We start from the raw sequence: 461,373 nt of genomic DNA, 5'->3' as shown, positions 1-461,373 counted from the left end.
TATAGCAAACATTCCAACGTATCCAAGTGGTCTGTGGACGTTCACAATCGGTTCTAAGAAGCATGATCCACTAGAGGTTAGTGAAGATCGCTTTATTGATATCGAAACAAAGTATTACACGAAAGAGCTTCATAAAGCAGCATTTGCTTTACCGAAGTTTGTAGCAGATTTAGTAAAATAAGGTGAAGCTTCAATTGGTGGGAGGCTTCATCTCCCGCTCATTGTTAGTGCAACTAATCGGGCTTTTAAGGACAGTGTAGCCCTCTGCTTATCTTCCAGCGATTTTCCCTGAGCTTGGAAGCGGAAGCCTTACTGCCAGTTAAGCTCGGATAAAGTACAAACCATAGACAAGATGTCAGTCAAAAGGCTTGGCGTCTTGTTTTTATGACAAGGAGGCATTCTCATGCGTTTTGATGAAGCATATTCAGGTAATGTATTTATAAAAAGTCACCCTAGCTTTGAAGAAAGCGAAGCCGTACTATACGGTATGCCAATGGATTGGACAGTAAGCTACCGACCGGGGTCTCGCTTTGGTCCAACTCGTATTCGCGAAGTATCAATTGGGTTAGAAGAATATAGCGCATATTTAGATCGTGAGCTTGAAGAAGTAAAATATTTTGATGCTGGTGATATTCCACTTCCTTTTGGAAATGCACAGCGAAGCATCGACATGATTGAGGGCTATATCGATGAGCTATTAGCAGCCGATAAGTTTCCGCTTGGAATGGGTGGCGAGCACTTGGTTTCATGGCCAGTTATGAAAGCGATGTATAAGAAATATCCGGATCTTGCTATCATTCATATGGATGCGCATACGGATTTACGTGAAGAGTATGAAGGTGAACCTTTGTCTCACTCCACACCAATTCGTAAAATTGCCGAGCATATTGGGCCAAGCAACGTTTATTCATTTGGTATTCGTTCAGGTATGAAAGAAGAATTTGTATGGGCGAAAGAGAACGGCATGCATATTTCTAAATTTGAAGTATTAGAACCTTTAAAAGAAATCTTACCTAAGCTAGCGGGCCGTCCAGTTTATGTAACGATTGATATCGATGTGTTAGATCCAGCCCATGCCCCAGGTACAGGTACAGTAGATGCGGGGGGCATAACATCAAAAGAGCTATTAGCATCTATTCATGAGATTGCTAAATCAGATATCCGCGTTGCGGGTGCAGACTTAGTAGAAGTTGCTCCAATCTATGATTCCTCTGAGCAAACGGCCAATACAGCTAGTAAGCTTATTCGTGAAATGATTTTAGGTTGGGTTCAAAAGCGCTAAACAAATATATAGAAGAGTAGGTTGCATTGATAGAAATGCGGCCTACTCTTTTTTACAAGATGAGCGAAAACTTGAAGTATTATTGAATTCTTGTCTCGGAATGTTTATACTATTTAAGTTATAAAGTATTCGTAAAAATTAAGGAAGTGTCTTGAGATGAATAACGCTTCAACGATTAAAAAGCCAATCGCAATTAAGATTGTGACGGACATTCGAGACGGACACATGAAGGAAACAACGGCGGTTGAGGCTCAAGGAACGTATTATAAAAAAGACGAAGTGGTTTATTTAACGTATACGGAGCATCAAGAAGAAGTAGGGGATATTAAAACGTTACTGAAGATTAAAGAGGATGAAGTAACGATTAACCGTACCGGTGCCGTAAAAATGAAGCAGTCTTTTCGTAAAAAAGTTAAGCTTGAAGGAACGTATATGAGTCCTTATGGCCGTATGGATATGATGACATATGCTCATAACATTGAATATAAAAAGCTCCAAAAAAGAGGTCATCTCTTTTTTACGTACGATTTGACATTGCAAGGTCAATCGGTAGGGAAGTACGCTGTAACGATAACATTCAAGGAGGAAGAACATGAACATTGTTGAACAAGTGCAAAGTAAGTTAAAAGCTGAGATTCAAGATGCAGTTGTAAAAGCTGAGTTAGCAACAAAAGATCAGCTACCAGAAGTCGTGTTAGAAGTACCAAAAGATAAAGCCCACGGTGATTATTCTACAAATATGGCGATGCAGCTTGCACGAATTGCAAAAAAAGCACCTCGCGCTATTGCAGAAGAGCTAGTAGCACAGTTTGATAAATCAAAAGCTTCAATTGAAAAAATTGAAATTGCGGGCCCTGGATTTATTAACTTTTACATGAACAACTCATATTTAACAGAATTAATTCCAACCATCTTAAAAGCAGGAGAAGCTTATGGTGAATCAAACGTTGGAAACGGTGAAAAAGTTCAGGTTGAGTTTGTATCAGCAAACCCAACAGGAGATTTGCATTTAGGGCATGCTCGCGGCGCAGCTGTAGGAGATTCTTTATGTAATGTTCTTGCTAAGGCAGGTTATGATGTATCTCGTGAATATTATATCAATGATGCTGGTAACCAAATTAACAACTTAGCGTACTCAGTGGAAGCGCGTTATATGCAGGCTTTAGGTATGGACAAAGAAATGCCTGCCGATGGCTACCATGGTGAAGATATTATCAACATTGGTAAAGAGTTAGCTGAAAAGTATGGAGATCAGTATGCAAAAGCTGATGAAAAAGAGCGCTTTGAGTTTTTCCGCCAGTACGGATTAGATTATGAGTTGGAAAAATTGAAGCGTGATTTAGAGCAATTTCGTGTAAAATTCGATGTATGGTACTCTGAGACATCTCTATATAAAAACGATAAAATTCAAGTTGCGCTTGATACGTTAAAGCAACAAGGTCACGTTTATGAAGAAGAAGGAGCAACATGGTTCCGTTCAACAACATTTGGTGATGATAAAGACCGAGTATTAATTAAAAACGATGGTTCATTTACTTACTTAATGCCGGATATCGCTTATCACCAAGACAAAATTCAGCGTGGCTTTGACAAGTTAATCAACATTTGGGGTGCTGACCACCACGGTTACATTCCGCGTATGAAAGCTGCAATCCAAGCCCTTGGTTATGGAAAAGATACGCTAGAAGTTGAAATTATTCAAATGGTTCAGCTGTATCAAAACGGTGAAAAGATGAAGATGAGTAAGCGTACAGGTAAAGCTGTAACGATGCGAGACCTTGTAGAAGAGGTTGGCTTAGACGCAACTCGCTACTTCTTTGCAATGAGAAGTGGAGACACGCACTTAGACTTCGACTTAGACTTAGCAGTTTCTCAATCCAACGAAAATCCGGTATATTATGCACAATATGCACATGCTCGTATTTGCAGTATCTTAAAGCAAGGTGCTGAAATTGAAGCATTAACAAAAGGAAACGTAGAGTATACGCTAATTCAGTCTGAGAAAGAAATGGACCTACTAAAGAAAATTGGTGAGTTTCCACAAGCTGTTTCTGAAGCGGCAACAAAACGCATTCCTCACCGCATTACAAACTATATCTTTGACTTAGCATCAACGTTCCACAGCTTCTACAACGCAGATAAAGTTATTGACACAGATAATATCGAAACAAGTAAAGCACGCTTAGAGCTTATCAAAGCAGTGCAGGTTACTCTACAAAATGCATTGAAATTAATTGGTGTTTCGGCTCCTGAAAAAATGTAATAAAAGATCCCCTTTCAAAGGGGGTTTTTTTATATCTTTAGCGTAGCTCCACCAATTCTTTTTACACCGCGAATTTTGGATAAGTCCTCTACAAGCTTTAATAGTGCTTGGTCTTTTAGTTTCGCTTCAATCATCACATCAAAATTTTGATTCAGCTCTTTGGCTAGTTGGAAAAAAGGCTTCACAAACTCAGAAGATACGTAATCAGCATGACTGCGAAATGCTTTTTCGGACTTCGGTGAAGAGATATGTACCTTAGGTCTGATATTTACATGCTTCCAGGTTTCAAAAATCCGTGGTAGTAAATCTTCAAGAGGCTGTGTTCCCAAGTTTGCTTGATGGTGGTGAAAGTCAAATACAAGCGGAATTTGCTCTTTTTCACAAACTTCTAACGTTTCTTCTGTTGTGTAGGTTTTATCATCGTTTTCAAGCGTCATCTGCTTTTTAATATGCATTGGAAGCTTCTTTAAGTTTTGTTGAAAACGCTCCAAGGCCTTAACCTTATCTCCGTAAGCTCCACCAACATGAATGTTAATTAACGATCCATCTACCACATCCATTGCTTCTAGCATTTGATAGTGATAGTTCATATCTAAAACAGCATTGTCAGTAATCTGCGGCTTATCACTCGTAAACAAAGTGAACTGGTTAGGATGAAAGCTTACCCGTAGATGATGAGACTTTACTAAGTGACCAAGTTCTTTCCATTCTTGTTGAAAAGGTGTTACAAAATCCCATGCGACTTCAGGATGAGTAGCTAAAGGAACAAGGGAAGAAGAGAGACGGTAAAGCATGATTTCATGTGCAATGTTATAATGTAAAGCTCGTTTTGTATGGTACAAGTTCTGTTGCGTAACTTCATATAATTTCTCTATGCGTTCCTCTTTTGAGAGTTTACTCCAGCGTGCAAACGTTAACGTTTTTGCAGGTGAGCAGTCCCACAAGGACAAAGCGTGGGAAACATAGCCAAATCTGACATTCATGTCTGTTAACTCCTTTTCATAGCTATAAAAGTGGGGATATAAACGTAGCTACCCCTTGTTTAAATTTATCAAACCAAGTCCGCTTTTTTATATCAGATAAAGAAAGAAGAGGACAGTCGTGTAAACAGGTGTGGAACGTTTCTTTTACATGCTTAATAAAAACAGGGTCAAAGATAAAGCAATTGATTTCTCCGTTTAAAAACAAGCTTCTTTTATCAAAGTTAGCAGTTCCCACATCACAAATTCGCTCATCAGCAATCATCACTTTTCCGTGATAGAAACCATAATAAAATTGATGAATCTGGCACCCCGCTTCGACTAAAGCAGGAAGATAAGAGAAGGCTGCATCGCGAACGAGTGGGTGATCTGCTCTCATTGGGATAAGGATATACACCGTTACGCCTCGTTTACGCGCTTTTAAAATAGCCGCCATTAAAGATTCTGTTGGGATAAAATAAGGAGTTCCAATACAAAGTTCATTTTTTGCTTCATTGATGATGTGCAAGAAATGATCTTCTAAGGAAACACCTTCCGTTGAGCGGAATTGCACGATTTGCATAGAGGGGTCTTTTATTTGTCTGTCAATTACCTCTTCGTGCTGCTCTTCATCGTTCATAGATGAGCTCCAATCTCTTAAAAACTGCGTTTGCAAATCATTTACTGCTTCTCCCGTTACTTTTAAGTGATAATCTTTCCACGTTCCTAATGTGGGATCTAAGCCTAAATATTCTTGGCCAATATTAAACCCTCCAATGTAGCCGATGGACTGGTCGATAATAGTCATTTTTCGATGATTCCTTGCGTTTATTGTATAAAATAAATAAGGGAATTTTAGCCGACGACTAAATGAAAACTTCACTCCGCAAGCCAGAAGGTGTTTTCTCATCTTCCGATTGAGCTTTATGCTACCGATGCGGTCAACGAGTAGCCGAACGTCAACTTGCTGACTTGCCTTTTCGCAGAGAAGATCCACAAATTTTTTGCTAACCTCATCGTTTTTGACAATATAAAAAGAAATGTGAATGGAATGTTTTGCTTGTTCGATTGATTTAAACAAGTCATTGTAAAACTTCGTTCCATCAGTGAAAAGTTTGAGAGATGCTTGACGCATTGGAAATGTACGCTCTTTTTGCATGAGTTCCTTTTTGCCAACACCTAAATCAATGGCAAACCATGCGACAATCAAAATAACGATTAAAATAATTACAGTAGCCAACATTTCCTTTCCCACCCTCCATCAACCGAATAATTCACGATAATCATCTTATTTCTGTTCTTAGTTTCACCTCGTTTAAATAGAATATGAACAAAAAAGAAAGAAAATATATTGACTGAATGTTCATTCATTATATAAAATGAAGAAAAGTTCATTATTTTCTAAATTTTCATCAGGGAGAAGGAGGGAATTATGTGTCAGCTTTATTGTGGGCCAATTTAATTTTATTTCTAATTGTAACCGCTTACGCAGGGTCGTTGTTTATTTACTTAATTCGAACGAGGTTAATGTACATCCAATTAGGTAAGAAAGTGGAGTTTGATCAAAAACTAAAAGAAAGACTGAACAAAGTATGGGTAAATGTTTTTGGCCAAAAAAAATTATTAAAAGATAAGAAAAGTGGAATCATCCACGTTCTTTTTTTCTACGGATTTATTCTAGTTCAGTTCGGTGCGATTGATTTTATTTTAAAGGGGTTAGTTCCTGGAGCGCATCTGCCATTAGGTCCGCTATATCCAGGCTTTACATTCTTTCAAGAAATTATAACTGTCTTGATTTTAGTTGCGGTTATATGGGCTTTTCATCGCCGTTATGTTGAAAAGCTTGTTCGATTAAAAAGAGGGTTTAAATCAGGTTTGGTTCTTTTGTTTATTGGTAGCTTGATGCTTTCAGTACTAATTGGAAATGGGATGTCACTAATCTGGCACAACCATGACTTAGCGTGGACTGAGCCAATTGCATCATCCGTTGCCTTTCTTTTGAATGGAATTGGCGAAACCGCATCTATTGTCATCTTCTATGTAGCATGGTGGATTCACTTACTTGTTTTATTAGCATTTTTAGTTTACGTACCGCAGTCTAAGCATGCCCATTTAATTGCAGGTCCAGCGAACGTGTTTTTCAATCGCATTTCTAAGCCAGGGAAGTTAGAGAAAATCGATTTTGAAGACGAGTCTCAAGAAACATTTGGTGTAGGGAAAATTGAAGATTTTACACAAAACCAACTCATCGACTTATATGCATGCGTAGAGTGTGGACGATGTACAAACATGTGTCCAGCGACTGGGACAGGGAAAATGCTTTCACCGATGGATTTAATTTTGAAACTACGCGATCACTTGACTGAAAAGGGTGCTGTCGTAACGTCCAGAGCGCCTTGGGTGCCTACGTATGCTTTTGCCAATACAAAAGGAAACCAGCTTGCGGTCATGGGAGCAAGCCAAAGCAGCAGCGAAGTAGCAGCTACTTTGGAATACAACCCGTCTTTAATAGGAGAAGTCATTACAGAGGAAGAGATTTGGGCGTGTACGACCTGTCGTAATTGTGAAGATCAGTGTCCAGTAATGAACGAACATGTGGATAAAATCATTGATCTTCGTCGCTTTTTAGTTTTAACAGAAGGGAAAATGGATCCGGATGCTCAAAGAGCGATGACGAACATCGAGCGTCAAGGAAATCCATGGGGATTAAATCGTAAAGAAAAAGAAACTTGGAGAGAAATGCGAGAAGATATTCATGTACCGACGGTTAAAGAAATGAAGAAGAGTGGAGAAGAATTTGAATATTTATTTTGGGTCGGTTCGATGGGAGCTTACGATAATCGAAGTCAAAAGATTGCGCTTGCTTTTGCAAAACTGCTAAATGAAGCAGGAGTTAAGTTTGCTATCTTAGGAAACAAAGAGAAAAACTCTGGAGATACGCCGCGTCGATTAGGAAACGAGTTCTTATTCCAAGAGTTAGCTTCTAAGAACATTGAGGAATTTGAAAAGAACGAAGTGAAAAAGATTGTCACGATTGATCCTCATGCATATAACATTTTCAAAAATGAATATCCAGACTTTGGGTTAGAAGCAGAAGTGTATCATCATACGGAGCTTTTAGCACAGCTTGTGAAAGAAGGAAAGTTAAAGCCCAACTTTCCAATTGAAGAAACCGTTACGTTTCATGATTCCTGCTATTTAGGCAGATATAACGAAGTATATGACCCGCCGCGTGAAATTTTAAAAGCAATTCCAGGAGTGAAAATGGTTGAGATGGCTCGAAATCGTGAAAGTGGAATGTGTTGTGGTGCAGGAGGAGGGCTCATGTGGGCAGAAGAGACCTCTGGTCAACGAATCAACGTCGCGCGTACAGAACAAGCCTTGGAAGTAAACCCAGGCATTATTAGCTCTGGCTGTCCGTACTGTTTAACGATGATTAGCGATGGTACAAAAGCGAAAGAAGTTGAAGAAAAAGTAGGAACATATGATGTAGCAGAGCTCTTAGAAAAATCAATTTTTGGCATAAACGAAGCAAAACAACCTGTATGATAAGGGAGTTTATTACAGAAGGATGAAGGTTTAAAGCCCCCAAATGCTACTAAAAGAACGGGGGCTACAACCTTGTAAGAGATAGAGATTTTGTTTGTCATCAAGTTGAGCAAACGTTCAATAGGAAAAGGGGGAGTTATAGATGAGGAGATCTGTCATTGTCAGTGCTGTGCGTACACCTTTTGGTAAATTAGGAGGAGCTTTAAGCTCACTAACTGCCTCAGAGCTCGGTGGCCACGCTATAAAATCCGCGGTTCAGCATGCTGGTGTAGAAGCGGAAAACATTGATTCGGTTATTATGGGCTGTGTGCTTCAAGGGGGGCAAGGACAATTGCCATCTCGTCAAGCGTTGCATCATGCTGGTTTACCTTGGAGTGTGCAAACAGAAACCATTAACAAAGTATGTGCATCAGGAATGAGAAGCGTGATGTTAGCAGATCAGTATATTCGTTTAGGAGAAGCTTCAGCGGTTGTGGCCGGAGGAATGGAGTCTATGAGCAATGCACCATATCTGTTACCAAAAGCAAGATGGGGCTTTCGAATGGGAGATGGCCAAGCGAAAGATTTGATGATTCATGATGGCTTAACATGTAGCTTTACAGGAGTTCATATGGGGACTTACGGAAATCGATTGGCAAGTGAACTGAATATTTCCCGGGAAAAGCAAGATGAATGGGCATTGCGTAGTCATCAGCTGGCCGTTCAAGCTGAGAAAGAGGGGAAGTGGCAGGATGAGCTTGTGGCCATTGATGTAAAGACGCGTAAAGGAACAGAAGTAGTTAAGCAAGATGAAGGGCCTCGTCATGATACTTCATATGAGAGACTTAGCACACTGCGACCAGTATTCAATCATGACGGAACAATTACTGCGGGAAACGCACCTGGTGTAAATGATGGCGCAGCAGCTCTACTTGTAATGGACGAAGAAGAAGCAAAGAAAAATGGTTATCAACAAATGGCAACAATTGTAGGTCATACATCATTAGCTGTTGAGCCACAAAACTTCCCTATTACGCCAGGGTTAGTAATAGAGAAGTTGTTAAAGCGTTGCAATAAAACCGTTCAAGATATTGATTTATTTGAGATTAATGAGGCTTTTGCAGCCGTAGCGCTTATGAGTATGCAGGTAGCGAACTTACCCGCTGATAAAGTGAACGTAAACGGAGGAGCTATCGCACTTGGCCATCCAATTGGAGCAAGCGGAGCGAGGATTCTAGTTACTCTTATTCACGAACTAAAGCGCCGTGGGGGTGGCTTAGGAATTGCGGCAATTTGTAGTGGCGGTGGCCAAGGGGACGCTGTGATGGTAGAAGTACATTAAAAAGGGGAGAAGGTCATGGATATTAAGAACGTACTTGTAATCGGAGCAGGACAAATGGGACTAGGAATTGCTCAAGTTTTTATGACGTCAAATTACCACGTTTCACTTTACGATATGTCAGAAGAACAGATCAAAAAAGGAATCGCATTTATCGATAAGCAATTAAATCGTCAAGTAGAAAAAGCAGCTATGACAAAAGTTGAAAAGGATGAAGTTATGAATAGGCTTTATCCAATTTCGTCCCTTTCTAATGCAGCGCAAGTGGATTTAGTAGTGGAAGCCGTCGTGGAGAAAATGGAGGTTAAGCAATCACTCTTCAAAGAGCTAGATCAACTTATGCCACCTCATACAATCTTGGCTACCAATACATCTTCACTGCCTATTACAGAAATTGCAGCCGCAACGAGCCGACCTCAACAAGTCATTGGAATGCATTTTATGAACCCAGTACCTGTGATGAAGTTAGTTGAAATTATTCGAGGGTTAGCTACAAGCGATGAAGTGTATAAAGTGATTCACGAAACGTCTGAGCGCTTAAATAAAGTTCCCGTAGAAGTAGAAGATTTTCCTGGATTTGTATCAAACCGAATTTTGATGCCGATGGTTAATGAAGCCATTTATACGTTATATGAAGGTGTTGCAAGGAAAGAAGATATTGATGCAGTGATGAAGCTTGGCATGCGCCATCCAATGGGACCGCTGACGCTAGCTGATTTTATTGGCTTAGATACCTGTCTATTTATTATGGAAACACTTCACAAAGGATTTGGAGACGATAAATATCGACCGTGTCCGTTGCTAAGAAAATATGTAAAAGCAGGTTGGCTAGGAAAGAAAGTAGGCCGTGGCTTTTTTACATATGACAAGTAAGGAGTGGTGAGATGCTTGCTTTTACGGATAAACAGCTCAGCTTTCAACACCTCATTCGTAAATTTGTTGCGGATGAAGTGATAAAAGTGGTTCCAAAAATGGAAAACGGAGAGTTTCCAAAAGAGACCTTAAAAGTAATGGGAGATGCAGGCCTACTTGGGATTCCCATTCCAAAGGTTTACGGTGGTCAAGAGCTCGATTTTATTTCATATACCATGGCAATTCATGAAATATCCAAAGTAAGCCCTGCTTTAGGCGTTATTTTATCCGTTCATACGTCCGTTGGTACTAATCCAATCCTTCGTTTTGGAACGGATGAACAAAAGCAGAAGTATGTCACGAAATTATCCCGAGGAATATATTTAGGCGCTTTTGCTTTAACCGAACCAAATGCAGGATCTGATGCATCTAGTCTAAAAACAAATGCTGAGAAACAAGGAAACCACTATATTGTAAACGGTTCCAAAGTTTTTATTACAAACGGCGGAGAAGCAGATACGTACATTATGTTTGCAAAAACTAACAGCAGCTTAGGTTCCAAAGGAATCACGGCTTTTATTGTAGAGAAAAATATGGTTGGGTTTCACGTTGGAAAAGATGAAAAGAAGATGGGCTTGCATGGATCTCGTACTGTGCAGTTGCACTTTGAAAATATGAAAGTACCAGTTTCTAATCGCCTTGGGAATGAGGGAGAGGGCTTTAAGATTGCGATGGCCAACTTAGATGCAGGGAGAATTGGCATTGCAGCGCAGTCCCTGGGAATTGCAGAAGGAGCCCTTTATGAAGCGAACAAAAATATAGTATTCACGGAAGAAAAGGAGAGTATTCTTCAACAAGGAAAGCTTGCTGATATGGAAACTCAAGTGGAAGCAGCTCGGCTACTCGTTTATCGCGCAGCTTATTTATATCAGCAAGGCATGAAGTGTACAAAACAAGCTTCAATGGCAAAGCTTTTTGCTTCGCAAGCTGCAATGAATCTTACGACGGAAACCATTCAACTTATTGGAGTTGGAGCAGTGATACAAGGAAATGTTGTAGAACGTTTATTCCGAGATGCAAAGGTATGTGAAATTTATGAGGGAACAAGTGAAATTCAGCGTATCGTAATCAGTAAATCTTTATAAACTGGGGGAGTTTAACATGTATTTTAAACTATCAGAAGAGCATGAAATGATTCGTAAAATGGTTCGAGATTTTGCTAAGAATGAGGTAGGACCTACAGCTGAAGAGCGAGATGAAGAAGAGCGTTTTGACCGAGAGATTTTTCGAAAAATGAGTGAGTTGGGATTAACTGGCATTCCGTGGCCTGAAGAGTATGGGGGAATTGGAAGTGACTATTTAGCGTATTGCATAGCTGTTGAGGAGCTATCACGCGTATGTGCATCAACAGGGGTGACATTGTCAGCCCATACATCTCTTGCTGGGTGGCCAATCTTTAAGTTCGGGAGCGAAGAGCAAAAGCATACGTACTTAAAGCCCATGGCGCAAGGAGAAAAAATAGGTGCTTACGGACTTACTGAGTCGAGTGCAGGATCTGATGCGGGAGGCATGAAAACGACCGCTGTAAAAGAAGGCGATTTCTATGTATTAAACGGCTCGAAAATCTTTATTACAAACGGTGGAGAAGCGGATATTTATGTCGTATTTGCCCGCACAAATCCGGAAGAAAAACAAAAAGGAACGAGCGCATTCATTGTGGAGAAGGATATGGAAGGATTCTCTGTTGGAAAGAAAGAAAAGAAGCTAGGCATTCGTTCATCGCCCACAACGGAAATTATTTTTGAGAACTGCCGAGTGCCAAAAGAGAACCTACTGGGTAAGGAAGGAGACGGCTTTAAAATTGCCATGATGACGTTGGATGGTGGTCGAAACGGTATTGCTGCTCAAGCGGTAGGGATTGCTCAAGGAGCTCTAGACGCAGCAGTTGCGTACGCAAAAGAGCGTCACCAGTTTGGTAAACCAATTATTGCACAGCAGGGAATTGCGTTTAAGTTAGCTGATATGGCAACCAGTATTGAGGCATCACGCTTATTGACGTATCAAGCAGCTTGGCTAGAAGGAGAGGGGCTACCTTACGGAAAAGAATCAGCCATGTCGAAACTCTATGCAGGTGATACTGCTATGAAAGTCACGACAGAAGCTGTTCAAGTATTTGGTGGATACGGATATACAAAGGATTATCCAGTTGAGCGATATATGCGTGATGCGAAGATTACCCAAATTTATGAAGGGACTCAAGAGATTCAGCGTTTAGTTATTTCTCGTTACCTTTCAAAATAAAGAGCGGAGAAGGTGGATGTTAATGAGCAAAAGGGAAGTGCTTACCTCTATTAAGGATGAGCGGTTAATTGAAGAAAGACGGACGCAGATGGTGAAAGGCGCAGTTAGTCTTTTTAAAGAAAAAGGTTTTCATCGAACGACCACGAGAGAAATCGCAAAATCATCAGGTTTTAGTATCGGTACGCTTTATGAATACATCCAGTCAAAAGAAGATGTTCTTTATTTAGTTTGCGACAGCATTTATGAAGAGGTAAGAGAGCGCTTAGAAGAAGAGATGCACCTTGAAGGCTATACGGTTCAATGCTTAGAAAAGGCAATTACGCATTATTTTAAGGTTATTAACGAACTTCAAGATGAAGTCCTTGTTATGTACCAAGAAGCAAAATCATTATCAAAGGATGCTCTTCCTTATGTATTAAAGAAAGAGCTTGAGATGGTGGGCATGTTTGAGACATTAATCCGTGGTTGCATCCAAAGCGAGCAATTCCTTCTAGATGACAAAGAGATAAAGCTGCTATCCCATCATATTTTTGTCCAGGGGCAGATGTGGGCATTTAGACGTTGGTGGCTGCAGCAACACTATACGCTGGAAGAATACACAAACATACAGCTGAAGTTTTTGCTAAAAGATTTTTCAGTCCAATCTGTTTAATGGGGAGGCATTATTATAATGGAGCAAAAGAAAAGAGTACGTTTTGTAACGGCGGCTAGCTTATTCGATGGCCATGATGCGTCCATTAATATCATGAGGCGTATTTTGCAATCGTTAGGAGTGGAAGTCATTCACTTAGGCCATAACCGATCTGTTGAAGAGATTGTGAACGCGGCCATACAGGAGGATGTTCAGGGAATTGCTGTTTCGTCATACCAAGGAGGTCACGTCGAGTACTTTAAATATATGTATGATTTGCTAAAAGAGAAAGGCGCTTCCCACATTCGTATTTATGGAGGAGGTGGTGGGGTTATCATTCCAAGCGAAAGAGAAGAGCTTCACCATTACGGAATTGCTAAAATTTTCTCTCCAGAGGATGGGCGCTTAATGGGGCTGCAAGGCATGATTCAATATATGGTAGATGAGTGCCAGAAGATAGTTTTGCCTGAAATACCTTCGGTCGATCGGTTGGAAAAAATCAACCATCAAGCCATTGCTCAGTATATTACAGTGGTTGAGAACGCGCTTTTAAATGGGGCTATGCAAGAACAAGCGGCAACCCTAGAAGCTATTAAAAGAGATTTAAAACAGGCGTCCAATATTCCTGTTCTAGGTATAACAGGAACAGGAGGAGCTGGTAAAAGTTCTTTAACGGACGAATTAATTCGTCGCTTTTTAGAAGAAAATGAATCCCTTCATATTGCCGTATTATCAATTGATCCAACCAAGCAAAAAACAGGAGGAGCGCTGTTAGGAGATCGAATTCGAATGAACAGCGTTTCATCCAATCGAGTTTATATGAGAAGCTTGGCAACACGTTCTTCTAAACATGAGCTATCAGCAGCTATTAAAGATGCAGTTGATATTGTAACGGCAGCTGGTTTCGACATGGTTATTGTCGAAACGAGTGGTATTGGGCAAGCGGATGCGGAAATTAAAAATCTGGCCAACGTATCCATGTACGTCATGACGAGTGAGTTTGGTGCCCCATCGCAGCTTGAAAAGATTGAGATGCTTGATTATGCCGATTTTGTTGTTATTAATAAATTTGAGAAAAAAGGGTCTGAAGATGCGAAGCGCCAAGTTCAAAAGCAATACCAGCGCAACCATGAACGTTTTGAAGACTCACTAGATGATATGCCTGTTTATGGCACAATTGCAAGTCAATTTAACGACCCAGGAACAAATCATTTATATAATGAGTTGATTCGTACGATTAATCAACAGTTCAATATTCAGCTTAAGCCAACCCTATCTACAGATGAAAAACAGTCACATACCATTATTCCTCCAGATAAACAGCAGTATTTACAGGAGATTGTAAATACAGTGCGAGATTACCATAACTATGCAAAACAGCAAGGGGATTTTGCGCATAAAACTCAGCAAGTAAAAGACGTTATCAATAAGGTCAAACATAAAGACAGTCAGCATGAACTGAAGGGACTCTTGCAAAACTATGAAAATCAGCTATCCAAAGAATCAAAAGAGAAGTTAGAAAGGTGGGCAGACTTAAAGAATGATTATCGTCAGCCCGTCTTAAGGACATATGTGCGAGGAAAAGAAATCAAAACAGATTTACAAATTGAGACATTGTCAGGGTTAAAAATTCCAAAGGTAGCGTTGCCTACATTTCGAGATGATGGAGATATCTTACATTGGTTATACCGAGAGAACGTTCCAGGTGAATTTCCATTTACAGCAGGAGTTTTTCCATTTAAGCGAAAAGGTGAAGACCCGAAACGACAATTTGCCGGAGAAGGCACACCAGAAAGAACGAACCGTCGTTTTCATTATTTGTCCAAAGATGATGATGCGAAGCGTTTAAGCACGGCTTTTGATTCGGTGACGCTATACGGTGAAAATCCAGCGGAACGGCCTGATATTTTCGGTAAAATTGGTGAAAGTGGCGTTAGCGTATGTACATTAGATGATATGAAAAAGTTGTATGAAGGCTTTGATTTATGTGCACCTTCTACATCTGTTTCCATGACCATTAACGGGCCGGCTCCTATTATATTAGCGATGTTCATGAACGTAGCGATTGCTCAGCAAGTGAATAAAAGGGAGACAGAACTAAAGCGCCAGCTGAGTCTAGAAGAATATGAAACGGTGAAAAGCAAGGCGTTGAGTACAGTTAGAGGAACTGTCCAAGCAGATATTTTAAAAGAAGATCAAGGGCAGAATACATGCATTTTCTCTACAGAGTTTGCGTTGAAGATGATGGGGGATATCCAAGAGTATTTTACGAAGCATCATGTGCGTAACTACTATTCTGTATCTATTTCTGGCTATCATATTGCAGAGGCAGGAGCTAATCCAATTTCTCAACTTGCGTTTACGCTTGCTAACGGATTTACGTATGTCGAGTACTACTTAAGTCGCGGCATGAATATTAATGATTTTGCACCGAATCTTTCCTTCTTTTTCAGCAATGGACTTGATCCAGAATATACGGTAATTGGTCGCGTAGCTCGTCGTATTTGGGCTATTGTTATGCGTGATAAATATGGAGCAAACGAACGGAGTCAAAAGTTAAAGTACCATGTACAAACGTCTGGTCGCTCACTTCATGCTCAAGAGATTCAGTTTAACGACATTCGTACAACATTGCAGGCATTAATGGCTCTTCACGATAATTGTAATTCTCTGCACACGAACGCGTATGATGAAGCTATTACAACACCTACGGAAGAGTCGGTGCGCCGTGCGATGGCTATTCAATTAATTATTACGAAAGAAAATGGATTGACAAAGAATGAAAACCCGCTTCAAGGCTCTTTTATTGTAGAAGAGTTAACAGATTTAGTAGAGGAAGCGGTTTTACAAGAGTTTGAACGTATCAACACACGAGGTGGAGTGTTAGGTGCTATGGAGCTACAATATCAGCGTGGCAAAATTCAAGATGAGTCAATGGAATATGAAATGAGAAAGCATAATGGTTCTTTGCCAATCGTTGGAGTAAATACGTACCGTAACCCCAATGAGCAAGGTGATACAAATGTTAATGATATGCAGCTTGCTCGTGCATCTTGGGAAGAAAAGAACTATCAAATTGAGCAGTTAAAAGCGTTTCAAGAAAAACATGCTGACAATGTAAAGCCAGCGCTTGAAAGGTTAAAAAAAGCTGCCAACAACGGAGAAAACATTTTCGCAGAGCTCATGAATACCGTCCAGTTTGCAAGTTTGGGTGAAATTACACAGGCGCTTTATAAATGTGGTGGACAGTATCGTCGAAATATGTAAATCGGTTTAGAAACAGAAACTATTAGCCATATGGCGCTAGTAGTTTCTGTTTCATTTTGCAATTTCCAAGAGATTTTTAGAATCGAGGCTAGCATAAATGTATTGAATTTGTTTATAATGAATGGTATGTATTTATTCGTGTCCATCATTTGAACTTATGATGAATTGATTTAATAGATTTTAGATATACATAGAAAGGGCGTGTCACCTTTGAGTTTAGAAAAGTACTCAAAAGAAGAATTAAAAGAGATGTCAATGATCGAAATTGCGTATGCGCTGTTAAGTGAGAAAACAGACCGTCAAGCTATTTCATTTCAAGAAATTATTGATGAAATCGTAAAAGCAACAGAGATGTCAGATACAGAATTAAAGTCAAGAATTGCGCAGTTCTATACAGATATTAATATCGATGGTCGATTCCTAACGGTTGGTGAAAACTATTGGGGGTTAAGGGGTTGGTATCCTTTTGATCAGGCAGAAGAAGATATTGTGCCAGCAGCTAAGCCGAAGAAGAAGAAAGCGAAAAAAGCTGTTGTAGACGAGCTGGATGATTTTGATGATTTAGAAGAAGAAGATCTAGATTTCGATGATCTTGATGAATTAGCTGAAGAAGATGACGGTGATTTTGAAGATTTAGATGAAGAAGATGTTATTGAAGAAGAGGAAGAAGACTTTGACGATTTAGATGAAGATCTAGATGAAGAAGAAGCAGATGAAGAAGCCGAAGAAGACCTTGAGTATGAGGATGAAAAATAATCTATCATAATGGTTCTTGACTTTTGTCATTGAAATATGTAGAATCTTTTTTGGGCTCTTTAAACGAGTATTTAAGAAGTTTAAACATATTATATAGAACATTGCTCCCAATCCTGTTATGGCATTGGGAGCAATTTTTTTTTTAAAACTTGGCACCTTGGAGCTAGAAACCATACAGGCTCATCTTGCTGTCGAGTTTTTGCTTTTTCGTACTGAACAGTTGAATTCTTATTCTTCTTCAATAAGCATTCCCAATAATGCTTTTAATAATTTCATGCATGATGATGAATGAATTGTGATTGTTTATGTAAAAACTTTTAGTATTGTACACTTTAACAAATTTAGAGGGGGAAGACCAAATGACAAAATATATTTTCGTAACAGGTGGCGTTGTATCTTCTTTGGGGAAAGGGATCACTGCTGCTTCTCTAGGTAGACTATTAAAAAATCGTGGATTAAACGTAACTATTCAAAAGTTCGATCCATACATTAACGTAGACCCAGGAACAATGAGCCCATACCAACATGGTGAAGTATTCGTTACGGATGATGGTGCAGAAACAGATTTAGATTTAGGGCACTATGAGCGTTTTATCGATATTAACTTAAATCGCTATAGTAACGTAACAACAGGGAAAGTTTACTCAACTGTATTGAAAAAAGAGCGTCGCGGTGACTACTTAGGTGGAACAGTTCAGGTAATCCCTCATATTACAAATGAAATTAAAGAAAAAGTATTCCGTGCAGGTAAAGAGACAAACGCAGACGTTGTTATTACGGAAATCGGAGGAACGGTAGGAGATATCGAATCTCTGCCATTCTTAGAAGCTATTCGTCAAATTAAAAGCGATATCGGTCGCGATAATGTAATGTACATTCATTGTACATTAGTGCCATACTTAAAGGCTGCAGGCGAGATGAAAACAAAGCCAACACAGCATAGCGTTAAAGAACTTCGTAGTTTAGGAATTCAACCAAACGTTATTGTTGTACGTACAGAAATGCCAATTTCTGAAGATATGAAAGAAAAGCTAGCTCTATTCTGTGATATCGATAAAAAAGCAGTTATTGAATGTGCAGATGCGGAGACATTATACGAAATTCCACTATCGCTACAAGACCAGCACTTAGATCAAATCACGTGCGATCACTTAAAATTAGATTGTAAAGAAGCCGATATGACGGAGTGGAAAGAGCTTGTAGCTAAAGTAAAAGGCTTATCTAAAACAACGAAAATTGCTCTTGTTGGTAAATATGTAGAGCTTCAAGATGCTTACATCTCAGTTGTTGAAGCAATGCGCCATGCTGGTTATGCATTTGATGCAGATGTAAACATTCAATGGGTTAACTCAGAGCACGTTACGCAAGAAAACGTAAGTGAACTATTAGGTAATGTTGACGGTATCTTAGTACCAGGTGGATTTGGTGACCGCGGTATCGAAGGTAAGATTGTAGCTACTCAATATGCTCGTGAGCAAAAAGTTCCATTCTTAGGTATTTGCTTAGGTATGCAACTTGCATCTGTAGAGTTTGCTCGCAACGTATTAGGTTTAGACGGAGCGCACTCTGCTGAAATTGCTCCAAGCACAAACTATCCAATCATTGACCTATTACCAGAACAAAAGGATGTTGAAGATTTAGGTGGAACACTTCGCTTAGGATTGTATCCTTGTAAGTTAACAGAAGGTACATTAGCTCATCAAGCATACCAAGATGAAGTTGTTTACGAGCGTCATCGTCACCGTTACGAGTTCAACAACGAATACCGTCAAGAGATGGAGAAGAAAGGCTTTATCTTCTCAGGTACAAGCCCAGACGGTCGTTTAGTGGAAATCGTTGAGTTAAAAGACCATCCATGGTTCTTAGCAGCTCAATTCCACCCAGAGTTCACGTCTCGTCCAAATCGTCCACAACCTCTATTTAGAGAATTTATTCGTGCATCAATTGAATTAGGACAACAACAATAAAAAACAACAAAAAAGACGCTGTGACAGACAGCGTCTTTTTTGTTGTTACTCATTTTCATCCATGATTTCTTTTAATGTAAAGGATAAGCCATAATACGCATAAAGAGTAGTCATAAGAGCTGGAAATCCAAAGCGTTCCCCGCTATCATCAGGGATAAGTGGCTGTAAAAGATACGTATTAATATGCACATCTGCTAGTTCATGAATACTTTCACCTTGAACCTCTTTGGGAATAGCTCCAATGCTAACAAACGGAATTCCTTGTTCCAGTAGAGTATGTGCTACTTGAACTGCTTTTTCGTCTGTAGAAAACCTTGTAACAATGAGTACTCGATCTACGGATGTTAAGCTGCTAATGTCATTGAGCTCTAGAGATTTTGCATGAGCTAACGGCTCTGCACTCTGCGTCGCTTCGTACATCACGGCTTGCATTTCATTTACTCCATAAATATAAATGTTTCCTTCTCCAATGGCTGCTTGAGCTAAAATACGAGCACCATCTTCCAAGTTGAATTCTTCTTTTTCGCCTATGCGTTTAAAATAGCTAGACAATTGTGTTGTGAAAATTTTAAGCATGATAAAGTCACCTTTCTCTTTCTCAAGAGTGTTTGCTAATCATTATATCGAAAAAATATATCCATATTCTAGTGTAAAACAAGTTATAATAAAAAAGTATGGAAAAACAAAGTAAGAATAATGACTAAAATTCCTGTATTTTGTAAGATTTCCTTAAATGAGCAGGGATTTGTCGCTTTATAACGAAATACATATGTTAGTTTTGTCTCAACAAGAGGCTGTATAGAAGGTGGGATTATGTTGACTGAAAAAATCTTAATTGTAGATGACCAGTACGGAATTCGTATTTTACTAACAGAAGTATTGCAAAAGGAAGGGTATCAAACTTTTCAAGCAGCGAATGGGTTTCAAGCGATTGACATTGCAAAAGAACAACAACTTGATCTTGTCTTGCTCGATATGAAGATTCCAGGGATGGACGGAATTGAAATTTTAAAACGATTAAAAGGGTATGATAAGACAATAAAAGTAATTATAATGACTGCTTATGGTGAATTAGATATGATCCAAGAAGCAAAAGATTTAGGTGCGTTAACGCATTTTGCAAAACCGTTTGATATTGATGAAATTAGACAGGTTGTTAGGGAATATATACCATTAAAGTCTAAGTAAGTGCTTACAATTAGGCGTGTTTCTAAGAAATTTTCAATATTAACCTAAAAATCTTGCTGTTTTGTTTTTAAGTTGGTATCCTAATTACTGTATTAATCATTCGACAACATATTGTGTGCAGATACACCGCATTTCTACATGGAATGTCAGATTCAAGAGCATACTACTTTAGGTAGGCTTTTGGTTAGTATCTAACTCACATAGATTATTAAGGAGGATTTCAACATGCCTTTAGTATCAATGAAAGACATGCTTATCAAAGCAAAAGAGGAAGGCTACGCAGTAGGCCAATTTAACCTAAACAACTTAGAGTTCACTCAAGCTATCTTAAAAGCAGCTCAAGAAGAAAACTCTCCAGTTATCCTAGGTGTATCTGAAGGTGCAGCACGTTACATGGGCGGTTTCAAAACTGTAGTATCAATGGTTAAAGGTTTAATCGAAGACTACAACGTAACAGTGCCAGTTGCAATTCACTTAGACCATGGTTCAAGCTTTGAATCATGTGCAAAAGCAATTCATGCAGGATTCACTTCTGTAATGATTGATGCTTCTCACCACCCATTTGAAGAAAACATTGCAACTACTGCTAAAGTAGTTGAACTAGCACACTTCCACGGTGTATCTGTAGAAGCTGAGTTAGGAACTGTTGGTGGACAAGAAGATGACGTAATCGCTGATGGTGTTATCTACGCTGATGCAAAAGAGTGTGAAGAGCTTGTTAAACGTACAGGTATCGACTGCCTTGCTCCAGCATTAGGTTCAGTTCATGGTCCTTACAAAGGTGAGCCAAACTTAGGTTTTGCTGAAATGGAAGAAATCGGTCAAATTACTGGTTTACCATTAGTATTACACGGTGGTACTGGTATCCCAACAAAAGACATTCAAAAAGCTGTTTCTTTAGGAACTGCTAAAATTAACGTAAATACAGAAAACCAAATTGCTTCAGCTAAAGCTGTACGCGAAGTACTAGCTGCGCAACCTGAGCAATATGACCCACGTAAATATTTAGGACCGGCTCGCGATGCAATTCAAGCGACAGTTCAAGGGAAAATGCGTGAGTTTGGTTCTTCAAACAAAGCATAATTACCATTCCACATTAAGTGATTAATGATGAGATGGTGCAAAGCCGCCTTGCTCAATAGTTGTAAGGCGGCTTTATTTTAATTATAATTTTCATATAATTAAGAAAAAAGGGGATAGGACAGATGAAATTTTTCATTGATACAGCTAACTTGTCAGAAATAAAGGAAGCGCATTCATTAGGGGTTATTGCTGGTGTTACAACAAATCCAAGTTTGGTAGCAAAAGAGAATATCACATTTGAAGATCGTCTTCGTGAGATTACAGAGCTAGTTGAAGGGTCAGTGAGCGCCGAAGTCATTTCTTTAGATGCAGAAGGAATGATTCGAGAAGGTAAAGAGTTAGCGGCCCTTGCACCAAATATTACGATTAAAGTACCGATGACTCCTGATGGTCTAAAAGCAGTAAACGAATTTACGAGTCTTGGAATCAAAACCAACGTCACGCTTATCTTTTCTGCTAATCAAGCATTATTAGCTGCAAGAGCTGGTGCAACATATGTTTCACCATTTTTAGGTCGCCTTGATGACATTGGATTTAATGGTATGAACTTAATTTCAGATATTGCAGAGATTTTTGCTATTCACGATATTCCAACTGAAATCATTGCTGCTTCTATTCGTCACCCAATGCATGTAACGGAGGCTGCTAAGCAAGGAGCTCATATTGCAACAATTCCTTATAAAGTAATTATGCAGCTTTTCAAGCATCCTTTAACGGAAGCAGGAATCGAACAGTTTCTAGCAGATTGGGAAAAACGACAAAAATAATGTAAATAAGATGGTATGGCATTTGCGAATAAATTGAGTAAATGCCATATTTTCTTTAAAATTGTCGAAATTATACATGATTTTTGGATTTTCGTGTACACTAGTAGATAAGAGGAAAAATACAAGTAGTCTACATAGTGGTAGTTCCAATTTTTTCCTTAACTACAGAGTCGAAAACTTTCTTTCGCTGGAAGGGAGCTATAAATGGAAAAGCTGAAAATACAAGGTGGCTTTACTCTAAGTGGAACAGTTCGTGTAAGCGGTGCTAAAAATAGCGCTGTGGCGCTGATTCCAGCTACGATTTTAGCGGAGTCACCTGTTACAATAGAGGGGCTACCTCGTATATCAGATGTTGAATTGCTGAGTGATTTAATTGAAGAAATTGGTGGCACTGTCACAAGTGATAATGAAGAATTAACGGTAAATCCAACTCATATGACGGCCATGCCTTTACCAAGTGGAAAGGTAAAAAAGCTGCGTGCTTCTTATTATTTGATGGGAGCAATGTTAGGGCGTTTTAAAAAAGCTGTTGTTGGTCTTCCGGGCGGCTGTTATTTGGGACCGCGCCCAATTGATCAGCATATTAAAGGTTTTGAGGCACTAGGTGCTACTGTTACAAATGAACAAGGTGCTATTTATTTACGTGCTGAAGAATTAAGAGGAGCTCGTATTTATTTAGACGTGGTAAGCGTTGGTGCAACCATTAATATCATGCTAGCTGCTGTCAGAGCAAAGGGACGTACTGTTATTGAGAATGCAGCTAAAGAACCTGAGATTATTGATGTTGCGACGTTGCTAACGAGTATGGGAGCAAAAATTAAGGGTGCTGGAACAGACGTTATCCGCATTGATGGCGTAGATACTTTACATGGATGCCGTCATTCAATCATTCCAGATCGTATTGAGGCGGGCACTTACATGGTAATGGGTGCTAGTATGGGGAAAGAAGTGATTGTGGATAATGTGATTCCACAGCACTTGGAATCTTTGACAGCTAAAATGAGAGAAATGGGTATTCATATTGAAACAAGCTCAGACCAAATTTTGGTTGCTACAAGAGAATTATTAAAGCCTGTAGACATCAAAACATTGGTTTATCCAGGATTCCCAACAGATTTGCAGCAACCTTTCACTACTTTATTAACAAAAGCATCTGGTACAAGTGTAGTAACAGATACAATTTATGGAGCTCGGTTTAAGCATATTGATGAGCTAAGACGTATGAATGCTTCGGTTAAAGTAGAGGGTCGCTCTGCAATTATTAATGGGCCAATACAGTTGCAAGGTGCGCGTGTTAAGGCTTCTGATTTACGAGCAGGAGCAGCTCTAGTAACAGCTGGTTTAATGGCTAAAGGAATTACTGAAGTTACCGGATTAGAACATATTGATCGAGGATATAGTCACCTCGTGGACAAACTATCAAGTTTAGGCGCAATGATTTGGCGAGAAGAAATGACTGAAGAAGAAATTGAACAATTCCAAAATTCTTAATCACAAATTTTCTCATCATGTCATCTACTAGACATTACGTGAATTTCGTCTATAATAGAGTAAGTTGAAAATCAGTGAGGGAAATCCCTCACTGATTATTTATTCGTTATAAATAATAAATCGGTGTGTGCAATGTATTTGTAGCTATCATTTCTTATTTAATATGAATTGAAAAGGTTTTCAGTAGAAGCTAGTAAACTATAACATGTTTTTTGTTGAACGCTATGCGTCAAAAAAAGATTGATTAAAAAGATAGAAAAAGGTTAGAATATAAGTTGCTACATTAAACAATTCGTGGTTTTTGCCACTTCGTTATGAAAGTAACCTGTTTTTTCTTCTAATAAGTGTATAATTATAATTGATTCTACTTATGTATACTTCTAGATTACCTTCTCCATCTTTAACACATTGTTCCGACCGTATCATTTTCTAATAGATAGTAACTTAATATGGAAGGAAACTCAAAAATTATTCATTAAAAGCGTGGTGTCCTAATGAACTTAACATTATCCAGTTTAGAAAATATGAAATTAAAAGAGCTATATGAACATGCGAAAGCATATAAAGTTTCTTATTATAGCAAGCTAACGAAAAAAGAGCTTGTTTTTGCAATTTTAAAAGCACAGGCAGAGCAAGACGGTCTGCTTTTCATGGAAGGTGTCCTTGAAATTATTCAATCGGAAGGGTTTGGGTTTTTAAGACCAATCAACTATTCTCCAAGCTCTGAGGATATTTATATTTCCGCGTCTCAAATTCGCCGTTTTGATTTACGAAACGGAGATAAAGTATCTGGTAAAGTTCGTCCCCCTAAAGAAAACGAGCGTTACTATGGCTTACTACATGTAGAAGCAGTTAATGGTGAAGATCCAGAGACATCAAAAGAACGCGTGCATTTCCCAGCGTTAACGCCTATTTATCCAAATGAGCAAATGCGTTTGGAAACACAGCCTAGAAGTTTCTCAACTCGAATTATTGACCTTATCTCACCGATTGGTTTTGGTCAAAGGGGATTAATTGTTGCACCACCTAAAGCTGGTAAAACAATGCTTCTAAAAGAAATTGCAAACAGTATTACAACAAATCATCCAGAAGCAGAGCTCATTGTTCTCTTAATCGATGAGCGTCCTGAAGAAGTAACAGATATTGAAAGATCTGTTGATGGGGATGTTGTAAGTTCAACGTTTGATGAGGTACCAGAAAACCATATTAAAGTCGCTGAGCTTGTGCTCGAGCGTGCAATGAGATTAGTGGAGCATAAAAAAGACGTTGTCATTTTAATGGATAGTATCACTCGTCTAGCTCGTGCTTATAACCTTGTTATTCCGCCAAGTGGAAGAACATTGTCAGGTGGTATTGACCCAGCTGCTTTCCATCGTCCAAAGCGATTCTTTGGTGCTGCCAGAAACATTGAAGATGGCGGAAGCTTAACAATTCTTGCAACAGCTTTAATTGATACAGGCTCTCGTATGGACGATGTAATCTATGAAGAGTTTAAAGGAACTGGAAATATGGAGCTTCACCTTGATCGTTCACTTGCGGAAAAACGTATTTTCCCGGCAATTGATATTCGTCGTTCAGGTACACGTAAAGAGGAGCTTCTTATTCCAAAGGAGCAGCTTGATCATTTATGGGCTATTCGTAAGTCAATGGCTGATGCGCCTGATTTTGCTGAAAAGTTCTTAAAGCGTCTTCGTCAAACAAAATCAAATGAAGAGTTTTTTGCTTTGTTAACTGAAGAGAAGAAAGCTCTATTAGCTAATAAACGATAACAGAAAACATATGTAATTGGTTTTATAAAGATTTTAAATGAAGTGTCAGTTGATGGAAAAAGATGTTTTGAATAGGTGGTTGCAAAACGAAACAACCCTTGTTATAATTTCATCATGTGTGTTGATAAGATACACGATGGTGCGATTATGCTCATCATTTTTTCTTATCAATAAACTCTGTTTCAGAATGATTCAGGGCGGAAGGAGATGAAAAGAATGAAAACAGGAATTCATCCAAAGTACAACAAAATCATGGTGAAATGCAGCTGTGGTAATGAGTTTGAAACTGGTTCTGTAAAAGAAGAGATGCGCGTTGAGACTTGTTCACAATGTCACCCATTCTATACGGGCCGTCAAAAATTCGCTGAAGCTGGTGGCCGTGTTGATCGTTTCAACAAAAAATACGGTCTTAAATAATCAAGATTGTCGAAGCAAACAGGCAAGTAGCTTATCTCTTGCCTGTTTTTTTACTTTTAAAAATACGGAATAAGTAAAATATTTCCACTGTGGGTGGAGAAATCTTTTTATATACATGTTCTACATAATTAAAGGTAGACTAGATAAAGTTAGTAGCGGTTCGCTCATAATGGAGTGATAGGAAGGGAGAGTCCCGCATGGTGTACGTAATGAAACAAAGCGGTTGGATTGAAGTAATTTGTGGAAGTATGTTCTCAGGGAAATCAGAAGAATTAATTCGTCGTGTTCGTCGCACGCAGTTTGCCAAGCAAAATGTGCAGGTGTTTAAGCCAGCAATCGATGATCGATATAGTGAAGAAGCGGTTGTATCACATAATGGAACATCAGTTATTGCCCATCCTATATCTATTTCTACTGACATTTTAGATATAGTTAGCGAAGCTACAGATGTAGTGGCAATCGATGAGATTCAATTCTTTGATAATCAAATTGTTGAAGTTGTACAAGCTCTTGCAGATAAAGGGTTTCGTGTCATTGTAGCAGGACTTGATCAAGACTTTCGTGGTGAGCCTTTTGGACATGTACCTCAGCTGATGGCAATAGCTGAATCGGTTACAAAACTGCAAGCTGTTTGTGCATCATGTGGATCTCCAGCAAGTCGTACTCAACGTTTAATTAATGGAGAGCCAGCTTCTTATGATGATCCCATTATACTAGTGGGCGCATCGGAATCTTACGAACCTCGCTGTCGCCATTGTCATGTGGTGAAAAGTTCAAAAGCAGCAAGTAACTTTCAAGAACTAACCAAATAAAAAAGAGACTGGGACATAAGTAGTTCAGCCTCTACTATACCTGAACGATTGAGAGTTCATAACTTTTAATCGTTCAGGTTTTTTTGGTTGATTGTGAAAACAATGTTGGAAACAGGGTGGAATGGAGCGTAGGACACTCGACTCCTGCGGGAAAGAGAGGGAAAACTGAGATCCCGCAGCGCAGCGAGGAAGCTCAGGTTCCTCCCCGCGGAAAGCGAGTGACCGTAGCGCAATGGAACGAACGTGTTGAGACAAATCAAAGAGATGGGAACAGCTATTGTTTGTCTTTTAGAAGCAATCATTTTGTTATGTCCCAAACTCTTTTTTTATGGAACTGGATGAAAAGGGAGGAATGTGGAAAACTAACAAGATAGGAGGGGGATAGTATGAAACACTTAATTGCAATACTGTTTACCGCTTTTCTTTTAGCCGCATGTAACCAAGGAGACCAGCCCCAAGACACTCAATCAAAAAAAGAGCGAGCTGAGCTTGAAAATTATGAAGAATTTACGGATCAAAACCCTAATTTTTTAAATACAACCAATGAACAAACTGCAGTAAAAGATGATGCTACTAAAATTGAAGAAATTATTAACGTCAAAACTCCTTATAAGGCTGGAAATATTGTTATTAGTGGAAAAGATGCGTGGGTGACAGTATACGTTGGAAAAGAATATAGCGCTCGCGAGAAAAACAAGATTATAAAAGATCTCAATGAGGTTTTCTATGAAGGTTTGCCTAGACTTCAATTTCATGTAAACGTCAAGCCATAATCCTTGGTAAAACTCACTTTGTTTTGACTGAATCCATGAGCTATACTATAATTAGAACGTTATGGATAAAAAATGAGGTGAATGACGTGTTTGATCGTTTAGAAGCCGTGGAGGCACGCTATGAGAAGTTGAATGAGCTTCTTAGCGACCCTGAAATCGTAAATGACCCATCTAAATTAAGAGAGTATTCAAAAGAACAATCAGATATACAAGAAACCGTTACGTGTTATCGAGAGTATAAAGAAGTAAAAGAGCAGCTGCAAGATGCAAAAGCAATGCTCGAAGAAAAGCTTGATGCTGATATGCGTGAGATGGTTAAAGAAGAAATTCAAGAGCTAGAGCCGCAAGCAGAAGAATTAGAAGATAAACTTCGCATTCTGTTAATCCCGAAAGATCCAAACGATGACAAAAACGTTATTATGGAGATTCGTGGTGCTGCAGGAGGCGATGAGGCAGCCTTATTTGCGGGTAACCTATACCGCATGTACTCACGCTTTGCCGAGGCTCAAGGCTGGAAAATTGACGTAATGGAAGCTAATACAACAGGTGTTGGTGGATATAAAGAAATTATTTTCATGATTAACGGTAAAGGTGCTTATTCAAAAATGAAGTTTGAAAACGGCGCACACCGTGTTCAACGTGTACCTGAAACGGAATCAGGTGGACGTATTCATACTTCAACAGCAACGGTTGCATGTCTACCGGAAGCTGAAGAGGTAGAGGTAGAAATTCATGAAAAAGATATTCGTGTTGATACGTTCGCATCTAGTGGACCAGGTGGACAAAGCGTAAATACAACCATGTCAGCTGTTCGTTTAACGCATTTACCTACGGGAACAGTTGTATCGTGTCAAGATGAAAAGTCACAGATTAAGAATAAAGAAAAAGCAATGAAGGTATTACGTGCACGTGTTTATGATAAGTTCCAGCAGGAAGCTCAAGCTGAATACGATGCAAATCGTAAGCAAGCAGTAGGTTCTGGGGATCGTTCAGAGCGTATTCGTACGTATAACTTCCCTCAAAACCGTGTAACGGATCATCGTATTGGTTTAACAATTCAAAAGCTTGATCAAATTCTAGAAGGTAAGCTAGATGAAATCATTGATGCATTAATCATGGAAGATCAAGCGAGAAGAATGGAAGATTCGAATTAACAATGAAAGTTTTTGAAGCCCTAAAATGGGCTTCTTCTTGTTTAAAAGAAGCGCAAAGAGATGAAAATGCTGGTGAGATGTTGTTGCTTCATCACCTTGGCATGACTCGAACTTACCTACTTGCTTCATTGCAAGAAGAAGTCCCAACGGAAATCATGCAAAAATTTCAGCATGATGTTAAAAAACATGTAGCTGGGATACCAGTACAATATCTCATTGGTTCGGAAGAGTTCTATGGAAGAACGTTTCAAGTAAATCAGGAAGTGCTTATACCGCGTCCGGAAACTGAAGAGCTTGTATTAGGCTTAATTGATCGTATGAAACAAAAGTTTGGACACGCTCCAATTCAGGCTGTTGATATTGGAACAGGTAGTGGTGCAATAGGTGTTACACTTGCTTTAGAAGTTCCAACGATAAAAATGACGTGCACAGATATTGCAGAAGAATCGCTAGCAGTAGCCAAAGAAAATGCTAAACGCTTGGGTGCGAAGGTTCAATTTTTACATGGAGATTTATTAAAGCCTTTTATTGAGGCATCTCAGCGATTTGATGTTGTCGTGTCTAACCCTCCATACATTCCTGATAGTGACGAACTATCAACCGTTGTGAAGGACTATGAGCCTAATCGAGCTCTTTTTGGTGGTCAAGACGGTTTGAATTTCTATCGACGTTTTATGGAAGAGCTCCCGCTTGTTATTAACAAACAGGGAATTATTGCATTTGAAGTAGGGTTTGGACAAGCTGATGCAGTATCAGATATGTTAAAAAAGCAGTTCCCTAATGCAAAAGTTGAAGTTGTTTTTGATATCAATGGAAAAGATCGAATGGTATTTGCTTCTTTATAAAAATAATAGATTTTAATAAGTTGCTAGTTTAGGATAGAAAATCATTGTCCATACTATCTTGTGAAGGGATGGTGGACATAATGAAAAAACAAGCAATTATTTATTTTCTTTTACTTATTATTGGAGCGAATATCCAAATTCTATATACAAATCAAAAGGTCGAGGCTACTGAGCCGATGGTTATTCCAGATGAAGCAATTCGTTTACGTATTCTTGCAAATAGCGATAGTAAGAAAGACCAGCATGTAAAACGATTAATTAGAGATGAAGTAAATGCACAAATTACTACATGGGTTCAAGAGTTAACGTCAGTGGAAGATGCAAGAGATGTAATTAAAAGCAACTTACCCACATTAGAAGCGATTGCTAAGAAAGTTATGAAAGAACAAGGTATGGATCAGATTATACACGTTGATTTTGGAAAGGTGAGCTTTCCAACCAAGCTATATGGTCAATTGCTTTATCCAGCTGGTGAATATGAAGCAGTTTTAATTACGTTAGGTGAAGGTGAAGGAGCAAACTGGTGGTGCGTACTGTTTCCACCTATGTGCTTTTTAGATTTCTCAAACGGGGAAGCTATTGAATCACCAATGCCTGAAGAAGAGCAGCCTGTGGAAAAGAAAGAAATGATAAAAGCGGTAGCTGAAGAAGTAGAGAAAGTAGATGCTAATCACACTGACCATTCAAACCTTGTTGCATCAACTTCAAATCTGGCACAAGAAGTAGCTGTAAAAGAAGCGAAAAAAGAAAAGCAGCAGGAGCAGTCTAGTAAAAAAGTACAGGAGAAAGAAGAAGAAGTAGAAGTGAAATTCTTTATTGTAGAACTAGCTTCATCTTTATTCAAATGATAGAAAATAAAAGTATATAGTTCTATTTGTTTCTCATATTTCATAGTTTTGTTACTAGAAACTAAAATGAGGTGATGAGAAATGAAGGAACAATTAAAGTTAGCAGAAGTGAAAGATTGTGGGCGAATTCAATCTTTCTTAACAAAAGCAGGTATTAGTTCAGAAGGTGTAGCAGAAAGCATTCATCATTTTGTTATTATGGAAGATGAGAATGACGAGCTGTTAGCAACTGTTGGATTTGAAAAAGATGGAGAGCATGGGTTATTACGTTCTCTTGTTGTTTCACCTTCCCTCATGCGATCGGACATTCTATTGTTATTCAAAAGCATTGTACAGCTAGCTAAAAAAAATGATGTTCATCAATTATATTTAGTGACGAACAAGGCTTCGTCCGTACAGTTTTTTTCAATGATGAATTTTCAGCAAATCAGTTACGAAAATTTGCCAGATGGCTTGAAGTATCATTCTTATCTACGAAATCTTTCAAGCTTAGAGCAAGTATATGTAATGGCTTATCAAGATTGAATTTCACACATGTGGATAAAGATCATCCACAAAGTTATTAACAAACAAACAAGCTTTATCCACATTTTGTGGATAAAGCTTGTTTGTTGCAACCGTCTATTGATAAAATAAATTAAAATCTTGTATAAATAGTAGGTAATAGAGATGTTTTTACCTATATATAGTTGTACCAATAGGAGTGAATGAAATGAACACAAAAATCTGGTCTGTGGATAAAGAAATGAAAAATCAAGATAGTTATCCACAGATAGAAGAAGCATCTTTGTTGTTAAGAAACCAAGAAGTCGTTGCGTTTCCTACAGAAACAGTCTATGGGTTAGGGGCAGATGCAACCTCTGAACAGGCTGTGGATAAAATTTTCAAAGCGAAAGGTCGTCCGAGTGATAACCCGCTTATTGTACACATTGGTGACGTGGAACAGTTAGATAGTATTGTAGCCGAGGTGTCAGAAACAGCTCGGGAAATAATGAAAGCTTTTTGGCCAGGACCTATTACGCTCATTTTTCCTAAAAAAGGATTTGTAGCAGAGAACGTTACGGCAGGTTTGGATAGCGTTGCCGTCCGAATGCCTTCGCATCCCGTAGCTCTAGCTTTATTAAAAAAAGCAAGTGTACCAGTAGCTGCACCAAGTGCAAACCTATCCGGAAAGCCAAGTCCAACAAGTGCTCAGCATGTTATGAACGATTTGGAAGGTAGAATTAGTGGAATTGTTGATGGTGGAACGACCGGAGTTGGTCTAGAATCTACGGTACTGGATTGTACGGAAGACATCCCAGTCATTTTACGTCCTGGTGGCGTTACAAAAGAACAATTAGAAGCTTTAATTGGAGAAGTAAGGGTAGACCAAGCTCTTAAAGATGAAAAGGAAGCGCCAAAATCTCCAGGAATGAAGTATACACATTATGCTCCTAATGCGCCGCTCATCATTGTGAAAGGTTCAGAGAAATTTTTACAGGAGCAAGTTGAGTATTTTCAAAAACAAGGAAAGAAAGTTGGAGTTTTAACAACCCATGAAAATAAAAACTCTTATCATGCAGATCAGATTTTAACTTGCGGCTATCGAGATAAGTTAGAAACGGTTGCGAGTGAACTTTATCATGTTTTACGTTCTTTTAACGACTATGACGTAGACGTTATTTTAAGTGAAAGCTTTCCTGAGCATGGAGTAGGTCAAGCTTTAATGAATCGGTTAGTGAAAGCGGCTGGTCATCAGTTTATTGTTCAATAATTTTAGATTCATCTTCTAAACCATTTCGTGCGTGCATAAGGTGAAATAGGCACGTCCGAGGAGGTTGAAGATGGATATTTCAGGATTAATTAGTGAACTGATTACATTAGTTATTATGGCATTTGCGTTAGGAATGGACGCCTTTTCGGTCGGACTTGGAATGGGTCTAGTCCGTTTACGCTTTCGCCAAATTTTTTACATCGGAGTAATAATAGGTCTTTTCCATATATGGATGCCCCTTTTGGGTATGTTTATTGGAAAACTGTTGTCTGATAAGCTGGGAATGTTAGCTACATATGGTGGAGGCGTATTACTTCTCATATTAGGAATACAAATGATTTACTCATCCTTCAAGCGTGACGAAGAGCCGTTTATTAAACCTGTAGGATGGGGATTAATTATCTTTGCATTGGGCGTTAGCTTAGATAGTTTTTCTGTGGGCTTAAGCCTTGGGATTTTTGGAGCAAGAACATTTTTAACAATTATGATTTTCGGCGTAGTAAGTATGCTGTTAACATGGTTAGGTCTTTTGCTTGGAAGACGTGTTCAAGGTTGGTTAGGTTCGTACAGTGAAGCGTTAGGGGGAAGCATTCTCCTTGCATTTGGAATCAAGCTTCTTTTTCAATTATAAATAGCTTATTAATTTAATACTCTAAAAAAGAGGCTGGGACATAAGTAGTTCAGTCCTTACTATACCTGAACGATTGAGAGTTCATAACTTTTAATCGTTCAGGTTTTTTGTTGATTGTGAAAACAATGTTGGAAACAGGGTGGAATGGAGCGTAGGACACTCGACTCCTGCGGGAAAGAGAGGGAAAACGGAGATCCCGCAGCGCAGCGAGGAAGCTCAGGTTCCTCCCCGCGGAAAGCGAGTGGCCGTAGCGCAATGGAACGAACGTGTTGAGACAAACCAAAGAGATGGGAACAGCTATTGTTCGTCTTTTAGAAGCAATCATTTTGTTATGTCCCAAACTCTTTTTTATGCTTACATTTAATGAAAAGTATCATAGGTCATGGGTGTTGAACTCTTCTATCTATTAAGGATAAAATAAAGGCAATGTAAAAAGGGATTATTAGTAGTAAGATAAGGAGAGATTTTAGATTGAAAAAAGTCTTATTTGTTTGTACAGGAAATACATGTCGAAGTCCTATGGCGGCAGCTTGGTTAAGCAGTCAAAAAAAGCGTGGAATAGAAGTAAAATCAGCGGGTTTATTTGCAATGGACGGTCAACCGATTTCTGCGCATGCAGCAGCAGTTTTAGCGCAGCAAGGTATTGATTCATCGCATACATCATCTAGTATTACAAGAGAAATGTTAGATTGGGCAACTCATATTTTTACTATGACAAGTAGTCATAAACAGATGCTGGCAAACCAAGCTCCAGATACTATAGACAAGCTGTTTACGCTAAAAGAATTTGTAGGTGAAAATGGAGACGTTGTCGATCCTTACGGAGGCGATTTATCTGTTTACCAAATGACATTTGAAGAAATGCAGCAGCTTATTAATCGAGCTGTTAAAAAATTAGAAAATTAAAAATGCTAGCTATAAAAGTTACTTTTAATAGCTTATAAGGAGGATCCATTATGAAAGTAGCGATTGCATCAGATCACGGTGGTATAAATATTCGAAAAGAAATTATGCAGTTAATGGAAGAACTAAATGTTGAGTATGTTGACTTAGGCTGTGAGTGCAGTGATTCAGTAGATTATCCAGACTATGCAATTCCAGTTGCTGAAAAAGTGGCAGGTGGAGAGGTTGATAAAGGAATTCTAATTTGTGGAACAGGAATTGGAATGAGTATTGCTGCGAATAAAGTAAAAGGTGTTCGCTGTGCACTTGTCCACGATACGTTTAGCGCAAGGGCGACCAGAGAACATAATGACACAAATGTACTAGCGATGGGTGAGCGTGTGATTGGCCCAGGTTTAGCTAGAGATATTGCTAAGATATGGTTAACAACGGATTTTGAAGGCGGACGTCATGAGAATCGTGTCAACAAAATTAAAGCATATGAAAAGTAAATGATGTAAAGGAGGCGCTTTAGAATGTCTAATGCTCAAGATTGGGCTCGGGAATTAGAAGTTGTGCTAGCAGATTTTTCACAACAGGTAACACTTCAGCAAGATAGTTTGTTTGTAGTTGGTTGCAGTACAAGTGAAGTTGTTGGAGAGCGAATCGGAACATCAGGAACTGAAGAAGCAGCTGAGGTAATCTATGGTAAGCTTCAAGAGTTTGCAAAGGAAAAAGGCATCGATTTAGCGTTTCAATGCTGTGAACATTTAAATCGAGCGCTAGTGGTAGAACGAGAAACCGCGTTAAAGCAAAACTTAGATCTTGTAACGGTTATCCCAGTTCGAAAAGCAGGTGGAGCAATGGCTACGTACGCATATCATCATTTCAATGACCCTGTTATTGTTGAATTTATTAAAGCCGATGCAGGTATTGATATTGGGGATACGTTTATTGGTATGCACTTAAAGCATGTGGCTGTTCCTGTTAGGTGTTCCCTTAAACAAATTGGTCAAGCGCACATGACTATTGCTTATACTCGACCAAAACTAATTGGTGGACCTAGAGCTATTTACGAACGATTGTAAATAAATATATTAATATAATGCACATTTTTTGTTTTTTATTCTAAATAAACCATGTTACAATGTAGATGAATTAATAAAAAACGAACATTGTTCATACGAAACGAAACGAGGAGAGGATTTCGATGGAGAAAAAGTTAGTGCAGCAAGATCCAGCAGTTTATAATGCAATTCAAGATGAATTAGGGCGTCAACGCACAAAAATTGAGTTAATTGCATCAGAAAACTTCGTTACAACGGCAGTAATGGAAGCTCAAGGTTCTGTACTTACAAATAAATATGCAGAAGGTTATCCAGCAAAGCGTTATTATGGTGGCTGCGAGCACGTAGACGTAGTGGAAGACTTAGCTCGTGACCGTGCAAAAGAAATCTTTGGTGCGGAGCATGTGAACGTTCAACCTCACTCAGGTGCTCAAGCAAACATGGCTGTATACTTTACAATTTTAGAGACAGGAGATACGGTTCTTGGTATGAACTTATCTCACGGTGGACATTTAACGCACGGTAGTCCGGTAAACTTCAGCGGTGTGCAGTACAATTTCATTGAATATGGTGTAGATGCAGACACACATCGTATTAACTATGAAGATGTATTAGAAAAAGCACGCACTCATAAACCAAAGCTGATCGTTGCTGGTGCTAGTGCGTACCCTCGTGAAATTGACTTTAAGAAATTCCGTGAAATTGCAGATGAAGTGGGAGCATATTTAATGGTAGACATGGCTCACATTGCTGGACTTGTAGCAGCTGGCCTTCATCCAAACCCGGTTCCACATGCTCATTTCGTTACAACAACTACGCATAAAACATTACGCGGGCCACGTGGTGGAATGATTTTATGTAAAGAAGAATTTGCAAAAGCAATTGATAAATCAATCTTTCCTGGAATCCAAGGTGGACCATTAATGCACGTTATTGCTGCTAAAGCAGTAGCGTTCGGTGAAGCGTTACAAGCTGAATTTAAGCAGTATGCACAAAATATCATCGACAATGCAAATCGCTTAGCAGAAGGGTTAACAAAAGAAGGCTTTAAGTTAGTTTCTGGCGGTACAGATAACCACCTCGTTCTAATTGATGTAAGTTCAATGGGATTAACGGGTAAAGTTGCTGAAAAAGCGTTAGATGAAGTTGGAATTACAACGAATAAAAACACGATTCCTTACGACCAACAAAGTCCATTTGTAACAAGTGGAATTCGTATCGGAACAGCTGCTGTGACAACTCGTGGATTCGGTGCTGAAGAAATGGATGAAATTGCTGCTATCATTGGCTTAACACTAAAGAATATTGATAATGAAGAAAAGTTAGCGGAAGCAACAGCTCGTGTAGAAGCATTAACAAGCAAGTTTGAAATGTATGCATCTTTATAATCTATAAGAAATAGTAAAATGCGAAAAGAAAAGGTGGGGATTTACCCAGCTTTTCTTTTTGTGTCAACGTTTCAAGATGAATGATGTGGTTACACTATTGTTATAGAAAAATATCTATTTTTGGATTAAGCTTGAACTCAAAAATAATTTTCTGTAAAATAGATGCAATGCTTAAGTTATGTTAACGTTATCGTTTTTTTTAAAAAGTAGGTACCATTCAAGCGCTTGAATGGTATTTCAATGTGGACATTTTTAAATTCAAAGGAGAGATTTCAGTGGGCAAAGTATACGTATTCGATCATCCTCTTATTCAACACAAATTAACATACATACGTGATGTAAAAACGGGAACAAAAGAATTCCGTGAGTTAGTAGACGAAGTAGCAAGCTTAATGGCTTTTGAAGCAACTCGTGATTTACCTTTACAAGATGTGGAAATTGAAACGCCAGTATGCAAAACGACTTCAAAAGTAATCGCTGGTAAAAAACTAGGGATTGTACCAATTTTACGTGCAGGTATCGGAATGGTTGATGGTTTCTTAAAATTAATGCCGGCAGCAAAAGTAGGGCATGTTGGCCTGTACCGTGATCCAGAAACACTTCAACCAGTGGAATACTATGTTAAATTACCAAATGATGTAGAAGAGCGTGATTTTATTGTTGTAGATCCGATGCTTGCAACGGGTGGTTCAGCAGTAGAAGCTATTAATTCATTGAAAAAGCGTGGCGCAAAAAACATTAAATTTATGTGCTTAATCGCTTCTCCAGAAGGAGTAGAAATCGTAAAAGAAGCACATCCAGATGTTGATATTTATATCGCAGCTTTAGATGAAAAATTAAATGACCATGGTTATATCGTTCCAGGTTTAGGAGATGCGGGAGACCGTTTATTTGGTACAAAATAATTTCTCAGATACGGGTGATAAATAATGAAGCAACCAGTTAAAGTAATGACGATATTTGGTACTAGACCGGAAGCTATTAAAATGGCGCCACTTGTTCTTGAGCTAAAGAAGCGTCCCAAGGAATTTGAAGCAATTGTGACCGTTACTGCTCAGCACCGTCAAATGCTGGATCAAGTGCTATCCATTTTTGATATCGAACCAGATTATGACTTAAACATTATGAAAGACCGTCAAACATTAATGGATGTAACAACTAGAGGATTAGAAGGTTTAAACGATGTGATGCAAAAAGTAAAGCCGGATATTGTGTTGGTTCATGGAGATACAACAACAACATTTATTGCTGGACTAGCAGCGTTTTATAACCAAATTCCTGTAGGCCATGTAGAAGCAGGTCTTCGCACATGGAATAAATATTCACCTTATCCTGAAGAGATGAATCGCCAGTTGACGGGTGTACTAGCAGATTTACACTTTGCTCCAACAACGAAGTCTTCTGTTAATTTGAAAACAGAAAACAAGAATGAAGAAAACATTTTTGTGACAGGAAACACAGCTATTGATGCGCTAAAAACAACTGTAAAAGATTCGTATGAGCATGAAGTCTTACGTAATCTTGGCAGCGATCGCCTTATCTTATTAACCGCTCACCGTCGTGAAAATTTAGGTGAGCCAATGAAAAATATGTTTAGAGCGGTAAAGCGTATTGTAACTGAACATGATGACGTACAAGTTGTCTATCCTGTGCATCTAAATCCTGTTGTACGTGAAACAGCTAATGATATATTGGGCGATGATGATCGCATTCATCTTATCGAACCGTTAGATGTAATCGACTTCCATAACTTTGCGAATCGAGCACACCTCATTTTAACGGATTCCGGTGGCGTTCAGGAGGAAGCACCTTCTCTTGGTGTACCCGTATTAGTATTGCGTGATACAACGGAGCGTCCAGAGGGCATTGAAGCAGGAACGTTAAAATTAGCTGGCACAGAAGAAGAAACTATTTACAACTTAGCTAAAGAGTTATTAATCGACAAAGCTGTTTATGAAACAATGTCTAAAGCATCTAATCCTTACGGAGACGGCCATGCCTCTGAGCGTATTTGCGATGCGATTAGCTACTACTTTAAACATCGTGAAGAAAGACCTGAAGAATTTAAGCCACTATAAAAAATAAATCTAACACCTCTCACATGAATGCGGTCTCTTTGTGACACGCTATGTAGAGAGGTGTTTTTATGTGGAAAATAACCATTTTATTACTGTCAATGTTTGGAATAAACAGCACAAGCACGTACGGTGAAAGTGTAGAGTTTCCAGATATTCAATCATTTGAAAAACAGGTGCAAAAAACATACATTCTCATGCTGAACGAGCAGAATGTAGCGATTGCCAAACAAGAAATAAAAAAAAAGTATCCAAATGTGAGCATTAACCACGAGTTTCGGGAGGTATTTACAGGGCTATCCGTATCGGGGACTTTATATGACTTACAAAGACTTCGAGAAGAACCTTATATTGATAGTTCGCATGCTTCTGTTTCGTATCATGCAAAAAATGAAGGAAGTGCATCCTACATTGGCAGTGAAAAGGTAAGGGGCATGTTTGATAAGAAAAACCAGCGCTTGACGGGTCGAGGGATAAAGGTTGGAATAATTGATACTGGAATTGACTTTAATCATCCTGATTTAAAGTCAAATTATCGAGGTGGCTATGACGTTGTGGACCAAGATTATTCTCCAATGGAAACAGTAAGCAAGCAAGGAGAACCTACGCTTCATGGTACCCATGTGGCCGGTATTATAGGAGCAAACGGGAAGATGCGCGGAGTAGCACCCGAAGCTGAAATTTATGCCTACCGAGCCCTAGGTCCGGGTGGGTCTGGCTCGTCTGAAAATGTTATTCTAGCTGTTGAAAAAGCAATTCAAGATGGGGTCGATGTCATTAACTTATCGTTAGGAAATGACATTAATGGTCCAGATTTACCTACAAGCTTAGCGTTAAATAAAGCTGTTGAAAAAGGGATCGTAGCAGTAACTTCTAGCGGTAATTCAGGGCCTGGTTTGTGGACCGTAGGCTCTCCTGGAACGGCTCAACAAGCTATTTCGGTTGGTGCTTCAGTTTCTCCGACACGTATTCCATTTATAAAAATGGAAAAGTTATCACAGCAAATTTCTCTATCTCCTTTACCAAATGCCGCGAAGTGGGATATTGATCAGACAATTGTATTAACGGACGCAGGAAGCGGAAGGGAAGTAGCAGATGTTGGAAACAAAGTTGTCCTTATGAAAACAGGAGAAATCTCTCTGTCTAAAAAAATCAGTAAAGCTGAAAAAGCTGGAGCTAAAGCTGTAATTGTATACCATGCTATTAATGGAGTGGTAGACGAGAGTGTAAGTGAATCGTTTTCAATTCCAGTAGTTATGGTTTCGAGTGATGTAGGAGAATCCATAAAGAAAGAAATTCAAAAAGGGAACGCGTATGCATTCGCTTCTATGAAAACTGTAGAAGACATCATTACTCCTTTTAGCTCCAGAGGTCCAGTTACGAGCACTTGGGATATCAAACCTGATGTGGTAGCACCAGGTTACCAAATTAGGAGTACGGTACCGAACGGGTATGAGCCTTTAAATGGAACAAGCATGGCAGCACCTCACGTAGCGGGAGCCTGTGCGTTACTTTTACAGGCTCACCCCAATTGGTCTCCAGAACAAGTAAAAGCGGCACTTATGAGTACGGCAAAGCCAATTCGTAACTTAAAGGGTGAGCTCTATCACTCGTATGAACAAGGAGCAGGAAGAATTCAAGTGGAACGTGCTGTAAAGGCAACAACGCTGTTATCACCTAGCACGCTGTCGTTTGGAGTTTTTGAAGGACAAAGTAACAAAAGGATTAAAATGCGTATTTTTAATGAGGCGAATTACAAAAACGTTTATCATGTTACGCCTCCAACAAAAACGTTTGGAGAAATTTGGAGAGTGCCGCTTTCTTTCACATTGAAGCCGAAAGAAACGAAGACCATTGCAGTTGATCTTCAGGTAAACAGCCATCAAAAGAAAAAAGGCATATATGATGGGCGTTTAGAAATTCGTGATTCACGTGAAACAATATCAATACCCTATTTGTATATGGTTGAAAAGCCAAATTATCCTCGTGTTATGGGACTACAGGCCGTACAGGGAAGTGACGAAAAAACGTATCTATACGAATTGTTTTTGCCTGAAGGAGCAGATGAATTTGGCATTGCTGTTTATGACATAGACACCCTTCGGTTTGTCTCTTATTTAGATGTAGATAAAAAACTAGAAAGAGGGATGTTAAAACGGAAAATTCAGCTGCAGGAAGAGTTGCCCAAAGGTGAGTATAAAGTGTTCGCATACGCTAAAAAAGATGGTAAAACAGAGGTAGCAAACGCAGGGCTAGTAATTGAGTAAAAGGGCGTAAAACCAAGGTTTTACGCCCTTTTACATTGGTCTTATTTAAATATGAAATATGTGTGGCAAAAATGTGAACATCCCTTTTTAGATTGTGAAGTTTTTAGCTTAAACACATTGACATTAAATATGCGCTATTGTATGCTAACAATGGATATAAATGATAAGGTTTTCAACACTTGAAAATCAAGGTTCGCTTGTGTTTTTGACTAACTGTTTTTAACTTTTTTGGTAATTTATACATAAGCTCGCATATTTTTAGAGTAGAGTATGTAGATTTTTTTGAAAAAAAAGAATTTACCAAAAAGGGGTTTTCAAAATGACTAAGCAAAAACGGCATTCATTACAAGCGATTGCATTGATGTCCACCATTCTTTCTCAGTTAGCAGGTTCCGTATTAATCGGTCTATTTGGTGGCAAATGGATTGATGGAAAAGTTGGGACTGAGCCACTTTTTTTAGTTTTAGGCCTTCTTTTAGGGCTTGCAGTTGGCGTCTATGCCATGCTGCGTACAGTCCGACAATTTTTTTCAGGAGATTAATAATCCATGCAAGAATTGCAACATTTATTTCCAAGACTTCGATCCTACATATTTTATTTACTAGCACTATACGTTCTCGGATGGGGATTTACTCCTTATCAAACCGTGTTTTTAGGCCTGATTTTAGGTACAGCACTCAGTTTGTATAACCTTTGGGTTTTAGTAAGAAGGGCTAAACAGTTTGGACAAGCGCTGGATGAAGGAAAACGACCTCGTTCAGTAGGAACATTTGCAAGGTTTGCAACCGCTGCTCTAGCAGTTGTAATTACAATCTCTTATTCAAATACTTTTCATATTATTGGTGTAGTTATGGGATTAATGACATCCTATCTTGTCATTATCATAGATTTAGTTGTTCAAAATATACGCAGGAGATGGGAAGAGAGGTGAATATAGTTGGGTCATGAATCACCAACTCAAGATTTCTTTGGTCTTACGTTTAATCTCAGTAACATGTTGATGATTACCGTGGCGTCAGTCATTGTGTTTTTAATTGCAGTTTTATGTACTCGTACTTTAGCAATGAAGCCTACAGGTATGCAAAACTTCCTGGAATGGGTATTAGACTTTGTGAAAGGCCTCATTAACAGCACAATGGATTGGAAGACGGGTGGTCGTTTCTTAACATTAGGTGTAACGCTACTAATGTATATCTTTGTCGCCAATATGTTAGGATTACCATTTGCCGTTGTTGTCGATCACGAATTATGGTGGAAATCACCGACTGCTGATCCGACGATTACATTGACTCTAGCAGCAATGGTCGTTGTCTTATCACATTATTATGGTATTAAGATGAAGGGATTTGCAGAATATGGTCGAGATTACTTCAAACCAATGCCTTTTCTATTCCCATTAAAGATTATTGAAGAGTTTGCAAATACGCTAACGCTTGGTCTACGTCTTTTCGGGAATATCTATGCAGGAGAAATTCTGTTAACTTTATTAGCAGGGCTTGCTACAAGTGGTACTGCTCTTGGATTATTTGGGGCAGTTGTGCCAACATTGGCATGGCAAGGCTTCAGTATTTTCGTAGGTGCAATTCAAGCTTTTATCTTTACAATGTTAACAATGGTTTACCTGGCACACAAAGTGAGTCAAGACCATTAATTTATAAAACCTTCGCTCAAGCTTTACCCGTTTTGAGCGAGTTTAAAACATGTTGAAAAAATTCTATTTCACTAAGGGAGGACTTTATAAAATGGGTTTATTAGCAGCTGCAATTGCAATTGGTTTAGCGGCACTAGGTGCTGGTATCGGTAACGGTCTTATCGTATCAAAAACAGTAGAAGGTATCGCTCGCCAACCAGAAGCACGTGGTACATTAACAACGACAATGTTCATCGGGGTTGCATTAGTAGAGGCGATTCCTATTATCGCTGTAGTAATCGCGTTCATGGTTCAAGGTCAATAATCAGTAACTTAAAACGTTTAAAAGTGGCGAAGATCATTCGAAAAGAACCTTCGCCATTGCTTTATGTCTTTAATGAGCAAAATCATAGATGTTAAGTCTTTGAAGGGAGTGAAGCAGCCGTGTCAAATACGTTTGTATTAGGAGCATCAGGCTTTAACGGTGGAGATATTTTATTCCAATTAGTAATGTTCCTTATCTTGCTAGCATTGTTACGTAAGTTCGCGTTTGGTCCAGTAATGGGTATCATGAAACAGCGTGAAGAGCATATTGCAAGTGAAATTGATTCAGCTGAACAGCAGAATCAACAAGCACAGAAGCTTGTTGAGGAGCAGCGCGAGCTGTTAAAACAGTCTCGTGAAGAGGTTCAAGTTTTAATGGAAAACGCAAGAAAATCTGCTGAAGAGAAAAAAGAAGAAATTGTTGCTGCTGCGCGTGAAGAGTCTGAGCGTTTAAAAGCATTAGCAAAACAAGAAATTCAGCAAGAAAAAGATCAAGCAGTTACTGCACTTCGTGAGCAAGTTGCATCATTATCTGTATTAATCGCGTCGAAAGTGATTGAAAAAGAATTGTCAGAGCAAGATCAAGAGAAATTGATCAATGAGTACATTCAAGAAGTAGGGGATGTACGATGAGTCAGTCGGCAGTCGCGAAGCGTTATGCATTAGCTCTTTTTCAATTAGCTTCTGAAAAGCAATCAATCGATGCTTTACAAGAAGAGTTAGACGTAGTGGAAGCAGTTTTCGCTCAAAACGATGATTTAATTGAAGTGTTAACGCATCCAAAAATTTCAACCAACCGAAAAAAAGACTTAGTTCGCCAAACGTTTTCAACGTTGACAGAAACGGTTCAAAATACGCTCCTTTTATTATTAGATCGTCATCGCATCCAAGTAGTAGGGGAGATTACTCGTGAGTATCGTGCTCTTGCAAATGAAGCACGAGGTGTAGCTGCAGCTACAGTATACTCTGTAAAAGCATTATCTTCAGATGAAGAGCGTGCTATTTCTGAAACATTTGCACCAAAAGTAGGAAAGCATTCATTATATATTTCAAATGTAATCGATAAGAGCCTAATCGGCGGCGTGAAGCTTCGCATCGGCAACCGTATTTATGACGGAAGTATTTCCGGAAAATTAGAATCGGTACATCGCGAACTTCTTGCACATAGATCGTAGATAGGGGTGAAATTCATGAGCATCAAAGCTGAAGAAATTAGTGCGCTGATAAAACAGCAAATTGAAAACTATCAGTCTGAGATTAAAGTGAGTGATGTAGGTACTGTTATCCAAGTTGGGGATGGTATCGCACGTGCTCATGGCCTCGACAATGTCATGGCTGGAGAGTTAGTTGAATTTTCAAATGGTGTCATGGGTATGGCACAAAACTTAGAGGAAAACAATGTCGGTATCGTTATCTTAGGACCTTACACTGGAATTCGTGAAGGGGATGAGGTACGTCGTACAGGAAGAATCATGGAAGTTCCTGTAGGGGAACAATTAATTGGTCGTGTTGTAAACTCATTAGGTCAACCTGTAGACGGCTTAGGCCCAATTGGAACAACAAAAACACGTCCAATTGAAAGCCAAGCTCCTGGCGTTATGGATCGTAAATCTGTACATGAGCCACTTCAAACAGGTATTAAAGCGATTGACGCTCTTGTACCAATTGGTCGAGGTCAGCGTGAGCTTATCATTGGTGACCGCCAAACAGGTAAAACATCTGTAGCAATTGATACAATTTTAAATCAAAAAGACCAAGATATGGTTTGTATTTACGTAGCTATTGGGCAAAAAGAGTCAACAGTACGTAACGTAGTAGAGACATTGCGTAAGCATGGAGCGCTTGATTACACAATTGTTGTAACAGCATCTGCTTCTCAACCAGCACCAATGCTGTTCTTAGCACCTTATGCTGGTGTAACAATGGGTGAAGAGTTCATGTATAACGGCAAACACGTACTTGTTATCTATGATGATTTAACAAAACAAGCATCTGCATACCGTGAACTTTCATTATTACTTCGTCGTCCTCCAGGTCGTGAAGCATATCCAGGGGATGTATTCTACTTACATTCTCGTTTATTAGAGCGTGCTGCAAAACTATCAGACGCTAAAGGTGGAGGGTCATTAACAGCTCTTCCATTTATCGAAACACAAGCAGGAGACGTATCTGCTTATATTCCAACAAACGTAATCTCGATTACGGATGGACAGATTTTCTTGCAGTCTGACTTATTCTTCTCAGGTGTACGCCCAGCGATTAACGCAGGTCTTTCAGTATCACGTGTAGGTGGATCAGCTCAGATTAAAGCGATGAAGAAAGTAGCTGGAACGCTACGTTTGGATTTAGCATCTTATCGTGAGCTTGAATCATTTGCTCAGTTTGGATCAGACCTTGACCAAGCTACACAAGCAAAGCTTAACCGTGGTGCACGTACAGTAGAAGTATTAAAACAAGGCTTACACAAGCCGCTTCGTGTAGAAAAACAAGTAGCGATTTTATATGCGTTAACAAAAGGCTTCTTAGATGATGTGCCAGTTGCTGATATCACTCGTTTCGAAGATGAGTACTTAGCATGGTTAGATTCAAATCGTAAAGAAGTTCTTGAAACAATTCGTACAACTGGTGGACTGCCTGAAGATGGTGCATTTGAGTCTGCTCTTGAAGTGTTCAAGAAAACATTTGTAGCATCTGAGTAATCGTTAATTTTGTCAAAATGGTATGTTAAGACAAGCTTTTATTAAGGTAAAGGTGAACTTATGTTCACCTTTCATACCACGTGATCTTCTAAAACAAGGTGGTGAAACCTGTGGCATCATTACGTGATATACAAACGAGAATTACATCAACGAAAAAAACGAGTCAAATTACAAAAGCAATGGAAATGGTTTCAGCTGCAAAGTTAAACCGTGCCGAGCAGAACGCTAAGTCTTTTGTTCCTTATATGGAAAAGATTCAAGAAGTAGTTGCAAGCGTAGCAGGAGGCAGTAAAGGCGCTGCACATCCAATGTTAACGGCTCGTCCTATTAAGAAAACGGGATACATTGTCATTACTTCGGATCGTGGCTTAGCGGGAGCTTATAATAGTAACGTTTTGCGCGCTGTCTCACAAGCAATTGAAAAACGTCATACATCTCCAGATGAGTATGGTGTAATTGCAATTGGGAAAGTCGGGCGTGACTTCTTTATAAAGCGTGGTATTCCAGTGTTTTTAGAAATTACTGGTTTATCCGACCAACCATCTTTTGCTGATATTCAAGGAATTACTTCGCAAACGGTGCATATGTTTGCGGACGGTACATTTGATGAATTGTATTTGTACTATAATCATTTTATTAATACAATCTCTCAAGAAGTAACGGAAAAGAAGCTGTTGCCGTTAGCTGACTTAGCTCCAACAGGAAAGCTTGTATCCTATGAATTCGAGCCTTCTCAAGAAGAGATATTAGAAGTGCTATTGCCGCAATATGCAGAAAGCCTTATTTATGGTGGCTTACTGGATGGAAAAGCAAGTGAGCACGCAGCGCGTATGACAGCGATGAAAAATGCAACGGATAATGCAAAAGACCTTATTAATAATCTTACCCTATCATATAACCGTGCTCGTCAAGCAGCAATCACGCAAGAAATTACGGAGATTGTTGGTGGAGCAGCGGCTCTAGAATAGAAATAAGACTTGAAAAGCAAGTTAGGAGGGAACACGATGGCAAAAGGACGCGTTACTCAAATCATGGGTCCAGTTGTAGACGTAAAGTTTGACAGCGGACACCTTCCAGCAATCTATAACGCCCTTAAAATTTCTCATAAACCTGTTAGTGAAAGTGAAGTAGCAATCGAATTAACATTAGAAGTTGCGATTCACTTAGGTGATAATACAGTTCGTGCAGTAGCAATGTCTTCAACTGATGGATTAGTTCGTGGACTAGAAGTAGAAGATACAGGAGCACCAATTTCTGTACCAGTTGGTGATGTAACTTTAGGTCGTGTGTTTAACGTATTAGGTGAGCATATTGATTTAGATGGACCAATCAGTGCGGGAGTTCGTCGTGATCCCATTCACCGCGAAGCACCAAAATTTGAAAACTTATCTACACAAGCTGAAATTCTCGAAACAGGAATTAAAGTAGTTGACCTTTTAGCTCCTTATATTAAAGGTGGTAAAATCGGTTTGTTCGGTGGAGCCGGTGTAGGTAAAACTGTACTTATCCAAGAGTTAATCAATAACATCGCACAAGAGCACGGCGGTATCTCAGTATTCGCAGGTGTAGGTGAACGTACTCGTGAGGGGAACGATCTATACCACGAAATGACAGATTCTGGCGTTATTAAAAAGACGGCGATGGTATTTGGTCAAATGAACGAACCACCTGGAGCACGTCAACGTGTTGCATTAACTGGTTTAACAATGGCTGAATATTTCCGTGATGAGCAAGGACAAGACGTTCTGTTCTTTATCGACAACATCTTCCGCTTTACACAAGCCGGTTCAGAAGTATCAGCCCTACTTGGTCGTATGCCTTCAGCGGTAGGTTACCAACCTACACTAGCAACGGAAATGGGTCAATTGCAAGAGCGTATCACATCTACGAGCGTTGGTTCTGTAACATCAATCCAAGCGATTTATGTACCAGCCGATGACTATACGGATCCAGCTCCTGCAACGACGTTTGCTCACTTAGATGCAACAACTAACCTAGAGCGTAAGCTATCTGAAATGGGTATTTACCCAGCGGTAGATCCATTAGCTTCGACTTCTCGTGCGCTTTCTCCTGAAATCGTAGGTGAAGAGCATTATAATGTTGCACGTCAAGTTCAGCAAACATTACAGCGCTATAAAGAATTACAAGATATTATTGCAATCCTAGGTATGGACGAGTTATCTGATGAAGATAAACTTGTTGTCCAACGTGCTCGTCGTGTTCAATTCTTCTTATCTCAAAACTTCCACGTTGCGGAGCAATTTACTGGTCAGAAAGGTTCATATGTACCAGTTAAAGAAACGGTTCAAGGATTTAAAGAAATCCTTGAAGGTAAATATGATCATTTACCAGAAGATGCTTTCCGTCTAGTAGGACGTATTGAAGAAGTAGTTGAAAAAGCGAAAAGCATGGGAGTAGAAGTATAATATAGGGACATAGGAGGTTTTTTGAATGAAGACAATCCATGTCAGTGTAGTCACTCCTGATGGCCCAGTTTACGATTCGGAAGTGGAAATGGTCAGTGCAAAAGCCCAAAGTGGTGAACTCGGTATCTTACATGGACATATTCCGATGGTAGCTCCATTACAAATTGGAGCCGTCCGCTTGAAAAAAGGAAGCAGCAGTGATGAAGTTGTAGCTGTTAGTGGAGGCTTTCTTGAAGTAAGACCTGACAAAGTAACAATCTTAGCACAGGCAGCAGAAACGTCAGATATGATTGATGTTTCTCGTGCAGAAGAAGCAAAAAATAGAGCGGAAACACGACTGCAAAGCAAGCAGGATGACGTTGATTTTAAACGTGCTGAGTTAGCTTTAAAGCGTGCTTTAAATCGCATAGAAGTTACTAAACAGAAAATGTAATAACAAAAGCCTCCTTAAGCTTTTAAGGGGGCTTTTTTATATAAACAAGAGGGTTAATTTAGTTAAAATATGTAAATTAAGTTATATAGAGGTAAACCTTTGCACATTGCGCTCGACTGTGATTAAATGAGATAGTGGCTCTTCTTTGTTGTTTATCATTTATCATTATGCTAAGGAGGTGTGATCATGCTAATTGGTGGTATTGGTCCGCAGGCGCTATTAGCGATGGTTTCTCACCTTATTTTTATTGTAATTACATGGTATGCGCTTCAAGGTTTTCAGATTGAGAAATTAATGAAGCCAAATCGTGTAGTACAAGCAAGAATCATGTTAATCTTGCTTACCATTACAATCGCGTCCACGGTTAGTAATTTCTTTTTGGATTACTTATTCTGGTCGCAGCGAATCCCTTCCTTATTTCAATAGAAAATAGTTCTTCCCTCTTAAAAGGCTGTCTAAAAATGACGACGAAACAGGTGTATTCATCTGGTTAATTTGGACAGGCTGATAGTAAGAAGAGGGAGTGAGGAAATGGGAAAAAAAATTAGTGTCTTTTTGGCTATTTTCATTGTAGGTGTAATCGTATATTATGGAAGTTACGTGACCAATGCACAAGCTTCAAATTCAACGCTTGAAAAAATGGTTAACGTCTTAAATAAAGAAGCTGTAGAGATGAAAGAATGGTCATTGTATGCACGTGAAGAAGCTACAGACGTTACTAGTCTAGTAAACTTCCAAATGAAATCAAAACAGCTTCAAACTAAATATAAAGGTTTTAAATGGGACATTAAAAGGGAAAACGGTGTATGGAAAGCTAAAGGTACAAGACAAGCGGGATCTGTGAAAGAATTGATTATGTTAACCTATACGGGAGATAAAAAAAGCACAGGTGGATATATCTCATATGAGTTAATAGGACAAGAATTCACGACTCAAAATGTCAGCGATGCCGAGGGGATTTTTAAAGACAATTATGAGAAACTTTTCCTAACAAATCCATTAATTTTCTCTTGTATAAAAGGTGAAATAAATGATAAGATGGAAAGTGTTTTGTCTTTACAAGTCAAGCAATTACTAACAGCATTCAATGCCCAGCAGATTGAATCGCTAATGGAAGAGTCATTTGTATCAGTATCAGCATATACTGGACTGTGGGAAGAAGCTCTTTCAAGTCAACAACAGGAAATGAACTTACAAATTGCATTACGCAAGACAGGAATGGGCGGCCAAACAACCCTGGTTGTTGGCACACCTATTATTACGTCTGAATATTAATATATAGAAAATGGACGCGGAGGGGAATACCTTGGAAAAAATCATCGTCCGCGGTGGAAATAGATTAAACGGTACAGTAAAAGTAGAAGGTGCAAAGAATGCCGTTTTACCTATTATCACTGCAACATTATTAGCTAGTGATGGAAAAAGCATTTTAAATGATGTACCAGCTCTCTCCGATGTATTTACGATTGGCGAAGTTTTAAGACATCTGAATGCAGAAGTGGATTTTGAAACAAATCGTGTAGTTGTAGATGCATCAAGAGAATTAGAAACAGATGCACCTTTTGAGTATGTAAGAAAAATGCGAGCATCTGTATTAGTAATGGGTTCTTTATTAGCCCGTACTGGTAAAGCGCGTGTTGCATTACCAGGTGGATGTGCAATTGGTTCTCGTCCAATTGATCAGCACCTTAAAGGCTTTGAAGCAATGGGAGCAAAAGTTACGGTTGGAAACGGCTTTATCTATGCTGAAGTTGAAGGAAGATTACAAGGTGCAAAGATTTATTTAGATTTCCCAAGTGTAGGTGCTACTGAAAATATCATGATGGCAGCAACGCTTGCTGAAGGTACAACAATTATTGAAAACGTAGCAAAAGAGCCTGAAATTGTGGATTTAGCAAACTTCTTAAATGCGATGGGCGCGAAAGTACGTGGGGCTGGAACTGGTACAATCCGAATTGAAGGTGTTAACAAATTATATGGTGCCGAACATTCAATTATTCCGGATCGCGTTGAAGCGGGTACGTTTATGGTAGCAGCGGCAATTACAGGTGGAGATGTGCTTGTACGCGGTGCTGTATCTGAACATTTGAGCTCGTTGATAGCGAAGATGGAAGAAATGGGTGTCAAGATTATTGAAGAAGGCGATGGACTGCGTGTTATTGGGCCAGAGAAATTAAAGCCTGTTGATATTAAAACGATGCCACATCCTGGCTTCCCAACAGATATGCAATCTCAAATGATGGCATTATTATTAGCAGCTGAAGGCACAAGTATGATTACAGAAACAGTTTTCGAAAATCGCTTTATGCATGTCGAAGAGTTTCGTCGTATGAATGCAGATATTAAAATTGAAGGTCGTTCTGTTATTATTAATGGTCCTTCAAAATTACAAGGCGCAGAAGTGGCAGCAACGGATTTACGTGCAGCAGCAGCATTAACGCTTGCTGGCTTAGTAGCTGATGGCTATACGCGCGTTACTGAATTAAAGCATCTAGATCGTGGCTATGTGAACTTCCACCAAAAGCTAGCAGGATTAGGTGCTGATATTGAACGTGTAAATGATAAAACGCATCAAGTTGAAATATCGCAACAAGTATCTGATGTAAATATGTAAAAAAAGTATCTCGCTTTGTCGAGATACTTTTTTTTATGGACAAATTTAGAAAAGGTTTTGGAGTGTCATAAAAGCTTGTCCCTATCCATAAATATGAACTATAAGGATTGTTGAGTTCCTTGATAAATTCATAGATATGGAGGCTCTGTATACATGAAGCAAATAAAGCCAATGATTATTCTCGCAGCGATCTTCTTTCTCGTCATTCTTTTAATTCCAACTTTATTGGTGATACCTTTTATTGAAAAGGAAAGCGAGCCATTAACGAATGAAGAGAATAAAAAAGCGGAGCAGTCTGAGGTACAGAAATCACCTGGCTCACAGTTAGATGTTGATGTGGGCGTATACCGCTCTCAGTCAGAGCAGGTAGAGACACTACCTCTAGAAGAGTACCTAGTGGGCGTGGTAGCGGCTGAAATGCCTGCAGAATTTGAATTGGAAGCATTAAAAGCGCAAAGTCTAGCAGCACGCACTTACACTGTTCAAAAGCTTATGAATAGAGCAAATGCGGGCTTACCAGAAGGTGCAGACATTACAGATACTGTTAACGATCAAGTATATTTAAGTGAAAAAGAATTAAAGAAGCATTGGGGAAAAGAATATGAGTGGAAAATCAAAAAAGTGAAAGAAGCGGTTAAAAAAACGCAAGGACAAATCTTGACGTATAACAATAAGCCCATTGATGCCACGTTCTTTTCAACTAGCAATGGCTATACAGAAAACTCAGAGTCGGTGTGGTCAAATTCTATTCCTTATTTAAAGAGCGTAGAGAGTCATTGGGATACGAAATCACCTAAGTTTAAAAATGAAAAGATGATGTCTATTTCAGAGTTTGAACAGAAACTAGGCGTCAATATTTCACAGTCTACTGATATAGGTGATATTATTTCAAAAACGCCTGGAAAAAGAGTAGACTATGTGAAGGTTGGCGATAAAAAGATAGCTGGGACTGTGGTGCGTAATAAACTAAACCTGTCTTCAGCTGATTTTACATGGAAACGTGAAAATGATCATATTGTCATTGAAACCAAGGGGTATGGACATGGGATTGGTATGAGTCAATACGGTGCTAACGGTATGGCTATGGAGGGTAAATCTTATAAAGATATTGTGACACATTATTATACAGGAGTAGCAATTGCAGGTTCAGACCAGTATGTTGCACAGTTAACAGCTAAAAAATAAACAGTAAAGTTTACTTTAGGCAAAAATCTAGAGTAAGCTTTTTTTTAGGGAAAATAAATCACTGTGTGTATATTTTTAAAACCTTTGTCGAAAAATAATCGAAAAAAACTTTTAGGTTGTGTATATATTCTTAAAATTGTGTTCAGACTGATTGCTGAGGTGATGATACATGAGAGAGGAAGAAAAGAAACGTACTTCTCAACAATCAAAGGTTCACAAACTTTTTAGAAAGCGTTGGATTTTTCCAGCAATCTATCTGGCAAGCGCAGCAATTATCCTTACAGCCGTTCTTTGGTTTCAAGCGAATGGAAATAATAACCTAAGCGAAGATGCTAAAGATCGTTATGGACAAGATGGAACTGCATATACAGAAGATGCCATGGAAGTAAACGCATCGCTTGAGAATTTAAAAATGCCACTTGTAAATGATAAGGATGCTGTTGTAAAGAAACCATTTTACGATGATCAAGCATCAAAGAAACAACAAGAAGCAGCACTCGTATTTTATAATAATACGTATCACCCAAACACAGGCGTTGATTTAGCTATAGAAGGTGATAAATCATTTGATGTAACAGCAGCAGCAAGTGGAACTGTTACAAAAGCAGAAAAAGACCCGTTACTTGGATTTGTAATTGAAGTGGATCACAAAGATGGACTTGTTACCCAATATCAATCTTTAGATGAAGCAACTGTTGAAGTAGGAGATGTTGTGAAACAAGGTCAAGTACTTGCCAAAGCTGGAAAGAACTTATACAACCAGGAAGCGAATAACCATGTTCACTTTGAAATTCGCAAAGATGGTGTTGCTATAAACCCTAGCGATTACTTTGGTAAATCAGTCGCTTCTATTAAAGAAGTGAAAGCTGCTGAGGTTACAGAACAACAACCTACTACAGCTGAAGAGCCATTAAAAGATGAAGAAACATCAAAGGATAAAGAAGAGTCAAAGCAGGAAGATAAAACTGGTGACGAAGCACCTAAAGCTCCTGAAAATAAAGAGCAATCAGCAGATGAATCAAAATCAAATGCATAATATAAACCACTAGAAGCCTTCCTTCTCTTAAGTTCAATTCTGGATTAAGAGAAGGAGGTTTTTTCTCTATTTTTTAATAAAATAGATGAAATTTTTAAAAAAATAAAATAAATCACTTGTCCCTCTTGACTTTTATAGCATATATCTTCATATAAGCTAATACACTGTTACAAACCTACAAAGAGAATGGTGGAAAAATATAGAATTTTTTCATCATCTCACATCCAATTTAGGGAGGGCGAGTAGAGTGCACGATTACATCAAAGAGAGAACTATCAAGATTGGGAAGTATATCGTGGAAACTAAAAAGACCGTTCGTGTAATTGCGAAAGAGTTTGGAGTTTCTAAAAGTACTGTCCATAAAGATTTAACAGAAAGATTACCTGAAATAAACCCTGAACTAGCAAATGAAGTAAAAGAAATACTTGATTATCATAAATCAATTCGGCATCTGCGTGGAGGGGAAGCAACAAAATTAAAATACAAAAAAGAAGAAGAAATTGTAAAGTAGCACGATTCCCCTTTACTATCAGAGAAACAGGGTAGGAAAGGGGAATTTATATTGGTTAAAAAAGTAAAAAAAAGAAAATTTTTTATTAATAAATACATACATATACAATTTGTGATAAAATAGTAAATTAGGAAAAAAGAATGGTATGCATGCAATTATATGTAAACTGAAGGAGGATTTAAGGTATGTTAGCAAAAGACATCGGTATCGACCTTGGTACGGCTAACGTCTTAATTCATGTAAAAGGCAAAGGAATCGTATTGAATGAACCGTCGGTTGTAGCAATCGATAAAAATACAAATAAAGTGTTAGCAGTTGGAGAAGAAGCACGTCAAATGGTTGGGCGTACACCTAGTAATATTGTAGCAATTCGTCCGCTTAAAGATGGTGTAATCGCAGATTTTGATATTACAGAATCTATGTTGAAATACTTCATTAATAAACTAAATGTGAAAGGTTTTTTATCAAAACCTCGTATTTTAATTTGCTGTCCTACGAACATTACATCTGTAGAACAAAAGGCAATACGTGAAGCAGCAGAGAAAAGTGGCGGCAAAACAATCTATTTAGAAGAAGAGCCAAAAGTAGCAGCCATTGGTGCGGGAATGGATATCTTTCAACCAAGCGGTAATATGGTAGTAGATATCGGTGGTGGAACAACTGATGTGGCTGTTTTATCAATGGGTGATATTGTAACAGCTTCGTCTATTAAAATGGCTGGAGATCGTTTTGATGCTGAAATTTTACAATATATAAAAAACAAATATAAGCTGTTAATTGGTGAGAGAACAGCTGAAGAAATTAAGGTGAAAATTGGAACGGTTTTCCCTGACTCAAGAGAAGAAGAACTTGATATTAGAGGTCGAGATATGGTGTCAGGCCTTCCTCGCACGGTTACAGTAAAATCTCATGAAGTAGAGGAAGCGCTAAGAGAATCTGTTAGCGTCATTGTACAAGCATCAAAAAGTGTTTTAGAACGTACACCTCCAGAGCTTTCTGCCGATATTATAGATAGAGGTGTTATCTTAACAGGCGGAGGAGCTTTACTACACGGTATAGATCAGCTGCTAGCAGAAGAACTAAAAGTTCCCGTACTGATTGCTGAGAATCCAATGGGTTGTGTTGCAGTTGGTACAGGTATCATGCTAGACAATATCGATCGACTTTCTCGCCGAAGTATTATTTAATAATGAAACTCTTATCATACGCTTTTTCTGAAAAGCATAAATAAGATGATAACTCCTCTTTGTAAAGTATTACAAGGGGAGTTTTATTATTTCGAAAAGTGTGAGGTGGACAAGTTGTTTAAAGGCTTTTATACAGCGACAGCAGGGATGCTATCCCAGCAGCGAAGAACGGATATGCTTACAAATAATATTGCGAATGCAAATACTCCCGGCTTTAAGGAAGATCAAGGAGTCATTCGAGCGTTTCCAGAGATGTTACTGCAGCGTATCGAAGAGCAGCAAAACGGAAAAAGCGTAACTCGCTCTCAAGAGAATATTGGGAGCTTAAATACAGGAGTATACTTACAAGAAACGGTTCCTAATTTTGTGCAAGGAGATGTCCAGCAAACTGATTACCAAACAGATCTAGCTCTGTTACAAACGAGCGTGCCAGACAAGGAAGGTGGCTTATTTTTTGCAGTACAAAGCTCTGAAGGTAACCTTTCTTATACCCGAAATGGTAACTTTACAGTAGACCTGGCAGGATTCTTAACCACTAATAATGGTGAATATGTGCTCAATACAAATAATGAACCAATTAACGTCCAAAATGAGGAATTCAAAGTAGATAATCAAGGCAACGTAACGGTTAACGGTGAAGTAGCGGGGCAATTAAATATTGTTTATGCTAACTCAATGGAAACAGTAATTAAAACAGGAAACGGACTATATCAAACTGAAAACGGTCAGCCGTTGCCTTCAGCTGTTGGAAACGGTGAAGCTTCTTATGACATTAAACAAGGCTTTGTGGAGCGCTCTAATGTAAATATGTCACAAGCTATGACGGAACTACTTACTGCTTATCATACATTCGAAGCAAATCAAAAAGTGATGCAAGCTTACGACCGTAGTATGGAAAAAGCAGCCAACGAAATTGGTAAAGTAAGATAAGCAATGTACTAAACAATTGGAGGAATAATATGTGAATCGCTCGATGATTAATGCTACAAACACAATGACTCAATTACAACAGCGTTTAGATTTAGTTGGAAGCAACTTAGCAAACATAAATACAGTTGGTTACAAAAAGCGTGATGCATCATTTAGTGATATGTTGTATCAACAAATTAATAATCAATCGGATGAAGCAAGCGAACCAGGAAGAAAGACACCGCTTGGCATTCGTCAAGGGGCAGGAGCGCTTCTTAGTCAAACGAAACTTGTTACCACACAGGGTTCGCTTCAAGAAACAGGGCGACAATTAGATGTTGCATTAACCAACCTAAATACTTTCTTTCAAGTGCAGAAGGATAATGATGGTACAGTAGAAACGTACTATACAAAGAACGGTTCCTTTCACCTTACACCACTTGGAAACGGAGAAGTACAGTTAGTGAACACAGATGGGAATCCAGTCTTAGATAGTGAAGGTAATACCATTTCCTTTAGTACGGATTTTCGTGAGCTTCAAATCAATAAAGCTGGAGAATTAACCGTTGTTAGTAATGAAGGGAATGAGATCTTTGCTCTTGGCTTAACTCGAGTAAATCGTCCCCAGTCACTAGAGGCAGTGGGCTCATCTTTATTTAGGGTTCCAAATGCCCTAAACCAAGAAAATGGCGTACAAAATTTACAGGGTGATGAACGTGCCGGAGCCGGTATTCAACAAGGGTTTTTGGAACAATCGAATGTTGATATGAGCAAAGAAATAACGGATATGACATTGACCCAAAGAGCTTATCAGTTTAATTCCCAATCCATTTCAATTGCTGACCAAATGATGGGACTTGTAAACAGTATACGTTGATTATTCGTATTATTTTTGAATAAATTAGTAAATTTTATCTTATCTTTAAATTTGGTCATAAACTATACCTTCACGTGGCATTCTAAGTACGTAAACTTAATTTATGTAAAAGGAGAGTTGCTACGATGAAGAAAAAAATACTTATGGGCCTGGGCTCAGCTGTGTTTGCACTTACAACATTAGGAGCTTGTAATACACAAGACCCGCCACCAGAAGAAGAACAAATGGAAGAGCAAGAGCAAGAGATGCAAGACGAAAATGATATGAACAACATGGATGATAACCAAAATCCAAACGATGATGAAAACAACGAGAATGACCAAGAAGACCCAGTAGAAGATATGGAGGATATGGAAGATAAAGATCGTAAAGATGAATAGAATGAGTGTAAACAAACATGTCAGCGCACGTTGTCATGTTTGTTTTTTGTTTGAAAGCGTATATAGGTACCGAAATAAAGGGGTGATGGTATTTAATAGCTCTTTTTGAGGTCCTTCTGGCAAAGCGTGCAGCTTTTGTAAAGCCTTTTTTAAATCAGGGTATTTTTGAAAGAGTATAAGTAGAGTGTGAACATCGCTGTCGTACACATGATAAGTAGCAGGTGAAGAGTTGAGTTTATGAGGTTGTTTAAGGTGAGGTGTAGATTCCAAAAACTCATCGAGATTGATTTTGAAATGACTTTTAAGCAAAAGGCAGTCTGCTATATCGGGGTATTGAATGGAAGTTTCCCATTTTGAAACTTTGGAGCGAGAAATATTCAGTAATTTTGCAAACTGGTCTTGAGTCAAACCTGCATTAGCACGAAGCATCTTAATCTTAACAGCAATTTCTAACATAAGTACCACTTCTTTCTTCATATAGATTATGTTCGGAATTAGGTCTAAAGGCATGAAAAACGGGTAATATTCGAACTTAATTAAAAAAATACAATAAAATTACAGAAAATTCAAGATAATATTCGTGTATTTTTAAATTAAATGAAATAAGATAGAAATTTATGAAGGAAAAAGCGGTGAAAAAAAATAAAGAAAAACTGATAAGAAAAAAAGTGAAGAAAAAGTTGTTGAATCATGGTAAAAAATGTATTAGTATACATAATACAAACGAGAAAGGAGTAGAGAAATGACGAAATATTACTTGAAACGTAATCAAATTAATCATCGCAAAAGAAAGAGCGGCCGGACAAATGATTTACCTTTATTTCTGGGCAAGCGAGAGTTTAAGCCTATTAACCCTTTACCCTCCAACCATAACCTTCACCGTATGACTCAACACCCTTTTAAATAATACAAACTTTTTATTCTTCACGTATTTTTTATATTTTCTTTTTCATCAGCAGGAAGAGGTTTTGTACTTCGGTTTTTATTATGAAGCTGATATTTAAATTGTGTTAATAAATCAGAGCCTGTTAAACCTTGTTCGATAAGGTTAGCCAGAATCATTTCAGCAAAGTGTAGTTTTCTTTCAACTAATGTACCTTTCATTAATACGCTTATTTGCTTATCGTTAATTGCTTTTACTGAAACCACTTGAACAGAAAACAAAGCGGGGTCATTGGTTGGTTTTGAGATAAGCGCTTCAATTTGTACAGGTTGGTGATCTTTTAGTGGAAGCTCAAATAAATTTGTAAATTGCTGGTCAATGACAGCTTCGAGAATCCAATGGTTGTCTGTGTCTTCTTTATTAATAATTAACCCTTTGTTTAATTCTAAGTTATGTTTTTCTCCTTCATGATCAATTAGTTGTAGGCCGACTAATCGAAATGTTTTCATGCGAAAGTTTCCTCCTTTAACAAATATGTTATTCGTATATCACTATTATAACATGAGATATAAGAATATTCTTATTATTCAACCTTTTGGTTGTGTAGAAATCGAAGAAAGAGGTGGTCAATTGATTAATGAAGTAGTGCTAGTAGGGCGTTTGACACGAGTTCCTGAACTGAAATATACATCCGAAGGAATTCCTTTTTCCCATATTACAGTAGCTGTGAACAGAAACTTTCGTAACCAGGAAGGAGAAGTGGAAGCTGATTTTGTATCAATTACGTTATGGAGAAAAAATGCTGAAAACATGACGAAATACTGCGATAAGGGATCGATTATAGGAGTCGTAGGACGTGTGCAAACGCGTACGTTTGAAAACAATTTGCAGCAGCGTGTTTATGTGACAGATATTATCGCAGAATACGTTCGGTTTTTAAGCGGTAAGCCTTCCTCACCTGAAAATCAGCCATGATGCTTTTCGGTAATATGCGCTAAGAGTAATTGTTTCATCATCTCTTTTACCTTAGATCAGAAAAATTTACTTTCCTCTCTTTATTATAATCCCCACTTTACCATTGAACTCCCATCAATGGTTCTTTTTTGTGAAAAACCCCCTCTAGCTGCATATAACAGATAGAGGGGGTTTGACTTTTATTTTGAGAAACGCTTCGCTCCTAGATAACGCTTGCTCCAATAGCTATTATCTAAGCTCGAAATAGTTACTCCTGTTGAAGAACCAGCATGAATGAACTGGCGATTTCCTAAGTAAATTCCGAGATGTGAAGGTCCCGGCGCATATGTAGTAAAGAACACCAAATCTCCAGGCTGTGGCTGACTCACAGACTTTGAAGCATTCCAAAAGCCCATTGTTGTATAGCGAGGCATTGACACTTGTTGTTTCATTACATAGTAAATAAATCCACTGCAGTCAAAGCCAGATGGTGTTGTACCACCCCATTTATAAGGAACACCCATATATTTTTTCGCATCAGTAATCATTTTAGAAATGTTTAGCTGTCCATTAGTTGGCGTTGTAGTTGGAGGAGTTCCAGCATTTGGTGTAGATGGTGCTGCCCCAGATGTAGTTACTTTTAAGACCTGATTTACATAAATAATATCAGATTTTAAGTTATTTGCTGTTTTAAGAGCAGAGACGCTCATCTTAAACTGAGCTGCAATCTTAGAAAGCGTGTCACCTTGCTGAACTTTGTATGTACCATTTGTTGAAACCGTAGGCGTTTGTGGCTTCGTCACTTCCGGTTTAGGGTTGGAAGGTGTAGCTTGTCCACTCACCTTTAATTTTTGGTTGACATAAATAATGTTTGATGAAAGTGAGTTCAAACGTTTTAAATCTGAAACACTCATTTTAAATTTAGCTGCAATTTTGTAAAGCGTATCCCCACTTTGTACTGTGTAAGTAGAAGCAGTGTTTGGCGTAGCAGGTGTTGGCTTTGCTGTGTCAACAGGCTTCGCAGGCGATGCACTAGACGAAATCACGAGTGTTTGTCCTACATGAATAACATCTGATTTTAGGTTGTTTTGAGTCTTTAAGTTTTGTACACTTGTTTGATATTTAGTAGCTATCGACCACAAAGTATCCCCTGTCTTTACCTGAACAGAAGTAGAAGCAGCGTCAGCAGATGTGTGGAAGAGTGCAATTCCTCCTAATATTGTTCCTAGAGACAGGACGATTTGCTTTTTTTTCACCAATAGGTCCCCCTTAATATATGAATCTTTTAGACTATTTTCGACTTGCTTTTATCATAATCTAAAAAAAAAGAAGAAGTAAAGGGTATTTTGTCACGCAAAACACCTTTTTTTCTTCTTCAAGCCTTGAATTTAATACAGAGATAGCTTTTTCTTTATTTATTATTAATTGTATTGAAGCAATTCTTGGAGTTCTTGCTGTGACAATTCTGTGATCCACTTGTCGTTTTGAACCAACTGTTCACTTAGCGCGTATTTTTTCGTCATCATATCATCAATTTTTTCTTCAATTGTCCCTAAGGAAAGGAGCTTATGGATATGGACAAATTTTTGTTGGCCAATTCGATATACGCGATCCGTCGCTTGATTTTCGACTGCTGGGTTCCACCAACGGTCAAAGTGAATAACATGATTTGCAGCCGTTAGGTTCAAACCAACTCCACCTGACCGCAATGATAGGATGAAAATGGAATGTTGCCCAGATTGAAAGGATGCTACCATGTCGTCACGCTCTGCTTTTGATAAGCCACCGTGTAAAAATAATACGTCTTCTTTTAAAGCTCTTTTCAAGATGCGTTTTAGCATGTTACCTGTTTCAAGGTATTGAGTAAATATTAAGCAGCTTTCGTTTTGTAGTTTAATTTGCTTCAGTAGCTCAACTGTCTTTTCAAGCTTAGGTGATCGAGTAATCGTTTGTTTATTAATGGGCTCTTTTAGCAACAAAGCAGGGTGGTTACAAAGTAGTTTGAGCTTTGTTAGAAGTTGAAGCACTTGACCGCTTCGCTCAATCCCTTTTTGTTCTTTAAGGCTGTTAAGAGTCGAATGAACAAGCTCTTCGTACAGCACTTTTTGTTCAGCTGTCAACTCAATATGCACTTTCTCTTCTTGTTTATCAGGTAGGTCTAAAGCAATTTTTTTATCTAATTTAGTACGCCTTAATAAAATGGGAGAAAGCAGTGCTTTTAGCTGCTCTGCTTTTTTTAGATTTTGTTCTTTTTCAATTGGAATAACAAACTCTTTCTTGAACCTGTCTAAGCTATCTAAATAACCAGGGTTCAGGAAGTCAACAATAGACCACAGCTCTGTTAATCGATTTTCAATTGGTGTACCTGTCAGAGCGAATCGATGAGTTGTATTCAGTTTCTTAACTGCTTTTGCCTGTTTGGTATGAGGGTTTTTAATATGTTGAGCTTCGTCTAAACATATCGTATCCCACGCTCTCGTTTGAAAAAGCTCAGGTTCTTGAGCAACCAGTTGATAAGTTGTAATGATTAGATCATAAGCACTTGCTTCATCTGGGCTTGTTGTATTTTCTGCCGATAGTCGATTTCTACCATAGTGAGTATACACTTTTAGATAAGGTGCAAATTTATCGAGTTCTTTCTCCCAATTCCCAATCAGTGAGGTTGGACAAATAAGTAAAAATGGTTTTTGTGCAGAGCTTAGTTCATTTGCCTTTGTAAAATAACTAATTAATTGAATCGTCTTACCAAGCCCCATGTCGTCTGCTAGTAAGCCGCCTAGTCCTATTTTACGCAGGTGTAATAGCCAGTTTAATCCTACCTGCTGATACTGGCGCAGTCTTCCGTTAAATGCAGAAGAAAGCCTTATAGATGGAAGCGTGTGAGCTTGTTTTAATTGACTTACAATTGATTGAGAGTATGAATTTAAATGATATTCAATAGAAACGTTATTGCAATCACTATCAAATGAAAATGGCTGGTTTAGGTGAGCGCGTAATACTTGATATATACTAACGCCTCGCTGCTGCGCTTCTTTTAACAGTTTTTTCGCTTTCTTGATGAGCATACTGTCTACATGTATCCATTGCCCATCTAATTTTAGCAGCTGTTTTTTCTTTTTAATTAGCTCGTTTAGTTCTTTTTCCGTTAACGTATGTGAATCGATGGAAACAGACCATTTAAAGTTTGTTAGAGCTTCAATGCCAAATGCGGAAGTTTGATTATCTTCATGGACAGCTTGCACTTGAATTTGGCCTTTTTTAATTTCTTTCCACCAGCTAGGTAGCTGCATATGTACACCTTTTTGAAGTAATTCATTGCTTTCCTTGGTTAAAAAGCTCCATAGCTCTTCATCAGATAACGTAGGTAACTTTCTTGATAAAGCATTTCGTAAAGTAGGTGATAAGTGCTTAATTCGTTGAACCTCATATAAAATTGTTTTTCCATTTTTATATTCATGGATCATTTCATCTCGAATAAGAAAAGGGTCTTGATCGCTATCTGTCGGAATTGCTACTAGCTGAATTTCCCAAACAGAACCTTCAGATAATGGCTCTTCAAATCGTACGGATACGGTATAGTCACTTTGAGGATAAGGGATATTAGCTTCCTCGAGCAGCTGGTAAGTATGATTGAGAAAGAGAAATTCAAGCACGTTTTTTTCCCAAGTTGAATCGTTATTTTCTAATAAAGATTGTTTTAATGTATCGACTGTTAGTAGATTCTCTTTTAGCTTTAAAGCTTTATCAAGGTATTCCCGCGCTTCTTTTGAAAACGTTGGCTTTAATAAGTGTCCTTTTTCAATGGACAAAAAGAATGTGAAACCATCCCATGCTGACAATAAAATACCACTCTTGCTGTCCAGCTCAAAAGGAGATAGAGTTGTACCGTAATAAGAAGAAGAATGCCATAAAAACAATGAATTTTTCCATTTAGTTGGCTGTAGGAGCTTTTGGTTTCTGTCGGTGCAGTATACAAACAGCTTATCTTCGTATTCGTCAATATGGAGCGTTAGTTCAAATAAATCAAACATCAGCATGAAGCCTTCTTTCTTTTAGTAGCTTTTGAAATAAGGATAGTGATTTTGTTTCACCATGTAAATAGTGCATATAACGATGAAACAGCTCTTCTTTACTTGTTTTTATGTAAATTTCTTTTAGCTTTAGTAAATAATCGCATGCAAGTGCGTAGCTCGTTTTTTTACGTTCTAAAATAAAGTGACGAATAATTTGATGTAGGATTGGAATCGCATAATCTGCACGCTGTTGAATAACATATTCAGCTATTTCGCTTGCTTGTTCGGCGTCATCAAAGTCTAACAGTACTTGAAGCTCCATCCATTCTTTTAAATGCCCCTTGTTATGTAGGTACTGGCTATATTCAATAAAGCTATACGGTAGTAACAGCTGAAGGCACTTGATATAAGGGCCCTCCTCTTTAATGAGCAGTGCATATTGTTTAAACAGGTTAACTAAGATTGAAACCATGTTTCGACTTCCTTGATAAGTAGACGGAACGGTTCGTACGTATTCACCCATCATAGCTGAAAGGTAGTTTATCCATATTGATAAGCGCTTTGTATCTTTTTGAGAAAGAAGCTCCTTTATCCACGATATAAAGTAAGGAAGCTTTGCTAAATCATCTGGCTTTAGAGCAGAAATCGCTTCTTCATCTTTCTTTTTTAAAAATAATAAATAGCTGCGAGCGATTGCTGTATGAACAGAGGTAACAGATTCAAGAGCCCTTAATTCTTTTCCAATCCATTCTTCATCATTTAATACATTTGCCCATACCACTTCATATAACTTCATCAGTTCATATTGTAATGAGTCACTTTCATCTAATAATAAGCGAATAAACGGTAAGCTACTTTCAATAAGGGTCTTCGTAGTAGGAGGAATGGAACTTAGCACCTTGATTTTAGCTAATTCACTTACTTTATTGGTTAGCTTATAAAGGTGGACATATAAAAAGGATTCTTTCGTATTAGCTGAGAGCTGAATGTGCTTTAGCTCATTATTAAATTGTAAGATAGCATATAGACCGCCATATAAAAGAAAAAGATTTCGTAAGGTCGGTTCAGCTGGAGCTATTTTTGGTAATGATATAAAAAATTCATCGTATAGATTTTGAAAAATAGACAGGTTCTTGGTGGATTGTGCTTGCGAAAATTGCTCGTATGCTGTATCAAGTTGATCGATCCACGCTTTAAAAGAATAGTGGTTAGAAAGAGAAGACCGCTTTTTTTGCTGGATAAATAAGTTTTTTGCCTCTGCGCTTCTCCATTCTTCAAATAGCGTTGTTAGCGGCTCATATTGGGCATAGAGAAAGAAAACCAAAGCAAATTGATGTTGGCAAAAATCAGCGTCATTGCATGTACACGAGCTGTTGAGTAAGTTGTTTTTATCAATTGTTGTGGTAAATCCATCTACGCGGTTAGAGATGGTCTCTGCGTCTTGCTTTAGGTCATCGATTGAAATCTGTCTATATAATTGGAGCCCATCAGCAGCTTTTGCTTTATAAATTGAATTGTTGTAGGGAAGAGTAGAAATAAAATTTGATTTTAATTTATAAATAAATTCGGTCATTTGACTCATCCTTTCAAAATGGAAGCGATGTAGAATTTCGTGACAGTTATAATAAGGTTATTATAAAATACATTTATATGAATTGTAACAACCATGGATTTAATGGGAGGTAAATGAAATGACAGTACGTAAAGCAATCATACCAGCTGCGGGATTAGGAACACGATTTTTACCTGCAACGAAAGCGCAACCAAAAGAAATGTTACCGATTGTTGATAAGCCAACGATTCAATATATCATTGAAGAAGCAGTAGCTTCTGGTATTGAAGATATTTTAATTATTAGCGGTCGCGGCAAACGTGCAATTGAAGATCACTTTGATAAATCATATGAGCTAGAAGAAACGTTAGCGGCTAAAGAAAAATGGGATATGCTTAAAGAAATCCAAGAGATTTCAAGCCTAGCCAATATTCATTACATTCGCCAAAAGGAACCAAAGGGGTTAGGGCACGCGATTAACTGTGCAAGAAGCTTTATAGGTAATGAACCTTTTGCTGTTTTACTGGGTGATGATATTGTACAATCAGACAAGCCTTGCTTAAAGCAGCTTATGGATGTTTATGAAGAGCACCAGTGTACGGTAGTAGGTGTGCAGGAAGTGCCTCGTCAAGAAACGAATAAATATGGAATTATTGGGATTGAAGAGTCAATACAGGACGATGTATTTGAAGTGAATACGTTAGTAGAAAAGCCAAATCCGGCTGATGCACCTTCTACGTACGCAATTATGGGAAGATACATTTTAACACCTGAAATCTTTGATATTTTAAGTCAAGAAAAAATTGGTGCTGGCGGAGAAGTACAGTTGACAGATGCGATTTTACAACTAAACGAATCTCAACGTGTACTAGCTCACTATTTCCAAGGTAACCGCTATGATGTAGGAGATAAGTTTGGCTTTATTAAGGCTACAGTGGACTTTGGTTTACAAAGAGATGAGCTGAAAGAAAAACTAATGGACTACTTTCAAACAATTGTAAAAGATAAATAATTATAGTAGAAGAACTAGCGCACTGCAACTAGTGCGTTAGTTCTTTTGGTTTAGAAAAAAACTGAAAAAGATAAATCGTTTGTTCGGTGATGAACAAAACAAAACTGATGCATAATATAAATAAGAAGACAATTTGAATGGTGTTTTTATATAAAAGCTATCATGATGCAACAATTTTCGATATAATATCATGTAGGTTTCATTTATAAAGTATGTCATATAAAGGAGATTTTCTGTAATGGCAAAAAAATTATGTGTAGTTGGCTTAGGGTATATTGGTTTACCGACAGCCGTTATGTTTGCAAATCATGGTTTACAAGTTCACGGCGTTGACGTAAACGAGCATGCAGTCAACTTAATTAAAAATAAACAGCTTCATATAGAAGAGAATGGACTACAAGAGCGCTTAGAAGAAGCAGTCGATAAAGGTCTATTCACAGTTAGTACAACACCTGAAGAAGCGGATGTATTCATTATTGCAGTGCCTTCGCCAATTAATAATGATAAAACAGCTAATTTAAACTATGTAAGAGAAGCAACAAAGTCAATCGTTCCTTATGTTCGTAAAGGGAATCTTGTTATTTTAGAATCAACGGTTCCTCCTCGTACAGTGGAGGACGTGATGCTACCCGTTTTAAAAGAAACAGGACTAGCGTTTGGAACAGAATTATTCGTGTCTCATTCACCTGAGCGCGTTATTCCAGGTAAAGTATTTGAAGAACTGGTAAATAACGATCGTATTGTGGGTGGAATTAACGAAGAATCAAGTCGTTTAACAGTAGAATTATATAAAGTATTCGTAAAAGGAAATATTCACGTAACGGATGCTACAACGGCTGAAATGGTCAAGGTTATCGAAAACACGTACCGTGATGTGAACATTGCTTTCGCAAATGAGTTAGCTAAAATTAGTGAAAAGCTCGGTGTCAATGCTTGGGAAGCGATTAAGTTAGCGAACTATCATCCACGTGTAAATATTCATTTACCAGGGCCAGGTGTAGGAGGACACTGTATCGCAGTTGATCCATGGTTCTTAACAGAGCTACAGCCTGAGCTGGCGAAAATTATCTCTCTTTCTCGTCAAACAAATGATTCAATGCCAGAATACACGGCGCTAAAAGCAAAAAGTATTCTTGATGCAAAAGGCATTCAGCACGGTCGCGTTGCGGTATTAGGTCTAGCGTTTAAAGGAAACATTGATGATATGCGTGAAAGTCCATCAACGGATGTATTAGCACATTTAGATAAGCTAAATGTTGATTACACAGCGTTCGATCCACATATTAAAGAAAATAAAATTGAAAAGCAAACACAGGACTTAGAAGAAGCTGTAACTCATGCAGACTTAATCTTAATCCTAACAGACCACAACGAATTTAAAGAAATGCTTCCATCTGCAGTTGAAGACAAAATGCGTACCAAAGCTATCTTTGATACAAAAAAATGTATTCAACGTGATGCATGGAAAAAAGCAGGATTTGACGTTGTGTTATTAGGTGATTCTAAAGTTTCTACGATATAAGTATAATAAGGGTAATGATAATGAAAGACGGGCTGTAGCCTGTCTTTCATTACGAACGAACACAAAATTTTAGTATCTTTAAATAGGTGATTTGATGAAAGAAAATATCTTAGGTGTAGATGTATGTCACGACACGTATGATGAATTAGCAGCAAAGCTAATGGAAGATATTAATCAACGGAACACTTCGTTTATTGTAGCCATTAATCCAGAAAAAATTATGAAAGCTCAAGAAGACGAGGAGCTACGTACGTTGTTAAATAAAGCAACATACCAAATTCCAGACGGTATCGGTGTTATTTTGGCTTCTAAGCTTCGTAAAGGCAAAATACGCGAGCGTGTAACGGGAATTGATATGATGATGAAGCTTTGTGAAACAGCTACTGTAGAAGGGAAGCGAATCTTCTTGTATGGTGCCAAGCCAGGCATAGCCAGAGAGGCGAAAGTCAAGTTAGAAGAGAAGTTTCCTGGTATTCAAATTGTTGGCGTGCTTGATGGATATGAAAAAGACAAGCAGGTAATTGAAACAACTATTAATGAATCAAAAGCAGATATCGTTTTTGTTGCATTAGGAAGTCCAGCTCAAGAAAACTGGATTCTAGCGAATAAAGATCATCTATACCCTTCAGTGTACCAAGGAGTAGGAGGATCGTTTGATGTGATTTCTGGTCGTTTAAACCGTGCTCCAGAAGTTTTTCAACGATTTGGGTTAGAATGGTTGTATCGTTTAATAAAAGAGCCATGGCGTTTGAAAAGACAACTAGCACTACCAAAGTTCTTACTTAAAGCGCTAAAAGGATAACAAAAAGGAGAGCCCCCTGCAACGGGAGGCTCTCCTTTTTGTTACGCTTCTTTTTTATCTTTGATTTCTTCTGTTAACTGATCTAAGCTGTGACGAACGTTTCCTTTACCAGAAAAGTTTTCAATCAGTTCTTTAACATCTAAACCGGATGAAGCTTTTAACGATTCCTGTAAAGTAGACATTAGGTTGGTAGCATAGCCAGTTACTTTATTGGCGCCTCCACTTTCACCCGAGCTACCTGTATCGACAACTGTAATCTTATCAATATTAGATAAAGGTGCAGCAACTTGCTTCGCATATTCTGGAAGCATTTTGATAATCATATCCAAGATAGCTGCTTGACCGAACTGTTCAAATGCTTCTGCTACTTTTTGTTTTGCTTCCGCTTCTGCAAGACCTTTTAAGCGAATGATTTCAGCTTCTGATTCACCCTGAGCACGCTCAGCATCGGCTTTTGCAAGACCATCAACACGAACGCGTTCTGCTTCTGCTTTAGCCATTGTTTCAACACGATACTTATTTGCATCCGCTTCTGCAAGCTGTTTGGCTTTTTCAGCAGCAGCAGCCTGCTCAACTGCGTAGCGGTCCGCGTCGGCTTTCTTTTTAACTTCAGAATCGTATTGGCGTTCACGACGAAGAATTTCTTTTTCTTCTAATTCAATTTGTTTTTGACGCTCAATAATACGAATTTGCATTTCATGTTCTGTTACTTCTTGTTTTGCACGAGCTGTTTCTAAGTCGTATGCTTGGTCAGCACGAGCTTTTGCAATATCTTGTTCACGGCGGTATTCAGCCGTTTTTAATTGGTTCGCTTTTTCCGCTTCCGCAATTTCGGTATTTCTCTCTAGCTCAGCTTTTTGAGCATCCTTATGTGCTTCTGCACGCTTGATTCTCGTTTCTTTTTCAGCCTCGGCAGTAGCGATATCAGCATCACGTTTTACCTGAGCAATACGAGGCTTACCAAGCGACTCTAAGTATCCGTTTTTATCACGTACATCTTTGATTGTAAACGAGACGATAATAAGCCCCATTTTCGCTAAGTCTTGAGACGCAACGCGCTGTACTTCTTGTGAAAATTTCTCGCGGTTTTTATAAATTTCTTCTACAGTCATTGATCCCAAAATCGAGCGTAAATGTCCTTCAAGAACTTCACGCGCTTCCGTTTCACGATCTTCTTTGGCTTTACCTAAGAACTGTTCAGCTGCTGTAGCAATTTCTGATATAGAACCGCCTATTTTAATAATAGATACACCATCGGCCATCACGGGTACACCTTGTTCTGTATATACTTCAGGTGTTGATACTTCTAATTTACTTGATAATAAGCTTAATGGTTCAGCTTGTTGAAATACGGGTAATACAAATGTACCTCCGCCTCGCACAATTTTAATTTTGTTTCCAGATTCGTCAACGTGAACATTCTTTGATCCTAAATAGCTACCTGTGACAATCAGTGCTTCATCAGGACCTGCAGTACGATATTTGGTAATAAATACTCCAATCAATACAATTAATAAAAAGACAACGATTCCAGCAATAATAAAAATGGACATAAATATCCTCCTCTTGATTATGAATTTGGTAGTGTGTAGTTGGTCGGTTCGTAAGTAACAACAACCGCATTTCCGTTTTTGATTTCAACAATCAATACTTTGGTACCTGACAAAATTTCTTGATTTTTTAAGCTAATGGCTGGCTTTGAAATAGTGCCACTTACGTCTTTAACAACAACTTCACCGTATCCATCAATGGGAATAGGAATGATGAGTTCGCCAATTCGACCTTGAAGAGATGACTCTGTAAAAGCAATTGATTCTTCAGCAGATGATAAAGGAATAAGAACAAAGATATTGAGTAGTGTTACAAGTAATAGGGCAATAATTGCAGAGACAATCAGATTTAAAATACTGGAAAATAGCTGTAGTTGTTCCAAGATATAGCCGCTTGCACTGAAGATTGTAAAAAAGGAAAAAATGAGCGTAGGATTTAATCCAGGGATACCTTCAAATAATGCATCCAGTACGTCACCGAATAGAATGTATAAAAAGGTAAGGGTACCAAAACCAATTAGTGTGTAAAGATAAATTGTCTGAATAGGCACCGAGAGCAGTTCCAATTTGAAAACCTCCCTTCATTTGATTCTTATAAAAGGTAATACGCTCAGAAAATGGAAAAGTTTCATTTTTTATAAAAATAATAATATTTTTTCATCTTTTATCTTTAGATGCTGCAGTAAATAAGCAGTTGATTAAATCATCCATTCGAATGTTCGTATATTTGCAAAGACTGTTAAATACAATAGGTAGGGTGTTGGTTAGTAAGAGAAAGATAGAAGAAAAACATAATTAGATGTGTATTAAATGATAGATACATAGAGAGAGTTAGTTTAAGGTTTATGAAGACAAATTCTTATTTAAGTAGTAAAATCAATATGGTATAATCCAGTTTAGGAGAAAACTAGTCAAAAAATTTTGTCCAATAGCTCGCTCATATGTAATATTATCCAAATCTAAATAACAGTAACATTTACTGCGATTTTGGTTAACATAAACCTGAGGAGGGTCTACATGTTATATTTGACCTTGTTTATTTGTTTTATTTCGTCTATTTTAGTCACTCCGCTTGTTAAAAAATTAGCATTTAAAATAGGTGCAACAGATAAGCCAAATCAACGAAAAGTTCATCAAAAAATTATGCCTCGTCTTGGAGGATTAGCAATATTTATTAGTTTTTTAATCGGTTATTTTCTTTTACAACCAACTAGCCCTTACGCTTTAGCAATTATCATCGGAAGTTTCATTATCATTATTACGGGTGTGTTAGATGATATGATGGAGCTTTCAGCAAAAATTAAGCTAAGCGGTCAATTGCTTGCAGCGTTAATCGTGGTGGTATATGGCGGTGTACAAGTTCAGTATATCAACCTTCCTTTTAATGGTAGTCTTGAACTTGGCGTTTTGAGTATTCCTCTTACAATTATTTGGATTGTGGGGATCACAAATGCCATCAACTTAATTGACGGATTAGATGGTCTTGCAGCAGGAGTTTCCTCAATTGTATTAATTACAATTTCAGGAATGGCCATTATGATGAACGACGTGTTCGTAACGAGTATGGGCTTTATCCTGTTAGGAAGTACGCTTGGGTTCTTGCTTTATAATTTTCATCCAGCCAAAATCTTTATGGGAGATACAGGAGCACTTTTCTTAGGGTACATGATTTCGGTTTTATCTCTGTTAGGATTTAAAAATGTTACGTTAATTTCATTAATCGTTCCGGTTATTATCCTCGGTGTACCAATTTCAGATACGTTCTTTGCAATTATTCGCCGTATCGTTAAAAATCAGCCGCTTTCGGCTCCTGACAAGTCGCATCTGCATCACTGCCTGTTGCGCTTAGGATACAGCCATCGCCAAACGGTGCTAATTATTTACGGTATGAGTGCGATTTTTGGTTTAGCAGCCGTTATCTTTTCTCAGGTACAAACCATGTGGGGTTCGTTCCTAGTTCTCGCCATTTTAATTTTTGCAATTGAAATCATTGTGGAGAAAATTGGTCTGGTAGATAAAACATATCGACCACTACTCAATATGTTTCAAGCGCTACGATATAAATAAAAAAGCCTGTCGGCTCGAGTCGACAGGCTTTTTCTACTCCGTGCTTTCTTTGTCTAGACCTAAATGTTCGTGTAGCGTATCGCTTACTTCTTGAACGGCTATATCATCCAATTCATAATAATAAACGCCGTTAATTGTATCATCTGTCCCAGCAAGATTTAATGTTTCAATATCAATATTCTTCGAAGCGTAATCATAGAACGAAAGCATTTCGCCAAACATTAAGTTTGTTTTCATGTTGTCACCAACAGCTTCGATTAAGTTACCATACTTTGTCATAGAGCCAATTGACGATGCTTCCTTAGCGATGGCTTGCATAAGCTGCTGCTGTCGCTTACCTCGTTCAATGTCACTATCTTGTTTTCTTGTCCGTGCAATTGCTAGTGCTTCTTCACCGTTTAAGTGTTGTTTACCAGCTTTTAGTACAATGCCTTCATGATGATCACTAGAATCTTTTTCTTTTAAGTCGTAAGGTACATCAAATTCGATGCCTCCTAAAGAGTCAACAATCTCAGTGAAAGCTTGGAAATTAAGCTTTACATAGTAGTCTACGGGAACATCGAATAGCTCTTCAACCGTTTCGACCGTGGCTTTCGGTCCACCGTATGCATGAGCATGCGTAATTTTATCTTTTTTGCTGACTTCTGGAATATATACGCGAGAGTCACGAGGGATACTCACAAGCTTCACCGTTTTCTCTTTTTCGTTTAGCGTCGCTAAAATTAGTGCATCTGTACGAGCCGATTTCCCGAAATTTCGCGATTCGCTGTCATCAACACCCATAAATAAAATGGAGATGTTATCTTTCTTAGGATCGATTTTTCGATCGCGCATCGGTGAAGAGTCACGATCTCCTAAGCTTTGAAATGAATCAGATGCAACGCTTTTTGCTTTAGCGAACAAATAAGAGCCGTACGCCGTAGCGGATAATCCAATGATTAAGATTGGCAGAAGAAAAAAAGAAAGCAATCTTCTTTTCCGCTTTTTTCGATTTACTCGTTTTTCAAAACGCCTATGCTGAGCCATATACGTTCTCCTTTAGTTTAGTAAGTTTTTACATATTTTTATTGTTTGTTATTGGAATTCAAATTAAACGGAATGCGTTCAATATTACCTTATATTTTAGTGAGGAAAAGAACGACGCACTGTGGCATCAGTGCGCTGTCTTTTATTTTACAATGTTTTTAATTCACAGTAAATAATTCATTATATCTCTTCTTCTAAATAGGTCACTTCGCCTGCTGAAATGTCTGCTTGGCCGTTTGTAAGTTCCGTCATCCAAGCTGTAAACGCATCTTTTTGACTCTCTTCCACAAACGTATCCACGATTACGTTATCTGCATAATGAATTTCTTTTAAGACGTAAGGTGAATTGCGTAATTCATTTTCCAGCTTGCCAAGCCACGTATAATCAACTTTTGTATGCATGATTTGCATAAGTGTACGCTTTACGATACCAATGTTTGTGAGCCCTTCAGATACTGAGTTGCTATATGCACGAACGAGTCCGCCAGCCCCAAGCTTAATACCGCCGAAATAACGCGTTACTACCACAACAGTATCCTTTAGTTCTTTTCGCTTCAGCACTTCAAGCATTGGTACACCGGCAGTACCGCTAGGTTCACCATCATCATTGGCTTTTTGAAACTGATCGCGCTCTCCAATTAAATAAGCAGAACAGTTGTGGTTTGCGCTCCAATGTTCTTTCTTTATCTTTTGAATAAAGTCCTGTGCTTCTTTTTCTGTTGTTGCACGCTTTGCATGACAGATAAAGCGTGATTTTTGAATCACAATTTCATGTGCACCAGACTGTTTTACAGTATAATATTGAGGTAACAATGTAATAAAATGCCTCCTGTATATATGATTTTATGTGTTTATTTTAAAAAAGTGGGTAATAGGTAATTAAAATTAAGAATAAAAGCAATTTTTTCTTATCTCACTTATTATAAAGCTTCAAAACTGATACATCAATTTGGAGCCTTGAATTGTTACAGTGTTGTAAAGTATTTATCAATGATAATGGACAAGCTAACTAAACCAAAAGTTTTAAAAAAATAATCACATAAATGTTACGAATGACATGTAATTGTTAAACGAAACAGGATGTTTGTCCCTGTTAATGGTGAGATAGAAATGGTAGTCTTTTGGAGTAGAGTGTATATCATGCATGAGAAAAGTAGTGAGCAAAGATGTACACCAAAAGAACTTATCCTATTCTAATATAAGAAAAACAAGAAGGTATCTCATATGTTTTTCTATAGCCATGCTGTCTCTATAGATGCTGTCTTAATCATGTAAACTGGAGCAGATCCAGATTTCCTCGCAATTCAAGTAAGTCGTACGAGAAAGCGTAATAACGTATTGGCATTTCTTCGAATGTGAGTGTAAGCTTGAGGTGAATAAATGTCAAAACATAAATTAACAAGTAAAATGTTAGATGAAATATTAGACAAAATCATTGGCACAGTTGGAAATAGTAAAGATGAAGTATATCGCTTATCTGAAAGTGCACGACAGGAATACGAAGAGATAAAAGAAGAATTAGAAGGCTTAAAAGCCAAAGTTTTGCAGGTTATTGAGCAAGGAGATCGCCTAGAGGCTCAGGCGCGTTTAGCACGAAAGCGCTTAGCTGAGGTAAGCAAGCATTTTCAAATTTATTCTGAGCCAGAGGTAAAAGATGCCTACGAAAAAGCTCATGAATTACAGACAAAACTTTTAATGAATCAGCAGTCAGAACATCAGCTTAGAAGCAGGCGAGATGAACTTGAACGTCGATTGATGTCGTTGGAAGAAACCATCAAGCGAGCAGATCATCTGGTGGGGCAGATTTCAGTGGTGTTAAACTATTTAACCAGCGATTTGAAGCAAGTTGGAGAAATTGTCGAAGATGCTATTCAAAAAGAATATTTTGGTTTTCGGATTATTGAAGCGCAAGAGGAAGAGCGTAAAAGGTTATCCCGTGAAATTCATGATGGTCCAGCGCAAATGCTAGCTAACGTGATGATGAGGTCGGAATTAATTGAACGTATTTACCGAGAGCGCAGTGCTCAGGAAGCGATGGATGAAATTCGAGATTTGCGCAAAATGGTGCGTTCAGCACTCTATGAAGTGCGAAGAATTATTTACGACTTAAGACCAATGGCATTGGATGATTTAGGGTTAATTCCAACGCTTCGAAAATATTTAGATACAATTGAAGACTATAATGACGGTAAACCACGCATTACCTTCATTTCGATTGGACAAGAAAAACGTACTGCGTCAAAGCTGGAAGTAGCGCTATTTCGACTTGTACAAGAAGCTGTTACGAATGCCTTAAAGCATGCGGATGCCTCGGAAGTTCAAGTGAAAATTGAGTTTAATAATGAACAAGCAGTTTTACTTGTAAAAGATGATGGCTGTGGCTTTGATCAAAATCAAAAAAAAGAAAACTCATTTGGTTTAATTGGAATGAGAGAAAGAGTAGATTTGTTGGGTGGAAGCATTTCTGTTCATTCAAAATTAAACCAAGGTACGCTTGTTATGATTAAAGTACCGATTCTAAATAAATAATAAGAATACAATAACATCGAATTAATATAGTAAAAACTATTCATTGTTGGATTTGGGGAGGAACCAGATATGCAAACACGAATTGTCATCATTGATGACCATCAATTATTCCGTGAAGGAGTAAAACGTATTTTAGATTTTGAAAAAGATTTTGAAGTAGTAGCAGAAGGTGACGATGGTAACGAAGCGATTGGTCTTGTTGAAGAACATCAGCCTGACGTTGTAATCATGGATATCAACATGCCAGCTGTAAATGGTGTCGAAGCAACAAAGCAGCTAGTAGAGATGAACCCAGATACGAAAGTTATCATCTTATCGATTCATGATGATGAAACATATGTGACTCATGCACTTCAAACAGGAGCACGAGGCTACTTGTTAAAAGAAATGGATGCAGATGCATTAATTGAAGCTGTTAAAGTAGTAGCAGAGGGTGGATCCTACTTACATCCGAAGGTAACGCATAGCCTAGTAAAAGAATACCGTCGACTTGCAGCTCAAGGTCAATCATCTTCATATCCACATGAGCCAATTGAGATTCGCCGCCCGCTTCACTTACTAACTCGTCGTGAGTGTGAAGTATTGCAACTTTTAGCTGATGGAAAGAGTAACCGTGGAATTGGTGAAGCTCTATATATTAGTGAAAAAACAGTTAAAAACCACGTAAGTAATATTTTACAAAAGATGAACGTAAACGACCGTACGCAAGCAGTTGTTGTAGCAATTAAAAACGGCTGGGTAGAGGTACGATAACAAAGAAAGCTCCGCATACATTTGTATGCGGAGCTTTTTTAGGTGAAAAGACATATGAAAAGCACAAAAAAATAGCCGATACATACGGTAGAAAAGATATGTCGTAAAGCGACTTAATGGAGCGTGAATCTATGAAAATTCAGCAGTCATCCCATTCGTTGCATCACGCGAGTGCGCCTTCGGCAACTACAATTGCAACAGAAGATACGCTGCAAGGAATAGTTAAGGAAGTAATGAATGAAAAAGAAGTGCTTATGCAGGTAAAGGGACGTGAAGTACCCGTTCGCCTAGACCAGCCAGTGCATGAAAATGATCATATCAAAATAAAAGTAACGCATGTAAAAGAAGGTTATATAGAAGGACAAGTTTTATCGAAAATACCAACAGAAAATTTTGAGGAACGAGTCAAAAGGCCAATTATGCCAGCTGCTTCAGAGCAAGTACAACAAGCTGCTCGAAGGCTTAAAAATGCTGGATATCGTGTAACAGAATCTTCGGTGATGGCGCTAGAACGTTTTTTTACTATAACAAATCGCTCAGCTTCACAAACAGATGAAACGATTTCTGCTCTTGTGAATAAAAAGCTAGAAGTGACGGTAAATCACCTTACTGCAATTGATGAAGCTCTTCATGGTGATGCATTAAAAGAGCTTTTTAAAGAAGCGGTTGCTAATCGACCGACTTTGCCATCAGAGCTACAGATCAAGGTTGAGGGAGCCTTAAAAAGTGTGGAAGCATCGACTAAATCCCCCTTTAGCCAAGAGGAAATCAACGTACTGCTTCAACGTCTAAAAACAGGTGATAGCGTAGGAGATATTCTTCAACAATTAAAAGAAGTTAAAGAAATACCTAAGAATATTGTAGAGCAATTACAGCGGATTTTTCGAACGAGTCAAGACGTCACAGCGAGCGGCCTTAAAGAGTTGAATCGAGATGACTTGCTGAAAAATATCCCTCTAACTAAACAAGAAGTGCAGACTTTACTTCTTGAATTAAAGAGTAACGGTGTACCGCAAGAGGTCCAGCAAAAGCTACTAGAAGGCTCAAAGCTGCAAGAACTTGTTCTTCAGCGGATCAGTGATTTGTTAATGGCGCTACATTCAAAACAAGCAGATGCAAAAAGTGTTCAAGAAGCGCTTCATTTGGCTGTACGTACGTTTAGTCGTGAACCGAATATAAAAGTTGCTCTTGAGCACCTTTCGAATCAGGTGTTACCAGCTTTACAGTCTCATCCAGCACATGCTGAAAAAGTAAGCCAAGCTCTTGGTAAGGCAAGTGAATTGGTAAATCAGCATAAAGAAATGGCTGCTAGAAAGCAAATAAATGAGGTGCTAGTGGCTATTAGCGAGAGTTTTGAACAACCATCAGCAAAAGAACTACCTCTTCATGTTGCTACAAAAGATGTGGTTGTAACGGTTGTGACAGAAAAACTGGCGTATATCACAAAAGAATTTCAAAATGTACAGCAGCAGGTAAATCGTCAGCTTCTCTATGTTGCAGATTTGCTTCAAGAATCAGCACCTTCAGCAAAAATGAAGGCGTCACAGCTATTAGAAGCAACCGTTAAGCAGCTTGATAAAGCCATTTTACAAAGTGATTTCATGCTATATGCAGATATGAAATCTGAAAAAGAAATGTTAAAGGCTAGTCAGCTTCTTCAAGAAGCGAAAAGTCTATTAGCACAGGGAGATCGCTCTCAAGCTCATAGCTTAGTTATGCAAATCAAAGAAATGATTAAAGGAATGGATTATAAGCCTTCTCACCAAAAGATGATGCATTTTGTTCAAGACGAGTTGTTTTCAAAACTTGCTTTACCAGGGGTTAGCGTTGCTGATGAGCCAGAAATAGGAGCTAGAGATATCTATGAAACCGTAAAGAGATTGGGGTTTCAGCGCGAAAAAGAGGCATTACATGTGCTACAAGGACACCAGCAAGCATCCACAGTTGATGTGAAAAGTGGCCTGTTAAAAGGAGAATATGCGAGCATGGCAGCTCAAACAGCTGATTCAGCTCTTCAACATATCACAGGTCAGCAGCTTTTAAACAAGCATGATTCTTCATCAGCGCAGCAGCTTTATATGCATCTACCTTTTACGCTAAAAGGTGAAGTAGGAACGATGAAAGTATTTATTCAGTCAAATAAAAAGCGTGAGAAAATTGACTGGGAAAATACAAGCTTATACTTTCTATTTGAGACGAAGCAGCTCGGTGAGATTGGCGTGATGTTAAAAGCATCGGATCGCAATCTATCCATTTCATTTGAAACGAACAGCGATGCGTTTGCATCCAACGCTGATACGGTTGTTGATGAATTAAAGGGTAAAATTGAAGCAATTGGTTACGCGATTACGGGAGTCTCCTATGCAGAGCTACGAAATGGAAGAGAAGACGAAGTGAAAGCACCAATTAAGAAACAAATCCCAATGCTTTCAATGAAAGGGTTTGATTATTCAATATGAACTACCAATATATTAATACAGCGAATCGGAGGCAAAAGCGAGGTCCTTCTGCAACGGTCATTCGCTATGAGCAAGGAGAGGGAGCGCCAAAAGTTGTTGCGCAAGGGTCAGGTTCGACGGCGAATCGAATTCTCAACCTTGCAAAGCAGCATGATATTCCACTGCAAGAAGACGAAACGCTTCTGACGAATTTGATGGATATTGAGCTAGGAGATCAAATCCCCCCGCAGCTGTACGGAGTTATTGCCGAAATTCTTTTATTTGTAAAAAAAGTCGAGGATATGAATGAAAATGGCTACTAGACGTGCCGATAAGTAAAAAAAGGAATGCACAAGGGAGATAAGATGAATTGGACTTTTTAACGGAAGAGCTTCTTTATCAAAAAACATCGCAGCAGCTAACGGCTATGCTGTATGAAAAAGCGATTTTAAATATTGAAGAAAGCATTGAACATATTCATAACAAAGATTTCTATACAGCAAATGAAAATTTAAAAAATACAAGTGATATCCTTCATCGCCTAGGCGTCGGCTTGAAATATGAAGCAGGTGTTATTGCGGAGCAGCTTGATACGATTTATAACTATGTAGCAGAACGAGTGGTAGAAGGGAATATGAAGAAGGATATTACGATTTTACAAGACGCTCATCGCGTTCTAACTGAAATTTCAGCTGCTTGGAATAAGGCAATGAGTGAAGAAGTAGCCCAAAAGCGACCGAGCGTTCATAGAAAACTATCGTCTTATGAGAGACAAATTAGCACAACGACATTATAAAAAAAGGAGCTTATTCAATGAGAATCAATCATAATATTCAAGCGTTAAATGCTTATAAAAACTTATCTACGAATCAAATGAATACGTCGAAAAGCTTAGAGAAACTATCATCTGGACTTCGTATTAACCGCGCAGCGGACGATGCAGCAGGATTAGCTATTTCAGAGAAAATGCGTTCTCAAATTCGCGCTTTAGATATGGCAGAACGCAATGCATTAGACGGAATTTCACTCATTCAAACAGCAGAAGGCGGCATGCAGGAAGTGCACAGCATGCTTCAGCGTATGCGTGAACTAGCCGTCCAGTCTTCAAATGGCACGTACCAAGACACGGAAGACCGTGCGTATTTAGATGCTGAAGTGCAGCAGTTAAAGCAGGAAATCGACCGTATCGCACAAACAACACAATTTAACGGTACAAATTTATTAGATGGGAAAACAACGAATATTCAATTTCAAATTTCACCAGAGGCTCCGAGCTTAGCGTTAAAGTTAGCTAAAATTGGTGACGTTACGACGGCAACTTTAGGTCTTACGACAACTTCTATTACAACCGCAACAAATGCAACAACTGCTATTACTCAGCTTGATAAAGCGATTGCTGCTGTGTCAAAAGATCGCTCAACGCTTGGTGCTGCACAAAACCGCCTTGAGCATGCGATGAGCAATATCAGTACAATGAGTGAAAACTTAACGGCTTCTGAATCGCGAATTCGTGACGTGGATATGGCACAGGAGATGACGGAGTTTACGAAAAACAACATTTTAAACCAAGCTGCGCAAGCGATGCTTGCACAGGCTAACCAGCTTCCACAAGGAATTTTACAGCTGTTAAAATAATGGATTATGAAAACGAGAGAAAAGCACGATGCTTTTCTCTTTTTCCTGTATAATACAAGTAAAAACGAAAGAGGAATAGAAATGGATGTTCAGCGAATTAACGGACTGACAAATCAACCAAACGTTTCTAAAGCGAAAGAGGTTCAAGAATCAATTACGTTCACGGACGTTATGGCTAAAAAGCAGCGTGACCTCACCCATGAGCGTTTATCACAACTGGTGACAAAAATCGATGAACAAGGTCGTCATCTAGCCAAGAATCAGACGGTTGATGTGCTTCGAAAGTACAAAGCCCTGGTGAAAGAGTTTATGGATGATGCAGTTAAAAATGGCTTTGAACTGCATGAACAGAGGGGCTTTAACAGAAGAGGAACGACAAAGGTATATAAGCTTGTAAAAGAAGTCGATCGTAAGCTTGTTGATCTAACAAACGACGTGCTAAATAAATCAACGAATGAGCTTCAGCTTTTAGCAAGAGTAGGTGAAATCCAAGGTTTATTGGTCAACATCTATACGTGAAAAGAGGGAAGGTTAAAAGGGCTTTCTTTGTTTTTGTAAACATGCATTTTAAATTGAAATGTTGTAAAATAGAGTGAACTTATTTTTAAATAATAAAAAAGGATGGACCCTTTCAAATGAAAACGGCAATTATTACTGATAGTACAGCGTATATATCAGAAGAAGTGCGCGCTCAACATGACATACATATGGTACCGCTTAGCGTTATTTTTGGTAATGAAACTTATCGTGAAGAAATAGACGTAACGGCGGAAGAATATTTTCATAAAATTAAAGATGCCAAAACATTGCCAACAACCTCTCAGCCTCCAATTGGTGAGTTTGTTGAACTGTATGAGCAGCTACAGCGTGATGGTTATGAGTCAGCGGTCGTTGTGACGCTCTCAAGTGGGATTAGCGGAACCTATCAAGGGGCACTTTCAGCAAGCGAAATGGTTTCAGGTTTTGACGTACAAGTATATGATTCTGAAATTAGCTGCATGGTGCAAGGCTTTTATGTTCTTGAAGGAGCTAAAATGGCGGAAGCTGGTCGTACGCCAGCAGAGATTGTGAATCGTTTTGATGAAATGAAAACGTCTATACGCGCTTACTTTATGGCAGACGATTTGTCACATTTGCAGCGTGGAGGGCGCTTAAATGCAGCTCAAGCGATTATTGGAAGTTTGTTGCAAGTTAAGCCACTGCTTCACTTTGTTGACAAGAAAATTGTTCCTTATGAAAAAATTCGTACGAGAAAGCGCGCGTTAAAACGTATCGTAGAGCTACTGGATGAGGATGCACGTGAGCTTGCGCCAATGAAAGGTGTAGTGATTCATGCGAATCGTCCTTCAGAGGCAGCGGAATTTAAAGCAAAACTGCAAGAAAAGTACCCTCACATTGAGTGGAGTCTTTCATACTTTGGACCTGTTATTGGTACCCATCTTGGAGAAGGTGCCATCGGTGTTGGTTGGTATAAAGAATAAAGCCAAACTAACTTTTTGTTAGTTTGGTTTTTTTATTGCAGGAATTTAGTCAGTTCATCTCGTACTAGTTAGGATGAAAGGAGCGATGTTTTTGCGATTTATCCTACATGACAATCAGTTAGTACCGAATGGTTCACAGGAAGCGCAGGCCATTTCACGGCTTCCTGAATGGCATACACCCGCTGTTAACCCTACATTTTCATTTAATGCAAGCCTCCAGCAATTCCTCGTTGGCAAGCAACTACTCCCTGATGAACTAGCTTCATTTTCTTTTTCTACTCTTCATGAACATTACGAACAAGGCTATATCCACTATCAAAAGTCAATTGTGAAAAAAGACGTGATGACCTGCATGCGCTGTGGAAATCAGCAGCAGCACTTATTTGCTTCGTTTCACTGTGGTCGCTGTTACAGCACATGTACGTATTGCCGTGCCTGCATTGGGATGGGGCGGGTATCGGAATGTACGCCTCTTATCACGTGGAAAGGGCCTCCTTTACGTGAGGTTTCTTCACCAACTCTTACGTGGAAAGGAAAGCTCTCTCCTGCTCAGCAAACGGCTTCTAGCCAAATGGTAGAAGCCGTACATTCAAAGCAAGAGCTGCTCGTGTGGGCCGTTTGTGGAGCTGGAAAAACGGAAGTTCTCTTTGAAGGTATTTCAAAAGCGCTTGCTTTGGGTAAATCGGTATGCGTCGCCACGCCGAGAACGGACGTAGTCCTGGAGCTTCATCCAAGGCTTCAACAAGCGTTTCAAGAGTTGGAAGTAGTGGCTCTTTACGGCGGAAGTGCTGATAAAGGGAAGCACTCTTCTCTGATCCTCACAACTACTCATCAGCTTTTGCGTTACTATGAAGCATTTGACGTCATGATCATTGACGAAGTAGACGCATTTCCTTATTCAGCAGAACCAATGTTGCAATATGCTGCCCACAAAGCTCGTAAAGCAGAATCAACCCTTATTTACTTAACAGCAACTCCCAGTGAAAATCTTAAGCAACAGGTTAAAGAAAATAAGCTAGCAGCTGTCAAAATACCGGCTCGCTATCACCGCTATCCCATTCCGATACCTCGTTTTGTATGGTGTGGCAACTGGCAGAAGAAGCTTGTTAAAAAGAAGTTACCTTTTACCGTATTGAACTGGATCAAGCAGCGAGTGTGTGATGATAAGCAGTGCTTTGTGTTTGTACCAAAGGTCAAATGGGTTCAGCCCGTTGTAGAACTCATTCAACAGCTAACGCCAAGCGTGGCTGGGGTGCACGCAGAAGATAAGGAGCGAAAAGAAAAGGTAAAAGCATTTCGTGAGCAGCAGTATACCATTTTGGTTACAACAACCATTTTAGAACGAGGGGTGACTGTCCCTAATATTGATGTCGCTGTAGTAGGTGCTGAAAATGAAATTTTCACTGAAAGCGCACTTGTGCAAATTTCAGGCCGAGTTGGTAGAAGCGCAAACTTTCCAACAGGAGACGTGGTCTTCTTTCACTATGGGCAAACGGTTGAAATGAAAAAAGCGAAAAAGCATATGGTAGATATGAACGATATGGCAAAAAAACAAGGTCTAATTCAGATATGATATGGTGTTTACTGTGCCATGCATCAATCGAACCCGCTCATAGCTTCTCGTCTCTGATTTCTCCACAGCAAAGAAAGTGGCTGTGTGAAACGTGCCAGTCATCCTTTAAAGGGCTTTCAGAGCCACTTTGTAGACGTTGTGGAAGAATGCTTAATGAGCTTCCTATAGCTTATTATGAGGGTGAATATTGCATCGACTGCGTTCAATGGAACAAAAAGAAATCACCTTTAATTCGCAACTGTTCATTATATAAATATAATAAATTCGCAAAAGAGGTAATGGCTTTGTTTAAATACCGAGGTGACTACGAACTTCATAAAATATTTACTGACGATTTCGCTCAGCTTTATAAGGTATATAGTCCTGAGAACCCCGTACTGGTTCCCATCCCTTTAAGCAAGGAGCGAATGTATGAGCGTGGGTTTAATCAAGCGGAAGCGTTGGCATCTTTACTCCCGGCAGAAGTAGCTTACCCTCTTACTCGTAAGCATACGGAGAAACAAGCGAAGAAAACGAGAGAAGAAAGGCTACAAAACCATAGGGTGTTCGAGCTTGTGGATCCAGAGCTGGTTACAAACAGAAACGTCATTTTAATCGATGATTTGTACACAACGGGCGTTACGTTACACGAAGCAGCGCTTTGTCTAAAAGATGTGGCAGCAGCAATCTATTCTTTTACAATTTACCGTTGAAAAAATAAGCGGTTCAGCCGATACAAAAGGAAATGAGAAGAGAAAGGGAAAAGGAGCATGTTAACGAATTGTTTACGTTGTGGAAGCTTATTTGTTCAAAGCGGAGCGCGCAACATTTGCCCGAGTTGTTATCAGGAAGAAGAAGGCCAGTATGAGCGCGTGGTTACCTTTTTACGAAAGCGAGAAAATCGAACTGCAACCATGTATGAAGTCGTTAAAAAAACGAACGTACCCGACCTGCGCATTCAGCAGTTCATTCAGCAGGGAAGGTTGCTGATAGCTAAATTTCCAAACCTAGGCTACCCTTGCTTAGAATGTGGTCAAAGTATTAGAGAGGGAAAGCTTTGTCATAATTGCGCTCAGCAGTTGAAAAATGACCTAGCAAAGCACGAAATAGAAACAAAATGTCAAAATGAACGACAGGATCGATTATCAACTTATCGTTTGAAAGATAAATAATCTAGACATAAAGAACTGGTTATCTTTTTTTGGTGAAGGTAATGGTTCTTAAGACCTTTTTAGTTTGGGTACAAAATCGTACTTATTTTGAAGCTTTTTAGCGTGTTTGTGCATTTAGTCTCAACTTTGAGCGAGTTGCTAAATGTTTAATTCAAAGCTCCGATATAATGAGTAGATAGATAGCGGATACAAACTTTAAAGAGGTGACCAAAGATGAAGATAAATTCAACTCATTCTAGCAGAATAAATCCATATCAAAAGGCAGCTGAAAAAATGGAAAAAGCTCAGCAAACAGGAAAACGAGATGATGTGCAAATTTCAAAAGAAGCGAAAGAGCTTCAGCAAATGAGTACAAATGCCACAGAGCGCTCAGCAAAGATTGAACAGTTAAAGCAGCAGATTGAAAATGGGGCATATAAAGTTAACGCAGAAGAAGTGGCGAAAGGGCTTATCAACTTTTATAAAAAATAAAGGGAATGACAAAAATTGAATAGCGGGAAACTGACTGAAATTTTAACGAAGCAAATCGCATTGCATAAGAGCTTATTAGCTTTAACAGACAAGAAAAAGGCAATTATCATCAGCCAAAATATCAAAGAGTTAACCCATGTGCTTAAAGATGAGCAGACGCACGTTGCGGCGATAGAAGCTTTGGAAAAACAGCGCATGTTGCTCATGGAAAATATCGCACAGATTGAACAGGCCATTACCCTTCAACCACTTCAAAGCCAGCTCATTGAACTTATTGAAAGCATTCAGAGGAAAAATGAGTTAAATCAACAACTGCTAACACAATCTCTGCAGCTCATTAATCTTGAGCTTGACTTATTAACCTCATCTCAACAAGCAGATTCATATAATTATACAAAAGCAGAAAACGATGTACCATCACTTACACAAGCATCTACCTTTCAGTCAAAAGCGTAGAGAATGAAGGAGAGAATGTAATGATTTCAACTTTTCATGGGCTGCAGGTTGCAAAGCGAGGCATGGATGCGCAGCAGTCAGCACTATACACAGTGGGGCAAAATATCGCCAATGCTAACACGCCGGGCTATACTCGTCAGCGCGTTACGTTTGAAGCGAGTACGCCTTACCCAACACCGGGAATGAACCGTCCAGGAGTGACGGGTCAACTTGGTACGGGAGTGGATGCCAAAACGATTGAGCGTGTGCGCGATCAGTTCCTTGATGTACAGTACAGAGGAGAAACAGTTAAGGTAGGCTATTGGAATGCCAAATCGGCAGCCATTGACAAAATGGAAGAGATTCTAAATGAGCCATCTGAAGACGGATTGTCAGCAACATTTGATCAATTTTTCGAAGCACTTCAAGACGTTGCTGCAAATCCATCAAATGCCGGTGCTCGCTCTGTTGCACGTGAGAGAGCAAATGCAATTGCCGATACATTTACGTATCTATCCACATCGCTCGAAGTCATTCAAGGTGATTTACAATCTGAAATTGATGTAACCGTCAAGCAAATGAACTCGGTTCTTGAGCAAATCAATAACGTTAATAAACAAATTAATGATATTGAAGTGCACGGCTATTTGCCAAATGATTTATATGATGAGCGTGACCGCTTACTAGACGAACTTTCACAGTTTGTAGAATTTGACATACAGTATGATCAAACAAGCGGTAACAGCCTGCCCGTAGCCGAAGGAACCGTGACGGTTACGATGCAAACCGCAAACGGTCCTGTTACGTTAGTAAATGGCCAAACTCGTCAAGCTGCAGCGTTTACGATAAACGATACGGACGGAAGCGTAACGGATGTTCGTGTAGGTGGCCAAACGCTTTCGCCAGCCAACCTTTCACAAGGTAAGCTTAAAGGATTGATTGAATCAGCAGGTTACGTAGACGAAAATGGCCAAACAAAAGGTGTATATTCTGACATGCTAGCGTCTCTTGATAAAATGGCCTTTGAGTTTGTGAATTGGTTTAACGGCCAGCACGAACAAGGCGTAACGTTAGATGGCCAAACGGGTGTATCTTTCTTTAATCCAATTACGGAGGGAAAAGGCGCTGCGAAAAGCATTACGCTATCAAATGAAATTATTCAAAGTACCAACAACATAGCTGCTGCTTCTCAGTCAGAAATAGAAGGAGATCGTAAAGGAGATGGAAGCAATGCGCTAGCGCTCGCTAACTTCCGTGATAGCGTTCTTATTCAGCTTACTGACGATCAAACTGTATCCATGAAAGAATATTACCAGTCTCTTATTGGCCAAATGGCGGTTAACGGCCAGCAGGCAAACCGCTTAAAAGGAAACTCAGAAACGCTTCAACAAGCCGTGGAGCAACGAAAACAATCGACGAGTTCCGTTTCAATCGATGAAGAAATGAGCAATATGATTCAATTCCAGCACGCTTATAATGCAAGTGCCCGCATGGTGACAATGATTGATGAGATGTTAGATCGCATTATTAACGGATTAGGAACGGGTGGTAGATAAAGATGCGAATTACACAAAGCATGCTAGCGGCCAACTCATTACGACATATTAACAGCAGTTATACTCAGCTCCAAACCTTGCAAAATCAGCTGTCAACGGGTAAGAAAATTACGCGTCCATCGGATGATCCTGTTATCGCTACAAAGGGGATGGCATACAGGTCTAACCTATCTGAAATTGATCAATACAAACGAAATTTAACCGAAGCCTATTCGTGGTTTGATAACTCTGAAGCGGGGCTTGAACAGGTTAACTCCATTTTTCAACGTGCCAAAGAGCTAATGGTACAAGGAACAAACGGTACGAACGACGGACAAGATCGCCAAGCAATTGCCCGTGAAATTGAACAGCTGAAGCTTGATTTTATGCAGGTAGCCAATACGCAAGTAGCGGGAAGATATATCTTTAACGGCGTGAACGTAGGAAACGCGCCCGTTACTCAAAATGCGGATGGCTCGATTGCGTCCGAAATTAATGCCGATCCGTTTTCAGTTGAAGTATCAAAAGGCGTCAGCCTACGCGTCAATATTAATGCTGACCGTATCTTTTCGCAAGAATCGTTTGATTTCATCGATAGTATTCAAGCGGGTTTTGAAAACAACGATGTTGAATCGCTTCAACAATTATCAACACAAGTTAATGACTATTTATCAACTCTATCAGCAGAGCGCTCAGAGCTCGGTGCGAGAAACAATCGCCTGGAGCTCATTGAAAATCGCATTGCTTCTCAAGAAATTACTGCTAGCCGCATGATTTCAGATAACGAAGATGCTGATATTGAGAAAGTTATTACGGACTTAACCATTCAAGAAAGCGTGCACCGTGCTTCCTTATCGGTTGGTGCCAAACTAATTCAGCCAACGCTTCTTGACTTTTTACGCTAAACCAAAACTCCTTCTTTGAAGGGGTTTTTTTAGGAGGAATACTGATGCAAGTTAGTACCATACAGGCCTCTTACGCCATGCCACCCATCATTCAGCCGCAGCCAGTCGACGTTTCGACAGAAAAAATCCAGGTCATTGTCGAAAAGACACCGTCGCGGCTTACTATTGACCAAACTAAGGCGTGGGAAGAAATGAACCTGCAATCAATTTTAAAAAGCATGGACGAAGAAGCGAATGAAGGTAAACAAGCGGTGATGGAATCTATCACAAAAGCAGTCCAAGAAGGAAAAGAGTTAATGAAAATTGAACAAGGTGGTAACCCACTCGCTAATCAAGCCAAGCGCAACAGCGAAAAGCCCATCTATCCAAGCAACATAACCTTTATTCCAAGTCCGTTTAGTGTCAAAATAAACTATGTACCTGAAACACTATTAATCTCAACAATTAAACAAGAGGTGTAGCTCATGCTTAAAACAGCTTATCACGGTGATGTTCAAATTGAACAACCCTCATTAACATTTGAAAAAGGTCTTCCTGGGTTTCCACACGAAATGCAATTTGTGGTCTTGCCACTTCCAAACGCTGATATGTTCCACGTGTTACAGTCTACGAACACGCAGGAAGTTGCGTTCGTGATGACCGAGCCGTTTCAATTCTTCCCAGATTATGACTTTAAATTAGATGAGACAACAGTCAAGCAGCTTCAGCTGGAAAGCGGAAGTGACGCTGCTGTATACGTTATTTTAACAATGCATGACGACGTTACTAAAATTACGGCAAATCTGCAGGCGCCAATTGTTATTAATACAAAAAACAATCAAGCCAAGCAAGTTATCTTAAACAACGAAGCCTACCAAACCAAGCACGCGCTGTTTCAACCCGTAAACAACTAAGGAGGGAACGACCATGCTAGTCCTAACGCGTAAAACGAACGAAACAATCAAAATCGGTGAAGACATTGAAGTGACCGTTCTCTCTATTAGCGGTGACCAAGTCAAGCTCGGCATCAAGGCCCCGCGTGATGTCGAAGTCCATCGCCAAGAAATCTATGAAGAAATCCAGTTAGAAAATCACCAGGCATCCAAGCCGGTAGCCAATATGATGGACATCTTACAAACAATAAATGACACCAAACCAAGGCCCTAAACCGTCTTGGTTTTTCTTTTGAAAAAAGTAAAGAAACCGCTAAACAATCCAAAAAAAAAGACGATATCATTCTTGTAAAGACAAACTGCCAGGCGGCCGATTGGCAGGGAGTTAAAACAAGCTCACACGGACGTGGGCAAAAACATATTCAAGGAGGAAATGAAAATGAGAATTAATCATAATATTGCGGCGTTGAATACTTATCGTCAGTTTGGTGCAGCTAATGCCGCACAAGGTAAGTCAATGGAGAAATTATCTTCAGGTCTTCGTATTAACAAAGCTGGGGATGACGCAGCAGGTCTTTCCATTTCAGAAAAAATGCGTGGACAAATTCGTGGATTAGAGCAATCTTCAAGAAATGCTCAAGATGGTATTTCATTAATTCAAACAGCTGAAGGTGCTTTAAATGAAACACATGCTATGCTTCAGCGTATGCGTGAATTAGCAGTGCAGGCTTCAAATGATACGAATACTACTGATGATAGAGCAGCTATTCAAAAGGAAGCTGACCAGCTAGCTAAAGACATTAACCGAATTGCAAAAGACACACAATTTAACGGTCAAGCTTTACTAACAGGTGCAGGTGGACCAAATGGAGATGGAACATTTGCATTTCAAGTTGGTGCAAACGAAAACCAACAAATTACGTTAACTATTGGAGATATGACCGGTGGTACAGGATTATCAATTGCGGCTGGAGATACTGAAGCTGATGGTGCAATTGATATTTCAAGTGATGCTGCAACTGCAACTGCTGCTATTACTACAATTGATGCTGCTATCACAAAAATTTCAGGTGAGCGTTCAAACCTAGGTGCTTACCAAAACAGATTAGAGTATGCAATCAATAATGTTGATACATCAGCTGAAAACTTAACAGCTGCTGAGTCTCGTATTCGTGACGTAGATTATGCTTCCGCTGCATAAGCAGTGACAAGCACAGTCGTCCTAGCTGGTAACGGCTAGCGATTATTATCGGGTGAATTGCTGGAAACCCCTTAGAGCTTTTCTTGCCACAACGTAGTTGGAAACGACAAGCGTGAAGGTTTAAAAAAAGACAAGATTTGGGCAATCAGCAGCCAAGCTCCTGTTCCGAAAGGATGGAGAAGGTTCAACGACTAGGATAGACCATCTAAAAGCTAAGCTCAAGATGATGAAATCTATAGGTGAAACAATGGTCATCAGCATTGTGAATCCGAAGTGCCCGACCCCTACTAGAATGCTAGAGGGTGAAGATATAGTCTAGTCATTTACGAAAGTAAATGTTCGCACGATGGCGAAAGAAATGATGAACCAAACTAAGAACTCTATTCTTTCTCAAGCAGCACAAGCAATGTTGGCTCAATCGAATCAAATGCCTCAAGGTGTGTTACAACTCTTGAGATAATTGATGAGAAGGGCGTCTAGCTTGGTAACAAGCTAGAGAATTACTGGGTGAATTGCTGGAACTTCCTAAAGCTTCACCAACCACAACGTAACTGGAAACGGTAAGCGTGAAGGTGTGAAAATGATGAGGATGAAACAATGGATAATCAGCAGCCAAGCTCCTGTGAGGAAACTCTGGAGAAGGTTCAACGACTAGAGAATACGGTCTAAGGCGAAAGCTATGACTATGAATCTCGTAGGGCAGCAAAAGCTGTTCGAAGTGCCCAGCTCCATGAAAATATGGATGAAGATATAGTCTATTCTGTAATCGAAAGATGCAGTCGCAAAGCAAGCGAACCAACAACCACAAGGAGTTCTACAACTTCTTCGTTAATTTTAGATTATTTGAAAGAGACTGAGACATAAGTGGTTCAGCCTCTACTATACCTGAACGATTGAGAGTTCATAACTTTTAATCGTTCAGGTTTTTTTGTTGATTGTGAAAACAATGTTGGAAACAGGGTGGAATGGAGCGTAGGACACTCGACTCCTGCGGGAAGAGAGGGAAAACGGAGACCCCGCAGCGCAGCGAGGAAGCTCAGGTTCCTCCCCGCGGAAAGCGAGTGACCGTAGCGCAATGGAACGAACGAGTTGAGACAAATCAAAGAGATGGGAACAGCTATAGTGTTCGTCTTTTAGAAGCAATCATTTTGTTATGTCCCAAACTCTTTTACTTTTGATATAGGTCATGGTGTTAATGATTTGGCACTACTGACGCTAATTTAGGTAATCAAAAGTCTGATTGATACTAGAGTCTTTTTTATGATGAAAGGAGCATTCCGGTGGACGTAGCAAAACTTTCAATGGCCCTAAGCAAATCTAATACTCAGCATCAAGCTTCTCTGTCCGTAATGAAAATGGGGATGGGTAACGCAGAACAGCAGGGTGAAACCATTCAAGAGCTTTTAAGCTCAGCTGATGTAAAAGTCATTCAGCATGCTGCTCAAGCCTCATCTTGGTGGAAACATTGATCTTAGAAAATAAATTTATATTTTCATATGTAGAGTATAAACAATACGAATTCAGCCCATACTAATATCAAGGTATTCCCCTATCCCCTTTTTTATTGATCTTCTCCCGTGAGAAGGTCTTTTTTTATGAAAAAGGCTGAGACAGAAGTATTTCAGCCAACGATAAGCCTGAACGATTGAGAGCTCGCAACTCTTAGTTGTCCAGGCTTTTTTGTGATTGGGCAAACCCAGTTTGGAGACGGAATGGAATGGAGAGAAAGGCACTCGACTCCTCCCCGCGGAAAGCGAGTGGCCGTAGCGCAATGGAACGAACGTGTTCAGGCAAACCAAAGAGATGGGAGCGGCTATTGTTTGTCTCTTAGAAGCAGTCAGTTTGTTATATCCCAAACTCTTGCTTATGCATAAATAGACGATAAAGCCGATTTGTCTTCGATTTGAGCGGGTTCTTGGGTAGAGATGTATTCAATCTGATAGCGGTTCAAGTAGTTTTTTTGCAGAATGGCACAGCCAATTTGCTTATCGGTTGTGGTGAACAAAATGATGCGCTTTTCTCCGTTGATGGTTTCGTCTTTTTGTATTTCTTGAATGGACAAGCTTGGTTCTTCTTTTTTTGCATAGGTTTCGATTTTTGCTTGAATGGTAGAATACGAGTCGGTTTCTTTAATTGATTTTTCGTTTGTATGAATAACGGCAAAGGCTGTGAGCATCCCGGCAAGTAGAAAAGGAATGATCGTTTTTTTCATGGCTGAGTAGCTCCTTTATAGAGGATCTTGGCAATGTGGAATTTTAACAGCATTGTAGCACGAAAAGCCCCCAATAAAGGCCTAGATTTAAAGAAATAGGAAAATAAAACAGATTAATGGATAACAAAGGTAGCGCTCGTGACCTTCATCCCTGTTAAGAAAGCAAGCCTTATCTCATGTGAAATCATGTTTTTAAAGAGGAAAAGTACTGCGAACTACCTATAAACAATAAATAAATGTTTCCGATAACAATAAAAAAGAGTGTTTTTTAAGGGGTGGCTGTGATGGAGGGGACATCAATTTCAGCTAAAACGCTTCATTCAAGTGTGTTAAGCTATGCCAGCGTTCAGCAATCAAAAGAAAAAAATCAGCTAGAAACAGAGTCAAAAGCGCCGAAAAGCAGTAATGAAGTAATCATTGCACAGCTTGAAAAAGCGGTGGAAGAGATTAATCAAAAGCTCGCACCTACGTTTGTTTCGGTACGTTTTCAACTTCATGAAAAGTCTCATACGTATTTCGCTCAGGTTGTAAATGCGGATACGAATGAGGTGATTCGAGAGGTACCTCCCGAAAAGCTTTTAGATATGCATGCCGAGATGGAGCGGCTGACGGGATTAATCTTTGATCAAAAAATGTAATTGGCGGTGAAAGAATGGTTCGTATTGGTGGATTAGCAAGTGGAATGGATATTGACCAAATCGTAAGTGATTTAATGAAAGCGGAGCGTATGCCGCTGGATAAAATAAAGCAAAAAAAGCAAACAACAGAATGGCAGCGTGACCAGTATCGCGAAATGAACCGATTGCTAACGGAATTTCGTGATTCGGCTTTTAACATGACGCTCCAGTCAACATATATGGTGAAAAGCTCATCTTCAGCAGATGAATCGAAAGTAACGGCTACTGCAACAACGTCAGCAGGTAACGCGTCGTATACATTATCAAACGTAACGATGGCGACGGCTGCTAAAAATATTAGCGGGGCAGTTTCAGGAACAACAAAAATTGATCCATCAAAAAGCTTATGGTCTCAGCAAAGTGCGTTTTCAGGTGGGCTAACGTGGCAGACTAAAACGATCAATCAAAGCGCGATTACGGTAGCCAGTGACACGACGAAGGTTTCGTTAGGAAAAGGAGCAATTGAAGCTTCAACCTTACCAGGACAAATTGTTGTAAAAGATAAAGATGGAAATGAAACGTCTTATAGCGTGCGCACAGACAACGCGACAGGGTTAGGAACAGACCAGGTATTTGTCGATCCAGCAACCGGTGAAATGACGTTTGGTACGCAACTTGTAAAAGATAGCACGGTACAAGGGTTTGATTATGAACAAAACTACGTATCATTTGCCATTACAACCTATGATGAAAATGGAAAAGCGATTGAAGATGATCAAAAGAATGGGAAAATGAACTTCGAGTTTGATGGTACGAAGTCATTAAATGACGTTATTTCTACGATTAACAATTCCAAGGTCGGGATTTCTGCATTTTACGATTCGGGCACAGATAAAATTATGTTCACGCGTAAAGATACCGGGAGTTTAACAGATGCAAGCGGTACGGGGCCACAAATGAAATTGGAAGGTACTTTTTTAACGCAGACGCTAAAGTTGGATCAAACGAATGAACAAAGCGGAACTGACGCAACGTTTGAAATCAACGGCTTACAAACAACGAGAAAGTCCAATACGTTCACAGTCAGCGGCGTGAGCTTTACGCTTCAAGATAACTTTACGGCCCCTGTGCGCGTAAATGTTAGCAACAACACAGATAAAGCGGTTGAATCGATTAAAGATTTTGTGACGAAGTACAATGAACTCATCGCTACACTCAATGGTAAAACTACGGAAGAGCGTTACCGCGATTACATTCCTTTGACCGATGCTCAGCGTGAAAGCTTAACAGATAAACAAGCGGAGCAGTGGGAAGAAAAAGCCAAGAGCGGATTGTTAAAAAACGATTCAATTCTTTCAAGTGGACTAAATCAAATGCGTTCTAACTGGTATTCAGCTGTTTCAGGCATCACCGGTGAATTCAAGCAGCTAACGGATATTGGAATTACGACTAGTACGAACTATATGGACCGTGGAAAGCTTGTTATTAACGAGACAAAGTTAAAAGAAGCGCTTGAGAAAGATCCGCAGTCCGTGATGGATTTATTTTCAAAAAATGGCGAAACGACAAGTGAAAAAGGGATTGTCCGCAGACTTCGTGAATCCGTTGCGGATACGGTATCTAAAATTGAGCAGCGTGCAGGCCGCTCAACGTGGACGAATACGCAGTTTGTGCTCGGTCGTAATTTACGTGACATGGATGATCAAATTAGTCGATTTGAAAGTCGTCTTGTGCAGGTAGAAGACCGCTATTGGCGCCAATTTACAGCAATGGAAAAAGCTATTCAAAACTCAAACGCACAAAGCATGCAGCTATCGCAATATTTCGCTTAAACATAGCAATACAATGAAGAAAGAGTACGAGAAGGAGTGAAGGAAATGGCAGCAAATCCTTATCAAGCGTATCAGCAAGGGGCAGTTCAAACTGCTTCACCTGGTGAACTTACGCTGATGCTTTACAACGGATGCATTAAATTTATTAAAATGGCCCGTATTGGGTTTGAACAACACAATATTGAAGCGAAAAACGAAAACTTACTTAAAGCACAAAAGATTATTCAAGAGTTAATGGTTACTTTAGATACAAGCGCTGCTGTTGGAAAAGAAATGATGGCGATGTATGACTATATGAATCAGCGCTTAATTGAAGCCAATGTTCAAAATCGCGTAGAACTCCTCGACGAAGTAGAGGGATATGCCGTTGAGTTTCGCGATACGTGGAAGCAGGTTATTCAAATGAATCGTAAGCAAACCCATGGTTCAGGTGGACAAGCGTGACGCCTCTCGACTCCGTATATGAACTGACGGCTGAGCTCTATGGCCTTGTCCAAAAGCCGCTTCTTGCAGAAGAACGTGAGAATATGATTGCGAAAGTGGAAGGCTTGCTTCAAGAGCGCAGTCAGTATATTGACGAGCTTGTTCAGTCAAAAGAAAGCAAGAATGATTCGAGAGGGAACATCATCGTTAGCATGAATGCCATCATTGATTCAACATTGTTAAAATGGAAAAAAAGTGTTGAAGAGGACCTTCAAAAAACAAAGGCCAAAAAACAGCATGTTAATCGTTATGTTAACCCGTATGGAAATGAAACATTCGATGGGAGTTTTTACGATAAGCGAAACTGAATAGAAGACGTAAAAATTCGAAAAAAAAAGACTTCTCTTAAGACTTCTCTTTAGAAGAAAGTCTTTTTTTTTTAGTTCTAACATACACTTTCTTAAATTTGAAAATTTATTCGCTGAATTTTCAAAAAAAATATAGGTTTAGGAAGGGAAAGTGTCGGGTATTGTAGAAATATAGAGGTATAGCAATGATTAAAGGAGGAGTTCGAATATGATATACAACATTCGTGGCGAAAACATTGAGGTAACTCCAGCAATCAGGGAATATGTAGAGAAAAAGCTCAGCAAGTTAGAGCGCTATTTCGATGGTACACCTAATGCTGATGTAAATGTAAACTTAAAAGTATACAACAACGACCAAAAAATAGAAGTTACAATTCCAATGACTGATCTTGTATTACGTGCTGAAGAGACGCATACAGATTTATATGCCGCAGTCGACCTTGTCCTTGATAAACTTGAGCGCCAAATTCGCAAGCATAAAACGAAAGTGAACCGTAAAATGCGTGAAAAAGGTGCTGAAAAATACCTATTCGCTGCGTTAGAAGGTGACCCAAGCGTTGCCGTTGCAGCTGAAACGGATGAAGAAGAGCTAGAGCTTGTCCGTACAAAACGATTTAACTTAAAACCAATGGATAGTGAAGAAGCAATTTTACAGATGAATATGCTTGGTCATAGCTTCTTTGTCTTCACAAATGCCGACACAAATACAACTAATGTCGTTTATCGTCGAAAAGATGGGCGATATGGCCTGATTGAGCCAAACTAAATATAGTAACTTCTAAGGCAGCGAGCTTTACTCGCTGTCTTTTTTAATGATGTTTAGTTTACGTTGCTTATCCTGTTCGTTCTAGGCAGTATTTATCAAATCATCAGTTGAGTAATAATGGGTATAAGTTGCTACTTGTCTAGCCCCGATGTTACAATTTTATTCAGAATGTTTTATAATAAGGAAATAACAAGTACAAGATGTATTGATTATAAATAGAGGAGCGTTTAATATGCTTGGATTATTTAAAAAAGTGTTTGACGGAAATCAACGCCAAATCGGTCGTTTAGAACGAATGGCTGAACAGATTGATGCGTTGGGTCCTGATATGGCATCGCTGACAGATGATCAGCTTCGTGAGAAAACAGTAGACTTTAAAGAACGTTATCAAAATGGTGAATCTGTAGACGATATGCTGACAGAAGCTTTTGCAGTTGTACGTGAAGCGGCAAAGCGTGTGTTAGGCATGTATCCTTATAAAGTGCAGCTAATGGGTGGTATCTCCTTACATGAGGGGAATATCTCTGAGATGAAAACAGGGGAAGGTAAAACGTTAACTGCAACTATGCCTGTTTATTTAAATGCCATTACTGGAAAAGGCGTGCACGTTGTAACGGTCAATGAATATTTAGCGAGCCGTGATGCAACTGAAATGGGGCGTCTTTATGAGTTTTTAGGCTTAACGGTTGGCTTGAATTTAAACAGCTTAACAAAGGATGAAAAGCAGGAAGCGTACGCTGCTGACATTACGTATACAACAAATAACGAACTAGGATTCGATTATTTACGTGATAACATGGTGCTTTATAAAGAACAAATGGTACAACGTCCCCTTCATTTTGCTGTAATCGATGAAGTTGACTCCATTTTGATTGACGAAGCGCGTACACCGTTGATTATCTCTGGAACTGCTCAAAAGTCAACGGCTCTTTATATTCAAGCTAATGCATTCGTTCGCACGCTTGATAAAGAAACGGACTATACGTTTGATGTGAAGACCAAAAGTGTTCAGTTAACTGAGGACGGAATGTCTAAGGCTGAAAAAGCGTTTGGTATTGAAAACCTGTTCGATATCTCGCATGTAGCCTTAAACCACCATATTAACCAAGCGTTAAAAGCACACGTAACGATGCAAAATGACGTTGACTATGTGGTAGAAGACGGGAAAGTCGTAATCGTCGATCAGTTTACAGGTCGTTTAATGAAAGGTCGTCGCTTTAGCGATGGGCTTCACCAAGCAATTGAAGCAAAAGAAAATGTCGACATTCAAAACGAAAGCATGACGCTTGCAACAATCACGTTTCAAAACTACTTCCGTATGTATGAAAAGCTAGCGGGTATGACGGGGACAGCGAAAACGGAAGAAGAAGAATTCCGAAACATCTATAATATGCAGGTAGTTGTAATTCCAACGAATAAAGACATTGCTCGTGATGACAAAGCAGACTTAATTTATAAAACGATGGAAGGCAAGTTCAAAGCCGTTGTCGAAGATATCGCTGAGCGCCATGCGAATGGACAGCCTGTGCTTGTTGGTACAGTAGCGATTGAAACGTCTGAACTATTGTCTTCATTATTAAAGAAAAAAGGTATCAAGCACCACGTTTTAAATGCAAAGCAGCATGAGCGTGAAGCTGATATTATCGAAAACGCTGGTCAAAAAGGCGCGGTGACAATCGCAACAAACATGGCTGGACGTGGAACAGATATTAAGTTAGGCGAAGGTGTTATTGAAGCAGGCGGTTTAGCCGTAATCGGTACAGAACGTCATGAATCACGCCGTATCGATAACCAGCTGCGTGGTCGTGCTGGTCGTCAAGGAGACCCGGGGGTTTCTCAATTTTATCTTTCAATGGAAGATGAGCTGATGCGTCGCTTTGGCTCTGATAACATGATGTCCATGATGGATCGCCTTGGTATGGACGATTCACAGCCAATTCAAAGTAAAATCGTGACAAGAGCCGTTGAATCTGCGCAAAAACGAGTAGAAGGTAACAACTTCGATGCGCGTAAACAATTGCTTCAATATGATGATGTATTACGTCAGCAGCGTGAAGTAATCTACAAGCAGCGCTTTGAAGTGTTGGATTCAGAAAATCTGCGTGATATTGTAGAGCGCATGATCCAATCAACGGTTGAAAGAGTTGTCGCTACGTACACGCCAAGCGATGAGTTAGAAGAAGATTGGAATTTACAAGGTATTGTTGATTATGTAAATGCTAATATTCTAGATGAAGGGCAAATCACGGAAGAAATGTTGCGCCGTAAAGAGCCTGAAGAAATTGTAGAAATGCTTGTTGATTATGCAAAAGCGCGCTACAACGAAAAAGAAGACCAGCTTGAGCCAGAACAAATGCGTGAGTTTGAAAAAGTTGTTGTTCTTCGCGCGGTTGATTCAAAATGGATGGACCATATCGATGCGATGGATCAGTTACGTCAAGGTATTCACCTTCGTGCATACGGTCAAACAGACCCACTTCGCGAGTATCAAATGGAAGGCTTTGCGATGTTTGAAAACATGATTGCCACAATTGAAGAAGAAGTGACGAAGTATATGATGAAAGCAGAGATTAACAACAACCTTGAACGTCAAGAAGTAGCGAAAGGACAAGCTGCTGTGCATCCAAAAGAAGGGGATGCACCTGCGAAAAAAAAGCCAAAAGTCAACGCAGTTGATGTAGGTCGTAACGATACATGCATTTGCGGAAGCGGTAAGAAGTATAAAAACTGCTGCGGAAAAGAAGCATAAAAGTAAGGAAGCATTATTGGTTTAGCGACAAACTGTGTTACAATCACATACAGATAGCAACCGTCAGGAAGGAAATGGGCAGCCCCCATTTCCTTCCTGTGTGTCAAAAATAAGATAGAGGTGTTTGAACGATGGATTTAGTAGAAATTAAGCAAGAGTTAGAGAAAACAGCTAAGCGATTAGCGGACTTTAGGGGGTCTCTTTGACCTCGATAACAAGCAAGCTCGTATCGATGAGCTAGATGAAAGAATGGCTGATCCAAGCTTTTGGGATGATCAGCAAGCAGCACAAACAGTTATCAATGAAGCAAACGGCTTAAAGGATGCTGTAAATCAGTTTAATCACTTAGATGAAACGTATGAAAATTTACAAGTATCGTATGAGCTTGTAAAAGAAGAATACGATGAAGATTTAGCTACCGAGCTAGTTGACGAATTAAAACAGTTAACGTCAGGTATGAATGAATTTGAGCTACAGCTCTTATTAAGTGAGCCTTACGATAAGAACAACGCCATTCTAGAGCTTCACCCGGGTGCAGGCGGAACGGAATCTCAAGACTGGGGCTCAATGCTACTGCGTATGTACACGCGCTGGGCAGAGAAAAAAGGCTTTAAGGTTGAGACGTTAGACTATCTTCCTGGAGACGAAGCTGGAATTAAGAGCGTTACGTTACTAATTAAAGGTCATAATGCATATGGCTATTTAAAAGCAGAAAAGGGCGTACACCGTCTTGTACGTATTTCGCCGTTTGATTCATCTGGTCGTCGTCATACATCGTTCGTATCATGTGACGTCATGCCTGAGTTTAACGATGAAATCAATATTGATATTCGTACAGAGGATTTAAAAGTAGATACGTACCGTGCAAGTGGTGCGGGTGGTCAGCATATTAATACGACCGATTCAGCTGTTCGTATTACCCATCTACCAACTAACGTAGTTGTTTCTTGTCAAACAGAGCGTTCACAGATCAAAAACCGTGAGCAAGCGATGAAAATGTTAAAATCGAAGCTTTATCAGCTAGAGATTGAAAAGCAGCAGGAACAGCTAGCCGAAATTCGCGGTGAGCAAAAGGATATCGGTTGGGGAAGTCAGATTCGTTCTTATGTATTCCACCCATATTCTCTTGTAAAAGACCACCGTACAAATACTGAAATCGGAAATACACAAAGCGTAATGGACGGAGACATTGATTTATTTATTGATGCCTACTTACGTTCACATATTTAAGAGTGATAGCTACCCCTGGATTTTCGCGCAAGCGTGGAACCAGGGTTTTTTTCTGACAGCATGAGTTGCTTAAAAGTTACATACGCTATGGTAAAAGTCGTTAACTGAGGTGACTATCATGAAAAGATTGAAACGAGACGTATTTTCTGTATCCGACCGACTGCTGCAAATTGTTTATGTCATGGTTGGAGCAAGTATCGTCGCGATAGCCTTTAATATATTCCTACTTCCTAACCGTATTGCATCTGGTGGTGTAAGCGGTATCAGCACAATTTTAAATGCATTATTTAATTGGTCTCCAGCCTATGTTCAGTGGGCTTTTAACGTACCGCTTTTTCTTTTAGGAGCGTTGCTACTTGGTTGGCAATTTGGAGCCAAAACCTTAATTGGTACGGTTTTTTTACCGTTTGTTGTCTTATTAACAAGCGATATTGAGCCAGCTACAACTGATCCGCTTCTTGGAGCGTTGTTTGGTGGAATTGGTGTGGGTGTTGGGTTAGGTCTGGTGTTTCGAGGACACGCATCCACTGGAGGCACGGATTTAGCTGCGCAAATTATTCATAAGTATACATCGTTATCGCTCGGTATTTGTGTAGCTTTAATTGATGGGCTCATTGTGATTGCGGCTGCTTTCGTATTTGATCTAGAACGAGGGCTATATGCGCTAATCGGCCTTTATGTCACAAGTAAAACCATTGACCTTGTCCAAGTAGGCGTCGGGCGCTCAAAAATGGCGCTCATCATTACCAATAAAGAAAAAGAAGTGCGCCACGAAATTTTACATACAATTGACCGGGGGGTGACGCGTTTGTCAGCCTACGGGGGGTATACGGATGAAGAGCGACCAATTTTAATGGTTGTAGTTGAACAAACAGAATTCACAAAATTGAAACAAACGGTTAAAGCAATTGACCCATCTGCATTTGTCATTGTTGCAGACGCTTCAGAGGTACTAGGAGAGGGTTTTAAACGTTCATAAGTAGGTTATAATAGAGTGAAAAACTTCACAAAATGGTTAATTTTATTATGGAATGAGGAGGAATAGCCATGAAGAAATTAGCATTAGCAATCATTGCAGGAGCATCTTTTACATTGGCAGCGTGCGGTGGAGGGAATGAGTCTTCTGAAACAGCTTCTGAAGCAAGTGGGGAAGAGCTTTACCAACAAAACTGTTCGGGCTGTCATGGCCAAAACCTTGAAGGTGCAAGAGGACCAAACCTTGAGAAGACTGGTGCGAAATATTCACAAGAAGAAATTGAAGACATTATCAATAATGGAAAAGGAAGCATGCCAAAAGGCTTGGTGAACGAAGAGGAAGCGAGCAAAATTGCCGAGTGGTTAGCCGAAAAGAAATGATGCAAAACGAGGAGCAAAAAAGCTTCTCGTTTTATTTTTTTACAAAATATAGACGAGGATAGTCCTGCTGTTTTTCTAAATTTCTTTGAGAGCAGACTCCTTTTTAGGGGGATATAGGAAGGTGTATGAATCCGACTAATGTCATATTTGAAATAAAAATGTAATATTTTTAGGGCTTAAATTCTCGAAAAGTGATGTTATAATGAGAAAGCAACTGAAATGAGTCGTTTTTTTTTGATTTTTTTGTAATTCTTTGTCGAAAGACGGGGAATGAAAATAACACACTTGATTAGGTGATAACTGATGATTGAAATGCAAAATGTTTATAAAACGTATCCGAACGGTGTGAAAGCAATCAATGGGATTAGCATCAAGATTAATCAAGGTGAGTTTGCTTATATCGTAGGACCAAGCGGAGCGGGTAAATCTACATTTATTAAAATGATGTATCGCGAGGAGAAACCTTCTACGGGCGATATCATTGTCAATGGCTCAAACGTAGCCAAAATTAAAAGTCACAAGGTACCAATTTTCCGTCGTAATATTGGGGTAGTCTTCCAAGACTTTAAGCTTCTACCAAAGCTAACGGTATATGAAAATGTGGCGTTTGCTTTAGAAGTGATTGAGCAGCACCCAGAGGAAATTAAAAAGCGCGTAATGGAAGTGCTTGATCTTGTAAAGCTGAAAAATAAAATGCGAGCGTTCCCCGATGAACTATCTGGTGGAGAGCAGCAGCGTGTATCAATCGCGCGTTCTATTGTAAATAAACCAAAAGTGGTCATTGCAGATGAGCCGACAGGGAACCTAGACCCTGAAACTTCTTGGGAGATCATGGACGTTTTTGAAGAAATTAATAAAAGTGGCACAACGATTTTAATGGCAACTCACAATCGTGAAATTGTAAATGCAATTCGTAAACGAGTAATTGCTATTGAAAATGGAAAAGTTGTGCGTGACGAAGTAAGAGGTGATTACGGATATGAAGGCTAGAACATTCGGTCGCCACTTACGAGAAGGAGCAAAAAGTCTTAGTCGAAACGGGTGGATGACTTTTGCATCAGCTAGTGCGGTAACAGTTACCCTACTACTAGTTGGTGTCTTTTTAACGCTTATGCTTAACCTAAATCACGTAGCCAAGTTAATTGAAAACGACGTTGAAATTCGAGTACACGTCGATCCAGCAGCTACAGATGAAGAGCAGTCGGCTATTGAAGAGAAGTTAAAAGCAATTAGCCGTGTTGATACGGTGTCATTTTCTTCTAAAGACAAAGAGCTCAAGAGCTTAATTGATAGTATGGGTGAAGAAGGGAAAGCATTTGAGCCTTTTGAACAGCAAAACCCATTAAATGACGTATTTATTGTCAAAACAAAAACACCAAACGATGTAGCTAAGGTTGCTACAGAAGTTGAAAAATACTCGAATGTTACAAATGTGCAATACGGACAAGGTGAAGTTGAAAAACTGTTTAACGTCCTAGAAGTTGCCCGTAACATTGGAATTGCTTTAATTATCGGTTTGCTTTTCACAGCAATGTTCTTAATTTCTAATACAATTAAGATTACCATCGTTGCTCGTCGTGAAGAAATTGAGATTATGAGATTAGTAGGAGCAACAAACCTATTTATTCGCTGGCCATTCTTCATTGAAGGCTTGCTGCTTGGATTATTAGGTTCAGTTGTACCAATCGGTGTCTTAATTGGTGTATACACGTTTGTATTCAACCAATCTGAGCCAAAATTCAACGGATATTTTGAGCTTTTACCAACGTTCCCATTCACGCTTCAAATTGCGCTATTACTTGCTGTAGTCGGTGGATTTATCGGCGTTTGGGGAAGTATGCTATCAGTTCGAAAATTCTTAAAAAAATAAGTTATATTATTCAGTACCACGACAAATCTAGCCTAAACGTTAGATTTGTCTTCTTACATATAAAGATGATAAGCACATAAAAAAACACGTACAAATGAGGAGAACAGACAAATGAAACGCAAAGTATTAACGGTTACAGCAGCGGCTTTTGTCGGGCTAAGCGGTGTATGGTTAAGTTCGGGGAATATCGCTTATGCAAACGGAGACATTGATAAAAAGATTAGCGATTTAAATGAAAAAAGTTCAAATGTAAACAAAAACATTAATGAAGGTAAAGAAGAAATTAAATCTTTACAAGAGCAACAGAAAAAAACAGAAGCCGAAATGAAGCGTTTAGATGAGAAGATCGGTGAGACAAACGAGAAAATTCGAAATCGCGAGTCTGAAATATCAGAAACAAAGAAAGAAATTGAAAAATTAAAAAAAGATATTGAAGAAGTAAAAGAACGTATTGAAAAGCGAAATGAATTGTTAAAAGATCGAGCTGTAGCGTTACAGGAAAGCGGTGGCTCAGTGGATTACATGCAAGTTCTACTAGGCTCACAAAACTTTGGTGACTTTATCAGCCGTGTTAGTGCAGTATCTACAATTGTAGAAGCAGACCGTGAGTTATTAATTCAACATGAGCAAGACAAAAAAGAACTTCAAACAAAAGAAACAGCTGTTCAAACAAAATTAGAATCACTTGAAAAAGCGCTAAAAGACCTTGAAACATTGTCAGCAGATCTTGAGAAGCAAGTCGATGAAAAAGATAAATTAATTGCTACGTTACAATCGCAAGAGCAATCAGTAAACGATGAAATTGTTGGCTTAGAAGAAGAAGCGGCTCTACTAGCAGATCAAAAGAAAGCAGCAGAAGGTGAAAAGGCAGCTTGGGAACAAGAGCAGCGTGAAAAAGCGAAAGCTGCAGCGGAGGCAAAGGCAAGAGCTGAAGCAGAAGCGAAGGCAAGCCAGTCACAGCCAGCAGCAAAATCGGCACCAAGCGCAGCGCCAGCTCAAAAAGCAGAAGCTGCACCAGCACCAGCTGTAACAAGCGGTTCATTCATGCGTCCAGCTAACGGACCAGTCACATCTCGATATGGTTACCGTGAAAAATTTGGTCGCATGCATTACGGAATTGATATTGGAAAACGTGGTAGTAGTGTACCAATTGTATCCGTAGCGGATGGCACAGTTATTCGAGCGTATTACTCATCATCATTCGGGAATGTTGTATTTGTACGCCATAACGTCAATGGCCAAACTTGGGTATCTGTTTATGCTCACTTAGAAAGTTATAATGTGTCTAGCGGTCAGTCAATCGGAAAAGGTCAACAGCTAGGCTACATGGGTAATACTGGTCGTTCATTCGGTGCACACTTGCACTTTGAACTTCACAAAGGAGACTGGCAAGGAAGCAGCTCTGCTGTAAACCCTGAAAATTATATTAACTTCTAATTTTGTGCATATGTTGTACAAGCCTATCATAAAATCTTAACAAAAAGGCATCACACTTGATTTGTGTGGTGCCTTTTGCTACAAATAACACATGCATCCTTTTTATTACATAGTTTCAAGGCTATCTATTATAATAAAAAGAGATGGGTCAGGGTTGAGGAGGATGAAAGAGCTTGAATCGGAAAATAGTGGCATTATTGATGGTGCTCTCTCTTGTAGTTGGAGCAGTAGGTACTTATTTTGGATTACAATATGCAAGCGCTGGAAGCGTTGGTTTATCAAGTCTCTCGTCAGCTACAGGGACAAATAATGTAGATGTAAATGGTGAATTTGACAAGATTAAGCAAGCCTATGACCTTATATCATCCCAATATTATAAGGATGTAGACGAAAAAAAATTACTAGAAGGTGCTATTCAAGGAATGGTACAGACGCTTGATGATCCCCATTCGTCCTATATGAATAAGGAAACAGCAAAGCAGTTTGAACAATCACTTGACTCATCCTTTGAAGGAATTGGTGCAGAAGTTAGCATGGTAGATGGTAAAGTCACAATCGTAGCACCATTTAAAGAATCACCAGCTGAGAAAGCTGGTTTAAAGCCCAACGATCAAATTTTAAAAATTGATGGTAAAAGCATTGAAGGATTAGAGCTTTATGATGCTGTGTTAAAAATTCGTGGTGAAAAAGGATCAACAGTTAAATTAGATATTCAGCGTCCCGGTGTAAAAGACATGATGAAAGTTGATGTGGTACGTGATGAAATTCCAATTGAAACTGTTTATTCATCTGTGAAGAAAGTAAATGACAAATCAATTGGCTACATGGAGATTACGTCATTTTCTGAATCTACCCAAGATGAATTTAAAAAGCAGCTAAAGGAACTTGAAAAGAAAAATATTGAAGGACTTGTCCTTGATGTGCGTGGAAATCCGGGTGGTTATCTCCAAAGCGTGGAGAAAATGTTAGAAGAACTTGTAACAGGTGACAAGCCGTATGTACAAATTGAAGAGCGTGACGGTGATCGTCAAACGGTTAAGTCTTCTTTAAAAGAACCAAAAGATTATCCAATTGTAGGACTGATCGATGGTGGTAGTGCATCTGCTTCAGAAATCTTAGCTGGTGCATTAAAAGAAGCTGGCGGATATGACATCGTTGGTGAAAAATCATATGGTAAAGGAACAGTTCAGCAAGCAGTGCCAATGGAAGACGGCAGTAACTTAAAGCTGACGTTCTACAAATGGTTAACGCCAGATGGCAATTGGATTAATGAAAAAGGAGTTAAGCCAACTGTTGAAGTAAAACAGCCTGACTATTACTACACAAATCCAATTCAAGTTACTAAAACATTAAAATTTGATATGACAGATGATCAAATCAAAAATGCACAGCAAATGTTAAAGGGATTAGGGTTTGAACCTGGCCGTACCGATGGATATTTCGGTAAAGAAACAGAAACGGCTGTAAAAGCGTTTCAAAAAACAAATGATCAAAAAGTGACGGGAGAAATTGACGAAGATACAGCGGCATTACTTCAGACAAAGCTGCTCGAAAAAATCAAGTCAAAAGAAGATGACCGTCAATTAGAAACAGCTCTAAAGCTTGCGAGCGAATAATGAATGAACAGAAAAACCCCCTCTCTGTAGGCTTGCAGAGAGGGGGTTTTTGTAGAAATAGTGAGCATGTTTATTCTCTTTTTCTGTTACAATAAGTGAACAAGTTGGTTTTTCATCCATATTAATAAAGGAGGAGCTCACTAATATGGAAGAACAAAAAGAATTACAGCCAAAGGTAGAGAAGAGCTTTGAACTAATCGGTAAAAAATGGACAGGATTAATCATTTATGTACTGATGAGTGGTCCAAAGCGCTTTAGCGAGCTCAATGAGGCGATTCCGGCTTTAAGCAGAAGGTTACTAACTGAGCGAGTTAAAGAGTTAGAAGAGCATGGTATTGTGCTACGCACTGTTATACCGGAGCGTCCGATTCGCACAGAATATACGCTGACTCAAAAAGGAAAAGAATTAGGGCAAATTTTAGGTCCGATTACGCAATGGGCAGAAAGTTGGATCAAAGACTAACAAGCACAGAAGCAGAAGACTAGCTACAGAAAGGAATGTCAAAGATGGCAAACGTTCTTTATGTTACTGCACATCCACTAAGTGAAGATGAATCATTAAGCATGGCGGTAGGTAAGCAATTTATTGAAACCTATCAAGAAACAAATCGAAATGATGAAGTCGTTCATTTAGACTTATATACGGCTGACATACCATTTCTAGATAAAGATGTGTTTAACGGTTGGAAGAAGCTGCGTGAAACAGGTTCTTTAGAAGAGTTATCATCAGATGAACGAATGAAAGTAGGACGCCTAGCAGAACTAGGTGCACAATTTTTATTAGCAGATAAATACGTGTTTGTTACACCGATGTGGAATTTTTCGGTACCTGCCATTATGAAGGCTTATATTGACGCAATTGCTGTATCAGGCAAGACGTTTACATATACAAAAGAAGGCGCTGAAGGTTTGTTAAAAGGAAAGAAAGCACTTCATATTCAAGCGCGAGGTGATGTTTATTCAGAAGGACCAGAAGTGAACCGTGAAATGGGACATCGCTATTTGGAAGTAATGATGGACTTTTTTGGGATTGAATCCTTTGAAAGTATTATTATTGAAGGTCAGGTGAAGTTTCCAACTAAAGCACAAGAAATTAAAGAAAAAGCAATGAATGAAGCGTTGACTATTGCTACAACTTTTTAAAAAGACTTTTACCAGTCTTTTTTTTTATGTTTAAAAGGCATACTAACAAACAGGGTAATCATTTAAATGAGAATAAAATAGTTGACTAAAAAGATTACCTAAGTTACTATTAGTAACATAGTTATTAAAAAGTGAAAGAAAGGTGCGAATTCAACATGGCAAAAGTATTGTATATTACAGCACATCCGCATGACCATCAAACTTCATTTAGTATGGCTGCAGGAAAAGCATTTATTGACACATATAAAGAAGAAAATCCAAACGATGAGGTTGTACACATTGACCTTTATAAAGAGGATATCCCACAATTAGATGCAGATATCTTTGGTGGATGGGGTAAATTAGGAGCAGGTGAAGCATTTGATAAGCTATCAGCTGACCAGCAACGTAAAATTGCTCGTTTAAATGAACTGAGCGATCAATTTGCAAATGCTGATAAATATGTATTTGTAAATCCAATGTGGAACTTCTCATTCCCACCTGTTATGAAAGCATACTTAGATTCTGTTGCTGTAGCAGGAAAAGCATTCCGCTATACAGAGCAAGGAGCAGTTGGGTTATTAACAGATAAAAAAGCATTTCATATCCAAGCAAACGGCGGTATTTATTCAGAAGGTCCAGCAGCAGATGTGGAGATGGGACATCGCTACATTGGTATTATGATGAACTTCTTTGGAGTTCCATCATTTGAAGGATTATTTGTAGAAGGTCATAATGCAATGCCTGCAAAAGCAGAAGAGATTAAAGCAAGCGGCATTGAAAAAGCGAAAGAAGCAGCGCGTAAATTTTAATAAAGAAGTAAGAAAAAGAGACTGAGACATAAGTAGTTCAGTCCTTACTATACCTGAACGATTAAGAGTTTCTCACTTTTAATCGTTCAGGTTTTTTGTTGATTGTGAAAACAATGTTGGAAACAGGGTGGAATGGAGCGTAGGACACTCGACTCCTGCGGGAAAGAGATGGAAACAGCTAGTGTTCGTCTTTTAGAAGCCATCATTTTGTTATGTCCCAAACTCTTTTTTTGGTAAATAGAATTGAACACATATGTGTATAACGGACAGTTAACATACAAATATGAATGATTTGTTCCTTTTCTTATAGTACTTGGAGGACTGTTTTTTAGAAAAAAACAACATTGGCGGTTGTTATCATACTTTGTTAAAATGAAATTACTGGTTATACATACAAATCTGCGGTGATAAATAAAAAATAAGAAGTTGAGGGAGTAGTAGGCGGTGGAAAGATGGAAGTTGTAATAGAAATCCTAAAAGGAGCGGGAAAGCTTTTTATACATCCGCTCACCTATTTATTTTTACTGGTTTCATTCTTTGTTGGTCTGGCACGCGTTAAGCGTGAACGAAAAAACTTTCATGTTCGGGTATTTGATTTTATCTTAGAAGCGAAGTATTTATTTTTTCCAGGCATTATTATTGGCGTGATCCTTTCAATTTGCACTGTTTTAGTAGGGACATACGTAACGATTGGAACACTTGTGTTTGTTGCTTTGATTACTTTTCTTTTGAGTGGGCCGTGGACATTTCGGTGGTTATCGCCCGCTTATGTATTGGGCGTAACCATTTTTGCTACGCTAGTTATTCCAAATGTGGGAATTGGAGATGGGATTGTTCATACATGGTCACTTGAATTAAAGGATGCAAATTTACCATCGTTAACGTTTTTGTTAGCGCTACTAGTAGTAGCAGAAGGATATTTGATTTGGAAGTTTGGCGTAAAAGGAACCTCTCCTGCTATCATTAAGAGCAAAAGAGGCCAAGAGATTGGTGCTCACTTTTCTCAAAAGCTTTGGGTTGTTCCTGTGTTTTTATTAGTTCCTGGTGATGCAATTACATCTACCTTCAGCTGGTGGCCAGTGCTTACAGTAGGTCAAACGTCATTTAGCTTATTTTTTGTTCCATTTGCTATAGGTTTTAGCCAGCGCATTCAAAGTATGTTGCCAAGCGCATCGATTTCATTTACTGGAAAAAGAGTGTTGTTTTTAGGCGTTGGTTTGGTCTTAGTGGCGCTTGTGACATTAGTTGTTCCGCTATTTTCATTTGTTGTGGCGGCTCTCGCCATTGTGGTTAGACAGTGGATTAGTACGAAGCAACGTCTAGCAGATGAGAATGCTGCACCATTTTTCACAAAAAAATCAGAAGGTGTTATCATATTGGGTATTATTCCAGGATCGCCCGCTGAAAAAATGGGCTTACAAGTTGGAGAGTTAATTACGAAAGTAAACGGTGTTCCTGTATCAGAAGTTGCTAAATTTTATGCAGCGCTTCAGGTTAATAATCGTGCTTTCTGTAAATTAGAGGTGCTTGATTATTCTGGCGAGGTTCGCTTTGCTCAGCGCGCTTTGTATGATAATGAACATCACGAGCTAGGTATTTTATTCGTTCATAACTACAAGCAGCTAACATCGGAAGCTGTTTAAGTGACAAACCCTATTTCTTTATTAAAAGAAGTAGGGTTTTTTTTGTAAAAAAAGTATGGCAGATGTCTTAACAATTTTCTAGTATATTCCTATTGTGTTAGATATAATCAAGTTACGAATTGAACAAAAGTGTATATTTTATAAAAAATAAACAAATTTGTTCAAAAAATATATAGAAAGCGTTTACAAAATTGTAGAAAGGAGAGTATACTGAACATATAGTAAGTTAAGAATCTTTTTAAATCTTAATGTAATGAAGGAGGCTTGGTATTGATGGAGGTTTTAATGAGAACGATGTTTCAATCGTTAGGCAAAAATCACTCAATGAATAAATTAGCAAAAAGGTATGGTCTACGAATGGGTGCGGCAAGATTTGTGGCAGGTGATTCAATTGAATCTGCTATTAACACTTGTAGAGAGCTGAACGCTGCAGGTAAGGTTGCAACGTTAGATCACCTTGGAGAATTTGTGTATACCAAAGAGGAAGCAGCTGAATCTACCGATATGTGTGTGCAAACATTACATGCGATTGCTCATTCAAATGTTAATTCGAATTTATCATTGAAGATGACATCTCTTGGTTTAGATATTAGCAAAGAGCTCTGCATGGATAATATGCGCAAAATTCTTGAGGTTGCCAAAATGCATGGGATTTTTGTTCGAATTGATATGGAAGATTATGCTCATTGTCAGCAGTCACTAGATATATATAAAGAGCTGCGAAAAGACTATGATAACGTTGGAATTGTGATTCAAGCATATCTATATCGTACGCAGCAAGACATTAAAGACCTAAATCAATATCAAGCAAACTTACGCTTAGTAAAAGGGGCATATAAAGAGTCACCTGAAGTAGCATTTCCAGCAAAAAAAGATGTGGATGAAAACCTTAAAGAAATTATTAAAATGCATTTAGAAAACGGCAACTACACAGCCGTGGCAAGCCATGATGAGGCAATGATTGACTATACGAAAGAGTTGGTTAAAAAACTGAATATTCCAAAGGATCAATTTGAATTTCAGATGCTGTACGGTATTTGTGTTGATTTACAAGATAAGCTTATTAAAGAAGGTTACAAGGTGCGCGTATACGTACCGTACGGTGTAGATTGGTTTGGGTACTTTATGCGCCGTTTAGCTGAGCGCCCGGCGAATGTATGGTTTGTATTAAAGAATTTTGTAAAATAATTTCACATAAAGGGGTAGATGAATATGACAATTACAACAAAACCATCTGTATTTAAAAATGAACCTTTCACTGATTTTACAGTTGAAGCAAATAAAGTAGCGATGGAAAAAGCGTTAGAAAAAGTAAAGGGTAAGCTAGGGGGAACCTACCCAATTTCAATTGGTAGCGAAACAATTGATACAGGAGATTATATTGTGTCAATCAATCCTGGAAGTAAAGATGACGTCATTGGGCGCGTGAGCAAAGGAACAACGGCTTTAGCGGAGCAAGCAATGCAACAAGCGTTAACAACGTTTGAAATGTGGAAGAACGTTTCACCGTCTGAGCGTGCGGACTATTTATTTAAAGCAGCGGATTTGATGCGTCAACGTAAGCATGAATTCTCTGCGATGCTCGTTTATGAAGTAGGGAAAAATTGGGCTGAGGCAGATGCAGATACAGCAGAAGCAATTGATTTTATGGAGTTTTATGCAAGAGAAATGCTTCGCCTTAGCGAGACGCACATTAATCAGCCATTAACGCCTGTAGATGGTGAAAAGACGCGAATGGCGTATATTCCACTTGGAGTAGGGGTGATCATCTCACCATTTAATTTCCCACTCGCAATTATGGCAGGAACGACCGTAGCGGCAATTGTATCGGGGAACACAGTTATCTTAAAACCAGCTGATTCAGCTCCGGTTATTGCGGCTAAATTTGTAGAGCTCATGAAAGAAGTAGGATTACCGGAAGGAGTCTTAAACTTTGTGCCAGGAGATGGTATTGAAGTAGGCGAATACTTGGTTGAGCACCCAAAAACACGCTTTGTTTCCTTCACGGGTTCACGTGAAGTTGGTTGTCGTATTTACGAAAGGGCGTCTAAAGTACAGTCTGGACAGATTTGGTTAAAGCGTGTTATTGCTGAAATGGGCGGTAAAGATGGAATTGTAGTAGATGAAACAGCTGATTTAGATGCAGCTGCTGATGGAATTGTGGCAGCAGCATTCGGCTTCCAAGGACAAAAGTGTTCAGCAGGTTCTCGTGCAATTATCGTGGAATCTGTTTATGATGAAGTGGTAGAAAAGGTCGTAGAACGTACGAAAAAGCTTAGCATTGGACTGCCGGAAGAAAATCATGCAGTGGGTCCAGTAATTGATCAAAAAGCATACAATAAAATCTTGTCGTATATTGAGACTGGAAAAGGTGAAGGAACGCTTCTAACAGGCGGTGGTCCGGCTGAAGGGAATGGCTTCTATATCGAACCAACTGTATTTGGAGATGTGAGTCCGCAGGCACGCATCATGAAAGAAGAAATCTTTGGGCCTGTTCTTGCGATGGCAAAAGCAGCTGACTGGAAAGAAGCAATTGAGATTTATAACGATACAGATTACGGGTTAACGGGCGGATTCTTCTCTCGCGATGAGAATCGTATTTCGACTGCTCTAAATGAAATGCACTGCGGAAACTTGTACATTAACAAAAAATGTACGGGTGCGTTGGTAGGAGTACATCCTTTTGGTGGTTTCAATATGTCAGGAACGGACTCTAAAGCGGGTGGCTATGACTATCTACTTCTATTTACACAAGGGAAAATGACAGCTAGAAAGATTTAAATGGATTTAATCAGAGGGGCACTGTGCCCTTTCTGATTATTTTTTTATCATAAAATTTTTGGTTACTTCTGAATTAAAATCTAGTATATTATTTCTATGCAAATTTGAGAGGAGAGATTTGATGGAGATTCAGCTGTTAAGTTCCATTGTGGTATACATGATCGGTATGTTGTTAATTGGTTATTATGCGTACCGAAGGACTTCTAATCTATCAGACTATGTATTGGGAGGACGCTCGCTAGGCCCAGGCGTAACGGCTTTAAGTGCAGGAGCTTCAGATATGAGTGGATGGTTGATGATGGGGTTGCCTGGTGCTATGTTTGTTCAGGGGGTAAGCGCTTCGTGGATTGTAATTGGGCTTACGTTAGGTGCATATGCTAACTGGCTTTTTGTTGCACCTCGTCTTCGTAAGTATACAGAAGTGGCTAATAATTCAATGACCATTCCAGCGTTTTTAGAAAATCGCTTTAACGATGATTCCAAAATGCTACGTATGATTTCGGCTATTGTTATTATTCTATTTTTTACTTTTTACGTTTCATCAGGAATCGTATCAGGAGGCGTTCTTTTTGAAACAACGCTGAATCTAGACTACGAGATAGGCTTATGGGTTGTAGCTGGAGTAGTCGTAGCTTATACATTGTTTGGTGGCTTTTTAGCCGTTAGTTGGACCGATTTCGTTCAAGGAATTATAATGTTTGTTGCTTTAATCCTTGTGCCAGTTGTAGTTCTTACACAGATGGGTGGATTTGGTCCGGCAATGAGTGAGGTTCGAAACATTGATACGGACTTATTCAATATTTTTAGTGGCACAAGCTTCTTAGGTATCATCTCGCTGTTTGCCTGGGGGTTAGGTTATTTTGGCCAACCACATATTATCGTGCGATTTATGGCTATCTCATCTGTAAAAGAAATCAAGCCTGCTCGTCGTATTGGAATGAGCTGGATGCTTGTTTCAGTCGTTGGAGCCATGCTGACAGGGTTTGTCGGTTTAGCTTATTACACGAATCAAGGTCTAGAAATTGCTGACCCGGAAACAGTATTTATCGGGTTAAGCACAATTTTATTCCACCCAATTATTACAGGGTTCTTATTAGCAGCATTATTAGCAGCCGTAATGAGTACCATTTCATCACAACTTCTTGTAACTTCGAGCTCATTGACAGAAGATTTGTACAAAACATTTTTCCGCCGATCAGCAAGTGATAAAGAACTAATGTTGATTGGACGTGGATTTGTACTTCTTGTATCCATCATTGGTGTCATGATTGCATTTAATAAAAGTGGTACAATCTTATCGTTAGTCGGCTATGCATGGGCTGGATTTGGAGCTGCTTTTGGCCCTGTTATCTTATTGAGCCTTTATTGGAAGCGAATGAACAAATGGGGAGCGCTAGCAGGTATGGTGCTTGGTGCCGTGACGGTTGTTGTATGGACAAAAATCCCTGGATTATCGGATTTATTATACGAAATGATTCCGGGTTTCTTAATTAGCTTAGTTGGAATTGTAGTAGTAAGCTTATTAACACCTGCTCCGAACGAGAAAACGCAAAGTGAGTTTGAAGAATATAATCAATCAGCGTAACGAAAAAGAGACTGAGACATAAGTAGTTCAGTCCTTACTATACCTGAACGATTGAGAGTTCATAACTTTTAATCGCTCAGGTTTTTTGTTGATTGTGAAAACAATGTTGGAAACAGGGTGGAATGGAGCGTAGGACACTCGACTCCTGCGGGAAAGAGAGGGAAAACGGAGATCCCGCAGCGCAGCGAGGAAGCTCAGGTTCCTCCCCGCGGAAAGCGAGTGGCCGTAGCGCAATGGAATGAACGTGTTGAGACAAACTAAAGAGATGGGAACAGCTAGTGTTCGTCTTTTAGAAGCAATCATTTTGTTATGTCCCAAACTCTTTTTCGTTACAAACCATATTCTTTAATTTTGTTATACAATGTTCCTCTTGAAATCCCTAATAAATCAGCTGCGGCGCTCTTATTACCATAGGTTCTTTTTAGCGTATCTTGAATGAGCTGCTTTTCAGATGAGGTTTCATTCAAGGGTTCATGAAGAGTGATTTGGCGTTTTAACTCAGCTGGTAAGTGCTGTGCCGTAATAGTTGGCAAATCGTTAAGTAAAATTAACCGTTCAATGGTATTTCGAAGTTCTCTTACATTACCAGGCCAATCGTGATGACAAAGCGTTTCAACCACTTCTTCATCAAGAGTTGGTTTTATCTTTTCGTGCTTTGTGCTGAATTCTTCAATAAATTGTGTAATGAGCGTTGGAATTTCATTCCGACGCTCTTTTAACGGTGGAATATGAATATTAATGACCGTTAGTTGATAATAGAGACCTTCATAAAACTCTCCTTGTTCAATTAAGCTCTCTAACAGTACAGAGGTTGAAGCCATAATTCTTGTATTAACCTGAACTTGCTCATTACTTCCCGTCATGTAATAAGCGGCGTTTTCCAGATAGTCACACAGTTTAATTTGAACGTCTAAAGGCATCTTGTGAACGTCTTGAATAAATAAGGTGCCGTTTGCTGCTTGCTCTAATTTCCCAGGCCTTTTATCGGTTGTAGGCTGTGAAAACACGCCTTGTTGATATCCAAATAACTCCATATCAATGAGACCGGGAGGAATGGTTGCGCAGTTTAGCGTAATAAAGGGTTCATTTCGCCTTGTGCTATCATAATGAATAGCTTGAGCAAGAAGCTCTTTTCCAGATCCTACTTCACCCGTTAATAAAATAGGAATATTTGTAGACGAAACTTTTTTAGCCATTTCAATTTCTTCTTCAAGGGTAGAGTTCTCGCCAATAATAGAAGAAAATAAGCTCTTATCTCCTATCAGTGGGTCTTGTTCCACTTCTTCGTGCAGTCGAATAATATTGGTAATATCATGCTCAGTTGCCACTGCACCAATAACTTTATGGCCTTTTACAATAGGAGAAGCATTCACTAACACGTGCGTTTCTTTATTTGGCTTATGGTAAGCTCCCCGAATCGGTCGACCTTCGTTTAAGATTTTATGTAGCACAATGGACTCATCATCGAAATACGTATTGATGAACTCGCCAACAATTGCTTGTTTTGCAATTTTGTAAGTGTTTTCAGCGGCGGTATTCCATAGCACTACTTTCCCTTTATCGTCAACAACGGTTACGGCGTCGTTAATCGTCTCTCCTAATGTTTCAAAATAAGAGAAAACATCTTCATTTTCAGCTTGTAGATAGTGAATCCAGTCAGAAGGGTGAAGTACACCGTGAATAGAATTAGTTTCATATGCTTGAATAAGAACTGGGCGCTCCCAGTTAACCTTTGATGTTTTGAGGTCAAGCCAAGTAGAGATAGTAGAAGGAGACCAGTTGGTTTTGTGAATCCAATCAATAATAGGCATGCTCATCGAAGCACTCTGGAGGGCAAACTGTTCTTTTGTATGAAAGATGTAATAATGCTTATCAAAAACGATGACATATTCAAAGTTAGAAAGTTCCGATTTTATTTGGGATATGGATGTAGATGGACTGGTTAAAATAAAGGAGTCGTTTATTTTAATTGAGCTCATTGGATTGTACTAAACCCCTTTCATATTCTTACTTTTAATTAAATGTATCACACTTTTTATAAGGTCGCAAAGCGCTTCTTTTGTCCGATTTTCCAGCTAATTCGCAATGGGATTATATATTTGCTCAGACTGGGTATACAAAGGAGAGATGAAGAAATAAGGAAAATTTGAACAGTCCAATACTATTCAGTTCCATTATATAAAAAGAAATGATAAAATACGAATATAAGTTCGTGTTTTTAAGGATTACAGTGCTATAATTTTAACACTAATGAAATGGAGGCCTCTCTGTGGCAGATCAATTTAAGCTAGTATCCTCATATGAACCTAAAGGGGATCAGCCCAAGGCAATTGAAAAAATTGTCAAAGGTATTCATGAAGGAAAACAGCAGCAGGTGTTATTAGGTGCAACAGGAACAGGTAAGACATTTACGATTTCTAATGTAATTAAGGAGGTTAATAAGCCTACCTTAATTATTGCTCATAATAAAACGTTGGCTGGGCAGCTATATAGCGAGTTTAAAGAGTTCTTTCCAGATAACGCAGTGGAATACTTTGTGAGCTATTACGACTACTATCAGCCTGAAGCTTATGTTCCACAAACCGATACGTTTATTGAAAAAGATGCAAGCATTAATGACGAAATCGATAAGCTACGTCACTCTGCAACGTCTTCGTTGTTTGAAAGAAACGACGTTATCATTATTGCCAGCGTATCTTGTATTTATGGATTAGGTTCACCGGAAGAATATAAAGAAATGGTTGTTTCGCTTCGTGTCGGCATGGAAAAGGAGCGAAATCAGCTACTTCGAGATCTTGTGGACGTGCAGTATGAACGCAATGACATCGACTTTAAACGCGGAACATTTCGCGTGCGTGGAGATGTGGTGGAGATTTTCCCAGCATCAAGAGATGAGCGCTGCATTCGCATTGAGTTCTTCGGAGATGAAATTGATCGTATTCGAGAAGTTGATGCTTTAACCGGAGAAGTCCTTAGCGATAGAGAACACGTGGCCATCTTCCCGGCGTCTCACTTCGTCACTCGAGAAGAAAAGATGAAAGTAGCGATTAAAAATATTGAAAAAGAGCTTCAAGAACAGCTTGAAAAGATGCGAGAAGCAGGCAAATTATTAGAAGCTCAGCGCCTTGAACAGCGCACAAACTATGATTTAGAAATGATGAGAGAGATGGGGTTCTGTTCCGGAATTGAAAACTACTCTCGTCATTTAACGCTACGTCCACCAGGATCGACACCATACACGCTGCTAGATTTCTTCCCAGAAGACTTTCTTCTTGTAGTCGATGAATCACATGTGACTATTCCACAAATTCGCGGAATGTATAACGGGGACCAAGCGCGAAAACAAGTGCTTGTTGACCATGGTTTTCGTCTTCCTTCAGCGCTTGATAATCGTCCGTTGAAATTCGATGAATTTGAAGATCATATCCATCAAATTGTTCACGTTTCGGCAACGCCAGGGCCTTATGAACTTGAAAAAGCGTCTGATGTTATTGAACAAATCATTCGACCAACGGGATTATTGGATCCAAATATTGAAGTGAGACCAATTGAAGGGCAGATTGATGATTTAATTGGAGAGCTTCAAGATCGAATTGCGAAAAACGAGCGCGTTCTCATTACAACGCTAACGAAAAAAATGTCAGAGGACTTAACGAATTATTTAAAAGAAATCGGCATTAAAGTACAGTATTTGCATTCTGAAATTAAAACGCTTGAGCGAATTGAAATTATTCGTGATTTGCGTCTTGGTAAATTTGACGTTTTAGTTGGAATTAACCTTCTAAGGGAAGGACTCGACATTCCTGAAGTGTCACTTGTCACGATATTAGATGCAGATAAAGAAGGATTTCTACGATCAGAGCGTTCACTTATCCAAACAATTGGTCGAGCGGCTCGTAACGCTAATGGTCACGTTATTATGTACGCAAATCGCATCACTAACTCGATGGAAATTGCGATTAGTGAAACGAATCGTCGTCGCAGCATTCAAGAAGCATACAATGAAAAACACGGCATTACGCCGCAGACAATTCAAAAAGAAGTTCGAGGTGCAATTCGAGCAACAATTGTAGCTGAGGATACTGAAAGCTACGATCAAGCACCTGCGTTTGATAAAATGACTGGAAAAGAAAAGCAAAAAATAATTCAAGAAATGGAAGAAGAAATGAAGGGAGCAGCAAAAGCTCTTAACTTTGAACGAGCAGCTGAGCTTCGTGATCTTCTTTTAGAATTAAAAGCAGAAGGGTGATGGCAAGATGGCCATGGAGAAAATCGTAATAAAGGGCGCGCGCGCTCATAATTTAAAAAATATCGATATTGAAATTCCACGTGATAAGCTGGTCGTACTAACAGGCTTATCAGGTTCTGGTAAATCATCGCTTGCTTTTGATACGATTTATGCAGAAGGTCAGAGACGTTACGTGGAGTCATTATCAGCGTATGCTCGGCAGTTCCTTGGTCAGATGGACAAGCCGGACGTGGATTCCATTGAAGGTTTGTCTCCGGCTATCTCAATCGATCAAAAAACAACGAGCCGCAACCCTCGTTCAACTGTAGGAACCGTTACGGAAATTTATGATTATTTACGCTTGCTGTTTGCGCGTGTAGGGAGACCGACTTGTCCAAACCACGGGATTGAAATTACATCTCAGACCATTGAGCAGATGGTGGACCGTATTTTAGAGTACAAAGAGCGTACAAAATTACAAGTGCTGGCTCCCGTTGTGTCTGGGCGAAAAGGTGCGCATGTAAAGGCCTTAGAAGATATTAAAAAGCAAGGATACGTGCGTGTGCGCGTAGATGGAGAAATGCGCGAAGTAACAGAGGAAATTGAGCTAGACAAAAATAAAAAACATTCGATTGAAGTGGTTATCGATCGAATCGTGGTAAAAGAAGGCGTACAGTCTCGTTTATCTGACTCCCTAGAAACGGCTCTAAAACTCGGTGATGGAAAGGTTATTATCGACATCATTGGTGAAGAAGAGCTTTTATTTAGTGAGCATCATGCATGTCCAAAATGTGGTTTTTCAATTGGAGAGCTTGAACCGAGAATGTTTTCATTCAACAGTCCTTATGGTGCTTGTACAGCATGTGATGGACTAGGAATGAAGCTTAAAGTTGACCATGAACTGGTGATTCCGGATGATACGTTAACATTACGAGAAAATGCTATTGCTCCATGGGCTCCAACAAGTTCTCAGTACTATCCACAAATGCTAGAAGCAGTTTGCGCTCATTATAGCATCGATATGGACGTGCCGGTAAAAGACTTACCTAAGCATTTATTAGATAAAATCTTGCATGGAAGCGATGGCGAAAAAATATATTTCCGCTATGAAAATGACTTTGGACAAGTGCGTGAAAATGAAATCTTGTTCGAAGGTGTAATTCCAAACGTAGAGCGTCGTTATCATGAAACCAGCTCTGATTATATTCGTGAGCAAATGGAAAAATATATGGCCGAACAGCCTTGTCCAATGTGTAAGGGCCACCGCTTAAAGAAAGAAGCGCTTGCTGTTTTAATTGATTCTAAGCATATCGGTAACGTGACGCGTTTTTCTGTACAAGAAGCGTACAATTTCTTTAGCAGCCTGCAGCTTTCTGATAAAGAAATGAAAATTGCAGACATGATTTTAAGAGAAATTAAAGAACGCCTCAGTTTCTTAGTGAATGTCGGCTTAGATTACCTCACAATTAATCGTTCAGCTGGAACGTTATCTGGTGGAGAAGCACAGCGTATTCGACTAGCAACGCAAATTGGCTCACGTTTAACAGGGGTTCTTTACATTTTAGATGAACCGTCCATTGGTCTCCATCAGCGTGATAATGATCGCCTTATTCGAACGATGCAAGATATGAGAGACATTGGGAATACATTAATTGTTGTTGAGCACGATGAAGATACGATGCTTGCTGCCGATTATTTAATTGATATTGGTCCTGGTGCCGGTGTGCATGGAGGAGCGGTTGTGTCACAGGGAACACCAAAAGAAGTGATGGCAGATCCAAATTCATTAACAGGTCAGTATCTATCGGGAGAGCGTTTTATTCCGCTGCCAACAGAGCGCCGCGCAATTGATAAGAGCCGAATGATTGACATTGTAGGTGCAAAAGAAAACAATTTAAAAAATGTGAAGGTAAGTATTCCACTTGGAACGTTTACAGCAGTAACAGGCGTATCAGGTTCAGGGAAAAGTACGCTGGTAAATGATATTTTACACAAAACGCTTGCTCAAAAGCTTCATAAAGCCAAAAGTAGGGCTGGAGAGCATAAAGAAATCAAAGGAATTGAGCACTTAGATAAAGTGATTGATATTGATCAATCTCCAATTGGACGTACACCACGCTCTAATCCAGCTACGTATACGGGTGTTTTTGATGATATTCGTGACGTATTTGCCCAAACGAACGAAGCAAAAGTACGTGGTTATAAAAAAGGTCGTTTTAGCTTTAACGTAAAGGGAGGTCGCTGTGAAGCGTGTCGTGGAGACGGAATCATTAAAATTGAAATGCACTTTTTGCCGGACGTATATGTACCTTGTGAAGTATGTCATGGCAAGCGCTACAACCGCGAAACGTTAGAAGTTAAATATAAAGACCATAATATTTCAGACGTGCTGGATATGACGGTCGAGGATGCTCTGCATTTCTTTGAAAACATACCGAAAATCAAGCGTAAGCTACAAACAATCTATGACGTAGGACTTGGATATATTACGCTTGGGCAGCCTGCTACAACCCTATCAGGAGGGGAAGCGCAGCGTGTAAAGCTAGCTTCTGAGCTGCATCGCCGATCAACGGGCCGAACGCTTTACATTTTAGATGAGCCAACAACAGGTCTGCATATTGACGATATTGCACGACTTCTAAAAGTATTGCAACGACTCGTTGAAAATGGTGACACGGTTCTCGTTATTGAACACAATCTTGATATTATTAAAGCAGCAGATTATTTAATTGATTTAGGACCTGAAGGCGGAGATCAAGGTGGTCAAATTGTTGGTACAGGTACACCAGAAGAAGTCGCTGAAGTGAAAGGTTCCTATACAGGTAAGTATTTAAAGCCAATTTTAGAACGTGATCGAAAGCGTATGGATGAGAAGATAAAGGAAGTTCAAACAGTTGGCAAAGCATAAAATAGAAAAAAAGGCGCTAAAGGTAGCGCTTTTTTCTATTTTATGTATATTGAAACTTTTTGTAGCATAAACCGTATTACATAATAGCCTGCTTTTTCTTTAATAAAAAGGCAGTGAAAGTATGAAATAACGAGCTAAGATAGATGAAATTATAAACCAAAAGGGGAGAGTCACATGCTAGAAAAGCGCAAGCAGATTTTACAGATGGTAGAAGAGGGGAAGTTGACGGTAGATGAAGCATTAACGCTTTTAAATTCACTTGAAGCAAACCCTGAGCCAACTGTAAAAGTGAATGCATCATCGGAGTTGACGCCTTATGTTGGTAAATCGAGCAGCAGTTCTTCCACTTTTAAACCTTCGTCTGCATCCTTTAAAGAAAAGCTATTTAGCTTTGTCGATCAGACAGTCAAAAAAGTAAAGGACGTTGATTTAGACTTTAACTTTGGTCCCTCGGTTAAAGTTCAGCATATTTTCCAACAAACAGAAGCTTATATTCAGGCAATTGATATCGATATTGCAAACGGAAGTGTGAAGGTAAAACCATGGGGAAGTCCGGATGTGCGAATCGAGTGCGAATCAGATGTTTATAAGGTAGAGGGGCAAGAGCAAGCGCGACAAGCGTTTTTAAAAGATGTCTTATTTTCAATTGAGAACGGGAAGCTAAAATTTAATGTGCAAAAAAAACATATGAAGGTGAAGGCGACTGTTTATATACCTGAAACCGAGTATGAGAGAGTGAATGTACGTGTGTTTAATGGACCTATTGAAGGGGAAAGATTAAATGTAAGAGAATTAAAGGCCAAAACAGCCAACGGTTTAATTCGCTTTTATGAAGTGAATAGTGGACAGCTTGAAGCGGAAACATCTAATGGTCACATTGAGCTCTCACGCATTTTCTCATCAAAATGTGAGATGGAGACGATTAACGGCTCTATAAAATTTGATGGGGATTATAAAAAAATCGATGCGCAAACTTTTAATGGAGATATTGAAGGGTACCTGAAAGGAGAGCGTGTTGAGTTAGCATTTTTAAAAACGACTACGGGACATATCGAGCTTTATACGCCGTCTCATCTTGGCATCGAAGGAGATTTGAAATCAAATCTAGGTAAATTCGTATGTAACTTACCTCAAATGGAGGTAATTGAAGAGAAAAAAGAGACGGTCATGAAGCAGATGCGCTTCCGAGCATATCTTGAAACAGCTAAATCGTATAAATTATTAGCAGAGTCTAAAGCTGGTTCAATCACAATTAAGTAAAACGTTGGCATATAAAGAAGCCTTTTGTAATCAGAATGATTAGGAAAAGGAGAAGATTGATAAATGAAAAAGTTATATAGATCACGCAGAAATAGAAAATTAGCTGGAATTATCGGCGGAATTTCTGAGTATACAGGGATTAGTGCTACGATTCTTCGACTGATTTTTGCATTGAGCGTTCTATTCGTTATTGGAACACCACTGGTAGTTATCTACTTCATTTTAATCTTTGTATTGCCAAATGAAGAAGGAGCCTAATAAGCATGCTTGTGAGAGGGATTATTAGCATTTTAATTAATGCTCTTGTACTTGTAGTAATTGCAGGTTATATCGATGCATTTCAACTATCGTCGATTGGTGCTGCAATTATTGCCAGCATCATTTTATCCATTTTAAATATTATCGTGAAACCCATTTTAATTCTTTTGACGTTACCAGTGACATTTCTAACACTTGGACTGTTTTTATTCGTCATAAACGCAGCGACGTTAATGATTACGCAAGGTATTATGGGTGATTCGTTTGTTATTGATGGATTTGGTACAGCTATTTTAGCTGCTATTGTTATGTCCATTCTGAACCTATTGATTCAAAAGGTTATTATTGATCCGTTGCGATCCAAATAAAGTAGCGCTAGCTTCAACGAAGCTAGCGCTACTTTGTTTTCTCTTCTCTTGCTTTTAATGATAAAATAGAGTGAACCTTTAATGGTAAATACTATCATAGACAAAAAGCTAATGGGTACATGGTTTTAAACTAAAGGAGGATTTCAGGTGGTAACAGTTCGTACTAAAGACTTAATTGAAAAGTTTAATTTAGAGTTAATCAGTGGAGAAGAAGGAATTGACCGTCCGATTGCAACAAGTGATATTTCACGTCCAGGGATTGAAATGGCCGGTTATTTTACATATTATCCAGCAGAGCGCATACAGCTATTAGGGAAAACGGAATTATCATTTTTTGAGCGTTTAGATGATGAAGAAAAGAAAGTCCGAATGGAAAAAATGTGTACAGATATTACGCCAGCCATTATTATTTCTCGTGATATGTCTGTGCCGAAAGAATTGATTGAAGCTTCTGAACGCGAAGCAGTTCCTGTACTACGATCGCCTTCTAAAACGACAAGACTTTCAAGTCATTTAACGAACTTTTTAGAAAGTCGTTTAGCACCGTCTACAGCTCTTCACGGAGTGCTTGTAGATATTTATGGAATCGGTGTCTTAATCATGGGGAAAAGTGGCGTTGGTAAAAGTGAAACCGCGCTTGAACTTGTGAAACGTGGACATCGTCTAGTAGCGGATGACTGTGTAGAAATTCGTCAAGAAGATCAAGATACGCTGGTCGGTAATGCTCCGGGGTTAATTGAACACTTACTTGAAATTCGCGGCCTTGGTATTATTAACGTGATGACGCTATTTGGTGCAGGTTCAGTACGTAGCTATAAGCGTATTTCATTAGTTATTCAGCTTGAGACATGGGACCAAAATAAACATTATGATCGTTTAGGCCTTGAAGAAGATAAAATGAAGATTATTGACACAGATGTGACAAAAATCACATTACCTGTTCGTCCAGGGCGTAACTTAGCTGTTATTATTGAGGTAGCCGCAATGAACTTCCGCTTGAAACGGATGGGAATTAATGCAGCTGAGCAGTTCTCAAATCGCTTAACGGATGTAATTGAAGACGGTGACAGAGAAGATATTTAAGAAAGGGTGGTTTGATGGAAGCAAATATTCAGCCGCTTGATCGTGTGTTTTTAGAGCTAGGCCCACTGACAATCTATTGGTATGGCGTCATTATTGGAGCTGGCGTGCTGCTTGCTCTGTATATTGCTACAAAAGAAAGCACGAAGCGTGGGTTGCCTAAAGACACGTTTATCGATTTAGTGCTATTTGCAGTACCAATTGCTATTATTTGTGCGCGCATATACTATGTTGCGTTTGAATGGGATTATTACTCACAGCATTTGAATGAGATACCTCAAATCTGGAACGGTGGAATTGCTATTCATGGTGGATTGATTGGAGCAATTTTAACTGGGATTGTTTTTTCACGTGTGAAAAAGATTTCATTTTGGAAACTAGCGGACATTGCGGCACCGAGTATTATTCTTGGTCAGGCAATCGGACGCTGGGGGAATTTTATGAATCAGGAAGCGCACGGTGGAGAAGTATCACGTGCTTTTCTAGAAGGTTTGCACCTGCCAGAATTTATTATTAATCAAATGTATATTAACGGTACATATTATCACCCTACGTTTTTATATGAATCGCTTTGGAATTTAGCCGGATTTGCTCTGTTAATTGCGCTAAGACGCGTCAACTTGCGTAGAGGTGAACTGTTCTTAACGTACGTTATTTGGTATTCAATTGGGCGATACTTTATTGAAGGAATGCGTACAGACAGCTTGATGTTGACGGATACGCTGCGCATCGCACAAGTCATTTCGCTTGTCTTAATTGCGGTAGCAGTCATTATTATTGCTATTCGTCGAAAAACAAATAAGGAAACGTATTTGGAAACAAGTAAAAAGAAACAGGGGTGAGGGAATGCTTAGGTCGATACAAAAGGGGATTATGGGAGGACTCAAAACAACGCTGACACTAGGAAAAGTCATTTTTCCAGTAACGCTAATTGTTTCACTCCTTCAATACACGCCAGTGCTGGATTGGTTTGCTACGTTAATTTCACCTTTAATGAAGTTATTTGGGCTATCGGGAGATGCAGCCATTCCACTTGTGCTGGGGAACTTGTTAAATTTATATGCGGGAATTGCAGGGATTTTATCACTGGATTTAACGGTGAAAGAAGTATTTATTCTAGCCGTTATGCTGTCTTTCTCTCATAATTTATTAATTGAAACGAGCGTAGCTTTAAAAGTTGGTGTGAAGCTATGGGTTATTTTATCGGTTCGTATCGGGCTCGCTGTGATCTCAGCCATTATCATTAACTTAGTATGGAATGGCGGAGGCGAACAGGCACAGTACGGTTTTTTAGCAACGAAGCACGAGGAAGTAAGCGGATGGGGAGCAATCATCTGGCAATCGATTGAAAAAGCAGGTTTTGGAATTCTACAGCTGGCTCTTATTGTTATTCCAGTTATGGTGGGAATTCAAATCCTGAAAGATATTGGGTGGCTCGATAAGCTTTCCTCAATGCTTGGTCCGTTTACACGCTTATTAGGGATGAAAGAAAATACGTCTACAACGCTTGTGACAGGTCTCTTACTAGGGTTGGCATATGGAGCTGGCGTCATGATTCAAGCTGTACAAGAAGAGGGAGTTAGTAAGCGTGATGCAACGCTTGCGTTCATCTTTTTAGTCGCTTGTCATGCTGTAGTAGAAGATACGTTAATTTTTATTCCGCTAGGTATTCCTGTACTGCCGCTGCTCATTATTCGGGTAGTTGTTGCACTTGTGTTAACCATTGTGATTTCACGGATGTGGAAAGAAAATGAAGTAAGGCATAGAAAGGAAGTTTCATATGAGCATTAACACCGTTCTATTTGATTTAGATGGAACGCTAATTGATACAAATGAATTAATTATTTCATCTTTTATGCACACATTAAATCATTATTATCCCGAGCAATATAAACGTGAAGATGTCTTGGCATTTATGGGGCCACCTCTTTATGACACTTTTGTACAGATGGATAAAGAGCGAGTACACGAAATGATTGACACGTACCGTACTCATAACTTAAGTCATCATGATGAACTTGTAACAGAGTTTGCAGGCGTATTTGAAACGGTGAAATGGTTACATGATCAGAAGTATAAGTTGGCTATCGTTACAACAAAGCAGATTAATACGGTCATGCTGGGGCTAAAACTTACGAAGTTGGATCAATTTTTTGATGTAATTGTTGCAATTGACGACGTGCAGCATGCAAAACCTCACCCAGAGCCAGTCGAAAAAGCATTAGTACTTTTAAATGCACAGCCAGAAGAAGCTGTTATGGTAGGAGATAACCATCATGACATCCTATCTGGTAAAAATGCAGGTACGAAAACAGCTGGTGTGGCTTGGAGTGCAAAAGGAAGAGAACACATTGCTTCTTATGAGCCAGATGTTATCTTAGAAGAGATGAAAGACTTGATTCCATGGCTTGGAGGAAAAGAGCAGTGAGAAAGACGAAGCGATTTCCTGTCGAAGGACCTAACTCGCTCTGGCACGTCTATAAAACCGTTCCATTTTGGAAGGTAATACGTAACTTTATTGTCATTCAGCTTGCTCGCTATTCTCCTTTTTTATCATTTAAAAACTGGCTTTACCGGACGTTCTTACAGATGGAGGTAGGGCCTCAAACTTCTTTTGGACTGATGGTTATGCTTGATATTATGTTTCCAGAGAAGATAACGGTTGGAAAAAACTCGGTAATTGGATATAACACAACGATTCTCGCCCATGAATATTTAATTAAAGAATATCGACTTGGAGATGTAATCATTGGTGATGAGGTAATGATTGGAGCTAATAGTACAATCTTACCTGGAGTAGTGATTGGTAACGGAGCAATTGTTGCTGCGGGAACAGTCGTACATAGAAGCATAGAGCCTGGCTCTTTTGTTGGAGGAAATCCAATGAGGGTCATTTATACAAAAGAAGAAATGCAAAAGCGCACAGAAGAAAACGAATCAGCCACGACTTATCAATAAGGAGTGGCTTTTTTTGTAAGAAAATAGCGCTATATGAGTTGACGATTACCTATAAGGGGTGTAAACTACTAATAACTTTAATTTGTTATTTCGCTAATACATTAGTGCGATAAAGTAAAAAGTGGTCTTCTATGATGAAAATTAGTTGTTTATATAGAAATAGATGCAACCAAGTTGAGAAAAGGAAGTGTCATAATGTCAAAGCTGTTTATGTTTGAAAAACCTTTAGGTATGCGGGATACATTACCATCTCTTTTTGAAAAGAAAAAGCAAGTTCGAAATCAGTTAGCAGAAGAAATTAGTAGCTGGGGCTATCAATATATGGCTACTCCTACTCTTGAATACTTTGAAACGGTTGGAAGCGCATCGGCCATTTTAGATCAACAATTATTTAAATTATTAGATAAAGAAGGTCATACGCTTGTTTTACGACCTGATATGACGACGCCTTTTGCGCGCGTGGCAGCATCAAAACTTTTAAATAACTCACCGCTTCGCCTTGCGTATGAAGCGAATGTCTTTCGAGCTCAGCAGCGTGAAGGTGGTCGACCGGCTGAGTTTGAGCAAATTGGTGTTGAGTTAATTGGTGATGCAACAATGAGCAGCGATGCAGAAGTGATTGCGTTGATGATTAGTGCATTAAAGCGTGCTGGGCTAAAATCATTTAAAGTAGCCATTGGCCACATTGGATTCGTTAACTCATTGTTCTTAGAGATTGTCGGAAACGAAGAGCGTGCCAATGTTTTACGCCGCTTTTTATATGAGAAAAATTATGTTGGTTATCGTAATCACGTGAAGAGCTTAAACCTTTCCTCCATTGATAAACAGCGTCTTTTACAGCTTTTAAACTTACGTGGTGGAGAAGAAAAAATCCAAGAAGCTATTGAGCTTGTTGAAAATAAAGAAGGTAAAAAGCTTGCTGAGGATCTTCAAAGCCTTTGGAACATGCTGGACGCTTATGGCGTAACGGAAGAAATTAAAATTGACTTCAACCTTGTAAGTCACATGAGTTATTACACTGGCATTTTATTTGAAGTCTTTGCTGAGCACGTAGGCTTTCATATTGGGAACGGTGGACGTTACGATCAATTATTAGAACAATTTTCAACGAAAACACCGGCAACTGGATTTGGTATTCAGCTTGACCGTTTAATTGAAGCGCTAGATGAAGAAGCATACGAAGAAGTGCCTGTTTACGGCGTTTTATATAGCCAGGAGCGGTTATCAGAAGCAATAGCGCTTGCGGCTGAACAAAGACGTGCAGGTAAACGTGTCGTTGTTCAAGATATTGTAGGCGTTGATGATGTCGACGTATTTACAGCTGGCCTTGAAGAAGTATCGTTTCTTATTGGTAAACGTGGCAAGGGGGGACAATAATGACTGAACTACTAACAATTGCGATGCCAAAAGGAAGAATATTTGAAGAAGCTGCTCAACTTTTGCGTCAAGCAGGCTTTCAACTTCCTCCAGAGTTTGATGACTCGCGTAAATTAATTGTTGATATTCCAGAAGAAAACATGCGCTTTATTTTAGCAAAGCCAATGGACGTAACGACTTACGTAGAGTATGGCGTAGCTGATTTAGGTATTGCAGGAAAAGATGTGATGCTTGAAGAAGAAAGAGATGTCTATGAACTATTAGATTTGCAGATTAGCAAATGTCATCTTGCAGTGGCGGGCCTTCCCAATGCGAAAAAATCAGAGATTGCGCAAAAAGTAGCGACAAAATATCCGAACGTCGCGTCCACTTATTTTCGAGAACAAGGAGAACAGGTGGAAATTATTAAGCTAAATGGATCGATTGAGTTAGCGCCGCTTATCGGCTTAGCAGATCGTATTGTTGATATCGTTTCGACGGGCAGAACGCTACAGGAAAATGGTCTGGTTGAACTAGAGCATATCGGTGATATTACATCTCGATTAATTGTAAACCCAGTTAGCTACCGGTTAAAAGATGAACGCATTGATGATTTAGTTAACCGATTATCAAAAGTTGTCGAAGCATCATGAATGAGGTGAATTTGATGAAGATTACACGTGTGACGGAAGACGTTAGCTTAAAACGTACGATTGATCAAGGCACGGGAGCACAGCGTGAAGCGGTGCTTAACATTCTTCAAGACGTTAAGGATAAAGGAGATCAAGCCCTATTTTCATATACGGAAAAGTTTGACGGTGTGTTATTAGAAGCGCTGAAAGTGTCGGATGCAGAGCGGAAGAACGCATATGAAGCCATCGATGATGAAACTATTCAGATTATTAACGAGGCTGCTGCTAATATCCGTGACTACCATGAGCGCATGATTACGCAATCTTGGATGGTGACAAAAGAAGATGGCACGATTCTTGGGCAGAAGGTGACACCTTTAGATGCAGTTGGCGTCTATGTCCCAGGCGGTTTAGCTGCGTATCCATCATCCGTGTTGATGAACGTAATTCCTGCTCAGGTAGCTGGCGTTAAGCGTATTGTAATGGTATCACCTGTGCAAAAAGACGGTTCGTTACCAGCTGGTGTTCTCGTTGCAGCTACTGAGCTAGGTGTGGAAGAGATTTATAAAGTTGGAGGAGCACAAGCGATCGGAGCATTGGCGTATGGAACAGAAACAATTGAAGCGGTCGACAAAATTGTGGGTCCAGGAAACATTTATGTTGCCTTAGCAAAGAGAGAAGTATACGGCTTAGTTGATATTGATTCCATTGCTGGACCGAGTGAAATCGTTGTATTAGCAGATGATACAGCAAGACCAAATGAAGTGGCAGCTGACCTGTTATCACAAGCAGAACATGACCAGTTGGCATCTAGCATTTTGGTAACAGCGTCTTTAAATCTAGCAGCAGCCGTAGCACAAGAGGTTCAAAAACAGCTTGAAACGCTACCTCGAAAAGTGATTGCTGAAGCATCTATTCAAGAGTATGGTGCAATTTATGTCACAGAAGAGCTTGAAGAAGCGATTGACGTAGTTAATAAATTGGCTCCAGAACATCTTGAAATTATGACGGATGAACCGATGACTATACTCGGGAAAATTCGTCACGCTGGAGCTATTTTTTTAGGTAGATATAGCTCAGAGCCAGTAGGAGATTATTTTGCTGGCCCAAACCATGTATTACCAACGAACGGAACGGCCAAGTTTTCAAGTCCGTTATCTGTTGATTCATTTGTAAAAAAATCAAGCATCATTTCATATAGCGAGCAGGCGCTTAAAGCTAATAGTTCGAAAATTGCCGCTTTTGCAAGGCTAGAAGGATTAGAAGCACACGCTCGAGCAGTTGAAGAACGATTCAAAAAATAAAGTAAAGAGAGGGTTACATGATGAGAGAAGCTAGCATCAAACGTACAACAAATGAGACGGATATTTCACTTGCAATAGCCATTGATGGAGAAGGAAAAGCGGGAATTGACACAGGTGTCCCGTTTTTAAACCACATGCTTGATTTATTTACGAAGCACGGTCAGTTCAATTTAGATGTAAAAGCTATTGGAGACATTGAGATCGATGATCATCACACAACAGAAGACATTGGTATCTGCTTAGGGCATGCATTTAAAGAAGCACTTGGTGATAAGAAAGGCATTAAGCGCTACGGCAATGCATTTGTTCCAATGGATGATGCGTTGGCACAAGTGGTAGTTGATTTGAGTAATCGACCTCATTTTGAATTTAAAGGCGATATTCCAGCATCACGTGTGGGTACTTTTGATACGGAGCTTGTATACGAATTTTTATGGAAATTTGCGCTTGAATCACGTATGAATCTTCATGTTATCGTTCACTATGGTCAAAATACACACCACATCATCGAAGCGGTATTCAAAGCCTTGGCGAGAGCATTAGATGAAGCAACAACGGTTGATCCTCGCGTCAAAGGAGTACCATCAACGAAGGGGATGTTGTAAATGATTGGTATTATTGACTATGGCATGGGGAATTTGTATAGCGTAAGCAAAGCGCTTGAACGTTTAGACTATGACTATTTTATTTCATCTGAGCCAAGCGAACTGCGTAAGGCAAAAGGCTATATTCTACCTGGGGTTGGCTCATTTAAAGATGCGATGGAACAGCTGAATGAAACCAATCTTACAGCTTTTATAAAAGAAGAAGTGGAAAGCGGTAAGCCACTTTTAGGTATCTGCTTAGGAATGCAGCTTTTGTTTGAGGAAAGTGATGAGAATGGTAAGACGACGGGCCTTGGGTTTTTAAAAGGACGTGTTGAACTGCTGCCTGGAGTGACGCCAGAAGGTGAAGCTTATAAAGTGCCTCATATGGGTTGGAACTCGTTACATATGCATGTAAACTCACCTCTGTTAGCGGGCATTGAAGAAGGCCACGTATACTTCGTGCACTCTTATTACGTAAAGACAGATGATCAAGATGTGCTTCTAGCAACAAGCTCATATGATGTTGCCGTTCCAGCAGTTGTAGGGAAGGAAAATGTATTTGGTACGCAGTTCCACCCGGAAAAAAGCAGTGAAATTGGCATGAAGATTTTACAAAACTACGCAAACTTTGTAGAAGGAAGAGGTTGAACTCATGAGTAATTTTTCAATTTATCCAGCAATCGATATGCGCGGCGGAAAGTGTGTTCGCCTTTTGCAAGGAGACTATGATAAAGAAACGGTATACGGAGATTCACCAGTCGATATGGCAGCACAATTTGCTGGTGAAGGTGCGAAGTGGATTCACATGGTGGACTTAGACGGTGCCAAAGCAGCAAAGCGAGTAAATAATGAGTTTGTTCTTGAAGTTAAGAAAAAGCTTGGGGTCAATGTACAAATTGGTGGCGGAATTCGTTCAGAAGAAGACGTAGCGTATTACTTAGAAAACGGAATTGACCGAGTAATCTTAGGAAGCGCAGCGATTTCTAATCCTGAATTTGTCAAAAAGATGCTTCGTCAATACGGTGAAAAAATTGCGATTGGTATTGACGCGCGCGATGGCTACGTAGCAACGGAAGGCTGGCTTGAAACGTCAACAGTAAAAGCAACGGAGCTTGGAAAAGAGCTTGCCGAAGCAGGTGCTGAAACGTTTATCTTCACGGACATTTCAACGGATGGTATGCTTTCAGGACCAAATGTTGAAGGTATTGTCAGCATGGCAAAAGCAACAGGTAAAAGCGTCATCGCATCGGGCGGCGTAAGTAAATTAGCTGATTTAAAAGCACTACAAGCGTATGAAAAAGACGGCGTGATTGGTGCGATTGTTGGAAAAGCACTCTACACAAATCAATTTACGGTAAGCCAGGCGCTTGAAGAGGTGACATCATGATTACGAAGCGTATTATTCCTTGCTTAGACGTAAAGGAAGGGCGCGTTGTAAAAGGTGTTCAGTTTGTGGAGCTAAAAGACGCTGGTGATCCTGTAGAATTAGCGAAATTTTATGATGAAGAAGGCGCTGATGAGCTTGTTTTCTTAGATATTTCAGCATCTCATGAAGGTCGTAAAACCATGGTTCACGTAGTAGAAGAAGTGGCAGCACAGCTGGCTATTCCGTTTACAGTAGGTGGAGGAATCAATGCGGTTGAGGATATGAAACGAATGCTGCGAGCAGGTGCAGATAAAGTGTCGTTAAACACAGCTGCTGTCTTAAATCCAGATCTTATTACGGAAGGGTCAAACTTCTTTGGAGCACAGTGCATTGTAGTAGCTATTGATGCAAAATATGATGAAGAATTAGGCTCTTGGCGCGTATACACGCACGGTGGACGCAACGCAACAGGATGGGAAGTTGTTGCTTGGGCGCAAGAAGTTGTCAAACGCGGTGCCGGTGAGATCTTGTTAACAAGTATGGATCAAGACGGTGCCAAGTCCGGCTTTAACCTAGCATTAACAAAAGCCGTAAGTGAAGCGGTAAGTATCCCTGTTATTGCTTCAGGAGGCGCAGGAAATGGTCAAGACTTTGTGGATGTATTTACGGAAGGAAAAGCAGACGCAGGCTTAGCGGCATCTATTTTTCACTATAAAGAAACGTCTGTTAAAGAAATTAAAACCTATGCAAAACAACGAGGAGTGAGCATTCGATGAAGATTGAAAACGTTAAATTCAATGAAGACGGATTAGTTCCAGCAATTGTGCAGGACGCGGTTAGTAAAGAAGTGCTGACTCTAGCCTATATGAATGAAGAATCGTTAAAAAAGTCAGTTGAAACAAAAGAAACGTGGTTTTTTAGCCGCTCTCGCCAAGAGCTTTGGCACAAGGGAGCTACATCTGGAAATACACAGCGAATTGTCGCAATGACGTATGATTGCGATGCGGATTCTATTGTTGTAAAAGTAAATCCAAACGGACCTGCTTGTCATACAGGTGCATACAGCTGCTTTAATGAAAACTTGCTAGAGGACGAAAGTGCATCTCCTCAATCAGGGCGTTTTGATATTATTAATGAATTGGAATCAGTAATTGCTAAGCGCGAAGCAGAAATGCCAGAAGGAGCGTACACAACCTACTTATTTGACAAAGGTGTCGATAAAATCCTAAAAAAAGTCGGTGAGGAAGCAGGCGAAGTTATTATTGCTGCCAAAAACCGTGATCATGAAGAATTAAAATGGGAAGTAGCGGATTTGTTCTATCACGTATTGGTACTTCTTCGTGAGCAAAAGCTTCCGCTTGACGATGTCTTAGCGGTATTAAAAGAAAGACATTCGAAGTAATAAACAAAAGCTGGCCTTTGCGGTCAGTTTTTTTATTGACCAATATTTCTTTGGGTTCAGTAAAATACAGGTGTTACCGTAAGCTTTAAACTATGATATACTACCAACGTTGAAATCATGGACTTATCGGAGGACTTAATGAGAAAAAACTCAAAAGTGCACGAGAAGAAAGCAAAGGTAATTCCGTTTTTTAAAACGGGAGAAGAATATTTTGAAAAAGCACTTAAAGCCTATCAATATAAAGATTTATATAAAGCAAAACGATATCTTCAGAGAGCGTCAGAGTTAGACCGGGATGAGCCGTTAATTTTATATCAGTTAGCGACTATTTTAAATGATTTAGGTGAATATAAAGAATCAAACGAGCTGTTGCTTCATATTATCAACGATTTAGATTCTACAATGGTCAACTGTTATTATGTGATTGCTAATAATTTTGCGCATCTTGGATTATTTCAAGAAGCGTATAAATACGTTCAATGTTATTTGGAAGAAGATGTAACTGGCGAGTTGTTAGAGGAAGCGGAAGAGCTGGAAGACCTGCTTTCCATTGATTTAGAATCAGACGAAGAATATGAGGAAGATGCGCTGATTTTAAAGCAAGAACAGGCAAAACAGTTGCTTCAAGATGCACAGTTTGAAAAAGCGATTCAGCTATTAGAAGAAATCATTCGAGACTATCCTGAATTTTGGTCAGCGTACAATAATTTAGCGTTAGCTCATTTTTATCTTAATGAAACAGAAAAAGCAATTGGTTTATTAGATAAAGTGTTAGAAAAAAATCCTGGGAACTTACATGCTTTGTGTAATCAATTAGTGTTTCACTATTACGGGCATAACCAGAACGTCGTGAATTATTTGATTCAACAGCTAAGCTGCGTATATCCTTTATCTCTGGAGCATCAATATAAATTAGGATCAACGTTTGCTCTTGTCGGGGAATACAAGTTAGCATATGGGTGGTTAAAGAGTTTATATAAAAAAGGATTTCAAGCAGACTCGTCTTTTCATTATTGGCTTTCTTATGCTGCTTATCATGTGGGGTTTGAGCAGTTTGCTAAAGATATATGGAAAAACGTTGGTGATTCGGGTTCAATGGTGAAGTTAGAAGCGCCTTGGCAATTTAATGAGAAGAACAATCGTCGTTTCTATTCTGAAATCGATGTTGTCGCTCAAGAAAAATGTGAAAGCACACATATTCATGATCAGCTGTATAGCCTGTATATGGCTAAGAAGCTTCCTGATAAAGAACGGTTGCTTCTATTAGAAAAAATTAAGCCATCCATACATACAAGTTCATTACTTGATGAAGTATATACGTATGTATGGCAGAATAAGCAGCACATCATGTTTGAAATTGCAGATTTAATCCAAGCTGAAATTGAAGCTGAAGTAGAGGCAGCCGGTATCATTCAGTTTTGGTTTAACATATATGTAGAATTGAATAACATACAGGCTGCCGAATGGCACCATGTCAACGTAAATGGATGGGCATCTGCAGCGACTTACTGCTACCAGAAGCAAAAGCAACAAGCTGTTTCTCAGGAAAAGGTAGCTCAACTGTATAGTATTTCTTTATCAACGGTACGCAAATACGTCAAAATTGTAAATAACCTGCTGAAGTGAGCAAAAAAATAGACGATAGTGTCGTTAGCGTATTAGGATAAAATTAATTAAAAATATATGAATAGATTCCTAAAAGGAGTGTTACTCAATGACAGAAGAAAAAATTTATGATGTCATTATTATCGGAGCCGGCCCAGCAGGAATGACTGCTGCTGTATATACGTCTCGTGCGGATTTATCAACATTAATGATTGAGCGCGGAATCCCTGGTGGCCAAATGGCAAATACGGAAGACGTAGAAAATTACCCTGGCTATGACCATATTCTAGGTCCAGATCTTTCAAATAAAATGTTTGAACATGCGAAGAAATTCGGTGCTGAGTATGCATATGGGGACATTAAAGAAATTATTGAAGGCGAAGAGTATAAGACTGTTGTAGCTGGTAAAAAAGAATATAAAGCGCGTGCTATTATTATTGCAACAGGTGCAGAGTATAAAAAACTAGGTGTTCCTGGTGAAAAAGAATTAGGAGGACGCGGCGTTTCTTACTGTGCAGTATGTGACGGAGCTTTCTTTAAAGGAAAAGAGCTTGTTGTTGTTGGTGGAGGGGACTCTGCTGTTGAAGAGGGTGTGTACTTAACGCGCTTTGCAACAAAAGTAACGATTGTTCACCGTCGTGAGGAACTTCGTGCTCAAAAAATCTTACAACAGCGTGCATTTGATAATGAGAAAGTAGACTTTATCTGGAATCACACTGTAAAAGAAGTGAATGAAAAAGACGGTAAAGTAGGTAGCGTAACGCTTGTTAATACACAAACTGGTGAAGAACAGGAATTCGGAGCAGATGGCGTGTTCATTTATATCGGTATGGTTCCTTTAACAAAGCCGTTTGAAGGCTTAAACATCACCAATGCAGAAGGCTATATTGAAACGAATGAACAAATGGAAACACGTGTCCCAGGAATCTTTGCTGCTGGTGACGTTCGTGAAAAAGCACTTCGTCAAATCGTTACAGCAACGGGAGATGGAAGTATTGCTGCTCAAGCAGCTCAACATTATATTGAAGAACTGAAAGAAAAGTTAAAAGCCGTTAACTAATTTGTTACGTATATCTTTACAAAAAGTTATTCTGTTTTAAAGTTTTTGTAACGTACGTGAAATGTTTATGGGGTACTATATAAGTAGTAATTGACCCCCTTTTATAAAATAGTAACTTTGACGGGCGTAGGACTTGTTCCTAGGCCTTTTTTTTTGGACTATTTTTTGTACCATCGACATATATTTTCAGAAAATTTAGTATTAAGTAAGTGTCTTCGTTGTGAAGGCTGTTTGTTTCGTAGTATAATGATAGACAGAAAAGTGAAGAGAAGAAGAGGTGGAAAGATGCAACGAGTTACGAATTGTGTATTAGTGAAAGACGGAAAAGTACTATTACTTCAAAAGCCAAGGCGAAATTGGTGGGTAGCTCCCGGTGGGAAAATGGAACAAGGAGAATCAGTAAAGGATTCCGTTGTTCGAGAATTTCGTGAAGAAACAGGCATCTACCTGAAGAATCCAACGGTAAAAGGTATTTTTACGTTTACAATGAAAGAAAATGATAAAATTGCGTCAGAGTGGATGATGTTTACTTTTTTTGCTACCGACTTTGATGGAACAAATGTGCTAGAATCAGAAGAAGGAAAGCTTGGTTGGCATAACTTAAATGATGTTAGTGAATTACCAATGGCACCAGGAGACCATCATATTATTGATTATGTGGCAAAAGGTTCTGGTGTAATCTACGGTAATTTTACATACACGACTGACTTTGAGTTATTGTCTTATCGAATCGATCCTTGCTAACTATTTGGTTAGATAAACAATGAAAAAATTCGGTTTTAATAGGGGGTAAACAAATGAGTACTGGATCTGTAAGCGATATTCAATTGGTTATTATTACTGGAATGTCAGGTGCAGGAAAAACGGTGGCAATTCAAAGTTTTGAAGATTTAGGTTTTTTTTGTGTGGACAATCTTCCCCCAACGCTATTGCCTAAGTTCCTTGAACTTATGAAAGAATCTGGAAATAAAATGAACAAAGTAGCGCTTGTTATGGATTTGCGAGGGCGAGAATTCTTTGATAGCTTATTTGAAGCCTTAGATAATATGAGTGAAACGACATGGGTTATGCCTCAAATTCTCTTTTTGGATGCAAAAGACTCTGTGCTCGTAACAAGATATAAAGAAACAAGGCGTTCACATCCTCTTGCTCCTTCTGGATTACCTTTAGAAGGTATTAGTATGGAACGTGAGCTATTAGAGGAATTAAAAGGACGTGCTCAGTTAATTTATGAAACATCTGACTTAAAACCAAGAGAGCTACGTGAGAAAATTCTTACGCAGTTTGCTTCACATGCTTCACCTGTTTTTACAGTGAACGTTATGTCATTTGGGTTTAAGTATGGGGTGCCAATCGATGCTGATCTTGTTTTTGATGTTCGCTTCTTGCCAAACCCGCACTACATTGATCATATGAGGCCGAAAACAGGTCTTGAAGAAGAAGTTTCTTCCTACGTGTTGAAATGGACCGAAACGCAGAAGTTTGTTGAAAAGGTGCTTGATCTTTTAACATTTATGCTGCCGCAGTATAAGCGTGAAGGGAAAAGTCAGCTTGTCATTGCGATTGGTTGTACGGGTGGTCAACATCGCTCAGTCACTTTGGCTGAACATATCGGCCATCATTTTGAAAAAGACTATAAAACACATATTTCTCATCGAGACATCGAGAAGAGGAAGGAAAAATATAGATGAATAGTGAACAGCCTGCAAAAGTCGTTGTCATTGGAGGAGGAACAGGATTACCTGTATTATTAAGAGGGTTGAAAGAATATCCTCTTGATATTACAGCAATTGTAACGGTTGCTGACGACGGCGGAAGTTCTGGGAGGCTTCGAGATGAGCTAGAGATTCCGGCTCCTGGTGATATTCGAAATGTGTTAGCCGCATTATCTGATGTTGAACCGTTGGTAGAAGAGCTGTTTCAACATCGCTTTGAAACTGGAAATGAATTGATTGGTCACTCACTGGGGAATTTGCTTTTAGCCGCAATGACATCTATTACAGGTGATTTTGTGCATGCGATTCGTGAGATGAGCAAAGTGTTAAATGTTCGTGGTAAAGTATTACCTTCTGCCAATCGTAGCGTAGTGCTACATGCAGAAATGGAAGACGGAGTAATTGTCACAGGAGAGTCTAAGATTCCAGAGTATGGAAAAAGAATTAAGCGCGTATTTTTATCTCCAGAAGATATTAAGCCTTCTGCTGAAGCGTTAAAAGCAATTCGCAAAGCTGACTTAATTATATTAGGTCCAGGTAGCTTATATACAAGCATCCTGCCTAATTTACTTGTTCCGGATATTCGAGATGAGCTATGTACGACAAAAGCGAGAAAAGTATATGTATGTAATGTGATGACCCAGCAAGGGGAAACATTAGGTTTTAAAGCAAGTGATCACGTAAAGGCTCTGTATGATCATATGCCTTGTGCGTTTTTAGACGCAATTATTGTAAATAATGCGCCAATTCCTGCACCGTTAAAGAAGCGCTATGAGGTTGAACAAGCACAGCCTGTGGAATACGACCGAGAAGTGCTGACTGAATTAGGACTAGAAGTGTTGGAAGAACAGATTATTCAATATGACGGTAGTGTTATTCGTCACGATACGAAAAAAGTGGCACGCCTTATCTTTAATATGTTGGCGTAAACGTCAATTTCCGCAACTTACTACGACAACAGAATGGAGGTGGGAAAGGTGTCGTTTGCTTCAGAAACAAAAAAAGAACTTACTAATTTAGAAGTGAAAGATTGCTGCGCAAAAGCAGAACTTTCAGCTTTAATTCGAATGAACGGGTCGTTGGCATTTTCTAATCGTAACTTAACAGTGGACGTACAAACAGAAAATGCAGCCATCGCCAGAAGAATTTATGTACTTCTAAAGAAATCGTATAACGTAACGGTGGAGCTGTTGGTGCGTAAAAAAATGAGGTTGAAAAAGAACAATGTTTACATTGTTCGTCTGGTGGAAAAAGCTCGTTTTTTACTGGAGGATTTAAAAATTTTAAATGAAGGCTTCACATTTACTCATAACATTTCAGAAGAGCTTGTCAAAAAGAAGTGTTGTAAGCGTTCATATTTGAGGGGAGCTTTCTTAGCTGGAGGATCAATTAATAATCCAGAAACATCCTCTTATCATCTAGAGATTTTTTCTCTCTATAGAGAGCACAATGATGCCCTTTGTGAGTTAATGAATACATTTGGCTTAAACAGTAAAACGCTTGAGCGTAAAAAAGGGTATATCAATTACTTAAAAGAAGCAGAGAAAATCACGGAATTCTTAAGTATTGTTGGAGCACATAGCGCTTTATTACGTTTTGAAGACGTTCGTATTGTACGAGATATGCGAAACTCTGTTAATCGACTCGTCAATTGTGAAACAGCGAACTTAAACAAGACCATCGGTGCAGCGATTCGGCAGGTGGAAAATATTCGTTATATTCAAGAGACAGTTGGGCTCGAAGTATTGCCTGAGAAGCTTCGTGAAATTGCTCGTTTACGAGTAGAATACCAAGACGTAACGCTAAAAGAACTAGGGGAAATGGTATCCGGCGGACAAATTAGCAAGTCTGGAATTAATCATCGTCTACGCAAGATAGATGAAATTGCCGATAAATTGCGTGCTGGACAACCAGTTACGTAAAGCAAGGGACATGGGAGGAGAACATAATGGAAAAACAAGTAGAAATTAAATTGAGAACAGGCCTTCAAGCACGAGTAGCAGCCATGTTTGTTCAAGAAGCTAACCGTTTTACATCGGATGTGTTTTTAAAGAAAGATGAAAAAGTAGTAAACGCTAAGAGCATTATGGGGTTAATGAGCTTAGCGTTAAATCGTGGTACCGTTATCACGCTGATTGCTGAAGGTAGTGACGAAGAAGAAGCTATCCAAGCGCTTTCTTCTTATGTAGAAAATGATGCATAAAAAAACCGTTCCCAATTGGGAACGGCTTCTTATTACTTCGGATCGTTTGTTAAAATTTTATCAATTAATCCGTATTCAAGAGCACGCTCAGCAGTCATGAAGTTATCACGATCTGTATCGCGTTGAAGAACTTCTAGTGGTTGACCAGTGCGCTCAGCTAAAATGTGATTTAATTTCTCACGTAAGAAAAGAATGCGTTTAGCAGCAATCTCAATCTCTGTTGCTTGACCTTGCGCTCCACCTAAAGGTTGGTGAATCATTACTTCACTATTTGGTAACGCAAAACGTTTGCCTTTTTCACCTGCAGCAAGTAAGAAAGCACCCATTGAAGCAGCCATTCCGATACAAATTGTTGATACTTTTGGCTTGATAAACTGCATTGTATCGTAAATCGCCATACCTGCTGTAATTGATCCACCAGGACTGTTAATATAAAGTGAAATATCTTTTTCTGGGTCTTCTGCTGCTAAAAATAGAAGTTGTGATACAATTGAGTTTGCAACGTTATCATCAATTGCACTTCCAAGCATAATGATACGGTCTTTTAACAGCCGTGAATAAATGTCGTATGCACGCTCACCGCGGTTTGTTTGTTCAATAACTGTAGGAATTAGATTCATATAAAATTCCTCCTTAACAAGAATAATTTGTTATGTACCTTATAATACATGTAAGGTCAATAAAGGTCAAACAAAAGAACTGCTCTTTACACATATTCGCTTTTTCTGGTATGTATTCCTTTTCTGTACTTTATAAATTTTTCCCGATTGCTCCAAAAATAAACCTTGTATACTTGAAAAGATTGGTTTTCTTTCCTATAATGAAAGCAGTCATCATAGGAATAATGATTTATTTTATGCCCTCGTAGTGTAGTGGATAGCACAAGAGATTCCGGTTCTCTTAGGGTGGGTTCGAATCCTGTCGAGGGCGTCTAAAAGCGTTGCAAACTTGCAGCGCTTTTTTTATTTGTTCTGTAAAAACTGTATATTTTATGTGTGGATAGGCCTAATAATTCGTAAGTTAATTCGTTTGTCATGGTTGCCAATTTTGGCAGAATGCTATAAAACAAGTATATAAGGAAAAGTAAAACTAAGGAGGAAAAATTGTGAAATCCCTTAATAAGTTTTTTATTGTAAGTGCATCTCTTGCGTTATTGCTTTCCGCATGTGGATCGAATGAAGAAGCAGCAACACAAGAAAAGTCTCAGCAAGTGCAACAAGCAAATGAAAAAACAGTTTCAGAGGAGCAGTCTGACAGTAAAGAGTCTCAGACGAACAAAGAGTCAGAGGAGACTGAAAGCAATGACGTAGAGTCAAAAGGCGAAGCAACACTAGATAAAGAAGAGCCGGCAGTCGAAGAAAAGACAAGTAAAGAGGCAACGGAAAGGCCTTTAACCGAGTCACCTGAAGATAGAGAACAAGCAGAAGTAACGAAGCCAACAGAAGAACAAAATGATGCTGCATCAAACGAAAAGTCAGCTGAAGAGCAGCCAGAAGAAAATTCTGAAGTTCAGGACAAAGAATTAGTCCAAAGCGATAATCAAGAGTATGCAATTAAAGTACTTGAAGGCTACGAACTAGCTGGGGAAGAGCCTGGTCGTGATACGGTAATGTATAAAGAGGATGGCTCTCAATTTATGCGTATTGAGCTTCTATCAGATGTTTCGGAAAAACAAGCAGTAGAAGTAGTAAAGCAAACAGCAATGGCAGTGGACCCGAACGCTGTACAAAAAGCAAGCATTCCTGCAGAAGGAAAGCTTGCCAATGCAGAGTGGTATGAAGCAGAGTCTAATGATATGAATGTACAAGTTATTGTAACGAAAGGAACAAAGCCTGTTAAGATTACGATTTTTGCTAAATCAGCTGAGCAAACAGATAAATTTATTGAAATGGCGAACACGATTCAATAAACCGTTGGAAAGGGCTACGAAACATTCGTAGCCTTTTCTATTTCAATATATTTCTCCTTCTAGTTCGTTGCTAAGTAATAAGGTTCAAAGTAGAATAAACAGTGGGAGGGAGAAACAATGGAGGTAGGTTTATTTCAACAGCAGTCTTTAAAGCTTTCCATGTCGAAAGAGTTATCGCAGGCAATTTCTCTTTTACAATATTCATCGTTGGATATTGCATCATTTATACAAGAGCAAGCGATGCAAAATCCGCTTATCGATTTTGGTGATGCCCCGTTAGTTACAAGTAGGCCTTCAGTTTATAAGCAGAACGCTAATGATGATAAAGACTTACTAAACTCAATTGCTTCTAAGCAAGAAACATTGACAGAGCACTTGCTAGGTCAAATTGTGTTTTTGGAATTAACCACTAAGGAACACGACATCATTTGCTATATGATTGAGAACTTGGATGAGCATGGATATCTGAAGGAGGACTTAATGCTTGTAGCACAAGCATGCAGTTGTAATTTAGAAGAAGTGGAAATGGTGTTAAATTCTCTTCAACAGTTAGATCCTATAGGGGTAGGGGCAAGAAATCTTCAGGAATGTTTACTGATCCAGCTAGAGCAAAGCGGGCAGCTTTCTGATGAGTTAGAAATAATTTTGACAGAATATTTTCAAGAGTTTGCGTATAAAAAGTGGAGTAAAATTTCAAAAGAGTGCAGTATATCACTGGAGCAAGTTCAAAAATACCATGATCAAATTAAGCGTTTGAACCCTCGGCCAGGATTACTATATGCCACTCAAGCAGAGCGCTTTATTATTCCGGACTATATTATAAAGAAAGAGGGCTATGAGCTAGTAGCTTACGCCAATGAAGAGTTAGATTTTCGGTTATCAGTTAACGATGCATATAGACAAAGCTTAATGCTCCAAGATAACCACGCGGTTAAGCCGTATTTGCAGGAAAAGTACCGAGAGTTTCAATGGATTTTAAAAGGGCTCCAGACTCGAAAGCAGACGCTAAACGCAATTGTTCATGGACTACTAGAAAAACAGCAAAGATTCTTTCAACATGGGCCATCTTTTTTACAGCCGTTAACGATGAAAGAACTAGCAGACTATATTAACGTCCACGAGTCAACAGTGAGCCGAGCGACAACTCATAAGTATATTCAAACACCTTTTGGAACATTTTCTATGAAGTCGTTTTTTACAGCAAGTTTAAAGCTGGGTACCACTGAAGAAACGTCCGTTATGACGGTAAAAGAGCTTATTAAACAGTTAGTGGAAAAAGAAGATAAAAAGAAGCCGCTATCTGATCAGCAGCTCACCAACCAGTTATTAACAGAGCATGATGTGAAAATATCAAGAAGAACGGTAGCTAAATACCGGGAACAGCTAAACATTGCTTCATCTAACCAAAGAAAAGTTTACGTATAACTCTATTAAAAAGAAGGTGATGTCGATGCAGGTTGTTTTGTATACAAGAAAAACATGCCCTTTATGTGAAGAGGTTAAAGATATGTTAACTGCCTTACAGCATGACCTTAACTTTAGTGTGATTGAAAAGGATATTTACTCAGATGAACGTTTATTAGAACAATTTCATCTTATGATTCCGGTTATAGAAATCGATGGTGAGGTTGTTATGTATGGGAAAATTCAAAGAGAAAATATAAGAAAGCGTTTACTTTATAAAAACGCCATCAGATGAGTTGAATAAAGGATTCACTCCTGTTAGAATGAAACATGTAACAGGGTGAATTTTTTTGCGTGGGTGGGACAAAATATGTCTATATGGGACTTATGTTGTCCAACGAGCTTGCACCTTAAGGAGATTTAAACATGCGTTCATTAATAGAAGTACAACGAAAATTATTGCCTGAACTTCTATCTGTTATGCAAAAGCGATATCAAATCTTGCAGTACATACGCTTAATGCAACCGATCGGTAGACGCAACTTAGCTGTTAGCTTAGGGTTAACAGAGCGTGTGTTACGCAGTGAGGTTACATTTCTGAAAGAGCAAGATTTAATTGATGTGCAGACAACTGGAATGACACTTACGACAGAAGGTGAGCTACTGCTACACGATTTAGAAGTCGTAATGAAAGAAGTTTCCGGACTTCGATTATTGGAAACAACATTAAAAGAAGCCTTTTCTTTAGCAGAAGTCGTTGTTGTTTCTGGAGATAGCGATTCTTCACTTTTTGTTAAAAACGAAATGGGTAGAGCTGCTGTGTCGTGCATCAAAGAGCGCCTTGTTGATTCCAAAAAGATTGTTGCTGTTACAGGTGGTACAACGCTTGCCGCTGTTGCCAATATGATGACACCCGAAATTAAGCACCCTGATGTTCTATTTGTGCCAGCTCGTGGTGGACTTGGTGAAAATGTTCAAAACCAAGCGAACACTATTTGCGCAAAAATGGCTGAAAAATCGATGGGTCAGTATCGTCTTCTTCATGTCCCAGACCAGCTAAGTGACGAAGCCTATAAGTCAATTGTAGGGGAACCTTCCATTCGGGAGATGATTCAATTAATTAAGTCAGCAAGTATGGTTGTTCATGGAATAGGAGACGCTATGACAATGGCGGAGCGTCGAAGGACATCTTCTGAAGACTTAGAAAAAGTCAAAAAAGGACATGCTGTTGGTGAAGCTTTTGGATATTACTTCAATCAAAAGGGAGAAGTTGTTCATAAAGTGAAAACAGTTGGCATACAACTCGATGATTTAAAGAACAATAAATGTGTCATCGCGGTAGCAGGTGGTTCTTCGAAGGCAAAGGCAATTCGAGCATTTATGCAACAAGCACATCATTCGATTCTGATTACAGATGAAGGTGCTGCAAAAGAGTTAGTAAGGGATTTTAATTAATCCCTAATTATAAAAAATACTTTTTACATTCAAGGAGGAAATACCCATGGTAGTAAAAATTGGTATTAACGGATTTGGTCGTATCGGCCGTAACGTATTCCGCGCAGCTTTAAAAAACGATAACGTTGAGGTAGTAGCAATTAACGACTTAACTGACGCTAACATGCTTGCTCATCTTTTAAAATATGATTCTGTACACGGTAAATTAGATGCAGAAGTAGTAGTAGATGGCAACAACTTAGTAGTAAACGGTAAAACAATCGAAATCTCTGCTGAGCGTGACCCAGCTCAATTATCTTGGGGCAAACAAGGCGTAGATATCGTTGTTGAATCTACTGGATTCTTCACAAAACGCGCTGACGCTGCAAAACACTTAGAAGCAGGAGCTAAAAAAGTAATCATCTCTGCTCCAGCAAGCGATGAAGACATCACAATCGTAATGGGTGTTAACGAAGACAAATACGATGCAGCTAACCACAACGTAATTTCAAATGCTTCTTGTACAACTAACTGCTTAGCGCCATTCGCTAAAGTGTTAAACGACAAGTTCGGCCTTAAACGTGGAATGATGACAACGGTTCACTCTTACACAAATGACCAACAAATCTTAGACTTACCACATAAAGATTACCGTCGTGCTCGTGCAGCTGCTGAGAACATCATCCCAACTTCAACTGGTGCTGCTAAAGCTGTATCTCTAGTATTACCTGAATTAAAAGGTAAATTAAACGGTGGAGCTATGCGTGTTCCAACTCCAAACGTTTCTCTAGTAGACTTAGTTGCTGAGCTTGATAAAGAAGTAACTGTTGAAGATGTAAACAACGCTCTTAAAGAAGCTGCTGAAGGCGATCTTAAAGGGATCCTTGGCTATAGCGAAGAGCCATTAGTATCTGGTGACTACAACGGTAACATCAACTCTTCTACAATCGACGCATTATCTACAATGGTAATGGAAGGTAACATGGTAAAAGTTATCTCTTGGTACGATAACGAGAGCGGATACTCTAACCGTGTAGTAGACTTAGCTCAATACATCGCTGCTAAAGGACTATAAGAACAGCAAAATCGACTCTTTAGTCATAGCTAGATAGATATCCCATAGGATACTGCTTTGTTTTTATTGGATATCTCAAATGAGAAATACTATAATAAGACTTGCTAAGGAAGAGAGGGGCCCCCCCCTCTTCCTTGATTTATGTATCGGCTTCTACAGCATAAACGTCATCTTGTTGCTAGTCGTGGCATTTTTCATATTGTAAGGCGCCAATATATGAAAGGTTACTACAGCTAGCTATATTGTGATTTACATAGAAGCCTAATCGCTTAGTACCCCATAATACTTAAGGAGGCCTTTTGACGATGAATAAAAAAACGTTGAGAGACATCGATGTAAAAGGAAAGCGAGTATTTTGTCGCGTAGACTTTAACGTACCAATGAAAGACGGAAAAGTAACAGATGAAACTCGTATTCGTGCAGCTCTTCCTACTATTCAACATCTAGTAGAACAAGGTGCAAAAGTAATTTTAGCTAGCCATCTTGGACGTCCAAAAGGCGAAGTAGTTGAAGAATTACGTTTAACTGCTGTTGCAGAGCGTTTACAAGCTCTTTTAGGTAAAGACGTAGCAAAAGCTGACGAAGCTTTTGGTGAAAACGTACAAAAAACAATCGACAGCATGAACGAAGGCGATGTTTTAGTACTTGAAAACGTACGTTTCTACCCAGGTGAAGAGAAAAATGATGCTGAATTAGCAAAAGCATTTGCTGAGTTAGCAGACGTTTACGTAAATGATGCATTTGGTGCAGCTCACCGTGCACATGCTTCAACTGAAGGAATTGCTCACCATATTCCAGCAGTAGCAGGTTTCTTAATGGAAAAAGAACTTGATGTGCTTTCTAAAGCATTATCAAACCCAGACCGTCCATTCACTGCAATTGTTGGTGGAGCAAAAGTTAAAGACAAAATCGATGTAATTGATAATCTGCTTGATAAAGTAGATAACTTAATCATCGGTGGAGGACTTTCTTACACATTTATTAAGGCACTAGGCCATGAAGTAGGTAAATCTCTTCTTGAAGAAGATAAGATTGATCTTGCAAAATCATTCATGGAAAAAGCGAAGAAAAACGGTGTTAACTTCTACATGCCAGTAGACGTGGTAGTAGCAGATGACTTCTCAAATGATGCAAACACTCAGACTGTATCAATTGAGAACATTCCAAGCGATTGGGAAGGCTTAGATGCGGGCCCAAAAACGCGTGAAATCTATGCTGACGTAATTAAAAACTCTAAGCTAGTGATCTGGAATGGACCAATGGGTGTATTTGAATTAGATACATTCGCTAACGGTACAAAAGCAGTAGCGGAAGCTTTAGCTGAAGCAACTGACACATACTCAGTAATCGGTGGAGGAGACTCTGCTGCAGCTGTTGAGAAATTCGGTTTAGCTGATAAAATGAGCCATATTTCTACAGGTGGCGGTGCGTCACTAGAGTTTATGGAAGGTAAAGAACTTCCAGGCGTAGTTGCTCTAAACGATAAGTAAGTTGAACGTAACAGTTAGATGGAGGACCGACCTGAAAACTGATGCTAAGAACGAACATCAAAGAGAGTAACGAGTGGGACATGAAAGAGATAAAAAGAGTGTGGACCGACCTCTTTTGAACAGCACCCTCTTTTTAATCCAACGTGAGTGAAGGGAAACCAACAATAAACAAAGGACGGTGTTACACATGCGTAAACCAATCATTGCAGGAAACTGGAAAATGAACAAAGTACTTTCAGAAGCAACAAGCTTTGTTGAAGAAGTAAAGGGAGCAGTACCATCTCCTGAGAACGTAGAATCAGTAGTATGTGCTCCAGCATTATTCTTAGACCGCTTAGTACAAGCAACTAAAGGTACAGACTTAAAAGTTGGTGCACAAAACATGCACTTTGAAGAAAGCGGAGCATTCACTGGAGAAGTAAGCCCAGTTGCACTAGCTGATTTAGGCGTGAACTATGTAATCTTAGGTCACTCTGAGCGTCGCGAAATGTTCGCTGAAACTGACGAAACAGTAAATCAAAAAACAATCGCTTCATTCAAACATGGTTTAACACCCATCGTTTGTTGCGGTGAAACAAATGAAGAGTATGAGCAAGATCAAACAAAAACAGTTGTAGCTAACCAAGTACAAAAAGCGTTAGCAGGTTTAACTGACGAGCAAGCAAAACAAGTTGTTATTGCTTATGAGCCAATCTGGGCAATCGGTACAGGCAAATCTTCAACTGCAGAAGGTGCAAACGAAGTTTGTGCTTATATCCGTAGCGTAGTAGCAGAGCAATTCTCTCAAGACGTAGCAGATGCAGTTCGTATTCAATACGGCGGAAGCGTAAAGCCTGCTAACATCAAAGAATACATGTCTCAATCAGACATCGACGGTGCTTTAGTAGGTGGAGCAAGCTTAGAAGCTTCTTCATTCTTACAGCTTTTGGAGGCTGGTAAGTAATGAGTAAGAAACCAACAGCATTAATCATCTTAGATGGTTTTGCATTACGTGATGAAGAAAAAGGTAATGCAGTTAAACATGCAAAAAAACCAAACTTCGATCGTTACTGGAACGAGTTTCCACATGCGACACTTCAAGCATCAGGTGAAGCTGTAGGTCTACCAGAAGGCCAAATGGGTAACTCTGAAGTAGGACACTTAAATATCGGTGCAGGTCGTATTGTTTATCAAAGCTTAACACGCGTGAATGTAGCAATTCGCGAAGGTGAGTTTGAGAAAAACGAAACGCTTGTAGCTGCGGTGAAGCACGCAAAAGAAAAAGGTACAAGCCTTCATCTTTTCGGACTTTTATCGGACGGTGGTGTTCACAGTCACATCGAGCATTTATATGCTCTTCTTCGCTTAGCGAAAAAAGAAGGTCTAGAGAAAGTGTATATCCACGGTTTCTTAGATGGTCGTGACGTAGCACCTCAATCTGCCGAGCAGTATTTAAAAGAATTAAATGAAAAAATTGAAGAGTACGGCGTTGGGGAAATTGCAACACTTTCAGGACGTTACTACTCAATGGACCGTGACAAACGCTGGGAGCGCGTTGAAAAAGCTTATCGCGCAATGGTTTACGGTGAAGGTCCATCTTATACAAGCCCAGAAGAGTGCGTAAAAGACTCTTACGAAAACGGCGTATACGACGAATTCGTCTTACCTTCTGTTATTACAAAAGAAGACGGTTCACCTGTTGCGACAATCAAAGACGAAGATGCAGTTATTTTCTATAACTTCCGTCCTGATCGTGCGATTCAAATTTCAAATACGTTTGCAAACGAAGACTTCCGCTCGTTTGATCGCGGTGAAAAACATCCGAAAAACTTACATTTCGTATGCTTAACTCACTTTAGTGAAACAGTTAACGGATATGTAGCTTTCAAGCCTGTTAACTTGGATAATACGCTTGGTGAAGTATTATCTCAAAACAACTTGAAGCAGCTTCGTATTGCAGAAACAGAAAAATACCCACACGTAACGTTCTTTATGAGCGGTGGACGTGAAGCAGAGTTTCCTGGTGAAAAGCGAATCTTAATCGATTCACCAAAAGTAGCAACATACGATTTAAAACCTGAGATGAGTGCTTATGAGGTGACGGACGCGTTGCTTGCAGAAATCGAAGGAGACAAGCAAGATGCTATTATTTTAAACTTTGCAAACCCAGATATGGTTGGACACTCTGGTATGTTAGAGCCAACAGTTAAAGCAATTGAGACAGTCGATGAATGCCTAGGTAAAATTGTGGATGCGATTTTAGCTAAAGGTGGTACAGCAATCATCACAGCAGACCATGGTAACTCTGATGAAGTTGTAACGCTTGAAGGTAACCCAATGACGGCTCATACAACAAATCCAGTTCCAGTTATCGTAACAAAGCAAGGCGTAGAGCTTCGTGAAGATGGTATTCTAGGTGACTTAGCTCCTACAATGCTTAACCTTTTAGATGTAGCTCAGCCAAAAGAAATGACAGGTAAAACATTAATTAAATAATTGATTTTTAAAGGAGAGTTTTAAAATGCCAACAATTCTTGACATTTATGCACGCGAAGTATTAGATTCTCGCGGTAACCCAACAGTTGAAGTTGAAGTATACACTGAGTCAGGCGCTTTCGGACGCGCAATCGTACCAAGTGGTGCTTCTACTGGTGAACACGAAGCAGTAGAACTACGTGATGGTGACAAATCTCGTTACCTAGGTAAAGGTGTATTAAAAGCAGTTGAAAACGTAAACGAAATCATCGCTCCTGAATTAGTAGGTATGGACGCAACTGACCAAATCGGTATCGACCGCCTTATGATCGAGCTAGATGGTACTGAAAATAAAGGTAAACTAGGTGCTAACGCTATCCTTGGTGTATCTATGGCAGTAGCTCATGCAGCAGCTGACTTCGTAGGTCTTCCATTATACCGTTACCTTGGTGGATTCAACGCTAAGCAATTACCAACTCCAATGATGAACATCATCAACGGCGGTTCTCATGCTGATAACAACGTTGACTTCCAAGAATTCATGATCTTACCTGTAGGAGCTCCTACATTTAAAGAAGCAATCCGTATGGGTGCTGAAGTATTCCACGCGTTAAAAGCTGTATTATCTGCAAGAGGCTTAAACACAGCTGTAGGTGACGAAGGCGGATTCGCTCCAAACCTTGGTTCCAACCGTGAAGCATTAGAAGTAATCGTTGAAGCAATCGAAAAAGCTGGCTACAAAGCTGGTCAAGACATCCAATTAGGTATGGACGTTGCTTCTTCTGAATTCTTCAACAAAGAAACTGGTAAATACGATTTAGCTGGAGAAGGCCGTAACGGTTTAACTTCTGCTGAAATGGTAGACTTCTACGAAGAACTAGTTAACGAATTCCCAATCGTTTCAATCGAAGACGGTTTAGACGAAAATGACTGGGATGGTCACAAACTTTTAACTGATCGTATCGGTGGTAAAGTACAACTTGTTGGTGATGATTTATTCGTAACAAACACGAAAAAGCTTGCTCAAGGTATCGAACAAGGCGTAGGTAACTCTATCCTTATCAAAGTTAACCAAATCGGTACATTAACTGAAACATTTGAAGCAATTGAAATGGCTAAACGTGCTGGTTACACAGCTGTAGTTTCTCACCGTTCTGGTGAAACTGAAGATGCAACAATCGCTGATATCGCTGTTGCAACAAACGCTGGCCAAATCAAAACTGGTTCTATGTCTCGTACAGACCGTATTGCAAAATACAATCAATTACTACGCATCGAAGACGAGCTAGGTGTTCTAGCTGTATACGATGGCGCTAAATCTTTCTATAACTTAAAGAAATAAGTTATATGAGTGATAAAAAAGATGGATGAAAGCTTTTCATCCATCTTTTTTTATTGTCTTGACTTGTACCAATAGCCATTTTATGATAAATTTACTTTAAAGTAGTCTGATTTTTAGCATATAAAAATAGTTTGTATAGATAGCAACAGTTTATTTTCCTTATCTACAGGAGGTAGCATATGCACACATTTCTAATCACGCTGCTAGTTATTGTTTCGATTGCGCTAATCGTGGTTGTTGTTCTTCAAACAAGCAAATCCACTGGCTTATCTGGAGCAATTTCAGGTGGTGCTGAAACATTATTCGGTAAGCAAAAAGCGCGTGGACTTGATTTAGTACTGCATCGTTTAACGGTTGTATTATCCGTGCTGTTTTTCTTATTAACGATTGCGGTATCATATTTTCAACTGTAAGTTCGTTTGTAAATACCACCTGATGTATACGAATTTGGTATGTGCCAAGTTGTATACATCAGGTGGTATTTTTCATAAGTGTTCAATTCTTTAACTTTAAATTCATGTAATGATATAATGAATGTTTAATGAAAAAGATTCCATTTTGCTTGGGCAAATGGAATTACATAAACAAACACAATGATTAGGTCATGCTGTGTGAGACATATCACATAAAAAAATGACTGATTTCTTCATAGTTGTAGACATTATAGAAAAAAGGAGTTAATTGAAATGAAAATTGCACAACCAAAACCGTTCACTTTTGAAGGTGGAGATAAAGCCGTATTGTTATTACACGGATTCACAGGTAATTCAGCAGATGTTCGTATGCTCGGACGCTTCTTAGAAAAGAAAGGGTACACGTGTCATGCACCTCATTATAAAGGACATGGCGTAGCACCTGAAGAATTAGTACATACAGGGCCTGAAGATTGGTGGAAAGACGTAATGGATGGCTATCAGCTTTTAAAAGATCGTGGTCATGAAAGCATTGCAGCAGTTGGGCTATCACTTGGTGGCGTATTTTCGCTTAAATTAGGTTACACTGTACCTATAAAGGGTATTGTCCCAATGTGCGCACCTATGTATATCAAAAGTGAAGAAGTGATGTATGAAGGTGTTTTAGAGTACGCTCGCGAATATAAAAAGCGTGAAGGAAAATCTGAAGATCAAATCCAGCAAGAGATGGAAGAATTTAAGAAGACACCGATGAATACGTTGAACGCATTACAAGGACTAATTTCAGAAGTTAGAGACTCTGTTGATATGATTTATGCACCAACATTTGTTGTACAAGCACGTAACGATCATATGATTAATACAGATAGTGCAAATATTATCTACAATAATGTTGAGTCATCTGTAAAAGATATTAAATGGTATGAAGAATCGGGTCATGCTATTACGTTAGATAAGGAAAGAGACCAGCTGCATGAAGATGTTTATCAATTCTTAGAATCATTAGATTGGTAAAAGGCTAATCAAAAAATGAGAGCCTAAAGTTGGCCAAAAAAGTAAATGAGGACGGATGAATGCTATTTTTGATAAATAGTGTTATTGATAAGCACAACGAAAAGGAGGGAAAGACTTGGAACAAGAAATTCAACAGTATATTGACCGTTTGTTAACGTTTATGAAAGAAGAAACGTATAAACCTTTAACGGTCCAAGAATTAGAGAAAGAGTTTGGGATTGAAGATTCAGCTGAGTTTAAAGATTTTGTAAAAGCTCTTGTAATCATGGAAGAACAAGGTCTTATAATTCGAGCAAGAAACAATCGATATGGTGTACCTGAACGAATGAATTTCGTTAAAGGAAAAGTAACAGGTCATGCCAAGGGATTTGCATTTGTTGTCCCAGAAGAGCAAGGAGCGGATGATATTTTCATTCCACCCACGGAGACAAACAATGCAATGCATGGAGACATTGTATTAGCTCGCGTACTGTCAGAGTCTTCAGGTAACCGCCGTGAAGGAACCATTGTTAAAATCATTGAGCGTGGTACACAACAAATTGTTGGAACGTACACGGAAAGTAAAAACTTTGGGTTTGTTATTGCGGATGATAAAAAGATCGCAGGAGATATCTTTATTCCTAAAGGTGCACGTAATGGGGCGGCAGAAGGACATAAGGTTATTGTAGAGTTAACAAGCTATCCAGAAGGGCGCATGAATGCAGAAGGGAAAATTGTACAGATTTTAGGTCATAAAAATGATCCAGGAGTCGACATTATCTCAGTTATTCATAAATATGGACTTCCACAGGAGTTTCCAGGCGATGTTTTAGAGCAAGCGATTAATACACCTGAAACGATCTCAGAAGACGAAATAAAAGGTCGTCGAGATCTACGAGACCAAGTGATTGTTACTATTGATGGGGCAGATGCTAAAGATTTAGATGATGCGGTAACGGTAACAGAGCTTGAAAACGGTAACTATAAGTTAGGTGTTCACATTGCAGATGTTAGTCACTATGTAACGGAAGGTTCACCAATTGATGTAGAAGCGGCAGAACGCGGAACAAGTATCTACTTAGTAGATCGCGTAATTCCTATGATTCCGCATCGACTTTCAAACGGGATTTGTTCCTTAAATCCAAAAGTAAATCGATTAACGCTTTCCTGTGAAATGGAAATTAATTCAGCTGGAGAAGTGGTTAATCATGATATCTTCGAAAGTGTAATCAAAACAACTGAGCGAATGACGTATTCCGATGTTAATAAAATTCTAACAGACAAAGATGAAGCCGTTCGCGCTCGTTATGAAGAGCTGATTCCAATGTTTGAGCGTATGGAAAAACTGGCGGAAATTCTTCGTAAAAAGCGTATGGACCGAGGAGCAATCGACTTTGATTTTAAAGAAGCAAAAGTATTAGTTGATGACGACGGTCATCCAACCGATGTGATACTGCGTGAGCGCTCTGTATCCGAAAGGCTAATTGAAGAATTCATGCTAGCAGCAAATGAAACTGTGGCTGAGCATTTTCACTGGATGAATGTTCCGTTTATGTACCGTATTCATGAAGATCCAAAAGAAGAAAAGCTTAATCGCTTTTTAGAATTTGTGACGAATTTCGGATACGCTGTAAAGGGAACAGGAAATGACATTCATCCTCGTGCGCTACAGGACATTTTAGAAGCAGTAGCGGGAACACCAGAAGAGATGGTGGTTTCTAAAGTAATGCTACGCTCGATGCAGCAAGCCAAATATCAAGCAGATAACCTTGGCCACTTTGGACTATCAGCGGAGTTCTACACACATTTCACGTCTCCAATTCGCCGTTATCCTGATTTAATCGTTCATCGCTTAATTCGTACGTATTTAATTAACAATCAGGTGGATGAAGCAACGCAAGAAAAATGGGGCGAAAAGCTTCCTGAAATTGCTGATCACTCTTCAAGCATGGAAAGAAGATCGGTTGACGCAGAGCGTGAAACGGACGATATGAAAAAAGCGGAGTTTATGGCAGATAAAATTGGTGAAACGTTTGACGGAATTATTAGCTCAGTAACAAACTTTGGAATGTTCGTTGAACTATCAAATACAATTGAAGGTCTTGTACATGTTAGTGATTTAACGGATGATTATTATCGCTATGATGAACGCCATTATGCAATGATTGGTGAGAGAACAGGAAAAGTGTTCCGTATTGGCGATGAAATTGAAATTAAAGTTGCTGATGTGAATAAAGACGAGCGTGCCATTGACTTTGTTATTGTCGGCATGAAGACAAGTCAAAAGCGTTTGTCAAAAGACCGTCCAAAAGTGATTAACATGAAACAAAAGTCACGCAAGGACGATAAAGAAAACCGCAGAGGTCGTCGCAAAGATAAAGCAGGCGATTCAAAAGGTGAATGGACAACACAAAAGCCGAAAAAGAAGAAAAAGAAAAAATTCTTTGAAGGCGCACCAAATCTTAAAAAGAAAAAGAAGAAGCGTAAATAAGTGAATAGAAGCAGCCTTAACGGCTGCTTCTAAAGACGAGCGAATGAAAGGGGAATAAGCAAGTATGCCAAAAGGTGAAGGGAAAGTAGTTGCTCAAAATAAAAAAGCAAGACACGACTATTTTATTGAAGAAACGTACGAAACAGGAATTGTCCTACAAGGAACGGAAATAAAGTCGATTCGTAACGGGCGCGTAAACTTAAAAGACTCATTCGCACGCGTTCAAAACGGTGAGGTATTCTTACATAATATGCACGTTAGTCCATATGAACAAGGAAACCGCTACAACCATGAACCGCTGCGTACCCGCAAGCTTTTACTTCACAAGCGTGAAATCAATAAATTGATCGGCTATACCAAGGAAACAGGGTATTCACTTGTACCGTTGAAAATCTATTTAAAAAACGGCTTTGCTAAGGTTTTATTAGGTCTTGGTAAGGGTAAAAAGAAATATGACAAGCGCGAAGACTTAAAACGTAAAGAAGCGAAACGCGATATAGAGCGAGCTTTCCGCGATCGTCAAAAAGAATAGTTACATTATTTTACAATTGCAAAATGCTTGTTTTGTGCTATAATAAAAATAGTTATTCGTTAGATGACTTTTGCAAACACAAGTCGCTATCTGCTGTAAGTGAAAAATCTTACGCATTCCGACTCCCTTTTCATAATGGGGACGTTACGGATTCGACAGGGATAGTTCGAGCTTAGGTTGCGAGTCGAGGAGATGGCCTCGTTAAAACATCAACGCCAATAATAACTGGCAAATCTAACAATAACTTCGCTTTAGCTGCCTAATAACAGCTTAGCGGTTCCTCCCTCCATCGCCCATGTGGTAGGGTAAGGGACTCACTTTAAGTGGGCTACGCCGGAGTTCGCCGTCTGAGGACGAAGGAAGAGATTAATCAGACTAGCTCTTTGGGCGCCTGTCAGCAGGCAGATAAATGAGCGAAATGCGAATATGCTGACTACACTCGTAGACGCTTAAGTGGCGATATTTCTGGACGTGGGTTCGACTCCCACCGTCTCCACCAAATACATAATTTTGGTGGCTAACCTTACTTATAATAAGAACCATGAAGCTGCACTAGCTGCGGCTTCATGGTTCTTTTTTATTTGAAGTTTATTTATGTTGTTTCAGGTTAGAAGCTGAAACTGTTAAGGATTATGCTATGGCTATGTATTTCATCGCCATTTGAAAGAACGAAATAGTTGCATGAAGCGCAAACTGCATACCAATACATGCTCGCTGCCCATTTCCAAAGGGTTTAAAAGCATGATGTGGCACTTTTTTAGGATCTTCAAACCGTTCTGGAATAAACTCTTCTACATTATCTCCCCAAGCACTTTTATCACGATGCAAAGAAGGAAGTAAAACCATAATGCGCTCACCTTCTTTTTGCACAGGGTATTTGCCTCCAATAAGGGCGTCTTCTTTAGCAAAAAGGTTGAAAGCAGGTGCGGTTGGCCATAATCGGAGAGATTCGTTTAACACCATTTTGATATATTTGAGTTTTACTACTTGGTCATATGAAGGTATATCATCCGTCAAAATAGTATCGACTTCTGTATAAGCTTTTTCCAACTTATCAGGATTATTCATTAAGTAGTAAATGGCAAATGACAGTAATTCACTCGTTGTTTCATGACCTGCAATTAAAAAAGTAATAATTTGATAACGAATGTTTTCATCATCTAGCAGGTCATCTGTCTCAGGATCTTTAACGTTTAGCATGCGCGCCAATAAATCTTTGTCGTTCTGACCATTTTGGTTTTTACGTTCCGAAATGATACTATCAACCAATGAAAACATCGCTTGGATATCACGTTGAAAGTGTTTTTTGTTCGAACCATTAATTTATCTTGAATATCTAGTCGCTGCATTTGATGCATGGCTTCTTCTAAAGCACGTACCATACTTGTTACAAAAGGGTGATAGTTTTCGCGATAAAAGCTATTGAAGCGATAGTTGAACCCACATAAGCCAATTGTATCTAATGTGAGTCTGGTCATATCCTCTGGAACATCAACTTCTTCATTTGAGTTTAAACGCTCCCACTTTTGAACGAGCTGAACCGCAATATCAGTCATCATAGAATGGTAATCTTTCATTGCTCGTTGACTAAATGTTGGAGCCAAAATATTGTGTGCCTTTTGCCAGTTTGGTTCGTGTGTCCAACTTGTAAAGAGACCATCGCCACCAAAAGCGCGAACTTTAGCTAAAGCACCTTCAGCATTTTTATCAAAACGTCACTGGTCACACACTTCTTTTACAAGCTCATGTCCTGAAAGAACAAGAGAGGAGCCGGTCGGACCTTGTAATCGGAAAATCGGGCCATATTCTTCAGCTAATTTCATTAACGATAGGACGGGTTTATTTTTGTCAAGCAAAGGTACGTTGCCAAGAGGTCCATATGTTTTAGGTTGAGGTATTTCGGTTTTCATAAAAAAATCATCCTTCCTACATGTAATGAGTAAGTGCTATTCAGTTGTCGAAAAAAATTCTTTTCTCGAAAAATATGATAGGTAAATAATTTTATCATTTAATTATTTTCGATCCCGATGATATCCTTTTTGAAGGTAGGGTATCAGACGATTTCTAGCTTAGTATATGAGCTTATTCTTTGTAGTAGCTTTTATTTATCATCATGTAAAGATGAATGATGATGGTGCTGAAAGAATTGCCGAATAAATTAATTGCGGTATAATAGAAGGTGGCAGAGTGATGTTTTAACATTAGATATACATTCGAAAGAGAGTGAAAAATATGGGTCGTAAGTGGAATAATATCAAAGAAAAGAAAGCGTCAAAAGATGCTCAAACAAGTCGAATTTATGCTAAATTTGGCCGTGAAATTTATGTAGTAGCAAAACAAGGTGAGCCGGATCCAGAAGCAAACCAAGCGCTAAAAGTTGTTTTAGAGCGAGCGAAAACGTATAACGTACCAAAAGCTATCATTGACCGTGCAATTGAAAAAGCAAAAGGTGGCGGAGAAGAAAGTTATGACGAGCTTCGTTATGAAGGCTTTGGTCCAAACGGTTCAATGGTTATTGTTGATGCGTTAACAAACAATGTAAACCGCACAGCTTCAGACGTTCGCGCTGCTTTTGGTAAAAACGGCGGTAATATGGGCGTTAGTGGATCTGTTTCTTATATGTTTGATGCAACTGCTGTTATTGGACTGGAAGGCAAATCATCAGACGAAGTTCTTGAAATTTTAATGGAAGCAGACGTTGACGCTCGCGATATTTTAGAAGAAGAAGATGCAGTGATTGTTTACGCTGAGCCAGATCAGTTCCACGCTGTACAAGCTGCTTTTAAAGAAGCTGGTATTACGGAATTTACGGTGGCAGAAATTGTGATGCTAGCTCAGAGCGATGTGACGTTACCTGAGGATGCAAAAGCTCAGTTTGAAAAAATGATTGATGCACTTGAAGACTTAGACGATGTTCAACAGGTCTACCATAACGTTGATCTAAGTGAATAATTTAAAAAAGACGTTCCCATGTGGAACGCCTTTTTTATTAAGCTAATTCTTTTTGTTTTGTTTCAGATCCTAAGAAAATAACCGATGCCACACCAATTAAGATAGCTCCTGCGAAAATAGTAAATATAACGGTCAGAGAAGCGCCTTTAGTTGTTAAATAACCAATAAGCAGTGGGCCTAAAATTCCTCCAATTCTGCCAAAGGAAGCAGCCATTCCTGCACCAGTACCGCGAATAACTGTCGGATATTGCTCCGGTGTATACGCATATAAAGCTCCCCAAGCACCTAAGTTAAAGAACGACAAAAGCATTCCTGATGCTAGCAGTAAGCCGAGAGACTCTGCAGTTCCGAAGAAATATGCGCTTGCAGCCGTTCCAATGAGATAGGTGATTAGTACAAATTTTCGTCCCATTCGTTCAATGAACCAAGCGGCCGTATAATAGCCCGGCAGTTGTGCAAGAGTCATAATGAGTACGTATTCAAAGCTTTTAATTAAGCTGAATCCTTTTATAACCATCACGCTTGGTAACCATAAGAACATACCGTAGTAGGAGAATACAACGCAAAACCAAAGAATCCATAACATGATTGTTGGTTTACGATAGTCTTTGCTCCATACATGCTTAATATTATCTAAAACGGATGGTTTATGTTCTGCAATTGACTGTGTAAACTTCGGTGAATCTGGAAGTTTGATACGCAAATAAAGTGCGTAAAAAGCAGGTAAAGCGGTAATTAATAATGCGATTTGCCAGCCGAAGTTTGGGATAACAAAGTATGAAATAAGTGCGGCAGCTAACCAGCCATATGCCCAAAAGCTTTCCAGCAATACAATGATTTTCCCTCGTCTTTCGGGAGCTACGGTCTCTGATACAAGTGTTGAAGCAACAGGAAGCTCTCCGCCTAGTCCCATTCCGATAATAAATCGTAAAATTAAAAACATCCATAAAGTTGTCGATAAAGCAGACAATCCGCTCGCAATTGAAAAGAGTAATAGTGTAATAATGAACACCCATTTTCGACCGATTCGATCCGCAAGCAATCCAAAAACAAGAGCTCCAACAGCCATGCCGATGGAGTTCACACTACCAATCCAGCTCATTTCATTAGGTGTAAGGTTCCATTCTGTATGTAGAGCTGCAATAATAAACGAAAGAATGCCTACGTCCATTGCATCGAATAACCAACCGAGTCCGGCGATGTTTAATAGCTGACGTTCAGACAAATTGTTCTTACTCATAGGGTCCTCCTCTAACAGATGTCTTTACAGTAGTCTTAAACAGTTTACAACTGTCTTTACATTTTGTCACTAGTAATTTTGAGTTTGGCAAAAGTGAGAGGGTAGAGAATGGAAAAAAGACGCTAGTAAGCGTCTTTGTAGCATTAGCGATTTGTGTCTTCAATCGTACCTTCTTGGTAAGTGTCGCTCATTTGTTCATGCGTTTCAGAAAGGCCTTGTGATACTTCATCTGAATTTTTGTAGTCTGCAGCTTTAAATTGACGTCCTGCTAAATCATTTGTATTGACGGGTTTAATTTGTTTTTGGTTTTCATTTTTATTCATATTGTATCTTCCTTTCCTTAGTGAAATAAACTTCTTCCTCAGTTTGTGTGAGTAGGGAAAGATATATACAAAAAAAGAGTTTGGGACATAACAAAATGATTGCTTCTAAAAGACAAACACTAGCTGTTCCCATCTCTTTGATTTGTCTCAACCCGTTCGTTCCATTGCGCTACGGTCACTCGCTTTCCGCGGGGAGGAACCTGAGCTTCCTCGCTGCGCTGCGGGATCTCCGTTTTCCCTCTCTTTCCCGCAGGAGTCGAGTGTCCTACGCTCCATTCCACCCTGTTTCCAACATTGTTTTCACAATCAACAAAAAACCTGAACGATTAAAAGTTATGAACTCTCAATCGTTCAGGTATAGTAGAGGCTGAACTACTTATGTCCCAGCCTCCTGTTGTTTATTTTTCAGATAAAAATACTTTTTCAATATCATCTAGCATGATATTCGCAGCTAATACACCACCAGCAGTATTCCAGATTGCATCTTCTACAGGATACACGCTATCTGTTTTTGATACGTTCAAGTTTTTAAACAATGGATCGTTGGTCCACTCTTCAGCTACCTTTGTAGCTTCTCCATCACCAGTTTCGTATGAGAAGTAGAATAATTTATCTCCATCCATCGCTGGAATACGCTCTTTTGTTGCGTTCATTTCAGCTAAGTCGTTCTGCTGTTGTGATTCAGGACGAGCAAAGCCAAGTTGATCTAGAATTACACCAGAAAATGAATCTTTATGATAAATACGTACATCGCCAGCTGTAAAACGTACAACTGAAATTTCTTCTTTCTTTTGGTCTCCAAGCTTCTCTTTTAAATCAGCCACTCGGTTATCAAAGTCAGCTAATACTTTTTTACCTTCATCTTCTTTATTTACTGCTTTTGAGTAAAGCTTGAAGTTTTCTTTCCAGTCGCCTCTTAGTTCTTCAGCAAAAACAGTTGGTGCGATTTGGCTTAATTGATCATACACTTTTTCTTGACGCATTTTGTTACCAATAATTAAGTCTGGCTTTAAAGATGCAATCGTTTCAAGACTAGGTTCGCTTTCAGTACCTACGCTTTTAACACCTTCCATTTGGTCTTTAATATGGTCATACCAAGGATCTCCTAACCAAGACTCTACTGCTCCGACTGGCTTAACACCCATAGCTAATAGTGCTTCCGTACCTTCATTTGTCAAAATAACAACACGTTTTGGCGTTCCGTCAATTTTTGTTTCACCCATTGCGTGTTTAATTGTATAAGACTGATCTTTTGCTGCGCTGTCGCTGTTTTCTTTTTCACCTTCAGATGATGAATTACCGCAAGCTGCTAAGAAAACAAGAACCATTACAGCCATCAGTGAGAATAAATATTTCACTTTAGACGCTTTCATTTAATGAACCCCCTATGTATGATTGATAATGATTTTCAATTACAACTATGATAATATTGCAAAAATTAAAGGCTGTCAATAAAAAGTTGAAAATGATTCTCAAAGTCATTGACACTCATTTTAATGTTCCCTAAACTAAAAGAAAGTAATAGTTAAATAGGCTACCTTAGAGGAGCAATGAAGATGATTTTGCAAAATAGACAAATGAGAGTAACTGGTTTAATTTTAAGTATAATCTTTCTACTAATTTGTATTGGTTTAAGCATTGTCTTAGGCTATACAGATACAAGCATAAAAACAGCTATAAATGCGTTCCAGTCGTTCGATGGTTCAAACGAACATTTAGTTATACAAAATGTTCGATTACCACGTGCTCTAATAGGTGCTGTTGTAGGTGCATGTCTTGGGATTGCAGGCGCAATGATGCAAGCGTTAACGAAAAATCCGCTTGCTTCCCCTGATATTCTTGGTGTGAATGCTGGAGCAGGTTTTTTTATCGTGGTTGCCATCATGATTTTTTCAGTAAACTCTCTGCAAGCCTTTACGTGGATTGCATTTGTTGGAGCGGCTTTAACCGTAGTAGCAGTGTATTTGTTAGGCTCGATTGGTAAAGAAGGACTAACGCCTATAAAAATGACGCTTGCTGGAGCAGCAATTGCTGCGTTTTTTTCTTCTTTAACACAAGGTTTACTCGTATTGGATGAAACAGCACTCGATCAAGTACTGTATTGGCTAGCAGGTTCAGTACAAGGGCGTAAACTAGAAGTGTTGTATGGCGTACTACCTTATATTGCTGTCGCAATTATCGTGTCATTTATTCTGGCAGGGAAAATAAATATTTTAAATATGGGTGAAGATGTGGCGAGAAGTTTAGGGCAGCGAACCGTTGCTGTCAAACTAACAGCAGGTATACTCATTGCCATCTTGGCAGGAGGAGCCGTTGCCATTGCAGGCCCTATTAGCTTTGTAGGTATTATCATTCCTCATATCGTAAGAGCGTTTGTGGGCCACGACTATCGTTGGATTTTCCCTTATAGCGCAGTAGCAGGGGGGATTTTGCTGTTAATTGCAGATATTGCAGCTCGCTATGTTATTATGCCGGAAGAGATTCCTGTTGGCGTTATGACTGCTTTTATTGGAACCCCATTCTTTATTTATTTAGCAAGAAAGGGCGCTAAAGCATGAAGAAATATCAACCGATTCGTTTAAAAAATCTCTCTTTTTTACTAAATATAAAAGCTACAATTATTATTTCAGTTTGTACATTGTTACTGTTTGCACTCTTTGTATTAAGTGCTGGGATGGGTGAATTGTTCATTGGCCCATTTAAAATTATCGGAATTTTATTTGGGCAGGGCCTTGAGTTTGAAAAATTAGTGGTCACGTCATTTCGGTTACCTCGTATTCTTGTCGCTATTTGTGCAGGCATTTGCTTAGCGGCAGCAGGAGCCATTCTTCAAGGTCTTGTTCGCAATCCTTTGGCATCACCAGACTTAATTGGTTTAACGGGAGGAGCTTCTGTTGGAGTCGTTTTATTTTTAGCATTATTTAGCGACGAGAAAAACTCCCTAACAGTTAGCATTCAATGGCTGCCGCTTAGCGCATTTTTAGGCGCTTTAATTGTAGCAATCTTGCTTTATATTTTCGCTTGGCGAAACGGAGTATCACCGATTACCTTAGTACTGATTGGCATCGGCTTAACCGCTTTGACCAAGGCAATGACAACCTTATTTATGATTATGGGTCCAATTTATCAAGCGAGCCAAGCGAATATTTGGATTACTGGTAGCGTATATGGATCAAACTGGACAAATGTATATACGATTGCGCCAATTACTGTTATTTTAATCATTATTGCATTGGTTATGGTTCGTAACCTGAATATTCAAGAGCTGGGTGAAGAAGTTGCTATTAATGTGGGAAGTCATGTTCAAAAAAACCGCTTAATGCTGCTTGTAATGAGTACGGCACTAACGGGTACCGCCGTCGCGTTTGCTGGAGGTATTAGCTTTGTTGGGCTATTAGCACCTCATATTGCTCGCCGCCTCGTTGGCTCGTCGTTTGGAGTATTGCTTCCATTATCGGCACTGATTGGTGCAATTTTAATTGTGGCTGCAGATTTAGTAGGAAGAACGTTCTTTTTACCGCTTGAAATACCAGCAGGTGTTTTCACAGCAGCAATTGGAGCACCATATTTTATCTACTTGTTATATAAGCAGCGTAACGTCTAAACTTAATCTTTTCAAAAAAGGAGTGAAAGTCATGCATTCATTAGAAACAAAGTCGTTAAGCTTGTCGTATGGAGAAACAATGATTATCAATGAATTAGATTTGAAGATTCCTAAAGGGGAGATTACGGTTTTTATCGGAAGTAACGGCTGTGGGAAGTCAACGCTGTTACGCTCACTTGCTCGGCTTTTAAAGCCGCAAACAGGTTCGGTTCTGTTAGAAGGATCTAAAATATCATCTTTGCCAACAAAAGAAATTGCTAAGCAATTAGCTATCCTACCCCAAGGACCGGTAGCACCTGAGGGTCTTACTGTTTTACAGCTTGTGAAGCAGGGGCGTTACCCTTATCAAAATTGGTTTCGCCAATGGTCGAAAGAAGACGAAGAAAAGGTTCAAAAAGCGCTAGAATCGACAGGGCTAAGTGATTTAGCTGATCGGCAGGTAGACTCTTTATCTGGAGGGCAAAGGCAGCGTGCTTGGATTGCTATGACTCTTGCTCAAGATACGGATATTATCTTGCTTGACGAACCAACAACGTATTTGGATATGACTCATCAAATTGAAATCCTTGATTTGCTGTTTGAACTAAATGAAAAAGAACAGCGAACAATCGTAATGGTTTTACATGATTTAAATTTAGCATGTCGTTATGCTCACCATATTGTAGCACTTCAGGACAAACAAATTTATGCGCAGGGAAAACCTGAAGAAGTGATTACGTGTCAGCTGGTTCGTAATGTGTTTAATATGAATTGTGAAGTAACAGTTGACCCGCTTTTTGGGACACCGCTTTGTATTCCGCACGGCAGAGGAAGATGTGTGGTTCAAAAGGTTGGAGCTGAACTCCAGCATGCTTAATAAAAAAGAACAGCAAGCGTTAGCAGAGAAGTTTAGAGCTACTTTTATACAAACGTCAGCCTATGAGATGAAGATAGCAGATCTTGCTGATGAGCGGAAGATGGAGAGTGCTCTCTCTTTTATTCAAGACAAGATAGAAGCGCCCAACTTAAGAGTGGTCGCTTCTATTTTTGCAAAAAGATTGGGGTTTGTAGCAGCAGGCTGCTTATATGCCTTTTCAGTATGTCAAAAAAGAGTCGACGTGCAGCGCCTTTCTTTACAAGCAGAGTGTGAAGATGATGGGTTATGGTTACCTCAAGTCTATTACCCGGAACAAGCCATTACTCAAGTTGACGTAGCGAATCGAAACGAAGAACGAAAAGAAATAGTGACTGAACTCTTGTCTGAAGGATTTGAGTCAATCTGGAATCCACTTAATCAATATACAGGTATTTCAAAAAGGGTGCTGTGGGAAAACATTGCCGTGTACCTACTTTGGCTATATGACCAATTAAAAAAAGATAATAACGTCAATCAGCTTCAGTTAGAAGATGACTTTACTTATCTTTTCTATGAAGCAGCGGGTAATCAGTTTGGTCAATATGAAGTCAACCCTTTAAGGTGCTATACAAGAGCAAAAAGTCGTCAAACGTGCTGTCTATCCTATCAGCTGGCTGGAAAGAAGAAGTATTGTAAAAGCTGTCCCATTTTATGTCGAGCACAAGACAAGGAGGCGCCAATTTATGGATAAAGAATTTAACGAGAAGTTTGATGCACTTCTAGAAAAATATACGGAGCTCATGGTGGGAGAAACAAATCCAGATTTAAAGGATAAGATTGAGAAGTGGGCTTTGTATACATATATTTCAAAGTCAATGCCACCGTTAATTAAGCATTGGAATCATCAATATCCTGAGGCTAAGCAAGAGATGGTCGAACTAATTAAAGAAATAAAAAGCTTAAACGAAGAGCTTCGTGAAAGCAAAAGCTAAAAGAGGCTGGGACATAAGTAATTCAGTCAATGATAAACCTAAACGATTGAGAGTTCCTCATTTTTAATCGTTTAGGTTTTTTGTTGATTGTGAAAACAATGTTGGAAACAGAGTGGAATGGAACGTTCTTCTTTTGGGAAATTTGTTTTGTTATGTCCCATCCTCTTTTTTGTCTAAATAAATTGCAGAACCGGACAAAAATAAGGTACATATACTAGTAAAGAAAAGACGACAAGTTGCTAGTTGAATGTATCTCTATTTTAAAAAAAAATGTTAAAATGTATAATAACTGCTATATTAAACGGCTCGGTGAAGGGTGGAAGCTTTAATATAAGCTCAGAAGATAAAAAATCGGGGGAAATGCTATGGAACAAACGATGCGCAACTTTTTTTTATTTTTATCTCAAAATAAAATGTTAACAAAGTTAGCGAAGCATTATGGCTTACGCTTTGGAGCCGCGCGTTTTGTAGCAGGTGAGACAATCGGCGGAGCAGTAGACGTAGTGCGTGAACTAAATGACCAAGGGCTGGATGTTACAATTGATCACTTGGGTGAATTTGTTACAACGGAAGAAGAGGCTGGTTATATGACGGAACATTGTATCCAAGCAATTCGACGCATTCACCAAGAGAAGCTTAGCTCTCAGCTTTCATTAAAGTTAACATCAATGGGCTTAGATATTTCCACAGAGTTAGTCATGAAAAACATGGAATACATCTTGAAGGAAGCAAAACAATATAATGTATTCATTACAATTGATATGGAAGATTACCAGCGCTGCGGAAAGACCATTAATATTTTTAAAGAACTTAAAAAGCGCTACGATAATGTTGGTACGGTACTTCAAGCATACTTATATCGAACAGAGCAGGATATTAAAACCCTGAGTGGATACGCTCCAAACCTAAGACTAGTAAAAGGAGCATATAAGGAATCAGCGGCCGTTGCCTTTCCAGATAAAATTGATGTAGATGATAGTTTTAAGAATCTCATTAAATTACACTTGCTTAATGGTCACTATACAGCAATTGCAACGCATGATGATCAAATTATTGAGTATACAAAGAAGTTAGCAGTCATTCATGATATTCCGCGTGATCAATTTGAGTTTCAAATGTTGTTTGGTATTCGACCCGAGCGTCAAAAGCAGTTAAGGAAAGAAGGATATACGATGCGTGTATATGTACCGTACGGGAAGGATTGGTACGGATATTTTATGAGAAGGCTAGCTGAGCGTCCAGCGAATGTAGCTTTTATTTTAAAGGGCATTGTGAAAAAATAATATTCATGAAAAAGATCGAACAAGACGATACCTCCTTGTTCGATCTATAGCTTAATTATCCTGCATATTTTGTTTTCCATATTGTTGATTTTGAGATGTTTTTTTACCGTGATTATGCACTTCTTGTGTTGGGCCAGCATTTCCTTTAACGCTAGCTGCGCTTACACCTGCTGATGAAGGATCTTTTTTTAAGCGTGACATGGTATCACCTCCTGGGTTTAATATAACCAAAGAAATAAAAAATAGTTGTAAATAATTATGTTCGTATATTGCGAAAATTTAAAAAATGTTTTATAGTAATATCAGAGATTAAAAGTAGCTCTCTTTTTTTTAATTATAAAATGAATGACTGTTCATTCAATGTATAGAGGGGGATGTAAGAATGAGCTTTAAAATTAAGAAGGCAGCTGTAATTGGCTCAGGGGTAATGGGATCTGGCATTGCAGCACACTTAGCAAACGCGGGAATCGAAACCTTGCTATTGGATATTGTGCCCAGTGAATTAAATCCGGAAGAAACCAAAAGTGGACTGACGCTAGAAAGTCCACAGGTACGTAATCGAATGAGCTTAACGGCATTAAAAAATTTAGCTAAGCAGAAGCCTGCTCCTTTAATGGCCAAATCACGAGTGGCTTTCATTCAGGCAGGAAATTTAGAAGATGACCTTGAAAAGCTGAGCGATTGTGACTGGATCATTGAAGTGGTGGTTGAACGATTAGATGTAAAACAACAGCTCTTTGAAAAAGTTGATGCGGTAAGGAAGCCAGGAACTATTATAAGTTCAAACACTTCAGGTATTTCAATTGAAGCAATGGCAAGCGGTCGATCTGATGATTTTAAAACGCACTTCTTAGGAACACATTTCTTTAATCCACCGCGTTATTTAAAGTTATTAGAAGTTATTCCTACTGAAGATACAAAAGAAGAAGTTGTTCAATATATAAAGGATTTTGGTGAAAACATTCTTGGAAAAGGCGTTGTCCTTGCAAAAGATACGCCTAATTTTATTGCAAATCGAATTGGAACCTATGGTTTGCTGGTAACAGTTCAAGAAATGCTTAAAGGTGGCTATAGCGTTGGTGAAGTTGACTCCATTACGGGACCACTCATTGGAAGACCTAAAAGCGCTACGTTCCGAACGCTTGACGTTGTAGGACTTGATACGTTTATTCATGTGGCTAATAACGTCTACGATAAAGTGGATGGAAAAGAAAAAGAGGTTTTTAACATTCCTGCATTTATGAAAATAATGCAGCAAAACGGCTGGCTGGGAAGTAAGTCTGGTCAAGGATTCTTCTTGAAAAAAGGCAAAGAAATTCTAGAGTTAAATCCAGATACTTTACAGTATGAAGAGCGTAAAAAACTTAGAACAGCGTCTGTTGAATTAAGTAAACAAACAAAAGGATTCTCCAATAAAATGAAAGCGCTTCTATATTCGGATGACCGTGCTGGGTCCTTCTTATGGAAAATCATTAGCCCAGTCTTACTTTATTCAGCCCAGTTAAAAGATGAAATTGCAGATGATATTGTGGCTATTGATCAAGCGATGAAGTGGGGATTTGGCTGGGATTATGGTCCATTTGAAACATGGGATGCAATTGGATTCACCTCTGCGATTGAAAAAATGGAGACCGAAGGGTTAGAAATGCCTGACTGGATCAAGGAAATGAAGGAAAGCGGATTTTCTGCATTTTATAAAGAGCTAGATGGACAGAAAATTTATTATGATCGAAACGAATATAAACCAGTTGTGGAAAACAAAAAAATTGTCCATCTATCAGCATTAAAAGCGCAAGATAAAGTCATTAAAAAGAATAGTGGTGCGAGTTTAATTGATTTAGGAGATGATGTGGCGTGCTTGCAGTTCACATCACCAAACAATGCTATTGGTCTAGATATTATTCAGCTGCTAAATGAATCATTAGAGGAAGTGAATCGGAATTACAGAGGTCTAGTGATTGGAAATCAAGGTAAAAACTTCTGCGTGGGTGCGAATCTAGCCATGATTTTAATGGAAGCTCAAGACGATAATTTCTTTGAAATTGAATTTGTTATTCGTCAGTTCCAACAGGCGATGATGAAAGTAAAATATAATGAAAAACCTGTCGTTGCAGCACCGTTTGCGATGACGCTTGGCGGAGGAACAGAGATTTGTTTACCAACTGCTAAAGTTCAGGCATCTGCTGAAACATATATGGGGTTAGTTGAAGTCGGAGTTGGCTTAATTCCAGGTGGAGGTGGAAACAAAGAGCTTTACTTAAAGCAGTTAAAAGGTCTTCCAAATGATGTGACCTTAGATTTGCAGCAAATTGCAAATAAAACGTTTGAAACGATTGCCACAGCTAAAGTCTCTAGTTCTGCTCTTCATGCAAGAGAGCTAAATTTCTTAAATCACCAAGATGGCATCACCTCAAACCAAGACCATTTGCTTCATGAAGCAAAGCAGTCTGTTCTGTCATTATCTCAGGCCGGTTATAAGCCACCGATTCGTGAAAAAGTGCCGGTCGTTGGTGAAACGGGATATGCAACTTTATTGTTAGGAGCTCAATCAATGAAGTATTCAGGCTTCATTTCTGATCATGATTATGAAATTGCGAAGAAATTAGCGTTTGTTATTGCTGGCGGACGCGTACCTTATGGAACAAAAGTAGACGAAGATTATTTACTAGATTTAGAGAGAGAAGCATTCTTGAGCTTAGTGGGAGAGATGAAGTCTCAACAACGTATGCAACATATGCTAGTAAAAGGGAAACCATTGCGTAACTAAGGGGGAGAAGGAATGAGAGAAGCGGTAATTGTAGCTGGTGCTAGAACACCGGTTGGAAAAGCGAAAAAAGGTACGCTTGCTACGGTTCGTCCTGATGATTTAGGTGCAATTACGGTAAAGGAAACGCTGAGAAGAGCAGGAGGCTATGAAGGACCAATTGACGATTTAATTATTGGCTGTGCCATGCCAGAAGCCGAACAAGGCTTGAACATGGCTCGTAATATCGGAGCGTTAGCGGGACTTCCATATACCGTTCCAGCGATTACAATTAATCGTTATTGCTCTTCAGGGTTACAGAGTATTGCCTATGGAGCAGAGCGCATTATGTTAGGGCAGGCCAAGACGGTATTGGCTGGAGGAGCCGAGTCTATGAGCATGGTTCCGATGTTTGGAAATGTGGCTCGCCCGAATGTACAGCTGGTAGAAAATGCACCTGAATATTACATGGGAATGGGGCATACAGCTGAGCAAGTTGCGCTGAAATATGGCATTTCACGTGAAGACCAAGATGCATTTGCTGTAAGAAGTCATCAAAAAGCAGCTAAAGCTCTTCAAGAAGGCAAGTTTAAAGATGAAATTGTACCTGTTGAAGTGACGATGAGAAGGTTAAATAGTCAAAATAAAATGGAAGAAAATAAGGTTGTTTTTTCACAAGATGAAGGAGTGCGTGAAGGGACAACAGCAGCAATTTTAAGCAAGTTACGACCTGCATTTTCTATGACGGGTTCGGTAACGGCAGGGAATTCATCGCAAACAAGTGATGGAGCTGCTACCGTAATGCTAATGGACCGTGAACAAGCAGATGCAGAAGGTTTGCGTCCGCTAGCAAAGTTTCGTTCGTTTGCAGTTGGTGGCGTTCCACCAGAAGTGATGGGGATTGGTCCAATAGCAGCTATTCCAAAAGCATTAAAGCTAGCGGGACTTGAACTTTCAGATATTGGACTATTTGAGTTAAACGAGGCCTTTGCATCTCAAGCGTTAGGGGTTATTCGTGAATTGAACATTGACGAAGATCGTGTGAATGTTAACGGTGGGGCAATTGCTCTGGGCCATCCACTTGGCTGCACCGGTACAAAATTAACGCTCAGTTTATTGCATGAAATGAAGAGAAGAAATGAACAATTTGGCGTTGTAACGATGTGTATTGGTGGCGGGATGGGCGCTGCTGGTGTATTTGAATTATTAGCTTAATGAAATAAGGGGGATATGGAGATGGCAAACCAAACGGAACAAACAATTAAAGGTGGTAGCTTTTTAATTAACGATCTTTCAGCAGAGCGAGTATATACACCGGAGGATTTCACAAGCGAACATAAAATGATTGCCAAAACAACGGATGAATACGTTGAAAACGAAGTAATACCGCAAGTAGAATTTTTAGAAAAGCATGAGTTTGATCGCTCAGTAAAGCTATTAAAGCAAGCCGGTGACCTTGGATTACTAGGAGCTGATGTTCCAGAAGAGTATGGAGGTCTTGGATTAGATAAGATTGCATCGGCATTAATTGCTGAAAAAATGTCGCGTGCAGGCGGATTTTCTATCACACACGGTGCACATGTTGGAATCGGTTCTCTTCCGATTGTGTTGTTCGGAACAGAGGAGCAAAAGCAAAAGTATCTACCAGATTTAGCAACTGGAGGTAAGATTGCCGCGTATGCGTTAACAGAGCCAGGATCAGGTTCAGATGCATTGGGAGCGAAAACAGTCGCTCGTCTAAATGCAGAAGGTACTCACTACGTGTTAAATGGTGAAAAACAATGGATTACAAACGCTGGTTTTGCTGATGTATTTGTTGTGTATGCGAAAATAGATGGAGAGCAGTTCTCAGCGTTTATCGTTGAACGTGACTATGCGGGTGTATCTGTTGGTCCTGAAGAAAAGAAAATGGGTATTAAGAGCTCTTCAACGCGTACCCTTATTTTAGAAGATGCACATGTACCAAAAGAAAACGTACTTGGACAAATTGGAAAAGGTCATATCATCGCGTTTAATATCTTAAATATCGGTCGCTATAAGCTAGGTGTAGGGGCAGTAGGAGCTGGTAAGCGTGCGATAGAATTAACTTCTGAATACGTGAATCAACGCCAACAGTTTAAGACACCGATTGCAAAATTTTCGTTAACACAAGAAAAGATTGCAACCATGGCATCGAAATTATATGCTTCTGAAAGCTCTGTTTATCGTACGGTTGGTCTCTTTGAAGACAGAATGGGTCAGCTATCGGAAGAGCAACAAAAAGATGGAAAAGAAATTGCTGCCTCAATTGCAGAGTATGCCATTGAGTGTTCGTTAAATAAAGTATTTGCAACGGAAGTGCTAGATTATTTAGTAGACGAGGGAGTTCAGCTTCATGGTGGCTATGGCTTTATGAGCGAATATGAAATTGAGCGCTTGTACCGTGATTCTCGAATCAACCGTATTTTTGAAGGAACAAATGAAATCAATCGTTTATTGGTGCCAGGAACGTACTTACGCAAAGCCTTAAAAGGTGAGCTTCCATTGTTACAAAAAGCTCAGTCACTACAGGAAGAGCTTATGATGCTAATGCCTGAAGAAGCTGGAGAAGGCGCATTAGATCAATCTAAACTATTAGTTCGTAATGGTAAAAAAATTGCGCTATTACTACTTGGTCTAGCAGCTCAAAAGTATGGTAAAAAACTTGAGGGTGAACAAGAGGTGTTAGTTAATATTTCTGACATGATCAGCAACGTATATGCAATGGAATCTGCTGTATTACGTACGGAAAAAGCAATTTTGAAAAATGGAGAAGAAAAAAATCAGCTTAAAGTCAACTATACAAAAGTATTCTGCCAAGAAGCATTTAATAAAATTGAAGCGGATGCAAAAGAAACGCTTATTGCTGTAGAAGAAGGAGATACGCTACGTATGATGCTCTCGTCATTACGAAAGCTAACTCGTCACACGCCGGTCAACGTTATTGTTGTTAAGCGAGAAATTGCAAAGGTTGTATTGGAAGAAGAGCGCTTTATTGTGTAATTTTAAAGTATGTAATAGAGAGCTGTGTAAAGGGAAAGTATGAGTATTCTCCTTTACACAGCTTTTCTTTGTTTAACTGCAAACTAAAATAGGTAAATTAAAGTTGGATGTGTTAAAATACGAAAAAGCGAAGAAAAAGGAGGCGAAATAATGAGCGTATTATTCTATTCATATCCTAAATGTGGTACATGTCGAAAAGCAAAACAATGGCTAGATCAAAATGGTGTGGCGTATGAAGAAATTCATATTATCGAAAATCCACCAACGAAAGAGCAGCTAACGAGCTATTATCAAAATAGTGGCTTGCCGCTAAAGAAATTCTTTAATACAAGCGGAAAGAAGTATCGTGAGCTAGGTCTGAAAGACAAAGTTGCAACAGCAAGTGATGAGGAATTACTTGAAATCCTTTCATCTGACGGGATGTTAATCAAGCGCCCGTTATTAACTGACGGTGATAAAGTAACGGTAGGGTTTAAAGAAGAAGAATTTGACACAACGTGGAAATAAATTTAAAATTCCGTGCGGATTCAAATAGAAAAAACCTGTTGTTTACGTTACACTGATAAGAGGTAGTCGTTGCTATTCATTAGCGGCATACATAATTTATTGGAGGGATTAAGATGAGTACACCAAAAGAGTTGCGTTATTCAGAAGAGCATGAGTGGGTAAAAAGCGAAGGAGAAGTTTTCCGGGTAGGAATTACACACTTTGCACAATCTGAACTTGGTGACATTGTATTTGTTGAGCTTCCAGAAGTTGGCGATAAAGTTGAAGCAGACGAGCCGTTTGGTAGCGTAGAATCTGTGAAAACAGTATCAGAGCTATATGCACCAATTAGCGGTGAGGTTGTAGAAGTAAACGAAGAATTAAGCGATAATCCTGAGTTTGTAAACGAGTCTCCATATGAAAAAGCATGGATGGTTGTAATTAAGCCTGCTGATTCGGAAGATGTTGAGAAGCTTATGACAGCTGAACAATACGATGAAATGATTAACGAAGGTTAATTGACTTCATCTTAAGACATTTCACTTGGTATATCCATAATTTGTCTTCATGGACCTATAACAAAAAGGGCACTCTATTTAGTAAACAAGCTAAAGGGGTGTCTTTTTATGTTCGAACGTAAAAAAGTTGACATAACGGATCGAATTACAGCAAAATTTCATGAAAATGGTATGCAATTGTATGTAGATAAACAATCAATTGGCCATGTGAATTATGGTGCAACGGGTAATCAATATAATTTAGAGTCAGGTTACACGCAAGAAAATAACAAGATTTATCAGTATGCTGACGTCCAGGCTGGAGCTACACAAAAGTATACGGACTGCGATTCAGAAGAGGGTTGGTGCTAAATTTAGCATGAAACCTCTGAGTGCAAGACTGATGGCGCCAACCACATAAGGTTTGGCGCCATCAGTCTAAGATGATCGAAAATAGTCTATTTTTTCAATAAAAAACAATTCATATATGTTCTTTTTACAGCAAAATCTTTTAAAAAACAGGGGAACTGTGTTACATTAACGAATATTGTATAGCATAAAGGAATAACGTTACTATACAACTGATAATCATAGGTGATGACGATGCGTTTAATAGAAATTGAAAAAGTAATTATTGTAGAAGGTAAGTCTGACAAAAAGCGAATCGAAAGTATTATTAATGAACCGATTGAGATTATTTGTACAAATGGAACCATCAGCTTGTCAAAGCTAGATGAGATTATCGATTCCACGTATGATAAAGATGTGTATATCTTGGTTGACTCAGATGATTCCGGCAATAAATTACGGAAACAGTTTAAAAAAGAACTTCCGGAAGCGGAGCACCTTTATATCGATAAAATGTATCGTGAGGTAGCGGCGGCCCCAAGAAATCATATTGCTACGGTACTTTTAAGTGCTAATATAGATGTTAACGCAGAATTTTTAATATAGAAGGATGAGTAACATGGAAGAGTGGACAGAGGAACAGCTAGACGAAAAGCTAAATAAAGACGAGCGTACGGTTATTTTTTTCCATACACCCCTTTGTGGAACGTGCCAACTAGCTAAAAAAATGTTAACAGTAGTAGAAGCGATTATTCCAGACTTAACAATCGGAATGAGTAATTTAAACTATATGCCTGCTAAAGCGTCTTTGCTCGAAATTGAAAGTGTTCCATGCCTAATTGAATATGGAAATGGCGAAGTGAAGCAGAAGCTGTATGCTTTTCACTCTGTTGAATACGTAATGGAACGTCTTAGTTAAACAAACATTTGTTTAAGGGTGTGCATGGGATTATTATCCTATGCGCATTTTTTGTTGACACCCTTTCTGACACATGCTAGAATCACAAACATAAATGAATGAATATTTGATGAAAACAAAATAATTTCAATAATTTGTCGTTAACTCTTATCAAGAGAGGTGGAGGGACTGTGCCCTATGAAACCCGGCAACCGTCAGACTAACTGAAATGGTGCCAATTCCTGCAAAGCATAAGCTTTGAAAGATGAGAGAAAGGATTTTATCAAAAACCTTTCTGCTCACGTGTAGAAAGGTTTTTTTATTTTCTAAAAGCAAGGACACACTAAGCAGACAGAGCAAGTCAACAAAGAAGGTGAAGAAGATGATTACGTTACAAGATGTAACGAAAATATATGATGCTAAAAGTGGGAAAGTCACGGCCGTTGATCAGGTTAATTTATCAGTGGCAAAAGGTGAAATCTTCGGCATCATTGGATATAGTGGAGCAGGGAAAAGCTCTCTTATTCGCTTATTAAATGGTTTAGAAACACCTACTTCTGGAACAGTAGAAGTAGCAGGAAATCAAATTGGGAAAATTAAAGGTGCTAAGCTTAGACAAGCTCGCCAAGAAATTAGCATGATTTTTCAGCATTTTAATTTACTTTGGTCTCGTACCGTGCAAGAAAACATTGCGTTTCCACTTGAAATTGCCGGTGTTCCAAAAAACAAACGAGCAGAACGTGTAAACGAGCTCATTAAACTAGTTGGATTAGAAGGTAGAGAAAATGCCTACCCATCTCAGCTGAGCGGCGGGCAAAAACAGCGTGTAGGAATTGCAAGAGCGTTAGCTAATAACCCAAAAGTCTTATTATGTGACGAAGCAACATCGGCACTTGATCCACAAACAACAGATTCGATCTTGGATTTGCTAGTTGATATTAATGAAAAGCTAGGTTTAACGATTGTCTTAATCACGCATGAAATGCACGTAATCCGTAAAATTTGTCATCGTGTAGCTGTGATGGAAAATGGAAAAGTAGTCGAACAAGGAGAAGTACTTGAAGTATTCCGTAAACCACAGCAAAATATTACAAAGCGATTTGTACAGCAAATTTCAGAGCCAGAAGAAACGTTTGAGACAGTGGAGCAGGTGAAGGAACTTTATCCAAGCGGTCGAATTGTTCAGCTCACATTTGTAGGTGGAAAAGCGGAGCAACCGCTCATTACGAGCATTTTAAAAGCATTTGATGTCACGATTAACATCTTACAAGGGAAAGTTTCTTATACACAAACGGGTTCTTATGGAACCTTATTTATTCATTTAGATGGTGAAGAAGCAGAGGTTAATAAAGTAATTGAGTACATCCGTGAACAACAGGTAGAAATTGAGGTGATGACGGATGCTAACTGAATTATTCCCAAACGTAACGTATGATAAATTTAGTGCAGCAACGATTGAAACACTTTATATGACAAGTATCTCAGTTGTTGCCACGTTTATATTAGGAATTGTGCTAGGCTTACTTCTATTTTTAACAGGCAAAGGTCAGCTTTGGGAAAACCGCTTCGTTAATATTATTATAGGAGCTTTTGTAAACATCTTTCGATCCATTCCATTTATCATCTTACTAATTTTGCTCATTCCGTTTACAAAAGCAATTGTGGGAACAATGCTAGGAGCAGAAGCAGCTTTGCCAGCTCTTATTGTTGGAGCCGCACCATTTTACGCGCGTATGGTTGAAATCGGCCTTCGCGAAATTGATAAAGGTGTGATTGAAGCAGCAAAATCGATGGGAGCGAAAACAAGCACAATTATCTTTAAAGTGCTGCTTCCAGAATCAATGCCTGCTTTAATTTCTGGTTTGACGGTTACAGCAATCGCACTCATTGGCTATACAGCAATGGCTGGAGCGGTTGGAGCTGGTGGTTTAGGAAACTTAGCATATTTAGAAGGCTTCCAGCGAAATAATAGTGATGTAACCCTTGTTGCGACAGTTTTAATTTTAGTGATTGTATTTATTATCCAGTTTATTGGTGATTTTATCACGTCTAAAATTGATAAACGATAAGAGGAGGAAATATATTATGAAAAAATGGGTTTCAACATTTGCTTTATCATCTGCTTTAGTTTTAGGTTTAGCTGCTTGTGGTTCATCTGGAGGCAGTGGGTCAGATTCATCAGAAGACGAAAAGAAAATTGTGGTGGGGGCGTCAAACATTCCTCACGCTGAAATTTTAGAAGAAGCAAAGCCATTGTTAGAGGAAAAAGGAATTGAGTTAGACATTAAACCATTCCAAGATTATATTTTACCTAACACAGCACTAGATGGAAAAGAAATTGATGCGAACTACTTCCAACATATTCCTTATCTAGAATCTGTATTAGAAGAAAACCCAAATTATGATTTTGTAAGTGCAGGAGCTATTCATATCGAACCAATCGGTATCTACTCTAAAAAGTACAAGTCATTAAAAGACCTTCCGAAAAACGGTACGGTAATTATGCGTGATGCAGTAGCAGAACAAGGTCGTATTCTTTCAATTTTTGAAAAAGAAGGCGTAATTAAGTTAAAAGAAGGCGTTAAAAAGCAAGATGCAACGCTTGATGATATTGTAGAAAACCCTAAAAACTTAACGTTTAAAGCAGACGTTGAAGGTGGTTTATTACCTCAAGTGTATAACAACAATGAAGGCGATGCGGTTGTTATTAACGCAAACTATGCGTTAGATGCTGGTTTAGACCCTGTTAAAGATCCAATCGCTGTAGAATCAAAAGAAAACAATCCATATGCAAACATTATCACAGTTCGTAAAGGTGATGAAAACAAAGAAGAAGTAAAAGCGTTAGTAGAAGTACTTCACTCAAAAGAAATTCAAGACTTCATCGAAGAGAAGTATAAAGGCGCAGTGCTTCCTGTAAACGAATAAACAGATTAAAATCGACTAGGTTTAGGCCTGGTCGATTTTTTCTATTTTTAGCGTTAAGCATAACTCCGATTTGTATCATCCATACTAATGATGAAAACTATGACGAATGGAGTTGGCAAGAGGGATGCAACAAGAAACAAGTCATTCAACAGAGCAGGCACTTCATAATTATAAGGTAGGAATGGGAACATTCAGTGAAAAGCTTCCACGATTGACTGAAACGTTCAACACTTTCACAGAGGCTTGTTTTGAAGAAGGGTCTATTTCTAAAAAAGACAAGCAGCTGATTGCATTAGGAATTAGCGTTGTAGCTCAAAATGAATATTGCATGATTTATCATACAAAAGGTTGCTTAGATAACGGAGCAACTGAGCAAGAGATTTTAGAAGCTTGTGGCGTTTCGGCAGCATTTGGTGGCGGAGCAGCGATGAGTCAATCTGTCACGTTAGTGCAGGAATGCATGCAGGAATTAAAACGTCAAACACACTAAAATAAATGATAAGCAGACGTTGCTTTAAAGGTTGGTTACGCCTATGAAAGCAACGTTTTTTATACGGGTAAAATATGTATACATATAAGAGAAAAGCGTTTATCTCAAAAGGTTGCTATAAGTTTTCATTTGTTATAAGATTGTAATGAGAATAAAATGAGAATAATTAAAAAGATATAGGTATATCTGATTTTAGTATATACATCTATAACTGGAGGTTTTAGTATGGCAGGTTCAACTTTAATCATTAAAGATCTTCATGTTTCAATTGAAGGCAAAGAGATTTTAAAAGGTGTTAACTTAGAAGTTAAAGGCGGAGAGATTCATGCAATCATGGGTCCAAACGGTACAGGTAAATCCACTTTATCTTCAGCAATTATGGGGCACCCTAAATATGAAGTAACACAAGGTAGCATTACACTTGATGGTGAAGACGTACTTGAAATGGAAGTGGACGAGCGTGCGCGTGCAGGTCTGTTCCTTGCAATGCAATACCCAAGTGAAATTAGCGGCGTAACAAATGCAGACTTCTTACGTTCATCGATTAATGCGCGTCGTGAAGAAGGCGATGAAATTTCACTAATGAAGTTTATCCGTCAACTAGATAAAAACATGGACTTCTTAGAAATGGATCAAGATATGGCACAACGTTATTTAAATGAAGGTTTCTCTGGTGGAGAGAAAAAGCGTAACGAAATCCTTCAACTAATGATGTTAAAACCTGCTATTGCAATCCTTGATGAGATTGATTCAGGTTTAGATATCGATGCGTTAAAAGTAGTATCAAAAGGAATCAACGAGCTACGTGGTAGCGATTTTGGTTGCTTAATGATTACTCACTACCAACGTCTATTAAACTACATTACACCAGACCATGTTCACGTTATGATGCAAGGTCGCGTTGTGAAATCAGGCGGTCCTGAATTAGCTCAGCGCTTAGAAGCAGAAGGCTATGACTGGATTAAGAAAGAATTAGGTATTGAAGACGAAACTGTAGGGCAAGAAGCATAAGCATTAGGAGGATTTCTATGACTATTGATACAAAATTACCATTTGATCAAGCGTACGTTCGCAGTTTTTCTGAAAAAGCTGCTGAGCCGAAATGGTTGTTAGATCTTCGTTTACAAGCTCTTGCGAAAGCAGAAGATCTTCCACTACCAAAACCAGATAAAACAAATATTACAAAGTGGAACTTTACAGATTTCTCAAAGCATGATGCTGAAGCAAAAGCAATTTCTTCAATTGACGAGCTTCCTGAGTCTGTAAGAGCACTTATTGATACAGAAGCGGTTAAAAACTTATACGTTCAGCGTGACCAAACAGCTGCATATGCAACGTTAACAGATGAGTTAAAAGAGCAAGGAGTTATCTTTACTGATATCCAAACAGCTGCAAAAGACCACGAAGAGCTTGTACAAAAGTACTTCATGAAAGACGGTGTAAAAGTGGATGAGCATCGCTTAACGGCTCTTCACGCTGCACTGCTTAACGGTGGCGTATTTGTTTACGTTCCAAAAAACGTTGAAGTAAAAGAACCACTTCAAGCTGTTTTCGTACGTGAAGATGAAGAAGCAGCACTTTTCAACCATGTTATTGTGGTTGCAGAAGATAATAGCTCTGTTACGTATGTAGAAAACTACATTGCTACTTCTGAAGAGTCAAACGGTGTAGTAAACGTTGTGACAGAAGTATTTGCAAATAACAATGCAAAAGTAACGTTCGGTGCGGTAGACTACCTTGCCAAAGGAACAACTAGCTACGTAAATCGCCGTGGTGTTGCTGGTAAAGACGGTCGCATCGAGTGGGCATTAGGCTTAATGAGTGAAGGAAACACAGTTTCTGAAAACATCACATACCTAATGGGCGATGGTTCATACGGTGATACGAAAACAGTTACAGTAGGTCGCGGTGAGCAAAAGCAAAACTTAACGACGAGTATTATTCACTTCGGTAAGCATTCTGAAGGTTACATCTTAAAACATGGTGTAATGAAAGATAGCGCGTCTTCAATCTTTAACGGAATTGGTAAAATTGAACACGGTGCATCTAAATCAAATGCAGAGCAAGAGTCTCGCGTATTAATGCTAAGCGAAAAAGCTCGTGGAGATGCTAACCCAATCTTATTAATTGATGAAGATGATGTAACGGCAGGACATGCAGCTTCTGTAGGTCGCGTAGATCCATTACAGCTTTATTATTTAATGAGCCGTGGTATTCCACAAGTTGAAGCTGAGCGCTTAGTTATTCATGGGTTCTTAGCTCCAGTTGTAAATGAGCTTCCGGTTGAAACGGTGAAAAAACAGTTAACGGAGTTAATTGAAAGGAAAGTTCGATAATGAACGTTTCTGATATTCGCAAACAGTTTCCGATTTTAGACCAAGAAGTAAATGGACACCCGCTTGTTTACTTAGATAGCGCTGCTACTTCTCAAAAGCCAATCCAAGTGATTGAAGCACTGAATAAGTACTACAGAGAATACAACTCAAACGTACACAGAGGTGTTCATACACTAGGTACAATGGCTACGGATGGCTATGAAGGTGCTCGTGAAAAAGTAAGAAAGTTCATTAATGCGAAATCAACAGAAGAAATTATCTTTACGCGTGGAACAACTACAGCGTTAAATATTGTTGCTGCTAGCTACGGACGTGCCAATTTGCAGCCTGGTGATGAAATTGTGATTACGTATATGGAGCATCACAGTAACATCATTCCATGGCAGCAAGTTGCAAAAGCAACAGGAGCAACATTAAAATATATTGATCTTACAGAAGATCATGCTCTTTCATTAGAAACGGTTAAAGAAACGATTACGTCAAATACAAAAATTGTTTCGGTTATGCACGTTTCTAACGTATTGGGCGCAATCAATCCGGTAAAAGAAATTGCGAAAATTGCTCACCAACACGGAGCAATCATGGTTGTAGATGGTGCACAAAGTACGCCTCATATGAAAGTTGACGTACAAGACTTAGACTGCGACTTCTTTGCGTTTTCTGGTCATAAAATGTGCGGCCCAACAGGTATTGGCGTACTGTATGGAAAAAAAGAATTATTAGAAAAGATGGAGCCGGTTGAATTTGGAGGCGAAATGATTGATTTCGTTAACCTATACGATTCAACGTGGAAAGAGCTTCCTTGGAAATTCGAAGGTGGAACGCCTATTATTGCAGGTGCAATTGGATTAGGTGCCGCTATTGATTTTCTAGAGGAAGTGGGCTTGGATAATATTCTTGCTCATGAGCATAAATTAGCAAATTACGCACTAGACCGTCTTTCAGAAGTAGAAGGCATTACCATCTACGGACCAAAAGAGCGTGCTGGCGTCGTGACGTTTAATCTTGATGATGTTCATCCGCATGACGTAGCGACTGTTCTTGATGCTGAGGGAGTTGCTGTACGCGCAGGGCATCATTGTGCACAGCCGTTAATGAAATATTTAAATGTATCTTCAACTGCACGTGCAAGTTTCTACTTGTATAATACAGAAGAAGAAATCGATCAATTAGTGTCATCACTAATTAAAACGAAGGAGTATTTCACAAATGTCTTTTAACAATTTAGATACTCTTTATCGTCAAGTGATTATGGATCATTATAAAAACCCTCGAAATCGTGGGTCTTTAGAAGAAGATACGGTTCAAATTCAAATGAATAATCCAACGTGTGGTGACCGTATTGAACTATCACTTAAAGTAGAAGATGGCAAAGTAACGGATGCAAAGTTTGAAGGAGAAGGCTGTTCAATCTCTATGTCATCTGCTTCAATGATGACACAGGCAATTAAAGGGCAAGAGATTGAAACAGCTCTTGAACTTGCGAACATCTTCTCAGATATGATGCAAGGAAAAGAGTATGATGATAGTATAGACTTAGGAGACATTGAAGCACTTCAAGGTGTTTCAAAGTTTCCAGCACGTATTAAATGTGCAACATTAGCGTGGAAAGCGATGGAAAAAGGCCTAAAAGAACAGAATTAAGTCCTGTTAGGCCTTTGTTCATTCCCAATCCTATCAAGTAGGGGGTAATAACAAATGGCAAAAAAGATGCCGGAAATCGGCGATTATAAATACGGGTTCTCGGATAAGGACGTTTCTATTTTCCGTTCTGAAAGAGGATTAACAAAAGAAATTGTAGAAGAAATTTCTCGCATGAAAGATGAGCCACAGTGGATGCTTGACTTCCGCTTAAAATCACTTGAGCATTTTTACAGCATGCCAATGCCACAGTGGGGCGGCGATATGTCTAGCCTGAACTTTGATGAAATTACGTACTATGTAAAGCCTTCAGAGAAGTCAGAGCGCTCTTGGGATGAGGTTCCTGAAGAGATTAAACAAACGTTTGATAAGCTTGGTATTCCAGAAGCGGAGCAAAAATACCTAGCTGGTGTATCTGCTCAGTACGAATCTGAAGTTGTATATCACAACATGAAAGAAGACCTTGAAGCACAAGGAATCGTATTTAAAGACACAGATACTGCATTAAAAGAAAACGAAGAGATTTTCCGTGAGCACTGGGCGAAAGTAATTCCGCCAACTGACAACAAATTTGCTGCGTTAAACTCAGCTGTTTGGTCTGGTGGTTCATTTATCTACGTCCCAAAAGGTATCAAAGTAGATACGCCACTTCAAGCATACTTCCGTATTAACTCTGAGAACATGGGTCAATTCGAACGTACGCTAATCATCGTAGATGAAGGTGCACACGTACACTACGTAGAAGGCTGTACAGCGCCGGTTTATACTACAAACTCTCTGCACAGTGCTGTTGTAGAAATCATCATTAAAAAAGACGCATACTGCCGTTATACAACGATTCAAAACTGGGCGAATAACGTATACAACCTAGTAACGAAGCGAGCTGTATGTGAAGCGAATGCAACAATGGAATGGGTTGATGGAAACATCGGTTCTAAATTAACAATGAAATACCCAGCTGTTATCCTAAAAGGTGAAGGCGCACGTGGTATGACATTATCCATTGCATTAGCTGGTAAAGGCCAACACCAAGATGCGGGTGCGAAAATGATTCACTTAGCACCAAATACGTCTTCTACAATTGTTTCGAAATCTATTTCGAAGCAAGGCGGTAAAGTAACGTACCGTGGTATCGTTCACTTTGGCCGCAAAGCTGAAGGTGCTCGTTCAAACATCGAGTGTGATACGTTAATTATGGATAATCAATCAACATCTGATACAATTCCATACAACGAAATTTACAACGATAACATCTCTTTAGAGCACGAAGCGAAAGTTTCAAAAGTATCTGAAGAGCAGTTATTCTATCTAATGAGCCGCGGCATTTCTGAAGAAGAAGCAACAGAAATGATCGTAATGGGCTTCATCGAACCATTTACAAAAGAACTTCCAATGGAGTATGCGGTAGAAATGAACCGTCTAATCAAGTTTGAAATGGAAGGATCTATCGGGTAATAAATGATTTTTTTAAACTCGCTTGTATATACAAGCGAGTTTTTTTGATGAGTTTGTATTAAAATAATAGATGCACAGTTTGATACATATTGGAGGGATTTTGTGATATACGTAGGCGTAACAGGGTGGGGAGATCATTCATCTTTATATGAAACGGGCGTGCCTGCGCGAGATAAGCTCGCTGTATACGCAGGTCACTTTCCAACAGTTGAAGTAGATGCATCTTTTTATGCTATTCAGCCTAAAACAACGGTCGAAAAGTGGGTAGCAGATACCCCCGATTCGTTTCAATTCGTTGTCAAAGCTTATCAGGGTATGACAGGGCATATGCGGAATGAAATACCGTTTGATAGCAAAGACGAGATGTTTGATGCATTTATGGATTCTGTGACTCCTTACGTAAAAGCGAATAAACTTGCAATGATTTTGTTCCAAATGCCGCCCTGGTTTAATTGTACGAAAGAAAATGTTAATTATTTGCGATACAGCCGTGAAAAATTCGGTGATTTACCCGTTACGTTAGAGTTTCGTAACCAGTCTTGGTTTACGCCACAGTGGCATGATAAGACACTTATGTTTATGGAAAAAGAGAAATGGATTCACGGCATTTGTGATGAGCCACAAGCAGGTGAAGGGTCTGTGCCGACCGTTTTACATCCTACGAGTGCTGAGAAAACGCTGATTCGATTTCATGGTCGAAACGTTCACGGTTGGAATAAAAGTGGAGACCCTAACTGGCGTAAAATTCGCTTTTTGTATCGTTATAATCACCAAGAATTACTTGAATGGAAGCATCGTATTGAAGAATTAAAGCAGCAGACGAAAGATATTTACATCGTTTTTAACAACAATTCGGGCGGAGACGCGGTTGATAATGCTAAGGAATTAATTCATTTGCTGGACATTCGGTATACCGATTTGGCACCTAAACAGTTAAATTTATTTGATTGACTGCTAAAACAGATTGATGAGCGCATACCGTCTTAAACAATTAAGTTAGAAATAAAGTATGTGCTTTCTTGTATAATTATAAAAAAACGCCCTAAAGCTCACTCTTTTTGAAAATCATCATACCTTGATTAAGAAAGGAGTGGGGAATTTGATTACATTAGAACCTGTTGTTATTAATGGTCATACGTTCAATGCGGTTACCGTACTGCTTCCAAAAACAACGCTTTTAACAGTCTCTTCCGATAAAGGATATATTATGTGTGGAGCATTAGACGTTGGCCTTTTAAATGAAAAGCTGGTCAGTAGACAAATCATTGCCGGAAGAGCAGTTGGCGTTCGAACAATTGAAGATCTTTTAAATGCACCTTTAGAGTCTGTTACTGTGGAAGCAGAAAGTTTAGGCATTCATCCAGGTATGATAGGGCGCGAAGCTTTATTAAAAATGGTATAGTTAGGAATAAAGTCCTTTATATTCAAATTTTGTCTAAAAGGATTCAATGGAGAGGTAGTAAATGCTCTACCTCTTTTATAGCGATTATAAAATAATAGATAGTTAGGGAGTTACTATGAAATTAGTTGCAATTCAATCATTGAGCCCAGGTGCATGTTTAGCAAAACCAATATTAGATGAAGCAGGAAAAACGCTAATTAATACAGGCATACCTTTGACAGAGACTATTATTAATCGTTTACAGCAGCGAGGTGTTACGTTTGTATACATAGGTGATAAACGAACAAATGATATTGTTGTAAATTCTACTTCTACCATCCCATTTTCACTTCGGAAAAAGGCAATGGAATCAGTGGAAGATGTCTTTCACTCTCTTCAAAAAAAGCATGAAAAAACGCGTGTTGCACTTTTAGAACAATCGGTTCGTGAAGTACATAAGGTTGGCAATCAATTAGTAGATGAGATTATGAATAATAATGATGTATTGTCATTGTTAACGGATGTATATATATACGATAACTATGTATTTTCTCATTCTGTGAACGTGACGCTTTATGCCCTTTCACTCGGAAAAGAAATAGGATTAACTCAGCCTGTTCTAGAGAAGCTAGGTGCAGGAGCTATGCTACATGATGTAGGGAAAATGTTAATTCCCCAAGATATTCTAAACAAGCCCGGAAGATTAACGGATGAAGAATTTAAGTTAATGAAAAAGCATACTACATACGGGTACGAATTATTGCGAAGTACTCCTAATGTCTCTGCGCTCTCCGCCTCTTGCGCATATCAGCATCATGAAAGATTGGATGGATCAGGGTATCCATTAGGAATTAAAGAAGAGCGAATTCATTTATTTAGTAAAATTATCGCAATTGCGGATGTGTACGATGCCGTGACGTCAAATCGCGTGTATAGAAGCGCTCTTCTCCCTCACGAGGGGCTAGAGATTTTGTATGCGGGTGCAGGAAGTCAGTTTGATAAAGATATGATTAGCGCTTTCAGAAGGGCAATTGCTGTTTATCCTATTGGTCTTTTTGTAACGCTGAATGACCAAAGAAAAGGCATAGTAAGTAAGCAAAATAAAGGCCTAAGTGATCGACCTTACATTCTTATTCAAGAAGAAGGAGGCAGGGTTTTAGATAAACCTTATGAAATTGATTTAAAAGAAAGTCCTACATTAATAATTATCAGCAACGATTTAAAACAAACATAGAAAACTTTTAGAAAATAGCGTTAGCCCTCCTTGTTTATGCATACATATAGCTTGTAAGGAGGGATTTTTTTGATTAGGGTTCGCCGAAGAGTATTGAAAAAGGGACCTATACCATTTCGCTATGTTGTACTACTAACAATTGTTTTTTTTCTGCTTTCTACTGGAGCAGGAATATGGTTAATTAATAGAGGAATTGAACCAACCTTAATGAAATATGCAGAAGCCCAGACTAAAGAGATTGCAACGCTTGTTATTAATAAGGCCGTTAATAAACAAGTGGTAGACCAACTTGATGTGAACGATATTATTAAGACAGAAAGTACGCCGGATGGGCAGGTAGCCAAGATTGATACGGCAGTCGTAAATCGTATTAGAGCTCAAACGACATCTTTAGTCCAGGCTAATTTACGAGAAGCTGAAAAAGGAAATTTAGAAGAATTAGAGATTCCAACGGATATTAATATTGAACCAGATGAAAAGCTCAGGCAGCGAGGAATTGTCTATCAAGTTCCATTAGGGCAAGCTACAAACAATGCCTTACTAGGAAATCTAGGACCTTTAATCCCGGTTAAATTTCATGCAATTGGTGATGTGCAATCAGACGTTGTACGGAAAATAGAGGAATACGGAATTAACGGTGCTTTTTTAGAAATTTCAATTGAAGTTCAGGTTAACGTTCAGGTGATTATTCCCTTTGCTACAAAACAGACAACCGTTCAAGCGACAGTGCCTGTAGGGATGGCGATGATTCCAGGGAACGTACCGGATTATTTTAACGGTGGCACTAACTCAGCCTCTCCATCTATTGAACTAAAGAAGAAATAGCCGGTTGATAACTTTATACTTTACCGATATAATGTACTAGATATAATTATATACCATCACCTTATCAGATCGATGAGGTAGAGGATGCAAAAAGTATGAGTATACTATGTGAGGATGACAACTGTGATCATAGTAAAAAGGATTTTTTGCCGAAGGAAAGAAAAAGAGTCAGCTTTTCTTTTCTGGGGTTACCTTGAAAAAGGGTAACACTGTCATTATGAAAATACGCTTGTTTTCATGATGGAGGGCTACTGATCGTGATGGAGGATAACATAACATTACAAAGAGTAATGATAGTTATTTTCTATCATTGCTCTTTTTTGCGTTTTTTTCTTTATAAGTAGTCCTCCTAGATTTAAACAGGCTTATATTAGGAGGATATCATGGAAGGAACTATTTTTTCGTTATTACCACCATTGATTGCCATATTAATGGTTGTTTTAACACGTAAAGTACTGCTTTCCCTAGGAGTAGGGATTTTAGCAGGTGGATTAGTGTTAACGGAGTTTTCAGTTGGAGAAACGATTCAAAAGATTTGGGGAAGCTTTGCTACAATTTTCTACGCGGACGGCGCACTTAATACTTCAAATCTATTCATTTTGCTTTTCCTTTTAATTTTAGGTGTTATTACGGCTTTTATCTCAATCATTGGAGGAAGCCGTGCTTTTGGAGAATGGGCTTTACAACGTATTAAAACGCGTCGTGGAGCTCATCTATTAACAGCTGTGTTAGGAATTATTATCTTTATTGATGATTATTTTAATGCACTAGCTGTTGGACAAGTAAGTCGCCCGGTAACAGATCGACAGCGGGTATCAAGAGCGAAGCTTGCTTATTTAATTGATTCAACTTCAGCTCCGGTATGTGTGATTGCACCGTTCTCAAGTTGGGGTGCCTATATTATTACGGTTGTAGGTTCAATTCTAGCTGCGCACGGGATGAGTAATGTATCAGCATTTTCAGCATTTGTACAGATGATACCGATGAATTTTTATGTATTTACCGCATTAATTATGGTATTCGTGGTGAGTGTTTTTGATATTAACATTGGACCAATGAAAAAACACGAAGAGCGTGCGATTCGTACTGGAGAAGTAACGGACCCAGAAAAAGGTGCAGTACCAGGAGAGTTAAAAGAAGATTTACCAGTTAGTGAAAATGGTCGTGTATTCGATTTGATCTTACCAATTATTGTATTGATGATTGGGACAATTGGTGCGATGTTATGGACAGGCTATCAAGCAACTGAAGGTCAAGCTACAATCTTTACAATGTTTGAGAATACGAATGTACCTAATTCATTAATGATTGGTGGTTTATCAGGCCTTGTTGTAACGCTAGTATTATTTATCGCACGTACGAGACAATCGAATGAACTGTCTAATTCGGTGCTTGGTAAGGGCATAGTAGCAGGAATCAAATCGATGCTACCCGCTATTTATATTTTGCTGCTTGCTTGGATGATTGGAGATTTGATTGGTCAGTTGAAATCAGGAGAATTCTTAGCAGGAATTGTGGAGAGTTCTAATTTAAATATTGCCTTCTTACCAGTGGTACTATTTATTATTGCTGGCATCATGGCGTTTTCAACAGGGACATCGTGGGGAACGTTTGGTATTATGCTTCCAATTGCAGGTGACATTGTAGGAAACATTGAACCAGAATTATTATTACCAGCTCTTGCGGCTGTATTAGCTGGTTCAGTTTGCGGAGATCACTGTTCACCAATTTCTGATACAACAATCTTGTCATCAACTGGAGCAGGAAGTCATCATATTGATCACGTAATGACACAGCTTCCTTATGCAATTATTTCAGCTGTAATTAGCATCATTGGTTATATTGTACTTGGTTTAACAGAAAGTACAGCTGCAGGATTTGGAACAATAATGGTTTTATTAGTGGTATTTGTCTTAGTAACTCGTAAAAAGGGGAACATAACAGAGACATCATTAGAAAAATAGAAGAATAAAGATAGAGCAGATGCGCTTCACAACGTCTGCTCTATTTTTAATTGTTTAATTATCGAAATTTTCTATAAAAAATATTTTGACATACTATAGCATAATAGCTATAATTCTTCGTAAGATAGTTCTAAAGACAGACTATGCTAAATTGTCAGAAAGTTTAAATAACTTTTTGGGTTATGACAGAGATAAAAGAAAAGAGAGAGTGTAAGGGGGAAACTATGATGGAAAATCGTCCTCAATGGGGTACGAGAGCAGGTTTTATCATGGCAGCAGCAGGTTCTGCAATTGGATTAGGAAATATTTGGAGATTTCCGGCGACTGCCTATGAAAACGGTGGAGGTGCATTTTTCTTACCATACTTATTTGCGTTATTAACAGCAGGTATTCCAATCTTAATCATGGAGTTTGCAATTGGACATAAGTATAGAGGATCATCGCCATTATCGCTAGCGAGACTAAATAAAAAAGCAGAATGGCTAGGCTGGTGGCAAGTTGGTATTTCATTTATTATTGCAGTTTACTATGCAGCGATTATTGCATGGGCCATGTCTTACTTTATCTTTTCGCTAAAGCTAAGCTGGGGTCAAGATACTGAAGGGTTTTTATTCGGTGACTATTTGAAATTAGCTGAGGTTCCTGGTCAAACGGGAAGCATTGTACCAGGTGTCCTAATACCGCTTATTTTAGTTTGGGTAATAGCTTTAGGTGTCTTACTAAAAGGTATTAAAAAAGGAATTGAAGCAGCAAACAAAATTTTCTTACCAACATTAATTGTTTTATTCTTTATCATTGTGCTTCGCGCTATTACATTAGATGGTGCAATGGAAGGGTTGAATGCATTCTTTAAGCCAGACTGGAGCGCTATTGCAGATGGAAAAGTTTGGGTGGCAGCTTATGGTCAAATCTTCTTCAGTTTATCTGTTGGTTTTGCCATTATGATTACTTATTCTAGCTATTTACCAAAGAAATCAGATTTAACAAATAATGCTTTTATCACTGGCTTTGGTAACTCAGCATTTGAATTACTAGCCGGTATTGGTGTATTTAGTGCTTTAGGGTTTATGGCAATGCAGCAAGGTGTGAGCATTGATGAAGTAGTAGCAGGTGGAGTAGGATTAGCATTTGTTGTATTCCCTCAAATTATTAACGAGTTTCCGGCGTTTAATCAGCTGTTCGGATTACTTTTCTTTGGATCGTTAACATTGGCTGGTTTAACATCACTTATTTCCATTATTGAAACATTTGTAGCGGGGGTACAAGATAAATTTAACGTATCTCGTACGAAATCTGTCTTAATGGGTGGGGGCTTAGCTTCTATCATTTCATTATTATTTGCTACTCAAGGAGGGTTATACTTCCTAGATGTAATGGATTATTTTATCAATAACTTTGGTGTTGCTTTAGCCGGTTTAGTTGAAATTATCTTAGTGGCTTGGGTATTCCGTGAACTAAACAATCTACAAAAACATGCAAACAGCGTATCTGACATTATGCTTGGTGCTTGGTGGAAAATTTGCTTAAGCGTAATCACACCAGCTGTTCTTGGATACATGATGTTTGATAATGTGAGAACTAATATTTCAGAAAATTACGAAGGTTATGCGACGAGTTTCATTGTTCCATTTGGTTGGGGAGTTGCAGGTTTGGTGATTGTTGTTGGGATTCTATTATCATTTAAAAGTTGGAAGAAAGAATCATTATCTTCTGTGAAGGAGGATACAACGTATGGAAAGTAATTCAGTAATTATGATGATTGCAGGAATGATTATCATCTGGGGCGGTTTAGCAGCAAGTATTATTCATGCAGTGAAGAAATCAAAGGAAAGTAAAGCGTAAAAAAGAGTGCTTAGAACATTGTTCTAAGCACTCTTTTTATATTAAATAAACGTTTGTTTAAATCGTACATTACTTTTTCTTTTGACGATCAATTCTTTCCCATGACCTAAGCTGCGGATAAGGGTCAAAAGACCATTCGTTTCGACCGTTATCTTTGTACATACCGTAATGTAAATGAGGTGGAAATTTCCCAGATGTACCTGGAGGCCCGTATCCTGAACTACCAACACCACCGATGACCATACCTGGTTCTACAATCTGTCCCGTTTTTAAATCTTTAGCAAATCCACTTAAATGTGCTAGGTAGTGATAATTATTATTCAGGTCTCGAATTCCAATACGCCAGCCACCATATTTATTCCAACCTTTTAGTTCGATTATACCATAGCAAGGAGACTTGACTGGAACGCCATAGTCAGCGAAAATATCAGTTCCTTCATGAATTCTTCTTCCGCCCCATCCACGAGCGTCACCCCAAGTGCTGCGATAGCTATAGTTTGATTGAATCGGCACTGGAAACGAGGTTCCTTTTAAGTCAATACGACCATAGGTCTTAAAGAGCTTGGCGTTTCCAAGGATAATATCAACCGCTTTAGCTCGATGATAATAACTCCATAGCGCAATTTTAATATAATCCTCGCTTGTTCCAAAAGTTTGAATATAATTAGCCATTGTAAAAAGCATGTCTTCATCATTTAACTGATCAGCTTTCCCATCGCCGTTTCCGTCTTTTCCTAAACCACCTAATAACGAAATGGTTGAGGGGTTTTGGTCATTAAGCTTTGGATTTAAAGAACCCGCCCATTTTTCTGGAGAGTAATAAATAGCAATTGCACCTTTTTCTCTTGGAATATCCTTATGAGAGCGACGGACGTTTCGTTCATATTGATCAATTCCAGCAAAGTAATACCAAGGTATTGATGACACAGCCTCCATCTGCTGATATAATTCCATGCGCTTCGTATTTAAAGCTGCTTCATCTTCGGTAGAAAGTGGCGCAGCCTGAGATGAAATCGTACATGAAAAGCATAGTGAAAAAAATAACAGAAAAAGCACATATTTTTTCAATGGGCTTCCTCCTTCCTAATTAAGTTATAGTATTAGTTTGTGAAACGATGAAAAATTTAATAAATAATAATTAATGGAAATAAAATGATGTTAAGGTTATATGAACAATAAATAAAGCGCTATCATTTGCGGTTATTAAAGGATAAAGAGTAGAGATAAATAAGTGCAGAGCGCTTGTCGAATCGCTCTTTTGTATGATAAAGTGACATGTAGTGTATTTTTTATTTGACAATTTAACAATCAGCATATAGGTTACAGACATTTTCTAGATTGATGGAGTTGATACTAATGGCAACAAAGGAAGAGTATGTCCGCAAACCCGAGTGGCTAAAAATTAAGCTAAACACAAACGAGAACTACACGGACTTAAAGAAAATGATGCGTGAAAAAAATCTGAATACGGTATGTGAAGAAGCAAAATGCCCTAATATTCATGAGTGTTGGGCAGTTCGTCGTACGGCTACCTTTATGATTTTAGGTCAAGTTTGTACACGTGCGTGTCGCTTCTGTGCTGTGAAAACAGGCTTACCAACAGAGTTAGATTTGGAAGAGCCAGAACGCGTAGCAGATTCAGTTCAGCTAATGAACTTAAAGCACGCTGTTATTACGGTAGTTGCGCGTGACGATCTAAAAGACGGTGGAGCAGGTGTACTAGCAGAGACAATTCGCGCTATTCGCCGTAAAAATCCATTTACGACAATCGAAGTATTACCTTCAGATATGGGTGGAGTAGAAGAGAACCTCCGCATGGTAATGGATGCTCGCCCTGATATTTTAAACCATAACATTGAAACAGTACGCGAATTAACGCCTCGTGTGCGTGCAAGAGCTACATACGAGCGTTCATTAGAATTTTTACGTCGTGCAAAAGAAATGCAGCCAGATATTCCTACAAAATCGAGCATTATGATTGGGCTTGGAGAAACAAAAGAGCAAATCATTGAAACGATGGATGACCTGCGAGCAAATAATGTAGATATCATGACAATCGGTCAATATTTACAGCCTACAAAGAAACATATTAAAGTTCAGAAGTACTATCACCCAAGTGAATTCGAAGAGCTTAGAGAAATTGCTTTAACTAAAGGATTTAGCCACGTTGAAGCTGGTCCACTTGTGCGTTCTTCTTATCATGCGGATGAACAAGTAAATGCTGCTTCAAAGCAAAAGCAAAATAACGGGTAATGAAAAAGGCGATGTTTCCATCGCCTTTTTTATTTCATCTTTTCATCTGTTACATGTTCATTCAATTCGTTTTTTCCCTCGCCGTTTGCATTCTCACCATCGTTCATCTTACGACCTTGAGGAGATTTAAGCATTTCTTTAATGGTTAAATGAATGGACTCTTCCACAGACTCGGCTTTCGTATTTGCTTCACTGAAGCGTTCGATATCTTGAATGTGCTGTGGGTTATCTGATACGTATACGTGATAATAACGGGGCATAATAGACATTGCTGTCCGTTTTACTTGATCAGCGGTAGCATTTCGATCTTTTGTGTCTGTTTTATACGCGATTAGCACGTCTTCATCTGTCACAAGCGTAGCTACGTCATTCACATTTGGAATGGCTGAACTAAGTTTACTAATTGAATCAGCTGCTTCCTCACGGTCAAGTGTAGCAATGTTTTGTGCCTTTTCAGTATCGTTAGCAACAGGTGATTTTTGATAACGTACGTACCCATAATCGGTATCGTTATCCTTTTCTTTGTTATATAAATCGTTATGATCAGCTACATTAATAGCATTTGGATTATTAGGTGATAGTGCTTCATTATCTGTTTCGCCCCCTGCCTGACAACCTGATAATGCAACCATTGTTAACATGCCGCAATAAATTAAATATTTTTTCACTGTAAACGACCTCCCTATCTATAGGTTGCGGCGATTGGTTAAAAAATTGCCTGTAAATTGCTGGTTTTCATGTTTTTTAATCAAACGATTGTTTAGAAAAAAAATTCAAAATGTGGTATGGTAATTTTGAAGAGAAGAGGTGAAACAATGATTTGTGTTAATAATGTTTGCTATGAAGTAATCAAAGAAGAACGAGAAGGGTTTGATGAGGAAGCTTTTCGAAGTCGATATATTGATGTGCTTAGTCGCTACGACTATATATTAGGCGATTGGGGCTATAATCAGCTGCGTTTAAAAGGTTTTTTTGATGACCGTAATCAAAAAGCTACATATGATACAAAAATAAGTACAATTCAAGATTATTTACACGAATATTGTAATTTTGGCTGTGCGTATTTTGTACTGAAAAAAGTAAATAAATAAAAAAGGTCAGCAGAAGATGTACTTTCTTTCCGCTGCCTTTCTCATTAAATGACCTCGTATAAGAACTCTCTAAGTTCTTGACCATCTTCTTCTGAAAGCTTAAATATGTGCTCTAAATAATTTGGTTCCTCTAAATCATCTGAGCCAATAATAGCAAAGCGTCCCCCTTGAATATCTAAGACAAGATGCTTGCCATAATAGCGATCAGACTGAATGATAGCAAGGTCAAACCGTTGATTTTCACCCATAAAGCTAACAAATCGAGTTTTTGTATTAACTACATCATCATATAAATAAAAGCGTTCGCTCATTCTCTTGCTCCTTCCTTCTTTCCATACTTTTATCATATCAAATGAAAAAAGAAAAGTGGGGAGAAGCCTGCTAGAAAATTTTATAAGCGAAGCGTTAGGAGGAAACATCATGTACTTTGTAGATCGTCAAAAGATTGAACATATACTACGTTTTTATGAGCAGCACCTAGTTGTTTTTTCTGAACAATCTAAGTGGGAAAGTACTATCGAGAAAAAAGCGTTAGAAAGAGTTGTTCACCTCTTAATTGAAAACGTTTTAGATGTCGGTAATGCAATGATTGATGGATTCATTATGAGAGATCCTGGAAGCTATGATGATATCATTGATATTCTTATGGATGAGAAGGTAGTAGAAACTTCGGAAGAACAGGGCTTAAAAGCAGTAATTAATTTGCGAAAAGTCCTTGTACAAGATTATTTAGATGTTAAACATGATGAAGTGATACATGTTGTTCAAGAGAACAAAGAGGTTTTAAGTCAATTCCCAACTCGAATTCGTACATATCTAGAAAATGAATTAGGACCTGTTTCAGCTTTCCGTAATTAGCGTGAAAGAACTGTGAGCTGATTTGTGATTTTAGGAAAAATAAGCTATTATCGCATTGTAACTCTATCTGCTTTCTTATAATAAAGAAGGCGTTTTTATTATCGAATGAATTAGTAGGAGGCAGCTATGAAGCAATATAAAGGCTATTTAATTGATTTAGATGGAACGATGTATAAAGGAACAGAATTAATTGCAGAAGCGCGTGATTTCGTCATTGCATTAAAAGAAAAAGGTATTCCGTATTTATTTGTTACGAACAATTCAACAAAAAGACCTGCTCAAGTAGCAGAAAAGCTTGAAAGCTTCGGAATTCCCACAACAGAAGATCAAGTGTTTACAACAAGCCAAGCAACGGCTAATTATTTGCATGACCGTAAACCCAACGGTACAGTATATGTAATTGGTGCAGAAGGGATTCGCCATGCGCTTACTGAAAAAGGGTTCACAATTCAAGATGAAGATACGGACTTTGTAGTCGTTGGCTTAGATCAAGAAATTACATATGAGAAGCTAGCAAAAGCTTGTTTAAACGTCCGTAACGGTGCATTTTTTGTGTCGACAAATGGCGATATTGCACTTCCAACAGAAAGAGGCTTACTTCCAGGAAACGGTTCTATAACGTCGGTTGTTTCGGTTTCTACTCAAACACAACCAGTCTTCATTGGAAAGCCAGAAAGTATTATTATGGAGCAAGCGTTAGAAGTAATTGGAACACCGAAAGAAGACACTCTTATGGTAGGCGATTATTATGATACAGATATTTTAGCTGGAATGAAAGCAGGATTAGATACTTTATTAGTTCATACTGGGGTAACAACAAAAGAGCTACTTAAGGGGTATGATAAGCAGCCAACTTATGCTGTTGATTCCCTAAAAGAATGGATGGATAAAATATAATGAATGAAAAGAGAGTGATTCAAATTGAACCACTCTCTTTTTTTATTCAACATTTTCAGCTCGATGTGCCAGACGACTCGAGGCAGCTGCAGCAATAGCACCAACAATATCATCAAGGAATGTGTGACATTTTCCAGACGATTTATCGTTTAATTCTTCCAGTATCCCTGGCTTTTGCTTATCAATATATCCATAGTTTGTAAAGCCGATTGAGCCATACACGTTTACGATGGATAAGGCTAAGATTTCATCTATGCCATACAAGCCTTCGTCCTTTTCTAAAATTGATAAGAGCGGCTCTTCAACCTGTTTCTTTTCCGTTAAAATATCCAGTTGAATACCTGTAAGAATTGCATTCTGTACTTCGCGTTTTGAGATGACGCGCTCGACATTGTACTCACATTCTTGAATGTTTAAATTGGGGTGGTATTTCTTTTGTAGATAAAAAACAAGATCAGCAATATCTCTTACTGTGACACCACGTTTTGTTAGCCACGCTCTTGCTGTTTTTTCCATTTCACTTTGCTCGTGTTTTTTCTCCAAGTATCATCACCTAATTTCTTTTTATTTTTTAATGCTTAAAGGAATACAGAAGCATATGTTTAGAAGTAAATCATGTACTTCACGATTTGGTGAGCATATCATTACATCTTCTAGTATGACTCACTCGGAGGAAATCATAATAAATTGTGTAATTCTAATCTATTCGATTGCGCATAAATATTATGACAAGTATTGAATTTCTTTATGGGAAAACTTTGATCAATGAAATGAGGGGATGTACGTGAAGCAAGCAATTTATGAAGGCTATGGTTTACACCCTGATGAATTGTTGACTTTGGGCGCTTATCAAGCCTTCCAATATCGAGACATCTTGTATACGATTATTCATTTAAATCAAGTGGAAGAAGATGAGCTGAACGAGTTGTATCAAATGAGTCAGTTTCTCATGAGCCAAGGTGACCGTTATATCTCTACATTTATGCCAAATCTAGAAGGAAATATGATTACAGAATCAGATGATTTAAAGTTTATGATTTGCCGATCGATAGCCGCACCGCGAAATGAAAAGTTTGTCATTGGTTCAGAGCTAGCAGAATTTCATCAGCGCGGTCGAATGTTTCCTTATGAAGTTGAACATTCAAAACGGTTAGGTCAATGGAAATCATTGTGGGAAAAGCGGTTAGATCAAATGGAAGAGTTTTGGTATGGACGATTGAGAGCTTTGCCTAATCAAGAAGTTGAAAAGAAATTTCTCGAAAGCTTTCCATACTATCTAGGGCTAGCAGAGAATGCCATTCAGTATTTAGTGGATACAGAGATTGATGATTTGCCAAGAGCAGTAGACTCAGCTACAATTTGTCATCACCGATTTGGACAGACGACTTGGGGAAGCCAGTATATCTATAAACTCCCAGTGGATTGGGTCTTTGATCATCCCAGCAGAGACTTAGCAGAGTATATTCGTGAACAATATTTATCATCCTATGAGCTAAATCCACATCAGTTGCATTACTTTTTAAGTGAATACGAACGTATTAACCCACTCTCATCATTTTCGTGGCGTCTTCTATATGCGAGACTGTTGTTCCCTGTGCATTATTTTGAAGTGGTAGAAGGATATTATAGTGTTCAAAGCGAAGAACAAAAGCAAGGCTATTATAAGCAGCTAGAAGCTGTCTTAGATCACTCATCCCATTATGAGCGATTTTTAAAGCAGTTTTATCAATCCGTTGGAATTTCTACTTCACGGTACCATATACCAGAAGTAGGGTGGTTATCAAGCGGTGTTTAAGTGGTATAAGTAGAGTAAAGACATATAAAGATAATGCGACGTGACGCCTATTGCGGTAAACAATAAGGCGTCATGTTATGTAATTAAAAATCAATGAGGTGATAGATAATGGACAAGCCGTTTATTTTTATTACGAGGAATATACCGGAGAAGTTCGTGGAGCCACTACGCGTAGTGGCTGAAGTAGAGATGTGGCATTCAGAAGAAGACCCGGTACCTCATGATGTACTCACTGAAAAAGCAAAAAAAGCTCATGGGCTTTTAACGGTTTTATCTGATAGAGTAGATGAAGAATTATTAAAGGAAGCCACTAATTTAAAAGTAATTGCGAATCTAGCTGTGGGGTTTGATAATATTGATATCCAAGCAGCGACAAAGCGTCAAATCTATGTTTGTAATACGCCTGATGTGCTTTCAGATACCACAGCAGATTTAGCTATGACGCTTCTTATGACAACGGCTAGAAATATTTTAGAGGCTTCAGCACATATTAAAGAAAATAAGTGGACAAGCTGGAGCCCATATTTGTTAGCTGGTCGAGATATTCATCATAAAACACTTGGAATTGTTGGGATGGGAAAGATTGGTGAAGTGCTAGCGAAGAGAGCAGCAGGTTTTGATATGAATATCCTTTATCACAATCGTTCTCGAAATGAACAAGCTGAAAGCAAGTTACCTGTTACATATGCATCAATGGATGATGTATTAGAGAAGTCTGACTTTGTTGTGTGCTTAACACCTTTAACAAAACAAACTGAAAATATGTTTAATGAGGAAGCATTCAAAAAGATGAAGAAATCTGCGATGTTTATTAACGTTTCTCGGGGTGATGTAGTGGACGAAGCCGCTTTGTTAAAAGCGTTGAATGAAGAGGAGATTGCAGCAGCAGGACTGGATGTCTTTGTGAATGAACCAATTGATGGTTCACACCCGTTAGCCATGCACCCAAAAGTAGTGGCACTACCTCACATTGGAAGTGCGACGGTAGAAACACGCACAAGTATGATTAAATTAGCGGTACAAAACATAGAAGCTGTTTTAGCAGGGCATTTCCCATCTACCATCATTAATAGAGAGCTTGTGCCTCAAGGTTAAAGAATAAAAGCATTTCTTTTATAGAAATGCTTTTTGTATGTTAAAAAACAAGAAAATACGTGTTATGATAAGGAAATGAAATATTTAAAAAATTTAAATTTGTCTTTTTATTCAACGAATAAAGAGATAAATTTAAAGTAAAGTCTTGTAAAAAAGAAAAATAGGGTCTATAATGTCCACTATAAGAAAACAAATGTATACGTGAAGAGAACATAGAGGTGAATAATATGACAAAAAGTATTTCAGTAGGATTATTAGGGTTGGGAACGGTTGGTAGTGGAGTAGTTAAAATTATTGAAAATCACCAGGATAAGTTAAGTCACCAAGTTGGCTGTCCGGTAACGGTTAAAAAAGTGGTAGTTAAAAATATTGATAAAGTTAGAGATGTAGAGATTAGTAGTGAGAAATTATCAACAAACGTAGAGGATGTCATTCATAACCCAGATGTAGATGTTGTTATTGAGGTTATGGGTGGCGTTGAGGAAACAAGAGACTATATTTTAACGGCTCTTCGTAATAAAAAGCACGTTGTAACAGCAAATAAAGATTTGATGGCAGTTTACGGTTCTGAGTTATTAACGGTTGCATCAGAAAATGGCTGCGATTTATTTTATGAAGCAAGTGTTGCTGGAGGAATTCCGATTCTTCGTGGACTTGCAGATGGTTTAGCTTCAGATCGTATTACAAAAATGATGGGAATTGTAAATGGTACAACAAACTTTATCTTAACAAAGATGACAAAAGAAGGAAGCGCATATGAAGAAGTGCTAAAAGAAGCACAAGAACTAGGTTATGCAGAAGCAGACCCTACTTCTGATGTTGGAGGCTTGGATGCAGCAAGAAAAATGGCGATTCTAGCTACGCTTGGTTTCTCAATGAAAATTGACCTTGATGATGTGCAGGTTCAAGGTATTACGGAAGTAACGGAAGAAGATTTACAATATAGTAAACAATTAGGATATACAGTGAAATTAATTGGATACGCGCATCGAGACGGAGACAACGTCGAAGTAAGTGTTCAGCCAACGTTATTAGCGGATACACATCCATTAGCATCAGTTAGCGATGAGTACAATGCGGTTTATGTGTATGGAGAAGCGGTTGGAGAAACAATGTTTTATGGTCCTGGAGCGGGTAGTTTACCGACAGCAACTGCAGTTGTATCGGATCTTGTGGGCGTGATGAAAAACTTGAGATTAGGGGTCAATGGAAAGAGTGCCGTAACGCCTCAATTCCCAAAACAGTTGAAAACAGAAGACCAAAAGTTTTCTAAACACTTCTTACGTATTCACGTAAAAGATCAGGTAGGCGCATTTGCCAAATTAACAACATTATTTTCTGAACGCGGCGTAAGCTTTGAAAAAATTATTCAATTACCGGTTACAGGAAGCGAACTTGCAGAGATCGTTGTTGTAACACATAAAACATCTCAAAAAGACTATGAAGAAATTTTACAACAATTAAGAGACTTACCAATCGTTGAAAACGTAAAAAGCAGTTATCGAGTAGAGGGAGTTGGCATCGTATAATGTGGAAAGGTTTATTACACCAATATAAAGAGTTCTTGCCAGTAACAGAAGAAACACCAATGTTAACACTACATGAAGGAAATACGCCGCTTATTCATCTTCCATATTTATCGGAAGAACTTGGCATTAACTTGCATGTAAAAGTAGAAGGTTTAAACCCTACAGGTTCATTTAAAGACCGAGGTATGGTCATGGCCGTTGCAAAAGCAAAAGAAGAAGGAAGTAACACAGTCATTTGTGCATCTACTGGTAATACGTCTGCAGCAGCAGCAGCTTATGCGTCACGTGCAGGCATGCGCTGTATCGTTGTTATTCCAAACGGAAAAATTGCAATGGGTAAGCTCGCTCAAGCTGTTATGTACGGAGCAGAAATTGTAGCAATTGAAGGAAACTTTGATCAAGCACTTTCAATGGTTCGAAAGCTTAGTGAAACAGCACCTGTATCTCTTGTAAACTCTGTGAACCCTTACCGAATTGAGGGGCAAAAAACCGCAGCTTTTGAAATCTGTGAACAGTTAGGAAAGGCACCTGACGTTTTAGCAATTCCTGTTGGGAACGCCGGGAATATTACAGCATATTGGAAAGGTTTCAAAGAGTATAATGAGCGTAATCAGAGCGGTCTGCCTCTTATGCACGGTTTTGAAGCTGAAGGAGCAGCAGCAATCGTTCGAAACGAAGTAATTGAAAATCCAGAGACAATTGCAACAGCAATTCGTATCGGTAATCCAGCAAGCTGGGATTATGCGGTAAATGCAGCTAATGAATCAAAAGGCAAAATTGATGAAGTGACGGATGAGCAAATTTTAGATGCATATCGCTTAATTGCTAGAAGAGAAGGTGTTTTTGCAGAGCCTGGGTCTTGTGCATCAATCGCTGGTGTAATAAAAGACGTAAAATTAGGGAAAATTGCCAAAGGTTCAACAGTAGTAGCAGTGCTAACTGGAAATGGATTAAAAGATCCGAACGTAGCAATTGACGCACATGATGTTAAGCCAGTTGTATTGCCAAATGAAGAAGAAAAAGTGTTTGAATATATTGAAGGTGTTGTCGCTTCATGTTAACTTTTGACCGCTTTAAAATCACAGTGCCAGCGAGCTCTGCTAATTTAGGGCCCGGGTTTGATTCCATTGGAATCGCTCTTGGGCGCTACTTGATTTTAACAGTGGAGCCAGCTGAACAGTGGGTATTTGTACCAAAGACAGCTGATGTTGAAGGAATACCAACAGGCAAGGACAACTTAATGTATCAGGTTGCCGAAGATGTAGCAAAGCAATATGAAGTAACTCTTCCAGCAGCAAAAGTGTATGTCTCAAGCGATATACCGTTAGCTAGGGGGCTTGGAAGCAGTGCTTCTGCAATTGTTGCAGGTATTGAACTTGCTAATCAGCTTGCTAAGCTTAATTTATCGCAAAAAGACAAGCTGCGAATTAGCAGCCTAATGGAAGGTCACCCGGATAACGTAAGTCCTTCTATTTATGGAGGCGTCGTGATTGGATATCATCATGAAGATGAAACGTATATCAATCATATTCCCAACTTACAAGCTGAAGTAATAATGATTATTCCGAGATACGAATTAAAAACAGCTGATGCCCGTAATGCTTTGCCGAAGGTAATTGATTATCGAACAGCAGTAGAAGCCGGAGCAATTGGGAATATGCTTGTGTCTGCACTGATGAATCGTGATTTTGAAGCGGTAGGAACATTTATGGAAAAAGATTTATACCATGAGCTTTATCGAACAAAATTGGTACCAGAGCTAGCCATTGCGAGAGTAGAAGCTAAAAGGTTAGGAGCTTACGGAACAGTGCTGAGCGGAGCGGGGCCAAGTGTATTATGCTTAGCACCTATTGGAAAAGGAAAAGACATTGCTAAGCATTTAGCTATAAAATTATCTCATTGTGAAGTTGACGTAGTAGGTATTGATACAAAAGGTGTATATGTAGACGCTCAGGTCGTAACAAACTAAAGCAAAAACCCTCAAGCATCGCTTGAGGGTTTGTTATATAAGGGATCATTAGAAAACTTGTTCAACTTCTACAACACCAGGTACTTCTTCTAAAAGAGCACGTTCAATACCTGCTTTTAGCGTGATTGTTGAACTTGGGCAGCTGCCACAAGCGCCTAGAAGACGTAATTTTACAATGCCATCTTCAACGTCGACTAATTCACAATCTCCACCATCGCGAAGTAAAAATGGACGAAGCTTATCTAATACTTCTTGTACTTGTTCATGCATTTCCATTTCAGCCATGATTATCGACTCCTTTCCTTCTCTAGTTACATTATAAACGCTCTTACATAAAAAATCTATTCAAGAATCTTTGATTACGTTCGTTCAACTTGAAAAACGATGTTCTTTAAATAGTTTTTGTGTACAATAAAGATAAGATAGAGTGGAAGCTTTCTTTATTGAAAGAGCCATAGCATGGGAATAGGGGGAACAAATATGGAAAAAAACAACGTTGAGATTTGTGTATATGGAGCAGAAATTATTTGTGCAAGCTGCGTGAATTTACCATCTTCAAAAGACACACAGGAGTGGCTTGAGGCGGCGCTTAGTCGAAAATACCCGAATGAATCATTTAACATACGTTATATCGATATTTATAACCCACCTGTGGATGAAAAAGAGAAACAGGAGTTCTCGCAAAAAGTAATTGATGAAGATTTGTTTTATCCAGTTATTCTAATTAACAATGAGATTGTTGGAGAAGGGAATCCAAAGCTAAAGCGTATTTTTGAAGAATTAGAGAAATATGGATTTGTGTCTGCATAAAAAAACGCCTTTTAGGCGTTTTTTTATTAACCGTTATGGTATTTATACATCCATAAAATACCTGACTTTAATAAGCGAGCAACTCGACCCGTAATTGCGCGATCGTTTACTAATCCGAATCCGTGTTTTTTTCCTAAAGAGCCTAATACGCCTTTAAGTTTAATCGTTGGTAACTCAGTAGGTAGCTCTTCATTCTTCCATCGTGCTGTTAACACTTGAACAATCTGCTCTGCTTGCCCCTCAGCTAGTTGAGCACTAGGAGCATGTGGTAAGCTAGCACAGTCTCCCAATACATAGACATTCTCATTGTTAGGCAGATTATGATATTTTGTTAAGACTACGCGACCCTGAGTGTCTTTCTCAACGTTTAAATCCCTAACGACCTTGTTTGGTTGAATGCCGGCTGTCCACACAATCGCATCGCTTTTAATTGGTTCATCATGATTGTATAGAGTATTCTGTTCTACTCTCGTGATATTGGCGTTGTTCACAATTTCAATACCGTTAGAAGTGAACCAGTCTTGAACATAATTGCTCAAACGTTCTGGGAATGAAGATAAAATTAATTTTCCTCTATCGAATAGCATGATATTTAAATCAGAACGGCTTTCTTTTAACTCACTAGCTAATTCAACACCGCTAAGACCAGCTCCGACAATCGATACGGTTGCATGAGCAGGTAAATTGTTTAACGCTTGATATGTAGCGCGAGAAGCGTCGATTGTTTGAATGCTGTATGTATGCTCCGGTGCGCCCGGCACGCCGTGATATTTATCTTCACACCCTAGTCCGATAATTAGATCATCATAATGGAGGACTTCGTTGTCTTCAAGGTGAACTTGGTTATTTTCAAGATCAATGTTTGTAATGAAGCCATAGCGAATAGATAAACGAGGATGCTCTGGGAAAGAAACGCGAACGTGCTGATCTGAAATGGTTCCAGCCGCTAACGCGTAGAATTCAGTCTTTAATGAGTGATAAGGTGCTTTATCAACCAATGTTACATGTACATCCTCTGGCAATTGATTTGGCAAAAGTCGCTGTAGGACACGCATACCACCATATCCTCCACCGAGTATCACAAGGTTCTTCATCTGGATTTCCCCTTTACGTTTAGACATTTTATTCTCTCTATACTAATTGAATTGCTTAAAACATATAGGCATACAAAACGAAACCGATACGTCAATCGCATTCGATTTTGCATAGCATATTTTACTTAAATAATAATTTAATATAACCTGTTTTGTTTGTATTCACATAAAAGTATAACTAAATTGAATAAAAACCACAATATGTTTCAACATAATTTCCTTATCAGCATGCAGTTTGGATATTTGACGTCTTTTTAAAAACAAGGTAGGATAAACAATTAGTAGAGAGGTGAGAATAGTGATTCAACCAATTATTGAATTTTGTATCAGCAATTTAGCTAGCGGTTCTCAGCTTGCGTTGGAAGAGTTAGAAAAAGATCCGAATTTAGATATTGTTGAGTATGGATGTTTGGGTTATTGTGGAAAGTGTGCACGGTCTCCTTTTGCTTTAGTAAACGGGGATGTTGTAGCTGCTGACACACCAGAAGAATTAGTAGCAGCTATCTACACACATTTGGAAGAGAACCCAATGTTTTAATATAGAGTAAAAGTAGAAGAGGCTGGGACATAAGTAATTCAGCCAATGATAAACCTGAACGATTGAGAGTTTCTCACTTTTAATCGTTCAGGTTTTTTGGTTGATTGTGAAAACAATGTTGGAAACAGGGTGGAATGGAGCGTAGGACACTCGACTCCTGCGGGAAAGAGAGGGAAAACGGAGATCCCGCAGCGCAGCGAGGAAGCTCAGGTTCCTCCCCGCGGAAAGCGAGTGGCCGTAGCGCAATGGAACGAACGTGTTCAGACAAACCAAAAAGATTGGAACAGCTATTGTTCGTCTCTTAGAAGCAATCATTTTGTTATGTCCCAAACTCTTCTGTTTTGCTATGATATGCTACGAATCTCATGCCATCTTTCTTTAGTTCGCTCAAATGTTTTGCGATCGGGATGATTTTTATGTTTATAGATAATTTCTGAAAAATAGAGAAGCGCCTGCTGCTGAAACCCGAGCCGATAGTTTAGTTCTCCTATAATATATAACAATCGAACTTCGTTACTGTTAGAAGGGAACGTTTCTTCTAAATATGCTGTGGTGTAGCACTTTAATGCATGTAAAGCGAAAGCTCTCTCTTGTTGGATGTCATCAAGCAGTCGGTATAGCCAGCTTACTCGTAGCGTGAGGCTTGCGAGTACAGATGACTTTTCTTTTTTTATGTTGGCACAATAAATAGCCAGCTTGTAAGCACTTATTGCTTGTTGCAACGTTCGTTCTTGATCATATGGCTGGTAGCTCCAATTTTTTGTGACCTTTTCCTTAACTTGGTTTGCACTACCTGGAGGAAAAAGTCTTGAGAATTGTTCTGTACTCGCATATCCACACTTTGGACAGATTACGACATCATATATGATAGGGTGCAGCTTTGGGTTTTCATAATAAATAAAAAAATCAGTATCGTATCTTTGAGCCTTTAAAAAGCGAGATCGGACTTTTTTAGAATAAAAGCTGTGGCTACACAAAGCACAAGCGATTTTTTTATCATAAAGAGGATGTAGGGTTTCCAATTCATTTCCTCCTTTTGAAGTTCAATGATTCTTTATAACTATATTATACACTTTTCGTTTCGTGTTTTGGGTCTTTTGTAGTGTTTGTGATAGAAAAATAAAAACTCCTTAACCATTTTGGCTAAAGAGTTGGGAAACGGGGGATGTTCTTATTGTTTCCTACATTGAATGATTTTATACTAAGACCATACTAAAAAATAATGGGTGATTAAATGAAAAAATTTGCTTTTACAAAAATGCACGCGCTTGGAAATAATTATATCTACGTCAATCTATTTGAAGAGCATATTGCGGAAGAAGATTTAGCTTCTGTTGCTATTAAGGTATCAAACGTCTATACGGGCATCGGGTCAGATGGGATGATTCTAATTTGTCCTTCTACTAAAGGGAATGTTAAAATGCGCGTATTTAACAACGATGGTTCAGAAGCAAAAAATTGTGGGAATGGCTTAAGATGTGTAGCTAAGTATGCATATGAGCATAATTTAGTAGAAACAGAAGAGTTTACAATTGAAACATTATCAGGTCTTGTCCATGCGACTGTTCATTTGCAGGATAAAAAAGTAAATGAAGTAACAATTGATATGGGGAAACCAAAATTAAAGCCAGCTGAAGTTCCAATGCTTGGATTTGAAGGTAACAGCATCGTGTCAGAGAAAATGGAGTTCGGTGGCGAAGAGCTTATAGGTACAGCTGTATCGATGGGAAATCCTCATGTTGTATTTTATGTAGAAAATATTGAAAAAGCACCTCTTCATACATTAGGACCAGTGGTTGAAAAGGATCCACGTTTTCCGGAAGGTGTAAATGTTGAATTTGTAGAGATTATGAATGAATCAGAAATGCATTTTCGCGTTTGGGAAAGAGGTTCAGGTGTAACGCAAGCTTGTGGAACCGGTGCATGTGCAGCAGTTGTTTCTTCTGTTTTAAATAATCTTACGCAAAAAAATACTCCCACAATTGTTCACTTGGCGGGTGGAGACTTAACCATTACATGGAAAGAAAATAACCATGTACTAATGAAAGGTCCAGCAGTTGTTATTTGTGATGGCGTTTATTACTATTAAGAACTGAAAGCAGAGTAGTTGTTCATCATGTACTCACAGCGTATACTTATAGGTAAAAGGAGGTCATCTAACTATGAGTCAAGATATCCTAGAAATTACAGAAGCGGCTAGCTTTCAAATAAAAGATATGATGAAAGAACATGAAGAAGAGAATGCTTACCTTCGCGTAACGATTAACGGAGGAGGCTGTTCAGGTTTATCATACGGAATGGGCTTCGCACACGAAGTTAGTGAAGACGATATGCAGTTTGAGCAACATGGCATTCAAATTCTTGTTGATAAAGAAAGTGTGCCGATTTTAAAAGGAGTTAAGATTGATTATAAGCAGTCTATGCTTGGTGGAGGATTTACAATTGATAATCCAAATGCCATTGCATCATGCGGCTGTGGATCTTCATTCCGCACGGCAGCGAACGCTGGTACACCGGAAGAGTGTTAATAAGGTGCTAAAAGAGACTGAGACATAAGTAGTTCAGTCCTTACTATACCTGAACGATTGAGAGTTCATAACTTTTAATCGTTCAGGTTTTTTGTTGATTGTGAAAACAATGTTGGAAACAGGGTGGAATGGAGCGTAGGACACTCGACTCCTGCGGGAAAGAGAGGGAAAACGGAGATCCCGCAGCGCAGCGAGGAAGCTCAGGTTCCTCCCCGCGGAAAGCGAGTGGCCGTAGCGCAATGGAACGAACGGGTTGAGACAAACCAAAGAGATGGGAACAGCTAGTGTTCGTCTTTTAGAAGCCATCATTTTGTTATGTCCCAAACTCTTTTTATTTGGGTATTTTGGCTTTGCATAAATAACATCACCTTATCTATTTCAATTTTTAACGTAAGATTTATGATTTGACCTTATCATATATATAAAAGGGTTCGTTTTCTATATGATTGTTAGAAGTTCTGACGCATTATATGAAAAGCAACAAGTATATTTACAATGAATAAGGTATAAAATGAAATGAATGTGACAAAACATAACTTGATATGTTATTTTAATTGACTTAATTATCAGAATTATTTATAATTTTACATATAAAATCCGATTTTATTTAGACTGGCTTTTAAGGAGGTGCGAAGTTTGGTAGAAGAAAACAATACACTACGAACAAATGCTTATAGCTACGGGGCTTTTTTTAGAAAAAATCGCTTAATGCAAATGATTCAACAACTAACTGCATGGTTTATTCCGATGAAATCTCAGAAGCAAGATAAAATTGAATCAATGATTTTTATCCAACATATCCCCACATCATTGCCAATAAAGACTACACCCCTACTTTTAGATTCCAACAAACAGTTAGCAATTCTATATTCAGATACTCAAGAACAAGAAGCGGCACAGCTGATTTTTCAAAGTGTGGGATCGCCGTTTAACCTGTTGCCGTATCACGATTATATAAGTAGGTTGAAGAACTATGAGGTATCAACAAATCTAATTCATCCAGAAGAGTTTAAATATGAGGTTAAGTTAAAGACGAAAGATAAAAAAGGACTACATGTACTAGCGGAAGCCCTAAAAAAAAGCGAATAACCATTCAATGGTCATTCGCTTTTTTATTAAGAAAACATTGATGTACTATGCATTGGCTGTAGGCGAGCTTTTGGATCAATGTATGCTTTTGCATTGTTAACGGCCGTAGGGCCTTCGCCGAATCCAGCAACAATTAGTTTCACCTTTCCTTCATATGTACAAATATCTCCAGCTGCATAAATTCCAGGAATATTTGTTTCTTGCTTGGAGTTAACGACAATTGTATTCTTTTCTAATTCTAACTCCCATTCTTTAATTGGACCTAGCGATGAAACAAAGCCAAAGTTCACAATGACGTCATCAACATCTACCACAATTTTTTCTTCACCTTTGGTATTTTCAAGAACGACTTGTGTAATTCGATCTTCACCAATAAATTCTACGGGGATGTATGGTGTTTTAATATCCACTTTGGAGTTTTTTAATTGTTCTACGCTGTGCTCGTGCGCACGGAATTTATCACGTCTGTGTGTCAGAGTAACTTGCTCTGCAATTGGTTCAAGCATTAATGACCAATCTACTGCAGAATCACCGCCGCCACATACTAATACCTTGCGTCCTTTAAACACATTCATATCATCAACGAAATAATGTAAGTTTGCTTTCTCAAATTGCTCTGCATTCTCTAGCTCGATTTTACGAGGTTTAAAAGCACCGTTTCCAGCTGTGATAATAATTGTTTTTGAATAATGAACTTCTGAATTAGTCGTCAATCGAAAAACACCGTCCGCTTGCTTTTCTACTTTTTCAACTGCTTGTTCTAGCGCAACAGTTGGGTTAAACTGCTTCATTTGTTCTTTTAAATTATTAACAAGCTCTTGTGCACGAATTTTTGGGAATCCAGCAACATCATAAATATATTTTTCAGGGTATAAAGCGGAAAGTTGGCCTCCTAATTGAGGTAGGCTCTCAATAATTTTTACACTAGCTTGGCGCATTCCACCGTAAAATGCAGTAAATAGGCCTGTAGGACCGCCACCAATAATGGTGATATCGTATACTTGTTTATCTTCTTTCATGATTTAGTCACCTCATTCGTTAATTTAGGTTAAAGAAGTCTACTGTTATGATAGCACAATTAAAAGATAAAAATTTATTATAAAGTACTGACGAAGAAAGAAAACTTTTTAACCCTTTTCATACATATGGAAAAAGAAGAAAACAATTTAATAAAATTTCCATTATAGTGAAGAGAGTGAAAATTAAAAAGCTTATAAATCAATGAATAGGTATTGAAAAATAGCTTAAAAAAGCATAATATGTTTCTAGATATAATATCGTTTCAGTAAGGTTTTAGTACGTCATCTTACGTGAAATGATTCACAAACTATATGGAATACAATAAGGTAAAACCGGGAAAAGAAATGGATAGTAACAGCTTTTCTTGTTTACACTAACATAAAAAAGTAGACCTTATTTATAACTTTATGACTTTTAACACAAATATTTGATAACTCTAAACTAAAAAAGGTGGATGACCATTCAATGAAAAAGCCAAAAATTGTTGTCTTAGGTGCTGGCTACGGTGGGATTATGACAACCGTTCATTTACAAAAGAAATTAGGTACCAACGACGCGGAGATTACGCTCGTTAATAAAAATGATTACCATTATGAAACAACATGGTTACATGAGGTTTCAGCAGGTACATTACATCACGACCGTTCAAGGTTTCCAGTGAAAAGTTTAATTAATACGGGAAAAGTAAACTTTGTAAAAGACACTGTAATGGACATTAATACTGCAGAAAAACGTGTTATTTTAGAAAACAGTGAACTCGAGTATGATTATCTAGTTGTTGGATTAGGGTATGAATCTGAAACCTTCGGAATTAAAGGGTTAAAAGAATATGCATTCTCAATTGCTAATATTAATGCTGCACGTCAAATTCGCGAACATATTGATTACGTATTTGCAACGTACAATAATGAACCTGTAAAGCGCGATGAGTTATTAACAATCGTTGTTGGCGGTGCAGGATTTACTGGAATTGAGTTTGTTGGTGAGTTGGCAAACCGCGTTCCTCAGCTATGTAAAGAATTTGATATTCCACGCGAAAAAGTCCGCATTATCTGTGTAGAAGCTGCACCAACGGCTTTACCAGGTTTTGATCCAGAACTGGTTGAATATGCGGTGACACAACTTGAGAGAAAAGGTGTCGAATTCAAAATCGGTACAGCAATCAAGGAATGTACAGAAGAAGGCATCTTAGTTGAAAAAGATGATCAAGTTGAAGAAATTAAATCAGCAACCGTTGTATGGGCAGCCGGGGTTCGAGGAAGTCATATTATTGAAAAAGCAGGGTTTGAAAATAACCGTTGTCGCGTTAAGGTAAGCAACTCTCTGTTAGCGCCAGGCCATGAGGATGTATTTATCGTAGGAGACTGCTCGTTTATGATCAATCCTGAAAACGACCGTCCTTACCCACCAACAGCTCAGGTAGCTATGCAGCAGGGTGAAACATGTGCAGAAAATATCGCACGCTTAATTCGTGGCGAAAAAGAGCTTAAAGAATTTAAAGCAGATCTAAAAGGTACGGTATGTTCTTTAGGACATGATGATGCAATTGGAGTTGTGTATGGCCGTAAATTATTTGGTTCAAGCGCATCATTTATGAAAAAAGTTGTTGATAACCGCTCTTTATTCCTACAGGGTGGAGCAGGTTTAGTTCTTAAAAAAGGGAAATTTAATTTCTTCTAATAAATTGGTGAAAGGAGATTCTGGGGAATCTCCTTTTTTATGTGTAATAAACGAAAAATTCTGTTATTGACGCTGTTTGTGGACTTAAGTACACTTAAAGAAAGAAGGACGGGGAGATGGGTCAAAATGGCAATGAGTGTACCAGAATTAATTATTTCGATGCTGTTATTTTTTGTTTTGTTTTTTGGAATCGGTTTCTTATTGAATATGCTCTTAAGAATGTCGTGGATTATGGCAATTACGTACCCAATTATTGTGATTTTGATTGTGGATGAAGTACGAGCAGCCAAATATGTCCAAGAGCCGTTAGCATCAGTGGCTCAGCTAGGTGAACGATTTCTGTCATTAGCAACTGCAGATATCGTGATTTTGCTATCTGGTTTTCTAGGTGCTCTTATGGCAGGGGTAGCAATCAAAATGCTTAGAGTAAGAGGATACCAAATGTTTTAAGCATGTATTATTGAAAGAACTCCTTCTCATGAGAAAGGGGTTTTTGCTCTTTCTACGCATAATTTGACTTTCCTTTGGAAACAAATAGATTCGTGGGAGGAGTTGGAAAGAGTCAAATGATTAAAACACTAATAAAGCGTATTGTCATGTCTTTACTTGTTGTAGGGGCATTGCTGACAACCTATGAAGCTGTCACAGGAGTACCCGTTACCGTCTTGTTTAAAAGTCTGTTATGGGCTGATTCTACAACTGTTAATCATAGTCTTCGAGTGAATGCTTCTGAGAAGGAAGCATTAGAAATTGAAGAAGCTTTTGATTGGTCAGCTTACCCAAGTCATATCGTATTAGCGACAGGGTATACAGCAGGATATGAATCAACAGGTAAAAATCCTACAGATCCAAGTTACGGAATCACATATTCAGGTGTAAAAGTAAAACGAGACTTATATTCGACAATCGCTGCAGACTTATCAATATTTCCAATTGGTACGATTTTATTTATTCCTGGATACGGATATGGTGTCGTAGCGGATAAAGGTGGAGCAATTAAAGGTAATCATTTAGATTTATATTTTGAAACAGTAGATGATGTTTACGAGATGTGGGGTAAAAAGGAGCTTAGCGTGTACGTAGTTGAAAAAGGGAAGGGAACCTTGTCTGAACAACAGTTAACCGCGCTTAATGAAAACAAATCGATGCAGGTATTTAGGCAAAAAGTTAATTCAGTTCGCTAGAGACTGAGACATAAGTAGTTCAGCCTCTAGTATACCTGAACGATTGAGAGTTCATAACTTTTAATCGTTCAGGTTTTTTGGTTGATTGTGAAAACAATGTTGGAAACAGGGTGGAATGGAGCGTAGGACACTCGACTCCTGCGGGAAAGAGATGGGAACAGCTAGTGTTCGTCTTTTAGAAGCAATCATTTTGTTATGTCCCAAACTCTTTATTTTGGTTGCTATAAATTAGACATAAATGAATGTACTCGTTATTTTTATTTTTTCATGAGACAATGTTACATATAAAGAGCTCTGTAGCTTTTAAGAGATTCGAACATGAAAGGATGATTATAGATGTTTCAGTTACATACTAATCTAAATTTAGAAAGGGAAACAGAAGCGCTAGTAGTAGGTGTTTTTCATAAAAATGATTCATTTGAAGGACCTCTAGAAGAAATCAATGGGATGTTTGATGGCTATCTTTCACAGCTTGTAAAAGCAGGGGACATTAACGTTAATGAAAAGCAGGTTTCAGTTATTCCAACGTTTAACAAGATAGGAGCGAAGCGTCTAATCTTTATCGGTTTAGGTAGAAACAGCGGACTGACAGAGGAAACCTTAAAAGAAGCATATGGAAAGCTCTTTCAACGTATTAAGGTAAGTCAGTTAACAGAAGTGACTATTGCACTTTCTACTTTTACAACCTCTGTTATTAGTGAAGAAATGTCTGCACGCTTATTAGGTGAAATGAGTCAGCTATCTACATATGAATTTGAACATTATAAGAAGCGCTCGAATCTACCAAGCGTTCAGCTTGAAAAAATAAATATCATTGCTTCTAATAATATCGAGAGTGCTTTTGAGCGCGGTTATGTGTATGGTAAAGCTACAAATTCAGCCCGTACGCTCGTAAATTTACCAAGTAATATGCTAACGGCAACAGATTTAGCTGATTATGCTCAAAAATTAGCCGATAAGTATGGGTTTGAATGCGAAATTCTTGAAAAAGAAGAGATGGAAACGTTAGGGATGGGAGCTTTACTCGCCGTTAACCAAGGATCTACTGAACCTCCTAAAATGATTACATTAAAATATCAAGGGAAAAGTGAGTGGAAGGATGTTATCGGCCTAGTAGGAAAAGGTATTACCTTCGATACAGGTGGCTACTCAATCAAGTCAAAATCCGGGATTGTTGGGATGAAGACGGATATGGGCGGAGCGGCATCGGTGTTAGGAGCAATGGAAGTGATTGGTGAAACAAAACCAAAGCAAAACGTTGTAATGGTCATTCCATCTACGGATAACGTAATTAGCGCAACGGCATTTAAGCCAGATGATGTGATTACAGCTATGAGCGGAAAAACTATTGAAGTATTGAATACAGATGCAGAAGGACGACTGGCTCTAGCAGATGCCATAACGTATGCTAAACACCATGGAGCTTCCTATTTAGTTGATGTAGCAACGTTAACAGGTGGTGTTATTGTAGCTTTAGGAACACATACAACAGGTGCAATGACGAATGATTCCGCTTTTTATGAGAAGCTAAAGGATGCAAGTCAACAGACTGGTGAGATGATTTGGCAACTGCCTATCGCAGAAAAAGATAAAAAGAAGGTGAGAAGCAGTAAAGTAGCGGATTTGAACAACTCACCAGGACGAGAAGGACATGCGATTATGGCAGGAACCTTCCTATTAGAATTTGCGGAAAACACCCCGTGGATTCACTTGGACATTGCTGGAACGGCTACAACAAACGGCGCTAGTTCGTATGGTCCTTCTGGTGCAACAGGCGTTATGGTACGTACATTAGCTCAATTAATTCATGATTTTTAAACAATATTATAGTGGACAATAAAAGCGTGGATGATTCATTCATCCATGCTTTTTGTATAAGAAAACGGTTTAATCAAACGTTTGTTTAGATTTCCCATTGACATTTGAGTGTGAGGTATTATAATGAGTGTATTGTTTTAATTCTCTAATTGTTTAACACACTAAAGTACGGAGGTTTCAAAATGAATGCAGTTTTAGTAGCTGTAGCTGTTATGCTTGTGCTGAGTTTACTTCGTATTAACGTTGTTTTCTCTCTAGCTATCGGTGCTCTCATCGGAGGACTTGTTGGAGGAATTAGCTTAACAGATACAGTCAATATATATACAGAAGGTTTAGGAAATAGTGCATCTGTAGCTTTAAGCTATGGACTGCTCGGAGCGTTTGCTGTTGTAATTTCAAGAACAGGTCTTCCCAACGCAGTAGTAGCAGTTGCACTAAAGATTGTTGGACGCGAAGGAGATACAAAAAGAAAAGCACTTTCTAAAGTACTTATTTTATTAATTATCTTGATTATTTCATGCTTTTCACAAAACGTAATTCCTGTACACATTGCGTTTATTCCATTGCTAATTCCACCGTTGTTAACAGTATTTAATCAACTCGAAATCGATCGTCGTCTTGTTGCAACTGTCATCACGTTTGGATTAGTGACACCATACATGCTTCTACCAGCAGGGTTTGGGAAAATCTATCATGATATTCTTGCAACAAACGTACAAGAGAATGGTTTAGTTGTACACGACGGTGATATCGTTAAAGCAATGGCGTTGCCTGCGTTAGGAATGGTTATTGGCTTGCTTGTAGCGGTCTTTATTTCATATCGTAAGCCCCGTGTTTATAAAGATAGTAAGCTAACAGTGAACGAAGAAACTAGCGATAATGGACTTTCGTATACAAGAAAAGGTATTATCATTTCATTAATAGCTATTTTTGTTGCACTAGCGGTGCAAATTCCATTAGACTCCATGATTTTTGGTTCACTTGCAGGCATTATCGTAGTATACCTAAGCGGTGTTGTGAAATGGAACGAAGCGGATACGGTTTTAACTGATGGTATGCGTATGATGGCATTTATTGGATTTGTTATGCTGTCAGCTTCAGGTTTCGCTAAAGTAATTCAAGAAACGGGAGACGTAGAAACCCTTGTTCAAGGTTCTGTTAATTTAATCGGGGGCAATCAAGTACTAGGAATTTTGTTAATGCTTGTAATTGGTTTATTGGTTACGATGGGAATCGGCTCATCATTTTCAACGATTCCAATCATTGCTACAATTTTCGTGCCACTTTGTTTAGAATTAGGTCTCAGTCCGTTGGCAACTATTTCAGTTATTGGAACAGCGGGTGCGTTGGGGGATGCAGGTTCTCCTGCTTCAGATAGCACGTTAGGGCCGACTTCAGGTTTATCCGTAGACCGTCAGCATAATCATATTTGGGATACATGTGTGCCAACTTTTTTACACTATAACATTCCGTTAATTATTTTTGGATGGATTGCTGCACTTGTACTATAAAGAAAGAAGAGGCTGGGACATAACTAGCCAAAAATAATGAAAAAGGGTTCTCATCATCGCATTTTGATGATGAGAACCCTTTTTTGTTGATCTGTTTGATTGGTCTATGCACATTTTACGCTGGAGGCGATGTACTTTCGTACATTCACCGCCATGAACGCAAACCCTAATTCGTTTTTCACGTTCTCTTTGCCTCTTACGGACATTCGAGTGAAACGCAAATTAGCCTTCAGATATCCAAAAACTGGTTCTACGTCAATCTTACGTTTTCCGTAGATTTTACCCGTTTTTTCTTCTGAAAGCAGCTGTTGAATGCTTTTCTTTTGTTGTTCCCACTTTTCGTTATAATGGATTCTTCGGTTCTTTCCTTCCTTCGCCTTCGTACATTGTGAACGAAAAGGACAACCTGAACAGTCTTCACATTCGTACACATTGAATAACCTTGTAAATCCGTAACGGTCTGTGCGATGCGATTTGTAACGAAACGTCAACTTATTCCCGTTGGGACAAGTAAAGGAATCATCTTCTTCATGATAATCCCAATTCGCTGTCTGAAATGGGTCATTCTTAACGCGTTTTTTCTTCTCTTTTCGATACATACTATATGTGATAAGAGGCGTACGCTTTCTGTTCTGCACATCGAGGTAATTCTCTTCACTTCCATATCCCGCATCTGCGACAATATAGTCTGGGAGTTCGAAGTAGTGATGTTCAATTGCGTCAAGAAACGGACAAAGTGTTCGTGTGTCCGTTGGATTTGAAAAGACATCGTAAGCAAGTGTATATTGACCTTCTGTCGCAATTTGCACATTATACCCCGCCTTCAGTTGGCCATTCTTCATGTAGTCATCCTTCATACGCATAAACGTGGCATCATGATCTGTTTTTGAATAACTATTCCGTTCGTTAAAAATCTCCATGTCTTTTTCATACTTTAACTTACGTTTCACAAAGTCTTGAAATTGCTTATACGCTTTCTTCGGTTCTTTTCTGCTTGATCGCAGTTGTTTTCGTTCATCGGCATCTTCACTTGCTTCAATTTCTTTTGTCAACTCTTCAACCTTTTCTTCTAATTTTTTAGTGATTAGAGATAATTCTTCAACAGAAAGTTCGTCCGAACTTTCTCGTTCGATCTGTGGAATAATTTCTCTTTCTACTAGTTCGTCATACAGCTGGGTTGATTTCTCCAAGAGGCTCGCACTATACTTTTCGATTGATTTGCGCCAGACAAATGTGAACTTATTGGCATTTGCTTCAATCTTCGTTCCATCAATGAAGATTGCTTCATTATCAATCTCGTTCTCTTGAATAAGCTGACATCGAAACTGGACAAAGCACTCACGAAGAAGCACTTGAACTTCTGGGTGAACACGAAATCGATTGATTGTCCGATAGCTCGGTTCGTAACCTTGAGCTAGCCACATCATACGTATACTATCTTTGAGAAGCGCTTCAATTTTTCTTCCTGAAAAAACTGACTGTGTGTAGGCACATAAAATGATTTTCATCATCATGCGTGGATGGTAAGCAGGACACCCCGTTTTCTGTAAGAAGCCGGCAAAGGCTTCATCTGGAATATGTTCAACGAGATGGTGAACGGCGAAGGCAATATCATTTTCTTGTAATTTTATTTCTAAATCTAAAGGCAAAACCACTTGATTCATGTTATAATCTTTAAACATAAGGACCCTTCTTTCCGATAAGATTTTGTATGGTAACTTTATTTTATCAGAAGTGGTCCTTATTTTAATGTAAAAATAAACAAAGCCGGTGAAATTTTACTCGTCGTAAAATTTCACCGGCTTTTTCGGTTCAGAGGAGGGTTTTGTCCCAGCCTCTTCTTTTATTTAAACTTGTGATAGTGTTGAAGCTGTTGAATCACATTGACCTAATGCAGCTTCAACAGCCTGTAAAGACTGCTCAATACGCTCACGATTTGAACCTTTTTCAACAGTTTGAAGAGCTTGCTCTAGGCTAGTCTTAGCAGCTGTTAATGATGTGCATGAATCTTGCACAAATCCTCTAGCATTTTTTTGCATGGTATGTACCTCCTTTGTAATTTAGAATCCTTATGTAGTATTTGCGAATATATGGGAATTATAAGGTTTATTTTCGTACATAAAAAAAGGATTAACTTTTAATAAAGAAGTTAATCCTTTTAGCCTAATTGCTTAAATTGTTCTGATCCAATAATTCGTTCCACGTTTTGGTCAAGTTCTTCAATTTTCTTAACAGCTAAAGCATAATCCATTTGGCGATAATGGTGCTTTCCACCTGGCTCTTCGTCTGCTTCATCAGCTAATTTGACTACTTTTTGTAGCGGACGTTGATGAATGGTTCCTTCAGGTAAGTAAGAATCAGTGTGAAGTAAAATAGCTAAAGCAATTTCTTTTGCTGCTTGAGGTTCTTCCCCAAGACGTATTAATAATTTGTGGGCGCGCTCAGCTCCCTTGATTGCATGAATATCATTCTTTTTATATTTTTCATAGTCCCACTGACCATCTGTATACCATTCATAGTGACCAATATCGTGAAGTAGGGCCGCTTTAGTTGCTAAATCTGGGTTGACGTTGTACTGAGTGGATAAACGAAAAGCATGATACGCCACAGAAACTGCGTGAGCAACTCCAGATCTTGTTAAATATTTTTTAGCAATTGGGTGTGTGAAGATGTCTAGCAAAGTAACATGTCTCATCATATAATCCCTCCTAAAAAAAGACAGTAAAAAATTATTTCTAACAACAATAGCATATTTGAATAGAAAAAACAACGATAATGTTAGATGAATAAACATAGAAAATCCGTTGTATATTAGTTTATTCATATCGTGAAAACATGTACTTAATATTTTATTAAAATAGAAAAATGGACAAGCGCTACCAGTTGAGGTGAAAGGGTTTTAAACCTTTTGTGAAGAAGATAACCATTGTAAAATAAAAAGTATGCAGAAAAAAATGATATAGCGGAGGGATAAGATGAATACTGATAATACGTTATTAAGTACGCTAGGCATCGAAATAATTCACGCTAGCAAAGATTATGTAGAAGCGACCATGCCGGTAGATGAACGAACAAAGCAACCTTTTGGTTTACTACATGGCGGAGCATCTGTCGCATTAGCAGAGACAGTTGCTAGCTTGGGAGGGTTTTTAAGTATTGATCAAGAGCAGGAAATATGCGTAGGCTTAGAAATTAATGCAAATCATATTAAAGGAAAAAGAGATGGCGTAGTGACAGCTGTTGGTAAACCAATTCATAAAGGAAAAAAAACAGCTATCTGGGAAGTGGCGATTGTAGATGAGAAAGATGATCTAATTTGTATTTCCCGCTGTACGTTAGCAATACTGCCAAAAAAATAGCAAAAAGACAGGCTGTAAAAGTAAAAAAATTATAAAAGATATGGTGGATATCCTAATCATAGAGACATGCTTTGGAATATAGTAATAACAAAGCATTCTTTTTTTATTGTCCAAAAGAATATTCATAATATTATAAAATATCAATAGAAATAAACCTATCTTTTGCATAAGCGTGCTATAATTATAATAGCAGTCTCGTAGGCAGGTTTATTTAAAAAGGGGTGATAAAGATGAACAATTATGAACACTATGTCTTTATTGACTTTGAATTTACAATGCCCGAATACAAAGGGTATCCCAAAGGCTTTTTTCCTGAAATTATTGAAGTAGGGTTAGTTGCTGTAAGAAACCAAGAAATACAAGACCGCTTTTCTTCGTATGTTAAACCCACTAGTTTTCCAAAGTTAACGGATCGCTGTAAAAGTTTTCTGCACATTCAGCAGAAACACGTAGATGATGGAATTACATTCGAACAGCTAATTCAGCAGTTAGGTCAGTATGAAAGCAGTACAATTATCACTTGGGGAAACATGGATATGAAAGTGCTCAAGCAAAATTGTCAAAAGCAAGGCTTGAAGTTTCCTTTAAAAGGAAAAGAAGTAGATTTGTCTATGGAATATAAGCGTTTCTTTGGAGATCAAAATCAAACAGGTTTATGGAAAGCTGTTCAAGAATATGGAAAAGAAGGAACGGGTAAGCATCACTGTGCGCTTGATGACGCTATGACTACATTTAATATTTTTAAGTTGGTAGAACAAGACAAACGCTATTTACAAAAGCCTGAACCTACTACAATTGGTGATCGGGTCGACTTTTCAAAGTTATTAAATAAATTTGCATTATAAAAGCCAAGTCACCGTAATGTGAATTGGCTTTTTGTTTAAAGTTTATAATCTTTTTGCAGTTGTTCGAGGCATTCAATACTACTTGTTGCATAAGAATTATCTTTTAAAGAGAGCTCATGTATCAGTGCTGTTAAAGCATTCTCTAATGAATCTTTATATTGTGGAATCTCAGTTGTATATGCTTTAACCATTGGTTTTGGAATATTAGCTTGCTCGTTAAAAGCTAATGCACGGCGTTCATGAAAGAATGGAACATCTACTTGTTGAGGGTTATGTAAATCTCCTTGTTGAGGATGTTTAATAACCGCTTTTACTCGTACTACATAATGCTGGTCGCGTACTTGTGTAATTTCTCCAATGTATTTTCCAGTTTTGTATAAAGCAGTTACAGAATCACCAATTTCTAAACTCATATTTATCTCTCCTTTAAGTAATGTTCTATTTATTATTATAAGTCATTATAGTTTAAAGTTCATAGAGAAAGGGTGAAAATGATGCAAGCGATAATCATGAATCTATATCTTTATTTTCCAGAAGATAAAACAGAGTATATTCCAGCATTTATATGGATGTTTGTGTTTTTTATAGGAGCATTTCTGACATGGAGGTTTGTTATTAAAGTTTCCAAAAAAGAAGAAGAGAAAATAAAAGAGCTAGAGCGAAAACATTCAGCAGAGTGACCGTTTGTTCAGATAATAATGCAAGCGTTTAAAAATGAAAGTTGCTGGACAATCTATGGGAAGGTGAACCATAAGGGAATCTAAGATTGGAGGGCAACATGAAGAAGTTACTACTAATTGGCTGCATACCATTAGTAATGTTAGTGGGCTGTGGTGAAAAAGACATTTCGAATAAAGAAGTGAAAGTATATAACGCTGATGGAGATAGCTTAGGTAATATAAAGCTAAAAGAAGTATCTGACGGCGTAGAGATTACGTATCAATTGAAAGGACTACCTCCTGGTGAACACGGTGTACATATACATGAAAAAGGCGTGTGCAAAGCTCCTACGTTTAAAACAGCAGGTAATCATTTAAATCCAGATGATAAAAAGCATGGATTACTTCACCCGGATGGTCCAGAGGCTGGTGACTTAAAGAACATTATCGTAAAAGACGATGGGACTTTTGATGGGACAGATATGGCCCCTGAAGTGACATTAAAAGAGGGGAAAGGCTCCCTCATTAAAACGATGGAAGGCTCTTCTATCATTATTACAGAAAATAAAGATGATGGTATGTCTCAACCATCTGGAGATTCTGGTACGCGAATTGCTTGCGGTGTTATTACGAAAAAACAAGAAAAATAAACCAAAAGGACGCCTAAAAGCGTCCTTTTTTTAGGTTAAGACAGAGCAGCTTTTAACTTCTTTAAACCTTCTTTTAGCTGTTCTCGAGGGCAGCCGATGTTCAATCGAATAAAGCCTTTCCCTTCAGCTGCCCCGTATTTCACACCGCTTTCAACAGCAATTTTCCCTTTTGTTAATAGCAAGTTATGCAAATCTTCATCAGACATATTTAAAGCTCGGCAATCGATCCATAATAAGTAAGTCCCTTCAGGATTAATCACTTTGAGGGAAGGTAGGTTTTTTTTAATAAAGCTTCTAGTAAAGTCAATGTTCTCTTGTAAATATGCTAGCAGTTCGTTCAGCCAAATTTCTCCATGTGTATAAGCAGCCTCTAGGCCAATCGTACCAAATGTGTTTAATGCGAAAAAGCCTTGTTTGTGCTGCTGTTGTTGATATTTTTCGCGTAATTCGTTATTTGGGATGATAATTGCTGAAGCTTGTAAGCCAGGAACATTAAAGGTTTTGCTTGGTGCTATGCACGTAATGGTACGATTTTCAGCATCTTCATTAAGAGAGCTAATTGGAATATGAACAGACGGTTTATATACTAAGTCCGAATGAATTTCATCAGATAAAATTAATACATCATACTTTTTACAAAGCTCTGCAATTTTCTCTAGCTCACCGCGTTTCCATACTCTACCTATAGGGTTATGTGGGCTACATAAAATAAACATTTTCACCCCAGAAGCAAGCTGCTTTTCAAAAGATGAAAAATCAATTGAATAGCGATCCCCCTTTAAGTATAGAGGACTTTCTATTAATTTACGCTCGTTTACTTTTACCATTTCAAAGAACGGCGTGTATACGGGCGGTTGAATCAAGATTGAATCCCCTTTTTGTGTATAAGCCTGTATGGCCATACTAATGGCAAAAACAATTCCTGGGCTGTATGTAATCCAATCTGCTTCAATGTTCCACTCATGTCGCTTTTGGACCCAAGAACGAACAGATTCATTCGTTGACTCAGTTGGGGTTGTGTATCCAAAAACACCGTGATCTACACGCTTAGCAATTTCCTTAACGACCTCTTCTGGAGCTGCAAAATCCATATCAGCTACCCAAAAAGGTAACAGGTCTTTTTTTCCAAAAAGATTTTCCATCCGGTCCCATTTCACAGAATTCGTGTTTATGCGATTAATCTTATTATTAAAGAAATCTTTCTTCATAATATGAGCCTCCATTTTAGGTGATTTTTAAATCTATCAAAGAGATTTAAATGACGATACGATGTCTTTATTCTGAATACTTTGTCTTGAAAAAGTCAAAGAAGTTGCTGTCGAATGCTTAAGAGAAAAAACGCAATGCTTTTTAAATAAATGATAATAGCCCTGTCTTGTTGACAGGACTATATCTTTTTTTAGTATTAGCTTGATAAGAAATCAACCATATAATTTCGGATATCGTCCGGGCACTCTTCCGGTAACAAATGTCCCGTGTCTTTTAACGAAATAAAAGTAGAGCTTGGCAAATCTTGTTGAAGCTTCTTACCTAAATGAAGAGGAACTACCCTGTCTTCTTCTCCCCATATCAACAAACTTGGTTTGTTAATTTTACGCAGATCTTTTTCTGATAAGTCTCCTTCTCGATCACGAATCATCTTTGATAATGACATGAAGATACGGTCGTCTAAAAACGGAGCGGTATACCCTTCAATCATTTCTTCATCAATAAGATCGTGGTTAAAAACGACATTTTGAAGGTTAGCTTTAACACCTTTGCGAGCTAGCCAAGTCTTGACCCATAAATAAAAAAATGGTAAATGCGACGACATAACGAGACCAGAATGCAATCGTCCTAGATAGGCAGAGCTACAAAGTAAAACTAGCTTGGATACGTATTGTGGCTGTAACTTAGCGATGTTTAAGCAAATTTGACCACCCATTGAGTGACCAGATAAAATCACTTGTTCTAACTTTAAATGCTCAATGATTTCTAAAACAGTTTTTGCTAAATTTTCATACGAATAGTGAAAAGTTAGTGATTTTTCACTTCGACCAAATGGTGGTAAGTCTATTGCAACAATTGAGAATTTCTGTTTCAATAATGGAATGAGTCTTCTAAAGCTAAAGCTAGATGATAGAAATCCGTGTATGAATACAATTGTTGGCTTTTTAGGGTCAAAATGATGTAATTCATAATATACGTGTACATTGTTAAATGAACGATAGTGTGCTGTCTCCGTTTGGATCATTTGTTTCTTCACTCCAGCTATCTTTTTTAACAGTTTGCCCAGCTATCTTATTTAGTTACATGCAAAATATAGAAGACGAACGTCAAATCTCAATGACTTATGAAATTTGTTATAATGTAAAAAGTGGGAATATTTGATTATTTTCAGGAGGTTATTTACATGTTTTTAGATGAAAAAGAATTAGAAATACTTGAGATTTTAGAAAGAAATAGTCGAATTTCAATAGATACAATTGCTAAGATGGTTGACCTACCCCTAGATGAAGCGACGCTGATTGTAAAAAAATTAGAACGTGAAAAAGTAATTGTTCAATATTCTACCGATATCAACTGGCGCCGAGTGGATGGGCATGAAGGCGTAACGGCTATGATTGACGTTAAGGTAGCTCCTAAAAGAGGCGTGGGGTTTGATGAGATTGCTGAAAGAATTTATCGATTCCAAGAAGTTAAGTCTGTTTATTTGATGTCTGGAGCTTATGATTTATCTGTTATTATCGAAGGGAAATCAATGTCTGAAGTAGCATTCTTTGTTTCGGAAAAACTTTCAACATTAGATTCGGTATTGTCCACAACGACGCATTTTATTTTAAAAAAATACAAACATGACGGAACGATTTATGAACAAGGTGATGAAGACCGTAGAATCGTGGTGTCTCCGTAATGAAAGAACGCTTGTCTAAGACAGTACAGAGCTTACAACCATCAGGAATTAGACGTTTTTTCGATTTAGCAGCGAGTATGGATAATGTTATCTCTCTTGGTGTTGGGGAGCCAGATTTTGTTACATCGTGGTCCGTACGCGAAGCCAGTATTTTATCACTTGAAAGAGGCTATACATCCTATACAGCGAATGCAGGTTTACTTGAGCTTCGTCAAGAACTAATGAATTATATGAAAAAGCAGTTTGGCGTTTCATATGATTATCAAAATGAAATTTTAGTTACGGTTGGAGGTAGCCAAGCATTAGACGTGGCAATGCGTGCTATTATTAATCCTGGTGATGAGATCATTGTTGTAGAGCCAAACTTTGTTTCATATAGTCCACTCATAACGTTAGCTGGAGGTGTTCCAGTTCCTGTTGAAACAACGGCAGACACGGAATTTAAACTGCAGCCAGAACAGATTGAAGCGGTTATTACAAAACAGACAAAAGCGCTCTTGCTTTGTTCTCCCAATAACCCAACAGGTAGTTCATTAACTAAGGCGGAACTTGAAGCAATTGCTGATATTGTCATAAAATATGATTTATTGGTTATTACAGATGAAATTTATGCAGAGCTAACCTACGACGAACCATTTACATCGATTGCTTCCATTGGTGCAATGAGAGATAGAACCATCATTGTCTCCGGCTTTTCAAAAGGTTTTGCAATGACAGGCTGGAGATTGGGATATATTTGCGCACCAGTAGATCTGTTACAAGCCATGTTGAAAATTCATCAATATACTATGATGTGTGCACCAACAATGGCCCAATACGGAGCAATTGAAGCGCTGAAAAACGGGTCACACGATGTAGAAGAAATGAGAAAAAGTTATCGACGAAGACGGAATTATATGGTCAAATCATTAAATGAAATTCAGCTTTCGTGCCATACACCAGGAGGGGCTTTTTATGTGTTTCCATCCATAAAAAAAACCGGCTTAACTTCTGAGCAATTTGCTGAACAGCTTCTCTTAGAAGAAAGAGTGGCAGTGGTGCCAGGTAGTGTTTTTGGGCTAGGAGGAGAGGGACACGTACGCTGTTCTTATGCTTCTTCCATGGAATCCTTAGAAGAAGCTATAAAACGTATTGGCCGTTTCATGCAAAATAAGTTATAATAGAAGAACCATGCTAATGAGCCATGTCAAAAGTTAGCATGGTTTATTTTTTGCGGATAGAATCAATTTTCTATTTATAATTTAAGGGAAATATGGGAAATAATAAAGTATAATAAATATAACTAGTTTTTGATTCAAAACGTGAACTGTGCTATAATTTTAAATTGGCTATAATGATGAAAATAAAAGGTATTTAGGAGTGTTCATATGTCAAAATTTGAAATCGGTACTGTTACAAAAGGAAAAGTAACGGGCATTCAACCATACGGTGCATTTGTTGCATTAGATGAAGAAACACAAGGTCTAGTTCATATCTCAGAAGTTAAACATGGCTTCGTAAAAGATATCAACGAGCACCTATCAGTTGGTGACGAAGTAAACGTGAAAGTTTTATCAGTAGATGAAGCAACTGGTAAAATTGGTTTATCAATTCGTGCTACAGAGCCAGCTCCAGAAAAAACAGAAGCAGCGCCTAAAAAGCAAGCAGCTAAAAAGCGTCAAGCAACTGTACAACACACTGAGTCTACTCAAGGATTCAACACATTAAAAGAAAAATTAGAAGAGTGGATTGAGCAATCAAACCGCGAAGATCTAATTAAAAAATAATGTTTAAAAAGCGCACTGCAGTCCAACTGCAGTGCGCTTTTTTCTTAATGGGTTGTTCTTGGTTCAGTACGCTCTACCTCTTCAGATGGTTTAAATAATAAGCCTAAGTTAATTAAACCAGCGATTCCCACTAATCCGTATACAATGCGAGAAAGGGCAGCAGATTGTCCACCGAAAATAGCTGCTACTAAATCGAATTGAAAAAATCCAATAAGTCCCCAGTTAATTGCTCCAATAATCGTTAATACTAACGCAAATCGTTGAACACCACTCATCTATTCTCCTCCTTTCTTTTTGTATTCACTCATTAGCTTTAGACGTTTAAGAAAAAATATTCGTGGAAAGAAACAAAGGAGAACATAGGCAAAAACGTTAGATAAATGCAGAGTGAAAAGAAGGGTTTTCGGAAATAATCTGTGAAAAGTCACTTTGCTTTACATCTTATTTATCGTTGTTCATAATGATGATTATTAGGAGGTTTTCTTATGAAAAATTTCACTTTTTATAATCCAACAAAATTAATTTTTGGTAAAGGCCAATTAGAACAATTAAAAACAGAAGCAGCTCGCTTCGGTAAAAAAATATTAGTCGTATACGGTGGCGGAAGCATTAAGCGAAACGGTTTATACGACCAAGTAATGAATGAGTTAAAAGAAATCAATGCAGAAGTATATGAGTTAGCGGGTGTTGAGCCCAACCCTCGTTTAACAACAGTAAGACGCGGAATTGAACTTTGCAAAGAACATGATATTGAGTTCTTGTTAGCAGTAGGTGGAGGAAGCGTAATTGATTGTACAAAAGCAATCGCTGCAGGTGCTAAATATGATGGCGATGTGTGGGATATTATTAATCGTGACGCTGTAGCGAAAGAAGCTCTTCCTTTTGGAACAGTTTTAACTCTAGCAGCAACAGGTTCAGAAATGAATGCAGGTTCTGTTATTACAAATTGGGAAACAAATGAAAAATACGGTTGGGGAAGCCCTGCTACATTCCCACAGTTTTCTATTTTAGATCCTGTTAACACATTTACAGTACCACAAAATCAAACTGTTTACGGTATGGTTGATATGATGAGCCATGTGTTTGAACAGTATTTTCATGATGCAACAAATACACCGCTTCAAGACCGCATGTGTGAAGGGGTTTTACGAACTGTTATTGAAACAGGTCCTAAATTAATAAATGATCTGGAAAATTATGAACTTCGCGAAACAATTCTATATAACGGTACAATTGCTCTAAACGGCATGTTACAAATGGGTCACCAAGGTGACTGGGCAAGTCATAACATCGAGCATGCAGTATCAGCTGTCTATGATATTCCTCATGCAGGTGGTTTGGCTATCTTATTCCCAAATTGGATGAAGCATGTTATGGATGAAAACGTAGAACGCTTCAAGCAAATGGCTGTACGCGTATTCGACGTCAAGACAGAAGGTAAAACAGATAAAGAAGTCGCTCTAGAAGGTGTTGAAAAGCTTCGTGAATTCTGGACAAGCTTAGGTGCTCCAACGCGCTTAGCTGATTATGAAATCGGTGAAGACAAATTAGACCTTATGGCTGATCGTGCAATGGCTAAAGGCGAATTTGGTCGTTTTAAAAAGCTAAATCGCGATGATGTAATGGCGATATTACGCGCTTCTCTATAATAAAAAAAATGCCCTGTGTTAACCAGCACAGGGCATTTTTTTTATTCAGACATACTTCGTTTTTTTTGCTTTTCTTTTAGATCGTCTCGAACAGTACCTTTCCAAAGGGGAGATCCGCTGTAATAAGAAGCTCTTCCTAATAGATGTCCGGCAACTGGTGATGTAATAAATACAAACACAATGCCTAATAGCAACTGTCCGTTAATGGAACCATTTTTAATCCAGAAAAACAGTAAACATCCTACTAAGATAAGTAGCACACCAAGCGTGGCGCTTTTAGAAGCGGCATGGCTTCGTGTATAGGTGTCGGGTAGCCTAATGAGGCCAATCATTGTAACAACGGTTAACAGAGCGCCCATTAGAATAATAATACCGATAATTAAATCACTGATCGCGGTCATATTCAATAATCGCTCCTTTTTCTAAAAACTTACCAAACGCAACAGTACCAACAAAAGCGATAATTCCAATTAAAAGAATTACTTCTACAAATGATGTTGTGCGTAGCATAATAGATAGGATGGCCGTAACAGCTATAATGTTAATGCCAATCGCATCTAAAGCCATAGCGCGGTCACCCGTGGTAGGCCCTTTGATGATGCGATATACAAATCCAATCGTCGAAATTGAAATTAACAGCAGCGATAGATTAAGTAACATGTCTAGCATATTAGCGGCTCACCTCCATAATGGCTTTTTCAAATGAATGTTGAATATCCTTAATTACCTCGTCAATATCATCCACGTTCATGGCGTGAATATAAAGAGTGGAGTTATCATCTGACACATCAATTACCACCGTTCCAGGTGTTAAGGTAATGAGTAGTGAAAGAGTCGTAACCTCCCAATCTTTTTCAAGCTTCGTTGGCATCGCAAAAATTGCAGGCTTTATATTTAACTTTGGACGCAACACATCTTGAATAACCGCGATATTTGCTTTAAACAGCTCAACAAGAAAGATAAGAAGCAGTTTAATGACCGCAAATACTTTTTCTAAATAAAATCTTTGAGGAAAGAAGCGTCGAAAGACAAACAGCATAACTGCTCCCCAAAAGAAACCAATAAGAAAAGAGGGTCCGGTCCAAATACCTCTTAAAAACATCCATGTAACAGCAATTACTACGTTTAATAATAGTTGAAATGACATGCAGATCTACTCCTTTAACACCGATTCGATATAAATAGAAGGGTCCATGAGTGTTTCAGCTGCCATTGAAATATAAGGGAATACAACCTCCGCACCTAATCCTAAGAATATTGAGATCGCAAGTAGAATAGCTGATGGATACAGCATTCCTTTTGTAGACCCCTTCTCTTGCTCCTCGGTTAATTTTGGTGCGCGCCAGAAGCAGTTCATAAAAATCTTCATCGCGGAATATAACACCATTAAGCTTGATACAAGCAATACAATAACAAATGTATAGCTCTGTGACTCTAATCCACCTTGGACAAGAAGAAATTTACCAACAAATCCACTTAGCGGAGGTATACCAGCTAGCGAGACAACAGCGACGAAAAACATCCAGCCCAATTGAGGGTGACGCTGAATTAATCCGCCCATCTCTTTTAGCTTAGACGTCCCTGTAATAGCAATGATAGCTCCGCCTAGTAAGAACAGTGCGGCTTTAATAATCATATCGTGAATTAAGTAATAAATTGCACCTTCAATTCCTGCCGGTGTTGTTAAGGTGATACCGTATACGATAACACCAACTGCAATGACAATATTATAGATTAAAATCTTATTCATATCGTTATAAGCAATAGCGCCAACTGTACCGATGACAATCGTTAATAGTGCCGTATAGCCAATAAGTTGATGTGTCACCTCAGGCTGATGATAAAAAATCAGCGTGAACGTACGGAAGATAGAATAGATTCCAACTTTCGTTAGTAATGCACCAAAAAGAGCTGTGACAACGGGAGGAGGTGCATTATAGGCGCTTGGCAACCAGAAGTACATTGGGAAAAGAGCGGCTTTTAGACCGAATACAATGAAAAATAAAACCCCAATGGTCGTTAAAATCCCTGGTTGATTTACTTCAGCAACCCTTTGTGATAAGTCCGCCATATTGAGAGTACCAGTAACCGAATACAAGTAAGCTACAGTTATAACAAAAAGAGCGGAGGAAATCACGTTTACTAGTATATATTTAAGTGACTCTCGTAGCTGCGCTCTGGTGCCTCCAATAACAATTAGAGCATATGAAGACATTAACATTACTTCGAAGAAAACGAATAAGTTGAAAATATCTCCAGTTAAAAAGGCGCCAAATACTCCAACCATTAAGAAATGAACGAGTGGATAGAAGTAGAATCGTTCTCGTTTTTCTCCAATGGAGCGAAAAGCAAATAGTATACAGCAGAGTGCAACAATGCTTGCCGTTAATACAAGCAAAGCAGCAAGCATATCAGCTACTAAAATAATTCCAAACGGAGGGTCCCAGTTCCCAAGCTTATGAGTTAGGATACCCTCTTTATATACAAGTTGTACTAAATAAGCTGCAAATCCAGTTGTAGCAATTAACGATATCGTACTGATTATTCGTTGAAGTTTAATATTATCTTTGAAAAATATAAGCACAACACCTACAACAAACGGGATAAGCAGCGGAATGATTACAAAGTTATTCATCATGTTCATGTCCCCTTAACTTGTCCATATCGTCTGTTCCGAGTTCTTGATAAGCTCTGTAAGCTAATACAAGGAAAAAGGAAGTAACACCAAAGCTAATAACAATTGCAGTTAAAATTAATGCTTGAGGTAGGGGGTCAGTATAAGAGGGAGCATTTTCCCCTAACAAAGGTACTGTTCCACCTTTTAATCCACCCATTGTGAGTATTAATAAGTGTGCTCCGTGACTTAGTATACCTGTTCCAATAATAATTCGTAGTAGACTACGAGATAACATTAAATAAACTGCTACTGTGAACAAAATTCCGGCTACAATTGACATTAATATTTCCATTATTCACTCTCTCCAATCGTTTGAATAATGGTCATCGTAACACCAACAACTACTAGATATACACCAAGGTCAAACAACACAACAGTTGCAAGTGCAGTTTTTCCTAGTATAGGAAGGTAAAAATAATCAAATGTGTGTGTGAGGAATGGAACTTTAAAAACAAAAGCTCCAAGTCCTGTTAATAAAGCTAATAATAATCCGGAGGCCGCTACTTTTTTGTGATCAAAAGGAATGACTTTTGATACGGTTTTAATATCAAAAGCCAATAACAATAACACAAGAGCGGAAGCGGTGGTAAGACCGCCTACAAACCCTCCACCTGGTGTGTAATGACCTGCAAAGAAAAGGTGAATGGCAAAAATGATAATGATAAACGTTACGACTTTAGTGGTCGTTTGTAAAATTAAATCGTTCTTTTTCATTATCTATTCTCCTCCTTTGCTAATCTTAATCGAATCATGCTGTAAATTCCGAGTGCAGCAATGCATAGCACAGCTATTTCAAACAGCGTATCAAATCCACGGAAGTCAACGAGAATAACGTTTACCATGTTTTCTCCACCTGCTTCTTTATAACTGTTCTCAATAAAGTATTGTGAAATCGAATCAAATAGTTTTGTACTGCTAGATGCAATACCGACAAGTGTTACTGTAACTCCTACAAGTAAAGCGATAATAAAGTTTGGTAGGTGAAATTTAACTCGTACTTTTTTCGCTTTAAATTCTGGAAGGTGATAGAAGCATAGTAAGAATAGTGCAACAGATACGGTTTCAATTACTAACTGTGTTAAGGCTAAATCAGGCGCTCTAAATAAGACAAAGAACAGAGCTAGGGTGTAACCCACGACGCCTAACGAAATGATAGCTGTTAAGCGTGACTTGGCAAAAACAGTAGTAATGGCTCCAAGGACCATAATTACAGCTAGAATTGCTTCGTAGATTCCAATATCAGCCATGTTAGAGGTATCTACTTTAAATCCACCTTGTGTAAACAAGGTAATTAAAACAGCTGTACCGATAAAGGCAAAGATAATTAAGAGGTAATCACGAATAAAGCCTGTCATCATAAATTTCATGATGCCACTCGAACCTTTTTCCATACCCGCTAATCCATTGTTGTACGCGTTATTTAGCGTAATAGACTCAGGGAACAAGCGATAAACTTTTGTCCACTTATTTAATGTTAAGAATAGTAAGATACCCATAGCGATGACACCAATTGTCATAAATAGCTCGGGCGTAAAGCCATGCCAAAACGTAATGTGAACATGGAACTGCTCACCGGCATCTAATAAACTTGGTGCAATTGAAGCCATGGTTGGTTCAATAATGCTAGATTCTAATATATTTGGGAATAAACCAAAGATAACAACAAGTGAAGCTAAAATAACAGGTGAAATTAGCATACCTATCGGAGCTTCATGTGGCTTTTTCTCTAGCTTCTCAGGTTTATACTTACCAGTAAATGTTTTGAATACCAAAATCATGCTATAAACAAACGTGAATATACTTGCAATCCAAGCAATAACTGGGAACAGCATTCCCCATGTTTCCATGTTATAGATATTCATCTTCGTTACGTTGACCATTCCCGTAAAGAACATTTCTTTACTTAAGAATCCGTTGAAAGGTGGAAGACCAGCCATTGCAAATCCACCAATTACTGTAATTGTGAATGTTACCGGCATAAGAGTCATTAGCCCGCCTAGTTTACGAATATCACGCGTTCCCGTTTCATGGTCTACAATACCAACAACCATAAATAAACTACCTTTAAATGTAGCATGGTTAATAAGATGGAATACAGCTGCCGTAATTGCTACAACATAAATGTTATCGTCTAAAAATTCATAGTGTAACGCTGCACTTCCTACACCAAGTAAAGACATAATCATTCCAAGCTGACTGATTGTTGAGAAAGCTAAGATTCCCTTTAAGTCTGTCTGCTTCACGGCTGAGAAAGACCCCCAGAAAAGGGTTATAACCCCAATGGTTGAGACCAGCGTAAACCACACTGCGTGGTCTGAAAAAACCGGACTTAAGCGTGCAACTAGATAAATACCAGCTTTAACCATTGTTGCAGAGTGCAGATAAGCACTAACTGGTGTTGGTGCTTCCATTGCATCTGGTAGCCAGATGTGGAATGGGAATTGTGCAGATTTTGTAAATGCACCAAGCAAAACAAGAATCATTGCGGGGATAAAGAGTGAACTTGATGTGACAACATCTAAGTTTGCGACAATCTCTCTAACGCTAAATGTACCGCTTGGAATTGATAGTAATACGATTCCTGCTAATAAAGCCAAGCCACCAAAAACCGTGATAAGCATCGACTTTTGAGCTCCATAGCGTGACTTCTCTCGTTGATACCAATAGCCAATAAGTAGGAAAGACGAAAGACTTGTTAGCTCCCAAAAGCTATAAAGAACAATTAGGTTATCAGACAAGACTACTCCAAGCATAGCTCCCATAAACATTAAGAGATACACATAAAAAGTATGAAGTGACTCTTTCGTTTTTGATAGATAGTAGATGGAATACAGGATTACTAGCGTTCCAATTCCTGTAATTAGCAAAGCAAATAATAAGCCCAGTCCATCAATATAAGCATCAAAATTAATCCCTAAGCTAGGTATCCATTTCAATGAATATAAATACGAATTTCCGTTCGCAACTCCGCTTATATACTTCGTAAAGTAAATGAATAGCACAAGCGGCAATGGCAACACAAACCACCCTGTATGAATCTGTTTAAATGATTTATACAGAAGTGGAATAAGAAATGCTAATAAGAATGGTGAGATGATCACCAGATGTAACCAAGACAAAACACAAACCTCCTTGTGACATCCAATAGATTAGATTTTCTATGAATGATTATATAATACTTTAACAGTGCGTGCATCCTTGCTACTCAGTAGTATCAACGTTTTTCACCTGTCTTATTAAATAAATAGAAACTCGTCTACACAACCTCAAAAAAAATTTTTTTTTTGAATAAAAACCGTCGATTTTTGTCACCCTAATAGTGAGGTGATAAATGTGTATCTCAGACAAATTATAGCGAGTGGATCAATATTTGGAGTTCTAGTTACTGGAGGATATATGGTGGATAGTCACCTAACTGCTAAAGAACAGCAAAAGTTCAACATGTCTCCAATTCAATATGAACAAATGTCTACATCTGCTGACACTGCCATTATTGAAAGGCCTGTTGAACTCCCGACTTATAAGCCAAGAGAATATGTAAAGATTGGCGCAACCAATTATGTCATTTCTGAAGGGAAATCCATTCTTGAAGAAAATGAATAAATCTTAAATAGCGAAGAATTGAAAACGGTTTTAAGAATGCGCTCTTTAAACCGTTTTTTATTGTTATGAAAAATCATATTGTGAAAAGCAAAAATCTCCTATTAGAAGGTTGTTTTATGAAAGAGAAAAAGTGTATAGTGAAAAAGAATTTGTAAAAGACTAGGATAACAACATTTGTATTAATGTCTTTTACTTGAATTCATTGCATCCTTTCGATAAAGTGAAAGAAAAGAACAATTTAATGGAGGAACAGAATATGACACATGTTCGTTTTGATTATTCAAATGCGTTATCTTTCTTTGGTGAGCACGAACTTACATACCTTCGCGATGCTGTTAAAGTAGCGCATCATTCAATTCATGAAAAAACAGGGGCAGGTAACGACTTTCTAGGATGGGTAGACCTACCAACTGACTATGACAAAGAAGAATTTGCTCGTATTCAAAAAAGTGCAGAAAAAATTAAAAGTGATTCAGATGTTTTAATTGTAATTGGTATTGGTGGTTCTTATCTAGGAGCACGTGCTGCAATTGAAATGTTACAACATTCATTCTACAACACGTTATCAAAAGAACAGCGTAAAACGCCACAAGTAATCTTTGCTGGAAATAATATTAGCTCGACATACATGAAAGACTTAATGGATGTATTGCAAGACAAAGATTTCTCTATTAATGTTATTTCAAAATCAGGTACTACTACAGAGCCTGCTATCGCTTTCCGTATTTTCCGTAAATTGTTAGAAGAGAAATATGGTAAGGAAGAAGCGCGTGGTCGTATTTACGCTACAACAGATAAAGCGCGTGGAGCATTAAAAACGCTAGCAGATGAAGAAGGCTATGAAACATTTGTTATTCCTGATGATGTTGGGGGCCGTTATTCTGTGTTAACAGCGGTAGGGCTTTTACCGATTGCAGCTGCTGGTTTAAAAATTGAAGACATGATGAAAGGTGCAGCAGCAGCACAAAATGATTTTGCAGCTTCTGAGCTTGAGCAAAACCCTGCGTACCAATATGCAGTTGCTCGAAACGTTCTTTACAATAAAGGTAAAACAATTGAGATGCTAATTAACTATGAGCCAGCTCTTCAATACTTTGCAGAGTGGTGGAAACAACTGTTTGGTGAAAGTGAAGGAAAAGACCAAAAAGGTATCTATCCTTCTTCAGCGAACTTCTCTACTGATCTTCACTCATTAGGTCAATATGTACAAGAAGGTCGCCGTGACTTATTTGAAACAATTGTGCAAGTAGAAAAGTCACGCCATGAATTAACAATTGAGTCAGATGCAGCAGATTTAGACGGCTTAAACTATTTAGCTGGTGAAACAGTTGATTTTGTAAATAAAAAGGCATTCCAAGGCACGATGCTTGCTCATACTGATGGTGGTGTGCCAAACTTAGTTGTAAGCATTCCAGCTTTAGATGAGTATACCTTTGGTTATTTAGTATACTTCTTCGAGAAAGCTTGTGCGATGAGTGGTTACCTATTAGGTGTTAACCCATTTGATCAGCCTGGTGTAGAAGCATATAAGGTAAATATGTTTGCGCTTCTTGGTAAACCAGGGTTTGAAGAGAAAAAAGCAGAATTAGAAAAACGTTTAAAATAAGATATCAAGTAGAAGTGCGGAATTTGTTTCCGCACTTTTTTTATGGATAATTTATAGTGAAAAGGAGATATTAACAAAAGAGGAGGCGAGGTAATGATTGAATTAGCTTCAAAATTAGAAGGTGAACTATTTAAGCTATATGTATTAGAGCAGACATTAAAGCCACTGGGATACGTTATAGGAGGGAACTGGGATTACGACCACGGTTTTTTTGATTATAAGATAAATGATGAAGTTGGATACCAGTTTTTACGAATTCCTTTTCAGGCTATGGATGGTCAGCTGGATTCACAAGGAACAACAGTTCAAATTGGAAAGCCCTATTTGCTTTCACACAAATATCAAATTGGGCTAGATGATAATGTTCATGTAGGTAATATTAATGCATCGTTTAATCAATTTGCAGAGCCTCAAGATCCTGATGCACAATTTCCTGATGAATACCTTTCGTTAGGAAAAGAATTGTTAAAAGAAGCAGAAGAAGCGTTACAAAGCTAAAAGAAGGTAGAGGGATTGTTACTCTTTTAGCTTTGTAACAAAAATATTTTCATGCATTAATTGGCTAATCAGTTCATTCGTTTTAATGATTTCATTAATTCCAATTGTTTCTGCATTTCGGATATGCTTTTCAGTTAAAAGCTCAGCAATGAGATAGGCAGAAGGATTGGCGCCTCTAATCGCTACCAGTGTCACAATTGTTTGCATATCAGCTTGTTCTTCTGTTGTATGTTGATCAGCAGTTATTAATACCTTTTTCGCTTTTGAAAGGTTCGCTAATGATAACGTATTAGAATCGGAAGCACTGCCTTTAATGAAGTGTAATCGATCACAAATCATTGGATTTTTCTTTAGGCTACTGTCAATTAAGACAATAACTTCTTCGTGAAAAGCCTTTTTATATTCTTCAATAACCAGTCTAGCTCTTTCATTCCAACCAATAATAATAAGGTGACCTTCGCCTAAAAACTTTAAATTTCCTTCTAGATAGGCATTTTCTTTTGACACGGCAATTGTAGCCAGTGAAACAAAGTAGGTAGTAATAAAACCTGTGCCAATTAAAATTAAAAGCATAGCAATTAGCTTACCTATAACGGTGTCTGGCACAAAATCTCCATAGCCAATTGTTGAAATGGTAATAACTACCCACCAAATCCCATCAAAAATTGTAAAAAAAGTTTGTGGTTCAGCTATGTGCATAATAGTTCCAAATAAAATAACTAAAAACGTAATAATAAATAGTAAACGCGTTATGACAGAGCGTCGGAAAAAGCGAAACAGAAGCCAATCGACCATAAAAAAAACCTCCTAGCATAAGGGTCTAGTTATTAGTATGACCAACTTATGAAAGAGGTATAAGAACTTATCTCGTTTTTACTTCCATATATTCAATCCATTCACCGTCAGGGCCATAAAAGAATAAATATTTTGCTCCGTTAGGCAACGTTACGATTTCTTCGTCTACAAAAGAAACGTTGAGATTCTTTAAACGTGAACGTTCTTCTTCGATATTGTCTACTGTAAGCGCAAAGTGATGAACTTTCCCTTCTGAAGGTAGTGAAGGGTTGTATCCTTCAATTAATTCAACAATGATATTGTTGTCTATTCCTAAGAAAGCTAGCTTCAAGGACGGATCTGTATGTGGAAACGTTTCTAGTAATTCTAACCCAACAATTTCTGTATAAAATGTTATTGACTCTTGAATATTTTTTACCTGAATACCTACGTGCCCAAATCCTAGAATTGCCATAATTATCACCTTTTCTGAATTAGTTTCTGTATAATAGTTTAAATTTTCGGTCAAATACAGTCAAATAAAAAAGCAGCATAATAGCTGCTCCAGTTTGTCGACAAAAGGGATTCGGAATGGTCTCATTCCGAACCCCTTTTTAGCTTTTTATGGGATTTGAAGCTATTTAATAAAAAGACAGACCTCTTCGAGTTCATCATTTAGGCCATTTTTGGACCTTGCCACGTCCAGTTGGCCATCTTCTTCAGGTTCATGGCAGCGAAAGTAAGCATCGCCTGCATCGACAATTTTTTAAGTCCCCTTAACGTTGTCCAACGCATGCCATGCTTTTCTTTTCCATCTGCGAATACACGCTCAATGGTTTCTTTACGTTTGGCATAAATCTCTTTCACCTCTGCGTGATAGCGAAGATGGTCTGCCTCTTCTACGTATTCCTGCCAAATATGACGCGTCACCACTTTCTGGTGGTCTTTACTCTCCGTACATCTGGCTAAAAATGGGCATGTCGCACAAATCTGTTTTGGCGATTTGTACTCCCGATATCCTTCTTTATTCGTTGTCGAGTAGGCCAAGATCTCACCTGCCGGGCAAAGATAACAGTCAAAGTATTCGTCATACACATAGTCATGTTTTCGGAAAAAACCTTTTTTCGTACGTGGTCGTGTGTATGGCAAGGCAGGGGTCATCCCCTGTTCCAATAAGTAACGGGTAATCGCAGGAGTTTTGTACGCGGCATCTGCGGCGACCGCTTCAGGCTTTCCGACTCTCTCGATGACCTTTCCGACCAATGGCTCTAAAATCTGACTATCATGTGTGTTGCCAGGTGTGACCATGGTGCCAAGCACAAAACCGTTACGATCCGCGGCTGCGTGAAAAGAATAGGCGAACTGCTTCGTCCGTTCATCCTTCACATAGTAACCACTCTCTGGATCGGTGGTGCTTTCTTTGATTTCTTTCTTCTCTTCCTTCTCAAACTTGTCCGGAGGAAATGGTTTTTTTCCGTGATCTTCCCGGTCCTGGTTAATCTCTTCTTGAAGGCGTTCCTGATACGCGCGTGTCTCTTTGCGAACGACTTTCTTTTCAAATTTGCGTTTGTTCGCACTCGCTTTAACATGGGTCGAATCCACGAAAACGTGCTCGGCACTGATTAGCTTTTTCTCGGCAGCTTCCTTTAAGATGCGATAGAAAATCTGTTCAAACAGATCGGTATCTTTAAAACGGCGTTCATAGTTTTTTCCGAACGTAGAGAAATGAGGCACTTTATCGTGGAAACCATACCCAAGGAACCAGCGATAGGCCATATTGGTTTCCACTTGTTCAATCGTTTGGCGCATGGACCGGATTCCAAACGTGTATTGAAGGAAGGTCAATTTAATTAAGATGACAGGATCAATACTGGGACGACCGATTTCTGAATACATGTCCTTCACCAAGTCATAGATGAACGAAAAATCAAGTGCTGCCTCTATTTTACGAACCAAGTGGCTGGCCGGTACCAATTGATTTAACGTAATCATTTCTAATTGATCTCGTTGAATGGGATTATGTTTCGAAAGCATGTCAATCACCTCAAGTTATGTAGTACTTCCATTGTAAAATAAAAAAGACTGTAGGCAAACTGGATTTCTTCCAGTTTGTCTACAGTCTGAAGCAGCATAATAGCTGCTCCTTTATTATTTATCAATTTCTCGAGAGCGTTCCCAGAAATCTAAATTCTCTAAGCCTTTAACAGAATCTTTGTAGAAAACAGGATCTTTTCCTGCTTTACGCTGAGACAAGTAATCGTTTAAGACTGCAATTGCAACTTTTCCTAGTAAAACAATTGCAATTAGGTTTGTAATTGCCATTAGGGCCATAAATAAGTCTGCAAGTCCCCAAACAACGCCTAAGCTTGCAACTGAACCAAACAATACCATTAAGATAACCCCGAATCGATAAAGGTTTAACCAGATTTTGTTTGATGTTAAAAATTCAATGTTTGTTTCTCCATAATAATAGTTAGCTACTAATGAGCTAAATGCAAACATAAATAAAATGATAGCAATGAATTGAACAGCCCATCCACCGATATGTGTACTTAACGCAACTTGAGTCAATTGAATTCCTTCAAGTCCAGGCGTTGCATACGCACCAGATAATAACACGATAAATGCAGTACAACTACAGATGATTAGCGTATCGTTAAAGACAGCCAGAGCTTGAATGAAACCTTGCTTAGCTGGGTGACTGACAGATGCCGCTGCGGCTGCGTTAGGTGCACTACCCATACCAGCTTCGTTGGAGAATAATCCGCGTTTGATACCATTCATGATGGCAGCACCGATGGCACCGGCAAATGCTTCTTCAAATCCAAAAGCGCTTTTTATAATTAATGCGATCATATGTGGAATTTCTGTAATATTAATAGCTAAAACAACTAATGCTAGTCCAATATATACAACTGCCATTACTACTACAATTAACTCTGATGCTTTGGCTACTCGTTTAATACCACCAAAAATGAGAACACCTACAATGGCTGTAACAACAACACCAACAATTAAGCGATTAACGCCAAAAGCTTCTTCAAAAGCAAGTGAAATAGTATTAGCTTGTACAGAGTTAAATACTAATCCGAATGAGATTGTAATTAAGATGGAAAATAAAACACCCATCCAGCGTTTGTTTAAACCTTTTTCCATGTAGTAAGCAGGACCACCACGAAAACCGTCTTTGTCTTTTACTTTATATACTTGAGCAAGGGTGCTTTCAATAAAAGCTGATGCTGATCCAACTAAAGCAACAACCCACATCCAAAACACTGCTCCAGGGCCCCCAAGAGCAATTGCAGAAGCAACACCAGCAAGGTTCCCAGTACCTACACGAGCTGCTGTACTAATAGCAAAAGCTTGAAAGGAGGTAATTCCTTTTTTATCGCTTCCGTCTGTTTTAGCGCCTTCACCTAACAAGCGAACCATTTCTTTGAACTGACTAAACTGAACGAATTTTGTACGAATTGTAAAATATAATCCAACTAATAAAAGAAGCGCAATTAATATGTAGGTCCATAAAAAATTATTGGCTTCATCCACAAAGCTGCTGAATAGAGTCGATATGGTTTCCATCCTAAAAGTTCTCTCCCTTAATAATGATTAACCTTAGCTGTTCATAAAAAGAGTCATTTTAATGATGCTTTTTTAAAATGTGTAAGGTTTTCTGACATTAGTGATTATAGCGCGTTAGACGTATAAAAGGCAACCTGTAATAAGTTTTTTTTATCGTGTAATCTCTTTTTTTATAACTATAAGGTATGATGTCAGGCAGGTGTAGTCACTTACAGGATGTTTTTGCTGGAATGGATTGGATATAAGCTACCTTCTAAAGCAAAAGATATTCGACCGCTTTCTTCTGATACAACTAAAATAAGTGCGTCGCACTGTTCAGACATACCAAGAGCTGCACGGTGGCGTGTTCCAAGCTTCTTTTGCAGTACTTTTGTGGACAGTGGTAAAACATTAGCAGCCGAAATAATTTGATTGTTTCTAATCACAATGGCACCATCATGTAATGGATTTCCAGGATAAAAAACTGTTTCAACGAGCGTAGACGTAACGGGAGCGTGAATAGGAATTCCTTTTTGAATTAAGTGCTCCACTGAGTCATTTCTCTCAATAACCATTAAAGCTCCATGATGTTTCTCAGATAAACTATGTATCGCGAGTGAAAGAGCTGCGTATTCGTGGGTGTAAGGAGACAAGTAGTGTCTTAAATAATAGGATGCAGCTGTGGACTGTACGCTTTGAAATAATTTTCTTAAGTCTTCAAAATCACATAAAACACAGTGGTCACTGCTTTCTAGATGTTGCTGAATTTTGGTTGCTTCCGCTGCTATTTGACTTAAATGATTGTGTAAACTTTGTTTAATTACATCATCTAATTGAAAAGAGTGACTTTCCATCATTGAACATAGCTCCAATCTAAAATAATTATTATGTTTTAATGTGTACGAAAGACATAAATCTATACTATAACGGTGTGAATTAAGAGTGACGCCCAAAAAAATTGCTCATATAATGAAAAAATAATAGATATTTCTGTTAATTTAAAGTATAGTTTTCTTATCGGATAAATTATTTTTACTGTTGACAAATATTCTAAATATGCTAAAATTTTTAAAAAATACTTATCCAGAGTGGTGGAGGGAACTGGCCCTTTGAAACCCAGCAACCTGCATGTTGTGCAAGGTGCTAACTCCAACAAAATGATTTTCATTTTGAAAGATAAGGTGAATTTGTTGCCTAATCAGTCTTTCAGATGTGGAAGACTTTTTATTTTTCATGAAAAAACAGAAGCCTGTTGAATATATTGTTAACAAATAAGGAGGGACTGTGATGGCACAAAACTCTGACTTAAATTCTGTTTTTGCAAGCGTAGAAAAAATGTTAAGCGACATGAAGTTTGGCTCAATCACGCTTGTGGTTCAAGATGGGAAAGTAGTTCAACTCGAGAAAAATGAAAAAGTAAGAATTAAATAAATAGCTGACTAGACAAACTAGAGGCGGTTTTATCCTTCATTATGGGGGTAAAACCGTCTTTTTTGATTGGATAACAAAGTATTGGAGTGAAAATCATGAGTGTATATACGTATGAAAATTGGCCAAATCAATTTCCGACTTTTGATGAGCAAGATGAAACAAAGGGAGCTTTAAAGGCATTAGAGTGGGCATATAACCATTATGGTGATTCTCTTATTTACGCATCTAGCTTTGGAATTGAAGGAATTGTATTAATTGATTTAATTTCAAAAGTGAAAAAAGATGCTCACATTGTTTTTTTAGACACAGGTGTTCATTTTAAAGAGACGTACGAAGTCATTGAAGCAATTAAAGAGAGGTTTCCAGATTTACGTATCCAAATGAAAAAGCCTAACCTATCGCTAAAAGAGCAAGCTGAAAAGCATGGAGATGAACTTTGGAAAACTGAGCCTAACCTATGCTGTCAAATTCGCAAGATTATTCCTTTAAAAGAATCACTTGCTCCGTATGATGCTTGGATTTCAGGGTTAAGAAGAGAACAATCTGAATCAAGAAGTAAAACAGAGTTTTTTAATAAGGACGAGAAATTCAAAAAGATTAAAGTTTGCCCATTAATTCATTGGTCTTGGAAAGAAATTTGGCGATATGTATATAAGCATAACTTGCCGTATAACAAACTTCACGATCAAGGGTATCCAAGCATTGGATGTGAGCCCTGTACGCTACCTGCCTATAACATGGAAGATTTACGATCTGGAAGATGGGCAGGTACTAAGAAAGTGGAATGTGGCTTACATGAATCTTAAATGAAAGAGCTGAAAATTTATGCTTGTTTACATTGCTTTTGCAATCGCCCTCTTTTTTGCGATGAATATTGGCGCAAGTGGTGCAGCTGCTGCTATGGGAGTCTCTTACGGTTCAGGTGCCATTAAGCATCGCAAAGTGGCATTAGTTATATGTGCACTAGGTATTTTACTAGGTGCTGTTATCGGTGGAGGAGAAGTTGTTAAAACCATTGGTTCTGGTATTATCCCAGAAAGTATTCTAACGGTGGAGCTAGTTATCATTATTTTAGCTTCTGCCACTCTATCATTATTCTTTGCTAATTTAATTGGAATACCACTATCAACTAGTGAAGTGACAGTAGGATCAGTTGTAGGTGTTGGGATTGCCTATCAATCTGTTTATATACAAAAGCTATTAATTGTTATGAGCTTTTGGGTTATTGTACCGATTATTTCGTTTGTAATTGCCTTTGTATGTGGGTGGTTATTAAAAAAGAAAAAAACGCCTACTCAGCAAAAGTGGAAAAAGCCACTTGCAGTTTTAGTAATAGCTACCGGTTTTTTTGAAGCTTTTTCAGCCGGTATGAACAACGTAGCAAACGCCGTAGGCCCGCTTGTTGGAGCTGGTATGATCAGTACATCAACTGGCGTTATAGCAGGTGGGTTAGCCGTTGCGGTTGGTGCATTACTTTTAGGAGATCGAGTAATTGAGACAAATGGGAAGAAAATCACGGATTTCACGGTGGGTGAAGGGTGTATTATTTCTGGAACAGGTGCGTCGCTTGTTACCGCAGCTTCCGTATTTGGACTCCCTGTCCCTTTAACGCAGGTTACAACATCTTCTATCATTGGAATAGGGGCAGCTAAATCTGGTTTTACATCTGATCAAAGACAGGTCATTGTTCAGATGTTAAAGGTATGGGTTGTATCGCCGGTTTTTTCTCTCGTTATCTCTTACGGTTTAGTGAAATTAGTGGTTGAAACAGATTTTTATGCGTTTGTGGTATTGATAAGCGGTTGTATTGCAACTTATGGCATTCTTAGTTTAATTAAAACAACAAAACAAAAACAAGAAAACCAAAAGATGACTGCTTAAAGATAAATATTAGTTATTCATTGAGGAGGAGTTTAGAATGAGTTCGATTCAAGCACATGGTGGAGAGTTAGTTAATTTATATCAACCTGATTATGATTATACAGGTGTTACGAAAGAGATTGAATTAGATAATATTGCATTAAGTGATTTAGAGTTAATTGGAATTGGTGGATACAGCCCTATTACAGGCTTCTTAGGACAGCGTGATTATGAAGCTGTTGTGGAAGGAATGAGGTTAGCTGACGGGACAGTATGGAGTATTCCAATTACTCTTCCTGTTACAGAAGAAAAAGCACATGAGCTACAAGTAGGAGATCAAGTTAAGCTTGTTCAAGATGGTGTGGTTTACGGTGTTTTAACAGTATCTGAGACGTATAAGCCTAATAAGGAAAAAGAAGCAGAGTATGTTTACCGTACGGCAGAGCTAGCTCATCCGGGAGTGCGTAAATTATTTGAACGTCCAAATGTATATGTGGCAGGTTCAATTGTACTTGTAAATCGTACGCAAAAAGATAAATTTGAAACATATTATTTAGATCCAGCACAAACAAGAGAGGTTTTTAAAGAACGTAACTGGAAGAAAGTTGTAGGTTTTCAAACTCGTAATCCTGTTCATCGTGCTCATGAATACATTCAAAAATCAGCTTTAGAAATTGTTGATGGATTGTTTCTAAATCCACTTGTAGGAGAAACAAAATCTGATGATATTCCAGCGGATATTCGTATGGAAAGCTATGAGGTATTGTTGAAAAACTATTATCCAAAAAATCGCGTATTCTTAGCTGTTTTCCCAGCAGCAATGAGATATGCTGGTCCTCGAGAAGCTATCTTCCATGCATTAGTACGTAAAAACTTTGGATGCACGCATTTTATTGTAGGTCGCGATCATGCTGGTGTAGGTGACTACTATGGCACATACGATGCGCAGCTAATCTTTAATAACTTTACAGAAGATGAACTTGGTATTACGCCATTATTCTTTGAACACAGCTTCTACTGCAAGAAGTGTGAAGGAATGGCTTCAACTAAAACATGTCCACATGAAAAAGAAGACCATGTCATTTTATCAGGAACAAAAGTACGTGAAATGCTTCGAAATGGTGAAGTTCCACCAAGTACGTTTAGCCGAAAAGAAGTAATTGAAGTGTTAATAAAAGGATTACAGCAAACAGTAACTTCAAATTAAGGGGCGGTTGAATTGAGTAAATCAACAAATATTACATGGCACGAATCAGGCATTAATAAAGAAGCAAGAAGACAACAAAACGGACATTATAGCTTTGTATTATGGTTTACTGGTTTATCGGGTTCAGGCAAGTCAACCGTTGCAAACGCAGTAGCACAAGCATTGTTTGAAAAAAACATTCGCAACTATGTATTAGATGGGGATAATATTCGCTTTGGTTTAAATAAAAATTTAGGCTTTTCTGCTGAAGATCGTACTGAGAACATTCGTCGTATCGGAGAAGTTTCGAAGCTGTTTGTTGACAGTGGGCAAGTTGTCTTAACAGCCTTTATTTCACCATTTAAAGAAGATCGTACGCAGGTAAGAGAGCTATTAGAAGCGGATGAATTTGTAGAAGTTTACGTAGAGTGCCCGCTTGAAGAGTGTGAAAAACGAGATCCAAAAGGGCTTTACAAGAAAGCGAGAAGTGGTGAAATTCGTGACTTTACAGGTATCGATTCACCTTATGAAGCTCCAGAAAATGCTGAACTGGTCGTAAATACATTTAATCAAACTGTTGAAGAGTGTGTTGAAACAGTTTTAGCATACTTAACAAATAAAAAATTTATTTAAAAGATATAAATAAAGGCCCTCACATCGCAAGAGCAAAGCTGTGCTTTGCATCGTGAGGGCCTTTGCTTTATTCATCAATAAGAGTAGATTAATAATATTGAGAGGGTGAAATAGAAAAATGGGGAAGGTGTATTTGGTTGGGGCAGGTCCAGGAGATCCAGAGTTAGTTACGGTTAAAGCAATAAAAGCTATTCAAAAAGCAGATGTAATTTTATATGATCGCTTGGTGAATAAAGAGTTATTAGAGTATGCTAAAGCAGAAGTGAATATCATTTACTGTGGTAAGTTGCCTAATTATCACACGTTGAAACAAGAAACAATTAATAGCTTTCTAGTGAAGTTTGCTAAAAAAGGTAAAGTTGTCGTGCGCTTAAAAGGGGGAGACCCTTTTGTATTTGGACGAGGAGGGGAAGAGGCAGAAGCTCTTGTAGAGAATAATATTGACTTTGAGATTATTCCTGGGGTTACATCGGGAATTGCTGCAGCTTCATATGCGGGAATACCTGTTACACATCGTGACTATAGTGCAAGTGTAGCTTTTATAACAGGGCATCGTCAAGACGAGCCTCGTAAAGCCATTAAGTGGGAGCAGTTAACAACAGCTGTTGATACATTGGTGATTTACATGGGTGTTAAAAACCTACCTTATATTTGTGAATCGCTTATGGAGCACGGAAAATCAAAAGATACGCCTATTGCACTCGTTAATTGGGGAACGTATGCTGAACAGCAGCGCACGGTTAGCGGTACGCTAGATACAATTGTTAATATCGTAAACAAAGAGAAGGTAGGAAATCCGAGTATAATTATTGTAGGCGAGGTTGTTCGCTTTCATGAAAAGCTAAATTGGTTTGAAAAATTAGCTTTTACACAATATGCTTGTGTTGAAGAGGCTTAGTAAAGAGGTGAATGGTATGGATGCAGTATTGTATATTTGTCACGGTAGCCGAGTAAAAAAGGGCTGTGATCAAGCCATTGAATTTATTGAAAGAAGCAAATCGAAGATTGATGTTCCCATTCAAGAAGTATGTTTTCTCGAATTAGCAGAACCTACAATTGAACAAGGTTTTAAGAGGTGTGTGGAGCAAGGAGCTACTAGAATCGCAATTGTCCCTATCTTATTGTTAACAGCTGGTCATGCTAAAGTAGATATTCCGGAAGAAATACACAAAGTTTATCAACACTATCCACATATCAAAGTTGTTTATGGTACCCCGTTTGGTGTTGACAATCAAATTGTGGATATCTTGATAGAGAGAATTAAGGAGACTGAAGTTACCATTAAAAAAGACGCAATGGTACTATTAGTAGGTCGTGGAAGTAGTGATCCTGAAGTCAAAAAGGATTTTCATGAAATTGCTCAACGCTTGGCACATAAAGGTGGGTTTCAGCATGTAGATACTTGTTATTTGGCTGCCACAACACCAAAGCTTTTAGAGGGCTTAAAACAGGCAAGTGAATCAAACTATTCACAAGTGTTTGTGTTGCCATATCTCTTATTTACAGGGATTTTGATGAACGAAATTCGAACAGAGTTAAAAAAATGGAATAAAGCTGAACAAGAGTTTATCTTAGCAAATTATTTAGGCTACCATGATAGGTTAAGTAATATCTTACAAAATCAAGTGAACAAATTATTAAACAGTCAAGGCAATGAATATGATGTTTACCGTTACTCTTAATTTAGAAGGTAAAACCATTTTAATTGTTGGCGGAGGAAAAGTAGCGGTTAGGCGTATACGCAAGCTGTTGGAACATAAAGCAGAGATCATAGTTGTTTCTCCACATGTGGATGATGAAATTCATGAATGGGACAAGCAAGGGAAAATAAAGGTGAAAAAGCGCTGCTTAGAAAAGAAAGACTTAGCTCACGTATTTCTTGTTGTAGTAGCTACTAATCAACTTGACGCTTTAGATATAGTAGAGAAAGAAAAGAGTGAACACCAGCTTATTAATATGGCTAGTGCTCACACAAAAGGAAATGTCTATATACCTGCGAGCTTTTCAAGAGGAGATCTATCAGTTGCCGTATCCACAAATGGTGCAAGTCCTTTGTTGACAAAGAAGCTTATTAGTGAGTTAAAGGTTCAGTTTGACGATAGTTATACACAATACACGTCTTTTTTAAAGCAGTGTAGAGAAATTATTCACAGCATGAATCTACCACATGTGGAAAAGTATAAGTTATTAACAGAAGCGACAGAGGAGGAGCTTCGATTATCAGAAAGATCCCAGGAACAATTTTTAAAGAAATTAAAAAATGTCTAAAAGGCATTATAGCCTTTTAGACATTTTCAATTTCAATGCTTCGAATGCCTGAAATCTTCTGTATTTCGTAATAAACTTCAGTGGTAGGGCGTTTTTGGTGAACGGACACCTTCATTCGAATATATAGTTGCCCCGTATCTAAATCTTTAATACGGATATTCTTTATTGTAATATCTTTTTCTTTAATGCTAGCTGTTGTCTCAACAATATTATGTTTATTAGCAAGTTTCAGTTGAAGGATAAGCTCTTTTTCACGTAGCTGTTTTGGTCCGAAAACCGTAATTAAAAATGGAAGCAGTTCGACGCTAATAATGAGCAAAATAACCCCTATAAATGCTTCCGTATAAAAGCCAGCTCCTACAGCGATACCTATACCAGCAGCTCCCCATATAATGGCAGCCGTTGTTAACCCTGAGATACTGTCATTTTCTTTGCGTAAAATAACTCCCGCACCAAGAAATCCAATACCAGATACAATTTGCGCTGCTAAACGCAGTGGATCCATAGTAATGTTATCACCATCGTTAAAAATGTGAGAGGACTCAATTGAGACAATGGTTAATAAGCAGCTAATAATTGAAATGACAAGCGACGTCTTTAAGCCTACAGGCTTACGCTTTAATTCTCTCTCCAATCCGATAATAAGTCCTAATAGAGCAGATATGCCAAGTTTCAATAACATTTGATGATCCATCTAATTCACCTATTTCACTAAACTGTGTTGTTTTATATCTGTATGATAAAATCAGGACAGATATGTATAGTTAGTATAGTAAACCATTTTTAGTGTTTAGAGATGAAAAATATCATTTTTTATGAAAAATTTTGAAGTTGTTCTCGTAATTTATATTTTTGGATTTTTCCAGATGCGGTCATCGGAAATGCTTCTACGAAATAGATAGACTCAGGTATTTTAAAGTGTGAAAGTTTGTTTTTGCAATACTCTTTAATTTCAGATGCTGTTGCTTCTACACCTGGCTTTAATTTAATGCAAGCCACCACTGTTTCTCCGTAATGTTTATCGGGAACACCAATCACTTGAATATCTTCAATTTTTGGATGAAGGTATAAAAATTCTTCGATTTCGCGAGGATAGATATTTTCCCCGCCTCTAATAATCATATCTTTTAAGCGACCGGTAATTTTAATATATCCCTCATTATCAATGACGGCTAAATCACCAGTATGAAGCCACCCGTCAGAGTCAATGGCCCTGGCTGTTTCTTCAGGCATTTTGTAATATCCCTTCATGATTAAGTAGCCTTTTGCGCAAAGTTCTCCTTGAACACCTATTGGTAATACGTGTCCGTTTATCGGATCGATGATTTTGACCTGTACGTGAGGATGAGCTTTTCCAACGGTTGTTACCCTTCTTTCTAGGGAGTCGGTAGTTGTTGTTTGAGTAATAACAGGTGAGCTTTCAGTTTGTCCATAGGCAATGGTGATTTCGTTAATTCCCATGTCATTCATTACGCGTTTCATTACTTCGGTAGGACAATTCGATCCAGCCATAATTCCCGTTCGTAAACTTGATAAATCGTAATCATGGAAATTTGGAAGATTTAGTTCAGCAATAAACATAGTGGGTACGCCGTGTAAAGCAGTGCACTTTTCTTTTTCAACAGTTTCAAGTACAACGGTAGGATTGAATTCAACGATGGGCACCATGGTCGCTCCAACACATACGGATGCTAATAATCCCATAACACAACCAAAACAATGAAAGAAAGGTACAGGGATACAAAGTTTGTCTTGGTGAGATAGCTTCATTGCATTAGCTACTAAAAGAGCGTTATTTACTATATTATTGTGACTAAGCATAACGCCTTTGGGAAACCCGGTAGTGCCAGAAGTATATTGCATGTTAATTACTTCTTCAGGGTATACATTTTGTTCAGCGAGAGTTAGTGCTTCATCTGAAATGTTCATACTATATAGTAGAAATTGATTCCAATTCATTTTTTGGTTTTTATTATCGATACTAATTAGATGTTGTAGTCTCGGAAGTTTATGGACAATAGATGCAATGATTGATGAATATGAAGTCGTTTTAAAGGAATCAATATAGAAAAGGGCGGTTGTATCTGAATGATTTAAAAGATATTCTACTTCGGCTTCTTGATAACTTGTATTTACTGTAACTAGTACGGCACCAATTCGAGCAGAAGCGAGTTGAAGTAAAATCCATTCCAAGCGATTGGTAGACCAAACTGCAATATGGTCTCCTTTTTTAATTCCTAATCCTAGTAGAGCTTTTGCAACTTTTCCCGTTTCGTTATACAATTCGTTATACGTATAGTGAATATTCTCTTGAGAGTAAATAGTGGCTGGGTGATTTTTAAATGCAGTGCTTGTTTCTTTTAATAATTGGCCAATTGTTAAATTCTTTAGCATCAATCTTAGTTCCCCCCTACTTAATGATTGCGCTTTCATTTAATATTGTACCAGCACTCTCTTTATGTTTCATAAAAAAACTTCGACAACCTGTCAGAGGGAATTTGTCGAAGCATAGAGAAATTTGTTAATAGAGTAATTGATAAAAGTAAGAAGTTAAAAGTGTAAAAAACAAACTTAAGGACGATAGAAAAACGAAAGGAATTCCTTTTACCTTTCCTTCAGAGTTCATTAAGCGCAAAGATTCGAAATATGCTTGAGAAATTAAAAAGATGGACATAATAAAGGATACGTACAGAGCGATTGAAATCCATAGGTTCATGACATCAACTTCCTATCTATTCAATGTTATTACTAGAAGATATGTGAGAATGAAAAGTTCTATTCCTATAAAAGGTCAGTCATCTAGTAAAATGATTTTTTTACTATAGTTAATTTTTTAAAAAAATATCAAAAAAGCAGTTGCTATATAAATAAAATAATGATATATTATTAAATGTCGCTGAGATAACACAGCAGACACGCTGAAAAAAAGCGGAAAATTATTTTAAAAAAGTTATTGACTTCACAGTAGTAACTTGGTAATATTAAAAGGTCGCTTCCGAGCGACGTTGAACTTTGAAAACTGAACAAAGCGACAAACGTCAACGTTAATTTTTTAAACTTTTATGAGCAAGTCAAACATTTCTTCGGAGAGTTTGATCCTGGCTCAGGATGAACGCTGGCGGCGTGCCTAATACATGCAAGTCGAGCGAACTGATTAGAAGCTTGCTTCTATGACGTTAGCGGCGGACGGGTGAGTAACACGTGGGCAACCTGCCTGTAAGACTGGGATAACTCCGGGAAACCGGAGCTAATACCGGATAACATTTTCTCTTGCATAAGAGAAAATTGAAAGATGGTTTCGGCTATCACTTACAGATGGGCCCGCGGTGCATTAGCTAGTTGGTGAGGTAACGGCTCACCAAGGCAACGATGCATAGCCGACCTGAGAGGGTGATCGGCCACACTGGGACTGAGACACGGCCCAGACTCCTACGGGAGGCAGCAGTAGGGAATCTTCCGCAATGGACGAAAGTCTGACGGAGCAACGCCGCGTGAGTGATGAAGGCTTTCGGGTCGTAAAACTCTGTTGTTAGGGAAGAACAAGTACAAGAGTAACTGCTTGTACCTTGACGGTACCTAACCAGAAAGCCACGGCTAACTACGTGCCAGCAGCCGCGGTAATACGTAGGTGGCAAGCGTTATCCGGAATTATTGGGCGTAAAGCGCGCGCAGGCGGTTTCTTAAGTCTGATGTGAAAGCCCACGGCTCAACCGTGGAGGGTCATTGGAAACTGGGGAACTTGAGTGCAGAAGAGAAAAGCGGAATTCCACGTGTAGCGGTGAAATGCGTAGAGATGTGGAGGAACACCAGTGGCGAAGGCGGCTTTTTGGTCTGTAACTGACGCTGAGGCGCGAAAGCGTGGGGAGCAAACAGGATTAGATACCCTGGTAGTCCACGCCGTAAACGATGAGTGCTAAGTGTTAGAGGGTTTCCGCCCTTTAGTGCTGCAGCTAACGCATTAAGCACTCCGCCTGGGGAGTACGGTCGCAAGACTGAAACTCAAAGGAATTGACGGGGGCCCGCACAAGCGGTGGAGCATGTGGTTTAATTCGAAGCAACGCGAAGAACCTTACCAGGTCTTGACATCCTCTGACAACTCTAGAGATAGAGCGTTCCCCTTCGGGGGACAGAGTGACAGGTGGTGCATGGTTGTCGTCAGCTCGTGTCGTGAGATGTTGGGTTAAGTCCCGCAACGAGCGCAACCCTTGATCTTAGTTGCCAGCATTTAGTTGGGCACTCTAAGGTGACTGCCGGTGACAAACCGGAGGAAGGTGGGGATGACGTCAAATCATCATGCCCCTTATGACCTGGGCTACACACGTGCTACAATGGATGGTACAAAGGGCTGCAAGACCGCGAGGTCAAGCCAATCCCATAAAACCATTCTCAGTTCGGATTGTAGGCTGCAACTCGCCTACATGAAGCTGGAATCGCTAGTAATCGCGGATCAGCATGCCGCGGTGAATACGTTCCCGGGCCTTGTACACACCGCCCGTCACACCACGAGAGTTTGTAACACCCGAAGTCGGTGGGGTAACCTTTATGGAGCCAGCCGCCTAAGGTGGGACAGATGATTGGGGTGAAGTCGTAACAAGGTAGCCGTATCGGAAGGTGCGGCTGGATCACCTCCTTTCTAAGGATTTTTACATGAAAAGCGAAGGCGATTGTTTAGTCATGAAAAGCGTTGGAGCTTTTGACAGGGAAACCGTTATTTGGTTTCGTTGACAAAAGTGAAACGATCGAATGACTAGGAGCCGTAGCTAGACAAGACGTACGTTTTGAAGCTTTGTTCAGTTTTGAGAGTTCAATCTCTCATTTAATAGAAAGTACATCACTTTCTTCTTATCTAATAAGAAGAATTTTGAGTGCGATTGTTCTTTGAAAACTAGATAACAGTAATAGCTGAGGAAAAGTGAAACTTTTCTTTAATCAAACCAATAAATAACGCAACGCAAGTTGCACCATTTATTCGCTAATGGTTAAGTTAGAAAGGGCGCACGGTGAATGCCTTGGCACTAGGAGCCGATGAAGGACGGGACTAACACCGATATGCTTCGGGGAGCTGTAAGTAAGCTTTGATCCGGAGATTTCCGAATGGGGAAACCCACTGTTCGTAATGGAGCAGTATCTTTATCTGAATACATAGGATATTGAAGGCAGACCCGGGGAACTGAAACATCTAAGTACCCGGAGGAAGAGAAAGCAAATGCGATTTCCTGAGTAGCGGCGAGCGAAACGGAATTAGCCCAAACCAAGAGGCTTGCCTCTTGGGGTTGTAGGACACTCTATACGGAGTTACAAAGGAACGAGGTAAATGAAGAGGTCTGGAAAGGCCCGTCAAAGAAGGTAACAACCCTGTAGTTGAAACTTCGTTCCCTCTTGAGTGGATCCTGAGTACGGCGGAACACGTGAAATTCCGTCGGAAGCTGGGAGGACCATCTCCCAAGGCTAAATACTCCCTAGTGACCGATAGTGAACCAGTACCGTGAGGGAAAGGTGAAAAGCACCCCGGAAGGGGAGTGAAAGAGAACCTGAAACCGTGTGCCTACAAGTAGTCAGAGCCCGTTAATGGGTGATGGCGTGCCTTTTGTAGAATGAACCGGCGAGTTACGATCCCATGCAAGGTTAAGTTGAAGAGACGGAGCCGTAGCGAAAGCGAGTCTGAATAGGGCGTTTAGTATGTGGTTGTAGACCCGAAACCAGGTGATCTACCCATGTCCAGGGTGAAGTTCAGGTAACACTGAATGGAGGCCCGAACCCACGCACGTTGAAAAGTGCGGGGATGAGGTGTGGGTAGCGGAGAAATTCCAATCGAACCTGGAGATAGCTGGTTCTCTCCGAAATAGCTTTAGGGCTAGCCTCACGTTGTGAGAGTCTTGGAGGTAGAGCACTGATTGGACTAGGGGCCCCCAACGGGTTACCGAATTCAGTCAAACTCCGAATGCCAAAGACTTATCCGTGGGAGTCAGACTGCGAGTGATAAGATCCGTAGTCAAAAGGGAAACAGCCCAGACCACCAGCTAAGGTCCCCAAGTATACGTTAAGTGGAAAAGGATGTGGAGTTGCTTAGACAACCAGGATGTTGGCTTAGAAGCAGCCACCATTTAAAGAGTGCGTAATAGCTCACTGGTCGAGTGACTCTGCGCCGAAAATGTACCGGGGCTAAACGTATCACCGAAGCTGTGGATTGACATCTTAGATGTCAGTGGTAGGAGAGCGTTCTAAGTGCTGCGAAGCTAGACCGTAAGGACTGGTGGAGCGCTTAGAAGTGAGAATGCCGGTATGAGTAGCGAAAGACAAGTGAGAATCTTGTCCACCGAATGCCTAAGGTTTCCTGAGGAAGGCTCGTCCGCTCAGGGTTAGTCGGGACCTAAGCCGAGGCTGAAAAGCGTAGGCGATGGCCAACAGGTTGATATTCCTGTACCACCTCCCCGCCGTTTGAGTAATGGGGGGACGCAGGAGGATAGAGTAAGCGCGCTGCTGGATATGCGCGTTCAAGCAGTTAGGCTGATGAGTAGGCAAATCCGCTCATCATAAGGCTGAGCTGTGATGACGAGGGAAATATAGTACCGAAGTTCTTGATTCCACACTGCCAAGAAAAGCCTCTAGCGAGGCGGGAGGTGCCCGTACCGCAAACCGACACAGGTAGGCGAGGAGAGAATCCTAAGGTGATCGAGAGAACTCTCGTTAAGGAACTCGGCAAAATGACCCCGTAACTTCGGGAGAAGGGGTGCTCTGGTAGGGTGTATAGCCCGAGAGAGCCGCAGTGAATAGGCCCAGGCGACTGTTTAGCAAAAACACAGGTCTCTGCGAAGCCGCAAGGCGAAGTATAGGGGCTGACGCCTGCCCGGTGCTGGAAGGTTAAGAGGAGGGGTTATCCTTTGGGAGAAGCTCTGAATCGAAGCCCCAGTAAACGGCGGCCGTAACTATAACGGTCCTAAGGTAGCGAAATTCCTTGTCGGGTAAGTTCCGACCCGCACGAAAGGCGTAACGATCTGGGCACTGTCTCAACGAGAGACTCGGTGAAATTATAGTACCTGTGAAGATGCAGGTTACCCGCGACAGGACGGAAAGACCCCGTGGAGCTTTACTGTAGCCTGATATTGAATTTTGGTACAGCTTGTACAGGATAGGTAGGAGCCTGAGAAGCCGGAGCGCTAGCTTCGGTGGAGGCGTCGGTGGGATACTACCCTGGTTGTATTGAAATTCTAACCCGCAGCCCTGATCGGGCTGGGAGACAGTGTCAGGTGGGCAGTTTGACTGGGGCGGTCGCCTCCTAAAGAGTAACGGAGGCGCCCAAAGGTTCCCTCAGAATGGTTGGAAATCATTCGTAGAGTGTAAAGGCACAAGGGAGCTTGACTGCGAGACCTACAAGTCGAGCAGGGACGAAAGTCGGGCTTAGTGATCCGGTGGTTCCGCATGGAAGGGCCATCGCTCAACGGATAAAAGCTACCCCGGGGATAACAGGCTTATCTCCCCCAAGAGTCCACATCGACGGGGAGGTTTGGCACCTCGATGTCGGCTCATCGCATCCTGGGGCTGTAGTCGGTCCCAAGGGTTGGGCTGTTCGCCCATTAAAGCGGTACGCGAGCTGGGTTCAGAACGTCGTGAGACAGTTCGGTCCCTATCCGTCGTGGGCGTAGGAAATTTGAGAGGAGCTGTCCTTAGTACGAGAGGACCGGGATGGACACACCGCTGGTGTACCAGTTGTCTTGCCAAAGGCATCGCTGGGTAGCTATGTGTGGACGGGATAAGTGCTGAAAGCATCTAAGCATGAAGCCCCCCTCAAGATGAGATTTCCCATAGCGCAAGCTAGTAAGATCCCTGAAAGATGATCAGGTTGATAGGTCAGAGGTGGAAGCACGGCGACGTGTGTAGCTGACTGATACTAATCGATCGAGGACTTAACCAAATTAGAAAAGCGAAGGCGACTAATTAGGAGCTGTAGCTAGACAGTAAACTTAGTACTCAGCGAAATGTTATCTAGTTTTGAGAGAACAAGATAAAAAAGTCTTGCTTTTTTTCAAAGAAGTTGTATAATATAATATGTCTGGTGGCGATAGCAGAGAGGTCACACCCGTTCCCATGCCGAACACGGAAGTTAAGTTCTCTAGCGCCGATGGTAGTTGGGACTTTGTCCCTGTGAGAGTAGGACGTTGCCAGGCTGTTATATCAATGGAGGATTAGCTCAGCTGGGAGAGCACCTGCCTTACAAGCAGGGGGTCGGCGGTTCGATCCCGTCATCCTCCACCATGAATATGTTGCCGGTGTAGCTCAACTGGTAGAGCAACTGACTTGTAATCAGTAGGTTGGGGGTTCAAGTCCTCTTGCCGGCACCACTTTCGAGCCATTAGCTCAGTTGGTAGAGCATCTGACTTTTAATCAGAGGGTCGAAGGTTCGAGTCCTTCATGGCTCACCATTTTAAATACACACATGCGGGTGTGGCGGAATTGGCAGACGCGCTAGACTTAGGATCTAGTGTCTTTACGACGTGGGGGTTCAAGTCCCTTCACCCGCACCATTTAATTTCATAATGCGCGGAAGTAGTTCAGTGGTAGAACACCACCTTGCCAAGGTGGGGGTCGCGAGTTCGAACCTCGTCTTCCGCTCCACAAATAAGTCCTGCCGGGGTGGTGGAATTGGCAGACACACAGGACTTAAAATCCTGCGGTAGGTGACTACCGTGCCGGTTCAAGTCCGGCCCTCGGCACCATTTTAATAAGCGCCCGTAGCTCAATTGGATAGAGCGTTTGACTACGGATCAAAAGGTTAGGGGTTCGACTCCTCTCGGGCGCGCCATAAACGGGAAGTAGCTCAGCTTGGTAGAGCACTTGGTTTGGGACCAAGGGGTCGCAGGTTCGAATCCTGTCTTCCCGACCATTTCTGGGGCCTTAGCTCAGCTGGGAGAGCGCCTGCCTTGCACGCAGGAGGTCAGCGGTTCGATCCCGCTAGGCTCCACCAATTTAATACATTTATGATAATATGGCGGTGTAGCTCAGCTGGCTAGAGCGTACGGTTCATACCCGTGAGGTCGGGGGTTCGATCCCCTCCGCCGCTACCATATATAATATACGGAGGAATACCCAAGTCCGGCTGAAGGGATCGGTCTTGAAAACCGACAGGGGTGTTAAAGCCCGCGGGGGTTCGAATCCCTCTTCCTCCGCCATTATATTATTATCAAATTATCGCGGGGTGGAGCAGTCTGGTAGCTCGTCGGGCTCATAACCCGAAGGTCGCAGGTTCAAATCCTGTCCCCGCAACCAAAGTGGTCCCGTGGTGTAGCGGTTAACATGCCTGCCTGTCACGCAGGAGATCGCGGGTTCGATTCCCGTCGGGACCGCCATTATAAAAAGGCTCGGTAGCTCAGTTGGTAGAGCAAAGGACTGAAAATCCTTGTGTCGGCGGTTCGATTCCGTCCCGAGCCACCATCTATATGGCGATTGTGGCGAAGTGGTTAACGCATCGGATTGTGGTTCCGACATTCGTGGGTTCGATTCCCATCAGTCGCCCCATATAATTAAGCGGGTGTAGTTTAATGGTAAAACCTCAGCCTTCCAAGCTGATGTCGTGAGTTCGATTCTCATCACCCGCTCCATAATGGGCCTATAGCTCAGCTGGTTAGAGCGCACGCCTGATAAGCGTGAGGTCGGTGGTTCGAGTCCACTTAGGCCCACCATTTATTATTCCACAGTAGCTCAGTGGTAGAGCAATCGGCTGTTAACCGATCGGTCGTAGGTTCGAGTCCTACCTGTGGAGCCATTATATTGGGGAAGTACTCAAGAGGCTGAAGAGGCGCCCCTGCTAAGGGTGTAGGTCGCGTAAGCGGCGCGAGGGTTCAAATCCCTCCTTCTCCGCCAGTCAATTTTAATAATGGCCCGTTGGTCAAGTGGTTAAGACACCGCCCTTTCACGGCGGTAACACGGGTTCGAATCCCGTACGGGTCATATCTAAAAAGGTTTGCATTTATGCAAACCTTTTTTATTTATTTGAAAACCGTCTAATAAATAGATGGTTTTTTTATTTTCGTAAAAATATTCAGAAAAGAAGGAAAAAACAGCTGCTTTATGGAATGTAAATTAGATAATAGAAATGATAGAAGAAAGGTTTATTTACTAGGTTAATTGTTATCAAGGAGGGGTATTTTTGAATTCGACTGTTCAACCTACTGATTTTGACATCCATCTTTATCACGAAGGAAATTTATTTCATAGTTATAAGCTTTTTGGGGCACATAAGTTAACAATAAACAGCACAGAGGGAGTACGTTTTTCTGTCTGGGCTCCTAATGCTTCTGCAGTAAGTATTGTGGGTGATTTTAATGAATGGAACGGTTTGAATCACCGGCTAGAGCGATTAAATTCTGAAGGGATATGGACAATATTCATTCCGTATCTTGAAGAGAATATGATTTATAAATATGAAATTACAACTCGTGATGGAACAAAACTACTAAAAGCTGATCCTTATGCTTTTCATAGTGAAGTAAGACCCGATACTGCTTCTAAAATTTATTATTTAGAAGGGTACAAGTGGGGAGATCAGTATTGGAAACGTAAGAAGAAACAACAAACTATTTATGAAAAGCCTATGTGTATTTACGAATTACATGCTGGTTCATGGAAAGTTCATGAGGATGGTGAACTATATACGTATCGTGAGTTAGCTGAAGAGTTAATTCCTTATGTAATAGAACAAGGGTTTACTCATATCGAACTATTACCTCTAGTTGAGCATCCGCTCGATAAATCTTGGGGGTACCAAGGAACTGGTTATTTTTCTGCAACCAGTCGATACGGTTCACCACATGATTTAATGTATTTTATTGACCAGTGTCATCAAAGCAGCATAGGTGTTCTTTTAGATTGGGTTCCAGGGCATTTTTGTAAAGATGCGCATGGATTATATATGTTTGATGGTTCACCCACGTATGAATATAAGAACGAATTAGATCGCGAAAACTATACATGGGGCACGGCTAATTTTGACTTAGGTAAACCGGAAGTACAAAGTTTCTTAATATCAAATGCACTTTTTTGGTTAGAATACTTTCACATTGATGGTTTTAGAGTCGATGCTGTTGCTAATATGTTATATTGGCCAAATTCTCATGAATTGGTTGAGAATCAATATGCTGTTCAATTCTTAAGAAAGCTGAATGAGGCGGTTTTTGCTTATGATTCGACTATCTTAATGATGGCTGAAGATTCAACGGATTGGCCATTAGTTACGGCTCCCACATATGACGGTGGGCTAGGTTTTAATTATAAATGGAACATGGGCTGGATGAACGATGTTTTAACTTATATGGAAGCCGACATTCATCAAAGAGCAAATCTTCATGAAAAAATGACTTTCTCTTTAATGTATGCCTTTAATGAAAACTTTATTTTACCATTCTCTCATGATGAAGTAGTTCATGGAAAGAAATCATTGTTAAATAAAATGCCTGGAGACTATTGGAGGAAATTTGCACAGCTTCGGTTATTATACGGTTATTTTATTGCTCATCCTGGCAAAAAATTGCTATTTATGGGCGGAGAATTTGGTCAGTTTGATGAGTGGAAAGACGCAAGTGATTTAGATTGGCAGCTATATGACTTTGATATGCACCAAAGTTTAAATAGCTATTTCAAAGAACTTCTTAAGATTTATAAACGAAGTAAACCACTTTATGAATTAGATCATCAAGAAGAGGGTTTCTCTTGGATTGATGTGAATAATCGAGAACAAAAAATCTTTTCATTTATTCGAACATCAACAAATAGTCAAGATAAGCTTGTTGTGGTATGTAACTTCTCAGATGTTCCATATCATGCATATAAAGTAGGTGTTCCTCTAAACACAGAATATGTTGAGGTCATCAATAGTGATCATGTTGATTTTGGAGGTTCTGGAGTTGTTAACCCAAAACCTTTAAAAGTAATCGAAGAAGGATTTCATGGTCTACCATTTCATATTGAAATGGATGTACCACCCTTTGGGATTAGCATCATGAGAACAAAGAAAAAACGGGGGGAGAGAAGAAACAATGTTAAAAAAGAAGTGCGTAGCGATGTTGTTGGCAGGAGGAAAAGGTAGTCGATTAAGTTCGCTTACAAAAAATTTAGCAAAGCCAGCTGTTCCATTTGGTGGGAAGTATCGAATTATTGATTTTGCGCTAAGCAATTGCTCCAACTCTGGGATTGAAACAGTTGGAATTTTAACGCAGTACCAGCCTTTACTCTTACACTCTTACATTGGTATTGGAAGCGCTTGGGACTTAGATAGAAGAAACGGAGGCGTTACTGTATTACCTCCTTATTCAGAGTCATCAGGGGTAAAGTGGTATAAAGGAACTGCTAGCGCTATTTATGAAAACCTAAACTACCTATGCCAGTATGAGCCTGAGTATGTGTTAATTTTATCAGGAGACCATATTTACAAAATGAATTATGAAAGTATGCTAGATTATCATATTGAAAAAGAAGCAGATGTATCTATCTCAGTAATTGAAGTTCCTTGGGATGAAGCAAGTAGGTTTGGAATTTTAAATACAAATGAAGCCTTAGAAGTTCAAGAATTTGATGAAAAGCCACAGTATCCAAAAAATAACTTGGCATCTATGGGTATTTATATTTTTAAATGGAATATTCTTAAAGAATATTTAGAAATGGATGCACGTAACCCTTATTCTAGTCATGACTTCGGAAAAGATGTCATTCCGCTATTGTTAGAAGAGAAAAAGCGTTTAATGGCATATCCATTTAAAGGATATTGGAAGGATGTAGGAACGGTTAAGAGTCTATGGGAAGCAAATATGGATTTATTAGATGAAAGTGATGAGCTCAATTTATTTGACTCTTCGTGGAAGGTCTATTCCGTAAATCCGAGTCAACCCCCTCAATACATTGCTCCAACAGCATGCGTCGTAGAATCATTAGTCAATGAAGGCTGCGTAGTTGAAGGTAGTATTGAACGTTCCGTGTTATTTCCAGGTGTACAAATTGGTAGTGGTTCAGAAATAAAGCGAAGCGTTGTGATGCCATCAGCAAAGGTTGGCGTAAACGTATATATTGAAAATGCTATTATTCCGTCAGACGTAATTATTCCAGATGGAACAATTATTAAGCCAACCAAGGGAAAAGAAGAAGTTATTTTAGTGACGAATGAACTGTTAGAGTCCATTTCATAACGCATTTAATTAACAGAGAGGATGAACTACATTGAATAATCAAATGCTAGGCATTATTGATGCTTGCACAACTACGAGCTCCTTACAACTATTAACTTTTTATCGTTCAATTGCGGCTGTTCCATTTGCAGGACGCTACCGATTAATTGATTTTATGCTATCAAACATGGTTAATTCTGGTGTGCAAAGCGTAGCTATATTTCCGAAAAATCGCTATCGTGCTCTTACCGACCATATTGGTTCAGGCAAGGAGTGGGATTTAGACCGAAAAAGAGATGGTCTATTCATTTTTCCACCTGTAAAAAACGATTTAAAATTAGAAGACCCATCGCTAATTGCTCAATTCCGCTATCATATTGATTATTTCCTTCGAAGTAAACAAGATTACGTTATTATTGCAAACAGCTATACCATTTGTACCATTGATTTTAACCAAGTATTAAAGCGTCATGTAGCTCAAGGTGCAGTTGTAACGTCAGTAGTGAACGGTAATACACCTCTAAATATATACATTATTAATAAAAAAGCGTTACTTGATATCCTACAAAATGAAACCCAAGACTTTGATACGATTACAGAGCTCGTACACTATCTTTCTTCGTCCTCGAAAGTGATCACGTATGAGCAAAATGGGTACCTTTCTCAAGTAGATTCGCTAGAAGCCTATTATAAAGCTAGTATGGATATTTTATCTGCAGAAACGTGGAAGCAGCTATTTTTAAGAACTCGTCCAGTCTATACAAAAACAAAAGATGAACCTCCAACACGCTATGCAAAAACAGCTGTCGTGAAAAATTCAATGATTGCTAACGGTTGCGTTATTGAAGGGCATGTGGAAAATAGTATTATTTTCCGAGGAGTAAAGATAGGAAAAGGTGCAGTTGTTAAAAATAGTATCGTGATGCAAAAAGGAGCTATTCTTGAGAATAGTGTATTAAACTATGTTGTTTTAGATAAAGATGTAAAAATAGGTAGTCATGAAGAGTTGAATGGTGAACCTAATCTACCAAGAGTATTAGCAAAAGGAACAGTTCAAGGAGCGTTGATGAATTCGTGAATGTATTATTTGCAGTGTCAGAATGTGTACCCTTTATTAAAACAGGGGGATTAGCAGACGTAGCTGGTGCTTTGCCTAAAGAATTGAAGCAGTTGGGTACTAACGTGTCCGTGATTATGCCTAAGTATAGCTTGATTTCTGAGAAGTACAGTGAGCAGATGACTCTAGAAAAAGTGATCTACGTCCAAGTTGGCTGGAGAAGACAATATTGTGGGATTTATACGCTAGAAATGAATGGTACTCAGTACATTTTTATCGATAATGAATACTATTTTAAAAGAGATAGTCTGTACGGTCATTATGATGATGCGGAGCGCTTTGCTTTTTTCTCCAAAGCGGTACTAGAGGCTATTCCAACTCTAGTAAATGAGCCGGATATTATTCATTGTCATGACTGGCATACGGCCATGATTCCGTTTCTATTAAGAGCACAATATAGTATGTATGACCATATTGAGACAGTATTCACCATTCATAACTTACAATTTCAGGGTATCTTTCCAAAGCAGAATTTATATGAGCTATTAAACTTAAATGAGTATCATTTTACGTCCAACCAGTTAGAGTTTTATGGCAATTTAAATTTTATGAAAGGCGGCATTGTCTCTGCGGATAAAATTACGACAGTGAGCCCAACTTATCGAAATGAAATCCAAATGCCTTATTATGGTGAAAAGTTAGATGGGTTACTAAGACAACGAGACCAGGATTTGATAGGGATTGTAAATGGTATTGATGACCAAGCCTATAATCCGGAAAATGATGAATTAATTGCATTTAACTACTCAGCTCAAGATTTAGCAGGTAAGTATAAGAATAAAGAAGATTTACAAGCATACCTTGGATTAGATGTGAGAAATGATGTTCCACTTGTTTCAATGGTCACGCGATTAACAAAGCAAAAAGGGTTAGATCTTGTAAAGCATGTTTTTCATGAAATAATTCGTTTAGATGCGCAGGTTGTTATACTGGGAACAGGTGAAGCAGAATTTGAATCATTTTTTAAAGAGATGGAATCTCAGTATCCCAATCAGGTAAAAGCAATTATTGGTTTTAATGAAGCGCTAGCGCATAAAGTGTATGCAGGATCAGATTTATTTTTAATGCCTTCAAAGTTTGAGCCATGTGGATTAGGTCAATTAATTGCGTTACGCTATGGTGCAATACCCATCGTTAGAGAAACAGGTGGGCTAAACGATACGGTCCTTTCGTATAATGAGTATACCTACGAAGGAAACGGATTTACTTTTGCAAACTATAACGCTCACGATATGCTTTACACAATTGAAAGGGCAATTTCCTTTTACAATGATAAGGACGTATGGGAGAAATTAATGCGAGACGCTATGAGTCAAGATTATAGCTGGGCGCAATCGGCATTTAAATACAATCAACTATATGCGAACTTAACATCTATTTCATCTTGAAAGGGTGATAAGCTTGTTCTCTAATAAAGAAAGCTTTCAAAAAGTATTTTTAAAAAAGTTAGAAATGACTTATGGGAAAAGCTTCAAAGAATCGACGGTACAAGATCAATACCATACGTTAGGAAATATGGTGAGAGAGTATATTAGTAGTGATTGGATTGCTACTAATGAGGCTCAGAGATCAAATCACTCAAAACAAGTGTATTATCTATCGATTGAATTTCTATTAGGCAGGCTATTAGGACAAAACTTACTTAATCTTGGAATAAAAGAAGTAGTTGAAGAAGGGTTAAAGGATTTAAATATTTCACTAGAAGAGATTGAGGAAATTGAAGCAGATGCTGGGTTAGGGAATGGTGGATTGGGCCGGTTAGCTGCTTGCTTTTTAGATTCTTTAGCCTCTTTAAATTTACCAGGGCATGGATGTGGAATTCGATATAAGCATGGGTTATTCGATCAAAAGATTGTGGATGGCTTTCAAGTAGAGTTACCTGAACAATGGCTTCGCCACGGTAACTCTTGGGAAGTGAGGAAAGTTGATCAATCCATTGAAGTGAACTTCTGGGGAGACGTTGAATATTACAGTGATAATGGCAAACTAGCATTTCGACATATTAACGGAGAGTCTATTTTAGCTGTGCCGTACGACATTCCTGTAGTAGGTTATGACACGACTACAGTGAATACGCTTCGACTTTGGAATGCAGAACCTGCCTCATTTCCAGTACATAAAGACGTAATGCAGTATAAAAGAGAAACGGAAGCAGTCTCTGAATTTTTATATCCAGATGACACCCATGAAGATGGTAAAATTTTAAGGTTAAAGCAGCAATATTTTCTTGTATCAGCTAGTTTGCAAAGTATTGTTCGTTCACATCGTATCGTATACGGGACGCTTGCCAATCTACATGAAAAAGTAGCTATTCATATTAATGACACTCACCCTGTATTAGCTATACCAGAGCTTATGCGCATTCTATTAGATGAGGAAAAGCTTAGCTGGGATGATGCTTGGCATATTACTACACAGACAATCTCATATACGAATCATACAACGTTATCTGAAGCTTTAGAAAAATGGCCAATTCATTTATTTAAGCCACTTCTTCCTCGCATTTATATGATTGTGGAAGAAATTAACCAGCGCTTTTGTGAAGAGTTGTGGAAACGATATCCTTATCAATGGAAAAGAATTGAGGATATGGCAATTATCGCACATGATATGGTGAAAATGGCTCATTTAGCTATTGTAGGCAGCCATAAAGTAAACGGTGTAGCTAAAATACACACCGATATTTTGAAAAAGCGAGAAATGAAAAACTTCTTTGATTTCTATCCACAGAAATTTATTAATAAAACAAATGGTATTACTCATAGACGATGGCTGTTAAAGGCGAATCCAGAATTATCAATACTTCTCAATGAAACCATTGGTGATGAATGGGTGAAAAACCCTTACGCATTAAAACAGTTGGAACCTTATGCTCAAGATAAAAATTTTAAAGACCAATTAAAAAAAGTAAAGCAACAGCGAAAAGATATTTTAAGCGAAGTTATCAAAAAGCAAACTGGTATTGAAATAAATCCACAATCAATCTTTGATGTGCAGGTGAAGAGACTGCATGCTTATAAGCGACAGTTGCTAAATGTACTTCATATTATGTACCTGTACAATCGTTTAAAAGAGGATTCTAACTTTAAAATTGTACCGAGAACGTTTATCTTTGGGGCAAAAGCTTCCCCAGGATATTATTATGCTAAGAAGGTTATTAAGTTAATTAACTCAGTGGCTGATGTAGTAAACAGTGATCCCGTCACATCGCCGTTTTTAAAAGTTGTTTTTCTCGAAAACTACCGTGTTTCTTTAGCTGAAGATGTGTTTACAGCAGCGGATGTTAGTGAACAAATCTCAACTGCTAGTAAAGAAGCATCAGGAACAGGGAATATGAAATTCATGATGAACGGTGCTTTAACCGTTGGAACAATGGATGGAGCAAACGTAGAAATTGCGGAAGTTGTTGGAGAAAATAATATGTTTATCTTTGGCTTATCATCCGAGGAAGTTCTACACTATCAACAAAACGGTGGGTATCGTTCATTTGATTATTACCATCATGACCAGCGAATCAAAAAAGTGTTAGAGCAGCTTATAAACGGCTTTTTTAAGAATACTTATGATTTATTTGAGCCAATTTATGATTCTTTGTTAATGCAAAATGATGAATACTATGTACTGAGAGACTTTGCGTCCTACGTTCAAGCACAGGAAAAAGTAAATCAAGCATATGGTGACAAAGACAAGTGGTTTGAAATGAGTGCGTTAAACATTGCTCAATCAGGTTATTTCTCTAGTGATCGCACAATATCAGAATATGCAAAGGAAATTTGGGAGATTAATTCATCAAAACAAATATTATCATACTAAAAAGAGACTGAGACATAAGTAGTTCAGCCTCTACTATACCTGAACGATTGAGAGTTCATAACTTTTAATCGTTCAGGTTTTTTGGTTGATTGTGAAAACAATGTTGGAAACAGGGGGAATGGAGCGTAGGACACTCGACTCCTGCGGGAAAGAGAGGGAAAACTGAGATCCCGCAGCGCACCGAGGAAGCTCAGGTTCCTCCCCGCGGAAAGCGAGTGGCCGTAGCGCAATGGAACGAACGTGTTCAGACAAATCAAAAAGATTGGAACAGCTATTGTTCGTCTCTTAGAAGCAATCATTTTGTTATGTCCCAAACTCTTTTATCTATTGTCACCACTTAAGAAATTCCCTTAAAGGTATATTCAACATAAAAAAACAGGAGTATTACGCTACTCCTGTTAATCTGTATAATGTTCTTTCTCGTGAGAAGGGAGGTCACCAAAAGTGGTCATGATGCCTTCTTCATCTAAGCTTTGCTCATACTCTTCATGCTGCTTGGACGGATAGACAACAATTTCTTTTCCATATAAATCAGTACCTACAAAGTTCTCATAGTCTTCTACATAACCGACGTTTTCGTCATGCTCAATATATGTGTCGTTATAAGAAGAAATATCTCCTTCAAAATCAGATGGGGACTCAGACGTTCCATACCTCTCTACGTCTTGCCAAGAATCTTCTGCGTCATATTCAGTTGCTCCGGAAGTGTCCAGGTCGTATTGTCCAAATGGATGACGAAGATTTAATTCTTCGATAGGTCTTTGGTGTGATGTTTCCTGAGATGGACTATGCTCTTTACAATACAACGTGGTAGGAACTGCTTCTAGTCGTTCAAAGCTAATATCCTTCCCACATGTTTTACATTTTCCATATGTGGTTGCCTCCATCGCATTTAAAGCAGTCTTAATTTCCTCTAGCTCTTCCCGTGTATGTTCATATAATGCAATGTCTTTTTCCCGTTCATAAATTTCACTCGCCATATCTCCAGGGTGGTTATCATAACTTGATAACTCCCCTGTTGAATCATGTAAACTTTGGGATGTTAATCCAAAATCATTATTATCTTTTAACTGGTTTAGTAAGTTTTCCTGCTCAGTTAATAATACGTCCCTTAATTGGTTTAGCTGCTTGTTGGAAATCATAAAAATTCTCTCCCTTTTCCCTTGAATTACTCAATTCCACATTATTATGTGTTAAATGATTTAAAAAAATTAAGCTCTATCGTGTTTCACATGTGAAATGATTGGCATTTATGATGAAATGTGTAATGACTTCTTCCATTAGTTATGGAAAAACTAGGTGGTAGATACTTTCAATGATGAAGGAGAGTTGATACTTTCCGTAGTTATATCACGTAACGCAGAAACCAAGAGCACAAACTCGTTAACTTCTGATGAGATATGATACAATCTTATCAAAGGAATTCAGTTGTCAAACTAGATTTTTTTACAACGAAAGTTTATAATAAATTGGTTAAAGACTTACGAGATTATAAACGGGGGGACGTAGTGTGATTGCAATAACTGAACAGTTAATACATGATCATTTATCAAAGGCAATTGAATGTGCCAGAAATGAAAGTAATACAAAACTTGTCAGCGTAGTCAAAAAAGTAAGACCTATTGACCCCCTTATTTTTTATGCAAACGGCTATAGACAGTTTTGTAAAGAACGTTTCTTTTGGAGAGATCCGAACCAACAGTACACATTCGTTGGGTTAGGAAGAGCTTATACGCTGTCTTCCAAAGAAGGGTCTGCGCGTTTTTTTGATACAGAAAAACAATGGAAGCGCTTTAAAAAAGATATTTTATATACAAATAACGTAGAATTTCCAAATGGTACAGGTCCTCTGCTTTTTGGAGGATTCTCATTTGATCCTTATCAAAAAAAGGACAGCTATTGGACGGATTTTTCCAATAGTAAATTTGTAATTCCTTCTGTTCTGTATACAGAGGCAGATGGAAATGGGTATCTAAGTATAAACATTAAAGTAAGTGGTGAAGACAATATACAAGATCACCTTAAGCACATTGAAGAGCTTGAAGGATTGTTAATAAATCAAGAGTATGATGGCAGTAGCTACTCATCACCTTTACTATTAACAAAAGAAGAAATTGATGTACAAAGGTTTACAAAAAATGTTCAAAATGCTACTTCCTTAATTCAACAAGAAAAAATTGAAAAAGTCGTGCTAGCTCGACAGTTAAAAGCAACATTTACTGAAGCAATTTCGACAGAGTACGTTATTCAGCGTTTACTGAGAGAGCAGCCTACAAGCTACACCTTCATTTTTGAGAATGAAAACCAACATTTTGTTGGTGCATCTCCAGAGCGTTTGGTGCAGAAAGAAGGAGACTATGTTTTTTCAACTTGTTTAGCGGGTTCCATTAAGCGAGGAAAAACACGTAAAGAAGATGCGCTTCTAGGTGATGAGCTTTTAAATGACCAAAAAAATTTAATTGAGCATGACGTGGTCGTGCATATGATTAAAGAAGCAATGGACGCCTATTGTATGGAAGTAGAAATACCTATGCAGCCAACATTGTATAAAACGAAGCATATTCAACATCTCTATACACCTGTACGAGGTAAAATCAAGAAAGATGTGACATTGTTTTCTCTGTTGAAAGAGCTCCACCCAACACCTGCTCTAGGAGGATATCCGCAAAAAGAATCCTTGTCCATTATTCGAAAGTTAGAGCCGTTCGATCGTGGATGGTATGCAGCTCCAATTGGGTGGATTGATATTAACGGTAACGGAGAGTTTATTGTTGGGATTCGTTCAGGTGTAATTGAACGACAACAAGCGATGCTTTTTGCAGGGTGTGGGATTGTAGCAGATTCGACACCTGAGAGTGAATACGAAGAAACAACGATTAAATTTAATCCAATGCTATCAGCTTTAGGGGGTATAGCAAGTGGACCATACTGATCAGTTAACTGCTTACGTAGCAGCTTTTGTAGACGAACTAGCTAAATTAGGTGTAAATCATGTTGTGGTAAGCCCTGGTTCTCGCTCAACACCGATTGCTATGTTAATGTCTGAGCATGAAAAGATAAAAGTTCATTTAAATATTGATGAGCGCTCGGCTGGATTTTTTGCTTTAGGTATGGCAAAAGCAAAAAATCAGCCTGTTGCGCTTGTTTGTACATCTGGAACAGCTGCTGCAAATTATTTTCCAGCAGTTGTCGAAGCACATCACTCAAGGGTTCCTCTACTTGTCATTACGGCAGATCGTCCGCATGAACTGCGTGAGGTAGGAGCTCCACAGGCAATTAATCAACAATACTTATTTAGTCATTATGCAAAGTGGTTTGTGGATACAGCTTTACCAGAAGCTGCGGAAGAGGCAATTCGTTATATTCGAACTGTGGCTGGAAGAGCTGTTAGCGTTTCAGCTGGTGCTCCAAAAGGTCCTGTTCATATTAACATGCCGCTTCGTGAACCAATTGTTCCAAATCTTTCTTTAGAAAATTTATGGAGCTTACATGAGCGTGACAACTCGTACGTTTCGTTTAATAAGGGAAATCCAATGCTTTCTAGTCAAGCTTTTGCGCATATTGGTCAGTTCATAAAAGACGAAACAAAAGGTTTGATCATATGTGGAGATCAGCTAAAGGGGGAAGATAAACAGGCTATTGTAGAGTTAGCAAATTATCTTCAATTTCCAATTATTGCGGATCCACTCTCGCAGATGAGAAGCGGTGATCATGCTAAAAATCTCGTTATCGATACGTACGATTCTTTTTTGAAAAAAGAAGGAATTCAACCGCTATTGAAGCCAGAAGTTGTCATTCGGTTTGGTGCCATGCCTGTATCAAAGGGTTTGACTTTATTTTTAAAAGCGTATGAGCCAAAAGCTGTTTTTGTAGTAGATGAAAGTAATGGATGGCGAGATCCTACACTTCGCTCAACGCATATGATTCAGTGCAACGAAGGGCTATTCGCTCGTGAATTACCAAAGTATATAGGAAGTAAGAAATCTTCTAATTCATGGAGTGAAAAGTGGATTGAATTAAATAAGCAGGTTAAGGATTCGTTAAAAATCAACTTACAAGATAAGTGGTTTGAAGGTAGCATTGTACAGGAACTATCAAAGCTTTTACCAGCTAATTCGGCTTTGTTTATTGGCAACTCAATGCCAATAAGAGATGTAGATTCGTTTTTCTTTGCGACAGATAAACCAATTCACTTATTTGCAAATCGCGGTGCTAATGGCATTGATGGTGTTGTTTCATCAGCTTTAGGTGTTAGCACGGAATATGAACATACTGTACTTTTAATTGGGGACTTATCTTTTTACCATGATTTAAACGGCTTGCTCGCTGCTAAAATGCATAATCTTAACTTAACAGTCGTGCTCATTAACAATGATGGCGGGGGAATCTTTTCATTTTTACCTCAGTCAAAAGAAGAGAAGCATTTTGAGTTTTTATTCGGTACGCCAACAGGTCTACAGTTTGAACATGCTGCAAAGTTATATGAGGGTACATTTAGTAGAGCCTATACAGCAGATGAGCTTCACTGCGCATTAAAAGCTTCGTTTAAAGAGGGTGGCTTGCACATTATTGAAGTGCCAACAGCTCGCAAAGAAAATGTCGAAATACATCGTGAAATCTGGAGTGACGTTTCCCAGGTAATAAATTTGTCTGAATTTGAGGAATAAGAGATGTATTATAGATATGAAGATGTTTCGTACCATGTTGAAGTACAAGGGAAAGGAACTCCCCTTTTGTTATTGCATGGCTTTACAGGTTCCTCTCAAACTTGGAGTACATTTACGAAGTCTTGGGCACGTTATTATGAGGTTATTACAATTGATATTATTGGACATGGAAAGACAGATTCCCCTAGCGATGTAGCTCCATATAAAATGACTCAGATGATGAACGTTATTGTAAGTCTTCTAGATAGGCTCCGAATTGAAAAGGCCTTTGTTCTTGGCTATTCAATGGGAGCGCGTCTAGCGTTGGCATTTTCCATTCATTATCCAGAACGAGTGAAAGCGCTCATTCTAGAGAGTGGATCACCGGGCTTAAAAACACAGCCGGAGCGAATGGCAAGGCAAGCTGCTGATGAAGAATTAGCTGCGTTCATTAGGGAGCAAGGTGTGTTGAAGTTTGTGGACTACTGGGAAAGCATCCCCATGTTTAAAACTCAAAAGCGCATGCCTGAAAAAGATCAAGCACTAGTTCGTCAAGAGAGGTTGGCTCAATGTAAGCTCGGGTTAGCAAATAGTCTAATTGGTATGGGAACTGGAGCTCAACAATCTTATTGGGAGAAGTTACATACCTTGTTGCTTCCTGTCCTGTTAATTACAGGTGAACTTGATCAGAAATTTTGTGAAATCGCAAAAGACATGTCTAACCAGCTCAAATTTTGTAGGTATAAAGTTGTTTTAAACACTGGCCACGCAATTCATGTGGAACAACCAAGAATTTTTGGTAAAATAGTAAGTGAGTTTTTATCACAACATGAGGAGGAAGAAAGATGACAGTTGAATGGGTATCTCAACGTAATTATGAAGATATTTTGTATGAAACATATAATGGAATTGCAAAAATTACAATTAATCGTCCAGAAGTACGAAATGCTTTCCGTCCAAAAACGGTAATGGAATTAATTAATGCTTTTGCATATGCGCGTGATGATTCAAGCGTTGGTGTAATTGTGCTAGCTGGTGCTGGAGACAAAGCATTTTGTTCTGGTGGAGACCAAAAAGTACGCGGGCATGGTGGTTATGTAGGGGAAGACGAAATTCCTCGCTTAAACGTATTAGACTTACAGCGATTAATTCGCGTTATTCCAAAACCAGTTGTTGCGATGGTTTCAGGCTATGCAATCGGTGGAGGTCATGTTTTACATATCGTATGTGACTTAACAATTGCTGCAGATAATGCAATTTTTGGCCAAACGGGTCCAAAAGTTGGAAGCTTTGACGCTGGATATGGTTCAGGCTATTTAGCGCGTATTGTTGGTCATAAAAAAGCGCGTGAAATTTGGTATCTATGCCGTCAATACAATGCGCAAGAGGCACTTGAAATGGGACTTGTTAACACTGTTGTACCATTAGAAGAGCTAGAAGCAGAAACAATTAAATGGTGTGAAGAAATGTTAGAAAAGAGCCCAACAGCTCTACGTTTCTTAAAAGCTGCATTTAATGCTGATACAGATGGATTAGCTGGTATACAGCAATTTGCTGGAGACGCTACGCTTTTATATTACACAACTGATGAAGCAAAAGAGGGTCGTGACGCATTCAAAGAAAAGCGCAACCCAGACTTCAAACAGTTCCCACGTTTCCCATAATGCTCAAAACAGCTTGATGACATTCATCAAGCTGTTTTTTCTATGGAAAGGAGAATAGAAGCATGAATTTGTTACCTAATTGGTTAAGTCAACGAGCGAAAGTAACACCTAACCGAGTTGCGGTGGACTTAGCAGCGGAATCGATTACATTTTTACAGCTGCATAAACGAGTGGTGAAGCGAGCTTTTCAATTAGCGAGCTATGGGATAAAAAAAGGTCACACAGTTGCTATATATATGAAGAACCGAATAGAATATATTGAATTAATTCATGCTTTAGCTTATATAGGAGCAAAAGCACTATTACTCAATACGCGTTTAAAGCAGCAAGAGATTCAGTATCAATGTAGCGATGCAAAAGCGAACTTTCTTGTTGTGGATGAGAGTTATGAAGAAACCATACTGCTTTCAGGAACAGAACTAATTCAGCTACAAGACCTTATCTATCGACACGAAAAAGAAATTGTGCTTCAATCTCAGTATGATTTAAATGATACGTATACAATTATGTATACGTCAGGTACTACAGGTAACCCAAAAGGAGTTATGCAGTCTTATGGAAATCACTGGTGGAGTGCTACTGGGTCATCCCTAAACCTTGGACTTCAGACAAATGACTGCTGGCTCGTTGCTGTGCCTTTGTTTCATATTAGCGGTTTTTCTATTTTAATGAGAAATGTTATTTATGGGATGAGAATTGTATTACACTCAAAGTTTGAAGCTATACAAGCAAACGCTGCTATTGAAACAAAAGGTGTGACCATTATGTCGGTCGTAACTTCGATGCTGACCCAAATGTTAAAGGAACTAGGTGGCAGAAAATATCCTGAATCATTTCGCTGCATGTTAGCAGGAGGAGGTCCCGTGCCAAGAGTTCTCTTGGACGACTGTATAGAGAAAGGAATCCCTGTCTACCAGACGTATGGCATGACAGAGACTTCTTCTCAGTTTGTAACGTTAGCTCCAGAAGATAGTATTCAAAAACTTGGATCTGCAGGAAAGCCCCTGATGCCTTGCCAGCTTAAGATTGTAAATGCTAACGGTGAGGAAGTAATGAATGGTATAGAAGGTGAAATTGCTGTGAAAGGCCCTAACGTAACGTCTGGGTACCTTAATAAACCAGAAGAAACAGACAAAGCAATAAAAAATGGTTGGTTTTATACAGGAGATATCGGCAAACTTGATGAAGATGGATTTTTATACGTATTAGATAGAAGATCAGATTTAATTATTTCAGGTGGAGAAAATATCTATCCAGCAGAAATTGAGAGCACTCTATTAAAGCACCCACTTATTGCAGAAGCCGGGGTTACAGGGCTGCCTCATAAACAGTGGGGACAAGTTCCAGCAGCTTTTTTAGTAGTTACATCGCCAATAAAAAAAGAAGAGTTACAGGCATATTGTCAGTCGATGTTAGCCAATTATAAAGTACCAAAGTATTATTTTATTGTTGATGATCTACCAAGAACCGCTTCCAATAAAATTATTAGACGAAAATTACCTCAGCGTATAGAACAGGGGCGTCAACTATGATTGAAATCCATAAAGCAACCATTCATGCTATTGAATTGAACCTATTATCACCGTTTTCAACTAGTTATGGAACTGTGACAAATCGAGAACTGCTTCTTTTAGAAGTAGAAGATATAAGCGGTGAAGCAGGCTGGGGAGAAGTGGTAGCATTTTCAACTCCTTGGTACACAGAAGAAACCATCCAAACGTGCTTTCATATGCTCAATGATTTTTTACTTCCGGCTTTAATTGGAAAGCGATTAACGACGCCTTTAGACCTACAGGAAATATTTAATCCGATTAAGCGAAACCATATGAGTAAAGCAGCAATAGATTGTGCGGTGTGGGATTTGTTTGCTAAGAAGAACAATAAGTCTCTATCTCAAGCTCTTGGTGGCACAAAAGAAGCTGTAGAAGCTGGTGTAGTAGTTGGACTCGATGATATTCATAAGATGGTTCATAAAATAGATGAACACTTGAAAGCTGGATATAAACGTTTTAAAGTAAAGATTAAGCCTGGAGCTGATTATGACCTTATTAAGCAAATTAGAAATCATTATCCAAAACTGCCGCTGATGGTAGATGCAAACTCTGCTTACTCCTTAAATGATTTGAATTTGCTTCAAAAGCTAGATGAATTTGACCTTATGATGATTGAACAGCCATTAGATTCTAGTGATATTATCGATCACCGTCATTTACAACAGCAGCTACGCACGCCCGTTTGCTTAGATGAAAGCATTGTGTCTTATGATGATGCTAGAAAAGCAATTGAGTTAGGGAGCTGTCAAGTTATTAATGTAAAAGTTGGACGGGTAGGCGGCTTAACAGAAGCAAAACGAATTCATGACTTGTGCCAGAAAAGTAATGTTCGACTATGGGTAGGGGGAATGCTGGAATCGGGTATATCAAGAGCTCATAATATTGCATTAGCTTCATTAGAGAATTTCACGATACCTGGAGACATTTCAGCTTCTTCACGCTATTGGAACAAAGATGTCATTCTTCCAGAAGTAGAAGTGGATGATGGGTTAATTCATGTGCCAAAAGAACCAGGCATTGGCTATCGGGTGGATAGGATATTTTTAAATAAAGTTTCCACATATCAAAAAACATATGCATAATGTAAATCCACTTTAAAAGTGGATTTCAGTTTGTCGACAAAAGGGATTCGGAATGGTCTCATTCCGAACCCCTTTTTAGCTTTTTATGGGATTTGAAGCTATTTAATAAAAAGACAGACCTCTTCGAGTTCATCATTTAGGCCATTTTTGGACCTTGCCACGTCCAGTTGGCCATCTTCTTCAGGTTCATGGCAGCGAAAGTAAGCATCGCCTGCATCGACAATTTTTTAAGTCCCCTTAACGTTGTCCAACGCATGCCATGCTTTTCTTTTCCATCTGCGAATACACGCTCAATGGTTTCTTTACGTTTGGCATAAATCTCTTTCACCTCTGCGTGATAGCGAAGATGGTCTGCCTCTTCTACGTATTCCTGCCAAATATGACGCGTCACCACTTTCTGGTGGTCTTTACTCTCCGTACATCTGGCTAAAAATGGGCATGTCGCACAAATCTGTTTTGGCGATTTGTACTCCCGATATCCTTCTTTATTCGTTGTCGAGTAGGCCAAGATCTCACCTGCCGGGCAAAGATAACAGTCAAAGTATTCGTCATACACATAGTCATGTTTTCGGAAAAAACCTTTTTTCGTACGTGGTCGTGTGTATGGCAAGGCAGGGGTCATCCCCTGTTCCAATAAGTAACGGGTAATCGCAGGAGTTTTGTACGCGGCATCTGCGGCGACCGCTTCAGGCTTTCCGACTCTCTCGATGACCTTTCCGACCAATGGCTCTAAAATCTGACTATCATGTGTGTTGCCAGGTGTGACCATGGTGCCAAGCACAAAACCGTTACGATCCGCGGCTGCGTGAAAAGAATAGGCGAACTGCTTCGTCCGTTCATCCTTCACATAGTAACCACTCTCTGGATCGGTGGTGCTTTCTTTGATTTCTTTCTTCTCTTCCTTCTCAAACTTGTCCGGAGGAAATGGTTTTTTTCCGTGATCTTCCCGGTCCTGGTTAATCTCTTCTTGAAGGCGTTCCTGATACGCGCGTGTCTCTTTGCGAACGACTTTCTTTTCAAATTTGCGTTTGTTCGCACTCGCTTTAACATGGGTCGAATCCACGAAAACGTGCTCGGCACTGATTAGCTTTTTCTCGGCAGCTTCCTTTAAGATGCGATAGAAAATCTGTTCAAACAGATCGGTATCTTTAAAACGGCGTTCATAGTTTTTTCCGAACGTAGAGAAATGAGGCACTTTATCGTGGAAACCATACCCAAGGAACCAGCGATAGGCCATATTGGTTTCCACTTGTTCAATCGTTTGGCGCATGGACCGGATTCCAAACGTGTATTGAAGGAAGGTCAATTTAATTAAGATGACAGGATCAATACTGGGACGACCGATTTCTGAATACATGTCCTTCACCAAGTCATAGATGAACGAAAAATCAAGTGCTGCCTCTATTTTACGAACCAAGTGGCTGGCCGGTACCAATTGATTTAACGTAATCATTTCTAATTGATCTCGTTGAATGGGATTATGTTTCGAAAGCATGTCAATCACCTCAAGTTATGTAGTACTTCCATTGTAAAATAAAAAAGACTGTAGGCAAACTGGATTTCTTCCAGTTTGTCTACAGTCTGAAATCCACTTTAAAAGTGGATTTTTTATTGTGAGTTCGGTTTTTAAAAAAATTTTCTTTTTATTTATATAGCAGCTGTCTAGTCATGTGAAAAAAAGTTTGATTAAATTTCATAAATCAAATAGTACAACCAATCCGAGAAAACATGTTATGATGGAATAGTTTGATGAAAAATAAGACTGTTTGTAGTGGCTAGTTGCTAATACCTAACAAAACTTTTAAAAATTTCTTTTTTTACATATGTTTAGGAAACCTTACTTAACAAAGGCGTAAATCAGTATGTTAAGTAAGGGTGGGGTAAATGTGCGGGAATTTATTTTGAAAAAGATATTGTAGTTCTGTAAGTTGTCCCTTATAATGTGTTTATAACACAACATCTTGTTTTTGATTAAAACTTCATATACTATATTTTGTGTTTTCCAGTAGAAAAGGTGTCTGAAAAAAGACTTAAAAGGGAATTTGGTGTAAATCCAAAACTGTCCCCGCAACTGTGAATGCTGATGAAATAAGGAATAGCCACTGTGAGTAACGATCATGGGAAGGCCTTAGAGTAAAGCGAAGCATAAGTCAGGAGACCTGCCTTTTTTATGACGTTTTATCTTCTTCGGGAGGTGAGAGGATAGAGCGAGGATTGAGAAAAGACATTTTGTCTTCTTTTATCTTCGTTCTATTCGCTCACTGCGTCAGGTGAGCGATTTTTTTATGCTGGAGAAAAAGGAGGAACTTATTTTTATGATTAATACAACAGATTTAAATAAACTTGAAAAAGTAAATTATGATATGAAACTACTTGGTGAAAAATTTCCACAACTTGATTTTTCATGGTATGAGGAAAAGGTAGTAGAAACAGTTGCTGCGAAAGAGAATATGACGGACGAAAAAATAGCAAATGTTTTTATTTTAGCAGCACTTGAGCGAATTTCAATGGATGAGCCAGATTGGACATATGTAGCAGCTCATATCTATTTACAAGAGCTATATCGCAAAGCTGCCGCCAATAGAAAATACGATCAAGCTGAAAGGTACGGCTCATTTTATAAGCTTATTACAGAGCTTACAGATATGGGGATTTATAGTACACAGCTTTTGGATACATACTCTGTGGAAGAGATTAATGAGCTAGGCTTAGCCATTGATTATACAAAAGATAGCCTATTTACGTATATTGGCCTGTTGACATTAGCTGATCGCTATTTAGCAACATCACATGATAAGCGTGTATACGAGCTACCGCAGGAACGCTTTTTAATTATTGCTATGACACTCATGGCAAATGAAAAGAAAGAAGAGCGTTTAGCGCTGGTAAAAGAGTCATATTGGGCACTTTCAAACCTTTACATGACAGTGGCAACGCCGACATTAGCGAACGCAGGAAAAAGCTATGGACAGCTATCAAGCTGCTTTATTGATACGGTTGATGATAGTTTACGAGGTATCTATGATAGCAATACGGACTTAGCTACGCTAAGTAAAAACGGTGGTGGAATTGGCGTATATCTAGGTCATATCCGTAGCCGAGGTAGCGATATAAAAGGGTTTAAGGGCGTATCATCAGGAACAATTCCTTGGATGAAACAGCTTAATAACACAGCAGTTAGTGTTGATCAACTGGGTCAACGTCAAGGGGCAATTGCTGTATATCTAGACGTATGGCATAAGGATATTTTTTCTTTCTTAGATGCACGTTTAAACAATGGAGACGAGCGTCAGCGTACGCATGACTTATTTACTGGCGTTTGCTTGCCGGATTTATTCATGGAAGCTGTTGAAAAACGTGAAGACTGGTACTTGTTTGATCCTCATGAAGTTCGTACGGTAATGGGTTACTCGCTAGAAGATTTCTATGATGAAGAGGAAGGCAGCGGCTCCTTTAGAAATCGTTATCGTGAATGTATTGAAAATGAATCCCTATCAAGAGAAAAAGTGCCTGCGATTGAAATTTTTAAACGAATTATGATTTCACAATTAGAAACAGGAACACCATATATGTTCTACCGTGATACAGTGAACCGTGCTAACCAAAACCGTCATGAGGGCATGATTTATTGCAGTAACTTATGTACAGAAATTACGCAAAATCAAAGCATGACAACAGTGGTTGAAGAAATCACAGAAGATGGAAAAATCGTCATTACAAAGCAACCAGGTGACTTTGTCGTTTGCAATCTATCGTCTATCAACTTAGCACGTGCAGTAACGGAAGATGTACTTGAACGCCTTGTGCCCATTCAAGTTCGTATGCTAGATAACGTAATTGAACTGAATAACCTTCCAGTTCTACAGGCAAAACTAACAAACCAACGCTATCGTGCTATCGGTTTAGGTACGTTTGGCTGGAACCATTTATTAGCTCTACAAAAGATCGCTTGGGAAACAGAAGAAGCTGTTCAGTATTGCGATGAGTTATATGAAAAAATTGCTTACCTAACGATTCAATCAAGCATGGAGCTTGCAGAAGAAAAAGGAGCATACCCTCTATTTGAAGGGTCCGATTGGGAAACAGGAGCTTATTTTGCAGCACGCGGTTACGAAAGTAATCAGTGGAATGAGCTACAGGCGCTTGTGAAAGAAAAGGGAATTCGAAACGGATATTTAATGGCCGTTGCGCCGAATTCATCTACTTCCATCATTGCTGGGTCTACGGCTAGTATTGATCCGATTTTCCGTAAGTTCTATTCAGAAGAGAAGAAAAACTATAAAATTCCAGTTACTGCTCCAGATTTGTCACCGGAAACGAATTGGTATTATAAGTCTGTTTATTTAATCGACCAACATTGGAGCATTAAGCAAAATGCAAAGCGTCAGCGTCATATTGACCAATCTATATCGTTTAACATTTATGTTCAAAATGATATTCGTGCAAAAGATTTACTAGATTTACACATGACTGCATGGAAAGAAAAGCTAAAAACAACGTATTATGTTCGCTCTACGTCTAGCGAAGTAATTGATGAGTGTGAAAGCTGCCATAGCTAAGAAAGGAGTCGATTTTGTTGACGAACAGTCTAAAGAAACGTGAGATTATGAATGAAAATGCCCCGAACCGCTCAACGGGAATTATTAATGGTGAAACCTCAAATATTTTAAACTGGGATGATGTACGATTTTCTTGGGCGTTTCCAAAGTATAAGCGCATGCTAGCTAATTTCTGGACACCGTTTGAAATTAATATGGGACAGGACATCAAACAGTTTCCACAGCTTACAGCGGATGAACAGGAGAGCTTTTTAAAGATTATTGGTTTGTTGGCTTTATTGGACAGCATCCAGTCAGATTATGCGAGCAAAGTTGCTGATTATGTTACGGATTCTTCAATCAATGCGCTGATGATTATTTTAGCTCAGCAGGAAGTTGTTCATAATCACTCTTATTCATATGTATTATCAAGCTTAGTGCCAAAAGCTAAGCAAGATGAAGTATTTGAATATTGGCGTACGGATGAAAAGCTTCGTGCACGCAATGACTTTGTGACAAATGGTTATAAAGCATTCGCTGAAGAGGCAACAGTTGAAAACTTTTTAAAGTCCATTGTATATGATGTTATTTTAGAAGGTCTGTTCTTCTATAGTGGGTTTGCGTTTTTCTACAACTTAGCACGCAATCAAAAAATGGTTGCCACATCCACGATGATTAACTATATTAATCGTGATGAGCAGCTTCATGTGGGGTTATTTGAAAAAATCTTTAAAGAAGTGCTAAATGAAAATCCAGAACAGCGTACGGCTGAGCTTGAAGAGTTTGTTACTTCAACATTCCGACAAGCTGCCCAGCTTGAAATTGAATGGGCTGAGTCAGTCATTGGTGAGAAGTTTGATGGAATTACGATGAAAGATATTCGTCAATACATCGAATATATGGCAAATAAACGCTGTAATCAAATGGGATTTGGGCGCGTAGCGTTTCCTGATGCACCAATTGAAAATCCGCTGCGTTGGATTGTTGCGTATCAAGAGGTTGACCTTGGTAAGACAGACTTCTTTGAGCAAAAGTCAAGACAATATACAAAAGCATCAGATGTAAATGGATTTGATGATTTGTAAAATAAAGAAGCTGACTAAATGGCTACAACAGTTTTAGTCAGCTACCTGTGTTGAAATAAGGCCTAGTTCAATAGCACGAGTAGTGATAAGTAGGTCAATTTCAGGTGGAATGGTTTCTAATGTTCCACATTCATACTGCCATAAATGAGCAAATGATTGCACATAAATGGGGAACGTTTGTTTATTGGCTTTAACAGCTTCTGCTTTGAAAAAATGAACAAGTTGATTGGTATTCATATATTACCTTCACTTTCGTTGATATGAAAAAGGACAACCCGCGTGGTTGTCCTTTTTTATTAATTAGGAATAGAACAAAGTTTGTTTTAGGATAACCGATTTAAAGATCTTCAGGTTTAAATGTTTTACAATCTGTTTCGCGGCTATTAGAAGCCTTTTTACCAGCATGGCTGACTACGTAAATTTCGTCTGCTCCACAACGGTTGCCTTGCTTCCAATAATGACAGTTATTCACTTCACAAAGAACGTTTTGTGACATATATTCCCCTCCTTTATACGCGTGATATATGTAGTATGGTCAATTTTCATTATTGTTATAATCGAGAGATTAGAAAATTAATTGAGAATTTTTATCAATTAATAATTGACAAAGAGAATCATTCTCAATTATTCTATGTATATAGCAAACAAGATTAAATCATCGTTAAGATTTTAAATAAACTTAATTTTATCGTATAGGAGGAGAAATACATGTCATCAGTTATGGTTGTTGGAGGAGATCGTTTAAAGCATATTACAGATCGGTTAGCAGGTGAGGGGTTTAACGAAGTTATTCATCTTGATGGAAGAAAAAGTAATATGGTGAAGCGAGAAATTCCGGATCATATTGGTTTTGTACTTGTGATTACAGATTTTATTAACCACAACATGGCAAAGGTCATTAAAGAAAAAGCGAAAAAGCAGCAAAAGCCAATTTATTTTGTTAAGCATTCATGGAGCGCAATTCGCAAAGTAATTGAACAAGTATCATAAAGGATAAAGCAACAGGTGATTTTATAAAGCGTGGTGACAGGATGCAATTAAAAGTTCAAATCAAAACCTTGGCTAGTCATCATATTGAAGAGTTTATTCAATGCCCTTATAAATTTTATCAGAGGCAGCTTAAAGCTCGTAAACACCAACTGGTTGATTGGCGAAGTCTCGTCAGCGTAACCATTCATAAGGTTGTCAAAGAATATTATGCAAAAGCGCCATATGAAAGATCTGCATATTTTATTTTACAATTAATTGAAAGGTATTGGTCCAAGCTCTCACCGGAACTTTTCCAATCGAAAATTCATTACTATGAAGTCCTAGCATCGGTGAGTGATCATTTGTTAACGTTTCTTATGAGTGAATTGCAAGATGATACGCCACTATTTGTTTATGAAAAATATGGAGTATACGTTCCTGAATTAGAAACAAATATTTCACTGTTAATTGATGCAGCATATTGGTCGGATTCTTCTTATGAAGTAACAAAGTTTCTAATTGATGATCAATCAGAAGTAAAAGAAATGCTGACAGCCTTTATGATGGTTTTTACCAAGCATGCATTCAATAGAATGCCAAAAGCTATTCATTTCTATTCACTTCTAACAGGGAAGAGAGAGACTGTTGAAATTGTATCTGAAAATTATTTAGAGTCAGTTAATAAACTGAAAATGATGAAAGATGTACTAGAAGAGCCAAAGTTTTTTCAAAAGACAAGTTCATTACAAGAGTGCAAAAATTGTCCACTTCGATTTGAGTGCATCACAGATTCAACTATTCAAGCTGAGAAACTAACAATGTTTATGTGAAAAAGGTGGCACCTTAATGACAGAAGGCTTAAAAGTAGAGCTTGCTCCATATGGAGAAGATGTAGAAAAGTGTAAAGCGTATGCACTTAATATTGCAGCAAACATAATAAAAGAAGTAAAGAACAGATAAATCGTTCTTTACTTCTTTAGTTTAATACGGCTTCTTTCCAATATACTTTCGGTTGTCTTTCATAAACAAGCGCCAAAAATAGTAGAATCCAGGGAATAAAATAGCAAATCCTACAATGTACGTGATGAATAATGAGCGAAAAGCATCAGGATGGGTAAATCCTGTTTCGATGGTTACATTCGGATAAATAACATATGGTAAATGACCTTTTCCATATACATAGCTCGCTAAAAAATACTGAAGAACAATCGCAACAACTGCTAGTCTAGGCATTCCTTTTCCTTTTGATGATGGAAGTAAAAGAGCTCCGCCTGCTACTAGGAATAAAAACAAGGAAATAAATAAGATGGGTTTGTCTTCCATCATGTTATTATAAAGCCAAGTGGCTTCCATACGCAGTGTCAGCATAATGAGAATGGCCATGACAAGTGATATAGGACCTGTGATGAGCGCATCTCTTCTATATACCTCATATGCTTCCATTTCATCTGAGGACTTGGAGTAATCAGCTAAAAGCAATGAGGATAGAAATAACGAAGAGCTGACAGCAAATCCTATAAAAGCATATACGTTTGGACTGGTAAATACTTTGAGTAAGTTTAGTTTTTCAACTCCATCAATGGTATCGATGTAACCGCCTTGGCTAATTGGTAAAACAGCAATTAAAAACGCTGGAATCAACACGCCTGATAGACCAGAAATATAAACGAGAGCCTTTTGATGGCGAGCTCCCTTAGTATAATTTGAAAATACAAGGAAACCACTTCTAAGTGCTAAAAGCAATAGAATAATACTTCCTGGAATTAATAGAACAGTTCCAAGCGTAAACGTAGCTCCAGGAAAGAAGCTAAATAAACCAACTACAATTGCAACGATAAATACATTCGTTACTTCCCAAGTTGGAGAGAGATAGCGGTTAGCGATGTTTGTAGCATTGGTTTTTTCACGATTAATGTAAACCATTGACCAAAATCCCGCTCCAAAATCCATTGTTCCCATAACAGCATAAATAAAAATAAATCCCCAAATGACCGTGATGGCAAGTAGTGAATCACCCATATTAATTCCACATCCTTTTAGTTCATATCTGCAAGCTCTTTCTCCAATGGATTACGCTTGAAGTAATAAATAAGAACAAGTGAAACAGCAACAACGAGTATAGCGTATACAATTAAAAATAGAGCAAATAAAAATTCTAAATTAGCAGAGGTTGTAACGGATTCAGAGGTCTTCATAATTCGGTAAATTACCCAAGGTTGTCGACCTGTACATGCGAAAATCCAGCCGAATTCTACTGATAGGATGGCCAAAGGACCAGAAATAACAAATGCCCACATTAACCACTTTGGAAAACCACGCTTTTTCATAAATTTATACCAAGCAATTCCTAGGATAGATAGTAGAATAAGCAGTGATCCAATCCCTACCATACCGTTAAAAAGAGTATGGATGAAAAGGGGGGGCCAGTATTCTTCTGGAAAATCATTGAGTCCCGCAACAACCGTATCAAAGCGATCATCTGCTAGAAAGCTTAGTGCCCATGGAATTTCAATTCCCCATTTGACGGTTTGAGTTTCACGATCTGTAAATCCCCCAATAGTGAGCGGTGCATAGTCGGTCGTTTCAAATAAACCTTCTGCACCTGCAAGCTTTTCTGGCTGATATTCATAAAGAAGCTGCGCAGATTCATGCCCATTTAGAGCTGTTAAAAATGAAAATATCCCTCCAACGATTAGCCCCATCATTAGTGCTTTTTGGTGAAAACGATAAAGTCTAGGCTCTTTACGAGAGCGAAGCATCTTAAATGCAGCGATGGATGCAATAACGAAGGCACCCGTCGCATAAGCAGATACAGCAACGTGTCCAGCTGTTGTGATAAAACTTGGGTTAAAGAAAGCTCCCCACGGATCGACATCTGTAATTTCGCCATTTACAATTCGAAAGCCGGCCGGAGTTCCTTCAAACGCATGGACGTTTGTAATCAACACAGCTGAAGCTACAGCTCCAATAGCTACAAGTATAAGGCTTACAATTCGCATTGTTCGCGAAATTCGATCAGCTGCATACACGTAGATAGACAAAAAGAGTGCTTCAATAAAAAAAGCATAGATTTCAATTTGAAAAGGTAATGACATAACTTTCCCAACAACTTCCATGAAACCTGGCCATAGTAAGGCTAGCTGTACTCCAGCAATAGTTCCTGTTGGGATAGCAACGCCTAGTAAAATCGCTGCGCCTTTTGTCCAACGCTTTGCCATTAGCTCATAATCTTTGTCTTTTGTGCGCTGATAGAGAAGTTCTGCTAATAAAATCATTAAAGGAATTCCTACGCCTAACGTAGCAAAAATAATGTGAACTCCCATGGTCATACCAAACATCGAACGAGCAGTTACTAAATGTTCCATTGAAATACAACCTTTCCAATCAAGTATTGATAAGCCTTATTGTCCACTTTTTACCACGATTTATTCATCAATAAATTTTTGAAACAGAATAATTGAAAATAATAATCATTACGATATAATAGATGTATATCTTATTAAAGGAGAGGATTATAAGATGAAACCAAATATTCATCCAGACTACCGAAAAGTAGTGTTTATGGATACAAATAGCGGATTTAAATTTCTATCAGGTTCTACAATGCACTCTTCAGAGACAACGGAATGGGAAGATGGTCAAACATATCCATTAATTAAAGTGGAGGTAAGTTCTGATACACACCCATTTTATACTGGTAGACAGAAGTTTGCTGATAAAGGCGGACGTGCAGAGCGCTTCATGCAAAAATACAATATGAAACAAAAATAACTAGCTAATGGGCTAGTTATTTTTGTTTGTATTTAGTTTAACGCTTTTTGAAGTGTTTCAATGTTTTTATCCATAATTGAGAAGTAATCTTCCTTGTTTGCTACATCATCTTTTGTTGCAGACTCCAGGTTATGAAGGGTAAGCGCTTCTGCACCTACTTCTTTTTGAACAAGCTTAGATACTTTAGGCTCTAAGTTTTGATCGAAAATAAAATATTTAATGTTATGCTCATTTGCTTCTTTAATAATAGACTGTAGCTGCTTTTGTGACGGCTCATTTGTTGGAGATAAGCCGGCCACACTAATTTGAGTTAAGCCATAACGTTTTTCCCAGTATCCATATGCAGCGTGGGAAACTAAAATTTCTTTGTGCTTTCCTTCAGAAATAGTTGTTTCTAGCTTTTGATCAAGTTCCTCTAGCTGAGCCTTTAAGTCTTCATAATTTTTTTCAAACTCTTCTTTTGCTTCTGGTTTTAGTTCTATTAATTCATTCTTAATGTTTTCAGCTAATTGAATTGATAAGACCGGGTCTAACCAGATGTGTGGGTCCGTATCTCCGTGACCATGAGCGTGTTCATCTTCATGAGCATGTTCATCTTCATCAGAATGCGTACTTTCAGCTAACTCAATACCTTTAGCTGCTTCTACCATAGCCACATCTTCATTTTTTAAGGTATCTTGCGCTTTATCAGCAAAGCCTTCTAATCCAATGCCGGAATAAATGAAAGCATCACCTTTAGCGATTTCTACTATATCCTTTGTTGTTGGTTCGTAAGAGTGAGCATCTACTCCAGGAGGAAGTACACTCTCAACATTTACTTCATCTCCACCAATTTTCTTAGTGAAATCTTGCAGTGGAAAAATAGTTGTATAAACCGTTAATTTATCGTCTTTACTGCTTGCTTGTTCATCTGAATTGTCAGCACCGCATCCAGCTAAAAATGCTGCTGTACCTAATGCTAATGCCATAAATGTAGCTTTAACTTTCATATATATAATTCTCCTTTCGATTACTAGTTACGAACAATGACCTATGTTATTATATCGTAATAGTTACGATTTGGAAACTATAAATTTATGACTGGACCGTGAATTTAGGTAGAGGATCACAGAAAGCCGACCAATCTTGCTGCATTTCTGCATCAGTAAGCAAGCAGTGATCAAGCGTAGAAATGACTTCTTCTTCATTCATTTCCAATCCAATAAAAACTAGCTCGTTCATGCGGTCACCAAATGTATCGTCCCATTTTTCGAGAAGCTCGGGCTCTTCTCTTAATGTCTGTTGCTTTTCAGCTTCTGAATATGCAGCTACCCATTCGCCTGCACCTTGGATCATAATCGATGTTCCAGCTTGTGAAAGCAGCCCTGCCATATCATTCCGTGAAGCTAACCAGAAAAAGCCTTTTGTTCGGACAATATCAACTGGCCAATTTTCAAGCCATGTCATTAACCGTTCTGGATGAAATGGACGCTTTCGTCTATAAACAAAAGAAGAAATGCCGAATTCTTCTGTTTCTGGAGTGTGGTGATCTGTATTTAGCTCCTTGATCCAACCTGCTCCTTGACTCGCTTTTTCAAAGTCGAATAGACCAGTATTTAGAATTTCTTTTAGGTCAATCACACTTTTAATTGTTTGGATAATCTTAGCTTCAGGGTTCAGCTTCTTTAAGACTAACTCCAGCTCTTTTGCGTCTTCTTCTGTCAGTAAGTCGACTTTGTTCAGCAGAATGACATTTGCAAACTCAATTTGGTCAATGAGTAAGTCAACAACTTCACGCGTATCATGTTCATCGTTACCTTCTTTACGATCTAACAAGCTTTCACCGGATGAGAAATCCTCCCAAAAACGATTTCCATCTACTACTGTGACCATCGTATCCAGAGAACATTTTTTTGTTAAATCAATGCCAAGCTCTTCATCGATATACGTAAACGTTTGGGCAACTGGAATGGGTTCACTAATTCCTGAAGATTCGATGACGATGTAATCGATATTTCCTTTATCAACGAGACGTTCAACTTCTTTCATTAAATCGTCTCGTAGCGTACAGCAAATGCATCCGTTTTGCATTTCAACTAATGTTTCTTCAGTACGAGAAAAGCCACCTTGTTTTACTAAGTCGGCGTCAATATTTACTTCGCTCATATCATTGACGATGACGGCTACTTTAAGCCCGTCTCTATTTTTTAAAATATAATTCAATAAAGTTGTTTTACCTGAACCTAGGTAACCACTTAATACTGTAACAGGTACTTGTTTCATTTTGTTCTTCCTTTCTTTAAATAAGAATAGTTACGATTTATGCTGTTACATCATATAAGAATTTTTAGTATAATACAAGGGGAACGATTAAAAAAATTTTTACATAGGAAAGGAAGTAGGAAACATGAGTCTATTAAATGAGATTTTAACTTACAATGAGAAGTTTGTGGAAAATAATGAATATCGCAAATATGAGACAAGCAAGCTGCCGGATAAAAAGATGGTTATTTTATCTTGTATGGACACAAGATTAGTGGAATTACTTCCTCAATCAATGAACTTACGTAACGGTGATGTGAAAATTGTGAAAAATGCAGGGGCACTTGTATCTCATCCTTTTGGAAGTGTCATGAGAAGCATTTTAGTAGCTGTATATGCACTTCAAGCAGATGAAGTATATGTAATTGGCCACCATGATTGTGGTGCAGGAAAATTAGAGCCGATTTCATTTTTAGAAGCTGTAAAAGAGCAAGGGATTTCAGAAGAAGTAATCGATACAATTGAAAAGTCAGGAATTGATTTAAAAAGCTGGTTAAAAGGATTCGATTCGGTTGAAGAAACGGTGCAACACACGACGTCTACAATTCGTAACCATCCTTTATTTGCAAAGCATATTCCTGTACATGGTCTTGTTATTGATCCAGGCACAGGAAAGTTAGACGTTATTGTAGATGGATACGAGTATGTTAAAGAAAAGCAAAATAGCTAATCTTTTTTTGCAGTTTCTTTTTCGGGCACGGGATCCATACCTCCTGGGTAAAAAGGATGACACTTGGAAATTCGCTTTATCGTTAACCACCCGCCTTTAAAAGCTCCAAATCGCTTAATCGCTTCAACCCCATAATGAGAACATGTTGGATAGAAGCGACACGTAGGAGGTGTGAGTGGCGAAATAACTTTTTGATATACTTTTATAATACTCAGCATGATTTTAGCAAGCACTGATATCACATCTTTCTAAACAGATTCTTTTCTATAAATATATCGAAAAAAAAGCACAGGATGCAAATACCAGGTATATAGTATATTAAATTGATGAAAAAAATCGGAATTAAGTGTATGATAAAAAGTAAGAATAAAAAAGGAGTGATAGCATGCCATCAGTAGAAAGTTTTGAATTAGATCATAACGCTGTAAAAGCCCCTTATGTAAGACATTGTGGTGTACACAAGGTAGGTAGTGACGGCGTTGTTAATAAATTTGATATTCGTTTTTGCCAGCCCAACAAGCAAGCGATGAAGCCTGATGTTATTCATACATTAGAGCATTTATTAGCTTTTAACATCCGTACTCACGTAGAGAAATATGATCATTTTGATATTATTGATATTTCTCCTATGGGCTGTCAGACAGGATATTATCTTGTTGTCAGCGGAGAACCAAAAGTAGAAGAAATTATTGATCTTTTAGAAGACACACTAAAAGATGCAATTACAATCACAGAAATTCCAGCTGCAAACGAAAAGCAGTGCGGTCAAGCAAAGCTTCATGATTTAGAAGGAGCAAAGCGCTTAATGCAATTCTGGTTGAATCAAGATAAAGAAGATTTAGCAAAGGTATTCGGTTAAACTAAAAAAACTCTAGCTTTGAAAGCTAGAGTTTTTTTAGTTTAAGCATAATGCCGACCTACGTATTTTAAAAAGTTTAGTGTTAGACCATTTTTATAAACTATTCACAATGAGCTGCGCAGCTTGTCTAGCACCAGAAATATTTCTAGGGATCGGTCCCACTTCTAGTTCAGCTAAGGCCCCTGTAACATATAGATTAGGTCCCCATTGTAGTGAGTGAGAAACAATAGGACAGCCATACTCACTGCAATGTAACTTATGCTCATGAATCAAGGGTGTCAGCCACTGCTTTTCAGGTAATGTTTGAACAAAGCCAGTTGCTAAGAAGACACGTATCCAATCGTAAATCAAATGTATCCACCTTTTTAAATCGTAATCATTTCGTTTTTTTGTGAAAATGATAATAAAAAAAGGTTTATCGTCAATAGCGGAAGAGTACGAAAAACTTCTAAAAAAATGTTTTAATCAAGGAAAAAGGGGTACTACTATACTAGAGATAATTGAAGTAGAAATCATTAAGGAGTGGGTATTATGTCTAAAGAGTTAACAACAATCGTAAATAAGCAAGTAGCAAATTTTAGCGTGATGTATATCAAGTTACATAATTATCATTGGTATGTAAAAGGCGAACAGTTCTTTACGTTGCATGAAAAATTCGAAGAGCTTTATACAGAAACGGCAACAGTAATTGATGACTTAGCAGAACGTTTATTAGCTCTAGGTGGTAGCCCAGTTGCTACAATGAAAGAAATTTTAGAAATGAGTTCAATTGAAGAAGCACATGGAAATGAAACAGCAAAAGACATGGTATCTGAATTAGTAAAAGACTTCACAACGCTAACAACAGAGTTAAAACAAGGTATGGATGTAGCTGGCGAAGTGGATGATGAGACAACAGGTGACATGCTTCTTGCTATTCATCAAAGTCTGGAAAAGCATATGTGGATGTTAAACTCTTTCTTAGGAAAATAAAAACTTGCGAGCTTGGGACTGACCCCATAAAGTGAGACAAATAAAAAACACCTTTAAGTTGAAAACTGGGTATGTAGTACCTAACAATCACTTGGAGGTGTTTTTTCTATGGGAACAAGAGTCAGTTATCCAGTCGAAATAAAGTTAAAAGCGATTGAAATGAGGTTAGCCGGTGTACCTGTAAAAGAAGTCTTATCACAACTAAACATTCGGAATCCTACCCAATTAAAAACATGGATGAAGTGGTATCAAAATGGGGATGTACACCGGTTGGAACAGCCAGTAGGCAAGCAATATGCCTATGGAAAAGGTCCTGATTTTGAAAACGAGACAGCTAAGTTAAAGACTGAGAACCGACAATTAAAGCAACAAATCGAGATTTTAAAAAAGTACAAGGAATTGGAAAGGAAGTGGTACCAGAAATCGCAGTGAACCTAGTGGAAGAGTTAAAAGAACAAATCCCTATTTATCAAATCTGTTTCCATCTTGGTATTCCTCGGTCCACTTACTACCGTTGGAAGCAGCATAGTCAACAGGATACACGAAAGAAATGGATGGAACAGCAAGTGGGTGAACAATGTCGTGCACACAAGTTTCGATATGGCTATCGGAAGATCACAGCTGTACTCAAGCGAACCATGAAGATTAACCACAAGTTTGTGCAGCGTACCATGCAGAAATACGGTTGGCAATGTCGCGTTAAACGGAAGAAACGGCAGCGAACAGGGCAACCTTATCAGGTTGCAGAGAATGTATTAAATCGTGACTTTCGAGCTGAACGCCCTCTTCAAAAGCTTGTGACCGATATTACGTACTTGCCTTTTGGGCCGAAACCATTGTATCTTTCAAGTATTCAAGATTTATTTAACGGAGAAATTATTGCGTATTCCATTGGTGATTGTCAAAATGTCGCGTTTGTTTTAGACACGCTTAACCAACTCCCTTCTCTACCGGAAGGGTGCACGTTGCATAGTGATCAAGGCTCTGTGTACACATCGTATGCTTATCAACAAACAATTAAAGAGAAAGGCATTATCATGAGTATGTCCCGAAAAGGGACGCCTGCAGATAATGCCTCAATTGAATCGTTTCATTCCTCACTAAAGTCTGAAACGTTCTACCTTGACGAGTTGACATACACTACGACTACCATCATAGAGCAAACCGTCAAAAGCTATATTACGTATTATAACCATGCCCGTATTCAAACAAAATTAAACAACCAGTCTCCTGTACAATACAGAAAACGGGTTGTTTAAAAGGTGTTTTGATTCCTGTCTCAAAAACAGGGGTCAGTCCCCTTCTCGCAAGTTTTTTTATTCCATAAAAGTGTACAAACGATAGCATGTATGAAGAACACTTCTCACTATTTTGCATATGATAGTATGTACCACTATGTAAATAGTTGAGAGGATGAAAAATGAATATGTACAAACTATCCTTGTTATCTTTATCTAGTTTAGGTTCATTTATCTTTTTCTTAGTAGGGGAATGGAATTATTTATTGATGGCTTTAGTAGCACTGGTAGCAGTTGATTATGTCACTGGAACAGTTGCAGCGTTTATTGATAAGAGTTTATCTAGTAAGGTAGGCTTTCGGGGCATTGCCAAAAAGGTTTTTATTTTTGCTCTTGTTATGATGGCTAACTTCATGGACCAAGTATTTTGGCCGGACAATCATTTTATCAGAGATATAACGATATTATTCTATATTTTAAATGAGATGATTTCTATTACGGAGAACGCTGGTCGAGTAGGTCTTCCTGTGCCCGCCGTTATTAAGCAGGCAATTGAGAAATTAAAAAATCAAATTAAATGATCAGTATAAAAGGAAACCATTATACAAATAAGAAAGGTAAGTCAGTATAAAGGAGCTGAATATCTTTCAATGAAAAAAACGTATTATGTATCCCTCGGTTCGGGTGAGATTTCTCAAGTGAGTACGGCATCGGAATGGAATTTTAAAATAAGTGCGACCGATTTGGAAGTAGAGCAACTGCGAGAGCGTTTAGATCAACGTTATTCAGATGATTGGCAAGGTTTCCTTCGAGCGCATATTCCTTATCTAGAATATCATCATGATCGTCAAAATGATGCTTATGATGATATGAATACTCAGCTATATCAAATGTTGTATGAGCTAGGAGATGAGAATGCAAAGGCTCATATTCGCACAATGGGAATTCTACCTTCATAAAAATAATAAAAATGTAAAAGTAGTGCTACTATTAATGATTATTAAGGGCTTTTATCGAGAATATTGGTAGAAAATCCGTTATTTCTATTCGAAAAGCTAAGAGATAGTACTTAAATGTGTGATAAAATAAGGAAAAAATCAAATGGAGTTTAAGTAGACGATGTACACATTTAAGGACGCATACCACAATCAGGTTTTTTTATCGTTTGAGCGCAGTCCGTTTTCAAAAACTCCTCGTCACGTTTGGGTTGTTTGTCGATACGAAGGACAATGGTTGCTAACTAATCATTCTAAGCGGGGGTTGGAGTTTCCGGGAGGTAAATTGGAGCTAGAGGAAACACCGGAGGAAGCGGCAGTTCGAGAAGTATTTGAAGAAACAGGTGGAGAAGTAGAAAATCTCTCGTATATTGGTCAATATAAAGTAGTTAGTAAAGGAAAAACAATTATAAAAAACATTTATTTTGCGAATGTCTCAAAGTTAGTCCCAAAAGATGACTATATGGAAACAAAAGGACCGGTTGTTATTCGAGAAATTCCAGAACAAGGAATTCAAAAAAATGCGAAATACAGTTTTATTATGAAAGATAATGTTTTACAGTACGTGATGAAGCATGTAAAGCGCACATTTTTGTAAGAAACAAAGAAGCCCTGTTATCATAGCAGGGCTTTTTAGTATTAATATTAATGACGCGTTAGTCGTTTTTCTAGATAGGAAATTGCTTGGTACATCCCAGTTGCAAATACAGCAATGAGCAACAAGCTTAAAATAACAAGGGTAAAGTTAAATACTTGGAAGCCATAGATAATCATATATCCAAGCCCTTTAGACGAAACCAAAAATTCTCCCACAATTACGCCAACCCATGATAAGCCAACATTCACCTTAAAGGTTGAAATAATCGCTGGCATTGTAGAAGGCAAAATTGCTTGTTTAAAACAATCATGCTTAGTAGCACCAAAGCTTTGCAGTAATTTCACATAGTTTGGATCGACTTCTTTAAAAGCTGTATAGACAACAATAGCAGTGATGATGACAGAAATGATTGCGCCCATTGTTAAAATGGAAAAGAAACCAGGTCCAATGGCTACAATCAAAATCGGGCCTAGAGCTACCTTTGGCATAGCATTTAAGATAACTAAATAGGGATCCAAAACCTTTGCTAAACGATTTGAATACCATAGCAAAGTTGCTAAAATGATACCACACAGCGTTCCAATAATAAATCCAAGTACTGTTTCAAACAACGTAAAGCCAATGTGTTCTAATAATGAACCATCCCCTGTTTTTTCAATAAACAAATTCCACACTCGGAGTGGAGAGCTGAAAATAAGAGGGTCAATCCACTTGAGCGAAGATGCCAGTTGCCATATCCCAAAAAAAGATAAGAAGATAAATAATTGAACCAAACGAATGATTCGCTTTTCGCTATTTACTGCGGATTTGTATTGCTGATGTAAAACATCAGGATTGTGAGGCTGATTCAAGGTGATCCAACTCCTTCCAAATCTCCATGAACAGGTCGTTGTATACAGAGTGTTGTCTAGCTTCAAAAGGAGACAGAGTCTGAAGGATAGGTGGTACGGTGAAAATTCGAGCAATTCTTCCTGGGTTGGCTGAAAATAAAACGATTCGATTGCTCATGGCAATTGCTTCTCCAATATCATGCGTAACGAGTACCGCCGTTTTTTCATAAGTCATTAAGGTTTTTGATACAAGCTCTTCTAACTTTAATTTCGTTTGAAAGTCTAGAGCTGAAAATGGTTCATCTAAAAGTAAAATACTAGGATTCGTAGCGAGTGTTCTAACGAGCGCCACACGTTGACGCATACCTCCAGATAATTGATGTGGAAAAAAATCTGAAACGCTTTTCAATCCCATTCCTTCTAAGAGCATTAATGCTCGCTGCTCATGTTCCTTTGTAAGGTTACGCTGGATTGTTAGTCCAAGAAGGATGTTGTCTTTTATCGTCTTCCAGGGAAATAAGTAGTCTTGTTGAAGCATATAACCAACTTCTGCTGTAGGCTCTTGAACAAGTTTATTCTTAATGTTTACTTCACCTGAAGTTGGTTTAATTAACCCAGCCAAAATCGAAAGAAGCGTCGTCTTTCCACATCCGCTAGGTCCTAGAAAAGAAATAAATTCTCCTTCTTTAATTGAAAGGTTGATATTTTCTAAAGCTGTGGTGGCTGATTTCATTGTGACATATACGTGGTGGACGTTTGTGATTTGTAAGCCTGACATGGTTACTGCTCCATGACGTCAGTTGCAATTTTTGTGTTGACTAATGTTTTGTGATCAATACGCTTAGGTAGTTCACCAGCTTCATCCATAATGCGTTGAAGGTTTTCCCACTCTTCTTTATCTAACACTGGGTTAGTAGCAAATGAATCTTGGGTTTTATATCTCTCAACAACGGTTTCAATTGTATCGATTGATGTGTCGTCAAAATAAGGAGCGATTGCTTCAGCAACTTCTTTTGCACTGTGCGTATCAACCCACTGCTGTGCATTATAGATAGCTCTTGTAAATTTCTCAGCAGTTTCAGGATTTTCTTTTAAAAAGCTGTTTTTTGACATGAATGTTGTATATGGAACCTTTCCTGACTCTTCACCAAAAGAAGCAACAATGTAACCTTTTCCTTCTTTTTCAAAAATACTGGCCGTTGGCTCAAATAGTTGGACATAGTCGCCAGTTCCAGATGCAAAAGCACTTGAAACGTTAGCAAAATCAATATTTTGAATAAGTGTTAGATCGTTTTTAGGGTCAATATTATGTTCTTTTAAGACGTACTCTCCAACCATTTGTGGCATGCCACCCTTACGCTGTCCTAAGAATGTTTTTCCTTTTAACTGGTCCCATGAGAAGTTATCAACTTTTTCACGTGCTACTAGAAATGTGCCATCCGTTTGCGTTAGTTGCGCAAAGTTAATAATGGGATCATCAGAACCTTGTGCAGCGACATAGATTGAAGTTTCTGAACCAACTAATGCAACATCTATGCCATCGGATAAAAGGGAAGTCATCGTTTTGTCTCCGCCCCAAGTAGTTTTTAATTCTACGTTTAGTCCTTCTTTCTCAAAAAAACCTTTTGATATAGCTACATATTGGGGAGCATAAAAGATGGATCTTGTTACTTCTCCTACGCGAACAGTTTCAATTGAGCTTTGTTTACCACAGCTCATTAAAGTGAAGGTTAAAATACAAATAGTGATGATGGACAGCAGCCATTTTATTTTTCGCATGGTATTTCCTCCTAACGTTAAAATAAGATTGTAAATCAATTATGATGAAACATAGTAATAGGCCAATATGTGGAGTAGGATTGATAGCGTGACTTTTTCTACAATAATATATGATAATGGATAAAATAGTGTGAACGCCTGGTTAAAAACGATTGAATGATAAGGAGGGTTTTTTATGAAGGACGGAACTATTATTAGTCAATATCCTTTTCCATCTCCCAATCCACGCATTTCGTTGTCAATTGTGACGTATATGTGTCAAGGTTTAAAAATTAAGGGGATGTTAGCGGAACCAAAAGAAGAAGGTACATATGATGGATTTTTATATTTAAGAGGTGGCATAAAAAATGTAGGTACTGTGAGACCAGGGAGGCTAATTCAATTCGCATCTCAAGGATTCATTGTAATGGCTCCATTTTATCGAGGGAATCAAGGTGGAGAAGGAAACGAAGATTTTGGGGGAGATGATCGTTACGATGCTTTTGCAGCTTATGACTTACTTGTCAATTACCCTCGAGTTCATCAAGACCGAATCCATGTATTTGGTTTTTCGCGAGGAGGCGTAATGGCTTTGTTTACTGCCATTGAAAAAAGTTCAGCACGTTCGCTTGTTTTATGGGGAGGGGTAACGGATATGATTCTTACCTATGAAGAGCGAACAGATTTAAGGCGTATGATGAAAAGGGTCATTGGTGGGACACCTTCGAAATATCCAGACAGGTATGAATGGCGTTCACCGCTAACTCAGGCATATAAGCTAAGTATACCGACATTGTTAATACATGGAAAAGAAGATGCAAACGTGTCAATTGAGCATGCATATCAATTAGAGAAAATGCTGAGTGAACATGGGAAGCCCGTGGAAAGCTGGTACTTTGATGGATTTCCTCATGCGTTTCCTCCGAAGCAAAACCGAGAGACAGTGAAAAATTTAACTGAATGGATGAAAACAAAATAAAAGATATGCCAGCATAGAAAAAGCATTGTACAATAGAGGAAAAGAAAGGGAGGTAAGAAGGATGGGAATGCCACTAGAATTAAATACGATGATTGTTACAAAAGGAAATGAGAAGCGAGTAGTAGATAATGTATTTCAAATTGAAAAAAAAGGCTACCGCTTATACCCTCTTGAGGTTCCGCTTAGTATTCATAAAACGAAGAATGGTGAACGCGTTGGGACAGGTATTATTAAAAAGCTTGAGTTAGAGCAAAATAAAACCGTTGTCACATACGAGTTAATAAAGCTACACTCCACAAACTAAAAAAAGCCGGAATTAAATTCCGGCTTTTCATTATTTTGAAATAATCGGTCCGCCCATTTGTGAAATTTCTGGAGCTACATTTGCAAAGCGCTCAAAGTTCTTTGTGAACTTTTGTGCTAATTGATGAGCTTTTTCTTCATATAAATTTGCATTCTTCCATGCTTTTACTGGTTGAAGTACTTCATCAGGGACACCAGGAACATGTGCAGGAATCTCAAGTCCAAAGATAGGATCTTGAACTGTATCTACGCTAATGAGTTCTCCTTCTAACGCTGCTTGAACCATTGCGCGTGTGTAAACTAGCTTCATTCGCTCTCCAACACCATACTCTCCACCAGTCCATCCCGTATTCACAAGATAAACATTTACGTTATGCTCATCAATTTTTTTACCTAGCATTTTAGCATAGGCTGTAGGTGGAAGAGGTAAGAATGGTTCACCAAAACAAGTAGAGAACGTCGCCTGTGGCGCAGTAATTCCGCGCTCTGTTCCCGCAAGTTTACTTGTATACCCACTTAAGAAATGATACATTGCTTGTTCTTTTGTTAGTTTGCTAATTGGAGGTAAAACTCCAAATGCGTCTGCGGTTAAGAAAACAATTGCCGTAGGATGTCCTGCAACGCTCGGTAAGATTGTGTTATCAATTGCTTGAATTGGATAAGCAGCACGAGTGTTTTCTGTTAAGCTATTATCATTATAGTCTGCAATTCTAGTATTCGAGTTAATCACAACATTTTCTAAAACTGTTCCAAATCGAATGGCATTAAAAATTTGAGGCTCTTTTTCTTTTGATAGTTGAATGCATTTTGCATAACAACCGCCTTCAATGTTAAATACGCCTGTACTAGACCAACCGTGCTCATCGTCACCAATTAGTCTTCTGGTAGCGTCAGCTGATAATGTTGTTTTTCCGGTGCCAGATAGTCCAAAGAATAGTGCAACATCACCTTCTTTGCCAACATTAGCTGAGCAGTGCATAGGAAGTATATTATTTTGAGGAAGTAGGAAATTCATTACTGAGAAAATAGATTTTTTCATTTCACCTGCATATTCCGTTCCACCAATTAAAACAACTCTTCGTTCAAATGAAATAATAATAAATGTCTCTGAATTTGTCCCATCAATGTCTGGAACAGCTTTAAAAGTAGGAGCTGATACAATTGAGAATGATTCAGCATCACTTTTTAGCTTCGTGTCTTCTGGACGAATAAATAGTTGGTGAGCAAACAAATTATGCCATGCGTATTCATTTACGACTTGGATTGGAAGCTGATATTTATCATCGGCGCCCGCATAGCCGTTAAACACAAATAGCTCATTTTGTTCTTTTAAATGTTCTAATACTTTTTTATAAAGCGCGTCAAATCGTTCAGATGAAAACGGTTGATTCACATCTCCCCATTCAACAGTATGAGATGTTAAGGAATCGCTTACAATGAATTTATCGTGTGGGGAACGCCCCGTATATTTTCCTGTTTCAACTTGAATAGCACCTGTAGAAGTCAATACGCCTTCTTGTCGCTCTAAAATCTTTTCGACTAATTGAGAAACAGATAGTTGGTGATTCACTTTTTCAGATTCCAGGAGATTGGCTAATTCAATAGACATATTAACAGTACTCATGTGCACTACCTTCCTTTTTTTAAAATGATGTTTAAATGTACAATTAGTATAACACATTACTTTAAATAGTCTATACTATTCGAATGAAAATGTTAAAATGTTGCGAATTTTTTTGTTTTAGAGAGCATAAAACGTTTTTGTGAGATGATCTTACTAGTGAAAGGTTTCTGTAAATAATAGGGGAGGAAAATACAACCTTTAAGTGATTTTCATAGGAATGTTATTGACATAACAGAGCATTTTCCTGTATGATATGTCCTTGAACGGATACTCTCTTATCCCGAGCTGGTGGAGGGACAGGCCCTATGAAACCCAGCAACCATCACCCATTTCCATAGAGGTGATAAGGTGCTAACCTGATGCAAGGGAATAAACCTTGATCGATAAGAGTGAAAGGCTTATGCAGAACTTGATACCTTTCCTCGATACAAGGAAAGGTTTTTTATATTGAAAAAATGTAAATGAACCACAATAAGGGAATGAGTACCGTATCACAATGTATCATATTTAAAGGAGGAAAACCGATGTCAACACAACGTCGTCTGTTTACGTCAGAATCTGTTACAGAGGGACATCCAGATAAAATTTGTGACCAAATTTCTGACTCAATTCTTGATGCTATTTTAGCTGAAGATCCAAATGCTCGTGTTGCTTGTGAAACAAGCGTAACAACTGGTTTAGTATTAGTAAGTGGTGAAATCACAACATCTACTTATGTAGATATTCAAAAAACAGTACGTGATACAATCAAAGAAATTGGTTATACGCGTGCAAAATATGGTTTTGATGCGGATACTTGTGGAGTAATCACAGCAATCGGTGAGCAATCTCCAGATATCGCTGCTGGTGTAGACCAAGCGTTAGAAGCTCGTGAAGGTTCAATGTCTGATGAAGAAATTGAAGCAATCGGAGCTGGTGACCAAGGTTTAATGTTTGGCTACGCTTGTAATGAAACAAAAGAATTAATGCCGTTACCAATTTCTTTAGCTCATAAGTTAGCGCGTCGCTTAACAGAAGTGCGTAAAGAAGAAATTTTACCTTACCTTCGTCCAGATGGTAAAACGCAAGTAACGGTTGAATATGATGAAAACAATCAACCAGTTCGTGTTGATACAATCGTTATCTCAACTCAGCATCATCCAGAAGTAACGTTAGAGCAAATTCAACGTAACTTAAAAGAATATGTAATCAATCCAGTTGTTCCACAAGAATTAATCGATGAGAACACGAAGTACTTCATTAACCCAACAGGACGTTTTGTAATTGGTGGTCCTCAAGGTGATGCAGGATTAACAGGTCGTAAAATTATCGTTGATACTTATGGTGGATATGCTCGTCACGGTGGTGGCGCATTCTCTGGTAAAGATGCAACAAAAGTTGACCGCTCAGCAGCATATGCAGCACGCTACGTTGCGAAAAATATTGTAGCTGCAGGATTAGCTGATCGTTGTGAAGTTCAGCTTGCATATGCCATTGGTGTAGCTCAGCCAGTTTCAATCTCTATTGATACATTTGGAACAGGTAAAGTAACTGAAGAAGTATTAGTTGAAGTAGTACGTAACAACTTTGATCTTCGTCCAGCTGGTATCATTAAAATGCTTGATTTAAGACGCCCAATTTATAAGCAAACAGCAGCATACGGTCACTTTGGTCGTACTGATGTTGAGCTTCCTTGGGAGTTCACTGATAAAGCAGAAGCTTTAAAAACTGAAGCTTTAGCTAAATAATGAAAAGTCGCTGTCTCAAAAGAGATAGCGACTTTTTTTATTGAACAAATTCTAACCCATTGTTTGATTTAGTAGTGACTGCTTCATAGCGAAGCAGTAATTGGTCAAAAATAGAATCCCAAGATTGCGTAAGAGCATAGCGACGAGCAGCGTCTCCAAACCTTAGTCGAAGCTGGGAGGACTCTAACAAAGTACAAATGGATTCAATAAATTCTTCAAGTGAATTCGGGGTGCAGAGGTAGCCATTCTTCTCATTGCTAACAATATGTTTTACTCCCCCTGCATTAGCAGCAATGACAGGCGTACCGCAGGACAATGCTTCTAATACAACGTTACCAAAGGTCTCCGTTTCAGAAGGAAATATGAATAGGTCGGAAGCTGCATATAGTTTAGCTAAACGCTCATGTTCTAAGAAGTCGATGAATGTAATGGATTCACCCGCTTCTTGCTGCAGCGCTTCCTTGCTAGGCCCACCTCCAACAATAAGCCACTGTACTTGGTGGCGTAAATGGTCGGGAAGTAAGCGAGATAGCTTTAATAAAAATGCTACGTTTTTTTCAGGAGATAAACGTCCAACATATGTTAAGATATAAGGCTTTTTTATATTGTATTTTATGCGGATATCAAATTTATCGTAGTAGGGATGAAATAAATGATGATCGACTCCTCTAGACCAGATAGATATAGATTTAAAGCCTTGATTTAAGAGCTGCTTTTTTGTTTCAAGAGAGGGAACAAAAATCTCTTCAAACGGTTCGTAAAACCATTTCATATATCTCCATAGAAGAGGGGATAAGTGTCCTAACTTGTAGCTTGGAAGATAGTGTTCAAAGTCAGTATGATGAGAACCAACTAAAGGAATACTAAGCTTTTTAGCCACATGAATGCCACTAAGTCCCATTGAAAAAGGAGTAGCAACGTGCATGATTGTAGGATTGAACTCCTTTATTTTTTTCTTCATCTTTATAACATTCGGTAAGGCAAACCGACATTGTGGATAAAGAAAGAATGGTATACTTAATGAATGATTAATGGATAATGGACTAAATGTGCGGGACGATGATTCAGGTGCAAAAACCTCATAGTCAATTCGTTGACGAGATAAATAATAAGTAAAGCGCTCTAATGTTTTTGCGACTCCGTTGATCTCAGGAGAAAACGTATCTGATATCAATGCAATCCTCATCCTACCACCTCCATTTTGATTTAGTAGAACAACTGTAGACCGATAATTCCAGAGAGTATACCTAACAACATGCCTGCAAATACGTCAGTAGGGTAATGGAGTCCTAAATAAATCCGCGAAACTCCTACTAAAAAAGCAAGTGGAAATAAAAATAAAATTGAAACAGGTACCGCAATCATGATAGGTGCTAGAAACGAAAAAATGGCTGTTGTATGTCCAGATGGAAATGAATGATCTTGTAAAGGATTATCCAATACTTTTGTTTCTTTTAATTGAAGGTAAGGACGTTTTCTTGGATAAATTTTTTTGGTAATCGCCACAGGGATATGGCTGATTGCTAGAGATAAAGCGCATGCGTAAGCAAGCGGTAAAGATGCACGATCAATACATAGCATGAGGAGTAGCGCTAGGCCAATCATTGAAGTTGCACCACCGATATGTGTAATCGTACGAAAAAAAGTGTTGAGAGGCTTGAAGTCGAAATGTTTATTCACAATTTGAAATAAGTGGCACTCCCAATCATAAACTTGACGAATTAGTTTTGTTCGCATATAGCAACCTCCTTTAAGCCCATTATGTTCATAGCTAAAGTAATCGGTGACGATGAAACGTTAAAAAATTATATGTTTTTGTTTCTCAACGAATGTATAGTCGCTATGTTATATTGTAAGAAATATTTGTAGAGCTAGTGCTAATATTGTGTAAAGAATGTGTGGATTTATTTAGTGCATACTAAGTAAGGCCGCTACACAAAAAAACAAGCAGTGGCATTGACCACTGCTTGTTGCATTAGCTGTTAATCGGGTTAATTGATTTATAATATTGTCCTTTTTCAACATACTGCGTGCGAATTCGGTTCATATCTTTTACATCTTCATCTGTTAATTCACGGACAACTTTAGCAGGGCGACCTAGTGCAAGTGTATGAGGTGGGATTTTTTTACCGGGTGGGACCAAGCTACCGGCTCCGATAAATGCACCTTCTCCAATTTCTGCTCCATCTAAAATAATTGAGCCCATTCCAACCAGCGCATTTTTGCGAATAAGTGCGCTATGTAAAATAACTTGATGGCCGATTGTTACATCATCTTCAATGATAAGCGGCAAATTAGGGCTTTGATGAAGTGTAGATTGTTCTTGAATATTGACACGCTTTCCAATAATAGTCGGTGAAACATCTCCGCGAATAACAGTATTAAACCAAATGCTACTTTCATCGCCAATCGTGACATCACCTGTAATCGTTACGTAATCAGCGATATAGCATGTGGGTGAAATAGCTGGTGTTTTTCCTTTATAAGGATAAATCATGCGTTCATCTCCTTTATTAGTTGAAAAAAGAGTAATAATCTTCTAATGTAAGTGTACATAGTTTTTTTAAACAGGTAAATAGCAAATGAAAGGGAGTAACTCAAATGCGTAAGTGGGAAACAGAAAATCCAAAAGGTGTGGTAGTCATTGTTCACGGCGCAGCTGAGCATCAAGGACGGTACCGCTGGCTAGTTGAAATGTGGCGTTCAGTCGGCATGAATGTTGTGATGGGGGATCTTCCTGGACAAGGTCTAACAACAAGAAGAAGAGGACATATCTTATCATTTGACGAATATGTACATGAAATTGAAAACTGGGTAAAAGAAGCACAAACTTATGATTTGCCTATTTTTTTATTAGGTCATAGCATGGGTGGGCTTGCCGTTATTCGAACGCTCCAGTTGAAGAACTTACCAATATGGGGAGCGATTTTATCATCGCCATGTCTAGGACTTAAAGAACAAGTTCCGGCTTATTTAGACGTTTTATCTAAAGGGTTAAATAAAGTAATGCCAACGAAACTGTTTGACTTAGGCTTAACTGTAGAGAAAGCAACGAGAAATCCAGAAGTAAGAGACGAAGACCAAAATGATTCATTGTATGTGACAAAAGTTTCCGTTAGGTGGTATCGTGAGCTTGTAGAAGCGATCAATATGGCATTTCGTGATATTGAAAAGATGCCTGATGTTCCACTTCTTGTTATGCAAGCGGGAGAGGATAAAATTATTGAAAAATTAATTGTAAAGCAATGGTTTGACGAAGTAGATCTAAGCGAAAAAATCTATAAAGAGTGGCCTCAGCTTTACCATGAAATTTTTAATGAGCCTGAACGAGACTATGTTTTCACATATGCAAATAGCTTTGTGAACCTTCATATTTGACGAAGCTTGAAACAACGGAGGTGGGGAACCTGTGAAGATACCGTCTCATCCCTTTTCTTTAATGGGGAAAATTTATCGAGGCATCATGCCAACTGTACATGAAGAGCTGAAACAGTGGCGTTTGAAAGCAGAAAAAATACCAACTATGGAACTGCGAACGCAAGCTTTAGATAGCATTGATACCAAAACCTTTCACTGTGAAGGAGGAGGTATACTGGCCATTTTGGCAAAAGAACAAATGAAAACCTGTATTCGCTTTATCGTTGCGTATCAGACCATTAGTGACTATTTAGACAACTTGTGTGATCGCAGCAATTCGCTCGATCCAAAAGATTTTGCAGCGCTCCATGAATCTATGCCAGACGCGTTAACACCTGGTGCACCATTAAAAGACTATTACCGTTATAGAGATGATAAAGATGACGGTGGGTATCTTAATGAGCTGGTTCTGACATGTCAACAGACGCTGGAAAAAGCACCTAAGTACGCTATTGTAGCGCCGTACTTGATTGAATTGGCTAATTATTATTGTGACTTACAGATACATAAACATGTAAAGATAGAAGAACGTGTACCTAGGCTTGAGAAGTGGTTTTCAGAGCATAAGGAGTCATTGCCATCGATGTCATGGTATGAATTTTCAGCATGTTCGGGTTCGACGCTCGGTATCTTTTGTTTAGCTGCGTATAGCTTTACAAAAGACTTTACAGTGCAACATGCAGAGCAAGTACGCAATGGTTACTTTCCTTATATTCAAGGGTTGCATATCTTGTTGGATTATTTAATCGATCAAGAGGAAGACGTTGAAGGAGGAGATCTAAACTTCTGCTTCTATTATCCTCATCATCAAGATATGATGAATCGATTTCTACATTTTGTCACAAAGTCTGGCGAGCATGCTCAACATTTACCAGATGCTCATTTTCACCGTTTTATTTACCAAGGTTTACTTGGTGTTTATTTATCAGATCAAAAAGTTCGGAGCCAAAAGGAAGTAGCTCGAAGCGCTAAAACACTTATAAAAGCAGGTGGGTCTTTGAGTTATTTCTTCTATGTCAACGGGCGATTATATCGAATGTTAAAAAGATAAGCTTTTGCCAAATGGCAAAAGCTTATCTTTTTTCAATGGCCACAATAAATGGCGGATTATTTTGTTGGTTTATAAACTGGTAGCGTAAAACATGAACGATTTGTTGGTCAAGATTCGATACATAATGAAGCACATCATCACGTTCTATCTGTCCTTGTTCATGTCCGTGATAAATAACAAGTACGATAATCCCCTCGGGTGCTAATAGTTCAATCAGCTGCTCAATCGCTTGAATGGTGGACGTTGAGAGAGTAACAATTTTTTTATTTCCACCCGGTAAGTATCCAAGATTGAAGATTGCACCTGTTAGGTTACCATGTAAATGAGTTGGAATATGGTTTTTTAAACGACTATGGCTATCTTTTATAAGAGTAACTTGTTGTTCAATCCCTTGTTTAGCCAATCGTTCAGACGTATTTTGAATTGCTTCATCTTGGATATCAAATCCGTATACATGTCCACTTGCACCCACTAATTTTGCTAAGAATGACGTGTCGTGACCGTTTCCAACGGTCGCATCAATGACCGTATCACCTTCGTTAACAGCACTTGTTAACAGCGTGCGAGCAAAAGGAAGAATGCGTTCAATTTTCATAATGCTGAAACACCCTTTGCAAAGAATTTTCCTTGGTAGCTACCTCGACGTTTGAGCTCTTGGTCAATTGTGTTTAATACATTCCATTTATCCACGCTCCACATCGGTCCAATCATCAAGTCAATTGGGCCATCTCCTGTAATGCGATGAACAATCATCTCTGGTGGTAAAATTTCAAGCTGGTTGCACACAAGGCTGATGTAATCATCAAATGATAAAAATTCGAGTAGGCCTTTCTCATACTGCTTCACCATTGGAGTGCCTTTTAATAAATGAAGTAAGTGAATCTTAATGCCTTGTACATTCATTTCTGCTACTTCCCTTGCAGTTTCCATCATCATATCTTGAGTTTCAAGAGGAAGGCCATTAATAATATGAGCACAAACGCGAATCCCATGCTTTCGAAGCTTTGCAACACCCTCTAAGTAACATGCATGGTCGTGTGCACGATTAATTAACGCAGAAGTACTCTCATGAATCGTTTGTAGCCCTAGCTCTACCCATAAATACGTACGTTCGTTGAGTTCTGATAAATACTCAACTACGTCATCTGGTAAGCAATCTGGGCGGGTAGCAATGGATAATCCGACAACGCCTGGTAATGCTAAAACTTCTTCATATTTTTGGCGTAATTCTTCGACTGGTGCATGTGTATTTGTGAATGCTTGGAAGTAAGCAATATATTTTCCGTCTTTCCACTTATGGTGCATCTTTTCTTTTATCTTGTTAAATTGTGTAGTCAAGCTTTCAGTGCGATTTCCAGCAAAATCTCCAGATCCCGCAGCGCTACAAAAGGTACATCCACCGTATGCAACGGTTCCGTCTCGATTAGGACAGTCAAATCCGCCGTCTAACGCCACTTTAAATACTTTATGACCAAAGTGTTGTCTTAAATGGTAGTTCCATGTGTGATAACGTTTATCCTCCGCTTTATATGGAAATGGGTTTTCTTGACTCAAGTCAATACCCTCCTTTATCTATGTACAGTACGTGTCTTAAATACAACATCAAATTGTATCAGAAAAAAAGAAAAGTTCCAAAGGCAATGTGAAATTCTATATTTTACAAATGATTTTTTCTAGAGATATGTCGTAAATTTGTCCAAAGATGAGCAAAATACATCTGAAACTAAAGAGTGTGGAGGGAGATAATCATGGCAACACGTCAATCAGTAGATAAGCTTCTTCAGCAATGTGAAGATGCGCTTCGATATGCGCAAAGTCAATTATCTGAAGGCATGAAACAAGAACATTATAATGATACAGAATATACAAAAGCACAGCTTGGCCTTGAAAATGCATATAAAGAACTTGAAGAGCTTGCTCATAGCGCAAATGATCAACAGCGTGAACAGCTTTATCGCATGCGCCTTCAAATTCAGCAAACGCAAAATCAAATGATCCTAACTGAACATTAAGGGGGAAATAGCGATGGCTACTCGTTCAAATCAGAATAATCCAGAGCAAAAGACAAAAGATGGAATCAATAATAACGATATTGAAGTAGGTAAAGATTTCGATCCAGTAAAAGAGTTAAAGGCTCGTAACAGCAAGCGTGCACAGCCCGATAAATCAAAAACAAAATAAGGTAAAAGCGCGAAAGCATTTGCTTTCGCGCTCTTTTTTAATAGAAAGTTAATTGAAAACATTTTTAATTAACTTTCTATATGCTAACTCATTGCGAAATAAAGTAGAAAGGACTAGAATGTACGTTGGCTTTAAAAGTTCTCAACAGTTGAAAGGAGAAATAGATATGCCAAAGTCATTATGGTTTTTAATCATTGGAATGTTAGTAAACGTTACGGGCGCTTCGTTTTTATGGCCTTTAAATACAATTTATATACATGATCATCTCGGTAAATCATTATCCGTAGCAGGCTTTGTTTTAATGTTAAATGCTGGTGCTAGCGTAATTGGTAATCTTATTGGAGGTACCTTGTTTGATAAAATAGGAGGGTATAAATCCATTTTATCAGGTATTGTTATCACCTTGATAGCATTGGTTGGGTTAGTGTTTTTTCACGATTGGCCTACATACGTTGTGTTACTTGTCATCGTTGGTTTTGGCTCGGGAATTGTATTTCCATCTATGTACGCAATGGCTGGAACGGTTTGGCCAGAAGGTGGACGTAAGTCCTTTAATGCCATTTACGTAGCTCAAAATGCAGGGGTAGCAATTGGTGCAGCTCTTGGAGGAATTGTAGCTTCTTATTCATTTACCTATATCTTCTTAGCAAACACGTTACTGTACGTGGTTTTTTTATTGATTGCACTTTTCACGTACAAGAACATTTCAGTTACGGGTTCAGCCCAAACGAGTGTATTGCAAGAAGCTAAGGGGATTAAAAATCACTATAAGCTGATTGCTTTATTAACTTTATGTGTGGGCTATTTGCTGTGCTGGATGGCGTATGTACAGTGGCAAACAACAATTGCTACGCATACATTAGAGCTTAATATCCCATTATCTCAGTACAGCATGCTTTGGACAATTAATGGCATTTTAATCGTTGCAGCACAGCCGTTTATTGTACCAGTCGTACAAAAGTTTGCGAAGACGTTAAAAGTGCAAATTATGATTGGTACGGCAATCTTTATTGCATCTTTTATTATTGTTTTGCAGGCAACTACATTTGTAGACTTTTTAATTGCGATGATTGTCTTAACGATTGGAGAAATGTTTGTTTGGCCTGCAGTTCCAGCAGTAGCAAACGAATTAGCGCCAAAAGGTAGAGAAGGATTCTATCAAGGCATTGTAAATAGTACGGCTACGGGTGGCAGAATGATTGGTCCTGTTTTCGGTGGGATGATGGTGGATCATTTTGATGTTTCTGTGCTCGTGTATAGCTTAATTGCTTTTCTATTCTTAACATTTTTCACAACATGGTTTTATGATTTGAGAATAAAAGAACAATCTACAAAGCGTTATCAAGTAACGGTTTCAAAATAAATTAAAAAGCTGAAAAGCGATGCCAGACGGCGTCGCTTTTTTGTTCCATAAAACCTGGTATGTCTCAATGGTTTGTCTAATAAGATAGTAGAAGTCAAAAGGGAGGAGGTTGTTTTCCACTTGATTGTAAACGCTTTCTAAGATAAAGGGGGAAGAAAACGTGCTTAGTATGATTGGGTTAATCGGTGGTTTAGTCTTGCTTATTGTGCTTACTATGAGAGGAATGAACTTATTAATAGCAGGACCTTTAAGTGCTTTAGTAGTAGCTTTAACAAGTGGAATGCCTTTGTTTCCGCAGCTTGTTAAAGAAGGTGAAGTGAACTTTGTTGGTAACTATATGTCAGGATTTACGGGCTTTGTGACGTCTTGGTATTTAATGTTCTTACTTGGAGCAATCTTTGGAAAAGTGATGGAAGATAGCGGTGCTGCTGATAGCGTTTCAAAATGGATTGTTGAAAAGCTCGGTATGAAAAGAGCTGTATTAGCCATTGTTTTAGCCTGTGCTGTATTAACTTATGGTGGAGTCAGCTTGTTTGTCGTAGCTTTTTCTGTGTATCCCATGGCGGTAAGTTTGTTTAAGCAAGCTAACCTACCACGACGCTTTATTCCAGCTGCTCTTGCTTTTGGCTCTGTTACGTTTACAATGACTTCAGCTGGTTCACCTGAAATTCAAAACTGGATTCCAATTGATTATTTGAATACATCGCCTTATGCAGGTTGGGAAGTAAGTTTAATTGTGGCGGTATTAATGGCAGTGTTTGGCTATTGGTGGTTGAAGAAAATTATTACAAAAGCAGTGCAAAATGGTGAGCACTTTGTTGAGAGAGAGACGGACCCAAAAATGGAGAAAGGAAGAGAGTTACCTCATCCATTGCTTAGTTTAATTCCTTTAGTTGTCGTTCTTATTTGTTCATTTGTATTCCATAATTCATTGATGCAATCAGCTCTTATCATTGCGCTATTAAGTGGAATCATTGCTACGTATGTATTAAACCGTCGTTACTTTAAAGACTTCTGGGGAGCACTATCTGAAGGAACACTTGGTGCTTTAATTGCAATTGGAAATACGGCAGCTGTTGTTGGATTTGGCGGAGTAGCAAAGGCAGCTCCTGCTTTTAATGTCGCTGTTGAAGCGATGACCAGTATTCCGGGCAGTCCGTTAATTGGAGGCGCCATTGCAGTAAGCGTTATCGCAGGGATGACCGGATCGGCATCCGGTGGCCAAGCGATTGCTTTACCTCTCTTAGCACCACATTATATGGACGCAGGTGTTAATCCTGAGGCACTTCATCGAGTTGTGGCCATTTCATCTGGCGTGTTGGACTCACTTCCCCATAATGGATATGTTGTAACTACAATTAACTCTATTTGTGGTGAAACACATAAAGATGCCTATGGCTCCGTGGCAGCTATGACTGTCGTTGTTCCGCTCGTAGGGTTAGCGATAGCTATTGCCCTCTTTACGTTTGGAGTAGGTATTTAAAGAGTAAGATGTTCAGCACATGGACATTTTAGCCGTTTGTGTGCTGAATGTTTGGATATTTCTTAAAAAAATGGGCATTATGTATGTTTTTAAGAGATTTGTTTATAAATAAGAAGAGAAACTTTGATAAAATGGTGTGAACAACTTGCAGTTTAATCACATATTATTTACAATACAAGGTAGTTACTATATGAAAAGCATTGAGAAGGAATAGTAGTGAGCGATACGAGCAAAGAGAGTTGACGGTTGGTGGGAGTCAACAAACGACCGTTCATGAACTCACCTTTGAGCTGTAAATGTGAACGAAGTAGCATTTATCGTCATCCGCGTTAAGGAAAATGAGTGAGTACATACATAATTTGTGCTAATGTGGGTGGTACCGCGGGAAGTTTATTCAACCTCTCGTCCCTTTCTTAAGGGATGAGGGGTTTTTTATAGTTCTAACACCATTGTCTTAAAATAGAAGGAGGAGTATTCATGGCCTTTAACCATAAGCAAATTGAGAAGAAGTGGCAACAGGTTTGGGAAGAAAATCAGACATTTAAAACGACTGAAGATAAAGGAAAGCGTAAATTTTATGCGCTAGATATGTTTCCATATCCATCTGGAGCTGGCCTACATGTAGGGCATCCAGAAGGGTATACAGCAACAGATATTTTATCTCGTATGAAGCGTATGCAGGGATATAACGTACTTCATCCAATGGGATGGGACGCGTTCGGTTTACCAGCAGAGCAGTATGCGTTAGATACAGGAAATGACCCAGCGCACTTCACAGAGCAAAACATTAACAACTTCCGTCGCCAAATTAAATCTCTAGGTTTCTCATACGACTGGGAGCGTGAGATTAATACAACAGATCCAAGCTACTATAAATGGACGCAGTGGATTTTCTTAAAGTTATACGAAAAAGGATTAGCGTATATTGATGAAGTTGCGGTAAACTGGTGTCCAGCTCTTGGAACAGTATTAGCAAATGAAGAAGTTATTGATGGTAAAAGTGAACGTGGAGGTCACCCAGTAGAGCGACGTCCAATGAAGCAGTGGATGTTAAAAATTACTGCTTATGCAGATCGATTACTAGAGGATTTAGAAGAATTAGATTGGCCAGAGAGTATTAAAGAAATGCAGCGCAATTGGATTGGTCGCTCTGAAGGGGCGCATGTTCACTTTACAATTGATGGGCATGATGAAACGTTTACGGTGTTCACTACGCGTCCAGATACGCTTTTTGGCGCAACGTATGCCGTGTTAGCACCAGAGCATCCATTTGTTGATAAAATCACAACAGCTGAGCAAAAAGCAGCAGTAGATGCCTATATTGAGAAAATTAAAAGCAAAAGTGATTTAGAGCGTACAGATTTAGCGAAAGATAAAACAGGTGTATTTACGGGAGCTTATGCGATTAACCCAGTAAATGGCGAAAAAATGCCAATCTGGATTGCAGATTACGTATTAATGAGTTACGGAACAGGTGCAATCATGGCAGTTCCAGCTCACGATGAGCGTGACTATGAATTTGCTGTTAAATTTGAACTTCCAATTAAGGAAGTTGTAGCGGGAGGAGACGTTTCGAAAGAAGCGTACACAGGAGATGGCGAACACGTTAACTCTGACTTCTTAAACGGCTTAAATAAAGAAGAAGCAATTGAGAATATGATTGCTTGGCTAGAAACAAACAAAAAAGGTGAAAAACAAGTTACGTATCGTTTACGCGACTGGTTGTTTAGCCGCCAGCGCTATTGGGGAGAACCAATTCCAGTAATTCATTGGGAAGATGGTACAACAACGCCTGTTTCAGAAAGCGAGCTTCCATTAGTACTTCCGAAAACAACGGAAATTAAGCCGTCAGGTACTGGTGAATCACCATTAGCAAACATTGATGAATTTGTAAACGTAGTAGACCCAGAAACAGGTAAAAAAGGTCGTCGTGAAACAAACACGATGCCACAATGGGCTGGAAGCTGCTGGTACTACTTACGCTACATCGATCCAAAGAATGAAGATGCATTGGCTGACGCAGAAAAGCTAAAAGAATGGTTACCGGTTGATATTTACATTGGTGGTGCAGAGCATGCCGTTCTTCATTTATTATATGCTCGCTTCTGGCACAAGTTCTTATATGATATTGGAGTAGTACCGACAAAAGAACCTTTCCAAAAGTTATTTAACCAAGGAATGATTCTTGGCGAAAACAATGAGAAGATGAGTAAGTCAAAAGGTAACGTTGTTAACCCTGATGAGATTGTTGAGAGTCACGGTGCAGATACGCTTCGTCTATATGAAATGTTCATGGGACCTTTAGATGCGTCTATTGCATGGTCAACAAAAGGATTAGACGGAGCAAGACGTTTCATCGATCGCGTATGGCGTTTGCTAATGGATGACAACGGTGAGCTAAGCAATAAAGTACAGGAAAGCGATGATAAAACATTAGAGCGTGTATATCACCAAACGGTGAAGAAGGTAACAGAAGATTATGAAGCTCTTCGTTTTAATACAGCAATCTCACAATTAATGGTGTTTATCAACGACGCATATAAAGTCGATGTTCTTCCAAAACAATACGTGGAAGGCATCGTGAAATTACTTGCACCAATTTGTCCACACGTTACAGAAGAGCTGTGGAATAAGCTTGGCTACGAAGAAACAATCTCGTATGAGGCTTGGCCTGCTTTTGATGAAGCAAAATTAGTAGATGATGAAGTTGAAATTGTTGTTCAAGTGAACGGTAAAGTACGTGCAAAGCTAAACGTTCCAGCTGAAGCATCACGTGAACAGCTTCAAGATATCGCAATGGCAAATGAAAACGTGCAAGAGCAAATCGAAGGCAAGACTGTCCGAAAAGTGATTGCTGTACCAGGGAAATTAGTAAACATTGTAGCGAACTAATGATAGAAGTCTGAGGCAAGAGCCTCAGGCTTTTTTCATGTAAGTAGAATTTCATTTATCACTTTTGTTACAATAATAACATGGGAACGAATACATAATGAGAGGGTTGAAAAAGATGGAACAAGTAAAAGAAATTACAACAGAAGAGCTAAAGAAACGTTTGGAGCAAAATGAAGAACTTGAGCTAGTAGATGTTCGCGAAGATGAAGAAGTAGAAGAAGGCATTATTCCAGGAGCAAAACATATTCGTATGAATGATATTCCTGCACATATTGATGCCTTTGATAAGGATAAAGAATATATCTTTATCTGTCGCTCAGGGCGTCGTAGCGAGAACGTATGCTACTACTTACAAGAGCAAGGGTATAAAGTACGCAACATGGTTGGCGGTATGCTTGAGTGGGAAGGCGAAACAACTAAAAAGTAAATAAAAAAGATGAGACATAAGTATTTTAGCTAACGAGATATCCGAACTATTGGAAGGTAACGACTTTTGATAGTTTGGGTATCTTTTTCTTCATTCCTAAAATAAGTTAAAAAACTTAGTGGAACGGAGCGGAGGACACGCATCTGCGGCGCAATAGAACGAACTGGTGGTTCCAGCCTGACTACTTTAGAAAAGGTATAATTCATCTTTGAGAAAGAATCATTTGTTTTTATTCCAGACTCTTTTTTATTCAACGTATAAATTTTATAAGAATGTCTATAGTGATTGATACATATGTTAATAGAAATGTCCAAGCAGTGATAATCATGGGATGAAAGTGGTGTCGCGGTGTGGTTCAGGTAAAAGTGTTTGATAAAGAGCATGAAAAAGATTTAGAAGTAGCTCTAAATCGCTTTTTGAAAAAAATTGATGATGAGGATATTGTGGACATTAAGTATCAAGTTACAGTAGATGTGGACCGAGATGAACAAGTATACTGTTTTTCAGCAATGGTCATATATAAAGCCTAGCGCATTAATGCGCTAGGCTTTTGGCATACTCTCCAGCATTTGCTCCAGCAAGTCTTCCAGTTACTAAAGCCGACGTAATATTATAACCACCTGTATATCCATGAATATCTAGAATTTCACCGCAAAAGTAGAGGCCACTCATGAATTTTGAAGACATTTCTTTTGGATGCACCTCTTTTACCGATACGCCTCCACCTGTTACAAAGGCTTTTTCAAGAGATAACGTTCCATTTACAGAAAACGTAAATTGTTTCAGAAGACTAACAAATTCGCGAAGTCGATCATGTGAAATTTGTCCAGCAAGTTCTTGTTCTTCAATATGCGAAGCTTGAAACAAAAATAATAAATAGCGCTCGGGCACAAACCCTTTTAACACATTTTTAATTGCTTTTTTTGGTTCTTCTTTTAAAAGAGCTACGACTTTTTGAAAGAGATTTTCTTCATTTATGTCTGGAAACGAATCAATCATCATTTGAACAGTCTTTGTTTTTTGTTTTTTAAGTTCTTTGACAACATATTGACTGCAGCGCAATACCGCGGGTCCAGAAATTCCAAAGTGTGTAAAAATCATATCCATTCGATGAGTAATCACAGGCTTGCCTTTCTTGTTTAGTACGCTTAATCCAACGCTACGTAAAGATAAACCTTGCAATGTCTTGTCTCGAATAAATGATTCACTTGAAGTGACGGGAACTTCGGTGGGATAAAGTTCTGTAATGGTATGTCCCGCTGCTTCCGCCCAAGCATAGCCATCGCCTGTAGAACCGGTATGAGGAACAGACTTTCCTCCAACAGCTAAAATGACTGCCTTGGCTTGGATTACTTCACCCGTCTCTAGCTGCACTTCTTTTACTGCATTGTTCTCATATGCGACTTTTCTTACAGGCGTATTTGTGCGTACATGAACGTTTAAACGCTTTAATTCACCAATGAGTGCATCAACGACTGATTGTGCTTTATTTGACACGGGAAACATGCGTCCGTGATCCTCTTCCTTTAAAGCAATCCCGAGGTTTTCAAAAAATCTGATGATATCTTCATTATTAAAAATCGAAAATGCACTATATAAAAAGCGTCCGTTTCCTGGAATGTGCTTAATAATTTCATCGATTGGGAGTCGGTTCGTAACATTACAGCGTCCACCACCCGAAATAGCTAACTTTCGACCGAGCTTTGTTCCTTTATCTACTAATAGTACCTTTGCGCCTTTTTCACCGGCTGCAATCGATGCCATCAAACCAGAAGGTCCTCCTCCGATTACGATTACATCATAAATCATATCTCCACCAACCTGTCTATTTTATAAAATTTGAGTTTGTTCACTGACAAATGAAGAAACTTTGGATAAAATGGGCTATAGTCTTGTTTTTTTCTAGCTGCTAGCAGCAGTTAACATTAAAGCATGTCTGAAATAAAACTGCAACTTGATTCCTTTTTATTCTATCACTATTATCAAAGTGTAACATTACGTATCGGAGGAAGCTTATGTCTGATTCAAAGCTATTACGAGGAACATTTGTGTTAACGTTAGGAACCTATATTTCTCGCATATTAGGAATGATTTATATTTTTCCATTTGCAACGCTCGTTGGAGCTGTAGGTGGAGCGCTGTTTGGATATGGATATAACCAATATGCCATTTATCTAAGTATTGCAACGGCAGGGATGCCGATGGCTGTTTCAAAATTCGTATCTAAATATAACGCAATGGGTGATTACTATACGAGTAGGAGAATGTATCGTGCAGGTCTTAAGCTTATGCTTGTCACAGGGGTTTTATCTTTTCTCTTACTTTATTCTTTATCTCCTTTTATTGCGGATTTAACACTAGGAGGAGCCGATTTAGATAACTCGTTAGAAGACGTTGTCATGGTTATGCGCATGGTGAGCGTGGCGCTTCTTGTCGTACCTATTATGAGTTTAATGCGAGGATTTTTCCAAGGACACCAGTCTATGGGGCCAACTGCTGTTTCACAAGTTATTGAACAGTTTGTCCGCGTTGTCTTCTTACTCGCTTCTACGTACATCGTGTTAAAAGTTGTCGGAGGAAGTTTAGCCTTAGCGGTTGGATTTGCAACAATGGGTGCATTTGTAGGGGCGCTTGGTGGACTAGCTGTCTTGTTATGGTATTGGAAAAAACGAAAACCTCATTTAGACAAAATGGTACAAGAGCAAAAAGTTACGCCAACGCGTATTTCAACGGTTTCTATTTTTAAAGAGTTGTTTACGTATTCTATTCCTTATGTATTTGTAGGGCTTGCAATTCCCCTTTATCAGTATGTTGATCAATTTACATTTAACCGTACAATGGTTGCTGCTGGTCAAAAAGAAATTGCAGAAACGATGAATGGGATTGTGCAGTCGTATGTACCAAAGCTTGTAATGATTCCTGTTTCATTAGCGACAGCGTTTGGATTAACACTCGTTCCAACCATTACACGTTCATTTGTGAATCAAGATTACACGGCTCTTCAAAAACAGATTGACCAAACGTATCAAACGATTATGTTTTTAGTATTACCGGCATCAGTTGGGTTGATGGCTTTAGCGGGTCCAGCCTATGGAACATTCTTTGGTATAGAAGATATTAAAGCTGGTGGAACAGTTCTATTAGCTTATGCGCCGGTTGCGTTATTGTTTTCATTTTTCACTGTGAATGCTGCGATTTTACAAGGTGTGAATAAACAAAAATACGCGGTAATCAGTTTAGCATTTGGTCTAATTGTGAAAATTATTTGTAACGTACCATTTATTTATCTATTTCATGAGCTAGGTTCAATTTTAGCAACGGCTCTTGGTTATCTTGTATCTATTGCGTATACATTTTATCTCATTAAAAAGCATGCGAATTATGATTACCATGCGTTTATCAAACGTACAGTGTTAATCTTTATCTTCGTTGCAATTATGGGGTTAAGCGTTAAGTTGCTTTCCTTTATTTTAGGCTTCTTCTTAGCGTATGATCAAAGCCGCATCGCTGCTGTGGTGATCACCTTTATTGGAGCAGGGGTCGGAGGGATTGTATACGGTGTAGCAACGTACCGTTCGACATTACTAGAGCGAGTAATGGGCAAACGAATTATAAACATAATTGAACGAAAAATTTTGCGCCGTCGTCCAGCAAACGGTTAATGAGAAAGTGACTCATTCAATGAGTCACTTTCTTTTCGGATATAAACTGAGGAGGATTTTATGAGATTAGATAAGTTATTAGCTAATATGGGATATGGTAGTCGAAAAGAAGTAAAAGGGTTATTAAAAACAGGAGCAATAAAAGTGAATGGTAAAGTGGTCAAAGATGCTAAGCTACACGTGAATCCGGAAACTGACGAAGTGTCCGTTCACGGAGAAATCATTGAATACAAAGAATTTATTTATTTGATGATGAATAAGCCTCAAGGGGTGATTTCTGCTACAGAAGATCATCAACATGAAACAGTTGTTGATTTATTAGAAATTGACGACGCCATTTATAATCCTTTTCCAGTCGGAAGACTAGATAAAGATACGGAAGGATTACTGCTATTAACAAACGATGGACAGCTTGCTCATCAGCTGCTCTCACCCAAAAAGCATGTTCCAAAAACCTATTTTGCGACTATTAATATGAAAGTAACTGAGGAAGATGTCGAAGCATTCAGAAAAGGGGTTACATTAGATGACGGATATGTCACGAAACCCGCAGAGTTAACCATTTTAAAAAGCGGTGAATCATCTGAAATTGAGCTAACCATTGTTGAAGGGAAATTTCATCAGGTGAAGCGTATGTTTGAATCAAGAGGAAAGAAAGTCACGTATTTAAAACGAATTTCCATGGGAGCTTTGCCGCTAGATGAAGAGTTAGAACTGGGGGAATACCGAGAGCTAACAGAAGAAGAATTAAGCGCATTAAAAGATAAAAAAGAATAAGAGGCGAAAGAAAAAGGAACCTGTACATAAATTGGTTCCTTTTTGTTCACTCTACGCAAGTGAAACAATTCACGTTTAAATGCACTGAGGTAAAATCAGGCACTTAAAGATACTCAACACACAAGGCGAAAAAGTATGAGGAATCTTTATCTCTGTATATAAATACTTACCTTTGAAACTTACTAGGATGAAATCTTGACCTTCTTCTCTGTCGTCGTCCACGTACCACGACTTGGACTATGAACTAAATCATTGTATGCTAATACATTTAAATCACGCTGAATAGTTCTAGGGGTGATACCAAACTCATCAACAAGCTCTTGAGTAGTGACAGTTCCCTTTTTACTAATGAACATATAAACGGATTTGATACGCGTTAGCATTCGATTAGTTGAAGGTTTCAAAAAACCACTTCCTTATTCGTTTTTCGTAAGGCACAACTTCTTTATAACTTTGAGATGTCAAGCACTATTTAAGTCCTCAGTTATATTGTACACAAAAAATCATAAAAAATAAAAGGATAAAGCTTAATTTAATAATAAATTTACAAAAATTGTGATAAATGAGATAAATATGTACTTTTTTGGCAGGTCTCCTTTCCTAAGTTATACATTATTTTTTAATGTATGCGAAATATAACAAAATAGACCTATTCAAGCATAAATTTAGAGAAAAGGTTACAACCCTTTACCCTTTTTCTAGCTAATTAAACACCTTAGAAGCTTTTTGAAAATAGGTGTGATAAAGTGGAAATAGTACAAATTGAATACTTCTACAATAATGGAGGATAACTATGGAAGCTATCAATTGGATGGAAGAAGTTAAAAAAAGAGAAAGCAATATCTTGGAAGAAACGAAGCGCTTTTTACAAATTAAAAGCGTCCTTGAAGAATCTGTAAAAGAAGATGAGCCATTTGGAGAAGGAGTAGCTAAAGCTCTTCATTTTTTATTAGATAAAGGAAATGATGATGGTTTTACGACTAAGAACGTAGATGGTTATGCAGGACATATTGAATTGGGAGAAGGAAAAGAATTAATAGGAATTTTATGTCACGTTGATGTCGTACCTGAAGGTGATGGTTGGTCTGTTGATCCATACGGTGCGGAAATTAAGGACGGAAAAATCTTTGCTCGCGGAGCGATTGATGATAAGGGACCAACAATAGCTGCTTATTACGCTATGAAAATTGTTAAAGAGCTAGGATTGCCGCTTTCTAAACGCGTACGTATGATTATCGGAACAGATGAAGAAAGCGATTGGAGGTGTGTAGATCACTACTTTAAACATGAAGAAATGCCAACGATGGGCTTTGCTCCAGATGCTGACTTTCCTATCATTTACGCAGAAAAAGGGATTACCGATGTAGAGTTACACCAACAGCCGATTCAAGGCACAGATGGCGACTATGTACTAACATCGTTTGAATCTGGTCGTCGTTATAATATGGTACCTGACTATGCAAAAGCAGTTCTTACTGTAAAAGAAGAAGCAAACCTCGAAAAAACGTATGAGAAGTTCTTAAATAAACATCATGTAAAAGGTACAGTTGAAGTCAACAGCAACAAATATACCCTTACCTTAGAAGGGGTATCGGCCCACGGAAGTGTTCCTCAAAAAGGGAAAAATGCCGGGGTGTTGTTAGCAAGCTTTCTACATGAATTAGCATTAAATGAACAAGCAAGACAGTTCGTTACATATGTTAATCACTATTTTGTAGAGGATACAATTGGTGAAAGAATCGGTTTGCATATTCGAGACGATGTAACAGGTGATTTGACTGTAAACGTTGGTATTTTATCTTACACTCATGAGAAGGCTGGACAAATTGGTTTAAACATTCGGTACCCAGTTGCCGCTAGTATTGATACTATTATTTCTACAATTAAGAAGCAAAGTGAGACATATCAAATTTCTGTTAAGCATTTTTCAGATTCAAAACCGCATCATGTCGATCAAAAGCATAAGCTCATCCAAACGTTACAGCAAGTCTACCAAGAACAAACGGGAGAGGAACCAACGCTTATTTCCATTGGCGGAGGTACGTATGCACGAGCGCTAGAGGCCGGAGTAGCATTTGGTCCACTATTCCCTGGAAGAGAAGAAGTAGCTCATGAAAAAGATGAATATATGGTGGTCGAAGATCTATTGAAAGCAACAGCCATTTATGCACAAGCTATTTATGAGTTAGCTAAGTAAACGAAAAAGACGCTCAGCAGCATGAGCGCCTTTTTTGGTTTATTAGGAATCAAAAGAGAATAAATCGCTTGATAAGTAGCGTTCACCTGTATCACAGGCGATGCACACAACGACTTGGTCGGGGCTTAGCTTTTTAGCTACTTCAATGGCAGCATAGCAAGCTGCACCAGAGGATGGACCAACTAAAATCCCTTCTTCAGCTGCAAGTCTACGCGTAATATCATATGCTTCTTCATCTTTAATCTTTAAAATTTCATCATACACATTCACATTTAACGTATCAGGGATAAAGCCAGGGCTTGTTCCTACAAGTTTATGCTTTCCTGGTTTTCCACCTGATAAAACAGGAGAGCCAGCAGGTTCTACTACATGAACACTCATGTTTGGATAGCGCTCTTTTAGTACTTCACCAGTCCCTGTAATTGTGCCACCAGTTCCGGCTGTAGCAACAAATGCAGCCAATTCTTTATTTAAATCATCCATTGCTTCAATAATTTCTTTTGCCGTGGTGTGGCGGTGTGCGTCTGGATTAGCTCCGTTTTTAAACTGCATTGGCATAAAAGCATTTGGAATTTCTTTTGTTAATTCTTCAGCTTTACGAATAGCACCTGGCATTTTTTCATCTCCTGGTGTTAGCACAACTTCAGCCCCGTAAGCTTTTAATAAGTTAATACGTTCTTGCGTCATAGTATCTGGCATAACAAGAATTGAGCGATATCCTCTTGCAGCAGCATTCATAGCTAAGCCAATTCCAGTGTTGCCACTCGTTGGCTCAATTATAGTTGAATTTGGTTTTAAAAGGCCTGCTTCTTCAGCTTTAACAATCATATTAAAAGCAGCGCGATCTTTTACGCTTCTGCTGGGGTTGAAGAATTCTAGCTTTAAATAAACGGATGCACCGTCAGCTGGCTGAAGACGATTCAATTTAACAAGTGGAGTATCTCCTATTAAATCTGCCATGTTGTTAACAACTTTCATTTTAACCATCCTTTGCATCGATAGAATTAATGATCTTTTTTATCCTAGTATAGACAATAATAGCGTACAACTACACTTTTATCGCCGTAAAAAGAAGTGTTTTTTCTATCATAACATAATCTATCGCATTAGTAGGATAAAAGGGCTTAAGCTTACGGTTTCACTAAAAAGCTTTAATTACTAGTGGTATCTTTCTTTTAATGTTAGTAAAATTGAACAATAAAAACAATCTGGTATTTTTTAACGAGGAGAATGATTTGATATGGCGCAACTTATTAAGATACAAGACTATCTTTCACGCTATGAGCGAGATTTGTATCACTATTCCTCTCAATTTACACGCGTGAAACAACACAATTGGGAGAAAGCAAAGGATTATTTCTATAACGGAGAGGAAGAGGTTCAGTTAGATGATATAGACGAATCGCCGACTTCAGAACCATCGCTTTTTCGAAAGGTAAAATCCTTTTTTAAAAAAGATGAAGTAGCCGAAACAGATAAAGAATACATGGAGGTAGAAATAGAAAAAGAAGCAGAAGAAAACTTTGATGCCGAAAATCTCACTGCGTTTGTGACAGAACCTAAAAGCCTACAAGACCTAAAGGTATTGTTTTTAGAAAACGTTTTTCAAATGCAAATGAGGTGGGCGACGTCGACCTTATTTGAGCTTTCAAATGCAGATAAGCGATACTTTTATGATGAAAAGCTTCAATACTTTTTAAAAAGCTTTCCTGATACTTTTCTACTTATGTATAAGCCTGTCTTTTTAGTGAAAAAAGCGCCTGTTGAAGCAGAGGTTATTTTAATTACGCCTACTGAAACAATTTGTATTGCAATGGTTGAAGGGAAAAATGGCTCTGTTTTTCAGTATTCAAAAGAAAATTTTTGGACAGAGTTAATAGGGAAAGATAAAAAGAAAGTGTTAAATCCCGTGCTTGGGTTGAATAGAACAGAGCAACTCGTCAAAAGCCTTTATCAATCTCATAATATTGACCGACCTATTCGTAAAATATTACTGAGTCGCAATGGTTTCTTTGACTCTCCAACAGAACCGTATCAAATTGATTTTATTGATAAGCGGAACTATGAAGAATGGTTCTATAATTTAAGGCGTTTATCAGCACCCTTAAAATTCAATCAGCTTCAGGCAGCAGAGGCACTTTTAAAGCATAGTCAAAGCATTTATTTTGATCGAAGTGAGAATGAATAATTTTGATGTGAAATTTAGTATTTATCTAATAGAAAGTGCTTTCATTTCTCCAATTTGAACATATAATGCTCATAATAAGTTATGTAGGAGGAGAACAGATGGCTTATGATAATCAAAAATTTGAAGCATATTTAGATAAGATGGATATGGTTACCGTTCTTGTTCCTAAATCTTACTACGATGGAGAAGTGAATTCACTTTGTTTAATGAGAGATGGCCAATCGCTTTCTTTAAAGCTAAAGGATAGAAAAGTATTACATGAGGCTATAAAATATGAATGCTACTGTCAAATAAAAATAGAGATTGGTGAAGAGTATCAAGTGGTAGAAGAACGTGGTGCCAAAGCAGATTTAAAGATAGGAGCTGTCATTCGCACTCCTGAATTCGATGATGCTTTTTTTTACAATGAATCGGACTTGGGTGTGGTTTTTACCAAGCAACATATTCAGCTGAAATTATGGGCACCGACTGCTACAGATGTGAAGGTAAAGCTTATCAATCCTAAAACGTTAAATAAAGAATATATTGGCATGGCTCGTATGAAAAAGGGAGTGTGGACAGCGATTTGTGGCCTTGAAAAAGAAGGGCATCACTATAGCTATGAGGTAACGGTCAACGGTGTTACGAGAGAAGCTGTTGATCCGTATGCAATAGCAGCATCAGCAAACAGTGAATACGGTGTGTTGGTGAATTTACACAAAACTAAGCAGCCGCCTGTGAAAAAGGCTCCGCTTCAAAAGCCCACGGATGCTATTATTTATGAAGTCCATATTCGTGATTTTACCATTCATCCTTCCAGTAACGCGTCCAATAAAGGAACATATGCAGGATTCACTGAGTCGTCAACAGAAAGCGGTGTAACAACAGGGTTAGCTTACTTAAAGGAACTTGGTATTACACATTTGGAGCTCCTACCCGTTAATGACTTTGATGGCGTAGATGAACTGAAGCCTTTAGATACCTATAATTGGGGCTACAACCCACTCCTATTTAATGTGCCGGAAGGTAGCTATTCTTTGGAGCCAACAAATCCTATAGCTCGTATTCTAGAGCTAAAGCAACTTATTCGAGCGGTTCATGAGAATGACCTACGTGTTATACTCGATGTTGTCTATAACCATGTATATGTAAGGGAAGACTCTTCTTTTGAAAAGATTGTTCCAGGATATTACTTCCGGCATGATCAATTTGGAATGCCGTCCAATGGAACAGGTGTAGGAAATGATTTTGCTTCTGAGCGTAAGATGGCGCGTAAATTTATCGTTGACTCCGTCTTGTTTTGGGTCAAAGAATATGATGTTGATGGCTTTCGTTTTGATTTAATGGGAATTTTAGATATTGAAACGATGAATACGATTCGACAAAAGCTGTTTGAATATGATTCATCCATTTTGCTGTTTGGTGAAGGGTGGGATCTAAATACCCCTTTATCTTCAGAGCAAAAAGCAACAATCTATAACTCTGATAAAGTCCCACATATTGGATTCTTTAATGATCGTTTTCGAGATTTTATCAAGGGAAGTACTTTTAACATCTATGATAAAGGTTTTATTTGTGGCAACACCCATCGAGTTGACGAAGTAAAGCAAGTAATGGCTGGCAGTGTTTCTTATCAAAAAGGAGAGAAGTATTTATTTGTTCAGCCTACCTCTTCGATAAACTATGTAGAATCACACGATAATCACACGCTGTGGGATAAATTGAGTAAGTGTAATTCACATGAGGAGAAACAAATTTTGCAAAAAAGGCAAAAGCTTGCAAGTGCAATGGTGTTATTAGCTCAAGGCATTCCTTTTCTACATGCAGGACAAGAATTTTATCGAACAAAACAAGGTGTTGAAAATAGCTATCGCTCACCGGATAGCATCAATCAATTTGATTGGGAGCAGCGGAAAATCTATAACAAGGATATAAAGTGGCTACAAGCAGTGATTCAGCTAAGAAAAGCGCACGGCGCATTTCGCTTTCATACAACCGAGCGAATTCGTAAGCATATGAAGTTCTTAGAATCGGTGCCAGAAATAGTTGCGTATGCTCTTGCCAATGTAGAAAAATACGGACCATGGAAGGATATCATTGTCGCGTTTAACCAAGACACATCAACTCATTATATTAACTTGCCACAGGGGAGTTGGAACGTCGTAATCGATGGAGAAAGCGCTTATCAGTATCCATTTCCAAAAGCCCTTTCAGGCGAAGCAGCGGTTCCTGCGGTTGGCGTTTTAGCATTATTTAAAACATAAGTGCTATTCTGCTACTTGACGAGAAAAGCGGGAAGAGGATAAAATTTATGAAGGATAGCTATTGGTATATGTCCGCAATAGCTGTCTTTTTTATTTAATAAAACAAATACACGTTGTTGATGATATAAATAGAAGTAAACATAACTTTAAATTTTTAATGAAATGTGTGTGTTGAAATTGAAGGTGAATTGGTTGGAACATATATTAGGAAGCGAATGGGAAGTGACTCCTGCTGGCGGTGCAACTGGAGATGCTTATTTCGCAAGGTTTCAAGACCGAAAGCTATTTCTGAAGCGCAATTCATCTCCTTTCCTAGCTGTTTTGTCAGCAGAAGGGATTGTTCCAAAGTTAGTTTGGACCAAACGAATGGAAAATGGAGATGTAATTACAGCTCAACACTGGCTAGATGGTCGAGAGTTAAAACCTCAAGATATGAACTCGGATAGCGTAACAGAACTGCTGAGTAAAATTCATCACTCTAAAGAGTTGTTGGATATGTTAAAAAGATTAGGGAAAGAGTCGTTATTACCACAAGACGTTCTACTCGATATTCGAGCAAATGTAGATTTGGACTTGCAGAAAGAACCAGTTGTTGAGCAAGGGATTCTGTATTTAGAGCGAGAAGTGGATTTCGTTCAGCCAGAGGAATATGTTGTTTGTCATTGCGATGTCAATCATAATAATTGGTTGCTAGGTGAGAATGAACAGCTATATTTAATCGATTGGGACGGAGCGATGATTGCTGACCCAGCTATTGACTTAGGCCTTCTGCTGTACTGGTACATTGATCCAGCAGAATGGAAGGGTTGGCTAGAAAAGTACGGTATTGCTTTAACAGATAGCTTGCAAAAGCGAATGAAGTGGTATGTTGTGAGTCAAAGTATTTTATTTGTACAATGGCATCGTACAAAGCAAGAATTACCAGAAATGAACTACTGGCTTAACTACTTAAAAGTATTGCTTGAAAATGAGAGTTAAGCCAGTAAGTTTAGTTAAGATAGACTAGATAGTTCTTCAACCCATTGGGATAAATTTTGTTTATTTGTTTCAATATGTTGATCGAGATGCGCCGCGCTTTTTGCAGTCTGTGTATACTCGCAAATGTTTTGAAGCGTGCGATACACTTGTTCATTAGCAGTTCCATTTGCTAGCATTGCTTGAGCTAAACGTTCAACTTGTTCGCATTCAGAGACTGTTCCACAGCAGTCAGTTTGGTGATTTGATAAGATGTCCTTTAAGATAGCCATTTGATGCTGAGCGTTTAAAGGCATAGTGCACCATCCTTTCTCGTATGATGCTTTTATTTTTTTCTTTATGAATACAATTATTCATACGAATGTCGGTTGTACAAAATAACCGACATTTTCCGTGTGGTTCAATTTTGATAATTTTTGATAATATAGATGAGGTGTGCAGTATGAGACTAAGAAATAAGCCTTGGGCAAAAGAGAAATTGGCACAGTATCCACAATATGCCGTTGGAAATCCCGCAGAACATAAGGGCAAATGGAACGAGGTATTTGGAAACGATAACCCAATTCATATTGAAGTTGGAACTGGAAAAGGTCAATTCCTACTTGGGATGGCTAAGCAAAATCCAAACATTAACTACATTGGTATTGAGTTATATGAAAGTGTAATTGTTAGTGCGCTAGATCGCATAATTGAAGCAGAAGTACCGAATTTTAAACTGCTAAGCGTTGACGCAAAAGACCTAACGGAATATTTTGCTAAAGGTGATGTTGAGCGAGTATACTTAAACTTTTCAGATCCTTGGCCAAAAGTTCGTCATGCTAAAAGACGCTTAACGTACAAAACATTTTTAAATATCTATGAACAAATTTTAATCGATGGTGGAGAGATTCATTTTAAAACAGATAATCAAGGATTGTTTGAATACTCTTTAATGAGCTTTTCTGAATATGGCTTGTTATTAAAGTACGTAAGTTTAGATTTACATGCTAGTGACTTCGAAGGAAATATTATGACGGAGTATGAAGAAAAGTTTTCTCAAAAGGGAAGTCGTATTTATCGTTCAGAAGTTAAATACATGAATGAAAAATAATATCTATAAGGAGACTGAGACATAAGTAGTTCAGCCTCTACTATACCTGAACGATTGAGAGTTCATAACTTTTAATCATTCAGGTTTTTTGGTTGATTGTGAAAACAATGTTGGAAACAGGGTGGAATGGAGCGTAGGACACTCGACTCCTGCGGGAAAGAGAGGGAAAACTGAGATCCCGCAGCGCAGCGAGGAAGCTCAGGTTCCTCCCCGCGGAAAGCGAGTGGCCGTAGCGCAATGGAACGAACGTATTCAGACAAACCAAAGAGATGGGAACAGCTAGTGTTCGTCTTTTAGAAGCAATCATTTTGTTATGTTCCAAACTCTTTTTTGTTTAAAAAAGACTATAAAAACGTAAATAGGGAGTGATACAATAAATAGGAATATATGGGAGGTGTAAAAATGGAAACGTTAACAATAGGAGATGTGAGAGTTTCTTGGTTAAATGGTGGAGATAATCATCTTGACGGGGGAGCTATGTTTGGTGTTGTACCAAAAGAGCTTTGGTCTAAAAAATACCCTACTGCTTATGACAATCGTATCCCAATGAGAACAGATCCATTGCTAGTTCAAACTGGTAATGAAGTTATCTTAATTGATGCAGGCATAGGAAACGGAATGATTGAAGGTAAGCAAAAAAAACATTTTGGCATTACGGAAGAATCTAACGTAGAAACGGATTTAATGAAGCTAGGATTAACGCGACATGATGTAACAAAAGTAGCGATGACACATATGCACTTTGATCATGTAGCGGGACTAACAACGAGAAGTCAAGGGAAATTGGAGTCTACATTTCCAAACGCAGTTATTTATGTAAGCGACGTTGAATGGAACGAAATGCAAAACCCTAATATACGTTCAAAAAATACGTATTGGAAGCAAAATTGGGAAGCTATTGAATCTCAAGTTGTGCCGTTTCATGATTCTCTTCAATTGCTCCCAGAATTTACGATGCATCACACAGGTGGGCATAGTGATGGACATTCTGTCATTGTCATTAGTAGTCAAGGCGAGCAGCTTGTGCATATGGGAGATCTATTACCAACTCATGCTCATCATAATGTGTTGTGGGTTATGGCCTATGACGATTTTCCAATGACATCTATTTCTCAAAAAGAAAAATGGCTTCAGTATGCATACAATCAAAATGCATGGCTTAGTTTTTACCACGATGCTTATTACCGAGCGATTAAGTGGGATACTAAAGGTCACATCATAGATGCAGTAAAGTTTAATCAATCTTTACTAAGTCAATAATGTTACCGCTACTTTTATCAATGAAGAATTCATATTGTTCCTGATTTCCATTGACAGAACGAGTAATACCACCAGAGTAACCTTCAAAAGCGAGGCCGTACCTGTTTATAACCTTGGTCGTCGTCTGAATCCAAGAGCCGTTAATGGGACCATTTCTTTTAAATGCTTGCTTTGCAATATGCAATGCTTCCATGGATGAAAGAGACGACTTTTTCTTTTGATATAGATAAGCGCTTGCAAAACCAACAGCAATGCCAGTTATGAGCTGCGTATACTTCATAATAATCACCTTCTTTTTTTAATAAAAACAAAAGTTCTTACTATAGTCCATTATACAAAAACATACTTTGATTGTTAAGCAATCCTCTTGGTTAAGGAAGAAAAATGGAAAGTATTTTGACTTTTCGCTACAATGAAAAGTAATGACATACATAAAGGAGACGAAAGATGAATTCAGAAACTTTATCATTATTTAAAACATTAACAGAACTTCCGGGTGCTCCAGGGCATGAGCATGCGGTAAGGTCTTTTATGAAATCACAAATGGAGCCTTTAACTGATGAAATTATTCAAGATGGACTTGGAAGTATTTTTGGAGTGAAAAAAAGCAATTCTTCAGGTCCAAAAGTAATGGTAGCTGGGCATATGGACGAAGTTGGATTTATGGTGACCGGTGTGACCGATAAAGGAATGCTTCGTTTCCAAACATTAGGCGGATGGTGGAGTCAAGTATTATTAGCTCAGCGCGTCGAGGTTATTACAAGAACGAAGAAGATTACAGGCGTTATTGCATCGATTCCTCCACATCTGTTAGAGGATGCGCAGCGTAATAAGCCGATGGCTATTAAAAACATGATGATTGACGTTGGAGCCGATTCCAAGCAAGAAGTTGCTGATATGGGGATTCGTCCTGGAGATCAGATTGTACCCATTTGTCCATTTACACCAATGGCTAACGAGAAAAAAATCTTAGCAAAAGCGTGGGATAATCGATACGGTTGTGGATTAGCAGTTGAGTTATTGAAAGAGGTAAAGGATGATAAGATTCCAAACATTCTATATGCTGGAGCAACTGTGCAAGAAGAAGTAGGTTTACGAGGTGCTCAATCTGCTGCAAATATGATTAAGCCGGATGTCTTTTATGCGCTAGATGCCAGCCTAGCGAATGATATGTCAGGAGATAAAAATGCATTTGGTCAGCTTGGAAAAGGTGTACTGCTTCGCATTTTTGATCGTACGATGGTAACGCATCGAGGTATTCGAGAGTTTATTCTAGATACGGCTGAGACCAACCGTATTCCATATCAGTATTTTGTGTCACCAGGTGGGACAGATGCTGGGCGCGTTCACACGTCTAACAGCGGTGTTCCATCAGCTGTAATTGGTATTTGTTCAAGATATATTCACACACATGCTTCCATGATTCACGTAGACGATTATGCTGCTGCAAAAGAACTATTGGTGAAGCTCGTGCGGGCAACAGACGAAACAACAGTAGCTACTCTTAAAGAGCAGGTGTAGTCTTAAAACAGTCGCTTGTAAAAAGCGATTGTTTTTTGTGTTAATTAAAAAACATGCAAAGGAGCAACGGAATGAACATTGCAATCGGAACGAAAAATCCAACTAAAGTAAATGCTGTTAAAAATGTATTTGGACAAGAGATGACATACTATTCATTTGATGTGCCTTCAGGTGTATCTAGCCAACCGTTTTCAGATGAAGAAACCATTCAAGGAGCTATTAATCGTTCAGAGAAAGTATGTAAAGATGAGATAGACTTAGGGATTGGATTAGAAGGGGGCGTAACAGAAACGGATTACGGCTTATTTTTGTGCAACTGGGGAGCTTTAAGTAGTCGGTCTCTTGAAAAGCCAATCATTGCGGGTGGTGCAAGAATTTTATTGCCTGAGGAAATTGCAAGGGTGTTAAAAGAAGAAAAAATTGAGTTAGCAGAAGCTATGGAACGCTTTACAAAAAAAGAAGATGTACGTTCAAATGAAGGAGCAATCGGTATCTTCACATCAGAAATCCTTACCAGAACGGCTATGTTTGAGCAGGTTGTTCGTATGCTGTATGGTCAATATCTATTTCATCAAAACCGCTAAATAGGATATACTAACGTCTTATAATAGTAAAACGTTCTACATACTTGAAAGTAAGATACTTGCACCATCTGTTTGACTATGGTTTCATATGAGTGAATGTAAAATTAAATGAAGCATAAACCCAATGTCTTTTTGAATAGAAACGAGACATAAAACATAAAGGAGGAAATAAAAATGAAGAAAATGGAAAGTATTGGACAATATAATGAGGTTATTAAAGAAGGAAAGCACATCATGATGTTTTCAGCAGACTGGTGCCCAGATTGTCGTGTAATTGAACCGATTCTACCTGAAATTGAGCAAAAGTATAGTGAGTATACGTTTCATTATGTCGATCGAGATCAGTTTATTGATTTGTGCATTGAACTGAATATTTTTGGTATTCCAAGCTTTGTAGGATATAACAACGGTGAAGAAAGCGGACGTTTTGTAAGCAAAGATCGTAAAACGCAGGAAGAAATTGAACAATTTATTGAAAGTTTAAAAGGATAAGCTATCGCTAGGCCTGTTGTTTTAACAAGAGGCCTTATTTTAAGCTTCTTTTGGTGAAAAGGAGGGGTTTTTCAGTGAAGATGACAAGTGTTAAAATGAAAAAGTTAGTTCAAGATCGTTTGAAAGATGAAAATCTACGTTTTCAATTTGATCAAAAAAACGATACGCTAAGAATTGAGCATTCTGAAACAAAAAAAGGATTAACGGTTTCACTACCAGGGCTCATTGCGAAATGGGAAGAAAAAAAAGACGCAGCAGTAGACGAAATGATATATTATATAAGAGAAGCTGTGCGCGTAATGAATGATGAACAACAATTAGACTCAAAAGAAAAGAAGGTTCTTCCAGTTATTCGGTCTACCTCTTTTCCAACGAAAACAAACGAAGATGTTCCGCTCGTATATGATGATCATACGGCAGAAACAAGAGTTTATTATGCCTTAGATTTAGGTAATACGTATCGATTAATAGATGAAAAGCTTCTGCAAAAAGAAAAGCTTGATGTAACATCTATAAGGGAAATGGCAAAGTTTAATCTTCGTTCATTGCCAATTACATATAAAAAAGATACAGTTGCAGGCAATGATTTTTATTTTGTTAATGCCAATGACGGGTACGATGCGAGCCGGATTTTAAATGAATCTTTCTTACAAGAGTTTCAAGATAAAGTAAAAGGAACGCTCACAATTGCTGTGCCTCATCAGGATGTTTTAATTTTAGCAGATGTTCAAAATGAAACAGGCTATGATATATTAGCACAGATGAATATGAGCTTTTTTGCTAGTGGAAGAGTACCCATTACAGCACTCTCTTTCTTGTATGAAAACGGGCGTTTAGAACCGATTTTCATTTTAGGAAAAAATCGTAGTAAAGGACGGAGTTAAGGAATGAATATTTTTTACAACAAAGAAGGTATCGGTGATACGTTAATCGTATCTCTTCGAGACATTGAACTTTCAAACCGAACGTTTGAAACAAAAAAGAATGTAACGCGAATCTTTGATGAAAAATCAAATATTACTGCTGGCTATAATATTTTTGAAGCATCTACTGTTTTATCTTTTTCAGGGCATGGACCTATTAAGTTAACAGAAGAGCTAGTAGCGGAAGTAAACCGAGTTATTCAGGAAAGCGGATTTTCTGAATCGATTGAAGTAGACTTGTCTCCAAAATTTGTTGTGGGCTACGTTCAAGAAAAAGAGAAGCATCCAAATGCTGATAAATTGAATATTTGTAAAGTAGATGTTGGGACAGAGACGTTACAAATTGTGTGTGGCGCTCCAAATGTTGAGGCAGGACAAAAAGTTGTAGTGGCAAAAGTAGGCGCTGTTATGCCAAGTGGTCTTGTTATTAAAGATGCAGAACTTCGTGGCGTACCTTCTTCTGGTATGATCTGTTCTGCAAAAGAATTGGCTTTACCAAATGCTCCTCAAGAAAAAGGTATTTTAGTGTTGGAAGAAAGCGCAAAAGTAGGAGAAGAGTTCTCAGCCTAACTCTATATGATGCCAAAGTCGGATGTTGCTTTACACCTATGTTTCAAAGGATTACAGTTTGTGAAAAGCAATTGTCAATGGTTTTATAAATTTGATAAAATTAAAAGCTACTAGTAGTTCTAGTGGCTTTTTTGCATATTTCACAATATATCGGGTATCTAGTTAATAGATTTTATAGGAACCCTATTGGATACATGGTAAAATGAATGAGAGTGTATAAAAATTGAAAATTTTACAAGAAGCATACGGTTTTTTATAAATAGAAATACGACTGTTAAGGAAGAAAGAGTGATAAAAATGGGTTTTATGCGAAAAATGATGGATTATCTATTAGGTTATGAAGTAAAAGAAATTATAGTAGATGAAAAAGGTCGAGAAACAGAGATTCCATTAGATGAACCTAAGAAAGAAACAGAAATGAAGCAAAGGCCAGTTCAAGACACGGTCAATGAAAAAGCAGCTACTCCAAAGAAGAAAACGCCAGCCCGCTTACCGAGACAAGAAAAAGGGACAACCCATCAAGAATTAGAGGCAAAAGTAGCTTATCACTATCCAAAAGGTCAATTTCGCTTTCCGCTTATAGATGACAATCAATTTAATCGTTCAGATGATTCACCAAGGCGTGAGGTTCGTCGAAGAGAAAGGCCTGCTGAGAAATTGAAAAATGAACGAGAGCCTATACTGAAAAGTTATCAGTTGACTAAAGAAGAACCAACTTCTTTTCAACGTCCAGAATATGTGAAGCCAGTACAAGAAAAAAAGGCACCGGTCGCTTCTAAGCCGACTTCGCAAGTGAAAAAGCCGTTTCGTCCGACTGAAATCCCGTCACCCGTATATGGGTTTAATAAGCGTCCAGCTAACCATCATCTTTCTCAACAAAATTCAGAAGTGGTGGAATTTGAGCTTTCGAGCCCAGCTGGCGTAAAGCCGACGCCTACTTATGAGTCTCTTCGAAAGGAAATACGTAACGAAAGAACATATGTAGAGCCTTTGGTGCGCAAAGAACAGCAAGAGGAAAGCAAGGAAATAGAAAAGGCAGAATCGTTTAGTGAACAGGTAAAAGATGCTTATGTCGAACCTCAACCAGTCCCTTCCTTACATATTGAAGACTTATCAGTGGAAGAAGTAGAGGAACCATCAACTCACTTTGAAGACCATGTGGATGTTGTAGAGTCTGAAGTAGTAGAGAAGCCGGAATCAATAGTGGAAAGTGTTCCAAAACAGGAAGAGCGGGAAGAGACTAATGGTGGCGAATTTGAGGAGACAAAAGGGTATCACCCTTCAATTGAAGAAGAGCCGCAAGCATTCGCAGATGAGTCAGAAGCAACTAACCAAAAGACCGTATCGTCAAGTACAAGTTCATCAAATGGAGGGCGCAGGTTAGTTCCTTTTAATGTCATGATGTTAAAAAAGGATCGTGAAAAAGCCACTAAATCGTCATCTATAGAGCGTTTGAAAATGGAGGAAAAGCAAGAAGTACATGATGAAGAACCAATTCCTGCGCTACTTAAAGAAGAAATGCCGCCAATGGATTCTCAAGCAGAGTTGTCGTATCAATTTCCTTCTATGTCAATATTAGATGCACCCTTAATTGAAATGGAAGAAGATCATGATTGGGTACAAGAGCAAAGTGACCTGCTTGATATGACGCTAAATAATTTCAACGTTCGTGCTAAAGTAGTAAATGTGACGAAAGGTCCAACCGTTACACGATTTGAAGTTCAGCCAGAGCCAGGCGTTAAGGTAAATAAAATAACAAATTTAACAGATGATATCAAACTGAGTTTAGCAGCAAGAGATATTCGGATTGAGGCGCCAATACCAGGTAAAAATACAATTGGTATTGAAGTGCCCAATCAACAAAGTAAGCCGGTTTTACTTAGCGAAATAGTAACTGACCCAGCGTTTACACAAAATAAATCACCGTTAACAGTTGCACTGGGCTTAGATATTTCAGGTGCTCCTGTCGTAACAGACTTGAATAAAATGCCCCACGGACTAATTGCAGGGGCCACAGGCTCAGGAAAAAGCGTATGCATTAACACAATTATTGTAAGCTTGCTCTATAAAGCAGCCCCTCACGAGGTAAAGCTGATGCTTATCGACCCAAAGATGGTTGAGTTAGCTCCTTATAACGGCATTCCACACTTAGTAAGCCCTGTTATTACGGATGCTAAAGCTGCAACATCAGCTTTAAAATGGGCTGTAGAAGAAATGGAGCGTCGCTATGAGCTGTTTGCGCATACAGGTGTGCGTGATATTACACGCTATAATGAAAAAGTAGAAGAGCATAGCGAAAAAAGCGGTAAGCTTCCATATCTCGTCATTATTATTGATGAGCTGGCAGACTTAATGATGGTATCGCCTGGTGAAGTAGAAGAAGCGATTTGTCGTATAGCTCAAAAAGCAAGAGCATGCGGTATTCATTTGCTTCTAGCAACGCAAAGACCTTCTGTTGACGTTATCACGGGTCTTATTAAAGCGAATGTCCCAACTCGCGTAGCCTTTTCAGTCTCTTCTCAAGTGGATTCTCGCACCATCATTGATACAGGTGGAGCGGAGAAGCTACTTGGTAAAGGAGACATGTTATTACTAGAAAACGGTTCGTCTAAAACGGTTCGAGTTCAAGGTAATTTTGTATCAGATGAAGAGATTGATCGTGTCGTAGATCATGTAAAATCGCAAATGAAGCCAACCTATTTATTCGATCAGCAGGAGCTGTTAAAAAAACAGCAGACGTTTTCAACACAGGAAGATGATGAATTATTCTATGAGGCGTGTGAGTTTGCTCTAAACCAGGACGGTGCTTCAGCATCAAGCCTGCAACGCCGCTTCCGTATTGGTTATAACCGCGCTGCAAGATTAATTGATATGATGGAGCAGCAAGGAATTATCTCAGAGGCAAAAGGAAGTAAGCCAAGAGACGTGCTGATTACAGAAGATGAACTGCATGAACTTGAAAATAAAACGGCCAGCTATTAAAGTAAAGACCTGGCTTGCTACGGCTATTTTAGCAAAGTAGCTTAAGCCAGGTCTTTATGTATGTAACAAGATTAGGTTATTTTGGAAGTGTGAGAACAGAGATAAAGGTTTGTCAGATTACAAAAAATGATTTAGTATATGTAGGGGTAACATTTCATTGTTTTTTCCAGTTTGATTTGGAAAGCATAACTAGTAATGAGGACGTCAGCTCACAAGCGATATGATACGGCTCCTCGATAATGAGTGTGAGAGGCAATGGCGAATAACCATCAAGACATTATCGATTTAATTGAAATTCGGAAAGAAAAACAATCCCAAACGGATGATGCTATTCAATCCTTTTATGATGAATATGTTTTGTTTGTGATGCGGTATACAAATATTCGAGAAAAAGTGAGAGCGGCTCACCTTTTTCGTGAGCGTACAGGACTTTCGCAGGAACAAATGCAGCTAAGCGACAAAGAGTATTTATTTCAACATTGGTTTGCATTTGATTATGTTACAATTCAAGGACGAACATTGTTGCAGCAGTTTATAAGTGAAAAAGCAGCTACACGAAATGAAACATTTTTAATTCAAAGTGCTTTGTTTTTAACAAGTGTATTAGAGCCGATTATTGTATCAAAAGTATGTGAGTCTTTTTACGTAAAAGGATATAGTCCATTGACAAACAAGCAGGTTATCATCAAAGATGTAAAAGGAAGGTTTAAGAACACAGATGTTGAAAAAGTATTATGGGTTCGGAAAATAAAGTCACTCGGTTATGACGTATTAGTAGGCTCTTACTTTATACAAGCAGAAGCTAGTATGGAGAAGCTACATCAATCACTGAATCAAAATGAAAAACTCACTTGGAGACAATTTTTAAAAAGATATGCGGTTGCCTATTTGACTGAGGTCCGAGTCTTTCAAAAATAGCCAAAAGTCAAGGCTCTCAAAGCCTGTTGAGAAATTTGCAGAAGTGATATAATATGCAGCTGTTGTCATTTTACACAAACAAATGCGAAGAATGACATGTTTGTAAGAGCAATTATTGATAACCGTCATATACTGTCTTACAGATAGACGAATGTTGGAGGTTCTTTATATGACAGTTTACCATTTTGTAGGTATTAAAGGAACAGGGATGAGTGCGTTGGCACAAATCTTAAATGATACGGGCTTTCAAGTTCAAGGTTCGGATATTGAAAAAGAAATCTTTACACAGAAAGCATTAGAAGAGCAGGGGATTCCTGTTCTACCTTTTAATAAAGAAAACATTAAAGAAGGTATGATTGTAATTGCTGGAAATGCGTTTCCTGATACGCATGAGGAAATTGCAGAAGCGATGAAGCGCGATCTACCTGTTGTACGTTATCACCGTTTTTTAGGTGATTATATGAAACAGTTTACAAGTATCGCTGTTACAGGTGCTCATGGTAAAACATCGACCACTGGTATGCTAGCCCATGTTATTCAAGGCGCTGAACCAACTTCATATTTAATTGGAGACGGTACAGGAAAAGGTGTAAAAGATAGCAAATACTTTGCATTTGAAGCTTGTGAATACCGCCGTCACTTTTTATCATATACGCCAGATTATGCAATCATGACGAATATTGATTTTGATCACCCAGATTATTTTGCGAACATTGAAGATGTATTCAGTGCGTTTCAAGAAATGGGCTTACAGGTGAAAAAAGGTATTATTGCCTGTGGCGATGACGAGCATCTTCAGCAAATCCAAGCAAAAGTACCAGTTTTATATTATGGATTAGGTGAAGAAAACGATTTTCAAGCTCGCAATATCGTGAAAAGTACAGCTGGAACAGCATTTGATGTGTTTGTACGCAATACGTTCTTTGCATCATTTGAAATTCCTGGATACGGAGACCATAATATTTTGAATGCTCTATCAGTAATTGCACTATGTCATTATGAAGATATCCCGGTAGCTGTGTTACAAGAGCGGTTTAAGACATACCAAGGTGTAAAGCGACGCTTTAGTGAAAAAAGTGTTGGAAAGCAAGTATTAATTGACGATTACGCGCACCATCCAACTGAGATTAACGCAACAATTTCAGCAGCTCGTCAGAAGTATCCAAATCGAGAAGTAGTTGCTGTATTCCAACCTCATACATTCACAAGAACACAAACGTTTTTAGAGGATTTTGCTACAAGTTTACAGCATGCAGATAAGGTATATTTATGCGATATCTTTGGCTCAGCTCGTGAACAGCAAGGCAAGCTTTCAATTGAAGATTTGCGTAGCAAAATTAATGGAGCAGAGCTTATTGATGAACAAACGATTGAAACATTAAAAGGTCACAATGAAGCAGTTCTTGTATTTATGGGAGCTGGAGATATTCAAAAGTTTGAAGAACTATATCAAAAAACAGTTTCATAATAAAAAAGCTCAGATTAGCTAATCTGAGCTTTTTTGATTGCTTAAATACTTGATTATTTTAAATTCTCTGGATTTAATCCTTTTAATTCTTCTAATACAAAAAGACCGTCCTTACGAATTAACACATCATCAAAGTAAATTTCTCCACCGCCGTATTCAGGGCGTTGTATCATAACCATATCCCAGTGAATGTTTGACTTATTTCCGTTGTACGCATCTTCATAACATTCACCCGGTGTAAAGTGGAAGCTTCCATCAATTTTCTCATCAAATAAAATATCTTGCATCGGATGTTGGATATATGGGTTTACACCAATAGCAAACTCTCCTACAAAGCGAGCACCCTCATCTGTATTAAAAATCTCATTGATACGCTCTGTATCGTTTGCTGTTGCTTCAACAATTTTTCCATTTTCAAACGTCAGCGTTACGTTTTCAAACGTAAATCCTTGATATGGTGAAGGTGTATTATAAGCAATTGTTCCGTTTACTGAATCACGGACGGGAGCTGTGTAGACTTCTCCATCTGGAACGTTCATTTCACCAGCACATTTTACGGCAGGAATATCTTTAATAGAGAAGGTTAAATCAGTCCCTTTTCCTGTTAAACGAACCTTGTCCGTACGATTCATTAGGTCAACAAGTGAATCCATTGCTTTACTCATTTTGCTGTAATCTAAGTTACATACATCAAAGTAAAAGTCTTCAAATGCTTCTGTGCTCATTTTAGCTAGCTGAGCCATTGCATCATTTGGGTAGCGTAAGACGACCCATTTCGTTTTTGGTACACGAATATCACGGTGAACCTTTTTACCGATTGTATTTCCATGAATACGCATTTTCTCTCCTGGCACATCAGATTGTTCAAAGATATTGGAACCTGAACGTAATCCAATATAAGCGTCCATTTCCTTCATCACGTTTGCTTCAAAGTTAGCCATCATGCTATATTGTTCTTCTTGTGCACCTTGAAGGAGAGCACGGTCTACCGTATGATCTTTTAATGAAACAAATGGGTACCCACCTGCAGCATATGCCTCTGCTACCAGTGCAGTTACAAGTTCACGCTGCAAGCCAAAGTTTTCAATTAAAACCTTTTCGCCTTTTTGAAGACGAACGGAGTAATTAATTAAATTATGGGCTAAAGTTTGAATTCTAGGATCTTTCATATGTATCCCTCCTTTAAAATAAGCGACAAATGCCACTTCCTTATTGTAACCGATTATTTATTTTTTGTTGATGAATAAAGGGTATTTTAGTTATACTTTCCAAAAGATAAGGCGATAAATAATAAAAGTTTAAGAAAATGAGGAAGATAGTGTATGATAAGGATAAACAATTCCAATTTCTAATCGGATGTTTAAACTGTCTTAAAATTGGGAATGTATTTATATCAACAATATGAACGAGGAGGGGATTAAATATGATTCTTATTTTATATTTAAGCGCTGCAGTAGTCGCTATTGCGATTTTCTATCTTGTTGTTTCAGTATCAAAGACGCTTCGTTCTGTACAACAAACGCTTACTTCTGTGGCAGGAACGCTCGATGGTCTGGAAAAACAAATGACAGGTATTACAACGGAAACAACCGCACTCTTACATAAAACTAATTTATTAGCAGAAGATATCCAACGGAAATCAGAAGCTTTAAATACCGTAGTTGACTCGGTAAAAGGTGTTGGGGACTCAATTCATGATTTAAACAAATCTTTAAAGAACGTCTCTACTAGCGTCTCGCAAAAGGTGGAAGAAAATAAAGAGACCGTTGCGCAAGTTGTTCAATGGAGCAATGTAGCAATGGATGTATGGGAACGACTGAAAGCAAGAAGAAAGCCTGTTCAACAATCTACTGTTGATTCGACTGCTACTGAGTTAGCTAAACCATCACAAAAGCGCTCAAGATCTTATTCTTAAAAGTATACTGGAGGAGAAAGCAATGGCAAATAATCAATCAACAAATAAAGACTTTTTATTAGGAACGATTATTGGAGGAGTAGTAGGAGCAGCGACTGCTTTATTGTTAGCTCCGAAAGCAGGTAAAGAACTAAGAGCGGATTTAAATGAACAAGCGGCTTATGTTCGTTTAAAAACAGAGCAAGTAAAAAATAATGCTGTTGAAAAAGGACAAGAATTCGCTCAAACTGCTAAAGTAAAAACAGCGGACTTGTCCCAAACTATTTCAGAGCAATCATCACAAGTCGTAGATAAAGTGAAAAACTTCAGAAAAGCTGATCAGCATGAAGATAATTTACCCCCAACAAGCCTTGAGGTACTCGCTGATGAAGTAGAGTCTCAAAGTAATGAAGACTTTCAGCAAAAACTAACGGAAGCCCAAGAAGCGTTAGATGAAGTCGAAAGCAATATCAACCGTCCTTAAATGTGCTAGTAAGCGTTCATCTCATTGAACGCTTTTTTTTGTGACTATCCAATGTGCCAATTTATTGTGAATGAGTAATTGAGAAGGTAAAATAAAGAAAAAAACTTAAAAGGATGATGGAAATGAAGAAAATTATAAGCGTAGAAGAGTTTAATGAAGTAGTCAATGAAAATGAATCTTTTCTATTTTTAAAGCATAGTACAACTTGTCCGATTAGTGGCGCCGGTCATGAAGCATTCTCAAACTATGTAAACAATCAAAACTCAGTGAAAGCATACTATTTACACGTGCAAGAAGCACGCCCGCTATCAAACTATATTGCTGAGACATATGGTGTTAAACATGAATCACCACAAGCACTTTTCTTTGAAGATGGTAAAGTGAAGTGGGACATTTCACATTGGAAGATTACTGAAGAAGAACTAAGTAAAAGAGTAAGTAAATAAAAGAAGTGGAAAAAGCTTGCGTGATGATTATTTGCGCAAGCTTTCGTTTATTGTGCTTCAGCTTATTTTCGTATAAAATGAATAGTAACTTAGTCTTTCTCCTCTATCTATATCCTCCTAGATCAACAGATTCTTCAAAGGACTTCTGTGTCTTTGCTATTTCTGGCAGAGAGATAAACAAGTGAATATTGATTACCGTAAAGGTGGAAGGGTGGAACCAAATGGCGAAACAAGATTTACAGCAACTACGTTCTCAAATCGATGAACTGAACCTACAGCTACTAAAAGTTATTAATGAAAGAGGAATGCTCGTTCAGGAAGTTGGTAAGCTAAAAGGGGTACAAGGAACGAATCGTTTTGATCCCGTTCGTGAAAGGGTAATGCTTGATTTAATCGTTGAGAAAAATGAAGGGCCATTTGAAACATCTACTTTGCAGCATATTTTCAAAGAAATTTTTAAAGCGAACCTTGAGCTTCAAGAAGATGACCATAGAAAAGCGCTTCTTGTCTCAAGAAAGAAAAAGCCAGATAATACAATTGTCATGGTAAAAGGAGAAGCAATTGGCGATGGTAGTCAGCGGTTTATTGCGGGCCCTTGTGCAGTGGAAAGCTATGAACAAGTTGCTGAGGTGGCAAAAGTAGTTAAGCAGCAAGGAATTAAGCTTCTTCGAGGTGGAGCTTATAAGCCTAGAACATCACCATATGACTTTCAAGGGTTGGGGTTAGAAGGTCTGAAGATTTTAAAGCAAGCTGCTGATGAGTACGATTTAGCCGTTATTAGTGAAATTGTGACCCCTGGTGATATTGAAACAGCACTTGATTATGTAGACGTTATTCAAATTGGCGCACGAAACATGCAAAACTTTGAATTACTAAAAGCAGCAGGAAGCGTGAATAAGCCTGTATTACTAAAAAGGGGTTTAGCTGCTACAATCGATGAATTTATTAATGCTGCTGAATACATTATGTCAAAAGGAAATGGTCAAATTATCTTATGTGAACGCGGGATTCGGACATATGAGCGAGCAACTCGCAACACATTAGATATTTCAGCTGTTCCAATCTTGAAAAAAGAAACTCATTTACCAGTTCTTGTAGATGTTACGCATTCCACAGGTCGAAGAGATTTACTGCTCCCAACTGCCAAAGCAGCGCTCGCAATTGGAGCTGATGGAGTAATGGCAGAAGTTCATCCAGACCCTGCTGTTGCACTATCAGATTCTGCGCAGCAGATGAATATCCCTCAATTTAATGAATTTATGAGTAAGTTAAAGCCACTTTGTAACCGAAATTTATAAATGAGAAGCCTGAAACTCATGTTTCGGGCTTCTTTTACGAAAAACTGTGCTGTCATAGATAGAAAAAAAGCAATAATGTTGCATCTTTACAATAAGTTTGCTAAAAATAGGAAATGATAAAAAGGCAGAATCATTTTTTGAAAATCTGGTGAAATTTGTCGGAAAAAGGCACTAAAGGCGTTGCGGTTCAGCACATAGTGTCGTATAGTAGTTACAGATATTCGCTATAATTCTGTCAATTATTTTTTTATTCAAGTCCCTGTATGTACGTGTATATACATAAGAACTTTTGATGATTTATGAATAGACGTTATATAGAATGGGTATTTAATTGGTATATAAAAATCATGAATGAAAATCTTACAACTATTTCGTTATATGCAAGAAGGGTTTATATACGTAATTACAAGTTATCATTTAAGGGCAAAATAAGTGAACAAGTAATAAAAAAGGAGTGTGTCGTTATGAACGTAACAATTTATGATGTAGCAAGAGAAGCGAGTGTATCAATGGCAACGGTTTCGCGCGTTGTGAACGGAAACCCTAACGTGAAGCCTTCGACAAGAAAAAAAGTACTGGAAACAATTGAGCGTTTGGGCTATCGTCCTAACGCAGTAGCAAGAGGGTTAGCAAGTAAAAAAACAACAACAGTAGGGGTTATTATCCCAGATATTTCAAGTATCTTTTACGCAGAACTTGCACGTGGTATTGAAGATATCGCTACAATGTATAAATACAACATTATTCTAAGTAACTCCGATCAAAACCAAGATAAAGAACTTCATCTATTAAATACAATGCTAGGTAAACAAGTAGACGGAATTATTTTCATGAGTGGGAATTTAACGGAAGAGCATGTAGAAGAGTTAAAGAAGTCACCAGTTCCGATTGTATTAGCAGCGTCTATTGAATCTACAAACCAAATTCCATCTGTCACAATCGATTATGAACAAGCAGCATATGATGCGGTTAAGTCTTTAATTGACAATGGCCACAGTAAAATTGCATTCTTAGCAGGTACTCTAGAAGAGCCTATTAATCATGCCCAAAAATTAAAAGGTTATGAAAGAGCATTAACAGATCATCAAATAGACGTTCTGGATTCTTATATCGTGGAAGGCGATTACACATACGATTCAGGTATTGAAGCAGTTGAAAAGCTATTTGAAGAAAATGAAAAACCAACGGCTATCTTTGTAGCTACTGATGAGATGGCTCTAGGTGTTATTCATGGCGCACAAGATCGTGGATATAACGTGCCAAATGATCTTGAGGTTATTGGATTTGACAATACGCGTTTGGCTACGATGGTACGTCCGCAGTTAACTTCTGTTGTTCAACCAATGTATGATATTGGTGCAGTAGCTATGAGATTATTAACGAAGTATATGAATAAAGAAACAGTGGATAGTAGCATTGTTCAGCTTCCACACCGTATTGAATACAGACAGTCAACGAAATAAATAGAAATTTCCATAAGTAGCTAATGTGCTTAGTTATGCAGGAACACATTGAAGTTGCCATTAGTGGGGAGAGAGGGTATGAAGAAATTTGATCTATTAACGCCTATAGGGATACTGATTGGTATCTCTATGGTTGCGTTTGGCGTTATTTCTAGCGGCGGAGTACAAGGTTTTTTAATTTTTATTGATTTCCCGTCCATGCTTATTGTCTTGGGGGGAGTTTTCGGAGCTCTATGCGTCAGCTTTCCGATTAGGCAGCTTCGTAATATGTGGAGAGTTGGTTTACAAGCTTTTCAATCAAAGGAATCAAATGTTGATGAACTAATAGAAAAATTTGTACAGCTATCAGAATTAGCAAGGCGTGAAGGGTTATTGGCACTGGAAGCAGAAATGGACAAGGTTCATGATCCATTCGTGCGGAAAGGGCTGCTATTAGCAATTGACGGCGTAGAGCCTGAAGTAATTAAAGAAATGTTAGAAGCAGAAATTATTGGAATTGAAGAGCGTCATTCTAAGGGAAGAAGCGTGTTTGAAAAAGCTGGCGATTATGCTCCAGCTTGGGGAATGGTAGGAACATTAATTGGACTTGTTTTAATGTTAAGAAACTTGAATACCCCTTCTACGCTTGGCCCGAATATGGCTATTGCACTTTTGACGACACTATATGGTTCTCTTCTTTCAAATTTATTATTTCAACCAATTGCAGCCAAGCTAGCAGTGAAAACAGAGCAGGAAGTATTTATGAAAGAAGTAGTAATTGAAGCAGTTGTCGGTTTGCAAAGCGGTCAAAACCCGAGATTATTGCAAGAAAAGCTAAAAGCATTTATACCCGCTAAAATAGCAAGACAATCTCTGCTTAAAGAGAGGGCTAGCGTCCGTGAAGCGTAGAAAAAAAGTTCAGCACTCTTCACAGTCGAACAAATGGATGGTGACGTTTGCAGACCTTGTTACGTTAATATTAGTGTTTTTTATTTTACTTTTCTCTATGTCTAATATCGATAATATTAAGTTTAAGCAATTAGTAAATTCTTTAGGATTATCAGAGTCTAACGGAGCAGATGCTTCTATTATTGAATTTGAATCCTCTTCACAGTCGCAAGAGGGAAATAATAAAAAAGTCCTTAGTAACAAGTCAGAAGAGCTTGATCGTATTCTTTTACAGGTACAACAATATCTTGAGGAAAATAACCTTCAGGAAGTGATAACTGCGAATCGTGATGAGCGAGGAGTCGTTTTGGTATTACAAGAACAGGTATTATTTGAGACAGGAGAAGCGGAGATTTTAAAAAAAGGCTACCCGTTCCTAAATAAGTTGGGCGCACTTTTTACGACGATACCTAATCAGATAAAAATTGAAGGCTATACCGATAATCGACCGATTAAAACGTACCGTTATCCATCGAACTGGGAGTTATCTACTGCAAGAGCGAGCAGCGTCATTCGTTATTTTATAGCTCATTATGATTTAAAGTCTGAGCAATTTATCGCTATCGGCTACGGGGAAGCAAAGCCTGTTGTTGAAAATACGTCAGAAGCCAATATGCAAAAGAATCGACGCGTTGAGATTATTATTTCTGACCCGACCAATGAGTAGTTATTCAGAGCATGGCCTCTTCTTATGATATGAGAAGAGGCTATGCTTTTTAGTGAGACGAAGCTTCTTTCTGATGCGAGCGAATAGGAAAGAGCGCTCGAGAGACAGTATGAGCATTCTTTTCTTCAATTTCTTGCCTTCTTGGAATAGGATCATAAATTCCATCTTCATCATCCCATTTTGTACAAATTGGGATGGGCGCTTCTCTTTCCCACTTTTGAACCCAAGTGGTCGGTAAGTTTCCTGTAATCGATTGCTTTTCTAACATCTCCAGCCAAATAAAGGACCAAGCACGTGGAACCACCCGCCAAATATCATACCCTCCACCACCTACTCCAATCCACTTTCCATTGCAGTATTTATGAGCGATTTCATGCGCAACTTTTGGGATTTCTCGATACATTTTAGTCGTGCCGCAGAGGTGAGTAAGAGGATCATAGTAATGAGAATCAGCACCGTTTTGAGTTAAGATAACGTCAGGCTTAAAGAACGCAGCAACCGCTTCAAGCGATGTTTTATAGGCGTGTAACCATGAATCGTCTTCTGTATAGGCATCAACTGGTATATTAAATGAATATCCGTATCCTTTATTATGTCCGCGCTCGTTTACATCGCCAGTTCCAGGGAATAGGTATCTACCCGTTTCGTGAATAGATAAAGTACATACAGAAGGATCGTCGTAAAAAGTCCACTGCACGCCATCACCGTGATGAGCATCTGTATCGACATATAAAATGCGGGCACTGTATTTTTCTTGCATATAGCGAATAGCTACCGCACTATCATTATAGATGCAAAAGCCGGATGCTTTTCCTCGAAAGCCATGGTGAAGTCCACCACCAAGATTTAGTGCATGGTTAGCTTTTCCTGTCATTACTTGATCTACGGCAGTAAGTGTACCACCAACGAGAAATGCACTAGCTTCGTGCATGTTATGAAAAATAGGCGTATCTTCCGTTCCCAGTCCATAGCTTTCACCTTTTGTTGTCGATAAATTTCCTAATCCAGCATCTTTAACAGCTTGTATATAAGCAGGGTCATGAACGAGCGCTAGTTCTTCGTCAGTAGCCATTCTGGGTAAGACAATTTGTTTATCTGTTAGCATTCCAGATTCCAGCAATAGTTCATAAGTTAGCTTTACTCGGAGCTGGTTAAAAGGGTGATGATGGTTAAATTTATAGGTTAATAAATCTTCAGAGTAAATAAAGACGGCATCTTGTTTTTTCATAACGTACTCTCCAGTGGTTTTGGCCAAATAACTTCGTAGCCGTGATCACGTAAATCGTTAATAATGCTAAGCGGGTTAAATGTTTGAACCCTAAAAACGAGTACTTTATATCGATCATCTTTATGAGGATATACTAGGACGCTCAAGATGTTCGTACGGTGTTGACCAAAAATAGCTGTCACATCACTTAAAACACCAGCTTGGTTTTTAACTTTCACTTCAATATGTGACCCAGGCTTATGTGACCCAGTTAGCTGAATAAAGCTACGCAATAAGTCTCGTTCGGTAACGACACCGATTAGACGGTTCTCTTGTGTAACAGGTATGCATCCAATTTGGTTTTCATAGAAGACGTTTGCGATATCTTCTACAAAATCAAGAGGGTGTGCAGTAATAACATTCTTTTGCATGATGCGATGAATAGGTTCTGATAATTCAGTGGACTTTGAAGATGGATCTAAAATTGATGGACTAGCATCTCGTATATCACGATCAGAGATGATACCAACAATATGATGTGCATGATTCACAATTGGAATATGACGAATTTTATATGTATCTAGCAAATGAAGTGCTTCAGCAATGGTATCAGTCGGTGCTAGAGTAATAACATCTTGAATCATAATCTCTTCAACAAGCATATAAAACGCCTCCTTATCAATACATAAAGCGATTTTGAAAACGCAGATGATCAAACGATTGAACGCTATCTAAATTGACTCTTTTTCCTATTCGAGCCATTAAACAGTTGGCTGGATGTGAGCTGATTTCCGGGTCATCTGTTGCATACCAGGTTAATCCACCCGTGTTCATCATTTTTTCCATGATTTTACGATATTCCCACACGTTTAAGCCTGTTCCTTTTAAATCCCAATGCCAATAATATTCTGTTGTAATAATAATATAATCTTCCATGGCATCATCCATCATTGAAACTTTTAATAAGCTTTTGCCAATCGAGTAGCTTCTAAATGGAGCTGCTACTTCAATGGCACCCAGTTCAATTAAATTATCCATTTTCCCTTCAGACCACCTTTCTAAGGGGTCTGGATATAAGAAGGTGACATAGCCAACAACCGTATGGTTGATGCGTGCAACAATAATTCTACCTTCGGGCAAGTCGGCAATTTCAACTAGAGCTTGCTTTTGCTGTTCAGCGGGTCTAAAAGCTGTTAATTCTTGATGGAAATCTAGCTGTGCTAATGTTGTAGAGGAAACGGGACCTTCAATAACTAACGTCCCAACAGGAGTTTTAACTTCTTTCATATTGTATGTTTTGATGTGATTCAACAAGGTCACCACCTTTATTCGGTCTTATCTGTATTATACATAAAATCGAGATAAATGAAGCGTTTTCAATAAATTTATCAAGAAAAAAAGGAAATTGGTAAAATTAGTCGAATTATTCTATCGAGAACAGAGCATCATCCCAATAAATATTTTTAAAATTGAGAAAATTAAAGCTCTGTTATATAATAGGAATGAGAATATTTACATAAGGGGGAGTTTGTGATGAAAGTGGAAGCGCTTCCTGTAATTAACGGTGAGTATAATTTACAGGACTATGATCAAATGTATACAGAATTTGATTGGTCGCAGGTGGAAAAAGAATTTTCTTGGCATGAAACAGGTAAACTAAATGCTGCCTATGAAGCAATCGATAGGCACGCAAACTCTACGCGTAAAAACAAAGTAGCGCTTTATTACAGGGATGCGAATCGTAATGAAAAGTATACGTATCGTGAAATGAAAGATTGGTCGAATAAAGCAGCGAACGTTTTAAAGCAGGCAGATGTTGAAAAAGGAGATCGCGTTTTTATTTTTATGCCGAGATCCCCGGAATTGTATTTTGCTCTTTTAGGTGCTATTAAACTAGGTGCTATTGTTGGTCCATTGTTTGAAGCATTTATGGAAGGTGCTGTAAAAGATCGACTTGAAGATAGTGAAGCGAAAGTATTAATTACAACTCCAGAATTACTCCAACGTGTACCCGTTCAGGAACTACCCGCTTTAAAGCATGTTCTTCTTGTAGGTGAAGAAGTAGAAGAGCATGGACCATTTTTAGATTTTAATCAGCGTATTGCACAAGCAAGTAAAGAAGTTGAAATTGAATGGGTTGATCGAACTGATGGTATGCTGTTGCACTACACATCAGGTTCAACTGGTAAGCCAAAAGGTGTTTTACATGTTCATAATGCGATGCTACAACACTATCAAACTGCTAAATGGGTGTTGGACTTAAAAGATGAAGATGTTTATTGGTGTACGGCTGATCCCGGTTGGGTTACAGGCACATCTTACGGTATTTTTGGCCCGTGGCTAACTGGTTCAACAAATGTCATTATTGGTGGGCGCTTTAGTCCAGACTCATGGTATCAGGCTCTTGAAGAATACGGTATTACCGTATGGTATAGTGCGCCTACTGCTTTTCGTATGCTAATGGGAGCAGGAGATGAACTTGTAAAACGCTATAATCTATCTCAGCTTCGTCATGTTTTAAGTGTAGGTGAACCGCTAAATCCTGAAGTTGTGCGATGGGGAATGAAGGTGTTTCAAAAGCGTATCCATGATACGTGGTGGATGACAGAAACAGGTGCTCAAACGATTTGTAACTACCCGTGCATGAAGATTAAGCCAGGATCAATGGGCAAGCCGATTCCAGGCGTAACAGCAGCTATTGTGGATGATCAGGGCCAAGAACTTCCACCGTATCGAATGGGGAATTTAGCGATTAAAAAAGGTTGGCCTTCTATGATGCATACAATTTGGAATAACCAAGCAAAATATGAATCTTATTTTATGCCAGGTGATTGGTATGTATCAGGAGATTCAGCTTATATGGATGAAGACGGTTATTTCTGGTTCCAAGGGCGAATTGATGATGTTATTATGACGGCTGGTGAGCGAGTAGGACCGTTTGAAGTCGAAAGTAAGCTTTTGGAACATCCAGCAATTGCTGAAGCCGGCGTTATCGGAAAACCAGATCCGGTTCGTGGTGAGATTATCAAAGCATTTATCGCATTGAGAGATGGGCACGAGCCTTCAGATGAGCTGATTGAGGAAATACGTCAGTTCGTGAAAAAAGGGTTGGCTGCTCATGCAGCACCGCGTGAAATTGAATTTAGAGACAAGCTTCCAAAAACAAGAAGCGGTAAGATTATGCGACGTGTTTTAAAAGCATGGGAGTTAGATCTTCCAACAGGTGATTTATCAACTATGGAAGATTAATCGAAAAAAGAGGCTGGGACCTAAGTAATTCAGCCAATGATAAACCTGAACGGTTGAGAGTTCCTCACTTTTAATTGTTCAGGTTTTTTGTTGATTGTGAAAACAATGTTGGAAACAGGGTGGAACGGAGTGTAGGACACTGGACTCCTGCGGGAAATAGAGGGAAACCTGAGATCCTGCAGCGCAACGAGGAAGCTCAGGTTCCTCCACGCGGAAAGCGAGCGGCCGTAGTGCAATGGAACGAACGTGTTCTGACAACGTAAAGAGGTGAGAAAAGGGAGTGTTCGTCTTTTTGGAAATTTGTTTTGTTATGTCTCACTCTCTTTTAGTTTTTATCACATAGATTGCTACTTGAATTTTAAAATGAAATCATTCATAATAATGCTGTATAGATTTTTTTAATATAAAATGCAGAGATAGGAAAAAGTAGTAGCTGTCTCCCTGTTAAAGAGAGCTGGTGGTCGGTGTAAATCAGCCATAGACAGATATGAAGTACATCCTTGAGCATCTTTTGTGAACGTGTTAGTAGCAAAAGACGGGAAGACCGTTACATCGTTTAAGTGGAAAATAACCGTTGTTATTTTCAAATAGGGTGGTACCGCGATATTTTCGTCCCTTCTTTTATAGAAGGGGCGTTTTTGTGTTGTTTTGAAAGATATATTAAAGGAGAGAAACTTAGATGAACATTTTACAAGATCTTGAATTCCGTGGTCTTATTAATCAACAAACGGATGAAAAAGGATTAAGTGAGTTATTAAATTCTGAATCAGTTCGCTTATACTGTGGATTCGACCCAACGGCTGATAGCTTACACATTGGTCATTTATTACCCGTGTTAATTTTACGTCGCTTCCAGCAAGCTGGTCATCAACCAATTGCACTAGTTGGTGGAGGTACAGGTCTTATTGGAGATCCAAGTGGGAAAAAAGCAGAACGTACGTTAAATGAAAAAGAAACGGTAGCGATGTTTAGTGATCGTATTAAAGGTCAGCTATCTCGCTTCTTAGATTTTGAAAACGGGGATAATCAAGCGGTTATTGCAAATAACTATGACTGGATTGGATCTCTAGATGTGATTACATTCTTACGTGATATCGGCAAAAACTTTGGTATTAATTATATGATGGCAAAAGATTCTGTTCAATCACGCATTGAGTCAGGAATTTCTTTCACAGAATTTAGCTACATGATTTTACAGTCTTATGACTTCTTAAACTTATACAAAACGTATAACTGTAAGCTGCAAATTGGGGGAAGCGACCAGTGGGGGAACATTACAGCTGGCCTTGAACTAATTCGTAAATCTGAAGAAGATGCAAAGGCATTTGGTTTAACAGTTCCGCTTGTAACAAAAGCTGACGGTACAAAGTTCGGTAAAACAGAAGGTGGAGCAGTTTGGTTAGATGCTGAAAAGACAAGCCCTTATGAGTTCTATCAGTTCTGGATCAACACAGATGACCGCGATGTTGTAAAATACTTAAAATATTTTACGTTCTTATCTCATGAAGAGATTACGGCGCTTGAAGCATCTGCCAATGAAGCGCCTGAAAAACGTGAAGCTCAAAAAGCGTTAGCGGGTGAAATGACAGAACTTGTTCATGGGAAGGCAGCTCTAGAGCAAGCAATTCGTATTTCACAAGCGTTATTTAACGGTAACATTGCTGAGTTAACTGCAGGAGAAATTAAAGAAGGATTTAAAGATGTACCTTCTTACAATCATAGTGGTGAAGAAGTAGGACTTATCGATTTACTTGTTGAAAGTAAAATTTCTCCGTCTAAACGTCAAGCACGTGAAGATGTAACAAACGGGGCAATTTATATTAATGGAGAACGTATTCAAGATCTTCAAAAAGTAATGACGGAAGCAGACCGTATTGAAGGGCAGTTCACAGTTATTCGACGCGGTAAGAAAAAATATACGTTAATTCAATATTAATGAAAAGACGCTCAAGTTTGAGCGTCTTTTTTCATGAGTAAACAAAAAAAGATTCCCAATAGAGGGAATCTTTTTTTACTATTAACGAGAGTAGAACTCTACGATTAGTGCTTCGTTGATTTCAGGAGATAATTCAGTACGCTCAGGTAAGCGAGTGAAAGTACCTTCTAATTTTTCTGCATCTACAGTTAAGTAGTCTGGTACGAAGTTTGTAGCTTCTACAGATTCTTTAATAATTGAAAGGTTGCGAGATTTTTCGCGAACACCAATCACTTGACCAGGTTGTACACGGTAAGAGGGAATGTCAACGCGTTTACCATCAACTAAGATGTGACCGTGGTTAACTAATTGACGAGCTTGACGACGAGTGCGTGCAAGACCCATACGGTATACTAAGTTATCAAGACGAGCTTCTAAAAGAATCATGAAGTTCTCACCGTGCTTACCAGTTAATTTACCAGCAGCAACGAATAAGTTACGGAATTGACGCTCGTTTACGCCATACATGTGACGTAATTTTTGCTTTTCTTGTAATTGTAAACCGTACTCAGAAATTTTCTTACGTTGTCCTGGGCCATGTGGACCTGGAGCGTAAGGGCGTTTTTCTAATTCTTTACCTGTACCGCTTAGAGAAAGACCTAAACGACGAGAAATTTTCCAACTTGGACCTGTATAACGAGCCATGATGACTCCTCCTTGTTTGTGTTTTTATTTTATGCAAAACAAAAACAGACACATTCTAACGATATGCTCATTTTGTTTTCATGTACCATCGCTCTAGCAGCAGAGAGTTACACGATACACCATCAGCTCATGCTGAGGAACAAAATGAAAAAACATAAAGAAGACTGTATAAGCTGCAATATTTTACACAACGAGTATTATATGTTTTCTACATCAGATTGTCAAGCCTGTTAATTTAAAAGGTTATGATAGAAAAAAACAGGATTTTTTATTATAATAAAAGAATGGTTTAGAAGAGGAATTAATGGTGTAGGTGATAATGAAATGAATCAACAAGAAGTTTTGAGAGAATTAAAAGGACGTTTATTTGAATTAACGCACGTTAATGACAATGCTGAATCATTACGACAAACATTGGATAAAATGGTGCAGAGCATCATTTCTATATTGGAATCTAGCAGTGGTTTTATTGCGTTAAAAGCAGGAGAACTCTATGGCTATAAATTAATAGCATCTGTAAATAAAAAAGGTAATCAAAGCAATGATAAGGGTGAAAAAGAGGTATTAGACCTTCTTAACTCTTTACCGTTACATACTCAACAAAGCTATTATGTGACAGATTCGTATATTGTAATGGCGCTAACAATTGAGCATTATCATTGTTTGTTTGGTATAGAAAGAACGAATTTAGTAAAGGGAAATAGTAATAGCTTTTTAACAGAGCTTAGCAAGCAGTGTATTGCATTTCTAAAGAAAGTATATGCCCATTATCAAACATCCATTGATAAGGCGCGATATAAGGAGCTATACGAATTAACAGAAGCATTTAACCGTTCCATGAACATGGATTACATATTAGAAAAAGTGATAAGCGTATTGGAAGGTATGTATCCAACGTATCAACATAAAATTTATGTTGCCCATGATTATCGTGGGCGGTATATCGATAAAATCTTGCCCCTATCATACGATAATCAAGAGCTAATGAATATTTATGTGACAGGTGAGGTTGACGTAGTTTCAACAGATAGTACAGGCTGCAAAGTTTATGCACCTCTTGTAGGTTCGCAGGGAACTTATGGTGTGCTTATTATGGAAAAGAGTACACCGTCTTTTTTTTCACATTCAGAAATCCCCTTTATTAAGCAATTAATCAGCGTCACAGCAGGGGCATTGGAGAAGGTACAGCTTTATGTACGTTCGCAAAAGAACCTTACCGATTTAAAGCTCATTAATGAAACATCACGTCATTTAAACGAAAAATTAAATCTACACGACGGTATTCATTATGTGTCGAATCGAATTATGACATCATTTGATGCTCAAGAGGTTGGCGTAATCTTCTTTGAGGATGATTATTATGCCCCATTAAAAGGAAACACTGCATTTTTTGACACCCCTGGTGCGAGATACTATATTGAGTATGCATATAAAAGGATTACTCAGGAGAATGAATCGTTGTTTATAAACAATATAGTTGGAGAGCTGAATGATGAACTTGTTACATTTCAATCACTAATTGCTGTACCGATGGTTCAAGACCAACAGTTAAAAGGTATGGTAATGGTTCTTCATAAGCAACCTTATTTCTTCTCTTTTGATACATTTAAGCTCGTTCAGGAGATTGTTCATCATTCAACGCTTGCATTTGTGAACGCGATGCTGCGAGATGAATTAGAAAAGTTAGTCGTGACAGATCATTTGAGTAAGCTTTATTCGAGGAAACACTTGGATCAGTGTATTGAAGAGTCTATGAGAAAAGATTCGGGCGGCTCATTTATTTTATTAGATATTGATAATTTTAAGAGAATAAACGATACATATGGTCATCAAGTAGGAGATGATATTATCATTCAAATATCAAATCTTATTAAAGGGAATATTAGGTTAAATGATGTAGCAGCAAGGTGGGGCGGGGAAGAATTAGCCGTTTACTTGCCCTGCACTACATTAAGTATCGCAAAGCGCATAGCGAATCGGCTTGTTAAGCGTGTAGAAGAAGAAACAATCCCAAAGACAACAATTTCCTCTGGTATTTCTTTTTGGTCTCAAGAACAACAAGATTCAACTGAGAAACTATTTAAGCGGGCTGACCTAGCATTGTATGAAGCGAAAAAAAGAGGGAAAAACCAAGCCGTTATTCAAGAGTATAAATAATAAAGAGGATGCTTAAGCATCCTCTTTATTATTTATTACATTGCTTCTAGCAAAGCTTCAACAAACTTCTCTAAATAAGCTTGGTCTAGTTCATCAAAACGGTTTTTAATTGGGCTATCGATGTCCAACACACCAATTAATTTATCGTCTTTTACAATAGGGACAACAATCTCTGATTGAGATGCAGCATCGCAAGCGATATGACCGGGAAACTGATGTACATCAGCAACAAGCTGCGTTTGTTGTGTTTCAGCGGCAGTTCCACAAACACCTCTTCCAAATGGAATTCTTACGCATGCTGGTAAGCCCTGGAAAGGGCCAAGCACTAGCTGATTCCCTTCCGTTAAATAAAATCCAACCCAGTTTACATCTTCTAAAAACTGGTTTAAAAGTGCTGAAGCATTAGAAAGGTTTGCGATCAGATTATTTTCTCCGTCAATTAATGCACGAAGTTGCTTTAAAACAAGTTCATAATTTTTTTCTCTTGATTCGCTATAATTTTCGACATGAAACATGTTATTCTCCCCCATTCAACATAAAACGTATAAAATGTATCAAAGCGCGTCGTTCTGTTCATGACTTTGTCGATAAAAGATTACAGGAACTTAGAAGCTTATCACGAATTATGTAGATAAGCCCATAAAACCCTTTTAAATAATGTAACGATTTCTCTCGGATTTTGCAATGACTTTGATTGTGTATAAGAAGACGTGATTCCTGCTTAAATATCACTTGATTGAAAAAAGATGAGGTGGTAAAAATGGTTGCTCAAGCTAAAACGAAGGAACGAATTATTGACGCTGCGGTTTCATTATTTAACGCGAAAGGTTTTGATGGAACTTCAGTACGCGAGATTGCTACAAAAGCAAAGGTGAACGTAGCGAATATTTCATATTACTTTGAAGGTAAAGAAGGGCTATTAGAAACGCTTGTTACAACTTACTTTGAAGGCTATATAGCAGAACTTGAAAATGAATTTGAGCTCAGGGAATATAAAGATGCTAAGGAGTGTTTACAGGGGATGGTCTCTGCTGTACTGAATTATCAGCACGAAAACCGTACAATTGCGCGGCTTGTATATCGCGAGATTTCACTAGACACGACGTTCATAAGAGAAGTTATGACAACATACTTAACAAAAGAAAAGTACTACCTTAAAACCGTTTTAGAAAAAGGAATGGAAGATAGGGAATTTCGAAAGGTTAACCCTTCATTTATCATTATTCAGCTGAAAGCACTGCTTTCGATGCCCTACCTTCATCCACAATATTTAACAGAGGTATTATATATTATGCCTCAAGAAACCTACTTTTTAGAGCAATACAATGGCGAACTAACTGCTTGGATTCGAACGATGCTATATGAACAGCGTGAACCGAAAAAGCAAGTGTACGTGCGTTTAACAAGAAAATAGCGTTTCGTAACCTTGACCGAGGTCCTTCGCACAATGGGCATCTGATCCATAGACAAGAGGGATCTTTTTTTTGCGTGCTAATTCAAGCACATCAGGAGCAGGGTATGCTTCTTGACAAAGAGGTTTAAAGAGTCCAGCTGCATTATAATCAAGCTCCAAGTTTTGTTGCTGAATAGCTAATAAAATCGTATTAATTTTTTCAGTAAATCGATTTGGACACGGAAATTGCTTTTTGAATTTATGAACAAGTGTAATATGTCCAATTCGCTTCGGCTTAAAAAGTCCTAGGTCATAGTTTACAGACTTCAACAGCGTTTCGTAGTACTTATCATATGTTTTGCTTACACTCCCAAATTTCTGTACAATATGAGCAAATGCTTCGGGGCTATAATCTAAACAAAAGTACTGACGGTCAAATCTTAAAAAGTGAACAGACAGTATGCTGTCGTCTAAGTGAGGGCCGTATTCATTTAAAAATTGCGTAGTTTTCGTTTCAAATCCATCAATATAATCCACTTCAAGTCCAACGTTGATTTTTAAATCGTTGGCATACTGCTCTTTTATGTGATGGACATCTTTTAAATAATTTTCAAGCTGTGTCATCGACATGCCGCTATCTTGTTCCGGAGTTGGGTCAACAAAATTCTCAGGAATCGGGGCATGCTCTGTAAATGAAATTTCCTGGAAGCCTAATTGGATGGCTTTCTCTACATAAGCTTGTAATGAATCCTGTGAGCCATGTGGACAAAATGGTGTGTGGATATGTCGGTCTACCTTCATCAACTTGCATCACTCCTTTCATTTTCTTTAATTGTAACGTTGCAGGCTAAAACTTCAACTGTAGAACTCAAAATTTCAGCAATTTTGTCGATGAATTTAGAAAAGCAAAAGGTTTTTCTTTGAAAGAAATGATAAAAGGAGACACAGTCGACAAATTGCCAATATTTTGTGTGAAAAAATTAAAATTTTTGCTCAAAAGCAAGGCTTTACATGGTATCATAAAAACATTGACGCTTAAACATTTAAAGGATTACAATAACCCTTTTTATAAATAGGAAACTTGTCATGTAGAACGTATTGTAAGGGGGCTTAGTATGGAATTTATTATTGCACTAATCATACTAATTATTGGATTAGTTGTGTACGGAATGTTTTCACGAAAAAAAATTTATCAGGAAATTGACCGGCTTGAATCTCGTAAGATGGAGTTAGAGAATATGCCGGTGGCAGAGGAAATTTCAAAAGTAAAAGAACTAAACATGACAGGTCAAACTGAAGAGCTATTTGAACGCTGGCGTGAACAGTGGGATGAAATCGTAGCAACTGAGCTTCCAAAAGTTGATGAATTACTTTTTGAAACGGAAGAATGTGCAGATAAATACCGCTTTAAAAAAGCGAAGCAACTATCTATACATATTAATGAACTGTTAGATAAAACAAAGGCTGAGATTGAGAACATATTAACAGAATTACAAAATCTCATTGGCAGCGAACAAAATAATCGTCATGACATTGAAGAGCTTAACCAGTTGCACCGTCATGTAAAGAAAAAGTTGCTAGCGCACCGCTATTCGTATGGAAAAGCGGAAAAAACGCTGGAAGCAGCGATTGATCATGCAAAGAAACAGTTTGCTGTTTTTGAAGAAGAAACAGCAAATGGAAACTATTTACAAGCGCGAGAAACGGTTCTGCAATTAAAAACGGATTTAACGACAATTGATACATGCTTAGAACAAATTCCAAAAGTGTTAGTAGAATGTCAAACTACGCTTCCAGCTCAGTTTTCAGAGTTAATTGATGGATTTATGGGTATGACCAGAGACGGCTACGTGTTAGATCATTTGCAAGTTGAAGAAACGATTGAATTTTTAAGACATGAAACAGACACGATTATTCAACAAATCGAAGAGCTTTATGTAGAAGAAGCAATGGCAAAGCTCGATGATGTAAATGAACGCTTAGAGCAACTATACGATGCTTTAGAGCACGAAGTGTATTCATATCATAAGATGAATCAAGAATCTCAAACGGTTTCACATTTCTTGAAGCTTTTACAAGATAAGAACCGAGAACTGCGAGATGAAACACTGTTCGTACAACAAAGCTATCACTTTAAAGAGAAAGACTTAGAGCTGTATTACAAAATGGATCGTGAATTAAAGCGTTTAACGAACCTTTATTATAATATCTCAGATAAAGTAGCGGAACATAACTTAGCTTATAGCGTTATTCAAGAAGAACTTGAAGATGTGTCTAAGCAACTAAAACAGCTTCAACAGTCTCAAGAATCTTATAGCGATATGCTTCAAGCGTTGAGAAAAGACGAACTAACGGCTAAAGAGCAAATTGAGGATTTAAAGTCTCAGCTTATTGAGGCAAAAAGGTTGATTCAGAAAAGTAATTTACCAGGTGTACCTGAATACTATAAGGTACAGTTAGAAAAGACGATGCACCTCTTGAAAGACGCAACGTTAAAGCTTCAAGAAAAACCTCTTAACATCCAAGCAGTCCAAGCTCTTCTTAGTGAAGCTGTAGAGGCTGTAAAAGAGACATTTGAAGAAACGGAAGCAATTCTAGAAGAAGCGCAGCTTGTGGAGAAGATGATTCAATATGGAAATCGTTACCGCAGTCAGTATGGATCGGTAGCTCAAGCGCTACGAGATGCAGAAGAGCTATTTCGTAAATATGAATATAAAGAAGCTCTAAACGAAGTAGCTAGTGCGATTGAACAGGTCGACCCTGGTGCGGTAGAAAAAATCCAGCAGTTTATGATCACAAATAGATAGAATAAAAAAACGTCAGCTTAGTCAGCTGGCGTTTTTTTATAATTGATATGAAATTATGAAGCTTTGCGAGAAGAAGATTCCAAATCTTCGATGTAGCTTCCACGGATTTTACTAATCATATAGCCAATGATACAAGCGATAAGGGTTGGAATTAGCCAGCCCATTCCATCGCTATAAAGCGGTAGGTAATTTGTAAACAGCTTGTCAATACTTGCAATTTTTAAATTAGCAGCATTTAACCCGTCAAAGAGGCTAAAGAAAGAACTTGTAACGACTGCTAATACATATACTTCACGGCCAAATCGCAGTACTGATGCAACTAGAGAAAGGACAATTAAGCTAATTGCAATTGGATAGATAAATGTAAGGATTGGTACGGAAATAGAAATTAACTGTGTTAGCCCTACATTTGCAATAACTGCACTAAATATCGTGAGCACTACTACAAAACCTTTATAAGAAAGTTTTGGAAAGATTCGATTAAAAAAAGAACTACAAGCAGAAATTAAGCCAATTGATGTAGTTAAACATGCAAATGTAATTGCTAGTCCTAAAATAATCGTTCCAAAGCCGCCAAATAGCTCGCGAGCAACAGCTGTTAAAATTGCTCCTCCGTTGGCTTGCATGCCAATAGACTCTACGCTAGATGCACCAATATAAGCTAGTGATACATATACTAAAATCAATCCAATAGCAGCAATAAAACCTGCTTTAATACAAATAGCCGAAAGTTTCTGACTATTTACAATCCCTTTTTCTCGAATACTTGAAATGACAACAATTCCAAACACAAGAGCTGCAATAGCGTCCATTGTTAAATAACCATCAACAAACCCTGCTACAAATGAAGCTGATTCGTACCTTGGTTGTGGAAGTTGAAATTCTCCCATTGGTGTCAGTAAACTTTTTAGAACAAGTATAGCTAAAACTGTTAACAACAGCGGTGTTAAAACCTTACCAATGCGATCTACAATTTTTGTTGGGTTCAATGACAAAAATAACGTAATACCAAAGAAAATAATTGTATAGATCATTAAAGGTACATTACTAGCTAACGCGCTATCAGATAAGAAAGGTGTAACACCAATTTCAAACGCTACGGTATCTGTTCTTGGAATACCAAAAAAAGGTCCAATTGCTAGATATAAAACAATTGTAAAAAATATTCCGAAAATAGGATGTACTCTGTTTGCTATTTTTGTAAAATCTCCATTGGTTTTAGATATGGCGATGATTCCTAGTAACGGCAATCCAACACCCGTTATCAAAAAGCCAACTGTTGCGCTCCATGTATTTACCCCTGCTTGTTGTCCTAACGAGGGAGGGAAAATCATATTACCTGCACCAAAAAATAGGGCAAAAAGCATTAAACCAATAGCTAATGTCTCTTTGCGAGTCAATGCTTCTTTTTTCATAATGCCTCCTATGTTTTATAGAAATAGTATAAAGTTTCTGATACATACTATCATACTTCATAAAAAAAATGTCGAAAATTTTAAAAATCTAAATATTCAGTTTAATATTTCGGACAGTTATTATATTATTTAAGCTTTCCTTTTAGAAAAGTAATTAAGAGTATTATTTGTTTCATTTGGATAAATAAACAACATCATTTAAAAAATAATGAAGGTATGCTAAGATAAAAAGTTGTTTCTAAATATTCTTAAAGGGGCGTGCACATTGATTTACTTAGATAATAGTGCTACTACTAAGCCTTACGATGAAGTTATTCAATCTTTTACAAAGGTTGCTACGACATATTATGGAAATCCTTCTTCACTCCATCAGTTTGGTGTACAAGCTGAAAATCTTATGACAAAGTCAAGAGAGCAAGTAGGGCAATTACTACATGTATCACCTAAAGAAATTATTTTTACATCTGGAGGTACGGAAGGAAATAACATGGCGATAAAAGGTACAGCCATGAAATATAGAAATAGAGGCCGTCATATTATCACAACGGCTATTGAACATGACTCCGTTCATGAACCTTTTAAACAATTACAAGAGCTTGGTTTTGATGTAACATATTTACCTGTTTCTAGAGAAGGGTTTGTGGATCCTCATGATCTTAAAGATGCAATTACAGCTGAAACTATTTTAGTTTCAATCATGCATGTTAATAATGAAATTGGAACAATTCAACCTATTGAGGAAATTGGGAAAATACTGAAGGAGTATCCAACCGTTTTATATCACGTAGATCACGTTCAAGGGATTGGAAAAGTCCCTCTTTCATTGCGAGGTGCTCATATTGATTTATGCACAATATCAGGTCATAAAATTCATGGTTTAAAAGGAACAGGTATTTTGTATATAAGCCAAGGGGTTGAGCTTTCACCATTAATTAGTGGAGGGGCTCAAGAGTTGCAGAAACGCTCTGGAACTGAAAATGTGCCGGGAGTTGTCTCGTTAGCAAAAGCAATGCGTTTAACCATGGAACATGCGTCGAAAAATAGTAATAAAATGAAAAAGATGCAGAGTGAACTGAAGTCCCAATTGGAAAAGCATGAGCGTATTATCATGAACACCCCAGCTGAAGGAGCCGCTCCTCACATCTTAAATTTTACAGTAAAAGGAATCAAAGGTGAAGTATTCGTTCATGCTCTAGAGGAAAAGGGTGTTTTTGTATCTACGACATCAGCGTGTTCTTCTAAGCGTCAAAAGCCTAGTAAAACATTATTAGGAATGGGGAAAAGTTACGAAGAAGCTGATCAGTCAATTCGTATTAGCCTATCTCATTTTAATGATTTTAATGAAATAACGCCAACAGTTAATGCAATCTTCACAGTAATTGAAGAACTAAAAAAAGTAATGGGGTAAAAATAAATGATTTATAACCATATATTAATTCGCTACGGAGAAATCTCAACTAAAGGACAAAACCGAAAGAAATTTGTTGCTCAGCTACGTCAAAATATTGCTCATGCCTTAACTCAATTTTCTAATGTGGATATTAAATATACAAGAGATCGTATGTACATCCATTTAAATGGAGAAAATCATGAGCCGATTGTAGAACTTCTTCAAGAAGTTTTCGGTATTCAGAGCTTTAGCTTAGCTTTAAAAGTAGAAAATGAACTAGAAGCCATTCAAGAAGCTGCGTTAAAAGCGATGCAAGAGTTTGATGTAGAGAATAGAACATTCAAAGTATCAACACGTCGTGCGTATAAAGAATTTCCACTTGATACCAGTGAGCTTAACTATGCAGTTGGTAGTCACATTTTGCGAAATACAACAAATTTGAAAGTAGATGTGCGTAATCCTGATGTAAATGTAAGGGTAGAAGTTCGTCGTGAAGCAACGTACATTACGTGTTTTGACTATCAAGGAGCTGGAGGGCTTCCAGTAGGTACAAGCGGACGCGCAATGCTTATGCTATCAGGTGGAATTGATAGCCCTGTTGCAGGTTACCTAGCGATGAAAAGAGGTCTGGAGATTGAAGCAGTTCATTTCTATAGCCCACCGTTTACAAGCGAACGCTCTAAGCAAAAAGTAATTGATCTTGCTCAAAAGCTTACGAAATATCATGCCAATATTAAGCTTCATATCGTGCCGTTTACAGCTGTTCAGCAAGCTATTCAAAAACAGATTCCAGAAAACTATACGATGACATCTACAAGAAGAATGATGCTTCGTATTACGGATTTATTGCGTGCTCAGAGAGAATCTTTAGCGATTGTAACAGGAGATAGTTTGGGACAGGTTGCTAGCCAAACGGTTGAAAGTATGTATGCAATTAATGAAGTGACAAACACGCCAATCTTACGACCACTTGTCACAATGGACAAAACGGATATTATTAAAATTGCTCAGCGAATTGATACGCATGAGATTTCGAATCGTCCTTATGAAGACTGTTGTACAATTTTTACGCCAAGCGCACCAAAAACAAAGCCGAAACGTGAAAAAGTAAATCGATACGAAGAATTTTATGATTTTGATACGCTTATAAAAGAAGCAGTTCAAAATACAGAAACCCTTGAAATAAAGGCGTTGGAGCCACAAAATCTACTTGGAAATGACGACGATTTATTTTAAAAAATAAAAAGATAAAAATTACCAAAAAAAAAATGTATGGAGCCATGTGTTTTGACACACTCTATATTCAACAAGCAACGAGGAGGTGAAAACACATGCCAAACACAAACAAATTAGTAGCTCCTGGTTCAGCAGCTGCTATCGACCAAATGAAATACGAAATCGCTTCTGAATTCGGTGTAAACCTTGGACCAGAAGCAACATCTCGCGCTAACGGTTCTGTTGGTGGCGAAATCACTAAACGTTTAGTTCAAATGGCTGAACAACAACTTGGTGGTAGCTACAAATAAGTCATATTAACTGAATAATGATGGCTAAAGAAGAGTGAGGGAAACCTCACTCTTTTCGTTTTGGTGATTTTCTTTCACCATTTGTGGCAAAGCTTTATACTAAATGTAAAGTACGTTTGGGAAAGGGAGAGAGAGATGGGAACATTGTTTTACGGTGGAAAAATTTATACAATGGCTCAAGAAGGAGAATGGGTAGAGAGTGTTTTTGTAGAAAATGGGATGATTGAAGACCTTGGTTTCGAACGTGACGTCAGAAATGCACAACAAAAAAATACTCAAAACGAAGTAAACTTAGATGGCAGCGTCATGTATCCCGGTTTTGTTGATAGTCATTTACATTTAATTGGACACGGAGAAAAACTGCTTCGTTTAGACTTATCCCAAGCATCTTCTGCCAGTGAGGTATTGAAATTAGTTCAGGAAAAGGTTAAGCACACGCCACCAGGGGAATGGATTATTGGAGAAGGATGGGATGAGAATCAGTGGGATGATCGAGAACTACTTCATTATCGAGATTTAGATTCTCTTACGGACCAACATCCAATTGTTCTTAAACGTGTTTGTAGACATGGGTTGCTTGCTAATGGCAAAGCGTTAACGATAGCAAAAATCTCTAAAGGCACTGAATCACCAGAGGGAGGCGCCATTCAAGTTGATGAGCTGGGAATGCCAACGGGCTTTTTAGCAGATCAAGCACAGGAACTGGTAACCAAGCATATTCCAGTTGTATCAGAAGCTTATTTAGAAAAAGCTTTGCAGGTTTCAATTAAAGATTGTGTTCAATACGGACTAACGGGCGTACATACGGAAGATTTAAATTATTATGGTGGTTTTACACGAACATACCAAGCGTTTAAAAAAGTAATAGAGGATCAAAGAAATTTATTTCGCTGTAACTTACTTGTTCATCATGGGGTTGTAGAATCAATGGACGAATATGTGAAACAGCAGTCTACCCACTCTGCATTTTTAGAATTTGGTGCGATGAAAATTTTTGCTGATGGTTCATTAGGTAGTCAATCTGCCCTGCTTAGCTTTCCATATAAAAGTGATCCATCAACAAACGGGCTAGCTATTCAGAGCCTACCAGAGCTTAAACAGCTTGTTCGAAAGGCGAGAGAGCTTAGCAGACCTGTAGCTATTCATGCTATCGGTGATTTAGCTTTTGAATACGTATTAGATAGCATTGAGCAATATCCACCTAGTGAAAAGGTTCGAGATCGTATTATTCATGCACAAATCTTAAGGAAAGATTTGATTGAAAGAACGAAGCGTTTACCTGTTGTATTAGACATTCAACCGCGCTTTTTAGCAAGTGACTTTCCGTGGGTAATTGATAGGATAGGTGAGGAAAACTTAAAATATTGCTATGCATGGAAGACTCTATTAGATAACAGCATTATGTGTGCGGGAGGCTCGGATGCACCTATAGAGCCAATTAACCCACTGCTAGGAATACACGCAGCCGTAACGCGCAAAGTAGGGGTAGGCGACTTACCTGAATATATGCCAAAAGAAAAGTTAACGATGTTTCAAGCCATTCAGCTATTTACATTAGGAAGTGCCCAAGCAACTAGCCAAGAACATATAAAAGGAAAGATTAAAAAAGGATACATTGGCGACTTTACGGTGTTTAAAAAGGACTTATTTGAGATAAACGTGGATGAGCTACTTGAAGTGCAAGTACATTTCACCATTATAAATGGTGAGATTGTTTATCAGTGTTCATAAAGAAAGAGGTGTGCTGTAAAGCACGCCTCTTTAAAATAGTACTTATAAGAATGTACGCTGTACGCGTTGCCAAAATGAATTATCTTTTAATTTTACAGTTTTAACTTGGCGATCACTTAGACGAACTTGGATTTGATCTACGTGTTTTGTACTGATTGCTTCGTTATCTAAGCCGATAACAGGGTAATGGCTGTTATCGTTTGAGAGCTTTAGGGTTAACGTGTGCTCATTGCTTAAAATAAAAGAAGATCCAAGCGTACGATAATTGTTATTGTTTAAAGATGCAAGTTCGCTGATTTGTATACACGGTAAAAGTGGATCAACGACGGCACCGTTAACTGATTTATTATAAGCTGTACTTCCTGTTGGTGTCGAAATAACCATACCATCGCCACGGAATGTCTCAAAATGATTCTCGTTAATAAATACGTCCATTGTAAACGTTTTTATTAATGCGGATCGCACAAGACATTCATTTAATGAATGGAATGTCGTCTCTTGATCAATGGTTGTTTCTAATACGGGAAAGCGCCTTACCTCAATATTTTCGGAAGTGATAGCGTCAATCATTTTTTCTTTTTCATTAATATGGAAATCACAGTAGAAGTTTAGCTGCTCGGATGTTGCTACCCCTGCATACAAGCAGTCATCTCTAAAACCTGTTTGACGGACAGCCTGTAAAAAAGCACCGTCATCTCCAATGCTTACAATAATATTTGCCTCTTTCGATTGCTCTACTACCGTAAAATCATACTTAACCGCTAACTCTTGTAAAGGTTTTACTGCGGCATTTGTTTCTTTATTTCTAGGATGAAAGAAATAAACATTACGACGATTTGACATATGTAGTTCCCCCTTGTTTCCCCGTCTTTGATGTAAAAAAATAGTATAAAAGTAAACTTTATTACAAAAGTTTGTTACAATAATTATATCACTATTAAAACATAAATTGAAAGATTATTCTTTCAATTTGTAATCAGGATTAATTTAGGAGGGTTTTCATGAATACGAAAAGGTGGGTAGCACTCGCCATCGCAGTTGGTGTATTTATTATTTCAATACTAGTAAACACAGTTTCAACTTTTATTTTTGCTAGTGATGAGGAAACGGGCGTTGCTGGGTTCTTTGGCGGAAGTGCTAGCGAGCTAACTGAAATGGTTATTGAAGAGGGTGCGTCTCTTAATAAGATTGCTGTTTTAGAAGTAAACGGAACGATTCAAGATACAGGAGATAGTACATCAGTATTTTCGCAAGGTGGCTATAATCACGAGCTGTTTTTAGAACAACTTGATGCAGCTAAAGATGATGACATGGTCAAAGGAATTATCATAAAGGTTAATTCACCAGGGGGTGGAGTAGTAGAAAGCGCTCAAATACATAAAAAAATGGAAGAGATTCAAGCTGATACGAAAAAACCTATCTATATTTCAATGGGCTCAATGGCTGCATCTGGTGGATATTACATCTCGACATCAGCTGATAAAATTTATGCAACTCCAGATACGTTAACAGGTTCACTCGGTGTTATTATGCAAAGCGTAAACTACGGAGAACTCGCTGAGCGTCTTGGAGTAAAAGACGTGACAATAAAAAGTGGTGAGCATAAGGACATTATGTCACCTACGAGAGATATGACTGAAGAAGAGCGTCAAATTATGCAAAAGCTTATTGATAACTCATACAGTGGCTTTGTTGATGTCATCTCGAAAGGGCGCGACTTATCTGAAAGTAAGGTGCGTGAAATTGCTGATGGGCGAATCTATGATGGTCGCCAAGCAAAAGAGTTAAAATTAGTTGATGAGCTAGGGTTCTTTGAAGACAGCTTAGTAGATATGAAAAAGCAGTATAAGCTAAAAGATGCTCAGGTTATTGAATACGAATCAGGCTTTGGCTTCCCTTCATGGCTATCCATGAGCATGAACAAGATGATGGGAAGTGACCAGCAGCTATCTTCTGTTTTGAAATCATTAGCTGAGCCAAATTCCCCTCGTATGATGTATCTATATCAAGAATAGAGGTGGATGAATAATGGAAAATAACTCATATGATAAAGAAGTAGCGGGTGTTGAACATTCATCACCTTTAGAAGATAGAGTAGTAAACCCTTCTGTAGTTGAAAATCGATATGCTGGGTTTTGGATGCGTTTTTGGGCATACCTCCTTGATATCATTGTAGTGGGAAGTATAAATGGTATTATTGTAAAACCAATTTTTAAAGCATTTGATTTTGCTCAAGTTGATCAATTATTTTCACCGTTTTGGTTCATTACAGCACTGACGTTTTATGGCTATTTCATTTTAATGACCAAGTTCTTTGGTCAAACATTAGGAAAGATGGTTTTTGGCTTAAAGGTAGTCTCATTAAATGGAACGCCGCTTAGCTGGTCAGTCGTTTTGTTCCGAGAAGGAATTGGACGTTATATTTCAAAAACGGTTCTATTTATCGGTTATATCATCGTTGCCTTTTTACCTAAAAAGCAAGGTGCACATGACTATTTTGCAGAAACTGCAGTAGTGCATGAAATAAAATAATATAGAAGGCCTCTACTCGTTGAGTGGGGGCCTTTCTTGTTAGGTTTAACTTCATGATATATGGGACATAATGGAAGGGGAAAAAGGAGTGAAGAAAGTGATATGGGTGTCATGGATTATCGCAATACTACTTGTCCTTGTGTTTATAGTGATAGTTACGAAGATTACGGTATATATTGACTTACGACATGCCAAGGATAACGATTATTATCGCGTGACGTTTATGGCGTGGTTTAAGCTCATTCGCTATACATATGAAATACCAGTGGTAAAGGTTCAAAAAGACTCCAATACCCTGCTTGTCGAAGAAAAAAGCGGAGCGGGAGAAAATACAAATAAAGATAAATGGAAAGACTACTCCATGGAAGACGGTCTCAATCTTCTGGAAGATGCAAAGCAATTTTTAGAACATGTTGTTGGCCTTCATACCATTATTCGGAAGTTTTTAAGTCATATAGCAGTGAGAAATTTAAAATGGCATACACGAGTAGGTCTAGGTGACACTGCTCTCAGCGCTATTTTAGTGGGTGTTGTATGGTCTGCAAAAAGTGGTTTTGTTCATCTGCTTGATCAATACATGAGGCTAAAAGATCCTCCTAGGATGACGGTAGTGCCAGCCTTTCAAAAGATGTGGTGTGAAACCATCTTTCAATGCATAATTTCATTCCGATTAGGACAAGCTATATTAGTAGGTTTACGTTTAGTTAAGCACTGGCGCAAGATGCCTCGCTTTTATAAGCCTGAAAGCGAAAGCAAAGCGCATTCTGTTAAAACATAAGGAGGTTACTTGAATGGGAGAACATCCAATTAAGAGTCTAATGTCTACAGCAATGGAAAATTTAAAAGAAATGATTGACGTCAATACAATCATCGGAGACCCAGTAGAAACACCGGATGGAAGCGTTATTTTAACGGTATCAAAGGTAGGGTTTGGTTTTGCAGCAGGAGGAAGTGAATTTAATGGAGAAGGACACAAGTCATCTTCACAACAAGGTGGTCAATCAGCTGATTCGAGTCATCCCTTTGGTGGAGGAAGTGGTGGAGGAGTATCGATTACGCCAATTGCTTTCTTGATTGTTAGCTCAGCTGGAATTAAAATGCTTCATTTAAATGAAAGCACGCACTTATACGAGAAGATCCTAGACACTGCACCTCAAGCAATCGAACGCATGCAGCATATGTTTAAAAAAAATCGTCATGACCAAGAAAATCATGACCGCAATGATAGTCATGGTTCATTTAATCTATAAGCTACAAGCTCTCGTTACATGATTATAAAAACGAGGGCTTTTTTATATGGGGAAAACGCATTTAATTGCAATCTTTTTACATAGGCGCTAATATGAAGGATGTACATATTTATTTAGGGGAGGAATCATTCGTGACAACAGTTAAGTTTAAAGGTAACGATGTAACACTACTAGGGAATCAAGTAAAGGTAGGAGACAAAGCGCCTAATTTTACGGTTCTTGCAAACGATTTGTCAGAAGTAACGTTAGATGACACAAAAGGTTCAGTGCGTCTAATTAGTGTAGTTCCTTCTATTGATACAGGTGTTTGTGATGCACAAACACGCCGCTTCAATGAAGAAGCATCAAAGCTAGACAATGTGAAAGTATTAACAGTAAGCGTTGATTTGCCGTTTGCACAAAAGCGCTGGTGCGGTTCAAATGGTATTGAAAACGTACAAACTGTATCTGATCACCGCGATTTATCTTTTGGTGAAGCATTTGGCGTAGCTATCAAAGAACTACGTTTATTAGCTCGTTCTGTATTTGTGGTAAACTCAAACGACGAAGTAACATACGTTGAGTATTTACCAGAAGTTACGGATCATCCAAACTATGAAGCAGCAATCGAAGCAGCAAAAGCAGCTAAGTAATTGCACATGTTTTAGACAAAGAAGGCGGAAAACATTGTTTTTCGCCTTCTTTGTGTGGCATGAACTATTTGTGATAAAATAAAATTCTTTGTTAGAGTTCTATATAAAGCGTTGTAATGAAAAATAGATTAATAAATGGAAATGTTCAAGGAGGAATAGATGTGAGCGAGTTATCAAAAATGGAGCAGCTGTTTAAGGTTATTGACCAGAGTGCAGTCATTTTACGAAAAGAGCTAAACTGCTTATATTTAGAAGCAGTTGCTGAAACAGGTGAAAATTTATTTCAAGAAGACATCTTACAAGATGAATTAGATGAAGTAACGAAAAAAAGGTTACAAAAAGAATATAGTTCTGTAAAACTGAATCAATTTGAGCAAGAGACAATTCGAAAAGCATATCAATTAGCGGTTTTAAAAGGAATGAAAGAAGCGATTCAGCCAAATCATCAAATGACACCTGATGCGGTAGGGTTATTTATGGGTTATGTCGTTGGTAAGTTTATGGAAGGGAATCAGAGCTATACGATACTAGATCCAGCAGTAGGAGCAGGGAATTTAATTACGACGATTTTAAATATGCATTCACATTCAATTGAACAAGTGTATGGCGTTGATATTGACGACTTATTGCTTCAGTTAACCTATGTAAATGCAAACCTTCAAAAGCACGGTGTAGAGTTATTTCATCAAGATAGTTTACAGCCGCTATTTATTGATCCTGTTGACCTTGTGATTTGTGATTTACCGGTAGGCTATTATCCAAATGATGAAGGTGCTGCCCAATATAAAGTAAAGTCAGAAGAAGGGCATACGTATGCTCATCATTTATTTATTGAAAAAAGCTTAAACCACGTTAAACCAGGTGGATATGTAGTCACGCTGATTCCAAACAATCTATTTGATTCTGAGCAATCTCATCTTCTACAGGCGTTGCTAAAAGAAGAAGCGATTGTACAAGCAATCATTCAGCTTCCGTTATCGATGTTTAAGCAGAAAGAAGCAGCAAAAAGCATTCTGGTTTTACAGAAAAAGGGTGAGGGGGTAACTCCACCAGAGAACGCACTTCTTGTAAATTTACCAAAGTTTAGTAACAAGCAAGGCATGAACGATATTATGAGTCAAATGAATGAATGGTTTAAATTGAATAAATAATTTATCTTTTTAGAAAATAATGATTTTTTTATGATGGCGCTTTTAATCGTGCATAGCCCTTGAAATCTATAGTGGTGAATGATTAAATGAATAAGGATAGAATTTGTGTCGAAATGCATAGAATATTGTAGAGAATATCGTTTTGTACTTTTTCGTCAAGTTCATAATGCACGTATATAAAAAGGAGCTGTTTTTAGTATATGTCAAAAATTATTGCAATTAATGCTGGTAGCTCATCTTTAAAGTTCCAGCTGTTTGAAATGCCAAGCGAAGCTGTTTTAACAAAAGGTTTAGTAGAGCGTATCGGTTTAGACGATGCTGTTTTCACTATTTCAGTAAATGGTGAAAAACAAACAGAAGTAAGAGAAATTCCAGACCACTCTGTAGCAGTTCAAATCTTAGTAGACAAGCTATTGTCTCAAGGTATTATTGAGTCATACGATGAGATTACAGGCGTTGGACACCGCGTTGTTCACGGTGGAGAGAAGTTTGCTGATTCTGTGTTAATTACGGATAAAACACTAGCTGAAATTGAAGCATTATCAGATTTAGCACCTCTTCATAACCCAGCTAACGTTGTTGGTATTAAAGCATTCCAAGCAATCTTACCAAACATTCCGGCAGTTGCAGTGTTCGATACGGCATTCCATCAAACAATGCCTGAAAAATCATTCTTATACAGCTTACCGTATGAATACTATGAAGACTATGGTGTTCGTAAATACGGTTTCCACGGTACATCACATAAATATGTATCAGAGCGTGCAGCTGAACTATTAGGTCGTCCAGTTGAACAACTACGTTTAATTTCTTGTCATTTAGGTAACGGTGCAAGTATCGCAGCAATCGAAGGTGGAAAATCAATTGATACATCAATGGGCTTCACGCCGTTAGCTGGTGTAGCAATGGGAACTCGTTCTGGTAACATTGACCCTGCGTTAATTCCATTCATCATGGAGAAAACAGGAAAAACTGCAGACGAAGTGCTAAATGTGTTGAATAAAGAAAGTGGTTTACTTGGTATATCAGGTATCTCAAGTGACTTACGTGACTTAATTAAAGCAAGTGGCGAAGGAAACGACCGCGCAGAAACAGCTCTTGAAGTGTTTGCTGGTCGTATTCATAAGTACATTGGCTCTTATGCAGCTCGTATGTCTGGTGTAGATGCAATTATCTTCACTGCAGGTATCGGTGAGAACAGTGATGTTGTACGTGCTCGTGTACTTCGTGGCTTAGAATTTATGGGCGTATATTGGGACCCAGCATTAAACGGTGTTCAAGGAGAAGAAGCGTTTATTAGCTATCCTCACTCTCCAGTAAAGGTTCTTGTCATTCCGACAAATGAAGAAGTAATGATTGCTCGCGACGTAGTTCGCTTAGCAAATATTTAATAGCATGTAAAAAGCTAGCGTCTTTCGCTAGCTTTTTTTGTTTTATGAAAATAGGTGTCTTTTTAAACATTTGTTATAATGGAAACAAATTCTATTACTTATCTTTGAAGGAGTGAAAGCATGAGTCTAACCAATCGAGAAGAGCAGTTGCTACACGAAATTCGGGAGTGGGAACAAACATTGGATGAATATGATCAAAGTCAGATTGAGATTACATATGATGAATGGTTACATAAAGCAGTTGGCCTTGTACCTGAGCATATTTTACAAGAGTATTTAGCGAAAACAGATGATTTTATGTTTCATTTTACATCCTTTATTCAAAATACGGATATTCAGATACAAGCTGAAAAACAGATTATTAATACAGCACGCGTATTTCAACCAGATATTACAGATATACCAGAACTTCAATCACTACAAATTGATCAACTATCTTACATTTGTGATCAACAGCTAGCAAAACAGAGGCTTTATGCATTGGGACAAGGGGCTTTATCTGGTACGGGGAAAGCTCTACTAGTAGGTACAGATATTCCAGCTTTGTTATTTATTAATTTACAATCGATTCAAAAAGCAGCCATGAGCTACGGTTATAATATCCATACACCGTTTGAACTTATGATGACGTTAAAAGTATTTCATACGGCTTTGCTGCCACCTGAATTGCAAAAGACAGGGTGGCTTGAATTGACAGAGGAAATCGAACATGGTGTCGACCCTTATTTTTATGAAGGTAGAGATCAGGTGGTAACTGAGTCGCTTGTTTATAAAGCTGTTGCTCAGATTGTTAAAAGCTTTCTTATAGTCATCTTAAAGCGTAAGGCATACGGTCGTATTCCTTTGCTTGGTATGGCAATTGGTGGAGGAATGAACTATACATTTACAAAGCAAGTAACAGATTATGCGAAGCGATTTTATCAATATCGTCTTTTAATAGAAAAAGTAAATAACGAGGCTGGGATATAACTACATGATTCCTTCTCAAAGACGAATCATGACATGACGTTTCGAAACGAGTGAGGTTGGAAAAACACGTTCGTTCCATTGTCGCACTTTCCGCGGGGAGGAATCTGAGCCTCCTCGCTGCGCTGTGGGGTCTCAGCCTTTCCTCTAGTTCCCGCAGGAGTCGCGTGTCTTACGCCCCATTCCACTCTTTTTTAAACTTATTTTCCGCACCAACAAAAAACCCGAACGGTTGAGAGTTAACTGAAACACTTATGTCTCGACCTTATTTACAAATGAGTTTTGGCAGATATATCTTGGTCCGTACGATACCAAATCCACAAATCATTAATAATAGAGGCTAATTCAGCAATTTCCTCATTTAATTGGCAAGACTTCTGAAAATTATCTTCTTCTTCTAAAGTAGCCTGCTTGTTATTAATTTTCCTTTCAATTTCTGCAATTCGATCAGGAATCAAACCTCTAATTTCTTCCCACTGAATTAAAATTTCTTCTTGTAGTGCGGGAGTATATTCATTCCATGAATGTGCTAGTACAGGAATAGAAATACCAAGCCTTTTATTATATAAAAACATATTTTGCATAAATAAACGCCTCACTTGCATATGAAATCTTTGCATTAATGCTCTTTTTGTTTTGTGAATAAGAACTTATGCTGTTTATGATAAAGGAAATAATAAGAAAAATCATGTGTTTTATCACTTTATATATGCAGTTTTATTTTATGATAAGAGTATATTTATCGTATAAAACAAGGTTTTTGAAAAAGTATTTGTGAATTTATATACTTTTTTGTGAATAAGTATTGAAAAAACCAAATAAAGTTGTTAAAGTAATAGTAGATTAAATGAATAAAAATTTATTGAGATGTATTTATATATATTAGGAGGAAATGTTGATGAGTAATCCGAAAATTGTTCTTGCATATTCAGGTGGTTTAGATACTTCAGTTGCTATTAAATGGTTACAGGAAAAAGGTTATGATGTTGTTGCTTGTTGTTTAGATGTAGGTGAAGGAAAAGATTTAAACTTTATTAAAGAAAAAGCTATTACAGTTGGAGCGGTAGCATCACACGTGATTGATGCCAAAGAAGAGTATGCAAATATTTATGCATTAGCTGCTCTGCAAGCTCACACATTATATGAAGGCAAATATCCATTAGTATCTGCGTTATCAAGACCGCTAATTGCAAAGAAGCTTGTTGAAGTCGCAGAGAAAGAAAATGCAGTAGCTGTGGCCCATGGTTGTACAGGAAAAGGAAATGACCAAGTTCGTTTTGAAGTTTCAATCAAAGCTTTAAACCCAGATCTAGAAGTTGTTGCACCGGTACGTGATTGGAAATGGTCTCGTGAAGAAGAAATTGAATATGCGAAGCAGCATAATATTCCAATTCCAGTTAACTTAGACAGCCCGTTTTCAATTGATCAAAATTTATGGGGAAGAAGTAACGAGTGTGGTGTTCTAGAAGATCCTTGGGCTGCTCCACCGGAAGAAGCTTACGACTTAACTGTTGCATTAGAAGATACGCCGGATACTCCTGAAACGGTTGAAATTGAATTTGTTCAAGGTGTACCTGTTTCATTAAATGGCCAATCTTATACGTTAGCTCAGCTTATTCTTGAACTGAACGATATTGCTGGAAAGCACGGAGTTGGACGTATCGACCACGTAGAAAATCGTTTAGTTGGAATTAAGTCACGTGAAGTATATGAGTGTCCAGCTGCGATGACTCTTATCAAAGCGCATAAGGAATTAGAAGATCTAACACTTGTAAAAGAAGTGGCACATTTCAAACCAATTATTGAGAAAAAGTTAACGGAAGTTATTTATGAAGGACTTTGGTTCTCACCTTTAACAAATTCACTGTTAGCATTCTTAAAGGATACGCAACAATATGTAAACGGAACGGTACGTGTAAAGCTGTTTAAAGGTCATGCGATTGTTGAAGGCCGTAAGTCTCCAAACTCTCTATATAACGAAAAACTTGCTACGTACACAAAAGAAGATGAATTTGACCATAACGCAGCAGTAGGATTTATCTCTTTATGGGGACTTCCAACAAAAGTTAGCAGCATGGTGAATACTAAGAAGGTGACGACAGTATGACCAAATTATGGGGAGGACGTTTTACGAAACGTCCTGAACAATGGATTGATGAATTTGGGGCATCCATTTCATTCGACCAACATTTAGTAGAAGAAGATATTGAAGGTAGCTTAGCTCATGTATCTATGCTAGAAAAATGCAAAATTCTTTCTAGTGAAGAAGCGAATCAAATTAAAGCAGGGTTACAAACCCTGCTTCAAAAAGCAAAAAATAAAGAGCTTATGTTTTCTGCTCAGTACGAAGACATTCATTTGAATCTAGAAAAGCTCTTAATCGATGAAATTGGTCCTGTAGGTGGAAAACTGCATACAGGCAGAAGCCGTAATGACCAAGTTGCAACTGATATGCACTTATATTTAAAGAAGCATGTGCAGCAAATCATCCAACTGACAAAGCATTTACAGCATGTGTTAGTTGAAAAAGCTGATCAGCATGTTGAAACAATCTTTCCTGGCTACACGCATCTACAAAGAGCGCAGCCTGTATCGTTTGCTCATCACTTACTAGCGTATGTATCAATGTTTAAGCGTGATACTGAGCGATTTGAAGAATCGTTAAAGCGCATTGATATCTCTCCCCTAGGAGCAGGAGCACTTGCTGGTACAACGTTCCCAATTGATCGTTACTATAGCGCTGAGCTGTTGGGCTTTGCTGATATTTATCAAAATAGTATGGATGCAGTAAGTGATCGCGACTTTATTTTAGAATTTTTGAGCAATAGCTCAATTTTGATGATGCACTTATCTCGTTTCTGCGAAGAGTTAATTTTATGGTCGAGTCAAGAATTCCAGTTTATTGAAATGGATGACACATATGCTACAGGAAGCAGTATTATGCCACAAAAGAAAAACCCTGATATGGCTGAGCTAATCCGTGGAAAAACAGGAAGAGTCTATGGACATCTCTTTAGCTTGTTAACAGTGTTGAAAGGTACGCCTCTAACATACAACAAAGATTTACAAGAAGACAAAGAGGGTATGTTTGATACAGTTACAACGATTGAGGGTTGCTTGACAATCTTTGCTGGAATGATTGAAACAATGACTGTTAAAACAGACGTCATGGAATCATCAACTAAAAAAGACTTTTCAAATGCAACGGAATTAGCAGACTACCTTGCTTCAAAAGGGATGCCGTTCCGTCAGGCTCATGAAGTTGTAGGTAAGCTTGTTCTAGAGTGCATTCAGCAAGGTATGTATCTAATGGATTTACCGTTAGAAAATTACCAAGCGGCAAGCGATTTATTTGAAGAGGATATCTATCACGTACTTGATCCAAAAACTGCGGTTAATCGTCGTAATAGTGCGGGTGGTACAGGTTTCGATCAGGTAAGACAAGCAATCTTAAAAGTTAAAGAGGATTTGAAGCAAGAAGTTAATGCATAAAAAATGCGCACTCACTGAAGTGCGCATTTTTTATGCTTATTTTTTGTGAAAGTGTACAGAGTCATAATCACGGTTACATCGCGCATAACTCCAACAAGTTAGAAGAAAAATAGAGGGGAATAAAACAACACGTTATATAAGGAGAGATTAACAATGAAAGAAAAAAAGAACCCTCAGCACGTTTATGAATACGATCATGAAGGAGAACAACAAACGTTTCAACAACTAATGGACTCTTACTCAAGTGGTGTAGTAGGAGATGGCTACATGGAGGCTGGGACATAACTAGCCAAAAATAATGAAAAAGGGTTCTCATCATCGCATTTTGATGATGAGAACCCTTTTTTGTTGATCTGTTTGATTGGTCTATGCACATTTTACGCTGGAGGCGATGTACTTTCGTACATTCACCGCCATGAACGCAAACCCTAATTCGTTTTTCACGTTCTCTTTGCCTCTTACGGACATTCGAGTGAAACGCAAATTAGCCTTCAGATATCCAAAAACTGGTTCTACGTCAATCTTACGTTTTCCGTAGATTTTACCCGTTTTTTCTTCTGAAAGCAGCTGTTGAATGCTTTTCTTTTGTTGTTCCCACTTTTCGTTATAATGGATTCTTCGGTTCTTTCCTTCCTTCGCCTTCGTACATTGTGAACGAAAAGGACAACCTGAACAGTCTTCACATTCGTACACATTGAATAACCTTGTAAATCCGTAACGGTCTGTGCGATGCGATTTGTAACGAAACGTCAACTTATTCCCGTTGGGACAAGTAAAGGAATCATCTTCTTCATGATAATCCCAATTCGCTGTCTGAAATGGGTCATTCTTAACGCGTTTTTTCTTCTCTTTTCGATACATACTATATGTGATAAGAGGCGTACGCTTTCTGTTCTGCACATCGAGGTAATTCTCTTCACTTCCATATCCCGCATCTGCGACAATATAGTCTGGGAGTTCGAAGTAGTGATGTTCAATTGCGTCAAGAAACGGACAAAGTGTTCGTGTGTCCGTTGGATTTGAAAAGACATCGTAAGCAAGTGTATATTGACCTTCTGTCGCAATTTGCACATTATACCCCGCCTTCAGTTGGCCATTCTTCATGTAGTCATCCTTCATACGCATAAACGTGGCATCATGATCTGTTTTTGAATAACTATTCCGTTCGTTAAAAATCTCCATGTCTTTTTCATACTTTAACTTACGTTTCACAAAGTCTTGAAATTGCTTATACGCTTTCTTCGGTTCTTTTCTGCTTGATCGCAGTTGTTTTCGTTCATCGGCATCTTCACTTGCTTCAATTTCTTTTGTCAACTCTTCAACCTTTTCTTCTAATTTTTTAGTGATTAGAGATAATTCTTCAACAGAAAGTTCGTCCGAACTTTCTCGTTCGATCTGTGGAATAATTTCTCTTTCTACTAGTTCGTCATACAGCTGGGTTGATTTCTCCAAGAGGCTCGCACTATACTTTTCGATTGATTTGCGCCAGACAAATGTGAACTTATTGGCATTTGCTTCAATCTTCGTTCCATCAATGAAGATTGCTTCATTATCAATCTCGTTCTCTTGAATAAGCTGACATCGAAACTGGACAAAGCACTCACGAAGAAGCACTTGAACTTCTGGGTGAACACGAAATCGATTGATTGTCCGATAGCTCGGTTCGTAACCTTGAGCTAGCCACATCATACGTATACTATCTTTGAGAAGCGCTTCAATTTTTCTTCCTGAAAAAACTGACTGTGTGTAGGCACATAAAATGATTTTCATCATCATGCGTGGATGGTAAGCAGGACACCCCGTTTTCTGTAAGAAGCCGGCAAAGGCTTCATCTGGAATATGTTCAACGAGATGGTGAACGGCGAAGGCAATATCATTTTCTTGTAATTTTATTTCTAAATCTAAAGGCAAAACCACTTGATTCATGTTATAATCTTTAAACATAAGGACCCTTCTTTCCGATAAGATTTTGTATGGTAACTTTATTTTATCAGAAGTGGTCCTTATTTTAATGTAAAAATAAACAAAGCCGGTGAAATTTTACTCGTCGTAAAATTTCACCGGCTTTTTCGGTTCAGAGGAGGGTTTTGTCCCAGCCTCTAAAAGTGATAACGAACTATATGAATAAAAAGATGGATAGACTATAAATAAGGCAAAAACTCCCCACTTTATAAGCATAAGGTGGGGAGCTTATTTTACATATCATTCATATGATAAATAAACAATAAATTAAGGAGTGACAATCGTGAAAATAGGTGTTCCAAAAGAAATTAAGAATAATGAAAATCGCGTTGCTATTACACCAGCTGGCGTAACGGCATTTACAAACGCTGGTCACGAAGTATGGGTTGAAAAAAGTGCTGGTGAGGGATCTGGCTTTACGGATGAACAGTATGTAGAAGCTGGAGCGACCATTGTTGAAACAGCTCACGATGCGTGGAGTGCAGAGATGGTCATGAAAGTAAAAGAACCATTACAAGAAGAGTACGATTACTTTCGTGAAGGATTAATTTTATTTACGTACTTGCACCTTGCTGCTGAAGAAGCATTAACAAAAGCATTGATTGAAAAGAAAGTAGTAGGCATTGCGTATGAAACTGTGCAGCTACCGAATCGTACGCTTCCACTTTTGACACCAATGAGCGAAGTAGCTGGAAGGATGTCCTCGCAGATTGGGGCACAATTTCTAGAAAAAACAAAGGGTGGTAAGGGAGTTTTACTAAGTGGTGTGCCCGGTGTTCAACGAGGAAAAGTAACGATTATTGGCGGTGGAGTTGCGGGAACAAACGCTGCGAAAATTGCTGTTGGCCTAGGGGCAAATGTAACAATTATTGATTTAAATGCAGAGCGACTTCGACAATTAGACGACTTATTTGGCAAAGAAATTACAACATTAATGTCAAATCACTATAACATTGCAGAATCTGTGAAGGACTCAGACCTAGTAATTGGAGCAGTATTAATTCCAGGTGCCAAAGCTCCAAAATTAGTTACCACTTCCATGATTAAAACAATGTCTCCAGGTTCAGTTGTCGTAGACATTGCGATTGACCAAGGTGGAATCTTTGAAACAACAGACCGCATTACAACACATGATAATCCAACGTATGAAAAGCACGGTGTTTTGCACTATGCGGTAGCTAATATGCCTGGAGCTGTTCCTCGTACGTCAACCATGGCTTTAACGAACGTGACTGTTCCTTATGCGCTTCAAATTGCAACCCTAGGGTACAAGAAAGCGTGTTTGAAAAATCCACCGTTACTTCAAGGGATTAATACATTAAACGGCTTTGTGACATATGCAGCAGTAGCGGATGCACATGGATTAACGTACTCTGATGCTACAACATTGTTAGAGCAAGCATAACGGCTTTATAATAAAGAGAACGTACCCTTTTTGTTTAAATTAGTATAGAAAGGGTACGAACTAGTTAATTAGTGATAATGATAAAGGAGAGGTTATTGTGCACATTTCTTATCACGGACACTCTGTTGTGAAAATTGAAACGCAAGGGAAGACAATTTTAATTGATCCGTTTATTACAGGAAATGGAAAAACTGATTTAAATGCAGAGGATGTACAAGCAGACTATATCTTACTAACGCACGGTCATAACGATCACGTAGGAGATACAGTAGCCATTGCAAAACGAACAAATGCGCAGGTTATTGCTATTGCTGAGCTCGCTACATATTTAGGATGGAAAGGTTTAAATGTTCATCCCATGAGCATTGGAGGAGCTTATACGTTTGATTTTGGTAAAGTTAAACTCACACAAGCTTTTCATGGATCAAGCTATACGGAAGAAGAAAGCAAGCAAATTGTTTACACGGGCATGCCAGCAGGGTTGCTGCTAACAATTGAAGGAAAAACCATTTATCATGCGGGTGATACGGCGCTTTATTCTGACATGAAATTGTTAAGCGATTACCATCCAGATGTAGCATTTTTGCCGATTGGAGATAACTTTACAATGGGTCCTGAGGATGCGGCAATTGCAGCTTCATGGATAAATGCCAAATTAGTTGTTCCAATCCATTATGATACGTTCCCTGTTATTAAACAAGATCCTCATGAGTTCGTCCAATCCTTAAAAGGAATTGAAGGGAAAGTCTTACAGCCTGGAGAAGGTTTGGATTTGTAATAGAAATAGCAAGACGATGCAAATTTAGCGCGCATCGTCTTTTTTTGTGTGTACAAGCATACTATGTAAATAAAAAAGGGGGAATGTAGTGTGTTAAAGCGAAATAAAGCAATTTTATATTTGTTGTTGTGTGGTCTTATGCTTTATTATGCAAAGCCTTATATTGTCATAAGCACAGAGAGCCTTCAAGGGATTTTTAGCCTTACGTGGTTAGGGTTAGCACTTCTAGTTGTAGGTGGCAATGTGTCATCACTTTTATATGCGAAAAAAGAAGAACAAAAAAAGCTTTTGCAACAAAAGCTTCGTAAGCCAATTCGTCAAAGAGGATGAGATTGAATCCAGCTCTTCCCACCTTTATAATAAAAAGAAAAGAGTAAAGCACCGAGTACGTCCGGCGCTTTAGAAGGGTGAAGTACATTTGGCGACAAAACATGAACAGATTTTACACTATATTGACTCGTTACCAATTGGTGAAAAAATATCAGTTAGGCAGATTGCAAAAGAACTGACGGTAAGCGAAGGTACTGCTTATCGAGCTATTAAAGATGCAGAAAATAAAGGATACGTTTCTACAATAGAGCGTGTTGGGACCATTCGAATCGAGCGAAAGAAAAAAGAAAATATTGAAAAGCTTACTTTTGCCGAAGTTGTAAACATTGTAGATGGACAAGTGCTGGGTGGAAGAGAAGGGTTATATAAAACGCTTAATAAATTTGTTATTGGTGCAATGAAGCTAGATGCCATGATGAGATACACAGAAGCAGGAAACCTTTTAATTGTTGGAAACCGAGTAAATGCACATGAATTGGCTTTAGAAGCAGGAGCAGCTGTTTTAATTACAGGAGGATTTGATACGGAAGATTGGGTGAAGAAGCTCGCAGATGACTTAAAACTTCCTATCATTTCTACAAGTTATGATACATTTACCGTTGCAACCATGATTAACCGTGCCATTTACGATCAATTGATCAAAAAGGAAATTGTACTGGTGGAAGATATCTTAACGCCTGCTGAAGAAGCTGTTAGCCTAAAGCTTAATGATACAATTGCTACGTGGCATAACCTTAACACAAAAACGCATCATAGCCGTTTTCCTGTAGTGGATGATCAGATGAAAGTCCACGGAATGGTGACTTCTAAAGATGTAATTGGTTATGATGCCCAAACCTCGATCGAGAAGGTAATGACGAAAAATCCAATGACGGTCCATGGTAAAACGTCGGTGGCATCTTCTGCTCATATGATGGTTTGGGAAGGTATTGAAGTTCTTCCTGTTGTTGATGACTCTCACCATTTAGAAGGAATTATCAGTCGACAGGATGTCTTAAAAGCACTTCAGATGATTCAAAGGCAACCTCAGGTTGGCGAAACAATTGACGATATTGTGACCAATCAATTCATCGATGTAAAAGATACAAAAGCTGAACCTTTTTATCGCTGTGAAGTAACGCCGCAAATGACAAACTATATGGGAACTATTTCGTACGGCGTATTTACGACAATTGTAACGGAAGCAGCAAACCGAGCGCTTCGTTCATTCAAAAAAGGTGACTTAGTTATTGAGAATATTACGATCTATTTCATTAAACCTGTACAAATTGACAGCATTGTTGAAATTCGACCGAAAGTATTGGAGCTGGGTCGAAAGTTTGGAAAGGTAGATGTTGAAGTATATAATGAGGGCGTCGTTGTTGGTAAAGCAATGCTAATGGCGCAGCTTTTAGAACGTGTATAAAAAGAGACTGAGACATAAGTAGTTCAGCCTCTACTATACCTGAACGATTGAGAGTTCATAACTTTTAATCGTTCAGGTTTTTTGGTTGATTGTGAAAACAGGGTGGAATGGAGCGTAGGACACTCGACTCCTGCGGGAAAGAGAGGGAAAACTGAGATCCCGCAGCGCAGCGAGGAAGCTCAGGTTCCTCCCCGCGGAAAGCGAGTGGCCGTAGCGCAATGGAACGAATATGTTGAGACAAAACAAAGAGATGGGAACAGCAAGTGTTCGTCTTTTAGAAGCAATCATTTTGTTATGTCCCAAACTCTTTTTTTATAAAGACGTTTGAGCTTCTTTCGTAGCAAGAGGAAGGTAATATCTGTATGCGCGAATACCTGTAATAATACTTCCGAGACCAAATAAAGCAAAGATGATACCGATAATGAGGGATGTTGTAGTTGCATAAATAAACCATTGATTAATTCCAAAGAAAAGTACAAAAGCTCCAAGTGAAATACTGGATTTTGCAGAGATCCATTTGCGTTCAATAGGACGTTTGGAGCGGACATATTTGACTTTTAAATAGAAATAAAAGACAAATGAAATGACGATTAAAATGGCGAGAATAGGCATTAATTCATTCAGCTCCTTTTGAAAATAATTATTTATTGGTTGTAAGATATCTAAACAATTTCACCTTCATAGTACTGAATGCGTTTTCTTTAAGCTGTATGTAACAGACTACTTATTCCTATTCTATCGATAGATGCCAGAAAATTCTAGTATTAATTAATTCTGCTTTTAAACTTCTAGCTATCTATGATTTAATAGAACTAGCTATTAGGTTTGGTACATAAATAGTTTGCTAATTTACCGATGGGAGTGCTGCTAGATGAAAACACAAATTTTAGATGCAATTAAAGGTTTCGATACAATTATTATTCACCGTCATGTAAGGCCAGATCCTGACGCGTATGGTTCTCAATGTGGGTTAGCGGAGCTGTTAAAAACATCTTTTCCTGAAAAGAAGATTTACGTAACAGGAAAAGAAGCGGAATCTCTTAAGTTTTTATATCGAATGGATGATGTTGCTGATGAAGTGTATGAAGATGCACTTGTTATTGTATGTGATACAGCCAATCAGGAACGAGTCTGTGATCAGCGATATGCAAAAGGGAAAATGCTAATTAAAATTGATCATCATCCGAATGAAGACCAGTACGGAGATTTACTATGGGTGGATACAGAAGCGTGTTCAACAAGCGAAATGATCTATGAATTTTTCCTTCATGGTAAAGAAGACGGGCTTACATTAAATGACCGCGGTGCTGAGTTAATTTTTAGCGGAATTGTGGGAGATACAGGTCGCTTTTTATTTCCAAGCACAAAGCCTAAGACGTTCCGCTACGCAAGCGACTTAATTCAATATGATTTTGAATTTAAGGATGTTTATGATGAGATGTATAAAACGAAAGCAAACGTGGCGCATTTACATGGGTATGTGCTTCAAAATTTCTCTCTATCAGACTCAGGGGTTGGGTATATGAAAATACCAAAAGAAATTCTTGAGAAATACAGCGTAACGCCAGCAGATGCATCGCAGTTAGTTAGTTCATTAGGGCATATTGAAGGCATGAAGGTATGGGTATTCTTTGTGGAAGAAGAAGATCAAATTCGAGTAAGATTAAGATCAAAAGGTCCGGTTATCAACACGATTGCCCGTAAGTATAAAGGAGGAGGTCATCCACTTGCAGCTGGTGCTTCCATTTATTCTTGGGATGAGGTTGAGCCACTGCTTCAAGATTTAGAAGCGCTATTTCAGTAAATGTTAAAACAGGCGTACATTCTCCTAGTACGCCTGTTTTACATGACTTTCTCTACTTTCTTTATCCGAATTTCAATTGATAAAGTGGTGTAGAAATAAATTTGGTGCACTTCGACTTCGTAAATCATTTTATCGAATTCATATTTTTTATTTTCAATCGCTTTTTTTAATACATTTCGTGCGTCATACGCACTCTCAATGTCTTGAGCAATTAAATGTAGTGCTTCTTCTTCAACGCTAGCTTGAAGGTGGTAAGAAGTGAGGGAACCTAATTTATATTGCTTTGTATTTGTTAAGTTTACTTTCACCTCTTGAATCAAAATGTTTTTTTTCATCTTTTTATTTAATTCTCGTACATCTTCTTGCCAAATTAAACTGTTTTTTTCTGCTCTTTCTAGCTTCTGTTCCAGCTGCACTAATGACTTTGTTTGTTCATGCTGTAGTTCACCATAAATAATTAAAAAAACGCCCCAGCTAATAATGGCACCGATAACTAATCCAGCGAAAAAGCGTTCTAAGTCTGATCGCTTATATAGACGTTTGTTTGGGACCCTCATAAACCTAAGCTCTCTTGTGTCAACCATTTAATAATTAGTGCCCCTGTTTGAGCCCCACCCATTGCTGAGAGTATTAGCAAGATTTGTTTTACGACATCTTTAGTAGCACCTTCAAACAAGCCACGTTCAAAACTATAGAATGTATCAAACGTGCCTCCAATAGCTCCTACAATCGCCCAAATTTTTAAGCTGTTACTTAATGTATACATGATGTGAAATGGAGATTTACCAATTAAAAACCCTGCAAACGAACCAATTAAAGCACCGCCAAGAATAATACCTAATGAAGTGAAGTAGCTCCAAATAAACAATGACATAAAGGGCTCTTTCATCTTCTCCCTCCTTTTGCACATTTTCTATCATTTCTGCTGTAATTCATATATATGGACAAACAAAACAAGTTATGTAATTTGTATGGAAGAACAACAAAATTTATAATGGACATAAATACATAAAAAGAAGGTGGGAAGACTCGTGCCTTTTGTTCATCTACAACTAAAAAGTGCATATAGCATTTTAAATAGCACGATTCGAATTAAGCAGCTGGTCGAACGTGCAAAAGCATTGGATTATAAAGCTGTTGCTCTGACGGATGAAAATGTGATGTACGGAGCTATCCCTTTTTATAAAGAGTGCAAAAAAGCTGGCATTAAGCCAATCATCGGTTTGACTTTATATGTGCTAAAGCAAGAAGATGAAGCGTTTTCTTATCCGCTTGTTTTACTCGCTCAGAATGAGAAGGGATACGAAAATTTAGTAAAGTTGAGCAGCCTTGTTCAAACAAAAGAAAAGAACGGCGTGAAAAAAAAGTGGTTACCGCATTATAAAGAAGGCGTAATCGCTTTTACGCCTGGGCTATCTGGAGAAATTGAATCGCTTATTTTGGATAATAAGCTGGATGAAGCAAAACAAACTATTGCATTTTTTAAACATGTATATGGAGAAGAAAATTTTTATTTGTCTCTTCAGCGACACGGAGATCACGAGCAAGTTTTGAATGAGGAACTTTGTAAATTAGCAGAAGAATTGAATGTGAAGTTACTGGCTTCCAATGACGTAAAATACCTGGTTCAAGAAGATTATGAAGCCTATGAATGCCTAAAGGCTATAGGTGAAGGTGATATGCTTCAAGATATGATAGAGGAAGATAGGAACAGCAAAGAATATTATTTTAAATCACAGTCTCAAATGGAAAGCCTCTATACAGACGTTCTTTCCACTTTATACGAAACAAATCGTATAGCTGACCGGTGCAACCTTGAGCTCTCACTCGGTAAAATGATGATTCCATCCTATCCAATCCCCAACAGTCAGGATACGGCGGATAGCTATTTACAAAAACTGTGCGAAGAAGGCTTGAAAAAGCGTTTAAGTACAGTCACCCCTGAATATGCAGCACGATTAGACTATGAACTTAGTGTCATTCAACAGATGAAGTTTAGCAACTACTTTCTAATTGTATGGGATTTTATGCAGTATGCGCACAAAAATGGAATTATTACAGGGCTGGGGCGTGGTTCAGCAGCAGGTTCTTTAGTTGCTTATGTTTTAGAAATTACCAATGTTGATCCAATTAAGCATGACTTGTTGTTCGAACGGTTCCTAAACCCTGAACGCATTTCAATGCCTGATATTGATATTGATTTTCCAGATAATAAACGTGACCAAGTCATTCAATATGTAGCTGGAAAATACGGTCAGATTCATGTTGCTCAAATTATTACTTTCGGCACTCTAGCGACTAAGGCGGCCATTCGCGATGTGGGGAAAGTTATAGGAATGGATAAGGAAGATCTTTCTGTTGTTTCTAAATTACTACCATCTAAACCTGGGGTCACGTTACAACAAGCAGTTGCACAGTCTAAGCCTTTACGTGAGTATATTCAAGCTATGCCTATTAGACAAAAACTTTTGCAATTAGCAATGCAAGTAGAAGGGCTTCCAAGACATACGTCAACTCACGCTGCAGGCGTTGTTATTAGTGGCGAACCGCTTACATCGTATACGCCTATTCAAGAGGGTCAGCATAATGTGTACCTTACTCAGTACCCAATGGAAGCACTGCAGGATATCGGCTTACTTAAAATGGATTTTCTAGGTCTCCGTAATTTAACGTTAATTGATTATATTCTTGCAAAAGTAGAGCGAGATACAGGAGAAAAGCAAAAGCTACCAGATATTCCTATGCAAGATGCTAAGACGTTTCAGCTTTTAGCAAGTGGTGATACAACTGGAATATTTCAGTTAGAATCAGACGGCATGCGCAAAGTATTAAAAGAGTTACAACCAACAGAACTAGAAGATATAGTGGCGGTCAATGCTTTGTATCGTCCTGGACCGATGGAGCATATTCCAACCTATATTAAAAGAAAGCATGGTTTAGAAAAAGTTACGTATGTTCATGATGTGCTAAAACCAATTTTACAAACCACGTATGGAGTCATTGTTTATCAAGAGCAAATTATGCAAATCGCTTCGAAAATGGCTGGATTTTCATTAGGGGAAGCGGACCTTTTAAGGCGAGCGGTCAGTAAAAAAGAGAGTGCGACGCTTCAAAAAGAGCGAAAGCATTTTATCGAAGGTAGTAAACGACAGGGATATGGTGAAGAAGTCTCAGAACAAGTCTACGACTTAATTGTTAAGTTTGCTAACTACGGATTTAACAGGAGCCATGCCGTTGCATATAGCTTTATTACTTACTATTTAGCCTATTTAAAAGCACATTATCCCCTTCAGTTCTTTGCGGTTTTATTAACCAGTGCGATTGGAAATCAATCAAAAAGTGAGCAATACATTCAAGAAATGAGGAAAAGAAAGATTGCTCTTTTGCCTCCATCTATCAATCAAAGTGCGTATGCTTTCAATGTAGAAAAGCAACAGATTCGTTTTAGTTTAGGAGCAATTAAATATGTTGGCGGAACAGTGGTTCAAGAAATTCTCAATGAGAGAAAGAATAAGCCGTTTGAAGACCTATTTGATTTTTGTATGCGCGTATCGACAAAAATTGTTAATAAAAAAATCCTTGAAACGCTGATTAATGCCGGTTGTTTCGATGAGTTTGGTGAAAATCGTGCCACGCTTATTGAAACGATAGACGTAGCTTTCGAACATGCCCAGCTGGTTGATCCACAAGATGATTTTGGCATGGGTTTTTCGCTAAAGCCAAAGTACATAATAGTAGACGAATTCAGCGAGCAAGAAATTTTGGAACGTGAAAAAGAAGCAGTAGGCTTTTATTTATCTAATCATCCGGCTTCTCAATATGAAAGGTTAATGGAAGCTCATTTCACAATCCCTCTTTGCGATATTGCGAAGTGTAAAAATGGAGCACAAGTTTCAATTATTGGACTTATCTCAAATGAGCGCATCATTCGTACCAAACAAGGTGAGCAAATGGCCTTCCTTGCAATTAGTGATGAAACAGACGATGCCGATGCAGTAGTGTTTCCACGAAGCTACGAGAAATACAAGCAGTTGTTAAACGTTGGAGAAGTCGTATTGATTAAAGGTAAAGTCGATATTCGAACCAATAAGCGACAAATTGTTGCACAAGAAATTTATTTAGCGAAGGAAGCTGAAGAAAAGCTGCCGAAACAAGAAGTATATTTACGTGTAAAGCCATCAGCCCAAAGTGATGAAGTCATTCGTGATATTTATAAAAAAATTCATAGCGCTAAAGGAAATGTACCAGTTCTGGTGTACTATGAGTCAGAGAAGCGATTATTACGCTTAACGTCCGACTATTTTATCTCACTAGAGGGGGATGTTATTACACAATTTAAAGCGTTACTTGGAGATGAAAATGTGGCTGTAAAAACGCTATAGTCTTTACAGATTGTAGATGATGTTATATTGTAAAGAAGTTAAAAAAAGTGGTCTGACCACTGTTACTTAATTTTACATTTACTCAGATGCAATGAAAATGAGCGCTTATTGCTTAACTGCGTCGTTTCTAATTAATAGCTATATGTATACTTATATCGAATGAGGAGTGAGCTCATGTCTTTACGTGAAGAAGCACTGCATATGCACCGTATTAATAAAGGGAAGTTAGAATCTAAGTCAAAAATCCCTGTTCGAAATGCTCAGGATTTAAGCCTAGCTTATTCACCGGGGGTAGCTGAGCCTTGTAAAGAAATTTACGATGATGTGAATAATGTGTATGAGTATACAATGAAAGGAAATATGGTTGCAGTGGTATCTGATGGAACTGCGGTTTTAGGGTTAGGAAATATCGGTCCAGAAGCAGCTTTACCTGTAATGGAAGGTAAAGCAGTATTATTTAAAAGCTTTGCCGGAGTAGATGCGTTTCCTATCTGTTTAAAGACCACAGATATTGACCAAATCGTAGAGACAGTAAAGCTATTAGAACCAACGTTCGGTGGAGTAAACCTAGAGGATATTGCGGCACCAAATTGTTTTGAAATTGAGGAACGCTTAAAGAAAGAAACCAATATTCCTATTTTTCATGATGATCAGCACGGAACTGCAATTGTAACGGTAGCTGGCTTGGTAAATGCATTAAAACTAGCAAATAAAAAAATGTCAGAAGTGAAGGTAGTAGCCAACGGTGCTGGAGCCGCAGGGATTGCCATCATTAAATTATTGCATCGCTATGGCGTGCGCGACATTATTATGTGTGACTCAAAAGGTCCAGTTTATGAAGGTAGATCGTTTGGGATGAATCAGGTAAAAGACGAGGTAGCTGCTTATACCAATCGTCAAAAAGTAACTGGGACCTTAGAAGATGCGCTTTCTGGAGCGGATGTTTTTATTGGTGTATCTGTCGAAGGGGCTCTGACAAAAGAGATGATTCAAAAGATGAATGAGGATCCAATTGTTTTTGCAATGGCTAATCCAATGCCTGAAATTATGCCCGACGAAGCAAAGAGTGCGGGTGTAAGGGTAATTGGGACAGGGAGATCGGATTTTCCTAACCAAGTGAATAACGTGCTGGCGTTTCCTGGTATATTCCGTGGTGCCCTAGATGTACGGGCTACTCATATCAATGAACAGATGAAAATCGCTGCGGTAGAAGCAATTGCAAGCCTTATTTCATCAGACGATTTACATGAAGATTATGTTATTCCCGCACCATTCGATACTAGAGTTGCACCAGCAGTAGCAGCTGCTGTGGCGAAAGCAGCGATGGAAACAGGTGTTGCGAGGTTACAGGTTGATCCAAATGAAATTGCATTAAAAACGCAGCGTTTGGCTATCATTGAATAAAGTGATACAGCGAAAAATTCTGTTTGGATACTAAGTGGATAAGGTGAGTGAAAAAATAGGTTGATGAATGAACGGTCAAAAGTTTATGTAGAAATCTTAAAGCAAATTCGGCAATTGATGCAGTCTAATCAGCTGCAAACAGGAGATAAAATTCCGTCAGAGCGAGAGTTGGCAGAGCGACTAAATGCGGGTCGCTCTTCTGTGCGTGAAGCGCTTCGAGCATTGGAGTTGCTAGGCCTTATTGAAACACGGCGGGGGGAAGGCACGTTTATTAAAGAAGTAGGCGATCATCAGCTTATCGAGATTTTAGCAACGTTTCTCTTGCATGATAGCAAACCAAAAGAAGACTTAATTGAAACGAAATATATGTTAGAAAGAGCATGCTTAGAATCTATACTACAGAATAATGAAAGCATTGTTGATCAGCTAGATCATCAAACCTTAACAATTAAACAGCTATTTGAGCAGTTATTTCGCCTTCAACATAATCGATTGTTACATCGCATTTGGCTAATTGTTAGTAACTTTTACTATACATTTCAACAGTCAACAATGACGCAAAATCAAGCCCAAATTGCGTTATTAATTCATGCTATTAAACAAGGAAACGAGCATGACGTTTTTGCGATTCATAAAGGATGGTATCATCCTTGTGATGCTTCACAAAATGTCGAATAGCACGTTGCATGTTTCTACACAAAATGTACAACTTTTCTTGTAAAGTAAATATCAATTAGTACACAAAATGAAGGAATTATGAGTGGATTCATACTTCATGGTCTCATGGTCTGTTTGCACCGATTGTGTAACCTATTTTGAAATAATAGGTGATAGACGCTCTATTGGTTTCAGACTGATGCTTATTGCATGATAAGCAAAGGATACGAAGACAGGTTCTTTTAGATAAAAGGATCAAAAGGAGGTTACACTTTGTTAAGAGATTTATTTACTAAAAATACAAAAAATGCAAAGAATACAAAGAAGAAAAAGTATGCTTCAGTTCCATCAGAACACCTAAAACAAGATGTACCGGAAGGAATTATGACGAAGTGTAAAAAATGTAAAAAAATTATGTACACCAAAGAGCTTAATAAAAATCTAAAAGTGTGCTTAAACTGCGGACATCATCACCAAATGACTGCTAAAGAAAGAATTAGTAGCTTAATTGATGAAGGTACGTTTATTGAATATGATCGTACAATGCGCTCTCAAAACCCTTTAGAATTTCCCGATTATGTTGAAAAGTTGGAGAAAGACCGTGAAAAAACGGGCCTTAGTGAAGCTATTGTAACGGGTGAAGGAGACATTGATGGTTTAAAAGTAGTCGTTGCCGTTATGGATTCACATTTTAGAATGGGAAGCATGGGCTCTGTTGTAGGTGAAAAAATTACAAGAGCTATCGAAAAAGCAAAGGATTTAGGCGTACCGTTTCTTATTTTTACAGCATCAGGTGGAGCTAGGATGCAAGAAGGTATCTTAAGTTTAATGCAAATGGCTAAGACAAGCTCAGCGTTAAAAATGTATAGTGATAAAGGTGGACTCATTATTTCCATCATGACGCACCCTACAACGGGAGGCGTATCCGCTAGTTTTGCTTCGTTAGGAGATTATAATCTAGCAGAGCCGGGTGCTTTAATTGGTTTTGCAGGTCGAAGAATTATTGAGCAAACTATTCGAGAAGAGCTACCGGAGGATTTCCAAACTGCAGAATTTTTATTAAAGCACGGTCAATTAGATGCGGTTGTGGCGCGTCACAATTTAAAAGAAACGCTCACGAATATTTTAGACATTCATGTAGGAGGTGACGTACAGTGGTAAGTGAATTAGAATTCGAACGTCCAATCGTGGAATTGCGTAATAAAATTGCAGAGTTAAAGGAATTTGCAACAAACACCGATGTTGATTTATCAACAGAGATTGAAAAGCTAGAAAAGCGCTTGGAAAAAGTAGAAAAAGATATTTATAACCACTTAAGCCCATGGAATCGTGTGCAGATTGCGCGTCATCCTGAACGACCAACTACGCTAGACTATATTTCAAGGCTGTTTACTAATTTTTTAGAGTGTCATGGTGACCGTTATTATGGTGATGATGAAGCCATCGTAGGAGGAATTGCTAAGTTCCAAGGTGTACCTGTCACGGTTATTGGTCATCAGCGTGGTAAAGATACGAAAGAGAATATTCGTCGCAATTTTGGAATGCCACATCCTGAGGGATATCGTAAAGCATTACGTTTAATGAAGCAGGCTGAAAAGTTTAACAGACCAATTATTTGCTTTATTGATACAAAAGGCGCTTACCCAGGAAAAGCAGCGGAAGAAAGAGGACAAAGTGAAGCCATCGCAAAAAACCTTTTTGAAATGGCTGGCTTAACTGTACCTATCGTTTGTATTGTTATTGGAGAAGGAGGAAGTGGAGGAGCATTAGGACTTGGTGTAGGGAACCATCTTCATATGCTTGAAAACTCCACGTACTCTGTTATCTCTCCAGAAGGTGCTGCTGCCTTACTGTGGAAAGATGCAACGCTTGCTAAGCAAGCAGCAGAAACAATGAAAATTACGGCACCAGATTTAAAAGAACTAGGCATTGTGGATGAGGTTGTGGAAGAAGTCAAAGGTGGAGCTCATCGTAATATTGATGAACAAGCAGCTTATATGGAAGTAGCGATTCGTAGCTCTTTACAAGAATTAACAAAATTAACAAAAGAGCAATTAGTTGAAGAACGCTATGAAAAATACAAAAAAATCGGACAGTTTTCAGCTGAAACCGATGCCATCGGTGTGAAATAAACAACGAAGCATCCTCTACTTAGATAGGGGGTGCATTTTCTCGTTTCTACAATAGCGCTTCTCTATTGTGTTTCATAGTTCTTCATGGTATTTTATAGACAGCAAAACCCTATAGGATTCTTAAGAAGAAGCCTGCATTTTCCTCTAATGGATTTAAAATACATTGTTGTAGGAAAAGCAACCCGCTTCTTTTATTGTAATGTCTAAAACCAATTTTTATAGGCATGCTTGTCAGATAGACGGGAATAGTAAAATCATTAGATAAACCAAGTGAATTGTAGTAAAAAAACAACTAGTTAAGGGTAAAATTATGCTATGAGTGTACAATACATCATGTGTTGTGATAGTCTATTTACTGCTTACATAATAGTTCTTTCTTTGGTTTAAAGAGAGCATATCATCGCCTGACTAAGCTACATATTGCTGTTAACATGTAAAGTAAAAGGTGATTAGTCCAGTAACTTTGAGTGCTAGGTTTGTACAATTACTTGAGAAGTTTGGTTATACCACTATATAGGAGGAAGATAGAATGCGTAAAACAAAAATTGTAGGTACTATTGGTCCAGCAAGTGAAAGTGTAGAAAAGTTAGTTGAACTATTTAACTCTGGTTTAAATGTTTGTCGTTTAAACTTTTCACACGGTGATTTCGAAGAGCATGGTGCACGTATTGTTAACATTCGTGAAGCTGCTAAAAAAACAGGGAAAACAATCGGAATTTTACTTGATACAAAAGGTCCGGAAATTCGTACAAATACAATGGAGAACGGTGCAATTGATTTAGAAGAAGGTTCTGAAATCATCGTTTCTATGCAAGAAGTAGTAGGAACAACTGAAAAGTTCTCAATTACATACCCTGGTCTAGTAGAAGATGTACACCCAGGTTCTAAAATCCTGTTAGACGATGGCTTAATTGGACTGGAAGTATTAGAAGTTAATAAAGCTGCTGGTGAAATCAAAACAAAAGTACTAAACCCAGGTACTTTGAAAAATAAAAAAGGTGTTAACGTACCAAACGTAAGTGTAAACTTACCAGGTATTACAGAAAAAGATGCAAACGACATCGTGTTTGGAATCGAGCAGGGTATTGATTTCATCGCTGCATCTTTCGTTCGCCGTGCGTCTGACGTATTAGAAATTCGTGAACTATTAGAAAAGAATAATGCTCCACACATTCAAATCATTTCAAAAATTGAAAACCAAGAAGGTGTCGATAATATCGATGAAATTCTTGAAGTGTCTGATGGCTTAATGGTTGCTCGTGGTGACTTAGGAGTAGAAATTCCTGCTGAAGAAGTACCGTTAGTACAAAAAGATTTAATTAGAAAATGTAACGAGCTTGGTAAACCTGTTATCACAGCAACACAAATGCTGGATTCTATGCAACGTAACCCACGCCCAACTCGCGCAGAGGCAAGTGACGTAGCGAACGCAATCTTTGATGGTACAGATGCAATTATGTTATCCGGTGAGACTGCTGCTGGTTCTTATCCAATCGAAGCTGTTCAAACAATGCATTCGATTGCATCACGTGCAGAACAAGCTCTAAACTATCGTGAAATCTTACAACAACGCAGCAAGCGAGTAGGTACATCTATTACAGATTCAATCGGTCAATCTGTAGGACATACGGCACTTAACTTAAATGCAAGTGCAATTGTTGCTCCAACTGAAAGTGGATATACGGCAAAAATCGTTTCAAAATACCGTCCACAATCTCCAATCGTAGCGGTAGCAGCAAATGATTCAGTAGCTCGTCGTTTAGCGTTAGTATGGGGAGTAACACCAGTTGTAGGTGAGCGTTGCACAAATATTGATGACATGTTAGAGCATGCTGTAAACGACGCAGTAAAAACGGGCATTGTATCTCAAGGAGATCTAGTTATTATTACAGCAGGTGTACCTGTTGGAGAATCTGGTGCTACAAACCTAATGAAAGTACAAGTTGTAGGTGATGTATTAGCAAAGGGTCAAGGCATCGGTCGTAAATCAGCGGTTGGGCAAGTAGTTATTGCGAAAAGCGCAGCTGAAGCAAACGAAAAAATGACAGAAGGCGCAATTTTAGTTACAAATAGCACAGACCGCGACATGATTAGTGCAGTTGAAAAAGCAAGTGCATTAATTACAGAAGAAGGTGGCTTAACAAGCCATGCAGCTGTTGTAGGGCTAAACTTAAGCATTCCTGTCATTGTAGGCGTAGAAGGCGCAACAGTTACGTTTAAAGATGGACAAGACATTACAGTAGATTCAGCTCGTGGCGTTGTATACAATGGCCATGCAAGCATTCTGTAAGGTATAATTTAAAAAAAGAGAAGGTCTTTACCTTCTCTTTTTCTATAGTCAGATATTAAGGAGAGTTGACGGTGAAATTTCTCGTTCCAATTTTAATTATTATCCCTGCTATTGAAATCACATTATTGCTTACAGTAAGTTCGGAAATTGGTATTTTACCAACATTTTTCTTGATTTTAGCAACGGGAATATTAGGAGCTTATTTAGCAAAGAAGCAAGGTATGAAGACTTTACACAAAGCACGACAGCAAATGAATTCTGGTCAAGTTCCCGGTGAAGCAATTGTAGATGGGCTCTGTATCTTAATCGGTGGTCTTTTACTATTGACCCCGGGCTTCTTTACCGATACAACGGGTTTTTTACTACTTATTCCTGCAACAAGAAAGTTTATCAAACCAACTGTTATGAAGTTATTCCAGCGACTGTTTCAAAATCGCGGAAGGTTTACGATTATTCGCTAAGAATGAAAATCAGGGTACCAACTAAAAAAAGAGTGTGCTATCAATGAGAAAAACTCTCTCATGAAGCACACTTTTATTTTGCAATAATAAAATTTTTAATATCTGTAAATACACCAGCTGAGTGTAGCGTACGAATGATAACCAATAAAATGGGCCCAACAATTAATCCGAGAAAACCAATTAATTTAAAGCCGACAAACAAAGCAATCAAAGTAGCTAAAGGATCTAATCCAATACTCGATGATAGGATTTTAGGTTCCATAATTTGGCGTTGTACGATAACCACTAAGTATAAAACAGATAAACCAACGGCAAAGGAGATATTTCCAGTTGTAAACGTATAAATAATCCAAGGCACGAAGATGAGTCCGGTTCCTAAATAAGGTAGTAAGTCTACAAAGCCGATAAGTAAAGCGATAGTAATTGAATAATCAACTCGTAAAATGAGTAGACCAGTAAGAACAATGATCGTTGTGATGGAAATAAGCGTAAGTTGAGCTTGAATAAATCCAAAAAGTGCTTTTTTTAGCTCTCCGATTACAGCTTCACTACTCTGTTTCACCTTTGGTGGTAAAAAGCTTTTGCTAAATGCAAGGAAACGATTCCAGTCCTTGCTGATAAAGAAGGTAGCAAGTAAGGAAAAAATAACAACAGTTGCGATGTTAGGGAGCCATCCGAGAAAAGTTGGGATCGCTTGTAAAAGTCGCTGTAAAAAGTCTCCGACAGTTGTTGTAATACTACTGCCAACGTTTTGAATATTTGTTAAAATAGTTTCCTGTTGGTTATGGTTTAAGCTGTTAAACATTGAAGCAATTTGGTTATAAAGAGGAATCAGTTTGCTGGCAATAAAGTTTTCGATGTATACGATGACGGCTTCAAAATTAGTTGGAACGACTTTTGCTAGATAGGTTGTACCGGCTATTATTTCAGTCACTAATAGCGTAATCGAGCCTGCTAGAATGGAAAAAATAAGCATGATGGAAATAAGAACAGCAATGTAGCGTTTACACTTTAACGTACGCTCAAAAAAGTTTACGATTGGATTCATGAAGAGTGCAATAATAAAGGCAATGATGAATGGATAAAGCAGCGTTGAAAGGTAATAAATGACTATAAGTGTGGCGCTTAAACCAGTCAATAAGATGACGATTCGTAAAAAACGAACCCAATAGATTTTAGGCAAGCAGCTAACAACCTCCTTTAAAAATAGTTTTGTTAGTATTTTACAACTTTTATGAAAGAGTGAAAAGAAAAAAGTGGGTTTTTCACTAGAAAATAAGATCCAAATAAGCATGAAAGTAATGAAAGGAAGGATGAACGAATGTTTTCACAACCAGTTATGTTTTTAGCTATTTTATTGGTTATAGGATTGATTGCAAAAAATCAGTCGTTAATTATCGCTGTAGGTTTTCTATTAGTTATTAAATTAATAGGTCTAGACAGTAAGGTATTTCCCTATCTACAGTCTAAAGGAATTAATCTAGGTGTGACCGTTATTACAGTTGCGGTATTAGTGCCGATTGCAACAGGTGATATTGGTTTTAAACAATTGGGAGAAGCTATTAAGTCGTCATATGCTTGGGTAGCATTAGCTGCAGGAATTTTAGTGGCAATTATTGCTAAATATGGACTGACTTTATTGTCGGAAGATCCCCATATTACAACGGCTCTTGTATTTGGTACAATCCTAGCTGTGACGCTATTTCAAGGGGTTGCTGTAGGTCCTCTGATTGGTGCAGGAATTGCCTATTTATTTATTAAAATTACAGAGTTATTTTAGTGGAAATTTTTTTATAATAACAATTTTTTTAAAATTTATTTACTCTTTTCATTCACAAAAGTCAGATAATTGTTTATAATATAGTTTGAAGCCGCATCTCATTACATACAATTGTATGATATAACGTATACGATCAAACAACTAAAAAGCATGCTAGATAGCATAAATTCTTTATGTTATTTAGCAATATGAAAATGTAAGCATTTTCTTTTTTGTCAGGGTCTTAAGAAAACCCTATGAGGAATGCTGTGCTTCTATAGAAATGTCTTATGTGATGTGGAATTGAGCCAACGCTCAATATAATTTATTTTTGTATGTACAATAGGGTGTATGGGGAAATCTTTTCTGTAAAGGAGATGGGAATATGACTGCGACTCGAGGTTTAGAGGGAGTTGTTGCGACAACTTCAGCGGTAAGCTCCATTATTGACGACACGCTAACTTATCGTGGTTACAATATTGATGATTTAGCAGACTATGCTACATTTGAAGAAGTAGTTTATTTGCTTTGGCATGGAAAATTACCAAATAAAGAAGAATTATCTATTTTTTCTAGGTTACTAGCAGAGAATGCTAAATTACCTCATGAAGTATTAAATCATTTCAAAACATATCCAATTAAAGACGTTCATCCAATGGCAGCTTTAAGAACAGCTGTATCACTAATTGGCTTGTACGATCCAGAAGCAGACCTAATGGATGAAGAAGCTAATTATCGTAAGGCAGTTCGCCTACAAGCCAAATTACCGACAATTGTAACAGCCTTTTCACGCATTCGCAAAGGGATGGATCCAATTGAACCAAATGAAAACTATAGCATTGCAGCCAACTTCTTGTACATGTTAACGGGGAATGAACCGACTGACATCGAAGTTGAAGCATTTAATAAAGCACTTGTCTTACACGCTGACCATGAGCTAAATGCATCTACATTTACCGCTCGCGTCTGTGTGGCAACTCTCTCAGATATTTATTCTGGTATTACAGCAGCAATCGGAGCCTTAAAAGGACCTCTTCATGGTGGTGCAAATGAAGCCGTTATGAAAATGCTATCTGATATTGAAACGGTAGAAAATGCAGAGCCGTATATTCGTAGTAAGTTAGCAAATAAAGAGAAGATTATGGGCTTTGGTCACCGAGTGTATCAGCAAGGGGATCCACGTGCTAAACATTTGAGAGAGATGTCTGAGAAGCTTACAAAACAAGCTGGAGACTCTACTCTTTATGAAATGTCTGTAAAGATTGAAGAGATTGTTACAAGTGAGAAGAAGCTACCACCAAACGTAGACTTCTATTCCGCTTCTGTCTATCACAGTCTAGGAATTGATCATGATTTGTTTACACCAATCTTTGCTGTAAGCCGCGTATCAGGTTGGGTAGCACATATTTTAGAACAGTATTCAAACAATCGATTAATTCGTCCACGTGCCGATTATATCGGCGAAGGAAAGCAAGCGTATATTCCGATTGAGCAAAGAGATTAACTTTTATGTAAGAAAGTGCTCAGCGTAAGTTGAGCACTTTATAATAAGCTATTAATCTATTAAGCTTTAAAACTTCAAGGGGGTTATTTTTATGACAAACGGACAAAAAATTACGGTAACAAACGGAGTATTAAATGTACCTAACAATCCAGTAATTCCATATATCGAAGGAGACGGAATTGGTCCGGATATTTGGGCAGCAGCATCTCGTGTATTAGAAGCAGCTGTTGAAAAAGCATATGATGGCGAAAAAGAGATTGTTTGGAAAGAAGTATTAGCAGGGGAAAAAGCATTCAACGAAACTGGCGAGTGGCTACCAGCTGAAACATTAGATGTTATTCGTGAGTACATAATCGCGATTAAGGGACCATTAACAACGCCAGTAGGTGGAGGAATCCGTTCACTAAACGTTGCTTTACGTCAAGAGTTAGATTTGTTTACTTGCTTACGTCCAGTACGTTATTTCGAAGGTGTTCCATCACCAATTAAACGTCCAGAAGATACGGACATGGTTATCTTCCGTGAAAATACAGAGGATATCTATGCTGGTATCGAGTATGCAAAAGGTTCTGAAGAAGTTCAAAAGTTAATCAACTTCTTACAAACTGAAATGGGCGTTAATAAAATCCGTTTCCCTGAAACATCAGGTATTGGAATTAAGCCAGTATCATCTGAGGGTACAGAGCGCTTAGTTCGCGGAGCAATTAACTATGCAATCGAACACGGTCGTAAGTCTGTAACGCTTGTTCATAAAGGAAACATCATGAAGTTTACTGAAGGTGCCTTCAAAAACTGGGGTTATGAATTAGCTGAAAAAGAATTCGGCGATAAAGTATTTACTTGGGCTCAATATGACCGCATCGTTGAAAAAGAAGGAAAAGATGCTGCAAATAAAGCACAAGCAGAAGCGGAAGCAGCTGGCAAAATTATCGTAAAAGATTCAATTGCAGATATCTTCTTACAGCAAATCTTAACTCGTCCTCGTGAGTTTGACGTAGTTGCAACAATGAACTTAAATGGTGACTATATTTCTGATGCTTTAGCTGCGCAAGTAGGTGGAATTGGTATTGCACCGGGTGCTAACATTAACTATGAAACTGGACATGCAATCTTTGAAGCAACACATGGTACTGCTCCTAAATATGCAGGTCTAGACAAAGTAAACCCTTCATCTGTATTATTATCAGGTGTGTTAATGCTAGAACATTTAGGCTGGACTGAAGCAGCTGCGCTTGTAATGGAATCAATGGAAAAAACAATCGCTTCTCAAGTAGTAACATATGATTTTGCTCGCTTAATGGATGGAGCGAAAGAAGTAAAATGCTCTGAGTTTGCAGATGAGTTAATTAAAAACTTAGGAAATCAAGTAACAGTATAATAGTAAACGAGAACGATTTGGGGGAATTAACATGTCAAACAAACGAAAAAAAGTCTCAGTTATTGGTGCTGGCTTTACAGGTGCAACAACTGCGTTTTTGATCGGACAAAAAGAATTAGCTGACGTTGTATTGGTGGATATTCCACAGGCAGAAAACCCAGCTAAAGGTAAAGCGTTGGATATGTTAGAAGCAGGCCCAGTACAAGGTTTTGACGCTAATATTACAGGAACAGCTAACTATGAAGATACAGCTGACTCTGATGTCGTCATTATTACGGCTGGTATTGCACGTAAACCTGGTATGAGCCGTGACGATTTAGTTACGACAAACCAAAAGGTAATGAAGTCTGTAACGCAAGAAATTGTTAAATACTCACCAAATTGTTATATTATCGTGTTAACCAATCCAGTTGATGCGATGACGTATACAGTATTTAAAGAATCAGGATTTCCAAAAAATCGTGTAATTGGTCAGTCTGGTGTACTAGATTCGGCTCGTTTCCGTACATTTGTAGCACAGGAACTGAATGTATCAGTTAAGGACGTTACTGGCTTTGTACTAGGAGGACACGGTGACGATATGGTTCCTCTTGTGCGCTACTCATACGCAGGTGGAATTCCGCTTCAAACGTTAATTCCACAAGATCGCTTAAATGCTATCGTGGAGCGTACGCGTAAAGGTGGCGGCGAGATTGTAAACCTTTTAGGAAATGGTAGTGCTTATTATGCACCTGCTGCATCTCTCTTAGAAATGACAGAAGCTATCCTAAAAGATCAGCGTCGTATCTTACCTGCAATTGCGTACTTAGAAGGTGAATATGGCTACAGTGGTATTTACCTTGGTGTACCAACAGTTCTAGGTGCCAATGGTATTGAGCAAGTGATTGAATTAGAACTAACTGAACAAGAAAAAGCAGCTTTAGATCAATCTGCTGATTCAGTTAAAAATGTGATGAGCGTTCTTGTTTAAAAATAGATAAGCACTTGGTAAACGGTGTGGTAAAAAGCATCATTTATAAAAGAAAAACAGGAAAATTCGAGGGAAACCTCGAATTTTTTTGTTGTAGAAGTTTCACTGCTTTAGACAAGAACTGTTCGCATGATTAGCGATCGTTCATGAAAGCTACAAAGAGAAAGGATGAAGTAGCAATGGTGCTAGGGAAAAAACAAAAGATTGGAAGAACCATAAAACAAATCCAAGTTGGCGAAAAGCTTTCACTTACTGAACGCATAGAGGACAAGGATATTCTTCTATATCTAGGCTTAACAAATGACGCCAATCCCCTTTATATTCAGCATGATTATGCTGCGCAAACGACGTTTAAAAAGCCGATTGTTCCAGCAATTATGATCAATGGAATGATGACAGCGGCTATCTCCAAATATTTGCCGGGTCCAGGAAGTCATATTCTAAAGCAAACCGTTGCATTTCCTAAGCGTATTTACCATTACAGTACAGTCGAGTTTTTATTTGAAGTAGTTAATAAAAATATGGACGAAAAGACAATTACAATTGATGTACAGGCAACAGATGAGAATGAAGAGAGCGTTGTACAAGCTCAATTTATTGTATGTCCTCCTCAAGAACTATCGATTGCCGAAACACATGAGTTTGAGAACTTTTAATGCAGTGACAAACGGGCCTCCTTTTTAATTAGGGGGCTTGTTTATTGGCATAATATTATGAAATGCCTTTGAGAACTTTAAGGAATCAGTGTATGATAATGACATACATATAGACAAAATATTGGGTGAAGTGGCGTTTAAAATGAATTGATGGAGGCTTATGTTACGAACATGAATAAGAGATTATTAGTAGTAGACGATGAACAGTCAATCTCAACATTATTACAGTATAACCTGCAGCAAGCTGGTTTTGAGGTCAGCACGGCAATGGATGGAGAAGAAGGGTACAATAAAGCACTGGAAGAAAACCCAGATTTAATCGTGTTAGACTTAATGCTTCCCAAAATGGATGGAATTGAAGTGTGCAAAAAGCTTAGACAGCAGAAAGTTATGACGCCTATATTAATGTTAACGGCTAAGGATGATGAGTTTGATAAAGTGTTAGGTTTAGAACTTGGAGCAGATGACTATATGACAAAACCGTTTAGTCCACGAGAAGTTGTTGCTCGGGTAAAGGCCATACTTCGTCGTTCTCAAATTAGTAATCAAGCCAATCAGGAAGAAGAGGATGGAGAAAGAATCTTTATTGGAGATTTAAAAATTCTTCCCGAGCATTACGAAGCTTATTTTCAGCAAGAGCAGCTAGAATTAACGCCAAAAGAGTTTGAACTATTATTATATTTATCAAAACATAAAGGGCGAGTGCTGACGCGTGATCAGTTATTAAGTGCCGTTTGGAATTATGACTTTGCGGGTGATACAAGGATTGTAGATGTCCATATTAGTCATTTGCGTGAAAAGATTGAAAGCAATACAAGAAAACCAATTTATATTAAAACCATTCGTGGTTTAGGATATAAATTAGAGGAACCAAAGGTAGATGAATAAGTTCCGCTCGCGCTTACTTTTTGCACTGCTAACGTTAATTATTGTGGTACTGGTTTGTTTAGGCTTATTATTAGCTCAGCTTTTCAAAAATTTCTATTTTCAAACCTTTCAAGAACGGATGGAAAAAGAAGCTGAGCTTGTCGAACTTTTTATTGGGAAAGAAGGCCTGACAAATCCAACTCTTCAAGAAAATGTAGATTCGATTAGTGAGTCATTAAGTGTTCGAGCAACTATTATTAACAATGACGGTACAATTCTTGTAGATTCAAATGCAAGTAGTCACAATGGCTCTTTGGAAAACACTCGTATACTCCAAGAGGTAATAAAGAAGCAAAGCGTGAATCAGGAAGCATTCAGCCGCATCGAAGAAAATCATGACCTCTACTATTATGGTGTGCCACTTGTCATTGACGGTCAGAAAGAAGGGTTTGTTGTTTTAAGTACTTCTTTTGCGTCATTAAATCAAGTCAATCAACAAATATGGGGGCTGTTAATTGGAAGTCTTGGCGTTGCGTTAATCGTCATTTTATTACTAGGAATAAAGATTATGAATCGCTATACCAGACCAATTGAATCGGCTACTCAGGTAGCCATGGAGCTAGCAAAAGGCAATTATAAAGCTCGTACTTATGAAGATTATATGGATGAAACAGGAATGCTAAGTCAATCCATTAATGCATTAGCCCGTAATTTACAAGAGTTAATTCGTAGCCAAGAGATGCAACAAGATCGCCTGCGGACGCTCATTGAAAATATGGGTAGCGGGATGATTTTAATTGATAGTCGCGGCTATATTAACCTAGTAAATCGAGCTTATAAAGAACAATTTCAAATAAAGATGAATGATTTCTTATATCACCTATACTATGAAGTGTTTGAACATAAAGAAGTCGTTTCCCTAGTAGAAGAGATTTTTATGACAGAAGTGAAGGTTCGCAAACATGTTGTACTCTCTCGAAATATCGAACGTCGACATTATGATGTATACGGAGCGCCAATTATCGGATTAAATGATGAATGGAAGGGGATTGTTCTGGTTTTTCATGACATAACAGAACTTAAGAAACTAGAGCAGGTTCGCCGAGACTTTGTTGCTAACGTATCTCATGAGTTAAAGACACCCATCACATCAATTAAAGGCTTTAGTGAAACGCTTTTAGATGGTGCTATGGAGGAACCAGAGCTAAGAAAGCAGTTTCTATCGATTATCATGAATGAAAGTCAACGGATGGAAACGTTAATACAAGATTTGTTAGATTTATCAAAAGTGGAACAGCAAGGTTTTCAGCTAAACGTTCAAGCCATTAATATTAATACGCTTCTTTATGAAATCGTTATGGTTCTTTCTAATCGAGCAAAAGAGCGAGGAATTGATCTTCAAATTGAAACACTTGAAGAAGAATGTTTAATTGAAGCAGATATCCAGAGGTTAACCCAAATCTTTATGAACTTAATTAGCAACGCATTGAATTATACGATGCCAAGCGGTAAAGTTCATATTCGAATTGAAGAAAAATTAGACAAAGTCCTTGTTCATATCACCGATACAGGGATTGGCATCGCACAAGAAGAAATTCCTCGAATTTTTGAACGCTTTTATCGCGTAGATAAAGCAAGAAGTAGAAATTCCGGTGGTACAGGTCTTGGACTAGCAATTGTCAAACATCTTGTAGAAGCACATAAAGGGCATATTGACGTACAGAGTAAAGTGAATGAAGGGACAACTTTTTCTGTCACGTTAAATAAATACTTAGAAAACTAAGCAAATGTTTACGTTCCTTTTACAAAGCATTTAAGGAAGCTTAATATAAGCTTGTTATACTTTTCTATGGAAACCCCTTCATCCAAGGAGCCAATTTTGGAAGACGAGAGGAGTCTTCATACTCCTTTCGTCCATTTTTTTTATAACATAAGACAAAGGTATTATTCTATAAAGGATAATGCCTTTTTTGTTTATATCATTTATAATTAGGGCGCATTCTTAGTTCGAATTATGCATGAAACTAGTTTCTGGTAAAAAACTAACTGTAATTAGATAGATTAGTTTTTGTTGTTGAGAGGAAACTTTTGATAAAATAGAATAAACGTTCTTTTTTTGAAATGGAGGATTATTCATGTCCAAGAAATTAGTATTAATAGACGGCAATAGTATCGCATATCGTGCATTTTTTGCTCTGCCTTTACTGAATAACGATAAAGGTATACATACAAACGCAATTTACGGATTTACAACGATGTTAATGCGCATTTTAGAAGAAGAGAAACCAACACATCTTCTTGTAGCATTTGATGCTGGTAAAACAACTTTTCGTCATAAAACATTTACAGAGTATAAAGGTGGAAGGCAAAAAACGCCTCCTGAGCTATCAGAGCAATTTCCATTTATTCGAGACCTGCTAGATGCCTATGGAATAAAGCGCTATGAGCTAGAGAATTACGAAGCCGATGACATTATTGGTACATTAGCAAAGCAAGCTGAAAAAGAGAACTTTGAGGTGAAAGTAATTTCAGGTGACAAAGATTTACTTCAGCTTGTTTCAGAACACATAACAGTAGGTATCACGCGAAAAGGTATTACAGATGTTGATGCCTATACGCCAGCTTTAATCGATGAGAAGTATGGCATTAAAGCTATGCAAATTATTGATATGAAGGGACTTATGGGTGACTCTTCTGATAATATTCCAGGTGTTCCTGGAGTTGGAGAAAAGACGGCTCTGAAATTATTAAAAGAGTTTGGAACAGTTGAAAACGTCTTAGAATCAATCGATCAAGTGAGTGGTAAAAAATTAAAAGAAAAGCTATCAGATAACAAAGAGCAGGCACTCATGAGTAAAGAGCTTGCTACAATCGACACAAACGCACCTATTGAAGTGAGCTTGGAAGCTGTTGCGTATCAAGGTGAAAACAGTGAAAAGCTTGTAGCACTATTTAAAGAACTTGGCTTTAATTCTCTTTTAGATAAATTTGGTGGCGATTCAGAGGAAAGTAGCTCTTTTGAAGAGCTTGAATACAAGATAGTGAACAGTGTAGACAACGAGATATTAACAAACGATGCTGCGCTTGTTGTGGAAGGATATGAAGAAAACTATCACCATGATCAGCTGCTAGGTTTTGGTATTAGCAATGAAAATGGCCATTTTTTCATTGGAAAATCAGTAGCTTTAGGGTCCTCTGAATTTGTGAACTGGTTACAGGATCAATCAATGAAAAAGACTGTATTTGATGGAAAAAGAATGGTCGTTTCAATGCGATGGGAAGGCTATGAGATTAAAGGAATTGAACAGGACATTATGATTGCTTCTTACATCTTAAATCCTGCTGAAGCCAACGATGATCTAGCTACAATTGCTAAGCTAAAAGGATATACGCAAGTGAGCTCTGATGAAGTGGTATACGGAAAAGGGGCAAAAAAATCAGTACCTGAAGTAGGAGAATTAGCAGAACATGTTGCTAGAAAAGCAGCGGCTCTTCAATTTTTAAAAGAAAAGCTGCTAGCCGAGCTAAAAGAAAATGAGCAGTATGACTTATATGAACAGCTCGAAATGCCCCTGTCATTTGTATTAGCTGATATGGAATATCAAGGAGTGAAAATTGACCATAACCGCTTAGATGAATTAGGGAAAACCATTCATGAACGTCTGAAGGAATTAGAAGCTACTATTTATAGTTATGCTGGAGAAGAATTTAACATTAATTCAACGAAGCAGTTAGGCGTTATTTTGTTTGAAAAGCTTGAGCTCCCTGTTATCAAAAAGACAAAAACAGGCTATTCTACTTCCGCAGACGTGTTGGAGCAGTTAGCTGATAAGCATGACATTATCCAAGAAATTTTAGAATACCGTCAGCTTGGCAAGCTCCAGTCCACATATGTGGAAGGGCTAAAGAAAGTCATCCATTCCGATCAGAAAGTTCATACGCGTTTTAATCAAACTCTAACGCAAACAGGGCGCTTAAGCTCAGTTGATCCGAACTTGCAAAATATTCCAATACGCTTAGAAGAAGGGAAAAAAATACGTTCAGCTTTTGTCCCGTCAAAGAAAGGTTGGGTAATCTTTGCTGCTGACTATTCTCAAATCGAGCTACGCGTTTTAGCGCATATTGCAGCTGATGAAAAACTAATTGAGGCATTTACAGAAGATCTCGATATCCATACAAAAACGGCTATGGACGTGTTCCATGTAGCAAAAGAGGACGTGACGTCTAATATGAGGCGTCAAGCAAAAGCGGTTAACTTCGGAATTGTGTATGGTATTAGTGACTATGGGTTATCACAGAACCTCGGGATTACGCGAAAAGAAGCGGCAAAGTTCATTGAGCGCTACCTGGAAAGCTTTCCTGGTGTTCAAGAATATATGGCGGATATTGTACGTCAAGCAAAAGAAGCGGGATACGTAACAACTTTATTGCATCGTCGTCGCTATCTGCCAGAGATTACAAGTCGCAACTTTAATCTGAGAAGCTTTGCTGAGAGAACGGCTATGAACACACCTATTCAAGGAACAGCTGCTGATATTATCAAAAAAGCAATGATTGAAATGGCAAAGCGATTAAAAGAAGAGAAATTAGAAACAAAGCTTCTTCTTCAAGTACATGATGAGCTTATCTTTGAAGCGCCAAAACATGAAATTGAAATTCTTGAGCGTATTGTTCCAGAGGTGATGGAAAGTGCACTAAAATTAGATGTACCTTTAAAAGTAGATTACTCGTATGGTGCTACTTGGTTTGACGCTAAGTAAACAACAATGAATTAGCAAAGAGAGGTGGATAAGGTGCCCGAATTACCAGAAGTTGAAACGGTTCGCCGCACGCTCATTCATTTAGTAAAAGGAAAAACAATTGATGAAGTAAAAGTAACATGGCCAAATATCATTAAGCGACCGGTTGAAGTTGAACAGTTTTGTGATGCACTAAAGGGACAGACGATTCAAGATGTACACCGTCGAGGGAAATTTCTAAAAATCATTTTAGATAACTACGTATTAGTTTCTCACCTCCGAATGGAAGGTAAGTATGCTCTTGCTGAGAAGGATGAACCAATTGATAAGCATACACATGTTATTTTTCTGTTTAAGGATGGTACGCAGTTAAGGTATAAAGATGTACGAAAATTTGGGACCATGCATTTATTTCAACCAGGAGAAGAAGAGCTCTCACCACCTCTAAGTACACTGGGTCCGGAGCCTTTTGAAGAACTGTTTACAGCGGAAGTTCTAAAAAACCGAATCGGTCGAACGAGTCGAAAAATTAAGGCGGTTTTATTAGACCAACAAGTGGTCGTTGGGCTTGGGAATATCTATGTGGATGAAGCGCTTTTCCGAGCTCGTATACATCCTGAGCGTGTAGCAAGCCAGCTCACCGATGAGGAGTTGGACCGTTTGCATAAAGAAATCGTAGCAACTCTACAGGAAGCGGTTGAAAAAGGTGGAAGTACCATTCGATCCTACGTAAATACTCAAGGAGAGATGGGGATGTTTCAGCTTCAGCTTTATGTTTATGGTAAAAAAGACGAACCTTGTGTTGTATGTGGCACTCCGATTAAGAAATATGTAGTAGCGGGAAGAGGTACGCATATTTGTCCAAGTTGCCAGAAGCTTGAAGAATAATAACAATGGATGGGCTCCTTTCATATACTTTAGATAGATGAAATGGAAGGAGCTCTTTAAGATGATTTCACTTTCTTTAATACTAGTAGCTTTTGCAGTAAGCCTAGATAGCTTCAGCGTAGGATTAACATACGGATTGCGAAAACTTAAAATTCCGTTTAAATCAATTTTAATTATTGCTTGTTGTTCCGCGTTTACATTAACGCTTGCGATGTTTGTCGGCAAAATGATTACGCATTTATTTTCTCCGGCTGCGCTTGACACCATTGGTGGCATTATTTTTGTATTGTTGGGCATGTGGATTTTGTATCAATTTTTTCGTCCTGAAGAAGAGGAAACAGCAAAGCTGGAAGAAAAAATCATTTTTAAAGTAGAAATAAAATCCATTGGCTTGGTCATTAATATTTTGAAAAAGCCGACGACAGCAGATTTAGATAAATCAGGCTCTATTACGGGAGTTGAAGCGTTAATTTTAGGTATCGCGTTATCATTGGATGCATTTGGAGCTGGAATAGCAGCAGCTTTATTAGGTTATTCGCCAGTCATATTGGCCATCGCAGTAGCGGCAATGAGCTTTATTTTTCTTACATTAGGAATTCAAATTGGAAAATGGTTTTCTAAACTAGCTTGGATGAGGATGTTTTCATTTGTACCAGGTGTTGTATTGATTTTAATGGGAATATTGAGATTATAAGAAGTAAAAGGGAGAACATTATGACGATTGTTGTTGGTTTAACGGGTGGAATCGCTAGTGGAAAAAGTACGGTCTCAGCGATATTCCGTGAAATGAATATACCGGTAATCGATGCTGATCAGATTGCAAAAGAAGTCGTTCAGAACGGTAGAGTCGCTTATAGTAAGATTGTTGAGGCATTTGGAAAAGAGATTTTACAAGAAGATCTAGAAATTAATCGTGCTGCTCTTGGTCAGATTATCTTTCATAACGAACAGGAGCGTCAAAAGCTCAATTCAATTGTACACCCGGAAGTTCGAAGTGAAATGTTAAAGCAAAAAGAACAATTGATTGCTGAGCAATATCAGCTAGTTGTGTTGGATATTCCACTTTTGTTTGAAAGCAAATTAACGTATCTAGTAGACCAAGTTATTGTTGTCCATGTAAATGAACTTGTGCAGCTTGAGAGACTACAAAAAAGAAATAACCTCTCTAAAGAAGATGCATTAGCGAGAATTAAGTCTCAACTGCCTTTAACTGAAAAGGCAAAGATGGCAGATTTTATTATTGATAACAATGGAAGTATAGATGAAACAAAAGAGCAAGTTATAAAACTTGTATCAAAATTAACAAATTGAGTTGGAGAGAAGTCATTCTTTCCAGCTTTTTTTAATATATGTAGAATAAGACAACAAAATAATGTGCAATAATTCTTCATTTTAAAATTATTTATGTTATACTATTTTGTATAAAAAGTTAATTAGTATAACATATTTGTTAGGGGGAATAACCATGAAAGCACGAATTGCAATTAATGGTTTTGGGAGAATTGGAAGAATGGTTTTTCGAACAGCGATTGAAGAGGAAAAGTTAGATATTGTTGCAATTAATGCAAGCTATCCTGCAGAAACTTTAGCGCATTTAATCAAATATGACTCCATTCATGGTCCATTTGCTGGAGAAGTTATCTGTGAAACAGATGCGTTGATTGTAAATGGTAAAAGAATCCAGCTACTTGACTCGCGAGATCCACTCTTATTACCATGGAAACAATTACAAATTGATTTAGTAATTGAAGCAACTGGAAAATTTAATTCTAGAGAAAAAGCGCAGTTACATATTGAGGCTGGTGCTCAAAAAGTTGTCTTAACGGCACCTGGTAAAGATGAAGATGTCACAATTGTAATGGGAGTAAATGAAAAGGTGCTGGATGTGCATAAGCATCACATTATCTCAAATGCATCTTGTACGACAAACTGCCTAGCGCCTGTTGTCAAGGTATTAGACGAGGCTTTTACTATTGAGAACGGTTTAATGACAACGGTTCACGCATATACGAACGACCAAAAAAATATTGATAACCCACATAAAGATTTACGACGCGCGCGCGCATGCGGTCAGTCCATTATTCCTACAACAACTGGGGCTGCCAAAGCATTATCACTTGTGCTTCCTCATCTCAGTGGGAAATTACATGGTATGGCGCTGCGAGTTCCAACGCCAAATGTATCGCTTGTAGACCTCGTTGTTGATGTTAGGAAAGCGGTAACAAAAGAAGCGGTGAATAAAGCGTTTATTCAATCCGCAGAAGGTCCACTACAAGGAATACTGGCATTTACAACAGAACCGTTAGTATCAATTGATTTCAATACAAACCCCAATTCAGCAATCATTGACGGCTTATCAACCATGGTCATGGATGAACATAAAATTAAAGTATTAGCGTGGTACGATAACGAATGGGGATACTCACAAAGAGTAGTCGATTTAGTAAAATATATTACAGCAGAGATGATTCAAAATTCAAAGCTAAAGGTTGGATAAATAAGCGAGGCAATCATGCCTCGCTTATTCTATTTGAATTCATTGTTTGTTCTAACTGAGATAGGGAACTAATAAATGAGAGGTCTTAAAAAGTGGTGGGGCAGAGAATAAATCGAGTTTAGCTACGGATTGCAAATTTAAATAAAATCACGTGTTGCAAAATGAGTCTAAACAAAGTATACTATGTTTCGTGAACTTCTTGTGTACCTTTCGGTTATGTATCTACTTAAAGGGTTAGGACCTCTCTGGACTAACTTTCCCCCGTGGTAGTTAACATGCTATATGGCGAAAGAATTTCATATTTAACGATTAAAAATTGTTAAAGGGGGAAATATCATTATGGAAACAATGGGTCGTCACGTTATCTCAGAATTATGGGGTTGTGATTTCGATAAGTTGAATGATATGGATTATATTGAAAAAACGTTTGTAGATGCAGCACTAAAAACTGGAGCGGAAGTTCGTGAGGTTGCGTTTCATAAATTTGCACCTCAGGGCGTAAGTGGGGTTGTTATTATTTCAGAATCACATTTAACTATCCACAGCTTTCCAGAGCATGGGTATGCAAGCATCGATGTATACACATGTGGAGACTTAGATCCAACAATTGCTGCTGACTATATTGCAGATGAACTAAATGCTCAAACACGTGAGACAATTGAAGTACCGCGTGGAATGGGTCCTGTACAAGTAAAGCAAACGAAAGCAAATGTACTTTAATAGTATAAAACAAAGCTAAGAACAATTAGGGACTGCTCTATAAATTGGACTCGCCATTTATAGACAGTCCTTTTTAGATACAAAAATACCGTTTATCCATTATAATAAAGAAAGTAGCTAGGGTATCTTTAGTAGCTATAGCGATTATTTTGATAAAAAGGAGTCTACACAACATGGGGATTATTCAAAAAGTAAAGTCAGTTTTTTCGAATCATTCTGAAACTAGGGACCACCACGAAAATCCAAAGTTACAAACACATTACTACAAATCAACAGCCTCTCAAACATTTACTCAGGTGCAAAATTTATTGAAGAATATGAATGGAGTAGAAATTTTAGCCGCTTATGAAGAGCGTGGAGAGATTAGCTTAAACGTGTCAAAGGGGAGAAAGGCGTTTGTTGTTATTACGATTATTTCATTACGACCTTTTGAAACCGCTATCGATTTTTCGGTTACAACGGAATCAAAAGTAATGCCATTCGATTTTGGTTATAGTAAAGAATTAATCATCTTTTTTTATAAATATTTTGACCAACATCTGATTGCTATTAAGTAAGGGAAATAAAGTGTATTAAACAAATAAAGCTGTGTAGCGCCTTTATCTATTGGAAAACAAATGTTTTAGGAAATAAAATTTCAGAATTCATTCTCCTTCACTTGTATTCAAGCTTTGTTTTCTATAATATGAAAAGAAAGTGAATTTTTATTTTGAATTTCTAACGTACATAAGTGGTTAGTTCGTACAAGCTGCTTAGTTTATACAAATATAAAAGGTTATTTATTGGAGTTGAGAAGATGAAATGTCCTTCCTGTCAGTATAATGGAACGAGAGTGTTAGACTCACGGCCTGTTGAAGAAGGTCGTTCAATTCGCAGACGGCGTGAATGCGAAAGTTGTCACTATCGTTATACAACATTTGAAAAAGTAGAAGAGCCACCTTTAATTGTAGTGAAAAAAGATGGGGCGCGTGAAGAGTTTAGCAAAGAGAAAATTTTACGCGGTTTAATAAAGGCATGTGAGAAAAGGCAAGTTAGCTTAAAACAATTAGAAGATACTGTACATGATATTGAATCTGAATTGCGCAGTCAAGGTGCATCAGAAGTGCAGTCAGACGTTGTTGGGGAAATGGTAATGGAAAGACTAGCTGCTATCGATGAAGTATCGTATGTACGCTTTGCTTCTGTTTATCGTCAATTTAAAGACATTAATGTATTTATTGATGAACTAAAGGAGTTAATTAAGAAGGAAAAATTATAAAAGAGCTATTAAAGAGATTTTTTAGCTCTTTTTTGCTATTTTAGAATTGGGTAGGTAATGATGATGAATGAGCAACATTGGAAAGAAATCATTCCAGTTGACCGTTATGTTGTGAGAACGAGCGGCGTTATTCAAGAATATGATCGAAAAGTGTTAACAACTCTATATCAACCGTTAATTGGAACCGTGTGCTATGGCTTATATATGACGTTATGGAGTGAACTAGAACAAGGACGCTTATGGGGAACAGAAGCAACGCATCATCACCTAATGGCCGTTATGCAAATGAACTTGAAATCCATTTATCAGGAGCGATTAAAGCTTGAAGGTATTGGCTTATTAAAAACCTATATGAAAGAAGAGGACGGGGGAAGAGTTTATATTTATGAGTTAATTCCACCATTAACACCACAGCAGTTTTTTGATGATGGTGTTTTAAACGTCTACTTATACAATCGATTAGGTAAAAATGTATTTCAAAAAATTAGACGATATTTTATGGATCCAGCTGTGGACCACAGTGAGTTTAAAGACGTTACTCGTTCATTTAATGATGTGTATAAGTCAGTACAAACGACAGAGCTCACGTCAAGTTTACAACGAGAGAACCAAGATGTCTTCAAACCAAGTGGAGATCTGGACTATGTGGATAATTCACAAAGAGCTAGTATAACAATTAAGGATGCTGGCTTTGACTTTGATTTATTTTTGACAGGGTTAACTGAGTCTATGATTTCGAAAAAAGCAATTACAGCCAAGGTGAGGTTAGCAATTGAAAAGCTAGCATTTTTATATCAAATTGATGCTCTGCAAATGAAGAATGTGGTCTTGGACGCGTTGAACGAAAATGATCAAGTAGATATTGAGCTGCTTCGAAAAGCTGCTAGAAACCATTATCAGTTTGAAAATGGAGAAGCGCTACCTAACTTAAGTGAACAAATTCAGCCGCCGTTATTGCGAACTATGGAACATAGAGAGCCAACTTCTCAAGAAGAGAAGTTAATTAAGCAGTTAGAAGTGACGTCTCCAAGACAGCTACTGACGGACTTGTCCGGTGGAGCAACGCCTTCTAAAGCAGATTTACAAATGGTTGAAGACGTTATGTTTCATCAAAACCTTTCTCCAGGTGTTGCTAATGTACTCATTTATTATGTCATGCTAAGAACGGATATGAAGTTATCAAAAGCATATGTGGATAAAATTGCAGGACACTGGGCTCGTAAAAAGGTAAAAACAGTGGAAGAAGCGATGGTCATTGCGAAAAATGAGCATAAAGAATACCAAAACTGGGCTGAATCTAAGCAAACGGCGACGAAGAAACAAAGAACGGTTCGTAAAGAGATGGTGCCAGATTGGTTGAAAGAAGAGTCTGAAGAGAAAAAGAAACCTCAAAGTCAAAAAGAAGATTTAGACTTTGAAGAAGAAAAGCGGAAACTTGAAGAAGAGTTAAAACAGCTTGATTTAGATTTAAAGAAAAATCGTGAAGATTAATGAATGGAAAGGAGAGGTGATGGGGTGAAGTCAATCAATGATTCGCTAAACAAACTAGCAAATAATCAAGGTTTCAAGGAACGATTTGAAACGTTAAAATCAGAAGTGCTTTCTGATCGTAATGTTCAAGATTTCTTAAGGAAGAATCGAGATCAATTGGATGAAGGTATTGTAGAACGAGGTCTCATTAAGATGCATGAATTTAAAGGACAAAGCAAAGAGTGTCAAGACTGTCCATCCCTGCAAAGCTGCGTTAATATGATTAAAGGTTATCAGCCAAAGCTTGTAATTGATGGTAAAAACATTGATGTGACCTATGAGCGCTGCCCTCGAAAAGTAACTGAAGATGAACGCAAAGAGCAAGAATCATTTATCCAGTGTCTTTATGTACCGAAAGATATTTTAGGTGCTTCCATGTCAGATATTGAAATTGAGCAAGGAAGGCTTGAAGCAATCAAGTTAGTACGAGATTTTGTCAGGGAGTATGAACCTAATAAGAAGATGAAAGCTCTTTATCTACATGGATCGTTCGGTGTTGGAAAAACATACTTTTTAGGTGCCATTGCTAATGCTTTAGCTGAAAAGAAAGTAAAATCAACGATTGTATATGTTCCTGAATTCTTACGTGAGCTTAAAGGATCTTTTCAAGATAAAACCTTTAACGAGAAGATTGAATACGTAAAAAAAGTGCCCGTCCTAATGTTAGATGATTTGGGAGCAGAATCCGTAACAAGCTGGATGCGCGACGATGTATTGGGTACCATTCTTCAATTTCGAATGTTAGAAAATTTACCTACTTTCTTTACGTCAAACCTAAATTTTCAGCAGATGAAGCACCATTTAACGTATACGCAAAAAGGCGAGGAAGAAGAGCTGAAAGCTGCCCGCATTATGGAACGAATCAAGACGTTAGCCACTCCTGTAAAGGTAGAAGGTGAAAATAAACGTAATAAATGAGCAGTTCTTTTACATTTCATGTAAGGACTTGCTCATTTTTTTTCATGTTGCCCCATATATATAAATAAAGCGTGTCCAAAAGGGGGCTAACATTAGTGAGAATTTTCTTTAAGTATGAGAAAGAAGCAATTGGTATTTACAGGTCGCTATGCGCGAAACGAAGCGCTTTATCATATGCTCCGCAATGCTTTAAACTTGTGAACAGTCAGCTTCTAGTAATTGACGTGACATATAATCGAGACGAAATTGTACACGATATGCTAATCCCAGTATTGACAGACTTTATATTAGAGCAGAAAGAAGAGACGATTTTAAGTGAGATTTTGAAACAGAAATTTTTCTATACGGATGAACAAGAGCTACAGCTTATGATAGACATGGTCTATCATATTGTAGAAGGTGAGAAAGTTGACGTACCTAAACGTGACTTTCCGATGCCTAAAGATTTATTAATTAGAGAAGCGCTTCAAGATTTTCTGGTTAACAACGTTACGTTTACATTTGAGTCTTTTCTCCAGTTTCGATTAAAGAACTATCGCTCTCGCTTACAGTACTATTTAGAAATCGCTATTGATGAATATAAACTAGAATATGAATATCAAATGTTTGTTGAACAGCTGCGACAAGTTATTTTAACGGAGGAAGCAAGTTGCGAAGCTGTACATGTTGTGCATTCACAAGAGAATGAATTTCAACTCTATGATGAAAACTTTGGATTGCTAACAGTGAATCAGCGTCAACATCTGGCTGAAGAATTTATGAAAAAGAATGAGTCGTTATACATAGACCCATCCGTTATAGCGCCTCTCATTACACTATCTCCGCAGCATATTTATATTTATAGTGATCGTGAGAATACACATGATTTCATTTATACTATTCAAAATCTTTTTCAAGAACGAGTGGTCATATGCACAAAACAAGAAGCGGCATTTTTAAAAAAAGAGAATCTGACTTGAGAGGTTGATTTCTATTTTAAAAATGAATATAATAGGCTCATATTGTAAAAATTTTAATCAGCGATAAGTAATGATGAGGACATGAGTTTATATTTACGGTTTATTAGAGAGAGAATCCGTGGCTGAAAGATTCTTAACACGATTTATATCCTTACCACCTCTAAACTTCAGTAGTAAACAAGTATTTTACTTTAGTAATTACTGACGGAATTTCCGTTATCAAACCTCGAGCTGTCTTTCATTGTGCCTTGTTAAGCAAAAAGACAGAAACAAGGGTGGTACCACGTGTATACACAACTCGTCCCTTATTAAGGGATGAGTTTTTTTATTTGCGTAAATAACCAGTTTATGCAAGATTATATTGAGATAAATAAGGAGTTGAATCACATGTCAGAAGTTATTTCAATGACATTTCCAGATGGAGCAGTAAAAGAGTATCCTAAAGGTACAACGACAGAACAAATTGCATCATCAATTAGCCCAGGGCTAAAGAAAAAATCAATTGCGGGTAAAGTAAACGGTGAGCTTTTAGATTTGCGTACACCAATCCATGCAGACGGTCAGCTTGAAATCATCACACAAGATTCAGGTGAAGCACTTGAGATTATGCGTCACAGCACGGCGCACTTAATGGCTCAAGCAATTAAGCGTGTTTTTAAAGATCAAAAGGTCCAGCTTGGTGTAGGACCAGTTATTGAGAATGGATTTTATTATGACATTGATATGGAGCATTCCATTACACCTGACGATCTAATTGAAATTGAAAAAGAAATGAAGAAGATTGTAAACGCCAATATTGATATTGAGCGTCGCGAAGTGTCTCGTGAAGAAGCAATTGAGCTTTATAAAGAAGTTGGAGATGAATTAAAGTTAGAGCTTATCGATGCTATTCCAGCAGGTGAGACTGTAACGGTTTATCACCAAGGAGAATTCTTTGATCTTTGCCGAGGTGTCCACGTTCCATCAACAGGAAAAATTAAAGAGTTTAAACTGTTAAATATTGCAGGTGCTTACTGGCGTGGAGATAGCAACAATCAAATGTTGCAGCGCATTTATGGCACGGCATTCTTCAAAAAAGCAGATTTAGATGAGCACTTACGTTTATTAGAAGAAGCGAAAGAGCGTGATCACCGTAAAATTGGTAAAGAGCTTAACTTATTCACAAACTCACAAAAAGTTGGACAAGGTCTTCCATTATGGTTACCAAAAGGTGCAACAATTCGTCGCGTTATTGAGCGCTACATTGTGGATAAAGAGGTTGCGCTAGGTTATCAACATGTGTATACACCAGTCCTAGGTAGCGTAGAGCTATATAAAACATCAGGTCACTGGGATCACTATCAAGACGGTATGTTCCCAGCAATGGAAATGGATAATGAAGATTTAGTTCTTCGTCCAATGAACTGTCCACACCATATGATGGTATATAAAAATGATATCCACAGCTATCGTGAATTACCAATTCGTATTGCAGAGTTAGGTACGATGCACCGCTATGAAATGTCAGGTGCACTTGCAGGTCTTCAGCGTGTTCGCGGTATGACGCTAAATGATGCACATATCTTTGTTCGTCCAGACCAAATTAAAGACGAATTAATTCGTGTGGTTCGCTTAGTAGAAGCTGTATACAAAGACTTTGGCTTTGAAAATTACTCGTTCCGCTTATCGTATCGTGATCCAGAAGATACAGAGAAATACTTCGATGATGATGCAATGTGGGAAAAAGCACAAACCATGTTAAAAGACGCGATGGATGAGCTTGGCTTAGACTATTACGAAGCAGAGGGTGAAGCAGCATTCTACGGTCCGAAGCTAGACGTTCAAGTTAAAACGGCTCTTGGAAAGGAAGAAACTCTTTCAACAGTGCAGCTGGACTTCTTATTGCCAGAGCGTTTTGATCTAACATATATCGGTGAAGATGGAAAACAGCATCGTCCGGTTGTTATTCACCGAGGTGTCGTATCAACAATGGAGCGCTTTGTTGCTTTCTTAATTGAAGAATACAAAGGGGCATTCCCAACATGGTTAGCACCTGTTCAAGTTCAAGTGATTCCAGTATCGCCAACTGTTCACCTAGACTATGCAAAAGAAGTTCAAGAGAAACTTCAGTTAGCTGGTGTACGTGTGGAACTAGATTCACGTGAAGAGAAAATTGGCTATAAAATTCGTGAAGCTCAAATGCAAAAAATTCCTTACATGCTAGTAGTGGGAGATAAAGAAGTAGAAGAAAAAGCGGTTAATGTTCGTAAATACGGTGAGCAAAATTCAGAAACTGTTGATTTTGAACAGTTCTTAGCAGGATTAAAAGTAGAAATTACTCGCTAATGAAAAAGCGGAGAGGGCAACTTCTCTGCTTTCCTTTTTAAAAAAAGTAAAAAAAATGTTGCATAAATGTTTTTCCTTTGGTAAAATGATTTTTGTTGTTAAATAAAGAACGAAATCATTGACTTTTGTCTTTGTTGATACTATAATAGCTTAAGTAATTGAATACTTGTTTGTGCAGAAGAAGAAGCACCCGCTTCTCACCTGATTGACGCGTATAGAGCAGTTAGCAGGTTGACATCGTATTTACTTTTAACGATAGTAGTGTGGGTGCATTGTGTACTCACGTTTTTTTGTGTGTATACCAATATCTACACAAGCGTATTCATTCATTAAACCTTGGAGGTGGCTACTTATTAGCAAGGACATGATGGTAAACGAGGGCATTCGAGCTCGCGAAGTTCGTCTAATTGATCAAAACGGTGAGCAATTAGGAATTAAATCAAAAAATGAAGCACTTGATATTGCTGCACGAGCAAATCTTGACTTAGTAATGGTTGCTGCAAACGCGAAACCACCTGTATGTCGTATTATGGACTACGGTAAGTTCCGCTACGAGCAACAGCGTAAAGAAAGAGAAGCTCGTAAAAACCAAAAGGTTGTTAACTTAAAGGAAGTTCGTTTAAGCCCAACAATCGATGAGCATGATTTTAACACAAAACTTCGTAACGCACGTAAGTTCCTTGAAAAAGGTGATAAAGTAAAAGCGTCAATTCGTTTTAAGGGTCGTGCTATTACTCATAAAGGAATTGGACAAAAAGTACTTGATCGTTTTTCAGAGGCTTGCGCTGATGTTAGTTCAGTTGAATCAGCTCCAAAAATGGAAGGACGCAGCATGTTCCTAGTGCTTGCACCTAAAAACGAAAAGTAATAGAACGAGGAGGAACACCCCATGCCAAAAATGAAAACACATCGTGGCGCTGCAAAGCGTTTCAAAAAAACTGGAAGCGGTAAGTTAAAGCGTGCTCGTGCTTACACTAGTCACTTATTCGCTAACAAATCTACTAAACAAAAACGTAAATTACGTAAAGGTTCTTTAGTAAGCAAAGGTGACTTCAAACGTATTCGTCACTTATTAGATAACATTAAGTAATTTGGGTTGAGATAGAAACATAACAGGAGGTAACAATTATGCCACGCGTAAAAGGCGGTACAGTAACACGCAAACGTCGTAAAAAAGTTTTAAAATTAGCCAAAGGTTTCTTCGGTTCAAAGCATAGATTATACAAAGTTGCTAATCAGCAAGTAATGAAATCATACATGTATGCTTATCGTGACCGTCGTCAGAAAAAACGTGATTTCCGTAAATTATGGATTACACGTATCAATGCAGCAGCTCGTATGAATGGTCTTTCTTACAGCCGTTTAATGCACGGATTAAAATTAGCAGGTATTGAAGTTAACCGTAAAATGCTTGCTGACTTAGCTGTAGCTGACGAAAAAGCATTTGCTGAATTAGCAGCAGCTGCTAAAAAAGGCTTAGAGAAGTAATTTCTGCTAAAAAGTCTTGTTACCACTAGGTAGCAAGGCTTTTTTGTTTATTGGAGGGATTATCTTTGTTTTTAATGATATACGCGATACTTATCAACCTTATAGGCTTATATGTAATGAATGCAGACAAAAAAAGAGCTCAGCGAAATGAATGGAGAATCAAAGAGCAAACACTTTGGACGATTGCCATTATCGGAGGAGCTCTAGGTGCAACCATTGGCATGAATCTTTATCGTCACAAAACAAAGCACGCAAGCTTTCGTTTCGGTCTGCCTGCTTTGGTGGTTGTTCATTTGGCATTATTGCTAATCTATATGTAGATGAATAATTTGAAAAATGAAATGGGAGAAGCCATGAACAAACATCTTGCTTTTTATTTTTAAGGCTATTGTTTTAGATAGATGTAGTAGTAGGCTCCTTATCTATGAGTTAGAAGAAAACGTTTCAAACGTAGAGGTTAATGGAGCTGAATATGCAAAGTGGAGAGCGTTTTTAAAATTCCTTCAAGAGAGTAATCTCATCAAAAGGCTTCCCTATCCAAAAGCCCCGTGATTGAAATGAAAGATGTGATACTCCAGCAGGACTAGCGAGTCAAGTGAGACCTCACAGTATACAAGGAGGGTCGGCCGCTCGCCCTGAGGAAAGGGAACAATCTGGAATGGAAATCACACTAAGCAGAGAGGCCTTCTTCAACAAGAAGTAAGCACACTGTTTATCAAAAGCTTTCTCAATAAAAAAGCCCAAAAGCTATTGCTTTTGTGGCTCGTTCTTTAAAAACTCTCGTACGGGACTTTTCCAGCTAATAATGGCTTTTGGGTATAAAGTTGATACCTTAGCAGACACCAATCTGATATCCTCATGAGTTAAATCATTGAGCTGGTCAGGATTTTTTAATAACATAGTAATAGAAAAAATTTGTTCATTTATATATTTTTCGCCTTCAAACAAAACACCTTTATACGTTAACTCCAAATTTTTACGAACATTTTCTGCTTCATCCACCACGTAAAATTCATTTTGCTCTTTGGCTTGCATTAATTTTCGTTTTGGATTTCGAACATATCGTATAATAAAAAGAACGAAATAGACTAATAAAGCAATTACTAATAGTCGCATTAAGAGCACAATCAAAGCGATATCGCCTCCTTGCCGAGGGTTGTTTCCTAACAGTACGTATAAAGGGCAAAAAGGTTTCATTTATTTTTAATTTTATATTAATATTTATTTTATTTTAGGAGAGATTAGATATGAACTTACAGTCTTTATTTAACATGCAGCGCCAGCTAGATCAACATATTGAAACAAATCATAAGCTTCAAAACGAAGACTTGGTTTCCCGCAAACTTCTTGCTTTATTAGTAGAATTAGGCGAGCTGGCTAATGAAACGCGTTGTTTCAAATTTTGGAGCCTAAAACCGTCGGCAGATAAAAAGGTTATTTTAGAAGAGTTCGTAGACGGTGTTCACTTCTTATTATCTTTAGGAATTGAATGGGGATTTGATTCAATTGAAGAACTTCCGGTTAAAGCGGACAAAGAAACTGCAACAGAACAATTTTTACATGTGTTCTCTTTGCTCACACAATTAAAAGGAAGCGTAGATCAAGAACAGTACATAGAATCATTCTCTTCATACATGGGTCTTGGAGAAATTCTTGGCTTCGCAGCTGAGGAAGTGAAAACGGCTTATATTATGAAAAATGAAGTGAACTTTAAGCGTCAAGACGAAGGGTATTAAGAAGAAAACATTTCCTCTGAAAATACTTTCTTATATAATAAAAGATATACATATGAAAGGGGTATGGATAAATGAAAAAGTTAGATGAAACATTACAAATGTTAAAAGACTTAACTGATGCAAAAGGTATTCCTGGAAACGAACGCGAACCAAGAGAAGTGATGAAAAAATATATTGAATCTTATGCTGATAGCATTTCAACAGACGGACTTGGAAGCCTTATTGCCAAAAAAGTTGGTGATGAAAAAGGCCCTAAAATTATGGTTGCAGGTCATTTAGATGAAGTTGGCTTTATGGTCACTCAAATTGATGATAAAGGCTTCATTCGTTTTCAAACTGTAGGTGGCTGGTGGTCGCAAGTTATGCTAGCGCAACGTGTTACAATTGTAACGCGCAAAGGCGATATTACAGGAGTTATCGGCTCTAAACCTCCTCATATTTTACCTGCTGAAGTACGTAAGAAGACGGTTGAGATTAAGGATATGTTTATTGATATCGGTGCATCTAGTCGTGAAGAAGCAATGGAATGGGGCGTAAAGCCTGGCGATCAAATTGTTCCGTACTTTGAATTTACCGTTATGAATAACGAAAAAATGCTTTTAGCTAAAGCATGGGATAACCGTATCGGCTGTGCTATTGCTATTGATGTGCTCAAGAATTTAAAGGGTCAAGAGCATCCAAACGTTGTATACGGCGTTGGAACAGCGCAAGAAGAAGTTGGTTTACGCGGTGCAAAAACGTCAGCCAATCTTATTCAACCTGATATTGCATTTGGCGTAGATGTAGGTATTGCTGGTGATACGCCAGGAGTGTCTGAAAAAGAAGCAGCATCAAAAATGGGTGACGGTCCACAAATCATTTTATATGATGCATCAATGGTTTCTCACAAGGGTCTACGTGATTTTGTAACAGATGTAGCAGATGAAATGAACATCCCATATCAGTTTGATGCGTTATCAGGCGGTGGTACTGATTCAGGAGCTATTCATATTTCAGCTAACGGCGTACCTGCACTATCTATTACAATTGCAACTCGCTATATTCATTCACATGCCGCAATGTTACATCGCGATGATTATGAAAATGCGGTGAAGTTAATTACAGAAGTTATTAAAAAACTTGATCGTGAAACGGTTAATAAAATTACGTTTGAATAAAACAAAAGGTGCACTCAATTTGAGTGCACCTTTTGTACTTACTTTAAGCTATTTTCAAGTGTTGTTAAAATTTCTTCTTTTTCACTTTTAGGCGAGTTTTCCCATAGTACTTCGAAAAGTACACCTAGACCTGGAAGCATTTTTTCTTCACCGCTTTTGATAGCATCCATAATCGTTGCTTCAAGCTCTTCTTGAGAATTACCTGAAACATTTGATATAATAGCATTTCGTAAATTAAGATCCATCGTGATCACCTCAACTATAGATAGTAAAATCAAAAATAGTTTGTGTATGTCACATTCAATTTATGTATCGTAACTGAAATTGATAAATAGAGGAGTTATGTTTGGTGAAGCGAATTGATTCCGTGAAGAACCCACAGGTTAAACTATGGAAAAAATTACATACAAAAAAAGAGCGCGATAATCAAGGTTTATTTTTGGTGGAAGGCTTTCATCTTGTCGAAGAAGCTTTAAACCAAAGAGAAATGATTAAGTATCTCATTCTTGCTGATAATGTTGATATTCCATCGCATTGGAATGTTGATACGGTTGAGATGATTGTGGTGACGCCTGCTGTTATTAAAGCAATTGCTGATACAGAAACCCCTCAGGGAATTGCAGCCGTTTGTTACCAAAACCAATCATCATCCGTCTTACAGACAGCGCGTCGATTAGTGCTGTTAGATGCCGTCCAAGATCCAGGTAACGTAGGAACCATTATTCGTACAGCAGAAGCTGCTGGAATCGATGCAGTCATTATTGGAGCAGGCTGTGTAGATGTTTATAACAGTAAAGTCATCCGTTCGACTCAAGGTGCAATCTTTAACTTGCCTGTTATTAAGAAAGACTTAATTAGTGCGATTAAAGAACTAAAGGAATGTGGAGTTAGCGTGTATGGTACATCATTACAAAATGCTTCTGTGTACACGGAAGTTGAAAAGCCAGAAGCTTTTGCTCTGATTGTTGGTAACGAAGGGCAAGGTGTAAGCTCAGCGGTGCTGAATGAAACGGACCATAACCTATATATACCGATATTTGGAAAGAGTGAATCGTTAAATGTAGCAATTGCATCAGCAATTTTAATGTACTATTTACGTGGAATGTAGTTGCAACGGCTAGCCGTTTTCACTATAATAATACAATAGCTAAATATGCGAAAAGCAGTGATAGAGAGCAGTAGCTTATGTAGCGTTATTCAGGGAGAAAATGCCGTGACTGAAAGCATTTTTATAAGCGCAATAAGTGAATTCACCTCTTGAGTTGACACTTGGACCATCATTTTTGATGTAAAGGTGTTCCGGATATTCCGTTAACGTTAATGAAGTGAACTGTGCAGATGCATGGTTAACAAGGGTGGTAACGCGATTAAACCTCGTCCCTTTTTGGGAGAGGTTTTTTTATTTGCAATTTTTTAAAACAAAAGGAGGATTATTCAATGAAAGAGCGTTTACAAGAGCTGCAACAAGAAGCGATTGTTAAAATTGATGACTCAAAAGATTTAAAAGCATTGAATGATGTACGTGTAGCTTATTTAGGAAAAAAAGGACCAATTACAGAAGTACTTCGCGGAATGGGGAAATTATCTGCTGAAGAGCGTCCTGTAATGGGAGCACTTGCAAATGAAGTGCGCGAAGCAATCGCTTCAAAGATTGAAGAAAAGCAAGCGGCGCTAGAAGCAGAAGAAATCAACCGTAAACTAGCTTCAGAAACAATCGATGTGACACTTCCTGGTAGACCAGTTAAAGTCGGTACACATCATCCGCTAACAAGCGTAATTGAAGAGGTTGAAGATTTGTTTTTAGGCATGGGCTATGAAGTAGCTGAAGGACCTGAAGTGGAGCAAGATTACTACAACTTCGAAGCGTTAAATTTACCAAAAGGTCACCCAGCACGTGATATGCAGGATACGTTCTATATTACTGAAGAAACGTTATTACGTACTCATACATCAACAGTACAAGCCCGCGTAATGAATGGAAATGAAGGGAAAGGTCCAATCAAAATCATTTGTCCTGGTAAAGTATATCGTCGTGATGATGATGACGCTACGCATTCACATCAATTTATGCAAATTGAAGGTTTAGTTGTAGATGAAAATATTCGTATGAGTGATTTAAAAGGAACGCTTGAGGTATTTGTGAAAAAAATGTTCGGTGCAGAGCGTGAAATTCGTCTACGTCCAAGCTTTTTCCCGTTTACTGAACCATCTGTTGAAGTGGACGTATCATGTGCTAAATGTGGAGGAAAAGGCTGTAATGTTTGTAAGCAAACAGGCTGGATTGAAATTTTAGGCGCTGGTATGGTACATCCAAATGTACTTGAAATGGCCGGCTATGACTCTAAAAAATATCGCGGCTTTGCATTTGGAATAGGCGTAGAGCGTATCGCTATGTTAAAGCACGGCGTTGATGATATTCGTCATTTCTATACAAATGATGCTCGTTTCTTAAATCAATTCAAACAAGTATAAAGGAGGGACTAACATGTTTGTATCATATCGTTGGTTGCAAGAATATGTAGATTTATCAGGAGTAAAAGCTGAAGAACTTGCTGATAAAGTCACAAAAAGTGGAATTGAAGTTGAAGGTGTAGAAAATTTAAATAAAGGCGTAAGCGGTGTTGTCATCGGTCACGTAGTAGAACGTGAACAGCATCCAAACGCAGATAAGTTAAGTCGTTGTCAGGTTGACCTTGGGGATGAAACGGTTCAAATCGTTTGTGGTGCTCCAAACGTAGCACAAGGTCAAAAGGTAGCGGTAGCTAAAGTAGGCGCTGTATTACCAGGCAATTTTAAAATTAAGCGTGCTAAGCTTCGCGGTGAAGAATCAAACGGCATGATTTGTTCTCTTCAAGAGCTTGGAATTGAAAGCAAGCTTGTCGCAAAAGATTACCAAGAAGGAATCTTTGTATTCCCAAGCGATGCTGAAGTTGGAGCAGATGCTTTAGAAGCATTGAATTTGCATGATGAAGTATTAGAACTTGGCTTAACGCCAAATCGTTCAGACTGTTTAAGCATGCTAGGGGTAGCTCATGAAGTAGCAGCAATCTTAAATCGTGAAGTAAAATACCCAGAGGTTGAGTTTCAAGAGACGGAAGAAAAAGCATCGGATTACATTTCAGTTGCAGTAGAAGCAAAAGAAGATAATCCTTTATACGTAGCACGTATGGTGAAAAATGTTAAAATTGCGCCGTCACCGCTATGGATGCAAACGCGCTTGATGGCAGCTGGGATTCGACCACACAATAACGTAGTTGATATTACAAACTACATTTTACTTGAATACGGTCAACCACTTCATGCGTTTGATTATGATCGTCTTGGCTCAAAAGAAGTTGTTGTTCGTCATGCACAAGAAGGCGAAGAAATTGTAACTCTCGATGATCAAAAACGTGTACTAAAAGAGAACCAGCTTGTCATTACAAATGGTAAAGACCCAATCGCTTTAGCCGGTGTAATGGGAGGAGCGAATTCTGAAGTCCAAGATGACACAGTAAATGTGTTAATTGAATCTGCTTACTTCCGCGGGTTATCTGTGCGCCAAACATCGAAAGAGCACGGTCTTCGTAGTGAAGCAAGTGCACGTTTTGAAAAAGGAATCGACCCAAGCCGCACACGTATAGCAGCTGATCGTGCTGCTGAACTAATGGCTGCTTATGCGGGTGGAGAAATTGTTTCAGGAACAGTTGAATTTGATGAAATGACAATTGAACCAGCTGTTGTATCTGTAACGCTTGAGCGCATCAATCATGTTCTTGGTACAGAGCTAGAAATGGCTGAAGTTCAAGAAATCATGAATCGTCTTCAGTTCGAAAGCAAAGTGGAAGGCGATGCCATTATCGTAACCGTTCCAACGCGTCGCGGTGATATTACAATTGAAGAAGATATTGTGGAAGAAGTAGCTCGTATGTATGGGTACGACCACTTACCAACAACTCTTCCTGTGACTGTAGCAACGCCAGGCCGTTTATCTGATTATCAGCTAAAGCGTCGTAAAGTACGCCGTTTCTTAGAAGGCGCTGGGTTAGCTCAAACAACAACATACTCATTAACAAGTGCAGAGAAAGCAACACAGTTTGCATTAAATACTGCATCAACAGTTCGTTTAGCGATGCCAATGAGTGAAGACCGCAGCGTTCTTCGTCAAAGCTTAGTACCACACTTACTTGAAGCTGTTAAACACAATAACGCTCGTCAAACAGACTCAATTGCGCTATATGAAACAGGTTCAGTGTTCTTGGGAACTGAAGAAGGTCAGCTACCAATAGAAGAAGAGCGAGTAGCAGGAGCAATCACAGGCTTATGGCATTCTCACAGCTGGCAAGGTGAAAAGAAAGCAGCTGATTTCTATGTGGCTAAAGGCGTTGTAGAAGGATTATTATCAGCATTAGGTCTTGATAATCACATTGAATATAAGCCTACAAATCAAGAAGGCATGCACCCTGGACGTACAGCGGCAGTTGTATTAAATGGTCAAGAAGCTGGGTATGTTGGTCAGCTTCATCCAGTGACGCAAAAACAATATGGTCTTCGCGAAACGTACGTATTTGAGCTAAACTTAAAAGCAATCTTTGCGGCGAAAGTAGAAGAAGTTCGCTATTCTGCAATTCCTCGCTTCCCATCAATCACAAGAGATATTGCTCTTGTTGTGGATAAAGAAGTATTAGCAGGAGAACTTCAAACAGCGATTTATGAAGCTGGTGGAGAACTATTGAAAGAAGTTGCGGTGTTTGACTTATATGATGGTGAAAGAATGGAAGAAGGCAAAAAGTCTGTCGCTTTCTCTTTACGCTATCTAGATCCAGAGCGCACGCTTACGGATGAAGAAGTATCAGCAGCTCATGCTAATGTATTAAAAGTTGTTGAAGAACAATTTAAAGCAAGCTTACGTTCATAAAAAAAACAAGAGGCTGGGACATAAGTAATTCAGCCAATGATAAACCTGAACGATTGAGAGTTTCTCACTTTTAATCGTTCAGGTTTTTTGTTGATTGTGAAAACAATGTTGGAAACAGGGTGGAATGGAGCGTAGGACACTCGACTCCTGCGGGAAAGAGAGGGAAAACGGAGATCCCGCAGCGCAGCGAGGAAGCTCAGGTTCCTCCCCGCGGAAAGCGAGTGGCCGTAGCGCAATGGAACGAACGTGTTCAGACAAACCAAAGAGATGGGAACAGCTATTGTTCGTCTCTTAGAAGCAATCATTTTGTTATGTCCCAAACTCTTTATTTTTTTACTAAAGCTAAAGCTTTTTCTGTATTTGCGAAGTGAGTTTTAGCAATGGAATGTAAACCTTTAACTCCGTGCTTTTTAATAATGGAGGCAGCTGCAATATCCACCTGTTTGCCTGCGCCACGAGGAATGGTCATACCGACCGTTTCTGAAAGCTTATCCATCTGTTTTAAAAAGGCATACCTTGCAATAATAGATGCAGCAGCTACTGCTAAATGTACGCCCTCGCCTTTCGTACTAAAATATACGTTTTCATTAGCTATTGCTTTTTCATTAGCGATATGTTTGTAATAAGTATTCTTTTCAACAAATTGATCAATTAAAATGCCGTCTGGCTTTTCAGGACTAATCTTATTCAGCACGTTTAAAATTGCTTTATTATGAAGAAGTGCTTTCATTTTTCCTTGTGTCATACCTCGTTCTTGGAAAGTATTATACTTTTCATTATGTAGGACGAGCAAGCTGTAAGGAGTAATTTTTATTAATTGCTGAGCAAGGGAAATAATTTTTTGGTCGGTTAAATCTTTTGAATCGCGGACACCGAGCTCTTTCAATAATGGAATTTGTTCTTTTTTAACGTATGCAGCAACAACCGTCATTGGACCAAAGTAATCACCAGTTCCTACCTCATCAGAACCAATTACCGATAGCTCACTAAAGTTTGGAGGTAAAACGGCTTTAGTTTTAGAAATTTGCTTTTTAATTGGTGCGGTTGTGTTGCCCCATTTCACAGCTTCTACTTCCGCACCTTTCCCTTGAAACAGTACTTTTCCAGATTTATAAGCGGTGATTGAGCTGTTACCTGTCTTTGCAGTAAATATTGCACCGGCAGGTACTTTAGCCTGTAAGTGCGGAGTGTAAAATGTTTTCATTTTGAAGATGTCATCAGATGATAAAGTTAAAACAACGTGTGACATATGTCTCCACCTTTCATTGTCGATAAGCTGATTAGTCAACTTATTTTACAAATAAATGTCTATTTTTTATAATAACGTAAATATTGATATGTTTCCATTGCAGTCTCCTTCATGATATGATATTGATTAGGATTTTTTGTGGAACGGAGGACTTTCTCGTGTCAGGACAAGATAAAACACGTGCGACAGTTGATATATATGGGCAGCCTTATAAAATCGTTGGAACAGAAAGTACTAGTCATATCCGACTGGTAGCTTCGATTGTTGATGATAAAATGAGGGAGATTAGCAAAAAAAATCCGTATTTAGACATTAATAAATTAGCTGTTCTAACTGCGGTCAATATTGTGAATGAGTATGTAAAGCTCAAAGAGGAATATGAAATGTTAGAAAAAAAACTTCATCAGAAAGAGGAATGAGACTTCTAATGTTAGACATTATTTTAGTTATCCTGCTGCTGTTAGGATTTGTTACTGGATTAAAACGCGGGCTAATACTACAAATCGTTCACCTTGTGAGCTTTGCCGTAGCGTTTATTGTAGCCTATATTTTTAGCGCAGATTTAGCACCTCGACTACGTTTGTTAATTCCGTTTCCAAATATGCAACAGCAAAGCGTTGCATCATTTGTATTAGATCCTGCGTTTCTTGAAGATGCTTTTTATCGCATGATAGCTTTTGCGATTTTGTTCTTTGTTACCCGTCTTGTTTTACGTATGGTTGGTTCTGTGCTAACTGCTTTAACGGATCTTCCGATCTTACGTCAACTGAATAGATGGGGAGGAGGAGCATTGGGCTTCGTAGAGGTTTACGTTCTCGTATTCATTCTACTCTATCTGGGGGCGGTTCTTCCTGTAAATGACGTACAAACGGCGATTCAGCAGTCAGCAATTGCCACAAATATCGTTGAAAATACACCTTATTTATCATCTGTCATTCAAGATTTGTGGACAGAATACGGTATGGTATAAGCAAGTAATTTAAATAGACAGTGGAGAGGATTGCTCAGAAGTGGCATAATACTTTTGAAATCCTCTTTTTTTGTTTTACAATAATAAAGAAGGACTAAACGTAAATAAAGCTTTTTGGTGTCAAAGTAGTACAAGTAAACATAGACCGCACTCATACATATAAATCTTGAATCGAGGTTGAATAATGAATAAAAAAGATGTTATTAAACTTTTAGAGACTATTGCTACATATATGGAGTTAAAAGGAGATAATCCATTTAAGATTTCTGCTTTTCGTAAAGCTGCGGCAGCGCTTGAGAGCGATGAGCGTAGCCTAAGTGATATTGAAGACGTAACAACTCTACAAGGAATTGGAAAAGGTACAGCGACGGTAATTGAAGAATTTAGAGAAAAAGGCCAGTCATCCGTATTAGACGAATTGAAAAAAGAAGTGCCGGAAGGGCTAGTACCGCTTTTAAAACTTCCTGGATTAGGTGGAAAAAAGATTGCAAAGTTATATAAAGAGTTAGACATTGTGGACATCATTTCACTAGAAGAAGCTTGTCATAATGAAAAAGTTCAGGGATTAGCCGGCTTTGGTAAGAAAACAGAAGAAAAGATTTTAGCCGCAATCGCGGAATATGGAAAAAGACCAGAGCGGTTACCACTTGCATTTATGCTACCAATTGCTGAAGAAATTCTAGGACAATTAGAAGCGATGACAGATATTATTCGATATTCACAAGCTGGAAGTATTAGACGAATGAAAGAAACGGTAAAGGATTTAGATTTTATTATTTCAACAGAAAACCCAGCAGCTGTTCGAGAACAGCTTGTGTCATTGCCGCTTGTTAAAGATATCATTTCAAATGGAGATACAAAAGTTTCTGTGACGCTCGGCTATGACTACGACGTATCCGTTGACTTCCGTCTTGTTGAAGATCAAGCTTTTGTTACAACGCTTCATCATTTTACTGGTTCCAAAGATCATAATGTTCGTATGCGTCAATTAGCTAAGGAGAACGGGGAGAAGATTAGTGAATACGGTGTGGAAAACATGGAGACAGGTGAAATCCAAACATTTGAAACAGAAGAAGCGTTCTATCATCATTTTGGACTAGCATTTATTCCACCTGAGGTTAGAGAAGATGGACGTGAAGTAGACATCTTTACAAAGAATCAAGAGCTCTTAAAGCATGATGATATTAAAGGCGACTTACATATGCACTCAACGTGGAGTGATGGAGGTTACTCTCTTGAAGAAATGGCTGAAGCTTGCCGAGCAAAAGGTTATGAGTATATGGCGATTACCGATCACTCACAGTATTTAAAAGTAGCTAACGGATTAACGCCAGAGCGCATTCGTAAGCAGCGAGAAGAAGTAAAGAGGTTAAATGAAAAATATACGGATTTTACGATTCTAGCAGGAATTGAAATGGACATTTTACCAGACGGGACGCTCGATTATGAAGATGAGCTATTAGCTGAAATGGATTTTGTCATTGCCTCTATTCATTCAAGTTTTTCACAATCTCGTGAAGACATTATGATGCGTTTGAAAAACGCGTTAACAAATCAACACGTAGATTTAATTGCACATCCAACGGGACGCTTAATTGGTCGAAGAGAAGGGTATGATGTGGATATTAATTTGTTAATTTCACTTGCTAAAGAAACCGATACTGCTCTTGAATTAAACGCAAACCCAAATCGTTTGGATTTAGCAGCAGAGCACATTAAGAAAGCACAAGAAGCAGGAGTGAAAATTGCTATTAATACAGATGCTCACAACCTCGAGATGTTAGAAGACATGAAGGTTGGCGTATCTACTGGCGTAAAGGGATGGTTAAAGCCTCAAACAGTGTTAAATACGTATAGTTTAGATGAGTTAAAGGTGTTTTTAAACCGCCACAAAGAGTAATAATTATCAGGAGGAATTTATTTTGCAACCAAGGATCTTTCAAGTGCTTGAATTTAATAAAGTAAAAGAACAGCTAGCTACAAAAGTTGCCTCATCTTTAGGGAAAGAAAAAGTAGATCAGCTTGTTCCATCTACAGACTATGAACAGGTTTTAAAATGGCAGGATGCTACAGATGAAGCCACAACAGTTCTAAGACTTCGTGGACATGCACCTCTCGGTGGAATTTCGGATGTAAGACAAAGCGTAAAGCGAGCTGAAATTGGGGGAACGTTAAGTCCAAATGAACTCTTAGATATTGCTGGCACAATCTATGCAGCGAGACAATTAAAACAATTTGTTGAGCAATTAGTAGAAGACGAAGACGTCAAGATTCCAATCATCCAAGAACATATCGAAAAGTTGGTACCCCTGCCAGAAGTAGAGCAAGCGGTTAAGATGAGCATTGATGAAAATGGCACGGTTCTAGACGGTGCTAGCGAACAGCTGAGAGGCATTCGTCAAAAGCTTCGTTCGACTGAATCACGTATTCGTCAAAAGCTAGAGAGTTTAGTGCGCTCATCTTCTGCTCAAAAAATGCTCTCAGATACGGTTGTAACGATTCGAAATGACCGATTCGTTATTCCAGTAAAACAAGAGTATCGCAGTGCTTATGGAGGTATCGTTCACGATCAGTCATCTTCAGGTGCAACGCTATTTATTGAACCGCAAGCAATTGTTACGTTAAATAATGAATTGCAAGAAGCGAAAATGAAAGAAAAGCAAGAAATCGAAAAAATCTTAATTGAGCTCACGACTCAAGTGGCAGAAGTAGCAAATGAGCTAAGACAAAACATTTATTTACTCGGTGAATTAGATTTTATGTTTGCTAAAGGACGTTATAGTCACGAGTTAAAAGCTTCAAAACCAAAGATGAATGACCGAGGCTACATCAAGTTATTTAAAGCAAAGCATCCTCTGATTTCGCAAGATGAAGTGGTAGCCAACGATATTGAGCTTGGTGATGACTATACGTCGATTGTGATTACAGGTCCTAATACAGGCGGTAAAACCGTTACGCTAAAAACAATTGGTTTATTTACACTAATGGCTCAAGCTGGCCTCCAAATTCCAGCGCTAGACGGTTCAGAGATGGCGGTATTTAAGCACGTATTTGCCGATATTGGAGATGAGCAGTCAATTGAACAAAGCTTAAGTACGTTCTCTTCTCATATGGTTAATATTGTGGATATCTTAAAGAAGGTAGATAGCGAAAGCCTTGTTTTATTTGATGAGCTAGGAGCCGGTACAGACCCTCAAGAAGGAGCAGCGCTAGCCATTTCGATTTTGGATGAAGTATATGGGTGCGGTGCAAGAGTAGTTGCAACCACTCATTATCCAGAACTAAAGGCATATGGATATAACCGTGCCGGTGTTGTGAATGCGAGCGTTGAGTTTGATATTGAAACGCTAAGCCCAACTTATAAGCTATTAATTGGTGTACCAGGACGAAGTAACGCATTTGAAATTTCAAAGCGATTAGGGCTAGAAGATAAGGTTATCAATCATGCTAAAAGCTATATTGGTTCTGAGACAAATAAAGTGGAAAACATGATTGCGTCCCTTGAAGAGAGCAGACGTAAATCGGAAGCTGAACTAGCTGAAGCGGAAACATTACGTAAGGAATCTGAAAAGCTTCATCAAGAGCTTCAGCGTCAAATTATTGAATTCAATGAACAGCGTGATAAGCTATATGAAAAAGCAGAAAAGAAAGCTGAAGATACAATTAAGGAAGCATCACAAGAAGCGGAAAACATTATTCGGAATTTACGCCAAATGCAAAAAAATCAGCAAGCATCGATTAAAGAGCATGAGCTGATTGAAGCAAGAAAACGCCTAGAAGATGCGGTCCCTACATTGGAGAAAAGTAAAAAGCAAGTTTCTAAACCTAAAAAGCAAGAGAGAGTCCTGTCTCCAGGCGACGAAGTGAAAGTTGTGACATGGGGACAAAAAGGTACGTTACTTGAGCGGACAGGAAGTAATGAGTGGCAAGTTCAGATGGGTATTATGAAAATGAAAGTAAAAGAAAAAGACCTAGAGTACATCAGCTCACCAAAACCTGTTGAAACAAAGCCTCTTGCAACGGTAAAAGGTAAAGATTATCATGTTAGCTTAGAACTTGATCTTAGAGGAGAAAGATACGAAAATGCACTTAGTCGAGTTGAAAAATATCTAGATGATGCGCTTCTTGCAGGTTATCCACGCGTATCTATTATTCATGGAAAAGGAACTGGTGCTTTACGAAAAGGTGTGCAAGAATATTTAAAGAACCACCGTTCAGTTAAATCAGCTCGTTTTGGCGAAGCTGGTGAAGGAGGGACAGGTGTTACTGTCGTAGAATTTAAGTAATAGAGAAGATGAGGGGGAGGAGAGCTGCAAGGAATGGATAATTTTTGGAAAGATCCTTATGTGGAATCAGCGGCTTACTACAGCGTTGTTATATTAAGTATTGTTGTATTTTTAGCGATTTTCGAACTTGTAACAAAATATAAAAACTGGGAAGAAATTCAAAAAGGGAACCTTGCAGTTGCCATGGCTACAGGAGGTAAAATATTTGGCTTAGCCAATATTTTTAAGTATTCCATCGAGCATAATGATAATTTATTTACAATGCTGGGCTGGGGAATCTATGGGTTTGTTCTTTTGTTAATGAGCTACTTTATCTTTGAGTTTTTAACACCAAAGTTTCGAATTGACGACGAGATTGAAAATGATAATCGCGCGGTCGGCTTAATTTCATTGATTATTTCTGTTGGCATGTCGTTTGTCATTGGTGCAGGAATTGGATAGGGGAGCAGAGACATGGAACTATTGGCAAAAGTATTGATTGGATTATGCGGATTGTTTATGGTAATTGGCCTTATTTATTTGTTGTTTTTTTCATAAATTAGTTAGACAAGAGAAGAGTGAAAATCTCTTCTCTTTTTTTATAACTATTTGTCATGCTAATCACTGATTCAAAAGTAGTATACTTTAAGAAGAAAGAAAATTTAAAAAATAAAGGAGGGAGCAGTATGCTTGATAAACCATGGGTTTCTCAGTACCCACCTGAAATACCTCATTCACTTGCATACAGTGAAAAGACGTTAGCTCAGCTTTTTGAGGAAGCAGCTAAGAAGAATCCACATAAGTGTGCTGTGCACTTTTTAGGCAAGCGACTCACGTTTCATGAACTATATGAGCAAGCAATTACTTTGGCTGTATACCTCAAGGAAATAGGTGTACAAAAGGGAGATCGAGTCGCCATAATGTTGCCAAATTGTCCTCAAGCTGTTATCTCTTTTTATGGAGTTCTCTTGGCAGGAGGAATTGTTGTTGAAACCAATCCGTTGTATACAGAAAGAGAATTAGAGTATCAATTAAATGATTCAGGAGCAACATGTATCATTGCTTTAGATCTATTGTATCCGCGCATCTCAAAAGTGAAAGCGTTAACAAAAATTAAACATGTTATTTCAACTTCAATTAAAGACTACTTACCATTCCCGAAAAATCTATTATATCCTTATGTACAAAAAAAGCAGCAAGCTATAACTGTTCAAGTTGAGCATATGGGTGATACGCATCTATTCCCAACTATTATGAAGCGTAAAAGAGAATCGGGAACCTTTGTATATGACGTTACTTCTAATGAAAATATTGCCTTATTACAATATACTGGTGGAACAACTGGATTTCCAAAGGGAGTTATGCTTACTCATAAAAACTTAGTAACGAACGCAACAATGTGCTCTCATTGGCTTTATCGGTGCAAACAAGGTCATGAAAAAATTCTTGGAATCCTACCGTTTTTTCACGTATATGGTTTAACCACGGTACTCATTTTATCTGTTTTAGAAGGATATGAAATGATTTTATTACCGAAATTTGATGTGGAAAGCGTTTTAAAAACAATTCATAAGCAGCGTCCTACTTTGTTTCCAGGTGCCCCAACTATTTATATTGCGTTATTAAATCATCCAGATCTCAGCAAATACAACTTATCATCCATTGATTCATGTATTAGTGGTTCTGCACCTCTCCCTGTTGAAGTACAGGAAAAATTTGAGGAAATAACGGGAGGGAAGTTAGTAGAAGGTTACGGTTTAACTGAGACATCTCCAGTTACACACTCTAATTTTGTTTGGGAGAAGAGAATTAGAGGCAGTATCGGTGTTCCTTGGCCAGATACAGATGCCAAAATTATCTCGTTTGAAACAGGCGAAGCATTGCCAATTAATGAAATTGGTGAAATTGTAGTAAAAGGTCCACAGGTTATGAAAGGATATTGGCATCGTCCTGATGAAACCGAAGCTGTGTTACAAGATGGGTGGCTGAAAACAGGTGATGTTGGTTACATGGATGAAGATGGCTTCTTCTATATTGTAGATCGTAAAAAAGATATGATTATTGCAGGTGGATATAATATCTATCCTCGTGAAATTGAGGAGGTACTGTATGAGCACCCGAAAGTGCAAGAAGTCGTTGTTGCTGGAATTCCAGATGAATACAGAGGAGAAACAGTAAAAGCTTACATTGTTCTAAAAAATGGTGTATCATGTACAGAAGAAGAATTAAATACTTTTTCACGTCAATATTTAGCGGCATACAAAGTTCCTCGGGTATACGAGTTTCGAAAAGAACTTCCGAAAACAGCAGTCGGAAAGATTTTAAGAAGAGCACTCGTTGAGGAAGAAAAGGAAAGCCAAAAAAAGGCGACGTGATAAACGTCGTCTCTTTTTTTATAAAACACAATTGACAGAATCATCTTATTTCTTTATTATAAAAATATGAATGAATCATCATTCATATTTTAAAGGAGCGTATTTAGATTGAAAAGAAATAAGCCAAAGTACATGCAAATTATTGATGCAGCAGTAATTGTTATTGCTGAAAACGGCTACCATAATGCTCAGGTTTCAAAGATTGCTAAGCAAGCAGGAGTAGCTGATGGAACGATTTATTTATACTTTAAAAATAAAGAAGATGTATTAATTTCTTTATTTCAAGAAAAGATGGGACAGTTTATTGAAAAGGTACAGGAAGAAATTGTTGAAGTAAACACTGCTTCTGAACGCCTATATATGTTAATTGATAAACATTTCTCATTCTTAGCAAGTGATTATTCATTAGCGGTTGTCACACAGTTAGAGTTAAGACAATCAAATAAAGAGCTTCGCTTGAAAATTAATGATGTATTAAAAGATTACCTTACTGTTATTGATACCATCCTTCAAAAGGGAATCGAAACAGGAGAGTTTCCAGAAAACTTGGATATTCGCTTGGCCCGCCAAATGATATTTGGGACGATTGATGAAACGGTCACTACATGGGTGATGAATGATCAGCGTTACGAATTAAGCGAACTATCTAAAAAAGTACACTATTTATTAATGAATGGATGCAGTGGCTCTCCGCTTTAATGGGGAGAGCTTATGCTCTACATAAATTGAAGCAAGAGGTGAGTAGAATTGAGCGCTTTGTATAGTGAAACAATTCAAGGAATAACGTTTATTACATTTAACAACCCACCTGCTAATGCGCTGTCTCAAGGCGTATTACAAGAGCTTTCACAACTACTAAAAAAGTACGAAGAGATTGAGGAAACTCGAGTTATTATTCTAAAAGGTGAAGGGCGCTTTTTCTGCGCAGGAGCCGATATTAAAGAGTTTACTTCCTTACAACAATCCACTCAATATGAAAATTTAGCTAAAAAAGGTCAAAACTTATTTGAGTATATTGAAAATTATCCAAAGCCTATTATTGCCATGATTCATGGAACGGCTCTTGGAGGAGGGTTAGAATTAGCGATGAGCTGTCACATGCGATTTGTTACGCATGATGCAAAGCTTGGCCTACCTGAACTCCAGCTTGGAATCATTCCGGGATTTGCAGGTACCCAGCGACTGCCACGCTATGTGGGAGCTGCTAAGGCATGTGAAATGATGCTAACAAGCAGGCCAATCAAGGGAACAGAAGCGGTAACCCTTGGATTAGCCAATGCTTCCTACCATGAGGAGGAACTTCATTCAAAAGTAACGGCGATAGCGGAAGTAATTGCTAAAAAGAGCCCAAGTTCTGTAAAAGCGACCCTTGAATTACTACAGTATACAAAAACGAGTCGTTATTACGAGGGAGTAGAAAAAGAAGCACAACTTTTTGGAAGCGTATTCAACACGGAGGATGCAAAAGAAGGGGTTACGGCTTTTATTGAAAAAAGAGAGCCAAAGTTTGTTGGAAAGTAACTATCTTTAGGAGGGGAAATAAATGAATATTTATGTTTTATTAAAAAGAACATTTGATACTGAGGAGAAAATTGCTTTACAAAATGGTCAAATTGCAGAAGATGGAGCAGAGTTTATTATTAACCCTTACGATGAATATGCAGTAGAGGAAGCAATTCAGCTGAAAGATAAGCATGGGGGAGAAATTACGGTTGTAACGGTAGGAAACGAAGAAGCAGAAAAAGAGCTTCGTACAGCACTTGCAATGGGAGCTGATAAAGCGGTGCTAATCAATATTGAAGACGACGTAGAGTATGGGGATCAGTATACGACAGCTAAAATTTTAGCGCAGTATTTAAAAGATCAATCGCCGGATTTAGTTTTAGCAGGGAACGTGGCAATCGACGGAGGATCAGGCCAAGTTGGTCCGCGTGTCGCTGAACTATTAGAAATTCCGTACGTTACTACGGCAACAAAGCTTGATATCGATGGAACAAACGTAACAGTTGTACGAGATGTAGAGGGTGACTCAGAAGTTATTGAGACAACTTTACCGCTATTGGTTACGGCGCAACAAGGTCTAAATGAGCCACGCTATCCATCTTTACCAGGCATTATGAAAGCAAAAAAGAAGCCGCTGGAAGAACTGGAGTTAGATGATTTAGATTTAGATGAAGATGATGTAGAAGCAAAAACAAAAACAATCGAAATTTATTTACCACCTAAAAAAGAAGCAGGACGCGTTTTGAGTGGCGATATTCAAGATCAAGTAAAAGAGATGGTTACGCTATTGCATTCAGAAGCAAAAGTAGTTTAAAAAAAGCTTAAGATAATGGGGGAATTGAAATGGGACGCAAAGTATTGGTGTTAGGAGAAGCAAGAGAAGGTGCATTACGGCACGTATCATTTGAAGCAATTGCTGCAGGCGCAACGGTTGCTGAAGGTGGAGAAGTCGTTGGCGTTCTTGTTGGTAAAGGAGTGAAAAATTTAGGAGACGAACTCATTCATTACGGAGCAAACCGAGTAATTGTAACCGAGCATGATGACTTGGATTCTTATACATCTGATGGCTATGCACAAGCACTATTGGCTGTTATTCAAGAAGAAAAGCCAGAAGCAATTATATTTGGTCATACGGCTTTAGGAAAAGATTTATCACCTAAATTGGCTGCGCGTCTAGATAAGGGGCTAATATCAGACGTAACAGCACTTGAAGCAGCAGGTGGAAACTTAGTCTTCACTCGCCCAATCTATTCAGGAAAAGCGTTTGAAAAGAAGATTTCTACAGAAGACTTTATCTTTGCTACCATCCGTCCAAACAATATCTCGGCTTTGGAAAAAGACACGAATCGTACAGGAGACGTAAAAGAATTTGATGTGGAAATTAAAAATCTACGTACAATTGTAAAAGAAGTAGTTCGCAAAGCCACTCAAGGGGTAGATTTATCAGAAGCAAAAGTGGTCATTGCAGGTGGACGTGGTGTAAAAAGTGAAGATGGATTTAAGCCTCTAGAAGACTTAGCTGATGTGCTTGGTGGAGCAGTTGGAGCATCCCGCGGAGCTTGTGACGCTGAGTACTGCGATTACTCACTTCAAATTGGCCAAACGGGAAAAGTTGTAACACCAGATCTTTATATCGCTTGCGGTATCTCAGGAGCTATTCAACATTTAGCTGGAATGTCTAATTCAAAAGTTATCGTGGCTATTAACAAGGATGCAGAAGCAAACATCTTTAAAGTAGCGGATTATGGCATTGTCGGTGATTTATTTGAAGTCGTACCACTGCTTACAGAAGAATTTAAAAAATTAAAAGTACAATCCCCATAAGAAAAAGTCTTTTCTGCCAACTACGGTGGAAAAGACTTTTCTTATGAAAATAATGAATGAATTGTTTAAAGGTGTGTAAAATAGGATACAGGTATTATATAAAGCCATTTAGCTTGGCTAGTCTTTCGCTGTTCCATGTCTTGGAACGACCTGTATTATGTAGTAAATAAATTGTTACGAATACGTTAAAAAGTATAAGCAAATAAATAGCCACTGTTATATGAAGGTGGTATACTTTCTTTATCATGTAGATATAGCATATATTTAGGAGGAATTACAATGGCAATTGCACACGCAACAGATCAAACTTTCTCAAATGAAATTGGTTCAGGGCTAGTTCTTGTTGACTTTTGGGCACCATGGTGTGGACCATGTAAAATGATTGCGCCAGTTCTTGAAGAGTTAGATCAAGAATACGGTGAAAAAGTGAAAATCGTAAAGGTAGACGTGGATGAAAACCAAGAAACTGCTGGTAGCCACGGCGTAATGAGTATCCCAACTTTAATTTTATTTAAAGATGGACAAAAGGTAGACCAAGTTATTGGTTACCAACCAAAAGAAGCACTAGCTGAATTAGTTGATAAACACGCGTAAGTAAAAAACCTAGCGATAGCTAGGTTTTTACTACTTTATACCGCATTGACGGTTTCGTACATTTTTTCTAAAAGTGATATAATAAAAGGAAACGAATAAACGTTCGTTTCCTTTTATTTTTGTATAAATGAAGAATAAATATAGATAAGCAAGAAGGTTTTGGCGAAGGTTAAAAATATTGAAGGAAGGAGAGCAGTATGAATCCTTATTTAAAAGAAAAGCTGGCTATTTTACCTGAACAACCGGGTTGTTATTTAATGAAAGATAAGTATGGAACGGTTATTTATGTTGGAAAAGCAAAGGTTCTAAAAAATCGAGTTCGTTCTTATTTCACAGGGTCTCATGATGGAAAAACGCTGCGCCTGGTTAATGATATTGTAGACTTTGAGTATATTGTGACGTCGTCAGACTTAGAAGCCCTTATTTTAGAAATGAATTTAATTAAAAAGCATGATCCTAAATATAATATTATGCTGAAAGATGATAAGGGGTATCCCTTTATTAAAATTACGAATGAAAAACACCCTCGCCTTGTCATCACGCGCAAAATTAAAAAGGATAAAGGAAAATATTTTGGACCGTATCCAAATGTTCAGGCTGCAAATGAAACCAAGCGGCTATTAGATCGCATTTATCCTTTGCGGAAATGTACGACGATGCCTAATCGAGCATGTTTATATTATCATATTGAACAGTGCCTAGCTCCCTGTGTATATGACGTTACGGATAGCCAAAACAAAGAAATTATTGATAATATTACGCGCTTTCTAAGCGGTGGTTATGAACAGGTGAAAATTGAATTAACAGAAAAGATGATGAAAGCTTCAGAAGAGCTAGATTTTGAACGTGCAAAAGAGTATCGAGATCAAATTGCTCATATTGAAGCTACAATGGAGAAGCAAAAAGTAACGTTCAATGACTTTATTAACCGTGATGTATTTGGCTATTCTTATGATAAAGGCTGGATGTGTGTACAAGTTTTCTTTATTCGACAAGGAAAGCTAATGGAACGCGAAGTGTCTATGTTTCCGTTTTACCACGAACCAGAAGAAGATTTCCTAACGTTCATTGGACAATTTTACGGAAAAAACTTAAAGCCTAAAGAAGTTCTTGTGCCAGCAACTGTAGATGCAAACCTTGCAGAACAGCTTTTAGAAGTAGACGTTCAGCATCCAAAACGAGGAAAAAAGAAAGAGCTTGTTGAGCTTGCGTCAAAAAACGCTCAAATTGCCTTAAAAGAAAAGTTTTATTTAATTGAACGAGATGAACAGCGTACGGTTGGTGCTGTCGAGCAGTTGGGGCAAGCACTAGGAATTGAAGCGCCTTATCGTATTGAAGCTTTTGATAATTCCAACATTCAAGGAACAGATCCCGTTTCTGCTATGATCGTTTTCGTTGACGGTAAACCTGAAAAGAAAGAATATCGAAAGTATAAAATTAAAACGGTTGAAGGCCCTGATGATTATGGTTCAATGCGTGAAGTGGTACGAAGACGATATACGCGCGTATTAAAAGAAGGTTTACCTTTACCAGATTTACTTATTGTTGACGGTGGAAAAGGTCATTTAGCAGCTGTTCAAGATGTTTTGGAAAATGAACTGGGGCTGCTTGTTCCAACAGCTGGATTAGTCAAAGATGAAAAGCATAGAACATCTAATTTAATGATTGGAGATCCTCCTGAAATTATTCCACTTCAGCGTAACAGCCAAGAATTCTACTTGCTTCAGCGAATTCAAGATGAGGTTCACCGCTTTGCTATTACGTTTCATCGACAAGTCCGTTCTAAATCGGCTTTTCAGTCTATATTAGACAATATTCCAGGAGTAGGTGAAAAGCGTAAAAGAGCGTTGTTGCAAAAGTTTGGATCTGTTAAAAAGATGAAGGAAGCATCAATCGAAGAGATTCAAAATGCAGGAGTTCCAAGGTCGGTTGCGGAACAAATTGTTGAAGCCTTAAAAAATTAGTATTGAATTCCAGTTTAAACTCTGATAAGCTAGAACATAATTTCATATGACACTTCATTAAACTGAAGTGAAGATAGAGGTGCGAATTTTAAGAGTACACATTTGGAAGAGTATGAGCTCTAAAGACAAATGTGGAAAGGAAAATTTGCCGAAGTGAATGACATCTCATAGAGTCATTTGCTGGTTCTGCGTTGAATAAATGTAGGATTGTCAAGAATGTGTTTCTTGGAGAGCTATCTCACGGCATTGAACGTTTTATATACTTTTCGTTCGTTAAGCAATGAGATATCCATCTCATTGCTTTTTTTATTGTCTGAGCTTAAGCAATAGATCGCCTCTTTATCATATTGAAAACAAGTGAAAGGATGAGGAGACTTATGGGATTAATCGTTCAAAAATTTGGTGGAACTTCTGTTGGATCAACAGAACGAATTCAGCATGTAGCAAACCGGGTTATCCAGGAAGTTGAGCAAGGCAATCAAGTAGTAGTGGTTGTATCAGCAATGGGTAAAACAACAGATGAATTAGTAAGATTAGCAGGAGAAATTACAAGTAAACCAAGTAAACGAGAAATGGATATGCTACTAACAACCGGTGAGCAAGTTACCATTTCTCTCCTTACAATGGCGCTGCAAGAAAAAGGCTATGACGCTACTTCCTATACAGGATGGCAGGCAGGAATTTGTACGGAAGCTCAGCATGGAAATGCACGAATCACCAAGATTAATGAACAAGCCATTGCAGGGCGTTTGAAAGAAAATCATATTGTGGTCGTAGCAGGATTTCAAGGAATGTCGGAAGATAACAGCATTACAACGTTAGGAAGAGGCGGATCTGATACAACAGCTGTAGCTTTAGCAGCGGCATTAAAAGCAGATAAGTGCGATATCTATACAGACGTAACGGGAGTATTTACAACGGACCCTCGCTACGTGCAAGGCGCTCGTAAACTGCAGTCTATTTCATATGATGAAATGCTAGAACTTGCAAATCTAGGGGCGGGTGTATTGCACCCTAGAGCAGTAGAGTTTGCAAAAAACTATCAGGTGCCACTAGAGGTAAGGTCAAGTCTAGTATTAGAAAGAGGAACGATTGTTGAGGAGGAAGTATCGATGGAACAGAACTTAGTAGTAAGAGGAATTGCATTTGAAGATAATATCTCAAGAGTCACAATTGAAGGGCTAAATAATGAACTTCAGACATTATCAACCATTTTTACAGCATTAGCAAAAGAGCACGTTAACGTGGATATTATTATTCAAAATGTGACGTCAGACAATCGTTTATCTATTTCTTTCTCGATTAAAACAGAAGATACGGATACGACTTTATCTGTGCTAGCTCAGTTAAAAGAAGTAGTAGGTCATAAAAAAGTGGAGCATGAAAGGGGCTTAGCTAAAGTTTCGATTGTTGGATCGGGTATGATTTCAAACCCAGGCGTTGCTGCCGATATGTTTGAAGTATTAGCTGTGGAAGAAATTGAAGTGAAAATGGTAAGTACGTCTGAAATTAAAGTATCAACAGTTGTGCCACATAAAGACATGGTCAAAGCGGTAGAAACTTTGCACACTGCTTTTGAATTAGAAGAGCAAGATATTTATCAAGTTCAAAAATAAAAGCGGGCACAGCCCGCTTTTATTTTTTATATCTTTCCGTTCTAGTTTCAGGTGTAATGATATCTTTTTTATCCCATTGAACGGAAAAAAGGACTTTGTCGGCTTTTTCTTTGTTGGTTAAATAAGTTTCTGTTAGACAGTTTTTTAACTGTTGAACTTGTTCAGCAACAAAGCCAGCTTCAAGATGGAAAGATGAATTGGGATACTCAGTAAATCTTCGTTTGACAACTTCACCTGTTAATTCCATTTCAATGTTATATTTTTCAGTTTTTAAAATGGTTAATTGTCCCCAGCCAGCTTTCACAAAAAAGCCGCTAATCTCTTCAATAGAGGAAAGTGGAAATTTTCGTGCTAACCGTTTTCCTGCCCAGTACGAGATTTCATTCGTATCATTGCTAAGAAGCTCTGGAATTAACACGTCTCGAAGTAAGCTGTATCCAAAATAAGGAGTTGTAGGTGCTTGTGGAGTATCGGTTTGATTGATTTCTTCACTTTCAACGATTTCTTGCTGCGTTTCAGTTTGTTGATTGCTCATTTTTTCCCCTCTTTCTTTACATCTATTATATACAAATTGAGCAGTTCTCTCATCTATTTTTAAAAATAAATCAAGCAAAGTCCATGAGATGGTTGTTGCATCTATAACTTTTCGAAATACGTAAAAAATTATTGTACAATAAAATGAATATCCTTTTATAGGAAGTCGCAATCTTTTGTGGAAAACGGTTACATAAAGGTGTACAATAAGAAGTGTAAAAAATATAAAATCCTATAACATCAACTTAGTAAGCGTTAACAAACTTAATTTTTTATAAATTTATATTTTAATGAAGATTTAAATATCTTATCTTGACGCTCTATGTTGATGGGAGTAAAATTGATGTGTCACATATTTTAATAGAGAATGCAAAGGTTTTCATTTTCTGTTGTATCAATCTATTTATTTTATTCGGGAGCTTTGTTTTCACTAACATTGTTTATCTAACTAAGGGGGGTATTACGCACATGGCAGCGAACAAAGAGTTTCAGTATCGCAAACTACATTCTTTACTAGGTGTCATACCAGTAGGCATATTTTTAGTCCAACATCTGGTTGTCAACCACTTTGCAACAAAGGGAGAAGAAGCGTTTAATCAAGCAGCTCATTTTATGGAGAGCTTACCTTTTCGCTATGCACTTGAAATCTTTATTATCTTCTTACCTATTCTATTTCATGCTATCTATGGCTTGTATATTGCGTTTACTGCCAAAACGAGTGTAAGCAGATACGGTTTCTTCCGTAACTGGATGTTTGTCTTACAACGTGTATCTGGCGTTGTAACGCTTATTTTCATTACATGGCATGTTTGGGAAACACGTATTCAAGCTGCGCTTGGTCAAAAAGTAGACTTTAATATGATGCAAGATATTTTAAGTAATCCTGGTATGATGGTATTTTATATTGTTGGTGTTGTGTCAACGATTTTCCATTTTGCTAATGGATTATGGTCATTTGGCGTTAGCTGGGGGTTAACTGTAACACCTCGCTCTCAACGAATTTCAACATATGTAACATTAGCGATTTTCTTCGCATTAACATTTGTAGGTGTACGTACACTATTCGCATTTGCATAAAATTACGTTTTAAAGGAGTGAGGTTACGATGAGTAAAGGAAGAATTATTGTTGTTGGTGGCGGCTTAGCGGGCTTAATGGCAACAATTAAAATTGCTGAGTCTGGCAAACAAGTTGATTTGTTTTCATTAGTTCCAGTGAAGAGATCTCACTCAGTTTGCGCTCAAGGTGGTATTAACGGAGCTGTAAATACAAAAGGTGAAGGAGATTCACCGTGGGAACACTTTGACGATACGGTATACGGCGGAGACTTTTTAGCCAATCAACCTCCAGTAAAAGCAATGTGTGAAGCTGCCCCAGGCATTATTCATTTATTGGACCGTATGGGTGTTATGTTTAACCGTACTCCTGAAGGTTTGTTAGACTTCAGACGATTCGGAGGAACACAGCATCACAGAACTGCGTTTGCAGGCGCAACAACAGGGCAGCAGCTTCTGTATGCATTAGATGAACAAGTTCGTCGCTATGAAGTAGCAGGGCTCGTAACAAAGTATGAAGGTTGGGAATTCTTAGGAGCAGTATTAGATGATGAGCGTACCTGTCGTGGAATTACCGCACAAGATTTGAAGTCTATGGAAATTAAAACATTCCCTGCAGATGCGGTAATTATGGCCACAGGTGGACCTGGTATTATTTTCGGAAAATCAACGAATTCAGTTATTAATACTGGTTCAGCAGCATCCATTGTGTATCAACAAGGAGCTTACTATTCAAATGGGGAGTTTATTCAAATTCATCCAACAGCCATTCCTGGAGACGATAAGCTTCGCTTAATGAGCGAATCTGCTCGTGGTGAAGGCGGGCGTGTTTGGACATATAAAGATGGTAAGCCTTGGTACTTCTTAGAGGAGAAATATCCTGCTTACGGTAACTTGGTACCTCGTGATATTGCAACACGTGAAATATTTGATGTATGCGTAGCGCAAAAGCTTGGTATTAACGGCGAAAACATGGTTTACTTAGACCTTTCTCACAAAGATCCAAAAGAGCTTGATATCAAGCTTGGTGGAATCATTGAAATTTATGAAAAATTCATGGGAGACGACCCACGCAAAGTACCAATGAAAATCTTCCCAGCTGTTCACTATTCAATGGGCGGATTGTGGGTAGATTATGATCAAATGACAAATATTCCTGGTCTGTTTGCAGCAGGTGAGTGTGATTACTCCCAGCACGGTGCAAACCGTCTAGGTGCTAATTCACTTCTATCAGCTATTTATGGCGGTATGGTCGCTGGGCCAAAAGCGGTTGATTACATTAACGGCTTAGAGAAAAGTGCCGATGCTCTACCAACAAGCCTATATGATCAACATGTGAAGCAGGAAGAAGAAAAATGGCAAAGTATTATGTCAATGGATGGAACAGAAAATGCGTATATTCTTCATAAAGAGTTAGGAGAATGGATGACTGACAACGTGACAGTTGTACGTTATAATGACAAGCTGTTACAAACAGATGAGAAAATTCAAGAGCTTATTGAACGCTATGATCGTATTAATATTAACGACACAGCGAAGTGGAGTAACCAAGGGGCAACGTTTACTCGTCAGCTTCAAAATATGCTTCAGCTTTCTCGTGTAGTGACGCTAGGTGCATACAATCGTAACGAAAGCCGTGGGGCGCACTATAAGCCTGAATTCCCAGATCGTAACGATGAAGAATTCTTAAAAACAACAATGGCTCAGTTTGTTGATAAGAAAAAGGCACCAGCTTTCCATTATGAAGAAGTAGATGTGTCATTAATTAAGCCACGTAAACGTGACTATACAAAGAAAAAAGATGAGAAAAAAGCAACGAAAAAACAACAAGAGGGGGTTCGTTAAATGAGTGCACAACAAACGGCACAAAAAACAGTTCGTTTTGTTATTACTCGTCAAGATTCGCCTGAGACAGCTCCTTATAATCAAGAATTTGAGATACCTTATCGCCCTAATATGAACGTGATTTCTGCACTAATGGAAATCCGCCGTAACCCTGTTGATGCAAACGGTAATGAAACAACACCTATTAACTGGGATATGAACTGCTTAGAAGAAGTTTGTGGAGCATGTTCAATGGTCATTAACGGCAAGCCCCGTCAATCTTGTACCGCTCTAGTAGATAAGTTAGAACAGCCGATTCAACTTCAGCCAATGAAGACATTTCCTGTTGTTCGTGACTTACAAGTTGACCGAAGCAGAATGTTTGATTCATTAAAGAAAGTAAAAGCGTGGGTTCCAATCGATGGAACATACGACTTAGGACCGGGGCCTCGCATGCCTGAGAAAAAGCGTCAATGGGCATATGAACTTTCAAAATGTATGACGTGTGGAGTTTGTTTAGAAGCATGTCCAAACGTTAACGATAAATCAAACTTCATCGGACCAGCACCACTTTCTCAAGTAAGATTATTTAATGCTCACCCAACTGGTGCTATGAATAAAGGAGAAAGACTAGAAGCAATTATGGGGGATGGAGGCCTTGCAAACTGCGGTAACTCACAAAACTGCGTGCAGTCTTGTCCAAAGGGTATTCCATTAACAACATCAATTGCAGCGCTTAACCGAGACACAACGATTCAGGCATTCCGTAACTTCTTCGGTAGCGATCAAGTATAATTACAAAAGAGCTCCACGGCTTTTGCAGCTGTGGAGCTCTTTTTATTTTGAAAAAATGTAGAATGCAGTAACCCATTTATTGCTTCCTACATAAGATATGGTGACTAAATTTACACCCATCCGATAGTTCAACTCAGGATCAGGCAAGGAGGGTTACATTGAAAGAAAAAGAGTTTCAACCTAAACCACTGCTGACAAAGCGTGAAAGAGAAGTATTTGAGCTTCTAGTACAAGACAAAACAACAAAAGAAATCGCGAGTGAACTATTCATTAGCGAAAAAACAGTGCGCAATCACATTTCAAATGCGATGCAAAAGCTTGGAGTTAAGGGGCGTTCTCAAGCAGTTGTCGAACTCCTTCGTATGGGGGAACTTGAATTATAACATGAGCGGGGTATCCCTGTTGGGAACCCGCTTTTTGTTAGTGTTTAGAATGTATCATTAGAAAAAATTAAAATAAATAAAAATATACATAAATGAAACTTATCGCTTGAATACAAAACGCATTCTCCGTATAATAAAAAGTGAGAGAGATTTTCTCTACTTTAGATAAAAGGAGGTGCAAATATGAGAAGAGTTTGGTTTTTAATTATGTTTTTCATGCTGCTTGCTTTACCTTTAGGTAATTTGCCAGTTTCATTAAACGATGGTACACAACAACATGCCATTGTTGATACTGTAGCATTAAATCATCCTACAGAAAGTGTACAGCATTCAACTGGCGTAAAGCTCGTTACCAAGCATTTTAATATATCGTTCGAAACGGGATACGCACCTGTTTTGTCAGTAACACAAGTTGAACAACCTCTAATATATGAAAGTCAAAAAGAGTTATTTGCTCTCCGACAACCCTTTATTTATGCAAAACAATTTCAAACAAATTACCTCTAACTATTCAACAATTAAAATCCTACGTTTACCTTATAAAAAATTAACGTTTAATAAGGTTATTTGCTGTGCAAACTTTTATGTATTAAACGTTACCCTATAAAACTGTAATTTCCCATATACACTTTGTTAGATTTACACGAAATTAAGATGAGTAACTATCAAAAAATCGTTATGTTATAGGAGTTGTTCATGCATGGTTATTAGAGAATCTGAGCTTCCAGGTATCGGCAGAAAATTTGAAATTGATACACAGGAAGGAAATCGTATTGTTATTATTCTTCATGATGACGGTCGTCGTGAAGTATATTATTTTGATAAAAGAGACTTGGAAGAAAGTGCTTTTGATATTACGCTTAACGATACAGAAGCCAGACAGTTGGCTGCCATTTTAGGAGGCATGATTTATAAGCCAAAGGCAATGGAAACAATCGAAGTGGCTTTTAATGACCTCATCATCGAATGGTATAAAGTTGAATCGGGCGCCAAAGCTCATAATAAAACTATCGGCGATATAGACGTTCGTAGTAATTATGATGTAACAATCATCGCCATTATGAAAGGACCCAAAACAAAGCTTTCTAGTCCTGGTCCAGATACTGTTATTGAAGAAGGAGACACGCTCGTTATTTCTGGTGAGAGAGGCAACTTGAAACGGTTAATTACAGAGCTTCTTTCAAAAGGAGGTAGCGCTTAATCTATGGATCATTTAGTTTTTGAAGTTGGAACAGCGCTAGTATTGGTGGCAGTGGCTGCTGTTTTGGCAAATAAATTAAAATTTACTATTATTCCATTTTTAATCTTATTAGGAATGGCAGTAGGACCACATGCTCCGGAATTTGGAGCCCTAAGCTTTAAGTTTATTGAAAGTGAAGAAATTATCTCTTTTATGGGCAGAATTGGGGTGCTATTCCTTCTCTTCTACTTGGGCTTGGAATTTTCAGTCGGAAAGTTAATTAAATCGGGGCGTTCTATCGCTGTTGGTGGTTCCATTTATATCTTAATTAACTTTAGTCTTGGTTTGTTGTATGGGTACTTGACAGGTTATCCTCTTTTAGAAGTACTCATTATGGCTGGTATTATTACGATTTCTTCAAGCGCAATTGTTGCTAAAGTTCTGGTTGACTTAAAGCGAACGGCTAACCCTGAAACTGAACTTATTCTAGGAATTATTATGTTTGAGGATATTTTCTTAGCAGTCTATTTATCCGTCGTATCAGGGCTTGTACTTGGTGACCACACGTCCATCTGGAGCTCTGTCGTATCGGTTTTAATTGCGTTTGGTTATATGTTGTTGTTCTTTATCATTGCTCGCAAAGCAACGCCTCTACTCAACAAATTGTTAAACATTTCTTCAAATGAAATTTTTATTATTGTTGTGTTTGCAACACTGTTTTTTGTTGCTGGATTCTCAGAAACAATTCACGTTGCAGAAGCAATCGGAGCATTGCTGTTAGGCCTAGTGTTTTCAGAAACGGAGCATCGCGATCGCATTGAGCACTTAGTCATTCCATTTAGAGATTTCTTTGGAGCGATTTTCTTCTTTAGCTTTGGATTAAGCATTGATCCTTTAACGCTATTAGATGCAGCATGGTTAGCAATCGGTGCGGTTATCTTAACCATCATCGGAAACTTCACATCCGGTATGATAGCTGGTCGTAAAAGCGGATTATCTCATAAAGCATCAACGAATATTGGGTTAACGATTGTTTCACGTGGGGAATTCTCAATTATTATGGCTAATATTGGAATAGCGGGTGGACTGGCTTCAATTTTACAACCATTCGCAGCTTTATATGTACTCATTCTAGCCATTCTCGGACCATTATTAACGAAAGAGTCGAAGATGATTTATGGAATGTTAAACAAGATTTTTAAATGGAAAAAGGTTGAAAAATCTCATTAATCATAGTTGGCAAATCGGAATAATTTGATATATTTCAAGATAATGAAATGGATGGCTTGGTATTTTGAGGACCAGCGAATTGCTGAACGGAAAGCTTCTACCCATTTTAGGTGAGAGTTTTTTGTGTTAATAGGATAATAAAATGAAGGAGTTCTCTAAAGAAGCAAGATCTCGTCTGTTTATCATAAAGGAAGTCAAAATAAAAATTTTAAAAAAGCCGACTCATAAAGAGCGGCTTTTTAGGTTGTTGGTTTTGGTTTAGTAGGAACAGCTTGATCGACTTTTTTAGTTTGCTGGATATAGACTTTGAATAAGAAGATATTTAAGCATCCTAATGTTAAGAACAAAGGTGCGAAATAATATTCTTTTACGAGAAATAAAACGAAAACGCTTCCAAAACAGAACAGAGAACTAAATAAAAAGTAAAACTGTAAGAACTTTTTCACTTTAATCGCCTCCTGTTTACAACTTCTTACACTTATTATATCAAATGATTAACAAAATAGACACAAAATATTCACAAATTGTTCAAAAAAAATTCGCAAAATATCTTGATTTTTTGTCGAAAACAATCATATGTGTATGATGTATAACAAATGGACGAAAAGAGTTGCTTAAATTGGGAATATATATGTAAAATTTAATATTGCAGGAAAAAAGTACAATTAAAGGGGATGAATAGATGAAAAAATTGAGCTTGTTTTGTTTGATGATGTTAATCATGATTATAGCGGGCTGTTCAAATGAAGAAGCAGCGAGCGATCGCTTTGAACAATATGTGAAGCTTTGGAATGATCAAAAGTTTGAAGACATGTATTCTTATCTATCTCAAGAAGCTAAAAAAGATGTGACAAAAGATGAGTTTGTAGCTAGATATCAAAATATTTATGGCGGAGCTGAGGTAAAGAAATTAAAAGTAAAGGCCATAAAATCTGAGGGAAAGCCAGAAAATAATGAAATTTCTTTACCGTTTGAAGTAAGTATGGACACGGCAGCTGGGAAAGTTTCTTTTAAAGAAAACGCGCTATGGGTTGAAGAAAAAGTTGATGATAAAAACAAGTGGAGCGTATCTTGGAAACCCAGCATGATTTTTGAGGGAATGACGGACGGAGATGAAGTAAGCGTTAAAACATTGCGAGCTGAACGAGGAGAGATTACCGATCGTTCTGGAAGTTATTTAGCTCAGAATGGAAATGCTTCTCAAGTAGGCATTGTACCAGTAAAATTCAAGGCGAAGATGGATGAGAATAAAGAGAGCTTAAGCAAGCTTTTAAATATATCCACTGAAGAAATAGATAAGGCGCTTAATGCTTCATGGGTAAAAGAAGATCAGTTTGTGCCAATCAAAACAATGACAGAAGATGAAGCTTTAAAAGGAGAAGAGCAGCTTCTAGGCATTGAAGGAGTTCAAATTAATAATGTACCTGCACGTGTTTATCCATGTGCTGAAGCGTGTGCACACTTAGTAGGTTATGTAGCCCCTGTGACGGCAGAGTTTTTGAAACAACATAAGGGTGAAGGATACAACTCCCAGTCTAGCGCTGGTTTAATTGGTATAGAAGCTCAATACGAAGAGACGCTGCGTGCCAAAGATGGAGCAGTAATTTCGATTGTGGGTTCTGATGGTAACGTAAAGAAAGAAATTGCGAGTAAGGAAGCCGAAAACGGAAAAAATGTGCAGCTGACAGTAGATGTAGCAATGCAGAAAAAGCTATATGAACAAGTAAAAGATGAAAAGGGGCTCGGGGTTGCGATTCATCCTACAACAGGAGATGTATTAGGAATGGTTAGTGCACCTTCTTTTAATCCAAACCATTTTTCTTTAGGAATTACATCTACAGAGTACAGTAAACTGTCTAACGACGCAGCTAAGCCGTTACTGAACCGTTTTAACAAAACATATTCACCTGGCTCTACATTTAAATTACTATCGGCAGCATTGATTGCTGACAGTGAGAAGTTTGATTTGAATGAAAAGAGAACAATCGGTGATAAATGGCAAAAAGATAGCAGTTGGGGCGATTTTTATGTCACGCGTGTAGGCAATCAACCTAACGTCAATTTTCGAGATGCGCTTGTCACATCAGATAATATTTATTTTGCCCAAGCAATAACGGAATTAGGAGTAAAAGCGTTTGAGCAAGGTAGCAAGAAGTTTGGTTTTAACGAAAAGTTACCAATCGAGTTTCCGTTTCAAACGTCTAAAATTTCACAAAGCAATTCTATAGACTCTGAACTTCTCTTAGCAAATTCAGCATATGGACAAGGAGAAGTGCAGATTAGTCCTCTTCATCTAGCATCTGTATATTCGTCTATTGTAAACGATGGGAATATGATTAAACCAAAGCTTGTTATGAATGAGGAAACAGAGCCTGAGTTTTGGAAAGAGGACGTAATGAGTAGTGAAGCAGCTTTAAAGATCAAAGAAAGCTTAATTGGCGTTATTGAAGATCCTAATGGGACAGCGAAAGAAGCGAAAATAAGTAATTTAACGCTTGCTGGAAAAACTGGTACAGCAGAATTGAAACTTTCTCAAGGTGAGAAAGGAAAAGAAAATGGTTGGTTTGTAGCGGTAGATACTGAGTCACCACATTTACTAGTAGCTATGATGGTTGAGGATGTAAAAAAAGGTAGTCATGATGTTACGCCAAAGGTAAAAAATATATTTAGCCAAAAATAACAATTAAATAAGAAAAAAGAGGGGGAGAATTTAAGTATTCCCCTTCTTCTTTGTTTCGATTTAATTTTCAGAATAAATAAAAATGTTAAAAGTTTGTAAACCCCAATATTATCCAACGGTTTGGTATCCCTTGATACAACAAGGGTTTATATAATAAGAAAATAAGATTGTAAAGTGGGGTCTTTACAATTCGTCTGAAAACATATTGACATTCGTTCATAATAGGAGTAATTTTTGTTTTGGTATTAAAAAATTCAGTGAAAAAGCTAAGTTTTTGTCGAACGATGTAAAGAGATATAATCTACGATGAAAGCTTAATTAAAATAGGGACTGAAAAAATACATAACGAGTCCTTATAAAGGTTAATAAATTGGATGGAGGCTTTACCGTGATTAAAAGGAAAAAAGACAAATTTTCTGAAATGTTGCTTGATATTGCTCAAAACCTAAAAGACTCAGCTGACTTTTTAGGCAACTTTGAATTAAACAATGTATCAGATTTAAAAGAATTCGCTAATGTATTAAAAGCATACGAATCAAAAGGTGACCAATATGTTCATACAGTAATTACAGAACTGAATAAAGCATTTATCACACCGATTGAACGTGAGGATATTTTACAATTAGCGATGAGTCTAGATGACGTATTAGACGGTATTGATAACTTTGCAGCTATGCTGGAAATTTACTCAATTGCAAAATTTGATGAGTATGTAAAAGAATTTGTGAAGAATATTCAAAGTTGTGCAGCTGAAATTTTACTAACAATTAATCTTTTATCTGAAAAGAAATTATCTCAAATCAGTGCACATGCAATTAAAATTAAAGAATATGAGTCGCAATGCGATATTTTATATAGAAGAGCGTTGAAGCAATTATTTTCTACATGTAAAGATCCAATTCAAGTAATCCAGTATAAAGAAATTTATGAAATATTAGAAGAGGTGGCAGATTACTGTCAAACTGTTGCTAATAATTTAGAGACAGTTATCATGAAGAACGCGTAAAGGGGCAATAAAATTGGATTCACTGTTACTTTTAACTATCCTTGTTGTCGTTGGAGCGCTTGCCTTTGATTTTATCAATGGCTTTCATGATACAGCAAATGCAATTGCTACGTCTGTTTCAACCAAAGCGTTAAAGCCTAGACATGCAATTATTATGGCGGCAACAATGAATTTTATAGGAGCAATGACTTTTACAGGAGTTGCAAAAACAATTACAAAAGATATCGTTGATCCATTTACACTTCAAAATGGATCAGTTGTAATACTAGCTGCGTTAATCGCTGCAATTGCATGGAATTTAATTACATGGTATTACGGAATACCAAGTAGTTCGTCACATGCTATCATCGGTGCAATTGCGGGAGCTGCCATTGCAGCAGCGGGATTTGGTGCATTAAACTATGGCGGTTTTATCAAAATTATTCAAGCTCTTATCATCTCACCAATCCTTGCTTTTGTTGTTGGTTATATTGTATATACCATCATAAAGCTAGTCTTTAAACATAATAGTAATTTATCTAAGACTAACAAGCAGTTTCGTCATGTTCAAATCTTAACAGCGGCATTACAATCTTACACTCACGGAACGAACGATGCTCAAAAGGCAATGGGGATTATTACAATGGCCTTAATTGCAAACAATATGCAGAGCTCAACTGATATTCAGTGGTGGGTACAGCTCTCTTGTGCATTAGCAATGGGAATTGGAACATCAGTTGGTGGTTGGAAAATCATCAAAACAGTTGGTGGTAAGATTATGAAAATTCGTCCGGTTAACGGTGTAGCGGCAGACTTAACAGGTGCTGCGATTATTTTTGGAGCGACGTTTATTCACCTACCAGTTAGTACGACGCATGTTATTTCATCATCAATTCTTGGTGTTGGTTCAGCTCATCGTATTAAAGGTGTTAAATGGGGGACGGCACAGCGTATGTTAATTACATGGGTTATTACGTTGCCAATCTCCGCTACGTTAGCAGCAATTGCGTATTTCATCTTAGATCTATTCTTTTAAAGAAGCTCAATTCCTGAGCTTCTTTTTTTAGTTATCTAAACGAAGGGTTAGATTTTAGGCAGCTGTTTAAGTTCTAGCTTGAAAAAGAGCGTGAAAAAGAGGACAATAAACATGATAGTTACGAAGGTACGTAGGGCGCTATGCGTTTAAATAAAAATAGAAATAAGGTGAATTCCTTAGAAAGTTAGAAAGGTGGTATATGATTGCGAGATCAAGATGAAAGCATGGTAGCAGAGTTGGAAAGGTCGCTTCGGCATATTGAAGCAATCATTAAACAAAAAGGTAGAGAAATTTTGGGGCAGTATTCGATTACTCCGCCCCAATTTATTGCATTGCAGTGGTTGTTTGAGCGTGGTGATATGACAATCGGTGATTTGTCTAATCGAATTTATTTAGCCTGCAGTACCACAACTGATTTAGTAGATCGTATGGAAAAGAACAAATTGGTGATGAGAGTAAAAGATCCAAAAGATAGACGAGTTGTTCGTATCCATCTGCTTCCAGAAGGAGAGCGGATTATTGAAGAAGTAATTTATAAAAGAAGAGGTTATCTAGAAGGTGTACTAAGTGACTTCTCAGAAGAGGAAATAAAAGATCTTCAAGGTAAATTAAAGAGATTACATGATGAAATGAAAGAAAAATGAGGCGATTTTTGTGAGTAGACCAATAGGTGTTATTGATTCAGGTGTAGGTGGATTAACCGTTGCGAAAGAGATTATGAGACAGCTTCCGAAAGAACAGATTATGTATATCGGAGACACAGCTCGCTGTCCATACGGGCCCCGACCCAGTGAAGAAGTGAAAGCTTTTACTTGGGAGATGACGAACTATTTAGTAGAGCGTAATATAAAGATGCTCGTCATTGCCTGTAATACAGCGACGGCTGTTGTACTTGAGGAGATTCAGCAGCAGTTAGATATTCCTGTACTTGGAGTCATTCAACCTGGTTCTCGTGCAGCGCTTAAAGTGACGAAAAATCACAAAATAGGTGTCATAGGGACAAACGGTACGGTCAAGAGTCAGGCGTATACACATGCTCTTAAAGCTTTGCATAATCGAGTAGAAGTAGATAATCTAGCCTGTCCACTATTTGTACCGTTAGTCGAGAGCGGTAATTATGAAAGTGACGAAGCTTTACAGATTGTAAAGGAAACGCTAAAGCCGTTGACTAACACGGATATTGATACGTTGATTTTGGGATGTACTCACTACCCGCTGTTACGACCCGTTATTCAACAGGTAATTGGAAGTGGTGTCCAGCTGATAAGCTCTGGTGAAGAGACAGCTATTGAGGTGAGCGCTATCTTATCTTATAGTAATTTACTAGCATCAAACGGTGAATTACCTGAGCATCAATTCTTCACAACAGGATCAGTTGAACTTTTTCAATCTATTGCATCGAAGTGGTTTGAGCATCCGGTGTATAACGTAAATCATATTGTTTTATAATCTACACAAAAGGAGCAGTGAGAGGTCGCTGCTCCTTTCGTATGAAAAAATAAATTCCTTCGGTCTAAAATAAAAAAAGGCTCGTATACATAATAGTACAAACCGTCTGAGGAGGGGAAGAAATGTCTAAAAAGACAAATCTTATCATGGTGTCAGCAGTGGTAGCTACATCGGTACTATTATCGGGATGTGGGATGTTTGGCGGTGAAAAAACGGCAGAAATTGATCCACCAAAAGATGTCACCTACGTTAAAGATGAAAAAGCATTGGAAACTGAAGGTAAAGTAGCAAAAGAAGGAAGCAATCAGAAGAAAGAAGCAGCAAAGTCTAAAGCTGAAAATAAAACAGAAGTTTATTTGATTGATAAAAACGGCTACGTTGTGCCTCAAACATTAACTATGCCGAATGAAAAAGGTGTTGCGAAACAATCGCTTGAGTATTTAATTGAAGGTGGAGAAGTTTCAAATCTCTTGCCAGATGGTTTCCGAGCGGTGTTACCAGCGGATACTCGCGTGTTAGGAACGAAATTAGAAAAAGACGGAACGATGATTGCTGATTTTTCACCTGAGTTTGCCAATTATAAAAAAGAAGATGAACTTCGTATTTTACAAGCAATTACCTGGACACTTACTCAGTTTGACGGGGTAGAAAAAGTTAAGCTTCGTATTAATGGCTATGATAAAGATACGATGCCAGTTAATAACACGCCGATTAGCGAAGGATTAAGCAGAGCGGATGGTATTAACTTTGACAATTCAGGTGTTGTGAATATTACTCAAACAAAGCCGGCTACGGTTTATTATTTAGCTCAAAACGGGAAGCACACGTACTACGTTCCTGTTACGAAACGAATCAAGGTGAATGAAAGCGATATGTATACAGCTATTGTTAATGAATTAGTGGAAGGCCCATCTGCTTCTTCAGGGCTTGTTACAGACTTTAATCCAGATGCGCAGCTTGTATCTAAGCCGAAATACGCGGACGGTGAGCTAACGTTAACGTTCAATGAAAATATTTTTGGTAATCTGAAAGGAAGCAAAGTATCTCAACAAGTACTAGATTCACTTGTCCTTTCATTGACAGAGCAAACAGGTGTTGAAAGCGTTGCGATTAAAGTAGACGGTAAGAAGACGTTAACGAATGAAGAAGGGAAAAAATTAACTGAACCGGTGTCTCGACCGAAAAATGTGAATACAAAAAGTTTCTAAAAAGGTTTTTCACTATATTGATGATAAACATAAGAAGGAGACTGAGACGTAAGTAGTTCAGTCCTTACTATACCTGAACGATTGAGAGTTCATCACTTTTAATCGTTCAGGTTTTTTGGTTGATTGTGAAAACAATGTTGGAAACAGGGCGGAATGGAGCGTAGGACACTCGACTCCTGCGGGAAAGAGAGGGAAAACGGAGATCCCGCAGCGCAATGGAACGAACGAGTTGAGACAAATCAAAGAGATGGGAACAGCTATAGTGTTCGTCTTTTAGAAGCAATCATTTTGTTATGTCCCAAACTCTTTTCTTATTCGATAGGTATGCTTGTTAATGATATAGGTATATAATGAAAGGTGTTGTGCTTTACAGCGTTCATACGAAATGATACATATAAAAAACTATATTTAAGGAGGAGAATATATGCGCAATGATGGTCGAAATCAAAAGGAAATGCGTCCGGTTACGATTAAAACGGACTACTTAAAGCATCCTGAAGGTTCTGTATTAATATCTGTAGGAGATACAAAAGTAATTTGTACAGCAAGCATTGATGATCGAGTACCGCCTTTTATGCGTGGTCAAGGAAAAGGTTGGATTACAGCTGAATATTCTATGCTTCCGAGAGCAACGCAACAGCGAAATATCCGTGAATCTACTAAAGGAAAAGTGACGGGGCGTACAATGGAAATTCAGCGTTTAATTGGGCGTGCTCTCCGCGCGGTTGTAGATTTAGATAAAGTTGGCGAAAAAACAATCTGGATTGATTGTGATGTTATTCAAGCTGATGGGGGAACGCGTACAGCATCCATTACCGGAGCGTTTGTCGCAATGACGCTTGCTTTTGAAAAGCTGCTTAAAGAAGAAAGAATGAAGGAAATGCCAATTACAGATTATTTAGCCGCTACGTCTGTTGGAATGCACCGTGAACATGGTGCGATTCTAGATTTGAATTACGAAGAAGACTCAACTGCAGAAGTTGATATGAACATTATTATGACAGGGCAAGGTAAATTTGTTGAGCTGCAGGGAACAGGTGAAGAAGCAACGTTTTCTAAACAAGAGCTTGATGAATTAATTTCGTTGGGGGAAAGCGGAATTAAGCATCTTATTGAAGCGCAAAAACAAGTGCTTCAATCGCTCTAAGCAAAGCTGTTAACATTAGATGTGGAGGAGATTAAGATGGTTCGAGAAGTCATTATTGCAACAAAGAATGCAGGGAAAGTAAAAGATTTTAAAACACTTTTTTCTTCTAAAGGCATTGAAGTTAAGTCGTTGCTAGATTTTCCTGAGATTGCTGATGTTGAAGAAACGGGAACAACTTTTGCTGAAAACGCCATTTTAAAAGCTGAAGCAATCTCACATACATTACATACTGCCGTTATAGCGGATGATTCTGGTTTATCTATTGATGCGTTAAATGGGGAACCGGGCGTGTATTCAGCGCGATATGCTGGCGAACAAAAGGATGATAATGCTAATATAGAGAAGGTACTAGAAAAGTTGAGCGGTGTGCCGTTTGCTGAGCGAACTGCAAGGTTTCATTGTACGCTGGCTCTTTCTGTACCAGGAAAAGACACGATTACAGTAGACGGAACGTGTGAAGGATATATCTTGGAAGAGAAAAGAGGAGAAAATGGCTTTGGCTATGATCCAATCTTCTATATCGAACGGTGGAAGCGTGCAATGGCGGAATTGACGAAAGAAGAAAAGAACACAATTAGCCACCGAGCAAACGCACTAAAAAAGCTTGAACCACTGATTGATGCCCAATTTTAAAGGAGTGATGACGTGTGAAACTATTGATTGTAAGCGATAGCCACGGATTACAAGATGAGTTAATCGTAATTAAGGAGAGACATGCAGATGTAGATAAAATGATACACTGTGGTGACTCAGAACTTTTGCAAAATAGTAAAGAAATGGCGAACTTTTTAAGCGTTCGTGGAAATTGTGATTACGATGCATCCTATGTCAACGATCGCGTTGAAAAAGTGGGAGAAGCTACATGTTTGGTAACACACGGTCATTTATATAACGTCAAAATGTCAATGATGAATCTTCACTACAAGGCAAGGGAAGTAGGGGCAAATGTCGCATGCTTCGGTCACTCTCACGTTGCAGGGGCAGAAGTAATGGACGGCGTATTGTTTATTAATCCCGGAAGTATTTTACTGCCGCGTATGAGAAAAGAGCGCACGTATGCTATACTTGAGGTTGAAGATAATGAAGCAACCGTTCAGTTTTATGATATAAGTGGTGAGCATATTCCTAGCATGCAGCTGACGTGCACGCTTGCTTAAAAAAATAAATAAAATAAATGAGAAGAGAAAATTTCTCCTCTCTTCTCATTTATTTTTTAAAAAAACATTGACTTTTTAATTATATTTAAATATAATTAAAAATGTCTTTGAAACGATTTAGTAATATGTCCCAGTAGCTCAGCAGGATAGAGCAACGGCCTTCTAAGCCGTCGGTCGGGAGTTCGAATCTCTCCTGGGACGCTAGAAATCGGGTACTAAAGCCCGTCAAATCAACCTCTTATATCGTTTAGTGAAACGGTCAGTATAACGGTCACGCAAGAAATTACACCGATTATTGACTTATATCACTTACGTTATAGGAGGTTTTTTGTTGTGACCAAAAGAAAAGGAATACTAGATGTTCAAATTGATGTAAAAAACCTAATTGGAGAAATGTCTATTTCAAGCAATCCTACCCAAAAAGCAAAAGATAAACAACCTTTGTTATCAAACGATTCAAAGTTAATTACAAACGCTTTAGAGGTTATTACAAGGCAAATGAAGGTGAGTGGTAATAGAAGCAGGACAATTAGTGATTATATTCTTCATGTTGAACATTTTCAGAATGTTACAGGGGTGAAATGCGTATCGGATATTACTGCTGATACCATATACCAATGGTTAGATAGCATGAATGTTAGTAATCAAACTAAATTAACACGTTTAAAATGTCTAAAGGCTTTTCTTTCACGTTGCTTTGATAATGGATGGATTGAATTAAAGTTTTGGAAGATGATTAATATTAAAGTTGACCAGAAGGTAAAAGAGGGGGCTACAGAGCATGAGGTTAATGTTTTGCTATCCTTGTTAGACTTTGGTAACTTTATACATTTAAGGGATGCTGTAGCTGTTCTAGTGATGTTTAAAACAGGTATTCGAATAAATACATTGGTTCAGCTAGAAGAACGACATATAGACCTTAATAATAACGTGTTGAATTTAGATGGTAGCATAATGAAAAACCATCAACAAATTAAGTTACCTTTTGATGATTTCCTTAAAAAGTTATTCGAGGTCTTAATAAAACAGAATGCAGTTATTAGAAGGGAATATGGAAAGAACAATACATTAATATTTATTACAAAGTACGGTGATGTAATTTCAAATTCACCAACTCATAATAACATTCAAAAACGCCTAAATAAATATTCTAAGATGTACGGCTTAAAAAACATTAATCCTCACGCATTGAGAAGAGGGTTTGCTAAATCATTATTGGAAAAAGGGGCAAATGTTGCTGTAATCTCTAAAGCGTTAGGGCATAGTGATATATCGGTAACAACAAAATATTTGCATTTAGATGTTGATGAAGTGGTGGATAATCTACGTGCTTATATGTAAGGTCATTACAACCTTGTCCAAGTTGATTGAAGAATACTAATTCAGTTGTATGTAGCATGTTTTTTAGACTTCCTTATTTGTTTATGGTATAATATTTATCGTAGTCAGTGTTTCAAGTGACTATAAAACACATAAACTTATAACAATTAAATAAATCATAAAACCTTAATAGAAACAAACCAAACACACAAAATATTTCCCCATTTTATTTAGGGGTTATTTTGTGTGTTTTGTTTTGTTGAAACATCAAGAATAAGTAGTAAGGGAGTGAAAAGAAAATGAAAAACCTAAATTTATTCGAGCCGTTTTGGTACTTTTTCGGCTAGGCTTTGGAAAACGACAGTTTTTCAAAGGATGGTGATAAAAAGTACATAGTAATTGTTTTGCACCTTTATATATTCTTTTTTAAGGGTTAGAGCCTAGAACCCTTGATACATAAGGGTTTGTTATTGGTTTTTGCACTTTTTACATTTTGAATATGTAGAATTATGTAAAAGGTGATTCAAATATAAAAAATGAAAGGAAATGATTTAATTTGACAAAAGTAACAGTGATTGATTCAATTATGGGGAGTGGCAAAACGTCATGGGCGAAGGAGTACATGAACCGTCATCAAAAAAGCAAAAGATTCTTATATGTTTCACCTTATTTAGACGAAATACATAATAACATTTTAATAGATTGCCCATTTCTAGTTGAACCAGATTCGAAGCTTGGACATGGAACAAAGCTAAAACATTTTAAGGAATTAATTGCAAAGGGTGAAAGTATAGTCACGACACACGCTTTATTTCGTTTGTTTGATGATGAAGTTATTGAGTTGCTTAGAGATGCAGGGTACATATTAATTTTAGATGAAGTTGCAAATGTTATTGAAAAAGTGGAAAAGGTAACGAAGCAAGACATTGAATTATTATTAAATGCAAATAAGATTGAAGTAAAGGATGATAGAAAAGTTAATTGGCTTGATGATAATTATAATGGTGTATTTGATGGGCGATACGCAAACATTAAATATCACGCACAACAAGGAAATATCTACTTACATAGAGGTTTAATGCTGTTTTGGACATTTCCAACAACGGTATTTGATTTATTTGAGGAAACGTACATACTCACTTATTTGTTTGATGGGCAAATACAAAGGTATTATTATGATTTATTTAAAATAGGTTATACATATAGGAGCATTGAAAAAATGGGTAAAAGTTATTGTTTAGTTGCCCATAATCCGTATGATGAGGGGCGAAGCCGTTTTAAAAGATTAATAAATATTTATGAAGGAAAATTAAACATTAACTATGTAACGGATGGAAAGGTAAAAGGAAATGAATTGTCTGCTACTTGGCTAAAAAATGCTAGTGATGAAGTTATAGAACGGTTAAAGAAAAATTTATATACATATTTTAGAAGCTGTGGAAAATCAAATGATAATCTATGGACAACAAAAAAATCAATGAAGTATAGGCTTCAAGGTAAAGGATATACAAAGGGGTTTATTCCGTGGACAACAAGAGCAACAAATGATTATCAAGATACGCACAACTTAGCATTTGCGTATAACTTATATATGAAACCGTTTGAAAAACAATTTT

Annotated in this window: 448 protein-coding genes, 22 tRNA genes, 3 rRNA genes, 1 other RNA gene, 2 pseudogenes, 6 riboswitches and 4 other annotated features (2 of these 486 running past the window's edge); of the genes and pseudogenes, 382 read left to right on the top strand and 94 right to left on the bottom strand. The window is 38.4% G+C overall.

Going from position 1 to position 461,373, the window contains the following annotated elements; genetic code table 11:
• The 4 genes from speE to argS form a co-directional block, all read left to right on the top strand.
• On the top strand, positions 1-181 hold the 3' end of the coding sequence (gene speE, locus MKZ18_RS20345) for a spermidine synthase (protein WP_025908717.1). The gene continues 647 nt to the left of window position 1, outside the view; only the last 181 of its 828 coding nucleotides appear in the window; its start codon lies beyond the left edge, outside the window; the stop codon is at positions 179-181.
• Between the two features lie 222 nt (positions 182-403).
• The gene (gene speB / locus MKZ18_RS20340) at positions 404-1,282 is read left to right on the top strand and encodes an agmatinase (RefSeq protein ID WP_341344594.1); all 879 of its coding nucleotides are present in this window, start codon (positions 404-406) and stop codon (positions 1,280-1,282) included.
• A gap of 156 nt (positions 1,283-1,438) precedes the next feature.
• The gene (locus tag MKZ18_RS20335; RefSeq protein ID WP_025908719.1) at positions 1,439-1,888 is read left to right on the top strand and encodes a DUF1934 domain-containing protein; all 450 of its coding nucleotides are present in this window, start codon (positions 1,439-1,441) and stop codon (positions 1,886-1,888) included.
• Positions 1,875-3,545 (top strand): arginine--tRNA ligase, encoded by a 1,671-nt coding sequence (gene argS, locus MKZ18_RS20330; protein ID WP_061785341.1) that lies wholly within the window; start codon positions 1,875-1,877, stop codon positions 3,543-3,545. Before MKZ18_RS20335 ends, argS begins: the two co-directional genes overlap by 14 nt.
• A gap of 29 nt (positions 3,546-3,574) precedes the next feature.
• Here the strand turns inward: argS and uvsE are convergent, their stop codons facing one another.
• Both uvsE and cls read right to left on the bottom strand, forming a co-directional pair.
• Positions 3,575-4,528 carry a UV DNA damage repair endonuclease UvsE gene (uvsE, locus tag MKZ18_RS20325; RefSeq protein WP_061785342.1) on the bottom strand — a complete coding sequence of 318 codons (954 nt, stop codon included), beginning with the start codon at positions 4,526-4,528 and terminating at the stop codon, positions 3,575-3,577.
• Between the two features lie 22 nt (positions 4,529-4,550).
• Positions 4,551-5,747, bottom strand: coding sequence for a cardiolipin synthase (cls, locus tag MKZ18_RS20320; RefSeq protein ID WP_061785343.1), 1,197 nt, complete (start codon positions 5,745-5,747; stop codon positions 4,551-4,553).
• A gap of 191 nt (positions 5,748-5,938) precedes the next feature.
• Here cls and MKZ18_RS20315 point away from each other — a divergent pair, with 191 nt between their 5' ends.
• The 9 genes from MKZ18_RS20315 to MKZ18_RS20275 all read left to right on the top strand — a co-directional run bounded on the left by MKZ18_RS20315 (position 5,939) and on the right by MKZ18_RS20275 (position 19,145).
• Positions 5,939-8,053 carry a 4Fe-4S dicluster domain-containing protein gene (locus MKZ18_RS20315; RefSeq protein ID WP_061785344.1) on the top strand — a complete coding sequence of 705 codons (2,115 nt, stop codon included), beginning with the start codon at positions 5,939-5,941 and terminating at the stop codon, positions 8,051-8,053.
• Between the two features lie 142 nt (positions 8,054-8,195).
• The gene (locus MKZ18_RS20310) at positions 8,196-9,374 is read left to right on the top strand and encodes an acetyl-CoA C-acetyltransferase (protein ID WP_061785345.1); all 1,179 of its coding nucleotides are present in this window, start codon (positions 8,196-8,198) and stop codon (positions 9,372-9,374) included.
• 15 nt (positions 9,375-9,389) lie between these two features.
• Positions 9,390-10,244, top strand: coding sequence for a 3-hydroxybutyryl-CoA dehydrogenase (locus MKZ18_RS20305; RefSeq protein WP_025908725.1), 855 nt, complete (start codon positions 9,390-9,392; stop codon positions 10,242-10,244).
• An 11-nt stretch (positions 10,245-10,255) separates the two neighbouring features.
• Entirely contained in the window at positions 10,256-11,368 is a 1,113-nt protein-coding gene (locus tag MKZ18_RS20300) for an acyl-CoA dehydrogenase family protein (protein ID WP_061785346.1), read from the top strand.
• Positions 11,369-11,384: 16 nt separating this feature from the next.
• A complete protein-coding gene (locus MKZ18_RS20295) occupies positions 11,385-12,524 on the top strand; it encodes an acyl-CoA dehydrogenase (RefSeq protein ID WP_061785347.1) in 1,140 nt (379 codons plus the stop codon).
• Between the two features lie 22 nt (positions 12,525-12,546).
• The gene (locus tag MKZ18_RS20290) at positions 12,547-13,176 is read left to right on the top strand and encodes a TetR/AcrR family transcriptional regulator (RefSeq protein WP_025908728.1); all 630 of its coding nucleotides are present in this window, start codon (positions 12,547-12,549) and stop codon (positions 13,174-13,176) included.
• Between the two features lie 18 nt (positions 13,177-13,194).
• Complete coding sequence (gene icmF, locus MKZ18_RS20285; RefSeq protein WP_035320295.1) at positions 13,195-16,422, top strand: fused isobutyryl-CoA mutase/GTPase IcmF; 3,228 nt, start codon at positions 13,195-13,197, stop codon at positions 16,420-16,422.
• Positions 16,423-16,632: 210 nt separating this feature from the next.
• Positions 16,633-17,178: a DNA-directed RNA polymerase subunit delta gene (rpoE, locus tag MKZ18_RS20280; RefSeq protein ID WP_025908730.1), complete on the top strand. Its 546-nt coding sequence runs from the start codon at positions 16,633-16,635 to the stop codon at positions 17,176-17,178.
• A 359-nt stretch (positions 17,179-17,537) separates the two neighbouring features.
• Positions 17,538-19,145 carry a CTP synthase gene (locus tag MKZ18_RS20275; RefSeq protein ID WP_025908731.1) on the top strand — a complete coding sequence of 536 codons (1,608 nt, stop codon included), beginning with the start codon at positions 17,538-17,540 and terminating at the stop codon, positions 19,143-19,145.
• Between the two features lie 45 nt (positions 19,146-19,190).
• On the opposite strand, the gene MKZ18_RS20270 is transcribed toward MKZ18_RS20275, so the two are convergent.
• Positions 19,191-19,721, bottom strand: coding sequence for a DUF2529 domain-containing protein (locus MKZ18_RS20270; protein WP_025908732.1), 531 nt, complete (start codon positions 19,719-19,721; stop codon positions 19,191-19,193).
• 237 nt (positions 19,722-19,958) lie between these two features.
• On the opposite strand from MKZ18_RS20270, the gene MKZ18_RS20265 reads away from it, so the two are divergent.
• From MKZ18_RS20265 to MKZ18_RS20065, 41 genes are all read left to right on the top strand, one after another.
• Positions 19,959-20,333 (top strand): response regulator, encoded by a 375-nt coding sequence (locus MKZ18_RS20265; RefSeq protein WP_090752722.1) that lies wholly within the window; start codon positions 19,959-19,961, stop codon positions 20,331-20,333.
• A gap of 225 nt (positions 20,334-20,558) precedes the next feature.
• Positions 20,559-21,416, top strand: a complete 858-nt coding sequence (locus MKZ18_RS20260) for a class II fructose-bisphosphate aldolase (protein WP_025908734.1) — start codon at positions 20,559-20,561, stop codon at positions 21,414-21,416.
• A 122-nt stretch (positions 21,417-21,538) separates the two neighbouring features.
• The gene (fsa, locus tag MKZ18_RS20255) at positions 21,539-22,183 is read left to right on the top strand and encodes a fructose-6-phosphate aldolase (RefSeq protein ID WP_025908735.1); all 645 of its coding nucleotides are present in this window, start codon (positions 21,539-21,541) and stop codon (positions 22,181-22,183) included.
• Positions 22,184-22,387: 204 nt separating this feature from the next.
• Positions 22,388-23,674 (top strand): UDP-N-acetylglucosamine 1-carboxyvinyltransferase, encoded by a 1,287-nt coding sequence (locus MKZ18_RS20250; RefSeq protein WP_025908736.1) that lies wholly within the window; start codon positions 22,388-22,390, stop codon positions 23,672-23,674.
• Positions 23,675-24,168: 494 nt separating this feature from the next.
• Positions 24,169-25,443, top strand: coding sequence for a transcription termination factor Rho (gene rho, locus MKZ18_RS20245; RefSeq protein ID WP_025908737.1), 1,275 nt, complete (start codon positions 24,169-24,171; stop codon positions 25,441-25,443).
• A 216-nt stretch (positions 25,444-25,659) separates the two neighbouring features.
• The gene (gene rpmE, locus MKZ18_RS20240; RefSeq protein WP_025908738.1) at positions 25,660-25,860 is read left to right on the top strand and encodes a 50S ribosomal protein L31; all 201 of its coding nucleotides are present in this window, start codon (positions 25,660-25,662) and stop codon (positions 25,858-25,860) included.
• Positions 25,861-26,060: 200 nt separating this feature from the next.
• Entirely contained in the window at positions 26,061-26,672 is a 612-nt protein-coding gene (locus MKZ18_RS20235) for a thymidine kinase (protein ID WP_025908739.1), read from the top strand.
• A 386-nt stretch (positions 26,673-27,058) separates the two neighbouring features.
• Positions 27,059-27,445: a hypothetical protein gene (locus MKZ18_RS20230; RefSeq protein ID WP_061785824.1), complete on the top strand. Its 387-nt coding sequence runs from the start codon at positions 27,059-27,061 to the stop codon at positions 27,443-27,445.
• 86 nt (positions 27,446-27,531) lie between these two features.
• Positions 27,532-28,599: a peptide chain release factor 1 gene (gene prfA, locus MKZ18_RS20225; protein ID WP_078989076.1), complete on the top strand. Its 1,068-nt coding sequence runs from the start codon at positions 27,532-27,534 to the stop codon at positions 28,597-28,599.
• Positions 28,600-28,601: 2 nt separating this feature from the next.
• Positions 28,602-29,444 carry a peptide chain release factor N(5)-glutamine methyltransferase gene (prmC, locus tag MKZ18_RS20220; RefSeq protein ID WP_061785825.1) on the top strand — a complete coding sequence of 281 codons (843 nt, stop codon included), beginning with the start codon at positions 28,602-28,604 and terminating at the stop codon, positions 29,442-29,444.
• Between the two features lie 80 nt (positions 29,445-29,524).
• Positions 29,525-30,292, top strand: a complete 768-nt coding sequence (gene spoIIR / locus MKZ18_RS20215; protein WP_061785826.1) for a stage II sporulation protein R — start codon at positions 29,525-29,527, stop codon at positions 30,290-30,292.
• 81 nt (positions 30,293-30,373) lie between these two features.
• Positions 30,374-30,817: a GNAT family N-acetyltransferase gene (locus tag MKZ18_RS20210; protein ID WP_061785827.1), complete on the top strand. Its 444-nt coding sequence runs from the start codon at positions 30,374-30,376 to the stop codon at positions 30,815-30,817.
• A 187-nt stretch (positions 30,818-31,004) separates the two neighbouring features.
• Entirely contained in the window at positions 31,005-32,045 is a 1,041-nt protein-coding gene (locus tag MKZ18_RS20205; RefSeq protein ID WP_061785828.1) for an L-threonylcarbamoyladenylate synthase, read from the top strand.
• Positions 32,046-32,115: 70 nt separating this feature from the next.
• A complete protein-coding gene (locus MKZ18_RS20200; protein ID WP_061785829.1) occupies positions 32,116-32,676 on the top strand; it encodes a manganese efflux pump MntP in 561 nt (186 codons plus the stop codon).
• Between the two features lie 471 nt (positions 32,677-33,147).
• Positions 33,148-33,582, top strand: a complete 435-nt coding sequence (locus MKZ18_RS20195) for a low molecular weight protein arginine phosphatase (protein ID WP_076512296.1) — start codon at positions 33,148-33,150, stop codon at positions 33,580-33,582.
• 50 nt (positions 33,583-33,632) lie between these two features.
• Positions 33,633-34,070, top strand: a complete 438-nt coding sequence (gene rpiB, locus MKZ18_RS20190) for a ribose 5-phosphate isomerase B (protein ID WP_061785830.1) — start codon at positions 33,633-33,635, stop codon at positions 34,068-34,070.
• A 24-nt stretch (positions 34,071-34,094) separates the two neighbouring features.
• A complete protein-coding gene (locus MKZ18_RS20185) occupies positions 34,095-34,646 on the top strand; it encodes a TIGR01440 family protein (RefSeq protein ID WP_061785831.1) in 552 nt (183 codons plus the stop codon).
• Positions 34,647-34,768: 122 nt separating this feature from the next.
• On the top strand, positions 34,769-36,013 hold the full coding sequence (glyA, locus tag MKZ18_RS20180) for a serine hydroxymethyltransferase (RefSeq protein WP_025908750.1): 1,245 nt from the start codon (positions 34,769-34,771) through the stop codon (positions 36,011-36,013).
• Between the two features lie 275 nt (positions 36,014-36,288).
• Positions 36,289-36,918, top strand: coding sequence for a uracil phosphoribosyltransferase (upp, locus tag MKZ18_RS20175; protein WP_025908751.1), 630 nt, complete (start codon positions 36,289-36,291; stop codon positions 36,916-36,918).
• A 24-nt stretch (positions 36,919-36,942) separates the two neighbouring features.
• Entirely contained in the window at positions 36,943-38,091 is a 1,149-nt protein-coding gene (wecB, locus tag MKZ18_RS20170; RefSeq protein WP_025908752.1) for a non-hydrolyzing UDP-N-acetylglucosamine 2-epimerase, read from the top strand.
• A 68-nt stretch (positions 38,092-38,159) separates the two neighbouring features.
• The gene (locus MKZ18_RS20165; RefSeq protein ID WP_061785832.1) at positions 38,160-40,355 is read left to right on the top strand and encodes a S8 family serine peptidase; all 2,196 of its coding nucleotides are present in this window, start codon (positions 38,160-38,162) and stop codon (positions 40,353-40,355) included.
• 319 nt (positions 40,356-40,674) lie between these two features.
• On the top strand, positions 40,675-40,896 hold the full coding sequence (locus tag MKZ18_RS20160; RefSeq protein WP_025908754.1) for an AtpZ/AtpI family protein: 222 nt from the start codon (positions 40,675-40,677) through the stop codon (positions 40,894-40,896).
• A gap of 6 nt (positions 40,897-40,902) precedes the next feature.
• A complete protein-coding gene (locus MKZ18_RS20155; protein ID WP_061785833.1) occupies positions 40,903-41,286 on the top strand; it encodes an ATP synthase subunit I in 384 nt (127 codons plus the stop codon).
• 6 nt (positions 41,287-41,292) lie between these two features.
• Positions 41,293-42,006 carry a F0F1 ATP synthase subunit A gene (gene atpB / locus MKZ18_RS20150; RefSeq protein ID WP_025908756.1) on the top strand — a complete coding sequence of 238 codons (714 nt, stop codon included), beginning with the start codon at positions 41,293-41,295 and terminating at the stop codon, positions 42,004-42,006.
• A gap of 91 nt (positions 42,007-42,097) precedes the next feature.
• The gene (gene atpE / locus MKZ18_RS20145) at positions 42,098-42,310 is read left to right on the top strand and encodes a F0F1 ATP synthase subunit C (RefSeq protein WP_025908757.1); all 213 of its coding nucleotides are present in this window, start codon (positions 42,098-42,100) and stop codon (positions 42,308-42,310) included.
• Positions 42,311-42,429: 119 nt separating this feature from the next.
• Positions 42,430-42,942 carry a F0F1 ATP synthase subunit B gene (gene atpF / locus MKZ18_RS20140; protein ID WP_025908758.1) on the top strand — a complete coding sequence of 171 codons (513 nt, stop codon included), beginning with the start codon at positions 42,430-42,432 and terminating at the stop codon, positions 42,940-42,942.
• On the top strand, positions 42,939-43,484 hold the full coding sequence (locus MKZ18_RS20135) for a F0F1 ATP synthase subunit delta (RefSeq protein ID WP_025908759.1): 546 nt from the start codon (positions 42,939-42,941) through the stop codon (positions 43,482-43,484). Before atpF ends, MKZ18_RS20135 begins: the two co-directional genes overlap by 4 nt.
• 15 nt (positions 43,485-43,499) lie before the next feature.
• Positions 43,500-45,008, top strand: coding sequence for a F0F1 ATP synthase subunit alpha (gene atpA / locus MKZ18_RS20130; RefSeq protein WP_025908760.1), 1,509 nt, complete (start codon positions 43,500-43,502; stop codon positions 45,006-45,008).
• Positions 45,009-45,118: 110 nt separating this feature from the next.
• Positions 45,119-45,976, top strand: a complete 858-nt coding sequence (locus tag MKZ18_RS20125; protein ID WP_061785834.1) for a F0F1 ATP synthase subunit gamma — start codon at positions 45,119-45,121, stop codon at positions 45,974-45,976.
• 36 nt (positions 45,977-46,012) lie between these two features.
• Positions 46,013-47,434, top strand: a complete 1,422-nt coding sequence (gene atpD, locus MKZ18_RS20120) for a F0F1 ATP synthase subunit beta (protein WP_025908762.1) — start codon at positions 46,013-46,015, stop codon at positions 47,432-47,434.
• 25 nt (positions 47,435-47,459) lie between these two features.
• Positions 47,460-47,867, top strand: a complete 408-nt coding sequence (locus MKZ18_RS20115; RefSeq protein WP_025908763.1) for a F0F1 ATP synthase subunit epsilon — start codon at positions 47,460-47,462, stop codon at positions 47,865-47,867.
• A gap of 186 nt (positions 47,868-48,053) precedes the next feature.
• Complete coding sequence (locus tag MKZ18_RS20110; RefSeq protein WP_025908764.1) at positions 48,054-48,293, top strand: DUF1146 family protein; 240 nt, start codon at positions 48,054-48,056, stop codon at positions 48,291-48,293.
• A 105-nt stretch (positions 48,294-48,398) separates the two neighbouring features.
• Positions 48,399-49,142 (top strand): YwmB family TATA-box binding protein, encoded by a 744-nt coding sequence (locus MKZ18_RS20105; RefSeq protein ID WP_076512298.1) that lies wholly within the window; start codon positions 48,399-48,401, stop codon positions 49,140-49,142.
• Between the two features lie 31 nt (positions 49,143-49,173).
• On the top strand, positions 49,174-50,481 hold the full coding sequence (gene murA, locus MKZ18_RS20100; RefSeq protein WP_025908766.1) for a UDP-N-acetylglucosamine 1-carboxyvinyltransferase: 1,308 nt from the start codon (positions 49,174-49,176) through the stop codon (positions 50,479-50,481).
• A 153-nt stretch (positions 50,482-50,634) separates the two neighbouring features.
• Positions 50,635-51,666, top strand: a complete 1,032-nt coding sequence (spoIID, locus tag MKZ18_RS20095) for a stage II sporulation protein D (RefSeq protein ID WP_025908767.1) — start codon at positions 50,635-50,637, stop codon at positions 51,664-51,666.
• Between the two features lie 169 nt (positions 51,667-51,835).
• The gene (locus tag MKZ18_RS20090) at positions 51,836-52,702 is read left to right on the top strand and encodes a M23 family metallopeptidase (RefSeq protein ID WP_061785671.1); all 867 of its coding nucleotides are present in this window, start codon (positions 51,836-51,838) and stop codon (positions 52,700-52,702) included.
• Between the two features lie 247 nt (positions 52,703-52,949).
• Positions 52,950-53,213 (top strand): sporulation transcriptional regulator SpoIIID, encoded by a 264-nt coding sequence (gene spoIIID / locus MKZ18_RS20085; protein ID WP_025908769.1) that lies wholly within the window; start codon positions 52,950-52,952, stop codon positions 53,211-53,213.
• A gap of 185 nt (positions 53,214-53,398) precedes the next feature.
• Complete coding sequence (locus MKZ18_RS20080; protein ID WP_025908770.1) at positions 53,399-54,400, top strand: rod shape-determining protein; 1,002 nt, start codon at positions 53,399-53,401, stop codon at positions 54,398-54,400.
• Positions 54,401-54,514: 114 nt separating this feature from the next.
• Positions 54,515-55,330, top strand: coding sequence for a flagellar hook-basal body protein (locus MKZ18_RS20075; RefSeq protein ID WP_340841926.1), 816 nt, complete (start codon positions 54,515-54,517; stop codon positions 55,328-55,330).
• A 31-nt stretch (positions 55,331-55,361) separates the two neighbouring features.
• A complete protein-coding gene (locus MKZ18_RS20070; protein WP_119543784.1) occupies positions 55,362-56,186 on the top strand; it encodes a flagellar hook-basal body protein in 825 nt (274 codons plus the stop codon).
• Positions 56,187-56,311: 125 nt separating this feature from the next.
• Positions 56,312-56,566 carry a hypothetical protein gene (locus tag MKZ18_RS20065; RefSeq protein ID WP_025908773.1) on the top strand — a complete coding sequence of 85 codons (255 nt, stop codon included), beginning with the start codon at positions 56,312-56,314 and terminating at the stop codon, positions 56,564-56,566.
• Between the two features lie 33 nt (positions 56,567-56,599).
• Here the strand turns inward: MKZ18_RS20065 and MKZ18_RS20060 are convergent, their stop codons facing one another.
• Both MKZ18_RS20060 and MKZ18_RS20055 read right to left on the bottom strand, forming a co-directional pair.
• Positions 56,600-57,022, bottom strand: coding sequence for a helix-turn-helix transcriptional regulator (locus MKZ18_RS20060; protein WP_025908774.1), 423 nt, complete (start codon positions 57,020-57,022; stop codon positions 56,600-56,602).
• A 468-nt stretch (positions 57,023-57,490) separates the two neighbouring features.
• The gene (locus tag MKZ18_RS20055) at positions 57,491-57,958 is read right to left on the bottom strand and encodes a YwpF family protein (RefSeq protein WP_025908775.1); all 468 of its coding nucleotides are present in this window, start codon (positions 57,956-57,958) and stop codon (positions 57,491-57,493) included.
• A 121-nt stretch (positions 57,959-58,079) separates the two neighbouring features.
• Here MKZ18_RS20055 and ssb point away from each other — a divergent pair, with 121 nt between their 5' ends.
• Entirely contained in the window at positions 58,080-58,424 is a 345-nt protein-coding gene (ssb, locus tag MKZ18_RS20050; protein ID WP_025908776.1) for a single-stranded DNA-binding protein, read from the top strand.
• A 179-nt stretch (positions 58,425-58,603) separates the two neighbouring features.
• Here ssb and MKZ18_RS20045 read toward each other — a convergent pair whose 3' ends face one another.
• The 4 genes and pseudogenes from MKZ18_RS20045 to MKZ18_RS20035 form a co-directional block, all read right to left on the bottom strand.
• Positions 58,604-59,659 (bottom strand): C40 family peptidase, encoded by a 1,056-nt coding sequence (locus tag MKZ18_RS20045; RefSeq protein WP_025908777.1) that lies wholly within the window; start codon positions 59,657-59,659, stop codon positions 58,604-58,606.
• A 165-nt stretch (positions 59,660-59,824) separates the two neighbouring features.
• On the bottom strand, positions 59,825-61,240 hold the full coding sequence (locus MKZ18_RS21125) for a DEAD/DEAH box helicase (protein ID WP_445936768.1): 1,416 nt from the start codon (positions 61,238-61,240) through the stop codon (positions 59,825-59,827).
• Positions 61,241-61,396: 156 nt separating this feature from the next.
• Positions 61,397-61,867, bottom strand: a pseudogene (locus tag MKZ18_RS21120) (SNF2 helicase-associated domain-containing protein); the annotation flags it as partial.
• A gap of 559 nt (positions 61,868-62,426) precedes the next feature.
• Positions 62,427-63,989, bottom strand: coding sequence for a hypothetical protein (locus tag MKZ18_RS20035; RefSeq protein WP_340841931.1), 1,563 nt, complete (start codon positions 63,987-63,989; stop codon positions 62,427-62,429).
• A gap of 118 nt (positions 63,990-64,107) precedes the next feature.
• Between MKZ18_RS20035 and galU the strand changes: the two genes are divergently transcribed.
• From galU to MKZ18_RS20020, 3 genes are all read left to right on the top strand, one after another.
• The gene (gene galU / locus MKZ18_RS20030) at positions 64,108-64,980 is read left to right on the top strand and encodes a UTP--glucose-1-phosphate uridylyltransferase GalU (RefSeq protein WP_025908780.1); all 873 of its coding nucleotides are present in this window, start codon (positions 64,108-64,110) and stop codon (positions 64,978-64,980) included.
• Between the two features lie 238 nt (positions 64,981-65,218).
• Positions 65,219-66,502: a nucleotide sugar dehydrogenase gene (locus MKZ18_RS20025; RefSeq protein ID WP_341344593.1), complete on the top strand. Its 1,284-nt coding sequence runs from the start codon at positions 65,219-65,221 to the stop codon at positions 66,500-66,502.
• Positions 66,503-66,596: 94 nt separating this feature from the next.
• Positions 66,597-67,304 (top strand): WecB/TagA/CpsF family glycosyltransferase, encoded by a 708-nt coding sequence (locus MKZ18_RS20020; RefSeq protein WP_025908782.1) that lies wholly within the window; start codon positions 66,597-66,599, stop codon positions 67,302-67,304.
• 41 nt (positions 67,305-67,345) lie between these two features.
• Here MKZ18_RS20020 and MKZ18_RS20015 read toward each other — a convergent pair whose 3' ends face one another.
• Both MKZ18_RS20015 and MKZ18_RS20010 read right to left on the bottom strand, forming a co-directional pair.
• The gene (locus MKZ18_RS20015) at positions 67,346-68,857 is read right to left on the bottom strand and encodes a flotillin family protein (protein WP_261392440.1); all 1,512 of its coding nucleotides are present in this window, start codon (positions 68,855-68,857) and stop codon (positions 67,346-67,348) included.
• 17 nt (positions 68,858-68,874) lie between these two features.
• Positions 68,875-69,420 carry a hypothetical protein gene (locus MKZ18_RS20010; RefSeq protein ID WP_025908784.1) on the bottom strand — a complete coding sequence of 182 codons (546 nt, stop codon included), beginning with the start codon at positions 69,418-69,420 and terminating at the stop codon, positions 68,875-68,877.
• Between the two features lie 451 nt (positions 69,421-69,871).
• Here MKZ18_RS20010 and MKZ18_RS20005 point away from each other — a divergent pair, with 451 nt between their 5' ends.
• A complete protein-coding gene (locus tag MKZ18_RS20005; protein ID WP_025908785.1) occupies positions 69,872-70,921 on the top strand; it encodes a glycosyltransferase family 4 protein in 1,050 nt (349 codons plus the stop codon).
• Positions 70,922-70,954: 33 nt separating this feature from the next.
• On the opposite strand, the gene MKZ18_RS20000 is transcribed toward MKZ18_RS20005, so the two are convergent.
• Together MKZ18_RS20000 and MKZ18_RS19995 are read right to left on the bottom strand one after the other, a co-directional pair.
• A complete protein-coding gene (locus MKZ18_RS20000) occupies positions 70,955-71,947 on the bottom strand; it encodes an LCP family protein (RefSeq protein WP_025908786.1) in 993 nt (330 codons plus the stop codon).
• Positions 71,948-72,127: 180 nt separating this feature from the next.
• Positions 72,128-72,760 (bottom strand): YigZ family protein, encoded by a 633-nt coding sequence (locus tag MKZ18_RS19995; RefSeq protein ID WP_025908787.1) that lies wholly within the window; start codon positions 72,758-72,760, stop codon positions 72,128-72,130.
• Between the two features lie 567 nt (positions 72,761-73,327).
• Here MKZ18_RS19995 and MKZ18_RS19990 point away from each other — a divergent pair.
• From MKZ18_RS19990 to MKZ18_RS19890, 21 genes are all read left to right on the top strand, one after another.
• Positions 73,328-74,476, top strand: a complete 1,149-nt coding sequence (locus MKZ18_RS19990) for a sensor histidine kinase (RefSeq protein WP_061786282.1) — start codon at positions 73,328-73,330, stop codon at positions 74,474-74,476.
• Between the two features lie 69 nt (positions 74,477-74,545).
• Positions 74,546-75,229: a response regulator gene (locus MKZ18_RS19985; protein ID WP_025908789.1), complete on the top strand. Its 684-nt coding sequence runs from the start codon at positions 74,546-74,548 to the stop codon at positions 75,227-75,229.
• 131 nt (positions 75,230-75,360) lie between these two features.
• A complete protein-coding gene (locus MKZ18_RS19980; protein WP_340841936.1) occupies positions 75,361-77,688 on the top strand; it encodes a hypothetical protein in 2,328 nt (775 codons plus the stop codon).
• Positions 77,685-77,990 (top strand): EscU/YscU/HrcU family type III secretion system export apparatus switch protein, encoded by a 306-nt coding sequence (locus MKZ18_RS19975; RefSeq protein WP_025909618.1) that lies wholly within the window; start codon positions 77,685-77,687, stop codon positions 77,988-77,990. Before MKZ18_RS19980 ends, MKZ18_RS19975 begins: the two co-directional genes overlap by 4 nt.
• Positions 77,991-78,037: 47 nt before the next feature.
• A complete protein-coding gene (locus MKZ18_RS19970) occupies positions 78,038-78,463 on the top strand; it encodes a flagellar export chaperone FliS (protein WP_235932360.1) in 426 nt (141 codons plus the stop codon).
• 17 nt (positions 78,464-78,480) lie between these two features.
• Complete coding sequence (locus tag MKZ18_RS19965) at positions 78,481-79,302, top strand: flagellin N-terminal helical domain-containing protein (protein WP_025909620.1); 822 nt, start codon at positions 78,481-78,483, stop codon at positions 79,300-79,302.
• An 81-nt stretch (positions 79,303-79,383) separates the two neighbouring features.
• Positions 79,384-79,821 carry a YaaR family protein gene (locus MKZ18_RS19960; RefSeq protein WP_061786279.1) on the top strand — a complete coding sequence of 146 codons (438 nt, stop codon included), beginning with the start codon at positions 79,384-79,386 and terminating at the stop codon, positions 79,819-79,821.
• Positions 79,822-79,937: 116 nt separating this feature from the next.
• On the top strand, positions 79,938-80,783 hold the full coding sequence (locus MKZ18_RS19955; RefSeq protein WP_025909622.1) for a DegV family protein: 846 nt from the start codon (positions 79,938-79,940) through the stop codon (positions 80,781-80,783).
• Positions 80,784-80,868: 85 nt separating this feature from the next.
• The gene (locus tag MKZ18_RS19950; protein ID WP_340841940.1) at positions 80,869-82,356 is read left to right on the top strand and encodes a DEAD/DEAH box helicase; all 1,488 of its coding nucleotides are present in this window, start codon (positions 80,869-80,871) and stop codon (positions 82,354-82,356) included.
• A 284-nt stretch (positions 82,357-82,640) separates the two neighbouring features.
• On the top strand, positions 82,641-83,048 hold the full coding sequence (locus tag MKZ18_RS19945) for a ComF family protein (RefSeq protein WP_081801858.1): 408 nt from the start codon (positions 82,641-82,643) through the stop codon (positions 83,046-83,048).
• Positions 83,049-83,105: 57 nt separating this feature from the next.
• A complete protein-coding gene (locus tag MKZ18_RS19940; RefSeq protein ID WP_061786276.1) occupies positions 83,106-83,507 on the top strand; it encodes a TIGR03826 family flagellar region protein in 402 nt (133 codons plus the stop codon).
• A 213-nt stretch (positions 83,508-83,720) separates the two neighbouring features.
• Positions 83,721-83,978: a flagellar biosynthesis anti-sigma factor FlgM gene (gene flgM / locus MKZ18_RS19935; RefSeq protein ID WP_025909626.1), complete on the top strand. Its 258-nt coding sequence runs from the start codon at positions 83,721-83,723 to the stop codon at positions 83,976-83,978.
• Between the two features lie 15 nt (positions 83,979-83,993).
• Positions 83,994-84,434, top strand: a complete 441-nt coding sequence (locus MKZ18_RS19930; protein WP_025909627.1) for a flagellar protein FlgN — start codon at positions 83,994-83,996, stop codon at positions 84,432-84,434.
• A gap of 20 nt (positions 84,435-84,454) precedes the next feature.
• Entirely contained in the window at positions 84,455-85,969 is a 1,515-nt protein-coding gene (gene flgK, locus MKZ18_RS19925; RefSeq protein WP_340841944.1) for a flagellar hook-associated protein FlgK, read from the top strand.
• A gap of 2 nt (positions 85,970-85,971) precedes the next feature.
• Complete coding sequence (gene flgL / locus MKZ18_RS19920) at positions 85,972-86,853, top strand: flagellar hook-associated protein FlgL (RefSeq protein ID WP_061786543.1); 882 nt, start codon at positions 85,972-85,974, stop codon at positions 86,851-86,853.
• Positions 86,854-86,897: 44 nt separating this feature from the next.
• Entirely contained in the window at positions 86,898-87,314 is a 417-nt protein-coding gene (locus tag MKZ18_RS19915) for a DUF6470 family protein (protein WP_061786544.1), read from the top strand.
• Positions 87,315-87,317: 3 nt separating this feature from the next.
• A complete protein-coding gene (fliW, locus tag MKZ18_RS19910; RefSeq protein WP_076512305.1) occupies positions 87,318-87,746 on the top strand; it encodes a flagellar assembly protein FliW in 429 nt (142 codons plus the stop codon).
• A 13-nt stretch (positions 87,747-87,759) separates the two neighbouring features.
• On the top strand, positions 87,760-87,999 hold the full coding sequence (csrA, locus tag MKZ18_RS19905; protein ID WP_025909632.1) for a carbon storage regulator CsrA: 240 nt from the start codon (positions 87,760-87,762) through the stop codon (positions 87,997-87,999).
• A 165-nt stretch (positions 88,000-88,164) separates the two neighbouring features.
• Complete coding sequence (locus MKZ18_RS19900) at positions 88,165-88,926, top strand: flagellin N-terminal helical domain-containing protein (RefSeq protein ID WP_076512306.1); 762 nt, start codon at positions 88,165-88,167, stop codon at positions 88,924-88,926.
• A 346-nt stretch (positions 88,927-89,272) separates the two neighbouring features.
• Positions 89,273-89,386: a flagellin gene (locus tag MKZ18_RS19895; RefSeq protein ID WP_076512307.1), complete on the top strand. Its 114-nt coding sequence runs from the start codon at positions 89,273-89,275 to the stop codon at positions 89,384-89,386.
• A gap of 820 nt (positions 89,387-90,206) precedes the next feature.
• Entirely contained in the window at positions 90,207-90,395 is a 189-nt protein-coding gene (locus tag MKZ18_RS19890) for a YjfB family protein (RefSeq protein WP_225002013.1), read from the top strand.
• A 395-nt stretch (positions 90,396-90,790) separates the two neighbouring features.
• Here the strand turns inward: MKZ18_RS19890 and MKZ18_RS19885 are convergent, their stop codons facing one another.
• Positions 90,791-91,138, bottom strand: a complete 348-nt coding sequence (locus MKZ18_RS19885; protein WP_061786095.1) for a hypothetical protein — start codon at positions 91,136-91,138, stop codon at positions 90,791-90,793.
• A gap of 284 nt (positions 91,139-91,422) precedes the next feature.
• Here MKZ18_RS19885 and MKZ18_RS19880 point away from each other — a divergent pair, with 284 nt between their 5' ends.
• The 20 genes from MKZ18_RS19880 (at position 91,423) to putP (ending at position 113,345) form a co-directional block, all read left to right on the top strand.
• Positions 91,423-91,776 carry a flagellar protein FlaG gene (locus MKZ18_RS19880; RefSeq protein ID WP_061786094.1) on the top strand — a complete coding sequence of 118 codons (354 nt, stop codon included), beginning with the start codon at positions 91,423-91,425 and terminating at the stop codon, positions 91,774-91,776.
• 14 nt (positions 91,777-91,790) lie between these two features.
• Positions 91,791-93,587: a flagellar filament capping protein FliD gene (gene fliD / locus MKZ18_RS19875; protein WP_144594172.1), complete on the top strand. Its 1,797-nt coding sequence runs from the start codon at positions 91,791-91,793 to the stop codon at positions 93,585-93,587.
• 45 nt (positions 93,588-93,632) lie between these two features.
• A complete protein-coding gene (gene fliS / locus MKZ18_RS19870; protein ID WP_025907032.1) occupies positions 93,633-94,031 on the top strand; it encodes a flagellar export chaperone FliS in 399 nt (132 codons plus the stop codon).
• Positions 94,028-94,378, top strand: coding sequence for a hypothetical protein (locus MKZ18_RS19865; RefSeq protein WP_025907030.1), 351 nt, complete (start codon positions 94,028-94,030; stop codon positions 94,376-94,378). The genes fliS and MKZ18_RS19865 overlap by 4 nt, the downstream gene beginning before the upstream one ends.
• Positions 94,379-94,586: 208 nt before the next feature.
• A complete protein-coding gene (hpf, locus tag MKZ18_RS19860) occupies positions 94,587-95,144 on the top strand; it encodes a ribosome hibernation-promoting factor, HPF/YfiA family (protein ID WP_061786092.1) in 558 nt (185 codons plus the stop codon).
• Between the two features lie 232 nt (positions 95,145-95,376).
• Positions 95,377-97,893 (top strand): preprotein translocase subunit SecA, encoded by a 2,517-nt coding sequence (gene secA / locus MKZ18_RS19855; protein ID WP_025907027.1) that lies wholly within the window; start codon positions 95,377-95,379, stop codon positions 97,891-97,893.
• A 131-nt stretch (positions 97,894-98,024) separates the two neighbouring features.
• Positions 98,025-99,123, top strand: a protein-coding gene (gene prfB, locus MKZ18_RS19850; RefSeq protein ID WP_138116421.1) for a peptide chain release factor 2 whose coding sequence is annotated in 2 segments (ribosomal slippage) — positions 98,025-98,087 and positions 98,089-99,123 — 1,098 coding nt in all. Because the reading frame shifts where the segments join, the coding sequence is not laid out codon by codon here.
• A 181-nt stretch (positions 99,124-99,304) separates the two neighbouring features.
• On the top strand, positions 99,305-100,102 hold the full coding sequence (locus MKZ18_RS19845; RefSeq protein ID WP_373688729.1) for a YitT family protein: 798 nt from the start codon (positions 99,305-99,307) through the stop codon (positions 100,100-100,102).
• A 68-nt stretch (positions 100,103-100,170) separates the two neighbouring features.
• The gene (gene cccB, locus MKZ18_RS19840) at positions 100,171-100,479 is read left to right on the top strand and encodes a cytochrome c551 (RefSeq protein ID WP_025907023.1); all 309 of its coding nucleotides are present in this window, start codon (positions 100,171-100,173) and stop codon (positions 100,477-100,479) included.
• A gap of 303 nt (positions 100,480-100,782) precedes the next feature.
• The gene (ftsE, locus tag MKZ18_RS19835; protein ID WP_340841956.1) at positions 100,783-101,469 is read left to right on the top strand and encodes a cell division ATP-binding protein FtsE; all 687 of its coding nucleotides are present in this window, start codon (positions 100,783-100,785) and stop codon (positions 101,467-101,469) included.
• The gene (ftsX, locus tag MKZ18_RS19830) at positions 101,459-102,349 is read left to right on the top strand and encodes a permease-like cell division protein FtsX (RefSeq protein WP_061786089.1); all 891 of its coding nucleotides are present in this window, start codon (positions 101,459-101,461) and stop codon (positions 102,347-102,349) included. Before ftsE ends, ftsX begins: the two co-directional genes overlap by 11 nt.
• 111 nt (positions 102,350-102,460) lie before the next feature.
• On the top strand, positions 102,461-103,786 hold the full coding sequence (locus tag MKZ18_RS19825; RefSeq protein ID WP_061786088.1) for a murein hydrolase activator EnvC family protein: 1,326 nt from the start codon (positions 102,461-102,463) through the stop codon (positions 103,784-103,786).
• Between the two features lie 173 nt (positions 103,787-103,959).
• On the top strand, positions 103,960-105,402 hold the full coding sequence (locus MKZ18_RS19820) for a S41 family peptidase (protein ID WP_025907018.1): 1,443 nt from the start codon (positions 103,960-103,962) through the stop codon (positions 105,400-105,402).
• 145 nt (positions 105,403-105,547) lie between these two features.
• The gene (locus MKZ18_RS19815) at positions 105,548-105,865 is read left to right on the top strand and encodes a winged helix-turn-helix transcriptional regulator (RefSeq protein ID WP_025907017.1); all 318 of its coding nucleotides are present in this window, start codon (positions 105,548-105,550) and stop codon (positions 105,863-105,865) included.
• A 44-nt stretch (positions 105,866-105,909) separates the two neighbouring features.
• Entirely contained in the window at positions 105,910-106,545 is a 636-nt protein-coding gene (locus MKZ18_RS19810) for an FMN-dependent NADH-azoreductase (protein ID WP_061786087.1), read from the top strand.
• A 155-nt stretch (positions 106,546-106,700) separates the two neighbouring features.
• Complete coding sequence (locus MKZ18_RS19805; protein ID WP_061786086.1) at positions 106,701-107,336, top strand: FMN-dependent NADH-azoreductase; 636 nt, start codon at positions 106,701-106,703, stop codon at positions 107,334-107,336.
• Positions 107,337-107,788: 452 nt separating this feature from the next.
• The gene (locus MKZ18_RS19800; protein WP_025907012.1) at positions 107,789-108,979 is read left to right on the top strand and encodes a PDZ domain-containing protein; all 1,191 of its coding nucleotides are present in this window, start codon (positions 107,789-107,791) and stop codon (positions 108,977-108,979) included.
• 273 nt (positions 108,980-109,252) lie between these two features.
• Complete coding sequence (locus MKZ18_RS19795) at positions 109,253-110,167, top strand: proline dehydrogenase family protein (RefSeq protein WP_025907011.1); 915 nt, start codon at positions 109,253-109,255, stop codon at positions 110,165-110,167.
• A gap of 24 nt (positions 110,168-110,191) precedes the next feature.
• Complete coding sequence (gene pruA / locus MKZ18_RS19790; protein WP_061786617.1) at positions 110,192-111,760, top strand: L-glutamate gamma-semialdehyde dehydrogenase; 1,569 nt, start codon at positions 110,192-110,194, stop codon at positions 111,758-111,760.
• Between the two features lie 121 nt (positions 111,761-111,881).
• The gene (gene putP, locus MKZ18_RS19785) at positions 111,882-113,345 is read left to right on the top strand and encodes a sodium/proline symporter PutP (protein ID WP_061786616.1); all 1,464 of its coding nucleotides are present in this window, start codon (positions 111,882-111,884) and stop codon (positions 113,343-113,345) included.
• A 329-nt stretch (positions 113,346-113,674) separates the two neighbouring features.
• Here the strand turns inward: putP and MKZ18_RS19780 are convergent, their stop codons facing one another.
• Complete coding sequence (locus tag MKZ18_RS19780; RefSeq protein WP_144593995.1) at positions 113,675-115,324, bottom strand: sigma-54 interaction domain-containing protein; 1,650 nt, start codon at positions 115,322-115,324, stop codon at positions 113,675-113,677.
• A 290-nt stretch (positions 115,325-115,614) separates the two neighbouring features.
• Between MKZ18_RS19780 and uvrB the strand changes: the two genes are divergently transcribed.
• The 25 genes from uvrB (at position 115,615) to MKZ18_RS19655 (ending at position 139,635) form a co-directional block, all read left to right on the top strand.
• Complete coding sequence (gene uvrB, locus MKZ18_RS19775; RefSeq protein WP_144593996.1) at positions 115,615-117,594, top strand: excinuclease ABC subunit UvrB; 1,980 nt, start codon at positions 115,615-115,617, stop codon at positions 117,592-117,594.
• Between the two features lie 7 nt (positions 117,595-117,601).
• Positions 117,602-120,481 (top strand): excinuclease ABC subunit UvrA, encoded by a 2,880-nt coding sequence (uvrA, locus tag MKZ18_RS19770; protein ID WP_025907407.1) that lies wholly within the window; start codon positions 117,602-117,604, stop codon positions 120,479-120,481.
• A gap of 174 nt (positions 120,482-120,655) precedes the next feature.
• Positions 120,656-121,741, top strand: coding sequence for a DUF4097 family beta strand repeat-containing protein (locus MKZ18_RS19765; RefSeq protein ID WP_144593997.1), 1,086 nt, complete (start codon positions 120,656-120,658; stop codon positions 121,739-121,741).
• 63 nt (positions 121,742-121,804) lie between these two features.
• Entirely contained in the window at positions 121,805-121,999 is a 195-nt protein-coding gene (locus MKZ18_RS19760) for a PspC domain-containing protein (RefSeq protein WP_025907411.1), read from the top strand.
• A gap of 5 nt (positions 122,000-122,004) precedes the next feature.
• Complete coding sequence (locus MKZ18_RS19755) at positions 122,005-122,367, top strand: phage holin family protein (protein WP_025907413.1); 363 nt, start codon at positions 122,005-122,007, stop codon at positions 122,365-122,367.
• Between the two features lie 147 nt (positions 122,368-122,514).
• The gene (gene hprK / locus MKZ18_RS19750) at positions 122,515-123,450 is read left to right on the top strand and encodes an HPr(Ser) kinase/phosphatase (RefSeq protein WP_025907414.1); all 936 of its coding nucleotides are present in this window, start codon (positions 122,515-122,517) and stop codon (positions 123,448-123,450) included.
• A gap of 14 nt (positions 123,451-123,464) precedes the next feature.
• Positions 123,465-124,289 (top strand): prolipoprotein diacylglyceryl transferase, encoded by an 825-nt coding sequence (gene lgt / locus MKZ18_RS19745; RefSeq protein WP_025907417.1) that lies wholly within the window; start codon positions 123,465-123,467, stop codon positions 124,287-124,289.
• Positions 124,290-124,293: 4 nt separating this feature from the next.
• Positions 124,294-125,238, top strand: a complete 945-nt coding sequence (locus MKZ18_RS19740) for a nucleoside recognition domain-containing protein (RefSeq protein WP_025907418.1) — start codon at positions 124,294-124,296, stop codon at positions 125,236-125,238.
• Positions 125,228-125,875, top strand: coding sequence for a pyrophosphatase PpaX (gene ppaX, locus MKZ18_RS19735; RefSeq protein ID WP_025907421.1), 648 nt, complete (start codon positions 125,228-125,230; stop codon positions 125,873-125,875). Before MKZ18_RS19740 ends, ppaX begins: the two co-directional genes overlap by 11 nt.
• Entirely contained in the window at positions 125,872-126,405 is a 534-nt protein-coding gene (locus MKZ18_RS19730) for an acyltransferase (RefSeq protein ID WP_144593998.1), read from the top strand. The genes ppaX and MKZ18_RS19730 overlap by 4 nt, the downstream gene beginning before the upstream one ends.
• 195 nt (positions 126,406-126,600) lie before the next feature.
• Complete coding sequence (locus MKZ18_RS19725) at positions 126,601-127,782, top strand: ATP phosphoribosyltransferase regulatory subunit (protein ID WP_025907424.1); 1,182 nt, start codon at positions 126,601-126,603, stop codon at positions 127,780-127,782.
• On the top strand, positions 127,782-128,414 hold the full coding sequence (gene hisG, locus MKZ18_RS19720; protein WP_025907426.1) for an ATP phosphoribosyltransferase: 633 nt from the start codon (positions 127,782-127,784) through the stop codon (positions 128,412-128,414). The genes MKZ18_RS19725 and hisG overlap by 1 nt, the downstream gene beginning before the upstream one ends.
• Before the next feature lie 14 nt (positions 128,415-128,428).
• Positions 128,429-129,697, top strand: a complete 1,269-nt coding sequence (gene hisD / locus MKZ18_RS19715; RefSeq protein WP_025907428.1) for a histidinol dehydrogenase — start codon at positions 128,429-128,431, stop codon at positions 129,695-129,697.
• Positions 129,698-129,714: 17 nt separating this feature from the next.
• Positions 129,715-130,302 (top strand): imidazoleglycerol-phosphate dehydratase HisB, encoded by a 588-nt coding sequence (hisB, locus tag MKZ18_RS19710; RefSeq protein ID WP_025907430.1) that lies wholly within the window; start codon positions 129,715-129,717, stop codon positions 130,300-130,302.
• Positions 130,303-130,932: an imidazole glycerol phosphate synthase subunit HisH gene (gene hisH, locus MKZ18_RS19705; RefSeq protein WP_025907432.1), complete on the top strand. Its 630-nt coding sequence runs from the start codon at positions 130,303-130,305 to the stop codon at positions 130,930-130,932.
• Positions 130,933-130,936: 4 nt separating this feature from the next.
• A complete protein-coding gene (gene hisA / locus MKZ18_RS19700; protein WP_025907434.1) occupies positions 130,937-131,671 on the top strand; it encodes a 1-(5-phosphoribosyl)-5-[(5-phosphoribosylamino)methylideneamino]imidazole-4-carboxamide isomerase in 735 nt (244 codons plus the stop codon).
• The gene (hisF, locus tag MKZ18_RS19695) at positions 131,668-132,426 is read left to right on the top strand and encodes an imidazole glycerol phosphate synthase subunit HisF (RefSeq protein ID WP_025907436.1); all 759 of its coding nucleotides are present in this window, start codon (positions 131,668-131,670) and stop codon (positions 132,424-132,426) included. The genes hisA and hisF overlap by 4 nt, the downstream gene beginning before the upstream one ends.
• Positions 132,423-133,052 (top strand): bifunctional phosphoribosyl-AMP cyclohydrolase/phosphoribosyl-ATP diphosphatase HisIE, encoded by a 630-nt coding sequence (hisIE, locus tag MKZ18_RS19690; protein WP_025907439.1) that lies wholly within the window; start codon positions 132,423-132,425, stop codon positions 133,050-133,052. Before hisF ends, hisIE begins: the two co-directional genes overlap by 4 nt.
• A 138-nt stretch (positions 133,053-133,190) precedes the next feature.
• On the top strand, positions 133,191-134,678 hold the full coding sequence (locus tag MKZ18_RS19685) for a tetratricopeptide repeat protein (RefSeq protein ID WP_076512319.1): 1,488 nt from the start codon (positions 133,191-133,193) through the stop codon (positions 134,676-134,678).
• Between the two features lie 88 nt (positions 134,679-134,766).
• Entirely contained in the window at positions 134,767-135,717 is a 951-nt protein-coding gene (gene trxB / locus MKZ18_RS19680) for a thioredoxin-disulfide reductase (protein ID WP_025907441.1), read from the top strand.
• Between the two features lie 285 nt (positions 135,718-136,002).
• On the top strand, positions 136,003-136,461 hold the full coding sequence (locus MKZ18_RS19675) for an 8-oxo-dGTP diphosphatase (protein WP_025907442.1): 459 nt from the start codon (positions 136,003-136,005) through the stop codon (positions 136,459-136,461).
• A gap of 53 nt (positions 136,462-136,514) precedes the next feature.
• Positions 136,515-137,408: an RNase adapter RapZ gene (gene rapZ / locus MKZ18_RS19670; RefSeq protein ID WP_025907443.1), complete on the top strand. Its 894-nt coding sequence runs from the start codon at positions 136,515-136,517 to the stop codon at positions 137,406-137,408.
• Positions 137,405-138,361, top strand: coding sequence for a gluconeogenesis factor YvcK family protein (locus tag MKZ18_RS19665; RefSeq protein ID WP_094911122.1), 957 nt, complete (start codon positions 137,405-137,407; stop codon positions 138,359-138,361). The genes rapZ and MKZ18_RS19665 overlap by 4 nt, the downstream gene beginning before the upstream one ends.
• A 48-nt stretch (positions 138,362-138,409) precedes the next feature.
• A complete protein-coding gene (gene whiA / locus MKZ18_RS19660; RefSeq protein ID WP_025907447.1) occupies positions 138,410-139,354 on the top strand; it encodes a DNA-binding protein WhiA in 945 nt (314 codons plus the stop codon).
• 23 nt (positions 139,355-139,377) lie between these two features.
• Positions 139,378-139,635, top strand: coding sequence for an HPr family phosphocarrier protein (locus tag MKZ18_RS19655; RefSeq protein ID WP_025907448.1), 258 nt, complete (start codon positions 139,378-139,380; stop codon positions 139,633-139,635).
• A 32-nt stretch (positions 139,636-139,667) separates the two neighbouring features.
• On the opposite strand, the gene clpP is transcribed toward MKZ18_RS19655, so the two are convergent.
• Positions 139,668-140,255 carry an ATP-dependent Clp endopeptidase proteolytic subunit ClpP gene (gene clpP, locus MKZ18_RS19650; protein WP_025907449.1) on the bottom strand — a complete coding sequence of 196 codons (588 nt, stop codon included), beginning with the start codon at positions 140,253-140,255 and terminating at the stop codon, positions 139,668-139,670.
• 238 nt (positions 140,256-140,493) lie between these two features.
• On the opposite strand from clpP, the gene MKZ18_RS19645 reads away from it, so the two are divergent.
• The 15 genes from MKZ18_RS19645 (at position 140,494) to ssrA (ending at position 155,671) form a co-directional block, all read left to right on the top strand.
• Positions 140,494-140,565: transfer RNA gene (locus MKZ18_RS19645), tRNA-Arg, on the top strand.
• Positions 140,566-140,740: 175 nt separating this feature from the next.
• Entirely contained in the window at positions 140,741-141,544 is an 804-nt protein-coding gene (locus tag MKZ18_RS19640) for a hypothetical protein (RefSeq protein WP_144593999.1), read from the top strand.
• Positions 141,545-141,661: 117 nt separating this feature from the next.
• On the top strand, positions 141,662-142,969 hold the full coding sequence (gene rpoN / locus MKZ18_RS19635) for an RNA polymerase factor sigma-54 (protein ID WP_025907453.1): 1,308 nt from the start codon (positions 141,662-141,664) through the stop codon (positions 142,967-142,969).
• Positions 142,970-142,994: 25 nt separating this feature from the next.
• Positions 142,995-143,243, top strand: coding sequence for a glutaredoxin family protein (locus tag MKZ18_RS19630; protein ID WP_025907455.1), 249 nt, complete (start codon positions 142,995-142,997; stop codon positions 143,241-143,243).
• Between the two features lie 131 nt (positions 143,244-143,374).
• Entirely contained in the window at positions 143,375-144,403 is a 1,029-nt protein-coding gene (locus MKZ18_RS19625; protein WP_025907456.1) for a sugar-binding transcriptional regulator, read from the top strand.
• 46 nt (positions 144,404-144,449) lie between these two features.
• On the top strand, positions 144,450-145,457 hold the full coding sequence (gap, locus tag MKZ18_RS19620) for a type I glyceraldehyde-3-phosphate dehydrogenase (protein WP_025907458.1): 1,008 nt from the start codon (positions 144,450-144,452) through the stop codon (positions 145,455-145,457).
• A gap of 305 nt (positions 145,458-145,762) precedes the next feature.
• A complete protein-coding gene (locus MKZ18_RS19615) occupies positions 145,763-146,947 on the top strand; it encodes a phosphoglycerate kinase (RefSeq protein ID WP_025907460.1) in 1,185 nt (394 codons plus the stop codon).
• A 187-nt stretch (positions 146,948-147,134) separates the two neighbouring features.
• Positions 147,135-147,890, top strand: a complete 756-nt coding sequence (gene tpiA / locus MKZ18_RS19610; protein WP_025907462.1) for a triose-phosphate isomerase — start codon at positions 147,135-147,137, stop codon at positions 147,888-147,890.
• Positions 147,890-149,422, top strand: coding sequence for a 2,3-bisphosphoglycerate-independent phosphoglycerate mutase (gene gpmI, locus MKZ18_RS19605; RefSeq protein ID WP_025907463.1), 1,533 nt, complete (start codon positions 147,890-147,892; stop codon positions 149,420-149,422). The genes tpiA and gpmI overlap by 1 nt, the downstream gene beginning before the upstream one ends.
• Before the next feature lie 25 nt (positions 149,423-149,447).
• Positions 149,448-150,743, top strand: a complete 1,296-nt coding sequence (gene eno, locus MKZ18_RS19600; RefSeq protein WP_341344592.1) for a phosphopyruvate hydratase — start codon at positions 149,448-149,450, stop codon at positions 150,741-150,743.
• Positions 150,744-150,922: 179 nt separating this feature from the next.
• On the top strand, positions 150,923-151,156 hold the full coding sequence (secG, locus tag MKZ18_RS19595; protein ID WP_025907467.1) for a preprotein translocase subunit SecG: 234 nt from the start codon (positions 150,923-150,925) through the stop codon (positions 151,154-151,156).
• 273 nt (positions 151,157-151,429) lie between these two features.
• On the top strand, positions 151,430-152,170 hold the full coding sequence (locus MKZ18_RS19590; protein WP_061785935.1) for an alpha/beta hydrolase: 741 nt from the start codon (positions 151,430-151,432) through the stop codon (positions 152,168-152,170).
• Positions 152,171-152,330: 160 nt separating this feature from the next.
• On the top strand, positions 152,331-154,640 hold the full coding sequence (gene rnr / locus MKZ18_RS19585) for a ribonuclease R (protein WP_445677369.1): 2,310 nt from the start codon (positions 152,331-152,333) through the stop codon (positions 154,638-154,640).
• A 64-nt stretch (positions 154,641-154,704) separates the two neighbouring features.
• Positions 154,705-155,172: an SsrA-binding protein SmpB gene (gene smpB, locus MKZ18_RS19580; RefSeq protein ID WP_076512327.1), complete on the top strand. Its 468-nt coding sequence runs from the start codon at positions 154,705-154,707 to the stop codon at positions 155,170-155,172.
• Positions 155,173-155,309: 137 nt separating this feature from the next.
• Positions 155,310-155,671, top strand: a transfer-messenger RNA (tmRNA) gene (gene ssrA, locus MKZ18_RS19575).
• A gap of 137 nt (positions 155,672-155,808) precedes the next feature.
• Here the strand turns inward: ssrA and MKZ18_RS19570 are convergent.
• A pseudogene (locus tag MKZ18_RS19570) lies at positions 155,809-157,082 on the bottom strand (cytochrome P450); the annotation flags it as partial.
• A gap of 322 nt (positions 157,083-157,404) precedes the next feature.
• Between MKZ18_RS19570 and MKZ18_RS19565 the strand changes: the two are divergent.
• Complete coding sequence (locus tag MKZ18_RS19565) at positions 157,405-158,124, top strand: YebC/PmpR family DNA-binding transcriptional regulator (protein WP_035319819.1); 720 nt, start codon at positions 157,405-157,407, stop codon at positions 158,122-158,124.
• Between the two features lie 37 nt (positions 158,125-158,161).
• Here the strand turns inward: MKZ18_RS19565 and MKZ18_RS19560 are convergent, their stop codons facing one another.
• From MKZ18_RS19560 to MKZ18_RS19550, 3 genes are all read right to left on the bottom strand, one after another.
• The gene (locus MKZ18_RS19560) at positions 158,162-159,364 is read right to left on the bottom strand and encodes an MFS transporter (protein ID WP_061785938.1); all 1,203 of its coding nucleotides are present in this window, start codon (positions 159,362-159,364) and stop codon (positions 158,162-158,164) included.
• A gap of 143 nt (positions 159,365-159,507) precedes the next feature.
• The gene (locus MKZ18_RS19555; RefSeq protein WP_025907485.1) at positions 159,508-159,687 is read right to left on the bottom strand and encodes a YozQ family protein; all 180 of its coding nucleotides are present in this window, start codon (positions 159,685-159,687) and stop codon (positions 159,508-159,510) included.
• Positions 159,688-160,085: 398 nt separating this feature from the next.
• Complete coding sequence (locus tag MKZ18_RS19550) at positions 160,086-161,060, bottom strand: ABC transporter substrate-binding protein (protein ID WP_025909454.1); 975 nt, start codon at positions 161,058-161,060, stop codon at positions 160,086-160,088.
• A 183-nt stretch (positions 161,061-161,243) separates the two neighbouring features.
• Between MKZ18_RS19550 and MKZ18_RS19545 the strand changes: the two genes are divergently transcribed.
• The 6 genes from MKZ18_RS19545 to MKZ18_RS19520 all read left to right on the top strand — a co-directional run bounded on the left by MKZ18_RS19545 (position 161,244) and on the right by MKZ18_RS19520 (position 166,401).
• Positions 161,244-162,245 carry a FecCD family ABC transporter permease gene (locus MKZ18_RS19545; protein WP_061786632.1) on the top strand — a complete coding sequence of 334 codons (1,002 nt, stop codon included), beginning with the start codon at positions 161,244-161,246 and terminating at the stop codon, positions 162,243-162,245.
• Positions 162,242-163,291, top strand: a complete 1,050-nt coding sequence (locus MKZ18_RS19540) for a FecCD family ABC transporter permease (RefSeq protein ID WP_061786631.1) — start codon at positions 162,242-162,244, stop codon at positions 163,289-163,291. The genes MKZ18_RS19545 and MKZ18_RS19540 overlap by 4 nt, the downstream gene beginning before the upstream one ends.
• 31 nt (positions 163,292-163,322) lie before the next feature.
• On the top strand, positions 163,323-164,147 hold the full coding sequence (locus tag MKZ18_RS19535) for an ABC transporter ATP-binding protein (protein ID WP_025909451.1): 825 nt from the start codon (positions 163,323-163,325) through the stop codon (positions 164,145-164,147).
• Positions 164,140-164,877: an IucA/IucC family C-terminal-domain containing protein gene (locus MKZ18_RS19530; protein WP_025909450.1), complete on the top strand. Its 738-nt coding sequence runs from the start codon at positions 164,140-164,142 to the stop codon at positions 164,875-164,877. Before MKZ18_RS19535 ends, MKZ18_RS19530 begins: the two co-directional genes overlap by 8 nt.
• On the top strand, positions 164,870-165,118 hold the full coding sequence (locus MKZ18_RS19525; protein ID WP_025909449.1) for a DUF2573 family protein: 249 nt from the start codon (positions 164,870-164,872) through the stop codon (positions 165,116-165,118). Before MKZ18_RS19530 ends, MKZ18_RS19525 begins: the two co-directional genes overlap by 8 nt.
• Positions 165,119-165,483: 365 nt before the next feature.
• Entirely contained in the window at positions 165,484-166,401 is a 918-nt protein-coding gene (locus MKZ18_RS19520) for a proline dehydrogenase family protein (protein ID WP_061785068.1), read from the top strand.
• A 51-nt stretch (positions 166,402-166,452) separates the two neighbouring features.
• Here the strand turns inward: MKZ18_RS19520 and MKZ18_RS19515 are convergent, their stop codons facing one another.
• Positions 166,453-166,602: a YuzL family protein gene (locus MKZ18_RS19515; RefSeq protein ID WP_076512331.1), complete on the bottom strand. Its 150-nt coding sequence runs from the start codon at positions 166,600-166,602 to the stop codon at positions 166,453-166,455.
• Between the two features lie 181 nt (positions 166,603-166,783).
• On the opposite strand from MKZ18_RS19515, the gene MKZ18_RS19510 reads away from it, so the two are divergent.
• The 24 genes from MKZ18_RS19510 (at position 166,784) to MKZ18_RS19395 (ending at position 190,490) form a co-directional block, all read left to right on the top strand.
• On the top strand, positions 166,784-169,168 hold the full coding sequence (locus MKZ18_RS19510) for a 3-hydroxyacyl-CoA dehydrogenase/enoyl-CoA hydratase family protein (RefSeq protein ID WP_076512332.1): 2,385 nt from the start codon (positions 166,784-166,786) through the stop codon (positions 169,166-169,168).
• A 12-nt stretch (positions 169,169-169,180) separates the two neighbouring features.
• Positions 169,181-170,359: an acetyl-CoA C-acetyltransferase gene (locus tag MKZ18_RS19505; protein WP_061785066.1), complete on the top strand. Its 1,179-nt coding sequence runs from the start codon at positions 169,181-169,183 to the stop codon at positions 170,357-170,359.
• Positions 170,360-170,380: 21 nt separating this feature from the next.
• Positions 170,381-172,165, top strand: a complete 1,785-nt coding sequence (locus MKZ18_RS19500) for an acyl-CoA dehydrogenase family protein (RefSeq protein WP_061785065.1) — start codon at positions 170,381-170,383, stop codon at positions 172,163-172,165.
• A gap of 150 nt (positions 172,166-172,315) precedes the next feature.
• Positions 172,316-172,672 carry an arsenate reductase family protein gene (locus MKZ18_RS19495; RefSeq protein WP_025909444.1) on the top strand — a complete coding sequence of 119 codons (357 nt, stop codon included), beginning with the start codon at positions 172,316-172,318 and terminating at the stop codon, positions 172,670-172,672.
• Positions 172,673-172,785: 113 nt separating this feature from the next.
• Positions 172,786-173,169 (top strand): glycine cleavage system protein GcvH, encoded by a 384-nt coding sequence (gene gcvH / locus MKZ18_RS19490; RefSeq protein WP_061785064.1) that lies wholly within the window; start codon positions 172,786-172,788, stop codon positions 173,167-173,169.
• A gap of 108 nt (positions 173,170-173,277) precedes the next feature.
• Positions 173,278-173,520, top strand: a complete 243-nt coding sequence (locus tag MKZ18_RS19485) for a YusG family protein (protein ID WP_061785063.1) — start codon at positions 173,278-173,280, stop codon at positions 173,518-173,520.
• Between the two features lie 231 nt (positions 173,521-173,751).
• Complete coding sequence (locus tag MKZ18_RS19480) at positions 173,752-174,102, top strand: toprim domain-containing protein (protein WP_025909441.1); 351 nt, start codon at positions 173,752-173,754, stop codon at positions 174,100-174,102.
• Positions 174,103-174,115: 13 nt separating this feature from the next.
• Positions 174,116-174,415, top strand: a complete 300-nt coding sequence (locus tag MKZ18_RS19475) for a thioredoxin family protein (RefSeq protein WP_061785062.1) — start codon at positions 174,116-174,118, stop codon at positions 174,413-174,415.
• A 144-nt stretch (positions 174,416-174,559) separates the two neighbouring features.
• A riboswitch (SAM riboswitch) is annotated at positions 174,560-174,666 on the top strand.
• Between the two features lie 110 nt (positions 174,667-174,776).
• Positions 174,777-175,805 (top strand): methionine ABC transporter ATP-binding protein, encoded by a 1,029-nt coding sequence (locus tag MKZ18_RS19470; protein ID WP_025909439.1) that lies wholly within the window; start codon positions 174,777-174,779, stop codon positions 175,803-175,805.
• Positions 175,795-176,463 (top strand): methionine ABC transporter permease, encoded by a 669-nt coding sequence (locus MKZ18_RS19465; protein ID WP_025909438.1) that lies wholly within the window; start codon positions 175,795-175,797, stop codon positions 176,461-176,463. The genes MKZ18_RS19470 and MKZ18_RS19465 overlap by 11 nt, the downstream gene beginning before the upstream one ends.
• Positions 176,464-176,479: 16 nt before the next feature.
• Positions 176,480-177,322 carry a MetQ/NlpA family ABC transporter substrate-binding protein gene (locus MKZ18_RS19460; protein ID WP_025909437.1) on the top strand — a complete coding sequence of 281 codons (843 nt, stop codon included), beginning with the start codon at positions 176,480-176,482 and terminating at the stop codon, positions 177,320-177,322.
• Positions 177,323-177,446: 124 nt separating this feature from the next.
• Entirely contained in the window at positions 177,447-177,812 is a 366-nt protein-coding gene (locus MKZ18_RS19455) for a carboxymuconolactone decarboxylase family protein (RefSeq protein ID WP_144594028.1), read from the top strand.
• A 225-nt stretch (positions 177,813-178,037) separates the two neighbouring features.
• The gene (sufC, locus tag MKZ18_RS19450) at positions 178,038-178,823 is read left to right on the top strand and encodes a Fe-S cluster assembly ATPase SufC (protein ID WP_025909435.1); all 786 of its coding nucleotides are present in this window, start codon (positions 178,038-178,040) and stop codon (positions 178,821-178,823) included.
• 17 nt (positions 178,824-178,840) lie between these two features.
• A complete protein-coding gene (gene sufD, locus MKZ18_RS19445) occupies positions 178,841-180,148 on the top strand; it encodes a Fe-S cluster assembly protein SufD (protein ID WP_025909434.1) in 1,308 nt (435 codons plus the stop codon).
• Positions 180,148-181,368, top strand: coding sequence for a cysteine desulfurase (locus tag MKZ18_RS19440; protein WP_076512336.1), 1,221 nt, complete (start codon positions 180,148-180,150; stop codon positions 181,366-181,368). Before sufD ends, MKZ18_RS19440 begins: the two co-directional genes overlap by 1 nt.
• The gene (sufU, locus tag MKZ18_RS19435) at positions 181,358-181,792 is read left to right on the top strand and encodes a Fe-S cluster assembly sulfur transfer protein SufU (RefSeq protein ID WP_061785058.1); all 435 of its coding nucleotides are present in this window, start codon (positions 181,358-181,360) and stop codon (positions 181,790-181,792) included. Before MKZ18_RS19440 ends, sufU begins: the two co-directional genes overlap by 11 nt.
• A 54-nt stretch (positions 181,793-181,846) precedes the next feature.
• Complete coding sequence (gene sufB / locus MKZ18_RS19430; protein WP_025909431.1) at positions 181,847-183,244, top strand: Fe-S cluster assembly protein SufB; 1,398 nt, start codon at positions 181,847-181,849, stop codon at positions 183,242-183,244.
• Between the two features lie 102 nt (positions 183,245-183,346).
• Positions 183,347-184,195, top strand: coding sequence for a DUF72 domain-containing protein (locus MKZ18_RS19425; RefSeq protein WP_025909430.1), 849 nt, complete (start codon positions 183,347-183,349; stop codon positions 184,193-184,195).
• Between the two features lie 148 nt (positions 184,196-184,343).
• Positions 184,344-184,646: a YunC family protein gene (locus MKZ18_RS19420; RefSeq protein ID WP_025909429.1), complete on the top strand. Its 303-nt coding sequence runs from the start codon at positions 184,344-184,346 to the stop codon at positions 184,644-184,646.
• A 115-nt stretch (positions 184,647-184,761) separates the two neighbouring features.
• Positions 184,762-185,859 (top strand): HD-GYP domain-containing protein, encoded by a 1,098-nt coding sequence (locus MKZ18_RS19415; RefSeq protein ID WP_025909428.1) that lies wholly within the window; start codon positions 184,762-184,764, stop codon positions 185,857-185,859.
• 69 nt (positions 185,860-185,928) lie between these two features.
• Positions 185,929-186,684: a sporulation protein YunB gene (gene yunB, locus MKZ18_RS19410; protein WP_025909427.1), complete on the top strand. Its 756-nt coding sequence runs from the start codon at positions 185,929-185,931 to the stop codon at positions 186,682-186,684.
• Between the two features lie 70 nt (positions 186,685-186,754).
• Positions 186,755-186,943: riboswitch (Lysine riboswitch) on the top strand.
• A 124-nt stretch (positions 186,944-187,067) separates the two neighbouring features.
• A complete protein-coding gene (locus MKZ18_RS19405) occupies positions 187,068-188,648 on the top strand; it encodes a Na+/H+ antiporter NhaC family protein (protein ID WP_061785056.1) in 1,581 nt (526 codons plus the stop codon).
• A gap of 227 nt (positions 188,649-188,875) precedes the next feature.
• On the top strand, positions 188,876-190,390 hold the full coding sequence (locus MKZ18_RS19400; protein WP_061785055.1) for a sodium-dependent transporter: 1,515 nt from the start codon (positions 188,876-188,878) through the stop codon (positions 190,388-190,390).
• Positions 190,380-190,490, top strand: a complete 111-nt coding sequence (locus tag MKZ18_RS19395; protein ID WP_076512338.1) for a methionine/alanine import family NSS transporter small subunit — start codon at positions 190,380-190,382, stop codon at positions 190,488-190,490. The genes MKZ18_RS19400 and MKZ18_RS19395 overlap by 11 nt, the downstream gene beginning before the upstream one ends.
• A 69-nt stretch (positions 190,491-190,559) precedes the next feature.
• On the opposite strand, the gene MKZ18_RS19390 is transcribed toward MKZ18_RS19395, so the two are convergent.
• The gene (locus MKZ18_RS19390) at positions 190,560-191,504 is read right to left on the bottom strand and encodes a M23 family metallopeptidase (protein WP_239429298.1); all 945 of its coding nucleotides are present in this window, start codon (positions 191,502-191,504) and stop codon (positions 190,560-190,562) included.
• Positions 191,505-191,846: 342 nt separating this feature from the next.
• Here MKZ18_RS19390 and lipA point away from each other — a divergent pair, with 342 nt between their 5' ends.
• Positions 191,847-192,743 carry a lipoyl synthase gene (gene lipA, locus MKZ18_RS19385; RefSeq protein ID WP_025909423.1) on the top strand — a complete coding sequence of 299 codons (897 nt, stop codon included), beginning with the start codon at positions 191,847-191,849 and terminating at the stop codon, positions 192,741-192,743.
• Positions 192,744-192,772: 29 nt separating this feature from the next.
• Here the strand turns inward: lipA and MKZ18_RS19380 are convergent, their stop codons facing one another.
• Positions 192,773-193,411 (bottom strand): YhcN/YlaJ family sporulation lipoprotein, encoded by a 639-nt coding sequence (locus tag MKZ18_RS19380; protein ID WP_373688692.1) that lies wholly within the window; start codon positions 193,409-193,411, stop codon positions 192,773-192,775.
• A 147-nt stretch (positions 193,412-193,558) separates the two neighbouring features.
• Between MKZ18_RS19380 and MKZ18_RS19375 the strand changes: the two genes are divergently transcribed.
• Positions 193,559-193,834 (top strand): YutD family protein, encoded by a 276-nt coding sequence (locus MKZ18_RS19375; protein ID WP_025909421.1) that lies wholly within the window; start codon positions 193,559-193,561, stop codon positions 193,832-193,834.
• Positions 193,835-193,878: 44 nt separating this feature from the next.
• Here the strand turns inward: MKZ18_RS19375 and MKZ18_RS19370 are convergent, their stop codons facing one another.
• The gene (locus MKZ18_RS19370; RefSeq protein WP_025909420.1) at positions 193,879-194,145 is read right to left on the bottom strand and encodes a DUF3055 domain-containing protein; all 267 of its coding nucleotides are present in this window, start codon (positions 194,143-194,145) and stop codon (positions 193,879-193,881) included.
• Between the two features lie 109 nt (positions 194,146-194,254).
• On the opposite strand from MKZ18_RS19370, the gene MKZ18_RS19365 reads away from it, so the two are divergent.
• Both MKZ18_RS19365 and MKZ18_RS19360 read left to right on the top strand, forming a co-directional pair.
• On the top strand, positions 194,255-194,692 hold the full coding sequence (locus MKZ18_RS19365) for a DUF86 domain-containing protein (RefSeq protein WP_025909419.1): 438 nt from the start codon (positions 194,255-194,257) through the stop codon (positions 194,690-194,692).
• Positions 194,693-194,818: 126 nt separating this feature from the next.
• Positions 194,819-195,589: a TIGR01457 family HAD-type hydrolase gene (locus MKZ18_RS19360; protein ID WP_025909418.1), complete on the top strand. Its 771-nt coding sequence runs from the start codon at positions 194,819-194,821 to the stop codon at positions 195,587-195,589.
• A 42-nt stretch (positions 195,590-195,631) separates the two neighbouring features.
• Here MKZ18_RS19360 and MKZ18_RS19355 read toward each other — a convergent pair whose 3' ends face one another.
• Positions 195,632-196,105 (bottom strand): phosphatidylglycerophosphatase A family protein, encoded by a 474-nt coding sequence (locus MKZ18_RS19355; protein WP_076512354.1) that lies wholly within the window; start codon positions 196,103-196,105, stop codon positions 195,632-195,634.
• A 268-nt stretch (positions 196,106-196,373) separates the two neighbouring features.
• Here MKZ18_RS19355 and yutH point away from each other — a divergent pair, with 268 nt between their 5' ends.
• From yutH to thrB, 5 genes are all read left to right on the top strand, one after another.
• Positions 196,374-197,384 carry a spore coat putative kinase YutH gene (gene yutH, locus MKZ18_RS19350; RefSeq protein WP_163071350.1) on the top strand — a complete coding sequence of 337 codons (1,011 nt, stop codon included), beginning with the start codon at positions 196,374-196,376 and terminating at the stop codon, positions 197,382-197,384.
• A gap of 108 nt (positions 197,385-197,492) precedes the next feature.
• A complete protein-coding gene (locus MKZ18_RS19345; RefSeq protein WP_025909415.1) occupies positions 197,493-198,479 on the top strand; it encodes a 2-hydroxyacid dehydrogenase in 987 nt (328 codons plus the stop codon).
• A 227-nt stretch (positions 198,480-198,706) separates the two neighbouring features.
• Positions 198,707-200,008: a homoserine dehydrogenase gene (locus MKZ18_RS19340; protein ID WP_025909414.1), complete on the top strand. Its 1,302-nt coding sequence runs from the start codon at positions 198,707-198,709 to the stop codon at positions 200,006-200,008.
• Positions 200,008-201,069: a threonine synthase gene (gene thrC, locus MKZ18_RS19335; protein ID WP_239429381.1), complete on the top strand. Its 1,062-nt coding sequence runs from the start codon at positions 200,008-200,010 to the stop codon at positions 201,067-201,069. Before MKZ18_RS19340 ends, thrC begins: the two co-directional genes overlap by 1 nt.
• Positions 201,063-201,977: a homoserine kinase gene (thrB, locus tag MKZ18_RS19330; protein ID WP_061785054.1), complete on the top strand. Its 915-nt coding sequence runs from the start codon at positions 201,063-201,065 to the stop codon at positions 201,975-201,977. Before thrC ends, thrB begins: the two co-directional genes overlap by 7 nt.
• Positions 201,978-202,025: 48 nt before the next feature.
• Here the strand turns inward: thrB and MKZ18_RS19325 are convergent, their stop codons facing one another.
• Positions 202,026-202,262 (bottom strand): NifU family protein, encoded by a 237-nt coding sequence (locus MKZ18_RS19325; protein WP_025909412.1) that lies wholly within the window; start codon positions 202,260-202,262, stop codon positions 202,026-202,028.
• 195 nt (positions 202,263-202,457) lie between these two features.
• Between MKZ18_RS19325 and MKZ18_RS19320 the strand changes: the two genes are divergently transcribed.
• On the top strand, positions 202,458-202,787 hold the full coding sequence (locus MKZ18_RS19320; RefSeq protein WP_025909411.1) for a YuzD family protein: 330 nt from the start codon (positions 202,458-202,460) through the stop codon (positions 202,785-202,787).
• Positions 202,788-202,813: 26 nt separating this feature from the next.
• On the opposite strand, the gene MKZ18_RS19315 is transcribed toward MKZ18_RS19320, so the two are convergent.
• Positions 202,814-203,881 carry an NAD(P)/FAD-dependent oxidoreductase gene (locus tag MKZ18_RS19315; protein WP_100346655.1) on the bottom strand — a complete coding sequence of 356 codons (1,068 nt, stop codon included), beginning with the start codon at positions 203,879-203,881 and terminating at the stop codon, positions 202,814-202,816.
• Positions 203,882-204,179: 298 nt separating this feature from the next.
• On the opposite strand from MKZ18_RS19315, the gene MKZ18_RS19310 reads away from it, so the two are divergent.
• Positions 204,180-204,419, top strand: a complete 240-nt coding sequence (locus tag MKZ18_RS19310; RefSeq protein ID WP_025909409.1) for a YuzB family protein — start codon at positions 204,180-204,182, stop codon at positions 204,417-204,419.
• Positions 204,420-204,763: 344 nt separating this feature from the next.
• Here the strand turns inward: MKZ18_RS19310 and MKZ18_RS19305 are convergent, their stop codons facing one another.
• A complete protein-coding gene (locus tag MKZ18_RS19305; protein WP_251385236.1) occupies positions 204,764-205,441 on the bottom strand; it encodes a DUF2225 domain-containing protein in 678 nt (225 codons plus the stop codon).
• 212 nt (positions 205,442-205,653) lie between these two features.
• On the opposite strand from MKZ18_RS19305, the gene dapF reads away from it, so the two are divergent.
• The 3 genes from dapF to MKZ18_RS19290 all read left to right on the top strand — a co-directional run bounded on the left by dapF (position 205,654) and on the right by MKZ18_RS19290 (position 208,036).
• Positions 205,654-206,508, top strand: coding sequence for a diaminopimelate epimerase (gene dapF, locus MKZ18_RS19300; protein ID WP_025909408.1), 855 nt, complete (start codon positions 205,654-205,656; stop codon positions 206,506-206,508).
• Between the two features lie 73 nt (positions 206,509-206,581).
• The gene (locus MKZ18_RS19295) at positions 206,582-206,947 is read left to right on the top strand and encodes a HesB/IscA family protein (protein WP_025909407.1); all 366 of its coding nucleotides are present in this window, start codon (positions 206,582-206,584) and stop codon (positions 206,945-206,947) included.
• Between the two features lie 636 nt (positions 206,948-207,583).
• Positions 207,584-208,036 (top strand): hypothetical protein, encoded by a 453-nt coding sequence (locus MKZ18_RS19290; protein ID WP_025908059.1) that lies wholly within the window; start codon positions 207,584-207,586, stop codon positions 208,034-208,036.
• Between the two features lie 26 nt (positions 208,037-208,062).
• On the opposite strand, the gene MKZ18_RS19285 is transcribed toward MKZ18_RS19290, so the two are convergent.
• Positions 208,063-209,055 carry an NAD(P)/FAD-dependent oxidoreductase gene (locus MKZ18_RS19285; protein ID WP_078989144.1) on the bottom strand — a complete coding sequence of 331 codons (993 nt, stop codon included), beginning with the start codon at positions 209,053-209,055 and terminating at the stop codon, positions 208,063-208,065.
• Between the two features lie 466 nt (positions 209,056-209,521).
• Here MKZ18_RS19285 and MKZ18_RS19280 point away from each other — a divergent pair, with 466 nt between their 5' ends.
• The 5 genes from MKZ18_RS19280 (at position 209,522) to MKZ18_RS19260 (ending at position 215,249) form a co-directional block, all read left to right on the top strand.
• Positions 209,522-210,736, top strand: a complete 1,215-nt coding sequence (locus tag MKZ18_RS19280) for an NAD(P)/FAD-dependent oxidoreductase (RefSeq protein WP_078989145.1) — start codon at positions 209,522-209,524, stop codon at positions 210,734-210,736.
• A gap of 126 nt (positions 210,737-210,862) precedes the next feature.
• Positions 210,863-211,186 (top strand): YuiB family protein, encoded by a 324-nt coding sequence (locus MKZ18_RS19275; protein WP_025908062.1) that lies wholly within the window; start codon positions 210,863-210,865, stop codon positions 211,184-211,186.
• A gap of 116 nt (positions 211,187-211,302) precedes the next feature.
• Positions 211,303-211,920 (top strand): 3D domain-containing protein, encoded by a 618-nt coding sequence (locus tag MKZ18_RS19270; protein ID WP_025908063.1) that lies wholly within the window; start codon positions 211,303-211,305, stop codon positions 211,918-211,920.
• A gap of 336 nt (positions 211,921-212,256) precedes the next feature.
• Entirely contained in the window at positions 212,257-213,738 is a 1,482-nt protein-coding gene (locus MKZ18_RS19265; protein WP_076512343.1) for a leucyl aminopeptidase, read from the top strand.
• A gap of 182 nt (positions 213,739-213,920) precedes the next feature.
• Positions 213,921-215,249: a Na+/H+ antiporter family protein gene (locus tag MKZ18_RS19260; protein ID WP_025908065.1), complete on the top strand. Its 1,329-nt coding sequence runs from the start codon at positions 213,921-213,923 to the stop codon at positions 215,247-215,249.
• 104 nt (positions 215,250-215,353) lie between these two features.
• On the opposite strand, the gene MKZ18_RS19255 is transcribed toward MKZ18_RS19260, so the two are convergent.
• From MKZ18_RS19255 to MKZ18_RS19245, 3 genes are all read right to left on the bottom strand, one after another.
• A complete protein-coding gene (locus tag MKZ18_RS19255) occupies positions 215,354-216,931 on the bottom strand; it encodes an IS1182 family transposase (protein ID WP_138116520.1) in 1,578 nt (525 codons plus the stop codon).
• A gap of 165 nt (positions 216,932-217,096) precedes the next feature.
• Positions 217,097-217,288 (bottom strand): hypothetical protein, encoded by a 192-nt coding sequence (locus MKZ18_RS19250; protein ID WP_025908066.1) that lies wholly within the window; start codon positions 217,286-217,288, stop codon positions 217,097-217,099.
• A 119-nt stretch (positions 217,289-217,407) separates the two neighbouring features.
• Positions 217,408-217,944, bottom strand: a complete 537-nt coding sequence (locus MKZ18_RS19245) for an HD domain-containing protein (RefSeq protein ID WP_144594078.1) — start codon at positions 217,942-217,944, stop codon at positions 217,408-217,410.
• A gap of 280 nt (positions 217,945-218,224) precedes the next feature.
• Here MKZ18_RS19245 and MKZ18_RS19240 point away from each other — a divergent pair, with 280 nt between their 5' ends.
• Entirely contained in the window at positions 218,225-218,608 is a 384-nt protein-coding gene (locus tag MKZ18_RS19240) for a hotdog fold thioesterase (protein WP_061785396.1), read from the top strand.
• Between the two features lie 230 nt (positions 218,609-218,838).
• Positions 218,839-219,453: a 3'-5' exonuclease KapD gene (gene kapD, locus MKZ18_RS19235; RefSeq protein WP_025908069.1), complete on the top strand. Its 615-nt coding sequence runs from the start codon at positions 218,839-218,841 to the stop codon at positions 219,451-219,453.
• Between the two features lie 35 nt (positions 219,454-219,488).
• On the opposite strand, the gene MKZ18_RS19230 is transcribed toward kapD, so the two are convergent.
• Positions 219,489-219,872 (bottom strand): kinase-associated lipoprotein B, encoded by a 384-nt coding sequence (locus MKZ18_RS19230; protein ID WP_340842981.1) that lies wholly within the window; start codon positions 219,870-219,872, stop codon positions 219,489-219,491.
• A gap of 72 nt (positions 219,873-219,944) precedes the next feature.
• Here MKZ18_RS19230 and MKZ18_RS19225 point away from each other — a divergent pair, with 72 nt between their 5' ends.
• Positions 219,945-220,133: a hypothetical protein gene (locus MKZ18_RS19225; protein ID WP_138116472.1), complete on the top strand. Its 189-nt coding sequence runs from the start codon at positions 219,945-219,947 to the stop codon at positions 220,131-220,133.
• Between the two features lie 98 nt (positions 220,134-220,231).
• Complete coding sequence (locus MKZ18_RS19220; RefSeq protein WP_061785393.1) at positions 220,232-220,762, top strand: superoxide dismutase family protein; 531 nt, start codon at positions 220,232-220,234, stop codon at positions 220,760-220,762.
• Between the two features lie 35 nt (positions 220,763-220,797).
• Here the strand turns inward: MKZ18_RS19220 and MKZ18_RS19215 are convergent, their stop codons facing one another.
• Together MKZ18_RS19215 and MKZ18_RS19210 are read right to left on the bottom strand one after the other, a co-directional pair.
• Positions 220,798-221,970, bottom strand: a complete 1,173-nt coding sequence (locus MKZ18_RS19215; RefSeq protein WP_340842012.1) for a MalY/PatB family protein — start codon at positions 221,968-221,970, stop codon at positions 220,798-220,800.
• Between the two features lie 197 nt (positions 221,971-222,167).
• Positions 222,168-222,995: an alpha/beta fold hydrolase gene (locus tag MKZ18_RS19210; RefSeq protein ID WP_061785392.1), complete on the bottom strand. Its 828-nt coding sequence runs from the start codon at positions 222,993-222,995 to the stop codon at positions 222,168-222,170.
• Positions 222,996-223,154: 159 nt separating this feature from the next.
• On the opposite strand from MKZ18_RS19210, the gene MKZ18_RS19205 reads away from it, so the two are divergent.
• The 3 genes from MKZ18_RS19205 (at position 223,155) to yugI (ending at position 225,421) form a co-directional block, all read left to right on the top strand.
• Positions 223,155-223,655, top strand: a complete 501-nt coding sequence (locus tag MKZ18_RS19205; protein WP_061785391.1) for an Lrp/AsnC family transcriptional regulator — start codon at positions 223,155-223,157, stop codon at positions 223,653-223,655.
• Positions 223,655-224,815, top strand: coding sequence for an aminotransferase (locus tag MKZ18_RS19200; RefSeq protein WP_025908076.1), 1,161 nt, complete (start codon positions 223,655-223,657; stop codon positions 224,813-224,815). The genes MKZ18_RS19205 and MKZ18_RS19200 overlap by 1 nt, the downstream gene beginning before the upstream one ends.
• Positions 224,816-225,022: 207 nt before the next feature.
• Positions 225,023-225,421, top strand: coding sequence for a S1 domain-containing post-transcriptional regulator GSP13 (gene yugI, locus MKZ18_RS19195; protein ID WP_025908077.1), 399 nt, complete (start codon positions 225,023-225,025; stop codon positions 225,419-225,421).
• A gap of 44 nt (positions 225,422-225,465) precedes the next feature.
• On the opposite strand, the gene MKZ18_RS19190 is transcribed toward yugI, so the two are convergent.
• Positions 225,466-225,696 (bottom strand): DUF378 domain-containing protein, encoded by a 231-nt coding sequence (locus MKZ18_RS19190; RefSeq protein WP_025908078.1) that lies wholly within the window; start codon positions 225,694-225,696, stop codon positions 225,466-225,468.
• A 210-nt stretch (positions 225,697-225,906) separates the two neighbouring features.
• On the opposite strand from MKZ18_RS19190, the gene MKZ18_RS19185 reads away from it, so the two are divergent.
• Positions 225,907-227,070 (top strand): iron-containing alcohol dehydrogenase, encoded by a 1,164-nt coding sequence (locus tag MKZ18_RS19185; protein ID WP_061785389.1) that lies wholly within the window; start codon positions 225,907-225,909, stop codon positions 227,068-227,070.
• Between the two features lie 41 nt (positions 227,071-227,111).
• Here MKZ18_RS19185 and mnhG read toward each other — a convergent pair whose 3' ends face one another.
• Genes mnhG through MKZ18_RS19150 form a run of 7 tightly spaced genes read right to left on the bottom strand, consistent with a single transcriptional unit; the run spans position 227,112 to position 232,866 of the window.
• Positions 227,112-227,471, bottom strand: a complete 360-nt coding sequence (mnhG, locus tag MKZ18_RS19180) for a monovalent cation/H(+) antiporter subunit G (RefSeq protein ID WP_340842017.1) — start codon at positions 227,469-227,471, stop codon at positions 227,112-227,114.
• Positions 227,455-227,739: a Na(+)/H(+) antiporter subunit F1 gene (locus MKZ18_RS19175; protein WP_025908081.1), complete on the bottom strand. Its 285-nt coding sequence runs from the start codon at positions 227,737-227,739 to the stop codon at positions 227,455-227,457. Before MKZ18_RS19175 ends, mnhG begins: the two co-directional genes overlap by 17 nt.
• A gap of 1 nt (position 227,740) precedes the next feature.
• Positions 227,741-228,217, bottom strand: a complete 477-nt coding sequence (locus tag MKZ18_RS19170) for a Na+/H+ antiporter subunit E (RefSeq protein ID WP_061785388.1) — start codon at positions 228,215-228,217, stop codon at positions 227,741-227,743.
• Between the two features lie 6 nt (positions 228,218-228,223).
• Entirely contained in the window at positions 228,224-229,708 is a 1,485-nt protein-coding gene (locus tag MKZ18_RS19165) for a Na+/H+ antiporter subunit D (RefSeq protein WP_035320080.1), read from the bottom strand.
• A complete protein-coding gene (locus MKZ18_RS19160; protein ID WP_025908084.1) occupies positions 229,698-230,039 on the bottom strand; it encodes a Na(+)/H(+) antiporter subunit C in 342 nt (113 codons plus the stop codon). Before MKZ18_RS19160 ends, MKZ18_RS19165 begins: the two co-directional genes overlap by 11 nt.
• Positions 230,039-230,461, bottom strand: coding sequence for a Na(+)/H(+) antiporter subunit B (locus MKZ18_RS19155; protein ID WP_025908085.1), 423 nt, complete (start codon positions 230,459-230,461; stop codon positions 230,039-230,041). Before MKZ18_RS19155 ends, MKZ18_RS19160 begins: the two co-directional genes overlap by 1 nt.
• Entirely contained in the window at positions 230,461-232,866 is a 2,406-nt protein-coding gene (locus MKZ18_RS19150; RefSeq protein WP_239429247.1) for a Na+/H+ antiporter subunit A, read from the bottom strand. Before MKZ18_RS19150 ends, MKZ18_RS19155 begins: the two co-directional genes overlap by 1 nt.
• Positions 232,867-233,143: 277 nt before the next feature.
• Here MKZ18_RS19150 and MKZ18_RS19145 point away from each other — a divergent pair, with 277 nt between their 5' ends.
• The 3 genes from MKZ18_RS19145 (at position 233,144) to MKZ18_RS19135 (ending at position 235,454) form a co-directional block, all read left to right on the top strand.
• Complete coding sequence (locus MKZ18_RS19145) at positions 233,144-233,350, top strand: hypothetical protein (RefSeq protein WP_152545157.1); 207 nt, start codon at positions 233,144-233,146, stop codon at positions 233,348-233,350.
• Between the two features lie 256 nt (positions 233,351-233,606).
• Positions 233,607-234,956: a glucose-6-phosphate isomerase gene (locus MKZ18_RS19140; protein ID WP_061785386.1), complete on the top strand. Its 1,350-nt coding sequence runs from the start codon at positions 233,607-233,609 to the stop codon at positions 234,954-234,956.
• A gap of 93 nt (positions 234,957-235,049) precedes the next feature.
• Positions 235,050-235,454, top strand: coding sequence for a YugN-like family protein (locus tag MKZ18_RS19135; RefSeq protein ID WP_076512347.1), 405 nt, complete (start codon positions 235,050-235,052; stop codon positions 235,452-235,454).
• Between the two features lie 18 nt (positions 235,455-235,472).
• Here the strand turns inward: MKZ18_RS19135 and MKZ18_RS19130 are convergent, their stop codons facing one another.
• The 5 genes from MKZ18_RS19130 to cdaS form a co-directional block, all read right to left on the bottom strand.
• Entirely contained in the window at positions 235,473-236,249 is a 777-nt protein-coding gene (locus MKZ18_RS19130; protein WP_025908090.1) for a potassium channel family protein, read from the bottom strand.
• A 67-nt stretch (positions 236,250-236,316) separates the two neighbouring features.
• Positions 236,317-236,703 carry a VOC family protein gene (locus MKZ18_RS19125; protein WP_061785384.1) on the bottom strand — a complete coding sequence of 129 codons (387 nt, stop codon included), beginning with the start codon at positions 236,701-236,703 and terminating at the stop codon, positions 236,317-236,319.
• Positions 236,704-236,903: 200 nt separating this feature from the next.
• Entirely contained in the window at positions 236,904-238,262 is a 1,359-nt protein-coding gene (locus MKZ18_RS19120) for an IS1182 family transposase (protein WP_144594447.1), read from the bottom strand.
• Positions 238,263-238,376: 114 nt separating this feature from the next.
• Entirely contained in the window at positions 238,377-239,807 is a 1,431-nt protein-coding gene (locus MKZ18_RS19115; protein WP_061785383.1) for an alanine/glycine:cation symporter family protein, read from the bottom strand.
• Positions 239,808-240,016: 209 nt separating this feature from the next.
• Positions 240,017-240,640, bottom strand: coding sequence for a sporulation-specific diadenylate cyclase CdaS (gene cdaS / locus MKZ18_RS19110; RefSeq protein ID WP_025908093.1), 624 nt, complete (start codon positions 240,638-240,640; stop codon positions 240,017-240,019).
• A 222-nt stretch (positions 240,641-240,862) separates the two neighbouring features.
• Positions 240,863-240,969: riboswitch (SAM riboswitch) on the top strand.
• A 104-nt stretch (positions 240,970-241,073) separates the two neighbouring features.
• Between cdaS and MKZ18_RS19105 the strand changes: the two genes are divergently transcribed.
• The 8 genes from MKZ18_RS19105 (at position 241,074) to MKZ18_RS19070 (ending at position 247,164) form a co-directional block, all read left to right on the top strand.
• Positions 241,074-241,217: a YezD family protein gene (locus tag MKZ18_RS19105; RefSeq protein WP_076512348.1), complete on the top strand. Its 144-nt coding sequence runs from the start codon at positions 241,074-241,076 to the stop codon at positions 241,215-241,217.
• Positions 241,218-241,312: 95 nt separating this feature from the next.
• Positions 241,313-242,023 carry a phosphoadenylyl-sulfate reductase gene (locus tag MKZ18_RS19100; protein WP_025908094.1) on the top strand — a complete coding sequence of 237 codons (711 nt, stop codon included), beginning with the start codon at positions 241,313-241,315 and terminating at the stop codon, positions 242,021-242,023.
• Between the two features lie 19 nt (positions 242,024-242,042).
• Complete coding sequence (locus MKZ18_RS19095; RefSeq protein ID WP_025908095.1) at positions 242,043-243,098, top strand: inorganic phosphate transporter; 1,056 nt, start codon at positions 242,043-242,045, stop codon at positions 243,096-243,098.
• Positions 243,099-243,135: 37 nt separating this feature from the next.
• Entirely contained in the window at positions 243,136-244,284 is a 1,149-nt protein-coding gene (gene sat, locus MKZ18_RS19090) for a sulfate adenylyltransferase (protein WP_061785381.1), read from the top strand.
• 12 nt (positions 244,285-244,296) lie between these two features.
• Positions 244,297-244,896 carry an adenylyl-sulfate kinase gene (cysC, locus tag MKZ18_RS19085; protein ID WP_025908097.1) on the top strand — a complete coding sequence of 200 codons (600 nt, stop codon included), beginning with the start codon at positions 244,297-244,299 and terminating at the stop codon, positions 244,894-244,896.
• 118 nt (positions 244,897-245,014) lie between these two features.
• Positions 245,015-245,794 (top strand): uroporphyrinogen-III C-methyltransferase, encoded by a 780-nt coding sequence (gene cobA / locus MKZ18_RS19080; protein WP_025908098.1) that lies wholly within the window; start codon positions 245,015-245,017, stop codon positions 245,792-245,794.
• A gap of 16 nt (positions 245,795-245,810) precedes the next feature.
• Positions 245,811-246,578 (top strand): sirohydrochlorin chelatase, encoded by a 768-nt coding sequence (locus MKZ18_RS19075; RefSeq protein ID WP_061785380.1) that lies wholly within the window; start codon positions 245,811-245,813, stop codon positions 246,576-246,578.
• Entirely contained in the window at positions 246,550-247,164 is a 615-nt protein-coding gene (locus MKZ18_RS19070) for an NAD(P)-dependent oxidoreductase (protein ID WP_081801806.1), read from the top strand. Before MKZ18_RS19075 ends, MKZ18_RS19070 begins: the two co-directional genes overlap by 29 nt.
• A 16-nt stretch (positions 247,165-247,180) precedes the next feature.
• On the opposite strand, the gene MKZ18_RS19065 is transcribed toward MKZ18_RS19070, so the two are convergent.
• The gene (locus MKZ18_RS19065) at positions 247,181-247,858 is read right to left on the bottom strand and encodes an MgtC/SapB family protein (RefSeq protein ID WP_025908101.1); all 678 of its coding nucleotides are present in this window, start codon (positions 247,856-247,858) and stop codon (positions 247,181-247,183) included.
• Between the two features lie 119 nt (positions 247,859-247,977).
• Entirely contained in the window at positions 247,978-249,558 is a 1,581-nt protein-coding gene (locus MKZ18_RS19060) for an AMP-binding protein (protein WP_061785397.1), read from the bottom strand.
• A gap of 686 nt (positions 249,559-250,244) precedes the next feature.
• On the opposite strand from MKZ18_RS19060, the gene MKZ18_RS19055 reads away from it, so the two are divergent.
• The 28 genes from MKZ18_RS19055 (at position 250,245) to MKZ18_RS18920 (ending at position 265,245) form a co-directional block, all read left to right on the top strand.
• Positions 250,245-251,797: ribosomal RNA gene (locus MKZ18_RS19055) — 16S ribosomal RNA — on the top strand.
• A gap of 344 nt (positions 251,798-252,141) precedes the next feature.
• Positions 252,142-255,076, top strand: a 23S ribosomal RNA gene (locus MKZ18_RS19050).
• 137 nt (positions 255,077-255,213) lie between these two features.
• Positions 255,214-255,329, top strand: a 5S ribosomal RNA gene (rrf, locus tag MKZ18_RS19045).
• The 16S, 23S and 5S rRNA genes sit together here with 20 tRNA genes alongside, the layout of an rRNA operon.
• Positions 255,330-255,341: 12 nt before the next feature.
• Positions 255,342-255,417 (top strand) — tRNA-Val (locus MKZ18_RS19040).
• Positions 255,418-255,427: 10 nt separating this feature from the next.
• A tRNA-Thr gene (locus MKZ18_RS19035) sits at positions 255,428-255,503 on the top strand.
• A 5-nt stretch (positions 255,504-255,508) separates the two neighbouring features.
• Positions 255,509-255,584 (top strand) — tRNA-Lys (locus tag MKZ18_RS19030).
• A 16-nt stretch (positions 255,585-255,600) separates the two neighbouring features.
• Positions 255,601-255,686, top strand: a tRNA-Leu gene (locus tag MKZ18_RS19025).
• Positions 255,687-255,702: 16 nt separating this feature from the next.
• Positions 255,703-255,777, top strand: a tRNA-Gly gene (locus MKZ18_RS19020).
• A 12-nt stretch (positions 255,778-255,789) separates the two neighbouring features.
• A tRNA-Leu gene (locus tag MKZ18_RS19015) sits at positions 255,790-255,878 on the top strand.
• A gap of 9 nt (positions 255,879-255,887) precedes the next feature.
• A tRNA-Arg gene (locus MKZ18_RS19010) sits at positions 255,888-255,964 on the top strand.
• A gap of 4 nt (positions 255,965-255,968) precedes the next feature.
• Positions 255,969-256,045: transfer RNA gene (locus MKZ18_RS19005), tRNA-Pro, on the top strand.
• A 5-nt stretch (positions 256,046-256,050) separates the two neighbouring features.
• Positions 256,051-256,126, top strand: a tRNA-Ala gene (locus MKZ18_RS19000).
• 23 nt (positions 256,127-256,149) lie between these two features.
• Positions 256,150-256,226, top strand: a tRNA-Met gene (locus MKZ18_RS18995).
• 12 nt (positions 256,227-256,238) lie between these two features.
• Positions 256,239-256,331 (top strand) — tRNA-Ser (locus MKZ18_RS18990).
• A gap of 20 nt (positions 256,332-256,351) precedes the next feature.
• Positions 256,352-256,428, top strand: a tRNA-Met gene (locus MKZ18_RS18985).
• Positions 256,429-256,432: 4 nt separating this feature from the next.
• Positions 256,433-256,508: transfer RNA gene (locus MKZ18_RS18980), tRNA-Asp, on the top strand.
• A 9-nt stretch (positions 256,509-256,517) separates the two neighbouring features.
• Positions 256,518-256,593 (top strand) — tRNA-Phe (locus tag MKZ18_RS18975).
• Positions 256,594-256,601: 8 nt separating this feature from the next.
• A tRNA-His gene (locus tag MKZ18_RS18970) sits at positions 256,602-256,677 on the top strand.
• A 9-nt stretch (positions 256,678-256,686) separates the two neighbouring features.
• A tRNA-Gly gene (locus MKZ18_RS18965) sits at positions 256,687-256,760 on the top strand.
• A 4-nt stretch (positions 256,761-256,764) separates the two neighbouring features.
• Positions 256,765-256,841 (top strand) — tRNA-Ile (locus MKZ18_RS18960).
• 8 nt (positions 256,842-256,849) lie between these two features.
• Positions 256,850-256,924: transfer RNA gene (locus MKZ18_RS18955), tRNA-Asn, on the top strand.
• A 7-nt stretch (positions 256,925-256,931) separates the two neighbouring features.
• Positions 256,932-257,022: transfer RNA gene (locus tag MKZ18_RS18950), tRNA-Ser, on the top strand.
• Positions 257,023-257,037: 15 nt separating this feature from the next.
• Positions 257,038-257,109, top strand: a tRNA-Glu gene (locus tag MKZ18_RS18945).
• Between the two features lie 199 nt (positions 257,110-257,308).
• Positions 257,309-259,243 (top strand): 1,4-alpha-glucan branching enzyme, encoded by a 1,935-nt coding sequence (glgB, locus tag MKZ18_RS18940; protein WP_061784903.1) that lies wholly within the window; start codon positions 257,309-257,311, stop codon positions 259,241-259,243.
• The gene (locus tag MKZ18_RS18935) at positions 259,194-260,336 is read left to right on the top strand and encodes a glucose-1-phosphate adenylyltransferase (protein WP_061784904.1); all 1,143 of its coding nucleotides are present in this window, start codon (positions 259,194-259,196) and stop codon (positions 260,334-260,336) included. Before glgB ends, MKZ18_RS18935 begins: the two co-directional genes overlap by 50 nt.
• 31 nt (positions 260,337-260,367) lie before the next feature.
• Complete coding sequence (locus tag MKZ18_RS18930; protein WP_340842034.1) at positions 260,368-261,393, top strand: sugar phosphate nucleotidyltransferase; 1,026 nt, start codon at positions 260,368-260,370, stop codon at positions 261,391-261,393.
• Positions 261,390-262,820 carry a glycogen synthase GlgA gene (gene glgA / locus MKZ18_RS18925; protein WP_025911887.1) on the top strand — a complete coding sequence of 477 codons (1,431 nt, stop codon included), beginning with the start codon at positions 261,390-261,392 and terminating at the stop codon, positions 262,818-262,820. The genes MKZ18_RS18930 and glgA overlap by 4 nt, the downstream gene beginning before the upstream one ends.
• Positions 262,821-262,833: 13 nt before the next feature.
• A complete protein-coding gene (locus MKZ18_RS18920; RefSeq protein ID WP_061784906.1) occupies positions 262,834-265,245 on the top strand; it encodes a glycogen/starch/alpha-glucan phosphorylase in 2,412 nt (803 codons plus the stop codon).
• A gap of 398 nt (positions 265,246-265,643) precedes the next feature.
• Here the strand turns inward: MKZ18_RS18920 and MKZ18_RS18915 are convergent, their stop codons facing one another.
• A complete protein-coding gene (locus MKZ18_RS18915; protein ID WP_061784907.1) occupies positions 265,644-266,387 on the bottom strand; it encodes a TraR/DksA C4-type zinc finger protein in 744 nt (247 codons plus the stop codon).
• A 368-nt stretch (positions 266,388-266,755) separates the two neighbouring features.
• Between MKZ18_RS18915 and MKZ18_RS18910 the strand changes: the two genes are divergently transcribed.
• From MKZ18_RS18910 to menC, 6 genes are all read left to right on the top strand, one after another.
• Positions 266,756-268,177 (top strand): isochorismate synthase, encoded by a 1,422-nt coding sequence (locus MKZ18_RS18910; RefSeq protein WP_144594113.1) that lies wholly within the window; start codon positions 266,756-266,758, stop codon positions 268,175-268,177.
• Complete coding sequence (menD, locus tag MKZ18_RS18905) at positions 268,164-269,912, top strand: 2-succinyl-5-enolpyruvyl-6-hydroxy-3-cyclohexene-1-carboxylic-acid synthase (RefSeq protein WP_061784909.1); 1,749 nt, start codon at positions 268,164-268,166, stop codon at positions 269,910-269,912. Before MKZ18_RS18910 ends, menD begins: the two co-directional genes overlap by 14 nt.
• A gap of 3 nt (positions 269,913-269,915) precedes the next feature.
• Positions 269,916-270,740, top strand: coding sequence for a 2-succinyl-6-hydroxy-2,4-cyclohexadiene-1-carboxylate synthase (gene menH, locus MKZ18_RS18900; RefSeq protein ID WP_061784910.1), 825 nt, complete (start codon positions 269,916-269,918; stop codon positions 270,738-270,740).
• Positions 270,737-271,555 (top strand): 1,4-dihydroxy-2-naphthoyl-CoA synthase, encoded by an 819-nt coding sequence (menB, locus tag MKZ18_RS18895; protein ID WP_025911893.1) that lies wholly within the window; start codon positions 270,737-270,739, stop codon positions 271,553-271,555. The genes menH and menB overlap by 4 nt, the downstream gene beginning before the upstream one ends.
• Positions 271,556-271,617: 62 nt before the next feature.
• Positions 271,618-273,087: an o-succinylbenzoate--CoA ligase gene (locus tag MKZ18_RS18890; RefSeq protein WP_025911895.1), complete on the top strand. Its 1,470-nt coding sequence runs from the start codon at positions 271,618-271,620 to the stop codon at positions 273,085-273,087.
• On the top strand, positions 273,084-274,190 hold the full coding sequence (menC, locus tag MKZ18_RS18885; protein ID WP_035321466.1) for an o-succinylbenzoate synthase: 1,107 nt from the start codon (positions 273,084-273,086) through the stop codon (positions 274,188-274,190). The genes MKZ18_RS18890 and menC overlap by 4 nt, the downstream gene beginning before the upstream one ends.
• Positions 274,191-274,326: 136 nt before the next feature.
• On the opposite strand, the gene MKZ18_RS18880 is transcribed toward menC, so the two are convergent.
• On the bottom strand, positions 274,327-275,685 hold the full coding sequence (locus tag MKZ18_RS18880; RefSeq protein ID WP_144594447.1) for an IS1182 family transposase: 1,359 nt from the start codon (positions 275,683-275,685) through the stop codon (positions 274,327-274,329).
• A gap of 500 nt (positions 275,686-276,185) precedes the next feature.
• Positions 276,186-276,371, top strand: a riboswitch (cobalamin riboswitch).
• 182 nt (positions 276,372-276,553) lie between these two features.
• On the opposite strand from MKZ18_RS18880, the gene MKZ18_RS18875 reads away from it, so the two are divergent.
• Together MKZ18_RS18875 and MKZ18_RS18870 are read left to right on the top strand one after the other, a co-directional pair.
• Positions 276,554-278,749, top strand: coding sequence for a ribonucleoside-diphosphate reductase subunit alpha (locus tag MKZ18_RS18875; protein ID WP_235859199.1), 2,196 nt, complete (start codon positions 276,554-276,556; stop codon positions 278,747-278,749).
• Positions 278,750-278,766: 17 nt separating this feature from the next.
• Positions 278,767-279,813, top strand: a complete 1,047-nt coding sequence (locus MKZ18_RS18870; RefSeq protein WP_025911899.1) for a ribonucleotide-diphosphate reductase subunit beta — start codon at positions 278,767-278,769, stop codon at positions 279,811-279,813.
• Positions 279,814-279,846: 33 nt separating this feature from the next.
• Here MKZ18_RS18870 and MKZ18_RS18865 read toward each other — a convergent pair whose 3' ends face one another.
• Positions 279,847-280,050, bottom strand: a complete 204-nt coding sequence (locus tag MKZ18_RS18865) for a hypothetical protein (RefSeq protein WP_025911900.1) — start codon at positions 280,048-280,050, stop codon at positions 279,847-279,849.
• A gap of 100 nt (positions 280,051-280,150) precedes the next feature.
• A complete protein-coding gene (locus MKZ18_RS18860; RefSeq protein WP_064484027.1) occupies positions 280,151-280,309 on the bottom strand; it encodes a DUF1540 domain-containing protein in 159 nt (52 codons plus the stop codon).
• Positions 280,310-280,521: 212 nt separating this feature from the next.
• On the opposite strand from MKZ18_RS18860, the gene MKZ18_RS18855 reads away from it, so the two are divergent.
• Positions 280,522-280,803, top strand: coding sequence for a DUF2325 domain-containing protein (locus MKZ18_RS18855; RefSeq protein ID WP_025911901.1), 282 nt, complete (start codon positions 280,522-280,524; stop codon positions 280,801-280,803).
• A gap of 41 nt (positions 280,804-280,844) precedes the next feature.
• Complete coding sequence (locus MKZ18_RS18850; protein ID WP_061784913.1) at positions 280,845-281,612, top strand: hypothetical protein; 768 nt, start codon at positions 280,845-280,847, stop codon at positions 281,610-281,612.
• Between the two features lie 151 nt (positions 281,613-281,763).
• On the opposite strand, the gene MKZ18_RS18845 is transcribed toward MKZ18_RS18850, so the two are convergent.
• Both MKZ18_RS18845 and MKZ18_RS18840 read right to left on the bottom strand, forming a co-directional pair.
• Entirely contained in the window at positions 281,764-282,801 is a 1,038-nt protein-coding gene (locus tag MKZ18_RS18845; RefSeq protein WP_025911903.1) for a cytochrome d ubiquinol oxidase subunit II, read from the bottom strand.
• A 17-nt stretch (positions 282,802-282,818) separates the two neighbouring features.
• Positions 282,819-284,147 (bottom strand): cytochrome ubiquinol oxidase subunit I, encoded by a 1,329-nt coding sequence (locus tag MKZ18_RS18840; protein WP_061784914.1) that lies wholly within the window; start codon positions 284,145-284,147, stop codon positions 282,819-282,821.
• A gap of 154 nt (positions 284,148-284,301) precedes the next feature.
• On the opposite strand from MKZ18_RS18840, the gene MKZ18_RS18835 reads away from it, so the two are divergent.
• Complete coding sequence (locus MKZ18_RS18835) at positions 284,302-284,553, top strand: type B 50S ribosomal protein L31 (RefSeq protein ID WP_025911905.1); 252 nt, start codon at positions 284,302-284,304, stop codon at positions 284,551-284,553.
• Positions 284,554-284,585: 32 nt separating this feature from the next.
• Here MKZ18_RS18835 and MKZ18_RS18830 read toward each other — a convergent pair whose 3' ends face one another.
• Together MKZ18_RS18830 and MKZ18_RS18825 are read right to left on the bottom strand one after the other, a co-directional pair.
• Complete coding sequence (locus MKZ18_RS18830; RefSeq protein ID WP_061784915.1) at positions 284,586-285,542, bottom strand: metal ABC transporter substrate-binding protein; 957 nt, start codon at positions 285,540-285,542, stop codon at positions 284,586-284,588.
• Between the two features lie 85 nt (positions 285,543-285,627).
• Positions 285,628-286,815, bottom strand: a complete 1,188-nt coding sequence (locus MKZ18_RS18825; protein ID WP_076513435.1) for a GTP-binding protein — start codon at positions 286,813-286,815, stop codon at positions 285,628-285,630.
• A gap of 124 nt (positions 286,816-286,939) precedes the next feature.
• Between MKZ18_RS18825 and MKZ18_RS18820 the strand changes: the two genes are divergently transcribed.
• Entirely contained in the window at positions 286,940-287,524 is a 585-nt protein-coding gene (locus MKZ18_RS18820; protein ID WP_025911908.1) for a beta-class carbonic anhydrase, read from the top strand.
• On the opposite strand, the gene yidD is transcribed toward MKZ18_RS18820, so the two are convergent.
• Positions 287,521-287,742 carry a membrane protein insertion efficiency factor YidD gene (gene yidD / locus MKZ18_RS18815; protein WP_035321473.1) on the bottom strand — a complete coding sequence of 74 codons (222 nt, stop codon included), beginning with the start codon at positions 287,740-287,742 and terminating at the stop codon, positions 287,521-287,523. The genes MKZ18_RS18820 and yidD overlap by 4 nt on opposite strands.
• A 167-nt stretch (positions 287,743-287,909) precedes the next feature.
• On the opposite strand from yidD, the gene MKZ18_RS18810 reads away from it, so the two are divergent.
• Positions 287,910-288,383 (top strand): S-ribosylhomocysteine lyase, encoded by a 474-nt coding sequence (locus tag MKZ18_RS18810; protein ID WP_025911910.1) that lies wholly within the window; start codon positions 287,910-287,912, stop codon positions 288,381-288,383.
• A gap of 93 nt (positions 288,384-288,476) precedes the next feature.
• Here MKZ18_RS18810 and MKZ18_RS18805 read toward each other — a convergent pair whose 3' ends face one another.
• Positions 288,477-288,734 carry a hypothetical protein gene (locus MKZ18_RS18805; protein WP_025911911.1) on the bottom strand — a complete coding sequence of 86 codons (258 nt, stop codon included), beginning with the start codon at positions 288,732-288,734 and terminating at the stop codon, positions 288,477-288,479.
• Positions 288,735-288,914: 180 nt separating this feature from the next.
• On the opposite strand from MKZ18_RS18805, the gene MKZ18_RS18800 reads away from it, so the two are divergent.
• The 5 genes from MKZ18_RS18800 (at position 288,915) to ytkD (ending at position 292,186) form a co-directional block, all read left to right on the top strand.
• Positions 288,915-289,355: a Dps family protein gene (locus MKZ18_RS18800; RefSeq protein ID WP_076513437.1), complete on the top strand. Its 441-nt coding sequence runs from the start codon at positions 288,915-288,917 to the stop codon at positions 289,353-289,355.
• A gap of 108 nt (positions 289,356-289,463) precedes the next feature.
• Positions 289,464-290,614, top strand: a protein-coding gene (locus MKZ18_RS18795; RefSeq protein ID WP_206833833.1) for an IS3 family transposase whose coding sequence is annotated in 2 segments (ribosomal slippage) — positions 289,464-289,737 and positions 289,737-290,614 — 1,152 coding nt in all. Because the reading frame shifts where the segments join, the coding sequence is not laid out codon by codon here.
• A 161-nt stretch (positions 290,615-290,775) separates the two neighbouring features.
• A complete protein-coding gene (locus MKZ18_RS18790; RefSeq protein ID WP_119543285.1) occupies positions 290,776-291,174 on the top strand; it encodes a phage holin family protein in 399 nt (132 codons plus the stop codon).
• Positions 291,175-291,243: 69 nt separating this feature from the next.
• Entirely contained in the window at positions 291,244-291,552 is a 309-nt protein-coding gene (locus MKZ18_RS18785) for a hypothetical protein (protein WP_061784918.1), read from the top strand.
• A 160-nt stretch (positions 291,553-291,712) separates the two neighbouring features.
• Positions 291,713-292,186, top strand: coding sequence for an RNA deprotection pyrophosphohydrolase (ytkD, locus tag MKZ18_RS18780; protein ID WP_061784919.1), 474 nt, complete (start codon positions 291,713-291,715; stop codon positions 292,184-292,186).
• 47 nt (positions 292,187-292,233) lie between these two features.
• Here the strand turns inward: ytkD and MKZ18_RS18775 are convergent, their stop codons facing one another.
• Genes MKZ18_RS18775 through MKZ18_RS18765 form a run of 3 tightly spaced genes read right to left on the bottom strand, consistent with a single transcriptional unit; the run spans position 292,234 to position 294,795 of the window.
• The gene (locus MKZ18_RS18775) at positions 292,234-293,037 is read right to left on the bottom strand and encodes an ABC transporter permease (protein ID WP_025911920.1); all 804 of its coding nucleotides are present in this window, start codon (positions 293,035-293,037) and stop codon (positions 292,234-292,236) included.
• Entirely contained in the window at positions 293,015-293,794 is a 780-nt protein-coding gene (locus tag MKZ18_RS18770; RefSeq protein WP_025911921.1) for an ABC transporter ATP-binding protein, read from the bottom strand. Before MKZ18_RS18770 ends, MKZ18_RS18775 begins: the two co-directional genes overlap by 23 nt.
• 2 nt (positions 293,795-293,796) lie before the next feature.
• Positions 293,797-294,795 (bottom strand): ABC transporter substrate-binding protein, encoded by a 999-nt coding sequence (locus MKZ18_RS18765; protein WP_025911922.1) that lies wholly within the window; start codon positions 294,793-294,795, stop codon positions 293,797-293,799.
• Between the two features lie 175 nt (positions 294,796-294,970).
• Between MKZ18_RS18765 and MKZ18_RS18760 the strand changes: the two genes are divergently transcribed.
• The gene (locus tag MKZ18_RS18760) at positions 294,971-295,753 is read left to right on the top strand and encodes an alpha/beta hydrolase family protein (protein WP_025911923.1); all 783 of its coding nucleotides are present in this window, start codon (positions 294,971-294,973) and stop codon (positions 295,751-295,753) included.
• A 61-nt stretch (positions 295,754-295,814) separates the two neighbouring features.
• Positions 295,815-296,057, top strand: coding sequence for a DUF2584 domain-containing protein (locus MKZ18_RS18755; RefSeq protein ID WP_025911924.1), 243 nt, complete (start codon positions 295,815-295,817; stop codon positions 296,055-296,057).
• A gap of 30 nt (positions 296,058-296,087) precedes the next feature.
• On the opposite strand, the gene pckA is transcribed toward MKZ18_RS18755, so the two are convergent.
• On the bottom strand, positions 296,088-297,680 hold the full coding sequence (pckA, locus tag MKZ18_RS18750) for a phosphoenolpyruvate carboxykinase (ATP) (protein ID WP_025909522.1): 1,593 nt from the start codon (positions 297,678-297,680) through the stop codon (positions 296,088-296,090).
• 272 nt (positions 297,681-297,952) lie between these two features.
• Positions 297,953-298,070: riboswitch (SAM riboswitch) on the top strand.
• Positions 298,071-298,204: 134 nt separating this feature from the next.
• Between pckA and metK the strand changes: the two genes are divergently transcribed.
• Positions 298,205-299,407 carry a methionine adenosyltransferase gene (metK, locus tag MKZ18_RS18745; RefSeq protein ID WP_025909521.1) on the top strand — a complete coding sequence of 401 codons (1,203 nt, stop codon included), beginning with the start codon at positions 298,205-298,207 and terminating at the stop codon, positions 299,405-299,407.
• A gap of 37 nt (positions 299,408-299,444) precedes the next feature.
• Here the strand turns inward: metK and MKZ18_RS18740 are convergent, their stop codons facing one another.
• The 3 genes from MKZ18_RS18740 to MKZ18_RS18730 form a co-directional block, all read right to left on the bottom strand.
• The gene (locus tag MKZ18_RS18740) at positions 299,445-300,593 is read right to left on the bottom strand and encodes a glycosyltransferase family 4 protein (RefSeq protein WP_144593717.1); all 1,149 of its coding nucleotides are present in this window, start codon (positions 300,591-300,593) and stop codon (positions 299,445-299,447) included.
• A gap of 20 nt (positions 300,594-300,613) precedes the next feature.
• Positions 300,614-301,144 carry a phosphatase PAP2 family protein gene (locus MKZ18_RS18735; protein ID WP_100346696.1) on the bottom strand — a complete coding sequence of 177 codons (531 nt, stop codon included), beginning with the start codon at positions 301,142-301,144 and terminating at the stop codon, positions 300,614-300,616.
• Between the two features lie 238 nt (positions 301,145-301,382).
• Positions 301,383-301,904 (bottom strand): gamma carbonic anhydrase, encoded by a 522-nt coding sequence (locus tag MKZ18_RS18730; protein WP_025909518.1) that lies wholly within the window; start codon positions 301,902-301,904, stop codon positions 301,383-301,385.
• Positions 301,905-302,008: 104 nt separating this feature from the next.
• Between MKZ18_RS18730 and MKZ18_RS18725 the strand changes: the two genes are divergently transcribed.
• Complete coding sequence (locus MKZ18_RS18725) at positions 302,009-302,785, top strand: alpha/beta fold hydrolase (protein ID WP_025909517.1); 777 nt, start codon at positions 302,009-302,011, stop codon at positions 302,783-302,785.
• A 31-nt stretch (positions 302,786-302,816) separates the two neighbouring features.
• The gene (locus tag MKZ18_RS18720) at positions 302,817-303,875 is read left to right on the top strand and encodes a tetraprenyl-beta-curcumene synthase family protein (RefSeq protein WP_340842050.1); all 1,059 of its coding nucleotides are present in this window, start codon (positions 302,817-302,819) and stop codon (positions 303,873-303,875) included.
• A gap of 22 nt (positions 303,876-303,897) precedes the next feature.
• On the opposite strand, the gene MKZ18_RS18715 is transcribed toward MKZ18_RS18720, so the two are convergent.
• Entirely contained in the window at positions 303,898-304,470 is a 573-nt protein-coding gene (locus MKZ18_RS18715; protein ID WP_061784923.1) for a tRNA (mnm(5)s(2)U34)-methyltransferase, read from the bottom strand.
• Complete coding sequence (locus MKZ18_RS18710; RefSeq protein WP_340842052.1) at positions 304,467-305,429, bottom strand: TIGR01212 family radical SAM protein; 963 nt, start codon at positions 305,427-305,429, stop codon at positions 304,467-304,469. The genes MKZ18_RS18715 and MKZ18_RS18710 overlap by 4 nt, the downstream gene beginning before the upstream one ends.
• A 194-nt stretch (positions 305,430-305,623) precedes the next feature.
• Between MKZ18_RS18710 and MKZ18_RS18705 the strand changes: the two genes are divergently transcribed.
• From MKZ18_RS18705 to MKZ18_RS18675, 7 genes are all read left to right on the top strand, one after another.
• Positions 305,624-305,887 carry a YtzC family protein gene (locus MKZ18_RS18705; RefSeq protein WP_025909513.1) on the top strand — a complete coding sequence of 88 codons (264 nt, stop codon included), beginning with the start codon at positions 305,624-305,626 and terminating at the stop codon, positions 305,885-305,887.
• Positions 305,888-305,900: 13 nt separating this feature from the next.
• Entirely contained in the window at positions 305,901-306,056 is a 156-nt protein-coding gene (locus tag MKZ18_RS18700) for a hypothetical protein (RefSeq protein WP_025909512.1), read from the top strand.
• Positions 306,057-306,222: 166 nt separating this feature from the next.
• A complete protein-coding gene (locus MKZ18_RS18695) occupies positions 306,223-307,419 on the top strand; it encodes an MDR family MFS transporter (protein ID WP_062686755.1) in 1,197 nt (398 codons plus the stop codon).
• Between the two features lie 160 nt (positions 307,420-307,579).
• The gene (locus tag MKZ18_RS18690) at positions 307,580-308,902 is read left to right on the top strand and encodes a GntP family permease (RefSeq protein ID WP_025909509.1); all 1,323 of its coding nucleotides are present in this window, start codon (positions 307,580-307,582) and stop codon (positions 308,900-308,902) included.
• Between the two features lie 191 nt (positions 308,903-309,093).
• Positions 309,094-309,315 (top strand) — a binding site (T-box leader).
• A gap of 64 nt (positions 309,316-309,379) precedes the next feature.
• On the top strand, positions 309,380-311,794 hold the full coding sequence (gene leuS / locus MKZ18_RS18685; protein ID WP_163071044.1) for a leucine--tRNA ligase: 2,415 nt from the start codon (positions 309,380-309,382) through the stop codon (positions 311,792-311,794).
• A gap of 115 nt (positions 311,795-311,909) precedes the next feature.
• Complete coding sequence (locus tag MKZ18_RS18680) at positions 311,910-312,221, top strand: rhodanese-like domain-containing protein (protein ID WP_061785907.1); 312 nt, start codon at positions 311,910-311,912, stop codon at positions 312,219-312,221.
• A 350-nt stretch (positions 312,222-312,571) separates the two neighbouring features.
• A complete protein-coding gene (locus MKZ18_RS18675) occupies positions 312,572-312,751 on the top strand; it encodes a sporulation protein Cse60 (RefSeq protein ID WP_025909506.1) in 180 nt (59 codons plus the stop codon).
• 4 nt (positions 312,752-312,755) lie between these two features.
• Here the strand turns inward: MKZ18_RS18675 and MKZ18_RS18670 are convergent, their stop codons facing one another.
• Entirely contained in the window at positions 312,756-314,030 is a 1,275-nt protein-coding gene (locus MKZ18_RS18670; RefSeq protein ID WP_025909505.1) for an NAD(P)/FAD-dependent oxidoreductase, read from the bottom strand.
• A 206-nt stretch (positions 314,031-314,236) separates the two neighbouring features.
• Here MKZ18_RS18670 and MKZ18_RS18665 point away from each other — a divergent pair, with 206 nt between their 5' ends.
• Positions 314,237-315,883: a putative polysaccharide biosynthesis protein gene (locus MKZ18_RS18665; protein WP_025909504.1), complete on the top strand. Its 1,647-nt coding sequence runs from the start codon at positions 314,237-314,239 to the stop codon at positions 315,881-315,883.
• A gap of 60 nt (positions 315,884-315,943) precedes the next feature.
• On the top strand, positions 315,944-316,660 hold the full coding sequence (locus MKZ18_RS18660) for a pseudouridine synthase (RefSeq protein WP_061785910.1): 717 nt from the start codon (positions 315,944-315,946) through the stop codon (positions 316,658-316,660).
• A 182-nt stretch (positions 316,661-316,842) separates the two neighbouring features.
• Here MKZ18_RS18660 and MKZ18_RS18655 read toward each other — a convergent pair whose 3' ends face one another.
• Positions 316,843-317,064 carry a DeoR family transcriptional regulator gene (locus MKZ18_RS18655; protein ID WP_025909502.1) on the bottom strand — a complete coding sequence of 74 codons (222 nt, stop codon included), beginning with the start codon at positions 317,062-317,064 and terminating at the stop codon, positions 316,843-316,845.
• 389 nt (positions 317,065-317,453) lie between these two features.
• Here MKZ18_RS18655 and pepV point away from each other — a divergent pair, with 389 nt between their 5' ends.
• A complete protein-coding gene (pepV, locus tag MKZ18_RS18650; protein WP_025909501.1) occupies positions 317,454-318,857 on the top strand; it encodes a dipeptidase PepV in 1,404 nt (467 codons plus the stop codon).
• A gap of 42 nt (positions 318,858-318,899) precedes the next feature.
• Here the strand turns inward: pepV and cysK are convergent, their stop codons facing one another.
• Entirely contained in the window at positions 318,900-319,835 is a 936-nt protein-coding gene (cysK, locus tag MKZ18_RS18645) for a cysteine synthase A (RefSeq protein WP_076513443.1), read from the bottom strand.
• 262 nt (positions 319,836-320,097) lie between these two features.
• Here cysK and MKZ18_RS18640 point away from each other — a divergent pair, with 262 nt between their 5' ends.
• The 3 genes from MKZ18_RS18640 to MKZ18_RS18630 all read left to right on the top strand — a co-directional run bounded on the left by MKZ18_RS18640 (position 320,098) and on the right by MKZ18_RS18630 (position 324,266).
• Entirely contained in the window at positions 320,098-321,045 is a 948-nt protein-coding gene (locus MKZ18_RS18640) for an NERD domain-containing protein (RefSeq protein WP_025909499.1), read from the top strand.
• A gap of 98 nt (positions 321,046-321,143) precedes the next feature.
• Positions 321,144-323,288 (top strand): type I pullulanase, encoded by a 2,145-nt coding sequence (pulA, locus tag MKZ18_RS18635; protein WP_341344591.1) that lies wholly within the window; start codon positions 321,144-321,146, stop codon positions 323,286-323,288.
• Positions 323,289-323,459: 171 nt separating this feature from the next.
• Complete coding sequence (locus MKZ18_RS18630; RefSeq protein ID WP_373688728.1) at positions 323,460-324,266, top strand: phosphotransferase family protein; 807 nt, start codon at positions 323,460-323,462, stop codon at positions 324,264-324,266.
• A gap of 14 nt (positions 324,267-324,280) precedes the next feature.
• Here MKZ18_RS18630 and MKZ18_RS18625 read toward each other — a convergent pair whose 3' ends face one another.
• Complete coding sequence (locus MKZ18_RS18625) at positions 324,281-324,559, bottom strand: YtzH-like family protein (RefSeq protein WP_025909496.1); 279 nt, start codon at positions 324,557-324,559, stop codon at positions 324,281-324,283.
• Positions 324,560-324,705: 146 nt separating this feature from the next.
• Between MKZ18_RS18625 and trmB the strand changes: the two genes are divergently transcribed.
• Positions 324,706-325,353 (top strand): tRNA (guanosine(46)-N7)-methyltransferase TrmB, encoded by a 648-nt coding sequence (trmB, locus tag MKZ18_RS18620; protein ID WP_082802796.1) that lies wholly within the window; start codon positions 324,706-324,708, stop codon positions 325,351-325,353.
• A 402-nt stretch (positions 325,354-325,755) separates the two neighbouring features.
• On the top strand, positions 325,756-326,613 hold the full coding sequence (locus MKZ18_RS18615) for a YtnP family quorum-quenching lactonase (RefSeq protein WP_078989178.1): 858 nt from the start codon (positions 325,756-325,758) through the stop codon (positions 326,611-326,613).
• Here MKZ18_RS18615 and MKZ18_RS18610 read toward each other — a convergent pair.
• Entirely contained in the window at positions 326,588-326,893 is a 306-nt protein-coding gene (locus tag MKZ18_RS18610; RefSeq protein WP_025909493.1) for a PepSY domain-containing protein, read from the bottom strand. The genes MKZ18_RS18615 and MKZ18_RS18610 overlap by 26 nt on opposite strands.
• A 167-nt stretch (positions 326,894-327,060) precedes the next feature.
• Between MKZ18_RS18610 and MKZ18_RS18605 the strand changes: the two genes are divergently transcribed.
• From MKZ18_RS18605 to murC, 8 genes are all read left to right on the top strand, one after another.
• Positions 327,061-328,134 carry a M42 family metallopeptidase gene (locus MKZ18_RS18605; RefSeq protein ID WP_341344590.1) on the top strand — a complete coding sequence of 358 codons (1,074 nt, stop codon included), beginning with the start codon at positions 327,061-327,063 and terminating at the stop codon, positions 328,132-328,134.
• Positions 328,135-328,205: 71 nt separating this feature from the next.
• Complete coding sequence (locus MKZ18_RS18600; protein WP_025909491.1) at positions 328,206-328,718, top strand: DUF84 family protein; 513 nt, start codon at positions 328,206-328,208, stop codon at positions 328,716-328,718.
• 174 nt (positions 328,719-328,892) lie between these two features.
• Positions 328,893-329,210: a thioredoxin family protein gene (locus MKZ18_RS18595; RefSeq protein ID WP_025909490.1), complete on the top strand. Its 318-nt coding sequence runs from the start codon at positions 328,893-328,895 to the stop codon at positions 329,208-329,210.
• Between the two features lie 80 nt (positions 329,211-329,290).
• Complete coding sequence (locus MKZ18_RS18590; RefSeq protein WP_025909489.1) at positions 329,291-330,094, top strand: DUF1444 domain-containing protein; 804 nt, start codon at positions 329,291-329,293, stop codon at positions 330,092-330,094.
• A gap of 3 nt (positions 330,095-330,097) precedes the next feature.
• A complete protein-coding gene (gene ytpR, locus MKZ18_RS18585; RefSeq protein ID WP_025909488.1) occupies positions 330,098-330,703 on the top strand; it encodes a YtpR family tRNA-binding protein in 606 nt (201 codons plus the stop codon).
• Positions 330,704-331,000: 297 nt separating this feature from the next.
• Positions 331,001-333,685 carry a DNA translocase FtsK gene (locus MKZ18_RS18580; protein ID WP_025909487.1) on the top strand — a complete coding sequence of 895 codons (2,685 nt, stop codon included), beginning with the start codon at positions 331,001-331,003 and terminating at the stop codon, positions 333,683-333,685.
• Positions 333,686-333,940: 255 nt separating this feature from the next.
• A complete protein-coding gene (locus MKZ18_RS18575) occupies positions 333,941-334,603 on the top strand; it encodes a hypothetical protein (protein WP_025909486.1) in 663 nt (220 codons plus the stop codon).
• Positions 334,604-334,772: 169 nt separating this feature from the next.
• Positions 334,773-336,071, top strand: a complete 1,299-nt coding sequence (murC, locus tag MKZ18_RS18570; protein ID WP_025909485.1) for a UDP-N-acetylmuramate--L-alanine ligase — start codon at positions 334,773-334,775, stop codon at positions 336,069-336,071.
• Positions 336,072-336,124: 53 nt separating this feature from the next.
• Here murC and MKZ18_RS18565 read toward each other — a convergent pair whose 3' ends face one another.
• Complete coding sequence (locus MKZ18_RS18565) at positions 336,125-337,240, bottom strand: aminopeptidase (RefSeq protein WP_340842070.1); 1,116 nt, start codon at positions 337,238-337,240, stop codon at positions 336,125-336,127.
• A 254-nt stretch (positions 337,241-337,494) separates the two neighbouring features.
• Between MKZ18_RS18565 and MKZ18_RS18560 the strand changes: the two genes are divergently transcribed.
• From MKZ18_RS18560 to motS, 7 genes are all read left to right on the top strand, one after another.
• Complete coding sequence (locus tag MKZ18_RS18560; RefSeq protein ID WP_025909483.1) at positions 337,495-337,986, top strand: DUF948 domain-containing protein; 492 nt, start codon at positions 337,495-337,497, stop codon at positions 337,984-337,986.
• A gap of 22 nt (positions 337,987-338,008) precedes the next feature.
• On the top strand, positions 338,009-338,449 hold the full coding sequence (locus tag MKZ18_RS18555; protein ID WP_061785747.1) for a YtxH domain-containing protein: 441 nt from the start codon (positions 338,009-338,011) through the stop codon (positions 338,447-338,449).
• 122 nt (positions 338,450-338,571) lie between these two features.
• Complete coding sequence (gene ytxJ / locus MKZ18_RS18550) at positions 338,572-338,895, top strand: bacillithiol system redox-active protein YtxJ (protein ID WP_025909481.1); 324 nt, start codon at positions 338,572-338,574, stop codon at positions 338,893-338,895.
• A gap of 221 nt (positions 338,896-339,116) precedes the next feature.
• A complete protein-coding gene (locus MKZ18_RS18545; protein ID WP_025909480.1) occupies positions 339,117-340,193 on the top strand; it encodes a bifunctional 3-deoxy-7-phosphoheptulonate synthase/chorismate mutase in 1,077 nt (358 codons plus the stop codon).
• Between the two features lie 464 nt (positions 340,194-340,657).
• Positions 340,658-341,656 carry a catabolite control protein A gene (gene ccpA, locus MKZ18_RS18540; RefSeq protein WP_025909479.1) on the top strand — a complete coding sequence of 333 codons (999 nt, stop codon included), beginning with the start codon at positions 340,658-340,660 and terminating at the stop codon, positions 341,654-341,656.
• A 78-nt stretch (positions 341,657-341,734) separates the two neighbouring features.
• Positions 341,735-342,544: a flagellar motor protein MotP gene (gene motP / locus MKZ18_RS18535; protein ID WP_076513456.1), complete on the top strand. Its 810-nt coding sequence runs from the start codon at positions 341,735-341,737 to the stop codon at positions 342,542-342,544.
• 37 nt (positions 342,545-342,581) lie between these two features.
• Positions 342,582-343,250: a flagellar motor protein MotS gene (gene motS / locus MKZ18_RS18530; RefSeq protein WP_035320529.1), complete on the top strand. Its 669-nt coding sequence runs from the start codon at positions 342,582-342,584 to the stop codon at positions 343,248-343,250.
• A gap of 49 nt (positions 343,251-343,299) precedes the next feature.
• On the opposite strand, the gene MKZ18_RS18525 is transcribed toward motS, so the two are convergent.
• The 3 genes from MKZ18_RS18525 to MKZ18_RS18515 are packed head-to-tail and all read right to left on the bottom strand — an operon-like array spanning position 343,300 to position 345,768.
• Positions 343,300-344,478, bottom strand: coding sequence for an acetoin utilization protein AcuC (locus MKZ18_RS18525; protein ID WP_061785749.1), 1,179 nt, complete (start codon positions 344,476-344,478; stop codon positions 343,300-343,302).
• Positions 344,475-345,119: an acetoin utilization AcuB family protein gene (locus MKZ18_RS18520; RefSeq protein ID WP_076513458.1), complete on the bottom strand. Its 645-nt coding sequence runs from the start codon at positions 345,117-345,119 to the stop codon at positions 344,475-344,477. The genes MKZ18_RS18525 and MKZ18_RS18520 overlap by 4 nt, the downstream gene beginning before the upstream one ends.
• Positions 345,120-345,135: 16 nt before the next feature.
• Positions 345,136-345,768, bottom strand: a complete 633-nt coding sequence (locus tag MKZ18_RS18515; protein ID WP_025909474.1) for a GNAT family N-acetyltransferase — start codon at positions 345,766-345,768, stop codon at positions 345,136-345,138.
• Between the two features lie 222 nt (positions 345,769-345,990).
• Here MKZ18_RS18515 and acsA point away from each other — a divergent pair, with 222 nt between their 5' ends.
• Both acsA and tyrS read left to right on the top strand, forming a co-directional pair.
• A complete protein-coding gene (gene acsA / locus MKZ18_RS18510) occupies positions 345,991-347,706 on the top strand; it encodes an acetate--CoA ligase (RefSeq protein WP_076513460.1) in 1,716 nt (571 codons plus the stop codon).
• Between the two features lie 404 nt (positions 347,707-348,110).
• Positions 348,111-348,326: a binding site (T-box leader), on the top strand.
• Positions 348,327-348,385: 59 nt separating this feature from the next.
• Complete coding sequence (gene tyrS, locus MKZ18_RS18505; protein WP_025909472.1) at positions 348,386-349,642, top strand: tyrosine--tRNA ligase; 1,257 nt, start codon at positions 348,386-348,388, stop codon at positions 349,640-349,642.
• Between the two features lie 81 nt (positions 349,643-349,723).
• Here the strand turns inward: tyrS and rpsD are convergent, their stop codons facing one another.
• Positions 349,724-350,326 (bottom strand): 30S ribosomal protein S4, encoded by a 603-nt coding sequence (gene rpsD / locus MKZ18_RS18500; RefSeq protein WP_025909471.1) that lies wholly within the window; start codon positions 350,324-350,326, stop codon positions 349,724-349,726.
• A 324-nt stretch (positions 350,327-350,650) separates the two neighbouring features.
• On the opposite strand from rpsD, the gene MKZ18_RS18495 reads away from it, so the two are divergent.
• Entirely contained in the window at positions 350,651-352,483 is a 1,833-nt protein-coding gene (locus MKZ18_RS18495; protein ID WP_076513464.1) for a sensor domain-containing diguanylate cyclase, read from the top strand.
• Between the two features lie 35 nt (positions 352,484-352,518).
• On the opposite strand, the gene MKZ18_RS18490 is transcribed toward MKZ18_RS18495, so the two are convergent.
• Positions 352,519-352,998: a GAF domain-containing protein gene (locus tag MKZ18_RS18490; protein ID WP_025909469.1), complete on the bottom strand. Its 480-nt coding sequence runs from the start codon at positions 352,996-352,998 to the stop codon at positions 352,519-352,521.
• A 245-nt stretch (positions 352,999-353,243) separates the two neighbouring features.
• Between MKZ18_RS18490 and refZ the strand changes: the two genes are divergently transcribed.
• Complete coding sequence (gene refZ / locus MKZ18_RS18485) at positions 353,244-353,897, top strand: forespore capture DNA-binding protein RefZ (RefSeq protein ID WP_061786463.1); 654 nt, start codon at positions 353,244-353,246, stop codon at positions 353,895-353,897.
• Here refZ and hisJ read toward each other — a convergent pair.
• Positions 353,883-354,677 (bottom strand): histidinol-phosphatase HisJ, encoded by a 795-nt coding sequence (gene hisJ, locus MKZ18_RS18480; protein ID WP_025909467.1) that lies wholly within the window; start codon positions 354,675-354,677, stop codon positions 353,883-353,885. The genes refZ and hisJ overlap by 15 nt on opposite strands.
• Before the next feature lie 314 nt (positions 354,678-354,991).
• Between hisJ and ezrA the strand changes: the two genes are divergently transcribed.
• Positions 354,992-356,683 carry a septation ring formation regulator EzrA gene (gene ezrA, locus MKZ18_RS18475; RefSeq protein WP_061786462.1) on the top strand — a complete coding sequence of 564 codons (1,692 nt, stop codon included), beginning with the start codon at positions 354,992-354,994 and terminating at the stop codon, positions 356,681-356,683.
• A gap of 53 nt (positions 356,684-356,736) precedes the next feature.
• Here the strand turns inward: ezrA and brnQ are convergent, their stop codons facing one another.
• Positions 356,737-358,098, bottom strand: a complete 1,362-nt coding sequence (brnQ, locus tag MKZ18_RS18470; protein WP_061785776.1) for a branched-chain amino acid transport system II carrier protein — start codon at positions 358,096-358,098, stop codon at positions 356,737-356,739.
• Positions 358,099-358,363: 265 nt separating this feature from the next.
• On the opposite strand from brnQ, the gene MKZ18_RS18465 reads away from it, so the two are divergent.
• The 4 genes from MKZ18_RS18465 (at position 358,364) to MKZ18_RS18450 (ending at position 362,745) form a co-directional block, all read left to right on the top strand.
• Positions 358,364-359,506 carry a cysteine desulfurase family protein gene (locus tag MKZ18_RS18465; RefSeq protein WP_340842078.1) on the top strand — a complete coding sequence of 381 codons (1,143 nt, stop codon included), beginning with the start codon at positions 358,364-358,366 and terminating at the stop codon, positions 359,504-359,506.
• A gap of 6 nt (positions 359,507-359,512) precedes the next feature.
• Entirely contained in the window at positions 359,513-360,724 is a 1,212-nt protein-coding gene (thiI, locus tag MKZ18_RS18460; protein ID WP_119543251.1) for a tRNA uracil 4-sulfurtransferase ThiI, read from the top strand.
• Positions 360,725-360,819: 95 nt separating this feature from the next.
• A complete protein-coding gene (locus MKZ18_RS18455; protein ID WP_061785773.1) occupies positions 360,820-361,014 on the top strand; it encodes an alpha/beta-type small acid-soluble spore protein in 195 nt (64 codons plus the stop codon).
• A 135-nt stretch (positions 361,015-361,149) separates the two neighbouring features.
• A complete protein-coding gene (locus MKZ18_RS18450; RefSeq protein ID WP_340842080.1) occupies positions 361,150-362,745 on the top strand; it encodes an amidohydrolase in 1,596 nt (531 codons plus the stop codon).
• A gap of 42 nt (positions 362,746-362,787) precedes the next feature.
• On the opposite strand, the gene MKZ18_RS18445 is transcribed toward MKZ18_RS18450, so the two are convergent.
• Positions 362,788-363,588 (bottom strand): NAD kinase, encoded by an 801-nt coding sequence (locus MKZ18_RS18445; protein WP_025908919.1) that lies wholly within the window; start codon positions 363,586-363,588, stop codon positions 362,788-362,790.
• A gap of 158 nt (positions 363,589-363,746) precedes the next feature.
• Here MKZ18_RS18445 and sppA point away from each other — a divergent pair, with 158 nt between their 5' ends.
• The 8 genes from sppA (at position 363,747) to MKZ18_RS18405 (ending at position 370,670) form a co-directional block, all read left to right on the top strand.
• On the top strand, positions 363,747-364,760 hold the full coding sequence (gene sppA, locus MKZ18_RS18440) for a signal peptide peptidase SppA (protein WP_061785771.1): 1,014 nt from the start codon (positions 363,747-363,749) through the stop codon (positions 364,758-364,760).
• Positions 364,761-364,773: 13 nt separating this feature from the next.
• Entirely contained in the window at positions 364,774-365,277 is a 504-nt protein-coding gene (locus MKZ18_RS18435) for an RDD family protein (RefSeq protein WP_025908921.1), read from the top strand.
• Between the two features lie 88 nt (positions 365,278-365,365).
• The gene (locus MKZ18_RS18430; protein WP_340842084.1) at positions 365,366-366,055 is read left to right on the top strand and encodes a DUF2953 domain-containing protein; all 690 of its coding nucleotides are present in this window, start codon (positions 365,366-365,368) and stop codon (positions 366,053-366,055) included.
• 13 nt (positions 366,056-366,068) lie between these two features.
• Positions 366,069-366,527: a GerW family sporulation protein gene (gene ytfJ / locus MKZ18_RS18425; protein WP_340842085.1), complete on the top strand. Its 459-nt coding sequence runs from the start codon at positions 366,069-366,071 to the stop codon at positions 366,525-366,527.
• Between the two features lie 131 nt (positions 366,528-366,658).
• Complete coding sequence (gene tpx / locus MKZ18_RS18420; RefSeq protein ID WP_061785770.1) at positions 366,659-367,159, top strand: thiol peroxidase; 501 nt, start codon at positions 366,659-366,661, stop codon at positions 367,157-367,159.
• Positions 367,160-367,320: 161 nt separating this feature from the next.
• Positions 367,321-368,310, top strand: coding sequence for a class I SAM-dependent methyltransferase (locus tag MKZ18_RS18415; protein ID WP_078989191.1), 990 nt, complete (start codon positions 367,321-367,323; stop codon positions 368,308-368,310).
• Between the two features lie 200 nt (positions 368,311-368,510).
• A complete protein-coding gene (locus tag MKZ18_RS18410; RefSeq protein WP_025908926.1) occupies positions 368,511-369,701 on the top strand; it encodes an acetate kinase in 1,191 nt (396 codons plus the stop codon).
• Between the two features lie 120 nt (positions 369,702-369,821).
• Positions 369,822-370,670 carry an EcsC family protein gene (locus MKZ18_RS18405; protein ID WP_078989193.1) on the top strand — a complete coding sequence of 283 codons (849 nt, stop codon included), beginning with the start codon at positions 369,822-369,824 and terminating at the stop codon, positions 370,668-370,670.
• Positions 370,671-370,936: 266 nt separating this feature from the next.
• Here the strand turns inward: MKZ18_RS18405 and MKZ18_RS18400 are convergent, their stop codons facing one another.
• Positions 370,937-371,251 (bottom strand): hypothetical protein, encoded by a 315-nt coding sequence (locus MKZ18_RS18400; RefSeq protein WP_341344589.1) that lies wholly within the window; start codon positions 371,249-371,251, stop codon positions 370,937-370,939.
• A gap of 314 nt (positions 371,252-371,565) precedes the next feature.
• Here MKZ18_RS18400 and MKZ18_RS18395 point away from each other — a divergent pair, with 314 nt between their 5' ends.
• The 3 genes from MKZ18_RS18395 (at position 371,566) to MKZ18_RS18385 (ending at position 374,444) form a co-directional block, all read left to right on the top strand.
• Positions 371,566-372,774, top strand: coding sequence for an argininosuccinate synthase (locus MKZ18_RS18395; RefSeq protein WP_025908929.1), 1,209 nt, complete (start codon positions 371,566-371,568; stop codon positions 372,772-372,774).
• Positions 372,771-374,159, top strand: coding sequence for an argininosuccinate lyase (gene argH, locus MKZ18_RS18390; RefSeq protein WP_025908930.1), 1,389 nt, complete (start codon positions 372,771-372,773; stop codon positions 374,157-374,159). Before MKZ18_RS18395 ends, argH begins: the two co-directional genes overlap by 4 nt.
• Positions 374,160-374,312: 153 nt before the next feature.
• On the top strand, positions 374,313-374,444 hold the full coding sequence (locus MKZ18_RS18385; RefSeq protein ID WP_340842088.1) for a hypothetical protein: 132 nt from the start codon (positions 374,313-374,315) through the stop codon (positions 374,442-374,444).
• Between the two features lie 81 nt (positions 374,445-374,525).
• Here MKZ18_RS18385 and MKZ18_RS18380 read toward each other — a convergent pair whose 3' ends face one another.
• Complete coding sequence (locus MKZ18_RS18380; protein ID WP_138116520.1) at positions 374,526-376,103, bottom strand: IS1182 family transposase; 1,578 nt, start codon at positions 376,101-376,103, stop codon at positions 374,526-374,528.
• A 301-nt stretch (positions 376,104-376,404) separates the two neighbouring features.
• Here MKZ18_RS18380 and ald point away from each other — a divergent pair, with 301 nt between their 5' ends.
• The 4 genes from ald (at position 376,405) to MKZ18_RS18360 (ending at position 380,039) form a co-directional block, all read left to right on the top strand.
• A complete protein-coding gene (gene ald / locus MKZ18_RS18375; RefSeq protein ID WP_025908931.1) occupies positions 376,405-377,526 on the top strand; it encodes an alanine dehydrogenase in 1,122 nt (373 codons plus the stop codon).
• A gap of 97 nt (positions 377,527-377,623) precedes the next feature.
• Positions 377,624-378,304, top strand: coding sequence for a metal-dependent hydrolase (locus MKZ18_RS18370; protein WP_025908932.1), 681 nt, complete (start codon positions 377,624-377,626; stop codon positions 378,302-378,304).
• Positions 378,305-378,394: 90 nt separating this feature from the next.
• Entirely contained in the window at positions 378,395-378,634 is a 240-nt protein-coding gene (locus tag MKZ18_RS18365; protein ID WP_025908933.1) for a hypothetical protein, read from the top strand.
• 88 nt (positions 378,635-378,722) lie between these two features.
• Positions 378,723-380,039 (top strand): CBS domain-containing protein, encoded by a 1,317-nt coding sequence (locus MKZ18_RS18360; protein WP_025908934.1) that lies wholly within the window; start codon positions 378,723-378,725, stop codon positions 380,037-380,039.
• Positions 380,040-380,351: 312 nt separating this feature from the next.
• On the opposite strand, the gene MKZ18_RS18355 is transcribed toward MKZ18_RS18360, so the two are convergent.
• Positions 380,352-380,651, bottom strand: a complete 300-nt coding sequence (locus MKZ18_RS18355) for a YtpI family protein (protein WP_025907280.1) — start codon at positions 380,649-380,651, stop codon at positions 380,352-380,354.
• A gap of 259 nt (positions 380,652-380,910) precedes the next feature.
• On the opposite strand from MKZ18_RS18355, the gene MKZ18_RS18350 reads away from it, so the two are divergent.
• A complete protein-coding gene (locus MKZ18_RS18350) occupies positions 380,911-381,843 on the top strand; it encodes a DHH family phosphoesterase (protein ID WP_061784952.1) in 933 nt (310 codons plus the stop codon).
• Between the two features lie 38 nt (positions 381,844-381,881).
• Here the strand turns inward: MKZ18_RS18350 and ytrI are convergent, their stop codons facing one another.
• Both ytrI and MKZ18_RS18340 read right to left on the bottom strand, forming a co-directional pair.
• Positions 381,882-382,400: a sporulation membrane protein YtrI gene (gene ytrI, locus MKZ18_RS18345; protein WP_061784953.1), complete on the bottom strand. Its 519-nt coding sequence runs from the start codon at positions 382,398-382,400 to the stop codon at positions 381,882-381,884.
• The gene (locus tag MKZ18_RS18340; RefSeq protein WP_025907274.1) at positions 382,397-382,732 is read right to left on the bottom strand and encodes a YtrH family sporulation protein; all 336 of its coding nucleotides are present in this window, start codon (positions 382,730-382,732) and stop codon (positions 382,397-382,399) included. The genes ytrI and MKZ18_RS18340 overlap by 4 nt, the downstream gene beginning before the upstream one ends.
• A 142-nt stretch (positions 382,733-382,874) precedes the next feature.
• On the opposite strand from MKZ18_RS18340, the gene dnaE reads away from it, so the two are divergent.
• The 7 genes from dnaE (at position 382,875) to MKZ18_RS18305 (ending at position 393,169) form a co-directional block, all read left to right on the top strand.
• Entirely contained in the window at positions 382,875-386,225 is a 3,351-nt protein-coding gene (gene dnaE, locus MKZ18_RS18335) for a DNA polymerase III subunit alpha (RefSeq protein WP_341344588.1), read from the top strand.
• Positions 386,226-386,399: 174 nt separating this feature from the next.
• Positions 386,400-387,629 (top strand): NAD(P)-dependent malic enzyme, encoded by a 1,230-nt coding sequence (locus MKZ18_RS18330; RefSeq protein ID WP_061784955.1) that lies wholly within the window; start codon positions 386,400-386,402, stop codon positions 387,627-387,629.
• 63 nt (positions 387,630-387,692) lie between these two features.
• Positions 387,693-388,307 (top strand): FadR/GntR family transcriptional regulator, encoded by a 615-nt coding sequence (locus tag MKZ18_RS18325; RefSeq protein ID WP_174521177.1) that lies wholly within the window; start codon positions 387,693-387,695, stop codon positions 388,305-388,307.
• Between the two features lie 252 nt (positions 388,308-388,559).
• Positions 388,560-389,447, top strand: a complete 888-nt coding sequence (gene accD, locus MKZ18_RS18320) for an acetyl-CoA carboxylase, carboxyltransferase subunit beta (protein WP_025907266.1) — start codon at positions 388,560-388,562, stop codon at positions 389,445-389,447.
• The gene (accA, locus tag MKZ18_RS18315) at positions 389,441-390,418 is read left to right on the top strand and encodes an acetyl-CoA carboxylase carboxyl transferase subunit alpha (protein WP_025907263.1); all 978 of its coding nucleotides are present in this window, start codon (positions 389,441-389,443) and stop codon (positions 390,416-390,418) included. Before accD ends, accA begins: the two co-directional genes overlap by 7 nt.
• A gap of 529 nt (positions 390,419-390,947) precedes the next feature.
• A complete protein-coding gene (gene pyk, locus MKZ18_RS18310) occupies positions 390,948-392,708 on the top strand; it encodes a pyruvate kinase (protein ID WP_025907261.1) in 1,761 nt (586 codons plus the stop codon).
• 71 nt (positions 392,709-392,779) lie between these two features.
• Entirely contained in the window at positions 392,780-393,169 is a 390-nt protein-coding gene (locus tag MKZ18_RS18305) for an FxsA family protein (RefSeq protein WP_025907259.1), read from the top strand.
• Positions 393,170-393,242: 73 nt separating this feature from the next.
• Here the strand turns inward: MKZ18_RS18305 and ytvI are convergent, their stop codons facing one another.
• Positions 393,243-394,352, bottom strand: coding sequence for a sporulation integral membrane protein YtvI (gene ytvI / locus MKZ18_RS18300; protein ID WP_025907257.1), 1,110 nt, complete (start codon positions 394,350-394,352; stop codon positions 393,243-393,245).
• A gap of 138 nt (positions 394,353-394,490) precedes the next feature.
• On the opposite strand from ytvI, the gene MKZ18_RS18295 reads away from it, so the two are divergent.
• From MKZ18_RS18295 to MKZ18_RS18185, 23 genes are all read left to right on the top strand, one after another.
• Entirely contained in the window at positions 394,491-394,949 is a 459-nt protein-coding gene (locus MKZ18_RS18295; protein ID WP_025907255.1) for a DUF441 domain-containing protein, read from the top strand.
• 364 nt (positions 394,950-395,313) lie between these two features.
• Positions 395,314-396,432 (top strand): citrate synthase, encoded by a 1,119-nt coding sequence (citZ, locus tag MKZ18_RS18290; RefSeq protein WP_025907253.1) that lies wholly within the window; start codon positions 395,314-395,316, stop codon positions 396,430-396,432.
• A gap of 91 nt (positions 396,433-396,523) precedes the next feature.
• Positions 396,524-397,810: an NADP-dependent isocitrate dehydrogenase gene (gene icd, locus MKZ18_RS18285; protein WP_025907251.1), complete on the top strand. Its 1,287-nt coding sequence runs from the start codon at positions 396,524-396,526 to the stop codon at positions 397,808-397,810.
• Positions 397,811-397,841: 31 nt separating this feature from the next.
• Positions 397,842-398,780: a malate dehydrogenase gene (gene mdh, locus MKZ18_RS18280; RefSeq protein WP_025907249.1), complete on the top strand. Its 939-nt coding sequence runs from the start codon at positions 397,842-397,844 to the stop codon at positions 398,778-398,780.
• A 179-nt stretch (positions 398,781-398,959) separates the two neighbouring features.
• Complete coding sequence (locus tag MKZ18_RS18275) at positions 398,960-399,436, top strand: MaoC/PaaZ C-terminal domain-containing protein (protein ID WP_025907247.1); 477 nt, start codon at positions 398,960-398,962, stop codon at positions 399,434-399,436.
• A 171-nt stretch (positions 399,437-399,607) separates the two neighbouring features.
• Positions 399,608-400,324, top strand: coding sequence for a response regulator transcription factor (locus MKZ18_RS18270; protein ID WP_025907245.1), 717 nt, complete (start codon positions 399,608-399,610; stop codon positions 400,322-400,324).
• Positions 400,317-402,086 carry a two-component system histidine kinase PnpS gene (pnpS, locus tag MKZ18_RS18265; RefSeq protein WP_061784960.1) on the top strand — a complete coding sequence of 590 codons (1,770 nt, stop codon included), beginning with the start codon at positions 400,317-400,319 and terminating at the stop codon, positions 402,084-402,086. Before MKZ18_RS18270 ends, pnpS begins: the two co-directional genes overlap by 8 nt.
• 352 nt (positions 402,087-402,438) lie before the next feature.
• Positions 402,439-405,063, top strand: a complete 2,625-nt coding sequence (gene polA, locus MKZ18_RS18260; RefSeq protein ID WP_025907241.1) for a DNA polymerase I — start codon at positions 402,439-402,441, stop codon at positions 405,061-405,063.
• Between the two features lie 33 nt (positions 405,064-405,096).
• A complete protein-coding gene (gene mutM, locus MKZ18_RS18255) occupies positions 405,097-405,930 on the top strand; it encodes a DNA-formamidopyrimidine glycosylase (RefSeq protein ID WP_025907239.1) in 834 nt (277 codons plus the stop codon).
• Positions 405,931-405,991: 61 nt separating this feature from the next.
• Positions 405,992-406,624, top strand: coding sequence for a sporulation membrane protein YtaF (gene ytaF / locus MKZ18_RS18250; RefSeq protein WP_025907237.1), 633 nt, complete (start codon positions 405,992-405,994; stop codon positions 406,622-406,624).
• A gap of 20 nt (positions 406,625-406,644) precedes the next feature.
• The gene (gene coaE / locus MKZ18_RS18245; protein WP_025907234.1) at positions 406,645-407,241 is read left to right on the top strand and encodes a dephospho-CoA kinase; all 597 of its coding nucleotides are present in this window, start codon (positions 406,645-406,647) and stop codon (positions 407,239-407,241) included.
• Positions 407,242-407,395: 154 nt separating this feature from the next.
• Positions 407,396-408,427 carry a glyceraldehyde-3-phosphate dehydrogenase gene (locus MKZ18_RS18240; RefSeq protein WP_025907232.1) on the top strand — a complete coding sequence of 344 codons (1,032 nt, stop codon included), beginning with the start codon at positions 407,396-407,398 and terminating at the stop codon, positions 408,425-408,427.
• A gap of 339 nt (positions 408,428-408,766) precedes the next feature.
• Positions 408,767-409,147, top strand: coding sequence for an adenosylmethionine decarboxylase (speD, locus tag MKZ18_RS18235; RefSeq protein WP_025907230.1), 381 nt, complete (start codon positions 408,767-408,769; stop codon positions 409,145-409,147).
• A 173-nt stretch (positions 409,148-409,320) separates the two neighbouring features.
• The gene (locus MKZ18_RS18230) at positions 409,321-409,704 is read left to right on the top strand and encodes a hypothetical protein (RefSeq protein WP_025907228.1); all 384 of its coding nucleotides are present in this window, start codon (positions 409,321-409,323) and stop codon (positions 409,702-409,704) included.
• Between the two features lie 239 nt (positions 409,705-409,943).
• The gene (gene nrdR, locus MKZ18_RS18225; protein ID WP_025907227.1) at positions 409,944-410,405 is read left to right on the top strand and encodes a transcriptional regulator NrdR; all 462 of its coding nucleotides are present in this window, start codon (positions 409,944-409,946) and stop codon (positions 410,403-410,405) included.
• A gap of 63 nt (positions 410,406-410,468) precedes the next feature.
• Positions 410,469-411,896 carry a replication initiation and membrane attachment family protein gene (locus MKZ18_RS18220; protein WP_061784969.1) on the top strand — a complete coding sequence of 476 codons (1,428 nt, stop codon included), beginning with the start codon at positions 410,469-410,471 and terminating at the stop codon, positions 411,894-411,896.
• A gap of 24 nt (positions 411,897-411,920) precedes the next feature.
• Positions 411,921-412,853: a primosomal protein DnaI gene (gene dnaI, locus MKZ18_RS18215; protein WP_025907224.1), complete on the top strand. Its 933-nt coding sequence runs from the start codon at positions 411,921-411,923 to the stop codon at positions 412,851-412,853.
• Between the two features lie 95 nt (positions 412,854-412,948).
• Entirely contained in the window at positions 412,949-413,812 is an 864-nt protein-coding gene (ytxC, locus tag MKZ18_RS18210) for a sporulation protein YtxC (RefSeq protein ID WP_025907222.1), read from the top strand.
• Between the two features lie 387 nt (positions 413,813-414,199).
• Positions 414,200-416,137, top strand: coding sequence for a threonine--tRNA ligase (gene thrS, locus MKZ18_RS18205; protein WP_061784962.1), 1,938 nt, complete (start codon positions 414,200-414,202; stop codon positions 416,135-416,137).
• A 172-nt stretch (positions 416,138-416,309) separates the two neighbouring features.
• Positions 416,310-416,435 (top strand) — a sequence feature (ribosomal protein L20 leader region).
• A 66-nt stretch (positions 416,436-416,501) separates the two neighbouring features.
• Positions 416,502-417,005 (top strand): translation initiation factor IF-3, encoded by a 504-nt coding sequence (gene infC / locus MKZ18_RS18200; protein WP_025907220.1) that lies wholly within the window; start codon positions 416,502-416,504, stop codon positions 417,003-417,005.
• A 21-nt stretch (positions 417,006-417,026) separates the two neighbouring features.
• Positions 417,027-417,227: a 50S ribosomal protein L35 gene (rpmI, locus tag MKZ18_RS18195; protein WP_013059426.1), complete on the top strand. Its 201-nt coding sequence runs from the start codon at positions 417,027-417,029 to the stop codon at positions 417,225-417,227.
• Between the two features lie 38 nt (positions 417,228-417,265).
• Positions 417,266-417,625, top strand: a complete 360-nt coding sequence (gene rplT, locus MKZ18_RS18190; protein ID WP_061784963.1) for a 50S ribosomal protein L20 — start codon at positions 417,266-417,268, stop codon at positions 417,623-417,625.
• Between the two features lie 65 nt (positions 417,626-417,690).
• Entirely contained in the window at positions 417,691-417,945 is a 255-nt protein-coding gene (locus tag MKZ18_RS18185) for a DUF1294 domain-containing protein (protein WP_025907207.1), read from the top strand.
• A gap of 427 nt (positions 417,946-418,372) precedes the next feature.
• Here MKZ18_RS18185 and MKZ18_RS18180 read toward each other — a convergent pair whose 3' ends face one another.
• Complete coding sequence (locus MKZ18_RS18180) at positions 418,373-418,750, bottom strand: hypothetical protein (protein ID WP_225001589.1); 378 nt, start codon at positions 418,748-418,750, stop codon at positions 418,373-418,375.
• A 122-nt stretch (positions 418,751-418,872) separates the two neighbouring features.
• Here MKZ18_RS18180 and MKZ18_RS18175 point away from each other — a divergent pair, with 122 nt between their 5' ends.
• Both MKZ18_RS18175 and MKZ18_RS18170 read left to right on the top strand, forming a co-directional pair.
• Complete coding sequence (locus MKZ18_RS18175; protein WP_061784965.1) at positions 418,873-419,361, top strand: dUTP diphosphatase; 489 nt, start codon at positions 418,873-418,875, stop codon at positions 419,359-419,361.
• Positions 419,362-419,432: 71 nt separating this feature from the next.
• Complete coding sequence (locus MKZ18_RS18170) at positions 419,433-420,518, top strand: M42 family metallopeptidase (protein ID WP_025907201.1); 1,086 nt, start codon at positions 419,433-419,435, stop codon at positions 420,516-420,518.
• 38 nt (positions 420,519-420,556) lie between these two features.
• Here MKZ18_RS18170 and sspI read toward each other — a convergent pair whose 3' ends face one another.
• Positions 420,557-420,763 carry a small acid-soluble spore protein SspI gene (gene sspI, locus MKZ18_RS18165; RefSeq protein ID WP_061784967.1) on the bottom strand — a complete coding sequence of 69 codons (207 nt, stop codon included), beginning with the start codon at positions 420,761-420,763 and terminating at the stop codon, positions 420,557-420,559.
• Between the two features lie 104 nt (positions 420,764-420,867).
• Between sspI and MKZ18_RS18160 the strand changes: the two genes are divergently transcribed.
• From MKZ18_RS18160 to pheT, 3 genes are all read left to right on the top strand, one after another.
• Positions 420,868-421,626, top strand: a complete 759-nt coding sequence (locus tag MKZ18_RS18160; RefSeq protein WP_025907196.1) for a TrmH family RNA methyltransferase — start codon at positions 420,868-420,870, stop codon at positions 421,624-421,626.
• Positions 421,627-421,674: 48 nt separating this feature from the next.
• Positions 421,675-421,903 (top strand) — a binding site (T-box leader).
• Positions 421,904-421,955: 52 nt separating this feature from the next.
• Positions 421,956-422,990 (top strand): phenylalanine--tRNA ligase subunit alpha, encoded by a 1,035-nt coding sequence (gene pheS / locus MKZ18_RS18155; protein WP_025907194.1) that lies wholly within the window; start codon positions 421,956-421,958, stop codon positions 422,988-422,990.
• Between the two features lie 13 nt (positions 422,991-423,003).
• Positions 423,004-425,415, top strand: coding sequence for a phenylalanine--tRNA ligase subunit beta (gene pheT, locus MKZ18_RS18150; protein WP_076512637.1), 2,412 nt, complete (start codon positions 423,004-423,006; stop codon positions 425,413-425,415).
• A 325-nt stretch (positions 425,416-425,740) separates the two neighbouring features.
• On the opposite strand, the gene rnhC is transcribed toward pheT, so the two are convergent.
• Positions 425,741-426,664 carry a ribonuclease HIII gene (gene rnhC, locus MKZ18_RS18145; RefSeq protein ID WP_144593823.1) on the bottom strand — a complete coding sequence of 308 codons (924 nt, stop codon included), beginning with the start codon at positions 426,662-426,664 and terminating at the stop codon, positions 425,741-425,743.
• A 158-nt stretch (positions 426,665-426,822) separates the two neighbouring features.
• On the opposite strand from rnhC, the gene zapA reads away from it, so the two are divergent.
• The 13 genes from zapA (at position 426,823) to MKZ18_RS18080 (ending at position 441,775) form a co-directional block, all read left to right on the top strand.
• Positions 426,823-427,083 (top strand): cell division protein ZapA, encoded by a 261-nt coding sequence (gene zapA, locus MKZ18_RS18140; RefSeq protein ID WP_025907834.1) that lies wholly within the window; start codon positions 426,823-426,825, stop codon positions 427,081-427,083.
• Between the two features lie 8 nt (positions 427,084-427,091).
• Positions 427,092-427,634: a CvpA family protein gene (locus MKZ18_RS18135; RefSeq protein ID WP_025907835.1), complete on the top strand. Its 543-nt coding sequence runs from the start codon at positions 427,092-427,094 to the stop codon at positions 427,632-427,634.
• A 184-nt stretch (positions 427,635-427,818) separates the two neighbouring features.
• Positions 427,819-429,534 carry a DNA polymerase/3'-5' exonuclease PolX gene (gene polX, locus MKZ18_RS18130; RefSeq protein ID WP_340842106.1) on the top strand — a complete coding sequence of 572 codons (1,716 nt, stop codon included), beginning with the start codon at positions 427,819-427,821 and terminating at the stop codon, positions 429,532-429,534.
• Positions 429,535-429,556: 22 nt separating this feature from the next.
• Complete coding sequence (locus tag MKZ18_RS18125; RefSeq protein ID WP_144593825.1) at positions 429,557-431,920, top strand: endonuclease MutS2; 2,364 nt, start codon at positions 429,557-429,559, stop codon at positions 431,918-431,920.
• A 33-nt stretch (positions 431,921-431,953) separates the two neighbouring features.
• Entirely contained in the window at positions 431,954-432,361 is a 408-nt protein-coding gene (locus MKZ18_RS18120; RefSeq protein ID WP_076512640.1) for a DUF350 domain-containing protein, read from the top strand.
• Between the two features lie 224 nt (positions 432,362-432,585).
• The gene (locus MKZ18_RS18115) at positions 432,586-434,274 is read left to right on the top strand and encodes a long-chain-fatty-acid--CoA ligase (RefSeq protein ID WP_239428616.1); all 1,689 of its coding nucleotides are present in this window, start codon (positions 432,586-432,588) and stop codon (positions 434,272-434,274) included.
• 108 nt (positions 434,275-434,382) lie between these two features.
• The gene (locus MKZ18_RS18110) at positions 434,383-434,973 is read left to right on the top strand and encodes a TetR/AcrR family transcriptional regulator (protein WP_025907840.1); all 591 of its coding nucleotides are present in this window, start codon (positions 434,383-434,385) and stop codon (positions 434,971-434,973) included.
• A 48-nt stretch (positions 434,974-435,021) separates the two neighbouring features.
• The gene (locus MKZ18_RS18105; RefSeq protein ID WP_025907841.1) at positions 435,022-435,795 is read left to right on the top strand and encodes an enoyl-CoA hydratase; all 774 of its coding nucleotides are present in this window, start codon (positions 435,022-435,024) and stop codon (positions 435,793-435,795) included.
• Between the two features lie 22 nt (positions 435,796-435,817).
• Complete coding sequence (locus MKZ18_RS18100; protein WP_025907842.1) at positions 435,818-436,591, top strand: electron transfer flavoprotein subunit beta/FixA family protein; 774 nt, start codon at positions 435,818-435,820, stop codon at positions 436,589-436,591.
• 29 nt (positions 436,592-436,620) lie between these two features.
• On the top strand, positions 436,621-437,601 hold the full coding sequence (locus MKZ18_RS18095) for an electron transfer flavoprotein subunit alpha/FixB family protein (RefSeq protein ID WP_144593827.1): 981 nt from the start codon (positions 436,621-436,623) through the stop codon (positions 437,599-437,601).
• Between the two features lie 279 nt (positions 437,602-437,880).
• The gene (trxA, locus tag MKZ18_RS18090) at positions 437,881-438,195 is read left to right on the top strand and encodes a thioredoxin (RefSeq protein WP_025907844.1); all 315 of its coding nucleotides are present in this window, start codon (positions 437,881-437,883) and stop codon (positions 438,193-438,195) included.
• A 197-nt stretch (positions 438,196-438,392) separates the two neighbouring features.
• The gene (uvrC, locus tag MKZ18_RS18085; protein ID WP_144593828.1) at positions 438,393-440,159 is read left to right on the top strand and encodes an excinuclease ABC subunit UvrC; all 1,767 of its coding nucleotides are present in this window, start codon (positions 438,393-438,395) and stop codon (positions 440,157-440,159) included.
• 66 nt (positions 440,160-440,225) lie between these two features.
• A riboswitch (Lysine riboswitch) is annotated at positions 440,226-440,403 on the top strand.
• A gap of 133 nt (positions 440,404-440,536) precedes the next feature.
• The gene (locus MKZ18_RS18080) at positions 440,537-441,775 is read left to right on the top strand and encodes an aspartate kinase (RefSeq protein ID WP_025907846.1); all 1,239 of its coding nucleotides are present in this window, start codon (positions 440,537-440,539) and stop codon (positions 441,773-441,775) included.
• A 19-nt stretch (positions 441,776-441,794) separates the two neighbouring features.
• Here MKZ18_RS18080 and MKZ18_RS18075 read toward each other — a convergent pair whose 3' ends face one another.
• Complete coding sequence (locus tag MKZ18_RS18075; protein ID WP_061785407.1) at positions 441,795-442,310, bottom strand: YslB family protein; 516 nt, start codon at positions 442,308-442,310, stop codon at positions 441,795-441,797.
• A gap of 467 nt (positions 442,311-442,777) precedes the next feature.
• On the opposite strand from MKZ18_RS18075, the gene MKZ18_RS18070 reads away from it, so the two are divergent.
• From MKZ18_RS18070 to MKZ18_RS18040, 7 genes are all read left to right on the top strand, one after another.
• Entirely contained in the window at positions 442,778-443,386 is a 609-nt protein-coding gene (locus tag MKZ18_RS18070) for a succinate dehydrogenase cytochrome b558 subunit (RefSeq protein ID WP_025907848.1), read from the top strand.
• A 28-nt stretch (positions 443,387-443,414) separates the two neighbouring features.
• Complete coding sequence (gene sdhA, locus MKZ18_RS18065) at positions 443,415-445,208, top strand: succinate dehydrogenase flavoprotein subunit (RefSeq protein ID WP_025907849.1); 1,794 nt, start codon at positions 443,415-443,417, stop codon at positions 445,206-445,208.
• Complete coding sequence (gene sdhB / locus MKZ18_RS18060) at positions 445,209-445,982, top strand: succinate dehydrogenase iron-sulfur subunit (RefSeq protein WP_025907850.1); 774 nt, start codon at positions 445,209-445,211, stop codon at positions 445,980-445,982.
• A gap of 158 nt (positions 445,983-446,140) precedes the next feature.
• The gene (gene gerE, locus MKZ18_RS18055) at positions 446,141-446,365 is read left to right on the top strand and encodes a spore germination transcription factor GerE (RefSeq protein WP_013059396.1); all 225 of its coding nucleotides are present in this window, start codon (positions 446,141-446,143) and stop codon (positions 446,363-446,365) included.
• A 183-nt stretch (positions 446,366-446,548) separates the two neighbouring features.
• Positions 446,549-446,872, top strand: a complete 324-nt coding sequence (locus tag MKZ18_RS18050) for a hypothetical protein (protein WP_138116566.1) — start codon at positions 446,549-446,551, stop codon at positions 446,870-446,872.
• Between the two features lie 193 nt (positions 446,873-447,065).
• A complete protein-coding gene (locus tag MKZ18_RS18045) occupies positions 447,066-447,566 on the top strand; it encodes a cation:proton antiporter regulatory subunit (RefSeq protein WP_076512646.1) in 501 nt (166 codons plus the stop codon).
• Between the two features lie 3 nt (positions 447,567-447,569).
• Complete coding sequence (locus tag MKZ18_RS18040) at positions 447,570-448,775, top strand: cation:proton antiporter (RefSeq protein ID WP_061785403.1); 1,206 nt, start codon at positions 447,570-447,572, stop codon at positions 448,773-448,775.
• Between the two features lie 239 nt (positions 448,776-449,014).
• Here MKZ18_RS18040 and MKZ18_RS18035 read toward each other — a convergent pair whose 3' ends face one another.
• Positions 449,015-449,221, bottom strand: a complete 207-nt coding sequence (locus MKZ18_RS18035; RefSeq protein WP_061785402.1) for a hypothetical protein — start codon at positions 449,219-449,221, stop codon at positions 449,015-449,017.
• A 236-nt stretch (positions 449,222-449,457) separates the two neighbouring features.
• Here MKZ18_RS18035 and MKZ18_RS18030 point away from each other — a divergent pair, with 236 nt between their 5' ends.
• The 12 genes from MKZ18_RS18030 to MKZ18_RS17975 form a co-directional block, all read left to right on the top strand.
• Complete coding sequence (locus MKZ18_RS18030; RefSeq protein ID WP_061785401.1) at positions 449,458-451,455, top strand: penicillin-binding transpeptidase domain-containing protein; 1,998 nt, start codon at positions 449,458-449,460, stop codon at positions 451,453-451,455.
• A 388-nt stretch (positions 451,456-451,843) separates the two neighbouring features.
• Positions 451,844-452,461 carry a DUF47 domain-containing protein gene (locus tag MKZ18_RS18025; protein ID WP_025907856.1) on the top strand — a complete coding sequence of 206 codons (618 nt, stop codon included), beginning with the start codon at positions 451,844-451,846 and terminating at the stop codon, positions 452,459-452,461.
• Positions 452,462-452,474: 13 nt separating this feature from the next.
• Positions 452,475-453,476 carry an inorganic phosphate transporter gene (locus MKZ18_RS18020; RefSeq protein ID WP_025907857.1) on the top strand — a complete coding sequence of 334 codons (1,002 nt, stop codon included), beginning with the start codon at positions 452,475-452,477 and terminating at the stop codon, positions 453,474-453,476.
• A gap of 224 nt (positions 453,477-453,700) precedes the next feature.
• Entirely contained in the window at positions 453,701-454,120 is a 420-nt protein-coding gene (locus MKZ18_RS18015; RefSeq protein WP_035319955.1) for a MarR family winged helix-turn-helix transcriptional regulator, read from the top strand.
• A 10-nt stretch (positions 454,121-454,130) separates the two neighbouring features.
• Positions 454,131-454,925: a glutamate racemase gene (gene racE, locus MKZ18_RS18010; RefSeq protein WP_061785400.1), complete on the top strand. Its 795-nt coding sequence runs from the start codon at positions 454,131-454,133 to the stop codon at positions 454,923-454,925.
• Between the two features lie 122 nt (positions 454,926-455,047).
• Positions 455,048-456,133: a GerMN domain-containing protein gene (locus MKZ18_RS18005; protein ID WP_061785399.1), complete on the top strand. Its 1,086-nt coding sequence runs from the start codon at positions 455,048-455,050 to the stop codon at positions 456,131-456,133.
• Positions 456,134-456,557: 424 nt separating this feature from the next.
• A complete protein-coding gene (gene rph / locus MKZ18_RS18000) occupies positions 456,558-457,280 on the top strand; it encodes a ribonuclease PH (protein WP_035320239.1) in 723 nt (240 codons plus the stop codon).
• 36 nt (positions 457,281-457,316) lie between these two features.
• The gene (locus tag MKZ18_RS17995) at positions 457,317-457,913 is read left to right on the top strand and encodes an XTP/dITP diphosphatase (protein ID WP_061785002.1); all 597 of its coding nucleotides are present in this window, start codon (positions 457,317-457,319) and stop codon (positions 457,911-457,913) included.
• Positions 457,914-457,927: 14 nt separating this feature from the next.
• Positions 457,928-458,437 (top strand): metallophosphoesterase family protein, encoded by a 510-nt coding sequence (locus MKZ18_RS17990; protein WP_061785003.1) that lies wholly within the window; start codon positions 457,928-457,930, stop codon positions 458,435-458,437.
• Positions 458,438-458,564: 127 nt separating this feature from the next.
• A tRNA-Arg gene (locus MKZ18_RS17985) sits at positions 458,565-458,638 on the top strand.
• 132 nt (positions 458,639-458,770) lie between these two features.
• Entirely contained in the window at positions 458,771-459,778 is a 1,008-nt protein-coding gene (locus tag MKZ18_RS17980; RefSeq protein WP_341344587.1) for a tyrosine-type recombinase/integrase, read from the top strand.
• Positions 459,779-460,313: 535 nt separating this feature from the next.
• Positions 460,314-461,373: the 5' portion of a DEAD/DEAH box helicase family protein gene (locus tag MKZ18_RS17975; protein WP_341344586.1), read on the top strand. Its footprint extends 185 nt past the window's final position; the window shows 1,060 of its 1,245 coding nt (coding positions 1-1,060); it begins with the start codon at positions 460,314-460,316; its stop codon lies off the right edge, out of view.

This window comes from Priestia sp. FSL W8-0001 (genome assembly GCF_038050335.1).
Lineage (GTDB): Bacteria > Bacillota > Bacilli > Bacillales > Bacillaceae_H > Priestia > Priestia flexa.
The sequence above is the reverse complement of the archived record's forward strand: the minus strand, read 5'-3'. Positions and strand labels throughout refer to the sequence as shown.

Coding starts and splice junctions, on each gene's coding strand:
- speB (WP_341344594.1), top strand. CDS start 404: ATGCGTTTTGATGAAGCATATTCAGGTAATGTATTTATAAAAAGTCAC.
- MKZ18_RS20335 (WP_025908719.1), top strand. CDS start 1,439: ATGAATAACGCTTCAACGATTAAAAAGCCAATCGCAATTAAGATTGTG.
- argS (WP_061785341.1), top strand. CDS start 1,875: ATGAACATTGTTGAACAAGTGCAAAGTAAGTTAAAAGCTGAGATTCAA.
- uvsE (WP_061785342.1), bottom strand. CDS start 4,528: ATGAATGTCAGATTTGGCTATGTTTCCCACGCTTTGTCCTTGTGGGAC.
- cls (WP_061785343.1), bottom strand. CDS start 5,747: ATGTTGGCTACTGTAATTATTTTAATCGTTATTTTGATTGTCGCATGG.
- MKZ18_RS20310 (WP_061785345.1), top strand. CDS start 8,196: ATGAGGAGATCTGTCATTGTCAGTGCTGTGCGTACACCTTTTGGTAAA.
- MKZ18_RS20305 (WP_025908725.1), top strand. CDS start 9,390: ATGGATATTAAGAACGTACTTGTAATCGGAGCAGGACAAATGGGACTA.
- MKZ18_RS20300 (WP_061785346.1), top strand. CDS start 10,256: ATGCTTGCTTTTACGGATAAACAGCTCAGCTTTCAACACCTCATTCGT.
- MKZ18_RS20295 (WP_061785347.1), top strand. CDS start 11,385: ATGTATTTTAAACTATCAGAAGAGCATGAAATGATTCGTAAAATGGTT.
- MKZ18_RS20290 (WP_025908728.1), top strand. CDS start 12,547: ATGAGCAAAAGGGAAGTGCTTACCTCTATTAAGGATGAGCGGTTAATT.
- icmF (WP_035320295.1), top strand. CDS start 13,195: ATGGAGCAAAAGAAAAGAGTACGTTTTGTAACGGCGGCTAGCTTATTC.
- MKZ18_RS20275 (WP_025908731.1), top strand. CDS start 17,538: ATGACAAAATATATTTTCGTAACAGGTGGCGTTGTATCTTCTTTGGGG.
- MKZ18_RS20270 (WP_025908732.1), bottom strand. CDS start 19,721: ATGCTTAAAATTTTCACAACACAATTGTCTAGCTATTTTAAACGCATA.
- MKZ18_RS20265 (WP_090752722.1), top strand. CDS start 19,959: ATGTTGACTGAAAAAATCTTAATTGTAGATGACCAGTACGGAATTCGT.
- MKZ18_RS20260 (WP_025908734.1), top strand. CDS start 20,559: ATGCCTTTAGTATCAATGAAAGACATGCTTATCAAAGCAAAAGAGGAA.
- fsa (WP_025908735.1), top strand. CDS start 21,539: ATGAAATTTTTCATTGATACAGCTAACTTGTCAGAAATAAAGGAAGCG.
- MKZ18_RS20250 (WP_025908736.1), top strand. CDS start 22,388: ATGGAAAAGCTGAAAATACAAGGTGGCTTTACTCTAAGTGGAACAGTT.
- rho (WP_025908737.1), top strand. CDS start 24,169: ATGAACTTAACATTATCCAGTTTAGAAAATATGAAATTAAAAGAGCTA.
- rpmE (WP_025908738.1), top strand. CDS start 25,660: ATGAAAACAGGAATTCATCCAAAGTACAACAAAATCATGGTGAAATGC.
- MKZ18_RS20230 (WP_061785824.1), top strand. CDS start 27,059: ATGAAACACTTAATTGCAATACTGTTTACCGCTTTTCTTTTAGCCGCA.
- prmC (WP_061785825.1), top strand. CDS start 28,602: ATGAAAGTTTTTGAAGCCCTAAAATGGGCTTCTTCTTGTTTAAAAGAA.
- spoIIR (WP_061785826.1), top strand. CDS start 29,525: ATGAAAAAACAAGCAATTATTTATTTTCTTTTACTTATTATTGGAGCG.
- MKZ18_RS20210 (WP_061785827.1), top strand. CDS start 30,374: ATGAAGGAACAATTAAAGTTAGCAGAAGTGAAAGATTGTGGGCGAATT.
- MKZ18_RS20205 (WP_061785828.1), top strand. CDS start 31,005: ATGAACACAAAAATCTGGTCTGTGGATAAAGAAATGAAAAATCAAGAT.
- MKZ18_RS20200 (WP_061785829.1), top strand. CDS start 32,116: ATGGATATTTCAGGATTAATTAGTGAACTGATTACATTAGTTATTATG.
- rpiB (WP_061785830.1), top strand. CDS start 33,633: ATGAAAGTAGCGATTGCATCAGATCACGGTGGTATAAATATTCGAAAA.
- MKZ18_RS20185 (WP_061785831.1), top strand. CDS start 34,095: ATGTCTAATGCTCAAGATTGGGCTCGGGAATTAGAAGTTGTGCTAGCA.
- glyA (WP_025908750.1), top strand. CDS start 34,769: ATGGAGAAAAAGTTAGTGCAGCAAGATCCAGCAGTTTATAATGCAATT.
- wecB (WP_025908752.1), top strand. CDS start 36,943: ATGAAGCAACCAGTTAAAGTAATGACGATATTTGGTACTAGACCGGAA.
- MKZ18_RS20165 (WP_061785832.1), top strand. CDS start 38,160: ATGTGGAAAATAACCATTTTATTACTGTCAATGTTTGGAATAAACAGC.
- MKZ18_RS20160 (WP_025908754.1), top strand. CDS start 40,675: ATGACTAAGCAAAAACGGCATTCATTACAAGCGATTGCATTGATGTCC.
- MKZ18_RS20155 (WP_061785833.1), top strand. CDS start 40,903: ATGCAAGAATTGCAACATTTATTTCCAAGACTTCGATCCTACATATTT.
- atpE (WP_025908757.1), top strand. CDS start 42,098: ATGGGTTTATTAGCAGCTGCAATTGCAATTGGTTTAGCGGCACTAGGT.
- MKZ18_RS20135 (WP_025908759.1), top strand. CDS start 42,939: ATGAGTCAGTCGGCAGTCGCGAAGCGTTATGCATTAGCTCTTTTTCAA.
- atpA (WP_025908760.1), top strand. CDS start 43,500: ATGAGCATCAAAGCTGAAGAAATTAGTGCGCTGATAAAACAGCAAATT.
- atpD (WP_025908762.1), top strand. CDS start 46,013: ATGGCAAAAGGACGCGTTACTCAAATCATGGGTCCAGTTGTAGACGTA.
- MKZ18_RS20115 (WP_025908763.1), top strand. CDS start 47,460: ATGAAGACAATCCATGTCAGTGTAGTCACTCCTGATGGCCCAGTTTAC.
- MKZ18_RS20110 (WP_025908764.1), top strand. CDS start 48,054: ATGCTAATTGGTGGTATTGGTCCGCAGGCGCTATTAGCGATGGTTTCT.
- MKZ18_RS20105 (WP_076512298.1), top strand. CDS start 48,399: ATGGGAAAAAAAATTAGTGTCTTTTTGGCTATTTTCATTGTAGGTGTA.
- spoIID (WP_025908767.1), top strand. CDS start 50,635: ATGAAGCAAATAAAGCCAATGATTATTCTCGCAGCGATCTTCTTTCTC.
- MKZ18_RS20090 (WP_061785671.1), top strand. CDS start 51,836: ATGAGAGAGGAAGAAAAGAAACGTACTTCTCAACAATCAAAGGTTCAC.
- MKZ18_RS20080 (WP_025908770.1), top strand. CDS start 53,399: ATGTTAGCAAAAGACATCGGTATCGACCTTGGTACGGCTAACGTCTTA.
- MKZ18_RS20065 (WP_025908773.1), top strand. CDS start 56,312: ATGAAGAAAAAAATACTTATGGGCCTGGGCTCAGCTGTGTTTGCACTT.
- MKZ18_RS20060 (WP_025908774.1), bottom strand. CDS start 57,022: ATGTTAGAAATTGCTGTTAAGATTAAGATGCTTCGTGCTAATGCAGGT.
- MKZ18_RS20055 (WP_025908775.1), bottom strand. CDS start 57,958: ATGAAAACATTTCGATTAGTCGGCCTACAACTAATTGATCATGAAGGA.
- MKZ18_RS20035 (WP_340841931.1), bottom strand. CDS start 63,989: ATGACCGAATTTATTTATAAATTAAAATCAAATTTTATTTCTACTCTT.
- galU (WP_025908780.1), top strand. CDS start 64,108: ATGACAGTACGTAAAGCAATCATACCAGCTGCGGGATTAGGAACACGA.
- MKZ18_RS20025 (WP_341344593.1), top strand. CDS start 65,219: ATGGCAAAAAAATTATGTGTAGTTGGCTTAGGGTATATTGGTTTACCG.
- MKZ18_RS20020 (WP_025908782.1), top strand. CDS start 66,597: ATGAAAGAAAATATCTTAGGTGTAGATGTATGTCACGACACGTATGAT.
- MKZ18_RS20015 (WP_261392440.1), bottom strand. CDS start 68,857: ATGTCCATTTTTATTATTGCTGGAATCGTTGTCTTTTTATTAATTGTA.
- MKZ18_RS20005 (WP_025908785.1), top strand. CDS start 69,872: ATGTTATATTTGACCTTGTTTATTTGTTTTATTTCGTCTATTTTAGTC.
- MKZ18_RS20000 (WP_025908786.1), bottom strand. CDS start 71,947: ATGGCTCAGCATAGGCGTTTTGAAAAACGAGTAAATCGAAAAAAGCGG.
- MKZ18_RS19990 (WP_061786282.1), top strand. CDS start 73,328: ATGTCAAAACATAAATTAACAAGTAAAATGTTAGATGAAATATTAGAC.
- MKZ18_RS19985 (WP_025908789.1), top strand. CDS start 74,546: ATGCAAACACGAATTGTCATCATTGATGACCATCAATTATTCCGTGAA.
- MKZ18_RS19980 (WP_340841936.1), top strand. CDS start 75,361: ATGAAAATTCAGCAGTCATCCCATTCGTTGCATCACGCGAGTGCGCCT.
- MKZ18_RS19975 (WP_025909618.1), top strand. CDS start 77,685: ATGAACTACCAATATATTAATACAGCGAATCGGAGGCAAAAGCGAGGT.
- MKZ18_RS19965 (WP_025909620.1), top strand. CDS start 78,481: ATGAGAATCAATCATAATATTCAAGCGTTAAATGCTTATAAAAACTTA.
- MKZ18_RS19960 (WP_061786279.1), top strand. CDS start 79,384: ATGGATGTTCAGCGAATTAACGGACTGACAAATCAACCAAACGTTTCT.
- MKZ18_RS19955 (WP_025909622.1), top strand. CDS start 79,938: ATGAAAACGGCAATTATTACTGATAGTACAGCGTATATATCAGAAGAA.
- MKZ18_RS19950 (WP_340841940.1), top strand. CDS start 80,869: ATGTTTTTGCGATTTATCCTACATGACAATCAGTTAGTACCGAATGGT.
- MKZ18_RS19940 (WP_061786276.1), top strand. CDS start 83,106: ATGTTAACGAATTGTTTACGTTGTGGAAGCTTATTTGTTCAAAGCGGA.
- flgM (WP_025909626.1), top strand. CDS start 83,721: ATGAAGATAAATTCAACTCATTCTAGCAGAATAAATCCATATCAAAAG.
- flgK (WP_340841944.1), top strand. CDS start 84,455: ATGATTTCAACTTTTCATGGGCTGCAGGTTGCAAAGCGAGGCATGGAT.
- flgL (WP_061786543.1), top strand. CDS start 85,972: ATGCGAATTACACAAAGCATGCTAGCGGCCAACTCATTACGACATATT.
- MKZ18_RS19915 (WP_061786544.1), top strand. CDS start 86,898: ATGCAAGTTAGTACCATACAGGCCTCTTACGCCATGCCACCCATCATT.
- fliW (WP_076512305.1), top strand. CDS start 87,318: ATGCTTAAAACAGCTTATCACGGTGATGTTCAAATTGAACAACCCTCA.
- csrA (WP_025909632.1), top strand. CDS start 87,760: ATGCTAGTCCTAACGCGTAAAACGAACGAAACAATCAAAATCGGTGAA.
- MKZ18_RS19900 (WP_076512306.1), top strand. CDS start 88,165: ATGAGAATTAATCATAATATTGCGGCGTTGAATACTTATCGTCAGTTT.
- MKZ18_RS19895 (WP_076512307.1), top strand. CDS start 89,273: ATGGCGAAAGAAATGATGAACCAAACTAAGAACTCTATTCTTTCTCAA.
- MKZ18_RS19885 (WP_061786095.1), bottom strand. CDS start 91,138: ATGAAAAAAACGATCATTCCTTTTCTACTTGCCGGGATGCTCACAGCC.
- MKZ18_RS19880 (WP_061786094.1), top strand. CDS start 91,423: ATGGAGGGGACATCAATTTCAGCTAAAACGCTTCATTCAAGTGTGTTA.
- fliD (WP_144594172.1), top strand. CDS start 91,791: ATGGTTCGTATTGGTGGATTAGCAAGTGGAATGGATATTGACCAAATC.
- fliS (WP_025907032.1), top strand. CDS start 93,633: ATGGCAGCAAATCCTTATCAAGCGTATCAGCAAGGGGCAGTTCAAACT.
- hpf (WP_061786092.1), top strand. CDS start 94,587: ATGATATACAACATTCGTGGCGAAAACATTGAGGTAACTCCAGCAATC.
- secA (WP_025907027.1), top strand. CDS start 95,377: ATGCTTGGATTATTTAAAAAAGTGTTTGACGGAAATCAACGCCAAATC.
- MKZ18_RS19845 (WP_373688729.1), top strand. CDS start 99,305: ATGGTTGGAGCAAGTATCGTCGCGATAGCCTTTAATATATTCCTACTT.
- cccB (WP_025907023.1), top strand. CDS start 100,171: ATGAAGAAATTAGCATTAGCAATCATTGCAGGAGCATCTTTTACATTG.
- ftsE (WP_340841956.1), top strand. CDS start 100,783: ATGATTGAAATGCAAAATGTTTATAAAACGTATCCGAACGGTGTGAAA.
- ftsX (WP_061786089.1), top strand. CDS start 101,459: ATGAAGGCTAGAACATTCGGTCGCCACTTACGAGAAGGAGCAAAAAGT.
- MKZ18_RS19825 (WP_061786088.1), top strand. CDS start 102,461: ATGAAACGCAAAGTATTAACGGTTACAGCAGCGGCTTTTGTCGGGCTA.
- MKZ18_RS19815 (WP_025907017.1), top strand. CDS start 105,548: ATGGAAGAACAAAAAGAATTACAGCCAAAGGTAGAGAAGAGCTTTGAA.
- MKZ18_RS19810 (WP_061786087.1), top strand. CDS start 105,910: ATGGCAAACGTTCTTTATGTTACTGCACATCCACTAAGTGAAGATGAA.
- MKZ18_RS19805 (WP_061786086.1), top strand. CDS start 106,701: ATGGCAAAAGTATTGTATATTACAGCACATCCGCATGACCATCAAACT.
- MKZ18_RS19800 (WP_025907012.1), top strand. CDS start 107,789: ATGGAAGTTGTAATAGAAATCCTAAAAGGAGCGGGAAAGCTTTTTATA.
- MKZ18_RS19795 (WP_025907011.1), top strand. CDS start 109,253: ATGGAGGTTTTAATGAGAACGATGTTTCAATCGTTAGGCAAAAATCAC.
- pruA (WP_061786617.1), top strand. CDS start 110,192: ATGACAATTACAACAAAACCATCTGTATTTAAAAATGAACCTTTCACT.
- putP (WP_061786616.1), top strand. CDS start 111,882: ATGGAGATTCAGCTGTTAAGTTCCATTGTGGTATACATGATCGGTATG.
- MKZ18_RS19780 (WP_144593995.1), bottom strand. CDS start 115,324: ATGAGCTCAATTAAAATAAACGACTCCTTTATTTTAACCAGTCCATCT.
- uvrA (WP_025907407.1), top strand. CDS start 117,602: ATGGCCATGGAGAAAATCGTAATAAAGGGCGCGCGCGCTCATAATTTA.
- MKZ18_RS19765 (WP_144593997.1), top strand. CDS start 120,656: ATGCTAGAAAAGCGCAAGCAGATTTTACAGATGGTAGAAGAGGGGAAG.
- MKZ18_RS19760 (WP_025907411.1), top strand. CDS start 121,805: ATGAAAAAGTTATATAGATCACGCAGAAATAGAAAATTAGCTGGAATT.
- MKZ18_RS19755 (WP_025907413.1), top strand. CDS start 122,005: ATGCTTGTGAGAGGGATTATTAGCATTTTAATTAATGCTCTTGTACTT.
- lgt (WP_025907417.1), top strand. CDS start 123,465: ATGGAAGCAAATATTCAGCCGCTTGATCGTGTGTTTTTAGAGCTAGGC.
- MKZ18_RS19740 (WP_025907418.1), top strand. CDS start 124,294: ATGCTTAGGTCGATACAAAAGGGGATTATGGGAGGACTCAAAACAACG.
- ppaX (WP_025907421.1), top strand. CDS start 125,228: ATGAGCATTAACACCGTTCTATTTGATTTAGATGGAACGCTAATTGAT.
- MKZ18_RS19725 (WP_025907424.1), top strand. CDS start 126,601: ATGTCAAAGCTGTTTATGTTTGAAAAACCTTTAGGTATGCGGGATACA.
- hisG (WP_025907426.1), top strand. CDS start 127,782: ATGACTGAACTACTAACAATTGCGATGCCAAAAGGAAGAATATTTGAA.
- hisD (WP_025907428.1), top strand. CDS start 128,429: ATGAAGATTACACGTGTGACGGAAGACGTTAGCTTAAAACGTACGATT.
- hisB (WP_025907430.1), top strand. CDS start 129,715: ATGATGAGAGAAGCTAGCATCAAACGTACAACAAATGAGACGGATATT.
- hisH (WP_025907432.1), top strand. CDS start 130,303: ATGATTGGTATTATTGACTATGGCATGGGGAATTTGTATAGCGTAAGC.
- hisA (WP_025907434.1), top strand. CDS start 130,937: ATGAGTAATTTTTCAATTTATCCAGCAATCGATATGCGCGGCGGAAAG.
- hisF (WP_025907436.1), top strand. CDS start 131,668: ATGATTACGAAGCGTATTATTCCTTGCTTAGACGTAAAGGAAGGGCGC.
- hisIE (WP_025907439.1), top strand. CDS start 132,423: ATGAAGATTGAAAACGTTAAATTCAATGAAGACGGATTAGTTCCAGCA.
- MKZ18_RS19685 (WP_076512319.1), top strand. CDS start 133,191: ATGAGAAAAAACTCAAAAGTGCACGAGAAGAAAGCAAAGGTAATTCCG.
- trxB (WP_025907441.1), top strand. CDS start 134,767: ATGACAGAAGAAAAAATTTATGATGTCATTATTATCGGAGCCGGCCCA.
- MKZ18_RS19675 (WP_025907442.1), top strand. CDS start 136,003: ATGCAACGAGTTACGAATTGTGTATTAGTGAAAGACGGAAAAGTACTA.
- rapZ (WP_025907443.1), top strand. CDS start 136,515: ATGAGTACTGGATCTGTAAGCGATATTCAATTGGTTATTATTACTGGA.
- MKZ18_RS19665 (WP_094911122.1), top strand. CDS start 137,405: ATGAATAGTGAACAGCCTGCAAAAGTCGTTGTCATTGGAGGAGGAACA.
- clpP (WP_025907449.1), bottom strand. CDS start 140,255: ATGAATCTAATTCCTACAGTTATTGAACAAACAAACCGCGGTGAGCGT.
- rpoN (WP_025907453.1), top strand. CDS start 141,662: ATGGAGGTAGGTTTATTTCAACAGCAGTCTTTAAAGCTTTCCATGTCG.
- MKZ18_RS19630 (WP_025907455.1), top strand. CDS start 142,995: ATGCAGGTTGTTTTGTATACAAGAAAAACATGCCCTTTATGTGAAGAG.
- MKZ18_RS19625 (WP_025907456.1), top strand. CDS start 143,375: ATGCGTTCATTAATAGAAGTACAACGAAAATTATTGCCTGAACTTCTA.
- gap (WP_025907458.1), top strand. CDS start 144,450: ATGGTAGTAAAAATTGGTATTAACGGATTTGGTCGTATCGGCCGTAAC.
- MKZ18_RS19615 (WP_025907460.1), top strand. CDS start 145,763: ATGAATAAAAAAACGTTGAGAGACATCGATGTAAAAGGAAAGCGAGTA.
- tpiA (WP_025907462.1), top strand. CDS start 147,135: ATGCGTAAACCAATCATTGCAGGAAACTGGAAAATGAACAAAGTACTT.
- gpmI (WP_025907463.1), top strand. CDS start 147,890: ATGAGTAAGAAACCAACAGCATTAATCATCTTAGATGGTTTTGCATTA.
- eno (WP_341344592.1), top strand. CDS start 149,448: ATGCCAACAATTCTTGACATTTATGCACGCGAAGTATTAGATTCTCGC.
- secG (WP_025907467.1), top strand. CDS start 150,923: ATGCACACATTTCTAATCACGCTGCTAGTTATTGTTTCGATTGCGCTA.
- MKZ18_RS19590 (WP_061785935.1), top strand. CDS start 151,430: ATGAAAATTGCACAACCAAAACCGTTCACTTTTGAAGGTGGAGATAAA.
- rnr (WP_445677369.1), top strand. CDS start 152,331: ATGAAAGAAGAAACGTATAAACCTTTAACGGTCCAAGAATTAGAGAAA.
- smpB (WP_076512327.1), top strand. CDS start 154,705: ATGCCAAAAGGTGAAGGGAAAGTAGTTGCTCAAAATAAAAAAGCAAGA.
- MKZ18_RS19565 (WP_035319819.1), top strand. CDS start 157,405: ATGGGTCGTAAGTGGAATAATATCAAAGAAAAGAAAGCGTCAAAAGAT.
- MKZ18_RS19560 (WP_061785938.1), bottom strand. CDS start 159,364: ATGAGTAAGAACAATTTGTCTGAACGTCAGCTATTAAACATCGCCGGA.
- MKZ18_RS19555 (WP_025907485.1), bottom strand. CDS start 159,687: ATGAATAAAAATGAAAACCAAAAACAAATTAAACCCGTCAATACAAAT.
- MKZ18_RS19550 (WP_025909454.1), bottom strand. CDS start 161,060: ATGAAAGCGTCTAAAGTGAAATATTTATTCTCACTGATGGCTGTAATG.
- MKZ18_RS19545 (WP_061786632.1), top strand. CDS start 161,244: ATGATTTTGCAAAATAGACAAATGAGAGTAACTGGTTTAATTTTAAGT.
- MKZ18_RS19540 (WP_061786631.1), top strand. CDS start 162,242: ATGAAGAAATATCAACCGATTCGTTTAAAAAATCTCTCTTTTTTACTA.
- MKZ18_RS19535 (WP_025909451.1), top strand. CDS start 163,323: ATGCATTCATTAGAAACAAAGTCGTTAAGCTTGTCGTATGGAGAAACA.
- MKZ18_RS19530 (WP_025909450.1), top strand. CDS start 164,140: ATGCTTAATAAAAAAGAACAGCAAGCGTTAGCAGAGAAGTTTAGAGCT.
- MKZ18_RS19525 (WP_025909449.1), top strand. CDS start 164,870: ATGGATAAAGAATTTAACGAGAAGTTTGATGCACTTCTAGAAAAATAT.
- MKZ18_RS19520 (WP_061785068.1), top strand. CDS start 165,484: ATGGAACAAACGATGCGCAACTTTTTTTTATTTTTATCTCAAAATAAA.
- MKZ18_RS19515 (WP_076512331.1), bottom strand. CDS start 166,602: ATGTCACGCTTAAAAAAAGATCCTTCATCAGCAGGTGTAAGCGCAGCT.
- MKZ18_RS19510 (WP_076512332.1), top strand. CDS start 166,784: ATGAGCTTTAAAATTAAGAAGGCAGCTGTAATTGGCTCAGGGGTAATG.
- MKZ18_RS19505 (WP_061785066.1), top strand. CDS start 169,181: ATGAGAGAAGCGGTAATTGTAGCTGGTGCTAGAACACCGGTTGGAAAA.
- MKZ18_RS19500 (WP_061785065.1), top strand. CDS start 170,381: ATGGCAAACCAAACGGAACAAACAATTAAAGGTGGTAGCTTTTTAATT.
- MKZ18_RS19495 (WP_025909444.1), top strand. CDS start 172,316: ATGAGCGTATTATTCTATTCATATCCTAAATGTGGTACATGTCGAAAA.
- gcvH (WP_061785064.1), top strand. CDS start 172,786: ATGAGTACACCAAAAGAGTTGCGTTATTCAGAAGAGCATGAGTGGGTA.
- MKZ18_RS19485 (WP_061785063.1), top strand. CDS start 173,278: ATGTTCGAACGTAAAAAAGTTGACATAACGGATCGAATTACAGCAAAA.
- MKZ18_RS19480 (WP_025909441.1), top strand. CDS start 173,752: ATGCGTTTAATAGAAATTGAAAAAGTAATTATTGTAGAAGGTAAGTCT.
- MKZ18_RS19475 (WP_061785062.1), top strand. CDS start 174,116: ATGGAAGAGTGGACAGAGGAACAGCTAGACGAAAAGCTAAATAAAGAC.
- MKZ18_RS19470 (WP_025909439.1), top strand. CDS start 174,777: ATGATTACGTTACAAGATGTAACGAAAATATATGATGCTAAAAGTGGG.
- MKZ18_RS19465 (WP_025909438.1), top strand. CDS start 175,795: ATGCTAACTGAATTATTCCCAAACGTAACGTATGATAAATTTAGTGCA.
- MKZ18_RS19460 (WP_025909437.1), top strand. CDS start 176,480: ATGAAAAAATGGGTTTCAACATTTGCTTTATCATCTGCTTTAGTTTTA.
- MKZ18_RS19455 (WP_144594028.1), top strand. CDS start 177,447: ATGCAACAAGAAACAAGTCATTCAACAGAGCAGGCACTTCATAATTAT.
- sufC (WP_025909435.1), top strand. CDS start 178,038: ATGGCAGGTTCAACTTTAATCATTAAAGATCTTCATGTTTCAATTGAA.
- sufD (WP_025909434.1), top strand. CDS start 178,841: ATGACTATTGATACAAAATTACCATTTGATCAAGCGTACGTTCGCAGT.
- MKZ18_RS19440 (WP_076512336.1), top strand. CDS start 180,148: ATGAACGTTTCTGATATTCGCAAACAGTTTCCGATTTTAGACCAAGAA.
- sufU (WP_061785058.1), top strand. CDS start 181,358: ATGTCTTTTAACAATTTAGATACTCTTTATCGTCAAGTGATTATGGAT.
- sufB (WP_025909431.1), top strand. CDS start 181,847: ATGGCAAAAAAGATGCCGGAAATCGGCGATTATAAATACGGGTTCTCG.
- MKZ18_RS19415 (WP_025909428.1), top strand. CDS start 184,762: ATGAAATTAGTTGCAATTCAATCATTGAGCCCAGGTGCATGTTTAGCA.
- MKZ18_RS19405 (WP_061785056.1), top strand. CDS start 187,068: ATGGAAGGAACTATTTTTTCGTTATTACCACCATTGATTGCCATATTA.
- MKZ18_RS19400 (WP_061785055.1), top strand. CDS start 188,876: ATGGAAAATCGTCCTCAATGGGGTACGAGAGCAGGTTTTATCATGGCA.
- MKZ18_RS19395 (WP_076512338.1), top strand. CDS start 190,380: ATGGAAAGTAATTCAGTAATTATGATGATTGCAGGAATGATTATCATC.
- lipA (WP_025909423.1), top strand. CDS start 191,847: ATGGCAACAAAGGAAGAGTATGTCCGCAAACCCGAGTGGCTAAAAATT.
- MKZ18_RS19375 (WP_025909421.1), top strand. CDS start 193,559: ATGATTTGTGTTAATAATGTTTGCTATGAAGTAATCAAAGAAGAACGA.
- MKZ18_RS19370 (WP_025909420.1), bottom strand. CDS start 194,145: ATGAGCGAACGCTTTTATTTATATGATGATGTAGTTAATACAAAAACT.
- MKZ18_RS19365 (WP_025909419.1), top strand. CDS start 194,255: ATGTACTTTGTAGATCGTCAAAAGATTGAACATATACTACGTTTTTAT.
- MKZ18_RS19360 (WP_025909418.1), top strand. CDS start 194,819: ATGAAGCAATATAAAGGCTATTTAATTGATTTAGATGGAACGATGTAT.
- MKZ18_RS19355 (WP_076512354.1), bottom strand. CDS start 196,105: ATGGAAAAAACAGCAAGAGCGTGGCTAACAAAACGTGGTGTCACAGTA.
- MKZ18_RS19345 (WP_025909415.1), top strand. CDS start 197,493: ATGGACAAGCCGTTTATTTTTATTACGAGGAATATACCGGAGAAGTTC.
- MKZ18_RS19340 (WP_025909414.1), top strand. CDS start 198,707: ATGACAAAAAGTATTTCAGTAGGATTATTAGGGTTGGGAACGGTTGGT.
- thrC (WP_239429381.1), top strand. CDS start 200,008: ATGTGGAAAGGTTTATTACACCAATATAAAGAGTTCTTGCCAGTAACA.
- thrB (WP_061785054.1), top strand. CDS start 201,063: ATGTTAACTTTTGACCGCTTTAAAATCACAGTGCCAGCGAGCTCTGCT.
- MKZ18_RS19325 (WP_025909412.1), bottom strand. CDS start 202,262: ATGGCTGAAATGGAAATGCATGAACAAGTACAAGAAGTATTAGATAAG.
- MKZ18_RS19320 (WP_025909411.1), top strand. CDS start 202,458: ATGGAAAAAAACAACGTTGAGATTTGTGTATATGGAGCAGAAATTATT.
- MKZ18_RS19315 (WP_100346655.1), bottom strand. CDS start 203,881: ATGAAGAACCTTGTGATACTCGGTGGAGGATATGGTGGTATGCGTGTC.
- dapF (WP_025909408.1), top strand. CDS start 205,654: ATGAAAAAATTTGCTTTTACAAAAATGCACGCGCTTGGAAATAATTAT.
- MKZ18_RS19295 (WP_025909407.1), top strand. CDS start 206,582: ATGAGTCAAGATATCCTAGAAATTACAGAAGCGGCTAGCTTTCAAATA.
- MKZ18_RS19285 (WP_078989144.1), bottom strand. CDS start 209,055: ATGAAAGAAGATAAACAAGTATACGATATCACCATTATTGGTGGCGGT.
- MKZ18_RS19280 (WP_078989145.1), top strand. CDS start 209,522: ATGAAAAAGCCAAAAATTGTTGTCTTAGGTGCTGGCTACGGTGGGATT.
- MKZ18_RS19275 (WP_025908062.1), top strand. CDS start 210,863: ATGGCAATGAGTGTACCAGAATTAATTATTTCGATGCTGTTATTTTTT.
- MKZ18_RS19270 (WP_025908063.1), top strand. CDS start 211,303: ATGATTAAAACACTAATAAAGCGTATTGTCATGTCTTTACTTGTTGTA.
- MKZ18_RS19265 (WP_076512343.1), top strand. CDS start 212,257: ATGTTTCAGTTACATACTAATCTAAATTTAGAAAGGGAAACAGAAGCG.
- MKZ18_RS19260 (WP_025908065.1), top strand. CDS start 213,921: ATGAATGCAGTTTTAGTAGCTGTAGCTGTTATGCTTGTGCTGAGTTTA.
- MKZ18_RS19255 (WP_138116520.1), bottom strand. CDS start 216,931: ATGTTTAAAGATTATAACATGAATCAAGTGGTTTTGCCTTTAGATTTA.
- MKZ18_RS19250 (WP_025908066.1), bottom strand. CDS start 217,288: ATGCAAAAAAATGCTAGAGGATTTGTGCAAGATTCATGCACATCATTA.
- MKZ18_RS19245 (WP_144594078.1), bottom strand. CDS start 217,944: ATGAGACATGTTACTTTGCTAGACATCTTCACACACCCAATTGCTAAA.
- MKZ18_RS19240 (WP_061785396.1), top strand. CDS start 218,225: ATGAATACTGATAATACGTTATTAAGTACGCTAGGCATCGAAATAATT.
- kapD (WP_025908069.1), top strand. CDS start 218,839: ATGAACAATTATGAACACTATGTCTTTATTGACTTTGAATTTACAATG.
- MKZ18_RS19225 (WP_138116472.1), top strand. CDS start 219,945: ATGATGCAAGCGATAATCATGAATCTATATCTTTATTTTCCAGAAGAT.
- MKZ18_RS19220 (WP_061785393.1), top strand. CDS start 220,232: ATGAAGAAGTTACTACTAATTGGCTGCATACCATTAGTAATGTTAGTG.
- MKZ18_RS19215 (WP_340842012.1), bottom strand. CDS start 221,970: ATGAAGAAAGATTTCTTTAATAATAAGATTAATCGCATAAACACGAAT.
- MKZ18_RS19210 (WP_061785392.1), bottom strand. CDS start 222,995: ATGATCCAAACGGAGACAGCACACTATCGTTCATTTAACAATGTACAC.
- MKZ18_RS19205 (WP_061785391.1), top strand. CDS start 223,155: ATGTTTTTAGATGAAAAAGAATTAGAAATACTTGAGATTTTAGAAAGA.
- MKZ18_RS19200 (WP_025908076.1), top strand. CDS start 223,655: ATGAAAGAACGCTTGTCTAAGACAGTACAGAGCTTACAACCATCAGGA.
- yugI (WP_025908077.1), top strand. CDS start 225,023: ATGTCAAAATTTGAAATCGGTACTGTTACAAAAGGAAAAGTAACGGGC.
- MKZ18_RS19190 (WP_025908078.1), bottom strand. CDS start 225,696: ATGAGTGGTGTTCAACGATTTGCGTTAGTATTAACGATTATTGGAGCA.
- MKZ18_RS19185 (WP_061785389.1), top strand. CDS start 225,907: ATGAAAAATTTCACTTTTTATAATCCAACAAAATTAATTTTTGGTAAA.
- mnhG (WP_340842017.1), bottom strand. CDS start 227,471: ATGACCGCGATCAGTGATTTAATTATCGGTATTATTATTCTAATGGGC.
- MKZ18_RS19175 (WP_025908081.1), bottom strand. CDS start 227,739: ATGCTAGACATGTTACTTAATCTATCGCTGCTGTTAATTTCAATTTCG.
- MKZ18_RS19170 (WP_061785388.1), bottom strand. CDS start 228,217: ATGTCATTTCAACTATTATTAAACGTAGTAATTGCTGTTACATGGATG.
- MKZ18_RS19165 (WP_035320080.1), bottom strand. CDS start 229,708: ATGATGAATAACTTTGTAATCATTCCGCTGCTTATCCCGTTTGTTGTA.
- MKZ18_RS19160 (WP_025908084.1), bottom strand. CDS start 230,039: ATGGAAATATTAATGTCAATTGTAGCCGGAATTTTGTTCACAGTAGCA.
- MKZ18_RS19155 (WP_025908085.1), bottom strand. CDS start 230,461: ATGAAAAAGAACGATTTAATTTTACAAACGACCACTAAAGTCGTAACG.
- MKZ18_RS19145 (WP_152545157.1), top strand. CDS start 233,144: ATGGTGGATAGTCACCTAACTGCTAAAGAACAGCAAAAGTTCAACATG.
- MKZ18_RS19140 (WP_061785386.1), top strand. CDS start 233,607: ATGACACATGTTCGTTTTGATTATTCAAATGCGTTATCTTTCTTTGGT.
- MKZ18_RS19135 (WP_076512347.1), top strand. CDS start 235,050: ATGATTGAATTAGCTTCAAAATTAGAAGGTGAACTATTTAAGCTATAT.
- MKZ18_RS19130 (WP_025908090.1), bottom strand. CDS start 236,249: ATGGTCGATTGGCTTCTGTTTCGCTTTTTCCGACGCTCTGTCATAACG.
- MKZ18_RS19125 (WP_061785384.1), bottom strand. CDS start 236,703: ATGGCAATTCTAGGATTTGGGCACGTAGGTATTCAGGTAAAAAATATT.
- MKZ18_RS19120 (WP_144594447.1), bottom strand. CDS start 238,262: ATGCTTTCGAAACATAATCCCATTCAACGAGATCAATTAGAAATGATT.
- MKZ18_RS19115 (WP_061785383.1), bottom strand. CDS start 239,807: ATGGAAACCATATCGACTCTATTCAGCAGCTTTGTGGATGAAGCCAAT.
- cdaS (WP_025908093.1), bottom strand. CDS start 240,640: ATGGAAAGTCACTCTTTTCAATTAGATGATGTAATTAAACAAAGTTTA.
- MKZ18_RS19105 (WP_076512348.1), top strand. CDS start 241,074: ATGGCACAAAACTCTGACTTAAATTCTGTTTTTGCAAGCGTAGAAAAA.
- MKZ18_RS19100 (WP_025908094.1), top strand. CDS start 241,313: ATGAGTGTATATACGTATGAAAATTGGCCAAATCAATTTCCGACTTTT.
- MKZ18_RS19095 (WP_025908095.1), top strand. CDS start 242,043: ATGCTTGTTTACATTGCTTTTGCAATCGCCCTCTTTTTTGCGATGAAT.
- sat (WP_061785381.1), top strand. CDS start 243,136: ATGAGTTCGATTCAAGCACATGGTGGAGAGTTAGTTAATTTATATCAA.
- cobA (WP_025908098.1), top strand. CDS start 245,015: ATGGGGAAGGTGTATTTGGTTGGGGCAGGTCCAGGAGATCCAGAGTTA.
- MKZ18_RS19075 (WP_061785380.1), top strand. CDS start 245,811: ATGGATGCAGTATTGTATATTTGTCACGGTAGCCGAGTAAAAAAGGGC.
- MKZ18_RS19070 (WP_081801806.1), top strand. CDS start 246,550: ATGAATATGATGTTTACCGTTACTCTTAATTTAGAAGGTAAAACCATT.
- MKZ18_RS19065 (WP_025908101.1), bottom strand. CDS start 247,858: ATGGATCATCAAATGTTATTGAAACTTGGCATATCTGCTCTATTAGGA.
- MKZ18_RS19060 (WP_061785397.1), bottom strand. CDS start 249,558: ATGCTAAAGAATTTAACAATTGGCCAATTATTAAAAGAAACAAGCACT.
- MKZ18_RS18935 (WP_061784904.1), top strand. CDS start 259,194: ATGTTAAAAAAGAAGTGCGTAGCGATGTTGTTGGCAGGAGGAAAAGGT.
- MKZ18_RS18915 (WP_061784907.1), bottom strand. CDS start 266,387: ATGATTTCCAACAAGCAGCTAAACCAATTAAGGGACGTATTATTAACT.
- menH (WP_061784910.1), top strand. CDS start 269,916: ATGTATTATAGATATGAAGATGTTTCGTACCATGTTGAAGTACAAGGG.
- menB (WP_025911893.1), top strand. CDS start 270,737: ATGACAGTTGAATGGGTATCTCAACGTAATTATGAAGATATTTTGTAT.
- MKZ18_RS18890 (WP_025911895.1), top strand. CDS start 271,618: ATGAATTTGTTACCTAATTGGTTAAGTCAACGAGCGAAAGTAACACCT.
- menC (WP_035321466.1), top strand. CDS start 273,084: ATGATTGAAATCCATAAAGCAACCATTCATGCTATTGAATTGAACCTA.
- MKZ18_RS18880 (WP_144594447.1), bottom strand. CDS start 275,685: ATGCTTTCGAAACATAATCCCATTCAACGAGATCAATTAGAAATGATT.
- MKZ18_RS18875 (WP_235859199.1), top strand. CDS start 276,554: ATGAAACTACTTGGTGAAAAATTTCCACAACTTGATTTTTCATGGTAT.
- MKZ18_RS18865 (WP_025911900.1), bottom strand. CDS start 280,050: ATGAATACCAATCAACTTGTTCATTTTTTCAAAGCAGAAGCTGTTAAA.
- MKZ18_RS18860 (WP_064484027.1), bottom strand. CDS start 280,309: ATGTCACAAAACGTTCTTTGTGAAGTGAATAACTGTCATTATTGGAAG.
- MKZ18_RS18855 (WP_025911901.1), top strand. CDS start 280,522: ATGTCATCAGTTATGGTTGTTGGAGGAGATCGTTTAAAGCATATTACA.
- MKZ18_RS18850 (WP_061784913.1), top strand. CDS start 280,845: ATGCAATTAAAAGTTCAAATCAAAACCTTGGCTAGTCATCATATTGAA.
- MKZ18_RS18845 (WP_025911903.1), bottom strand. CDS start 282,801: ATGGGTGATTCACTACTTGCCATCACGGTCATTTGGGGATTTATTTTT.
- MKZ18_RS18840 (WP_061784914.1), bottom strand. CDS start 284,147: ATGGAACATTTAGTAACTGCTCGTTCGATGTTTGGTATGACCATGGGA.
- MKZ18_RS18835 (WP_025911905.1), top strand. CDS start 284,302: ATGAAACCAAATATTCATCCAGACTACCGAAAAGTAGTGTTTATGGAT.
- MKZ18_RS18830 (WP_061784915.1), bottom strand. CDS start 285,542: ATGAAAGTTAAAGCTACATTTATGGCATTAGCATTAGGTACAGCAGCA.
- MKZ18_RS18825 (WP_076513435.1), bottom strand. CDS start 286,815: ATGAAACAAGTACCTGTTACAGTATTAAGTGGTTACCTAGGTTCAGGT.
- MKZ18_RS18820 (WP_025911908.1), top strand. CDS start 286,940: ATGAGTCTATTAAATGAGATTTTAACTTACAATGAGAAGTTTGTGGAA.
- yidD (WP_035321473.1), bottom strand. CDS start 287,742: ATGCTGAGTATTATAAAAGTATATCAAAAAGTTATTTCGCCACTCACA.
- MKZ18_RS18810 (WP_025911910.1), top strand. CDS start 287,910: ATGCCATCAGTAGAAAGTTTTGAATTAGATCATAACGCTGTAAAAGCC.
- MKZ18_RS18800 (WP_076513437.1), top strand. CDS start 288,915: ATGTCTAAAGAGTTAACAACAATCGTAAATAAGCAAGTAGCAAATTTT.
- MKZ18_RS18790 (WP_119543285.1), top strand. CDS start 290,776: ATGAATATGTACAAACTATCCTTGTTATCTTTATCTAGTTTAGGTTCA.
- MKZ18_RS18785 (WP_061784918.1), top strand. CDS start 291,244: ATGAAAAAAACGTATTATGTATCCCTCGGTTCGGGTGAGATTTCTCAA.
- ytkD (WP_061784919.1), top strand. CDS start 291,713: ATGTACACATTTAAGGACGCATACCACAATCAGGTTTTTTTATCGTTT.
- MKZ18_RS18770 (WP_025911921.1), bottom strand. CDS start 293,794: ATGTCAGGCTTACAAATCACAAACGTCCACCACGTATATGTCACAATG.
- MKZ18_RS18765 (WP_025911922.1), bottom strand. CDS start 294,795: ATGCGAAAAATAAAATGGCTGCTGTCCATCATCACTATTTGTATTTTA.
- MKZ18_RS18760 (WP_025911923.1), top strand. CDS start 294,971: ATGAAGGACGGAACTATTATTAGTCAATATCCTTTTCCATCTCCCAAT.
- MKZ18_RS18755 (WP_025911924.1), top strand. CDS start 295,815: ATGGGAATGCCACTAGAATTAAATACGATGATTGTTACAAAAGGAAAT.
- pckA (WP_025909522.1), bottom strand. CDS start 297,680: ATGAGTACTGTTAATATGTCTATTGAATTAGCCAATCTCCTGGAATCT.
- metK (WP_025909521.1), top strand. CDS start 298,205: ATGTCAACACAACGTCGTCTGTTTACGTCAGAATCTGTTACAGAGGGA.
- MKZ18_RS18740 (WP_144593717.1), bottom strand. CDS start 300,593: ATGAGGATTGCATTGATATCAGATACGTTTTCTCCTGAGATCAACGGA.
- MKZ18_RS18735 (WP_100346696.1), bottom strand. CDS start 301,144: ATGCGAACAAAACTAATTCGTCAAGTTTATGATTGGGAGTGCCACTTA.
- MKZ18_RS18730 (WP_025909518.1), bottom strand. CDS start 301,904: ATGATTTATCCTTATAAAGGAAAAACACCAGCTATTTCACCCACATGC.
- MKZ18_RS18725 (WP_025909517.1), top strand. CDS start 302,009: ATGCGTAAGTGGGAAACAGAAAATCCAAAAGGTGTGGTAGTCATTGTT.
- MKZ18_RS18715 (WP_061784923.1), bottom strand. CDS start 304,470: ATGAAAATTGAACGCATTCTTCCTTTTGCTCGCACGCTGTTAACAAGT.
- MKZ18_RS18705 (WP_025909513.1), top strand. CDS start 305,624: ATGGCAACACGTCAATCAGTAGATAAGCTTCTTCAGCAATGTGAAGAT.
- MKZ18_RS18700 (WP_025909512.1), top strand. CDS start 305,901: ATGGCTACTCGTTCAAATCAGAATAATCCAGAGCAAAAGACAAAAGAT.
- MKZ18_RS18695 (WP_062686755.1), top strand. CDS start 306,223: ATGCCAAAGTCATTATGGTTTTTAATCATTGGAATGTTAGTAAACGTT.
- leuS (WP_163071044.1), top strand. CDS start 309,380: ATGGCCTTTAACCATAAGCAAATTGAGAAGAAGTGGCAACAGGTTTGG.
- MKZ18_RS18680 (WP_061785907.1), top strand. CDS start 311,910: ATGGAACAAGTAAAAGAAATTACAACAGAAGAGCTAAAGAAACGTTTG.
- MKZ18_RS18670 (WP_025909505.1), bottom strand. CDS start 314,030: ATGATTTATGATGTAATCGTAATCGGAGGAGGACCTTCTGGTTTGATG.
- MKZ18_RS18665 (WP_025909504.1), top strand. CDS start 314,237: ATGTCTGATTCAAAGCTATTACGAGGAACATTTGTGTTAACGTTAGGA.
- MKZ18_RS18660 (WP_061785910.1), top strand. CDS start 315,944: ATGAGATTAGATAAGTTATTAGCTAATATGGGATATGGTAGTCGAAAA.
- pepV (WP_025909501.1), top strand. CDS start 317,454: ATGGAAGCTATCAATTGGATGGAAGAAGTTAAAAAAAGAGAAAGCAAT.
- cysK (WP_076513443.1), bottom strand. CDS start 319,835: ATGAAAGTTGTTAACAACATGGCAGATTTAATAGGAGATACTCCACTT.
- MKZ18_RS18640 (WP_025909499.1), top strand. CDS start 320,098: ATGGCGCAACTTATTAAGATACAAGACTATCTTTCACGCTATGAGCGA.
- pulA (WP_341344591.1), top strand. CDS start 321,144: ATGGCTTATGATAATCAAAAATTTGAAGCATATTTAGATAAGATGGAT.
- MKZ18_RS18625 (WP_025909496.1), bottom strand. CDS start 324,559: ATGCCTTTAAACGCTCAGCATCAAATGGCTATCTTAAAGGACATCTTA.
- trmB (WP_082802796.1), top strand. CDS start 324,706: ATGAGACTAAGAAATAAGCCTTGGGCAAAAGAGAAATTGGCACAGTAT.
- MKZ18_RS18615 (WP_078989178.1), top strand. CDS start 325,756: ATGGAAACGTTAACAATAGGAGATGTGAGAGTTTCTTGGTTAAATGGT.
- MKZ18_RS18610 (WP_025909493.1), bottom strand. CDS start 326,893: ATGAAGTATACGCAGCTCATAACTGGCATTGCTGTTGGTTTTGCAAGC.
- MKZ18_RS18605 (WP_341344590.1), top strand. CDS start 327,061: ATGAATTCAGAAACTTTATCATTATTTAAAACATTAACAGAACTTCCG.
- MKZ18_RS18600 (WP_025909491.1), top strand. CDS start 328,206: ATGAACATTGCAATCGGAACGAAAAATCCAACTAAAGTAAATGCTGTT.
- MKZ18_RS18595 (WP_025909490.1), top strand. CDS start 328,893: ATGAAGAAAATGGAAAGTATTGGACAATATAATGAGGTTATTAAAGAA.
- MKZ18_RS18590 (WP_025909489.1), top strand. CDS start 329,291: ATGACAAGTGTTAAAATGAAAAAGTTAGTTCAAGATCGTTTGAAAGAT.
- ytpR (WP_025909488.1), top strand. CDS start 330,098: ATGAATATTTTTTACAACAAAGAAGGTATCGGTGATACGTTAATCGTA.
- MKZ18_RS18580 (WP_025909487.1), top strand. CDS start 331,001: ATGGGTTTTATGCGAAAAATGATGGATTATCTATTAGGTTATGAAGTA.
- MKZ18_RS18575 (WP_025909486.1), top strand. CDS start 333,941: ATGGCGAATAACCATCAAGACATTATCGATTTAATTGAAATTCGGAAA.
- murC (WP_025909485.1), top strand. CDS start 334,773: ATGACAGTTTACCATTTTGTAGGTATTAAAGGAACAGGGATGAGTGCG.
- MKZ18_RS18565 (WP_340842070.1), bottom strand. CDS start 337,240: ATGAAAGATCCTAGAATTCAAACTTTAGCCCATAATTTAATTAATTAC.
- MKZ18_RS18560 (WP_025909483.1), top strand. CDS start 337,495: ATGATTCTTATTTTATATTTAAGCGCTGCAGTAGTCGCTATTGCGATT.
- MKZ18_RS18555 (WP_061785747.1), top strand. CDS start 338,009: ATGGCAAATAATCAATCAACAAATAAAGACTTTTTATTAGGAACGATT.
- ytxJ (WP_025909481.1), top strand. CDS start 338,572: ATGAAGAAAATTATAAGCGTAGAAGAGTTTAATGAAGTAGTCAATGAA.
- MKZ18_RS18545 (WP_025909480.1), top strand. CDS start 339,117: ATGGCGAAACAAGATTTACAGCAACTACGTTCTCAAATCGATGAACTG.
- ccpA (WP_025909479.1), top strand. CDS start 340,658: ATGAACGTAACAATTTATGATGTAGCAAGAGAAGCGAGTGTATCAATG.
- motP (WP_076513456.1), top strand. CDS start 341,735: ATGAAGAAATTTGATCTATTAACGCCTATAGGGATACTGATTGGTATC.
- motS (WP_035320529.1), top strand. CDS start 342,582: ATGGTGACGTTTGCAGACCTTGTTACGTTAATATTAGTGTTTTTTATT.
- MKZ18_RS18525 (WP_061785749.1), bottom strand. CDS start 344,478: ATGAAAAAACAAGATGCCGTCTTTATTTACTCTGAAGATTTATTAACC.
- MKZ18_RS18520 (WP_076513458.1), bottom strand. CDS start 345,119: ATGCTTGTTGAAGAGATTATGATTCAAGATGTTATTACTCTAGCACCG.
- acsA (WP_076513460.1), top strand. CDS start 345,991: ATGAAAGTGGAAGCGCTTCCTGTAATTAACGGTGAGTATAATTTACAG.
- tyrS (WP_025909472.1), top strand. CDS start 348,386: ATGAACATTTTACAAGATCTTGAATTCCGTGGTCTTATTAATCAACAA.
- rpsD (WP_025909471.1), bottom strand. CDS start 350,326: ATGGCTCGTTATACAGGTCCAAGTTGGAAAATTTCTCGTCGTTTAGGT.
- MKZ18_RS18495 (WP_076513464.1), top strand. CDS start 350,651: ATGAATCAACAAGAAGTTTTGAGAGAATTAAAAGGACGTTTATTTGAA.
- MKZ18_RS18490 (WP_025909469.1), bottom strand. CDS start 352,998: ATGTTTCATGTCGAAAATTATAGCGAATCAAGAGAAAAAAATTATGAA.
- refZ (WP_061786463.1), top strand. CDS start 353,244: ATGGTTGCTCAAGCTAAAACGAAGGAACGAATTATTGACGCTGCGGTT.
- hisJ (WP_025909467.1), bottom strand. CDS start 354,677: ATGAAGGTAGACCGACATATCCACACACCATTTTGTCCACATGGCTCA.
- ezrA (WP_061786462.1), top strand. CDS start 354,992: ATGGAATTTATTATTGCACTAATCATACTAATTATTGGATTAGTTGTG.
- brnQ (WP_061785776.1), bottom strand. CDS start 358,098: ATGAAAAAAGAAGCATTGACTCGCAAAGAGACATTAGCTATTGGTTTA.
- thiI (WP_119543251.1), top strand. CDS start 359,513: ATGATTTATAACCATATATTAATTCGCTACGGAGAAATCTCAACTAAA.
- MKZ18_RS18455 (WP_061785773.1), top strand. CDS start 360,820: ATGCCAAACACAAACAAATTAGTAGCTCCTGGTTCAGCAGCTGCTATC.
- MKZ18_RS18450 (WP_340842080.1), top strand. CDS start 361,150: ATGGGAACATTGTTTTACGGTGGAAAAATTTATACAATGGCTCAAGAA.
- MKZ18_RS18445 (WP_025908919.1), bottom strand. CDS start 363,588: ATGTCAAATCGTCGTAATGTTTATTTCTTTCATCCTAGAAATAAAGAA.
- sppA (WP_061785771.1), top strand. CDS start 363,747: ATGAATACGAAAAGGTGGGTAGCACTCGCCATCGCAGTTGGTGTATTT.
- MKZ18_RS18435 (WP_025908921.1), top strand. CDS start 364,774: ATGGAAAATAACTCATATGATAAAGAAGTAGCGGGTGTTGAACATTCA.
- ytfJ (WP_340842085.1), top strand. CDS start 366,069: ATGGGAGAACATCCAATTAAGAGTCTAATGTCTACAGCAATGGAAAAT.
- MKZ18_RS18410 (WP_025908926.1), top strand. CDS start 368,511: ATGTCAAAAATTATTGCAATTAATGCTGGTAGCTCATCTTTAAAGTTC.
- MKZ18_RS18405 (WP_078989193.1), top strand. CDS start 369,822: ATGAGTCTAACCAATCGAGAAGAGCAGTTGCTACACGAAATTCGGGAG.
- MKZ18_RS18400 (WP_341344589.1), bottom strand. CDS start 371,251: ATGCAAAATATGTTTTTATATAATAAAAGGCTTGGTATTTCTATTCCT.
- MKZ18_RS18395 (WP_025908929.1), top strand. CDS start 371,566: ATGAGTAATCCGAAAATTGTTCTTGCATATTCAGGTGGTTTAGATACT.
- argH (WP_025908930.1), top strand. CDS start 372,771: ATGACCAAATTATGGGGAGGACGTTTTACGAAACGTCCTGAACAATGG.
- MKZ18_RS18385 (WP_340842088.1), top strand. CDS start 374,313: ATGAAAGAAAAAAAGAACCCTCAGCACGTTTATGAATACGATCATGAA.
- MKZ18_RS18380 (WP_138116520.1), bottom strand. CDS start 376,103: ATGTTTAAAGATTATAACATGAATCAAGTGGTTTTGCCTTTAGATTTA.
- MKZ18_RS18355 (WP_025907280.1), bottom strand. CDS start 380,651: ATGCCTATTCTCGCCATTTTAATCGTCATTTCATTTGTCTTTTATTTC.
- MKZ18_RS18350 (WP_061784952.1), top strand. CDS start 380,911: ATGAAAACACAAATTTTAGATGCAATTAAAGGTTTCGATACAATTATT.
- ytrI (WP_061784953.1), bottom strand. CDS start 382,400: ATGAGGGTCCCAAACAAACGTCTATATAAGCGATCAGACTTAGAACGC.
- MKZ18_RS18340 (WP_025907274.1), bottom strand. CDS start 382,732: ATGAAAGAGCCCTTTATGTCATTGTTTATTTGGAGCTACTTCACTTCA.
- MKZ18_RS18330 (WP_061784955.1), top strand. CDS start 386,400: ATGTCTTTACGTGAAGAAGCACTGCATATGCACCGTATTAATAAAGGG.
- MKZ18_RS18325 (WP_174521177.1), top strand. CDS start 387,693: ATGAATGAACGGTCAAAAGTTTATGTAGAAATCTTAAAGCAAATTCGG.
- pyk (WP_025907261.1), top strand. CDS start 390,948: ATGCGTAAAACAAAAATTGTAGGTACTATTGGTCCAGCAAGTGAAAGT.
- MKZ18_RS18295 (WP_025907255.1), top strand. CDS start 394,491: ATGTTTTCACAACCAGTTATGTTTTTAGCTATTTTATTGGTTATAGGA.
- citZ (WP_025907253.1), top strand. CDS start 395,314: ATGACTGCGACTCGAGGTTTAGAGGGAGTTGTTGCGACAACTTCAGCG.
- icd (WP_025907251.1), top strand. CDS start 396,524: ATGACAAACGGACAAAAAATTACGGTAACAAACGGAGTATTAAATGTA.
- mdh (WP_025907249.1), top strand. CDS start 397,842: ATGTCAAACAAACGAAAAAAAGTCTCAGTTATTGGTGCTGGCTTTACA.
- MKZ18_RS18275 (WP_025907247.1), top strand. CDS start 398,960: ATGGTGCTAGGGAAAAAACAAAAGATTGGAAGAACCATAAAACAAATC.
- MKZ18_RS18270 (WP_025907245.1), top strand. CDS start 399,608: ATGAATAAGAGATTATTAGTAGTAGACGATGAACAGTCAATCTCAACA.
- pnpS (WP_061784960.1), top strand. CDS start 400,317: ATGAATAAGTTCCGCTCGCGCTTACTTTTTGCACTGCTAACGTTAATT.
- polA (WP_025907241.1), top strand. CDS start 402,439: ATGTCCAAGAAATTAGTATTAATAGACGGCAATAGTATCGCATATCGT.
- ytaF (WP_025907237.1), top strand. CDS start 405,992: ATGATTTCACTTTCTTTAATACTAGTAGCTTTTGCAGTAAGCCTAGAT.
- coaE (WP_025907234.1), top strand. CDS start 406,645: ATGACGATTGTTGTTGGTTTAACGGGTGGAATCGCTAGTGGAAAAAGT.
- MKZ18_RS18240 (WP_025907232.1), top strand. CDS start 407,396: ATGAAAGCACGAATTGCAATTAATGGTTTTGGGAGAATTGGAAGAATG.
- speD (WP_025907230.1), top strand. CDS start 408,767: ATGGAAACAATGGGTCGTCACGTTATCTCAGAATTATGGGGTTGTGAT.
- MKZ18_RS18230 (WP_025907228.1), top strand. CDS start 409,321: ATGGGGATTATTCAAAAAGTAAAGTCAGTTTTTTCGAATCATTCTGAA.
- nrdR (WP_025907227.1), top strand. CDS start 409,944: ATGAAATGTCCTTCCTGTCAGTATAATGGAACGAGAGTGTTAGACTCA.
- MKZ18_RS18220 (WP_061784969.1), top strand. CDS start 410,469: ATGAATGAGCAACATTGGAAAGAAATCATTCCAGTTGACCGTTATGTT.
- thrS (WP_061784962.1), top strand. CDS start 414,200: ATGTCAGAAGTTATTTCAATGACATTTCCAGATGGAGCAGTAAAAGAG.
- infC (WP_025907220.1), top strand. CDS start 416,502: ATGATGGTAAACGAGGGCATTCGAGCTCGCGAAGTTCGTCTAATTGAT.
- rpmI (WP_013059426.1), top strand. CDS start 417,027: ATGCCAAAAATGAAAACACATCGTGGCGCTGCAAAGCGTTTCAAAAAA.
- rplT (WP_061784963.1), top strand. CDS start 417,266: ATGCCACGCGTAAAAGGCGGTACAGTAACACGCAAACGTCGTAAAAAA.
- MKZ18_RS18175 (WP_061784965.1), top strand. CDS start 418,873: ATGAACTTACAGTCTTTATTTAACATGCAGCGCCAGCTAGATCAACAT.
- MKZ18_RS18170 (WP_025907201.1), top strand. CDS start 419,433: ATGAAAAAGTTAGATGAAACATTACAAATGTTAAAAGACTTAACTGAT.
- sspI (WP_061784967.1), bottom strand. CDS start 420,763: ATGGATCTTAATTTACGAAATGCTATTATATCAAATGTTTCAGGTAAT.
- pheS (WP_025907194.1), top strand. CDS start 421,956: ATGAAAGAGCGTTTACAAGAGCTGCAACAAGAAGCGATTGTTAAAATT.
- pheT (WP_076512637.1), top strand. CDS start 423,004: ATGTTTGTATCATATCGTTGGTTGCAAGAATATGTAGATTTATCAGGA.
- rnhC (WP_144593823.1), bottom strand. CDS start 426,664: ATGTCACACGTTGTTTTAACTTTATCATCTGATGACATCTTCAAAATG.
- MKZ18_RS18135 (WP_025907835.1), top strand. CDS start 427,092: ATGTTAGACATTATTTTAGTTATCCTGCTGCTGTTAGGATTTGTTACT.
- polX (WP_340842106.1), top strand. CDS start 427,819: ATGAATAAAAAAGATGTTATTAAACTTTTAGAGACTATTGCTACATAT.
- MKZ18_RS18120 (WP_076512640.1), top strand. CDS start 431,954: ATGGATAATTTTTGGAAAGATCCTTATGTGGAATCAGCGGCTTACTAC.
- MKZ18_RS18115 (WP_239428616.1), top strand. CDS start 432,586: ATGCTTGATAAACCATGGGTTTCTCAGTACCCACCTGAAATACCTCAT.
- MKZ18_RS18100 (WP_025907842.1), top strand. CDS start 435,818: ATGAATATTTATGTTTTATTAAAAAGAACATTTGATACTGAGGAGAAA.
- MKZ18_RS18095 (WP_144593827.1), top strand. CDS start 436,621: ATGGGACGCAAAGTATTGGTGTTAGGAGAAGCAAGAGAAGGTGCATTA.
- trxA (WP_025907844.1), top strand. CDS start 437,881: ATGGCAATTGCACACGCAACAGATCAAACTTTCTCAAATGAAATTGGT.
- uvrC (WP_144593828.1), top strand. CDS start 438,393: ATGAATCCTTATTTAAAAGAAAAGCTGGCTATTTTACCTGAACAACCG.
- MKZ18_RS18080 (WP_025907846.1), top strand. CDS start 440,537: ATGGGATTAATCGTTCAAAAATTTGGTGGAACTTCTGTTGGATCAACA.
- MKZ18_RS18075 (WP_061785407.1), bottom strand. CDS start 442,310: ATGAGCAATCAACAAACTGAAACGCAGCAAGAAATCGTTGAAAGTGAA.
- MKZ18_RS18070 (WP_025907848.1), top strand. CDS start 442,778: ATGGCAGCGAACAAAGAGTTTCAGTATCGCAAACTACATTCTTTACTA.
- sdhA (WP_025907849.1), top strand. CDS start 443,415: ATGAGTAAAGGAAGAATTATTGTTGTTGGTGGCGGCTTAGCGGGCTTA.
- sdhB (WP_025907850.1), top strand. CDS start 445,209: ATGAGTGCACAACAAACGGCACAAAAAACAGTTCGTTTTGTTATTACT.
- MKZ18_RS18050 (WP_138116566.1), top strand. CDS start 446,549: ATGAGAAGAGTTTGGTTTTTAATTATGTTTTTCATGCTGCTTGCTTTA.
- MKZ18_RS18045 (WP_076512646.1), top strand. CDS start 447,066: ATGGTTATTAGAGAATCTGAGCTTCCAGGTATCGGCAGAAAATTTGAA.
- MKZ18_RS18040 (WP_061785403.1), top strand. CDS start 447,570: ATGGATCATTTAGTTTTTGAAGTTGGAACAGCGCTAGTATTGGTGGCA.
- MKZ18_RS18030 (WP_061785401.1), top strand. CDS start 449,458: ATGAAAAAATTGAGCTTGTTTTGTTTGATGATGTTAATCATGATTATA.
- MKZ18_RS18015 (WP_035319955.1), top strand. CDS start 453,701: ATGGTAGCAGAGTTGGAAAGGTCGCTTCGGCATATTGAAGCAATCATT.
- MKZ18_RS18005 (WP_061785399.1), top strand. CDS start 455,048: ATGTCTAAAAAGACAAATCTTATCATGGTGTCAGCAGTGGTAGCTACA.
- rph (WP_035320239.1), top strand. CDS start 456,558: ATGCGCAATGATGGTCGAAATCAAAAGGAAATGCGTCCGGTTACGATT.
- MKZ18_RS17995 (WP_061785002.1), top strand. CDS start 457,317: ATGGTTCGAGAAGTCATTATTGCAACAAAGAATGCAGGGAAAGTAAAA.